This is a genomic window from Clostridium mucosae (assembly GCF_024622765.1).
Taxonomy (GTDB): Bacteria; Bacillota; Clostridia; order Clostridiales; family Clostridiaceae; genus Clostridium.
Window position 1 is genome coordinate 1 of record NZ_JANKAF010000003.1, and the last position, 337,436, is coordinate 337,436.

At 28.0% G+C, this 337,436-nt stretch carries 276 protein-coding genes, 4 tRNA genes, 6 pseudogenes, 4 riboswitches and 1 other annotated feature; of the genes and pseudogenes, 231 read left to right on the forward strand and 55 right to left on the reverse strand.

All coding sequences use genetic code 11. The features are described from left to right. The 10 genes from NSA50_RS04940 to NSA50_RS04985 all read left to right on the forward strand — a co-directional run. The coding region (locus NSA50_RS04940) for a DUF7168 domain-containing protein (protein WP_458339756.1) at window positions 1-416 on the forward strand (416 nt) is incomplete at its 5' end. A gap of 144 nt (window positions 417-560) precedes the next feature. Continuing rightward, window positions 561-1,031: a hypothetical protein gene (locus NSA50_RS04945; RefSeq protein WP_257443386.1), complete on the forward strand. Its 471-nt coding sequence runs from the start codon at window positions 561-563 to the stop codon at window positions 1,029-1,031. Between the two features lie 81 nt (window positions 1,032-1,112). Further along, window positions 1,113-2,021, forward strand: coding sequence for a hypothetical protein (locus NSA50_RS04950; RefSeq protein WP_257443388.1), 909 nt, complete (start codon window positions 1,113-1,115; stop codon window positions 2,019-2,021). Window positions 2,022-2,117: 96 nt separating this feature from the next. Beyond that, entirely contained in the window at window positions 2,118-5,774 is a 3,657-nt protein-coding gene (locus NSA50_RS04955) for a SpaA isopeptide-forming pilin-related protein (RefSeq protein ID WP_257443390.1), read from the forward strand. A 109-nt stretch (window positions 5,775-5,883) separates the two neighbouring features. Further along, window positions 5,884-6,561, forward strand: coding sequence for a helix-turn-helix domain-containing protein (locus NSA50_RS04960; protein WP_099346691.1), 678 nt, complete (start codon window positions 5,884-5,886; stop codon window positions 6,559-6,561). A 38-nt stretch (window positions 6,562-6,599) separates the two neighbouring features. Continuing rightward, window positions 6,600-7,448 (forward strand): IS3 family transposase, encoded by an 849-nt coding sequence (locus NSA50_RS04965; protein WP_242984198.1) that lies wholly within the window; start codon window positions 6,600-6,602, stop codon window positions 7,446-7,448. 77 nt (window positions 7,449-7,525) lie between these two features. Then, window positions 7,526-8,176, forward strand: a complete 651-nt coding sequence (locus tag NSA50_RS04970) for a hypothetical protein (protein WP_257443395.1) — start codon at window positions 7,526-7,528, stop codon at window positions 8,174-8,176. A 115-nt stretch (window positions 8,177-8,291) separates the two neighbouring features. Further along, window positions 8,292-8,684, forward strand: a complete 393-nt coding sequence (locus NSA50_RS04975) for a hypothetical protein (protein WP_257443397.1) — start codon at window positions 8,292-8,294, stop codon at window positions 8,682-8,684. 519 nt (window positions 8,685-9,203) lie between these two features. Then, on the forward strand, window positions 9,204-9,407 hold the full coding sequence (locus NSA50_RS04980) for a helix-turn-helix domain-containing protein (protein WP_257443399.1): 204 nt from the start codon (window positions 9,204-9,206) through the stop codon (window positions 9,405-9,407). Window positions 9,408-9,453: 46 nt separating this feature from the next. Then, window positions 9,454-10,101 carry a hypothetical protein gene (locus NSA50_RS04985; RefSeq protein ID WP_257443401.1) on the forward strand — a complete coding sequence of 216 codons (648 nt, stop codon included), beginning with the start codon at window positions 9,454-9,456 and terminating at the stop codon, window positions 10,099-10,101. Window positions 10,102-10,155: 54 nt separating this feature from the next. On the opposite strand, the gene NSA50_RS04990 is transcribed toward NSA50_RS04985, so the two are convergent. Then, entirely contained in the window at window positions 10,156-10,380 is a 225-nt protein-coding gene (locus NSA50_RS04990) for a hypothetical protein (RefSeq protein ID WP_257443402.1), read from the reverse strand. Between the two features lie 90 nt (window positions 10,381-10,470). Here NSA50_RS04990 and NSA50_RS04995 point away from each other — a divergent pair, with 90 nt between their 5' ends. From NSA50_RS04995 to NSA50_RS05030, 8 genes are all read left to right on the forward strand, one after another. After that, the gene (locus NSA50_RS04995; RefSeq protein WP_257443403.1) at window positions 10,471-10,677 is read left to right on the forward strand and encodes a helix-turn-helix domain-containing protein; all 207 of its coding nucleotides are present in this window, start codon (window positions 10,471-10,473) and stop codon (window positions 10,675-10,677) included. A 167-nt stretch (window positions 10,678-10,844) separates the two neighbouring features. Continuing rightward, window positions 10,845-11,180 (forward strand): hypothetical protein, encoded by a 336-nt coding sequence (locus NSA50_RS05000; RefSeq protein WP_257443404.1) that lies wholly within the window; start codon window positions 10,845-10,847, stop codon window positions 11,178-11,180. Window positions 11,181-11,279: 99 nt separating this feature from the next. Further along, a complete protein-coding gene (locus tag NSA50_RS05005) occupies window positions 11,280-11,441 on the forward strand; it encodes a hypothetical protein (RefSeq protein WP_257443408.1) in 162 nt (53 codons plus the stop codon). Window positions 11,442-11,454: 13 nt separating this feature from the next. Further along, window positions 11,455-11,679, forward strand: a complete 225-nt coding sequence (locus NSA50_RS05010) for a hypothetical protein (protein WP_257443410.1) — start codon at window positions 11,455-11,457, stop codon at window positions 11,677-11,679. A 68-nt stretch (window positions 11,680-11,747) separates the two neighbouring features. After that, on the forward strand, window positions 11,748-14,363 hold the full coding sequence (locus NSA50_RS05015) for a VirD4-like conjugal transfer protein, CD1115 family (RefSeq protein WP_257443412.1): 2,616 nt from the start codon (window positions 11,748-11,750) through the stop codon (window positions 14,361-14,363). Window positions 14,364-14,382: 19 nt separating this feature from the next. Further along, the gene (locus NSA50_RS05020) at window positions 14,383-16,593 is read left to right on the forward strand and encodes a pLS20_p028 family conjugation system transmembrane protein (RefSeq protein WP_257443414.1); all 2,211 of its coding nucleotides are present in this window, start codon (window positions 14,383-14,385) and stop codon (window positions 16,591-16,593) included. Then, window positions 16,593-16,886 carry a DUF5592 family protein gene (locus NSA50_RS05025; protein ID WP_257443416.1) on the forward strand — a complete coding sequence of 98 codons (294 nt, stop codon included), beginning with the start codon at window positions 16,593-16,595 and terminating at the stop codon, window positions 16,884-16,886. The genes NSA50_RS05020 and NSA50_RS05025 overlap by 1 nt, the downstream gene beginning before the upstream one ends. Before the next feature lie 75 nt (window positions 16,887-16,961). Beyond that, complete coding sequence (locus NSA50_RS05030) at window positions 16,962-17,618, forward strand: hypothetical protein (protein WP_257443418.1); 657 nt, start codon at window positions 16,962-16,964, stop codon at window positions 17,616-17,618. Window positions 17,619-17,641: 23 nt separating this feature from the next. Here NSA50_RS05030 and NSA50_RS05035 read toward each other — a convergent pair whose 3' ends face one another. Then, window positions 17,642-18,181 carry a hypothetical protein gene (locus NSA50_RS05035; protein WP_257443435.1) on the reverse strand — a complete coding sequence of 180 codons (540 nt, stop codon included), beginning with the start codon at window positions 18,179-18,181 and terminating at the stop codon, window positions 17,642-17,644. A 55-nt stretch (window positions 18,182-18,236) separates the two neighbouring features. On the opposite strand from NSA50_RS05035, the gene NSA50_RS05040 reads away from it, so the two are divergent. The 11 genes from NSA50_RS05040 to NSA50_RS05090 all read left to right on the forward strand — a co-directional run bounded on the left by NSA50_RS05040 (window position 18,237) and on the right by NSA50_RS05090 (window position 28,028). Further along, entirely contained in the window at window positions 18,237-18,434 is a 198-nt protein-coding gene (locus NSA50_RS05040; protein WP_257443437.1) for a hypothetical protein, read from the forward strand. A gap of 72 nt (window positions 18,435-18,506) precedes the next feature. Then, on the forward strand, window positions 18,507-20,402 hold the full coding sequence (locus NSA50_RS05045; protein ID WP_257443439.1) for a VirB4 family type IV secretion system protein: 1,896 nt from the start codon (window positions 18,507-18,509) through the stop codon (window positions 20,400-20,402). Between the two features lies 1 nt (window position 20,403). Then, on the forward strand, window positions 20,404-21,021 hold the full coding sequence (locus NSA50_RS05050) for a hypothetical protein (RefSeq protein WP_257443441.1): 618 nt from the start codon (window positions 20,404-20,406) through the stop codon (window positions 21,019-21,021). Next, entirely contained in the window at window positions 20,999-22,186 is a 1,188-nt protein-coding gene (locus NSA50_RS05055; protein ID WP_374940965.1) for a C40 family peptidase, read from the forward strand. Before NSA50_RS05050 ends, NSA50_RS05055 begins: the two co-directional genes overlap by 23 nt. A 15-nt stretch (window positions 22,187-22,201) precedes the next feature. Next, a complete protein-coding gene (locus NSA50_RS05060; protein WP_257443443.1) occupies window positions 22,202-23,086 on the forward strand; it encodes a coiled-coil domain-containing protein in 885 nt (294 codons plus the stop codon). Window positions 23,087-23,402: 316 nt separating this feature from the next. Beyond that, window positions 23,403-23,666, forward strand: coding sequence for a ribbon-helix-helix protein, CopG family (locus NSA50_RS05065; protein WP_257443445.1), 264 nt, complete (start codon window positions 23,403-23,405; stop codon window positions 23,664-23,666). Beyond that, entirely contained in the window at window positions 23,659-24,087 is a 429-nt protein-coding gene (locus tag NSA50_RS05070) for a hypothetical protein (protein WP_257443447.1), read from the forward strand. The genes NSA50_RS05065 and NSA50_RS05070 overlap by 8 nt, the downstream gene beginning before the upstream one ends. Further along, on the forward strand, window positions 24,080-25,513 hold the full coding sequence (gene mobP2 / locus NSA50_RS05075) for a MobP2 family relaxase (RefSeq protein WP_257443449.1): 1,434 nt from the start codon (window positions 24,080-24,082) through the stop codon (window positions 25,511-25,513). Before NSA50_RS05070 ends, mobP2 begins: the two co-directional genes overlap by 8 nt. Window positions 25,514-25,538: 25 nt before the next feature. Then, window positions 25,539-25,745 (forward strand): hypothetical protein, encoded by a 207-nt coding sequence (locus NSA50_RS05080; RefSeq protein WP_257443451.1) that lies wholly within the window; start codon window positions 25,539-25,541, stop codon window positions 25,743-25,745. Window positions 25,746-25,809: 64 nt separating this feature from the next. Continuing rightward, window positions 25,810-27,513 carry an ImmA/IrrE family metallo-endopeptidase gene (locus NSA50_RS05085; protein WP_257443453.1) on the forward strand — a complete coding sequence of 568 codons (1,704 nt, stop codon included), beginning with the start codon at window positions 25,810-25,812 and terminating at the stop codon, window positions 27,511-27,513. 128 nt (window positions 27,514-27,641) lie between these two features. Beyond that, on the forward strand, window positions 27,642-28,028 hold the full coding sequence (locus NSA50_RS05090) for a hypothetical protein (RefSeq protein ID WP_257443455.1): 387 nt from the start codon (window positions 27,642-27,644) through the stop codon (window positions 28,026-28,028). Between the two features lie 195 nt (window positions 28,029-28,223). On the opposite strand, the gene NSA50_RS05095 is transcribed toward NSA50_RS05090, so the two are convergent. Beyond that, entirely contained in the window at window positions 28,224-30,407 is a 2,184-nt protein-coding gene (locus NSA50_RS05095; protein ID WP_257443457.1) for an ATP-binding protein, read from the reverse strand. A gap of 143 nt (window positions 30,408-30,550) precedes the next feature. On the opposite strand from NSA50_RS05095, the gene NSA50_RS05100 reads away from it, so the two are divergent. Beyond that, the gene (locus NSA50_RS05100) at window positions 30,551-31,912 is read left to right on the forward strand and encodes a DNA adenine methylase (RefSeq protein WP_257443458.1); all 1,362 of its coding nucleotides are present in this window, start codon (window positions 30,551-30,553) and stop codon (window positions 31,910-31,912) included. Window positions 31,913-32,486: 574 nt separating this feature from the next. Next, window positions 32,487-32,645, forward strand: coding sequence for a hypothetical protein (locus tag NSA50_RS05105; protein WP_257443460.1), 159 nt, complete (start codon window positions 32,487-32,489; stop codon window positions 32,643-32,645). A gap of 271 nt (window positions 32,646-32,916) precedes the next feature. On the opposite strand, the gene NSA50_RS05110 is transcribed toward NSA50_RS05105, so the two are convergent. The 10 genes from NSA50_RS05110 to NSA50_RS05155 form a co-directional block, all read right to left on the reverse strand. After that, on the reverse strand, window positions 32,917-33,210 hold the full coding sequence (locus NSA50_RS05110; protein WP_257443462.1) for a hypothetical protein: 294 nt from the start codon (window positions 33,208-33,210) through the stop codon (window positions 32,917-32,919). A gap of 345 nt (window positions 33,211-33,555) precedes the next feature. Then, on the reverse strand, window positions 33,556-33,903 hold the full coding sequence (locus NSA50_RS05115; RefSeq protein WP_257443464.1) for a hypothetical protein: 348 nt from the start codon (window positions 33,901-33,903) through the stop codon (window positions 33,556-33,558). Between the two features lie 72 nt (window positions 33,904-33,975). Next, on the reverse strand, window positions 33,976-34,236 hold the full coding sequence (locus NSA50_RS05120) for a hypothetical protein (protein ID WP_257443466.1): 261 nt from the start codon (window positions 34,234-34,236) through the stop codon (window positions 33,976-33,978). Window positions 34,237-34,301: 65 nt separating this feature from the next. Continuing rightward, window positions 34,302-34,442, reverse strand: a complete 141-nt coding sequence (locus tag NSA50_RS05125) for a hypothetical protein (protein WP_257443468.1) — start codon at window positions 34,440-34,442, stop codon at window positions 34,302-34,304. A 57-nt stretch (window positions 34,443-34,499) separates the two neighbouring features. Next, complete coding sequence (locus NSA50_RS05130) at window positions 34,500-34,871, reverse strand: YopX family protein (protein ID WP_257443470.1); 372 nt, start codon at window positions 34,869-34,871, stop codon at window positions 34,500-34,502. Between the two features lie 70 nt (window positions 34,872-34,941). Then, entirely contained in the window at window positions 34,942-35,208 is a 267-nt protein-coding gene (locus NSA50_RS05135) for a hypothetical protein (RefSeq protein WP_257443472.1), read from the reverse strand. Between the two features lie 23 nt (window positions 35,209-35,231). Next, complete coding sequence (locus NSA50_RS05140) at window positions 35,232-35,411, reverse strand: hypothetical protein (RefSeq protein WP_257443474.1); 180 nt, start codon at window positions 35,409-35,411, stop codon at window positions 35,232-35,234. 58 nt (window positions 35,412-35,469) lie between these two features. Continuing rightward, a complete protein-coding gene (locus NSA50_RS05145; protein WP_257443476.1) occupies window positions 35,470-36,675 on the reverse strand; it encodes a ParB/RepB/Spo0J family partition protein in 1,206 nt (401 codons plus the stop codon). A 94-nt stretch (window positions 36,676-36,769) separates the two neighbouring features. Continuing rightward, a complete protein-coding gene (locus NSA50_RS05150; RefSeq protein ID WP_257443478.1) occupies window positions 36,770-37,522 on the reverse strand; it encodes a ParA family protein in 753 nt (250 codons plus the stop codon). Between the two features lie 79 nt (window positions 37,523-37,601). Next, window positions 37,602-37,820: a hypothetical protein gene (locus NSA50_RS05155; RefSeq protein WP_257443480.1), complete on the reverse strand. Its 219-nt coding sequence runs from the start codon at window positions 37,818-37,820 to the stop codon at window positions 37,602-37,604. A 551-nt stretch (window positions 37,821-38,371) separates the two neighbouring features. Between NSA50_RS05155 and NSA50_RS05160 the strand changes: the two genes are divergently transcribed. The 9 genes and pseudogenes from NSA50_RS05160 (at window position 38,372) to NSA50_RS05200 (ending at window position 51,589) form a co-directional block, all read left to right on the forward strand. Then, complete coding sequence (locus tag NSA50_RS05160; RefSeq protein WP_257443482.1) at window positions 38,372-39,724, forward strand: IS110 family RNA-guided transposase; 1,353 nt, start codon at window positions 38,372-38,374, stop codon at window positions 39,722-39,724. Between the two features lie 579 nt (window positions 39,725-40,303). After that, window positions 40,304-40,819 (forward strand): annotated as a pseudogene (locus tag NSA50_RS05165) (pirin family protein); the annotation flags it as partial. A gap of 340 nt (window positions 40,820-41,159) precedes the next feature. Further along, complete coding sequence (locus NSA50_RS05170) at window positions 41,160-41,912, forward strand: hypothetical protein (RefSeq protein ID WP_257443484.1); 753 nt, start codon at window positions 41,160-41,162, stop codon at window positions 41,910-41,912. A 160-nt stretch (window positions 41,913-42,072) separates the two neighbouring features. Continuing rightward, window positions 42,073-42,351, forward strand: a pseudogene (locus tag NSA50_RS05175) (pirin family protein); the annotation flags it as partial. 369 nt (window positions 42,352-42,720) lie between these two features. Continuing rightward, on the forward strand, window positions 42,721-46,248 hold the full coding sequence (gene nifJ / locus NSA50_RS05180; protein ID WP_257443486.1) for a pyruvate:ferredoxin (flavodoxin) oxidoreductase: 3,528 nt from the start codon (window positions 42,721-42,723) through the stop codon (window positions 46,246-46,248). A gap of 544 nt (window positions 46,249-46,792) precedes the next feature. After that, on the forward strand, window positions 46,793-47,113 hold the full coding sequence (locus NSA50_RS05185) for a PTS sugar transporter subunit IIB (protein WP_207733843.1): 321 nt from the start codon (window positions 46,793-46,795) through the stop codon (window positions 47,111-47,113). Between the two features lie 26 nt (window positions 47,114-47,139). Next, window positions 47,140-48,480 (forward strand): PTS sugar transporter subunit IIC, encoded by a 1,341-nt coding sequence (locus tag NSA50_RS05190; protein ID WP_257443488.1) that lies wholly within the window; start codon window positions 47,140-47,142, stop codon window positions 48,478-48,480. Window positions 48,481-48,501: 21 nt separating this feature from the next. Continuing rightward, on the forward strand, window positions 48,502-49,887 hold the full coding sequence (gene pepV / locus NSA50_RS05195) for a dipeptidase PepV (RefSeq protein ID WP_195266173.1): 1,386 nt from the start codon (window positions 48,502-48,504) through the stop codon (window positions 49,885-49,887). Between the two features lie 313 nt (window positions 49,888-50,200). After that, window positions 50,201-51,589, forward strand: coding sequence for an aspartate ammonia-lyase (locus NSA50_RS05200; protein ID WP_195266170.1), 1,389 nt, complete (start codon window positions 50,201-50,203; stop codon window positions 51,587-51,589). A gap of 155 nt (window positions 51,590-51,744) precedes the next feature. On the opposite strand, the gene NSA50_RS05205 is transcribed toward NSA50_RS05200, so the two are convergent. Then, complete coding sequence (locus NSA50_RS05205; protein ID WP_195266168.1) at window positions 51,745-53,352, reverse strand: sigma 54-interacting transcriptional regulator; 1,608 nt, start codon at window positions 53,350-53,352, stop codon at window positions 51,745-51,747. Window positions 53,353-53,601: 249 nt separating this feature from the next. Between NSA50_RS05205 and NSA50_RS05210 the strand changes: the two genes are divergently transcribed. Genes NSA50_RS05210 through NSA50_RS05225 form a run of 4 tightly spaced genes read left to right on the forward strand, consistent with a single transcriptional unit; the run spans window position 53,602 to window position 56,745 of the window. Next, a complete protein-coding gene (locus NSA50_RS05210) occupies window positions 53,602-54,564 on the forward strand; it encodes a N(4)-(beta-N-acetylglucosaminyl)-L-asparaginase (RefSeq protein WP_195266158.1) in 963 nt (320 codons plus the stop codon). Between the two features lie 16 nt (window positions 54,565-54,580). After that, window positions 54,581-55,189 (forward strand): copper homeostasis protein CutC, encoded by a 609-nt coding sequence (locus NSA50_RS05215; RefSeq protein WP_257443496.1) that lies wholly within the window; start codon window positions 54,581-54,583, stop codon window positions 55,187-55,189. A gap of 30 nt (window positions 55,190-55,219) precedes the next feature. Next, complete coding sequence (locus NSA50_RS05220) at window positions 55,220-56,407, forward strand: NAD(P)-dependent malic enzyme (RefSeq protein WP_195266145.1); 1,188 nt, start codon at window positions 55,220-55,222, stop codon at window positions 56,405-56,407. A 23-nt stretch (window positions 56,408-56,430) separates the two neighbouring features. Then, window positions 56,431-56,745: a PTS lactose/cellobiose transporter subunit IIA gene (locus NSA50_RS05225; RefSeq protein WP_195266143.1), complete on the forward strand. Its 315-nt coding sequence runs from the start codon at window positions 56,431-56,433 to the stop codon at window positions 56,743-56,745. Between the two features lie 213 nt (window positions 56,746-56,958). Here NSA50_RS05225 and NSA50_RS05230 read toward each other — a convergent pair whose 3' ends face one another. From NSA50_RS05230 to NSA50_RS05245, 4 genes and pseudogenes are all read right to left on the reverse strand, one after another. Continuing rightward, window positions 56,959-59,007 (reverse strand): SdrD B-like domain-containing protein, encoded by a 2,049-nt coding sequence (locus NSA50_RS05230; protein WP_257443500.1) that lies wholly within the window; start codon window positions 59,005-59,007, stop codon window positions 56,959-56,961. An 82-nt stretch (window positions 59,008-59,089) separates the two neighbouring features. After that, window positions 59,090-59,596: a hypothetical protein gene (locus NSA50_RS05235; RefSeq protein ID WP_257443502.1), complete on the reverse strand. Its 507-nt coding sequence runs from the start codon at window positions 59,594-59,596 to the stop codon at window positions 59,090-59,092. An 18-nt stretch (window positions 59,597-59,614) separates the two neighbouring features. Continuing rightward, window positions 59,615-60,472 carry a hypothetical protein gene (locus NSA50_RS05240; RefSeq protein WP_257443504.1) on the reverse strand — a complete coding sequence of 286 codons (858 nt, stop codon included), beginning with the start codon at window positions 60,470-60,472 and terminating at the stop codon, window positions 59,615-59,617. A 462-nt stretch (window positions 60,473-60,934) separates the two neighbouring features. Beyond that, window positions 60,935-61,675 (reverse strand): annotated as a pseudogene (locus NSA50_RS05245) (NAD-dependent protein deacylase). Window positions 61,676-61,774: 99 nt separating this feature from the next. Between NSA50_RS05245 and NSA50_RS05250 the strand changes: the two are divergent. Further along, entirely contained in the window at window positions 61,775-62,314 is a 540-nt protein-coding gene (locus NSA50_RS05250; RefSeq protein WP_257443506.1) for a zinc metalloprotease, read from the forward strand. 157 nt (window positions 62,315-62,471) lie between these two features. Further along, a complete protein-coding gene (locus tag NSA50_RS05255; protein ID WP_257443508.1) occupies window positions 62,472-63,263 on the forward strand; it encodes an Rpn family recombination-promoting nuclease/putative transposase in 792 nt (263 codons plus the stop codon). 69 nt (window positions 63,264-63,332) lie between these two features. Here NSA50_RS05255 and NSA50_RS19915 read toward each other — a convergent pair. Next, window positions 63,333-63,422: pseudogene (locus NSA50_RS19915) on the reverse strand (NAD-dependent protein deacylase); the annotation flags it as partial. Window positions 63,423-63,596: 174 nt separating this feature from the next. On the opposite strand from NSA50_RS19915, the gene NSA50_RS05260 reads away from it, so the two are divergent. The 8 genes from NSA50_RS05260 (at window position 63,597) to NSA50_RS05290 (ending at window position 68,522) form a co-directional block, all read left to right on the forward strand. Then, window positions 63,597-64,367, forward strand: coding sequence for a sugar phosphate isomerase/epimerase family protein (locus tag NSA50_RS05260; protein WP_257443511.1), 771 nt, complete (start codon window positions 63,597-63,599; stop codon window positions 64,365-64,367). A gap of 20 nt (window positions 64,368-64,387) precedes the next feature. Next, a complete protein-coding gene (locus tag NSA50_RS19720) occupies window positions 64,388-64,669 on the forward strand; it encodes a hypothetical protein (protein WP_306813904.1) in 282 nt (93 codons plus the stop codon). Then, window positions 64,609-64,911 (forward strand): GyrI-like domain-containing protein, encoded by a 303-nt coding sequence (locus tag NSA50_RS19725; protein WP_308463891.1) that lies wholly within the window; start codon window positions 64,609-64,611, stop codon window positions 64,909-64,911. Before NSA50_RS19720 ends, NSA50_RS19725 begins: the two co-directional genes overlap by 61 nt. 252 nt (window positions 64,912-65,163) lie before the next feature. After that, window positions 65,164-65,931: a GNAT family N-acetyltransferase gene (locus NSA50_RS05270; protein WP_257443514.1), complete on the forward strand. Its 768-nt coding sequence runs from the start codon at window positions 65,164-65,166 to the stop codon at window positions 65,929-65,931. Between the two features lie 151 nt (window positions 65,932-66,082). Continuing rightward, the gene (locus NSA50_RS05275) at window positions 66,083-66,943 is read left to right on the forward strand and encodes an AraC family transcriptional regulator (protein WP_257443516.1); all 861 of its coding nucleotides are present in this window, start codon (window positions 66,083-66,085) and stop codon (window positions 66,941-66,943) included. 216 nt (window positions 66,944-67,159) lie between these two features. After that, window positions 67,160-67,348 (forward strand): hypothetical protein, encoded by a 189-nt coding sequence (locus NSA50_RS05280; protein ID WP_257443518.1) that lies wholly within the window; start codon window positions 67,160-67,162, stop codon window positions 67,346-67,348. Window positions 67,349-67,381: 33 nt separating this feature from the next. Then, window positions 67,382-67,918, forward strand: a complete 537-nt coding sequence (locus NSA50_RS05285) for a DNA topology modulation protein (protein ID WP_257443520.1) — start codon at window positions 67,382-67,384, stop codon at window positions 67,916-67,918. A 196-nt stretch (window positions 67,919-68,114) separates the two neighbouring features. After that, window positions 68,115-68,522, forward strand: a complete 408-nt coding sequence (locus NSA50_RS05290; protein ID WP_257443522.1) for a hypothetical protein — start codon at window positions 68,115-68,117, stop codon at window positions 68,520-68,522. 182 nt (window positions 68,523-68,704) lie between these two features. Here NSA50_RS05290 and NSA50_RS05295 read toward each other — a convergent pair. From NSA50_RS05295 to NSA50_RS05315, 5 genes and pseudogenes are all read right to left on the reverse strand, one after another. Next, window positions 68,705-69,082 (reverse strand): annotated as a pseudogene (locus tag NSA50_RS05295) (transposase); the annotation flags it as partial. A gap of 109 nt (window positions 69,083-69,191) precedes the next feature. Next, the gene (locus tag NSA50_RS05300) at window positions 69,192-69,623 is read right to left on the reverse strand and encodes a gamma-glutamylcyclotransferase family protein (protein ID WP_257443525.1); all 432 of its coding nucleotides are present in this window, start codon (window positions 69,621-69,623) and stop codon (window positions 69,192-69,194) included. Beyond that, on the reverse strand, window positions 69,623-70,264 hold the full coding sequence (gene pcp / locus NSA50_RS05305) for a pyroglutamyl-peptidase I (RefSeq protein ID WP_257443527.1): 642 nt from the start codon (window positions 70,262-70,264) through the stop codon (window positions 69,623-69,625). The genes NSA50_RS05300 and pcp overlap by 1 nt, the downstream gene beginning before the upstream one ends. Window positions 70,265-70,286: 22 nt before the next feature. Continuing rightward, window positions 70,287-71,216 (reverse strand): DUF979 domain-containing protein, encoded by a 930-nt coding sequence (locus NSA50_RS05310; RefSeq protein WP_195429977.1) that lies wholly within the window; start codon window positions 71,214-71,216, stop codon window positions 70,287-70,289. Window positions 71,217-71,225: 9 nt separating this feature from the next. Continuing rightward, window positions 71,226-71,891 (reverse strand): DUF969 domain-containing protein, encoded by a 666-nt coding sequence (locus NSA50_RS05315; RefSeq protein ID WP_257443530.1) that lies wholly within the window; start codon window positions 71,889-71,891, stop codon window positions 71,226-71,228. Between the two features lie 1,218 nt (window positions 71,892-73,109). On the opposite strand from NSA50_RS05315, the gene NSA50_RS05320 reads away from it, so the two are divergent. The 8 genes from NSA50_RS05320 to NSA50_RS05355 all read left to right on the forward strand — a co-directional run bounded on the left by NSA50_RS05320 (window position 73,110) and on the right by NSA50_RS05355 (window position 82,105). Further along, a complete protein-coding gene (locus tag NSA50_RS05320; protein ID WP_195266108.1) occupies window positions 73,110-74,807 on the forward strand; it encodes a PTS transporter subunit EIIC in 1,698 nt (565 codons plus the stop codon). A 306-nt stretch (window positions 74,808-75,113) separates the two neighbouring features. Then, the gene (locus NSA50_RS05325) at window positions 75,114-76,067 is read left to right on the forward strand and encodes a metallophosphoesterase family protein (RefSeq protein ID WP_257443532.1); all 954 of its coding nucleotides are present in this window, start codon (window positions 75,114-75,116) and stop codon (window positions 76,065-76,067) included. Between the two features lie 163 nt (window positions 76,068-76,230). Continuing rightward, complete coding sequence (locus NSA50_RS05330; RefSeq protein ID WP_257443534.1) at window positions 76,231-77,238, forward strand: homoserine dehydrogenase; 1,008 nt, start codon at window positions 76,231-76,233, stop codon at window positions 77,236-77,238. A gap of 172 nt (window positions 77,239-77,410) precedes the next feature. Continuing rightward, entirely contained in the window at window positions 77,411-77,995 is a 585-nt protein-coding gene (locus tag NSA50_RS05335) for a 5-formyltetrahydrofolate cyclo-ligase (RefSeq protein WP_195429971.1), read from the forward strand. A gap of 46 nt (window positions 77,996-78,041) precedes the next feature. After that, a riboswitch (SAM riboswitch) is annotated at window positions 78,042-78,160 on the forward strand. 117 nt (window positions 78,161-78,277) lie between these two features. After that, window positions 78,278-79,561, forward strand: coding sequence for an O-acetylhomoserine aminocarboxypropyltransferase/cysteine synthase family protein (locus tag NSA50_RS05340; protein WP_195266100.1), 1,284 nt, complete (start codon window positions 78,278-78,280; stop codon window positions 79,559-79,561). A gap of 616 nt (window positions 79,562-80,177) precedes the next feature. Then, window positions 80,178-80,957, forward strand: coding sequence for a ZIP family metal transporter (locus NSA50_RS05345; protein ID WP_257443538.1), 780 nt, complete (start codon window positions 80,178-80,180; stop codon window positions 80,955-80,957). A 279-nt stretch (window positions 80,958-81,236) separates the two neighbouring features. Next, window positions 81,237-81,419 (forward strand): hypothetical protein, encoded by a 183-nt coding sequence (locus NSA50_RS05350; RefSeq protein ID WP_195429968.1) that lies wholly within the window; start codon window positions 81,237-81,239, stop codon window positions 81,417-81,419. Window positions 81,420-81,544: 125 nt separating this feature from the next. Further along, complete coding sequence (locus NSA50_RS05355) at window positions 81,545-82,105, forward strand: sugar O-acetyltransferase (protein WP_195429967.1); 561 nt, start codon at window positions 81,545-81,547, stop codon at window positions 82,103-82,105. A 239-nt stretch (window positions 82,106-82,344) separates the two neighbouring features. Here NSA50_RS05355 and thrS read toward each other — a convergent pair whose 3' ends face one another. After that, window positions 82,345-84,282, reverse strand: coding sequence for a threonine--tRNA ligase (thrS, locus tag NSA50_RS05360; protein ID WP_195429966.1), 1,938 nt, complete (start codon window positions 84,280-84,282; stop codon window positions 82,345-82,347). Between the two features lie 63 nt (window positions 84,283-84,345). After that, window positions 84,346-84,558: a binding site (T-box leader), on the reverse strand. A gap of 217 nt (window positions 84,559-84,775) precedes the next feature. Beyond that, window positions 84,776-84,859, forward strand: a riboswitch (cyclic di-GMP riboswitch). A gap of 156 nt (window positions 84,860-85,015) precedes the next feature. On the opposite strand from thrS, the gene NSA50_RS05365 reads away from it, so the two are divergent. The 3 genes from NSA50_RS05365 (at window position 85,016) to NSA50_RS05375 (ending at window position 92,718) form a co-directional block, all read left to right on the forward strand. Then, window positions 85,016-92,326, forward strand: coding sequence for an NPCBM/NEW2 domain-containing protein (locus tag NSA50_RS05365; RefSeq protein WP_195429965.1), 7,311 nt, complete (start codon window positions 85,016-85,018; stop codon window positions 92,324-92,326). A gap of 212 nt (window positions 92,327-92,538) precedes the next feature. Next, a tRNA-Leu gene (locus NSA50_RS05370) sits at window positions 92,539-92,622 on the forward strand. Window positions 92,623-92,643: 21 nt separating this feature from the next. Further along, window positions 92,644-92,718, forward strand: a tRNA-Gly gene (locus tag NSA50_RS05375). A gap of 230 nt (window positions 92,719-92,948) precedes the next feature. Here the strand turns inward: NSA50_RS05375 and NSA50_RS05380 are convergent. Continuing rightward, a complete protein-coding gene (locus tag NSA50_RS05380) occupies window positions 92,949-93,359 on the reverse strand; it encodes an HNH endonuclease (protein WP_374940966.1) in 411 nt (136 codons plus the stop codon). 289 nt (window positions 93,360-93,648) lie between these two features. On the opposite strand from NSA50_RS05380, the gene NSA50_RS05385 reads away from it, so the two are divergent. The 4 genes from NSA50_RS05385 (at window position 93,649) to NSA50_RS05400 (ending at window position 96,337) form a co-directional block, all read left to right on the forward strand. Next, the gene (locus NSA50_RS05385) at window positions 93,649-94,323 is read left to right on the forward strand and encodes a hypothetical protein (RefSeq protein WP_257443543.1); all 675 of its coding nucleotides are present in this window, start codon (window positions 93,649-93,651) and stop codon (window positions 94,321-94,323) included. A 63-nt stretch (window positions 94,324-94,386) separates the two neighbouring features. Beyond that, window positions 94,387-94,460: transfer RNA gene (locus tag NSA50_RS05390), tRNA-Gly, on the forward strand. Between the two features lie 3 nt (window positions 94,461-94,463). After that, a tRNA-Lys gene (locus NSA50_RS05395) sits at window positions 94,464-94,539 on the forward strand. A 298-nt stretch (window positions 94,540-94,837) separates the two neighbouring features. After that, window positions 94,838-94,944: riboswitch (SAM riboswitch) on the forward strand. Between the two features lie 115 nt (window positions 94,945-95,059). Further along, on the forward strand, window positions 95,060-96,337 hold the full coding sequence (locus tag NSA50_RS05400; protein WP_257443545.1) for a Na+/H+ antiporter NhaC family protein: 1,278 nt from the start codon (window positions 95,060-95,062) through the stop codon (window positions 96,335-96,337). A 347-nt stretch (window positions 96,338-96,684) separates the two neighbouring features. Here NSA50_RS05400 and ispF read toward each other — a convergent pair whose 3' ends face one another. Next, complete coding sequence (ispF, locus tag NSA50_RS05405; RefSeq protein WP_195266777.1) at window positions 96,685-97,158, reverse strand: 2-C-methyl-D-erythritol 2,4-cyclodiphosphate synthase; 474 nt, start codon at window positions 97,156-97,158, stop codon at window positions 96,685-96,687. Between the two features lie 372 nt (window positions 97,159-97,530). Here ispF and NSA50_RS05410 point away from each other — a divergent pair, with 372 nt between their 5' ends. The 4 genes from NSA50_RS05410 (at window position 97,531) to NSA50_RS05425 (ending at window position 100,958) form a co-directional block, all read left to right on the forward strand. Continuing rightward, the gene (locus NSA50_RS05410) at window positions 97,531-98,139 is read left to right on the forward strand and encodes a class D sortase (RefSeq protein WP_257443548.1); all 609 of its coding nucleotides are present in this window, start codon (window positions 97,531-97,533) and stop codon (window positions 98,137-98,139) included. Next, window positions 98,136-99,131, forward strand: a complete 996-nt coding sequence (locus NSA50_RS05415; protein WP_257443551.1) for an anti-sigma factor domain-containing protein — start codon at window positions 98,136-98,138, stop codon at window positions 99,129-99,131. Before NSA50_RS05410 ends, NSA50_RS05415 begins: the two co-directional genes overlap by 4 nt. A gap of 22 nt (window positions 99,132-99,153) precedes the next feature. Next, window positions 99,154-99,930 (forward strand): 23S rRNA pseudouridine(2604) synthase RluF, encoded by a 777-nt coding sequence (gene rluF, locus NSA50_RS05420; RefSeq protein ID WP_195266774.1) that lies wholly within the window; start codon window positions 99,154-99,156, stop codon window positions 99,928-99,930. A gap of 332 nt (window positions 99,931-100,262) precedes the next feature. Continuing rightward, window positions 100,263-100,958: a DUF3298 and DUF4163 domain-containing protein gene (locus NSA50_RS05425; RefSeq protein WP_257443555.1), complete on the forward strand. Its 696-nt coding sequence runs from the start codon at window positions 100,263-100,265 to the stop codon at window positions 100,956-100,958. Window positions 100,959-101,237: 279 nt separating this feature from the next. Here NSA50_RS05425 and NSA50_RS05430 read toward each other — a convergent pair whose 3' ends face one another. Continuing rightward, window positions 101,238-103,901 (reverse strand): cation-translocating P-type ATPase, encoded by a 2,664-nt coding sequence (locus tag NSA50_RS05430; protein WP_257443556.1) that lies wholly within the window; start codon window positions 103,899-103,901, stop codon window positions 101,238-101,240. 387 nt (window positions 103,902-104,288) lie between these two features. Here NSA50_RS05430 and NSA50_RS05435 point away from each other — a divergent pair, with 387 nt between their 5' ends. Next, a complete protein-coding gene (locus NSA50_RS05435; protein WP_195266771.1) occupies window positions 104,289-104,552 on the forward strand; it encodes a sugar phosphate nucleotidyltransferase in 264 nt (87 codons plus the stop codon). A 224-nt stretch (window positions 104,553-104,776) separates the two neighbouring features. On the opposite strand, the gene NSA50_RS05440 is transcribed toward NSA50_RS05435, so the two are convergent. Continuing rightward, window positions 104,777-105,562 (reverse strand): AraC family transcriptional regulator, encoded by a 786-nt coding sequence (locus NSA50_RS05440; protein ID WP_257443557.1) that lies wholly within the window; start codon window positions 105,560-105,562, stop codon window positions 104,777-104,779. 311 nt (window positions 105,563-105,873) lie between these two features. Here NSA50_RS05440 and NSA50_RS05445 point away from each other — a divergent pair, with 311 nt between their 5' ends. The 33 genes and pseudogenes from NSA50_RS05445 to NSA50_RS05610 all read left to right on the forward strand — a co-directional run bounded on the left by NSA50_RS05445 (window position 105,874) and on the right by NSA50_RS05610 (window position 145,903). Next, window positions 105,874-108,006 carry a glycoside hydrolase family 3 C-terminal domain-containing protein gene (locus NSA50_RS05445; protein WP_257443559.1) on the forward strand — a complete coding sequence of 711 codons (2,133 nt, stop codon included), beginning with the start codon at window positions 105,874-105,876 and terminating at the stop codon, window positions 108,004-108,006. Window positions 108,007-108,187: 181 nt separating this feature from the next. After that, complete coding sequence (locus tag NSA50_RS05450) at window positions 108,188-109,681, forward strand: sugar ABC transporter ATP-binding protein (RefSeq protein ID WP_195266494.1); 1,494 nt, start codon at window positions 108,188-108,190, stop codon at window positions 109,679-109,681. Window position 109,682: 1 nt separating this feature from the next. Next, window positions 109,683-110,687, forward strand: a complete 1,005-nt coding sequence (locus NSA50_RS05455) for an ABC transporter permease (protein ID WP_257443562.1) — start codon at window positions 109,683-109,685, stop codon at window positions 110,685-110,687. A gap of 52 nt (window positions 110,688-110,739) precedes the next feature. Then, on the forward strand, window positions 110,740-111,774 hold the full coding sequence (locus tag NSA50_RS05460; RefSeq protein ID WP_195429954.1) for a sugar ABC transporter substrate-binding protein: 1,035 nt from the start codon (window positions 110,740-110,742) through the stop codon (window positions 111,772-111,774). Between the two features lie 251 nt (window positions 111,775-112,025). After that, window positions 112,026-113,279: an extracellular solute-binding protein gene (locus NSA50_RS05465; RefSeq protein ID WP_195266498.1), complete on the forward strand. Its 1,254-nt coding sequence runs from the start codon at window positions 112,026-112,028 to the stop codon at window positions 113,277-113,279. A 4-nt stretch (window positions 113,280-113,283) separates the two neighbouring features. Next, window positions 113,284-115,044: a sensor histidine kinase gene (locus tag NSA50_RS05470; RefSeq protein ID WP_195429951.1), complete on the forward strand. Its 1,761-nt coding sequence runs from the start codon at window positions 113,284-113,286 to the stop codon at window positions 115,042-115,044. 16 nt (window positions 115,045-115,060) lie between these two features. Beyond that, window positions 115,061-115,858 carry a response regulator transcription factor gene (locus NSA50_RS05475; protein WP_207733851.1) on the forward strand — a complete coding sequence of 266 codons (798 nt, stop codon included), beginning with the start codon at window positions 115,061-115,063 and terminating at the stop codon, window positions 115,856-115,858. Window positions 115,859-115,871: 13 nt separating this feature from the next. Further along, entirely contained in the window at window positions 115,872-117,002 is a 1,131-nt protein-coding gene (locus tag NSA50_RS19865; RefSeq protein ID WP_195429949.1) for a helix-turn-helix domain-containing protein, read from the forward strand. 163 nt (window positions 117,003-117,165) lie between these two features. Further along, entirely contained in the window at window positions 117,166-119,274 is a 2,109-nt protein-coding gene (locus tag NSA50_RS05485; RefSeq protein WP_257443571.1) for a methyl-accepting chemotaxis protein, read from the forward strand. Between the two features lie 170 nt (window positions 119,275-119,444). Further along, window positions 119,445-120,500 (forward strand): aldose epimerase family protein, encoded by a 1,056-nt coding sequence (locus NSA50_RS05490; RefSeq protein ID WP_257443573.1) that lies wholly within the window; start codon window positions 119,445-119,447, stop codon window positions 120,498-120,500. A 41-nt stretch (window positions 120,501-120,541) separates the two neighbouring features. After that, complete coding sequence (fsa, locus tag NSA50_RS05495; RefSeq protein ID WP_257443575.1) at window positions 120,542-121,192, forward strand: fructose-6-phosphate aldolase; 651 nt, start codon at window positions 120,542-120,544, stop codon at window positions 121,190-121,192. Window positions 121,193-121,221: 29 nt separating this feature from the next. Then, complete coding sequence (tkt, locus tag NSA50_RS05500; RefSeq protein WP_257443578.1) at window positions 121,222-123,219, forward strand: transketolase; 1,998 nt, start codon at window positions 121,222-121,224, stop codon at window positions 123,217-123,219. Window positions 123,220-123,291: 72 nt separating this feature from the next. Continuing rightward, window positions 123,292-124,767, forward strand: a complete 1,476-nt coding sequence (locus NSA50_RS05505) for an L-fucose/L-arabinose isomerase family protein (protein ID WP_195429939.1) — start codon at window positions 123,292-123,294, stop codon at window positions 124,765-124,767. Between the two features lie 145 nt (window positions 124,768-124,912). Beyond that, window positions 124,913-125,092, forward strand: a complete 180-nt coding sequence (locus NSA50_RS05510; RefSeq protein ID WP_257443581.1) for a hypothetical protein — start codon at window positions 124,913-124,915, stop codon at window positions 125,090-125,092. Between the two features lies 1 nt (window position 125,093). Next, the gene (locus NSA50_RS05515) at window positions 125,094-126,647 is read left to right on the forward strand and encodes a recombinase family protein (protein WP_257443583.1); all 1,554 of its coding nucleotides are present in this window, start codon (window positions 125,094-125,096) and stop codon (window positions 126,645-126,647) included. A gap of 54 nt (window positions 126,648-126,701) precedes the next feature. Next, window positions 126,702-127,526, forward strand: a pseudogene (locus tag NSA50_RS05520) (mannose-1-phosphate guanylyltransferase); the annotation flags it as partial. Between the two features lie 212 nt (window positions 127,527-127,738). After that, window positions 127,739-128,281, forward strand: coding sequence for a sigma-70 family RNA polymerase sigma factor (locus tag NSA50_RS05525; RefSeq protein WP_257443585.1), 543 nt, complete (start codon window positions 127,739-127,741; stop codon window positions 128,279-128,281). A 13-nt stretch (window positions 128,282-128,294) separates the two neighbouring features. Further along, window positions 128,295-129,365 (forward strand): DUF4179 domain-containing protein, encoded by a 1,071-nt coding sequence (locus NSA50_RS05530; protein ID WP_257443587.1) that lies wholly within the window; start codon window positions 128,295-128,297, stop codon window positions 129,363-129,365. A gap of 107 nt (window positions 129,366-129,472) precedes the next feature. Next, window positions 129,473-129,865, forward strand: a complete 393-nt coding sequence (locus NSA50_RS05535; RefSeq protein ID WP_195266518.1) for a hypothetical protein — start codon at window positions 129,473-129,475, stop codon at window positions 129,863-129,865. A 178-nt stretch (window positions 129,866-130,043) separates the two neighbouring features. Then, a complete protein-coding gene (locus NSA50_RS05540; RefSeq protein WP_257443589.1) occupies window positions 130,044-130,658 on the forward strand; it encodes a PH domain-containing protein in 615 nt (204 codons plus the stop codon). A gap of 1,238 nt (window positions 130,659-131,896) precedes the next feature. After that, complete coding sequence (ytvI, locus tag NSA50_RS05550) at window positions 131,897-132,973, forward strand: sporulation integral membrane protein YtvI (RefSeq protein ID WP_243242200.1); 1,077 nt, start codon at window positions 131,897-131,899, stop codon at window positions 132,971-132,973. A 180-nt stretch (window positions 132,974-133,153) separates the two neighbouring features. Then, window positions 133,154-133,588: an NUDIX hydrolase gene (locus NSA50_RS05555; RefSeq protein ID WP_195266532.1), complete on the forward strand. Its 435-nt coding sequence runs from the start codon at window positions 133,154-133,156 to the stop codon at window positions 133,586-133,588. Between the two features lie 139 nt (window positions 133,589-133,727). After that, the gene (locus NSA50_RS05560) at window positions 133,728-134,321 is read left to right on the forward strand and encodes a zinc dependent phospholipase C family protein (protein WP_257443592.1); all 594 of its coding nucleotides are present in this window, start codon (window positions 133,728-133,730) and stop codon (window positions 134,319-134,321) included. 213 nt (window positions 134,322-134,534) lie between these two features. Next, a complete protein-coding gene (locus tag NSA50_RS05565; protein WP_195266535.1) occupies window positions 134,535-134,894 on the forward strand; it encodes an ArsR/SmtB family transcription factor in 360 nt (119 codons plus the stop codon). A gap of 16 nt (window positions 134,895-134,910) precedes the next feature. Then, window positions 134,911-137,166, forward strand: a complete 2,256-nt coding sequence (locus NSA50_RS05570; RefSeq protein ID WP_257443595.1) for a heavy metal translocating P-type ATPase — start codon at window positions 134,911-134,913, stop codon at window positions 137,164-137,166. 448 nt (window positions 137,167-137,614) lie between these two features. After that, window positions 137,615-138,256 (forward strand): redox-sensing transcriptional repressor Rex, encoded by a 642-nt coding sequence (locus NSA50_RS05575; protein ID WP_195266547.1) that lies wholly within the window; start codon window positions 137,615-137,617, stop codon window positions 138,254-138,256. Between the two features lie 254 nt (window positions 138,257-138,510). Beyond that, window positions 138,511-139,293 (forward strand): short-chain-enoyl-CoA hydratase, encoded by a 783-nt coding sequence (locus NSA50_RS05580; protein ID WP_257443599.1) that lies wholly within the window; start codon window positions 138,511-138,513, stop codon window positions 139,291-139,293. Window positions 139,294-139,381: 88 nt separating this feature from the next. Next, on the forward strand, window positions 139,382-140,521 hold the full coding sequence (locus tag NSA50_RS05585; RefSeq protein WP_195266551.1) for an acyl-CoA dehydrogenase: 1,140 nt from the start codon (window positions 139,382-139,384) through the stop codon (window positions 140,519-140,521). Window positions 140,522-140,539: 18 nt separating this feature from the next. Further along, window positions 140,540-141,319 (forward strand): electron transfer flavoprotein subunit beta/FixA family protein, encoded by a 780-nt coding sequence (locus tag NSA50_RS05590; RefSeq protein WP_195266553.1) that lies wholly within the window; start codon window positions 140,540-140,542, stop codon window positions 141,317-141,319. 21 nt (window positions 141,320-141,340) lie between these two features. Then, the gene (locus tag NSA50_RS05595; protein ID WP_257443603.1) at window positions 141,341-142,345 is read left to right on the forward strand and encodes an electron transfer flavoprotein subunit alpha/FixB family protein; all 1,005 of its coding nucleotides are present in this window, start codon (window positions 141,341-141,343) and stop codon (window positions 142,343-142,345) included. A 19-nt stretch (window positions 142,346-142,364) separates the two neighbouring features. After that, window positions 142,365-143,207 (forward strand): 3-hydroxybutyryl-CoA dehydrogenase, encoded by an 843-nt coding sequence (locus tag NSA50_RS05600; RefSeq protein WP_257443605.1) that lies wholly within the window; start codon window positions 142,365-142,367, stop codon window positions 143,205-143,207. A gap of 326 nt (window positions 143,208-143,533) precedes the next feature. Beyond that, the gene (locus NSA50_RS05605) at window positions 143,534-144,475 is read left to right on the forward strand and encodes a DNA-3-methyladenine glycosylase family protein (RefSeq protein ID WP_195266560.1); all 942 of its coding nucleotides are present in this window, start codon (window positions 143,534-143,536) and stop codon (window positions 144,473-144,475) included. A 474-nt stretch (window positions 144,476-144,949) separates the two neighbouring features. Further along, entirely contained in the window at window positions 144,950-145,903 is a 954-nt protein-coding gene (locus NSA50_RS05610) for an N-acetylglucosamine kinase (protein ID WP_257443609.1), read from the forward strand. Between the two features lie 185 nt (window positions 145,904-146,088). On the opposite strand, the gene NSA50_RS05615 is transcribed toward NSA50_RS05610, so the two are convergent. The 3 genes from NSA50_RS05615 to agaV are packed head-to-tail and all read right to left on the reverse strand — an operon-like array spanning window position 146,089 to window position 148,219. Beyond that, window positions 146,089-146,916, reverse strand: a complete 828-nt coding sequence (locus tag NSA50_RS05615) for a PTS system mannose/fructose/sorbose family transporter subunit IID (protein WP_195266694.1) — start codon at window positions 146,914-146,916, stop codon at window positions 146,089-146,091. Then, the gene (locus tag NSA50_RS05620; RefSeq protein ID WP_257443614.1) at window positions 146,906-147,718 is read right to left on the reverse strand and encodes a PTS mannose/fructose/sorbose/N-acetylgalactosamine transporter subunit IIC; all 813 of its coding nucleotides are present in this window, start codon (window positions 147,716-147,718) and stop codon (window positions 146,906-146,908) included. Before NSA50_RS05620 ends, NSA50_RS05615 begins: the two co-directional genes overlap by 11 nt. A 24-nt stretch (window positions 147,719-147,742) precedes the next feature. Continuing rightward, window positions 147,743-148,219: a PTS N-acetylgalactosamine transporter subunit IIB gene (agaV, locus tag NSA50_RS05625; protein ID WP_195266690.1), complete on the reverse strand. Its 477-nt coding sequence runs from the start codon at window positions 148,217-148,219 to the stop codon at window positions 147,743-147,745. Window positions 148,220-148,669: 450 nt separating this feature from the next. Between agaV and NSA50_RS19870 the strand changes: the two genes are divergently transcribed. Beyond that, on the forward strand, window positions 148,670-149,839 hold the full coding sequence (locus NSA50_RS19870) for a helix-turn-helix domain-containing protein (RefSeq protein ID WP_195266688.1): 1,170 nt from the start codon (window positions 148,670-148,672) through the stop codon (window positions 149,837-149,839). 280 nt (window positions 149,840-150,119) lie between these two features. On the opposite strand, the gene yajC is transcribed toward NSA50_RS19870, so the two are convergent. Further along, entirely contained in the window at window positions 150,120-150,398 is a 279-nt protein-coding gene (gene yajC, locus NSA50_RS05635; protein ID WP_243242203.1) for a preprotein translocase subunit YajC, read from the reverse strand. Window position 150,399: 1 nt separating this feature from the next. Then, window positions 150,400-150,831, reverse strand: coding sequence for a PTS sugar transporter subunit IIA (locus NSA50_RS05640; RefSeq protein ID WP_195266684.1), 432 nt, complete (start codon window positions 150,829-150,831; stop codon window positions 150,400-150,402). A gap of 170 nt (window positions 150,832-151,001) precedes the next feature. Here NSA50_RS05640 and nagA point away from each other — a divergent pair, with 170 nt between their 5' ends. The 30 genes from nagA to NSA50_RS05790 all read left to right on the forward strand — a co-directional run bounded on the left by nagA (window position 151,002) and on the right by NSA50_RS05790 (window position 190,932). After that, window positions 151,002-152,141 (forward strand): N-acetylglucosamine-6-phosphate deacetylase, encoded by a 1,140-nt coding sequence (gene nagA / locus NSA50_RS05645; protein WP_257443615.1) that lies wholly within the window; start codon window positions 151,002-151,004, stop codon window positions 152,139-152,141. Further along, window positions 152,141-152,665, forward strand: coding sequence for a hypothetical protein (locus tag NSA50_RS05650; RefSeq protein ID WP_195266680.1), 525 nt, complete (start codon window positions 152,141-152,143; stop codon window positions 152,663-152,665). The genes nagA and NSA50_RS05650 overlap by 1 nt, the downstream gene beginning before the upstream one ends. Window positions 152,666-152,812: 147 nt before the next feature. Continuing rightward, window positions 152,813-153,976 carry an SIS domain-containing protein gene (locus NSA50_RS05655; protein WP_257443617.1) on the forward strand — a complete coding sequence of 388 codons (1,164 nt, stop codon included), beginning with the start codon at window positions 152,813-152,815 and terminating at the stop codon, window positions 153,974-153,976. An 83-nt stretch (window positions 153,977-154,059) separates the two neighbouring features. Next, window positions 154,060-154,917, forward strand: a complete 858-nt coding sequence (locus NSA50_RS05660; protein WP_308463892.1) for a tagatose bisphosphate family class II aldolase — start codon at window positions 154,060-154,062, stop codon at window positions 154,915-154,917. Between the two features lie 210 nt (window positions 154,918-155,127). Further along, window positions 155,128-156,618: a 4Fe-4S dicluster domain-containing protein gene (locus NSA50_RS05665; protein WP_195429929.1), complete on the forward strand. Its 1,491-nt coding sequence runs from the start codon at window positions 155,128-155,130 to the stop codon at window positions 156,616-156,618. Window positions 156,619-156,923: 305 nt separating this feature from the next. Further along, on the forward strand, window positions 156,924-158,213 hold the full coding sequence (locus tag NSA50_RS05670) for an O-antigen ligase family protein (protein ID WP_257443622.1): 1,290 nt from the start codon (window positions 156,924-156,926) through the stop codon (window positions 158,211-158,213). A gap of 224 nt (window positions 158,214-158,437) precedes the next feature. Beyond that, a complete protein-coding gene (gene groES, locus NSA50_RS05675; RefSeq protein ID WP_008680972.1) occupies window positions 158,438-158,722 on the forward strand; it encodes a co-chaperone GroES in 285 nt (94 codons plus the stop codon). A 14-nt stretch (window positions 158,723-158,736) separates the two neighbouring features. Then, window positions 158,737-160,362, forward strand: coding sequence for a chaperonin GroEL (gene groL / locus NSA50_RS05680; RefSeq protein ID WP_195266670.1), 1,626 nt, complete (start codon window positions 158,737-158,739; stop codon window positions 160,360-160,362). Between the two features lie 224 nt (window positions 160,363-160,586). After that, window positions 160,587-160,997, forward strand: a complete 411-nt coding sequence (locus NSA50_RS05685; protein WP_257443625.1) for a type IV pilin protein — start codon at window positions 160,587-160,589, stop codon at window positions 160,995-160,997. Between the two features lie 301 nt (window positions 160,998-161,298). Then, entirely contained in the window at window positions 161,299-162,048 is a 750-nt protein-coding gene (locus tag NSA50_RS05690) for a prepilin peptidase (RefSeq protein ID WP_257443626.1), read from the forward strand. A gap of 138 nt (window positions 162,049-162,186) precedes the next feature. Beyond that, window positions 162,187-163,878: a GspE/PulE family protein gene (locus NSA50_RS05695; protein WP_257443627.1), complete on the forward strand. Its 1,692-nt coding sequence runs from the start codon at window positions 162,187-162,189 to the stop codon at window positions 163,876-163,878. Between the two features lie 16 nt (window positions 163,879-163,894). Beyond that, window positions 163,895-165,097 carry a type II secretion system F family protein gene (locus NSA50_RS05700; RefSeq protein ID WP_257443629.1) on the forward strand — a complete coding sequence of 401 codons (1,203 nt, stop codon included), beginning with the start codon at window positions 163,895-163,897 and terminating at the stop codon, window positions 165,095-165,097. 349 nt (window positions 165,098-165,446) lie between these two features. Next, a complete protein-coding gene (locus tag NSA50_RS19740) occupies window positions 165,447-165,863 on the forward strand; it encodes a prepilin-type N-terminal cleavage/methylation domain-containing protein (protein WP_306813905.1) in 417 nt (138 codons plus the stop codon). A 143-nt stretch (window positions 165,864-166,006) separates the two neighbouring features. Next, window positions 166,007-167,203, forward strand: a complete 1,197-nt coding sequence (gene pilM, locus NSA50_RS05710; RefSeq protein ID WP_257443631.1) for a type IV pilus assembly protein PilM — start codon at window positions 166,007-166,009, stop codon at window positions 167,201-167,203. 12 nt (window positions 167,204-167,215) lie between these two features. Then, complete coding sequence (locus tag NSA50_RS05715) at window positions 167,216-167,764, forward strand: PilN domain-containing protein (RefSeq protein ID WP_257443633.1); 549 nt, start codon at window positions 167,216-167,218, stop codon at window positions 167,762-167,764. Between the two features lies 1 nt (window position 167,765). Then, window positions 167,766-169,043, forward strand: a complete 1,278-nt coding sequence (locus NSA50_RS05720) for a type 4a pilus biogenesis protein PilO (protein WP_257443635.1) — start codon at window positions 167,766-167,768, stop codon at window positions 169,041-169,043. Window positions 169,044-169,051: 8 nt separating this feature from the next. Further along, window positions 169,052-169,972, forward strand: a complete 921-nt coding sequence (locus NSA50_RS05725; RefSeq protein WP_257443637.1) for a type IV pilus modification PilV family protein — start codon at window positions 169,052-169,054, stop codon at window positions 169,970-169,972. A gap of 21 nt (window positions 169,973-169,993) precedes the next feature. Further along, complete coding sequence (locus NSA50_RS05730) at window positions 169,994-172,066, forward strand: hypothetical protein (protein WP_257443639.1); 2,073 nt, start codon at window positions 169,994-169,996, stop codon at window positions 172,064-172,066. Between the two features lie 13 nt (window positions 172,067-172,079). Next, complete coding sequence (locus NSA50_RS05735) at window positions 172,080-172,676, forward strand: type II secretion system protein (protein WP_257443642.1); 597 nt, start codon at window positions 172,080-172,082, stop codon at window positions 172,674-172,676. A gap of 16 nt (window positions 172,677-172,692) precedes the next feature. Next, complete coding sequence (locus tag NSA50_RS05740) at window positions 172,693-175,548, forward strand: VWA domain-containing protein (RefSeq protein WP_257443643.1); 2,856 nt, start codon at window positions 172,693-172,695, stop codon at window positions 175,546-175,548. Window positions 175,549-176,214: 666 nt separating this feature from the next. Continuing rightward, window positions 176,215-177,954 (forward strand): potassium-transporting ATPase subunit KdpA, encoded by a 1,740-nt coding sequence (kdpA, locus tag NSA50_RS05745; RefSeq protein WP_257443645.1) that lies wholly within the window; start codon window positions 176,215-176,217, stop codon window positions 177,952-177,954. 16 nt (window positions 177,955-177,970) lie between these two features. Next, the gene (kdpB, locus tag NSA50_RS05750) at window positions 177,971-180,037 is read left to right on the forward strand and encodes a potassium-transporting ATPase subunit KdpB (RefSeq protein ID WP_257443647.1); all 2,067 of its coding nucleotides are present in this window, start codon (window positions 177,971-177,973) and stop codon (window positions 180,035-180,037) included. 15 nt (window positions 180,038-180,052) lie between these two features. Continuing rightward, entirely contained in the window at window positions 180,053-180,643 is a 591-nt protein-coding gene (kdpC, locus tag NSA50_RS05755; protein ID WP_257443649.1) for a potassium-transporting ATPase subunit KdpC, read from the forward strand. 24 nt (window positions 180,644-180,667) lie between these two features. Continuing rightward, complete coding sequence (locus NSA50_RS05760) at window positions 180,668-183,373, forward strand: sensor histidine kinase (protein ID WP_257443650.1); 2,706 nt, start codon at window positions 180,668-180,670, stop codon at window positions 183,371-183,373. Then, window positions 183,348-184,046, forward strand: coding sequence for a response regulator (locus tag NSA50_RS05765; RefSeq protein WP_195266630.1), 699 nt, complete (start codon window positions 183,348-183,350; stop codon window positions 184,044-184,046). The genes NSA50_RS05760 and NSA50_RS05765 overlap by 26 nt, the downstream gene beginning before the upstream one ends. A 45-nt stretch (window positions 184,047-184,091) precedes the next feature. Next, window positions 184,092-184,430, forward strand: a complete 339-nt coding sequence (locus NSA50_RS05770) for a hypothetical protein (RefSeq protein ID WP_195266628.1) — start codon at window positions 184,092-184,094, stop codon at window positions 184,428-184,430. A 90-nt stretch (window positions 184,431-184,520) separates the two neighbouring features. Continuing rightward, a riboswitch (purine riboswitch) is annotated at window positions 184,521-184,618 on the forward strand. A gap of 156 nt (window positions 184,619-184,774) precedes the next feature. Then, the gene (gene guaB / locus NSA50_RS05775) at window positions 184,775-186,223 is read left to right on the forward strand and encodes an IMP dehydrogenase (RefSeq protein ID WP_195266626.1); all 1,449 of its coding nucleotides are present in this window, start codon (window positions 184,775-184,777) and stop codon (window positions 186,221-186,223) included. Window positions 186,224-186,628: 405 nt separating this feature from the next. Then, window positions 186,629-188,170 carry a glutamine-hydrolyzing GMP synthase gene (gene guaA / locus NSA50_RS05780; RefSeq protein WP_195954253.1) on the forward strand — a complete coding sequence of 514 codons (1,542 nt, stop codon included), beginning with the start codon at window positions 186,629-186,631 and terminating at the stop codon, window positions 188,168-188,170. A 145-nt stretch (window positions 188,171-188,315) separates the two neighbouring features. Continuing rightward, the gene (locus tag NSA50_RS05785) at window positions 188,316-188,849 is read left to right on the forward strand and encodes a pyridoxamine 5'-phosphate oxidase family protein (protein WP_195266622.1); all 534 of its coding nucleotides are present in this window, start codon (window positions 188,316-188,318) and stop codon (window positions 188,847-188,849) included. 337 nt (window positions 188,850-189,186) lie between these two features. Next, window positions 189,187-190,932 carry an ammonium transporter gene (locus NSA50_RS05790; protein ID WP_257443861.1) on the forward strand — a complete coding sequence of 582 codons (1,746 nt, stop codon included), beginning with the start codon at window positions 189,187-189,189 and terminating at the stop codon, window positions 190,930-190,932. 174 nt (window positions 190,933-191,106) lie between these two features. Here NSA50_RS05790 and NSA50_RS05795 read toward each other — a convergent pair whose 3' ends face one another. Further along, window positions 191,107-191,820, reverse strand: coding sequence for a hypothetical protein (locus NSA50_RS05795; RefSeq protein ID WP_257443663.1), 714 nt, complete (start codon window positions 191,818-191,820; stop codon window positions 191,107-191,109). A 350-nt stretch (window positions 191,821-192,170) separates the two neighbouring features. Here NSA50_RS05795 and gltS point away from each other — a divergent pair, with 350 nt between their 5' ends. Further along, on the forward strand, window positions 192,171-193,367 hold the full coding sequence (gene gltS, locus NSA50_RS05800) for a sodium/glutamate symporter (RefSeq protein ID WP_257443665.1): 1,197 nt from the start codon (window positions 192,171-192,173) through the stop codon (window positions 193,365-193,367). A gap of 98 nt (window positions 193,368-193,465) precedes the next feature. On the opposite strand, the gene NSA50_RS05805 is transcribed toward gltS, so the two are convergent. Together NSA50_RS05805 and NSA50_RS05810 are read right to left on the reverse strand one after the other, a co-directional pair. Further along, entirely contained in the window at window positions 193,466-193,888 is a 423-nt protein-coding gene (locus tag NSA50_RS05805) for a GNAT family N-acetyltransferase (protein WP_195429896.1), read from the reverse strand. A gap of 224 nt (window positions 193,889-194,112) precedes the next feature. Next, window positions 194,113-194,292 carry a hypothetical protein gene (locus NSA50_RS05810; RefSeq protein ID WP_257443668.1) on the reverse strand — a complete coding sequence of 60 codons (180 nt, stop codon included), beginning with the start codon at window positions 194,290-194,292 and terminating at the stop codon, window positions 194,113-194,115. 201 nt (window positions 194,293-194,493) lie between these two features. On the opposite strand from NSA50_RS05810, the gene NSA50_RS05815 reads away from it, so the two are divergent. From NSA50_RS05815 to NSA50_RS05860, 10 genes are all read left to right on the forward strand, one after another. Beyond that, on the forward strand, window positions 194,494-195,312 hold the full coding sequence (locus NSA50_RS05815) for a peptidoglycan recognition protein family protein (RefSeq protein ID WP_257443670.1): 819 nt from the start codon (window positions 194,494-194,496) through the stop codon (window positions 195,310-195,312). 416 nt (window positions 195,313-195,728) lie between these two features. Continuing rightward, window positions 195,729-197,081, forward strand: a complete 1,353-nt coding sequence (locus tag NSA50_RS05820) for a glucose-6-phosphate isomerase (RefSeq protein WP_257443672.1) — start codon at window positions 195,729-195,731, stop codon at window positions 197,079-197,081. After that, window positions 197,081-197,524 (forward strand): YaiI/YqxD family protein, encoded by a 444-nt coding sequence (locus NSA50_RS05825; RefSeq protein WP_195266598.1) that lies wholly within the window; start codon window positions 197,081-197,083, stop codon window positions 197,522-197,524. Before NSA50_RS05820 ends, NSA50_RS05825 begins: the two co-directional genes overlap by 1 nt. A 127-nt stretch (window positions 197,525-197,651) precedes the next feature. Further along, the gene (locus tag NSA50_RS05830) at window positions 197,652-199,697 is read left to right on the forward strand and encodes a triple tyrosine motif-containing protein (RefSeq protein WP_257443679.1); all 2,046 of its coding nucleotides are present in this window, start codon (window positions 197,652-197,654) and stop codon (window positions 199,695-199,697) included. Window positions 199,698-199,754: 57 nt separating this feature from the next. Continuing rightward, entirely contained in the window at window positions 199,755-200,501 is a 747-nt protein-coding gene (locus NSA50_RS05835; RefSeq protein WP_257443681.1) for a lytic transglycosylase domain-containing protein, read from the forward strand. 202 nt (window positions 200,502-200,703) lie between these two features. After that, entirely contained in the window at window positions 200,704-201,252 is a 549-nt protein-coding gene (locus tag NSA50_RS05840; protein WP_257443683.1) for a DUF4829 domain-containing protein, read from the forward strand. Window positions 201,253-201,484: 232 nt separating this feature from the next. Then, complete coding sequence (locus tag NSA50_RS05845; protein WP_195266589.1) at window positions 201,485-202,201, forward strand: pseudouridine synthase; 717 nt, start codon at window positions 201,485-201,487, stop codon at window positions 202,199-202,201. A gap of 635 nt (window positions 202,202-202,836) precedes the next feature. Next, complete coding sequence (locus NSA50_RS05850; RefSeq protein ID WP_257443687.1) at window positions 202,837-206,142, forward strand: UvrD-helicase domain-containing protein; 3,306 nt, start codon at window positions 202,837-202,839, stop codon at window positions 206,140-206,142. 153 nt (window positions 206,143-206,295) lie between these two features. Continuing rightward, on the forward strand, window positions 206,296-208,287 hold the full coding sequence (gene ligA / locus NSA50_RS05855; protein WP_257443688.1) for an NAD-dependent DNA ligase LigA: 1,992 nt from the start codon (window positions 206,296-206,298) through the stop codon (window positions 208,285-208,287). Between the two features lie 6 nt (window positions 208,288-208,293). Then, entirely contained in the window at window positions 208,294-208,581 is a 288-nt protein-coding gene (locus tag NSA50_RS05860) for a hypothetical protein (RefSeq protein WP_195429889.1), read from the forward strand. A gap of 55 nt (window positions 208,582-208,636) precedes the next feature. Here the strand turns inward: NSA50_RS05860 and NSA50_RS05865 are convergent, their stop codons facing one another. Further along, window positions 208,637-209,725, reverse strand: a complete 1,089-nt coding sequence (locus NSA50_RS05865) for a PRK06851 family protein (RefSeq protein WP_257443690.1) — start codon at window positions 209,723-209,725, stop codon at window positions 208,637-208,639. 531 nt (window positions 209,726-210,256) lie between these two features. Between NSA50_RS05865 and NSA50_RS05870 the strand changes: the two genes are divergently transcribed. The 14 genes from NSA50_RS05870 to NSA50_RS05935 all read left to right on the forward strand — a co-directional run bounded on the left by NSA50_RS05870 (window position 210,257) and on the right by NSA50_RS05935 (window position 224,299). Next, window positions 210,257-211,075 carry an ABC transporter substrate-binding protein gene (locus NSA50_RS05870; RefSeq protein ID WP_195266579.1) on the forward strand — a complete coding sequence of 273 codons (819 nt, stop codon included), beginning with the start codon at window positions 210,257-210,259 and terminating at the stop codon, window positions 211,073-211,075. A gap of 179 nt (window positions 211,076-211,254) precedes the next feature. Further along, window positions 211,255-211,902 carry an amino acid ABC transporter permease gene (locus tag NSA50_RS05875; RefSeq protein ID WP_195266638.1) on the forward strand — a complete coding sequence of 216 codons (648 nt, stop codon included), beginning with the start codon at window positions 211,255-211,257 and terminating at the stop codon, window positions 211,900-211,902. Further along, window positions 211,889-212,611 (forward strand): amino acid ABC transporter ATP-binding protein, encoded by a 723-nt coding sequence (locus NSA50_RS05880; protein WP_257443692.1) that lies wholly within the window; start codon window positions 211,889-211,891, stop codon window positions 212,609-212,611. The genes NSA50_RS05875 and NSA50_RS05880 overlap by 14 nt, the downstream gene beginning before the upstream one ends. Before the next feature lie 375 nt (window positions 212,612-212,986). Continuing rightward, window positions 212,987-213,199: a DUF5808 domain-containing protein gene (locus tag NSA50_RS05885; protein WP_257443695.1), complete on the forward strand. Its 213-nt coding sequence runs from the start codon at window positions 212,987-212,989 to the stop codon at window positions 213,197-213,199. 263 nt (window positions 213,200-213,462) lie between these two features. Then, the gene (locus NSA50_RS05890) at window positions 213,463-214,023 is read left to right on the forward strand and encodes a glycerol-3-phosphate responsive antiterminator (protein WP_257443698.1); all 561 of its coding nucleotides are present in this window, start codon (window positions 213,463-213,465) and stop codon (window positions 214,021-214,023) included. A 90-nt stretch (window positions 214,024-214,113) separates the two neighbouring features. Continuing rightward, window positions 214,114-214,869: an MIP/aquaporin family protein gene (locus NSA50_RS05895; RefSeq protein WP_257443699.1), complete on the forward strand. Its 756-nt coding sequence runs from the start codon at window positions 214,114-214,116 to the stop codon at window positions 214,867-214,869. Between the two features lie 27 nt (window positions 214,870-214,896). Further along, entirely contained in the window at window positions 214,897-216,387 is a 1,491-nt protein-coding gene (gene glpK, locus NSA50_RS05900; protein WP_257443706.1) for a glycerol kinase GlpK, read from the forward strand. Between the two features lie 448 nt (window positions 216,388-216,835). After that, window positions 216,836-219,340, forward strand: coding sequence for a tetratricopeptide repeat protein (locus tag NSA50_RS05905; protein WP_257443710.1), 2,505 nt, complete (start codon window positions 216,836-216,838; stop codon window positions 219,338-219,340). Window positions 219,341-219,632: 292 nt separating this feature from the next. Then, entirely contained in the window at window positions 219,633-219,950 is a 318-nt protein-coding gene (locus NSA50_RS05910) for a PTS lactose/cellobiose transporter subunit IIA (RefSeq protein WP_195429878.1), read from the forward strand. A 39-nt stretch (window positions 219,951-219,989) separates the two neighbouring features. Then, entirely contained in the window at window positions 219,990-220,322 is a 333-nt protein-coding gene (locus tag NSA50_RS05915) for a hypothetical protein (RefSeq protein ID WP_195429877.1), read from the forward strand. A gap of 116 nt (window positions 220,323-220,438) precedes the next feature. Beyond that, entirely contained in the window at window positions 220,439-220,750 is a 312-nt protein-coding gene (locus tag NSA50_RS05920) for a PTS sugar transporter subunit IIB (RefSeq protein WP_257443713.1), read from the forward strand. Window positions 220,751-220,810: 60 nt separating this feature from the next. After that, entirely contained in the window at window positions 220,811-222,172 is a 1,362-nt protein-coding gene (locus NSA50_RS05925; RefSeq protein ID WP_195429873.1) for a PTS sugar transporter subunit IIC, read from the forward strand. A 70-nt stretch (window positions 222,173-222,242) separates the two neighbouring features. Then, a complete protein-coding gene (locus tag NSA50_RS05930; RefSeq protein WP_257443714.1) occupies window positions 222,243-223,337 on the forward strand; it encodes a DUF871 domain-containing protein in 1,095 nt (364 codons plus the stop codon). Between the two features lie 14 nt (window positions 223,338-223,351). Then, the gene (locus tag NSA50_RS05935) at window positions 223,352-224,299 is read left to right on the forward strand and encodes an N-acetylglucosamine kinase (RefSeq protein ID WP_195429869.1); all 948 of its coding nucleotides are present in this window, start codon (window positions 223,352-223,354) and stop codon (window positions 224,297-224,299) included. A 178-nt stretch (window positions 224,300-224,477) separates the two neighbouring features. Here NSA50_RS05935 and NSA50_RS05940 read toward each other — a convergent pair whose 3' ends face one another. Further along, a complete protein-coding gene (locus NSA50_RS05940) occupies window positions 224,478-225,656 on the reverse strand; it encodes a cation diffusion facilitator family transporter (protein ID WP_257443717.1) in 1,179 nt (392 codons plus the stop codon). A gap of 385 nt (window positions 225,657-226,041) precedes the next feature. Between NSA50_RS05940 and NSA50_RS05945 the strand changes: the two genes are divergently transcribed. The 9 genes from NSA50_RS05945 (at window position 226,042) to NSA50_RS05985 (ending at window position 236,373) form a co-directional block, all read left to right on the forward strand. Continuing rightward, window positions 226,042-226,890 carry a tyrosine-type recombinase/integrase gene (locus tag NSA50_RS05945; protein WP_257443719.1) on the forward strand — a complete coding sequence of 283 codons (849 nt, stop codon included), beginning with the start codon at window positions 226,042-226,044 and terminating at the stop codon, window positions 226,888-226,890. Window positions 226,891-226,894: 4 nt separating this feature from the next. Further along, window positions 226,895-228,049 carry an IS91 family transposase gene (locus tag NSA50_RS05950; protein ID WP_257443721.1) on the forward strand — a complete coding sequence of 385 codons (1,155 nt, stop codon included), beginning with the start codon at window positions 226,895-226,897 and terminating at the stop codon, window positions 228,047-228,049. A 363-nt stretch (window positions 228,050-228,412) separates the two neighbouring features. Further along, window positions 228,413-228,907, forward strand: a complete 495-nt coding sequence (locus NSA50_RS05955; RefSeq protein WP_257443722.1) for a hypothetical protein — start codon at window positions 228,413-228,415, stop codon at window positions 228,905-228,907. A 538-nt stretch (window positions 228,908-229,445) separates the two neighbouring features. Beyond that, entirely contained in the window at window positions 229,446-230,741 is a 1,296-nt protein-coding gene (locus NSA50_RS05960) for a M18 family aminopeptidase (protein WP_257443723.1), read from the forward strand. Between the two features lie 225 nt (window positions 230,742-230,966). Next, a complete protein-coding gene (murQ, locus tag NSA50_RS05965; RefSeq protein ID WP_257443724.1) occupies window positions 230,967-231,872 on the forward strand; it encodes an N-acetylmuramic acid 6-phosphate etherase in 906 nt (301 codons plus the stop codon). 30 nt (window positions 231,873-231,902) lie between these two features. Continuing rightward, window positions 231,903-233,264 (forward strand): PTS transporter subunit EIIC, encoded by a 1,362-nt coding sequence (locus tag NSA50_RS05970; RefSeq protein ID WP_195429863.1) that lies wholly within the window; start codon window positions 231,903-231,905, stop codon window positions 233,262-233,264. Between the two features lie 165 nt (window positions 233,265-233,429). Then, window positions 233,430-234,266, forward strand: coding sequence for an alpha/beta hydrolase (locus tag NSA50_RS05975; protein ID WP_257443725.1), 837 nt, complete (start codon window positions 233,430-233,432; stop codon window positions 234,264-234,266). 157 nt (window positions 234,267-234,423) lie between these two features. Next, a complete protein-coding gene (locus NSA50_RS05980) occupies window positions 234,424-235,503 on the forward strand; it encodes a MupG family TIM beta-alpha barrel fold protein (RefSeq protein WP_257443726.1) in 1,080 nt (359 codons plus the stop codon). Between the two features lie 24 nt (window positions 235,504-235,527). Further along, window positions 235,528-236,373, forward strand: coding sequence for a MurR/RpiR family transcriptional regulator (locus tag NSA50_RS05985; RefSeq protein WP_257443727.1), 846 nt, complete (start codon window positions 235,528-235,530; stop codon window positions 236,371-236,373). Window positions 236,374-236,661: 288 nt separating this feature from the next. On the opposite strand, the gene NSA50_RS05990 is transcribed toward NSA50_RS05985, so the two are convergent. Beyond that, window positions 236,662-237,090, reverse strand: coding sequence for a hypothetical protein (locus tag NSA50_RS05990; protein ID WP_257443729.1), 429 nt, complete (start codon window positions 237,088-237,090; stop codon window positions 236,662-236,664). A 365-nt stretch (window positions 237,091-237,455) separates the two neighbouring features. Between NSA50_RS05990 and NSA50_RS05995 the strand changes: the two genes are divergently transcribed. Then, window positions 237,456-237,833 carry a hypothetical protein gene (locus tag NSA50_RS05995; protein WP_195429858.1) on the forward strand — a complete coding sequence of 126 codons (378 nt, stop codon included), beginning with the start codon at window positions 237,456-237,458 and terminating at the stop codon, window positions 237,831-237,833. A gap of 805 nt (window positions 237,834-238,638) precedes the next feature. Here NSA50_RS05995 and NSA50_RS06000 read toward each other — a convergent pair. The 3 genes from NSA50_RS06000 to NSA50_RS06010 form a co-directional block, all read right to left on the reverse strand. Then, window positions 238,639-239,010 (reverse strand): hypothetical protein, encoded by a 372-nt coding sequence (locus NSA50_RS06000; RefSeq protein ID WP_257443731.1) that lies wholly within the window; start codon window positions 239,008-239,010, stop codon window positions 238,639-238,641. Between the two features lie 154 nt (window positions 239,011-239,164). Then, entirely contained in the window at window positions 239,165-239,611 is a 447-nt protein-coding gene (locus tag NSA50_RS06005; RefSeq protein WP_195428913.1) for an HIT family protein, read from the reverse strand. A gap of 229 nt (window positions 239,612-239,840) precedes the next feature. After that, complete coding sequence (locus NSA50_RS06010; RefSeq protein WP_195266836.1) at window positions 239,841-240,026, reverse strand: DUF6440 family protein; 186 nt, start codon at window positions 240,024-240,026, stop codon at window positions 239,841-239,843. Window positions 240,027-240,295: 269 nt separating this feature from the next. Between NSA50_RS06010 and NSA50_RS06015 the strand changes: the two genes are divergently transcribed. The 7 genes from NSA50_RS06015 (at window position 240,296) to NSA50_RS06045 (ending at window position 255,479) form a co-directional block, all read left to right on the forward strand. Further along, window positions 240,296-240,676, forward strand: coding sequence for a hypothetical protein (locus NSA50_RS06015; RefSeq protein ID WP_257443735.1), 381 nt, complete (start codon window positions 240,296-240,298; stop codon window positions 240,674-240,676). A 481-nt stretch (window positions 240,677-241,157) separates the two neighbouring features. Next, the gene (locus tag NSA50_RS06020; protein WP_257443737.1) at window positions 241,158-249,797 is read left to right on the forward strand and encodes a GH36-type glycosyl hydrolase domain-containing protein; all 8,640 of its coding nucleotides are present in this window, start codon (window positions 241,158-241,160) and stop codon (window positions 249,795-249,797) included. A 419-nt stretch (window positions 249,798-250,216) separates the two neighbouring features. Next, entirely contained in the window at window positions 250,217-250,669 is a 453-nt protein-coding gene (locus NSA50_RS06025; RefSeq protein WP_195266833.1) for a methylglyoxal synthase, read from the forward strand. Between the two features lie 16 nt (window positions 250,670-250,685). After that, window positions 250,686-251,258, forward strand: coding sequence for a TetR/AcrR family transcriptional regulator (locus NSA50_RS06030; protein WP_195266832.1), 573 nt, complete (start codon window positions 250,686-250,688; stop codon window positions 251,256-251,258). 171 nt (window positions 251,259-251,429) lie between these two features. Continuing rightward, window positions 251,430-251,981 (forward strand): sugar O-acetyltransferase, encoded by a 552-nt coding sequence (locus NSA50_RS06035; protein ID WP_195428916.1) that lies wholly within the window; start codon window positions 251,430-251,432, stop codon window positions 251,979-251,981. A gap of 411 nt (window positions 251,982-252,392) precedes the next feature. After that, a complete protein-coding gene (locus NSA50_RS06040; RefSeq protein ID WP_257443742.1) occupies window positions 252,393-254,858 on the forward strand; it encodes a YhgE/Pip domain-containing protein in 2,466 nt (821 codons plus the stop codon). A gap of 279 nt (window positions 254,859-255,137) precedes the next feature. Next, entirely contained in the window at window positions 255,138-255,479 is a 342-nt protein-coding gene (locus NSA50_RS06045) for a cupin domain-containing protein (protein WP_257443744.1), read from the forward strand. A gap of 465 nt (window positions 255,480-255,944) precedes the next feature. On the opposite strand, the gene NSA50_RS06050 is transcribed toward NSA50_RS06045, so the two are convergent. Beyond that, window positions 255,945-256,988, reverse strand: a complete 1,044-nt coding sequence (locus NSA50_RS06050; protein ID WP_195266828.1) for an IS1 family transposase — start codon at window positions 256,986-256,988, stop codon at window positions 255,945-255,947. Window positions 256,989-257,332: 344 nt separating this feature from the next. On the opposite strand from NSA50_RS06050, the gene NSA50_RS06055 reads away from it, so the two are divergent. The 3 genes from NSA50_RS06055 to NSA50_RS06065 all read left to right on the forward strand — a co-directional run bounded on the left by NSA50_RS06055 (window position 257,333) and on the right by NSA50_RS06065 (window position 259,850). After that, window positions 257,333-258,001: a response regulator transcription factor gene (locus NSA50_RS06055; RefSeq protein WP_195266827.1), complete on the forward strand. Its 669-nt coding sequence runs from the start codon at window positions 257,333-257,335 to the stop codon at window positions 257,999-258,001. Further along, entirely contained in the window at window positions 258,001-259,368 is a 1,368-nt protein-coding gene (locus tag NSA50_RS06060; RefSeq protein ID WP_257443747.1) for a sensor histidine kinase, read from the forward strand. Before NSA50_RS06055 ends, NSA50_RS06060 begins: the two co-directional genes overlap by 1 nt. A gap of 158 nt (window positions 259,369-259,526) precedes the next feature. Next, window positions 259,527-259,850, forward strand: coding sequence for a hypothetical protein (locus NSA50_RS06065; RefSeq protein WP_195266825.1), 324 nt, complete (start codon window positions 259,527-259,529; stop codon window positions 259,848-259,850). Window positions 259,851-260,045: 195 nt separating this feature from the next. Here NSA50_RS06065 and NSA50_RS06070 read toward each other — a convergent pair whose 3' ends face one another. The 3 genes from NSA50_RS06070 to NSA50_RS06080 form a co-directional block, all read right to left on the reverse strand. After that, complete coding sequence (locus NSA50_RS06070; RefSeq protein WP_257443749.1) at window positions 260,046-261,845, reverse strand: methyl-accepting chemotaxis protein; 1,800 nt, start codon at window positions 261,843-261,845, stop codon at window positions 260,046-260,048. 156 nt (window positions 261,846-262,001) lie between these two features. Beyond that, window positions 262,002-262,160, reverse strand: a complete 159-nt coding sequence (locus NSA50_RS06075) for a hypothetical protein (RefSeq protein ID WP_195266807.1) — start codon at window positions 262,158-262,160, stop codon at window positions 262,002-262,004. Between the two features lie 95 nt (window positions 262,161-262,255). After that, the gene (locus NSA50_RS06080) at window positions 262,256-262,486 is read right to left on the reverse strand and encodes a hypothetical protein (protein WP_195266808.1); all 231 of its coding nucleotides are present in this window, start codon (window positions 262,484-262,486) and stop codon (window positions 262,256-262,258) included. 186 nt (window positions 262,487-262,672) lie between these two features. On the opposite strand from NSA50_RS06080, the gene NSA50_RS06085 reads away from it, so the two are divergent. The 11 genes from NSA50_RS06085 (at window position 262,673) to mgrA (ending at window position 274,528) form a co-directional block, all read left to right on the forward strand. Then, on the forward strand, window positions 262,673-263,431 hold the full coding sequence (locus NSA50_RS06085) for an HAD family hydrolase (RefSeq protein ID WP_257443752.1): 759 nt from the start codon (window positions 262,673-262,675) through the stop codon (window positions 263,429-263,431). Between the two features lie 251 nt (window positions 263,432-263,682). Then, window positions 263,683-264,618 carry a type I phosphomannose isomerase catalytic subunit gene (locus NSA50_RS06090; RefSeq protein ID WP_257443754.1) on the forward strand — a complete coding sequence of 312 codons (936 nt, stop codon included), beginning with the start codon at window positions 263,683-263,685 and terminating at the stop codon, window positions 264,616-264,618. Window positions 264,619-264,836: 218 nt separating this feature from the next. Further along, window positions 264,837-265,547, forward strand: a complete 711-nt coding sequence (locus NSA50_RS06095; RefSeq protein WP_195266811.1) for a GntR family transcriptional regulator — start codon at window positions 264,837-264,839, stop codon at window positions 265,545-265,547. A 265-nt stretch (window positions 265,548-265,812) separates the two neighbouring features. Continuing rightward, window positions 265,813-266,724 (forward strand): ROK family protein, encoded by a 912-nt coding sequence (locus NSA50_RS06100; RefSeq protein WP_195266812.1) that lies wholly within the window; start codon window positions 265,813-265,815, stop codon window positions 266,722-266,724. A gap of 360 nt (window positions 266,725-267,084) precedes the next feature. Continuing rightward, the gene (locus NSA50_RS06105; protein ID WP_257443756.1) at window positions 267,085-268,359 is read left to right on the forward strand and encodes an ABC transporter substrate-binding protein; all 1,275 of its coding nucleotides are present in this window, start codon (window positions 267,085-267,087) and stop codon (window positions 268,357-268,359) included. Between the two features lie 81 nt (window positions 268,360-268,440). Next, window positions 268,441-269,313, forward strand: a complete 873-nt coding sequence (locus NSA50_RS06110) for a carbohydrate ABC transporter permease (RefSeq protein WP_195428931.1) — start codon at window positions 268,441-268,443, stop codon at window positions 269,311-269,313. Beyond that, window positions 269,313-270,167, forward strand: a complete 855-nt coding sequence (locus tag NSA50_RS06115) for a carbohydrate ABC transporter permease (protein ID WP_195266815.1) — start codon at window positions 269,313-269,315, stop codon at window positions 270,165-270,167. Before NSA50_RS06110 ends, NSA50_RS06115 begins: the two co-directional genes overlap by 1 nt. Before the next feature lie 88 nt (window positions 270,168-270,255). Beyond that, entirely contained in the window at window positions 270,256-270,840 is a 585-nt protein-coding gene (locus NSA50_RS06120; RefSeq protein WP_195428933.1) for a hypothetical protein, read from the forward strand. Window positions 270,841-270,857: 17 nt separating this feature from the next. Next, complete coding sequence (locus NSA50_RS06125) at window positions 270,858-271,799, forward strand: glycoside hydrolase family 113 (RefSeq protein WP_257443762.1); 942 nt, start codon at window positions 270,858-270,860, stop codon at window positions 271,797-271,799. Next, entirely contained in the window at window positions 271,796-272,977 is a 1,182-nt protein-coding gene (locus NSA50_RS06130) for an MFS transporter (RefSeq protein ID WP_195428938.1), read from the forward strand. The genes NSA50_RS06125 and NSA50_RS06130 overlap by 4 nt, the downstream gene beginning before the upstream one ends. Before the next feature lie 552 nt (window positions 272,978-273,529). Further along, entirely contained in the window at window positions 273,530-274,528 is a 999-nt protein-coding gene (gene mgrA, locus NSA50_RS06135) for an L-glyceraldehyde 3-phosphate reductase (RefSeq protein WP_195428940.1), read from the forward strand. Window positions 274,529-274,824: 296 nt separating this feature from the next. Here the strand turns inward: mgrA and NSA50_RS06140 are convergent, their stop codons facing one another. Beyond that, window positions 274,825-275,679, reverse strand: a complete 855-nt coding sequence (locus NSA50_RS06140) for an AraC family transcriptional regulator (RefSeq protein ID WP_257443765.1) — start codon at window positions 275,677-275,679, stop codon at window positions 274,825-274,827. 358 nt (window positions 275,680-276,037) lie between these two features. On the opposite strand from NSA50_RS06140, the gene NSA50_RS06145 reads away from it, so the two are divergent. The 4 genes from NSA50_RS06145 (at window position 276,038) to NSA50_RS06160 (ending at window position 281,627) form a co-directional block, all read left to right on the forward strand. Continuing rightward, window positions 276,038-277,780 (forward strand): ABC transporter ATP-binding protein, encoded by a 1,743-nt coding sequence (locus tag NSA50_RS06145; protein WP_257443768.1) that lies wholly within the window; start codon window positions 276,038-276,040, stop codon window positions 277,778-277,780. Window positions 277,781-278,091: 311 nt separating this feature from the next. Next, window positions 278,092-278,424, forward strand: coding sequence for an inorganic diphosphatase (locus tag NSA50_RS06150; RefSeq protein ID WP_195428948.1), 333 nt, complete (start codon window positions 278,092-278,094; stop codon window positions 278,422-278,424). Window positions 278,425-278,507: 83 nt separating this feature from the next. Continuing rightward, window positions 278,508-280,277, forward strand: a complete 1,770-nt coding sequence (locus NSA50_RS06155) for an ABC transporter ATP-binding protein (RefSeq protein ID WP_195428950.1) — start codon at window positions 278,508-278,510, stop codon at window positions 280,275-280,277. Window positions 280,278-280,718: 441 nt separating this feature from the next. Then, a complete protein-coding gene (locus tag NSA50_RS06160; RefSeq protein WP_257443782.1) occupies window positions 280,719-281,627 on the forward strand; it encodes an ROK family protein in 909 nt (302 codons plus the stop codon). Between the two features lie 158 nt (window positions 281,628-281,785). Here NSA50_RS06160 and NSA50_RS06165 read toward each other — a convergent pair whose 3' ends face one another. Next, the gene (locus tag NSA50_RS06165) at window positions 281,786-282,130 is read right to left on the reverse strand and encodes a hypothetical protein (protein WP_195266824.1); all 345 of its coding nucleotides are present in this window, start codon (window positions 282,128-282,130) and stop codon (window positions 281,786-281,788) included. A 334-nt stretch (window positions 282,131-282,464) separates the two neighbouring features. On the opposite strand from NSA50_RS06165, the gene bsh reads away from it, so the two are divergent. The 4 genes from bsh to NSA50_RS06185 all read left to right on the forward strand — a co-directional run bounded on the left by bsh (window position 282,465) and on the right by NSA50_RS06185 (window position 291,216). Next, window positions 282,465-283,454 carry a choloylglycine hydrolase gene (gene bsh, locus NSA50_RS06170; protein WP_195265519.1) on the forward strand — a complete coding sequence of 330 codons (990 nt, stop codon included), beginning with the start codon at window positions 282,465-282,467 and terminating at the stop codon, window positions 283,452-283,454. Window positions 283,455-283,879: 425 nt separating this feature from the next. Next, window positions 283,880-286,219: an alpha-xylosidase gene (gene yicI / locus NSA50_RS06175; protein WP_195265535.1), complete on the forward strand. Its 2,340-nt coding sequence runs from the start codon at window positions 283,880-283,882 to the stop codon at window positions 286,217-286,219. Window positions 286,220-286,391: 172 nt separating this feature from the next. Further along, a complete protein-coding gene (locus NSA50_RS06180) occupies window positions 286,392-288,635 on the forward strand; it encodes a beta-glucosidase (RefSeq protein WP_195265517.1) in 2,244 nt (747 codons plus the stop codon). Window positions 288,636-288,645: 10 nt separating this feature from the next. Then, the gene (locus NSA50_RS06185) at window positions 288,646-291,216 is read left to right on the forward strand and encodes a glycoside hydrolase family 95 protein (protein WP_257443787.1); all 2,571 of its coding nucleotides are present in this window, start codon (window positions 288,646-288,648) and stop codon (window positions 291,214-291,216) included. Window positions 291,217-291,275: 59 nt separating this feature from the next. Here NSA50_RS06185 and NSA50_RS06190 read toward each other — a convergent pair whose 3' ends face one another. Continuing rightward, window positions 291,276-291,905, reverse strand: coding sequence for a hypothetical protein (locus NSA50_RS06190; protein WP_257443790.1), 630 nt, complete (start codon window positions 291,903-291,905; stop codon window positions 291,276-291,278). A 324-nt stretch (window positions 291,906-292,229) separates the two neighbouring features. On the opposite strand from NSA50_RS06190, the gene NSA50_RS06195 reads away from it, so the two are divergent. Next, on the forward strand, window positions 292,230-292,790 hold the full coding sequence (locus tag NSA50_RS06195) for a hypothetical protein (RefSeq protein ID WP_195265510.1): 561 nt from the start codon (window positions 292,230-292,232) through the stop codon (window positions 292,788-292,790). 432 nt (window positions 292,791-293,222) lie between these two features. On the opposite strand, the gene NSA50_RS06200 is transcribed toward NSA50_RS06195, so the two are convergent. Next, window positions 293,223-295,556, reverse strand: coding sequence for a beta-galactosidase (locus NSA50_RS06200; RefSeq protein WP_257443792.1), 2,334 nt, complete (start codon window positions 295,554-295,556; stop codon window positions 293,223-293,225). Between the two features lie 820 nt (window positions 295,557-296,376). Between NSA50_RS06200 and NSA50_RS06205 the strand changes: the two genes are divergently transcribed. The 17 genes from NSA50_RS06205 (at window position 296,377) to NSA50_RS06285 (ending at window position 315,717) form a co-directional block, all read left to right on the forward strand. Then, window positions 296,377-298,185 (forward strand): cache domain-containing sensor histidine kinase, encoded by a 1,809-nt coding sequence (locus NSA50_RS06205; RefSeq protein WP_257443793.1) that lies wholly within the window; start codon window positions 296,377-296,379, stop codon window positions 298,183-298,185. A 111-nt stretch (window positions 298,186-298,296) separates the two neighbouring features. Further along, window positions 298,297-299,820 (forward strand): response regulator transcription factor, encoded by a 1,524-nt coding sequence (locus tag NSA50_RS06210; protein ID WP_257443794.1) that lies wholly within the window; start codon window positions 298,297-298,299, stop codon window positions 299,818-299,820. An 87-nt stretch (window positions 299,821-299,907) separates the two neighbouring features. Continuing rightward, entirely contained in the window at window positions 299,908-300,525 is a 618-nt protein-coding gene (locus NSA50_RS06215) for a DUF624 domain-containing protein (protein WP_257443795.1), read from the forward strand. A gap of 457 nt (window positions 300,526-300,982) precedes the next feature. Further along, window positions 300,983-301,957, forward strand: a complete 975-nt coding sequence (locus NSA50_RS06220; RefSeq protein ID WP_257443796.1) for an ABC transporter permease — start codon at window positions 300,983-300,985, stop codon at window positions 301,955-301,957. A 24-nt stretch (window positions 301,958-301,981) separates the two neighbouring features. Then, window positions 301,982-302,872, forward strand: coding sequence for a carbohydrate ABC transporter permease (locus tag NSA50_RS06225; protein WP_257443797.1), 891 nt, complete (start codon window positions 301,982-301,984; stop codon window positions 302,870-302,872). A gap of 138 nt (window positions 302,873-303,010) precedes the next feature. Beyond that, entirely contained in the window at window positions 303,011-304,162 is a 1,152-nt protein-coding gene (locus tag NSA50_RS06230; RefSeq protein ID WP_257443798.1) for an extracellular solute-binding protein, read from the forward strand. 336 nt (window positions 304,163-304,498) lie between these two features. Continuing rightward, window positions 304,499-304,690, forward strand: coding sequence for a hypothetical protein (locus NSA50_RS06235; protein ID WP_257443800.1), 192 nt, complete (start codon window positions 304,499-304,501; stop codon window positions 304,688-304,690). Between the two features lie 345 nt (window positions 304,691-305,035). Beyond that, window positions 305,036-305,947, forward strand: coding sequence for an EAL domain-containing protein (locus tag NSA50_RS06240; protein ID WP_257443802.1), 912 nt, complete (start codon window positions 305,036-305,038; stop codon window positions 305,945-305,947). A gap of 564 nt (window positions 305,948-306,511) precedes the next feature. After that, the gene (locus NSA50_RS06245; RefSeq protein WP_257443806.1) at window positions 306,512-307,312 is read left to right on the forward strand and encodes an HAD family hydrolase; all 801 of its coding nucleotides are present in this window, start codon (window positions 306,512-306,514) and stop codon (window positions 307,310-307,312) included. Window positions 307,313-307,496: 184 nt separating this feature from the next. Next, window positions 307,497-308,408, forward strand: a complete 912-nt coding sequence (locus tag NSA50_RS06250) for a Gfo/Idh/MocA family protein (RefSeq protein WP_257443816.1) — start codon at window positions 307,497-307,499, stop codon at window positions 308,406-308,408. Between the two features lie 374 nt (window positions 308,409-308,782). Next, window positions 308,783-309,910 (forward strand): ABC transporter ATP-binding protein, encoded by a 1,128-nt coding sequence (locus NSA50_RS06255; RefSeq protein WP_257443817.1) that lies wholly within the window; start codon window positions 308,783-308,785, stop codon window positions 309,908-309,910. Beyond that, a complete protein-coding gene (locus NSA50_RS06260) occupies window positions 309,910-311,493 on the forward strand; it encodes an ABC transporter permease/substrate-binding protein (RefSeq protein WP_257443819.1) in 1,584 nt (527 codons plus the stop codon). The genes NSA50_RS06255 and NSA50_RS06260 overlap by 1 nt, the downstream gene beginning before the upstream one ends. A 351-nt stretch (window positions 311,494-311,844) precedes the next feature. Beyond that, window positions 311,845-312,426, forward strand: a complete 582-nt coding sequence (locus NSA50_RS06265) for an AAA family ATPase (RefSeq protein ID WP_195265484.1) — start codon at window positions 311,845-311,847, stop codon at window positions 312,424-312,426. An 859-nt stretch (window positions 312,427-313,285) separates the two neighbouring features. Beyond that, complete coding sequence (locus NSA50_RS06270; protein WP_195265482.1) at window positions 313,286-313,927, forward strand: histidine phosphatase family protein; 642 nt, start codon at window positions 313,286-313,288, stop codon at window positions 313,925-313,927. 611 nt (window positions 313,928-314,538) lie between these two features. Continuing rightward, entirely contained in the window at window positions 314,539-314,961 is a 423-nt protein-coding gene (locus NSA50_RS06275; protein ID WP_195265480.1) for a nucleotidyltransferase domain-containing protein, read from the forward strand. After that, a complete protein-coding gene (locus tag NSA50_RS06280) occupies window positions 314,942-315,400 on the forward strand; it encodes a hypothetical protein (protein WP_257443827.1) in 459 nt (152 codons plus the stop codon). The genes NSA50_RS06275 and NSA50_RS06280 overlap by 20 nt, the downstream gene beginning before the upstream one ends. A gap of 44 nt (window positions 315,401-315,444) precedes the next feature. After that, the gene (locus tag NSA50_RS06285) at window positions 315,445-315,717 is read left to right on the forward strand and encodes a hypothetical protein (RefSeq protein WP_257443830.1); all 273 of its coding nucleotides are present in this window, start codon (window positions 315,445-315,447) and stop codon (window positions 315,715-315,717) included. On the opposite strand, the gene NSA50_RS06290 is transcribed toward NSA50_RS06285, so the two are convergent. Then, entirely contained in the window at window positions 315,692-316,702 is a 1,011-nt protein-coding gene (locus NSA50_RS06290) for a helix-turn-helix domain-containing protein (protein ID WP_257443863.1), read from the reverse strand. The genes NSA50_RS06285 and NSA50_RS06290 overlap by 26 nt on opposite strands. A 536-nt stretch (window positions 316,703-317,238) precedes the next feature. Here NSA50_RS06290 and NSA50_RS06295 point away from each other — a divergent pair. From NSA50_RS06295 to NSA50_RS06330, 8 genes are all read left to right on the forward strand, one after another. Continuing rightward, on the forward strand, window positions 317,239-318,186 hold the full coding sequence (locus NSA50_RS06295) for an iron-hydroxamate ABC transporter substrate-binding protein (RefSeq protein ID WP_257443833.1): 948 nt from the start codon (window positions 317,239-317,241) through the stop codon (window positions 318,184-318,186). Then, window positions 318,173-319,165 (forward strand): FecCD family ABC transporter permease, encoded by a 993-nt coding sequence (locus NSA50_RS06300; RefSeq protein WP_008680714.1) that lies wholly within the window; start codon window positions 318,173-318,175, stop codon window positions 319,163-319,165. Before NSA50_RS06295 ends, NSA50_RS06300 begins: the two co-directional genes overlap by 14 nt. Beyond that, entirely contained in the window at window positions 319,165-320,172 is a 1,008-nt protein-coding gene (locus NSA50_RS06305) for a FecCD family ABC transporter permease (RefSeq protein WP_257443838.1), read from the forward strand. Before NSA50_RS06300 ends, NSA50_RS06305 begins: the two co-directional genes overlap by 1 nt. Window positions 320,173-320,174: 2 nt before the next feature. Next, window positions 320,175-320,975: an ABC transporter ATP-binding protein gene (locus tag NSA50_RS06310; RefSeq protein ID WP_257443840.1), complete on the forward strand. Its 801-nt coding sequence runs from the start codon at window positions 320,175-320,177 to the stop codon at window positions 320,973-320,975. Next, entirely contained in the window at window positions 320,965-322,515 is a 1,551-nt protein-coding gene (locus NSA50_RS06315; RefSeq protein ID WP_257443842.1) for an MFS transporter, read from the forward strand. Before NSA50_RS06310 ends, NSA50_RS06315 begins: the two co-directional genes overlap by 11 nt. 1,162 nt (window positions 322,516-323,677) lie before the next feature. Next, entirely contained in the window at window positions 323,678-325,273 is a 1,596-nt protein-coding gene (locus NSA50_RS06320; RefSeq protein WP_195428993.1) for a peptide chain release factor 3, read from the forward strand. A 323-nt stretch (window positions 325,274-325,596) separates the two neighbouring features. Continuing rightward, on the forward strand, window positions 325,597-328,590 hold the full coding sequence (locus tag NSA50_RS06325; protein WP_257443845.1) for a cell wall-binding repeat-containing protein: 2,994 nt from the start codon (window positions 325,597-325,599) through the stop codon (window positions 328,588-328,590). A 362-nt stretch (window positions 328,591-328,952) separates the two neighbouring features. Then, on the forward strand, window positions 328,953-330,134 hold the full coding sequence (locus tag NSA50_RS06330) for a DegT/DnrJ/EryC1/StrS family aminotransferase (protein WP_257443864.1): 1,182 nt from the start codon (window positions 328,953-328,955) through the stop codon (window positions 330,132-330,134). Between the two features lie 142 nt (window positions 330,135-330,276). On the opposite strand, the gene NSA50_RS06335 is transcribed toward NSA50_RS06330, so the two are convergent. Beyond that, entirely contained in the window at window positions 330,277-331,512 is a 1,236-nt protein-coding gene (locus NSA50_RS06335) for an O-antigen ligase family protein (RefSeq protein ID WP_257443847.1), read from the reverse strand. Between the two features lie 171 nt (window positions 331,513-331,683). Between NSA50_RS06335 and NSA50_RS06340 the strand changes: the two genes are divergently transcribed. Beyond that, window positions 331,684-332,862, forward strand: coding sequence for a DegT/DnrJ/EryC1/StrS family aminotransferase (locus NSA50_RS06340; RefSeq protein ID WP_257443849.1), 1,179 nt, complete (start codon window positions 331,684-331,686; stop codon window positions 332,860-332,862). Between the two features lie 321 nt (window positions 332,863-333,183). Further along, window positions 333,184-334,500, forward strand: a complete 1,317-nt coding sequence (locus tag NSA50_RS06345; RefSeq protein WP_195265455.1) for a nucleotide sugar dehydrogenase — start codon at window positions 333,184-333,186, stop codon at window positions 334,498-334,500. A gap of 57 nt (window positions 334,501-334,557) precedes the next feature. Here the strand turns inward: NSA50_RS06345 and NSA50_RS06350 are convergent, their stop codons facing one another. Then, window positions 334,558-335,400, reverse strand: a complete 843-nt coding sequence (locus NSA50_RS06350) for a Cof-type HAD-IIB family hydrolase (RefSeq protein ID WP_257443853.1) — start codon at window positions 335,398-335,400, stop codon at window positions 334,558-334,560. 188 nt (window positions 335,401-335,588) lie between these two features. On the opposite strand from NSA50_RS06350, the gene NSA50_RS06355 reads away from it, so the two are divergent. Beyond that, window positions 335,589-336,155, forward strand: coding sequence for a sigma-70 family RNA polymerase sigma factor (locus NSA50_RS06355; protein ID WP_195428997.1), 567 nt, complete (start codon window positions 335,589-335,591; stop codon window positions 336,153-336,155). Window positions 336,156-336,544: 389 nt separating this feature from the next. Here NSA50_RS06355 and NSA50_RS06360 read toward each other — a convergent pair whose 3' ends face one another. Then, entirely contained in the window at window positions 336,545-337,132 is a 588-nt protein-coding gene (locus tag NSA50_RS06360; RefSeq protein ID WP_257443857.1) for a sigma-70 family RNA polymerase sigma factor, read from the reverse strand. Window positions 337,133-337,436 lie beyond the last annotated feature (304 nt).

Genomic DNA, 337,436 nt, shown 5'->3' on the forward strand with positions numbered 1-337,436 from the left:
GAGTATGTTTTTATGGCAAAGAAGAAGATGTGCTAATTGCTAATATAATGTTTGAATATGCAGTTAAGTGGATAAACTTAGAAGGAAATAAACTTGTTAAAAAAATGAAACAAGATAAGAGAAGGAAACATTTTGATGGGATAAAAAATGATTATGCACTTGGTTTTATATTTGGATTAGAAGAAAGATTTAAAAGTCAAATAAAAGAAAATAAAGAATGGGGATTAGTTCTTCAAAAGGATCAAGTTGTAGTAGATAGTTATACTAAGTTTTCAAGTGGATTTGGAAGAATATCAGTAAATGAAAAATTCAATAGACATTTCAAAGCCTATAATCAAGGAAAAGAAGATGGTAATAAATTTGACATTTCAGATAAAATTGAAAATGAAGGTGAAGAAGAATTAAAATTAGTTTAAAAATTATAGGACTAAGGATTAGGGATTACAGGATAATGTGTTATAAATGCAAAGATTAATTTTAGGTCATATAAGTTTTCCAATAGGGGGAGAAATCCCCCAATAAATAAAAGGTGTCCCCGGGGGATACAAAGGAGTAAAAATATGAAGAGTGGAGAAGAACGCTTTTTAGAATACATAAATGAACAAACATATATAGAACTAAGTAAAGAAGAAAATATTTCAAAAGATGAAATTATATATTTGGGCTTAGAAATTGGAATAGATGATATTAGTACTTCTCAAAGTAGTTTAATGATAAAAGATAAATTACTACAAAGTGGTATAACCTATTTGGATATTTATAATAAGTTCAAGCATAAAGCTTATGGAATACATCCAAGTAGGTTTGAAAATAAGTTTAAAGTAAATAGTTATCAAAGAAGAAAAATGATAGATACTGGCTTTATAAAAGTTGCTTATTATAAAGAAGAAGAAATATATCCAGGAAGATTTGAGAAAGTTCCTTTTTTCAATCCTAAATGGTATTTTAATATAAATAGTAATGATATTGAAGAATGGAGAATAAATAATATAAAGGGATATGGAAAAGAACAGTTGAAATTAGACATATAAAGCTAAAATATGTTAAAATGAATAATATATTCTAAAAAATAAAAGTGTCCCCGGGGGACACTAATTTAGGAGGAGTATTAGATGAATTTTGAAAAATTAAAAGAGATATTAAAGAATAAAAGGAATATGAAAATAGCTGGAATAGTTGCAGGAGCATTAGTTATTGCAATAGGAGGAAGTGTATTATTATATAATAAATCTAATGTAGAAAATAAAGCTGAAGATAATAAAGTAGTAGCAGTAAATAAAGAAGAATCTAGTAAAGAAGAAACAGAAGCTAGAGAAAAATTAGAGAATTTAAAGAAAATAGATATATCAAAATTATCAGAAGAAGATAAGAAAATACTAGAGAATAAGATAGAGGACATAGCAAAGTTAATAGAAAATAAAGAATATGCGAAAGCAACAACAGAGATAGAAAGTTTAGAAAAAGATACAAATACTAAAATAGAAGAAGTTGCTAAAGCTGAAAGTAAAGAAGAAACTAGCAAAGAAGAAGTTAAAAAAGAAGAGAATAAACAAGAAGTAGTTACTAATACATCAAGTGAAAGTACGAATAATAGTACAAGTAATAATTCAAATAGTAATACGGGTACTACTACAAGTACGAATAATAATACTTCTTCAAGTACAAGTGGGAATGGAAGTAGTAATTCAAATTCTACTCAAGGAACAACTCAACCAAAGCCATCAACGCCTACACCAGCACCACAACCACCAGTTGAAGCTCCAAAGCCAAATTATCCAACTGTAGCAGAAGTACAACAAAGGTTGATTGCATATGGACAAAGCTTAGGACTTAAATATGACCCATCATTAGTAACAGATGGATGGTCAAAAAGAGATACATCACAAATGTGGAGTTCAGAAAGAGGAAATTCAGGTGATCAACAAGTATTGTTTAATGGATTTGAATATGGAAGTTTTGCTATAATAGTTACAGATTTAGGGGGTTTTTGCAAAATGGAAATATATGCACCGTGGGAATAGTTAAAAGTAGCAAGAAAGAGATTTAGTAGAAAAATATACTAAGTCTCTTTTTTAGTGCTTTTAAATAGGCACAAATTAAAATAAAGGAGGAATTTTATGAGATTTTTTAGTGGACTCATAAAGAAAAGTAAAGGAAATTTACAAAGGAAAGAAAGGAGGAGGAGTTTAAGTAAAAGATTGAGTTTAGCATTAGCTTGTTTGTTATCTTTTAATATATTACCAATGGGGAATATGAAAGTTAAAGCAGAAGAACTAACTAATAAGGTAACAGTAAATGGAATGTCAACAGATGAATATAATGAGTTGTATCAGAAATATTTAGATGGTGGCATTATAGAAGACCGTGCTATAGGAAATAGTGGATTAGGTATATCACTTGTAACATCATTTGGTTATCCAGTTATTGCACCACCAATAACAATAGATGGTGACATAGCATATTGTATGAATAGAAACTTACAATTTCCTACTGGAAGTCAGTATCCAAGTGGAAACCCATATGATAATAATAGTGTAAAATCTGTTTTATATTATGGTTATCCAGTTAATACTGGAAATTTACAAGGTAAGTATGGTATAAGTAATGAGCATGCTCAGTATTATACTCAGGTTGCATTATGGGTTGTAACAGGACAATTAGGAAGAAATATTAGTCCAATGAATGGTTATTTACAAGAGCTAATAAATAATGGAGATAATGCAACACTACCTAGAACTTATTTTGAGATAACTCCAAATAATTTAACTGCTGAACAAAAAGGTGGATACCAAGAAACACAAGAAATAAAGACAAATGGTTCAAATGGTACATTTACATTTCCAAGTGATAGTAATGCTTGGTCAGTTGATTTAAATGGAAATGCAAAGAATACTTTTAAGATTGGAGAAAGTTTTAAAGTTAGAGCAACAAAAGGATATAATGGAGAAAAGAGAATAGTAATAAACTCTAGCTTAAAAAAACCAGCAGCACTTAAATATGACGGTTCTGGTGGAATACAGGATTTAGTTAAGTTTTGGGAAGATCCAGTAGGAGAAAGAGAAAATTTAAGAGTTAAATTTAATGGTACTGGTAAAATAGAGTTATTTAAAACAGATGATTTAGGTAATGTATTATCAGGAATTAAATTTGGTTTATATTCAGACGCTGGAGCAACTAATAAAGTTGCTGAAGCAATAACAGGAGTAGATGGTAAGTTAGTATTTGATAATGTTATTGCAGGTGAGTATTGGGTTAAAGAACTTGAAACACTTCCAAGCCATGTTTTGAATCCTGAGATCAAGAAAGTAGTTGTTAATGGTGGAGATACTCAAAGAGTAGACTACACAAATGAAATAATCAAAGGAAGAATAAAAGTAATTAAAGTTGATGAAGAAACAGGAGAAAGACTTCAAGGTGCAGAATTTGATGTTATAGATAAAGAAACAAGTCAAGTAGTTGATAAGCTAGTAACAGGAGTTGACGGAAGTGGTATAAGTAAATTACTTCCTTTTAAAGAGTATATAGTAAAAGAAACAAAAGCTCCACATAAATATGTTCTTAATGGACAAGAGTATTTTGTTACAATAAATCAACATTTACAAACTATTGAATTAACTCATCAAAATAGAATTATCAAAGGTCAAATAGAAATTAATAAAGAAGATAGTGAAATAGCTGGATTAAAACTAGAAGGCTTTAAGTTTGGTATTTTTGATGAAAGTAATACATTAGTTGAAGAGCTTATAACTGATAAAAATGGTCATGATATAAGTGGTCCATTAAATTATGGTGATTATATCTTAAGAGAACTTAAAACAAATGGTAATTATTTATTATCTGATAAAGAGTGGAAAGTTTCAATTAGAGAAGATGGTAAAGTTTATACTTATGACATTACTAATGATGTTATAAAAGGAAAAATTCAAATAGTTAAAATAGATGCTCAAAATGCAGAAAAGCCAGTTAGTGGAGCTAATTTTGATATCGTAGCTGAAGATGTGTTTGGTATTGCTCCAGGTACTATAGTTGATAATGTAACTACAGATACAGACGGTTTTGCATTTACAAAAGACCTTAGAAAAGGTGAATATTATGCTATAGAAAAATCAGTAGGAAATGACTATTGGGTAAATACTAATAAGTATCCTATAACTATTTCAGAGCATGGAAAAGTAGAAGTAGTTCATATAAAAAATGAACCAGTACAAATGAAGCTTAGAGTAGTAAAATACGATGCTGATAGTGAAACTAAGGAAGCTATTAAAGGAACTAAGTTTAAGGTAGTAAATAAAGCAACTGGTGAAGATATAGAGTTTACAGAGTTCTTTGGTATAGTTCCAATAAAGAAAACTATATTTACTACTAGTAAGAATGGTGAAATAGTATTTCCACAAGTATTATCAGCAGGAGATTATTCGCTAGTAGAAACTGAACCAAAAGAAGGATTTAATCCTATTGAACCTATAGACTTTACAATAGATAGAAATACTAACTATGAAGAAATAGAGCTTTTAGGAAAAGTTCATACTATAGAAGTTGGAAATAGTAGAATCAAAGGTAACTTAAAAATAGTTAAAATTGATGAAGAAACACGAGAGCCACTTGAAGGGATAAAATTCAAAGTAACTTGTACTGATGGATTCATGAAAGGTCAAGAGTGGCTTGAACTTACAGATGGAAACGGTGAAATCAACTTAAATGATTTAGAACATGGAAAATACGAAGCTGAAGAAGTAGAAGGGCTTTGGAACTATGTAGAGAATAAAAAGCCTATTAAGTTTGAAATAACAGAAGAAGGTAAAACAGTAGAGCTTCAAGTAACTAATAAAAAGATTAGAGGATCAGTAAAATTAGTTAAAGTTGATGCAGAAACAGGAAGACTACTTGAAGGAGCAGATTTTGAGCTTTGGAATGGTGAAAAGTTAGTTGGTATTTATACTACTGATAAAAAAGGAGAAATAGTAGTAGAAAACTTAGAAGCAGGAAATTACTACTGGGTGGAAGTTAAAGCTCCAGAACATTATAAAATTAATCAAGATGTGTCTTTAGATTTTGTTATCTATGAAGATAATCAAAAAGTAGAAATGACAGTTGAAAATAAGGTTAAAGAAGGAGAAATAGATTTCTCTAAAACTGATGTTACAACTGGAGATTTAATTGAAGGTGCAACAATTCATATTAAAGGATTAGATGAACAAAATAAGCATATAGATTTTGAATTTGTATCAACTAAGGAAGAAACAAGATTTAAACTTCCAATAGGTAGATATGAGTTTAAAGAAACTATTGCACCAGAAGGTTTTGTTCTTAATGAAGAAGTTGGTTATTTTGAAATATTAGAAAATGAAGTAATTAAAGCAGAATTAAAGAATAAGAGAATAGAAGGAATTCTTGAATTTGAAAAGACTGATGTATCTACAGGAGAAGTTATTGAAGGTGCACACATTAAAATTGAATGTGTAGAAGGCTTTAACAAAGGTCAAGTTATAGAATTTGTTTCATCAGCAGAAGGAAATAAATTTGAATTAGAATACGGAAAATATGTAATATCTGAAACAATAGCTCCTGAAGGCTATGAATTAACTACAGAAACATCAACATTTGAAATAACTAAAGATGGACAAATAGTTAAAGCAGAACTTAAAAATAAGAGAATACCAGTTGAAAGTTTACCATACACAGGTGGAACAGACACAACAGTAGTTTTAGGAATTGCTTTAATAGTTACTCTAGCTGGTGTAATAATGTTAAGATATAAAAAAGCTACAAACTAGCTTTTATTTTTTTGCAATAAAATAATTAGAAAAGTGTCCCCAGTGATATGCTCCCATTATAGTAGACAGTTAAAATAATAAAACTGTTCTATAATGGGAGGATTTTTTTATGTCAAGAAAATCAAAAGTATCAACCGAAATAAAAGTCCAAGCTGTTGAAGATTATTTAAGAGATATAAAAAGTTTATCTGAAATAAGTAATGAACTAAATATCTACAAAAGTGCTATTTCAGCTTGGGTCCGTAAATATAAAACCTTTGGGAAAGAAGGTTTATTAAACAAAGGATATAATACATCCTATTCTGCTCAACTTAAAACTCAAGCCGTTATTGATTATCTTGATGGTAAAGGATCATTAGATGATATTTGTATTAAGTATAAGATAAGTGCTATTGGTATTCTCCAGCAATGGATTAAGAAGTATAATGGTCATAAGATATTTAAATCTCATTCAACAAAAGGAGATAAACTTATGACTAATGGAAGAAAAACAACTTATGAAGAAAGAATTGAAATAGTGTCATTTTGTATTGCTAACGCTCACGATTATAATTTAACTGCTAATAAATTTAATGTTTCATATCAACAAGTTTATACTTGGGTAAAAAAATACAATAAGGATGGATATAACGCGCTAGTCGACAGACGCGGTAAAAATAAATCCTTTGAAGAATTAAGTGAATCAGAAAAATTCTCTGCACAATTAAAGCTTTTAGAAGCAGAAAATAGACGTTTAAAAATGGAGAATGATTTCTTAAAAAAATTAGAAGAGATAGAAAGGAGGTAGATAAATACACTATTTCATCCACAAATAAGTATATTGCAATTAGAGAATTACATGAATTAGGGTATTCAATATCTGAACTATGTAAATGTGCTAAAGTTGGGCGTGCTTCCTATTATAAGTGGTTAAATCGTTCCGCAACTGAAAGAGATAAAGAAAATAAAGTTATTTTAGATGAAATTATTAAATTATACTCAGAAGTTAAAGGGATTTATGGCTATCGCCGTATAACGTTAAATATAAATAGAATACTAAATTCAACCTATAATCATAAGCGTATATACAGGCTTATGAAATCTGTAAAACTTACTGCTGTTATTAGGAGAAGAAAGAAAAGATATATTCAAAGTACTCCACAAATTACAGCTGAAAATATATTAAATAGAAAGTTTGTAGCTGATAATCCAAATGAAAAATGGCTAACAGATGTTACTGAATTTAAGATGACTAACGGAAGCAAAGCTTATTTAAGTGCAATACTAGATCTCGGAGATAATAGTATTATTTCGTATGTATTAGGTAAGTCTAACAATAATAAATTAGTTTTTGATACCTTAGACAAAGCTATTGAAGCGAATCCGACCGCAACGCCACTATTCCATAGTGATCGCGGATTCCAATATACATGTAAAACATTCAAGATGAAACTAAATAAAATTAATGCAGTGCAAAGTATGTCTAGGGTAGGTAGATGTATTGATAATGGGCCTATGGAGGCTTTTTGGGGTACTTTAAAATCAGAAATGTACTATCTAAGAAAGTTTTCAACCTTTGAAGAACTTGAACAAGCTATTGATGAATATATAAAATTTTATAATACAAAAAGATTGCAAAAAAAACTAAAAGGTATGGCTCCTATTGAATATAGAAGCCACACCTTAGCAGCATAATTTTATATTATTTACCCTGTCTACTTGACAGGGGGCGGTTCACGGGGGACACCTTTTAATTTAGGAGGAATGGCTTTATGGAGAATATAATTAGAATAGGTATTTATTCAGGGATACTCACTATCATAATAATATTTATAGGAATATTAATTTTTATTGAAAAAGGAGAAAGAGTAAAGCTGATTAAAAGTGAGTGTGGAGTTTTAGCTTTTATTAGTAGCATTCTGTATATGATTGTTGTATTTATTATAGGAATAGTAATTTCCTTGGATGTAAATTATGAAAGCAATATTAAAGAGAATGTGATAGAAACTGAAAAAGAAATAGTGAATTTAAATATAAAAAGTAATGTTAATGGAGAAATAAATGGCTCTTTTTTTATTGGGACAGGTGGTGTTGGAGGTAGTATCAATGATGAAGAATATTACTATTTTTATACTAAAACAGATAATAGATATAAGTTAGAGAAAGTTTTAGCTAAAGATGTAGAATTGATTGAATATGATGGTATCCCGAAGATTGTATATAAAGAAACTAAATTAATTAAAGAGAGGAAAAGAACAAATGGAGTTGTAAGTGATTTCTTAAAACTATATTTCAATAAGGAATGGGAAGAAAATTTATCATTATTTGATTTGATGAAATATGAAGATTCAGAAAAAGAAGAAACTATAATATATATTCCTAAAGATAGTATTTTTACTAATTTTAATCCTAATTTAGAATAAAATAATATCAGACCAAACGAAATATTAAGTAACGGAGCAAAGCGAGTAAGTTAATGTGTAGTGCGGTAGAAACTTATGTGTCCCCGGGGGACACATTTAATATGGAGGGAGAATTTTGAAAATATTGTTATCTAAATATGATATAGTAATTTTACTAAATCTTATAATTTTAACAACAATTATTGAAAGAGAATATATAGACATTAATATTAGAATAATAAATATTTTTCGCATGGGTATAGAGCTTATTTTTATTAGTTCATTAATTTTTTTAGTTATTTATAATATACATAATTTGTTTAGTGGTGATGATTTAAACTTAGATAAGACTACTCTATATAAATATTTTATTATTGAAAATCTAAGTTATATATTTTTCATTGGAATAATATATTTTTTATTTCAACAAAATACTGTATATATTTTAGGGATAAAAGAAGTAATTTTATTATTTGTAAACTTTATTTTAATTTATAAAAAAGGCTTATATAAAGCATTAAGTAAGTAGGCTATTAATTCACTAGATAGAATAAATGTAAGAAAATATGCTAAATAAGCAAGTGGAAAAATTGATTTAGAAAATTTTTTTTTATTAAATAAAAAAGAATTTACTTTCAATAATATTACTGCCCAAATAAATATTGATATATGGAATAAAACATTTGTTTTTAATTTTATAATTAAAATAGCATGAAAAGTTTCTTGTTTATATAGAGGTTTATAAAAAAAATAAATATTTATGAATAATGTCAAAAAGGATATTATGTTAAATATTAAAAAGGAAGTCTTTTTAAATTTTATATGTTTTAAATTAATTGAAGAGTCTGTTTGTAAAATAGAATTATTAGTGTAAGAAGGATTATTTACAATTGTTGTATTATTTATAGTTTTAGAAAAATTAATATTAATTTTTTCGGAAATTTTAAATGTAAAGTTTTTTAAAAGATTAAAATCGAACAAAAAAATCACTCCTTTGATAATATATATTAGCATTATGTCAAAGGAATTATTATTTCAAGGAGGAAAAATGTTAAGTGAAAATTTGAAAAATATAAGGGATAAAAAGAAATTAGGAATAAGGGAACTAGAAAGAATTAGTGGAGTAGCTAATTCTACAATAATTAATATTGAGAAGGGAAAATATAAAAATCCTACAATTGATACTGTATCAAAATTATCAAAGGCATTAGATATAACTATAGATGAATTAGTATATGGAATGAAAGAGTAAGGTGTCCCCGGGGGACACCTTTTAATTATGGAAGGAATGATAAAAGATGAATAGTAAATACAATATAAATGTTTATGAGAATTTAGAAATAAAGAATAAGCTTTATGTACTAGCGAAATTATTGTTAATTATTAGTGAAATAGGATTAATTATATTTAGCCTTATTGGAGATGTAGGAAGAATAGCGAATGAATTTTATATTTCTAATGGAATAGGAGTAGTTAAATTAATATTGTTATTATCAGTTTTGAGTTTTCCAATATATTTAATGAAAATATCATTAGAGTTTATGAATACTCAAAGCATTAGACTTTCAATTATAGAGTTTATAGGGTGCATTTTTGTATGTATGGTTATATTTAATTATTGTATATATTATGACTTAACTAATAATAAGAAGGTACTATATTTAGGTATTTGTTGTTTAATTATATGGCTAATAAAATCTTTAATTAGTATAATTATACAATATCGTTTTTGGAAAGAGATATATGAAGAAGGGATTAAGTTATATGGAGATAGCTTTGAGGAGTATCATGAAGTTGTAATGGAATATAGCAGAGCTTTAACTGATAAAGAACAATTAGATACATGTATTAACTTATTTAATTCTGATAATTCTTTAATTAGTATTGGGTTAGTAAAGCTACAGATTAAATATAAAAAGTGGAGAGAAAATAATAAAATAGCTTAAATTTTATGGAGGTGAAGGAGAGTATTAAACTCTCCTAAATTTAATAGTATCAATTTAAGAATTTACAAATTCATGCCATTTGGTGTGATTACCATATAAGCTTTTATAGTGTATAGTTAATATTATTGCGGTTGATAACCATACAATAAAGTGCTTTAGGTTGAATTCACCATGTAAAGCTACGAAAGGGCTAAGAAAAATTCCAAAGTAGAAAATACCTAGAACAATCTTTTGTAGCTCAAACTTAGCTTTAGAAAATGTAAGTATAAGCTTTTTCATAAGAACACCTCCATAATTTTTATATAGTGTCGAGTTTGACACAAAATAATTTTAACATTAAAAATATAAATAAAAAAAGAAGGTTTAGAAATGTTAGCTAAAAATGTAAAGTATTTAAGAAAAAAGAATGGGTATACATTTAGAGCTTTAGCTAGTAAATATAATATTAGTACAAGGAGTATTAAAGCAATAGAAGATAGAATAACTACTAATCCTACTATAAAAATAGTTGATAGTTTAGCTAAAGGATTTGAAGTAACTATTGATGATTTAATTCATAAAGATTTGCAAAATTAGGAAGGTGTCCCCGGGGGCATCTTTTTAATATAGATATTTAAGAAAAGAACTTCTGACAGGCTGTGCCGAGAAGTTCTTTTTTAGTTAAAGAAGGTGATGAAAGTGTGAGATAAAAGTTTTGTTTAAAAGAAGAGTATAAACTAATTAACAATAAAGTGAGGGAAAACATGAGTAAAAAATTTACAAAAGTAGAAGTTAACAATGAGATTAAAGAAATAAGAAAGTTAATAGGAGAGAAGGAATTTGATAAAGCAGAATTTAAAAGTTTTGAATTATCAGAAGCTATAGTTTCAGATAAAAATAATGCTGATCCATATTTTAAGAATGAATGTGCAAATATAATAAGCAAAATTATTATGAAAGAATGTAATAAAGAACAAATTGATATAGATTATATTTTAGATAATTTTGAAGTATTATCAGAAGAAGTAATGAATGTACAAGGAAGAGTTAAAGGAACATTAAAAGCTGAGATAGTAGCAAATTTAAAGTCATTAAAGTAAAGATGTCCACGGGGGACACCTTTTAAATATATATTTTTAAGTAAAGAGCTTCTGACAGGCTATGCCGAGAAGTTCTTTTTTTTGAAAGGAGGAAGGCATATGGCAGTAGAGAAAATAGAAGCACAAATAAAGAAAAAAGAGAAACAAGTTAAGCAAATAATGGAAATTAAAGATGAAAACTTTAAAGGGTGGTATTTAGAACGTTTAAATGAGTATGTAGAAAATAATTTAGATAGTATTTTTGAATTTATAGGAAAGTAGGAGGAAATAAAAAATGGATGTATTTTTAAGCATATTAAAAACATTAACTCAAGCATTTCAATTAGCAGCAGGGGGAGTTTTTATATTTCGTTTGATGTGTGCTGGATATAAGATGATGTGGTCTAAGGCAAAGAGAGATGAAGTTAAAGAAGATTTAGTTTGGGCATTAGGCGGATTAATATTAGCTTTATGTTGTTTTCCAATAGGAGAATATATTCAAAGTTTAATTAATTTTTAGAATAAGTTTGAGGTATTTTTAAAAGATACCTCAAACTTTTTTATTTTAATTATTAAGGAGGTTTTCTCTTGTTTAATAAATTAAAAAAGAAGATAACTAATAATATCAAGATAAGTAGAGCAGAAGAAAAAATAAGAGAATTAAATGATAATGATAAGAGTATTAGAATTTTAAAAAGGCTCAGGATATTAGCAAATCCAAAAGCCTTAAATATTATCGGGATAGGATTATTTATATTTATTTTTATTATAACAAATATTTTGATAAGATTAATAGATTTTATATTTTTTAAATTTGATAATGTAAATAGTAAATATCCAATGTATAAATTCTTATTACCTAAATATGAATTTTGGCTTATATATTTAATAGTTTTTCTGATTTTAATAGTATTCTATATAAAATTAAGAATAACTATTAAAGCTAGTTTTGAGAATTTAGAGAATGGACAAAAGGGAAGTGGAAGGTTATCAACATTAAAGGAAATTCAAAGTGAATATCATGAAATTCCTGAAAAGGGAAAGAAGTTTAAAGGAAAAGGTGGAGTACCTATATCGAGATTTGGAGATAAAATTTATATAGATATAAGTTCAACTCATACTATAGTTATAGGTACAACTAGAAGTGGTAAGGGGCAAGGGTTTGTATTAATTACTATTGATATATATTCAAGAGCAGAAGAAAAGTCGTCATTAGTTATCAACGATCCTAAAGGGGAGTTGTGTGGAATGAGTAAGGAATTACTTGAAAAAGAAGGGTATGAAGTTAAAGTAATTGATTTTTTAGAGATGAATAATTCCATTGGATATAATCCATTAGAAATTATCAAAGAAGCTTGGAGAGAAGGAGATTTTGCAGAAGCAGAATTAAGATGTAGAACTTTTACCTTTGCAATGTATCATAATACTAAAAGTAATGATAGTACATGGGAAGATTTATCAATGAATTTAGTTAATGCCCTTATATTAGCTTTATGTGAAAGATGTATAAAGACTAATAAAGAAAGAGAAGGAATGACTAAAGAAGAACTTGAACATTGGGATAGGGAGGAGATGAAGGTAAATCTTTTTTCTGTTGCTAATATGTTAGGAGAATTAGGTGGAAAAGAGCTTGAAGAAGGTACAGGAATAGATATTTATTTTGATAATTTACCTAAAGAGTCTATAGCAAAAAGACAATACAATACGGTTAAGTTTGCAAAAAGTAAAACAAGAGCAAGTGTATTTGTTACTGCATCTATGAAATTGCAAGTTTATTTAGGTGAAAGAGTTGCTAAATTAACAAGTTTTAATGACTTAAAACTTGAAGAAATAGGTTTTTATAAGAATGATACTAAAAAAGTTAATGTAATAATTATGGATGCAGATAGACCAAAGGATAAAGATGAAAATAAGAATACAGAAGATAGTATAAGTAATAATGATAGGAAAGATGGAGAAGTACAATTATTTGGAACAAGAGATATACTTCTTTATAAAGATGATAAATTTTCAGAAGAACTTATAAGAGATGGAGTGACTGCAACAGGAGTTAAAGGACAAGACTTAACAGATAAAATAGAAATTAACTACGCAAGAGTTATATGGGGAACACCAGGTACATATGAAATGGAGTATACAGTTTGTGATAAGGCAAATAGTAAACCTATAGCCTTATTCTTAATAGTACCAGACTTTGATAAATCTAATCATATACTATCAACTACTTGCATAGCTCAAATAACTTATATGTTATCAAGAAAGGCTTCATTAAGCGAAAGTGGTTCAACTGATAGGGAAGTAGTATTTATTCTTGATGAAGCTGGTAATATGTGTCCTGTTGAAAATTTCGCAGAAACATTAACTGTATGTTTAGGTAGGGGATTAAAGTTTGTTCCAATAGTTCAGTCATTTGCACAACTTAAAGAGATGTATGGAGAAAATTATAAAACTCTTGTAGACAATTGTGCTAATACAGTTTATATAATGAGTACAGATGTAGATACTACAGAAGAAATTTCTAAAATGACTGGAGAAAAAACAATAGTTACTAATTCAAGACAAGGATCAGTTCTTTCTTTAGATAAAAATATAACTGAAAGTTTAGAAACAGTTCCAGTTATAAGATATGATGATTTAATGAGATTGAAACTAGGGGAAAATGTAGTAATAAAGCCTATGCACAGGCAAGATTTAAAGGGGAATAAAATAGTATCATATCCTATTTTAAATACGGAAGAAATGGGTATGAAATTTCAATATGAGTATTTAAGTGATGTATTTTCTAAAAATTCATCTATGAGAAATATTTATATTAAAAATTCATTTAATACTGTATCTCTTGAAGAGTTAAAAGTTGATTTTGAAGATGAAATGGTTGATTTAATAAAAAATAAAATGCAACAAATTATAGAAGAGAATGCTTTGAGAGATTATCAAAGAGAACAAGCAAAAAAAGCACTTGAAGCTGAAAAAGCTAAAGAAAAGAAAGAAGTTACGAAAGAAAAGAGTAAAAATAATTTAAAGAAGAGTAAAAAATCAGAAATAGTAAAACAACTAAATCCTATTTTATCAGATGCAGAAATAGAAGTAATTGAAGAAATTGAAAGTGCAGATGATATGAAAGAGTATATAAAAAATTTGAGGGAAGAAGGTAAATTTGGAGATGATGTTTTAAAGAAAGTAAATAATATTATGAACAAGTAGATAGGAGGAAAAATATAATATGGGAGAAGCAGAAGCTATAAGAATATTACTAGAGTTTTCAGATATGTTAACTCCTAGTAATATTTTTTATTTTCTCGTAAGGTTTTTAGGGTGGGGATTAATAAAATTATTAGAAATTTTAGTTAATTCTGCTCAAGGGGTATTAGATAATATAATGAAGTTTTTGAACTTCTTTGATAGTGCAGTTGTTTCAGAAATAATAGATAAAATTAAGCCTATAGCAATAGCTTTTTTAGCAATAGCATTACTTTATATATCATATCAGCTTATGATGAATAGAAAGAAGTTTGATGTAAGTAAGATACCTAGCAATATTGTTATAGCATTATTAATAGTATTCTTTTTACCTACTGCCATGAAATCTTTAGGAGATATGACTAAAGAAGGTTTTAAACTATTTACGGCAGATGATGGAACATTGGCAACTGAAATAATATCTAGTAATGTTACTGATGTGTATTTATTTGACCAAAATAATTTTGAAAGTAGAGATTTAGAACCAAGAAACAATATTGATAAAAGTAATATAACAAAGATAGACCCAACAGAAGAAATAAATAGAAGTAAGGTGAAAAATAAAAAAGTATTTGAAAATAAGTTAATACCTAGCACAAAAGGGGAAGGATATGAGTTAACTAGAATAAATGGATGGTTTAAAATCGATAGTGAATACTATCGTTGGGATATAAACTTTTTTCAGATTATTACAACCTTACTTATAACTGCATTAGTATTAATATTTACAATGGTTAAGGTTGTAAAATTAATGATAGAACTAGCCTTTGGTAAAGTATTTATAATGGGAGTAGTATTTGCAGATATAGGTAGTGGGCAAAAAACTAAACAAATACTAATGCACATATTATCTTTATATATAGCTATAATATCTGTAGGATTAACACTAGAATTATATATATTAGGTACTGCATGGATGCAAAATAGAGTTACTGGATTTGCTGGAGTAATGATTAATTTTGGAGCAGGACTTTTCGTAATAGATGGTCCTAATCTATTAGAAAAGATATTTGGTGTAGATGCAGGGCTTTCAAGTGGTGTTAGAACACTAATGGGAATAAATAGTGCTATGGATATACTAGGAAAGGTTGGTCGTGGATTAGATAAAGTTGGTGATATTGCAAAAAGTGGATTAGGAGCAGGGGTTAAAGGTTTTAGAGATGGAGTAATTCCTGATTTAGAAGATGAAATGAATAATGATGTCTTTAATCCATTACAACAATCTTTATTAGGTGATGGCAATATGAAAGAATTAAGTGATGGAAATTCTGATATAGATGATGATTTATTTAGTTCTATAGATAATACTCCTCCTAATGATATGCCACCAAATGATGGTATTATGGAAGATGATAGTTCAGACTTATATAGTAGCATAGATGATGAAAGTTTAAATAATGATGTAGATGGTAATATGTCAGATTTATATAATAAAGATATTCCTAATTTAGATGATAATATAACAAGTAGTAATTTGGGGAGTGATGACATTGCTAATACATCATTAGGAAAGGAAACTAAGAGTTTAGAAGATTTAGATAGAGATATTCCAACCTTAGATAATGAGATAGGAAATAATAAGAGTGGAATTTCTAATAAAGACTTTGGAAAAGAAGGTAAAAAGATAAATGGAATAAATAGAGATATTCCAGGATTAAATGAAGATAGAACTGATTCGAGAAGTGGTATTTATAATAGAAACATTTCCGAACTTAATGGTGGTGTAGGAAGTATAGAGTTAGGAAATAATTTTATTCAAGGAGACAACTTTACTATGGATAAGGTTGAACCGTTAAGTGGTAAAGGTAATGGAGTTACTAGCTATAATAGATTAGCAAAAGGAGAAAATAGAGAATGGACTTATGGGGAAACGTCAACACCTAACTTTAATGGTAACAGTAATACTCATACTAATGGAGAGTTTGGATCAGGTATTGATTTAAGTGCAAGAAGAAGAGTATATGACAAGCCGAATTACATTGACCCGAAAGAAACAAGAAATGTTAAAGATTTATTAGGGGGATTAATGAATTCTAAAGTTAATAATATTAAGAATAGTGAATTAGCTAATAACATGAGGACAAGTTATAAGATAGGTAACAATACTGCGAAAGATTTACGAAGATATGTAGGAATAAAAGAGCAAGAGATAAAAGATAAAATTGTAGCTGATAGAATAAGGAGGAATTTATAATGAAGTTTATTATCCCAACAGAACTTGATGTAAAAATGTCAACTAATAGATTTCCAATAACCTTTATTGATTTTGGTGTAATCATATTAGCTTTTTTAATTTCTTTCGGATTAAGAGTAGTAGTATATCCACCATTACAAATACCTTTCATTATATTTGTATTAATAACAACAACTATATTAGTATTAGATTCACCAGATAATAAAGGGAAAAAAGTATATGATAGTATAATATTAACTTTCAAGAAAGAAAAGAGTACATTTAGTAGAATTGAAAATTATGAAGAAGATTAGAATAAGATTGTTAATAAATGAATATTAAAGGTGTCCCCCGGGGACACCTTTTTATATGGGAAAGGAATGTTGAAAGTGAGTTTAAGAGAAACTTTTAATAAGAGTAAAGTTAAAAGAGCAAATAAAAAAGAACAGAAGGAATTGAAAAAAGAAGAAAAGCAAAAGGAGAAACTTAAAAAACAGAAAGAAAAAGAGGAAAAGAAAAGTCTTATAGCAGAAGATAAAAAGGTTTTTAAAGAAACAAAAGATAATCTACCTATTATTTCTTTATCTGAATATGGATACTTTAAGACTCAAACAGGTTATTTAGATATATTACAAATTGAAAGTATAGATATAAAAAGTATGAATGATGTGGAGTATCACACTTATATTTTATCCTTTACTAACTTACTACAAAGTTATACAGAAGATATGAAAATAATAGCTATGAACTATCCAGCAGATACTAGCAGACAACAAAAATATTTAATGAAGAAAATAGCACAATGTAACAATACTAATCAAATGAGCTTTTTGGAGCATAGAATGAGGCAATTAAAAACTATTGAGGATAAAAGAACTAATAGAGAATTCTTTTTAATGATATTTGCTAAAGATGATAAAGAAATGATTAATAATAAAGAACTAGCATTATCAAGCAATAGGGAACTACAAGTATTTGAAATAGATATTGAAAAGAAGATTAAAATACTTAAAAAGCTAAATAATATGAACTCTAAAGTTGATTAATAAAATTTTATTAATGTATGGAATTATAGTCCATACACTAATAAATATTCATTAAATGTATTTTTACTAATTACTTTAAACCCAAACTTTTTATAATAATTAATTAACGGATAAGAGCAATAAAGTATTAAAGGAATATTTAAGCGTTTTTGAAGCTTTATTAAATCAATTAAAAAATTAGAACCAATATGCTTACCTTGTTTTAGTGAAATTAAATAGTGTAATTCAAGAATAAATGAATTTATAGGTAATTCTTTGATAAAAGAATTTTTTGATATAGCAATTTGAGCTAGTAAAGAGTAATCTTTGTTTATTAATCTAAAACATATTTCTTTATTAATATTTTCTACAATAAAGTATTTAGATGAATCAATCCAATTCAGTAACTCCTTAATCTCTTTTAAATTATGCATTTCAGCAGTAGTGAAGAAATATTTAAATAGATGCTTATGAACTTTATTAGTATTAAAAAAGAAATAAATTTTTTTAGATAACCAAGGGAAATTATAATAGTAAGTTATTAAATCTTTTAATTCTTCAAGTTCGTTAAATTTATTAATCAATAGATTCACCTCATTAAATAGTATTTAAAAATATTATAACAAAAAGGAGAAAAGTATGGATATAACAATCAATAAAAAAGATAAATGTACCTGTGTATTTAGCAAGGTTAAAAAATGTAAAGATGAAAATGGGAATATAATGTTAAAATGTAGAAGGTGTAAGAAGATAATTTTTGTAGCAGATAAAAAAGTTAATATTAAAGAGATGATAGCAACAACTAGAACTGGATTAGGTAGAAGTGATAAGTTATAAATAGAAAAAAATAATAAATATTAAAATAGTAAGGTGTCCCCAGGGGACACCTTACTATTATGGAGGTAGATTATGAAGATAGCAGAAATCAATAGTGGATATAATCCATATTTATTAAGTGAAATTCAACCACAGGGTGGAGTTAAATTTGATGAAAATAAGATAATAAAAGGTGATGGATATGAAGCTTGTTTATATGTATATGCTTTCCCAACAGAAGTAGATCAGTTTTGGCTTAACAGTATTGTTAATATAGAAAATACTATTGCAACTATTGATATAGCAACCGAAGCTAAAGAATTAATAATAAGAAAAATAGATAAAGCTTTAGATGAACAAAATTCAAGATATAATGAAGCTGTAAAGCATAGTGATAGAAAGAAGGCTGAAAAGGAATATAGAATATTGGAGCTTTTAGCTGAGGAAGTTATGCAAAGGGGAGAAGTCATAAAACTTATAACTGTTAGAGTCTATGTATCGGCTCCAACTAGAACAGAATTAGAAGAAACTATAGATAAAGTAAGAAAGAAAATTGAAGAAGGGAAATTATTTAAAGCTATTGTATTATTAAATGAACAAAACTATGAATATCAATCATTATTTACAAGTTATGCAGTTCAAAGAGAATATGATAATAAGAGAAAATGGAAGCCAATACCTGCATTAAGTTTAGGTGCTGGACTTCCATTTCATTATACATCTATAAACGACCCAAGGGGGCTTTTTATTGGAACAACTACAACTGGTGGTAGTGTTATATTTGATTTATTTCATAATACCAATAAAAGAATATCTTATAGTTGTTTGTTAATGGGGAAACCAGGTTCAGGTAAATCATCATTAATGAAAAAGATAATTGTAAATAATATTATTTCTGGTAATTATGTAAGAAGTATTGATGTTGCTAATGAATTTAGTGCATTAGTAGAATTTTTAGGTGGAAAAGAAATATTTTTAGATGGTACTGGTGATATTGTAAATCCATTACACATATATCCAACAATTGCAGATGAAAGAACAGGAATGATATTAGAAGATAAATGCTTTGCTAGTAATTTAGCGAGATTAAATAATTTATATAGAACTTTAAAGCCTACTTGTTCTGAAGATGAAATATCAGAGTTTGAAATATTAATATGTGAGTTTTATGAGGAATTTGGAATTGAGAAAAGGAAAGCAACTCAATATAAAGCAAGTCAATATCCTATACTAGATGATTTCTTAAAGTATGTTAGAAAGCAATTGTATTTTGAAAATGGAAAGGTAAAAGAGTTAACACCTAGTAGGTTAGGAAGATTAGAAAGTATAGAGCTATTAATTTCTAAACTGATTTTAAATTATGGAGATTTATTTAATGCTCATTCAACTATAGATGATATAACGAAAGTACAATTTGTATCTTATAATTGTACTAATTTAAAGCAAATGGATAAAAGAATTTTTACAACACAATTATTTACTGCTTTAAGTTCTATATGGGGACAAGCATTAGTTGTAGGAAGAAAAGAAAAATATGATTATGAGAATGGAAATAAATCAGAAGATGAAGTTAAGAAGTTCCTTTTAGTATTAGATGAAGCACATAACTTTATAAATGTAAATAATATAGATGCAATTGAAATAGTTGAAACTGCTATTAGAGAGTTAAGAAAATTCTTTGGTGGAGTAATGTTAGCTAATCATACAATAAATGACTACGTTCCTGAAAATGCAAAGAACCATCAAGCATTAGAAAGAATTAAAAAGATATTTACAATGACACAATATAAATTTATTATGAAACAAGATACTGCTGATAAAGAACTTTTAGGAAAAGTATTTAAAGGTATTTTAAGTGAAAGTGAAATAGATAGTATTCCTAAGTTTGGAAAGGGAAGATGTATTTTAGCTATTGATGGATTATCAAATGTTTCAATGCAAGTGCAACTATCAGAAGAAGAAAAATTAATCTTTAAAGGTGGTATGTAGTATGAAGAAAAAAATTATATTAGTTTTAATTGCTTCACTTACATTAGTAAGTGGAGTTTTTATTATAAATAAAAATAAATCAGATGATTTTTATAAAGAAGATACTACTTATGTAGAAGATGAAGCTAATAAAAATGAAGGTGAAAACAAGAATGGATTAGATGAAAATTTACCTAAAGATGAAGTAGAGAATGAAAAGCTAGAAGAAAATAGCATTGAAGCTTCTAATGAAGAAATAGAAAAAACAAAAGAAATTGGATTAAGTTTTATACCGTTAATTCATAGTTATGACTTAGATAACGGACACGAAAGTAATGTGAAGAAAGCTACTGAATATGCTACTGAAAGTATGAAAGGATTTCTCATTGGTACTTTTGTTGAAAGTAAACAACCGATATTATTTAAAGACTTTTTTGCTAGAGAAGTTTATGAGGTAAATCCTATAGAGAGTAAAGTTAATGAAGATAATTCTTTAACTTGGGAGTATGAAGTAAGGTCAAATATTCTTGATAGAAATAAAGAAATTATAAACCAGGAACATAATATAGTTACATTACTTTTTGTAAAAGAAAATAATGAATGGAGAGTTGGAAATTATGCAACAACTCAATATAGGTAAAAAATATAGACAAGCTAAAAAATATAAAAAGATTATGGAGCTATTAATAAAAGGATTAATAGCTTTATTAAGTTCTACCTTTGGATTAGTAATATTAATGGGTGGAGCAATATTACTTTTTGTAGTTGGAGTTAATAGTAGTCAAGGCAATATATCTGATTTAAATGGAGAAGTTCCAAGGGAATATATACAGTATTATAATGAAGCAAGTGAAATATTTAATATTCCTAATTGGATTTTGGCTGCGGTATCAAAACAAGAAAGTAATTTTAATCCTAATGCTAGTTATGCAGGAGCACATGGAATAATGCAAATACAGAAAATAGATTTTAGTGGATTAGATTTATGGGCAAGTCATCTTAATGGAGGACTTGGAGCAGAATATAAAAAGCTAGGATATGAATTTTCAAGTGCTGATGAAATGTGGAATATTTATTTGAAAGAGCCAAGAGTTCAGATAGTAGCCGGTGCATATATACTTAGATATTATGCTAATTATGTTTTATACAGTAAAGGATATGTAAATAAATTAGATTATAACAATAATGAAAATATGAATTTAATTAATTGGAATAGTAATGAAAATGATGTTGAGTTTAGAGAAATATTACGCAGAATATTTGCCTGTTATAATGGAGGTCCAAGCTATGGAATGAGCGTAGACCTTGATAACGCACAACATAATTATCCCAATAAAGTTTTCAAATATGCTATGGAATTTAGAGATGGTGGATTAACCGGGAGTGGAACTCCAGTAGATAATGAAACAATAGAAAAAGCAATAGAAGCTGGTATGAAGTGGGTAGGAAAATCACCTTATGTATGGGGAGGCGGGAGAACACAAGCTGATGTAGATGCCGGTAGATTTGATTGTAGTTCTTTTGTTCATTATATGTATGCAAGTGCTGGTATTCAACTTGGCGATAGATCAAGTGTAGTTACATTTTCATTAGTTAATATGGGACAAAAGATAGACCCTAAAGATATGCAAAGGGGAGATATAATATTTTTTGATACCTATACTATTGATGGTCATGTAGGTGTGTATCTTGGAGATGGAAAGTTCATACATGATGGGCCTACAAATGGAGTAGAAATTGCTGATATAAACTTACCATATTGGCAACAAACTTTTAATGGAAAAGTAAGAAGAGTAGTTAATTAAATGAGGTGAATATAGATGAGTTTTGATAAAAAAATAAATAAAAAGCTAGAAGAAATTCAAAGTAAAGCTGAAAAAATAAGAAGTAAAATAAATTATAAAAGGTCATATAAATATATTCTGTTAGTAATTTTTATTGCAACAGGATATATTTTTTTTCTTTCTTCAGGAGCATTTTTTGAAACAAATAATAGGTTAACTACAACAGAATTAAATAAAAAAATAGCATTAAAAAATTCAGAAGTATTTATAAAAGAAGAACAAATTAATGAAGAAAAAAATCTGTTAGAAGTTAAATTGGGAGTGAATAAAACTAATATAAACTTTGGAAATGATTTTGAGTTTGAAGCAATAACAAGAGAAAATACAAACAAGAAATTGCCAATAGAATTTATGACAGTAGATGAAAATAATATAGTTATTTTTATTACAACACCTAAAAAGTGGAGTGCTATTGCAATGGATATTAAAGAGAAAAATGCTAAAGAAAATGGAGAAACAAGAGTATATATAGATGAAAGAATTTGCAAAAAAAACAATGAGTTAGATAAGAGAAATAAAGAAGAATATATGATAGAAAATATAGAAGTTGATATAAAAAATATAGAAGATGCTATTGTAAAATATGAAGAAGAAATTGAAGAAAAGAGAGTAACAATAGATAATACAAAAGAAGAAATTAATACCTTAGAAGGTAAGAAAGAATATTTAACAGATAAAGAAAAAGCAGAAGCTAATCAAAAAATAGATAGTCATAACAACAGTATCTATTCATTAGAAAGCTCTATAAAAGAGATAGAAAAAAATATAAATGAAGCAAAAGAAAAGCTAGAATTAGCTAATAAAAAGATGAATGATATTATAAAAAGTTTACCAGACCATCTATATAATAAGTACAGGTAAATAGAGAAAAAAGGTTATGTAAAAGTTATGCAAAAAGTTATGTGAAAGTTATGTAAAACAATATTTTGGTGTTATCAGAGAAACCCTAGGCTTTGCCTAGGTTAGCAAAGATTTGCTAACAGTTTCTCCTTATGCTCTGACTTAATTTTAGAAAGTGATATATTAAGTTTTAAATTAGTATTTTAATATATTGAAATTTAAGATTTAGATTATTACTTTCTTCTAAAATTAAGTCATTCTTTTTTGGTATTTGGTTAAGCTTTTTAAAAGCTTATTGCGATAGCAACTTAAAAAATGAATGTTAGGAGGGGGAAGTATGGATATATTAATACGAAAAGTTCCAACAAATGTTGTAGCATTAATTGATGAAAAAGCTAAAAAGAGTGGGGTAAGTAGAGAAGAGTTTTTAAGAGAACAATTATTACTTATTTCATTAGATGATGAAATAAAAAAGGTTCAAGATAGAGAAGCAATGATGATGAATAAATTATCTAAGATAATAGATTTAAATACAAAAGTAATAAGTACATTTATGAAAGAAAATTGTATAAGTTATGAGGAGGTTTTTGAAAGTGAATAAATTGAGAAAGGGATATTGTGTAAGTAAGGAAACTCATGAATATTTAATGAAGATAAAAAAAGAAAATAATTTATCATCAGTAAGTTTAGCATTAGAAATGGTAGTATCAGAACATGAGAAACGCTCAAGAATTAAAACAGAAGATACTGCAAAACTTATGGCGAAAGAAATAGGAAAAGTATTAAAAGATGATGTAGATAAATTTAAAGTAAGTTCAAGAGAAACAGATAAAAATGTTCAAATATTAATAGAAATGTTCAATGGATATTTAGTGAAATCAGGTATTAGTGATATAGTAACAACAACTGGATTAACAACAGAATTTGCTATTGAAAGTCCAGCTTTAAAAATAGCAAAAGAAGAAGTAAAGAAAAGACTACATAGAAATAAAATAATGAAAGAGAATAAGATAAATGAGTAGTCCAGCAGTAGTTTTTGTTTCAAGATTTGTACAAGCAAATGATAGAGTTTTTTCATCATATATTGATTATATAGATAGAGATGAAGCTACAAGAGCCTATAAGTTTGATGAATTTTCTCTTTATAATGATTATATGGATAATCCGGAAAAGTTAGGAAGTCTTTTTACTTCCGATAAAGATTATTTGACAGAAAAAGAAAAAAGTAATTTGAAAAATAAATTTAGATTAGCACAAAGAAATGGTAGTTTAATGTGGCAAGATGTATTCAGTTTTGATAATGAATGGTTAGTAGAGAATGGATATTATGATGAAAAAACTCATACACTTGATGAAGAAAAAATAAGGGGAGCAGTAAGAAGATGTATGAATAATAATCTTGACAAAGGTAATATGGATACTGCTATTTGGAGTGCGAGTTTTCATTATAATACAGATAATATTCACGTTCATATTGCAACAGTTGAATTAACTGATAATCCTAGGAAAAGAGGAAAACGTACTAAATCAGAACTAAGTAAAATGAAAAGTAATTTTATAAATGAATTAAGACATAGAGAAAAAGAGTATCAGAAAATTAATGAAATTATAAGAGAAAATATAATAAAAGATAGAGAAAATTTTATGTCATCTGATGATAAATTTTTAAAAGAAAAGACTTTAGAATTATTAAAAAAATTACCGGATAATAAAAGATATTGGCAGTATGGATATAACAAAATAAATAATGTAAAACCTTTAATAGATGCAATAAGTAAGCATTATATTGAAACATATCATAAAGAAGATTATAAAGAGTTAATGAAAATATTAACTTTAGAAGAAATAGAACTTAAAAGAGTTTATGGAGAAGGACAAGAAGGAAAAGAGAAAGGGAGGTATAATGATTATAAGAAGAATAAGGAAAAAGAATTATTAAAAAGAATGGGGAATTCAATTTTAAAAGAACTTAGAGATTACGTAAAGGAAGAAGAAGAAAAATTTAAAAGTAAAAAAGAAAAGGTTAAAGAGCTTGATGAAGAAAATTTTAAAGAAGACTTTAAAATTGATAGAAAAAAAGTTAATGGTTTGAAAGAGAGAAAAGGGGAGAGTGAAAATCGGGAGTTCAAAAAAGGAGATAAAGAAAAAAGAAGTTCTAAAGAAAACTTTAGAACTGATAGGGAAAAGATTAATAGGTCAAGCGAAAAAAATGAAGATATTTTAGAGCAATTTTTGCAAGAAAAGGTATTTAAAAATATTAAAGAACAATCGAAAAATAGTTTTGTAAATAGTAATAAATATAATATAAGTATTAATGCTGGAACAATGAATAGATTAAAAAAAGCAATGAAAAATGACTTTGAAAAATATATAAATCAAAGAGAATATGAAAAAGCAGAAAGAAACAGAGAGTATGAAAACGAACGATATAATGAATTTGAATTATAGAAAAAGAAAGGCTTGGAGGTAAAAGATGTTTAGTAATTTGGGAGTAGTAAGAGAAGTAATAAGTGATACTGAATTAAAAGTATACAATAGTGTTGAGAAAAAAGAAGTTATAGTAAAAGCTTCAAAAGATTATGTTACTTCAATAAAATTAGAATTAAAAGATGAAGATCACGAAACTATGATTGTTGAGTATGATTTGAAAACAAAGATTGTGAATGAAAATATTGAATAGTAAACGCCAGGTAAAACGCCTGGCGTTTTATTATACAAATTTTTAGGAAAGGAGAAAAAAATGAATGGCAAAAACATACAAAAGAAAATCACAAGAAGAAAAAGAAAAGGGAATTAATGAACTTATAGAAAAAGCAAATATAGGAATAGAGAATAGTTTTACTACTCCGGAAAGCTTAAAAGAATTTTTAAACTACATGAGTAAGTTTTATAACTATTCGCTAAGGAATGCTTCATTAATTCAAGAACAATTTCGTGGAGCATTAGCCGTAGGCTCATATGCTTTTTGGAAAGAAAAAGGTTTTACAGTTAATAAAGGTGAGAAAGGAATTAAAATTTTAGTTCCAAACAGATTAAGTGATTACTTTATTAACGAAAAAGGAGAAGAAGTTAAGTTAAAAGATGCATCAAAAGAAGAAAAGAAGTTAATAGAGCAAGGAGATATTGAAGTTAGAAAAGGGAAATTAATATTTAATCAAGGATATGTTTTTGAAGTAACACAAACTAATGCAAAAGCAGAAGATTTACCTAAAATATTTCCTGGTAGATGGCTTGATGGAGAAGTTAAAAATTATGAGTTAATGTATAAAGCTATGGAGAATATAGCAAAGAAAATAGGAGTTAAAATTATAGAGCCTAAAGATGAATTAGGTGCAGTAAAAGGTGTAAGTTATCCAGCAACAAAAGAAGTAGCTTTAAATCCTAGAAATACTAAATTACAAAATGTTAAAACGTTAATTCATGAGTTAACCCATGCGAAGCTTCATACTATGGAAACGAGAGACAACTATACTACAAATGAAAAAGAGTTCCAAGCTGAAATGGACGCATATGTAGTATGCAGCTATTTCGGATTGGATACATCAGAGTATTCATTTAGATATATAAAAGCTTGGACTGAAGGTGTAGAACTGAAGGATAAAGAAAAGTTAGTAAATGAAGTTAGAGAAACTGTTAAGGAGTACATTGAAGTTATAGAAGAAACTCTAATAAATAATAAAGAAGTATCTTTATTATTAGAGAGTGAAAATAGTTTAGAGAAGAGAGGAGAGAGAGAATATGATAAAAAATTATATGAGATAAAGGAGCAAGAAGTTATGAATAATGAAGTAGGACAAGTAAGAGAAAATGATGCTTGGAAATTAACAGATAAAGAAATAGTAGAAGCAGAAAGAATAGTAGAGTTAAATCAAATAAAGGAAAAGATTGAATATTTAATGAAAGAAAATTATGGCGACTTTATAAGAGCTATGGTATCTATTGAAAATAATATAGATGATTTAGAGATATTAGATAAAGTATATGAGAATTATATGGATAATGATTATGGATTATTAAACAATGCAATAGATAAAGCAATAGAGTTTGAGCAAGAAAACATGACTTGTATAGAAATAGAAAATACTAAGGATAAAACTGTAGAAGTAAAGTATTCAGAAGTTCCAGGATTTATTGAAGGCGAAAAGCTAACATTAGTAGAAACTATGGAAAAGTTTAAGAAGGAGGTTGAGAATGGTGCAGTAAATAAAGCTATAGAATTTACATTCTCACTTAATGAAAATATTAAATATAATGAGGAATTTATAATTGATAAAGGAACAAGTGTAGATTTAATAGAGTTTATTGATGAAAAAATAGGAGATAATTTTTATCTGCATGAATTAGTAGAAGCATATTTAAAGGACAATCATTTAGAGTTTGAACATAAAGAAATTGTATCTGAAAAAGATAAAAAAATAGAAAAATATAAAGAAAATGAATTAGAGTAGAAGTATTGAAAATACTAAGTTTAAATAAGAATTATATAAGTTTAATTACCTGGTATATTCAGGAATATTAATAAATCTAGGCTTAAAAAATGAGCCTAGATTTTGTTTTTATATAGGAGTGAAAATTGGTGGGAGAGTTAACAAAAAGCTTTAAAAAAGAAGAAGTTTATTATTTTACAAAAGAAGTTAGTAAGTTACTAGATTTATTAAATGGAACTACAATAGTTTGTAATGATAAGAAAAGAACATTTACAATAGAAAATCAAATGAATAAGATAGAAAATTTATTATATAAATATGAGCCAACGATCTATGAAGAATATTCATTAAAAACTAAATATGCTTATAACAATATGATTAAAGCTAGGAAAGAATATGATAGAGTAATTGCAAATAAGTGTTACAAGGAAACAATAGAAGAATATAAAGTGGCATATGAAACTTCAATAAAAGAATATGAAAGATTAAAGGAATACAGAAATAAATTAAAGAGTTCGTTAATAATAGAGGGATAACATTAAAGTATGAATACAATTTAAATAAAAGAAATTAGTAATACTTGTATAGTTCAGAACTCCATAAAGTATGATTTATGCCTTGATAAAGTATTGTTAAGTTAAATATTATGAAGTAGAAATATTAAAGTCATAAAATCTATATTAAACAAGAAAAGCTAAATCTATTTAAAGATTTAGCTTTAATAAAAAAGTTTATTGATTAAGCGAGGTTATAATTTTTTCTGAAAGAACATAGAGAGGTATAATAATATTATTGGCTATGTATTCAGCATTTTTTATGTCTGTCCACCTTGGAGTGTGAGTAATTGAGTTAAGTTGATTTGAACGAATACCAGGAGTATTATTATTATGAAACTCAGAACTAGTTACTTCAAGATAATTTTTTAATGCATTAAATCCTCCAAATAGTAATTCTATTTTATTTTTATCTTCTTTACTTAATTTATTTTTGCTTTTAAGTATTTCTAACATGCTATCACACATATTTTTTATATTTAACGAGAAATCTCCACAAAGATTTATTTGTAATGCGGCAAGATATCTTTTGGATATATCTTCTAATATAGAACGAAAAGCTATATTATATAGCAAATAAAAATCTGAATAATTCAATTTTTTGAGTTGCTCAATTAATTCATTATGTTCAATAAAAAGTGGAATATCAGATTTTAATATAGTTGATTTATTAAAAAATTTAGTGTTATTTTTTTTCATTTTTATTTGAGTTTCAGATGAATCAGAAGTAGATTCATTATCTTTAGATGAATCAGAAGTAGACTCATTATCTTTAGATGAATCAGAAGTAGATTCATTATCTTTAGATGAATCAGAAGTAGATTCATTATCTTTAGATGAATCAGAAGTAGACTCATTATCTTTAGATGAATCAGAAGTAGACTCATTATCTTTAGATGAATCAGAAGTAGACTCATTATCTTTAGATGAATCAGAAGTAGATTCATTATCTTTAGATGAATCAGAAGTAGACTCATTATCTTTAGATGAATCAGAAGTAGATTCATTATCTTTAGATGAATCAGAAGTAGATTCATTATCTTTAGATGAATCAGAAGTAGATTCATTATCTTTAGATGAATCAGAGGCATTAATTAGATTTTCAGGATATTGTACATAGTTGTTTCTATATGCAACATCTACTGCAAAAATTATATTAACTATAATAAATTTAACTATTTCAATTAACTTTTTGAATGATGCATCTTCATAGAAGTTAGCTCTTTCATTTGTTATTTTTAAGGCAGAGGTACGTTCATTAAGTTTATTAAAATTAATATATCCTAATACATTATGAAGCATTAAAGTAGTAAACTTATTAGTTTGACTAAGACGACTCAAACTAAGCCAATCATTTTCAGGATCTAAGTATGAATACATTGCAAAGTTGTTTACAAAAATACGTACCCCGTAAAGAAAGTCATTGTATTTTGTTTTTAACTCTTTAGGAACCTTATCTTTTTTTATAAAAAAGCTACCATAGAAATCTTCTAGATTAGCATCTAAATAATTAAATGAAGTTTTTTGGGCAAATATTGATTTGGTTAAATTAAAATTTTCATTAAGCAATTTCTCTAAATTAATAGTATTATTTAAAGGAATAGTTAACTTTTTATATAGTTCATTAGTTTTTATTTCTTTAATACCTTTTTTGAATGGAGGATTGGCTCTTTTAAAAGAAAATTCTAAAATATTTTCTTTAGATTTGAAAGAAAAATCAACTTTGTAAATAAATAGAGTATCCAAATCATCTATGTTACAACATAAAATATCATTATTTTTTTTATTATCAATAAATAAATTAATATTTATTGGATTAGTATTAGTGAAATGAGATAGAGTTACATGTCTTAGTTTAGCAATTTCATCTTTATCTGTTAAAACTTTTATATCTTCTTTTTTTATATTTTTTATTAAAAAGGTTGTACCACATTGAGTGGTTTTAGGTGCTTTAGTATATGTAAGTTCACCTTTAGCTTTTTCCCAACTAATAAAAAATGATTGTTTTTTATTAGTTGTTTCAATTTTGACTAAGTCAGATAATGAAAAAGCAGATAAAATTCCTAGACCTTTATTGCCGGCGTAAAAATCTCCGTTATTCCTTTGGATATTATCAGGTGATGATTTTTTTGTTGAGTATCCTGCATTGCCTAAATTAATAATATCTTCTTCATAAAAGCCATCACCATTATCTTTAATAGTTATGCAAGAATCTTTAGTATCGATGAGTATATCGATTGTTGAAGCATTTGAATCTATTGAATTTTTAATAATTTCAGATATAACTATAGTTGGACTACCAACCATACCTAAGATTTCTTCAGTTTTTTCGTGAGCAAGTTTAACTGGAACTTTATTCATAAAACACACTCCTTCATATATTTTTGTAGTATTGTAGAATATTTTATCATATATAGAATATTTTATAATATAAGTATATATAAATTAAAAGTCTTGGACAAGTGGAAAGAAATAATATATTATTAACATAGGGAGGGATAGAGTTGGATATAAATGATAGTAGTTTGGTAGAATGTTTTGAAAAGTTAGTTTATGATAATCCAGATTATTGGGATTTTAGGGAAGCAAAAAAGGAACATATTCATGGGATATTTACATATCCGGCTACAATGGTACCGATGATGCAATCAGAAATATTGAGTTCTATATTAAGATTAAATCCGAATATAGAAAATTTATTAGACCCATTTATGGGATCAGGAACAGTGCTTGTTGAAGGCATGATAAATGGGTTAAATGTTTATGGGATTGATATAAATCCTTTGTCATATTTATTGTGTAACTTTAAAATAAATCCTTCTATAGTGGAAGCATTAGATAAATATAAAGAGGATATATATAAATATTTAGATGCAAAACAAAAAAAAATTGAAATTAAAAAATTTAAGAATAGAGATAAATGGTATAGACAAGATATTGCAAAATATTTAAGTGAGATTTCAGCTGGAATAAAGGTGATTGATGACAGAGAAGTTAGATGTTTTTTTTGGATATGTTTAGCGGAAATTAGTAGAATATGCAATAACTCTAAAAATTCTACGTTTAAACTTCATATGAAATCAAAAGAGGAAATTGATAATTTTCAATTTGATGTTATTAAAAATTATAAAAAAATAGTTGATGAAAATATTGATAGATTACGCAAGTATGTTAGCATAAATAAAAACTTAAAATATAGTAATACTAACCTATATGAATATGATAAGAAAAGAAAGGTGTTTTTAGGAGATTCAATAGAGGTAATACAAAATAAATTTAGAGATAATTCTATAGATTTAATTATAACATCTCCGCCGTATGGAGATAATCAAACTACTGTTACTTATGGACAGTTTTCAGTATTACCATTAAGATGGATTGATAAAGAAGATATATCGGATGAAGTTGATAATTTTATGATTGATATAGATAGTAGAATAGACTCGTCTAGTTTAGGTGGGAAAAGATATTCGGAAAATATAATTGTTGATAGTAATATTTTAAAGCATAGTGAAACTCTTAACTATATTTATATTACGCTTATTGAAAGTGGAGAAAAAGAAAAGGCTAGAAAGGTAGCTTCATTTATAATGGATTTTAACAAGATAATTGAGCAAATGGCTAGAGTATTGAATATAAATGGATATATGGTTTTAACAGTAGGAAATAGAAGAGTGTATAATAATGAAATTAGATTTAATCAAATAATAAAAGAACTCGCGAATTTATATAATCTTGAATTAATTTACGAATTTAGTAGGAAAATATTAGGGAAGAGAATCCCTAATAAGGTTTCAAAATTAAAAGATAATAAGTCAGTTAAATCGATAAGTAAAGAATATATATTAATATTAAAGAAAAAATAAGACGTTTGTTATAAACGGCTTATTTTTTTCTTTAACAAATAATGAGGTTACTCAAGTGGAGATCTTTTATAATGGAAAAAACCGTACAAGGTAAGTGGTTAAAGGAATAACACTATAAAAAACTAATCGGCTCACCACCGATAATATCTCCGTTAGATGGGTAAGGCTAAAATCTTAGACAACCTTTTATAAGAAGTATTAGAAGTGGAGTGCCTGTACTAGAGGAGTTTGATATTTGCTCCTAGGGGTATATTGGGAGTTACATGGTAGTATACTTGATAAAACTAGACCTAAGCGAGTTTGACCGATATAGCAGAGTTTCTGTGAGAATAATATTATTGTTCTTCCTTTTAAGTGGAGTTAAATTTTTTATTTTAAATTTTCCACTTAGGGGGAGAGCGAGTGAATAAAGCTAGAAAACTAGCTTTATATAATTGCTTTGGTTTATAGTAAAAGTGAAATGAAAAATGCGAAAATTGTAAAACGAGCGAAGGGGAAATTAATAGATATTTAACAAATTAAATATGATAATTTATAATTATATATAGAAGGAGGGAAGTGGATCCAAAAAATTATGATACCACCATATAAATATGATAAAGAGTCAGAAACAGTAATAGATAGATACATATGTCCTAAATGTCATATTGTGATAGAGGAATTAAAAAGAGATGTTAGATGTGCAAGGACTAAGTTAAGAAGAAGTTCTTTTATATATTATTCTATTTGCTAAAAATGTAAAAAGAAAAAATAATATTGAATTAGCACATAAAAAAGGTGTCCCCTGGGGACACCTTAGAAGGAATTAAAGATAAAAATATCAATGAAAAACACTAATTCCAACTACGAATAAGTGTTTGGAGTAAATATCCCTAAAAAACCAAAGTTGAAAAAATGATTTTTTAAGACAAGTATAAATTATACTTGTCTTTCTTATTATAGTTTAAATAGAGTATGGATTTCAAGAGATATAATTATTAAGATGTCCTCGGGGGACAACGATTTTAATATTCTTCGGGAAGTAATATAGTAGTTAGGAAAGTATCAATAGAGTAATCATATTCTCTAAAGAACCAAATTTTAATGTTATGTATCATATATACGCCCATAAATCTCTCATTATATTCAGAGTTAGGAATTAATAATAACTCATCTTGTAATTTCTTATCTTCATCAGATAAAATCCCCCAATCATTAGAAGTAAACTGTATTAAAGCTGAAAGTAAATCTTTATCACTAAAAATTCCATTTTCAATTAAAGAATTAACTCCTTTTGTCATAATTATTTTTGCTTTCATAAATAGCACCATTCCTTTCGTGTTGTTGTTTTTTTGACAAGCCAAGAACTACATATAGGAATGAGTTGTAAAGGAAAATGAAATAAAAAATTTTGGCTGCTATGCCAAAGGATCATGGCTGACAAAAATTTTTAGGGAATGGCTTTATAACTTTAATGGATATATGATAGGCTGGTGCTTCAAAAAAACAAATAAAAAAAGAAGTCCATAAAAAGGACTTCTTACTTAATAGGAAGCACTCCATCGGGTACATGCTTATAGTAAAGAATATCTAATTTTATTGAAACCTAATAAGTGGGTGATGGGAATAGTGCAAGGAGGAAAAAGTAGATAAGTACACATTAATTACTTTCCTATTAATAAAACATTTTTAATATCAGTTATATAAACATTACCATCTTTACTTCTTATTTTAACAATAGAGTTATCATAATTTCCCCAATTTTCAACTTCTACCTCAATTTGTTCATCACCTAAGATAATAGTTGCTTTTTCAATTTCCCATGAAGTATCAAATAATTCTTTAGTAGAATTATCAACTGGTTCAATATAATACTCTGATGGTTTCGTATTTTCAATATATTCTTGGGTTATAGGTATATTTATAGGACTATTGTCATTAGTTACTGTATTATCACAACCATTTAATAATAAACATATTAATAATAAACTAAAAAATAATATTTTTTTCATATCCATCTCTCCTTTAAATATCATTTATAATTAAAACCGGTATTACTTGTAAAGTTATATCACAACTTTGATTTAATTCAACAGATCTTCAATTTTTTCTGTGTTATCCAAATATTCATTTAATGTAACTGGGGTAATTAATTCTTTATTTATATCAAAACTTTTTGCAGTCAATTCCTTCCCTACTTTAACCAACTCTTTGTATTCTTCTTTTGGAACGTTATAGGTTTTCCAATCTAATGTAACACAACTATAAACCTCTGTTGGATTTCCATATTCATCCTCTCCCCATCCCGCTTCCTTTTCTACTCTATAACATAATCTTATTTTCATTTATACTCTTCCTTTCTTTAATTCGTAGTATATTTATACCATGAACTATATTATTGAATTGTTCGCTACTTTATTTCCTTGTAACTAACAACAGAACTACCGTAGACACAATTAGTATTTATATCTTGAAATAATCCATTTATTTGCCTACATATAATTTTAACTTTATCATTACCCACAATAACCTCAAATAATTGTTCCTTCATATTCTCTCTACCTTCTTTCGCAATAATTTCAGACTTCTAATAGTTTTGAATTGCGTATTAAAATAATAAATCCGAATTATTGTATATATCTCCTACTTTCTCTAATGTAAATGCTCTTAAACCATAATAATGTTTTTCATTATTGCCCCATTTATTATCATTCCATTCAAGCATATACATTGCACCTTCTGAAAAAATTATTTTACAAGTTATATTGCATTCTCTACACTTAACAATATCGCCCTCATATAACTCAATTCCATTAATATCATTTATGTTTGTATATTGATTTATTTCATAGTTATCAATTACCATGCCATCATTTTTATATATCTCTAATCCAGTTCCATCAATAGTTATAATAATATTACTTAAATCCTCAAATTTATTTGTCTCAAAATTTCTAACTCTAAATTTAATTTCTCTCATTTTTTACCTCCAATTTAATTCGTAATAATTTCATATTAAGTTATATTAAGGTGTCCCCAGGGGACACCAATTAATTAAAATTTAAAGATTTATAATGGAAATAGCTTAAATCTTTTCCAAGAGCTTGCCCTATAAGAGTACATTCAATTAATGAAGGTGTACTTCCTTGAACTATTTCATTTATTCTATCTAATGTTATAGTGCAGATTGATTTAACTTCTTTAGTAGAATTTTTATTTATAATGTGGACTAAATTTTTATTTGTAACATTATTCTTTTCCATTAATTTTATTACTTTTTGACAAATAAGATTTTCTTTTTTAGTGTTATAAAACATTAACTTGCATCTCCTATTATTATTTATTTAGAAATCTTTTCAGATTTTATAGAAATATTACTTTTATAAACTTCAAAATATTTCTTTTGAGTTTTAATAAGTTCTTTATTACAAGCTTCACTTAATTCAATAATGTGAGTATCAGTTAAATTGTTTAAAGTTGCAGTATTATTTAATTTTATTAGTTTATCATCTTTTAGCATAAAAAACTCCTTTCAAATTTATTTATATAAGGCGTCCCCCGGGGGACACCGTTATTATTTAATTTAATTTATTAGAAATATTATCTAAAATAGATGTAGCCATCATAGCTTTTTTAAGTTCTTCTAATATATCAGAAGATATATTTATATTATTAGCGTTCATTTTTTTATATTGTTTTGATATTGCTATTAATCCACTAGATATACTTCTTAATTCAGATATTAATTTGTAGTTTTCTTTAAGAACTTCTGAATTTTCATCTTTTGCTTTAGTCTTAGTTTTTAATTCTTCAAGTTCTTTTTTATAACGTTCTTTTTCTTCATTACTAGCTTTTACTTGATTTTTAACTTCTTCAATAATGCAACCATATTTGTTATTAAGTTCTTGTTTTACTTCAATTCTTAGTTGACCTTCAATTTGTTTAATTTCTTCTTCATTTTTAACATTATTTTCATTAACTTTAGCTTTAAGTCTAGCATTTTCTTCGATGATAGCTTGTTTATTTTTAAATTCTATTTCTTTTTCTTCTTCAATTTGTTTTAGTCTATTTTTTAAGTCAATAGCTTCTTTTTTATTAAGTTCAACCTTATTATTTATAATATCTAAGATTACTTTTTGATTATCTTCGCTTAAAGTAGAAAATTCACTAGCATTAGCAATAGTTAAGTTACCATTTTCAAGTATTTCTTTTAATTCTGGAATAAGATTATTATTAATACTTTCATATCTACTAACTTGTGTTGCTGATAAATTTAAGTCATTAGCAATTAGATTTCTAATTCTTCCAGGAATATTTTCACCATTAGCTTTTTTAGTAGTATATAATTCTTTAAGTCTTCTTACTTGTTCAAGCTTTTCTAAATCACTTAATTCTCTAGTTTGTGCATTAGCTTGTATTAAGATTATTTCTGCGTCAATGTCATTAGCTTTAATAACCTTACAAGGAACAAGAGCGAATAGGTTATTACCTTCTTGAACTAATTTATTAAGAGCAGTATATCTTCTTTCACCACTAATAAGTTCATATGTACCATTTTCAAGTTTTCTAACTACTAAGTTATGATTTAATCCATTCATTTTAATATCCTCGGCTAATTCATCTACATTTACTATTTCATAGAAGTTTTTTTCATTTCTTTTAATATCTTTTATATCTATGTATTCAACCTTAAAATTATTTTTAGCTTCAAGTGTATTAGATTTTTCTATATTCTTGCTTATTCCGTTTAACATTCCTTCGCTTATTGAAAATTTCTTACTCATATTAAAAACCTACTTTCTTAATTTTTTTGTTAAAATATCATATTAGATTTATTATGTATTAGGTGGTGTCCCCGGGGGACACCATATTTACTTTTTAAAAGACTTCTTTACAAAGTTCTTTATAGTTAATACTAGCCCTAGCTTTTTTATTACTAAATACTACCGGACATTCTTCAAAGGTACTTTCTATTACTTTTACATTTTGCTTAATAGTAGTATTAAATAGTTTGTCACCTAATAGATTTTTAAGTTCTTGTTTTATAAGTTTGTTTACGGTAGTAGCACTATCCATTGTTATAAAACAACCTTTGAAATTAAGGTTAGGATTAAATTCATCTTTTATTTCTTCAATACGTTCAAGTAAATATTCAAGACCATCTAAAGCAAATTTATCAATTTTAATAGGTACAAATATTTCATCAGAAGCACATAGAGCATTGACAGTAATTATATTTAAACTTGGAGGACAATCTATTAAACAGTAGTCATATTTTTCATTAACTTTTGATAGAGCCTTAGACAATCTATTTTGTTGACTTCTAGTATTATCAACAAGGATATTTCTTTCTGTAAAAATTAAATTTATGTTTGCAGGTATTATATCTATATTTTCAAAATCAGTTTTTTTAATTACTTTATGTATATCTAAACTTTTATCAAGTAAAACATTTGATATTTGTAAATCTTCCATACTATATGTTTTAAATAATTTTGTTAAGTTTGATTGAGGGTCTAAATCTATTAGTAAAACTTTATATCCTTTTTGACTTAAACAAGCTCCTAGATTAGCAGTTGAAGTAGTTTTAGCAACTCCTCCCTTTATGTTCATAATTGATATTTTTTTCATAGTTAATTCCTTCTTTCTTTAAAATATTTTTTATTGATTATGTATTTATATTGTGGTGTCCCCAGGGGACACTCATTAATTACTTTTTAAAAACTTGTATATATCTAACCTTACGAGGTATCTTTTGACCTTTTATTGAAACAAAATCATTATGTCCTTTTGAATAATAGACAATATTAAAATCTTTCAACTCATTAACATTTTTAATTTTCATATCTCCCAATAGGTCAATTCTAAGTCTTGATTTATCAGCTATCTTTTTATCAGTAGCTGATAAGAAAATTTTAAAATCTTTCATATAATCAAATCCTTTCATTTTGTTTTAAAACTCTCGGTTAGCACCTCGGCGTTGTTGTTTTTTTGTTGAGCCAAAGACTACACATGGAAAGTGCTTGTCAAAAAACCGAAGGTATATAAAAAGTTTTTAGCTGCATACCTACTGGATCTGCTGATAAAAAGTTTTTATGGTTTTTGATAAGTAAACTTGGAGTGTGATAGGCTTGTGCCACAAAAAAACAAACTTAATTAAAAAGTCCTTTAGGGACTTTTATCTTATTTGGTATTTAATGAAAACTAACAAATTTTTAGATGCTTTGTATTAAGGAATCTTTTTAATATAGATATATAAGAATTCAAGAGTTATATTTACCTAAATTTAGGCAAAAAATAGAAGGATTTAGAAGATTAATAGAGATTTAATAAAAACTTTATGCTATTATTCTAATTAATTTTTTTGAGAAAATCTTGGTATTGAAAGAAAAGTATTGAAAAAGTATTGAAATAATACTTTTAATACTAACTTTATAATACAGGTTTTATATAGCGAGTAATATTAAGGAGAGTGTTTTTATGAATAGAAATGATAAGAAATTTTTTGTAGGAATAGATATAGGAAAGGAAGAAAATTGGGTTGCTTTTTTAATAGAAAATAGCAAAGAAGAAATAAGAAAAAGAATTAAAATTAAGAATAATATATATGGTTTCTATAAGTTGTTAGATATATTAGAATATTACGAAAAAGAAGAGAATATAAATCGAGAAGAATTTATATTAGGTATAGAATCAACAGGTCATTATTGGCAAAATTTTCACAATTTTTTTAGCAAAAGAAATTATGATGTGGTTATGGTAAAGAATAGGCTTGTTAAATTAAAAAGAGAAGCTAAATATTCTCAAAAAGGAAAAAATGACTCTATAGATTCTCATTGTATTGGATTAGTAGTAAAAGATGATGACTATTTTGAAATAAAAGAAAAAAATAAAAATTATGCTTCACTAAAGAGATTAACAAGATGTAAAGAAGATTACACTAAGACTAATACTCAAAATAAAAATAGATTAAGAGCTTGGCTAGATGTAAATAATCCAATATATTTAATGAACTTTAAGGATATATGCTGTAGAACTGGATTAGCTATACTTAGAGAATTTCCTTCTCCAAGAGATATTATAGATAAAGATATAGAAGAAGTTAAAGAAATTTTAAGAAGAGATGAAAGAAATAAAAGAGTATCATATAGAACAGTTAATGAATATTTAAAGTTATGTAAAGAGTTATATGAGGACACTATAGAAATTAATATGGGGGATAGGGAAGAATTAAAAATTTATTTAATGCAAAATGAAATGTTAGAAGAGCAGTTAAAGAATATTAATAAATCTATAGATAAGCTTATGAAAGAAACTATAGATATATATGATGAAATTACTGAAATTAAGGGTCTTGGAATTGGTGATTTAAGCACACTTCTAGCAGAGATAGGAGCTATAGAGAACTTTGATGACGCAAGATCGCTACAATCATATATGGGATTAGGAATAAAAAGCGAGAGTTATGGTAAAAATGAAATTACAAAACCTAAAATTACTAAGGCAGGGAATAAGTTAGGGAGAAAAGCATTATATCATATAGCAATGAATTTAGTGGGTAGAAATGAAGATTGGAGAAAAGTATATTGTTATTATAAGTCCTATAATAGAAGAAATCCTAATTCTAATAAAGAAATGCTTGTGGCTATTGCTTGTAAATTTTTAAGGGTATTGTATGGAATGTTAAAAACTGGGACAGGTTATAATAGAAAAGAACTACTTAGAGCCTTTGATTTTAATAAATGTAATAAGGAGATGTTTATTTCAGAATATATAGGTGAAAAGAAAAAGTGGACTGTTACAGAAGAAGAAATTCAAGAGTTATTTGGTTAATAGTATTGAAAAAGTATTGAAATGGTATTGAAGTAATTTAATAGAAAGTAAGTATAATCAATAGCTGAGAGATAAAAAAATATACACTAATGCTAAATATTAAATATATATATAATACTATATATGATAATGAAACTATAAGATGAAAAAAATTTAATAGAAAGAATTGATTAGTATAGAAAAATACAATATAATTAATAATGTAATGCAGATAGAATAAGATACTTAGAGCATAGACTCGGAGAGATAGAATAAATCGCATTATTCCAAGGTGTTATGAGGAACAGTAATTTTAGAGAAGTAAATTCAACATTACTCGGCAAACGAGTGTCTTGAACACCTATAAAAATGAAAAGATGTAAAGCGTACATTATTAATCAATAAGAATTAATAATAGACCTTTACATCTTTTTTTATAAAAAAATGCACAATATAAAGGTCTGTTAGTCGTGTCTAAAATTAGTAGAAGAAGAATATTCTTTTAAGAAAATCATCAATAAGTAAAAATGGCATATATAGAAAAAATGAAAAACTAAGAAAAACAGAGTAAATGAGAGATAATTGCTTTTACTTAAACGAGTATCTTATGTAGTTGAGGGAGAATTAACTCATGGAGATACAATGGGAAATAAAAATACTATCTCTAGAGGTCATGTTCAATACATGAGTGCAGGAACGGGAGTATATCATAGTGAATATAATTTAGGGGATAGTACTGCTAGGTTGTTACAAATATGGGTTATTCCAGATAAAAAAGGATATAAGCCAGCATATGGGGATTATAGATTCAATTGGGACGATAGAAAAAATAAATGGCTTAATATAGTTTCAAGCAAAGATGGAGATGCTGCTATTAAAATTAATCAAGATGCAAATTTTTATGTAGTAGAACTAGATAAGGGAAAAGAAATAGATTTTCAAGTTGGTCACAATAGACAGGCTTATTTAGTTCAAATAGAAGGAAATTCTACAATTAATAATGTAGAATTAAATGAAAGAGATGCACTTGAAATAATAGAAGAAGATATTTTAATCAAGGCCGATAAAAAATCACATATACTTGTGATTGAAATGAAAAAGCAGTTAAAGTGGTAAAGTAGGAGAATTATCTCCTACTTTTTTTATATAAAATCTAAATATTAGATTTATTTAGTAGAACGAGAATATTTGTTGAATCTAAATATTTTTAGGTAATGATGTTTGTTGATTAAACCTTAATAGCGTCTTAACTTTACAATATTGGAGTGGTGAAATATGAGGTTTTACAATATATATATTTGGATTATATATATATGAATACAAAGAACAGTAAAAAAAATTGGTTGATTGCAATATTTACATAAAATAGAAAATGAAATAATATATATAATGATTTGTATAATTACTTCTCTCACAAGTTATCTATTTTGGAATTATGGATTAAAGAGATTTGAAAGTGTTGGAAATTAATGAGAAAGGAATTGATTGTATGGAAAGTTTTATAGAATTTAAAAATAGAATATATTCTTTTGAGAAAATATCTATTCTAGATAATTTGCAAGAACTTGTAGTTAATTCAGGGGTAGCAGATAAAGTGAATTTTGATGGAAGCATAAAAGATTTTTATGGTGATACTGTAGTGTTTGAATTAAGTGAAAATGAAAAAAAACTTATATCAATGTTACAAGATATTCTATATAGTAATTGCAATAAGTATTTATCAGAAAGGTTGCCTATTGCTACTTTACATATGACTTTACATGATCTAAATAATAATAGTAATTATAAAGTTATAGAGGATACTATTATTAAAAATAGAAATAAAATGAATAATATTTTTCATAGACTTTCTAATATAAATCAACAAGAAGCTATTAAAATGAAGAAAAGTTATGTTTTTAATCTTGTAAATACTAGCATAGTATTAGGCCTAGAACCTATTGATGATGATAATTATAATAGACTGATATACTTATATAATAAATTTGAAGAAGTAAAAAAATTAGACTATCCATTAACTCCGCATATAACATTAGCATATTTTAGAAATAAGGATATTGATTATGTAGGAATAGAAATATTAAAAAGAACAATTGAAGAAATGAATAAATATAAATTAGAAATAAATCTTGAACTAAAAAATCTTTCTTATAAGTATTTTTACAGCATGATAGAATATAAAAAAGTTTTAAATATTAGCTCTAGATAAAATTTATTGTAAATATATGGGAATTCAAATTTTAGATCAGAAGGTAGATTTATTAATCAAATAGAATATCTAAAATAAAAAATAATGGAGAAAATATAGAGCAATTGCTATGTTAAGAAAATTGGACCATAGAAACATTGGAAAAAGTAATTTAGGTCGGCTTAATATAGTTTCAAGCAAAGATGGAGATGCTGCTATTAAAATTAATCAAGATGCAAATTTTTATGTAGTAGAACTAGATAAGGGAAAAGAAATAGATTTTCAAGTTGAATCTAATAGACAGGCTTATTTAGTTCAAATAGAAGGAAATTCTACAATTAATAATGTAGAATTAAATGAAAGAGATGCACTTGAAATAATAGAAGAAGATATTTTAATAAAAGCTGATAAAAAATCACATATACTTGTGATTGAAATGAAAAAGCAGTTAAAGTGGTAAAGTAGGAGAATTATTCAAATATAGTAGTATAGATTAAAAAGTATATAAATATTGAAAAGTATATAAATATTAAAAGTAAGGTAAGTCATGATAGAAATGATTTACCTTATTTTTATATCATAGTGAAATAGATAGTGTGGTATAAGTATTTAGTTCATATATTTTTTTATAGATTAAGTAAAGAAATTTAGTTTAATAATTATCTAGAAATAATAATTATCTTTTAAATTTAAGAAGATTTTGGTATAGTATTTTAAATACATGTATTTAATATTGAATAATAGACAAGGTCTATGCAAATACTTAAATTATTATAAGTTAATTTATAAATGTAGTTATTTTTAAATCATAAGGAGGATTAATAAAGATATGAGAAAAACAAAAACAATGGATGGGAATACTGCTGCTGCATATGTTTCCTATGCTTTTACAGAAGTAAGTGCAATTTTCCCAATTACTCCATCTTCACCTATGGCAGAACATATGGATGAATGGGTAGCACAAGGAAGAAAAAATATTTTTGGAAAACCAGTTAATATAGTGGAAATGCAATCAGAAGCTGGAGCAGCTGGAGCAGTACACGGGTCACTTCAAGCTGGTGCTTTAACTACTACATTTACAGCATCTCAAGGTTTATTATTAATGGTTCCTAATATGTATAAGATGGTGGGTGAGAGACTTCCAGCAGTTATACATGTTGCAGCTAGAGCAATAGCTACATCATCATTAAGTATATTTGGTGACCATCAAGATGTTATGGCTGCGAGACAAACAGGTTTTGCTATGTTATCTGAAGGATCAGTACAAGAAGTTATGGATTTAGCACCAGTTGCACACTTAACTGCAATTAAAGCTAGAATGCCATTTATTAATTTCTTTGATGGATTTAGAATATCTCATGAAATTCAAAAAATAGAAGTTTTAGAATATGAAGAATTAGCTAAGCTAGTTGATTATGATGCAATTAATGATTTTAGAAAAAATTCATTAAATCCTGATCATCCAGTTGTAAGAGGAACATCACAAAATCCAGATACATATTTCCAATTAAGTGAATCATTAAATAAATACTATGATGATATTCCAGAAGTTGTTGAAGGATATATGGCAAAAATTACAGAGCTTACAGGAAGAGAATATCATTGCTTTGATTATTATGGAGATCCACAAGCTGATAGAATACTTGTAGCTATGGGTTCTGTAATGGAAGTTGCAGAAGAAGCTATAGATTACTTAAGGAAAAAGGGAGAAAGGGTTGGGCTTGTAAAAGTAAGACTTTATAGACCATTTTCAATAGAAAAGTTATTAAAAGTTATACCAGAGACTGTTAAGAAAATAGCTGTTTTAGATAGAACAAAAGAGCCAGGATCAATTGGAGAACCATTATATTTAGATGTTGTTAGAGCAGTAAGTGAAATGGATAATCCACCTAAGGTATATGGAGGAAGGTTTGGTCTTGGATCAAAGGATCCATATCCATCACATATAGCAGCAATATTTGAAAATTTAAGTCAAGATAAACCAAAGAACAGGTTTACTATTGGTATAGAAGATGATGTTACTAATTTATCAATTTCACCAAAAGAAGAAATTGATGTTGCAGAAGAAGGAACAACAGCATGTAAGTTCTGGGGACTAGGATCAGATGGAACAGTAAGTGCAAATAAGAGTGCAATTAAGATAATTGGTGACCATACAAATATGTATGCACAAGGATATTTTGCTTATGACTCTAAAAAGTCAGGAGGAATAACTGTATCACACTTAAGATTTGGTAAAACTCCAATAAGATCACATTATGAGATAGATCAAGCAGACTTTGTAGCATGCCATAATCAATCTTATGTGTATAATTACAATTTATTAAAAGGACTTAGAAAAAATGGTACCTTTGTTTTAAATACAATATGGACTGAGGAAGAATTAAATGAAAAACTTCCTGCAAGCATGAAGAGATATATAGTAGAAAATAATATAGATTTTTATATTATTAATGCCATAAAAATAGCACAACAAATAGGTCTTGGTGGAAGAATTAATATGATAATGCAATCAGCTTTCTTTAAGCTAGCTAATATAATTCCACTAGAAGATGCTGTTAAATATTTAAAGCAAGCAGTTGTTACATCTTATGGTAAAAAAGGCGAAAAAGTAGTAAACATGAACTACGAAGCTATAGATAAAGGTATAGAGTCTTTAGTTAAGATAAATCCACCTGAAGAATGGAAAAATGCTGAAGATGATAAATTAGAAGAAAAGATGGATGTTCCTAAGTTTGTTGAGGAAATATGTATTCCAATAAACAAATTAGAAGGAAATCACTTGCCTGTATCTAAATTTATAGAATATGGAGCAGAAGATGGTACATTTATGGCTGGTACAACTGCCTTTGAAAAGAGAGGAATTGCAGTTAATGTTCCAGAGTGGATTCCAGAAAATTGTATTCAATGTAACCAATGTTCATTTGTATGTCCACATGCTGTTATAAGACCATTTTTAGCTACACCTCAAGAAGTTAAAAATGCACCAAGCAGCTATAAGAGCTTAAAGGCTAATGGAATTAAGGGAGATAAGGAATATTTATATACAATAGGAATAACTCCTTTAGATTGTACTGGATGTGGAAACTGTGCTCAAATTTGTCCTGCACCAGGAAAAGCATTGGTTATGAAACCTATGGATACACAAAGTGATCAAATAGAAGCTTGGAATTATGCTGTTGAAGAAGTTACTCAAAAGACAAATCCTATGAGTAAAACTACTGTTAAGGGAAGTCAATTTGAGCAACCATTACTTGAATTCTCAGGAGCATGTGCAGGTTGTGGAGAAACAGCTTATGCTAAACTTGTTACTCAATTATTTGGAGATAGAATGATGATTGCTAATGCTACAGGTTGTTCATCAATTTGGGCAGCATCAGGAGCAGCAACTGCTTATAGACCGAATTATGATGGTCATGGTCCTGCTTGGGCAAACTCTTTATTTGAAGACAATGCAGAATATGGTTTAGGAATGTATTTAGGTGTTAAAACAATTAGAGAAAGAGTTGCAGATAATATTAAGATTGCATTAGAAAGTGATATGCCTGAAAATACAAAGGCTGTATTAAAAGATTGGTTAGATCATAAGGATAGTGGAGAAGGAACAAGACAAAGAGCAGAAAACTTAACAAGAGTTTTAGAAGAAGAAAATTCTGAAATTGCAAAGGAAATTTTAAAGGATAAAGAATTCTTTGTTCATAGATCTCAATGGATATTTGGAGGAGACGGATGGGCTTACGATATTGGATATGGTGGTCTAGATCATGTTTTAGCATCAGGTGAAAATGTTAATGTTTTAGTATTTGATACAGAAATATATTCAAATACAGGTGGTCAATCATCAAAATCAACTCCAGAAGCAGCAGTAGCAAAATTTGCTGCAACAGGAAAGAGAACAAAGAAGAAAGACTTGGGATTAATGGCAATGACTTATGGCTATGTATATGTAGCGCAAGTTTGTATGGGTGCTAACTTAAATCAAACACTTAAAGCAATTGCAGAAGCAGAAGCTTATAATGGACCTTCATTAATAATAGCTTATTCAACTTGTATAAGTCATGGAATAAAGATGGGTATGTCTAATACTCCATATGAAGAAAAGAGAGCAGTTGAATCTGGATATTGGCATTTATATAGATACAATCCTGACCTAAAGGTTGCAGGAAAGAATGCATTTAGCTTAGATTCAAAAGAGCCAAATAGCAGTCTTAAAGAGTTCTTAATGGGAGAAGTAAGATATGCTTCATTAGCAAAAGCTTTCCCTGAAATAGCAGAAGAATTATTTGCTAAAACAGAAGAAGATGCTAAAGAAAGATATGAAAGATATAAAAAGTTATCTCAAGATGCTTTATTATAAGATTATTATAAAAAATATAGTTTGTTAGAATATTATTCAATATAATAATTAGTATAAGATAAGTAGACATATTATATAATATTAAGTAAAATAATACTAAGTTCTAAAATGATATGTACTACATAAGTGAAGGCAGAGATATAAATTTAAAAATAAAATAATAAATTATGAATATAGCCTTTAATATGTTCTATAGATTAACTTGCAATGCAGCAGGAAATTTTAAGAATGATTAAGGCTATATTTTTTTATTACAAAAGCTAATAATATATATCCTGAGATAAATCTTCTGATTGTATTCTTTTATAATGGTTATTGTATATATAAATTTAAAAAATGATACACTAGTATAAATTAAAGAAAAAATTATAAAATGAGTGTGTTTATATACGATACACTAAAAAGAACTATAAATTTATACCCCTAATATATTAGAAAAATATCAATAAAATAAAGAGATTAGAGAATTATTAAAAAGTTGGTATAAAACTTGCTTAGTATAATTGTACAATTAATAAATTAAATTTATTTAGGAGGAATTATTATGAAAAACATATTTTTATTCTGTGACGCAGGAATGTCAACAAGCTTATTAGTAACAAAAATGAGAGAGGTTGCTACTAAGCATAATGTAAATGTTAACATAGAAGCGCTTCCTTTTGCAAAATCTTTTGAAACATTAAATGAAAAACAAGTAGATTGTGTTCTTTTAGGGCCACAAGTAAAATTTTTACTAAAAGATATAGAAGGACTTTGTAAAGAAAAAAAAGTTCCAGTAGATGTTATAAACGCTGCTGATTATGGAACAATGAATGGTGAAAAGGTATTAAAGCAAGCAATAAAAATGATAAAAGCTAATCAATAAGATTAATAAAGAAAAGAGGGTATAAAATGAATAAGTTTGAAGCAATGTTAGAAGAAAAAGTTATTCCTATAGCTCAAAAGATATCTGCACAAAGACATTTAAGAGCTGTCCGTGATTCTTTTGCAACAATAATGACTTTCTTAATAATAGGATCTGTATTTATGATAATTGCAGATTTCCCTATACCGGGATGGGAAGATTTACAAGTGAAACTTTTTGGAGAAGGTTTCTATCAACTAATTAAAACTCCAGTAAGAGTAACTTTTGATTTTATGGCTGTTTATATAGCAGGTGCTATAGCATATAACTTATCAAAGAGATATAGAATAGATGCGTTTACAGTATCTTTAATAAGTATAGCAAGTTTCATTATATTAATGCCATTTGATAAGTATATTGAAATAGAAGGAACTTCTCACTATGTAGGAAGAATGATTGAAATGGGCAACTGGGTAGGAGCTAAAGGTATTATAGTTGCTATATTTGTAGGTATCGTAGTTACAGAAATATTTAATATATTTGTAAAGAAAAATATTTCAATTAAGATGCCTCCAAGTGTTCCAGAAGCAGTTTCAAAAGCATTCTCAGCACTTATCCCTGGATTCGTTATTATTACATTAATGCTAGTAGTTCGTACATTATTCCAAATAACTTCATATGGTTCAATATTCGATATGATTTATACAATGATAGCAGCTCCAGCGCAAGCTTTAGTTGGGAATAATATATTTGGAGCTATAGGATTAGCAGTACTATCTACTTTATTCTGGTTCTTAGGAGTTAATGCAACTTCAACATTAAATGGTGTTGTAAGACCGTTCTGGTTACAATTACAAGAAGAAAATATGGCTGCAATTCAAGCAGGACTTCAACCACCACATATTTTAACTGAACAATTCTATGATTTAGTTTACATGGGAGGAATAGGAGCAACACTTGCTGTTTGTATATTCTTAGCATTAAGAGCTAGATCAAAGCAATACAAGGAAATTGGTAAGTTATCAACAGTACCAGGTATATTCAATATTAATGAGCCAATTATGTTTGGATTACCTATGGTTTTAAATCCAATTGCATTTATTCCATTAATAGTAGCACCAGTAGTTCTTATTTGCATAAATTACTTTGCAATGAGTACTGGAATAGTACCAAAACCAAACGGAATTTACTTACCTTGGACAACTCCTCCAATAATTCAAGGATACTTAATTACTGGAAGTATAAGAGGTGCATTATTACAATTATTTGATATGTTTGTTGTTATGGGAATATGGTATCCATTTATTAAGATGATGGATAAGAAGCAATATGAATTAGAAGTAAAAGAAGCTGAAGAAGATGATGATGATTTTGATTTCTCACTATAATATAAAAGTGAGGTAATAAGTATGGATTTATTCAATAATCTAAAGTTAGAAGATGAATTTTTTAATGATTTATTTAGAATACTTAAAATAAACACAGTTAAAACTGAAAAACAAGATGATGCTCCTTTTGGGAGTGGCATAAAATCAGGATTAGAATGTATATTAGATATATGTAAAAGTTATGGCTTTAACACTACAAACTTAGATAATTACATTGGATATGCTGAATATAAAAATGAAGATAGTAAAGATTATGTAGGTGTACTTGGACATATCGATGTAGTTCCTGTTGGAGATGGATGGAATACAGATCCTTTTAATCCTGTAATAAGGGAAGGAAAGTTATATGCAAGAGGAGCATTAGATGATAAGGGGCCACTATTTGCTTCATTATATGCATTAAAGCTGTTGAAGGATTCAGATATTAAGTTATCTAAGAATGTTAGAATTATATTTGGAACTAATGAGGAATCAGGAACTGAGGATATAGATTACTACTTAGAAAGAGAAAAGCCACCAATATTATGTTTTACACCAGATGCATACTTTCCAATAGTTACTTCAGAAAAAGGAATATTAACTTTTGAGCTTACTCATAAAGTATGTCCTAGTGAAGAATACAAAATTGAATATATTAAAGGTGGTAAAAAGTCTAACATAGTCCCAGATATTTGTGAAATTAAAGTATCATTTAAAGATAGAAGCTTTTTAAATAATTTCAATAATTTAGATTTGAATAAGGCATATAATATTGAAACTCTAGAAAATGAAAATTCAATATTAGTAAAGGCTTTTGGAAAATCTGCTCATGCTAGCACTCCAGAAGAAGGAGACAATGCAGTATGCAAGATGATGGAGTATTTATATAAGACTTTGAACTTTAATGATGATTTTACAACCTTTTTAAAGGATTTTAATAATCTTATTGGAAGAGGCTATAATGGAGAAAATTTAGAAATTAATTTTGAAGATGAAGAATCAGGAAAATTAACTATGAATTTAGGTATTGTTAATGGAGATTCTGAAGAGATAAGAATGAGATTTAATGTAAGATATCCAGTAACTATTGATTTTAAGGAAATAGTTAAAAAAGTAGAAGAAAAATTAGATTTAAGTACATTAAATTTTGTAATGGGAAATCATAATTATCCATTACATTTTCCAAAAGATCATAGTCTTATAAAATGTTTAAAGAAAGCTTATGAGGAAACATTTAAGAAAGAAGCTAAACTTTTAGCCTCAGGTGGAGGAACTTATGCTAAATTAATGCCAAATACAGTAGCCTTCGGGCCTCTTAATGAAGGAGATCCTGATTTAGCTCATCAAAAAAATGAGTATATAGAAGTAAGTCAACTTAAGAAATGTATAGAAGCATATGCAAGAGCAATTTATGAATTAGCAAAATAATATAATGATAAAAATCTTAGAATGATTTTAAATTATTCTAAGATTTTTTTTATTGTTATAATTATAAATAAGGTTAATTAGAGTATAAAAGAGGAATAAGTTATAAATTAGTGTGTTAAATAGACTGGAAAATTTGGTTAGTGTATAAAATGATATTAGAATATCCAAAGAAAAAGTAATACAGTTTCTTGTAGTGAATAAATATTTTATAAAAAGTAACTATAAATCAATATTTATATATTTGGCATATATATTGCTTTCTAAATATAGTAAGAAAATGTTTAAAAGTATTTATTACTTAGGAGGTATTAAAATGAATTATAGAAAAGAAAGAGACTCTATTGGTGAAAAATATGTTGAAAAGGATGCTTATTATGGAGTTCAAAGTTTAAGAGGATATGAAAACTTTAGAATAAGTGGATTAAATATAAATAAAGAATTTATAAAGAATTTAGCAATAGTAAAAAAAGCATGTGCAATCACAAATGAGAAAACTGGAGAATTAAAAAAAGAGTTAAGTAATGTAATTATTAAAGCTTGTGATGAGATATGTGATGGAAAATATTTTGATCAATTTATTATAGATCCTATTCAAGGTGGAGCTGGAACTTCAATGAATATGAATATAAATGAAATAATAGCAAATAGAGCAAATGAAATATTAGGATATAAAAAGGGTGAGTATTACCCAGTTCATCCAAATGATCATGTAAATATGGGACAATCAACAAATGATGTAATTCCTACTGCAGCTAGTATAACAGCATATGAATTATTGGTTAGATGTATAAGAAATATTAAAGTTTTGGAAACTGAATTAGATGAAAAGGCTAAGGCGTTCATTGATATTATAAAAATGGGAAGAACAGAAATGCAAGATGCAGTTCCTATAAGTTTAGGATCTGAGTTTAAGGCATTTTCACTAGCTATGGGTAGAGATGCTAAGAGGTTAGAAAAAATTAAGGACTCATTATTAACAGTGAATTTAGGGGGAACAGCTGTAGGAACAGGTATAACAGCTAATAAAGAGTATATAAAAGAAGTTACAAAAGTGTTAGCAGAATTATTTGGAGAAGATATAAATCAATCAGAAGATTTAATTGATGGAACTCAAAATCTTGATAAGTATGCTGAGATTTCATCACAGTTAAAGGTTTGTGCTGTTAATTTAAGCAAAATTTCTGGTGATTTAATATTAATGTCATCAGGACCAAGAACTGGTTTTGGAGAAATAAAATTACCTTCAAAACAAAATGGTTCTTCAATCATGCCTGGAAAGGTTAATCCGGTAATGCCAGAAGTAATGAAGCAAATAGCATTTCAAATAATGGGAAATGATTTAACAATAACCATGGCAACTCAAAGTGGACAATTGGAGTTAAATGCCTTCTATCCAATAATTATGCACAATATATATGAGTCTATAATAATTTTAACAAATGGCATAGAAACTTTTATAGAAAATTGTGTTAAGGGAATCGAGGCTAATGAGATAAGATGTAATGAACTTGTAAACGGAAGTATAGGAATTGTAACAGCTTTAGCACCAGTGTTAGGATATGAAAAAGCCGCATACATTGCTAAGAAAGCCTTAAATACAGAAAGATATGTTAAGGATGTTGCCATTGAAGAATGTGATATGCAAGAAAATGAAGTAAGTAAGATATTGAACATTAAGGATATGGTGAACTTAGTAAGCTAATAAAGGGATTATATCTAAGTAACTAGTTCTAAAAGGAATATTTTGTTTTATTTAAAAATTAAATAAATTATATGACAAATTAATAGCACCTAGTAAGAATAATTAAATCTTATTAGGTGCTTTTTATTTTGAAAATCTAAAAATTAATTCGCAATTTATAGTTTAGAGGTATCTAATTTATTAATGCAGTAAATAGTAAATGTCATTAAGAAAATAAATTCTAAGTCAGATAAATTTATATTATATGTTTTTTCAATTAAAGATTTAATTTCCATAGTTAATGGATAGTAATCTTTGTAAATAGATTTTAGTTTATTCAATGAAGGCAAAGTGGAGTAATCCATAAGGTCGATTCTATCATAAATCATATCAATATGGATGTTAAAGAAAGTTTTAAAATCACTATTAGAAAGTTTTTCATTTATCTTATCATCTAATTCTAATAGTTTAGATAATAGTTCACTATATGCTGATTGTTCAAAATTGAAATTATAATTAGCCTTATTTTCAATTACTGAATCTATATATTTAGTAAAATAATTAATAATTAAATTTGTACAATTTTCTTTATGATGTATAGCACTATCTATATTATTTATAAAATCTTTGTAGCTTGATAAAATCATATGTTTCTGTTTTAAAAATGAATGACTTGTTATCTCGGTATTTTTATCATAAATAAAGTATCCATCTACTGAATTAAGAGATTCAATAAGTAGTTTTTCTCGATCTAAAGGATTATTAAGAGCTCTCTTAATATCTAAAGGCAAATCTGGACTATTAATTTTTATATGCTTTTTATTATTTATAAAATACTCGGAATAAGCATTAGCAACAGCAAGAATAATGTCATTTTTTAATTGTCCAACATTATATGGACAATCATATGACAATAAACATAACATTGAGTTTTTTGATACAAGCACAGGTTTATCTAGCTTTATACTTTCTTCTTTAATAAAAGATTCTATTAAAGTCAATCGCTCTTCTAAAAGTCTTTCATTTAAATCAGGTAAATTTATCTTTATAGGAATTCTTCTTATAAATGTATCTAATAATGATGAATTTATATCTTTATTAGTAGCGCATATTATACGAGCGGAAGATTTAATTCTTTTAGATACTTCTCCTAATCTCTTGAAGTATCCAGTATCCATAAAGACAAATAGCATTTCTTGGCCTTCATTTGGAAGATTATGAATTTCATCCAAGAATAAAATCCCTCCGTTTGCTTCTTCTATTAATCCAGGTCTATCTTCGTTAGCGCCAGTATATGTACCTTTTTTTACTCCAAATAATTGAGCACTTAGTAATTGAGTATTACTTGAATAGTCTGAACAGTTAAAATGGATAAAGGGCATATCTTTTGTATCATCTAAAGAATTAGCATATTCATGCATAAGCTTTGCTAGCATGGATTTACCAACCCCTGTATCTCCAATTATTAAGGAGTTCATACCATTTGGAGGGTATAATATTGCAGTTTTAGCTAATTTAATTGCAGGGGCAAGTGAGGGATATAAATAACTAAGCCTATCCATAGAAGATTTTTTAGAAAAATCAGTAGCGTTGGGGTTATTAAAAAAATATTTTACTGGACGGCTATTATTTTTAAATAGTTTTCCTTTCTTTAATAATATATTTAAATCTTTACTTACATTTGAACGTTCTAAATTAAGGTATTTACTTATATCTAAAGTGGTTATACCATCACCATTATCAAGTTTTTTGACAGTATTATAAATTAAATCTACTCTTTTCATAAATGATCCCTTCTGATAAGTTTATTATTTGTATAAAAGATTTATTTAATTTGTATTATTATTATTAAAAATATTAAGTTACTGTATTAAAAGTAAGTTAAATTATTGATATATGTATCATTTTACAATACACTTATATGAAAAGGCAATTGATAATTATAATATTCTCTAAAATACCAGTTACATAAAATGTTGGCATAGATATTGCTTTTAATAATTTCATAGTTAATTGAATTGGAGGAGAGACTTATGAAATATGCAATGATAGCAACGTGGAGAATGGCAGTCGAAGGAATAACTAGTTCAGCAGAATTGTTGATAAATGGAAAATCAGCAGGAGATGCAATAGAAAATGCAATAAAAATGGTAGAAGACTTCCCTTTTTATAAATCTGTAGGGTATGGCGGATTACCAAATGAAGAGTGTGAAGTTGAGTTAGATGCAGCTTATATGGATGGTGATTCCCTTTCAATTGGTGCTATAGCTGGAATCAAAGATTTTAAGAATCCAATTAGTATAGCAAGAAAATTAAGCAATGAGCAAGTGAATTGCTTTTTACAGGGGGTAGGTGCAGAAGCATTTGCTCATAAAAATGGTTTCGAAAGAGTTAATATGCTTACAGATAGAGCAAAATTGCATTATGAAAAGAAAAGAAGAGAAATAGCAAAAGAGGGATTAAGTCCATATGATGGACATGATACAGTTGGAATGGTAGCACTTGATTCTAATAAAAAAATGGTAGCAGGAACATCAACTAGTGGTCTATTTATGAAGAAAAAAGGAAGAGTAGGGGATTCACCATTATCTGGTTCAGGTTTCTATGTAGATAGTGAAGTTGGAGGTGCTACTGCAACAGGACTTGGAGAAGACTTAATGAAGGGCTGTATATCTTATGAGATAGTAAGATTAATGAAAGAAGGGCATCATCCTCAAGAAGCAGCTGATATGGCAGTTGAAAAATTAGATAAAGAGCTTATAAGAAGAAGAGGTAAGGCTGGTGACTTATCAGTAGTAGCATTAAATAATAAAGGAGAATTTGGAGTTGCAACAAATATTGAAGGTTTCTCATTCTCATTAGTTACAGAAGATTTAGAGCCAACAGTTTATGTGTGTAATAAACAAGAAAATGGCAAAACTACTTATGAAGTAGCAAGTCAAGAGTGGTTAGATGCATATTTAAAAAGAATTAAATCGCCTATAACATTTGACTAATATAAGGAGTAAATTTATGAATATATATGAAGCTTGTGTTGGAAATTACAATGATGCTGTTAGAGCTGAAGCTTTAGGAGCTAATAGAATAGAGCTTTGTGATAACCTTTTAGAAGACGGAACTACACCTAGTTTTGGAACAATTAAAAAGGCTGTAGAAAATTTAAATATTCCAGTAATGGTTATTATAAGACCAAGAGGTGGAAACTTCGAGTACTCTGAAGATGAAGCTGATATCATGATACAAGATATTAAAGTATGTAAAGATTTAGGTGCATACGGTGTAGTAATAGGAGCCTTAAAAGGAAATACAATAGACCTAGACTTAACTAAAAAAATGGTAGAAGAGGCTAAGCCAATGAAAGTAACATTCCATATGGCCTTTGATAGTATTGATGATAAAAAATCTGCAATTGATGACTTAGTAAAGCTTGGAGTAGATAGAATATTAACTAAGGGTGGATGTGAAAATGCTTTAGCTAGTAAAGATAAGCTTAAAGAGTTAGTTGACTATGCTAAAGATAGAATAATAATTATGCCTGGAAAGGGTGTTAATAAAGATAATAGAGATTATATCTTAGAATATACTGGAGCTAAAGAAATTCATGGGACTAAAGTTGTTTAGTGTTAGCTAAAAGAAAGAAGGGGGATATATTTGAATATATATGAGGAATCTTTAAAGTATCATAAACAAGCAAAAGGTAAGTTTGAAATAACTTCAAGGGTATCTATAGAAAATGAAAAAGATTTAAGCTTAGCATATACTCCTGGTGTTGCAGAACCTTGTAGAGAAATACATAAAGATCCAGAAGCTGCATATGTGTACACAAGAAAGTGGAATACAGTAGCTGTTGTATCTGATGGTACTGCAGTTTTAGGCTTAGGAGATATTGGACCTTTAGCAGCATTACCAGTAATGGAAGGGAAAAGTATATTATTTAAAAACTTTGCTGATGTAGATGCTTTTCCATTAGTATTAGATACAAAGGATACAGATGAAATAGTTGAAACAATAGTTAGAATAGCACCTACTTTAGGTGGAGTAAATCTTGAAGATATATCAGCACCAAGATGCTTTGAAATAGAAAAAAGGCTAAAAGAGAAGTTAGATATACCAGTATTTCATGATGATCAGCATGGTACAGCAATAGTTGTTTTAGCAGCTTTAATAAATTCATTAAAAATAGTAAATAAAAAATTAGAGGATTTAAAAGTTGTTGTTAATGGAGATGGGTCAGCAGGTAGTGCTATTACTAGATTATTATTATCATCAGGAATAAGAAATTTGATAGTTTGTGGCAAAGATGGAGCAATATATAGAGGCATGAACTATCATAATGAATCAATAAAAGAATTAGCGGATAAGACTAATCCTAATAATGAAAAAGGGAAGTTAAGTGAAGTTATTAATGGAGCAGATTTATTTATTGGCGTATCAGTTGGAAATGTTTTAACTAAGGACATGGTATCAAAAATGAATAAAGATTCTATAGTATTTGCTATGGCAAATCCTATTCCAGAGATTTTCCCAGAAGAGGCAAAAGAAGCTGGAGCAAGAATAGTTGGGACAGGAAGATCAGATTATTCAAATCAAATAAATAATGTATTAGCTTTCCCAGGAATATTTAGGGGAGCACTAGATGTTAGGGCAAAAGAAATAAATGAAGAGATGAAAATTGCAGCTGCTTATGCTATAGCAAATTTTGTTTCAATAGAAGAGTTAAGTGAAGAAAAAATTCTTCCAAAGGCATTTGAAAAAGGTATTGGGGCAGCAGTAGCAGAGGCTGTAAAAAAATCAGCAGTAGAAACTAAAGTAGCAAAAGTATTAAAAGTGCAAAAATAGATAAATAGTGGAGGATGGAATAAATGGATAATTTAGAATTAGTATCATTTCAATTAATTAGTAATGTAGGAGAAGCAAGATCAGCTTTATTTGAAGCTATGAGAGCTGCAAGAGAAGAATGCTTTGAAGAAGCAGATAAATTAGTAATGGATGCTGAAGATTCATTAATAAAAGCACATGAATCACATAGTTCTCTAATCATGCAAGAAGCATCAGGAGATAAAGTGCAAATATCATTACTTTTAATGCATGCAGAAGATCAATTAATGACAACAGAACTTTTAAAAGGAATGGCAAAGGAAGTTATTTTAACTCATAAAAAGTATTCAAACAAATAATAATTGAATATGAAGTTAAGTTTTTATAAAATCTCATTATTAATGAAAAGCATATGATTAAGAAATTACACTAAATTTAAATAATTTAATTAAGGAGACTATAGTAAGTAAACCAGGAAATAATTTGACTTACTATAGTCTCTTATATTATTAAAGAGAATATCTTACTAAGAACTGATATTATATTTTTGAATTTGAAGTAGGAAATCTAATTTATTTAACCTTTGTAATAATTGTAATAATAGCTGTACCATTTAATGGATTCAAGGTACCTATGTTTATTCCTTTTGTTAATTCATTTTCAGAAAAATATATAGGCTCTTCTTCACCATTAATATAACTGCCAGATTGAAATTCAAGTTTATCGGATATAACATCTTTAAATATAACATTGTCTGCAGAGGTATTACTATTATTGGTTAGTGTGATAGTATAGGTTAATAAGTCACCAGGAAAAACGGATTCTTTATCGGCAGACTTCTTAAAATTAATATAAGGGACAACTGCTGTTGTTAAAAAATAGTCCTCAACTTCTCCGTCAATGGCAGGGGTGTAAGTAGTTAATGATCTTGGATCTTCATCATCCCCTTGTATATTTTTCGGAAGAGATAATTCTTCAGTAGTTAAGCGTAAGCGTATATATGTGTTGTCATAGATAGTAGAATATCCAGTAGGCCTTGAAAATTCAACAGAAACTATTTGTGGAGTTGAACTGCTAGGTACGTCATATACAGAGGCTTCACTTAGGCTAAATATACCATCAGTATTAAAATCTAGCCAAGCGTATAATTTGGCTGGGTAAAGAGTGTTATTATAGCATTTTACATCTATTGCATATTTAGTTGAAGAGTTATTTATATATGGTAGAGGATAAGATATACCATCATTATCAATAACTGTTGCTCCAATAATGGCATCTGGTTCAGAGTACACAATATTTCCGATGTAAATATCTTTAGAGATAGCATGCTTTGGACCATTACTGGACTCATAGGATTTATAGGAAGCTGTATTTAATTCAGATGTCTCTGGAGCATTTCCATAATCATATGAACATTCTGCTTCGGAACAATTTGCACCATCTCCATTTGTTGGAATAGGAGTTATTGTTGATATTAGAACTAGAGTTTTGATATCTGTATCATTAAGATTTACTTCATATACTTTTCCTGTGCCAGAAGATAAATAAATAAAGCCTGTATCATAACCATATATTTTTGCCATTGTTCTAGAGTCTTGAGAAGAATAATCTGTTATTGCAGTAATATCTGTTTCTAATAAATTACCAGTTAGTGTATTATTTGCTAGGTCTACATCGATTTCTATAATTTTATCAATATCTGCATAAGAATTTAAATCTTTATCAACATAAGAATATAACTTTTTAGTTGTATTATTAAATACCCAATCTGCTATTGTATAACTTCCATTAGTATAAGAAGATGAACCAAAATTGAGCATTTTCATTGAATTTATATACAAATAATTTAGACTTGTTGGATTTAGATTAATTGTATAAAAGTACCTAGATGAGATGCTAGGAGCGTTAATAAATGCGATATAATATATTCCATTATTATCAAATGACCCAATACTCATACTTACTGGTGCCCATGAGTTATTAGTAGTACTGTTTATAATTGTATTAATTTTACTTATATTATAATCACCATCTATTCTATATAATCCTGTAGCAGGCATAGTAGCAGAAGGTGAAGTCATTGAATAGAGTATATTTTCTTTAATATTATAGCCTAAAGCATTCAATCTTTCAGGGTACTTTGCAACTGCTTGATTTTTACCATTATGAATATCTAATTCAATAAGTTCAGAATAAGTAGTATTATTAGGGTTAGTTACTAGAAATCCCTTGCAATGACATCTGACTTTTTTATATATGCTATGGCCAAAATATACAGTCATACTTGCATTATAATTAGCGGTAAAAATAAATTTTCTTGGGGTAGTAGAAGTAGTTGAATACCAAATGTCATTAGTTAATTTAGGTTGCTGAGCTATGAAAGAATTAAAATAATCTTCAGAGTAATTACCACTTATATTTTCACATGTCTCATAAATTGTATATTTGTTTCCATATTCTAAGTTGCTAAATGTAGTATATCCAGTTTCATTAGTTTGTTGAGATATGCAAGTTCCATCGCTAGATTTAAGTGTTACATATATACCTGATAATCCAATATCTGTGGATTCGAATGTACCAGATTTATTTACATCATTAAAAACATAAACTATTAAATTCATTGTTACACCATCCTATAAATGCAAATAATTTATATAATTTTTACTATGATACTTTAGAAAGTAATTTAAAATTTATATATCTTTAAGTAAAAATAGCTGAATGAATTGTTCTTTTGATATAATTGCCGCAAGGATCAAAGCAATGAAAATCTACTTCGATGAAAGAGATTACTTTAGGAGGTATAAAGCTTTGTTTCATCAAAGTTATAAATGAAAATCTTAAACTAGAATTAGGATTTATATAAGGTATAAAACAAGTTAATTCATTTGAAATAAGGGTTTTCTTTTTATCAATACAAAAGCTATTATATAAATACTTAGAATTACGAGGTATAAATATTTTTATTTTTACATCATATAAAGGGAAATTATTATTATTAAAAAGTTTATAGATGTTACAATATTGACAGCAACAGCATATGTTTTGGAGGCAGCATTTGTAACAACTATCAAGATTAATATTTAAGGGATAAACTATTGTTTTAACATCATTAGTAGGAATATTGTATTCTTTATATGAAGATGTTTTTTTATTATAAATTTTATAATTTATATAAGCTTGATTAGTTAATATAGATTTTTCTTTCAAAATACTACCTCCTTTAAATTAAATTGTGCAATTATGACTTCCGGTTATTGTTGCAGTTAACTTCTTTCCAGGTTTAATACTAAGGTTAGTAGTCAATGTTCCTGACTCATCTTTTTCTGAAATAGTTAATGTATGGGTATTAGAGTCATATTCAGCATTATATTGATCTGTGGTAAGTTGTGTACCATCATTTATAATAACTATCTTAGATAAATCAGGAGTAAAGTTATCAGGTAAATTATCAACAATGCTTACATCAGTCGCAACTTGATCACCGGTATTTTCAAATTCTAGATTATAAGAATAAGTTTGTCCACACAAAATTGAATCAGGGCCTGTTTTGGTTGCTGTCACAGTAGTCTCAGTATAATATAAAGTTATATCAACTGGATTAGATTCTGTACCTGCTTGGCTTGGATCTTCTGCATAATTTACTAGAGCTTTATTAGATAAAAGAGTCCCAATTGGAATATCATTATTAAAAATTAATGCATAATGAAGTTCAAGTGTTGATTCAGCTACCAAAGATGGAACTGTTATTTTAATTTCGTTGATTCCAGTTGCTTCATTTGGATAAGTTGAATTTTCAGTATCATAAGTAAAAGATTGATCTACATATGATACATCATCTAGCGTTACTTTATCTTGAATAACTAGATTGGTAAAATCAGTTGAGCTATGATTTACTAATAAAATGTCATATATAACTGTACGATCTTTTCCTACGGTTCCTGTATCTTTAATTACTCCATCTTGCACAGTATATGCTTTTTTAGTTACGGCTAATAATGGTTCTACATAAGTTGTAACAGGATAACTGCTTGAAGTAGTATTATTATAATTAATTGTGGCCTGATTTGTAATAATATTTGCCATAGATAAGCTCCCTTCTAAGTGTGTTTTTAAGCTAAATATAATTTAGTATATTCATTGTAAGAAAAAAGAGTTACTTTAGGTTAAAAAATGACATATTATATCAAATGATAGTATTTAAATTGTGAAGTTGTAGGGAAATAACTTTTATACTCACCTAAGATGATTCAGTAAAATATAAATTTATATAAAAAGTATAAAAAATAAATATTAATCTTATGTTGCTTTTGCAGGTTAAAAATTTCTAAAAAAATTCATCTTTATGTATATTTATATATTAGATAAAAATTTATATTTGAACTAAAAAAATTCCTATAAGCAAGGAAAATCAATGCTTTAAAAGGGGCTCGCGAAACGCGAGCCCCTTTAGAATAATAAGAAATTAACTGTTCTAGGGCAATAAATCTTACTTAAAATTGAATAAATAAAATTCTAAACAAAATATATTTCTACGATAGAATTATTTTAAAATATATTATTAATAACTTTATTCAATACCTCACCAATAGAATCATTAATAACTAAATTAGCTTTTCTGTCAGCAGAAGTAGAGGTTTTATTAATTAAAACAAGATTTTTACCTCTAAAGTAATCTATAAGTCAAGCAGCAGGATAAACAACAAGAGAAGTTCCACCTATGATTAAAGTATCTGCTTCAGAAATTGCTTTAATCGAACCTCTAATTACATTATCATCTAAGCCTTCTTCATATAAAACCACATCAGGTTTAACTCTTCCACCACATTTAGTACAAATAGGCACACCTGTAGATTCTAATATAAATTTTTCATCATAAAATGCATTACAACTACTACAGTAATTTCTTAAAACAGATCCATGCAATTCAAAAACATTCTTGCTTCCAGCAGCTTGATGAAGGCCATCTATATTTTGAGTTATAACTGCTTTTAATTTCCCCATTTCTTCAAGCTTAGCTAATGCAATATGAGCTTTATTAGGTTTAGCTTCAGGATAAATTAGCTTTGCTTTATAAAAGTTAAAAAACTCTTCAGGATATCTGATATAAAAGCTATGAGAAACTAATTGCTCAGGAGTAAAAGTTATATTAAGCTTTTCATTAAAAAGACCGTTAGAACTTCTGAAATCTGGGATTCCTGATTCAGTGCTCACCCCAGCTCCTCCAAAGAAAACTATATTATTACTTTCCTTAAGTATTTGAGATAGTTTATCTATTTTATTTTCCATTAAATCATCTCCACATATTTTTTATTTATTATATCATAATAAGGCAATCATAAAATGCTTAATCCATATATTGTAAGAGAATGTTATGTTTGATATACTGTGAATGATATAGATATTAATAAATTAGAATTTATTGGGGGGATTAAAATAGATTTAGCGTTTATAATATCCTTATTTATAGGAGTATTTTTATCTTACTTTATTCTTTATTTTCATGAATTTGGTCATGCTATTTTTGCTATTATTTTTACAAAACAAAAAGTTAAAATTAGACTTGGGGGGATTTTTGACAAGAAACCACTAAAAATAGGAAGACTTTTAATTTATATAAATGGCTTTTATCCATCATATGGAGTAATATATTGGAATGCAAAATCATTATCTAAATATAAAAATGCACTTATTTCTCTAGGTGGCCCTCTTTTCTCTCTTTTACTATCTTTAATGATATGGTATTTTCTTGAGTATAATACTTACCAATATATTAATCAAAATATGGTTAAGTTTTTATTTGTATATTCGGTATGGCAGTTTTTTATAACAATAATACCAATAAAATATCCTAAGTTTTTGGGAGCATATGCAGGATTTAATAGCGATGGACTAAATGTGATTAAATATTTAGTTAATAAATCATGAGTTATATAAATTTCAATTTTGCGACGGTATTATGTTAAGATATTAAATTAAAAGAAATAAGTAGTATAATAAGTTGAATTGATAAATAATGAATAATTATATATAATAAAGGTAAGAAATTAAACAAAAGATAAAATAAAAATAAAGGAAAAATTAAATGATAAAAACATTAAAAGAATTAAATTTAGAAGATGATTACTTATTTGCGAAAGTAATGAGTGATAAAGAAATTTGTAAAGAATTTTTAGAAAAGCTTCTTGATATAGAAATTGAAAGAATAGAAATGCCAGAAAATCAAAAGACTATAGATTTACTTTTAGAAAGTAAAGGAATAAGATTAGATATATATGTAAAAGATGAAAATGATACTATATATAATGTAGAAATGCAACGTGGAAAGCATAGGAACCTTCCTAAAAGATTAAGATATTATCAAGGTAATATTGATTTAGATTTAATAGGTAAAGGTGACGATTATAGAAAGCTTTCAAAAAGTTATATCATTTTTATTTGTACTTTTGATTTATTTAATAAAGGAAGACATAGATACACCTTTGAAACAGTATGTAAAGAAGATAATAGTATTAAATTAGAAGATGATACTAATAAAATAATACTAAATACACGAGGTATAATTAAAGATTTAAGTGAGGAGCTTATTGAGTTTTTAGATTATGTAGAGCACTCTGACGATAATGTAGCAGAAAAAGCTAAAGGAACTCTCGTTAAAAAAATACACAAAAAAGTGATAGAAGTAAAGAGTGATATTAGTATGGAGGTGGAATTCATGACTCTTTTAGAAAGAGATAGAGAAAAGATTGAAGAAGGTAAATTAGAAGAAAAGTTAGAGATAGCAAGAAATTTACTTGATGTTCTAGATGATGAAACTATAGCAAGAAAAACAGGGTTAAGTATAGAAGAAGTAAAAAAATTAAGAGAGAAAATTTAATAGTTCATTTATCAAAAGTGTCTAGATGTTAGGCACTTTTTATTTAGGGAAAATAAGGACTTTGTTCCTAGAATAAGTGATCGCCCCAGCTCCTCCAAAGAAAACTATATTATTACTTTCCTTAAGTATTTGAGATAGTTTATCTATTTTATTTTCCATTAAATCATCTCCAATGTTATTTAGATTAATTATAACATACTAGAATTAAATCAAAAACGCAAATTCCATTTATTGCAAGATTAAGGTGAGGATGATAAGATAAAAATAAAAAAGTATACAGTGTATTTATAAACAATGTATATTGAGATTTTGAGTTAGTGGGGGATAATAGTGATGATAAGTATATATGATTGGTTTGGATATGAAGTTCCAATTGAGGATAGATACAAACTAATAAAAGCAGCAGGTTTTGATGGCGTGTTACTATGGTGGAGTAATGGATTTGGACGTGGAGCTGATTATCGAGATGGTGTGCAGTATGCTAGAAATGCAGGATTGATTATAGAAAATATTCATACGCCTGTGCAAGAACAAAATAAGCTTTCACTTGATAATTTGGATGGAGAAGGGCTAATTAAGTGTTATTTACAATGCATTAAAGATTGTGCAGAATTTGATATACCAACTATGGTAGTACACTTGCCTGACGATAAATATCCAATTAATGAATTAGGAATGGAAAGAATTAAAAGAATAGTGGAAAAGGCAGAGAAACTTAACATTAATGTTGCTATGGAAAACTTGAGGAATATTGATAACGTGACTCGTGTACTAGATTCTATTGATTCCAATAAAATAGGATTCTGTTATGATAGTTGCCATCATGAAAATTATTATAGTGAAAGAGATTTGTTAGGTAAATATGGAAAACGTTTAATGGCAATGCATCTTCATGATAATGGAGGAGTTAGAGGTCAACATCAGCTACCGTTTGATGGGAATATAAATTGGGAGAGAGTTATGGGGGAAATAGAAGGAAGTGGTTATAAGGGCGCAACTACTTTAGAGCCTATGAATTGGGGATATGAGGATCTATCAATGCAAGAGTTTCTTAGTAATGCATATAAAAAAGCAAAGAAATTAGAAGAAAAGAGAATTGGATAAAAACAATTTTAAAAGTTGCTTTGATTTCCATTTTAAAGTATGTTACATTGATTGTAGACCGGTCATATTTTAGAGAGGTAAGTGATTTTATGGAAATGAAGTTTGAAATTTTACCATCTTATAGTATTGCGTATATAAGGCAAGTTGGGCCTTATGGAGAAGATAATATGCAAGTAATGGAGGAAATAAAAACTTTTGCTAGAAATGAAAATTTACTTGATGACGAGGCCATAGTTCTTGGATTACACAGGACAACCCTGAAGAAACTAAATCGGAAAAGTGCAGATATAATACATGTTTAGAAATTTTAGATGATATTAAAATAAATGATGAGCATATAAAAATGGGAAAAACAAGTGGGGGCAAATATGCTGTTTGTACTATAGATCATAAAGTAGAAGCAGTCCAAAGAGCATGGAATGAAATATTTTCTGTATTGTTTAATCGAGGTTATCAAATAGATATTTCAAGACCTATAATTGAAAGATATGCTTATAAAATGCTGAAGAATCATAAATGTGAAATTTGTGTTCCTATAAATTAAAGTTAAAATATAGAATATTAAAAAGTGCCTGATAGAAGGCACTTTTTCTTTTAATAATTAGCAAATGGTATTTTAAGGAAGAACATATTTTAGGGATATTCCTTTTATTGTAAGTTAAGGTTCATTATGTTATAATTCAGATAATTTTAAATTAGTATGGATATGTAATGAAGAATAATATGCTTCATTAATAAAGAATTACTATAAAGAACAAGTATCTATATAATCAATATTTTGAAGGAGAAAACAAAAATGACAAATAAAGAGTTATTAGCTATAGCAATGCAACAGTCAGCTATAGATGAAAATTGTGAACCAGAGGATTTTTGTAAAAGTGAAAATAAAGTTGTTATATCATCTGTAAATGAAGATGCTAGAAAATATTTGGATTTACCTTTTTATTGTAATTTAGTTTCTTATGGAAATAATATTGTGGCATCAGTAGATTCGGAAATTGCTGAAATTGTAGAAAGCTATATTAATAGATTTCCTATTGAACATTGTTTTGAAACTCCTAATATGTATGTCCTTAATGATGAACTATATAAAAGAGGAATGCAAATATGTTTTATGGCAGAATATTTTTTACCTGATATGAATGAAATTAAGAATGTAAAATGTGATTATGAAATGAAGATTTTAAATCAAAATGATTTTCAAAACTTATATACAGCAGAGTGGAGCAATGCTTTATGCAAAAAGCATAAGCACTTAGATATTCTAGGAGTAGGAGCTTATGATGGAGATAAGTTAGTTGGGTTAGCAGGATGTTCTGCTGATTGCGATACAATGTGGCAAATTGGTATAGATGTATTACCTGATTATCGTAGGAAAGGAATTGCATCTGCGTTGACTAGTAAATTGGCGCTAGAAGTAATCAAAAGAGATAAAGTTCCTTTCTATTGTGCAGCTTGGTCTAATATTAAATCTGTTAGGAATGCAATGAAGAGTGGTTTTAGACCAGCATGGGTTGAAATGACTGCAAAAAGTATTAGTTTTGTTGCTGAAATGAATAAATAGATGAGCCAATTATGATATCACAGATTATGAGAGAAATTTTTAGTTGATATAGTATTCTATATGAAAAATATTAGGTGGACAAAATCGAGCAAGCATAACTAGGAATTATAAATTTCAATACCTTACAATGAAAATAAGAGGTGAGAAAAAGATGGATTGTATTCAAAGTATTCAAAAAGCTATTGATTATATGGAAAGTCATATTTTAGAAGATATTAATTATGAAGACGTAGCAAGACATGTTTATATGTCAAACTATCATTTTCATAGGTTATTTAGCATGATTACAGGTATAACAGCTAACGAATATTTAAGAAAGCGTAAATTATCTATGGCTGGACAAGAAATTTCAATGTCAGATGCTAAAGTTTTAGATATTTCATTAAAGTATGGGTATGATTCACCTGAGAGTTTTTCAAAAGCATTTATGAGATTTCATGGGGTTACACCTAATATAGCAAGACGTTCTGGAATGGAATTAAAATCTTTTAATCGCCTTGTAATAAAAATTTCATTGGAAGGTGGAACAGTAATGGATTATAAGATTGTAAAAAAAGAAAGTTTTAAACTATTAGCAAAAGTAAAAGAATTTAAAGTTGAGTCAATTTCAGAAGATGATAACGAAGATATACCTAATTTCTGGAATGAATGTTCTAATAATGGAGTGTTTGATGTATTAAAGAGTAATACATCAAAGCATGATATTTATGGTGTATGTAAGCCTATATCTAAAGAAAGTGAATATTTTGGTTATGGAATTGCTATGAAATATGATGGTGGTAATATTCCAGAAGGATTTGCAGTATGGAGTGTAGAACCGACATTGTGGGGAGTTTTTAAATGTATAGGTGAAAATGGAGAATGTATAGGTGAAACGTGGAATAGAATATTTAATGAATTTTTGCCAAGTTCAGAATATACCATGTTAGATGATATTGATTTTGAATTTTACAAAGAAGAGAATAATACAAATTGTTTTTGTGAAATATGGATACCTGTTGAGAAGAAGTAAATAAAGTGGAGCTGGCGCATACTAACTATTTTATATTAAATGTATTTTTGCGACAGCTCCATTCAATTTTTATAGTTAAATCAGTTTTTGCTATATTATAAAAGTGCTAACAACACAAAATTATATGGATAAAAATGTATAGTTGCGTGATATAATTATATAAATATATTATAGAAAAATAATATATTAGTGTATAAAAGGATGGTGGGGAATTATATGAAAAATAAAGAAAAGACATTATTATGTTTAACATGCTTTCTAGGAGGAGTTGTAGCTGGTTATTTAATTGCACCAATTAAGAAGGGAATTTATTTTGGAAATAACTGTGGCAATCATGTTAGAAGTGTTGAGGAATTAAAAGAAGTAATGGATAACAGCATAGAAGAAAATGAGAATACAAAATAAATATATTATAATATACGCAGGAGATAAATAGATATGGATAAAGTTATAATTATTGGATGTGGGGGAAGTGGTAAATCTACATTAGCTAGAAACTTATCTAAGAAAATTAATTTACCAGTTGTTCATCTTGATAAGATATTTTGGAAAGAAGGATGGGTAAATATATCAAGGGAAGAGTTTAATACGTTACTTAAAGAAGAATTAAAAAAAGATAAATGGATAATAGAGGGCAACTATGATAGAACAATAAAGGAAAGATTAAGAATGTGTGACACTGTAATCTATTTAGATTATTCAAGAATAACTTGTCTATTTGGTGTTATTAAAAGAGTTTTATCTAGTTACGGTAAAGTTCGTCCAGATATGGCAGATGGGTGCCCTGAAAGATTTGATTTAGAATTTTTAAAGTGGATATGGAATTTTAATAAGGAACATAGAGATAAGTTTTACAATATTCTTCAAGAAGAAAAAGACAAGCAGATATACATATTTAAAAATAGAAAAGAATGCAACGAGTTTTTAAAGGATTTACAATTAAAAAGTGGAAGAATGAAGAATTTAAATAATTAAAACGCACCCTTTAAGGGTTATGTATAACAGGAGCAGTTATCGCTGGTGAGGCAACAGGAAATGGAATTATGTTGGAATTAAGAACTACCCCTGTTGGATGGGGAGTTCTAGGGGAAACTGTTATTGGTGGTGGATTAGGATATTTAACAGTAATTTAATGTTTAACAACATTAGTAATTTGGAAGGGTTTTAAATTATGAATTCTATATTGATTTTTTCAGGGATATGGATTGCTATATTGCCAAAAATGAATTGGTATTCGGTTGAGATTAAAAAGTTAAATATCGCATATTATTTCATTGGCGTTTATACATTAATATTAGGTATTTTATCAAATATGATAGATGTGAACATCAAAGATGGTTTATTTATAATTCTATTGAGTGCTGTTATAGTACTCGAAATTTGTACAATTATATTGAGAGTTAAAGGAGAAAAAAATACGATAGATATACTTGCAATAGTTACAAGCATTATTTTATTAATATTAGCTACATCATTGGCGTTAATAGAAATAAAAGAGTTACAATGGGCAATTGCAATAATAATCGGTGCTTTGTTGTTGCTTTCAGTTTCATTTAAGAAACTTGATAAGAATAATTGAGAATATCTAAAAATTTGTGTAAATAATAAATTTAATTTACTAATATAACTGGAAGTTTTATTTCCAGTTATATTTTTATCTTTTTATTTAAATAATAATACTAAGTTTTTATATACTTTTAGTTTCAGTCAAAAACGGTTTAATTTTAATTAAGGCTTGAAAAAGTACAAGCTTTAAATTATTTAATTATTATTTAATCTATATCCAAACATTATTATAAATTGAGACAAGATTAACCCCCAATTAGAAATTGGCGACGTCCATTTTTGCATAATAACTTCAGTAACCAAATATAATGATTTTCTTAAAGAATCGTCCGTTGAAAATACGGTTTTTGTTTTTGTAAATTTTCTTATCTGCCTATTTATTACTTCTAAATTATTTGTAGTATAAATCATCTTTCGTATTTGTTTATTAAAAGCAAAGAATGTTGATAATTTATCCAAATTTATATACCAAGAATCAATTACACTTGAGTACTTGTCATTCCATTTTTCTTTTAATATATCGAGCTACGCTAGGGCGATTTCTTCAGTTGGTGCTTTATATACTTTTTTTAGAAAGATATAATATATAGTAATAAAAAGTGCTGATTATTAATGCGTATGTCGACTTGAAACAAATACGACAAATACAGTAGTATAATAAACAGCACTTTTTATTTATAGATTATTGAGTACTTAGCATGTATTCCTTCCAATCACCATTTTCAATATAAATAGCTTCATCTTGGAATTTTGTATCTATATCCTTATTATAGAAATAAGAGTAACAATCTTCAAAGCTTTCATCATCAGTTAATTTAACTTTTACAACTTTTCTTGAGTATTCATTATTTGGATTTCCTTCACCTAAGAAGCCTTCCATCTCATCCATAGGTTTAAGTGTTGAATCATAATTTATAAGCTCAACAACTTCACCTACTATAGTGCTTTTTCCAGGTAATACGGCAGGATATCCCTTGTAAGGCATATGATATAATTCAAAGCCGCTTATTTCAGCAGGTCTTATAGAATTTATCTTTCCTTTTAAATAAAGATCATAGTTAAAAAAGCCTTCTCTTAAACTACCATATACGAAGATATTTAGTTTTTTACTCATTAGCAAATAGCTCCGCCTACAGTTTTTATATCTGATGAATTTTCTATGATAGCTTTGATACTAAATTCTAATCCTTTAGATATATCTTCAATAGACATGGATGGCATATTAGGCTTTGTAGTTACTTGAGCTGGAATATAAGGAACGTGTATAAATCCACCTCTTATATTTGGATACTTTTTATCAATTAAATATAATATCCCATACATAACATGATTGCATACAAAAGTTCCAGCTGTATTAGATACAGAAGCTGGTATCCCATTGTCCACCATTTCTTTAACCATTGACTTTATAGGAAGGTTTGAGAAGTAAGCAGCTTCACCGTCTTCAAAAATAGATATATCAATTGGCTGATTATCTTCATTATCTTTTATTCTTGCATCATCTATATTAATTGCAACTCTTTCAGGAGTAACTCCAAATCTTCCACCAGCTTGTCCAACGGATATAACAACATCAGGATTATGTTTTATTATATTTTCTTCAATTGTTTCTAGAGATTTTCTAAATACAGTTGGAATTTCTAATTTTATTATTTCATTATCTAAAATGGTATCAGGTAATTTTTTTACAGCTTCTAATGCTGGATTTATATTTTCTCCACCAAATGGGTCAAACCCTGTAATTAATATTTTCATTTAAAAAGCCTCCTTTTAAAAGTTAAAATGCTAAGAAGTACATAAGTGGTATATGAATTGCAAGTAATACAATTGCAAATACAGCTTGAGCTTTTATAACAGCATTCTTATCTTTAGTTTCTAATAAAGCTACTGGCAAAACATTAAAGTTTGCAGCCATAGGTGTTAGTAATGTGCCGCAGAAACCAGCAGTCATAGCTAATGTTGATGCAATTATAGGATTTCCACCTTGAGCAAATACAAAAGGTACTCCTATACCAACTGTTATAACTGAAAATGCTGCATAGGCATTTCCCATAATTGCTGTAAATATAGCCATTCCTATACAATAAGCACTTATTCCAAGGAGTATGTTTCCTTCAGGAATAACACTTGAAATCATATTTGATATAATATCGCCAACACCAGCAGCAGTAAATAAGGTTCCAAGAGCAGCTAGAAGTTGAGGTAATATTGCAGTAGCACCTACAGATTGAAATGTTCTGTTACTATCTTCAACAAATTCATTAGGTTTAGCCTTTGTTATTATGAATGTTGAGATTAAAGCAACCATTGCAGCAATACCAATAGCAGTTACCCCTGAAATTGGTGTAAATTGGGCAATAACTAAAGCAACTAAGGCTATAATCAATGATGGAATAAATATTTTTATTCCTATTTCATTTGCTTTTAAGTTTGCAAAAGTTGTATCTAATTGCTTGATTGTTCCAATGTTTATTTGATTAAATGCAGCTAATATACCTATAACAACAATAAGTAATCCAGTTATAATTGAAGGAAGTGCTTCACCTAATATAAATATAACTCCAAGTATTCCCCAAAAAAGAGCAGTACCGTACTTAGTTTTATGATTTTTATCTTTTAATGTAAACATCATAGTAAGTAGGAAGAATAAGCCTACTATGATATAGAATATTTCCAATAATGTATTTGAAAAAGTATTAATATCCATAAAGTTTACCTACCTATTTTTATATTTTTTAGCAAGTTTTTTGTCTAGATAATAGTTTTGAATAACTCCTAAAATGAAAGCTATTATAGCAATTGGAATTGAGGCTTTAGCAATTTGTAACGTGTCAACATTATATCCTAAAGTTTCTAGAGTACCAGCTATAAGTAGAACACCTGAGTTTGCTAAAAATACATTTTGTCCAAAGAAGTTACCATAGTTATCAGCTGCAGCAGCGTGAGCTTTTATTAAGTCTTCATCTTCTTCATCTAATTCGCCATATTTTGAAATTGCAGCTCCTTGAGCCATTGGATTAATTAGAGGTCTTACAAACTGAGGATGTCCACCAAGTTTAACAGCCATTGCAATAGATATTTCTCTAATAAATAAATATCCAGATATAATTTTCCCAGTAGATAAGCCCTTTACATTTTTTATAAGCATTGTTGCTTTTTCTTTTAATCCATATCTTTCACATATTCCTATAATAGGAAGAGTCAGTAAAAATAAAGACATTTCTCTTTTTTGAACAAAGGTTTGTCCTAAAGTGGTAAGGATTTCTGAAAAGCTCATACCAGAAACTAATCCAGTTATTAATCCAGATACAATTACAACAGCAATAGTATTAAATTTTAATGCAAGTCCTATAATTATTATTAATATTCCTATTAAAGCCATGTTTATCGAATCCTTTCGAAATTTGTAATCAATTATTTTTTTAATAATTATACAATCAAATTCGTATAAAATCCATAGAAAAATTTGATAATTAATATTTAATAATGATATAAAATTAATAAATATACAGTAAAAATTATGAATGTTAACAAAATGTTAATAAATTCATTTTGAAATTTGTATAAGTAAAATAGGGATTAATACTAAGGTATTGATAGGATTACTAAGAGAGATGACTGCAGTTAAAATTCTAAAGAAGTAGTAATATTTAAGAATTTGTAAAATATTATTGAATTTTAATAATAAGGATGATTTTATTATTTATTTTACATATAAAAGTAGAATAAAAAAATAGTATGAATAGATTTTTGAAATCTACATACTATCTTGTGTATTTATAAAATTTTATTATAAGCTAGTACAATAAATTAAGAAAAATAGAAAAGATGTTAATAATAAAATAATTGACAAATCTATTCTTAAAGAACTTGCATTTTTAGTGTTATTTTCCAAAGTATCACCTCATTTAATTTATATCCAAGTTTATGAAGATTTAAACATATGGGAGAAAATTAATTTAATAATAAAGTATAAAACCATTTTAAACTTTTTTTAAAACATCATAACTAATAAGATAACATAAGAATTGGAATTATTGTGGGGGATGGAGCATATAGTATTAAGTAAGCATGCTGATATAATTAAAAATTATAAATCATAGAAAGAACAAGAAAATATAAGAATTTCACAGTTGGTAAATGATTACAAGGTGTAATTGTCTAAAAGAAAAAAATTTAATTTATAATAAGGTTAGTGTTTTATTTATAAATTATTTATAATAATAAAGTAACAAGGAGTTGGTTTTATGAATAGACAAACTAAAGATTTGAATCAATATAAGTTACTAAATAGTATAATTAACAAATTAATAGAAAAAAATAAAATGATAAAAAATTAAAAAAACATTTACATTTAAATTTAAATATGATATTATAATTACATAATTAAATACGTAGTGTGTTACTGGTTATGCAGGCAAGGACTAGGAATATTATAGATATAGCTATATCTATAAGGTTTTGGTCCTTTTTTTATTTTTTTTTATACTATTTTTAAAATTATTCATAACTAAATAAATATATGGCAATAATAAGTTGGAAGTAACACATACTACTGTAGTAATTTATTTTATTATATAAATTAAGGAGGAATTATAAGATGCTACAACAATTACAAAGAATCGGTAAAGCTATCATGCTTCCAATAGCAGCTTTACCAATTGCAGGGATTTTACTAGGCGTTGGTGGTGCTTTATTAGGTATATCAGGATTATCTAATCCACCAGCAGTATATCAACCATTAATAGCATTTGTTAATATTCCTGTAGTTACAGCAATATTAACAATAATGAAAAACGTAGGGGATATTATATTTGGAAACCTACCTTTACTATTTGCAGTAGGTGTTGCGGTTGGACTTGCTAAAAAAGATAAGGGAACTGCAGGATTAGCTTCAATATTTGGTTTCATAGTTATGAACCAAGTTATATCTTCAATGTTAGCATTAGGATTAACTCAATTAGGAGTAGTTACTCCAGATGCAGTTGGTGAATATGGTACTTATGTTACTACTAACTTAGGTATATTTACATTAAATATGTCAGTGTTTGGTGGTATCATCACAGGTATAGTTACAGCAATATTACACAATAAATATCATACAATACAATTACCACAAGTTATTGGATTCTTCTCAGGATCAAGATTTGTACCAATAGTAACTTCTTTAGCTATGGCAATAGTTGGTGCTTTATTAGCATTTATTTGGCCAGTAGTTCAAAATGGTATAGGAGTGCTTTCAGAATTAGTTAGAAATGCAGGTGCTATCGGAACATTCTTCTATGGAGTTATTGAAAGAGCATTAATTCCATTTGGATTACACCACGTATTCTATACACCATTCTGGTATGGTTCATTCGTTGAAGGACAAATATTAGTAGATGGTGCATGGCAAACAGTTGCAGGAGCTAATACAGCTTACTTTGCTCAATTATCAAGCATGAGTAGCTTAGTTGGAGCTTCAACAGCAGATATGTCAACAGTAGTTGCAGGTACTACAAGATTTATGGCTGGTAAATTCCCATTCATGATGTTTGGTCTTCCAGCAGCAGCTTTAGCTATGTATAAGACAGCAGCTCCAAGCAAGAAAAAAGCTGTTGGTTCATTATTAGCATCAGCTGCAGTTACAGCATTACTTACTGGTATTACTGAACCAATCGAATTTACATTCTTATTCGTTGCACCAGTATTATATGGAGTTCACTGTGTATTAGCTGGTTTATCATTCATGTTAATGGATATACTTAATGTATTTATTGGTATGACATTCTCAGGTGGATTAATAGACTTTACATTATTCGGATTATTACCAGCAGGAGCAGGAGTTCCTACTCATTGGTTAAGATTAATCTTAGTTGGTATAGTTTATGCAGTAGTTTACTACTTCTTATTCTTATTCTTAATTAAGAAGTTTAACTTAAAGACTCCAGGTAGAGATGAAAGCGAAGAAGAAGTTAAGCTTTATTCAAAAGCTGATTATCAAGAAAAAGCAGGTATTCCTCAAGCTGATATAAATGAAAAGTCTGGCAACAAGAAAGCTGGAAAGAACAATGAAATAGTTGAAAAAGCTCCAGCAGTTTTAGCAGCTTTAGGTGGAGAAGAAAATATAGTTAGCGTTGATGCTTGTATAACTAGATTAAGAGTTGAAGTTAAAGATAAAGCTAACGTAAATAAAGATGAATTAAAAGCTTTAGGTGCAGCTGGTGTAGTTGAAGTTGGTAACGGAATTCAAGCTATATTTGGGGCTAAAGCAGATGCATACAAGAATGAAATTAAAAACATCTTAGATATAGATTAATATTTAGTGTATATAGTTTTTAATTAAAATATAAAATCGTTAATTCTTATAAATAGAATTAACGATTTTTTTATTTATAGAAAAAAATTAACATAGTAAATTTAAATAAATACGTAATCTTTTAAAAAATATATTTAATTTAGGTATTAGACATTTTAGGAAATAAATGTTAAATTAAATATGCAAATGTTATGTTTATTTAGAGTTTGAAATTTTAAATTGTACATATGAATATTATAAAGTTTTTAGAAAAAAATAGATTTAATTAGTATTTTAGACTTAACTTTAAAGTAAGAGGTGATTAAAATGAAAAGATTTAAATTAATTATTATTACAATCACAGTAATTCTTTTAGGAGCAATATATGCCATATATATTAATGAGTCTAAATTTAAGTTTGATGCTGCAACAGTAACATCGTCATCTAATGCGGACCTCTCTTTTGCTGTTTTAGGAGATGTTCATGAAAATATTAATCACCTTCAAGAAGCTATTAATGACTTATACACTATAAATCCTAAGATGGATGCATTGGTATTAAATGGTGATGCTGTTGATCAGGGCTTAGATGAACAATATAATTCAATGCAAAACACTTTAAATAAAAATAAGGATTTGTTACCAGAAATAATTATAAAAAATATAGGGAACCATGAATTTTTTGATTATAATATTGAAACAAATTCTAATGAGCAGGTTCAAAGCTTTATAAATAAATATTTGAAATTCTCAGGAGAAGAAAAAGTATATCATGATAAATGGGTGAATGTATATCATTTTATATCATTAGGGTCTGAAGATGGCAATTCTGAAACTATAAATTCAGTAACGGCCTCTATATCTGATGAACAATTAGAATGGTTTAAGGAAAAGTTAGCTGAGAATTATAAAAAAGGAAAACCGATATTTGTATTTCTTCACCAACACTTAGATTATGGAGAAAATTCATGGATTGGAACTAATAAAAGTGAAGAAATTAAACAGATATTATCTCAATATCCGGAAGTGATAATGTTTGCCTCTCATACTCATAGCAATTTAAATGAAAATAGTTTAGTTTTAAATAAACCTTTTACTATAGTAAATACAGGTGCAGTCCATTACACCATTATACCAGATTCAAATGAAGAAAAAGGCTACAAAAGAGAAACTGATTATATTAAAGGCGTTTATGTTGAGGTAAATGGTAATAATGTTACTGTTAAAGGAAGAGATATAAAGGAAAAACAATGGATATTTAGCACAGAAATATCAAATTAATATATTTACATATTAATAAATTAGTTTAAAAATAAATCTTTTGTTAGATATGTATAAGTTTAATTATGTCTAGGTAAATCTTTGGAGTAGGCAAACTTGTATATATCTATTTTTTTATCTAAAACGAATAATATATTATAATAGTATAAAGGGGGAAGAGAATATGGAAATAGCTATAATAGGTTTTGGTGGAGTTAGTAAGGCTTTAATAAAACTATTAAATGATAAAAAGAAATATTTATACAATCTAGGAACTGATATAAAGGTTAAATATATAATAAAAAGTAATGGTGGAATTTATAATAATTTAGGAATAAATTTAAAAGAAATTATAAACAATAATTACAATTTAAATATTGAAGACTTTGAATTTAAGGAAGATATAAATATTAATACAATAATAAAAAATAAAGATATAGATATACTTGTAGAATTGACTAGTACTAATATAGAAACAGGTGAACCTGGTTTAACTCATATAAGTTTAGCCTTAAAAAACTCTATTAATGTAGTAACAGGGAATAAGGGGCCAATACTTTTACAATATAATAACTTAAAAAGGTTAGCCGATAAAAATAATGTAAAGCTTGGTATAGGCTGTACAACTGGTGGAGCACTTCCATCTATAAATGTTGGAACATTTGATATAGCTGGAGCAGAAGTATTATCTATTGAAGGGATTTTAAACGGGACAAGTAATTATATTTTAACTGAAATGTATGAAAATGAAGTTGATTATAGTGGAGCATTGAACAAAGCAATATGTTTAGGAATAGCAGAAGCAAATTATAAGTTAGATGTAGAGGGATATGATACTGCATCAAAAATTTTAATATTAGCCAATGTTATTATGAATTCTTGCTTAACCATTGATGATATTGAAATAGAAGGAATAAGTTTGTTAGGTAAACACTTAATAATAAATGAAAAGAATAAAGATAATAAAATTAAGTTAATAGGGCGAGTATATAAAGAAAATAATAAAATAAAAGCATACGTAAAACCTGAGATAATAGATAAAAGTCATCCTTTATATTTTGTAGATGGTAAAAATAAAGGTGTGCTTTATAAGACTGATACTTTAGGGGACATTAGTGTAATTGGTGGTGCATCAGGAACAACAAATGCAGCTGCATCTATATTAAGAGACATAATAAATATAAATTGCTAATATAAGGGATACGATAAACTAGATATGTTCCATAAGATAAATAGCTGTGCAGGCATTGAATATTTAGTGAAGCTAGCTGAACTTAGTATAAAAATCGTAAAGTTAATAAATGTAATTAAGTTTAATTCGCAAAATATAACAAAGTAGCTAAAAATATATTTAGGAGAGAATTATGAATAAAGAAGAAAAGAGAGTTTTAAGAAATAAAATTTTAGAAATAAGAGATTCACTAGATAACAGTAAAAAAGAGATAATGGATACTAAGATATTTAATGAGTTAATAAATACAGAACTATATAAAAAAGCTAGTAATATATTTATTTACATAAGTTTTAGCAATGAAATAAATACAATAAATATAATAGAAAAGGCTTTTGAAGATAGAAAGAACGTTTTTATTCCTAAAGTATATAAAGATGAGAAATCTATGAAGGCAATAAAATTAAATTCTTTTGATGAGTTAAAGAAAAACTCAATGGGAATTTTAGAACCAATAGATGATTCTGATTATATTGAAAAAGAAAATATAGATTTAATAGTAGTACCTGGGGTTGTTTTTGATAATGAGTGTAACAGAATAGGATATGGTGGAGGATATTACGATAGATATTTAAATGAGATAAAATCTAAAGAAAATAAGATAGCATTAGCATATGATTTACAAGTAGTTGATAAAATAGAATGTGAAGCACATGATATTAAAGTAGACTATATAATCACGAATACTAGAATTATAAAAAATACAAATAATGGTTGAAATTTGGAAAATGTAGTGTATAATATATTATAATTAAATAAAAAAGACTTTATTAAGAATGGTGGAGGGACTGGCCCTGTGAAGCCTAGCAACCTACTGAGTATAAAATTATTTATAAATTAGTGTGGTGCTAAATCCTGCAAGCTGATGCTTGGCAAATGAGGTGTTTCATTAATCGTATTAGTGAATAGTTTAGTATATTTAGGTTGCTTCTTATTTTGAAGTAACTTTTTTTATTTTATAAAAAGCAATAAGCAATAATATTAAAAGGGGGATTTCAATATGGTAGGAAAGTGGAAAAAGGGAACAATATGCATTCAAGGAGGATATATACCAAAGGCTGGGGAACCTAGGGTATTACCAATATTTCAAAGTGCAACTTATAAGTATGATGATCCAGATAACTTAGAAAATCTATTTAACTTAGAAGCAGAGGGGCATTTATATAGTAGAATATCTAATCCTACAGTTTGTGCATTGGAAGAGAAGTTTGCTAAACTTCAAGGAGGAGTTGGAGCAGTAGCTGCATCCTCAGGGCAAGCTGCAGTATTATATTCAATATTAAATATATGTAAGGTTGGGGATCATATAATATCAGCATCATCTTTATATGGTGGAACAGTTAATTTATTTACAGTTAATCTTAAAAAAATGGGGATAGAGGTAACATTTGTTGACCCAGAAGCAAGTAAAGAAGAAATTATTTCATGTGCAAATGAAAATACTAAAGCAATATATGGGGAGACAATTGGTAATCCAGGACTAAATATATTAGATTTTGAGAAGTTTTCAGAGGTCGCAAAGGAATTAAAGATTCCATTTATAGTGGATAATACTGTAGGAACCCCATACTTATGCAATCCATTTGACCATGGAGCAAATATTGTAGTACATTCAACTACAAAATATGCAGATGGACATGCACAAAGCATTGGAGGAATAGTAGTTGATGGAGGAAACTTTGATTGGGCAAATGGAAATTTTGAAGAATTTACATTACCAGATCCAAGTTATCATGGATTAAAATATGTAGAATCATTTGGCAATGCAGCATATATAACAAAGCTAAGAGTTACATTAGGACGAGATATTGGGGCATGTCAAAGTCCATTTAATGCTTATTTAACTAATTTAGGGTTAGAAACTCTTCATTTAAGAATGGAAAGACACTCACAAAATGCTTTAGAGTTAGCAAAATGGTTAGAAAAACATCCTAAAATAAATTGGGTTAACTATCCATATCTTGAAACTAGCTCACAATACGATAGAGCAAAAAAGTATTTAAATGGTGGAGGAAGTGGATTATTAACTTTTGGAATAAAGGGAGATATAGAGGCAGCAAAGAAATTTACAAAATCATTAAATTTAGTAGCATTAGTAGTCACTTTAGGAGATGTTAGAAGCTGTATTTTACATCCAGCAACCACTACACATAGTCAATTATCGAAGGAAGAACAAATAGCAAGTGGAGTAACACCAGATTTAATGAGAGTTTCAATTGGAGTTGAGGATATAAGAGATATAATTGCAGATTTTGAACAGGCACTAGATTCAATTAACGGTTAATAATAAATAATTAAAGATTTAATAAGTAATAATATTTTTGTTAAAAGCTACTATTTTAAATTGATTTTAGAAAATAGTAGCTTTTAATTATTAGTTTTAGTTTTTAGAATAATATGCAAATTAAATAAAATATATTAAGTGGAAATATGTTAAAATATACTTGGGTATAATAAATATTAGTAGGTAATCAATTATATAGCGAGTTCATTAAAAGTATGACTTGTATTTTAGGTATATAAATATTATTTATAGTTGCTTGTAGAAATGTGATAGGTGAAAAAAGAAGGGCATTTTAATAATAAATGGAATTTAGTTTCTTAAGATAAGATAGAAAATGAAACTAATAACAAAAATAATGACCAAGCGGTAAATAATGACCAAGCTATAAATTATAAATAATGATAATTATATTAGAAAGTAAAATAAACAAGCTTATATAGATGAAGTAAAGCAAATTGAAATTAGACATAAAAAAGTCAAGCCACAGATTATGGGTTGGAAGATTAAATAATTGCTTAATGATATGGGAGAAAGAGTTTGATAGAAAGCATTAAGGAAAGATATTATGAGTTAGTTAATTAATAGATAAAATAATATTTATACAGGAGGAGTGGAAATGAATATTTTAATTGGTATATTAATACCATTTTTAGGAACGTCTCTAGGTGCGGCGTGTGTTTATACAATGAAAAAAGAAATGAATAAAATGGTTAATAAAATACTTCTTGGTTTTGCATCAGGAGTTATGATGGCAGCAGCTGTATGGTCATTAATTATACCTTCTATAGATATGTCTCAAGGCATGGGGAAATTATCGTTTATTCCGGCAGCAGTAGGAGTACTTGCAGGAATTTTATTTTTATATTCTTTGGATAAAATAATTCCACATATGCACGTAGATAGTAGAAATGAAGAAGGAACAAAGAAATATAAATTAAGTAAAACTACAAAACTTGTACTGTCAGTAGTAATTCATAATATTCCAGAGGGGATGGCAATAGGAATTGTTTTTGCAACAGTTATGAATCAAGGGGGAGGGATAACTCTTGCATCAGCACTTGCTCTTTCTATAGGAATAGCAATTCAAAACTTTCCAGAAGGGGCAATAATATCAATGCCGCTTAAAAGTGAAGGATTAAGTAAAAATAAATCTTTTATTTATGGGGTTTTATCTGGAATAGTAGAACCAATAGCAGCAGTACTTACAATAATATTTTCAAGTGTTATTACTCCAATGATGCCATATCTTCTTTCATTTGCTGCAGGAGCTATGATTTTTGTTGTGGTAGAGGAATTAATACCAGAAGCAGCAGAAGATAATTTTTCGGATATTAGTGCAATAGCTTTTTCTATAGGATTTGTAATTATGATGATTTTAGATGTAGCATTATCCTAATTTAAGAAAAGGATAAATTATAGAATAAAAATGAAAGTTTTGTATTAAAGTTTACAAGTTTAGTTAGCTTTTTATCTGTATTATGGATTGTGATATTATCCATAAGATTTAAATTAAGTAGAGTATATTTTGGCTTGTAAATAAATAATTTAATATTTGCTGTTGTTCATTATTTAAAGATTAATAGGGATAATTGCAAAGAAACTCTTTATAAAATATAATAGAACATGATAATTAAGACTTAGTAAACTAATTTACATTGATGTAAGGAGTGTATTTATGTTTAATAAAGAGGAACTTCAAATTCTTAATGAAGCTTTAAAGATGTATGAAGAAAAAACTACGAAGCAATTAGAATCTAGTGCTAATAATAAGGATAAGATGGTTGCTTATAATAGAAAGCAAAAGAAAATATGGTTACTTCAAAATAAGATGAAAAAGCTTATTGAAGAAAATAAGTAAAAGCCTTTTAGTAAAGGCTTTTTTTATTTTTATATAAAGTGATTTATCAGTTTAAAAATAGTAATATGATTATAAGATGTATTTTATATAAATAAATATGATATTTATGGTTGGGAGAGGATATTATGACTGAAAAGGAAAAGATGCTAAGGGGAGATTGGTATGTTTCTTTAGGAGATGAATTGTTTAATGATAGACAACATGCTAATGAAATTATGTTTGAATACAATTCACTACATCCAAAGGAGGTTGAAAAGAGAATGGACTTACTTAGAGGATTATTTGGTTATGCACCGAAAGAGTTCTTCATAGAGCAACCTTTTAGATGTGCTTATGGCTACAATATCTATTGGGGAGAAAATTCATTTGCAAATTACAATTGTACAATATTAGATTGTGGCAGAGTAACTATAGGAAAAAATGTTATGATTGGGCCTAATGTAAATATATTTACAGCTAATCATGCACTTTCACCTAAGGAGAGAATGGAAAATTTAGAATATGCGGACCCAGTAGAAATATGTGATGGAGTATGGATAGGAGGGGGAAGTACTATTAATCCAGGTGTAAGAATTGGAGAAAATTCAGTTATTGGATCTGGTAGTGTTGTAACTAAGAGTATTCCAGATAATGTACTAGCGGTTGGTAACCCATGTAGAGTTATAAGGGAATTAGACAAGGAGTAGTGATTCATAAAAAATATAAATATGAGAGATAGTTTATAGGAAATATAATAAAAATATGCAATGAAAGAATATTAAGTGAATAAAAGAAGTTCATAACTAAAAAATCATTATAAATAAAGAGAATCCTGAAAAATTTAAAATTTTTCAGGATTCTCTTCTAAAAACATTTAATTTCTAAAAATCCGACCAGAGGATTTTTTTTCACCATTCTACATTCTATATTATAAATTATACATTGATTATTTATCTTTATTAGCTATTTCAAGAATTAATCTGTTCTTTAATTCAGAAACTGAAATTGCACCTTCTTCTCCGTTCTTTCTGCTTCTTACTGAAGCTTCATTGTTAGCAGCTTCTTTTTCACCAACAACTAGGATGTAAGGTATTCTTTCAAGTCTAGCTTCTCTAATCTTATAACCGATTTTTTCTGCTCTATAGTCTGCAGAAATTCTTATTCCTGAATTTTTGAAGTCTTTAACTATTGATTCAGCATAGTCATTATATTTATCAGAAATAGGAAGAACTATTGCTTGAGTTGGAGCAAGCCAAGTTGGGAATGCACCAGCATATTTTTCAATAAGCATAGCTAAAGTTCTTTCATAACATCCAATTGATGATCTATGAATTATATATGGACGTTTTTTGTTACCATCTTTGTCTATATAAGTCATATCAAATCTTTCTGCAAGAGCAAAGTCAATTTGGATAGTTATTATTGTATCTTCTTTTCCATGAACATTCTTAAATTGGATATCAAGCTTTGGTCCATAGAATGCAGCTTCACCTTCAGCTTCAACATAATCAATTCCAAGGTGATCTAAGATACCTTTCATTAATACTTGAGTTTCTTCCCAAGCTTCTGGATTGTTTATATATTTATCAGTATTGTTTGGATCCCACTTAGAGAATCTAAATGATATATCTCCATCTATTCCTAAAGTAGACATTATATGATTTATTAATTCAACACAGCCCTTAAATTCTTCTTCAACTTGATCTGGTCTACAAACAATGTGTCCATCTGATAAAGTAAATTGTCTTATACGAATTAATCCATGCATTTCTCCAGATGCTTCATTTCTATATAAAGTAGAAGTTTCAGCATATCTTATAGGTAATTCTCTATAAGAGTGTTGTTCTGCATTATAAATTGTGTATTGGAAAGGACAAGTCATTGGTCTTAATGCCATGATTTCTGGGTCTTTTTCCTCGTCACCTAAAACAAACATACCATCTTTATAGTGATCCCAGTGTCCTGAAACTTTAAATAAGTCATTCTTAGACATTGAAGGAGTTTTTGTAAATACATAGCCTCTCTTTTCTTCTTCATCTTCAACCCATCTTTGTAGAAGTTGAACAATCTTAGCACCCTTAGGCATTATAAGAGGTAAACCTTGGCCTACTTTTTCATCAGTAGTGAAGATTTTAAGTTCTCTACCTAACTTATTATGGTCTCTCTTTTTAGCTTCTTCTAAAGCTTCTAAATGAGCATCCAAATCAGTTTTCTTTAAGAATGCAGTTCCATATACTCTTGAAAGCATTTTGTTCTTTTCATCACCTTTCCAGTAAGCACCTGCACTTCTAAGAAGCTTAATAGCTTTAACTGGTTTTAAAGAAATTAGGTGAGGACCAGCGCATAAATCTACAAAGTCACCCATTTTATAGAATGAAATAACTTCATCTTCTCCTAAATCATTAATTAATTCAACCTTATATGGTTCGTTAGCATCTTCCATAAGCTTTATAGCTTCAGCTCTTGGTAATTCAAATCTTTCAATTGAAGGATTTTCTTTTACTATTTTTCTCATTTCATCTTCTATTTTTACTAAATCATCAGAACTAAATGAGTTTTCTACATCAAAATCATAGTAGAAACCATCATTTATAGCAGGTCCTATAGCTAATTTAGCATTTGGATATAATCTTTTAACTGCATAAGCTAAAACGTGAGATACACTGTGTCTTAATGCATCTTTTCCTTCTTGTGAGTCAAATGTGCAAATAGCAAGTTCGCTATCTTCATTTACTGTATAACGTAAGTCAACAACCTTTCCATTAATTATTCCACAGCAAGCATTTCTAGCTAAGCCTTCACTAATTGATTTAGCTATATCTAAAACAGAAATACCAGCTTCAAATTCTTTTACTGATCCATCTTTTAAAGTAATTTTAATCATACTTATTACTCCCTCCGTAATTTAATTTAAAATAAAAAAACTCTCATCCCTTCTATGATAAATAGAAGGGACGAGAGTAAAAGTTCTAAACTTCCCGCGGTTCCACCCTTAATTGTCTATAATAAGACCTCTTAATATATCGTAACGTGATATTAAACGGACTTTATTAGAGTCACTCAGAGGTGGTCTTCAACTAGATTCAAATAAGATAATTTCACCAAGCTTATCTCTCTCTGAAAATGAAATTTAGTTTACTCTTCTCTTCAACGTATTAAAATATTTATAAATAATATTATAGTTATCTAATTAGTTAATGTCAATATAAAGAGATAATTAAAATAATTTACTTAAACTGGGGAAATAATAGGTTGAAATTATGAGAAAAAAGAAGAAAAATAGTAAGAATATTATAAAAATATATGGATGAATATGTATCTTTATGATAAAATAGTGATAATAAATTTAAAATATTTGAATTTATTTTAAAATTGTAAAATTAAATAGGCAAACTTAAAGAAATTTAAGGACGCAAAGCTATAGGGACTAAGGTGTATAACTATGTCAGCCAGTTGCCAAAGAGTACATTATACTTTTTGTTTCAAAGCTTAATTTTAAATATTACTTATTTTATTATAATAAATATTTAAAATTAAGATGTGTAAAGCTGCTCTTTTAGAGTAGCTTTTTTTAATGTACGTCTAAGGCTAGAATAAAACTAATCAGGGGGTAAATTATGAACAAGAAAAAAATAGCGGCTATAGTAGCAGCGGCATTGATAACTAATTTCTCTTCTCCAGCATTAGGGGTTTTAGCAGATGAGTTATCAAGAAATCAAACTTTAATAACAGAAGGAGCATCTATTAATGGATCGGCTCAAGCTATTATAAGTAAATTTAACTTATATAATAGCAATAATATTGAGGCTTATAATGAAGTATTCAAAATGGATAATCAAAATATTATATCTATAACTAATAATGGTGGTAGATATGCTAACTCAACTATTGATAAAGCTATAGATGGAGATTTTAATACACATTGGGAAACAGGAAAACCAAATACTTCTGAATTTGTCAATGAAGTAGTAGTTAAATTAAATGAAGTGACAACCTTAAACAGAATAGTATATGCAGCAAGGCAGTCATCAACTAAAGGTAAAGGTTTTGCTAAGGAAGTAGAAATATATGCATCTCTTACTGATGAAGAAGATGACTTTAGGCTAGTGAGTAGTGGAGAATATGCAGGTTCCACTGGAGATATAGTAGAGATTAAGTTTAATCCAACTGAATTTAAGAGAATAAAATTTAAGTTCAAAAAAGCGGATCAAAATTGGGCTTCAGCATCAGAATTTATGTTTTATAAACAAGATGTGGTAAGTGATAAAATGAAGAATTTATTTACTGACGATACAATGAGTCAAGTAAGTGAAGAGTTTAGTAATATAGAAAAGATAAGTGAGTTAGAAGAAGAAGCAAAAAATCATCCATTATATAGTCAATTCAAAGAGGATATAGAAAATGCAAAGTTAATTGTAGAAAATAAAGAAGTCAACTATATTGATGCTAAGGTATCTAAATTTAAGGATATGAATAGTGAGACACTTCCAATATATGACGACATTTATAAAGTGACTTCAAATAAAATAAAGTCAATAACTACAAATGGTGGTCAATATGCAGATAATTCAATAGATAAAGCAATTGATGGTGATGTAAATACAAAGTGGCATTCTGGAAAACAAAATAGTACAACCTTTACTAACGAAGTAATAATTGAGCTAAATGAACTGACGAAATTAAATAGAATAGTATATACTGCTCCTCGTGGATCTAATAGAGGGTTTGCAGAACAATTTGATATTTATGCATCAAGAACTTCTAAGGGCGATACATTTGAACTAGTATCTAGTGGTTCATCTAAAGTAACACAGGATTCTATAGAAATAAGGTTTAATCCTACTGAGTTTAGAAGAGTTAAATTTGTATTTAAAAAAGGATATGAGAATTGGGCTTGTGCTGCTGAGATTGGTTTATATACTCAAGATGAAATAGCAGAAAAAATAGATAGATTATTCACTGATGATACAATGAGCATTGTGAGTGAAGAATTTAATACATTAGAAAAAGTACAAGCATTAGAGGAAGAGGCTAAAAGTCATCCGTTTTATGAAGATTTTAAAGAGCATTTAGAAGATGCAAAAATGCTTTTACAAGAAAATCAAATTGAAGCTACAAAAGCAATTACAAAACAATTTAAATATTATTCTAACGAAGAATATTCAAATTTATTTAAAATGGACAATGAAAATATAAAGAGTATCCGTAATAATGCAGGTAATTATGGAAGTGCAGTAATAACAAATGCTGTTGACGGTAATTTAGATACATATTGGGAAACAAATAAATCAAATACGAATGATTTTACAAATGAAGTGGAAGTAGAATTTAAAGAAGCTGTTGAATTAAATAGAGTGGTTTATGGAGCAAGAAAGTCTGATAATAAGGGATTTGCTAAGGAATTTGAGATATATGCTTCTACAACATCCAAAGGAGATACTTATCAACTTGTAGCAACTGGAAGTCATAATAAAGTATCTGGATTAGTTGAGGCAAAATTTAATCCAACAGAATTTAAAAGAATAAAATTTAAATTTAAAAATTCGGATCAAAATTGGGCTACATTATCAGAAATAGCATTCTATAAACAAGATGTAGTAAGTGATAAAGTTGATAAGTTATTTACTAATGGATTAATGAATGAATTGTCAGAGGAATTTAATAGTATAGAAAAAATAAATGCATTTAAAGAAAGTGCAAAGAATCACCCTTTATATGAAGATTTTAAAGCTGATATAGAATTAGCTGAATCATTAATAGATAATCCAAGACAAGAATATGTTTTTGAATTGGAAATGAGAGGGGACTCTGTAATTGAGTCAGTGAAGAGAAAGATGTGGAGATTCCAAGATTGGCAAGTAACTGGATTATCCGCTAGGGCCGGAGATAAAATAAATGTATATGTTGATGTAGCAAAAGGAGAACCTACTCCAGTGTTACTATATAAACAATCATTAACACAACATGGGGGAGCAATAAGTTTTCAATTGCAACCTGGGAAAAATGAAATAACTATACCCGAAGTAAGTTATGAAAGTAATGGAATACCACAGAATGTTATTCAAGGTGGAGGGTTATATTTTACAAATTACAAAAGTAATAGTCAAACAAAAGCGCCAAAAGTAAGAATAGAAGGTGCAAGTAAGTACCCTGTATTTATCTTAGGAAAATCAGATGAAGCTGAAGTAATGAAAGAATTAGAAGAATATGTTGCTAAGATTAATGCAGATCCGGAGACTACTCCAAATATTTTTGCAGTTAGCTCTAATAAGTCACTAAGTTTTGTACAAGCTACTTATGCATTAAATTGGTATAACCAAAATAATAAAACTCCAAGATATACAGCAGAAGAATGGGATAGATATATATCTGATGCAATGAGATTTTGGGGATTTGATAATTCAAAGGAAATACATTCAGATTTTAACTTTAGGATAATGCCTATGGTTAAAAATCTTACTGGTGGAGCATTCATGAATGCAGCAAATGGTGTTATAGGGATAAGACCAGGTAACCAAAATGCTATACTTGGAGCAGCTAGAGGATGGGGAGTAGCTCATGAGCTAGGTCATAACTTTGATACAAATGGAAGAACTATAGTAGAAGTTACAAATAATATGATGCCACTATTCTTTGAATCACAATTTAAAACTAAAACAAGAATAAGTGAACAAAATATATGGGAAAATAACACTTATCCTAAGGTGTGTTTAGAGGACTATTCTAATAACCAATTATATGATACTGCTAATAGTACACATCTAGCTCAATTAGCTCCATTATGGCAGTTATATTTATATGATAATACTTTTTATGGAAAATTTGAGCAGCAATATAGAGAAAAGGACTTTAGAAATCAAAATAGGGAAGATATTTATAAATCATGGGTTGTAGCAGCATCAGATGCTATGAAATTAGATTTATCTGAATTCTTCGCTAGACACGGTATACGTATTGGTTCTGATGTTAAACAAGAACTATCAAAATATCCAAAGCCTGATAAGAAGATTTATTATTTAAATGATTTAGCAATGAATTATAAGGGAGATGGATTTACAGGAAGTGAAAAGGTATCCATAGCTAAGAGTCTATCGGGTGAAAACATGAAACTTTCTTTCTCAATAGATAAAGAGAATAAAGAAAATTTATTAGGATATGAAATACTAAAGGATGGTGAAATAATAGGATTCACTTCTACGAATACTTTTGTGGATACTAATACAGATATAACTAAGAATGCTAAATACGAAGTAGTACCTTATGATATTAATTTAGGTACAAGTGATTCTGTGTCAATAGAATCATTTTCACCTAGCATAAATATTCAACAAAACAAGATAACTCTAGAGTTAGGGGAAGAGTTCAATCCTCTAGATTATATAAAAGTATTAAGCTATGAAGGAAATGATATAATTTCTAATCTTGAAGTTGAACATAATGTAGATACTAGCCAAAAGGGAATATATAAAGTTAAATATACCGTAAGTGATGAAGGTATATCAGTAGAAAAGATTGTAGAAGTTGAAGTGGTAAGTGATTATGAGTATATATCTGATTCAGAGTGGTCATCTGTAGAAACACAATGGGGAACTCCAAGAAGAAATTCTAATATAAAAGGTCGAGTAAATGGGGAAGTAAAAGATTTTGAAAAAGGTTTTGGAATACATGCAAATGGTACAATAATTTATGATTTATCAGGTAAAGACTATGATAAATTTGAAGCTTTACTAGGAATTGATGCAGGAATATCACCACAAAATAATTCTAGTATAAAATTTGAAATACAAGGTGATGGTAAAGTTCTAGCTACTACAGAAGTTTTAAAACATGCTGATAATATGGCATATATAAATGTACCAGTTAAAGGTGTGGAGCAATTAGTAATAAAAGTTACTGATGCTGGAAATGGAAATACTTCAGATCATGCAGTAATAGCTAACCCTAAATTAACTACAAACAATGCTAAGCCTATTATAACTGCTAGTGATAAAGTATATAAAATAGGTGAAGCAGTAGACTTTAATGAAGGTATTAGTGCAGTGGATGCAGAAGATGGAGATTTAACTTCTAATATAGAAATAATATCGAATTCATATGAAGAAGGAAAAGTAGGAAGATTTGAAGCTATATATAGGGTAACAGATAGTGATAACAATACTACAGAAAAGAAATCATATATTACAGTATATGAAGATTACACAATAGTTAAATCAAAATATGGACAATATGATAATTTAAGTGAATACAACGAGCAATTTAAGATACCAGTAGCTTCAATAACTAATAATGGAGGAAGATACTCAAGTAGTCTTATAGATTATGCAATAGATAATAATCGTAATACACATTGGGAAACTGGAACGCCAAATAGTAGTTCATTTAAAAATGAAGTTATTTTTGACCTAGGTGAAACAACAGAAATAAGTAGAATGGCATATGCAGCAAGAAATGGTGGAAAAGGATTCGCTAGAATGTTTGAAGTTTATGTATCTACTGAAGCAGAAGGTGATGATTTTATACTAGCTGGTAAAGGTGAATATCGTGGTAATGTTAATGATGTTGTAGAATTTAAAATAGCTAAAACAAGTGCAAGAAGAGTAAAATTTAAGTTCATAGAAGCTAACCAGGATTGGGCTAGTATTGGAGAAATGTCTTTCTATAAGGAAGATATATTATCAGATAAGATAGAGAATTTATTTACTGATAACACGAAAACAGATGTTAGTGAAAGTTATAATACTTTAGAAAAGGTACAAGCTCTTAGAGAAGAGGTAAAAGACCATCCAGCAGTTAACTTGTTTGAAGAAGAGTTAAAGAAAGCTGAAGATATTATAATAGCTAAGTTCCCTATACTAAATGTAGAAGATATAACTTATGTTAAGTTAAATAGTGAATTTGATTTATCTTCAGGAGTTACAGCAAATGATCAAGAAGATGGTGATATAACTAGTTATGTTACAGTTAATAAAAACAGTTTCAATATAAATAAAACAGGTAAATATACATTAACTTATACAGTAGAAGATAGTGATGGTAATGTAGCAACTAAAGATAGAGATATCGTGGTATATAGTGAAAGCACATATTTATCCGATTTAGAGTGGGAATCAGCAGTATCTGGATGGAGGACTGTGAATAAAGATTCAGCAGTTAATTCAAGCAATAAAATAAAGCTTAAGGTTAATGGCGAGGTAAGAGAGTTTGATAAAGGTATAGGTGCTGCAACAAATGCTGAGATAATATATGAATTAGATGGGAATTATAGCAACTTCTCAACATATGTGGGTACTGATAAAAATTATAATGATAATAGAACTACAATAATATTTAGGATATTTGCAGATGGTGAGGAAGTTTATACCTCTGATGTAATAAGGAAAGATAGTGAAGCAGAGTTTGTAAATCTAGATGTAACTGGAGTAACAGAGCTTAAATTAGTAGCAGATGATGCTGATGGTAGTGGTCTTGGAGATTTTGCTTCTTGGGCAGATACTAAACTATATACAACAAATGCAAAACCAAAATTAACTATTCCAAAATCAATATCAACTAAAGTTGGTCAAGAAATAGATTTAAATCAGGAGTATAGCGCAATAGATTCAGAAGATGGAGATTTAACTTCTAATGTTGAAGTAACTGGTGAAGTAAACTTTAATAAGCCTGGAAAATATCCAATAAATTATAAAGTTATAGATAGTGATGGCAATGAGGTAGTTAAAACAAGAAATATAGCAGTAGTAAACATGGAAGACTATAAGTATTTAACAGAATATGATTGGAAATCTGCAAATTCAGGTTGGGGAACAGTTAGAAAAGATAATTCTGTAAGCAACAATAGATTAACTTTGACCAATGAAGAGGGACAATCTATTTCATACGATAGAGGAATAGGTACACATGCTACATCTACAATAATATATGATTTGAGTGATAAAGACTATGATTACTTTACTTCTTTTGTTGGGGTAGATAGAGCAATGTATGGAAGTGTTGGATCAATAAGTTTTGAAGTGTATGTAGATGGTGAAAAGAAATTTGATAGTGGATTAATGAACTCTAGAGCTCCTCAAAAATATGTGGAAATAGATATAAATGGGGCAAAAGAATTAAAACTTGTAGTAAAAGATGGTGGTAACGGAATTGCTTCAGATCACGCTACATGGGGAGATGCTAAGCTTCATTATGCAAACTCAGAATCTATAGATTATACAGAACTTTCTAAATCAGTTGAAAGTGCTAATGATATAGATAGAGAAGTTTATACTGAAGAAAGCTTAAGTATATTAGACCAAGCAATAGTAAAAGCAACAGAAATGATAGAAAATAAAGGGGTTACTTATCAAGAGATTCAATCAATGTTAGCTGAATTGAAAGATGCAGTTGATAATTTAGAAAGAATAGATTTAAATAAAATTATTGAAATTGAAGATAAGTATTTAAAACAAGATATTCAAAAGGCTCTTGGATTAAGCGGAGATATAACTTTAGGAGATATGTATAATCTTAGGTCTCTAAATTGCAGTAGCAGAAGAGTTACAAATTTAAAAGGGTTAGAATATGCTAAAAATTTAGAAGAACTTAATATAGAGCAAAATGAAGTAAGAGATTTATCACCTTTAAAGACATTAAAAAATCTTAGAGTGATAAATGCTAGACTGCAAATAATTGAAGCTGGAATGGCTACTGTAGAAAATAATAGACTTACACTTAAAGAAAGAGTAGTATCTAGAAATGGGGAGTTGTTGAACCCTAAAGAAATTATGGTGGGTACTGAAAAAGTAGATGTGGAAAATTCTATAGATGAAAATGGAAATATATCGATAGATACGTCTAAACTAAAAGTGGGGCTTTGTGGTATTTATATAACTTATGAAAATCAAGAAGATAACCATGAAGTTGGAGTACTTTATCTATTTAATGTATATTAATAGAAACAAAGTAGAAAAAATACGCGAAATGATAAGGCGGTAAAGCAAGAATATAAATTAGTAATCACTAAGAACTTTTGTATATTAAGGGCTTAGTGATTATTAAATTTATTAAAAGAATTAAAAAGATTATTAATCAATAATAATAACAAAATTTTACAGTGTATATTGATTTAGAATATAATATTTTATATAATATTAATATAAGGTATGCAGATGTGGCGGAATTGGCAGACGCACTAGACTTAGGATCTAGCGCCATTGGCGTGGGGGTTCGACTCCCTTCATCTGCACCACTTTAATATTTAAAATTATATGCGGAAGTGACTCAATGGTAGAGTGTCACCTTGCCAAGGTGAAAGTTGCGGGTTCGAATCCCGTCTTCCGCTCCAAAAGCTTTTTAAGAACATAATATGGTTTTTGAAGAGCTTTTTATTTGGAGTTTATTAAGAATGCTATTTTAACATAAGAGAAAGCTCTTAAATAACTATAGTTATCAAGTTCTGATTGATAGTATAGTATTTAAGAGCTTTTTATATTATATAAATCTAATTTAATTAAATAAATAAATTTAGTAAATCTATGCAATAAATAGCTAGTAGCTTGAATATAAAAGAATGTTTTAGCTAATATTAATACTATGGAAAAGACGTTCCAATTCAAGCTCTTGAAGCATAGCATGTGAATAGAGTTTACCTCCCATGAGGTTTTTAATTATCTCTTCTTTAGAATATCCTTCTTTAAATAATTTAAGTTTTTTAATTAATTTTTTTAAAGAAGAATGAGACATTCCTAAAAGAGTATAAAGTTCCTTAGCAGTATAGTAATCTTTGGGTAATAATTTATAAAGTTTATCTTGTAATTCTAGCTTATACCTCAAATCAGTTTCTATACAGTTGTGAGGACCGTTTTTTCCTCTATGGTGGTAGTTACAAAGATATTTATAATTTAACTTAATATCGTAGCCACCTTCGTGTTTATGAACTATATGATGAATATCCGCTGTTGCTCCACAAATTTCACAGTGGTACAAAGTCATGCCTCCTTTTTATATCTTTAATAATATTATATATATTTTTGGCTGAATATTCTATAGTATTATGAGCTTTAAATAATGAATAAATAATAGATTCATTTTATATAAAATAAAGTGGTATATTTTTACTTACAATAGGAATAAAATTATATTAAGAATATTATGAATTAAAAATGTTTAAATTTACTTTGTTATATTTTTTTTAAATACTTGAAAAGGTGGTATAATATACTATATAATATATGTATAGAATATTATATTACTGAGCTGAAAGAAAGGTGATACAGTGAGACATAGTTATGATTCATTTGATTACTGGGAAGAATTGATTAATGAAAATAAAACTATAAGAGGACATATGTTTATGGATAAATTACCTAATGAAAAAAGTATATATATCCATAGTTTAGTTTTTTCAAAAAATAATGGACTTAACAATACATGGTCGTATTTTCCAGATGGAAAAATGTTATTAGGATATATTCAATATTCATTTTTACAAGAAGCATTTTATAAATGGATATATGGAAAAGAAAGAATGGTTATTAGTGTTCCAAACATTCCAGTAGAAAAAATAATCTTAGATGGGGAAAGAAATAATAAGATATCTAAAGAAGAAGCAGATAATATGAGAAGGCATGTAAAGATGGTAAAGGATTGTTGGTTTTTACCTAATGATAAATTAATCAGGTCACTTCAAAAGTTTTCCAGAGATTTTAACAAAACTTGGTATGGAGATAGCAGAGAGTTTTTATACTTAAAGATTTTTGATACACCAAAGGATTTAGGAGAGTTTGTAGTAAATTCAAGCTATATGACAACAACGGAAAGAGAGTTTGAAGAAAGAGTTGGTGTGAATATTTCTGAATGGAAAAATATTTGTGAAAAAGCTAATAAGAATAAGAGAGATGGCGAGAAATTTAGAGATATTTTATTAAAATCACTTACGGAAATAATTTAAAGAAAAAATTTATTATTGACAGTAATAATTATGGAATATATAATGTTATTGTCAATAAGATTTGCGGGTGTAGCTCAATGGTAGAGCCCTTGCCTTCCAAGCAAGTTACGTGAGTTCGATTCTCATCACCCGCTCCATATGCGTTATTAGCTCAGTTGGTAGAGCACCTGACTCTTAATCAGGGTGTCCCGGGTTCGATCCCCTGATAACGCACCAAATAAAAAGAGATTAAGTTTTTAATCTCTTTTTTTGCGTGAAAAAATATAAAAGTTTATTAGATGTTAGCATAAGTTTAAATTTCAATATTTTTATTGAATTTATATATCGCAAAATAAATAAAAAAAATAAAAGTGCACAACGGCACTTTTATCAAGCATAAGGAGTGAGATTTTAAGATCCTATTCTAATTGTTGACAATAAAGTGTAGTAATATTCAAATTAGAAAATATTAAGAATAAATTTTATGTTGACAATAATAATCTAAATTGATAATATAATAGTGCAAAATTTAAAAGTCTTATCAAGAGTGGTGGAGGGACTGGCCCTATGAAGCCCAGCAACCAAGAATTTTAATTAATTTTTATGGTGCTAAATCCTGCAGGAAATCCTGATAGATAAGAGGCGAACTATAACTTTTTATATGTGTAATCAAAGCTTCTGTATTTCTGCAGAAGCTTTTTTATTTTGAAATTTATATTATACAAAATAATTTTTTATAGAAGGAGGAAAAAAGACTTTGAAGAACAAAGGAAATGGACTAGCTTTAATTCCATTAGGAGTATTTTTATTAGTTTATTTAGGGACATCAATGATAGCAAAGGATTTTTATGCTGTATCTGTAATTATTCCATTTTTAGCAGCAGCTTTAACAGCATTGATTATGAATAGAAAACTAAAGTTTGATGAGAAAATAGAAATTTTTTGTAGGGGTGCAGGGAATACTAATATTCTGCTTATGATAATCATATTTATATTAGCAGGGGCATTTGCACAGGTAGCAAAAGATATGGGGGCAGTAGATTCTACTGTCAATTTAGGACTTTCATTACTACCAAGTAGCTTATTAATACCAGGAATATTTGTTATAGGATGTTTCATAGCTCTATCTATAGGAACGTCAATGGGAACTATAGTTGCTTTGGTACCAATAGCTGTTGGGATAGCAGATAAAACTGGAATAGGAATTGCATTAGCTGTAGGTGCAGTAGTTAGTGGAGCTATGTTTGGAGACAATCTTTCGATAATATCCGATACGACTATAGCAGCTACTAGAACTCAAGGATGTGAAATGAAAGATAAATTTAAAATGAATTTTATAATAGTTCTTCCAGCTGCTATAATAACAGCTATAATATTTATGTTATTAACTAAAAATGCTGCAGTAATTAATTTAGAAGCTTTAGAATTTAATTTATTCAAAATATTACCTTACATAATTGTTATTGTAACAGCATTACTTGGAGTTAATGTAATAGTTGTTTTATTACTTGGAATTTTATCTTCAGGAATAGTTGGATTTATATTTGGAAGTTTTGATGTAATAGGATTATTTAATTCTATATCTAGTGGAATATCAGGAATGAGTGAACTTATAATAGTTTCAATTCTTATAGCAGGAACAATAGAAATTATTAAATTCAATGGAGGAATAGATTTTATTCTTAATAAGGGATTAAAGAATTTTAAAAGTAAAATGGGAGCAGAGTATGGAATTGCTATGCTGGTAAGTTTAGTAGATATATGTACAGCTAATAATACAGTTGCAATTGTAACTGTAGGTCCAATAGCTAAAGATATATCTAATGAATTTGATTTAGAACCAAAAAGAGTTGCGGGAATATTAGATATGTTTTCGTGTGTATTCCAAGGAATAATACCATATGGTGCACAACTAATATCAGCAGCAGGACTAGCGGCACTATCACCATTTTCAATAATGAAATTTTTATTTTATCCATATTTAATGGGAATATGTGCTATAATAGCTATATACATATATTGGAGAAATAAATAAGGCTGTTGTAAAAATTAATATATAAACCAGAAAAAAAGTATGGCTTTCCTAAGGGAGCCATACTTTTTTAGCAAAAGAATAAAAGAATAAAAGAATTAATGATAAAATTCGGTTAAGGCGAATTTTTAAATAATATAATTTCATAATTTAGCTTAGACTAAATTATAGTATCAATTAGTTCATTAGCTATTTAAAATTATATTTAAATGAAATCTTCATTTCTTCATTCTTTCATTCAAAATAATTCAATTTGCTTGAAATATTACTATAACTATTTGAAGCTTAACTGTTCATTTTTAATAACTCAACTTGCTTGAGTTATTACCACAATTATCAATTGTACATTATCAATTATGCACTAATAGACATATGCTTTGTGAAGAAATTCCTTCTCCACTTCCTGTAAATCCCAATCCTTCTTCTGTTGTTGCTTTAACATTGATTTGCATTACATCTATGTGTAATGCATTTGCTATGTTTTCTCGCATTTGTTGTATGAAAGGAGCCATTTTTGGTTTTTGAGCTATAATAGTAGAATCTATATTGTTTATAGAATAGCCATTACTTAATAGTAATTTTCCTACTTCTTCTAAAAGCTTTATACTTGAAATTCCTTTATACTTTTCATCTGTATCAGGAAAATGCTTTCCTATATCGCCAAGAGCTGAAGCTCCAAGTAGTGAATCCATAATTGCATGAATTAATACATCGGCATCTGAATGTCCAAGCAGACCTTTCTCATAAGGAATCTTAACACCACCTATTATTAAATCCCTTCCCTCAACTAAACGATGTACATCGTATCCTAATCCTATCCTCACTTTATCACCTCTAAATTAAGTATAGAATTATTTTACCATAAATATAGGTTTTATATTAAATGTTTATTTATGATTACTATAATACTTTTTTAAAGGGATATATTTTAGAACTATTTTTTATTCTTTTATTTTTAAATATTTTATTATAAAGGAGTCTAAATTTAGTTTTAATCTTATAAATAAAATGTATAGTTCGTGAGGAAAGTTTTCTGCGTTTAAATACAAAATCTACATAAATTACTTTTCTATTCATAAGTTACTCCTAAAATATTAATAGACTATGAAAAAATATATATTATGGTAAAAGTCTCTAAGTGTTTATGATATAATATATGATAAATTAGTATAAATGTTTATTAGGGGATGAGGGATTTGAAAGAAAAGATTAGAAGAGGGATAGGTATTATTTTAATAGTAATTGGACTAGCTTTAATTGTATCAATTGTCTACAAAAAGATAGAGACATCAAAGAAACAAAAAGAACTTCAAAATATTTTAGAACAGGTTATAACTGAAGATACTGAAGATGGGAGTGAAGGTAAAGAAGAGAAGTCAATTAATGGATATAAGCCTATTGCATTAGTTGAAATTCCAAGTATAAATTTATCCCAAGGATTGGTTGAAGGAATAACAGATGATATTCTTCAGTATTATTTAGGGCATTTTGAGACTTCAGCAAAACCAGGAGAAAAAGGAAATTTTGCAGTTGCAGGACATAGAGTATCAGATTATTCAGAGGCATTTGTCAATTTATATAAGATTGAAGCTGGGGATAAGGTAGTAGTTAAAGCAAATAAGAAGGAATATATATATGAAGTAACTGAGAATTTTATAGTTGATCCAAGTAGAGTAGATGTACTTGATAATACTGATGAGGCTACTATAACATTAATAACTTGTACAGTAGGGGCAAAAGAAAGAGTTATAGTAAAAGGAAAACTTGTAGAAACTAAAGATTTACTAATTGGAGGAGAAGAATGAGTGGTTATCAAAATGACAAATATAAATTCTCAATTAAATCTCCAGTAAGTGTGGCGATGGATGATGTAATTGAAAAAAGGGCAGAGGAAATAGAAAATTTAAAAGAAGAACTATTAACTTATAAAATACTTATAAAAGATTTAGCTCATGAAGATCCATCATATTCTATAAGAAATAAAATTTTAAACATAGCGTATTTTATAATTGAAGATGTAGAATTATTTGATTATTTAAGTTCAACAAAGAAGTTTCCTATAAATAGACTTCTTAACAGAACACCAGTTGAAAAAGAATTCTTCCAAACTTGGAAAGAGTATATTATAGCATATGTAGTTATATTTTCGAATCCTAATTATAAGTATTTGCAAGAATATATACAGGTTGTAGAATCAATAAATATTTTAGGGGTAGATGAAGTCTCGCAAGTAATGCAAATATCTGAACATAGAGGACTAATACTTAACAAAGGGCTTAGAAGCGCAATTATATTAACTTCAAAAGGTGAGTTTATAAAAGTTAAATCTGGAAAAGATAATAAAATAGGTGAAGATATTATTAGCACCGAAGGAATAACTTTAAGGAAATATAAACTTCAAATATCAATATTACTGAGCTTACTTATAGTTATTATTACTATAGGAGTATTTAAATATAAAGCAATTGATAAAACGATAGTAATAGAAACTACGTCATCAATAACACTAGAGGTAAATAAATTTAATAGAATAATAGATTCTTATAGCAAAACAGAAAAAGGTGCTAGTATGTTAAAGGAATTAAAGGTAGATAACGATGATATTGATAATTCTATAAAGAATATCTTGGATTATGCATTTAATAATGGTATGATTCCTGAAAATGGTGTTCTTATAACTGTTACTGGAGAGCCATTGAGATATAATGCATTAAATAAAACTGAAGAATTTATTAAAGAGCAAGAAATTCAAGTTAGATTGAATAACTCTGGAGATGAGCATAAAGTAAGTCCTTAAAATTTAATAAAGGTGATAGAAGATGAAGCAAAAGAATAATGATGATAAATTTGTAATAATACATAATGATAGAGGTCCTGAAATAAGACTTAATAAATTTATAAGTGAAACTGGATTTTGTTCAAGAAGAGAGGCTGATAAATTAATTGAAAATGGTAGAGTAACTGTAGATGGAATAAAGGCGGTTATGGGAACTAAGGTTAATGAATCAGCAGATGTAAAAGTAGATGGAAAGCCTATAAAGAAGGTAGATGAATTAGTTTATATAGCTTTAAATAAGCCAGTAGGAATTACATGTACTACAGAGAAAAAGGTTAAAGGAAATATAGTAGATTTCGTAAATCATAAGAAAAGAATATTTCCAATAGGAAGATTAGATAAAGATTCTCAAGGTTTAATACTACTAACAAATGATGGAGACGTAGTAAACAAGATATTAAGGGCAGGGAATAATCATGAGAAAGAGTATATAGTTACTGTTGATAAGCCTATTGATGAAAAATTTATAAAATCTATGTCTAATGGGGTAAAGATTTTAGGAACAATAACTAAAAAATGCATTGTTACAAAAGAAAATAAGAATACTTTTAGAATAATTTTGACACAGGGTATGAATAGACAAATAAGAAGAATGTGCGAAGCTTTAGGATATAATGTAGTTAAGTTAAATAGAATAAGAATAATGAATATAAATCTAGGAAACTTAAAAATAGGAGAGTGGAGAGATTTAACTTCGAAAGAGCTTAAAGGAATAAATAGTTTAATAAGTAATTCTGGGAAGACAAAGGAATTTGATTAATAGGAAGTCATAGATTCTAATATTATTAGTGATCTGTGACTTTTTTGTTAGTAATTTAAAGATTTGCTTAAAAAAATAGAAAAGTTATCCACAAGCTGTAAAGTGGCTTTATTAAAGGGCTTGTCAACTTTGACTAGCAGAAAATTATAGTAAGTTTCAGTAAAAATCTGTATGTTACACACATAATCCACATGTCCATGTGGATAAGTTGTGCACACTGTGTTGAAAGTAGTGTTAATAATTATCCACACAACTGTAAATAATAAAATATATAGATAATTATAAAAAATACTGAAAATTACTACAATTTATAGATATAGGAGAAATAGTATATGAAGAAAGCTATAAGAGCATTGATTGGAATCATAGTTTTAATAAATCTTGTCCACATTTATCCACAAGGGATGTTGATAAAATTAAATGGTAATGCTGTCGAAAATACAATGCTTGTGGATAAAACTATTAAGGAAAATACTGAGTTTATAAATATAAATGTCGAAATACCTCAAATAGTAGGTTTAATCAATAAAAATGGCGAAAAAGTTATCAACAAGGAAATATTAGATTGGACCACTATGTGGATAAAAGATACAAAAGATGTAAGTGAAGACTTTAAACCAACAGTTCCATATGAATTGAAAGCGAATTATACTTTAACTAATAATAATAAAGTTTTAAGTTTCTATATAGATTATTATCAGTTTAGTGGTGGAGCACATGGAATCACGACTAGGAAAACTTATAATGTAAGTATTGAGAAAGGAGAGAAATTACAATTAAAAGATTTATTTGATAATGGATATGATTATAAAAAATTTATAAATGAAGAAATACAAAAAGAAATAAATAAGAATCCAGATTATTATTTTACAGGTAAAGAAGGATTTCAAGGAATTAAGGATGATCAAAGTTTCTATATAAAAGATGGTAAGCTAATAATACATTTTCCTTATTATGAAATAGCACCATATGCATTTGGAATGCCTGAATTTGAAATAAATACAAAATTAAATTTAGAAAAAATATAAATTTGATATTATTAAATAAAAAGTAAAATTATAAAAAAGTATATTTAAGATTATTTATTTTATAACTTTACTTTTAAGTTGAGCAAAATTGGAATATATTAACTTATGAATTGGAGAAAAAGTATATTTTAATTATATTTTTAACGTTTTAATATAATGAAGAACGTATATAATTATGTTTTTTATTTAAAATTATCTTATATAAAAAAAGGTGGAAATTCATCTCCGATAAATTTCCATCTTAATTAACAATTGTCCATTATCAATTATCAATTGTTATTATGCTACTTTTCCAACTTCCTCATTTTCTTCAGAAGAAGATGTATTAGTATGCTTTCTATCTTTAATAGCATCTCTTATAACTTTAACAACTTGAATAATTAAAGTTGGTATAAATGCTAGTAAATAAATATAACCAACTTGTGCTCCTGTTAAAACAGATACTTCAAATAAGTTTTGTAAAACTGGTACAAATAATACTGCATTTAAGAATAATAAACCTACACCAAATGCTGCCCAGCTATATTTATTTGAGAATAAACCAATTGAGAATATTGATCTATCGCCTCTACAGTTAAAGCCGTGGAATAATCTTGCTAAGCAAAGTGTTGCAAAAGCCATAGTAGAAGCAACATTATTATCAGTTTTTAATCCTATATAGAAAGCTATTAATGTAAATACTGCTATAACTAAACCTTCAGCTGCAACTTCATATACAAAGTCTTTTGATAATATAGATGAGTTTCTAGCTCTAGGTTTATCTTTTAATAAATCTTTTTTAGATTTTTCCATACCTATTGCAATAGCAGGTAAACTATCTGTTAATAGATTTATAAATAGTAAATGTACTGCATGGAATGGCATTGGTAAAGCAAGTAATGAAGTATATAATACTGATAATATACCAGAAGTATTACCTGATAATAAGAATTTAATAGAATTCTTTATATTCTTATATATGTTTCTTCCATTAGCTACAGATTTAACTATAGTTGCAAAGTTATCGTCTGTTAAGATTACAGAAGCAGCATCTTTAGATACTTCTGTTCCTGTTATACCCATTGCTATTCCGATATCTGCTTGTTTAAGTGCAGGAGCATCATTAACTCCGTCTCCAGTCATAGCAACAATTTGATTTTTTTCTTGCCATGCCTTAACTATTCTTATCTTATGCTCAGGAGAAACTCTAGCATAAACTGAAATATGTTCTATATTGTTTTCTAGTTCTTCATCTGACATTTTATCAAGTTCTAAGCCTTCGATAGCTCTATCACCATCTCTAAGAATACCTATTTGTTTTGCAATTGCAGATGCTGTTATTTTGTGGTCACCAGTAATCATAACTGGTTTTATTCCTGCTGTAATACAATCTTTAACTGCTTCTGCAGATTCTTCTCTTGGTGGATCTATCATTGATATAAGACCAATAAATGTATAGTTGTTTTCGTCTTCTAAAGATAAATATTCAGGATTTGCAAATTCCTTATAAGCAAAAGCTAAAACTCTTAATCCATTTTGTGATAATTGTTTATTTGCATTTATTATATTTTGTTTATCTTCATATGTTATATCTCTTACACCTGTAGGTGTTTTAATTTTTACTATTCTATCTAATAATACATCAAAAGCACCTTTAGTAAACATTAAGTTTTTATTATCAAATCTATGAAGAGTACTCATAAGTTTTCTATCAGAGTCAAAAGGTATTTCTGCTAGTCTTCCATGAGATTTTCTTACTTCTACTTCATCTAAAGATAACTTATGTCCTAAATTTACAAGAGCAACTTCGGTAGGGTCGCCAATTTCAACTCCATCTTTTGATGTAGAGTCATTACATAAAATTGAACTATTTACTAAGTAGTTTGTAAGCTCATCATTTAAATCTAAATCTTCTCCATCAATTAATTTATTATCAAGATAAACCTTTTTTACAGTCATTTTATTTTGAGTTAATGTTCCAGTTTTATCAGAGCAAATAACAGATACTGAACCTAACCCTTCAACAGCTCTAAGTTTTTTAATAATAGCATTTTCTTTTGCCATTTTTTGAGTTCCGAGTGCTAGTACAATTGTAACGATTGAACTTAAAGCTTCTGGTATAGCAGCAACAGCTAAAGCAACAGCAAACATAAGAGAGTCGAGCATTGGTGTTCCTCTATAAAGACTAAGGCCAAAAACTAAAACGCAAATTACTAAAATTCCTATAGCTAATTTTTTACTAAAATCATCTAAACTAGCTTGTAATGGAGTTTGTTTTTCTTGAGTTTCTTCCATTAAGTGAGCTATTTTTCCTATTTCAGTATCCATACCTGTAGCAGTAACTATAATTAAAGCTCTACCGTATGTAACTAATGATCCAGAGAAAACCATATTCTTTTGATCTCCTAAGGCTATTTCTTCTTTTTCTATTACATCAATAAATTTATTTACACTTTCAGATTCTCCTGTTAATGAACTTTCATTAACTTGAAGAGAAAAGTTTTCTATTATTCTACCATCAGCTGCAACCATATCTCCAGCTTCTAATATCAATATATCTCCAGGAACAATTTCTTTAGATTGAACTTCAACTTTCTTACCATTTCTATAAACTTTTGCAGATGGTGAAGACAGTGCTTTTAAACTATCTAAAGATGCTTCTGCCTTAAAGTGTTGAACTGTACCTAATATTGCATTAAGAATAATAACAGCAAATATAACTAAGGTACTTTCTAGATTACCTGTAGCTGCAGATATAATTGCAGCAATAATTAATATTATTACAAGCAAATCTTTAAATTGACTTAAGAAAACCTGCATTACAGTTTGTTTTTTCTTTTCAGTTAATTGGTTATATCCAAACTTGTCTAAGTTTTCTTTTACTTGATGTTCAGTTAAACCACTTTTAGATACATTAAAATTCTTTAATACTTCCTCATGGGGTTTTGAAAAAAACTTCTCCATAATAACTCCTCCAAACTTATTTAATAATAATATTTTGTGTTGTAATAAAAAATTTAGCCTAGAAATATATGAGCCTACAAACAAAAAGAGACTCTTAATACAATCTTCACTTTGTGAAAAACTGTATTAAAAGTCTCGTAACCAATATGGTATATAACACCAGACCAATAGGCCGCGAATGTTGATGTTATATTTTCTACTACTCCCTCTTAATGGAAATATTATATTATAAATTAATTGTAAATCTATTTAAAAAAAATGTCAATACATAAAATTTGTCTAAATAGGAGATTATAAATATAAAAAAATTGTCAATTTTAAAAATTTCACAAAATAAAAGGTAATAGCATAAGATATATCATAGTATTTACATGGAGTTGAAAGTTATTGATATACGGGCTAATATTAGCAGGAGGAAAAGGAACAAGACTTTATCCTTTATCGAGATCAAGTAAGCCTAAACAATTTTTAAAAGTAATAAATAACAAAAGTTTTCTCCAAAACACTGTAGATAGAGTTACTCCTTTAATTAAGAAGGAAAATATTTATGTGGTTACTAACAAAGAATATAAGGATAAGATAAAAGTAGAACTTGATAATATAGATCCTAATAATATCTTTACAGAGCCACAGAACAAAGAGACCCCTTAGTAGATGACAATGGTCCGTAGATAAGATAAAATTGAAAATGGACAATTAAGAATTGTGGTTACAACTCAAGAGAGTTGTTTGAAGTTAAAATTTAAAAGTAAAAGTTAAGGTTGTTTTGCTTTGCAATACTGAATTTAAATTGTACGAAGTACTTTTGTTCAAAATTCTTTATGGACTTTTCATAAATTCTTTTATTTTTTTATTTTTTTTATTTCACTTCGCAGTTATTTATTTGGCTGAATGTTTTTCCTATACATCTTAGGTGTCGAATTAGTTATTTTAACAAAGTTTCTGTTAAATGAGCGAATGCTTGAGTATCCACATGCAAAAGCAATATCTGTTATTGTATATTCAGTATTTTTTAATAAATACATTGAATAATTTATTCTATTTTCATTAATAAAATCTACAAATGATATTCCAAGTGTGTTATTAAGGTATTTAGATAAATAGGTGTAGCTATATCCAAATTTTTTAGCAATACTTTGAAGAGAAATATCTTTTGTGAAGTTTTCTTGAATATAATTTAAAGTTTTATGTAGTAATTCATAGTCATTTTTATTGTTTTCTATTATATCAGTATGGTTTAATACTTCGGAGCAAATAAGGTATAGAAGTCCCTTCATTTCTAATAAATTTGTATTACCTTTAAAAATTTTATCTATAATTAAAGTTTTAAAATCATTAGGTAAAGTAAAGATAGGATTATTTAAGAACTTTTCATGAACCATATTATGAAAAGTTTTTATGTATTCAGGTGAAAAAACACAAATATATGATTCAGAGCTATTCTTAGTAACAAAAGAATGTATTTCGTATGGAAGTAGTAGAATACATTCGTCTTCTTTTATTTCAAATGTTCTATTATTAACGCTAACTTGAAGACATCCACTTTTTACATAAATAAGCTCAAAGCTTCTATGTAAATGCTTAGGAAAATTAAAATTATAATTATAATAGTGAGATAATGTATTATTTTCACCAAAGTGATGAGATTCATAAGTTAACATAATAATCCTCCTAATAATAAATTTTGTCTATAATAATTTATTTTACACTTATTTAGATGAAATGACTATATCTACAAGATATATATCGATGGTAATTAGTAAAATTTAAGATATGCCATAGTAAATAAAATAAATTCATATAAAAAAATATATTAAATTATGAATTTGAAGTGTGTATAAATAAAAATTATCAAAAGGATAAAAATTGTCTATAAATAGATAATTAATTTCTTGTTAGCTTCTTATTGTAGTCGCTATCATATAGATATAGGTAATTTAATAGAAAATTTATTTCAAAAGGATGGGTTGTAATGAGTATAGAAAATAGAATGACACATGAAGAAGCCTTGGCTAAAGCAAAAGAATTAGTATCAAAAATGACATTACAAGAAAAGGCATCACAATTAACATATAATGCAGCACCAATAGAACATCTAAATATTCCAAGATATAATTGGTGGAATGAGGGGTTACATGGAGTTGCAAGGGCTGGTACAGCTACTGTATTTCCACAAGCTATTGGACTAGCTGCTATGTTTGATGATGAGTTACTACAAAAGGTTGCAAATGTAATATCTACAGAAGCACGTGCAAAATATAATGAAAATACTAAAAAAGATGATAGAGATATTTATAAGGGAATAACATTATGGTCACCTAATATAAATATATTTAGAGATCCAAGATGGGGACGTGGTCACGAAACTTATGGAGAAGATCCATATTTAACATCTAAGCTTGGAGTAGCATTTATAAATGGACTTCAAGGAGATGGAAAATATTTAAAGACAGCAGCATGTGCAAAACACTTTGCTGTTCATAGTGGTCCAGAAGGTTTAAGACATGAATTTGATGCAGTAGTAAATGAAAAGGATTTATATGAAACTTATTTACCAGCATTTGAAGAAGCAGTAAAAGAAGCTGATGTTGAATCTGTAATGGGAGCTTATAATCGTACTAATGGAGAACCTTGCTGTGGAAGTAAAACTTTATTAAAGGATATATTAAGAGGAAAATGGAATTTTAAAGGACATGTAGTTTCTGATTGTTGGGCACTAGCAGATTTCCATTTACACCATCAAGTAACAAGTACTGCTACACAATCAGCAGCATTGGCTATAAAAAATGGATGTGATTTAAACTGTGGAAATATATATCTTCAAATGTTACTAGCATATAAAGAAGGATTGGTGACAGAAGAAGATATAACAACAGCGGCAGAAAGATTAATGGCAACAAGAATAAGACTTGGAATGTTTGATGAAAACTGTGAATTTAATGATATACCATATGAAGTAAATGATTGTGAAGAGCATAATGATCTTTCACTAGAAGTATCAAGAAAATCAATGGTATTACTTAAAAATAATGGACTCTTACCAATAGATAAGTCAAAACTAAAATCTATTGCAGTAATAGGACCAAATGCTGATAGTCAAATAATGCTTAAGGGAAATTATTCAGGAACAGCATCTAAGTACACAACTATACTTGAAGGAATACAAGAAGCTGTAAATAAGGGTACAAGAGTGTACTATTCAGAAGGAAGTCATTTATATAAAGATAGAGTAGAAAATTTAGCTCAGTCTAATGATAGAATAGACGAAGTAGTTTCAGTAACAGAAAGATCAGATGTAGTAGTATTGTGTTTAGGATTAGACTCTACAATTGAAGGGGAACAAGGTGATACTGGAAATAGTGAAGCAGCAGGAGATAAGGAAAGCCTTGATTTACCAAAAAGCCAACAAATTTTACTTAAGAGTGTTTTAAGTACTAATAAGCCTGTTATAGTAGTTTTAGGTTCAGGAAGTGCTCTTACACTTAATGGATTAGAAGAAAAATGTGCTGCAATATTACAAGCATGGTATCCAGGAAGTCATGGAGGAACTGCAGTAGCAGATTTATTATTTGGAGAATATTCACCAAGTGGGAAATTACCATTAACATTCTATAAAAACACAGATGATCTTCCAGATTTCACTGACTACTCAATGAAGGGAAGAACATACAGATATGTTGAATCAGAAGTTTTATATCCATTTGGATATGGCTTAACTTATTCAAAGGTAGAACTAAGCAATTTAAATATAGAAGAAATTAATAATGATTTTGATAATGTGAAAGTAAGTATAGATATCAAAAATATAGGCGAATATGATACTGATGAAGTAGTTCAATGCTATTTAAAGGATTTAGAATCTAAATATGCAGTATTAAATCATAGCCTAATTGGATTTAAGCGTGTAAATTTAAGAAAAGGTGAAAGTAAAACTGTAAACTTTGAATTAAGAAGAAAAGAATTCGAAGTTGTAAATGATGAAGGTAATAGAATTCTAGATAGCAAAAGATTTAAATTATTCGTTGGCATATCTCAACCAGATACAAGAAGTATTGAGCTGGTAGGCGTAGAGCCACTAGAAAAAGAAATACATTTAAATAATTAATGATTATATTAATCAATTAACAAGGTGGATTCAGTTAGAATCCACCTTATTTTATTTTACACAAGATGTTTTAAAAGGTAAAAATATCAAAGAATTAAGTAAAGATATTTCATATTATAAATGTTTACAATATTGTAATATAAGTATTGAAAACGATTAATGAAAGAGGGGGGATTACAACTTGAGTAATGTGCTTTTAGAAATGAAAAATATCCATAAAAGTTTTCCAGGAGTGTATGCACTTAAAGGAGCACAATTAAAAATAAGAAAAGGTGAAGTACATGCATTATTAGGAGAAAATGGTGCAGGTAAATCAACATTAATGAAGATACTTGGTGGAGTTCATGAGCAAGATGAAGGGGAAATTCTTGTTGATGGAGTTAGCTATGGAGTAATAACTCCAGAAAAGGCTAAAGAAATAGGGATAGGCTTTGTTCATCAAGAATTAAATTTATCAGAAACTCTAACAGTTGCTGAAAATATTTATATGGGAAGATTGCCTTATAAAAATAAATTATTGAAAATAATAGATTTTGATAAATTACACTCAGATACAGAAAAAATTCTTAAAAGATTAGAGGTTGACATTAAATCTACTGATTTAGTAGAAAAATTACCTACTGCAAAAAAGCAAATGATAGAAATTGCAAAGGCAATAAGTTTGGATGCAAGATTAATAATATTTGATGAACCATCAACATCTTTATCAGAAAAGGACGTTGAAAACTTATTTAAAGTAATAAAAGCTTTAAAAAGTGAGGGAGTTGCAATTATTTATATATCACACAGATTAAAGGAAGTATTTGAAATATGTGATAGAGCTACAGTCTTAAGAGATGGGGCTTACATAAACGAGTGTGAAATGCAGGGAATAGAAGAAAGTCAGCTTATAAATATGATGGTTGGAAGAAATATAACAGAATTATTTCCTAAAGAAATTTTCGAAGCCAAAGAATATGTTTTAGAAGCGGAAGATTTATGTGATTTTAATGGAAAAGTAAAGAATGTAAGCTTTAAAGCTAGAAAAGGAGAAATTTTAGGTATTGCTGGGCTAGTTGGAGCTGGTAGAACTGAATTAATGAGATTAGTTTTTGGTGCAGATCCAATTATGAATGGAAAAATAAAAATGAATGGTAAGGATATAAAGATAAATGCTCCAATAGATGCAATTAAAAATGGAATATGCTTATTAACTGAAGATAGAAAAAGCCAAGGTTTATCATTACAAATGAGTGTTGTTGATAATATAACAATAACTAATTTAAAGTCATTTTTATTAAATCATAAAGAATTAAAACAAATTGGAGAAAGATTCCGAAATGCAATACAAATAAAATTAGCTAATATCGATGTTACAGCAGGAACTCTTTCAGGAGGGAATCAACAAAAGGTAGTTTTAGCTAAATGGTTAAATTCTGATTCACAAGTATTTATATTTGATGAACCAACTAAGGGGATAGATGTAGGTACAAAGGCTGAAATATATGAAATAATGAATGATTTAGTGAGAAATGGAAAAATAGTAATCATAATATCTTCTGAATTACCAGAATTACTAGGAATGTCAGACAGAATATATGTTATGTGTGAAGGAAAAGTAACTGGTGAGCTTACTAGGGAAGAAGCTACTCAAGAGGAAATTATGAAATTAGCTACACTTGGAGGTATTAATTAATATGAGTGAAAAGGTTATGGAAAATAAATTAACAGCTAAAAAGAACAAGCTAGATTTAAAAGGCTTGGCAGTAAAATATTCAATATATTTAGTATTAGTAGTTCTTATTATATCATTTTCAATAATTAGTTCAGACTTTTTAGGTGTGGCTAATATTTCAAACTTCTTTAGACAAATACCAACAGTAGGTATATTAACAGTAGCATATGCAATGATTTTAATAACAGGAAATGTTGATTTGTCTATGGGAGCAAATGCTGCTTTCTCAGGATGTGTAGCAGTATATCTAGCAGTAAATGGATTTAATCCAATAATTTCAATATTAGCAGCTTTAATTGTAGGTGCATTATGGGGATGCCTTAATGGTGTTTTAATAACTAGTTTTAAATTAGATTCATTTATACTTACTTTGGGTACAAGCTATTTAATACGTGGAATAATACTATTTTTAACAAATGGTATTTACATCAAAGGGTTACCTGAATGGTTTTATAAAATATCAAATACAAAAATAGGAACTCCATTAATTCATGCTAACACAGTTATATTCTTCTTAATATTCTTAGTAATTATGTTCATTATGAAAAATACAAGATATGGAAGATATTGTTACTCAATTGGTTCCAATAGAGAAGCAAGTAGATTATCAGGAATAAATGTTAATAAGCACATAATTAAAGTTTATGTAGTTGAAGGACTTTTAGCAGCAGTAGCAGGGATATTATTAATGTCAAATATCAATGTAGGTGCACCAAGTGAAATAAATGGACCTGAATTATATGCGATGGCTGGTTCTATAATGGGTGGAGTTGCATTTGGCGGCGGTATTGGTAGCATAGGTGGTGCAATAGTAGGGATATTTACTATTCAAGTATTCCAAAATGGATTATCAATTTTAGGTGTAAACTCATTTATACAACAAGCTGTTACTGGAGCAATAATCATAGTGGCTATAGTTGTTGACTTCTATAGAAGAAAAGGAAGCTTAAAGAAGAAGGCAAAATAGAAAATAAATTTACTGAAAACTTAAAAACATTAAAATTTGGGAGGTATTAATTATGAAGAAGAAGATAATAGCATTATTATCAACAGTATGTATGCTAACAGCATTAACAGGTTGTGGAGCAGGAAGTGGAGATGGAAAAGTAGCAGATGGTGATTCAAAGGATAAAAAGGTAATATATTATATTCCAATAAATGATACAGGAGCATATTGGTCACCAATAAGAAAAGCTGCAGAACTTGAAGCAACAGCTTTAGGGTATGAATTAGTAGTAAAAACAACTCCACCAAGTGAAGCACAAAAGAATGAAAGACATATCGGGTTTGTAGATGAAGCAATAAGAAAAAATGTTGCAGGTATAGCTATTGCTCCAATGGATCCAGACATGTTTGATAACAAGGTAAGAGAAGCTAAGGATGCTGGAATTCCAGTAGTAACTTTTGATGCTGATGTAAAAACATCTGATAATAGAATAGCTTATGTAGGTACTGATAATAAGTTAGCAGGAGAACAATTAGGTGAAAAGGGAGCAGAAAAATTAAAAGAGCAAGGTGTTACAAGTGGTAAAATAGCACTTGTATCAACAAACTTAACACAAACAACAATGACTTATAGACAAGAAGGTATTAAAAAGGGATTTGAAAAAGTAATGGGAGATAGTGCTAAAAACTTCCAATGGTTAGAAGCTGTTCAAGATAACGATCAGTCTTCAGTTTCAAAGCAACAATTAGAAGGTCAAATAGTTGCTAATCCAGATATGGTAGCTGTATTCTCATTAGGTTCAGAAGGTCCAGATACAGGAGTTATGGAAGCTATAAAATCACAAGGTAAAGGCGGAAAAATACAACACTTTGGATTTGACTACACAGCTACATGGGAAAATGGTATAGAAAGTAAATTAATAACTGGTATAGTTGACCAAGATTCATATGAGATAGGAAAAACAGTAATTGATGTTTTAGATAAGCAAATAAAAGGTGAAAAAGTTGAAGAAAATTATCCAATAAAAGTTAAATGGATAGAAGCAAATGAAATAATTAATTATGGAACAGAAAAGCAAAAACAATTCTCTGATGAACAAACTGAATAAAATATTATTGACATAAGAGTAAGAAACAATAATCCATCATAAATTAAAAAAATGTGATGGATTTATTGTATTTTTAATTAATAGATTTGATGAAATAAGCTAAGGACTAATTAACGAATCCTATAGTTCAATATTAGAAAATAGAATTTGTAATAATTTAAGTCATGTTGATTGTAGTATAATATAATAAAAGTATTATTTAATTTATTCCAAGATTAAGGTTGTTTATAAAAAGTGGAGGAGTATGTTTTATGAAAAAGGTATCCATAATTTATATAATTATAGTTTTGATGGTTAATATGTATGGTTGCACAGAAAAGAAAGTTAATGATACAGAGGAAACTATTACGTTAACAATGTGGCATATATGGACACAAAAATCTGATAATACTAACGGTAGTATAGTAGAAGGTGTAATTGAGGAATGGAATAAGAATAATCCGCATATACAAATTAAATCTGAAATAGTAGAAAATGAAAAATACAAAACCAAAATAAAAACAGCAGTTGCAACCAATGAATTACCAGATATATTTTTTTCTTGGGGAAATGGATTTAGTGAACCATTTATTAAGTCTGGAAAAATTTTAAGCCTAGATGAATATATAGATAATGAAACAAAAAGTAATGTAAAGGAAAATATGTTTGATAATATAGAGTACAATGGGAAAATTTATGGACTACCTATTACAATTTCAACAGGAACCTTTTATTATAATAAAAAGCTATTTGAAGAGAATAACCTTGATATACCTAGAAATTATGATGAATTATTACAAGTTATTAAAACCTTTTCAAGCATAGGGATAATTCCACTTGGAGCTTCTGGAATGGATAATTGGACAGGTATGATGTATTATGATATTCTAGCTCTTCAAGATGGAGGAGTTGATGGTGTAAAAGAAGCACTAGAAGGGAATAATTACAAGTTATTATTAAAGACTGCTTATAAAATGAGAGAGTTAGTTCAGGCTGGAGCATTTAGTCAAAATAATTTAGATTTAACACGAGATGAATTAGAAATGAAATTCAAAAATGGAGAAGTAGCTATGTACTATACTGGAAATTGGTTTATAGGAGATTTAGAAAATTCAATAGTAAAAGATGATATTATTATAGGTAATTTTCCAGGGAAGGATTCTAATTCTAAGCAAAATGACTTTTTAGGAGGACCAACAGACTATTTGATGATAAGCAATGATTCTAAATATAAAGATGAGGCAGTTGAAGCAATTGAATTTATATGCCAAAGAGTATCAAGAGAATTTTTTGAGTTTGGAGCTGGATTGCCTGCTTGGAATGAAGCTAAAGAGTATGAAGACGTAAACAATTTAAATAAAGAATTAGAAGATTTGACAGATAACTCAAATTACTTTTTATATTGGGATATTTATTTAGGAGAAGAAAAGGGAAATGTTCATAAAAGTTTAGTATATGATTTAATAAATGGCAAAATAAACCCTGAAGAGTTTTCAAATATTATGAGTAATTTAAAACGAGGATAAAAATATGCTTAATAAGTTTAAAATTAGTTCCATAAAAGATAATTATTTAAATTTAAGTATTATGAAAAAAATAGTTATTTACTTTTCTATGGTTTTTGTAATTTCCATTCTATTTATAACTATAGTTTATGAAAAAATAAATACTAGATATACGCTAGAAAAATTAGAACAAAGCTCTTTAGAGGTTTTAGAAAGTGCAAAATCTAATATGAATATAATAATCGGAAATACTAACAATGTTTCCAAAATGATAATATCTTCATATCAAATTCAAAACATTCTAAATCCATATCAGGAAAAGGATAACTCACTAAAAAATGAAGTTAATAAATACTTAATTCAATTTACTAACTTTCAGTCAAATATATCATCAATATATATATTAGATTATGAAGGAAGTAAATATTATTCTGATAACTATTCATATAAGACATTAAATTTAAATGATATAAAACATTCAAATTGGTATGAAGAGTTAATTAATAAAAATGGAGACTACATCTTAAAATACAATTGTGGTGGCTTGATAGATGAAGTAGATAGAAATTATGTGTCATTTATTAGGATAATTAATGACATAAATACTCAAAAACCAATAGGAATAATGATTATAAATATAGATGAAGATATGTTCTTTGATTTGGGAACAAATTTAGAAAATAAATATTCAACAAAACTATTAATTAAAAATAATGAAAATGATTTTATAACAAGACCTAGTAATATAGATGTTTTAAGTCAGTTGGAGGAAGATATAGATTATTGCATTAAAAATGGAACTATAACTAAGAACATAGAAAAAAATAATTATATTTTATCAAGTGTTCCAGTAGAGGGGATTAATTGGAATATAGTATCAATTTCCTCGTACAGTAAATTATTAGAGCAGAATAAATATGTAAAATATATATTACTATATTTTATATTAATAAATTTTGTGCTAATATTCCTTGGATCTATGGTAATATCAAAATTCATTACAGGACCTATAAATAAACTTTGTGAATCTATGAATGATGTAGGAGACGGAAAATTCAATATAGTAAATATAAAAACTTATAATGATGAAATTGGACAAATGAAAAATAGGTACAACTGCCTTATTATAGAAATTCAAGAACTTATGAAAAAGATAAAAGAAAATGAAGAGAAAAAGAGACAAATAGAATTAGATTTATTAATGTCTCAAATTAAACCTCACTTTTTATATAATACCTTAGATTCTATTAATTCACTTGCATTATCAGGAGAAAATAAGAAGATATATAAAATGATAAAATCCTTAGGGAAATTTTATAGAGTAAGTTTAAATGGAGGAAAAAATCTAATAAGTATAAAAGAAGAAGTTGATACAATAAGAAATTATCTAATAATTCAGGAAATGAGATATAGAGATTTATTAGAAGTTGAATATAATTTAGATGATTCATGTAATGAATATAAAATAATAAAACTAGTTTTACAGCCATTAGTTGAAAACTCTATTTATCATGGAATAAGAAATAAAAATGAAAAGGGAAAGATAATAATTTCAACATACCACGATGATGAAAGTATTTTTTTAAGTGTTGAGGATAATGGATTAGGAATTGATGAGAATAAAATAAAGAATATTTATGATAATGAAGGAATTGGAGTTGGGTTAAGGGCAACTAAAGAGAGATTAAGAATTTTCTATGGGGAGAAATTTAAATTTGTAGTTGAAAGTAAAGTTGGTATAGGGACTAAAATAACTATAAAAATCCCAAAAGAAAAACTTATATAGAAGAGGGGGGATTCTATTGAAAACAAAGATAATCATTGTTGATGATGAGTATTTAATAAGAAATCTTATACGTAATTGTATAGATTGGGATGAAATAGATATTGAAATAGTTGGAGAAGCTTCTAATGCACATGAGTGCTTAAAATTAATTGAAAAAAATAAACCTGATATAGTCTTAACTGATATAAATATGCCATTGACTAATGGATTAGACATGAGCCAGCATCTTTTAGAAAAATATCCAGAAATTAGAATAATAATAATAACTGGATATGATAAATTTGAATATGCAAAAAGAAGTATAAGATTAGGAATAAGTGATTTTATATTAAAGCCTATAGATGACGAAGAATTAAAAGAGGCAGTTTTAAGGTTAAAAGAAAAAATAGAAAAAGAAAAAGCAGAAATTAATGAAGTAAAAAGTATTAAAGAAACTATTGGAGATCTTACAGAAATAATAGAATTAGAAGAATGTGAAAGCGATAAGTGCGTTAATATTAACCAAATAAAAAAATATATAATAAAAAATATATCTAATAAAGATTTATCATTAAAAAGTGTAGCACAACATTTTTATATAAATTCATCTTATTTAAGTAGGATTTTTAAGGAAAAGACTAATGAGAATTTTGGTGAATATATAATAAAAACAAAAATGGAAATAGCTTTAAAGATGCTAGAAAACCCCAATATTAAAGCTTATGAAATTTCGAAAAAGTTAGGTTTTGATGATCCTAATTATTTTAGTAATTGGTTTAAGAAATATAGTGGATTATCTATAAAGGATTATAGAAATAGTATGGTTAAAAAGTAAGGAGAAAGATTGGGTGGAAGAGTTAGTAGGATATAAAGAGAGTTTTATGGGAAATACTTTAGGAAAAAAGTTGAAGTTTAGATGTTTAATAATAGAGTTTGAAGTTTACAATATTGAGGATGCTTCACTCAATAAAAAGAAACTAATGGAATGTAATTTAAATAATATAATAAGTGATATAGTAAATGAAGATGAGTATTATATTAGTTTTAAATTGATAGAGCAAAAAAGTGGATACGATATATCGTTTGTATATAATAAAAAAATAATGGAAATGAATGGAGAAAATGAAGAGGATTATATAAATTTTTTAAAGGAAAGTATAGAACAAAAAATTAATCATAAGGTTCATATTTATATAGGAAAAGAGGTAAATAATAATAGAGATATAATATTATCTTATAAATCAGCAGAAATATTAAGACTTTTAGTAAATTCATCTGATTTAAATTATTATGATAATATAGTTAATGAAAACAATGCTTCATATAAATTAGGCAAAATATATATTGATGAATTAATAGAGCAAGTTCAAGAAAATAATGAAGAGAAAATAATAGAAAATATAGATTTGCTATATGATAGTTTTAAAACTAATTCAGTATCATTGGAATTTATAAAAATGGATTTTAACTATTTAACATATAGAATAATTATGCTTATTAAGGATTTAGATTTAGAATGTAATAATAACAAAATCATTGAGTTTATTACTTATGATTTACATGAGAATTTAATGAGAAGAGGAAGTAATAGATACTTGAAAGGTTTTTTACTTGAATTATCAGGGTATTTAAAAAAGATTAAAGAAAATATAAGTGATAATGTATTAAATTATGTAATAAAAGAAGTAGCTGAAAATTATATGGACAAGCTAAGTTTAAAATCAATAAGTGAAAAATATTACATTAATAGCGCATATCTAGGACAATTGTTTTTAAAAAAATATAATAAAAGCTTCAAGGATTATTTAAATGAATTTAGAATAGAAAAAGCAGTTTATTTACTACTTAATACAAATAAAAAGGTATATGAAATAGCAACAATGGTTGGATATAGCAATACGGATTATTTTATAAAAAGATTTATGGAAGTAAAAGGTATGACGCCATTACGGTATAAACGAAATAAGATAAAGTATTAGAAAGAATAAAATGACAAAATATGTCTATATATAGATAATTAATTTCTTGTTTGATTGAAAAAGAGTATAGTATTATGAGAATAATGATAAAAGTAAATGCAATCTTTTTTGAAAACGATTAATAAGGGGCTGTTTATTACTATATAGGTATAAGGAGAAAAATATGAAAAAGAAAATACTAAAGCTATTTGATAAAAATAAAGATAGTTTAAAAACAAAAAAGTTCAAATTAAACAATCTTTATAACTTATCAAGAAACATTAGCATAAAATATAGGTTAATATTCTTTTATGGATTTTTGATACTTTCTATATTGTTGTTTATAGGTATAACATCTTTGTTTCAATATAGAGATGCCATTAATCAGAAAAGTAAGAAGTTTTCTTCGCAAATTACTTCGCAAATTAAGAGAAATATTTCAAATGAAATGGATAAACATTCAGATTTAGCTAAATCATTATCTATGGAGCCAGACATTCAAAATTACTTAATGAATAGTAAGAATATGGATTATAATGAAAAATATCAAATGACTATATCTTTATCTAAATTAATGAGAATTAGAGCTCTAGCAAATAAAAACTTAGAAAATATAAGTATTTTAGATAGTGAGAACAATAGCTTAGGAAATACTGCAATAAGTATGTTAGATTATTTGAAAGAAAATGAGATCAATGATCAAAAGTGGATTTTACAAAAGAATGATGATGTATATTCAATTTATAATATTACTCCAATAAATTCTCCGAATAATGGTAAAAAGATGGGATTATTAATTCAAGAAATAGACCCTAATATTTTTTCAAATGTACTAAAAGATATAGATTTAGGAGAAGGATATAATGTATCAATAGTAGGGTTAGATGGAACGATTATAGGGAATACTGATAAGATTAACATAGGACAGAAATACAAAGAAGAAAAGATTATAGAAGATGTTAAAAGAGAAATTAGCCTACTAGGCGAAAAGGAAGAAAATATAGAAAAAACATTTTCTGGTTCAAATAATAAACAATTAATATCTTTTGCAAGTATAGAAGCTAATGATTGGTATTTATTATCTACTATCCCATATAGTTATTTGAACAAGGAAGCTAATAAGATTAGCATAAATATAATAATAATAGGCTTAATCTCTTTTGTAATAGCTATGATTATTTCTATATTAATATCAAGAGGTATTTCAAGATCATTGCAAGATTTAATTAATCATATGGATAAGGCTAAAGGCGGAGATTTACACATCAATATAAATGATAATTACAAGGATGAAATAGGAAAAGTTAATGGTGCATTTAAAGAAATGCTTAAGAAAATAAGCGTGTTAATAGAAGATATAAAAAGCTTAATTGATAATATATCTAATGGAACAAAAGTAATTTCTATAGCAGCAGAGCATTCATATGCAGTTTCAGAAGAAATATCAGCAACTATGGTAGAAATAGAAACAGGAGCTGTTGGACAAGTATCTAGTGCAACTGAAAGCTTAGATTGTATGAATAATTTATCAAATGAGATAAATATAGTTAATGAAAAAGCAAGCAATGTATTAAGTCATTTAGAAAAGGCAAAATATTTACAAAATGGAGCAGTAGATACAGTAAAAGTATTGAATTTAAGGGCAGGAGAAACTAATGAAATATCTTTGGAAATTGTAAATCAAATAAATGCTTTAAATCATGAAGTAAAAGAAATTAAAGACATAGTTGATATAATAAAAGATATATCAGAGCAAACTAATTTATTGTCATTAAATGCAGCAATAGAAGCAGCAAGAGCTGGTGAAGCTGGAAAGGGATTTGCAGTAGTGGCAGATGAAGTTAGAAACTTAGCAAATAAGTCAAAGGAATCTTCAATAAGAATATCTAATATAATAAGCAATATTCAAAGGAAAACAGATGGAGTTGCTAATATGGCAAATAATTCAAAGGGCGTAATTATACAACAAATGGACGCTTTAAAAAATACTAGTTCAGCTTTTAATGATATCTTCTATTCAATGGGGAAAATTGATATTGAACTAAAAGAAGTCTTTGAATCTATAGAGAGAATAGTTGAGTCAAAGGAAGTTACAAAGACTGCAATAGAAAGTATAGTATCTATATCAGAAGAAACAGAAGCAACAACTAGAGAAGTATCAAGTGCTACTCAAGAGCAAATAAAAGAAATAGAAAAGGTATCTGATTTTTCAAAGGAGTTAGATGCAATAGTAGAAAAGGTAAAATATACAGTTTCCTATTTTAATGTAGATGATTCTAATAATGTAAACTAATAATATTTTAAAGAAGGAGTATATCCTTCTTTTTTTATAAAAATATAAATTGAAATTCAAATTAATCAATAGGATAAATATTGTCCATAAAAACATAAGTAATTTCTTGTAGCATGAATCAGGTATATTATAAGATAAATATGAATATAAGATTAAGTGGGGGGAAGAATATGTCTATAGTTGAACAGTCATTTGGAACAACAAAAAGTGGCATAGAAGTAAAAAGCTATACCTTAACTAATAAAAATAAAATGGAAGTTAAAATAATAACTTATGGTGGAGCTATAGTAGAAATTAATGCTCCAGATAAAAATGATAACTTTAGCGATGTTATTTTAGGATATGACAGTATTGAAGGATATGAAAATGGAAAGAAATTTCATGGAGCTTTAATAGGAAGATGTGGAAATAGAATAAAAGATAGTAGATTTACAATTAATAATGAAGAGTATGTTTTAGCAGCAAACGATGGAGTAAATCATCTTCATGGGGGCAGAAAAGGTTTTGATAAGGTTGTATGGGATGCAGAAATAATTGATGACGAAAACAATATATTAAAATTGTCATACTTAAGTAAAGATGGAGAAGAAGGATATCCAGGAAACTTAAATGTAAATGTATTCTATTCTCTTACAGCAGATAATGAGATAAAGATAGAATATAGAGCTGTTAGTGATAAAGATACAGTAGTTAATCTTACTAATCATGCATATTTCAATCTTAGAGGACATTCTTCAGGTGACATTTTAAATCAAAAGTTAATGGTTAATGCTGATAATTTCACTGTAAATGATAGATATTCAATTCCAACTGGAGAAATAAGAAGTGTAGAAAATACTCCTATGAATTTTAAGGAATTAAAAGCTATAGGAGAAAATATAAACGATCAAGATGAGCAAATTGAATTTGGACAAGGCTACGATCATAATTGGTTACTAAACTCAAAAGGAGATTTATCGGTTTTATCAGCTAAACTTGTTGATGAAGTAAGTGGACGAGTTATGGAAATGTATACAACGAATGTAGGAGTGCAAGTCTATAGTGGTAATTTTCTAGATGGATCTGAAATAGGTAAAAATAATGTAGCGTATGAAAAAAGAAGTGGAGTATGCTTAGAAACGCAATTTGTTCCTAATGCTATAAATGATAATAATTTTGAAACTTCATTACTTAAGGCAAATGACGAGTATAGACATACTACAATATATAAATTTACAACTATATAACTAATAAAAAAGATTTATAGATAAAAGGAGAGGTAGTAATAATGAAATTTTTCTTAGATACAGCAAATGTAAGTCATATTAGAGAAGTAAATGAAATGGGAGTTATTTGTGGAGTAACAACAAACCCATCTCTTATAGCAAAAGAAGGCAGAGATTTTAATGAAGTAATAAAGGAAATTACAGAAATCGTAGATGGACCAATTAGTGGGGAAGTAGTTAGTGAAGATGCTGCTGGAATGATAAAAGAAGGTAGAGAAATAGCTAAAATCCATAAAAATATGATAGTAAAAATTCCTATGACAGGCGAAGGATTAAAGGCAACTAAAGTTTTAAACAATGAAGGTATAAAAACTAATGTAACTTTAGTATTTTCAGCTACTCAAGCTTTACTTGCAGCAAATGCAGGGGCAACATATGTTAGTCCATTCCTTGGAAGATTAGATGATATATCAATGACAGGTATGGATTTAATAAGAGATATTTCAGAGATATTTAGCATACACCAAATAAATACAAAAATAATTGCAGCAAGCGTAAGAAATCCAATACATGTTTTAGATGCAGCTAGAGCAGGAGCAGATATAGCAACAATTCCTTATGAACTAGTTAAACAAATGTTAAAGCATCCATTAACAGATCAAGGTCTTGAAAAATTTAAGGCAGATTGGGAACAAGCTTTTGGAAATAAATAAGATATTGATTATAAGGAAGTGAGGGAAATATGAATAGAGAATTAGATAAGTTATCAATAAATGCTATAAGAGTTTTATCAGCAGATGCAATACAAAAGTCAAATTCTGGCCATCCAGGATTACCACTTGGAGCAGCTACAATGGCCTTTACTTTATGGAGCAAAATGAATCACAATGGAAAAAATCCAAATTGGGATAATAGAGATAGATTTATATTATCAGCAGGACATGGTTCAATGCTTGAATATTCCTTATTACATTTGTTTGGATATGGAATAGGTATAGAAGATATCAAAAATTTTAGACAAGTTGGAAGCTTAACTCCAGGACATCCTGAGTATAAACATACAAAAGGTGTAGAAATAACAACAGGTCCACTTGGCCAAGGGATATGTAATGCTGTAGGTATGGCTATTGCAGAAGCATATTTAGCACAAAAGTTTAATAAGGACAAGTTTGATATTATTGATCACTACACATATACAATTGTTGGTGATGGCTGTCTTATGGAAGGAATTTCAGGAGAAGCTTCATCATTAGCTGGAACATTAGGTCTTGGAAAATTAATTGCCCTTTATGATTCAAATAATATTTCAATAGAAGGTGATACTGATATCGCTTTTAGGGAAGATATTGCAAAAAGATATGAAGCATATGGATGGCAAGTTATTAAAGTTCAAGATGGAAATGATATAGATGCAATTTCAAGTGCCATAGATGAAGCAAAAGCAGAAACTTCAAAACCTTCTATTATAATAGTTAAAAATATAATAGGCTTTGGATGTCCTGCAAAGCAAGGAAAAGCATCAGCGCATGGAGAACCATTAGGTGAAGAAAATATCAAAGCATTAAAAGAAAACCTAGGATGGAAGCTTGAGCCTTCTTTCTATGTTCCAGATGAAGTATATGAAAATATGAATAAATATATTAATAAAGGAATAGAAAAAGAAGAAAAGTGGAATGAGTTATTTAATGAATATAAAAATTCTTATCCTGAATTAGCAGATGAATATGTTAAGTGGATAAAAAATGAAGTAGATAAAGATGAATTATTAAATAATGAAGAATTCTGGAGCTTTGATAAAGAAATGGCAACTAGAGAATCTTCAGGAATTATAATAAATAGATTAGCAAGTATTGTTCCAAATTTAATTGGGGGATCAGCAGATTTAGCTCCTTCAAATAAGAGTTATATGAACAATAAAGAAGATTTTTCAGCGGAAGATAGAAGTGGACAAAATCTTCACTTTGGAGTAAGAGAACATGCAATGGCAGCGATATCTAATGGTATATATGCTCATGGTGGACTTAAGATATTCTGCTCAACATTCTTTGTTTTTAGTGACTATATGAAGGGGGCAATGAGATTATCTTCTTTAATGAAGCTACCAGTAACATACGTTTTAACTCACGATAGTATTGGAGTAGGAGAAGATGGTCCAACTCATCAACCTATAGAACAATTAGCAGCACTAAGAAGTATGCCCAATATGGCAGTGTTTAGACCTGCCGATTCAAAGGAAACAGCTGCAGCATGGTATTATGCTTTAACTAATGGTGAAACACCAACATCATTAGTATTAACAAGACAAAAGTTGCCACTATATGAAGGGTGTCCAAAGAGAGCATTAAAAGGTGGATATATAATTAAGGAATCTAAAAAAGAAGTTCCAGATATTATATTAATGGCATCAGGTTCAGAAGTGGAATTAGTGTATAAGGCTTCGGACAAGCTTTTTGAACAGGGGATTGATGCGAGAGTAGTAAGTATTCCTTGTTTTGAATTATTTAATGCTCAAGATAAGGATTATAAAGAAAGTGTACTTCCAAATAGAGTACGTACAAGATTAGCAGTAGAAGCTTTAACTTCATTTGGATGGCACAAGTATGTAGGGTTAGATGGAGATATAATATCCCTTGATACCTTTGGAGAATCAGGAAATGCAAATGAATTATTTAAGAAATTTGGATTTACAGTAGAAAATGTTGTTGAGAAATCAATAAATTGTATTATTAAAAATAGATAAATTTAAATATATATTAGTTCATAAGAATATTTAATGTTTAGAATTTACAAAAGTTATTTGGAGGAGATATAAATGAATAATATACCAAAGGTTAAGCTAGGAATAGTAGCAGTAAGTAGAGATTGTTTTCCAATGGAATTATCAGCAAATCGTAGAAAAGCTGTAGTTGAAGCATATAACGGAGAAATATATGAATGTCAAGTAACAGTAGAAAATGAAGTTCATATGAGACAAGCATTAAAAGATATAAAGGATGCAGGTGTAAATGCTTTAGTAGTTTATTTAGGTAACTTTGGACCAGAAACATCAGAAACATTATTAGCAAAAGAATTTGATGGACCAGTAATGTTTGTTGCTGCAGCTGAAGAAACTGGAGATGACTTAATAGGAGGAAGAGGAGATGCTTATTGTGGAATGTTAAATGCTAGCTATAATCTAGCACTTAGAAATGTAAATGCATATATTCCAGAATATCCAGTAGGAACAGCAGATGAAGTTTCAGAAATGATTGAAGAATTTATTCCAGTAGCAACAGCTTTAATTGGACTTAAAAACTTAAAAATAATTTCTTTTGGACCAAGACCACAAGATTTCTTAGCTTGCAATGCACCAATTAAGCAATTATATAATTTAGGAGTAGAAATTGAAGAAAACTCTGAATTAGATTTATATGCAGCATTTAATGACCACAAAGATGACCCTAGAATTCCAGATGTAATTGCAGATATGGAAAAAGAATTAGGCGAAGGAAATAAAATGCCTGGTATTTTACCTAAGCTTGCACAATATGAACTTACATTATTAGATTGGATGGAAGGACATAAAGGGTCAAGAGAATTCGTAGTATTTGCTAATAAGTGCTGGCCATCATTCCAAACTCAATTTGGATTTGTTCCATGCTATGTTAATAGCAGATTAACAGCTAAAGGAATAGCAGTATCATGCGAAGTTGATATTTATGGAGCATTAAGTGAATATATTGGAACTTGCATAAGTCAAGATGTTGTAACTTTACTAGATATTAATAATACAGTTCCAAAAGATATGTATGAGTCAGATATCAAAGGAAAGTTTAACTATACATTAAAAGATACATTTATGGGATTCCACTGTGGTAATACAGCAGCATGCAAATTAACAAGCTGTACTATGAAAAATCAAATGATTATGGCAAGAGCTTTAGAGCCAAATCAAGAGCCAAACATTACAAGAGGAACTCTTGAAGGAGATATAGTTCCAGGAGAAATAACTTTCTTCAGATTACAAAGTAATGCAGATGCAGAGCTTACTGCATATGTTGCAGAAGGCGAAGTATTACCAGTTGCAACAAGATCTTTTGGGGCAATAGGAATATTTGCAATTCCTGAAATGGGAAGATTCTATAGACATGTGTTAATAGAAGGAAGATATCCTCATCATGGAGCAGTTGCATTTGGACACTTTGGTAAGGCAATCCATAATTTATTTAGATATTTAGGAGTTAAGGAAATAGGCTTTAATCAACCTAAAGGAATGCTATATAAAACAGAAAATCCATTTATAAAATAATATATTAATTTTTTTTATTGCACTATAAAAAGGCTGTATCATATCACCAGATACGGCCTTTTTACTTTAATAAAATAAAATATAAGCATATCCACAAAATGTTATAAATAAAATTCTATATAAACAATTATTATGAGGGATTGGCTTGGTAAATATTAATAATAAAGTTTATTTTGGAGAGGAAAACCTGGAGGAATTACTTTATGAAGTAATTAAAAATAAATTATTACAGGTGACACATGATATAAAAAACGGAGATAGTAGTATTATCTTGGATAAAAAGTTAAATCCATCTTTAGAAGATAAAGTAGAGGTGGATAAATAGAATGAAAAAGATATGGAATGTAGCTATATATGCAAGGGTTTCAACAGATAAAAAGGATCAAAGTGAATCTATTCCGGCACAAGTTGGTAATTTAAAAAAATGGCTTTTAGAAAAAGAAATAAGTGATATTAATTCTGTATATAATTTAATCGATATTTATGAAGATCAAGGAACATCTGGATCTACATTCGAAAGACAAGCTTTTATTAGGATGAAACAAGCTATTGAAGATAAAAAGATTAACATGATTCTTACACGTGATTTATCAAGATTTTCAAGAAATTATGTTTTAGCAGGATATTATCTAGAGGATTATTTTAAAGTTAATAATGTAAGATTTGTATCTGTTTTAGATAATGTAGATACAGAAAATGAGTTTAATGATATCATTCCATTTAAAAATATTTTGAATGAAATGTATATTAAGGATTGTAGTAAAAGAGTAAGAAGTGCCTTATTAGAAAGAATGCAAAGAGGTTCATCTATTGCCAGCAAGCCTCCATATGGCTATAAATTTGAGGAATACTATGAGGGAAATCAAAAAACTATAGTATTAGTACCAGAAGGTGGAGAAGCTACAGAGGTTATAAAAGAAATTTTTACATTATATATAAGTGGATGGGGAGCAGGAAAAATTGCTAATTATTTAAATGAAAAAGGCATAGAGCCACCATCAGCAAGATTAAAAAACTTTAAAAATAAAAAGACTGGGTTATGGAATAGCAATACTATATTTTCTATATTAAAAAATCCTAAGTATGGCGGATATATGGCACAACAAAGATGGAAAAAGGTAAGTTATAAAATAAATCAAGTTAGGGCTACAGATGAAAGTGAATGGATATGGGGAGGGGAGTTCGATGGAATAATAGACAAGAATACATTTAATAATGTTCAAAGGCTACTAAGCGAAAGAAGTAGTGGATATAGATATAAAAATGGGGTTTTGCACCCATTTTCAAGAGTTTTAAAATGTGGGGATTGTAACGGCTCAATGACTTATAAAGCACAATATAAAGGATATAAATGTTCAAATAGTCAAAAGGGTGGGAGTAGGTGTACAGCTCATAGCGTAAAGGAAGATTATTTAATAGAAATCATAAAAGAAAATTTAATAAAGTTAATAGATGAAAATATAGACAAAAACAAATATTATAATCTAATAAAAGATATAAAGATAGACAATAATTTTGAGAAAGAATTACTCACAGTTGAACATGAGTTATCCACATTAGATAATAAATTCCAAAAGTTATATGAGGATAAATTAACAAATTTAATTACAGAAAGAAATTTTAATAATATGGTTAAGGTTATTCAAGATAAACAAGAAAAACTAATTAAAAGAAATAAAGAACTGCATACAATGATTAATAATAGTATTAATAATAATAGCTTAGAAATATACAATAATAAAATAAAGCGGATATTAGAGCTTAAAGAAATAGACAGAGAATTTATAGAGGCAGTAGTAGATAAAATTATTGTTACAGAAAATAAAGAAAAGCAAGAAAAAATGATTGAGGTGTATTTTAAGTTTAGTAATAAAATATAAAGTTTGAGTTGTAATTAGTAATATATAAGTATTATAAAAATAGCCTTTATCATTAACAAAGAAACCGCTACATGTATAGGTCTATCTGCTGTTAAGCTTTTGAAGAAAGATGGAGATGCTGTTATGGTTGTATTGCCTTCTGATCATCATATAGAAAACGAGAAGGTTTATATAGAAACATTATCACAAGCTGTGGATATCGCAAATAAAAGACGGGGAATAGTAACACTTGGTATATCTCCAACAAGAGCAGAAACAGGCTATGGGTATATCGAGATGGGACAAAGAATACAATCATCAGAGATACCAACTTATAAAGTAGCTAGGTTTACTGAAAAACCTAATGTGGAAGTCGCAAAAGACTTTTTATTAAAAGGAACTTATTTATGGAATTCAGGAATGTTTGTTTTTAGAGCAGATGTAATATTAAGAGAAATAGAAAAATATCTTCCACAACTATATAAATCATTAATGGAAATATATAAGCATATTGGGGAAGAAGATGAAGAAGAAGTTATTAACGAGCAATATTCATTAATAGATGGAATATCAATAGATTTTGGAGTTATGCAAAAAACTAGAAAGGCTTTCGTTATAAAAAGTGATTTTGTATGGGATGATATAGGAAGCTTTTCAGCACTAAGTAGATATTTAGAAGAAAAGAAAGATAATAAAACAAGTAATAATGTATATTTGCAAGATAGTGAAAATTGCTCTATATTTGGAGATAAAAATTTAATAATTGGATTAGGAATAAAAGATTTAGTTATAGTAGATGCTGGAGATGTTATTCTTATAATGGACAAGAATAAGGATCAGGAAATAAAACATTTACTAAGTGATCTGACTAATAAACCTGAATATGAAGACTACATTTAGAGTGAAAGAATGAAAAAGTGAAGAAATGAAGAAATGGTACCACTAGAGTTATATCTAGTGGTATTTTTATTTTGAAATATATATTTTAAATATTTGTAATTAGGGTAATATGGAAGTTGTAGAGGATGCTTTGGAAAAAATATTGTTTCTTGATAGAAAAAGAATTAATTACACGTATTAATAAGTGTAAAGGATTTTGTGGGAGGGAAAATATGGATGATGATAAAATAGTCTATTTTATAAAGAAAAGAAATGAGAAGGGATTAGAATTATTAATTGATGCTTATAGTGGTTTAATTACTTCTATCATAAAGAAACACTTATATAATCTGTATGATAAACATGAGGAATGTATTGATGATGTTCTATTATCAATTTGGAATAATATTGATAGTTTTGATAACTCAAAAAATACATTGAAAAATTGGATAGCTGCAATTTCACAGTATAGAGCTATTGATTATAAACGTAAATATATAAAATTACTTAATAAAGAGATTGATATAAATCAAATTGAAAATCAAGCTTTTATAGATAATAGTGTTACTGAAGATGAACTAAGAAGTGATATAGAAGAGTTATTACGTTGTTTGAAACAAGAAGATAGAGATATTTTTATAAAAAGGTATATAGAAGAAAAATCTATGGAAGAATTGGTATTAGAGACAGGGATTAAAGAAGAGATAATTTATAATAGGTTATCCAGAGGTCGTAAAAAATTAAGAAAAAAATATAGAAATTTAACAGCTGAATAAAGGAGATGAGTTGATGAAGAGTGATTATGAGTTATTGAACGAAGTTAAAGTTGATTTTAATAAGTATGATAATATTGAAATTGATGATTTAGAAAGGAGAAAAATCAAGAAGAGGCTAAAAGGGAAAATAAAGAATAAAAAGAAATCTACTAAAAAAATAATAATTGCTGCATCAGTCATATTAATAGTTGGAACTATCGGTATAAAAATAATACCTGTACAAGCTACAATAGAACAGTTAGGTAATAAATTAGAAGAGTTCTTCGGTATGAGCAATAATAAAGCATATAATGACTATAAAATTGTTATAGGGAGCAGTATTGAAGATAAGAAAATCACATTTACTTTAAATGAATTATTAATAAAGAAAGATAAAGCGATAATTAATGTTAAGGTTGATAATAGAAAATTTAAATCACAGCAAGCGATAACAATTTTTCCAGATATATATGTAGATGGTGAAAAGGTTAGTGAAGGTGGGTCAACAAGCTTAAATTATAATGAAGATGGAACATATGAAATGCTTCATATAGTAAATATAAAAGATGTAGATATAGATAAAGATTTAAAAATCGATATAGAATATTTAGGTGGAGAATATAAGCAGTATGGAATAGAAAGAGGATTAAATGGAAATTGGGCTTTTAGTATTAATTACAATGGTGAAAAGATAGCTAGAGATACTAAGAAGATATATATAAATAAGGATATTAATATTGGAAATGAATATTCTTATAACATAAATAGTATTGTAATATCTCCAGTAGATGTAATATTAAAATATAATACTACATTAATGAATGAAGAAAAAATAATAAATGGAGAAGATCATTCTAGAGATATATCATTCACAATTATGGATGCTGATAAGAATGTGATAGTAAAAGAAAATGGGATGAATATAACAGGGGATATGACAACAGGAGATATGGAAGCTAATATGTTTTTAGATAGTGAATTGAAAAATAAAATTATTATTGTTCCATATAAAGTGTCATATAAAAAATATGATTCTATTGATGAAATGATAAAAGATAGAGAATATATTTTTGATGAATCAATTGAAATAGAATTAGAGGACTAGGTTTATAAAATAGGGAAGTGATATCTTCCCTATTTTATTTGTAATATTCTATTAATTTTATGATAAAATATACATATAATAGTTAAATTAATTAAGGAGGATTGGATTTGGGTAAAGGAGTAAGCATTCAGTGTAAGAGATGTGATTATAGTGCAACGTTATTTGAAGGGATTGGTTCTAGGACTAAAGACTTCGAAGTGTTTAGAGGAGAGCTTACTAAGAAAAGAAATGACAGTATAGACTTTATATTAAGTAAGAAAAATATTAATAATATAAGCTATTATAATGCATATGTAAAATGTGATAAGTGTGGAAATTTAGCAACAGTTCCTTACGTAGAAATTAATTATGATGATAATAAAATTTTCAAATTAGAGTATAGCTGTGAAATATGTAGAAGTAAATATAAGGTAGTTAGTGAAGATGAGATAGTTAACAGTAGATGTCCAATTTGTAATTACGAGCATTTACAAAATTCTAGAAGTATATTTTGGGATTAATAGAAAGCAAAAAAAGTTTATATTTTTATATGAGTTTTTGTAAATGTATTCATGAATATTTTCTTTTAAATGAGAAAGTAAATTTTAATAATAAATAATTCGATAAAATAAAATATATATGTGTTATTAAAAAGTTACTATATAAATAAAAAAATTATAAGGATTTAGGAGGGTATATATGTTAAAAAAATTAGCTTCAGATGCTCTAGGACTAAGTGATATAGGAAAAATAATTGATAAAAAGGATTTTAATAAGGTGGATGCAGATGATTATATAATGCATGAAGATGGAGAACAAATATTTTTCCTTATAAAATCAAGAACTGATGAGTATTGCTTCACTAATTTAGCTCTTATCCATGTAGATGGTACATCTGCTGTAAGTAAAAAGAGACTTGTGACAAGATATGATTATTATAGAAATGAAATTAGAAATGTTGCTATAGAAACAGCTGGGACTATAGATCTGGATTGTGAAATTAAATTTATTATTGGAGAAACAGCTTTTTCAATAGATGTAGATAAAAATCAAATAGAACAATTAAAGGATTTATATAAATCATTAATTAGAATATCTCATATAATACATGAAAATGATATTATGCTTGCTAAATCTGAAGAAACTTTAAAAATAGCATCCAGTGTTTGTGCATCAAGTAAGGTTGTTGAAGGAAATGCAGCAGAAATATTTAAAGATATAAATGAGTATGCTTTTAATTGGACAAAGATAAGTAGAGAAAATTACATTAAAAAAGATTTTTCTGATGTGTTTAAGAATTATATAAATAACTAATATTAAAGGTCATAGATATCTATGACCCTTGCTATTAGTTATTTATCTTGAGAGCTTCTTTTATTTTTGTATGCTTTATTCAATAAAATAATTATAGAAATTATAATGATAGAAGTTATTATGAATAAAATTGTAGTTTTGGTGATATAGATTTTTTTATCTTCTATACCTTTATTAAATTCTTCTTCTATTATATTAGTAGCTAATTTTAACTCCGTAGGAACTTCATAGGTTTCATTTTTATAGCCTTTATCATATGCATTTTTTAATTCTACATTTAATTTGTCAATTCCAGAATCATACCCTTCCTTATACCAGTCTTCTTGTATATGACTTGAGAATCCTTGAGATTTATATTCAAATCCTTTGATAGAATCTTCGAATCCAAGAGTTTTAGTTTCATCCTTAAGTTGACTTTGTCTATTTTCATATGCCGATAAGTATTCTTTAATAAAAATTTGATTTACATTATCAGAGAAAGTTGAAGGGGTAATAAATTTATCAGCATCAGATATTCCTTGTTTTTTATAAATCTCTTTATTTTGAGTTATGTAATTTTTATATCCTTTATCATAACCATCTTTATAGGTTATTTTTAAAATTTCATTAGAATATGAATTGTTATCAGGAGCTCCATTAGATCCTGCATTAAAACCTAAGGAATAACTTTCACTTTTATCTGATTGGAGTTTTTGGTATCCATCATTATATCCATTAATATAAGTTTCATTTGAGGAATGAGACGTATTTTTATTATTACCATTATATCCGTCAGTATAGCCGATATCATATTTAGATTCTTGAATATTATTTATTTCACTATCTAAGTTTGGTTGAAGTGTTTGTCCATCGTAAGGACAACCGTTTTCATGTAAGTGAGCTGGGTAGCCGTGATGATAATGATAGCTTCCTAAGCCAGATACATTTTTATTATCTTTATGGCCTCATGAAGAATCGGTTCTTCCTGAGTGAGCAAATGAATTAATTGTAATCATAGATGATAAAAATATAGATAAAGACACAGTTTTAATAATAGGTTTAATATGTAACATAGCTTAACTCCTTCATAATGTGCAAATATAATACTATTATCCATAATATAGGAATAGTTTACTATATTATGGATAATAATTTATTTTATAGAAAATGAATTCTGAATTTTAAATTAATATTGAAATTATAAATTTAAAATTAAATTTATTTATTGTATAATCAATATAAAATATAAGGAGATTAAGATGATGGGTGTAGAGAAAAAAAGAGAATTTATAATTAATACGCTGTACTTAGCAATCGTTTCTGCAATAATATATATTGCAATTAGATATGGGCTAGCTTGGTTTTTACCATTTGTAATAGGATTTGGAATAGCATTTATATTAAAGCCATTGATAAATCTAATATCAAGAAAATCTGGGGTAAATAGGAAGGCGGTTGCTGGTATTACAGTTTTAATTTTTTATACAACAGTTGGAGCCTTATTTACATTAATTATAGTAAAGGTATTTGTTGCATTAAAGGAATTATTTATTAAATTGCCAGGCATTTATATGACTTCTATAGAACCAGCAATATTTCAGTTATCTAGCGGATTTGAAGATATATTGATAAAATTAGATCCTACTTTAGTGCAAGCTATAAGAGATATTATATCCTCATTTACAGAATCATTAGGAGCTGTAATTTCTAGTATATCATCAGGAGTTGTTGTATTTGTATCATCAACAGTTACTTCTGTACCAACATTTTTTATTATAGTTATATTTTCCATTATTGCATCTTTCTTCTTTGCGATGGATTATACAAATATAACAAGTTTTATAACAAGACAATTTTCTGAAAAAACTTCTAGTTTGATATTTGATGTTAAAGATTATATAGTTGGTACCTTATTTAAATTTGTAAAGGCTTATTCAATAATAATAACAGTAACTTTTATAGAACTAGCTATAGGGCTATCTATATTAAGGATAGAGGGCGCAATTACAATAGCATTATTAATAGCTTGTGTAGATGTACTTCCTGTACTTGGAACAGGTGGGATAGTTATACCTTGGATTATAATAGAATTAATTAGAGGTAATATAGCTTTAGCAATAGGATTAACTATAGTTTATGTTGTTATAACAATAGTAAGAAACGTTTTAGAACCAAAAGTTGTAGGACAGCAAGTTGGGTTGCATCCTATAATAATGTTGATGTGTATGTTTATAGGAGTTAAAATATTTGGATTCCTAGGATTATTTGTATTACCTATAATAGTTATAATATTAAAAAACTTAAATGATAGTGGAAAGATACATATATTTAAATAGGAAGACAATAAAAATTATTATTTAAGAAAATTTAAAAGTGAATTAAGTAATTTATTAAAAGATAGTGAATAAACGATATATTAATATTTATTAAAAGATGTAGATATATGAAAGTATAGATTATTATACTGAATATATCTATTATTTTATAAATAATACCTTTATAAATAGGAGTAGCATATGAAAATTGAATTTTATGAAAAAAATATAGTAGAAAATGAAAAATTACTTTATGCAATAATTGTATCAAGATATAAGAATAAATGGATATTTGTTAAACATAAAGAACGAGATACGTGGGAAATTCCAGCAGGACATAGAGAAATTAATGAAGATATAAATTTTACGGCAAAAAGAGAATTATTTGAAGAAACAGGAGCTAAGGAATTTGAAATATTATACATGAACGATTATTCTTTAGAGATTAATGGAAAGAAAAGTTACGCGGCATTATTCTTTGCTGAAATATATTCTTTAGGAGATTTGCCGGATTTTGAAATAGGAGAAATTAAAGAATTTGATAATATACCTAAAAATTTAACTTATCCAGATATACAACCTAAATTATTCGAAAAAATAAAAGAAGTATTAAAGGTGAATATTAACAAATTATAGATTTAAGGTTATAATGGTTAAGAGAGAAGGCAATTACTAATATGATAATAAGTGGGGCTATATACAAGAAAACATATTTGTCTTTTATCATCTATAGTATTATCATATAGTTAAATAAGAAAAGCGAGGTGAGGAAATTATGATGATGAATACTCACAAAGCTTTAGCACAACAATTTATAAGCAATGTAGAAGAGGATAAAGTCTTTATAATAAATGATGGACATTTTATATGGGGAAACTTAAAACCTGATTCTGTATCAAAATATAAATTTAAAAAACACTATATAGATGAAAGTTTTGATATGGTTGTTAAAAAGATAGAATTTTTATCCTCATTAACTTTAGATGATATCTATAGTAGATATTCATCTAAAAAATTTAATCAAGAGCTAGGCGTTGTTTGTCATTTTTTATGTGACTTTTTCTGTATTCCACATTTTCAAAGATGGGAATTTAAAAGTGCTAATGCTATGAAGGAACATGTATTATATGAAAATGAATTAAATAAATTTTCTAAGGATTATAATATAAAAAGAGATATGAATTTCCACCTAACATCAGAAGAAATTGGGAAGTATATAATGAAACTTCAAAAAGAATACGAAGGAATAGCCTCATACGAGAAAGATTTACTTTTTGCTAGTCATATTTGTAGTACTGTTGTGAATATGGTATTAAACGAAGTATTTTTAAATCAAAAGTTAAAAGAGCATATAGCTTTAGTAATATAGAGAGTCAATAGACTCTCTATTTTTTTATATAAGGTCAGTATAAAAGCATAAGATTTCGAAAATCTTATTATATAAGAAGTTTAACAGTGTAATATTTGAAAAGTAGATTTATGGAAAATTTTTTTATTTAAAGTTGACACATTTGATGGGAATATCATATAATATTATTAAATAAACATATGAGCAATTGTTCATATGTTGTGGGAGGGAATTATGGAAGAGAATAAATTAGAAAGTTGTAATTGTACAATAATTCATAAGGATGTTGTTGATAAAGTTAGAAAGTCTATACCAGATGAGGAAAAATTATACGATTTAGCTGATTTATTTAAAGCTTTTAGTGATTCTACAAGAATAAAAATATTATGTGCTTTATTCCAGGAAGAATTATGTGTATGTGATTTAGCTGCACTATTGAATATGACACAATCTGCAATCTCACATCAGCTTAGAGTATTAAAATCAAATAGATTAGTTAAGTTTAGAAGAGATGGGAAAGTTATATATTATTCATTATCAGATGATCATATCAAGCATATATTTAATGAAGGATTTAAGCACATTATTGAATAGGAAAGTGGTGAAAAATATGAGTAGTAATGAAATAAAATTAATTTTATCAGGTTTAACATGTGCAAATTGTGCAAACAAAATTGAAACAAGAGTAAATAGTATCAATGGTGTTAAAGAAGCTACTTTAAATTTTACAACATCAACTTTAATTATAGAATTAAATGGGGAAAGACATAATGATGATGTTATAGCAGAAGCAAAAGGGATAATAAATAAACTTGAACCAGGTGTCAAAGTATTTAATAAAAATGAAAATAATATTGTTACTAAAGAAGTTAATAAGTGTACAAGTGGTACGTGTTCAATAGAAAATAAAAGTGATAAAGAAAATCATAATCATGACAATAATCATTCTCATAGCAATTTAAGAGGCGAATCCAATGAGAATTCTCATGAACACTCACATGGACATTCACATGATCATTCTCACGGAGAAGCAGTGAGTTTGAAAGAAAACATGAGGCTAATAATAGGAGCAATAGTATATGCAATTGCTTTGATTTCAACTGAAGGATCAATTCTATCTGTAGTATTATTTGCGCTTAGTTATGTATTAGTTGGAGGAGAAGTTGTATTAACTGCTATAAAAAATATCTTAAGAGGAGAAGTTTTTGATGAAAATTTCTTAATGACAGTAGCTACTTTAGGTGCATTCTTTGTAGGAGAGTTTCCAGAAGGTGTAGCTGTTATGTTATTTTATCAAATAGGAGAAGTATTCCAATCATATGCAGTAAATAGATCAAGGAAATCAATTACTTCTCTTATGAATATAAGAGCTGATTATGCAAATATTTTAAAGAATGGGAAAGAAGAAAAAGTTAACCCAGAAACTGTTAATATAGATGATGTAATAATTATAAAACCAGGAGAAAGAGTGCCATTAGATGGTACAGTATTAGATGGAACGAGTTTTGTTGATACATCAGCGCTTACTGGAGAATCAGTTCCAAGAGAAATTTCAATAGGAGAAGATATATTAGCTGGTTTTATAAATACTAATGGTGTTTTAAAGGTAAAAGTAACTAAGAACTTTAAGGAGTCAACAGTTTCTAGAATTTTAGAATTAGTAGAAAATGCTTCTAATAAAAAGGCACCAACTGAAAAGTTTATAACTAAATTTGCAAGAATTTATACTCCAATAGTTGTTTTCTCTGCATTAGCATTGGCAATAATACCACCTTTAGTGATAAAGGATGCAAGTTTTTATGACTGGATTTATAGAGCATTGATATTCTTAGTAGTATCTTGTCCATGTGCTTTGGTAGTTTCAATCCCTCTTGGATTATTTGCTGGAATTGGTGGTGCTTCTAGAAAAGGTATATTAGTTAAGGGTGGAAATTACTTAGAGGCACTTAAAGATGTTAATACAGTTGTTTTTGATAAAACAGGAACATTAACAAAAGGTGTTTTCAAAGTAACCGAAGTAAATAATATTGATATACCTAAAGAAGAGCTAATAAAGGTTGCAGCTATTTCTGAAAGTTTATCAAATCATCCAATAGCACAATCTATAATTAAGGAATATGGAAAAGAAATAGATTCTAATGAATTAAGTGATTACGAAGAGATATCTGGACATGGAATTAAGGTAACTATTAATAATTCACAAGTATTAATTGGTAACTATAAGCTTATGGAAAAGTTCGAAATAAAATATAATAATATAAATTCAATTGGAACAATAGTCCATGTAGCAATAAATAATGAATATAAAGGTAATATAGTAATTTCAGATGAAATAAAAGAAAGTTCTAAATCAGCAATAGCAGGTTTAAAGAGTATAGGTGTATCTCAAACTGTTATGTTAACAGGAGACAATAAATCCGTAGGAGAAAAGGTAGCATCATTAGTAGGTGTTGATAAAGTGTTTGCTGAATTGTTACCAGGAGATAAGGTTGATAAAGTAGAAGAGTTAATTGAAAATAATTCAACTGAAGGAAAGGTTATATTTGTAGGTGATGGAATAAATGATGCTCCAGTTTTAGCAAGAGCAGATATTGGAGTTGCTATGGGTGGTATTGGATCAGATGCGGCTATAGAGGCAGCAGATGTTGTTTTAATGAAAGATGATCCAGAGGCTCTAGTTACAGCTATTAAAGTTGCAAGAAAAACCAATAAAGTATTATGGCAAAATATATTATTCTCATTAGGAGTAAAAGTTCTTGTATTACTTTTAGGAGCTTTTGGTATTGCTAATATGTGGGAAGCTGTATTTGCAGATGTTGGAGTTACAGTAATAGCAGTAATAAACTCAACAAGATGCTTGAAATAATTTCAAATACTATTTTTATTGACAAATTTCAGCATATTCAATATAATAAACTAGGTTGAGAACATTTCAGGCATAAGGGAAGCATACAAGATCATTATCTTGTTTACAGAGCATATTAATAAGGCTTTGTATAAATTTGAGACTTATGTATAACGGATCTGCTACGTTATACATAAGTCTTAATTTTTTTATGTAATATAACTACACTAAATTTTATATGAAAATAAAATTTGTTAAAAATATATAAGAAATGTATAAATTGGCAATAATAATAGTATGTAAACTTATATGATTGAGAAAAAATTAACTATTTTATATGAATTTTAGCTTGTTAAATAGTTAACCTAAGTTGTTTTAAAATTATGATAAAAGTGGTAAAATAATAATTATAAATAAGAATAATATTGTTTTAATATATAAGATAAGAGAAAGTAGGAGAATATATAGTATGGATAAGAAAAAGAATATTTCAATGGCTGTAATCAAGAGATTACCAAAATATCATAGATATTTACAAGAATTGTTAAGAAACGATGTGGATAGAATCTCTTCAAAAGAACTTGGAGAAAAAATAGGATTTACGGCATCACAAATAAGACAGGATTTAAATTGTTTTGGTGATTTTGGTCAACAAGGATATGGATACAATGTAAAGGACTTATATAATCAAATTAGCATTATATTAGGATTAAATAGAGAATATAAGGGTGTAATCATCGGAGCCGGAAATATAGGTCAGGCAATAGCAAATTACAGTAGATTTTCTCAAATTGGATTAGATATAGAAGCAATATTTGATGCAAATCCAAAACTTATAGGAATGAGAATAAGAGATATAGAAATACAAGATATAGATATACTAAAAGATTATCTTGAAGATAATAACATAGATATAGGTATAATTTGTGTTCCAAGAATTAATGCACAAAAGGTATGCGATACTTTAGTGGAAAATGGAGTAACAGGTATATGGAATTTTGCACCTGTTGATTTAATAGTACCAGAAGATATAACAGTAGAAAATGTTCATTTATCAGAAAGTTTATTGACATTAATATATTTATTACATGATAAAAATGAAAATAAATAACTAAATTGATAATTGGATTAAATTAGAAATAGTTATTGCAAAAGAAAATTTTAAAGTTTATAATAATAATTGAAGCATCTGCTTCAATTATTTTTGCTTATGATTGTTATAAGATTAACAAATTTGTTGTTTTATGATACATATTAACATTAATATAATTTTTAATATGTTTTAAATGCAATTATAAGATACTACATGGGTTATGTCTATTGAAAAAACTTAATATAAGCATGGATAAAAGGGAGGATTCTATAATGGAATTAAAAAATATAATTCTTGAAAAAGAAGAAAATCTAGCGATTGTTACAATTAATAGACCTAAAGCATTAAATGCATTAAACTCAGAAACATTAAAAGATTTAGACGTAGTATTAGAAGACTTAGAAAATGATAGTAATATTTATTGTGTTATATTAACAGGAGCTGGAGAAAAAGCTTTTGTCGCAGGAGCTGATATTTCAGAAATGAAAGATTTATCAGAGGAAGAAGGAAAAGAATTTGGCCTTTTAGGAAACAGAGTTTTCAGAAGATTAGAAAAATTAGACAAGCCTGTAATTGCAGCAGTATCAGGATTTGCTCTTGGTGGTGGTTGTGAATTAGCTATGGCTTGTGATATAAGAATAGCTTCAGAAAAGGCAAGATTTGCTCAACCAGAGGTTGGTCTTGGAATAACACCAGGATTTGGGGGAACTCAAAGGTTAGCTAGACTAGTTGGAGAAGGTAAGGCTAAAGAGCTTATTTATACATGTGCAACTGTAAAAGCAGAAGAAGCACTTAGAATTGGTTTGGTAAATAAAGTTGTAGCTCTTGAAAATTTAATGGAAGAAGCAAAAACTATGGCAAATACCATAATAGCTAATGCTCCAATAGCAGTTAAGTTATGTAAGGATGCTATAAATAGGGGAATGCAAGTTGATATAGATACAGCTGTAGAAATTGAAGCTGAGGATTTTGGGAAATGCTTCTCTACAGAAGATCAAAAAGAAGGAATGGCAGCTTTCATGGAAAAGAGAGCTAAAAATTTTTTGAATAAATAGTCAGAAAAAATAAAATATAACGAATTATCGCAATATTAAAACGGAAGTGTTTAAGTAAAAAGGGTGCAATATCGAGGAGGTATAATAAATGAATTTTCAATTAACTAGAGAACAAGAATTAGTAAGACAAATGGTTAGAGAATTCGCTGTGAATGAAGTAAAACCAATTGCTGCTGAAATTGATGAGACAGAAAGATTTCCAATGGAAAATGTTAAAAAGATGGCTGAACTTGGAATGTTAGGAATTCCATTTGCTAAAGAATATGGCGGAGCTGGTGGAGATACTCTTTCTTATATTTTAGCAGTAGAAGAACTATCAAAAGTTTGTGGAACTACAGGGGTTATAGTATCTGCTCATACTTCTCTTTGTGCTTCTTTAATAGAACAATTTGGAACAAAAGAGCAAAAAGAAAAATATCTAGTAGATCTTGCAAGTGGCAAAAAGCTAGGAGCTTTTGGATTAACAGAACCAGGAGCAGGTACAGATGCAGCAGGACAACAAACTGTAGCCGTGTTAGATGGAGATAATTATATATTAAATGGATCAAAGATATTTATAACAAATGGTGGAGTAGCTGATACATTTATAATTTTTGCTATGACTGATAGAAGTAAAGGAACAAGAGGAATTTCAGCATTTATAGTTGAAAAAAGTTTTGAAGGCTTCTCAATTGGTAAAAAGGAAGATAAGCTTGGAATTAGAGGATCTTCAACAACAGAATTAGTTATGAGTAATTGTGTAGTACCAAAGGAAAACTTAATTGGACAAGAAGGTAAGGGCTTTGGTATAGCTATGAAAACTCTTGATGGTGGAAGAATTGGTATAGCAGCTCAAGCTTTAGGAATTGCAGAAGGTGCATATGATGAAGCAGTTGCTTATATGAAAGAAAGAAAGCAATTTGGAAAACCATTATCAGCATTCCAAGGACTTCAATGGATGATAGCAGAAATGGATACTAAAATTGAAGCTGCAAGACATTTAGTTTATAAAGCTGCTTGGTTAAAAGATAATAGACTTCCATATTCAGTAGATGCAGCAAGAGCTAAGCTTTATGCAGCAGAAGTTGCTATGGATGTAACAACTAAGGCAGTTCAAATATTTGGTGGATATGGATACACTAAAGAATACCCAGTTGAAAGAATGATGAGAGATGCAAAGATAACTGAAATATATGAAGGAACTTCAGAAGTTCAAAAGATGGTTATTTCAGGAAATGCTTTAAGATAATAGGGGGAGGATTTATAAATGAATATAGTAGTTTGTTTAAAACAAGTTCCAGATACAACAGCTGTTAAAATTGATCCAAAGACAGGAACTCTTATAAGAGATGGTGTTCCGTCAATAATAAATCCAGAAGATAAGCATGCTTTAGAAGCAGCCTTAACTTTAAAAGATAATGTAGGTGGAAAGGTTACAGTAATAAGTATGGGACCTCCTCAAGCAAAAAATGCATTAAGAGAAGCGTTATGTATGGGGGCTGATGAAGCTATACTTATAACAGATAGAGCTTTTGCTGGTGCCGACACATTAGCTACTTCAAAGACTTTAGCAGGAGCAATAAGAACCTTAGAATATGATATAGTTTTTGCTGGAAGGCAAGCTATAGATGGGGATACTGCTCAAGTTGGACCAGAAATTGCAGAACATTTAAATATACCTCAAGTAACATATGTTCAAGATGTTAAGGTAGAGGATGATGGATTATTAATAAATAGAGCATTAGAGGACGGCTATGAATTAATAAAGGTTAATACACCAGTTTTATTAACAGCTATAAAAGAATTAAATGAGCCAAGATATATGAATGTTAGATATATCTTTGATACTGCAAATACAGAAATAAAAGTTTGGTCAGCAGACGATTTAGAAGTAAATAAAGAAGAATTAGGACTTAAAGGTTCACCAACAAAGGTTAAAAAGTCAATGACTAAAGAAGCTAAGGGAGCAGGCGAATTAATAAATGAAGTTCCAGGTGAAGCTGTAAAATATGTATTAGGTAAATTAAAAGAAAAACACTACATCTAGGAAATATGGGAGGTAAAAAAGATGAGTTTAGCAGATTACAAAGGCGTATGGGTATTTGCAGAGCAAAGAGAAGGAGAGCTTCAAAAGGTGTCTTTAGAGTTACTTGGTGAAGGAAGAAAAATTGCAGATAAATTAGGTGTAAAATTAACAGCTCTTTTATTAGGAGATAATATAAGAGATTTAGCTGATACATTAGGAAGACATGGAGCAGATGAAGTTATAGTTGCAGAAAATGAATTATTAAAGCACTATACTACTGATGGTTATACAAAGGTTATTTGTGACTTAGCAAATGAAAGAAAGCCAGGAATTTTATTTATAGGAGCAACTTTCATTGGAAGAGATTTAGGACCTAGAGTAGCTGCAAGATTATCTACAGGATTAACAGCAGACTGCACAGTTTTAGATGTTGACATTGAAAAAGCAGATTTATTAGCTACAAGACCAGCATTTGGTGGTAACTTAATGGCTACAATTGCATGCCCAGATCACAGACCACAAATGGCAACAGTAAGACCTGGAGTATTTGAAAAGCTTCCAGATGAAGATAGAAGCTTTACTGTAGAAGAAGTGGAAGTAAAAATCTTAGATTCAGATATCAGAACTAAAATAGTTGAAATAGTAAAAGAAGCTAAGGATATTGTTGATATAAGTGAAGCTAACTTTATAGTTTCAGGTGGTAGAGGAGTAGGAGCAAAAGAAAACTTTGCTATTTTAGAAGAATTAGCAGAAGCTTTAGGTGGAACAGTAGCAGGATCAAGAGCAGCTGTTGAAAATGGCTGGATAGAAAGAGATTATCAAGTTGGTCAAACAGGTAAGACAGTAAGACCTACTATATATATAGCTTGTGGTATTTCAGGTGCAATACAACACGTTGCAGGTATGCAAGATTCAGATTTAATAATAGCTATAAATAAAGATGCATCAGCTCCAATAATGAAAACAGCTGATTATGCAATAGTTGGAGACTTGTTAAAAGTTGTTCCAGAAATGACAGCTCAAGTAAAGGCAATGAAAGAGAATTAAAATTGGGAGGTTTTTTAATATGGAAAAGATTTTTGTTATAGGTGCTGGAACTATGGGAGCAGGTATAGTTCAAGCTTTTGCTCAAAAGGGCTATGAAGTAATAGTTAGAGATATAAAAGACGAATTTGTTGAAAGAGGTATAGCTGGGATTAATAAAGGGCTAACTAAGTTAGTTGCTAAAGGAAAGATGACTGAAGAAGATAAGGAAGCTGTTCTTTCTAGAATAACTGGAACTACTGATTTATATCTTGCAGAAGATTGTGATTTAGTAATTGAAGCTGCTGTTGAAAATATGGAAATTAAAAAGAGTATATTTGCTGAATTAGATGGAATTTGTAAAGAATCTACTATATTAGCTTCTAATACATCATCTTTATCAATAACAGAAGTTGCTTCAGCAACAAAGAGACCTGATAAAGTTATAGGAATGCATTTCTTTAATCCAGCTCCAGTAATGAAGCTAGTAGAAATTATAAAAGGTATGGCAACATCAAATGAAACCTTTGATACTATAAAAGAATTATCAGTAGCAATTGGAAAAGAGCCAGTAGAAGTTGCAGAGGCACCAGGATTTGTTGTTAATAGAATACTTATACCAATGATTAATGAAGCATCATTTATTCTTCAAGAAGGAATAGCTTCAGTTGAAGATATAGATACAGCTATGAAATATGGTGCAAATCATCCAATGGGGCCTTTAGCTTTAGGAGATCTTATAGGTTTAGATGTATGTTTAGCTATTATGGATGTTTTATATAATGAAACAGGAGATACTAAATATAGAGCAAGTAATCTTTTAAGAAAGTATGTTAGAGCTGGATATCTTGGAAGAAAGAGTGGAAGAGGATTCTACAATTATTAAAAGTTAAATCTAAATAGGATTTGATTTGCTTAGCTTATTAAGATAGAGGAGTTTATTTAATTCCTCTATTTTTTATATTTAAAATGATAATAGCCACATTAAAACATTAATATGTTAGAAGATTAGTATATTTATTTAATAAAATTAAGAGAAAATATTATTATTGGATATCAATTATCCATTTTGTTTATAGTATGATATAATTTATAAAGAGTAAATTTTTAATATTAAGTTATCCGTTGAGGGGGAAAAGGCAACCTAATAAGAATAGTTTATTAATATCTCGGGGATAAATAATATATTAATGATATATATGAGGTGAAAAAATGGATTTTAAAAATGTTTTATTTGAAGATAATAAAGTAATAATACAAGGTACAAAGAATTTTAATATAAAACAAATATTAGAGTGTGGACAATGTTTTAGATGGGATAAGATAGAAGATAATAACTATATCATAGTTGCTTATGGAAGAGTTATTGAAGTAGTTCAAAATGATGATGAAGTTATTATATTAAATTCAAATGAAGAAGATTTTAATAATATATGGAAAAATTATTTTGATTTAGAAAGAAACTATGATGAAATAAAAGATGAACTTGCAAAAGATGAAATACTTAGAAAGAGTGTTGAATTTGGATATGGTATAAGAATATTAAATCAAGATCCTTTTGAAATTCTTATAAGTTTCATAATATCTGCAAGAAATAGCATTCCTTCAATAAAGAAAACTGTTAAGAAGATATGTGAAAAATGGGGAGAAAAGATAGAGTATAAAGAAAATGAATATTATACTTTTCCAACTCCACAAGCAATTAAAGATGCTACATTAGAAGAAATCCAAGAAACAGGAGCATCTTTTAGAAGTAAGTACATATTAGATACAATTAAAAAAGTAAATGAAGCTATAGAAGTTAAAGAAGAAATTAAATTAAATCCTAATAAGTATGCTGAAAGACCGGAAATATTAGATTTTGATTTAGAATATATAAAGTCATTAAATGATGATGAATGCCATATAGCACTTCAAAAATTTATGGGTGTTGGTGCTAAGGTAGCAGATTGTATAATGCTATTTTCAATGACAAAACACTCAGCGTTCCCTGTAGATGTATGGGTAAAGAGAGCTATGATTCATTTTTATGTGGCACCAGATGTTTCATTAAACAAAATGAGAGTATTTGCAAGAGATAAATTTGGAGCTTTATCAGGAATGGCTCAGCAATATTTATTCTACTATGCAAGAGAAAACAAAATTGAAGTATAGAATTTTAATAAATTGAGAATATAAAGGCTAAGATAACTAGATATGTTCCATAAGCTAAATAGCTACACAAAGAAGTACTAGGCTTGGAAAACCTACTATGCCAAGAGTTTTGGTTAACTCGCTGCGCTCAAACAATTAAGCAACACTAAGGCCTAGCAGTTTTTCCTTCGCCAAGTACTTCTAATTGCTTGCTATATGCTTATTTCACGGTCTATTTATCTTCGCTAACTTATATTTCTCCACTTAAAATTATTAAATGAAGAATTAGTCTCATTAATACATATCATTATGTTTACGTAGTCTTTATATTCGCAATTTATTACTATTGGAATTTAATAATAATGAATATATAATTAAATTGATGGATTTTAATATAATATATAAAGTAATAAATACAGATTATAGGTAATAAGGTTAGTAATAATACGTGTAATACATCCAATCACATATATAAATGTAGTAGGGGGAAACAAAATGTATTATTTAGGAATTGATGGTGGAGGCACTAAAACAAAGTATCTATTAGTAGATGAAAAGTTACAAAAGGTATGCGAAAGAGAAGGAGCAACTATACACATTCATCAAGTTGGAGTAGAAGGCATTAAGAGTGAGCTAAGAGAAAATATTTCAAAGATATGTGAAGAAGCAAACATTTCTGTAAAGGATATCTCATACGCATTTGCAGGGGTACCCGGATATGGTGAAAGCTTAGATGATATGGTTAAAATTGATAGAGCTATAAAAGAAGTTATGGAAATACCGTATTCAATTGATAACGATGCTGTTAATGGTTGGGCAGGAGGAACTGCTTGTAAGCCAGGTATAAATGTAGTAGCAGGTACAGGAAGCATAGCTTATGGTAGAAATGCAGAAGGAAAGCTAGCAAGATGTGGTGGTTTTGGACCAGGAATAGGCGATGATGGAAGTGCTTATTGGATTGCACTTAGAACGATTAATGAATATACAAAACAAAAAGATGGAAGAAGTGAAAAAACGGTTTTAGTTGATATACTAGAAAAAGAATATAATATAACATATAGATATGAAATTGTTGATATTGCATTTAATAGATTGAAATTTAATAGAACAGAATTAGCTAAGTTTTCAACAATATGCTTTTTAGCAGCAGAAGCGGGATGCCCAGCTTGTAAAAATATATTTAAGGATGCAGCAAAAGCTATATTTGAACACATATCTGCTATATCAAAAGAATTAAATTTCAAAGAGGAGTTCGTTGTTTCATACACTGGTGGTGTGTTTAAATCAGGTAAACATGTTTTAGAGCCACTTAAAGAAATGATAAATGAATCAGGATTAAAGTGCCATTTACAAGAACCTGCACTTGATCCTTGGAATGGATCTGTTTTATTAGCATATACTTTAGCTGGTAATACAGTACCTGATAATGTAAAAGAAATATTTAAGTAAATTATAAAAAGGTATTTTTGAAATATATAAGATATAAATAAGTAAGTGGATTTTAAAGAAGAATTTGTTCTTTTTTATACTGAGATAGAAAAGTTTATATGTTTATAAAGTTGAGAATACTATAATTATATTAATAATTAAAAAGAGGACTGCTAATAAATAGCATGTCCTCTTTTTGAAGTAAATTATTTAGCCCAAATTTTAAAGAATCCACCAACTATACCAATTACAAGTAATAAACCTATACATGCAACAGGAGTCCATTTTCTTTTCTTAATTAAGTAGAATAACATTAATGTTAGAGCTAGTGGAAGCATTTGAGGAAGAACACCATCTAATATATTTTGTATATTAATTGGAGCTTCTCCATTTGGTATTTCAATAGCTAGTTTTGTTGCACCATAGTTTGAAGTAAGAGCTCCAACTATGAATACTCCTAACATAGAAGCTGAACGTGTAAATTCTTTAGCATTTTTTGTCAAGATATCAATTGCCTTTGAACCTAAGTTATATGACCAATGCATTAACCAATATCTAAGTCCAAATTGAACACCATTAAATATTAGCAAGAATAGTATTGGACCAATTAAGGATCCACCAATAGCCATGTTAGCAGTGATACCAGCAGTAATTGGAACTAATGTGAACCAGAAGATAGCATCTCCAATTCCACCTAAAGGTCCCATTGCAGCAACACGGACAGCACGAATAGTATTAGTATCAGCCTTTTGTTGCTCTAATGACATAATTATACCCATAACAAAAGTTACAAGGAATGGGTGAGTATTAAAGAATTCTAGATTGTGTTTCATTGATTTTGAAAGGTCTTCTTTATTAGTATGAATTTTTTTAAGTCCAGGTAATATTCCATATAGCCATCCAGCAGCCTGCATTCTTTCATAGTTAAATGAAGCTTGTAAGAATAATGAACGCCAAACCATTTTATTCAAAGTTTTCTTATCAAGTTGTTTGGCAGGAGTCAAATCTTTATATAATGTGTTATTAGATTCCATCTTCGTCATCTCCTCCCATTCCTATATTTGCTGAAGCAGCTTTCATTTTTACATTAATTTGGAAGTCGTAAATGCATATTGCTAGTCCAATAAATGCAATTAATAATAAAGCTGAGCTACCTAAACCTTCAATTTTGCCTATAATAGTTGCAAGTGCAAAACCTGCAAAGTAAACTCCCCATAAGTCATTTGATAACATAATACGTAATAAAATTGCGAATCCAACATAACGCATCATTTTACCAGCAGCACTAAGTCCATCCATGAACCAAGCATATTTTGTTGAGAAGTCGGATAGCCACTCACCAGCAGCACTACCGACTATTAAACCTATAACAACTACAAGTGCAAAGAATAATCCTAAAGCAGCCATTGCGCCATAGTTAAGTCTTTCGATGCCTTTTGTATCTGCATTATCAGCATATTTATCAGCTTTTGACATTAATGGTGACATGATTGTGAATAATAATGTAACACAATATTGTCCTATTAATGCAAATGGAACTGCTAATCCAACTGCGGCAGCTGGATCTAATTTAGAAGAAATGGCAAATACTACAGCCATTATTCCTCCGATAACTGCATTTGGAGGTTGAGCTCCACCTACAGGCATGTTACCGATTGTCATTAATTGATAAGTACCACCTACAATAAGTCCAGTTTGTAAGTCTCCAAGAATTGCACCAATAACAGCTCCTGATACAATTGGTTGATACAATGATTCTAGGAAACTATATTGGTCAATAGCTGCAATAAATGCAAATACTGCAACCAATAGAATTTGTATAATATTAAAATCCATTTAGCATTCCCCCGTATTATTTAATTATTTAAATATCTTATCAGTACTTTCTGAATTTTCAGTAGGGACTCTTCTTATTTCAAGCTCTACTCCTAATTCCTTTAACCTTTTGAATGCTTCTACATCTTTGTCATTTACTGCAACAGAGCCAGCAACTTGTCTTTTTCCTTCTGCCATGTGCATGTTTCCAATATTAACTTTTTTTATTGGGACACCACCTTCAACAAGTTTTAATACATCTGCAGGAGTTTCACAAACTATAAATATAAGTTGTTTAGCACTAGCTTTATGAATAGTAGTTATAGTTTTTTCAATTGTCCAATATCTAGTTGAAGCGTAAGATGGTGCTGCCATATCCATTAGGCCTTGTCTTAATTTATCTTCAGCCACAACGTCATTTGCAACTAGAATCAAGTTTGCACCAATAGAACCACACCATTGAGTTGCAACTTGTCCATGAATTAATCTATTGTCTATTCTTGTTAATATAATATTTGGCATATTCTCACCCCCTTTTATGTAAACAATTTATTTTGATTGAATACAAGGATATTATATAATTAATATAAATAATAATCTTTATACTTTTTGGTGTTTAATTTATTCTTTTTAACAACGTTTACACAGGGGTTTTGAAAATGTGTAATTTAAGTGGTAATATATACATATATTTATTTATATATGTTTCAACTAATTATCTTTATCACTATACTGTTATATGATTAAAAGTTAATAGATTTATCTAAGTAAATAAGCAAAATTGAAAGCACATAGTATTTTGATTAAGGTCTTAATCATTATGGTTGAAATTTAAGATGCTTCTCTAAATAAAATAGTAAAATTTATATCCTATTTTTTACATACATCTACTATATTAAATTAATATTGATTAAAAATAATAAAAAGTTACATTTAAAATGAAGTTATGAATTTATAGTGAGGTGATTTATTGTGTATGATAAAACAACAAATGTTGAGTTTAAAAAGTATGGTTTTATTTATGATGAAGCTAAAGATGTAGAGAAGGAAAATTTGATATTAAAGCAAATTGTAACTAGTGATAAGGTTATTTCTAGTTTATATAATTTTTCAGAAGCAGTATATATAGAAGTTGTTGAAGGAATGGCGGCTATACTAATAAGTGATTCAAGTAATGGTAATTTCAAGCTTTTTGCAATTCATAGAAAGCTGGAGATAAAGCCTAATATGTATTTTAATGTTATTTCTATGACATCTCAAACTACTTTTAATTTGATAATACCATTAGGGTACAACCTTAAACTTGAATTTTTAAATAAACCATATGTTTATAATAGAATATTACCGACTATAAATATTCCAGAAATAATAGCATATTACTATACAATTAAAAGTCCAAATTATAAATTTAAGGGTGAAAGGCATAATTTATATGAATTAACATTTGTGGATAATGGAGTTTTAAATACATCTATTGATGGCGTTGATTATACATTAAATCCATATGACTTGGTTATATATGGAAAGAATCAATTTCATACTCAATCTGTAAATAGCGATTCATCTTGTTCATATTTAACAATTATTTTTGATATGGAATCTGATGATGATAGCTCAATATGTAATAGGATATTTCATTGTAGAAAGGAATTATATAATGCAGTAAGAACTTTTGCAAAAAATATATCATCAAATACAATACCATATTCAGAAAATCTTATTTTGAGCAATTTTCATGAAATTATAATTAGATTGTTTCAATACGATTATTTAGAGGTGGATGATAGCAAATTGCCCAAAGAATCATATCAGCATTTTCAAGATGAACTATTGGAAAGAATAATAGAATATATAAATAAGAATGTTGAATCTCCAATAGGTATAGGAGAACTTTGCGAAAGATTTTCAGTTTCCAGATCATCATTGCAAACTTTATTTAAAAATAATTTAAATATATCTCCGAAGAAATATATCAATGATTTAAAATTAGCTAAGAGTAAGCAGTTAATTAAAGAAAATAAATATACTATTAGTGAAATAGCATTTATGTTAGGATTTAACTCAATACATTACTTTTCAAGAGCCTTTACACAACATTATGAAATAAGTCCTAGCGAATATGCGCAAACTTTATTTAAATAAGAAGAAAATGCGTAGTCTGAAAAATCTATTTAATATAAGATTTATCCAATTTCAAGTAAGTTTTTTATTGCTTTAAAAAGTTAATCTCTTATTTTTATAAAGGGGGTCGCGTTTCGCGACCGCCTTTTAAACCATTGATTTTTACTTACTTCAGGGCACTTTCAAATTTGAAAAGAAATTTTTGTATATTATTTATATGTGCAAAAAAATGGAAGTTCTAATTCGAACTTCCATTTTTATAGTCTAATATAAAAATTTATTTTGATACAGCGCTTCTATTTTATAGAATATTTTGAATTGAATATCTAGATATAGTTATTACTGTATTTTTAGCAATTTCAACTTCTACTTGTTCTTCTTTTACAGATACTATTTTTCCATAAATTCCACCACAGAACATTATTTTCATTCCAGGTTTTAATTCAAGATGAACTTCCTTTAGTTCAGAGGTTCTTTTTTTTATGTTTTTAGCAGATATAAATAGTAGTATTAAGGCTCCAATCCCTAATAATACAGCAACAGTGATACATGTCCATATAACTACTTCCCAATTTATCATTTTAGATACCATCCTCACTTTCATTATCTTCATGAGCTATGAATTCATATTTTATAATACCATTTTTACCTACATCTATAGCTGATTCAGATAATGAATATAAATCATCTATAATATCCTTAGTCATGGATATTTCAAGAAGCATAGGTAAATTAGTACCGCAAATTACTTCCATGGGCTTGTCTATTTCCATTTTAACTTCTACTAATGTTTTAAAGGGTGATCCCCCAGGTAAATCACTAAGGGCTAAAACGTTATCACAATTACTTAAATTTTTTAATGAAGTATAATATTTTTTCTTTAAGTCTTCTATAGAATCTGCTTCCTCAAAGTCAACGTATTCTATATTAGAAGGTTCTCCTGCAATTAACTTTAAGGAGGTGTGCAATCCTGATGCAAAGTTACCATGTCCGCTAATTATTAATCCTATCATTTTATCATCTCCCAAAATAGTTTGTACATATTGATAATTATAATTATAATGTAGAGTTATTTAAATTCAATAAGTGTGGTAAAAGATATAAGATATATGTTCAAAAGTGCAAATATTAGCTGGATAAACTTATGTATAATGAGATTAAGTTAATTTAGGAGGTATGCCATGTGTTAATACAAAGTAAAAAAGTATGGATTGCTGATCAATTTATTCCAGCTCAAATTGAGATTGATGATAATAAAATAGTCAATATCTATGCTTACAATGAAAAGGTAGATGCTTATGATTATGGCAGCAAGAGGATTTTACCAGGTTTTATAGATATTCATTGTCATGGGGCATATGGATTTGATACAAATGATGCAAATGAAAAAGGTTTGAGAAATTGGACAAAGGGTATAGTAAGCGAAGGGGTTACCTCGATACTACCTACTACTATAACTCAAAGTAAAGAAGTACTTCTTGAAGCTCTAAGAAATGTTGCAAATGTAGTTGAAAATGGATATGAAGGAGCAGAAATATTAGGAATTCATTTTGAAGGTCCTTATCTTGATATGGAATACAAAGGTGCTCAGCCCAAAGAATATATAGTTAAACCTACCATTAAAGAATTTCAATCCTATCAAAAGGCAGCAAAAGGATTAATAAAATATGTAACTTTAGCTACTGAAATAGATGAGGATTACTCACTTACAGAATATTTATTTAAAAATAACATAGTGGTAAGTATAGGCCATTCGGCATCTACATATGAAGATGCAATATTTGCTTTTGCTCATGGAGCTAGGTCACAAACTCATGTATATAATGGGATGACTCCATTTAATCATAGAAAAAATGGATTAGTTGGAGTAGCACTAAGGGTTAAAGGAATTTATGGAGAAATAATTTGTGATGGAAATCACTCTACTACCACAGCTTTGTATAATTTCTTTAATGCAAAGGGACCTGATTATGGGATTATGATTACGGATGCTCTAATGGCAAAAGGGTTTGAGCCAGGTACTAAATTTATTTTTGGTGGAAATGAAATAGAAATTTATGAAGATGGAAGTGCACATTTAATAGAAACAAAGGGTCTAGCGGGCTCTACATTGAGGATGAATGATGGTTTAAGAATATTAGTTGAAGAAGCTATGGTACCGTTTAATTATGCTATTAATTCATGCACTATTAATCCAGCCAAATGCTTAGGTGTTGATAAGCGCAAGGGAAGGATAGGGGTTGGATATGATAGTGATTTAGTAATTATAAATGATGACTATTCAGTATATCAAACATATTGTTTAGGAAAGGCGATGTTATAGTGAAAAAAGATTTTGTTAATTTAGCTGGGAATAATATATATTTGGATCTTTACGGAGAAGCAGTTTATTATAATTTCTTTGACAAAAATGGATATATTGTATCTAAACAAATAGAGCAAAAGTTTAAGGTATTTTATCATAGATACTCAATTATATTTATCGTTATGATTTTATTAGGAGATTATTTTAAATCTTTACAAAATACTTTTTTAATTGGTATTGGAGTAGTAGCGATAGTAGAACTATATTTTAGATTTATCTTTTTAAAACAATTAAAGGTAATTAAAAACTTTAAGAGAGAACGTAAGACATCAATGCTAGAAAGTATAGTCAGAAGCAATGAAAAAGAAAAAATAGTGATGAAAGCTTGTGCTTATGCTTTATTAAGTGTTCTTATTGTAATAAATGCAATACAACAAAACTTTAACGTAATATTTCTAGCTTTAAGTATATTAGGTGCAGTATATTGCCTCTATATAGGTATTATAAATGTTATTGCCTTTAGTAAAATTAAAAAAGCTTAAAATGTAAGTGTTTTTATTAAAGGTGATAGGTAATAAAGTACATGTGAATATATCTATAGTGGGTAATTTTAAGTGTACATTAAATGATAAAAATAAAAAATAACATGAATATTAATGATTACATTAACAGGTGCAGGAGGTATTAAAATGTTTTTTGGAATGGACAATGAAAAACTTAAGGGGCTTAGGGCAACTTATACAGCTACAGAAATAAGTCAGCAACCTAAGTTATGGGGAGAAACGTACAATATAATAAAAGAAAATGAAGAGAAAATAAAAAGTTTTTTTACTAGAAGATTAAAAGATAATACTAGAATAATTTTAACTGGAGCAGGAACTTCAGATTATGTTGGAGATACAATTTATCTATATTTAGCAAAAAAATTAAACTTAAGAGTAGAAGCAATTGCTACAACAGATTTAGTATCAAATCCTTATGAATTTATTGAAGAAGATATACCAACAATTTTAGTATCATATGCAAGATCAGGAAACAGTCCTGAAAGTGTTGGAGCTTTTGATTTATTTCAGGAAAATGTAAAAGATATATCACAGTTAGTAATTACATGTAATAAGGATGGAGAGCTTGCTAAGAAAGCAGAAGGAAGTAATAACAACCTTTGTATATTAATGCCTGAGCTTTCAAATGATAAGAGTTTTGCAATGACAAGTTCTTTTAGCTGTATGCTATTAGCATCATTATTAGTATTTGATATTAATAATTTAGAAGAAAATAAAAAATATTTAGATATAGTGATTAATCAAGGAAATTCAATTTTAAACAATAAGTGGAAGGATATAAAGGAGTTAGTTGATTTAAATGCATCAAGAGTAGTTTATTTAGGATCAGGTATATTAAAAGGATTATGCCAAGAAATGGCTTTAAAAAATCTAGAGCTAACTAGTGGTAAAATAACTACAGTTTGTGAATCAGTATTAGGATTTAGACATGGCCCAAAATCAATAATAAATGATAATACTTTAGTGATATTTATGAATTCTACTAATAAATACACAAATCTTTATGATATGGACCTTATTAGAGAAATAAACTCTGATTCAGGAAATCATAAATTAGCTGTAATAAGTTATGAAAAGAATGCAGAGTTAAATAATATATGTGATAAATATATAGAAATAGATGGACAAGTAATTCCTGAAGTTTATACAGTATTTAATTATATGTTATTTGGACAAATGTTTGGATTATTTAATTCACTTAAATTAGGAATTTCACCTGACAATCCAAGACCTGATGGAACAGTTAACAGAGTTGTTAAAGGTGTAGTCATTCATAAATATAATAAATAAGCTTTTTTTATGAAAACAAAAACTAAAGATGAATTTAATCAAGAAGACAGAATATAAAAATTTATTAATAGGAGTTGAGGTAGATTATGAAAATATTATCAACAAGAGAAATGTTAAAAAAAGCTCAAAGAGAAGGATATGCTGTACCAGCATTTAATATTCATAACTTAGAAACTCTACAAGTAGTTGTAGATACAGCAGCTGAATTAAAATCACCAGTTATTTTAGCGGGAACACCATCAACAATACTTTATGCAGGTGGAGAATATATAGTATCTATGGCAGAGGTTGCAGCAGAAAAATATAATATTCCAATAGCTATACATTTAGATCATTTTGAAGATGTAGAAGAAATAAAGCATTATGTAGATTTAGGATTCAAATCAACAATGATAGATGCATCACATTCAGATTATGAAACTAATATAAAGATTGTCAAAGAAGTAGTTGAATATGCTCATAAATTTGATGCTACAGTAGAAGCTGAACTTGGAAGATTAGGTGGACAAGAAGATGATTTAGTAGTAGATGAAAAAGATGCTATGTACACTAATCCAAAGCAAGCAAAAGAATTTGTTGAGAAAACAGGAATAGATTCATTAGCAATAGCAATAGGAACAGCGCATGGATTATATAAGGGTGGCGCAAAGCTTGATTTTGATAGATTAAAGGAAATAAGAGATATGGTAGATGTTCCTCTAGTTTTACATGGGGCATCAGATGTACCAGACGATTTAGTAAAGAAAGCAATTTCTCTTGGAATATGTAAGGTGAATGTAGCAACAGATTTAAAAATACCATTTTCTGATGCAGTAAAAAAATTCTTCAATGATCATCCAGATGCTAATGACCCAAGAAAATATATGACACCTGGGAAAGAAGCAATGAAGAATATAGTTTCTCATAAAATAATGGTTTGTGGAAGTAATGGAAAAGCTTAATTAAATTAGCTTTTAGACAAAAATGTAATAATGTATTTGAGAGGAAATAATATGAAGGCGTATGCTGACATATTATTTTCTTTCATATATAAGTGTTTTTATCCAAAATAATTTTCAGAATATTTAGAATTTAACGAATTGGTATAAATTTACTGGTATAATGGTACTGGGGAGTATTGGTTTTATTTTATTAGATAGGAGGATTTTGGTATGTTTCAATTTGAAACTCAGTTAAAGAAACTTAAGCATGAGGTGCTAACAGAAGTTGCTAAGTTAGCTAAAGATGGTAATTTAACCACAGAATCAATAGAAAAGATTCCTTATGAAATTATTAAGGGCGATAAAGCTATGTATAGATGTTGCGTATATAAGGAAAGAGCTATTGTTTTAGAAAGAGCAAAATTGGCTGCAGGATATTTAGCTAATGGAGATAATGTGGAAGATGAATTTGTTGATATCAAAGAAGATGATCAAATAATATACGTTATTGAAGCAGCTTGTGATAGATGCCCAATAAATAAATACAGTGTTACAGATTCTTGTAGAAATTGTTTAGCTCATAAATGTCATGAGGCTTGTAATTTTGGAGCTATAACTTATGTTGCTGGAAGAGCATACATAAACCAAGAAATTTGTAAGGAATGTGGAATGTGCAAAAAGGCATGTCCTTATGATGCAATTGCAGAAGTTATGAGACCTTGTAAGAGAGTATGCCCTACAGGAGCTTTAGATATAAATCCAGATGATAGAAGAGCAATGATAAAGGAAGAAACATGTGTTAATTGTGGAAGTTGTATGAGCGCGTGTCCTTTTGGAGCTATTTCTGATAAGAGCTTAATAGTTCCTATAGCAAAGAGGCTTGCAAGAGGAAGAAAGATGTATGCTGTAGTAGCACCTGCTATAACTGGTCAATTTGGAGCAAAAACGCCATATGGAAAAATAAAAAATGCAATTAAGAAATTAGGTTTTGTAGATATGATTGAAGCAGCCTGTGGAGCAGATGCTGTGACTGTTCATGAAAGCGGAGAATTTTTAGAAAGATTAGAAAATGGACAAAATTATATGACAAATTCTTGTTGCCCTGGTTTCTTAAGTTATGTAGAGAAGATGTTCCCATCAGAAGTAGAAAAAGTATCAGGTACAGTTTCTCCAATGATAGCAACAGCAAGATTTATAAAGCATAATGATCCAGATGCAAAAGTTGTATTTATTGGACCATGTACTGCTAAAAAGAGTGAAGCTGTTAGAGAATCTGTAAGGGATGCAGTAGATTATGTTTTAACGTTTGAAGAATTACTAGCATTATTTAGTGCTTTTGAAGTAGATATAGATAGTTGTGATGAAGATGTAGTTGATGATGCTTCTATATATGGAAGAGGATTCGGAGCACATGGAGGATTAACTGCAGCTATAGAAAATTATATAAGAAGCCAAGGGTTAGAAGTAAACTTTAATCCAGTAAAAGTATCTGGAGGAATAGAAATAAAGAAAACAATGACTATGGCAAAAATAGGTAAATTACAAGGGAACTTTATTGAAGGTATGATGTGTGAAGGTGGTTGTATAAATGGGGCAGGAGCCCTAGTGACACCATTTAAGGCTAAAGGTGTTTTCAATAAGATAAATGCTCAAGCTACAAAGAAAGCTGTAATAGATAATGAAACCCTTGATGAATATAAGAATGTAAACTTAGAAAGATAGTTATAAATTGAGAATTAAACCTAATGATATGTATTAACTTTCCGATTTTTATATAATTTCGAATACAATTCTAAATTTAAGATATCTAAGATGACTAAATTTTTATAACTCGCTGCGCTCAGACAATAAAAATTCTTAACGCCATCTTAGATATCTTAAATAAGAATTGTAGTTTCTCATTATAATAAAATCTCCAATTTAATACATATCATTAATGAGGATAATTCTTAGTTTAATGGTTTGAAGTGGGAAAATATAAGTTATCGTAGGCTTTATTTTCGCAATCTCTACCAGTGGGTGTTAGGATGGAAAGTATAAATAAAAAAGTAAGGGGAGCTCTTACAAAAGAAATTGATTTTAAAATTTTAGTGAACATAATCTTATATTCTGTGATAGTTATAATGCCATTCATAGTTGTAAATGTATCATCACCTAGATATGTAATTGGTAAGATGATATTTCTTTACGTAGTTGGTGTAATTTCTATTATTGCATTAATTGGATTAAAGGTAACAGAATTTAATATTGAGCATAAGATAGCATTAGTGTTTATGTTAACTATGTTAATTCCAAGTATATTATCACCACAGAAATATGTAGCTTTTATTGGCAATATTCAACGGAATGAAGGCTTCGTAATGTATTGCATTTATATTCTACTTTTTATACTATCTTCTAAATATTTTGTTATAAATGAAAAACTTATAAATCTAGTATTAATTTCTTCATGTGTCATGGGTATATATGGGATACTTCAATTTTATAACATAGATCCTGTACAGTTTTGGATGTTTGGATTTATATCAGTAAGTGATTCTATTGGAATGATAGGAAATAGAAACTTTTTTTCATCATATTTATGTATATTTTTATTTATAAGTATGGCAATTTATATTTTTTATGAAGGAAAAAGATATTTAATATATTCAATTATATTATTTGGGTCATTAATCACTACATTAACTCGTAGTGGGTGGCTAGCTTTTTTAGTTTATTCACTTATTGGATTAATTTTTATAATAAAAGATAAAAAGAGAATAAAAAAATCAGTGGTTGTATTTATATCATTTTTAAGTATTTTTTTATTATTAAATTTATCTACTAATTGTAAGATTATTGGGCGTGCAACTAACAGCATTGTAATTGATGAAACTGGTATAACAAAAGTTGAGGATAGTGGTAGAATTGAAATATTAAACATATCATGGAATGCATTTAAAGATCATCCGTTTATAGGGTGGGGGCCTGATACATTAAAATATAGATTGGATTCACAGTATAGTGAAAGTCATAGAGAGTATATAAATAAGCATGGTGCTTATATAGATAAATCACATAATGAATTTTTAGAATATGCAGTTAGTAATGGGATATTTAATTTAATAGCTTACCTATTATTAATTGGAGTAATAATATATAATCTGATTAAAAGTATTAGAAATGATTTATCTAAGTTACTCTTACTAACGCTAATAGGGTATTTAGTACAATCATTTTTTAATATTAGTGTAATAATGGTAGCACCAATATTTTGGATATTTTTAGGATTCTGTGTCAAAGAAAAAGAATTTGAATTAAATGAAAAAATAATTTAAATAAATACATGTATAAAATGAAGAAAATAAATAAAAGCTTGAGAAAATGGAAAATAATTAATGAGAAGTGGTAATATTTATAATATATAGGGTAATAATATATTAGGTAACATTTGAAAAATACAAACTAAAAGATTATCATAAATTTGTTAGCACTTATCTATGGTGAGTGCTAATATAAAAGGGTAATTAAATTTATAGATATAAATAGGAGGGATTTTTTTATGAACATTAAGCCACTAGCAGATAGGGTAGTAATAAAGAAGTTAGAAGCAGAAGAAACAACTAAAAGTGGAATAGTTTTAACAGGGACAGCAAAGGAAAGACCACAAGAGGCAGAAGTTGTAGCTGTTGGACCAGGAGCTATAGTTGATGGAAATAGAATAGCAATGGAAGTTAAAGTTGGAGATAAAGTACTTTATTCAAAATATGCAGGTACAGAAGTTAAGGTTGAGGGTGAAGAATATACTATTTTAAAACAAGATGATATTTTAGCAATAGTTGAATAAGGGAGGAAAGAATAATGGCAAAAATGATTAAGTTTAGTGAAGACGCAAGAAGAGCAATGCAAGTTGGTGTTGATACGTTAGCAGATACAGTTAAGGTTACATTAGGACCAAAAGGAAGAAATGTAGTTTTAGATAAAAAGTTTGGAGCACCACTTATAACTAATGATGGTGTTTCTATAGCAAGAGAAATTGAATTAGAAGATCCATATGAAAATATGGGAGCACAATTAGTTAAAGAAGTTGCAACTAAGACTAATGATGTTGCAGGGGATGGTACTACTACAGCAACTCTTTTAGCACAAGCAATTATAAGAGAAGGCTTAAAGAATGTTACTGCTGGATCAAACCCAATACTAATTAGAAATGGTATTAAAATGGCTGTAGATAAGGCTGTTGAAGAAATAAAGAAGATTTCTAAGCCTGTTAACGGTAAAGAAGATATAGCTAGAGTTGCAGCTATTTCAGCAGCTGATGAAGAAGTAGGTAAGCTAATTTCTGATGCTATGGAAAAGGTAGGAAATGAAGGCGTTATTACTGTTGAAGAATCAAAATCAATGGGAACTGAATTAGACGTTGTTGAAGGAATGCAATTTGATAGAGGATATGTATCAGCATACATGGTAACTGATACAGAAAAAATGGAAGCAGTTTTAGACAACCCATTAATATTAATTGCTGATAAAAAGATTTCAAATATTCAAGAGTTACTTCCAATACTTGAACAAATAGTTCAACAAGGAAAGAAATTACTTATAATAGCTGAAGATGTTGAAGGCGATGCAATGACTACATTAGTAGTTAATAAATTAAGAGGAACTTTCACATGTGTAGCTGTAAAAGCTCCAGGCTTTGGAGATAGAAGAAAAGAAATGCTTCAAGATATAGCTATATTAACAGGTGGAACAGTTATATCAGAAGAGCTTGGAATAGACATAAAAGAAGTGACTTTAGATATGCTTGGACAATGTGAAAGCATCAAAGTTACAAAAGAAAATACTACAATAGTTAATGGAAGAGGAAATAGTGAAGCTATTAAAGAAAGAGTATCACAAATAAAAGCTCAAATCGAAGAAACTTCTTCAGAATTTGATAAAGAAAAATTAACTGAAAGATTAGCTAAGCTAGCTGGTGGAGTTGCAGTAATTAAAGTTGGTGCAGCAACAGAAACAGAATTAAAAGAAAAGAAATTAAGAATAGAAGATGCTTTAGCAGCAACAAAAGCAGCTGTTGAAGAAGGTATAGTACCAGGTGGTGGTGCTGCTTATGCAAATATAATTAATGAAGTAGCTAAGGTAACTTCAAATGTTCCAGATACACAAGTTGGTATTAATATAATAACAAGATCATTAGAAGAACCAATGAGACAAATTGCAACTAATGCAGGTGTTGAAGGTTCAGTTATTATAGAACATGTTAAAAACTGTGAAGCTGGAATGGGTTATGATGCATTAAATGGAGAATATGTAAACATGATTAAAGCTGGTATAGTAGATCCAACTAAGGTTACAAGATCAGCACTTCAAAATGCTGCGTCAGTAGCATCAACATTCTTAACAACAGAAGCTGCTGTTGTTGAAATTCCTCAAAAAGAAGCTCCAATGCCAGGAGCACCAGGAATGGGAATGGACGGAATGTACTAATAAATTTTAAATTTAGGAACTTAGGGATTCTAAGTTCCTTTTTTTATGTTTAAAATAGTACAAAGTTCAAGATTTTAAAGTTCAAGATTTTAAAGTTAATTCAAAATATATTTGATATATAATAAATATAACCTTTATATTGATTTTAAGTGCATTAAGATATTATAATTTATAATGTATAATAAACAAAAAGAGGAATAAAGAAAAAACTTTGGAGGTACAATATGGAAGGTAATATGAATAGAAAAAGAAAGGGTAAGTTTACTATATTTGATTTAATTGCAGTAGTAGTAATAATAGGAATATTAGTAGCTATATTAGTACCTAGTTTTAAAAAGTATTCTATTGACTCAAAAAAGGCTGAAGTAAAATCTATTATGAGGGAATTTGTTCTAGCAGTAGAAACAACTGAAATAAGTGATAAAGTTGAATTTTCTAATACAGACTCTATAAAAACTATAGAAGCAAATAATAAGGAAAAGCTAGATTCAATAAATAAATACATAAATAATCCAGAAGATTTAAATAAAATAAAAGATTTAACTATAGAAGAAGCAAATCAAATTATAAATAATGAATTAGACTTTGAAATCAATAAAGATGGACAATTTTTAAGGGTAATAAAAGAGAATTAGGGGAATTTAGCTTATATTAAATATAAAGATATCGGATATTAAGTATAAAATAGTACTTTTATCCGATTTTTTTGTTTTATAACCGAAATAAAAATTTAATATTGACTAAAAAATACAATTAATGGATAATATTTGAATAACATGAGGGTTTTAAAACTCATTATATAACTTATAAGTATAATATAATTCAATAGTATAATTCATTTATTTAATTCTTAAAAAGTTTAAAATTAAAAGCGCAAAAGAAATGCTTATATAATGACAAATAAATATATTAGTTTATAACTTTAAGGAGGTTATTATGGAAATTTTGATATTAATAATAGGGTTGTGTATAGGAAGTTTTTTAAATGTATGCATTTATAGAATACCTAGAGAGGAATCCATTGCTTTTCCGCCGTCTCATTGTACAAGTTGCGGATATGAACTAAAAGCAATAGATCTTATTCCAATAATAAGTTATTTATTTTTAAAAGGAAAATGTAGAAAATGTGGGGAAAAGATATCTATAAAATATCCTTTGGTTGAGCTACTAAATGGAGTGCTATATTTATTAATATTTCTAAAATTTGGGCTAAGTTTAAATTTTGTATTTTATAGTCTTTTAACTTCTTTATTAATTGTTATATCTTATATAGATTTAGAGTGTAAATATATATATTCATCTACTACTATTTTTGGAGTAGTACTTGCTGCTATTTATATATTAATAGGATTATATACTAAAGATGCAAGTATTGTTAATAATCTATTAGGTGGAGTTATTGGATATGGAATTATATATTTGATAGTAATAGTCACAAAAGGGATGGGACAAGGTGACGCAGAGATTGCAGGATTTTGTGGGTTTTTTTTAGGAATTAAAGGTATTTTAGTTAGTTTATTTATAGCTGTTATTCTAGGGGGATTAGTAGCAGCAATAATATTATTATTTAAATTAAAGGATAGAAAATCAGAAATTGCTTTTGGACCATACATAGCTATTGGTTCAATTGTGTACATTTTCATAGGAAAGGAATTATTGTCGTTATATTTAAATTTTTTATTTTAAAAAGTGAATTTAATTTAAGTTTATATTCTGATTGAAAAAGCAATATAGCTATATTAATATTAAAATAAGTAAACTAAATGGTCAAAAAAGGAAATTTTTTAACAAATAAAATTAAAATTAAACATAGGAGCGGAGTTTATGGCTATAGTTCAAAAGAAAAGACTTGGAGATATTTTAGTAATGGCAGAAAAAATAACTCCTTTTCAACTTCAAAATGCATTAAAAGCACAAAAGCTTTTAGGTAAAAAATTAGGTGAAGTTCTAATTGAAAGTGGAATTGTTTCAGAAGAAGATATTATAGATGCTATAGAAACTCAAACTGGAATTAAGAAAATTGATTTGAATAATGTTAATTTTGATAAAAAGGCCATTAAGATAGTACCTCAAAATCTTTGTAATAAATATAATTTAATAGCATTTGGATTTGAAGAAGAAAAAATAATGGTTGCACTAGCAGATCCATTAAATATATTTGCAATAGATGATATTTCTATATCAACAGGTTTAAGCGTTAAGACATTTATTGCACCTAAAAAAGACATTCATAAATTTGTTCAAATAAATTATAGTACTGAAGAAGTTAACAAGGCGGCAGAAGAACTGTTAAAGGAAACTTTAGAGTCAAAAAGTATATCGTTAGATGTTGAAGAAATTGATGATGTAAAAAATGCTCCAGTTGTGAAAATGATAGAGCATTTATTTAGAAATTCAATTGAAATGAGGGCATCAGATATACATATAGAACCATATGAAAAGGAAATAAGAATAAGATATAGAATTGATGGTGAGCTTACAACTATAAATACTCTTGGAATAGAAAGCTTAGCACCATTAATAACTAGAATAAAAATACTTGCAAATTTAAATATAGCCGAAAAAAGGATACCTCAAGATGGAAGAATAATAACTAAGGTTGGAAAGACAGATGTAGATCTTAGAGTGTCCATTTTACCAACTGTAAATGGTGAAAAAGTAGTTATAAGAATTTTAAATAGGGATAATTATAGGTTAGGTAAAGAAAGGCTTGGTTTAAGTAAAGATAATCTTAAGAAGCTAGATAATATAGTATCTAGCCCTCATGGAATAGTACTTGTTACTGGACCAACAGGAAGTGGAAAATCCACAACTCTTTATACAATTTTAAGTGAACTTAACTCTAACAATGTAAATATAGTTACAATAGAAGACCCTGTTGAATATACATTAAATGGTATTAATCAAGTTAATGTAAATACTAAGGCTGGATTAACATTTGCTAGTGGACTTAGGAGTATTTTAAGACAGGATCCAGATATAGTGATGATAGGGGAAATAAGAGATGAGGAAACTGCTCAAATAGCTATAAAAGCAGCTATTACAGGACATTTGGTTTTAAGCACACTCCACACTAATGATGCTCCATCATCTATGACTAGATTAGTTGATATGGGAGTTGAACCTTACTTAGTTGCAACTTCAATTTCTGGAATAATTGCTCAAAGATTAGTAAAAAAAATATGCAACAATTGTAAAGAAGAATATATAGCTTCAGATTACGAAAAACATACATTTAATATAAGAAATAATGATACCTTAAAATTATATAGGGGTAAGGGATGTGGCCATTGTAATAATACTGGGTATAATGGTCGAATAGGTGTATATGAAATAATGGAAATAACAAGAGAACATAGAGATGCAATAAATAGAACTAGGGATGCAAATATCTTAAAGGATATATCTATAAAACATGGAATGACAACACTTGCGGATGAATGTAAAAAGCTAGTTTTGGATGGAATAACTACTATAGAAGAACTTGCAACTATAACTTTATTAAGGGATATATAAGGGGTGATAAGAAGTTATGAAAAAATTTAAATATAGGGCTATGAAAAATGATGGAACTAAGATAGAAGGAAAATTTGAAGGGAGTTCCAGAGATGATGTAATAAATATGATAACTTCAAGTGGATATTATCCCCTAATAATAGAAGAAATAATTGAAAGTAAACAAATTGAGTTTAAATTTTTTGAAAGAGTAACAACAAAGGATTTAGCAATTTTCTGTAGACAATTTTACACAATGCTAGATGCTGGAGTTACAATAACTACTTGTTTAAATATCTTGTCTAATGAAATTCCCAATAAAAAGTTAAGAGAACTTCTATCTATAATAGAAGATGATGTTAAAAAAGGAGAACTTTTATCAGAATCAATGGCGAAACATAAAAAGTATTTTCCACAGCTTTTAATAAGTATGGTAGAGTCTGGCGAAGTTAGTGGAAATATTGATGAAATGATGCTTAGAATGTCTGTACATTTTGAAAAAGAAAATAAGATTAATAATAAGGTTAAATCAGCCATGACATATCCAAGTATCTTAAGTATAGTAGCTGTGGTAGCTGTTGTGTTTATTATGACATTTGTTATGCCGACATTTGTAGAAATGTTTGAAGGAGAGGGAATAGAACTTCCTTTAATAACAAAAATAATGCTTGGGACAAGTAAGTTTTTAAGCAATAACTTAATTTTTATATTAATAGCTGTAGCAATTATAGTTATACTATTTAATATTTACAAAAAAAGTCCAAGTGGAATAGTGAATATAAGTAAGTTAAAGTTAAAACTTCCCATAATAGGGGCTTTAAATAAAAAGATAATTGTTTCAAGGTTTACAAGAACATTATCTACTTTACTAGCATCTGGAGTGTCTTTAGTACATGCCTTGCCAACAGTTGCAGGAGTGCTAGAAAATAAAATAGCAGAAGATACAATTTTAAAAATAAGAGAAAGAGTGGTAAGAGGAGATGGCTTAAGTGCTCCAATAAGAGAAAATAATATCTTCCCTAAAATGCTTTCATCAATGATAAAAATAGGAGAAGAATCAGGTTCACTAGATGATATTTTAAACAAAACAGCAGATTTCTATGATGATGAAGTTGAACAAGCCATTCAAACAACTACATCAATGATAGAACCATTGTTGATAGTCATTATGGGAGTAGTTATTGGAGGAATAGTAATTTCAATAATGCTACCGATGTTTAATATGTATACACAGATGTAATAAATTGTGAATATAAGGGCTGCGATAACTAGGTATGTTACATAAGCTAAATAGCTGCGTGAAGAAGTACTAGGCTTGTAAGAACTACTATGCCAAGAGTTTTGGTTAACTCGCTACGCTAAAACAAGTAAGCAACACTAAGGCATAGTAGTTCTTCCTTCACCAAGTACTTCTAACTACTGGCTATATGCTTATTTCACAGTCTATTTATCTTCGCCAACTTATATTTGCATTTAAATTACAATTGAAAAAATAAAAGATAAAGCAATTATTTTAATCTTAAATATATATTTAAAATGATTTAAATTGAAAGATTTAATATAAATTAAAAAATCAAGGAGGAATTTACATGGTTAAAAATTTAAAAAACAAGAAAAAAAAGAAAGGATTTACACTTATCGAACTTATCATCGTTATAGCAATTATAGCTATATTAGCAGCTTTTGCTATTCCTAAGTTTGGGGAAGTAAGAAAGAATGCAGCAATCAAATCAGATATAGCGAATGCGAAGACTATAGCAAATGCAGCTACTTATCTTATTTCAGAAGGAACTGTAAATAACGATACAACAGGAGATAAAGTTAGTGCATCTTCAACTGGAAATGGAAAAATCATTTCTGATTATTTACAAAATATTCCAAAGACTGAAGGGTATGATAAGGGTTCTGAATTTTTTGTTATAGTAAAAAATGGAAATGTAGAGGTTTATTCTAAAGCAAATGGTACAAAGTTATTTCCAGAAGTTGTAGCTACAACAACTCCATAATAAGATTATACTTAATATAATAAAAGCAAAATGCAGACAAAATCTGCATTTTGCCCATACAAAAGATTTTTAGATCAACTAAAAATCAACCTTAATTATCAATTATCCATTGTCCATTATAAATTGTATCGTGGGGTGATTTAATGCCAAGTAAAAAGTTCAATTTATCAAAGTTAAAAGAAATAAGTAGTATGGATGTAAAAGACATAGGAAAGTTTTTTAAGAAGGAAAACTCTGAGAATTTGAATTCTTCTTATGAAGGAAATAAAACTGAAAAGAAAAGTAAGTCTAAAGAAAGATCAAAGGCTGTTTTATCTATAGATTTAGGAACTAACTCTATAAAATTAGTGGAAGGTAAGTTTCAAAAAAATAGGTTTAGTTTAAGTAAAGCAATTCAAATACCAACGCCTGAAGGATGTATTGCAGATGGAAAAGTAATGAATCTTCAAGGTGTTATAGATGTTTTGGATTTTATAATAAAGGAAAACGGTATAAAAGCTAAGGATGTAGTGTTTACAACTAATTCATCTTCAATAATAAATAGAGATATTGTAATACCTTTAGTTCAAGAAGATGAAATGGAAACTGTAATTAGATATGAAATACAACAATATTTGCCTATAAATTTAGATGATTACATAATTCAATTTATAGTTTTAGATGAAATTGTTGATGATGCAGGAGCAAAGCTAAAAATAAATGTAACTTCATTTCCAGAAAGAATGGCTTTTGCATATTACAGTGTAGTAAATTCATTAGAGTTAAATCCATATGCATTAGATGTAACTTATAATTCTGTAAATAAGATAGCTAATTATGCTGATTACACATCAAATAATGGACAAGTTATGGGAGGTACTGTTGCTTTTGTTGATATGGGAGCAACCTCTATTAATGTGGCAATATTTAAAAATGGTAAATTAGATTTTACAAGAATGATAAAGTCTGGTGGGGATAATATAGATTATGCCTTAAGCCAAAGCTTGAATATGTCAATAAAATCAACAGAATCTATAAAGATAAAGGAAGGAAATCTTTTGAGTGATGATGATAAAGATATTTCAAACATAACTATAAAAAAAGCTGTTGATGAAATATTAGAAGAATTAGAAAGAATACTGCAATTCTATAGTAATAAATCTAATACAAGTATAGATAAAATATATATTTATGGAGGCTTATCAAATTTAAATAATATTAATTTATATATGAAAAGTAAGTTATCAATTGATACTGTTAAAATAGATGAAATAAGAAATATAGATATAACATCTAAGGATTTAATAAATGAAAATCTTGGTCAATATTTAAATGCCATAGGCGCAATTATAAGATTGTAAGGAGGACATTATATGATAAAAGATATGAACTTTTTTGCACCTTATCAAGGTCAGAAAAAAGAACAAAAAAATAAGAATATTTATGTTTACTCCTTAGTAGGTTTTTTATCTGTAGTTATAGTTGGAAGCTTGGCTTGGAATAGTACAAATATAATTTTATTAAATAGTAAGATAAAAAATTATAATGAAAAGTTAAATCAAGAGGATATCAAAGAAAAGATAGCTAAATGGGATGATATTAGTAGAAAAGATGATATCTTAAATAGATATGATAATGAGCTTAGTAAAATAGTAGGTTCATTAAAAACTAGAGAAGTTGTAACCACAGAATTATTAGATAAATTGAGTGCAACATTACCAACGGAAGTAACATTTAATAGTATAAACATAACTAATACAGAAATTTCTATTCAAGCTGTTTCAACAAGTAGAGTTGCAATAGGGGAAATAGAACATAACTTAAAGAAACTAGATAATATACAAGATGGGTATATTGGGGGAATATCAGGGGATGAAATTTATACTTTTGATATAAAATGTGTATTAAAGGATGTTGAGTAAAATGAATATAAGTAAGAGAGAAAAATATTTAATAGGAATTTTATTAACTGTATTAATATGTTTTGTTTATTATCAATTTATCTATACTAAGCAAGTTGGGAAATTAGCTACTAAAAGAACTGAAAAAAATCAAGTTGAACAAAGATATGAAGATGTAATGGAGAATATATCAAATCTAGATTCTAAAGAAGAAAATTTAAAGATATTAAAATCAACAGTTCTTGATAAATCTAAAAATTTATACCCAACAATAATGCAAGAAAAAATAATAATTGAACTAGATAAATTACTAAATGATAGTTGTCTTAAGGGAAATATTGCATTTAGCCCTATAGAAGTATCATCTGTAGAAAAAATGGTATCACCAGAAATTCAAAAGGAAGAAAGTTCATTAAAAGCCATAGTAGATGAATATTCAGGAGATGTAACAAAAGATGAAAGTAGTAATGTAGAAGCTAATAACGAAAATAATACATCTACTGAAAGTAATGGAGGACAAGCATCTCAAGATTCTCAAGAAGTATCACCTGAACAAAATGGTGCAACATCAGAACAACTTAAAGTTGCAATAAATTTTTCAGGAAGCTATGAAGCCTTAAAAAAGTTCATATCATCAGTACAAAACTATGAGAGAAAAATAGTAATTACTAATATATCAATATCATCAAAATCACAAGAAGAGCTAACTGGAGGCATGAACTTAGAATTCCATGCAGTGCCTAAATTATCAGATGAAGACATGCAATATTTACTTTGGACATTAAACAATGTATATGGAAAAGAAATTTTATTTAGTAGTGGAGAAGCAAGTGGAGCTTATGCATCTACTATAGAGGAACAAAACAATAAAGAAGATATTAATGATTTTGTGATGATGCTAAGATCATCTTTATCTGAACTACCTACAGTAACTATTGGTAGAGCTAAGGATGAATCAAGGGAAAGTTATATTTATTCAGATAATGATAAGGTTGAAGAAGTGGAAATAATCTTTGATGAAGCAGAAGGAAAAACATATTATAAGTATAAAACAGCTGATTCATATTATCCTAAAGACAATTCTTCAGAGGGGAAAGAGTTTACCTCAAAATCTGATGATATAGTTTTTGAAATAATGAGTGAAAAAAGGGGAGAAAGCTCAGACAATTCAGGAATAAAGTTAAAAGTAGTTAATAATACATCTAAAAAGGTTGAAATCATAGTTAAAGATGATGATACTTCAAATCCTAGAGTTTCAGTAACAAGTGAAGGTAATACTGTAAATGTTACTAAGAAGTAGGTGTTAATATGAAAAATAATAAAGTAAAAGCAAAGAAAGGGATGACATTAATTGAGGTAATAATTAGTGTTGCCCTTTTATCAATATTAATAGTGCCTTTATCAGGTTTAGTAATGTCTAGCTTAAAAAATAATATAAGTGCAGAGTACAGACAAAAAGCAAGTTATATTGGACAAAAGGTTTTAGAAGAGCTAAAGGCTTACGATAAAATAACTTTAAAGAATGATACTGGAAAAAAATATTTTGAACTTTTAGATGGGGATGAAATAATTCAGGATTTAAAGGCGGATTCAACTGGGAATACCTTTAAAGGAAGCTTTGATAGAACTATATATGGAGGTGCTTCTGAGTCAGCAGGAAAAGATGACAATCTTTATAATGTTGAAGTTAAGCTAGAAAAGGATTTGAATTTTCAATATGAAAATGTAAATAACCTAGATAAAAATAATAATGCAGCTTTTATACTTAATTTTCTTAGAGATAGTAGTAACAACAATGTAATTAAAATAGAAGATAACCCTGACAATAGTTATGCTGTTTCAAATGAATTAATAATGGAATTAGATAAGAACTCAAATAACCTAATTGTATATAAAAAAAATGAATCTACACCTTTAGTAACTGTTAATAAAACGAAAGCAGATAATAATACTATTGTTTTATATATTAAAGAAGGATTTTCTCGAAATGTAAACATAGAATTCAAAAATAACACAGAAGAAATAGTAGAAATTCAATTAATAAGTGGTGATAATAATTATTCTAAGTTTAAGATATACTCAAGCATTGGGGATGTTATTTTATATGAAGAAAAGCAAATAGAAGAAAATCCAGTAGCGGATATGTATAACTATAAAGTTATAGTTAAAGATAGTGAAAATAATACTTTATTTGAAGGCTCTTCAAGTAAAAATGTGAATATAAAATAGGTTTATGGAGGTGAATTATAGATGAAGGCTAGAAAAAAGAAAAAAGGATCTACCTTTGTAATAGTAGTTGTAGTAATGGCAATTATATTTATGACAGGAACTACTATATTAGCAGTTACAGCAAATGATTATAAGATGAGAATAAATCAAAGTAAAAAGATTCAAAACCTTTATGAAGCAGATTCAGGTCTAGATGTAGTTGAAAATATAATAATAAAAACCTCACAAGAAGCCATAAAATATGCAGATAAAGAAGTTAAAAAGGAATTTACAAAGTTAGAAGAGAAAGATAGGACTAAGGAAAATTTAAATAAAGTTTTTAGTAAGTATTTTTTTGAATTCTTAACTGAAAAAAACAAACAGAAATTTAGTGGAGTAGATTTGGATATTTTACAATACTTAATAATTGAAAAGAAGTATATAAAATCAATACTAGAAAGTGGAACTTTAGAATTTGAGTCTGCAGTAGATAATAAAAAAGATACATTTAAAATAGAGATACCAGAGAAGGGTTACGAGTTTAAGAAAGATGACAGTATTACAATAAAAGTTAATTCAATCTTTGAGAGTGCTGAAGGAGAATTAAAAAATAAAAAAACAATTTCTACTACTTTTAAAGTGGTAGCTCCAGAATACAATTCTAAAATAACTTTAATAAGTATTCATCCTATTTTTGATGGAAAAGCAATAATAGCAGATGGAAATATGAATATTGAAAGCTTAGTAAATAAAAGCGTTGTAAATATAAGTGGTGATATATGGATAAAGGGAAATAATAATTTAGGAGAAAAACCAGAGTACACTTTTGAAAAGTATATAGGAGGAATAAAGCTAGATAATACAAGCTTTAATATTAATGGAGATATATACACAGCAAATACTTATCATTTAAATAATAATGCACAAAGCACAGTAAATGGAGATATATTTGCTAAAAATATTTATGTAGGAAAGTCTATAAATTCAAATGTTTCAAAATCAAATAATGTAACCTTTGGAAATAATGTTATTGTAAATAATGATTTAGCTTTAAATGCTACAAATAGCAATATAGTAATAAAAAATAATTTTTATGGGATTAATGATAAAACAGTTAAGAAAGTAGTTGATTTTTCAACAGCAGATAAAGATTTAAATTCTAGTAGTATTATTGTAAATGATATAAGTAAAACTTCTACAATTACAGTAAATAAGGATTCTTATATTATGGGAGTTGCTTATTTAAATGCAACAGATGAAAGTGGAAATAAATATCAAACAGGAGAATCAGTAGCAGTAAAGGGAAATTATCTAGCTTATACTGATGTTGAGGATTTATTAAATGGAGCTACAAATGTTACTTTAAAATATTATTCACCGTTACAGCTATTAGAAAGTAAAAATGGACAATCTGATGCGGCTATGAAGGCAAATTATTTCTCAGATTATTATTCTAAAAATAATTCTTATAGTTTTAATGATGGTGGTGTTAAGCTTAAAGGAATAGTTAAATCTGTTGGAGCAAGTGTTAAAGATAGTAAAGGAAACGTTCAAAAATCTAATATAAGTGATAGTGATATAAGTATAGTAAATGAGAAAAGAAATGAATTTGCAAGAAATGTATTTGCTATGGGGGATGCTACAGGATATGAAAACCTGTATGATGGACAAGAAGTTAAGAGAACTGTTGATAATCAAATTGATTTCAGTAAGATTTCAAGTGTTGAGAATAAACCTTTCAATACAAGTGAAGGTATAGTAATTTTAAAAGGTAAGCAAAATGACAATATTAAAATAAAAGATAATAAATATAACGGACAAACTATAAATAAGGGGTTAATAATAACTAATGGAGATATAACAATAGAAGGTGAGTTTAATTTTACAGGAAATATAATTACCACAGGAAATATAATTTTAAAAGGTGAAGGAGAAAAAAATATAACTTATGATCCACAAGTTGTAAGAAGTATTTTAGCTTTAAATCATGATTTATTAAAAGACATATTTGTAAAATCACAAGGTGATAGAGAAGAAGTAAAAGTTACTTCAGCTTCAGAGCTTTATAGTGTTGATAAATTCCTTACAAAATCATTATGGAGAATTGTTAAATAGAAGAGGTGGAATTATGAGAAAAAAGGCAAAAGGGTTTACTGTATTAGAACTTATACTTACATTAAGTCTAACAGTTGTAGTGCTTGTAGTAGTTTACACCTTTTTCTTTAGTAATAGCAAAACATTAGCAAAAACAGAAATCAATTCTGATTTGCAATTAGAATCAGAAGCGATTCAAAAGGAATTATTACTATATGGGACACAAGCAGAAGGAATAAGTAAGCTAAATAATGTTACTATTAAAGATACTAATAAATATAATTATGAAGGATCACTAGATGATAATGGAAAGCTAGAAGTAGAAGAATTAAGGTTTAAAATTGGGGAAGAGTATTTTACATTTATATATGATAAGAGAAATAATAAATTAACTTTAAAGAAAGTTAATAAAGATGGGGATGAAGTTACAGACTCTAAATTAAATCTTCCTAAAATATTATCATCTAATGTTACAGAATTTAAAGTTAGGCCTTTAGATTATAGAATGAATCCAAAAGGGAATTTTAAAGAAACTACAGGCTTGGAAATTTCGCTAGTTTTAAATAAGAAAAAAGGATACTCAGATGTGACTATACCATTAAGTGTCATAGTTAAGTTTAGAAATAAATAATATGGGGAGGGATAAAATGGTTAGTAAAAGAAAGTTTAAGATAATAAGTATTATAACAAGTTTATTTGTTATATCAACTTTAATATCCCTTAAGAGTTTGAATGCAAATGCAAATATCGTAAATTCAAAACCAAATTTTACGATTACTAATTTAAATGCATCACCAAATCCTGCAAAGGTTGGAGAGGATATATTGGTTTCAGGGAAAATAGTACCTGGGAATTTTGAGACATCTGCACAGCAAAAGGAGATAATTTTAGTATTAGATACTTCTGGGAGTATGAGGGATGAAATAAAAAATACATGCACCAATGATAGGTTAAGGTATTGCACAAGACATGATAGTAGTGATCCAAATCATCATAAGTTTATATTATCTCATATTTGGGTAGATGATTACTGTCTTGAACATGAAACCAATGGAAAGCATAATACAACAAGGATAAATGAATTAAAAAAGGCAGCAAAATCATTTATTGAAAAAATGAAGGATGTTCCTAACTTAAAAATTGGTATAGTGGAATATGCATCAAATGCAACGAAAGTATCCGACTTGAAAAATGCTAATGATATATCATTAATAGAATCTATCAATGGACTTAGAGCAAATGGTGGTACTAATATAAGAGAGGGATTAAGAAAAGGAACATATTTATTAAGTAGAGAAAATAACAATGCAAATAAAACTATAGTTTTAATGACTGATGGAAATCCAACATATTATTCTAAATATGATCAATTAGATGATACTGATCCTACCCCATATGGTACTGGTAATTCAACGACTAGCGATACAATGACATATACTAAGAATTTAGCTAAAGATCAAATAGGAGCTCGGAAATATAATGCTTATTCAATTGGATATGGACTAGATAGTAACGGAACCAAGTATCTAAAGCAAATACATACATCCATGAAAAACTTGCCTGATGATACAGATATAAAAGAAAAGGATGGATTTTTTTCTAAAAGTGATGGTTCAATAACAGAGATATTTAATCAAATAGCTGAAAATATAAAAAATAGTTATGAATTAAAAGATGTGTCTCTAGATATAAATCTTAATCAATCATTTGCTTTGAATTTAGGAGGAAATGAAGTGAAGGTTGGGAATATAGTTTATAATAAAATATCTGAAAATAAGAGTACAGGGAAAATTATATATCATGCAGATCCAATTAATTTTAGTTTTATAGTAAAAGGTAGTCAAGTGGGACAATCACAATCAATATTAGATAATATAGATATTAAATTTTTATTTGAAAATGAAAATTTAACTGTAGAATCCAAAGCTGATGTAAAGGTAGATATAGTATCAAATGAATTACCTAATATTTCAGCAAAGCTTGTAAGTGAAAATATACAAGAGATTAAAAAGGATGATGAAATAACTATTAAATATGAAATAAATCCAGAGGATTTTGTTTATAATAATTCTTCTAATAAAGGGGAAAAAGATGTTGTTTTCTTGATTGATATATCAAAAAATAAAAAGGATAATGGAGAATATTTAAACATGATAGATACTCATGTTACGGATAGCATATTTAATAATACTATTAATAATAGTGATTTAATAAAAACTAATACTAAATATTCAATTATAACTTTTAATAGTGATGCTAAAAGGCTTTTTGATTTTAATTATTTACCTGATAAAGATACAGGAAGTTATGAAAATAGTATCAATGAGAAATATATTAAGAAAATAGATGAAAGTGGTGATAAAAGAGATATCGGAAAAGCTTTGGCTTTAGTAAATGAAACTTTTAATTCAGCAAGAGCAAATACCACTAAAAGTATAGTTATAATCTCAAATAAAGATGTTAACTATACCAGTAATGATTATAAAAATATTATTAATAAGGGATATAGAATAATAACTCTTTCTTTCAATAATGAAGAAAAGAAAAGCAATTTATATAATCTTCATAAAGCATTAGGAGGAAGTGATGAAGATATTATATATGCTAAAAATGATTTTAATAATATAAGAAATTCAAATTTTAAAACTATAACAGAAAAGCTTATGAGTTCTGTAAAATATGTTTCTTATGAATTTAAACCAGTTATAAACTTAAATTTAGGAAGTAATTTTGAACCAGTAGCAGGAATTGTAAGATCTACAGAAAGTGGTAAGCAAAATATAGGAATAGTAGAAATTCCAACTATAGTATATAATTTAACTCAAAATAATAATTATCATGCAGAAGGTAAGGCAATAGAAATTAAGTTAAAAGCTAAAAATCTTAAGCCTGGAACTTATAACTTCGGGACAACATCAGATAACAAAATGATATATAAAAGTATTATTAACAATACAGTAAGTACCAATATAGAAACTCCAATAATTACAGTAAAAGAAGAAGTCAAAAATCTTATTCATGGCTTATACAATGGGGTCATAGATAAAGAGGTAGGTATTCAAGAAAACGACAATAAAGCTTTTGAAATAGCACAAGACTCAACAGTAACCTTCGGAGCTCAATTTACATTAAGCGGAAACAATGTTGATTTTAATTTAAATATAGATAATAAATTCAAAACTGTAAGTACAAATGATATTAAGATATATAAAGTTTTAAAAGATTCATCAGGCAATAGCATATTAACAGAGATAACAAATGGAAATAGAGCTATAGAGAGTCAAGGCGATAATAATTTTAAGATATCTATTAATAATATTAAAGAAAGCAACCAGACATCAGAATCGGATATATTAGTTATATATCAAGCCAGGGTTAAAGATGAGCTTTCAATGTCACAATCACTAACAAATGAAATTAAGTTTAGTAATTTATCAAAGAGTGTTAATATAATAACTCCACAGGCATCTGATAAAAGTCCGAGCTTGCCTGATTTATTTTAAAAATACACAAAAGAACATACATTTTTAAGGTGGTCGCGTTTCGCGCCCCCCTTATAATTAATATAAAATAAATAATATTTTAAGGGTCTCACGTTTCGTTATATCCTTGAATTTAAAATAAATTATCATTTATATTATCTTAGTTTTAACTAAGAATTTTATAGGATATGATAATATATATGCTTAATGATAATTTATTTTAGTTATATTGGAGTATTTAACCACATGTGAAATTAAAAATATAAGATGGAAGCAAAGAACTGAAAAGAATGCATGATAAATTAGAGAAGGAATTATAGGAAATGTATGGATTATTAGATAAAGATATAAATTATATTATTAATACACTAATAAGATTCCAAGAAATAGAGAAGGCAATTATCTTTGTGAGTAGAGCAAGGAAAATTGGAAAAGTAATATACCAAAAATAATAAGTACTTTTTAAGGAGGTCGCGAAACGCGACCTCCTTTTTTTATAAACAAAATAATCTTTATACAATCTTAATGTCATACTTATTAATCCTAACACTATCTTTATATGGATTTTTATATAATTTTAGATGAAAGGGGGAAGAAAATAATGACAGTAGTTACTATTTTAATTGGTTTAGTAGCCTTAGCGCTATTTGTTTATTTAACTTATATTTTACTAAGGGGTGATAATGAATGATTAACTCAATAATACAGTACGCATTATATTTGATAATTTTAGTTGTACTAGCTATTCCGTTAGGAAAATATATTGGGAAGGTAATGAATGGAGAAAAAGTTTTCTTAAGTAAGATATTAAATCCAATAGAAAACTTTATATACAAGATATTAAGAATAGATAAAGATGAGGAAATGGATTGGAAGAAGTATTCAATTTCAGTAATTGCTTTTAGTGTTATAGGATTTGTAATTTTATTTTTGTTACAAATGGTACAAGGTATATTGCCTTTAAATCCTGAAGGCATTAAGGGAATGAGTTGGCATTTAAGTTTTAATACAGCATCAAGTTTTGTAACTAATACAAACTGGCAATCATATTCAGGTGAAAGTCAGGCAACTTATTTAACTCAGATGATAGGATTAACAGTTCAAAACTTTGTATCAGCAGCCGCTGGTATAGCAGTTTTATTTGCACTTATAAGAGGCTTCACTAGAGTAAAAGAAAAGACTATAGGAAACTTCTGGGTAGATGCTACAAGAAGTACAATTCATATTTTAATGCCATTATCAATAGTTGTTTCATTATTAATAGCATCTCAAGGAGTTGTGCAAAATTTTTCATCATATCAAGAAGTTGAATTATTACAACCTATAACTCTTGAAGATGGAACAGTTATAACAAAACAAGTTGTCCCTCAAGGACCAGCAGCAAGCCAAATTACAATTAAGCAATTAGGAACTAATGGTGGTGGATTCTTTGGAGTTAACTCAGCTCATCCGCTAGAAAATCCTACACCTTTTTCAAATGCAGTAGAAATGTTATCAATACTAATAATTCCAGCAGCTTTATGCTTTACATTTGGGAGAAATATTAAGGATAAAAGACAAGGTAGAGCAGTATTTATTGCAATGTTTTTAATGCTAGTTATTGCTCTTGGAGTAATAGCAGTAAACGAAGCTAATGCAACACCTCAATTAGCACAAAATGGATTAGTAGATATATCTACAATTAATCAAGCTGGTGGAAATATGGAAGGTAAAGAAACCAGATTTGGTATAGCTTCATCAGCAACATGGACAGCATTTACAACAGCAGTAGCTAATGGATCAGTAAACTCAATGCATGATAGCTATACTCCTATAGGGGGAATGGTGCCTATGCTACTTATGCAGCTAGGTGAAGTAATATTTGGTGGAGCTGGATGTGGATTATATGGAATGTTAGCCTTTGCGATAATAGCAGTATTCATGGCAGGTTTAATGGTTGGAAGAACTCCTGAATATTTAGGAAAGAAAATAGAACCATTTGAAATGAAGATGGCAATGCTAGTTTGTCTTGCAACACCAATTGCAGCATTAGTAGGAAGTGGAATTGCAGCATTAGTTCCAAGTGTATTAGATAGTCTTAGTAACTCAGGTGCACATGGTTTTTCAGAAATGCTTTATGCATATTCATCAGCAGCTGGAAATAATGGGTCAGCTTTTGCAGGATTTGCAGCAAATAAACCATTTATAAATGTTAGTTTAGGATTGATTATGTTATTTGTAAGGTTTGTTCCAATGATAGCAACACTTGCTATTGCGGGTTCATTGGTTCAAAAGAAGAAGGTAGCAGTAAGTGCAGGAACATTACCAACACATGATGCATTATTTGTAGGTCTTTTAGTGTTTGTAGTACTTTTAGTTGGGGCATTAAGCTTTTTCCCAGCTCTTGCATTAGGACCAATAGCTGAATTCTTCCAAATGATAGGATAGAATGGGGGGATAATATATGAAAAATAATAATAGTATTTTATCTGATAAAAAAATGGTAAAAAGAGCAATTAAGGACTCCTTTGTAAAGTTAAATCCTAAGATACAAAAGGACAATCCTGTAATGTTTATAGTATATATAGCTTCTATTATAACAACTATTTTATATTTTGTAGCTTTACTTGGAATTAAAGACAATTCTCCAGGTTTTATATTGGGGATAACAATTTTACTTTGGTTTATAGTTTTATTTGCAAACTTTGCAGAAGCAATTGCAGAAGGGCGTGGTAAGGCTCAGGCAGATGCATTACGTTCAGCAAAAAAGGATGTTGTAGCAAGTAAAATATTATCAGCAAAAGAAAAAGATAAAGTTGTAAAAGTAAATTCAACAGAACTAAAAAAGGGTGATATTGTTATTGTTTTTGCTGGAGAACAAATTCCAGCAGATGGTGATGTTATTGATGGTGCAGCTTCAGTTGACGAAAGTGCAATAACAGGAGAATCAGCTCCTGTTATCCGTGAAAGTGGTGGAGATAGAAGTGCAGTAACAGGTGGAACAACAGTAATTTCTGACTGGCTTATAATTAAAGTAAGTAATGATCCTGGTGAAAGCTTCATGGATAAAATGATAGCTATGGTAGAAGGTGCAGCTAGAAAGAAAACACCAAATGAAAAGGCACTTGAAATATTATTAGTAGCACTTACAATAATTTTCCTTATAGTAACAGTTTCTTTGTACACTTACTCAGTATTTATTTCTAATGAAGCAGGTATGGTAAATAGTACTTCAATTACTTCATTAATTGCATTGTTAGTTTGCTTGGCGCCAACAACTATAGGAGCTCTTTTATCAGCAATAGGTATAGCTGGAATGAGTAGATTAAATCAAGCAAATGTATTAGCAATGAGTGGAAGAGCAATTGAAGCAGCTGGTGATGTTGATATATTAATGTTAGATAAAACTGGAACAATAACCCTTGGAAATCGTCAAGCTAGTGAATTTATACCAGTTGATGGAGTTGATATAAAAGAATTAGCAGATGCAGCTCAATTAGCATCTCTTGCAGATGAAACTCCAGAAGGAAGAAGTGTAGTAATTTTAGCTAAAGAACAGTTTGGCATTAGAGGAAGAGATATGAGTAGTCTCAATGCAACCTTTATCGAATTTACAGCTAAAACAAGAATGAGTGGAGTAGATTTCAATGGAAATGAAATAAGAAAAGGAGCTTCAGATGCAGTTAGGAAATATGTTTTAGAAAAAGGTGGTTTCTTTTCAAAGGAATGCGAAGAAAAGGTTAAAGAAATAGCTAAAGTTGGAGGGACTCCTTTAGTTGTTGCTAAAAATAATAAAGTACTTGGAATAATACACTTAAAAGATATAGTTAAACAAGGAGTAAAAGAAAAATTTGCAAATCTTAGAAAAATGGGTATTAAAACCATAATGATAACTGGTGATAACCCACTTACTGCAGCAGCAATAGCAGCAGAAGCTGGAGTTGATGACTTCTTAGCAGAGGCAACACCAGAAGGAAAGCTAGATATGATAAAAGATTTCCAAAAGAAAGGGCATTTAGTTGCAATGACAGGTGATGGAACAAACGATGCCCCAGCTTTAGCACAAGCAGATGTTGCTGTTGCAATGAATACAGGAACACAAGCAGCAAAAGAAGCTGGAAACATGGTTGATTTAGATTCATCACCAACTAAGCTTATAGAAATTGTTAGAATTGGTAAGCAGCTTTTAATGACAAGAGGATCACTAACAACATTTAGTATTGCAAATGATATAGCAAAATACTTTGCTATAATACCACCATTATTTTTAGGGCTTTATCCTGAACTACAAAAATTAAATATAATGAAATTAAGTAGTCCAGAAAGTGCAATACTTTCAGCTGTTATATATAATGCTTTAATAATAATAGCACTTATTCCATTAGCATTAAAAGGTGTAAAATATAGAGAAGTTCCAGCTAGTAAGTTGTTATCAAGAAATCTTTTAGTGTATGGTCTTGGAGGAATAATAGCTCCATTTATAGCAATAAAGATTATAGATATAATAATAACTATGCTTGGTTTAGTATAATAGGAGGTATAAATTATGAAAGTTATAAGTAAAGCATTTAAATTTATACTAGTATTTATGATAATATGTGGATTAATATATCCAGTTTTTATAACAGGTGCTTCACAATTACTATTTAAAGATAAAGTAAATGGTAGTATTATAGAAGTTAATGGAAAAAAATATGGTAGTGTATTACTTGCTCAAGAATTTACTGGAGATGAGTATTTATGGGGACGTGTAATGAACTTGGATACAAGTACATTTACAGATGAAAATGGAGAAGTATTAATGTATGCAGCTCCTTCAAATTTAAGTCCAGCAAGTGAAGAGTATGAAAAGCTAGTAAGCGAGAGAATAGAAAAAATAAAAGCATCAAATCCTGATAAAAAAGATGAACCTATTCCAGTAGATTTAGTTACATCATCAGGAAGTGGGCTTGATCCTCATATTTCAGTTGCAGCAGCAGAATATCAAGTAGAAAGAATTGCAAAGGCACGTAATATAAGTACTGATGAAGTAGAGCAAATAATTGAAAAATATACAAAGGGAAGAACACTTGGAGTATTTGGAGAAGAAACTGTAAATGTGTTACAAGTTAATCTTGCTTTATATGGAAAGTTATAACAATTGAAAACAGGGGTGCTATAAATGAATGAAACTCGTCCTAATCCAGAAGAGTTATTGAAAAAAATTAATGAAGAAGAATTAGAAAATAAAAGAGGAAAGTTAAAAATATTTTTTGGTTATGCAGCTGGTGTAGGTAAAACCTACGCTATGCTGGATGCTGCTCATGCTGCAAAGAAAGCTGGAGTAGATGTAGTAGTTGGATATATAGAACCACATACAAGACCAGAGACTTTAGCTCTTTTAGATGGATTAGAACTTTTACCAAAACTTGAAGTTAAATATAAAGGTATAACTTTAAAAGAGTTTGATTTAGATGGAGCATTACAAAGGAAACCAGAATTAATATTAGTAGATGAGCTTGCACATACAAATGCACATGGACTAAGGCATAAGAAGAGATATAGTGATATAGAAGAGTTGTTAAGTGCAGGTATTGATGTTTATACAACAGTTAATGTTCAGCATATAGAAAGTTTAAATGATATAATTGCATCAATTACTCATGTTGTAGTAAAGGAAAGAGTGCCAGATAGATTTTTCAATGATGCATTTCAAGTTGAGCTTATTGATATAGAGCCTTCAGATCTTATAGATAGATTAAATGCAGGTAAAATATACAGGGAAAAGCAAGCCAAAAGGGCACTGAACAACTTTTTTACAAGAGAAAATCTAGCCGCATTACGTGAAATTGCATTAAGGGAAACTGCTGATAGAGTTAATAAAGAAGTTACCGTCAATAAGAGCTATAGCAAAGGAATATATCATACAAATGAGCATATACTAGTATGTTTAAGCTCATCACCTTCTAATACTAAAGTTATAAGAGCAGCAGCTAGAATGGCAGAAGCCTTTCATGCTGAGTTTACAGCTCTTTTTGTAGAAACAATAGTTTCAAAGGAGCTAGATGAAAAAAATATTAAAAAGCTTAGAGAAAATTTAAAGCTTGCTGAAGATTTAGGGGCAAATGTAGAAACTGTATATGGTGATGATGTGCCGTATCAAGTTGCAGAATTTGCAAAATTAAGTGGTGTATCAAAGATAATTCTAGGAAGAACAAAAAGGAGAAAATTATTCTTTAAGTCTAAGCTAGGATATGTAGATAGAATTGTAGAACTAGCTCCTGAAATAGATCTTTATGTTATACCAGATAGTGAAGATATTGTTGCTAAAAGGAAGTATCAAGTTAAAAATATAAAACTATCAAGCTCTGATGTAGTGAAAACACTAGTAATATTAGCATTAGCTGTAGGAATAAGTGCAATTTTATATAAGCTTGGATTTAGTGAAGCTAATGTAATAACAGTATTTATACTTGGTGTTTTATTAATATCAAATAAAACTGATGGGATTATTTATGGTGGAGTTGCTTCATTAGCAAGTGTACTGTTATTTAATTTTCTTTTTACAGATCCTAGATTTTCTCTTAATTTCTATGATCCAGGATATTTAGTTACATTTATTATAATGCTTACATCTGCATTGGTTACAAGCACACTTACTAATAAAGTTAAATATCAAGCAAATGTATCAGCAGTAATTGCCAATAGAACAAATATATTATTAGAGGCAAGTAGAGATTTAGAAAGAACTAATAATTTAGAAGATATAATCTTAACAGCTCAAAGGCAGTTATATAAGTTTTTGAAAAAGCCAATCATAATATATGAAGTAGAGAATGAGAGTATAAAAAGCATATATAACTATAGGTTTGAAGATGGTAGTGAAATAGATAAGAAATATATAAGTGAAGATGAAAAGGCTGTAGTTAGTTGGGTAATAAGAAATAAAAAAAGAGCAGGGGTTAGTACGGATACATTACCAGGAGCGAAGGCTATGTATATACCTCTTACTGGACAAAATAATATTATGGTTGTAATAGGAATAGTAATGATAGAAAATGAAAATATTGATAGTGGAGAAAAGTCATTACTAGAAGCAATGCTTAGTCAAATTTCATTTGCAATAGAGAAATATATTTTAAATGAATCTAAAAAAAATGCATTAATGCAAGCTGAAAATGAGAGGTTCAGGGCAAATTTATTAAGAGCAGTTTCTCATGATTTAAGAACACCACTTACCAGTATATCTGGAAGTGCTAGTTCCATATTAAATAATGAATTTGATGAAGAAACAAAGAAAAAATTAATTTTAGATATTTATGATGATTCAGTTTGGTTAATAAATTTAGTTGAAAATCTATTATCTGTATCAAGATTAGATAATGGAAATGTGAAATTAAATACTGAGCCACAATTAATTGAAGAAATAATAAATGAAGCGCTTGAACATGTAAATCGTAAAATTTCAGATTATAAAGTTAAAGTTAACTTAAAAGATGACTTATTAATGGTTGATGTTGATGTAAGGTTAATAGTTCAAGTAATGATAAATATAGTAGATAATGCAATTAAATATACTGAACCAGGAAGTGAAATTCAAATTAACGTATTTAGTAAATATAGAAAAGTCGTAGTAGAAGTTATAGATAACGGTAGAGGTATAAGTAAACAAAATCAAGAGTGTATTTTTGATATGTTCTTTACTGTTAATGGAAATAAAGGTGATAGTAGAAGAGGTTTAGGGTTAGGGCTTGCTCTTTGCAAGTCTATAATAAATGCGCACGGTGGAGAAATTTATGTTAGAAATAATAAACCTCATGGAACAGTAATAGGATTTACATTATCACAAGTGGAGGTAAATAATGAAGGTATCAATTTTAGTAGTTGAGGATGATAAGGCAATAAGAAATTTTATGTATGCTACTTTAGATATTCATTCTTATAACTGTTTTACAGCAGAAAATGGGGAGCAAGCAATAATACTAGCAACATCACATAAGCCAGATATTATTGTACTAGATTTAGGATTACCTGATATAGATGGTGTTGATATAATAAAGAAAATAAGAGCTTGGTCTAATTGTCCAATAATAGTTGTAAGTGCTAGAAGTGAAGATAAAGATAAAATAGAAGCTTTAGATTCTGGTGCAGATGATTATTTGACTAAGCCATTTAGTGTAGATGAATTACTAGCAAGAATTAGAGTAGCTATTAGAAAGATGAATTATGATAACTCAAAAAAGGAAGAAAGCACCGAATTTATAAACGGAGATTTAAAGATAGATTATGTATCAGGATGTGTTTTTGTAGGAAAAGAAGAAACACATTTAACTCCAATAGAATATAAGCTTTTATGCTTGTTAGCAAAAAATGTAGGTAAGGTTCTTACTCATACCTATATTTTGAAGGAAATATGGGGAATAGCATATGAAAGTGAAATTCCATCATTAAGAGTTTTTATGGCTACTCTAAGAAAGAAGATAGAGAAAAATTGTGAGAAAAATACTTATATACAAACTCATATAGGGGTTGGATATAGACTTGTAAGGATGCAAGATTAAACTAAATTAATGATCTTCTATTATATTAGGATGTAGGAGGTAAGTATGGAATATAATGAAAAATGCTATAAGAATAAGATAAAAATATTAAAAGCTAATCATGATTTAAAGAAATATATAAAACAAGCTAGAGAGGCTATAATAAATAAGGAATATTCTAAAGCTGAGTTATATTTAAAAGAAGCTTTAGTAATGGATAGCAGAAATGCTGAGATAGAAAATCTATTTGGAGTTATTGAAGAATTAATTGGGAATAAAAGGGTAGCTCAAAATTATTATAGAGTTGCATTAGTATTTGATTCAACCTATACTCCAGCAGAAAATAATTTAAAAAGACTTTCTTTAGATAATAGTGGGATTTATTTAATAGATTTAGGAGAATGATTGACATAAATTGATAAATTTTACTTGAAATATAAATTGCAAACTTATTGACAAGCATAGGGCGTAGATATATAATATCTATAAATTAAAAATAGTCAGACATAAATAACTCGTATATCCTCTGAATATGGCAGAGAGTATCTACCGGAAACCTTAAATTTCCGACTATGAGTGATTTTGATATACTATACCTATATTTGTAATATAGCGTTTTTAGGCATATTAACTTCACTTAGAGGCTTAGTATGTCTTTTTTTGTACATAAAAATAGAGATAAAAAGAAATATTACATTCATAAATTCAAAATAGTGAAAGAAATAAATCATTTTTAAGGGGGAAGACTAATGGCAACAATTATTAAAACAGCTTATACTTTTGATGATGTATTATTAGTACCAAATAAATCAGAGGTTTTACCTAATGAGGTTAGCTTAAAAACTAAATTAACTAAAAAAATAACATTAAATATTCCATTAATGAGTGCAAGTATGGATACTGTAACAGAGTCTAAAATGGCTATTGCAATGGCAAGAGAAGGTGGAATAGGAATAATCCATAAAAATATGACTATAGAAGAGCAAGCAAAAGAAGTTGATAGAGTAAAAAGACAAGAAAATGGAGTAATAACAGATCCTATATATTTATCTGAAAACAACACAATAAGACAAGCTCAAGAACTTATGGCTCAATATAGAATATCAGGAGTTCCAATAACTAGAGGAACTAAATTAATTGGAATAATAACTAATAGAGATATAGTTTTTGAAACAAATTATGATAGATTAATTTCAGAAGTTATGACAAAAAGTCCACTAATAACATCTAAAGAAGGAACTACATTAGAAGAGGCCCTTGAAATATTAAAGAAACATAAAATAGAAAAACTTCCTCTAGTTGACAATGATAACAACTTAAAGGGATTAATAACTATTAAAGATATAGAAAAAGCAAAAGCTTTCCCAAATGCAGCAAAAGATGAAAAAGGTAGATTATTATGTGGAGCATCAGTAGGAGTAACTAAAGATATGATGGATAGAGTAGATGCTTTAGTTAAAGCTAATGTTGATGTTATTACATTAGATACAGCTCATGGACATTCAAAAGGAGTTATGGATGGAGTAAGAAAAATAAAAGCTAAGTATCCAGAACTTCAAATTATAGCTGGTAATATAGCAACTGCTGAAGCTACAAGAGATTTAATAGAAGCAGGAGCAGATTGTGTTAAGGTTGGTATAGGACCAGGATCAATATGTACAACAAGAATAGTAGCAGGTGTTGGAGTTCCTCAATTAACAGCAGTTATGGATTGTGCAGAAGAAGGAAGAAAACATGGAGTTCCAGTAATTGCAGATGGAGGATTAAAATACTCAGGAGATATAGTTAAAGCATTAGCTGGTGGAGCATCTGTTGCAATGATGGGATCAATGTTTGCAGGTTGTGAAGAAGCACCAGGGGAAATGGAAATATATCAAGGAAGAAGCTATAAAGTTTATAGAGGAATGGGATCACTTGGCGCAATGGAAAAAGGATCAAGTGATAGATACTTCCAAAATGGAACAAAGAAATTTGTACCAGAAGGTGTTGAAGGAAGAGTTGCATTTAAAGGCGCTGTAGCAGATACAATTTATCAATTATTAGGTGGAATAAGATCTGGAATGGGATACCTAGGAGCACCTACTTTAGATGATTTATATGAAAATGCAAAATTTGTAGTTCAAACAGCATCAGGAATAAGAGAAAGTCATCCACATGATGTTAATATTACTAAAGAAGCACCAAACTACAGCAAGTAAAAGACGATTGATAATTGACAATGGACAATGGACAATTGAGGAAATAACTCAGATAAGCTGAGTTATAATGAAAGAATGCAAGAATGAAAATTTTATTTAAAATCGCAATTTTAAATGGCAAATGAAAGAATTATAGAGACAACTCAGGCGAGCTGAGTTATAGTGAAAAGTGAAAGCGTGAGGATTTATTTAAAATTAAAATTTTAAATAGCAGTGAAAGAATTAGGGAAATAAATTAGAACAATTTATAATTGATAATGAAGAATTAATAATTGAGGAAACAACTCAGATAAACTGAGTTGTAGGAAAAATTTTTATTTAAGAAATTCAGCTTTGGCTGAATTTCATCCTTAATTATTAATTGTCAATTGTCAACTATACATTAAAGAAATTTTGGAGGTACCCATGAATAAAGAGTTAATTTTAGTTGTTGACTTCGGTGGACAATATAACCAATTGATAGCTAGAAGAGTTAGGGAATGTGGTGTTTATTGTGAAGTTCACCCACATACTTTAAGCGTTGATGAAATAAAGGAAATGAATCCAAAGGGAATAATATTTACAGGTGGACCAAACAGTGTATATGGAGAAGATTCTCCTTTATGTGATAAAGCTTTATTTGAAGCTGGGATTCCTATACTTGGAATTTGTTATGGATCTCAATTAATGGCTCATATGCTTGGAGGAAAGGTTGCTACTGCTCCTGTAAGTGAATATGGAAAGACAAAGGTTGATGTTAATGTTGATTCAAAAATATTTGATGGAGTATCAGCATCTACTATTTGTTGGATGAGTCATACAGATTACATAGAAAAAGCTCCAGAAGGATTTAAAATAATAGCTAATACACCAGTGTGTCCAGTTGCTGCAATGGAGTGCGAAGAAAAGAATTTATATGCAGTTCAATTCCATCCAGAAGTTATGCATACACAAGAAGGAACAAAGATGATATCAAACTTCTTATATAATGTTTGTGAATGCTCTGGTGATTGGAAAATGGATTCATTTGTAGAAAAGACAATTGAAGAAGTACGTGAAAAAGTTGGAAATGGTAAAGTATTATGTGCATTATCAGGTGGGGTTGATTCATCTGTAGCTGCTGTATTACTTTCAAAAGCTGTAGGAAATCAATTAACTTGTGTGTTTGTTGATCATGGTTTACTTCGTAAAAATGAAGGAGATGAAGTTGAAGAAGTATTTGGACCTAACGGACAATATGACTTAAACTTTATACGTGTAAATGCTCAAGAAAGATTTTATGAAAAGTTAAAAGGAGTAGAAGAGCCAGAACAAAAGAGAAAGATAATCGGTGAAGAGTTCATAAGAGTATTTGAAGAGGAAGCTAAAAAAATAGGAGCAGTAGATTTCTTAGTACAAGGAACTATTTATCCAGATGTAATTGAAAGTGGACTTGGAAAATCAGCAGTTATAAAATCACATCATAATGTTGGAGGACTTCCAGACTATGTTGATTTTAAAGAAATAATTGAACCATTAAGATTATTATTTAAGGATGAAGTACGTAAAGCTGGTTTAGAGCTTGGAATACCAGAAAAATTAGTTTACAGACAACCATTCCCAGGACCAGGTCTTGGAATACGTATAATTGGTGAAGTAACGGCAGAAAAAGTTAGAATAGTTCAAGATGCAGATGCAATTTACAGAGAAGAGATAGCAAATGCAGGAGTTGATAAAGAACTAGGTCAATACTTTGCAGCACTTACTAATATGCGTTCAGTTGGTGTAATGGGAGATGAAAGAACTTATGATTATGCAGTAGTTCTTCGTGCAGTAACTACAAGTGACTTCATGACAGCAGAATCAGCAGATCTTCCATGGGAAGTACTTGGAAAAGTAACAACTAGAATTGTAAATGAAGTTAAGGGTGTTAACCGTGTAATGTATGATTGTACAGGAAAACCACCTGCAACTATAGAGTTTGAATAATAATTTTAATCGTAGGCTATATTTATAGGCCTACGATTTATTTTTGTTAAAAATAATACAAATAAAATGCGTATTTTGTTGTAAAAAGTAGAAAAGGCGTATATAATGAGAATGGTTACATAAAAATTACAGGGGTGGTAATAAGATGAAAAAGAAATTGATTGCATTATTATTATGTGGAGGTATGACATTATCCATGATAGCTTGCTCAGAGCAAAAAGAAAATGAAACTGTTACAGCAAGTGTGGATACTATTTCTAAGGCATCTACAGAAGTATATTATGGGGAAAGTTCATGGGATGAAGCAAAGGTAAAAGAAGTTTTAAAAAATAATGTTAGTAAAGCAGCAGCAGTTGTTGTTTCTACAACAAATGAAGATGGAACACCAAATGCAGCAACTATAGTTCCTGGATTAGTGAATGATAATACTTTACTATTTAATATAGCTACAGAAGGAAATACTAAGAAGAATATGTTAGAAAGACAAATAGCTGTTCTATCTTTATTTGCCCATAATCCTGAAGCAGAAGATAAAGCTTTAAGAAATCAAGGGGCAAGAGTGATATTGAAGACTATTACGGATGAAGATAAAATAAATGAATTAGTAAAGGAAGCACAATTAAAAGACGCTTCAACTGCTGTATTTATGGAGATAGTTGAAATCTTACCATTAGGTTAATAAGTTTATTGCATTTGAACTAGTACGATGATTATGATTTTAGTGGCATTTATAATAGCTATAAGTCATTTAAATATGGGTATCTTTGTATAAATATTATCAATGTGTTGTTCAATTGCTGAAGTGGTATCTGGAAAGACATAATAACTTACCAGCATGTTGTATAGAATTACTGAATTTAAAACTAGAAGTAAGATGTTTATTTAGTTTATATGGGAAATATTGACAAGGTATTTTAGTTATGATATTATATTATTAATAACAAAAAGAGAGCAGAGACGTTCTTAGAAAAACGTCTCTGCTCTCTTTTTTATTTAGTTAGGGGGTATTATATATGATGAATGCTACAATGATTATTGATACCATGTGGGTATTAGTTGCAGCTATTTTAGTTTTCTTTATGAACTTGGGATTTGCATCAGTTGAAGCAGGTTTTGCAAGATCAAAGAATACTGTCAACATTCTCTCAAAAAACTTTATTGTGTTTGCAGTTTCTTCTCTTGGATTTATGCTATTAGGTTGGGGGCTAATGTTTGGAGGGGACAATCCGTTCATAGGAACTAAGAATATTTTTATTTTAGGAAATGCCGATCTCTCATTTTATAATGAAACATTGACATCAAATGTTCCTTTCTGGGGTAAATTTTTCTTTCAATTAGTTTTCTGTGGTACTGCAGCAACTATAGTTTCAGGTGCTGTTGCTGAACGTGTAAAATATATCTCATTTATTGTTTTCTCATTTGTGCTAACACTTGTTATATATCCAATAATAGGTCATTGGGTATGGGGAAGTGGCTGGCTTGCAAGTATAGGATTTATGGATTTTGCAGGTGACACGGTTGTACATTCAGTTGGAGGCTGGGCTGCTCTTGCTGGAGCATTAATTCTTGGACCTCGTATTGGGAAATACGGTAAAGATGGAAAGGCAAAAGCTATTCCAGGGCATAATATGTCACTAGCCGTTATAGGTTTATTTGTGCTTTGGCTTGGATGGTTTGGTTTTAATCCTGGATCAACAATGAGTTTTCAAAATCCAGCAGATGTTATGCATATACTAATGACAACTAATACTGCAGCAATTGCAGCTATATTAACATCAACAGCTACTTCGTGGATTGTAATAGGAAAGCCTGACTTAGGAATGACTATAAATGGCTGTCTTGCAGGACTAGTAGGAATTACAGGTAGTTGTGCATATGTTAGCATTGAAGCTTCTTTATTAATTGGAGCTATAGCTGGTATTATAGTTGTATATGCAGTAATGTTCTTCGATAAAATAAAAGTTGACGATCCAGTAGGGGCAACAGCTGTTCATCTTTGCTGTGGTGTTTTTGGGACAATCTGTGTAGGGTTATTTGCAAGAGAAGGAGTTACAAGTCTATCAACTAAAAATGGTCTTTTCTATGGAGGCGGATTCGAACTTATTTGGATTCAACTTATAGGTATAATTGCTGTAGGTGCATTTGTATTTATTTCATCTTTACTAGTTTGGTATTTAATTAAGAAAACCATTGGCATTCGTGTATCTCCAGAGGAAGAAATTGCAGGTCTTGATATTGGAGAACATGGAAATATTGCTTATCCAGACTTCGCTCCAGTTGCAAATGGAACAGCATATACAAATAGTGTAGAAGATATCAAGCTAGATAATAAATCTATTCCTACAAATGCAAACACTGTTTCAGAAGAGGTTGCAATACCTGTTATTCACAAAGAACACCAAGGCGAAAAAATTACAAAGGTTACTATAATTACAAATCAAAACAAATTCTCAGAATTGCAAGCTGCTCTTGAAAAGCTTGGTGTCACTGGGCTTACAGTTACAAATGTTCTTGGACATGGTATGCAAAATGGAAATCCAACCTATTTCATGGGGGTACCTATGGAGACAAGGTTGCTTCCTAAGGTTAAGATTGACGTTATTATATGTAAAATTCCAATTGAAATTCTTGTTAAAACTGTTCAAAAGGTACTTTATACAGGAAATATTGGGGATGGAAAAATATTTATTTATGATGTAGAAGATGTAATAAAGATTCGTACAAATGAACATGGATATGATGCATTGCAGGATGAAGAATAGGAAGCGGATTTAGGAAGCTAATTACTGTATTGGTTTTATAATAAATGTGTGCTCAAATAATTAAACAATTTATATTTAATTATTAAAAGTATAATAAAAGGAGTAACTAAATAATAGTTACTCCTAAATTTTTAAATTAAAGGATTATAAACACTATTTTACAAAATGATTATATTATCTATACTTTTTAGAGTTGTCGTACTCATCTCTACACCAATAAAAATACTTTTCAACAGAATAATCGTTGTCCTTATAGTCATCTTTATCATCATCTTTTTTGTCATCGTTATCTTTCTTGCAGTATCTATCAAGATACTCTTCGTAGTATTTCTTGCAGCGCTTATCGTTGTCTTTGTCATGCTTCTTGCAACGCTTATCATCGTCATCGTCGTCATCATGCTTTTTACAACATCTGTCTTCATCATCATGCTTCTTGCAACGTTTTTTATCATCATCTTTTTTGTCATCTTCACGTTTCTTACAATATCTATCAAGGTACTCTTCGTAGTATTTCTTACAGCGCTTATCGTTGTCTTTGTCATGCTTCTTGCAACACTTATCATCGTCATCGTCGTCATCATGCTTTTTACAACATCTGTCTTCATCATCATGCTTCTTGCAACGTTTTTTATCATCATCTTTTTTGTCATCTTCACGTTTCTTACAATATCTATCAAGGTACTCTTCGTAATATTTCTTGCAGCGCTTATCGTTGTCTTTGTCATGCTTCTTGCAACGCTTATCATCGTCATCATCATAGTCATCATACTCTTTGCAAGGCTTCTTATAAGAGTCCTTACCGTATTTATCTTCATCTTTGTAATCTTCATATTCATAATCATTATTTGAATAATCACGTGTCATATCAGATTCATCTCCATTTATCATTAGTATATTTGAACATTATATCTCTATAATGCACATAGTCTATAATATGTTGAAGATGCTTACATTGTTACGAAATATAATAAAAGTATATTAAAAATATACTATAAAACTTTGTTATTAGCTTCATAAGATTTTAAGATATTAGATTACTTCTAGTTTTTAAAAGATATTATCTGATGAATTTAAACAAGCCATTTATAAAGTGAACGTTAACATTAAAATATGGAAAATAATGATTTGACAAAATGAATATTTTATAGTAATTTTACATTTTAAAAGCACATTTTGATAAAAAATAAAGTAATGGTGCATATTATAAAATATAAACTAAAGAGGAGAGAAGTGAATACATGGATTTTAAATTAGACATATTTCAAACAATTGCATTAGCAACAGTTGTATTTTACTTTGGAGTATATTTAAGAAAGAAAATAAAATTATTGGAAAAGTACTGTATACCATCTGCTGTAGTTGGAGGAATGACTTTTGCATTAATAATATTAATATTAAAAGTGACTCATATTGCAACAATAACATTAGATGTCACACTTCAAAATGTTTTTATGACGGCATTTTTTACTAGTATAGGATATACAGCTAGTATTAAGGTATTAAAAAATGGTGGAATAAAAGTAGCTATTTTTTTAATACTATCAATAATATTGGTAATTTTTCAAGATTTAATTGGAGTAGCGTTAGCAGCAGTATTCAATTTAAATCCATTATTGGGACTTTCAACAGGCTCAATCCCACTAGTAGGGGGGCATGGTACAGCAGGATCCTTTGGTCCACTACTAGAGGAAATTGGAGTTAAGGGAGCTACTACAGTTTCTTTTGCATCAGCAACATTTGGACTAGTAATGGGTAGTATTCTTGGTGGGTTCCTTGCAAAGTCTTTAATAGAAAGAAATAATATAAAAACTCCAAAAGAATATCATGATAGAGATATTCCTTTAAGTGATTTTCATCATGATGAATCTGCAAGTTTAAGTTATAATAGGTTAATGAAGGCAACTTCATGGATTTTTATTGCTATGGGTATAGGATCTATTATAACTAAATATATACAAAGCTTGGGTCTAACTTTTCCATCGTATATAGGAGCAATGATTTCAGCTGCTATTATTAAAAATATAAGTGATTTTAAAGGCTTTGAAATAGAAGATAAGGAAATAGAAACCTTAGGAGGTATAAGTCTTTCTTTCTATCTTTCATTGGCATTGATGGGATTAAAATTATGGGAATTATTTGATTTAGCACTTCCTATGATTGTTATGCTTATCTCACAAACAATTCTTATGGGGATTTTTGCATTTGTAATTGTATTTAAAACTATGGGGAAAAATTATGAAGCAGCAGTCTTTTCATCAGCTATATGCGGGTTTGGTATGGGATCAACAGCAAATGCAATAGCCAATATGGATGCACTTACAAATAAGTATGGATTTAGTCAAACACCTTACTTTGTAGTTCCAATTGTAGGTGGATTATTTATTGATTTTATAAATTCTGCTATAATAACATTATTTATAAATATATTTGGTTAAGAAATAAATTAGTATGTAAAAATAGTAGGCATCTCAGTAATCTAAAGTTATGAGATGCCTATTTTATTTAAATAAAGTAACCAAAATAAAAGAATGGATTATTTTATAAATCCTTTATCTTTCATTTTAGACATATCTGCAAATAGCCCCATACCTGTTTTTAGTTTTCCAAAGCCTACTTTTTCGTAAAATGGTTCCTTTCCTGGTGCAGCATACAATATAAAATTGCAATTAGGAAGTTTTTCTTTAATACCATTTAAAATTAATCTTCCTAATCCTTTACCTTGATATTCAGGGTCTATTGCTACATCATAAATGGCTGCTTGCCTAACACCATCAGAAATAGCTCGTCCAAATCCGATTAATTTGTCATCATTAAAAACAAATATAACAGTATGACTGTTTTCAAAAGATATTTTATGAATTTTGGCGTCTGAATAAGACATTCCTACAGTTTTTAGTATTTCTATCACATCATTCCAATTAACATTTAAGCAATTATATTGAACTCTTATACTCATAAATAAACACCTCATTTTAATTAATTTACAAAATTAGTTTATATTATAGCATAAAATAAATGCACATTTAAGAAACATAAATGTGCAGTATCAGAAATCTATTTAATATAAAATATATTCAATTTCAAGTAAGCTTTATTGATTTAAAAAAGTTAATCTCTTATTTTTATAAAGGGCCTCGCGAAACGCGAGCCCCTTTGAAAAATTTAATATAGTAGTAAGTTTTATAAGTCATCGACATCTTGCTCTTCACCATATCTTACTGTTCCTTCAGAGCTAAAGCTATCATTAGGATCTCTTTCAATAAAATACCCATCATTAGGTTCTTTAGAAGGTTTTGCATGATTTGTGCAAGATTTATCTTGAACATTTGTTAATTCCTTAATGTTTTTCATTTTTCCCATAAAATCACAACCTTTAATAATAGATTATAAAGCATTATTTAGTATCTCCATCCGCTTATATAATATTTACAAAATAATTTGAAGAAATTTTAAAAAAATTTTAAAAATTTTTCAAAAGTGCATATGTAATAGATGTAGGAAGCTAGCTTCAAAATAAAAAATTAAAAGAAAAAATTAAAATTAAAAAGGAGAGGATTTAAAATGGCTTTAGTACAAAGACTTATATCATCAGACAAATACAGTATAAAATGCCCATATTCAATGACACCAAAGGGGATATGCATTCATAACACTGCAAATGATGCAAGTGCAGCAAATGAAATATCTTATATGCAATCAAATACTAATAGTGTATCTTTCCATATTGGAATAGATGACGTGGAAGCTATTCAAGGAATACCATTTAATCGTAATGCTTGGCATGCAGGAGATGGATCAACAGGAGATGGAAACAGAAATTATATATCTGTTGAAATTTGTTATTCAAAATCAGGTGGTACTAGATTTATAAATGCTGAAAAAAGAGCAGCAAAAGAAGTTGCAGCATTATTAAAGCAATATGGATGGGGTATAGCTCAAATTAGAAAACATCAAGATTTTAGTGGGAAATATTGTCCTCATAGAACTTTAGACATGGGATGGCAAAGATTCTTAAATATGATTCAAGATGAACTAGATACTTCAAATCCACCAACAACTGAATTATATAGAGTTAGAAAGACATGGGAAGATGCTGCTTCACAAATAGGAGCATTTAGTAACTTACAAAATGCAAAAGATTGTGCAGATGCAAATCCAGGCTATAGTGTATTCAATGGTAATGGAGTTAAAGTATATCCAGTTTCAACTATAGTAGTGGGATCTATAGTAAGAGTTACAGGTACTAACTATGCAACAGGAGAATCAATTCCAGATTGGGTTAAACAAGGAACTTATACAGTTAGTCAAATAACAGATAATAAAGCATTATTAAAAGAAATATCAAGCTGGGTGTATTTGAAGGATTTAGTATTAGCCTAGGAAAAGTAAAATAGTGAATAGTTGAGATGAAATTCCTTCGGAATTATTAAGATTAAGAAGCTGTATTAATGGATAATTTAGAAGATTACTAATATAAGATTAATGATTAAAATAATGGATGTATAAAAGAATTAATGAAAATTCCTTAGGAGTTAAGATGGTGAGTAGATAAGTTTGATTTAAATTTATCTACTCTTTTTAAATTTACTTATATTAAATCTTAATTAATATGAGAATTTAATTTAAATTGATTTATGTATAGTATTTAAATAATAACAGAAAATAATATGAGTATTTTATATAAAGTAACAAAATAAGTTATAAAGCAAAAAAAATAAGGAATATAATTTAAATTATGGTATAATGATTATTGATTAAATCAGCAAAAATTCCCAGAAAGATTCGGAGGTATGAAGATGAATAAAGGTTTAAGATTAGATTTATCTATGGTAGAACCATATGCAAGTTTGCAAGAATTAGATCATATGGAAGTAATGGTAAAAGGGGCTCATGAAACTCTTCATAATAAAATAGGAGCAGGCAATGACTTTTTAGGATGGTTAGACTTACCTGTTAACTATGACAAGGAAGAATTTTCAAGAATAAAAAATGCTGCTGAAAGAATAAAAAAGAATTCAGAAGCTTTAATAGTTATAGGAATTGGTGGTTCATACCTAGGACCTAGAGCAGCTATAGAAATGTTAAACAGCAATTTCTATAATGTATTAGGAAATGATAAGAGAAATACGCCAAAGGTATTCTTTGTTGGTAACAATATAAGTTCAACATATTTAGCTGATCTTTTAGATGCTATAGAAGGTATCGATATCAGCGTTAATGTTATTTCAAAATCAGGTACTACAACAGAGCCTGCAATAGCATTTAGAGTATTTAAAGATTATATGGAAAAGAAATATGGAATAGATGGAGCTAAGGAAAGAATTTTTGCAACTACTGATAAGAGCAAAGGAGCTTTAAAATCATTAGCTGATGAAATGGGATATGAAACATTTGTTATTCCAGATGATGTTGGAGGAAGATTCTCAGTTTTAACTGCAGTTGGTTTATTACCAATAGCTGTTGCTGGAATTAGCATAAATGAAATGATGCAAGGAGCTGCTGATGCAAGAGAAGCATATGCTACTCCAGATCTTAAAAATAACGATTGTTACAAGTATGCTGCAATGAGAAATGCTCTATATAACAAAGGTAAAGATGTAGAAATACTAGTTAACTACGAACCAGGTTTACACTACTTTAATGAATGGTGGAAACAATTATTTGGTGAATCAGAAGGAAAAGACCAAAAAGGAATATTCCCTGCAGCAGTTGACTTCTCAACAGATTTACATTCAATGGGACAATTCATTCAAGAAGGTAAGAGAATAATGTTTGAAACTGTTCTAAATGTAGAAAAAGCTAAGAGAGAAGTTAAAATAGAAAAGGCAGAAGGAGATCTAGATGGATTAAACTTCTTAGCTGGAAAAACTATAGATTTTGTTAATAAACAAGCATTTAACGGAACTTTATTAGCACACAATGATGGTGGAGTTCCTAACATGGTAGTAAATATTCCAGAGCTTAGCCCATATTACTTTGGATATATGGTTTACTTCTTTGAAAAAGCTTGTGCAATAAGCGGATATATCTTAGGAGTTAATCCATTTGACCAACCAGGAGTTGAAGCTTACAAGAAGAATATGTTTGCTTTACTAGGAAAGCCTGGATATGAAGAATTAAAGGCTGAATTAGAAGCTAAATTAAAATAGTGAGAATTATAGTAGATGGAGATGCCTGTCCAGGTATCTCCATTATTCAAAAAATAGCAAAAAAATATGGGTTAGAATTAATGGTATTTTGTGACATCCATCATTACATAACTTTAGATTATGGTGAAGTTAAAGTTGTAGATAGTGGATTTCAGAGTGTAGATATGTATGTAGTAAATATATGTGAGTCAAATGATGTAGTAATTAGTCAAGATTATGGGGTTGCAGCAATTTGTTTAGGGAAAAAAGCTCATATATTAAATCCAAAAGGATATTTATATACAGAAGAAAATATAGATAGAATGCTAGAAGAGAGACATATTTCTCAAAAGATTAGAAGAGCAGGTGGAAGAACATCAAACCCTAAAAAAAGAACTTCAGAAGATGACTTAAGATTAGAAAAAAACTTAATAAGAACAATAGAATGTAATTTAAGAGGATAAACTGTAGAAATATAAAATATAGTTTGTCCTTATTTTTTTTTCTTGTTGACAAATTTCGTTATAAATTTCCTTATGTAAACTGTATAATGATATTAGGGAAAATTGAGAAAAATAGGGTGTGAAGAATATGAGCGAATTATTAATAACTTTTGATAAGGAAAGTCCATCAGTTATAGATGAAAAAATAAATATAAAAATAGTTTCAGAAGATGATGATTGTGTTGAATATAAGTTTTTGGAAGGATCTCCTGGGGAAAGAAATTTAACTTGGAAGCCAATTCAGGATTTTTCAGATAAAAAGGAATGTGAGTGGAGGCCTAGAAAATCTGGAGATTATATGATAATGGTTCAATACAAAGATAAGGATTCTAATGAGTTAAAAAATACAAAGGTAAATTACCAAATAAAAGGTATAGAAGAAAAGGATATTATTGAGCTTAATAAAAATATTAAGCTTATAAAAGATGTAATAATTGATAAAACATCATTAATTGTAGGGGAAAAGATAAACTTAGAAGTGCTTTCAGATGAGGAAGAAATATTATTATATAGATTTTGGATAAAAGGAAAGCAAGGTTGGGAGCCACTAAAAGATTACAGTACAGAAAATAAGTTAACTTATACTACGACTAAGTCAGGGGACGGAGAGTTACTTATTGAATGTAAAAGACCATCTTCTAAGGAAAATGTAGATGATTTTACTACAGTAATATTTAAAGTTAAAGAACAACCTATTATAGAAATAAATTCTTTTGAGTGCTTAAGTGAAAATCTATTAATAAATGAAGAGTTAATTTTTAAGGTTGGTGTAAATTGTGATAAAACTAGGACAATACTCTATAAATTTTTAAGAGTAGATACTAATGGAAGAATAACATGTATTCAAGATTATTCTACTAAAAATATAGTATCATTTTCTGAAAAGCAAAAGGGTAATTATAAACTTTTATGCTATGTAAGGGATATTTTTTCTAATAAACAATATGATGATAGAGCATGTATGATGTACAATATAAAGCCTTATGATGAAATAAAAATAAGAAATTTTTCATCTGATTTAAATTCTCCTCAAGTATCTGGAACTAATATAACATTTAAATCATCTGTAATAGGGGGAAAAGAAATATTATATAGATATATAATTGAAGGCCCAGTAGCAGAGGATACAGGATATATAAGATCTAGAAGTTTTAATTGGGAAACCAAGCTAGAAGGAGAGTATAAGATAATCCTTAAGGCTAAAGATATATCTTTTGATGGAGAATATGAGGATATAAAGGAATTAAGCTTTAAAATAGATAAAAAAGGTGAAAAACCAGTAAATATCTTAGATGTTTTTTCGAATAAAACTAGAGGATGTATAAAAGGTGAGCCAATCAATATAAAAGTTAAAGCTGAAGGTGGGACAGAACTTAAATATTCATTTATAGTATTTAAAGATGGTAAAGAAAAAGAAAGAAGTAATTATGGAAGAACTAACTGGGTTAATTTCACGCCAGAAGAAAGTGGAGAATATCAAGTTGAAGTTAGGGTTTTAGATAAATATTCATCAAAGGAATATGATGTACATGATTTTGTTTATTTCAAGGTTAAGGACTATCAAGAAGCTGAAATAGATTATGTTTTACTTTCACAAAAGGAAATTTATTTAGTTGGAGATACCATAGAGCTAGAAACTATAGTACAAAATACTAAAAATATATTATTAAGATATGTAACTAAGATTAATGGACATGAAGTTGAGGATACTGGATTTATTGAAAGTAAAAGACTTAGAGTTAAACCTAAATGTTCAGGAAAATATACAGTTGAGATTTATGCAAAGAATGTTTTATGTCATGAAGACTATGATGTTAAAAAGGAAGTATCACTTTATGTTCATGAAGCTATTCCAGTTAGCAATACGAAAATAAAAGTTAAAAATAAAAACATAGTTGTTAATAATGAAGTAACTTTTGAGGTAACTAGTGAAGGTGGAAAAGAAGTTTGTTATGAATTTTATATTATGGAAAAAGGAAATTGGGTAAGAGTACAAGCTTATAGCAGAAAGAATTATTATACTTTCTTACCATTTTCTACTGGAAGCTATAGAATATTGGTTCTTAGTAAAAGTTATTATAAAAAGATTAACTATGAAGATTATATAAGCTTAGAATTTGAAGTTGAGCCTTAAGGAAAGCTATATTTATCCGATATTAATATAAAAGTGTAATTTCGGAGGGTAAAAGAAGTGGATATTCCTAAGATAGAAGATTATATGGGAAATATGGTTAGTAAAGAAGTATTAAAAAAAGCTATAGGGGATGGCCCAGAATTTGAGATAGTATATGAAGCATTATTAAAAAATAACGAATCAAATTCTTCAAATAATAATGGTGAAGAAAATTCTAATACTTACGTGACTACTGGAGTTGGACAAAAGCTTGAACAAATACCACTTAGAATGAGAAAAGAACCTATACAAACAGGTGAATTAATATTAGATGATACCGTAAAGAGAAGTACAACTACTAACATAAGTTCTAATGAATCTACTATAGATGGGCATGAAGATTCTTCAGTTGATGTGGAAAAGATTTATTCTACTGTTGATAAGTATTCACAAAAATATGGTGTAGATAGAAACTTAATACTTGCTATAATTAAACAAGAATCTAATTTTAATCCCAATGCAGTATCATCTGCAGGAGCAAAAGGACTAATGCAATTAATGGATTTTAATTCAGAAGCCTATGGATTAACTAATCCCTTTGATATTGACGAAAATATAGAAGCTGGAGTTAAACATATTAAAGATTATATAAATATGTTTGATGGAAATTTAGAAATGGCACTTATGGCATACAATGGTGGACAAGGAACAATGGAAAGAAGAGGAGTAAAGTCATCTAGTAATTTATACAAGATGCCACAAGAAACTCAAAATTATGTTCCTAAAATATTAGAAAACTATAGATATTATAGAAGTATGAGTTAATAGTGAAAAAGTTAAGAGTGAAAGAGTTGTAGAAATAGTTCAGATGAGCTGAATTATGGAAAAGAATTTTTGAAAAATTACATTATTATAAATAAATAAAATTAATAGCAAAAAAAGGATGTCTAGATGAATAATTAAAAAATCATTTGTGAGACATCCTTTTATTTATTAATCTGAAACATAAAACCCAATAACAGAAGAGGTGATTAATATAAATAGAAGTAAATATATATGGATTGCCGTATTGTTAATAATAATCCTTATAGGTATTAGTAAATTATTGAATACTACTATTTACGATGAAAGTCATACCATTAATGAACAAGATTCTGGTACGAAGGAAAATGCTATTATTAAGAAATCAAATATTTCTGAACGTTCTTTGGAGGCAGAAGAAACAATAACTAATGCAATTAAGTATAGAAATGATAAGAACTTAGAAAAACTATTAGAAAACTACACAGATAGAAATAAAAAGAATAAATTTAGATTAGATAACTTAGAAAAAATAGAACTTGAGAATATAAAGCTTGTAACGGATGAATCACAATATAAAAACTATATAATTAATTTATTGTTACAGGAAGGTGATTTAGAAATTGATCAAGTAAAGATATATCGCGTAACATATAATATTATGTATAAAGATGAATCATTAGAGCCAACAGGAAATGGTGAAGAGTCAAAACATTATTATTTGATAAAGCATAAGGAGTCTGATAAATGGCTTATAAATGACATAGGAGACTAATAAAATAAGACAGTAGTTAATTTTGTGTAAAAACAAAACTAACTACTGTTTTTATAAATAGTTGGTGATTTTGGAATAATATACTATATAAATTTAAAAATCCTATAAGGATTTTATCCATAATTATTTCATTTTCAATTCTTTCATTCCTTCTCCTCCTTGTTTATTTCTGCTTTAAGTAATAAAATAGTGGATAAAGGCTCAACATAATATTAAGAAGGAAGGTGCTTGAATGGAAAGACTAGACAAGGTTTTATCTAATTTAGGATATGGAACTAGAAAAGAAATTAAGCAGGCAGTTAGAAAAGGACTTATTGAAGTAAATGGTGAAGTTGTTAAGGATAATGGAATGCAAGTTGATCCAGAAGTTGATAAGATTTATGTAAATGGAGAAGAGATATTTTATAGAAAGTACATATATTTAATGATGAATAAACCAGATGGGGTTATATCTGCAACTTTTGATAATAGAGATGAGACTGTTATTGATTTATTAGAAATAGAGCATCAAGTATTTAACCCATTTCCAGTAGGAAGGCTAGATAAGGATACAGTTGGATTATTATTATTAACAAATGATGGGGATTTAAATCATAGATTAATATCTCCAAAATGGAAGGTTGACAAAGTTTATTATGCTAAAATAGACAAAAAAGTTACAGAAGAAGATATTAAGAAATTTAAAAATGGAATTACTTTAGATGATGGATATACATGTAAGGAAGCTAAACTCGAAATTTTAGAATCATCAGAGAATGGATCAGAAGTTATGATTACTATTCAAGAAGGAAAATTCCATCAAGTAAAAAGAATGTTTGAAGCTGTTGATAAGAGCGTGGTTTACTTAAAAAGAGTTGAATTTGGAACTTTACAATTAGATGAAGACCTGGAAGAGGGCGAATATAGGGAGCTAACTGAAGAAGAAGTTGCGATTTTAAAAGGCTTTTAACGAATATTTGGTTAAAATGAAGGTTTATCATTCATAATAGACAAACTTTACAATAATATTTTCAAAATATCTTGCATTTTATAAAAAGATGCAATATAATATTTTTGCAAGGATAAATAAAAGGAATAAATAGCCCCCTTTTTATTTATTGCTTATTGCTAAAGCGCAACCTGGCCCCAAGGGTTGCGTTTTTTGTTTGTTTAAAAACAAATACAAACGTTTACTATAAGTATAATTTATAAAATAAATAAAAGAAAACAATTTCAATTACTATATTGATTTTATAATAATTTCGACATTATTTATAAATTTTAAAAAGTTTTTAAGAAATAGATTGGTTAACGGACTTATTAATAAGACTTTTTTGCAATAAAAAAATCATTTACAACAAATAATGATATTTTTTATTCAAATATTGCAATTATTGCATTGTTAATGAATATACTAAAATAGGGTGAGATTATAATAAAGAAAAAATATATAATAAATAAAAAAGATATACTAGAATTTTGAAATAGTATATCGATTTTTTATGTATAAATTTAAATTACTATAATCTAATTAATGTTTTTAGGCAACAATATAAAAGATATGTATGTTATAATATGTTAGTAATAGGAAAGGAGTCTGTACAGATGGATTTAAAGTCATTACTTAACAAAGAGCAATATGAAGGGGCTACTACTATAGAAGGTCAAGTATTAATATTAGCAGGAGCTGGTTCAGGTAAAACCAGAGTTTTGACACATAGAATGGCTCATATGATAGACGATTTAGGAATTTTACCATATAAAATATTAGCTATTACCTTCACTAATAAAGCTGCAAAGGAAATGAAGGATAGAGTTAAAGCTTTAATAGGTGAAAGAGCAGAGGATATGTGGATATCTACATTTCACTCAACTTGTGTAAGAATACTTAGAAGAGAAATAGAAAAACTAGGATATAAAAAGAGTTTTACAATATATGATACTTCAGATCAAAAGACACTTATAAAAGAGTGTATGAAAGCTTTAAATATAAATGATAAAGATATAACTGAACAAGAAATCATGAGTAAAATAGGTAAGGCTAAGGATAATATGCAAAGCCCTGCAAGTTTTATGAGAGAGCATGAAAGTAATTTTAGAGAAAAGAAAATAGCAGATGTTTATGAAATGTATCAAAAGAGATTAAAAGAAAATAATGCTTTAGACTTTGATGATTTAATATTTAAAACTGTAGAGCTATTTAAAAAGGATAAAGAAACATTAGAATTCTATCAAAGAAAATTCCAATATATTATGGTAGATGAGTATCAAGATACTAATAAAGTTCAATATGAATTAATTAGACTTTTGGCAGAAAAATACAGAAATGTATGCGTGGTAGGCGATGATGACCAATGTTTAGTTGAGGGAACTCTAATTCAAGGTGAAGATAAAGTTTATAAAATAGAAGAGTTAGAAGCTTCAAATAAAATTAGAGTCGCAGCTGGAAACGGAGAAACCACCTTATTAGAAATAAAAGATATATCTAAAAGAGAATATAGTGGAAAAGTAGTCAAGATAACTACTGAAACTGGAAAAGTAATAAAAGGAACACCAAATCATATAAGCTTTGCGAGAGTAACTGTAAGAGATGAAAAATATTATGTTTATTTGATGTATAAAAAAGGCTTTGGATATAGAATTGGTCAAACATCATCAACAAGAAGCAGAAAAGGTATCGATGCAAGTGGCTTAGCTGTAAGATTAAATGGAGAGCAAGCAGATAAAATGTGGATAATAAAGGTTTGTGATTCAAGAGGTGAGGCTACTTATTATGAAGAATATTATTCTGTTAAGTATGGTATTCCAAAGGTTGTGTTTAACTCAAGAGGAAGAAATATTTCTTTAACTCAAGAACAAATAAATAAGATGTTTAAAGAAATAAACACATATGATAATGCTCAAAAGTTAATGGATGAAGAGTATCTTTATTTAGATTATCCTCATCATATAAGTTCTGCTGTAATAAGAGGAGAAAGTGTAAGGAAGATAGTGAATGTAAGCTTCTTTGGTGGACGTAAATGTGAAGAAAGAGGTTTATATTCGCATAGAATAGGATTAAATACTTCTGGCGAAGAAAGTAAGAAGAAGTTAATGGAATCAGGTTTTAATGTAAGAGATGGAAAAAGAAATACTTTTAGAGTAGAGACAGAACGTGCCTTATATGATGATGCCGAAGAATTTTCAAGCAAGCTTGCTTCTGTAGAAGATGCTTATGAAGTTGTTAGAAAAGCAAAATTAACTTCAGATAATACTTTTAAGTTTATGCCGTTAGGAAGTATGAAAGAAGGAATGGCAATTGCTATTTTAGATGGAGAAGGAATAATTGAAGATATTATAACTTCAGTAGAAATTGAAGATTATGAAGGCTACGTATATGACCTTAACATAGATAATGCAAGAAATTATATAGCTAATGATGTAGTAGTTCATAATTGCATCTATCAATGGAGAGGGGCAGATATAAGAAATATATTAGATTTTGAAAAAGATTATCCAGATGCAAAAGTTATAAAACTTGAGCAAAATTATCGTTCAAAAGGAAATATATTAAATGCTGCTAATGTTGTAATTGTAAATAATGCGAATAGAAAAAGTAAGGTTTTAAGAACAGAGCAAGAATCAGGAAATAAAATAAAGGTTTATAGAGCTTATTCTGATAGTGATGAAGGGGATTTTGTTGCAACTCAAATAAGAAAAATAAAAGATGAAGAAAACAAAAGTTATAAGGACTTTGCAATTCTTTATAGAACAAATGCTCAATCACGTATATTTGAAGAAAGTTTAAGAAGAAAAGATATTCCTTATAAAATTTTAGGTGGAACAAGATTCTATGACAGAAAAGAAATTAAGGATATGATTTCATACTTAAAAGTATTAGTTAATCCAACTGATAGTATAAGCTTAAGAAGAATTATAAATGTTCCAAAGAGAGGTATTGGAGATGCAACTGTAAATAAAGTAGTTGATTTTGCAGATGACTATGAATTACCTTTATGGGATGCATTAAGTACAGTAAGAAATATTCCAACTCTTACAGCAAGGAATTGTGGTGGAATAGAAATATTTATGGAAATGATGGATAAGTTCATGGAAATGAGCGAAATAATGCCTGTATCAACATTAATAGAAACTATATTAAAGGACACAGGATATATATCAGAGCTTGAAAAATCAAAGGAAATTGAAGATAAGAGTAGAATAGAAAACTTAAAAGAATTAGTATCAGATGCTGTTGATTTTGAAAGAAGCAGTGAAGATAAGAGTCTTTCAGCATATTTAGAAAAAGTATCATTAGTTCAAGATACAGATAAGCTAGCGGAAGAGGATGATACTATAGTTTTAATGACTGTACATAGTGCTAAGGGGTTAGAATTCCCAGTAGTATTTATGGTTGGTATGGAAAATGGAATCTTCCCAGGTAATGCTTCATTTGAAAGTGATGCTGAAATGGAAGAATCAAGAAGATTATGTTATGTTGGTATAACTAGAGCAAAAGAGCAGTTATTCATGACTTCAGCAGAGGTTAGAAGACAATTTGGTAGAACTGTTGCATATCCACAATCAGATTTCATAGCTGAAATAAAAGGTGATTTAAAGGAATATGTTTCAGGAAACAAATCAGCACAAAGTGCAAGAGCTACAATGTTCCCAAGAGAAAATAGATTTAGCAATCCACATAGCTTAAGAGGAAACTCAATGCAAATGCAAAAGCCAAAAGCACAAACTATACAATCATCTGTTTCAAATGATGATGTAACAGTAGGAAGAAAAGTAAAGCACAGTAAGTTTGGTGTTGGAACAGTAGTGTCAATAGCTGACTCAGGAAATGACAAAAAACTTACAATAGCCTTTGATAACCAAGGCATAAAAATACTGATGCTTTCATTAGCAAACCTAGAACTTATGTAAATATTCAATGGACAATGGATAATTGATAATGCACAATTAAGGTATAAACTCCAAAGGAGTTTAGAAAAATATTTTAATTCAGCAAAGCTGAATTATTTCAATAATTATCAATTGTCCATTAACAATTATCAATTATATAACGAGGTGTTTTATTTGGATAAGAAACAGCGAATAGAAGAGTTAGTAGATGAATTAAATAGATATGCATATGAGTATTATTCATTAGACAATCCTTCGATTTCTGATAAGGATTATGACAAGAAATATGATGAACTTAAAAAGTTAGAAGAGGAAACAAGTTATGTTCTTCCTTACTCACCTACTGTAAGAGTTGGGGATAGGATATTAGGAGGATTTAGTAAATATACTCATAAGGCAAGATTATGGAGTTTAGATAAGGCTCAAAGTTTAGAAGAATTAAAAGATTGGCATAATAGAAATCTTAAATTTATTAGAGAGATGAATTCAAGAGGAGAAGATTTACCAGAGCCTAGATATGTACTTACTAAAAAGTTTGATGGGTTAACTGTTAATTTAACTTATGATGAAAATGGAATATTAGTATCTGCAGCTACAAGAGGTAATGGTGAAGTAGGAGAAGAGGTTTCAGCTCAGGTTAAAACTATAAAATCAATACCATTAAAGATAAATAACGATGATTTATTTGAAGTTCATGGTGAAGCTATAATGACAACAGAGGCTTTTGACAACTACAATAAAAATGCAGATGTACCACTTAAAAATTTAAGGAATGGTGCTGCTGGAGCTTTAAGAAATCTAAACTTAAAAGAAACAGCTAAGAGAAACTTGTCAGCATTTTTCTATGATGTAGGATATAAAGAAGGTGAAGGCTTTAAGACTTATGAAGAGATGTTAAATTTCATAAAAGATAAAGGTCTTCCAATGGACGATTATGTTAAGTATTGCACTACTATTGAAGAAATAGAAAAAGAAATAGATTATATTAATGATATTAGATTTGATTTAAATTACGATATTGATGGAGTTGTTATTGCTATTGATGATATAAGAACTAGGGAATTACTAGGATACACAGTAAAGTTTCCAAAGTGGGCAATAGCATACAAATTTGAAGCACAAGAAGCAACAACAAAGCTAATTGATGTAGAATGGAATGTTGGTAGAAGTGGAAGAGTAGGGCCTACTGCTATATTAGATCCTATAGATTTAGCTGGTGTAACTGTAAAGAGAGCAACTTTAAACAACATAGATGATATAAGAAGAAAAGGTGTAAGAGTAGGAGCAGAAGTCTTTGTAAGAAGATCTAATGATGTTATTCCAGAAATAATGGGAGTAGTAACTGAATCATTAGAAGGAACAGAAGAAATTAATGTTCCTAAAGTTTGTCCAGCATGTGGAGCACATCTTGTACAAAATGGGGTTCATTATTTCTGTGAAAATACTCTTTCATGTAAACCTCAAATGGTTAAAACTATAGTTCATTTTGCATCAAGAGATGCTATGAATATTGAAGGATTTTCAGAAAAAACAGCTGAGCAATTATTTGAAAAACTAGATATTAAATCTATAGCAGATTTATATAAACTAGAAAAGGAAGAGTTGCTACAGTTAGATAAGTTTGGACCAAAGAAAGCGCAAAATTTATTAGATGCAGTTGAAAAAAGTAAGGATTGTGAACTATATAGATTTATATATTCTTTAGGAATTCCTAATGTTGGGGTTAAAACTGCTAAAGATTTAGTAAATAGATTTAAGTCTTTAGAAGGTTTAAAAAATGCTAGTTTTGATGATTTAGTATCAGTGCAAGACGTAGGAGGCATAGTTGCTAAATGTGTTTTAGAGTTCTTCAAGGAAGAAAAAGCATTAAATACGATAAATGAACTTTTAGAACTTGGAGTTAATCCTAAATTTGAAGAAAAAGAAATAATCTCAAGTCCTTTTGAAGGAAAGACAGTTGTTGTAACAGGAACACTAAAAAATTATTCTAGAGGCGAAATAAAAGCAAAGTTAGAACTATTAGGTGCGAAGGTTTCAGGAAGCGTAAGTAAGAAAACTGATTTTGTAATAGCAGGAGAAGAAGCAGGATCAAAATTAGACAAAGCTGTTGAACTTGGAGTAAAGGTTCTAAATGAAGAAGAGTTTGAGGGGATAATAAAGGAGTAAATAGAAATGGATAAATTTAGAGTTAAGGATATTTTTACAATAATATGCACCTTAGCTGCAATATCAACAAGTGTAACTATAGTGCTTACATTCTTAACAACATATCATTTCATAAACAATATGCCTATATTTAATTCCTATCTTTTGTTGCAAATTGGTATATGTGTAACTATGATATTATGGGCAATAAGATTTTTCCTATATAGAAAAGGAAGAGAAAGATATATATATACATCAATGTGTATAATAATTTCAATTGTAAGTTTATTTTTTGTAATGAACTCAGTAAGATAAATAAATATAAAAGAAATAAAAATGGGGATGCCGTAGGCACCCCATTTATTCATAATTATTGAGGGATGTATTTTTCAAATTTTTGGATTACGTCATCATAAATTTTGTCTAACATTTTAAAATCTATTGCATTTATATAATAAGCTTCTAAGTCATCATGAAGTTTATGTGCTTCAGAAATGAAGTATAAAGCTTTATTAGTTAATTCATAAAAGATTTTTTTATCATAATCAATGTCTTCCTTATTACTTGAAAGTATAGATGCATCACAGAAGTCTTCAATATTATATACTTTTCCATTAAAAGAGCTTTGACTAATTTCATTTTCTGTTACTACACATGTAGATAGCTCTGGTATAAAAATATGCTCTATTCTTTCAGGAATAAAAGGATCATGCATGTATTCCACGAAGTAGCCTTTCTTTTGAGCAACTTTACCTATTTCCGTTAAAATAGTAGTTTTGCTAAATCCAGGTCCGCCTTTTAATATAAATTTATGATTAAATTCAGAGGTAAGATCATTAGCAAAGGTGATTATTCCATTAGGTGTAAAGGCCGTTGCAAATAAGTGTCGTTCATCACCAAAACCAGCTTTTTGCTTATTAAATATTCCTTCTTTTAAGCTTTCGGTTATAGTAACTATTTTACTATAATCTAATGCTTTAGAATTTAATTTGCTCCAATCATCATGAATAGATTTGGCTGAAGATAGAAATCTATAAGCTCTTTGAAAGTTGTTACTAATATTCTTAGAAATATCGATAATTTCCCTCTTGTGCAAAGAAAGAGCATCATTGTTAAGGGCAATCCCCATGTTAAGAATTTCATCAACAGCACCTGGATGAATTGGATCAACCATGTGAGGTGAGGTACCATCTAGAATAGCTAACCCAAGCTCTTTTATAACAATGCCATCTAAAGAATTATTATCAGAAGAGCAATGATGATACTCTATGGTATATCCTTTACTCTTAAAATGAGCTCCCACTTTTTTCATTAAAGAAGATTTTCCTGTACCAGGCCCACCTTTCATGCAGATAATTCTATTTGCATCTTCTTGAGTGAGTATATACTTATAAAAAGAATAAAATCCTTTGTTAGTATTTCCTCCAGGAAAGAGATGTCTTTCTTTTAGATGTGTCAAATATATCACTCCTAAATATTGCTTTCATTCAAGTTTCAATATTAATATATGTATTTATTAGAAAAATGCAACAGTATAATTAAGGTTTATTTAAGTTAAAATAAATAATATATCTAAACAAACTATAACTAACTGCTAATGTATAGTAGAAATTTAGATTTTAGTAGCATATAAAAGATATAGCATAGCAGTTTGATTTGCTATATTAATTAAATAATTCTATTAACTATATAATATTCTACCTTTGTTAATTATGCGGAATGTATACATATTATGTATAATTAATAACTGACAACTTTTAATTATGCATAAAGTTTTGATGGATAAAAAGACAAAAAATATTATAGAAATTTGATTTTATGAATAAAATATGCTGATTTCTTTAATATTTTTATTAAAATATTATAATAAATAAAAAATATTAAAAAAATTTCAAAAAGGTATTGAATAAAAATGAAAGTAGGGTGTATAATTATGCTATCGCAATTGAATGGGAATTGTATATTTAATCATAAAGAGGGGGATTTAATAATGAAAAAAGGTATGATAAAGAAGATATTAGCCGTAGCAGTTGTTGGGGTTATGGGATTAGGATTAATAAGTTGTGGAAATAAAAATAATGCAGACAAGCTAACAGAAATTAAGGAAAAAGGAACATTAGTTGTTGGCTTAAGTGCAGATTATGCTCCATATGAATTCCACATGATGAAAGATGGAAAAGATGAAATAGTAGGGTTTGACGTTGAAATAGCTAAAGAAATAGCTAAAGATATGGGCGTTGAATTAGAAATAAAAGATATGGAATTTGATTCATTGATATCAGCTGTTCCAACAGGAAAAATAGATATGGTAATATCAGGTATGACTCCTACAGCAGAGAGAAAAGAAGCAGTTGATTTTTCAGATATATACTATATTGCAGAACATGGAATGGTAGTAAGAGCTGAGGATAAAGATAAATATAAAACATTTGAAGATTTAACAGGTAAAAAAATTGGTGCTCAAATGGGATCAATTCAAGCGGATTTAGCAGAAGAAAAAATAAAAGATGCTGATATGCAATTACTTTCAAGTGTTAATGATTTAATTCTTGGATTAAAATCAGGAAAGATAGATGCATTAGTAGTTGAATTACCTGTTGCAGAAATGATTGTTAAAAACAATTCAGAACTAGTTATAGGTGAAGAAAAAGTAAAAGATACAGATGGTGGATCAGCAATTGCAATAAAGAAAAACTCACCAGAATTCGCAGAACAAATAAATAAGACAATTAAAAGAATAAAAGAAGAAAATTTACTAGATCAATTTATAATAGATGCTAATGATTTAGCAGGACAAACAAATAACTAGAATAAAAAGATGAAATACTGAAAAAATTAAGTAGTGAAAGAATCATGGAATAAATTAAATTACTAACTCAGTCTGTCTGAGTTAGTAATCATTTTTTTTCATTTTTAACTTTTTCATTTTTCACATTAAAATAAGGGGTGTATGATTTGACATTAGATTTTAGTTTTTTATCTGAATATATGCCATATTTTATAGATGGCGTTAAGTGGACATTATTAATTTCTTTAATAAGCGTACTTTTAGGTGTCCTTTTAGGATCAATATTATGCTTTATGAAGAGATCAAATTTTGTAATTTTTAAAATAAATCCTTTAAAGATTATCGCTAATGTGTACATAGAGATAATTAGAGGAACTCCAATGCTATTACAAATAATGATTGTATATATTGCATTTGATGAATTGTTAGGTATAAATATGTCTCCATTAACTGCAGGTATAATAGCTGTATCTTTAAATTCAGCTGCTTATGTATCTGAAATAATAAGAGCTGGTATTGATGCTGTTGATAGAGGACAACTAGAAGCAGCGAGAAGCTTAGGAATGAATCAACTCATGGCTATGAGACTTATAATAATGCCTCAAGCAATTAGAAATATATTACCTGCTATAGGTAATGAATTTGTAACTGTAATTAAAGAATCTTCAATGGCATCTGTAATAGGTGTTGGAGAGCTTATGTATGCGGCAAAGGTTATTAGAGGAAAAACATTTAGAGGGTTTGAGCCTTTAATAGTTGCAGCAGTATTTTACTTTGTAATTACATTTACATTAGGTAGACTTATGAATTATATAGAAAGGAGAATGAAGGCCGGTGATTCACGTTAATAATTTACACAAGTATTTTGGAGAAAATGAAGTTTTAAAAGGAATTAATGAAAATATAAAAAAAGGTGAAGTTGTTGTTGTAATAGGACCTTCAGGATCTGGTAAAAGTACATTCCTAAGATGCTTAAATTTATTAGAAGTTCCAACTGATGGTGAAATAATATTTGAAGAACAAAATATTACAGATAAGAAAACTGATATAAATAAGATAAGAGAAAAAATGGGGATGGTATTCCAACAATTTAATTTATTCCCTCATAAAACAGTTTTAGAAAATCTAACAATAGCGCCTATGCAGGTTAAGAATAAATCTAGGAATGAAGCTGAAAAAATTGCTAAAGATTTATTATCTAAGGTTGGATTATTAGAGAAAGCAAATGCATATACAGCATCATTATCTGGAGGACAAAAGCAAAGAATAGCAATTGCAAGAGCTTTAGCTATGGAACCAGATGTTATGCTATTTGATGAGCCAACATCTGCTTTAGACCCAGAAATGGTTGGAGAAGTTCTAAATGTTATGAAGAACTTAGCCAAAGAAGGAATGACTATGGTCGTTGTAACTCACGAAATGGGATTTGCTAAGGAAGTTGGAGATAGAATATTATTTATGGACGGCGGAAATATAGTAGAGCAAGGAACTCCAGAAGAAATATTCACAAATCCTAAAAATCCAAGAACCATAGACTTTTTATCTAAGGTATTATAATTGTATTTTGCGAGGCAAAATAGTGAAAAAATAAAATAACTAATTATGTTTTGTTATGCAGAACTTAAATTTACTTGTGCAAAGCACTATTTATTTAAAATTCCTAAGGGTTTTTGAATAAATAGTGCTTTGTACTTATTTTTTAGTTTTGTAGTGCAAAACATAATTAACTGTTTAACCAGTGAACTATTAACTTATTACTTATAAATTGCTTTACAATTCTAAATAATAACTAATTAAAGGTGTCTAGTAATTGGCTGTTTTAAGATTTTAATAATAAATATAATATATTATATATTTAGAATAATGATTAATATATAATAATATATTATATAGATATGTAACAAAGAAAGGATAAGTGGAGGTAACTTTCTAATGAATAAAGACAATGATTCTAGTAATTGGAAATTTGGTGTTTTCTACTACAATCCAGAAGATCCTTCAGAAGTTGTTGATAGAAAAAATGGTAAAGGAGTAACTATTAACTTTGCGCATAAGGAAGGAAGACGTATATTGGGATTTATTTTGATTCCCGCATTCATAGGAGTTATGATTGCAGTTCTTATTGCATGCTTAAGTAAATATTAAATCTTTTATTAAAAATGTATAGTAAAATATAGAAAATAATGATAGAATAAAAATATAGAAAATAAAGGTATAATAAATTGAATATTAAGTGCAAGAGATAATAGAGTTAAGCACAAATTTGGGATATACCCTCTTTTTTGCTAAGCTCTTTTTTTGTTTAATATCTATTTATTTAAATTAATAGTTATTATAATTGCTAGTTGTGCATAATGCTGATATAATTATGTCACTGGTGTAAATGATTACAAAAGGATGGGGATGAAATGAATAATTTTAAAAGGGTTTTGGAAGATAATCCAATAGTAGCAGCTGTTAAGGATGAGAAGGAGTTAGACTTAGCACTGCAAAGCGATATACAAGTTATTTTTATTTTATTCGGAGACATATTAAACATTAAAAATTTAAGTGAAAAGATATTTAAACATAAAAAAATTGGAATTTTACATGTTGATTTAGTTGAGGGGATTTCTAGTAAAGACGTAGCTTTAAAATTTATTAAAGAAAATACAAAGTTTCAAGGAATAATTAGTACCAAACCTCAAATGATAAGAGCCGGTAAAAAACTTGGATTTATAGCAATTCAGAGAGTATTTATGATAGATAGTTTATCTAAAGAAAATATGAAGAATCATTTAGTGGAAGAGTGTGATGCTGTAGAAATTCTTCCAGGATTACTTTTTAAGATAATTAAGGAACTTTCCTTAAGCCTTAATAAACCTTTAATAGCTGGAGGATTAATTTCTGATAAGGAAGACGTAATGGAAACATTAAAAAGTGGTGCAACATGTATATCTACAACTAAAAAAGAAATTTGGTATATGTAGAAACAGAGAATTGGAGAGAAAGCTACATAGGATTGTTTTTGCGATCTTATGTAGTTTTTTTATAAAAAATTTAATAAAGGGGAGAGCAAAATGCAAGCTTATTTTTCAGAATTCATAGGTACTCTTATTTTGATACTACTTGGTAATGGAGTAGTAGCAAATGTAGTACTTAGAAAGACTAAGGGGAATTCTTCAGGTTGGATTGTGATTACAGCAGGATGGGGGTTCGCTGTAGCAATAGCAGCCTATATTACAGGATGGATGGGTGGAGCTCATTTAAATCCAGCAGTAACTATCGCACTAGCTTCATCAGGTTTATTTGAATGGAGTGAAGTACCAGGATACATCATCTGTCAAATGTTAGGAGCAATGGCTGGAATGATTGTTGTTTATCTTAATTACAAATTACACTATGATGAAACTTCAAATGGAGAGGACGTTAGAGGAACATTTTGTACAGCACCAGCAATAAGAAGCAATCTTTATAATTTCATTTGCGAATTTACTGGCACTTTTGTATTATTAATAGGAATAAGAGGAATAACTTATAGTGAAGTGTTCAAGACTACTTTCCAAAGTTCAGGTGGAGAGATAATAGGAACAGTAGGAATTATGGGATCATTTTTAGTAGGTATATTAGTTTGGGCAATAGGCTTATCCCTTGGTGGTACAACAGGATATGCTATAAATCCAGCTAGAGATTTAGGTCCAAGAATAGTACATGCTATTTTGCCTATGAAGAATAAAATTGATTCAGATTGGAGTTATGCTTGGATACCAGTTTTAGCACCTATACTTGGAGGAGTTTTTGGAAGTTTAGTATTTGATTTTATTATTAGATTATAGAATTTTAATATAAGGGGAGAGATGATTATGGGAAAGTATATTATAGCATTAGATCAAGGAACAACAAGTTCAAGAGCAATTGTATTTGATAAGGAACAAAATATTATAGGGATAAGCCAAAAGGAATTTACACAAATTTATCCTAAAGAAGGATGGGTTGAACATGATCCAGTAGAAATATGGGCAACTCAATATGGGGTTCTTCAAGAAGTCATAGCTAAAACTAATATAGATAGAGATGATGTTGCAGCTATAGGTATAACAAATCAAAGAGAAACTACAATTGTTTGGGAAAAGAGCACAGGAAAACCTATTTATAATGCCATAGTTTGGCAATGTAGAAGAACAGCTGATATATGTGATAATTTAAAAGCTAATGGATGGGAAGATTATATTAAGAAGAATACAGGGTTAGTTGTAGATGCCTACTTCTCTGGAACTAAGATTAAATGGATCCTTGATAATGTAGAAGGTGCAAGAGAAAAAGCTGAAAGAGGAGAACTTTTATTTGGAACAGTAGATACATGGCTTGTATGGAAGTTAACTAATGGTAAAGTTCATATTACAGATTACACTAATGCATCTAGAACTATGTTTTATAACATAAAAGAATTAAAATGGGATGAAAAAATACTAGAAGAATTAGATATACCTAAATCAATGTTACCTGAAGTTAGAAATTCATCTGAAGTTTATGGATATGTAAATCTTGGAGGCAATACAGATGTTCCTATAGCAGGTATTGCAGGAGATCAACAAGCAGCTTTATTTGGGCAAACTTGTTTTGAAAAAGGTGAAGCTAAGAATACTTATGGAACAGGCTGCTTCTTATTAATGAATACTGGAGAAGAAATGGTAGAAAGCAAAAATGGACTTTTAACTACAATAGCAATAGGTATTGATGGAAAAGTACAATATGCTTTAGAAGGATCTGTATTTGTTGGTGGTGCCGTTGTTCAATGGCTAAGAGATGAACTTAGAGTGGTAAACGATTCAGCAGATACTGAATATTTTGCATCTAAAGTTGATGATAATGGAGGGGTCTATATAGTATCAGCATTTGTTGGTCTTGGAGCACCTCATTGGGATATGTATGCTAGAGGAGCAATACTTGGATTAACTAGAGGAAGCAACAGAAATCATCTTATAAGAGCTGCCCTTGAATCTATAGCATATCAAACAAGGGATCTTATAGATGCAATGAAGGAAGATATAGGATCTGACCTTAAGAATATAAAAGTAGATGGAGGAGCAAGCAGAAATAAATTCTTAATGCAATTCCAAGCAGATATATTAGGAAAGAATGTTATAAGACCTATAATATCAGAAACAACAGCTCTAGGAGCAGCTTACTTAGCAGGTATTGCAGTAGGTTTCTGGAAGGACAAAGAAGAAGTTAAAAAGTTCTGGCATATGGCAGATGAATTTGAAGCTAAACTTGATAAAGAAAAAGTTGATAAGTATTATAAGGGCTGGAAAAAAGCAGTCAAGAGATCTTTAAGCTGGGAAGAAGAGTAGAATTAAACTTAATGATATGTATTAACTTTCCGATTTTTATATAATTTCGAATACAATTTAATACATATCATTAATGAGATTAATTCTGCAATTAGTAATTTTAAATGGTGAAGCTAAAAAGAATGAAAAAGTGAAAGAATGAAAGAGTGAAGGAAAAAATCCCTAAGGGATTTTGAATGAAAAGTGCTGCGTACAAATTGAATTTTAAGTTTTACGCACTAAAACATCCTAAACTTTTTACTCTTTCACTTTTAACTTTTTACTCTTCCTGTGTTTTTGTAGAGTAATCTATAAACAACCTCATTTCATAATTCAGCTTGTCTGAAGTATCTCCTTAATTCTTTCATTTTTTCATTCTTTAATTCTTTCGCAACTAATAAGTTCTATAAAAGTTTTCCTATAAATAAAATATAAATAAGAAATTAAATAGATAGTTTATGGGGGAATGATGAAACTTAAATTTGACTTCAATTTTTTATTACTTGAATTTAGAGATTTGTATTATATTTTAAACAAAATAGGTGAAGAAAAAGATTATAAAATAGTATGCTCAAAGCTAGTAAAAATAATTAATCAAATAATTATAACAATACATTTAAATAATAAGTTGTTTTATAATAGTGAGAACTCATTGGTAGAAAATATTGAATATTTATCTAGAAAGGATATAATTCCATATGAACTTATGAAGTGTCTAGTTAATTATGTAGAGGACTTATATTATATAAAAGATATATTAGATGATGATGATGTAAGTATGAATAAGAAGAAGGAATTTGCAGAATTATTAAATGATCAAAAAGTCATTTATGAAACTTGTGTTTGGCTAGTTATTAATTGTGGAGAAGAGGATTATTCTCTATTTTATGATAAATTAGCAGACTATGAAAAAAAGATATTTGATAAGTATTTAAACTATGATGAATTGGATGAAGATAATGATGAAATTGATTTATTAAACTCAGTAAATGAAGTTGAATATGAAGAAGATGATGATGATGAGATTAATTCAGTAGAAGAGTACTTATTAGCTGGGGAAATGTATTATTTAGGAAAAGACGTTGAAAAGGATTATTATAAAGCAAAAGAATATTTTGAGAAGGCAGCAGAAGAAGGTAGTGAATATGCTGAAAGCTATCTAGGATTATTTTGGGAAAAGGGATATGGATGCGAAAAAGATATTGAAAAAGCCTTATATTGGTATAAGAAGGCAGCCTTAAAAAGAAATGCATTTGCTCAATATTCATTAGGATATATGTATTTCATAGGAGAAGAGGTGGAAAAAAACTTAGAGTATTCATTTAAATGGTATAGAGAGGCAGCAGAAAATGGATTTGCGCCAGCTCAATATGCACTATCATATCTTTATAAGAATGGAGAAGGATGCGAGAAAAGTGTGTTTAAAGCATACTATTGGTTAGAAGAGTCAGCAGAAAATGATTTTGAAGACTCTTATTATATTTTAGGACAATCTTATTTGGAAGGGAATGCTATAGAGACTAATTATAAAAAAGCCTTCTTTTATTTATCAAAAGGTGTAGAAAAAGATGATATGAATTGTCTAGAGAGCCTAGGAGATATGTATTATTGGGGTCTATATGTAGATGAAGACAGAGAAAAAGCCTTTTCACTATATGATAAAAGTATAGAAGCAGGAAATATATCCCTATATTATAAGCTTGGTAAGTTATATGAAGAAGATAATAATATAAAGATGGCATTAGTAAATTATTTAAAGGGCCATGGCAATGGAGATTTAAAATCAACTCAAAGACTTGGAATAATGTATTATAACGGAGATGGAGTTGAAATAGATAAGAAAAAAGCATTAACTTATATGAAGGCTGCCATAGAAGGTGAAGATCCTCATTCTTTGTATGTAATTGGAGTTGCATATTTAAATGATAATAGAGAAAAAGGATTAGAATATTTAAAAAAGGCTTATGAAAAGGGATCATATTATGCAGCAGAAGCTCTTGCAAGTGAGTATCTAATTGATTTATTAAATGATAAAGAAATAAATGAAGATGAATTATTAGAATATATAAATTATGCTATGGAAAATGAGATGGTAGAAGCTATATATTATTATGGATTACTTCATGTGTATGGATTTGGTGTAGAAAAAAATAATGAGGAAGCTTTTAAGTATTTTATAAAGGCTGCAGAAAAAGGATCTCAAAAAGCTATGCTAAAGCTTGGAAATTGGTATAAGCATGGAATATTTGTTAAGGCAAACTCAAAAGAAGCTATAGAATGGTATAAAAAAGCAGCAGAAGAATATAATACTGAAGCATTATTAAACATAATAGAAATTCATGAAAAGGGAATAGGAATAGAAAAAGATTATAAGAAGGCATTAGAAGGAGCATATCTTCTAAGGGAAATAAATATAGTCGAAGGAAATTTAAAGCTTGCTTATTATTATTCAAAAGGGATAGGGGTAGAGATATCTAATAGCAAAGCAAATGAATATATAGAAGAATTATTAATTTTAGATGAAGCTAAGGCATATAACTTACTAGGGGAGTTAGCGGAAGAGAAATTATTTAATAAGAGAGAAGAAGATGCAATTGAATATTATCTTAAAGCTATTTCCTTAGGAGAAGCAAAAGCATATTCAAATCTAGAATATTATCTATATATAAGAGGAAGAAAAATAGATGAATTTGATAATTTAATCGATAGTGTTGATAAAAAAAGTTATAGCTTTGAGCAAGCGAAAAGTATATTTGTAGAAGGAAAAAATGAGATACTTAAAGGAAAAAATGAAAAAAATAGTGAATTGATTAAAGATGGAATTAAGAAGTTAAAGAAAAGTACTCGTTTAGGATTTTATGATGCTATAAAAGATATTATAGATTACTATGAAAATGAAGAAAAAACTAAAGATAACTTAATTGAATTATATAAGTATAAGCACAAAATGGTATACTATGGTATTAATATTTAGATTAAAAAGGAGCATAAAATTTATATGCTCCTATATTTTTGCTATAGTACACATAATATTAAATAAATAAATTATATGATGCTTAATGAAAAAATATAACTTGATTATAAATTTTATATATTTATAAAAAATGAATAATAAATAATTGGAAATTAATAAAATTAATACCTTGATAAAATAATATTTCAAAATTTTGAAATATTATTGAAATAAAAAAATAATAGTGTATAATAAAGGTATAATAAAAAATAACAGTCTATGTAAACGTAAATTTATTATAGGAGGAATATTTATGGCAGAAGATATGGAAGTAATAATCTTTGAAATTATTAGTCAAGGTGGTACAGCAAAGGGACTAGCTTATGAAGCTTTAGCAGCTGCTGAAGAAGGAAACTTTGATAAGGCAGAAGAACTTTTAAAAGAAGCAGATGTATGTTTAGGTGAAGCTCATAAAATACAAACAGGAATAATTCAAGCTGAAGCAAGAGGAGAAAAAACAGAAGTATCAGTACTATTTGTACATGCTCAAGATCATTTAATGACAGCTATTGAAGCTAAAACACTAATAGAGCATATTATAAAATTACACAAAAAAATAGCAGATATATAAAACTTATTTAATTTATAAATAAAGGAGGTATTATGACTTATGAAAAGAAATTCTGTTGTTAGCGAATTAAAGGCTAAAAAGACAGATTATGATATACCAACCTTTGGATTTAAGAGCGCATTTTTTATATTATTAGGAGCGGTAACTGGTACTATTATATGTCCAATGATATTAGGAATTTTTGGAGTAAGTATGAATTTTGGTATATTAGTAGGAAATACATTTATAACAAGTTTTGCTGTTAATTATTCAAGATTCTTTATTGAAAGTAAAAGAGGATATTGTAAGGCTTTTTGGATGAACTATGCATTCTTTGGATTTTCATTTGGAGTGATTACTTATTTATGGAGGTATTTAAATTTCTTTATTTAAATACTAAACCTTATGGAAACGTTATAACGCGTGAAAACGTTATAGAAAATTAATGAATTACTTAATTTATAAACTAAATGTCAATAATTAATTATAAAAATTTGGAGGTATTATTTATGAAAGTATTATTCGTATGTTCACAAGGTATGTCAAGTGCAATAGCAGTTAATGCACTGAAGAAGGAAGCAGAAAAAAATGGTGTAAATATGGAAGTAAAAGCCGTAAGTACACAAGAATTTGAAGAAGAGGTTAAGGGAGGATATGATGTTGCAATGGTAGCACCACAAATTAGACATCGTTTTGAGTACTTGAAGGAATATGCAGATGCTGAAAATGTTCCATGTGCATTAATACAACCTCAAGCTTATAGTCCATTAGGAGGACCAAAGCTATTTAAACAAGTTAAAGAACTTGTAGAAGCAAAATAGTTTCATACAAGCTTTATATATTTACTTTTTATTTTATTTATTATAAGGGGGAATTAAATTATGAACAGTTTTGCTGATTTCTTAGACAAGAAGTTATCTACGCCTATGGCAAAACTAGCAGAGCAACGTCATTTACGTGCTGTGCGTGACGGTATTATAGCTACTTTACCATTAATTATTGTGGGATCATTTTTCTTAATAATTGCAAACCCACCATTACCAGAAAGCTGGGGGATTTATAAAACCCTAAAAGCTAATGCAGCTACAATAGTACTACCATATAGAATGACAATGTATATTATGACAGTATATGCTTGTTGGGGTATAGGCTATAGTTTAGCAAAATCTTATAAACTTGATGGAGTTACTGGAGGAACATTATCAGCAGCAGCGTTTTTATTAACACTTGTTCCAAAGAGTGTAGCAGCTTTAACTCCAGAGTTAATGGAAATAGTTAATGGAAATCCAGATCTTTTAAAATGGTATCAAGGAGTTCCACAAGGATTCCAAATGCCTATGGCAAACATGGGTGGAGGCGGAATGTTCGTTGGTATTATAGTATCAATACTAGCTGTTGAAATATTTAGATTTACTAATAAGAGTGGATTTAAAATTTCAATGCCTGAACAAGTTCCACCATCAGTTGCTAGAAGCTTTGAAGCTCTAACACCTGCAGCAATTATAGTTTTATTAATTGGTTCAATAACATATTATGTAGGCTTTGATTGGCATGGATTTATTGGAAAAATAGTTACTCCACTTGTAAAAGCAAGTGATACTTTGCCAAGTGTTTGGATATTAGCAATCTTACAAGATTTCTTCTGGTCATTTGGTATTCATGGTGCATCAGTAGTTGGCTCTATTGCAAGACCAGTATGGTTAATTTTATTAGAACAAAACTCAGCTGCAGCAGCTGCTGGAACTTCTTTAACAGCAATAGCAGCAGAACCTTTCTTCCAATGGTTCTTATATATTGGGGGTTCAGGATGTACTATAGGTTTAATTTTAGCTTTAGCATTTGGTGGTAAATCTACTTATGGTAAGCAAATAGGTAGAGCAGCTTTAGTACCAGGTATATTTAATATAAATGAACCTATAGTGTTTGGTGCTCCAATAGTATTAAATCCAACATTAATTATACCATTTATAACTGTACCATTAGTTACAGGTACAGTGGCATGGTTTGCTACCACATTTGGATTAATCAATAGGGTTCAATTGATTGCACCTTGGACATTACCAGGACCAATTGGAGCTTATCTAGCTACAGGTGGAGACTGGAGAGCTGCTGTATTAAATGTTATTTGTATTATAATATCAGTAGTAATGTACTATCCATTTGTTAAAATGTATGACAATAAATTATTAGCAGAAGAAAAAGGTGAAGCTTTAGAAGCACTAAACAAAAGTTTAAATGCATAATATAAAAAATTAAAAAAATAAAAAAGTGGTGAAGTAATTCACCACTTTATTTAAAATAGAGGTGAATTTTATGGGAAAATTAGGAATATCAATCTATCCAGAAAAAACTACAGAAGAAGAAATTTATAAATATATAGATAAAGCAAGTGAATATGGATTTAGTAGAATATTTTCATGTTTGCTTTCAGTAGATGATACTAAAGAAAATATAAAAAAGAACTTCAAAAAAATAAATGAATATGCAAAATCAAAAGGATTTGAAATTATAGTAGACGTAAGTCCAAGAGTGTTTGATGAATTGGGAATAAGCTATAAGGACTTAAGCTTTTTTAAGGAAATTGGAGCAGATGGCTTAAGGTTAGATATGGGATTTACTGGTTCAGAGGAATCATTAATGACATTTAATGATGAAAATCTTAAAATTGAAATTAATATGAGTAATAATACTAATTATATAGATACAATAATGAATTATATGCCTAATAAAGATAATTTAATTGCTTGTCATAATTTTTATCCACATAGATATAGTGGTTTAAATTTCGATCATTTTATGAGATGTACAGAAAGATTTAATAAATACGGATTAAGAACAGCTGCATTTATAACAAGTCAAAATGAAGGAACATTTGGCCCATGGCCTGTTACAGATGGACTTCCAACTTTAGAAATTCATCGTAACTTACCAATAGACGTTCAAGCTAAACACTTAATAGCATTAGGTAATATCAATGACATAATAATATCAAATTGTTATCCTACAGAAGAGGAAATGAAAAAGTTAGGATCTATGAGAAAAGATATGGTAACTTTTGATTTAGAGCTTGTAGATGGAGTTCCTGAAATAGAGCAGAAGATATTATTTGAAGAAATGCATTTTAATAGAGGAGATTTCTCAGATAATTTAATTAGGTCTACTCAAAGTAGAGTTAAGTATAAGGGACATGACTTTAAATTATTTAATGCTCCTGAAATAATTAAAAAGGGAGATGTAGTTATAGAAAGTAGTGAATATGGGCACTATGCAGGAGAGCTACAAATTGCTTTAAATGATATGAAAAATAGTGGTAAATCAAATGTTTTAGGTCATATAAAGGAAGAAGAAATATTCATTTTAGATTGTATTAGACCATGGCAAAAATTTAACTTCAACTTAATTAAATAATTGGAGGTTAATCTATGTATTTTTTAGGAATAGATGGTGGTGGAACTAAGACTTGTTTTACGTTAATAAATGAAACTGGAAATGTTATTAATAGAGTTATAAAGGGAACTTGTCATCCAACACAAATAGGATTTGAGAATTTAGAAAAATTACTGAGAGAAGGATTAGAGGAAATAATAAGTTCTAGTAATATTTCTAAAAAAGAAATTACAAAAAGTTATCTAGGATTAGCAGGCTATGGAATAGTAAAAGAAATTGCAGAAGGAATAGCAAAGGTAGTTTCAAGAGTATTTAATGGAATGGACTATATCTTAAATAATGATGTTAGAGTTGCAATAGCAGGGGCACTAGCTGGTGAAGATGGAATAAATGTTGTTGCAGGCACAGGTTCAATAGCATTAGCACTAAAAGATGAAAAAGTTCTAAGATGCGGTGGATGGGGTTACTCCATAGGTGATGAAGCTTCAGCATATTGGATAGGTAAAAAATCATTAGCATTATTTAGTAAGCAAAGTGATGGAAGATTAAAAAAAGCACCATTATATGAAATATTTAAAAAAGAACTTGAGTTAAAGACTGATTTTGAAATAGTTTCCTATGTAAATGAAAAATTAAAAGGTGATAGAGGAGAAATAGCAAAGCTTGCTAGATTATGCTCTGATGCCGCTGAATGTGGAGATGAAGGTGCAATAGCAATCTTTAATGAAGCTGCAAAAGAAATGGCAGAAATGATAAAAACTCTATTAAAAAATTATGATGAAGATATGGTTAAGGTTTCATATACAGGCGGAGTATTCAAAAGTGGGGAATTAATCCTAAAACCATTAAGAGAATATTTAAAGGGACATAATGCTGAACTAGTAGAACCAAAGCTAAGTCCAGATTTAGGAGCTTGCTTATTAGCATATATAAGTTCTGGAAATAAAGTCACTGAAGAAGCAATAGAAGAAATGAAAAAATAAAAAGAGAAATTCTTAGGAGTTTCTCTTTTTAACTTTCTAAACTCCGTAGGAGTTTTTTCACTAATTTTTTAATTGAAATTTGAAATATATATTTCAAATAAATTTTCATTTCTTCATTATTAATTATGAACTATCAATTGCCATTGCTCATTATCAATTTTCAATTATTCATTGTTAATTACATGAAGTCATAGTCTATAGTAATAACACAATTATATTGAGGGTGCTCTTTTTTTATTGCATCCTTTATATCTACTAGCATTTTTTCTTGTTTCTTCTTATTACCTGATTCGGCTGCTTCTAATACTATATCAAATATTAGGTTTTTTATTTCACCTTCACCAACTATTCTGAAATCATGCATTGATTTTATTTCAGGATATTTTCTAAGTATTTTTTCAACATAATCCCATGCTTCTTTAATTTCATCAGTTATAACACAAATTGGATCCATGTGTATAACTAAATGTAAATTAAGATCTCTTGAAACTTCTCTTTCTGCTTTATCTATCACATTATGAATTTCCATTATATCTATATCAGATGGAATTTCGGCATGGAGTGAAGCTATAATTCTTCCAGGACCATAGTTATGAACTATAAGATCATGAACACCTGAAATATGTGGATAAGATAATACTTTTTCACAGATTTCACTTACAAGCTCAGGATCTGGAGCTTCTCCAAGTAATGGATTTAATGTTTCTTTTACTAATCCAAAACCTGCATATAAGATAGCCAGAGCTACAAATACACCTATATATCCATCAATAGGAAAGCTTGTGAATTTTGCTAATAAAAATGATATTACAACAGTGCTAGATGTAAAAACATCACCAAGTGCATCAGTTGCAGCAGCCTTTAAAGCAGATGAATTTATTTTATTTCCTATAAATTTATTAAAGGATGATAACCATACTTTAAAACCAATTGAAACTAAAAGTAATATAAATGGAACAAGTTCAAAAGTTATGACTTCTGGATTTAAAATTCTTTCAACAGATGACTTAACAAATTGTACTCCTACAAGCATTACCATAAAGGCTACTAAAAGAGCAGATAAATATTCTATCCTACCATGTCCAAAAGGATGCTCTGCATCAGCAGGCTTGTTTGACATTTTAAAACCAATTATGGTAATTATAGATGATGCTGCATCAGATAAATTATTAAATGCATCAGCAGAAATGGCAATAGAGCCAACTAACATTCCAACTGAAAATTTTATTAAAAATAAAATAAAATTTATTATGATTCCAACAATTCCACCTAAGGTTCCATAAGAATTACGAACCATTGAATCCTTTGTATTTTCACTATTTTTAATGAAAGATTTAACTAGAAATTTAGAAATCATCTTATCACTCCTATCTATATAATATTTTCCCAATGAAGTGGTTATCTATTCAATAATAATTTTTAACTGTATTTACATTACTCTTATACATATAATCATTATTATATACTAAAATATACTAATTTCAATTAGAATAAATTCAATAAATATACTTACATTATTTAATATATTAATTCCATTCTTTGCAGCATTATATTCCTAATAAATGTATAATATATATATTATTATTATTATTACGCAATTGTATTAAAGAACTAAATCGCTAAAAGCGACGGCAGATGGCAGTGATTAAACTTAATTTTATATGGAAAAAATAAGAAGTGAAGTTTCTTTCTCAAGGAATCTTCACTTCTCACATTTTATACACCTTTTAAGGAGTGATAAAATGTATCAAAAAATTGAAAAAATGATTAAGGATTTAGAACTTCGTGGTCGTAGTAAAGATACTATTAAAAATATGGTCTGTACTATGAGATGTTTTTCTAAATTCTATAATCAATCACCTGAAATGTTAGGTGAAAAGGAAATTATCCAATATCTAGATTATTGCATTAATGTTAGAAAATTATGCAGAGGGACTGTAAATTATATCAATAGTACTCTAAAATTCTTTTATGTTGTGACACTTGAAAGATCCTGGAGTGATTTAAGAGTTCCAAGGCTTAGATATGATAAAAATTTACCTAATTATTTAACTAAGAAAGAAGTAAAACTTTTATTGGAATCTACTACTTATTTAAAGCATAAAGCAATATTATCAACCATATATTCTACCGGCTTACGCGTTAGCGAAGTTATAAATTTAAGAATATCTGATATTATAAGTGCTGAAATGAAAATTAGAGTTAGAAATGGCAAACGAAACAAAGAAAGATATACTTTATTATCACAGAAAAACTTAGAGTTATTAAGACTGTATTGGAAGAAGTTTGGATATAAAAATTACTCTCCTAATGATTACTTATTTATATCAAGACAAACAAAGAAAAAGCTAACTAGTCGTGGAGTTCAAAGTGCAATTGAAAAAGCTGTGAAAAATTCAGGAATAAGTAAAAAAGCTACTCCACATACTTTAAGACATTCTTTCGCCACCCATCTAATGAATGATGGTGTTGATTTAGTAACTATCCAAGCTTTAATGGGACATTCAAATATGAAAACAACCTCAATATATTTACATGTAAGAGATTATAAAACATTAAATATAAAGAATCCATTAGATACATTGGAGTAGTTTCATGAATTCACTTCAACATATTATGGAATTACACGGTGAATCTTATACTAAATCAAAAAAATTACCATCTAATATTCTAAAAGCATTATATTCTATTAAAGATTGTAGAACTGCTGCGCTTGGCGGCCATGTATATGAGTGCGACCAGTGCGGAGAAACAAAGGTTTCCTATAATTCTTGTAGAAATCGTCATTGCCCTAAGTGTCAGTCTTATGCTAAAGAAATATGGATTTATGAGAGAAGTCAATCGTTGTTACCAACTCACTATTTTCATATTGTTTTTACTATACCAGAACAATTAAATTCTTTAACTTTATTTAATCAAAAAGAAATGTATTCTATCCTTTTTTCAGCTGTTTCCGAAACTTTGCTAGAATTAGCAAAGGATAAGAAATATTTAAATGCTGATATAGGATTTACAACAATTTTGCATACTTGGGGTCAAAACTTAATGTTTCATCCTCATATACATTGTATAGTACCCGGTGGAGGATTAAGTACAGACAACAGTAAATGGATAAAGTCAAAGAAGAAATTCTTTATTCCTGTGAAGGTGCTTTCAAAAAAATTTAGAGGAAAATATTTATTTTATTTAAATGAACTTTACAAAAATAATAAGATGAAATTTCCAAACAGTATTAAAGAATTTCAATTTAAAGAAGTCTTTAATGTATTTAAAGATAATTTATACAAAAAAGAATGGATTGTTTATAGTAAAGCACCTTTCAGTAGTGCGGAATATGTATTGCAATATTTAGGTAGATACACTCATAGAGTAGCAATATCAGATAATAGAATTATTAAAGTTGATGAAGAAAAAGTTATATTTAAGTGGAGAGATTATAGAGATAAAAATAAAGAAAAAGTAATGACCTTAAAACCAGAAGAATTTATCAGAAGATTTTCAATGCATGTATTACCAGATAGATTTGTAAAAATAAGACATTACGGTATTCTAGGAAATAGAAATAAAAAACTAAAATTTAAGCGCTGCATAGAGATCTTTAGGATTAAACCAAAAGATTTTGAGAATCTATCGTCAGCGGAGCTATTTTTTAAATTAACAGGAATAAATATAGGTAAGTGTAGTAAATGTGAGAATGGAAATTTAATAAAAATAGAGAAAATCATGCCCAGAAGTGCTTCCCCACCATAAATAAAAGTAAAAGTAAATAAGCACTTGATTATGGGGAGGGGGATGCTATATACTAAAATAAGATATAACCTTAATTTTCCAAATACGAACTGCAGAATATTAAGTGAATTATATAAATTATAAATTTAAAACATGGTCGTGAATTTTTGAATCCCCATACGGGGCGGCAGCTTTTAGCGACTTCGTTCTAGTAATTGATTGCGATATTTAGATGCATATATTTAACTTTAACCAAGTTTAAACCACTTGTAAATGCTTATATATATGCTATTTTTTTAACTCAACATCGCAATCAAGCCAACTCAAATTGCGTAATAAGTGATTTTATCGATTCATTAATTTTAATTTTAGAAGGAGATAAAAATGATTAAAAATAATATTAAGGCTCTATTAATTCATATAGTGATTAGCATATTATCATTTATAATTTCTATGCTTTTTCATACTCATGCTGCGAAGTGGGTATCCGAGGAAGCTGCTAATCAACATCATTTTTCTATGCTTGGAGCTTCTTTTTTAATTATTATAGTTTTATTATTTTTATACTATCATTTCAGCATGAAGTTTTTAACCAATCAATCATCTATCATAAAAAACATCTTATCATTTAGTATAATTGGGTTAATAGGCATAGTTTTATGGTTCATTGCGTTTTCTATTGATTTAACAGGTGGAACTCAAATTCTACTAAATTCAGAATTATGGCAGTTGTATAGTTTATATTATGGATACTGCGTGTCCCTAGTTTATGAAATAAGCACCACTAATCCTTACATTATGCTTGTATTTGGCATCTTGCCGATTATTGTTATGTATATTGGAGTAAAAAAGTCTAGAATTACGAGACAGAAACAATAAGTAGTTAGTTCAAAATAGTAAACTATTACGAACTAAAGACCAGTGAGTTAGAAATCTCTGGTCTTTTAAATTCTATATATATTATCAACATTATTTTAAAATAGAGCCTATTTAAAAAAACTAAAATAATAAGCTTGATATATATGATAGATAGTAAATTTTATATAAAAATATTATTGACAAAAGTAAAATAAATGGTTTGAAAGGATATAACGTTTCGTTATATTCTTTGTCAATACATGCTCTCAATTAGAAAAACTACTAGGTCAAGAGTTTTGGTTAACTCGCTACGCTCAAACAAACCAACAAGACTAAGGTCTAGTAGCTTTTCATTCACCAAGTACTTCTAATTGTTCGCTATATGCTTATTCAAGAGTCTATTTATCTTCACCAACTTATATTTTAACACTTTAAACCATTAAATGAAGAATTAGCCTCATTAATAGATATCATTAAGTTTAAGTAGTAATTTATTACATAAGTATATTTTCATAAATATGGTATAATAGTATTAATCTTTACTTTAGGAGGAATTAAAATGGAAAAACAACTAGCATTAGATTTAATAGACTTTTTATATAAAAGTCCAACTGCATATCATTCAGTTAAAACTATAAAAGAAGAGTTAGATTCAAATGGTTTTAATGAAGTAAAAGAAAATGAAAAGTGGGACTTAAAAAAAGAAGGAAAGTATTATGTTATAAAAAATGATTCAGCTTTAATAGCTTTCACTGTTGGTAATGGAGATATTGAGGAAGATGGATTTAGATTAATCGGTGCTCATACTGATTCACCTGGATTTAGAATAAAAGCAAATCCAGAAATGGTTTCAGAAGGTAAGTATCTAAAGCTTAATACTGAGGGATATGGTGGACCAATACTTTATACATGGTTTGATAGACCATTAGGTTTAGCTGGAAAAGTTACATTAAAAGGTAAATCACCTATAAGTCCAGAAGTTAAGCTTGTTAATATTAATAAACCAATTCTTATAATACCAAGTGTTGCTATTCATATGAATAGAGCTGTTAATGATGGATTTGCAGTAAATAAGCAAAAGGATACATTACCTTTATTAAGCTTAATAAACGAAAAGTTTGAGAAAAATGGATATCTAGTTAATCTTTTAGCTGAAGAATTAAAGGTGGATGCAAGTGAAATATTAGGCTTTGACTTAGGGTTACATGAAGTAGAAAAAGGATGTTTAGCAGGATTAAATGAAGAATTTATATCATCAGGAAGATTAGATGATATGTGGATGGTTTATGCAGGAATTAAAGCATTGATAGATAGTAAAACTAATAAATCAACTAAGGTTATGGTTTGTATAGATAATGAAGAAATTGGAAGCCTTACAGCTCAAGGTGCTAATTCAGCATTATTATTAAATATATTGGAAAGAATAACTTTAGCTTTAGGAAAAGATAGAGAAGGCATGCATAGAGCATTATCAAATTCAATAATGATATCTGCAGATTTAGCTCATGCTGTACATCCAAATGCTGAAGAAAAACATGATCCAACAAATAGACCTGTTTTAGGTAATGGACCAGTATTAAAGACTGCAGCATCAGGAAGTTATAGTACTGATAGTTACAATGCAGCTATATTTGAAGGCCTTTGTAAATCAGCAGGAGTTCCTTATCAAAAGTTCTTTAATAGATCAGATGTAAGGGGTGGAACTACTATAGGACCAATAACATCATCATTATTAACAATTCCAGTTATGGATATGGGTGCACCATTACTTTCAATGCATTCTATAAGAGAGTTAGCAGCTGTAAAAGATAATTATTATACTATTAAACTGTTTACTGAATTTTTTAATATTTAATAAGCAAATAATTAGCACAATAGTTATGTAAAATTATTAGATTAGGATAATGAAGTGAAATCTTTATCCTAATCTTTTTATTTTTAATAAAAACATATATCTGAAATAAAATAAAATATTTTTGCTAAAGGTATTGAAATATTATTTCAATAGTGGTAATATAATATTGTGATGAAAACGTCGTCAAAAAGCTAGAAATTTATACTTTATTTCGGAGGTATTTATATGAATAAAATAAACTTAGAAAAATTAACAACAGAAAGTAGAAATCAAGATACCATAGATATAGACAAGGTTTCAACCTTAGAAATGGTAAAAAAAATTAATAATGAAGATAAAAAGGTCGCAGAAGCAGTTGAAGCAGAATTACCAAAGATTGCAAAAGCTATAGATGGAATAGTAGAAGGAATGCATAAAGGGGGTAGATTAATCTATATAGGAGCAGGAACTTCAGGAAGACTTGGAATATTAGATGCATCTGAATGCCCACCTACATATGGGGTATCAGAAGAGTTGGTTCAAGGAATTATAGCAGGGGGACAAGAAGCTATTTTTAGAGCTAAAGAAGGTGCTGAAGATTCAAAAGAGTTAGCTGTAGAGGATTTAAAGTTTAAGAATCTAAATGAAAATGATACAGTTGTTGGATTAGCCGCATCAGGAAGAACACCTTATGTAATTGGTGGATTAAATTATGCAAATGAAATAGGTGCATTAACTGTAGCAGTTACATGTAATGCTGATTCAGAGGTTTCAAAAGCAGCTAAGATTTCAATCGCTCCAGTAGTAGGACCAGAAGTAATAACAGGTTCAACAAGATTAAAATCTGGAACAGCTCAAAAATTAGTTCTAAATATGTTATCTACAGGAACAATGATTAAACTTGGAAAAGTTTATGGAAACTTAATGGTAGATGTAAGAGCAACTAATGAAAAGCTAGTTGAAAGAGCAAAAAAGATAGTTTGCGAAGCAACTGGAGCACAAAGAGAAGAAGCAGAAAAAGTATTAACAGAAACAAACTTCGATGTTAAGCTTTCAATATTTATTATATTATCAAAGCTAAATAAAGATGAAGCTAAAGCTATACTTGATAATAATAATGGATATATAGCTGAAGCATTAAAGAATGTATAAAAATTTAAATTTAAAATGGAGGGACGTAAAATGACAAATGCTGAAATAGCTAAAAATTTAGTTGAATTAGTAGGTGGAAAAGAAAACATAAAATCTGTAGCGAACTGTATGACTCGCTGCAGATTAGAACTTAGAGATTACTCAAAAGCTGATATCGAAAAGATTAAAAAGTCAGAAGGTGCCTTAGGAGTAGTTAATGCAGAAGGACAATTACAAATAGTATATGGTCCAGGTAAGGTTAATAAAGTAACAGCAGAAGTTAGTAAAATAGTTGGAAAGCCAGTTGTTTTAGGAGAAGATGCTGTTAAGGCAACAAAAGAAAAATTAAAAGCAAAAAATGATACTAAGTTTAAAAATATACTTAAAAAATTAGGAAACGTATTTATTCCTTTAATACCTTTATTCGTAGCATGCGGACTTGTTTTAGCAATTAATAATATTTGTGGTGTACAATTTGGCGATGCATATAAGACAACTACAGCAGGTCAAATTATCGGACTTATAGGTAACGGTGTATTCTCAATTCTTTCAATTTTAGTAGGTGTAAATGCAGCTAAGGAATTTGGCTCAGATATGCCAATGATGGGTGGAGTATTAGGTGGAATACTTTCATCAGCAACATTAGCTAACATTACTCTTTTGGGTAAACCTTTAACACCAGGTAGAGGCGGTATTATTTCAGTTATATTAGTTGTAGTTTTAGCAGTTTATATAGAAAAGGCTTGCAGAAAGTTTGTACCAGATGTGTTAGATTTATTTGTAACACCATTACTTACATTAACTTTATCAGTATTAGCAGCTTTATTTATTCTTCAACCAGTTGGTGGATTTATTTCTGACTCAATAGGAGCTATAGTTGCTCAAACAATTGCATCAGATAATATGTTTGTATCAGTAATTTCAGGAGCAGTTTCAGGAGCATTATTCTTACCATTAGTTATGACAGGAATGCACCAAGCATTAACTCCAATACATGCAGATTTAATAGCAAATGTAGGATATACAGTATTACTTCCAATATTAGCAACAGCAGGTATGGCTCAAGTTGGAGCTACTATAGCAGTTCTTAGAAGAACAAAAAATGAAAGATTAAAGAAGACAGCTAAAAATGGATTAGTACCAGGATTCTTAGGAATTGGAGAACCATTAATATATGGTATAACTTTACCACTAGGAAAACCATTCTTAGGCGCTTGTTTAGGAGCTGGAGTTGGTGGAGCTATAATGGCATTCCTAAAAGTTGGATCAGTTGCAATTGGAGTTTCAGGATTACCACTTGCATTATTAATAGCAGATGGAAAAATGCTTGTTTTCTTAATAGGAGTACTTGTATCATATGTAGCAGGATATTTATTTACAGAAATGCTTGGATTTGAAGATCCAGTAGAATAAGAAATAACCAATAATTTATAAAAGATAATTAGGGAAATAACTCAGCGAGATGAGTTATGAAAAATAGATTAAAAGGCTGTCGAGGACAGCCTTTTAATTTAAAATATAGAATTTTAAATTCTATTAGTATTTAATACTAAAATATTTAAATTTAGAGGGTGTGAAATGGGTAATAATTTAGAATCTATAGGTCAAACAAAAGTTGAAGATAAAAGCAAATTAGAAGAAAAGACATCTCAAGTAATAGCAGATACTAAATGGTCTGATACAATGAAAATACATTGGAATCATAGAGTATATCTTCCTAAAGAGTATGAGGAAAAGTTAAACAAAAAGTATCCAGTGCTTTATGTTTTACATGGATGGGGTGGAAATGTTACTAATACAACTGATGAAACTAGAATAGATTCAAAATCAATACTAGATAAGTTAATTGGTGATAAAGAAATTGAACCTATGATAGTAGTATTTGTAGATGGATTTAATAGTTATTATGTAGATGGTCCAACTTTTAAAATGAAGAGTGCAATAATTAATGATTTAATTCCATTAATAGATTCTAAGTATAGAACTTTAAGCAATAAAAATAATAGAGCTATAGCGGGAATTTCTATGGGTGGATTTGGATCATTGAGTATTGCATTAAGTAATAGTAATATGTTTTCTTCAGTTGGTTTAATGTCACCAGCAATTTGGGATGTTATAGAAAAAGATAACAGTATTTATGGGAGTCCATTAGAAGAGAAGTATTATGAGAATTCATATAAAAACTTGATTGAAAAGGTTAAATCAAAAGATATAGATATTTTTGTTTATTATGGAAAGGCAGATGAAGTAATAAACTATAAGAACATTAAAAACTTTATTAGTTTTATTAAAAACTTTGGATTTAATGTAAAATATGAATGTGAAGATCAAGGGACTCACGCTTGGCCAACGTGGAGAGAAATGTATCCTAAGGTATTGAAGGATATAAGTAATAACTTAAAAAAGTCTAAATAAAAATGAAAGAATGAAGAAATGAAAGAGTGAAAAAGTTAAGGATAAAATCTTTTATTTTAAGTTCTAAATTATTCACTTTAAATTGTGACAAATTATTATCCTTAACTTTTTCACTAGTTCACTTTTAATTATAAATTCAATTAAGGAGAGTGTTAATATGAGTTATGGATTTTCAGTTTATTTTGGATTAGATAATACTAAGGAAGAAAATATTCAATTGCTAAAGGAGGCTCATAGCTTAGGCTTTAGTAGAATTTTTACTTCTCTTCATATACCAGAGGCTAATTATGAAGTTTTAAAGAAAGAAGTTAGAGAATTTTTTGCTTTAGCTAAGGAATATGATATGGACATAATTAGTGATATATCACCTAATACTTTTAAATTTTTAGATTTAGAAGACATGGATTTAAATGGTTTAAGGGATATGGGAGTTAAAACTATAAGGATAGATTTTGGCTATAGTGAAGAAGATATAGCTAAAATGAGTAGAAATGAATATGGAATTAAAATTCAATTAAATGCTTCAACTATTACAGAAGAGTTTTTTGATGAACTTGATAAATGGTCACCAGATTATAGTAATGTAGATGCATTGCATAATTTCTATCCAAGAGTTGGAACTGCAATTTCAGAAGAATGTATGATAAATAAAAATAATATCCTTAGTAAAAGAAATATAAATCCTTGTGCCTTTGTACAATCAAATAACAGAAAAAGAAGCCCATTAAAGGATGGATTGCCAACTCTTGAAGATCATAGGGGGATGGAAGTAAGAGAAGCTGCTAATCATTTATTTGCTTTAGGAAATAAATCTGTTTTTATAGGAGATTCTCTTCCTAGTTTAGAAGAACTAAAGGATTTAGCTTCTTTAGATCCAAATACTATAGAGTTGGATATAGAAGTAAAAACTAAAGATAAAGTAATACTTAGAATTCTAGATAAAGTTTATACAGCCAGAACAGATGAGGCTAGAGATGCTATTAGAGCAAGTGAAAGTAGATTAATATTAAATGGTGATGTTATTGAGCCATTTAATACAGTAAATAAGAAATTTGGAGATATTTCAATAGATAATAAAGACTATATGAGATATATGGGTGAACTTCAAATATTAAAAACAAATCAAGATGAAGATTTTAGAACAAATATTGTAGCTTCTATTTTACAAAAAGATATATATTTATTAAAATATATACAAGGTGGAAAGAAATTTCACTTTAATATAGTTAATAAATAAATCAAAGAATAGTAGGGTGTGAAAATGAACGTATTGCAGTATATAAAACAGAACTTCGAGAGCTTTACAGATAGAGAAAAATTAATAGCTGAGTACTTACTTAGCAATAAAAAAAGCATTATAGGTATGTCAGCAAAGGAAATAGGAGATATTACAAATACTTCAGCTCCAACAGTTGTAAGATTTTCAAAAAAGATAGGCTTTGATTCACTTAATGAAATGAAATTACAGCTATCAATAAACTTGCAAAGTGATGAAGAAAATACAGATTTTGAATATCTACATGGTGATTTATCAACCAAAAATATAATTCATGGTATAAAGAAATCAATAGATTCAATTATGAATCAAACAATTAGTACTTTAAAAGAAGAGGAATTGGAAAAAGCTATAGATGTTCTTAATGGTGCTAAAAATATATATATATTTAGCGTAGGAGTTTCTAGTTTGGTAGGAATGGACTTTTATTATAAGTTAAGTAGAATAAATAAGAGATGTATTGCACATTCTGATACACATCTTCAAATTACATCCTCAGCACTTATGGAAAAAGGAGATGTAGCAATAGCTATATCTTATTCTGGAGAAACAAAAGAAGTAATAAAATGTGCAGAAAATGCTAAAAAAGCTAAAGTTCCAGTTATAGCAATTACAAAAGCTAGTATAAACAATACATTAGCAGATATATCAGATATAGTACTGCAAGTACCTTTTGTAGAAAAGACTTTAAGAGAAGGTGCAATGAGTTCAAGAATATCACAACTTTCAATAATAGATATGCTGTTTATAGGAATGGCAAAAACAAACCTAAAAGGCGTAGAAGAAAAACTTAGAATAACAAGAAAAGCTGTGGAAGAACTTAAGAATTAGTGAAAGAATTAAGAAATGAAAGAATGAAAATTTATTTGAAATAGAGATTTCAAATTTCAGTGAAAGAATAGAATTCAACTAATAATTGACAATGTATAATGGATAAAAAGAGAAATTCGAAAGAATTTCTCTTTTTATTTTTTATAATTCAACGTAGGTTAATTATTACCCGAATTTTAAATTTAAAATTATAAATTATATCGGCAATTCTTTCACTCTTCTTTTATTATTATATAGTATTTATCTTCGGTTGATTCTTCAGTTGAAACATTAATAAAATTAATTTTATTAATATCCCCATGTTTTAAGTGACCATTTGTCATTTGAGTTATTGCGAACTAAAATCCATTGCCATTCGCTGTAAGTTGTATTAGGATTTAGTGATCCATCCATACCAGAAGAACCTACATTAAAGTTTGATAATAAAATTATTGCTTCATCTGCATTATATTGTTTTGCCCATTCTGATTCTGAACGCCTACTTATATTTTCACCATACCATAAATCTGTTAATATACACCCTTTAAAATCTTTTTCAAATTTTTTCTTAACAATATTCATTGCATCTTTAATTTCCTCTTCACTATAAATTTCTGATTTTACAAAACCTTCACTAACATTATCTATGTTACCAACTTTGTAAGTATTAAGATAATAGATTATTATCCCTATTAAACATGCTGAAAGAGTGAGCATGATAAATTTATTTTTTTTCACTTAATTCTCCCCCTTTTATTTATACTTAATGAATTACTCAATATACTTATTCAGTATTCATATTATTATTATACAGTATCTATTATTAATGATTACTTAAAATGGAAAATTAACATTGTTAATATAAATAGTGCTTGAATACTTTTAAATTCTTTTATCTTAGCATAATTATGATATATAGTACTATAAACCATAAAATTTTTAATTATAATAGATTTTTTATAATATAAAGGAATTCGTCAATTTATGATATTTCATATAGTTTATTAATATTTACTGGACTACGTATAGTTGAAAAAGTATATAATAAATATGTGTATATAGCAATAAATGTATATTACCTTTTGGTGGGAGGTGAAAATAAGATGAAAAGAAATTTAAGTTTCGCAATTATAATTGGAATAGTTTTTTCGATAATGACAGGATGTGTAGTGAGAAATAAAAGTTCAGCACATAATACTATTAAAGAAGGTACTGAAATAAGTGATATTTATACTTATAATGTTGAAGATGATTTTAAAAGAATGAAATTAGAAATAAATCTAACTCTTAATAAAGGCAAAGTTAAATTTGAACTTAAAGACCCAAATGGAAATATACAATGGAGCGAGGAAGTTACAACTGATAAAGCTTTAAAAGAAATAAAAAGCTTTGATAAGGTAGTAGGGGAATGGACACTAACATTTGAAAATATTGATAACACAGGTGAAGGAGAATTCGACTTACAATTTAATAGACTCTAAAAATAATTGATAATTGAGGTTATAATTCAAAGAAGGTGAATTATAACCTCAATTTTAAATTCTAAATTTTAAATCATATCAACAATATTTTCATTTTTATTTATTAGATTCTGTTTTAAAAGAATGCTGGTATTATAGTGAGGGAAAAGTAGAGAATTAATTGTCAATTCTTAATTCATAATAGTTTAAAATTGCAAATTAGTTATTAATAATTTTATTAACTGTCATGCTATAAGTTAAGAATATAAATACAACAAGTATTGCTATATAACTAACTACTAAAAATATTTTTTCTTTGTTGGTCAAATTAACTCTATTACCTAATATCTTTCTATTCAAAAAAGCAAAAATAGGTATGACTAACCAAATAACATATATAAGTTCACGACTATGTAAATATGCGTATAACAACATAGTTAACAGACACAGTATTATAGAAAATGTTATTCGTTTTTTATAAACTATAGATTTCATATTATTAATCCCCTTATTAAATTCGTAATAAATTACAATTACTAATTAATATATATATTAATTTCATATAAAATAGAATAATACAAATCTTGGTGTTAAATTCATAAACTTCTTTCATAATTCAACGAAGATGAATTATGAAAGAAGTTATTCATTGTCCATTGTCAATTATCCATTGTAATTCAGCTCATCTGAATTGTTTCTGAAATTATTTTATTCCTCATTTTTATCCATAAAGTTCTGTTTTAAAATAATGTTGGTATTGAAATATAAAAAGCAGTCAATTAATTGGTCCCTTATAATTCTTAATGCATTAGGATTACCAATTTATTTAAAATACTAAGTGTTTTTTCGTATCATATTCTTTATGTTGAATTGAAACATCTTTGAGCCATTCATTTACTTGTTCTTTATAGAAATATAATTTATTATCTACTATAAAATAAGGAAACATAATACCCATATAACTTCCGTTTGAGTTTAGCATATTTTTTTCTATGCTAATTATATCTTGAACTTCTTCAACTGTCATTTCAAGATAGTTGGCAACTTCAGATATAGTCATAACACTATTATTTGAAATTATCTTTTCTGTTTGTATATTAGTTATCTTTTGCATTGAATATCCTAAATAAATCAAACTTAATAGCATACAAAATGTAAGTATAATTATTGATATTGGTATTAATTTATTATTTTGCAAACTACATCCCACCCTTTAGTGTAATTAATATATATTAATTATACATTAATTACAAATATAAATTCCATAAAAAATAAAATAATACATATATTAGTGGAATATTTCTGAACTTCTTTCATAATTCAACGAAGGTGAATTATAACCTATTTAATTTTTATTTTAAAAGTAGACGAACAATTTCATTTTTAATTTTTTCTTTCAATTCTTTTCTTTGCTCCTCATCTGGTCTTGTGGATTCATCAAATAATTCCTCGTTTGATAATTGATATACAGAGCTAATTATAGGTGTATCACCTTTTACTCTCGGATATAAGTGCCAATGAATATGAGGACATCCATTTCCAAGCAATTCATAGTTCATCTTATCTGGTTTAAATATGTTAGAAATAGCCTCAGCTACTAGAGACATTTCTTCAAGATGTTTTATTTTAAAAGAATGTTCTAAGTTGTGTAATTCAGGACCATGCTCTTTACAATTAAAAACAGTATATCCCCTAAACCTTTGAAACCATCCTAAAACTACATACCCTGTTTCAAGTTCCATAATAAAATATGGGTCATCCTTAATGTTTTTTTGATTTTCACACATTTTACAGCTCATTTTATAACCCCCTACCGAAATATTAATTATATTCAATTCTACTTATTTAAAAGAGTTTTTTACTAAGTGTATCATTAATATCCTCAATCATGGATTTCCCAATAACTATCTTTAGTTTCTTTTATTAATATATAATCATAGTTTTTTTCTCATCTTTCTATTTGTACATCTATCAGCACAGGCTACTAAAAGTATAAGTAAATTATAGTACTATTAATAAAATTGAAATTTATTTATTAATTACTACTTTACCATCTGAATCTAATAATGGTGTCATTCCATTCATACCAGTTCCAACAGTAGTCAAGTAATTAACTCCTGTTATAGTATCTACGACGATGTATATTGCTCCAAATCCCAAGGATTGTTCCTCTTTAATAATAAATCGCTTTTCTTTTTTTTCTTTTCCAAACATTACAATGCCTCCTTAAAATTCTAATTTATCAATTAGTTTAAAAATAAAACTACTAGACTTATAATACAAATTCTCATTAATATATATTCTAATTATATATTAATTGCAGTTATAAATTCCATAAAAAATAAAATTATATAAATAATGGTATAATATTTATGAACACATTCATCAATTTTTTTATTCCTTAATTTCTTAAATATTTCATTGAAAATAAATTGATTGGAAATTTATCACAATACATAATTTTTTTAAGAGGGAGCGGGAATATGATAAAAAGGAATTTAGGTTTATCAATAATAATTGGGATAATTTTATTCATGATGACAGGATGTATAGTAAGAAACCAAAGTTCAGCACATAATACTATTAAAGAAGGTATTGAGATAAGTGATATTTATACTTATAACGTTGAAGAAGATTTTAAGGGGATGAAATTAGAGATAAATTTAATCATTACTAAAGGCAATGTTAAATTTGAACTTAAAAACCCAAATGGAAATATACAATGGAGTGAGGAAGTTACATCTGATAAAGCTTTAAAAGAAACAAAAAGCTTTGATAAGGTAGTAGGGGAATGGACACTAATATTTGAAAATATTGATAACACAGGTGAAGGAGAATTCGATTTGCAATTTATTAGACTGTAAAAATGAAAAATTGACAATTGATAATTAAGGAATAAACTCTTGCGAAGTTTAGGAAATTAATATTTTTTATAAATTGAGAATTAAACATAATGATATGTATTAATGAGATTAATTCTTCAATTGAAAATTTTAATTGCCAAAGATAGTTGGCGAAGATAAATAGAATATGTGAAATAAGCATATAGCGAGTAACTAGAAGTACTTGGTGAGGGAAGAACTGCTAGGCCTTAGTGTTGTTGGTTTGTTTGAGCGTAGCGAGTTAACCAAAACTCTTGGCATAGTAGTTTTTCCGAGCCTAGTACTTCTTTGCTAAGCTATTTAGCTTATGGAACATATCTATTTATCTTCGCCTTTATATTAGCAATTTCACTTTTTCACTCTTTTATTTCTTTTTGAGTAAAATTCTTCAATATTGTAAATAATAAACTTATCCTATTTTTAAAAATGCCTTAAACCAATGAGTAAGGAGATGAGAAAGTTTATGAAGGATGAGATTTTAAACAGTAGTAGAAGAACTGTGCTCACAGAGTTAAATGAAGCATTCAAGGGAATTGTCCATAACCATAGATATTTAAATAAACTTGTTAAACACGGGGAGGATGTTATTTCTTCTGCTGAATGGTTGCTTGATAATATATATTTAATAGAAAAAGAATATAAGACAATTAAGTTTAATTTGCCAATTAATTATTTTAATAATCTTCCTATTAGCGATATTGATGGGATTAATTATCCAAGAATTTATGCTTTGGCTAAGAATTATATAGGAAAGAGTCAAAATATAATTGAAGAAAATGAGCTTATAAAGTTTATAAATGAGCAGAGTGAAATATTTACAATAGGGGAGTTATGGGCATTTCCATTAATGCTTAGAGTTGCACTTATAATTAATTTAGGAGTTATAACTAATGATATGGTAGTTCTTCAAAAGCAACGTTTAGGAGCTAAGGATTTAGCTAATACAGTTATAGACTCATATAGTAATGGAAAGATAGATATATTGCTTTCTAAATTAGAAGATAAGTATCCATTAAGGAATAATAAAATAGATAAAGGCGAAGAATCAAATACTAATTATATGGGAGACGATGAAAGTCTTCATGATGGATTATTTTCTCCAGAATTTATAGATAAGTTTTTCAGTATATTAAGAGACAATTCAGTAGAAGATGAGAGAATATATAAGTTTGCGCTAGATAGATTAAAGGAAAAGGAAAATACAAGCTTTGAAAAGGAAATATTAAAGGACCATATAAGAGAAGGAAATATAGCAACATCTATAGGGATAACTATAAATTCTTTAAGAGTAATGGATTCTATCAATTGGAAAAACTTTTTCGCTGAAACATCAAATATAGAAAAGATATTAAAACAAGATCCAGCAAATATTTATAATGATATGGATTTTGAAACAAAAGATTATTATAGGCACAAGATAGAAGAAATATCTAGAAAGACTAATATAAAAGAAATAGAATTGGTTAAAACTGCATTAGAGCTTGGTAGTTTACATTTAGAAAGCAAAGATTCATATAAGAGGCATATAGGCTATTACCTAGTAGATGATGGAATAGAAGATCTCTTAAAGAGATTTAATATAAATAAGAATATAGATAAGAGAATGTCAAAGGCAACTTATTTATCAACCATATTTTTAGGAACAATATTAATAGATTTAGTAGTAATACTTTTAACATATTTAATACCATTGAATTTTAGTATAGGTCAATATTTTTTAGCATTCATTTTAATGATAGTTCCATCTAGTGAAGTAGTGATATCATTACTAAATTGGTTTATAGCAAAAGTAACACCTGTTAGCTTTATACCTAAGATGGATTATTCAAATGGAATTCCAGATAGTGAAAAAACTATAGTGGTAATACCTGCAATATTAAGCAATAGTAAAAGTGTAATTGATTTACTGAAAAAATTAGAAATATATTATTTAGCTAATAGAGATAAAAATATATTCTTTGCTTTACTTGGAGATTTAAGTGATAGCAGTAATGAAATTGAGGCACAAGATAAGGCTATAAATGATGAAGGCATAAGATTTGTAAATAAGTTAAATAAAAAATATGCAAAAGATGAAGAAGCTAGATTTTTCTTTTTAAATAGAAAGAGATTATATAATGACTCAGAGGGAGTTTACATGGGCTATGAAAGAAAAAGAGGAAAGCTCATGGAATTTATGGCATTAATTAGAGGAAATGAAAAAACTACTTATAATATAATAAGTAGCAATATAGAATCATTAAAAAGTGCAAAATATATAATTACATTAGATAGTGATACATTTTTACCTATAGGAAGTGCAAAGAAGCTTATAGGGGCTATGGGGCATATATTAAATACTCCATATATAGAAAATGAAGTTGTAGTTAGAGGATATGGTATAATGCAACCTAAAGTTGGTGTAAATTTAGAAGATAAGCATAAAACATATTTCTCAGAAATCTTTGCTGGAGATGCAGGAGTAGATGCTTATTCGACAGCTTCATCAGATACGTATCAAGACTTATTTGGAGAAGGTATATTTACGGGAAAAGGCATTATAGAAATAGATACTTTTTATAATATCTTAAAAGATGAAATACCAGAAAATAGAGTTTTATCACATGACTTAATTGAAGGAGTACTAACAAGATGTGCATTAGTAACAGATGTTGAAGTTATAGATGGATATCCATCAAGTTATTTAGCTAGTGCTTTAAGACTTCATAGATGGGTAAGAGGAGACTGGCAAATAGCAAGCTTTGCTTTTTCAAGGAAGATATCAACAATATCTAAATGGAAGATTATCGATAACCTTAGAAGGAGTTTACTTGCACCAAGTTTATTATTAGCACTTATTGGAGTATTAACAGTATTAAATGGAGCAGTTCAAGTAGCAGTGTTGCTATTTTTAGCTTTAATAACTCCATTAGTATTTACTGTAACTGATTTCGTTGTAACACCTAAAAATAAACTGATGGGAACATTTAAAACTTTAAAACAAATAATATTGATATTAAGCTTTATTCCATATCAAGCTTGGCTAATGCTTGATGCTATATTAAGAACAATTTATAGATTAGTTATATCTAAAAAGAATTTGCTTCAATGGAAAACTGCCGATAAAGTTGAGAAATCAGTTAAAAATACTTATATGTGGTATTATCAAAAAATGTGGATATCAATAGGAATAGCTTTAGTAGTATTACTACTTAGTTTAGATAATTCCATAGAAATTTTAATAGCCACATTGTTAATATCTATTCTTTGGGCTTTAGCACCTGCAATAGCATGTAAGATATCAAAAGAAGAAGTAGTTATAAGAGAAAGATTAGATATAGAGGATGAGGAGTTCTTAAGAGAAAGTAGTAGAAGAATATGGGCATATTATGAAGATTTTGTTAATGAAGAAAATAACTATTTAGCTCCAGATAATTTTCAAGAAAAGCCTTTTAAAGGAGTAGCTCATAGAACATCTCCAACTAATATTGGTATGGGACTAATTACTAATTTAACTGCTTATGATTTTGGATATATATCAATAGGGGAAGTTATTTATAGATTAGAATCAATATTAGATGGAATGAGGGGATTAGAAAAGTATAATGGTCATTATTTAAATTGGTATGATACCAAAACAAAAGAAGCACTATGGCCAAGATATGTATCAACAGTAGATAGTGGAAATCTTTTAGGATACTTGTGGATAATTAAAGAAACTATAAAAAGTTTTAGTAAAGAGCCAATAATAAGAGAAAAAGAAGTTTCAGCAATAAAGGATACATATGACTTAATTAGGAAAGATGAAAAAGAAGAGTTTTATGATGGATTACCTGACATTATAGATATAAAAGAATATAAAAATATATTGGTAGATGAGTTAAAAAGGATAAATGCTAAATTAGAAAAGAATGAAAAAAATGATGAAAAATCTAAAAAAGAATACTATTGGATAAAGAAATTAAAAAGAGAAATAGAAACAAAGATAGATTTTTATGATTTTATATTTGATGGTATAGAAAAAATAGTAATAGATTCATTTAAGAGTTACAAGGCTCCAAGTTTATTGCAACTTATAGATTTATTAGAAGATATAAAGAATGCTTCAGGCGAAGAGTTTAAGGAAATATTAAATAAAAAGGTAAGTAAGCTAAAGGAGTTTGATGAAAGGCTTAAATTTTTATCTTCTGAGATAGATAGCATTATGAAAGATATGAACTTTAAATTCTTATATAACGAAAATAGAGGCCTGTTTGCAATAGGATATAATGTTGAAGAAAAATCACTAGGAAATTCTTATTATGATTTAATGGCATCAGAAGCTAGAATTGCATCATTTTTAGCAATAGCAAGAGGTGAAGTGCCTAAGTCACATTGGTATAACTTAAGTAGGAATATGACAAAGGTCTTTGGTCAAAAGAGTTTAGTTTCTTGGAGTGGTACTATGTTTGAATATTTTATGCCATTCCAAATAATGAAGGATTTTAAAAATACTATATGGGATTTAACTTATTCTTCAGTTGTAAATGCGCAAAAGATATATGGCGAAAAGAAGAATATCCCATGGGGAATATCAGAATCTGCTTATTATGAATTTGATGTTGCTCAAAATTATCAATATAAAGCCTTTGGTGTACCTGGAATAGGTTTAAAGAGGGGCCTTGAACAAGAAGTTGTAGTATCTCCTTATTCATCTATAATGACACTTCCATATGATAAAAAGGGATCAATAGAAAATCTTAGAAGATTATATGATAATAAAGCTTATGGAAGATATGGATTTATCGAAGCAATAGATTATAGTGAAGAAAAAGCTAAGGATGAAGCTAAGGAAGTTAGATGTTATATGGTTCACCATTTAGGGATGTCTCTTTTAGCTCTAGATAATGTTATAAATAACAATATACTAAAAGAAAGATTTCATAGTATTCCAGAAATAAAGGCAGTAGAGCTTTTATTAAAAGAAAAGATTCCTCAAAATATAACATTTGAAAGAGAAGTTGATATAAGTAGTGTTAATAATAAAAAATTAGAAAAAGAAGACTTTATTCCAAGATTATTTAGAGGAAGCAGAAGAGAAAATCCAGAAGTCTTACTATTATCAAATGGAAGTTATTCTACGATGATTACTGATAGTGGTAGTGGATATTCTAAAAAAGATGGTATGACCGTTTATAGATGGAAGGGTGATAGCACGTCCGATTCAAGCGGAATGTTCTTTTATATAAAGAATTTAAATTCAAATGACTATTGGAGTGCTACTTATGAGCCATGCAAGGAAGATAATGATGATTATGTAGTGGAATTTACCCTTGATAAAGCCAAATACGAAAGAATAGATGGAAATATAAAAACTAATTATGAAGTTACAGTAGCTTGTGAGGATAACTTGGAAGTAAGAAAATTATCTTTAAAAAATACAGGCGAAAAACTAAGAACTTTAGAAATAACAAGTTATCTAGAAGTAACATTACAATCTTTTGAAGGTGATGCAGTACATCCAAGCTTTTCTAATTTATTTATAAGTACTGAATATGATGAAGAAACTAAAAGCTTAATAGGTAATAGAAGACCAAGAGCTGAAGGTGCAGTTACTCATTATATATTCCATACTATAGCTACTAATTTTGAGTTAGATGGTGATTTAACTTATGAAACATCAAGACTAAACTTTATAGGAAGAAATAGAAGCTTAAAATCACCAGAAGTTATGGATAATGATGCTCCACTTCAAAACACAGTTGGAACAGTACTAGATCCTATAATGAGTATGAGAAGTAGGATTACTTTGAGCCCTGGAGAAGAAAAGCAAATTTACTATTTAACAGGAGTTGGAGAATCTAAAGAAGAGGTATTAGAGCTTATTAAAAGATATAAAGAAGTTCCAATGATAGAAAAGAGTGCAGATGCTTTTAATTATTCTAATCAATTAGAACTTAAGCATATAGGAATTAGATCAGCACAGGCAAATATATATCAAAGCTTAGCTTCTTATATCTTATATCTACATAGTGGTAGAAAAAATAGAGAAGATTATATAAGAAATATAAGTATGAATCAAGAAAACTTGTGGGCTTATGGAATATCAGGAGATTTACCTATTATTTTATTAGCTATTGAAGGTGAAGATGATATAGATCTATTAAGGCAAGTTATAAATATGCACTATTATTTCAAGAACAAGGGAATAAAGTCAGATTTAATAATTTACAATGAAGAAGAAATATCATATGAAGAGCCACTTCAAAAAAATATTATATCAACAGTTAAAAATTCTGTTGAAAGAGAAAATATAAATAAATCAGGTGGTATTTTCATTCATAATAAGTCAACTATGGGAGATGATGTTAGAGACTTTATTATTGGTATTTCTAAACTATATATTAATTCACAAGAAGGAACCTTAGCTAATCAATTAGTAGAAGCTGTAAATTATAATATTGATGAATACAAAAATAATGAAGATATAGCTCCTATTAATAGAATAAAGGTAAATATAAATGAAAGTGATTATGTAAAGAACTTTGTGGATAAAGAAATAAATAAGAATGAACACTTAGAAAATATCTTAGAAAAGAATAAATTTAATAACTTAAATGAAGAAAAGCTAGAAAAATCATTAAGTCGAGAGGAGTACGATGAATTTAATGAATTTAATGACTTTAATGATTTTAATAAAGAAAAAGAGTATAAATTAGAAGAAGTAAGGAAAACTGAATTTGGAAATGAACATTTAAATGTTGGTGATTTAGAGTTCTTTAATGGATATGGAGGTTTTGATAAATCTGATAAAAGTTATGTTATAAGGCTTAAAGACTATGAAAATACTCCAGCACCATGGATAAATGTAGTTTCTAATAAGGATTTTGGATTCCATATTTCCGAGGTGGGTTCAACTTATACCTGGTGTGGAAACAGTAGGGAAAATAAAATAACGCCTTGGAGCAATGACTGGGTAATAGATCCAACAGGTGAAGCTTTATATATAAGAGATAATAATAGCGGAGCATATTTTACAATAACCCCTATGCCAATAAGAGATGGTGGAGAATATATTATAAAACATAGTTTTGGATTCTCTACATTCAAACATACTGCATATAACATAAGAGGTGAAATGAAAGTATTTTGCCCTCAAGATGAAAAGTTGAAATTATGTAAAGTATCTCTTAAGAATTTATCAAATGTAGATAAAAGTATATCATTGTTTTACTATGCTCAGTTAGTACTTGGTGTATATAATTATGGAAGTGCTAAATATATAAGCACCCATGTCCAAGGCCAATATATATATGGCCAAAATCCTTATTCAAAATATTTTGGTAAACTAAAAGCTTATTTGTCTATAAATGGTGAAGATAATCAAAGCTTTACCGGTGATAGAAAGAGTTTCTTAGGAGTTGGAGAAGAGTTAAGTAGTCCAGAAGCATTACTGAAAAATAAATTGAATAATGTATCTGGTAGTATCTATGATCCTTGTTTAGCAGCCTCATTAGATATAGATTTAAAAGCTGGTGAAGAAAAAGAACTTGTAATAATATTTGGTGAAGAAGAAAATAAAAAATTAATACAAGAAAAAATAAATAAATATAGCAAAATAAAGAATGTTGATGAAGAACTACAAAAAGTGAAGGAATATTGGTCAAATTTCCTGGGAAATATACAAGTAAAGACACCAGATGCATCTATGGATTATATGTTAAATGGATGGCTTATGTATCAAACTTTAAGTTGTCGATATTTATCAAGAACAGCTTTTTATCAAAGTGGTGGGGCATATGGATTTAGAGATCAACTTCAAGATTCTATGTCTATAGGTATATTAAATCCAACTATAACAAGAGAACAGATTTTAAGAAGTGCATCAAGACAATATCTTGAAGGAGATGTTCAACATTGGTGGCATCCAGTAATTAACTCAGGTATAAGAACTAGATTTTCAGATGATTTATTATGGTTACCTTATGTAACTATTGAATATATAAAATCTACAGGTGATTATAGTATTTTAGATGAAGAGGCTCCTTATCTAGAAGATGAACCATTAAGAAATGGAGAAGATGAAAGATATACTATAGTAAATCAATCAAATAAAAATGGAACTATATACGAACATTGCTTAAAAGCTATTGATAGAGGATTAAAGTTTGGAGAGCATAATATTCCTCTTATGGGTAGTGGTGACTGGAATGATGGAATGAGTACTGTAGGAAACAAAGGAAAAGGAGAAAGTGTCTGGGTTGGATGGTTCTTATATAAGATATTAGATGGATTTAAAGAAATTTGTAAATATAAGAAAGATAATGAAAAGGAAGATGAATATAATACATTCCAAGAATTCATAATAGAAAACTTAGAAAAAAATGCTTGGGATGGAGGCTGGTATAGAAGAGCATACTTTGATAATGGTACGCCTCTAGGATCAAGAGAAAACGATGAATGCAAAATAGATTCTTTATCTCAAAGCTGGTCAATAATTTCAAATGCAGCAAAGCTTACAAGAGCACAAGAAGCTATGGAAGCAGTTGATAAATATCTTGTAGATAAAGATAAAGGGCTTATAAAATTATTAGCACCACCATTTGATAAGTCTGCTTTAGAACCTGGATATATAAAAGGATATGTAGCAGGTGTTAGAGAAAACGGAGGCCAATATACACATGCAGCAGTATGGGTTATTTTAGCTTTAACTAAGCTTGGTTTAGGAGATAAAGCTTGGAAGTATTATAACATGATAAATCCTATAAACCATTCTAATACAGAACTTGAAGCAAGAAATTACAAAGTAGAACCTTATGTAATGGCAGCAGACGTATATATTAAAGAACCTCATGGTGGAAGAGGTGGCTGGAGCTGGTATACAGGAGCTTCAGGCTGGATGTATAAAGTAGGACTTGAAGATATATTAGGCTTAAAGAAAATAGAAGGAAAAGGATATAAGATTGAACAATGTATCCCAGAAATGTGGAATGAATACGAGATAAATATTAAAAATAATACAGAAGACTACAATATAAAAATTAAACGTGGTGAAGTTAAGGGAATTACAATCAATGGAGAAAAGACTACTAATGATTTAATTCCAAGGGATAAAGGAAGCCTTAATATAGAAGTTATAATATAAAACTGTGTATATAAATTAGGATATTTGTGCATATAAATTAGGATATGATTGAAGTTAAAATACAAAAATAATTTAATAAATACGCATATACAATAATAAGAGTTAGCCATATTACTGAAAAAGCCAATATCAGTAATATGGCATTTTTTATAAATTGCTTTTTACTCCTAACTTTTCAGCAGATAAATTTGAGTAATAATATTAAAGAGAATAAGAATGAAAATTTAAAAAATCATAATAAATATAATTTAAAAAATCAGTAACATTGTAAATTAATAATTAGTTATGTATAATTTTAGTAATGGTAAATAAATAATTGTTAAAAATATATTTGATATGGTACTAATTTAAATATGTATATTATTAATCAAAAAATATATTAATTAAATTTGTGCATAGATAGAATTAGGGGGAGAAGTATGAGTGAATATAAAATGGGTGGTGCGAAAAAAATAGCACTTATAGCTCATGATAATAGAAAGTCAGCTTTAATTGAATGGGTAAACGAAAATAAGGAAATATTAAAAAAGCATACACTTTGTGGAACTGGTACAACAGCTAAGCTAATTAGCGAAAAAACTGGATTAAGTGTTCATGGATTTAAAAGTGGACCGATGGGAGGAGATCAACAAATTGGAGCTGCTATTGTAAATGGAGATATTGATATAATGATATTCTTTTGGGATCCATTAACATCACAACCTCATGATCCAGATGTTAAGGCTTTGCTTAGAATAGCTGTATTATATGATGTAATAGTTGCAATGAGTAAATCCACAGCTGATTTTGTTTTAAGCTCTAATAAGCTTAATGAAGAGTACGAGAAAAATGTGATAGATTATTATGGGAGAATACGAAAAGATAATTTTTAAGAAGGTGGAGATCTTAATGAATAAAACTAAAAAAGCTATCTTTGAATCAGCTATAAAGGTTTTTTCAAATTATGGCTATACAGGAGCAACAATGGATGAAGTTGTAGCTAGAGCTGGTGTAGCAAAGGGTAGCTTATATTATCACTTTAAAAGTAAGGAAGAACTCTTTATGTTTATAATTAAAGAGGGAATAAACCTTATAAATGAAGAAATTGAGGAAGCAACAAAAGATATTAAAAATCCATATGAAATAATAAAAGTTTCAGCTAAAGTTCAACTTAAATATGTTTATGAAAATAAGGATTTATTTAAGGTAATAATCAGTCAACTTTGGGGAACTGGTGAAAGAAATAATATGCTAAGAGAAGAAATAAAGACTCTTATAAGCAAAAGTTCACTTAAGTTTAAAGCTGTAATGGATGGAGGATTTATAGAAAATGATGATCCAATATTATTAAGCTATGGATTAATAGGTGTATTAGTTTCTTCTGCACTTTATGAAATTATAAATGAAGGTCAATATGATCATGAAGAGATCGTGGAAAAATTTATGAGATACCTGGAATATGGAATTAATGTAAAAAGATAATGAAATCGTTATTTTCTAAATTTAAATATTAATCTAATAAATAACGAATATTTATAGAAAATTATATAAATATTTGTTACTTTATTAAGCTATAATAAATTAGCAGTACATAAATAAGGTTTTTGTTTATAAGAATAAGTAATAATAAAAAAATATTTAGGGAGAGAATATATGAGAGAAAAAGAAAAAATGCTTCAGGGGTTACCATATGATCCAAGCGATGAAGAATTAAAAAATGGGAGATTAAGAGCAAGAAAATTAACGAGACTATTTAATAATACTATAGAAACAGAACGAGATGAACGTAAAAAGATTTTAAAAGAACTTTTAGGGTCTACAGGAGAAAATTTATATATAGAACCTAATTTTAAATGTGATTATGGATATAATATACATGTTGGAGATGGCTTTTATGCTAATTTTGACTGCATAATGCTAGATGTATGTGAAATAAGAATAGGGAAAAATTGTTTTATTGCACCAGGAGTACATATTTATACAGCAACACATCCAATAAACCCAATAGAAAGATTAAAATATGAGTATGGAAAAAGTGTTACTATAGGAGATAATGTTTGGATTGGCGGACATTCAACAATAAATCCAGGAGTAACTATAGGAAACAATGTAGTAATAGCTTCAGGATCAGTAGTTACAAAAGATGTTCCAGATAATGTTGTAGTTGGTGGAAATCCAGCAAAGATAATTAAAAATGTAGAGTAATGGAGCTTAAAGATGTATCTTTAGTAATATTGATTTTGAATATTAGAAAATAATTCATGATCAACTCAAATAAATGAGAAGTAGGAAAAGTAATAAATAATTTAAATTATAAATATAAAAAGATTAGATTTATATTGAGAAGCATAAATCTAATCTTTTTATTTTTATTAAATAAAAGAGTATATGTTATATAGTATGACTTAAAATCAAATAAATTTAATAAATAAAATAGATAAAATAAATAAAATAGATGAAATAAATAAATAATTTTCGATTATGTTCCAAAAATTAGTGAAAAAATATAAATATATTTTTTAAAATTATATTGACTACTCAGTACAAAAGTAGTATAAATATATCATATTGATTGACTGACTAATCAGTATAAAAAATTTAACAGAAGGTGATTGTATGAATTTCCTAAAGATTGCAGGGGAAGACATCAAGAGCATATTTAAAAACAGATTCATACGAGTATCGATAATTGCAATTATTGTAGTACCGCTATTATATTCATTATTATACTTATATGCATTCTGGGACCCATATGCAAAACTTGAAGATGTTCACATTGCAGTAGTAAATAAAGATGAAGGGACTATCTTAGATGGTGCCAAAGTAAACTATGGTAAAGATGTTGAAGATGAACTTAGGAATAATAAGGAGATTGGATGGGAAATAGCCTCTGAAGAAGAAGCCAATAAGGGTTTAGAGGGAAAAGAGTACTATGCAAAAGTAGTAATTCCAGAAGATTTTTCATCAAAAATAATATCAGCCAAAGAAGGAGAACCACAAGTAGCAAAAGTTGATTTTATATCAAATGATAAGAAAAACTTTTTAGCATCACAAATAAACTCAAAAGTAGAGGCTGAACTTAAAGCTAAGATTACTAAAAAAATATCTAGTAATTATGTAGAAGTAGCATTTGATAGTTTATATGAAGCTAAAGACGGATTAACTCAAGCTGCTGATGGAAGTAAACAAATTTATGATGGTCTAAGCACAATGAATGAAAAAGTACCAGAATTAGTTGATGGAGCCAATAAACTAGGTGATGGATCAGATCAATTATTAGACGGACAAGTAGCGCTAAATGATGGTATAGGAACACTAATAGGTGGAGCTAAAGCTTTAAATTCAGGACTTGGACAAGTATATGAAAAAGTACCAACATTAAGTGATGGAGTAAATGCACTAGCAAAAGGAACAGGCGATTTAAAGTCAGGAATTTCTGAAGCTTCATCAGGAGCAACCCAATTAGCTGATGGAAGCAAAAATATATATAATGCATACACAGGAAAAATATATCCAGCTGTTGGACAATTAAAAGCTGGTGCTAACCAGCTAAATGAAGGATTATCAGCAGGGCAAGAGGATATAGCTAAGTTATATGAAGGAACAAATCGAGTAATTGCTAGTTCAGATCCTTTAGTAACAGGATATTCAGAAATAGAAACTGGAATAAACGAATTAATAAATGGAGTTTCAGACTCAGCAAGTGCAACAGTGATGATACAAAAAGCTCTAGAGAATGCAGTAAGTCCTTCTACTAGCGAAGAAGATAAGAATAAGTCAATACAGCAAGCACTACAAATTATAAATAAGATTCAAAGTGATTCACAAGAAAGCGCACCTAAGATTCAGAGACTTGCAGAAGGATCTAAGGCATTTGAAAAATCATTAAATTATTATGCACAAGGATCAAAAAACTTAGCAACAGGAACTAGTAGCTTAATTTCAAAAGTTGGAACTGTTAAAGATGGAGTATCACAATTAAATGCAGGATTAAATGGTTTATATGCTAATTTAGATCCTAATACTAGTGAATTTGGAGTAGGATTAAAGGCTATCTCAGATAATATGGGAAATCTAAATACTGGATTAAATAATTTAAATGTAGGAGCATCACAATTAAATGATGGTACTAGTGCTTTAAAATCTAATATTCCAACATTAGCATCAGGTATAACAGCACTTTACAATGGTTCAAATGAATTAGCAAATGGTTCTGTTAAACTTGCTGATGGTTCAAATCAATTAGTAAGTGGACAAAAAGCATTAAATGATGGTATATCACAATTAACATCAAGTGTTCCAGAGTTAAGTGATGGAGTTAAAAAGCTTCATGATGGAAGTAATGAATTAACAACTAAGCTAAACGAAGGTGCAGATAAGATGAAAGATGGTCTAGTAAATCCATCAGACACAATGGGAGAATTTGCATCAGAACCAATTAATATGGCTTTTGATTCAATAAACAAGATTCCAAACTATGGAACAGGTTTTGCACCATACTTTATTCCACTTTCATTATGGATAGGTGCTATAATGATGTTCTTCGTAATACCATCTAAGGTAAAAGATGAAGAAAATTTATCTAAGTTTGATAGAGTAGTAGGAAAATATTTATCCTATGCATTTGTAGGTGTACTACAAGCTGTTCTTGTAAGTGTAGTAGTACTAATACTTGGATTAGAGACAAGTAACGTAGTTGCATATATAGGAACTAATATTTTCTTATCATTAGTTTTTGTTTCAATTATTCAATGTTTAATTTCACTATTAGGCGATGCTGGAAGATTATTAGGTATAGTATTATTAATACTTCAACTTACTGCATGTGCAGGTACATTCCCACTAGAAGTAGTACCTAAATTCTTTAGAGTAATAAATCCATATATGCCATTTACTTATGCTGTTGAAGCTTTAAGAGAAGTTATTTCTGCAGATGTAATCAACTATAGCATAATAGGAAAAGATTTCTTAATTCTAGGAATAATACTAGTAGTATTTTTAGCTATTTCCGTAGCATTAAAAAATGTTGGAGAAAAAATAGCAGAAAAGATAGAAGGAAGAAAATCAGAAGTAGTAGCTTAATATCACTATAATTAAAGATTAATTTAAAGATAAATAATTAATATAGAAAAGAGAAAAGATGCTCATAGGACATATTTATGTTATATGAGTATCTTTTTTATATTTGAGAATAGTATAGTTGATAATATTACAGGCTATATTTTTAAAGGATTATTATTATAGTGAATATTAGTATCATTATTAAATATTTATATAGAATAATATACTTCTGAAAAGTAATACTAAGGGTAAAGAGATTTCATAAATATTATTTAGCTTTAGAATTATGGAGGTTTTAGTATGGATATTAATAAACAACTTTTAAATAGAACAATAGAGCAATATAATGATATGGTGGTTCCGAAGATACCAGTATTTTCAGGAAATGATATAACTTCAGAAGTTTATTTTTTTAAGCCAGGTCAAGTTCTAAAAACACACAGACATCCAAATGGAGAACAAATATTTATATTTTTAAAAGGTGAAGGAAAAATAAAGGTTGGAGAAAATGAATTTGACGTTAGTGTAGGAAGTACAGTATTTATCCCTACAGGAGAATGGCATGAAATTACAAATGGGAATAAACAAAATATGACAGCAGTTCAAGTTACAAAAGTAGATGCAGGAGCAGAATATAAATAGTAAAAGAGAAGATAATTTAAAATATTAAATTTATTTGAAATCAGCAGAATTATACGTGAATTATATGTATAAAATTAAAAATTCTTATATAAAGAAGTGAAACATTATATAAACATATTTAGAAGTATTTATATGAAATAGAGTAATACATTTATTGCTCTATTTTTATTTTAAATAAAAAGTATATCATTTATGTTTATGAATTAAATAATTAAATATAATAAGATTAAATTTATGAGTTGGATAACTAAATAATTTAATGACTATTATAAAAAACGTACTATTAGAAATATACTTGTTAATATAATAAGAATTTCACAAGCATATTGACATATATGTGTGGTTTAAATATTAACACTATTTATATGTGTTTTAACAAATTGTTGTTTCTATAAATTGAAGCTATAAGAATAATGATATAAAAATAAAATTTATGCTGGTATTAGTAATTGATTCAATAGTAAATTAATAATTACCAATACAAGTATATTGATATGATAATTTGAAAGTTGAAAAATCTTTAATTCTTAAATATATATTTTCATCATTTAGTTTCTTTAATAGTATAATTTGGTTGGAGTTTCCAAGAGAATAGTTAGATTTGTAGTCAAGAATGTACCAGCTTAAATAGTTTTCTAAATATTTTGTGGCAACCCCTTTAAACTTCTTAAGCCATCTATAAATATTAAAAGAGAAGCTATGGATATGAGGTAATTCAGCATAGGAAAAAGTATTTTTACTATTTAAATTCCCAAATTTAATTTCATTTAGGTTAATTTTATTTAATTTATCTAATTTTGTTTTAGGGATTGTAGAGTTATGCTTTTTAGCAAAGGCAACTAAACATCTATCTCCAGAGGTAGCTAAAAAAGCTGACTTATCTAGGTTAGGATAGAAGTTCTTTGATATCGATGCTAAAGAGATAGAATATCTACATATTGCTTTAGATAAAATTGATTCATTATTATCCATGGCACAAATTATAAATATTTTTTCTCTATTAAAAGTTTTAGATTTTTTATTGCCTTTAAAATTTTCTTTTATCATTATTTTATTTGCTTCAACATAATCTTTTAAAATCTTAAAATTATTATTGGAAGATTCTGCAACAAGTATTTTGTGCCTCCAATAAAATGAGGTTGCAATATTTATTCCTAAAATATGAGAACAAGCTCTTATAGACATTCCACTATTCATAAGAGATAAATATTTCATCCATAATGTAATATTTTTCTTTGAATAACTAAAAGGTGAATTAGTTTTAGCAGAAAATGTTTTAGAACAGTTTATATTTTTACATTTGTATCTTTGAATATCTCTAAATTTTCCATGTTTAATAAATTTGCTATTTTGACAATAAGGACAAGATTTGATTTTTTTATCTTTAAATATATCTATTGTATTAAGATAATCTAAATGATCATTAATTGTTTTAAAAATATTTTTAATTGTATTTTCTTTTATAGGATCATTGCTATATTCTATGATAGTTTTATTTTTAGATTTCATTTTACTCATCCTTAATATTATTATTTTGGTATTGAAATAGAAGAGAATATTTTAAGAACATATAATATATATAGTACATATAATGTATATTTTAATTTTAGACAATTAAGTTATAGATTAATCAATGAGTATCTAATAATATTTAAAACAACACGTTTTTAAAACACATATGTATAGTATAAAATATTATGTATAGAGTAGAGTTAATTGAACAAATTCTTGCTATTAATATACAGTTTATTTTATAGTTTGAATAGTTAGATGTAGTTTTTAATGTATGCTATATTATTTATAAATAAATATTTAGGAATATAAGTACAGAAATATATTAATTTGGAGGATATATGAGAAAGATTTTAGTAGCAGAAGATGAGATGCAAATAAGTAAAGTTATGAAGTTATATCTTGAAAAGGGTGGATATGAGGTTACTGTGGCTAATGATGGTAAAGTAGCGGAGGACTTAATTGAAGATAGTACATATGATTTAGTCATATTAGATATAATGATGCCTAATAAGGATGGCTGGTATCTTTTAAAGAAAATTAAGTCCTTAAATAATAAAACACAAGTTATTATAACTAGTGCTAGAGGAGAAGAGGAAGATAGGATTTTTGGGTTTGAACTTGGTGCAGATGATTATATGGTAAAGCCTATTAGTATGAGAGAATTAGTTTTAAGAGTTGGATTAAGGATAAATAGTCCTAAAAATGAATATAAGAATGAAATTAGATTTGATAATTTGAGAATAGATGATAATAATAGAAGAGTTTTTGAAAAGGATAATGAGATTATTCTAACGCCTAAGGAATATGATTTACTAATGTTTTTAATTAAGAATAGGAATAGAGTTTTTACAAGAGAAGATTTAATAACTAGTGTTTGGGGGTATGATTTTTATGGAGATACTAGAACTGTAGATACGCATGTTAAAAAACTAAGAGAAAAGTTGGAGTTTTTTAGAAAAAATCTGAAGACTGTATGGAGGGTAGGCTATAGCCTTACTATAGAATAATGAATAAGATAAGTAAAAGAATAGTTAAGTATATGATATTAATGAATTTGGTAGTGACGATTATTGGATTGATTTTAACATCATTTATTTTACCTAAGATTTATATAAATAATGAGTATATTGATTTGGAAGAAGCCAGTGAATATGTTTTGGAAGCAGCAAAGAATAATACTGTTACAGATTTGGCGAATATATATGCTGTATTAATTAATAATGGAAAAGTTACGAATATGTGTAAAGCTGGTAAAGGACATGGGCATATGGGTCAGATGGGCATGATGGGACAAATGAATTCTATAGATTACGAGAGTATAAAAGGTAGGCAGATTTTTAAGTCTAGTGATGGCAACACATATATAGGACTTAAAAGAAATTCTGGCTACGGTGATATAGTAGTTTATAAAAGCTATGAAGGAACAAAATCATTAATAAAAAGTGTTAATTTAATAATGATATCAATATTTATATTTTCATTAATTATATCCGCTTTTATAGCTATTTACCTTGGAGAAAAATTTACAAAGCCAATAATATCCTTACGCAAAAGAGCTAATGATATTTCTAAAGGAATATATGGTAGTAAATTTGAAATTAATACGAAAGATGAGATACAGGAATTAAATGACAGCATAGATAATATGGCTAAGGAACTTGAAGTCAAAGATAATATGCAAAAGGAGTTTATTGCAAATGTAAGTCATGATTTAAAAACACCATTAAGTGTAATTAGAGCTAACAGTGAGGTTATAAAGGATGAGTTAGTTTCTGGTAAGGAAGTTGTTGAATATGCATCTAGTATAATTAAAGAAGTTGATATATTAACAGATCTTGTAGGAGAAATATTGGTTTTAACAAAACTAAGAGATAATAAAAAAGTAATTAAGCCATTAGAGTATGAGATAAAGAATTTTGTAAAAGAAAGTTATGATAAGTTAAATAATTATTTAATTAAAGGCAATTATGATAATTATAGTTTACATCTTAAAATAGATAAAAATTTAGATGGTAAGAAGATTTTTGCTTCCATAGATAATAATTATTTATTTAGAGTAATATCTAATTTTTTTATTAATGCTATAAAACATTCTGAAGGTAAGAATAAAAATATAGTATTTGGGTTGAAGGAAGTAGATAAGAATATAGAAATATATATTAAGGATTATGGAAAGGGAATAGAACAAGAATCTATTAAGTATATTTGGGATAGATATTATAAAGGAAATGAAAGTGGGGGAATGGGGTTAGGATTAGCCATTTCTAAGGAAATAATATTAGCACATGAATTTAATTATAGAGTGGAAAGCAATATAGGGGAAGGAAGTAAATTTTCTTTTATTATTCCTAGAAATTTAATAAAAGAAAAATAAGTTTTCACAGATTCATCACAAATTAGTCATTAACTTATTAAAAATAAAAGTTATTATATTTTTAAAGATACTTAATAAATAAGGACAGTTAAAAAATACTTATTTATAAGAGTAATATTTATCTAATTAAGGAAATATTTATTGGAGGTATAATAACTATGAAAAAATTAATTTTATCATTATCAATAATAGGTGCTATTACAATTGGGACAGGGGCTATAGCTTTTGCAGCAGAGGAAGGTAGTGCAATAATAGATGCAGCAGGTGATCCAGCGATAAGTGAAACTGAAAATTCTAATATAGGCGAAGACTATAATATAAGTGATGATAATAATTATTCTAGCTGGGGAAATCAACATTGTCCTTATTATGGCGAGGGTTATCAAGGTCAAGGACAAGGAAATAGATATGGATTTAATTCAGAAAGTAGAGGAAGAGGAGCTTGGGGAAGAACTGGATCTATGATGGGATTTAGATATTAATCACAAGAATAATAAATGGATTATCTATAAATAACTAGTACTAAAAGTAATAATTTGTTATATATGAAAATTAAATAAGTTAAAATAATAAATAAAAAGAACCTAATAAGAACAATTAAATCTTATTAGGTTCTTCTTGTTTAGAGAATCTCAAAATTAATTATTAAATTATGGTTTGGAGACATTCAGATTTATTTAAAGTTTAAATTGTGATATTAATTCTAGAAGGTCTTGAGCTAATTGTGATTGATTTTGAGCAGTTTCAGAAATTGTAATTATAGCATTTGTAGTATCATTTATGCTATCTTTAACTGAATTAACATTTGCAGATGAATTTTGAGTCATTGAAGCAACAGAATGAACAGCATCATTTAATTCAATCATTGTAGCGGATACTTCCTCTGACATTGCAGCAATATCTTCACTCATTCCTTTAATAAATATTCCATCCTTTTCGTATTTATCACCAACTTTAATAAATCCCTTAAATTCTTTCATTATTTCATTATTCATAAATTGTAATAGCTTATTACTACTATCAGTTATATTATTAAAGGCTATTTGAACTTGTTTTATAGTATCTTTTACGGTTTGTACTGAGGAGCGAGATTGTTCTGCTAGATTTCTAACTTCTTCAGCTACTACTGCAAAACCTTTTCCTTGTTCACCAGCTCTAGCTGCTTCAATTGCAGCATTTAAAGCCAAAAGATTAGTTTGTTCTGCAATTTCTTCGATAGAGTTAGCCATATTAACTATTTCATTAACTATTTTTCCTTTTTCAATTGATGCTTTTATATCGTTTTCAACATCTTTATATAAGTTGCTTGTATTATCAATAACATATTCAGTATTTTGTTTAATATTAGTTGATCGCTTTTGAATTTTTTCAGAATTAATATTTCCATCAGTAGCTTTTTCTGAAAGTACATCTATACTAGCACTAACTTCTAAAATTGAAGCTGATAGCTCTTCTGTTATAGCACTAGTTTCTTGAATTGTAGAATTAATATCATTAGAAGATTCACTTATCAAATCAAATTGACATGTTACTTCTTCTATGGAGGCAGCTAAATCTTCGCTTGAAGAGTTAACCATTTCGGTGCTATTTTTAACGGAATTTATTATATTCTTTAAGTTTTCTTGTGCTGTATTTAGATACGTACCAATGGCTCCAAATTCATCATTATAATTTATTTCTATAGATTCTGATAAGTCATATTTTGCAATTCTATTAGATAAATCCATTATTTTCTTTAGTGATTTAGAAATTCTAAGAGTAATTCTTGCTGATGATATTAAAGTGATTAAGATTGATATTATTATTACGATTAATGTAAGTTTTAATGAGTTATTATAAATAGTTTCATTAGATATTATGGATTCCTGGGCCCACTTACTATTTAATTCTACTAATCTATCTATTTTTATAGTAAAATTTCCGCGGCTAGTATCTAAATCATATGCATGATCATTTGCTTCAGTAAATTTTTTTTCTTTAACTAATGAAATTATTTGATTACTGCTTTCTTCTAGTTCCTTTAATGAAGATATTATTTCATCAAATCTTTCTCTATCCTCTTCTTTTGTAATTGAATTAATATATAACTGAATAAGCTGCGAATTTCTTTGATTATTATAATAAATATTTTGTATTAATACTTTATTAGAATCATCATCTCTACTTATAATTAATTGTTTACTAGCAAGATAATTATAAGTGGAATTTTCTGATAGTTCATTTATGTAAGTTATACCTAAAGTATTATTAAAGTAAAGCTTTTCAGAAGCGTCGTTAATTTGCTTCATATTATAAAGTCCTAATCCCCAGATAAATATTATTAAAGCTATAATTAAAAGGAAACAACCTATAAGTCTATTTGATATTTTATTTAGTCTATTAATTTTAGTTATTTTATTTTTTTTTGCTTTTGAGCTTTTTCGTAATTTGTATTTGTTTCCTTTCTTTCTATTTTTAATGTTAAAAAGTTTTTTCATATAACCCTCCCATAAGTTCCAAATATAATTTGTTTTAAAATAAATTGTGCAAAAATAAAAAAAGACAACTATCTTAATTATCGGAAAATTCCTTTAATAATTTAGTAGTTGTCCATTTAAACGTAATATTAGTTTATTTTTGTATATATTTGTTTATTAATATAATTGATTTTTATTAGTGTTTCTAGCAACTTGCTCTTTTTTTGTATACTCATAAAATGAGGTAGAGGTATTATTTGAAGTTACAGGAACTGCAAAACTTTTATTTTTCATTGGTGCTTTACCATCAGTTCGTTTTTTCTTATTGTTAGACATATTGTATCTCTCCTTTATAATAAATTACTATTTTAAAAATTAGAGAAATATTGACGTATAAATTATTTTGGGGGGTATTACATAATTAATATAGCTTATTTACTTGGAGCATTTGTATCAATTTCTAGATCTACTTCTGGTTGCTCTGTATAATCAAATTCCATATAAGCAATATTATTTACAACTATATCATCTTCGACTGTACTAGGTAATGGACTTGATGGTCCTTCAACTTTACCATGGCTAACCAAAGAATGTTTTTCTGGTGCATATCCAGTTCTTTCATTAGGTAAATAAATCTTTTTTGAGTTAGGTTTTGTTGGCATATTAATCCCTCCTTATACTTATATTATTTGAAATATGAAGTTTTTAATTCCTAGTATTATCTTCTAAAAATGCATAAAGATTATTTAAAATTAAAATATGATGTTGTAAAAATTTATTTATAAAAACTTAAGTTATAATATGGTAAAATTATAGGATGAAAATATCAAAATATATTGGAGGAACAAATGATCAAATTACTAGCGACAGATCTTGACGGAACATTAATAAATAATAATGAAGTAATAAAAAGGGATAAAGATGCCATAATTAAGCTTCAAAGAAAAAAAGATTTATTAGTAGTTTCAACAGGAAGACCATACAATGGAGTACAAATGTTAAAAGATGAATATAAGATATTTGCAAATTACTATGTATTACTAAATGGAGCTTTAATAGTAGATGCTTTAGGTACTAAAATCAGGCAAGAAATAATTGAAAAGAATGTGATTAATAGCATTATAAATGAAATAAGAGAAGAGAATGTAGCTATTTCAGTAGAATCGGGATTTAATACATATTTATTAACTGATGGAGATAATTTACCATATCCTAAAAAGAAAAGAGTAAAATCAATAGATGAAATAAAAGAGAAACTAAGCTTAATTTCTATATATAGTCCTACAAAAGATATATTAGAAATAGAAGAACTAAAAAATAAAATTAATAAAAATTATGGAGATAAAATAATTGCATACAGAAATGATATTTATATAGATATAGTACCATTAGGATGTTCAAAGGGAAATGGAATAAAGTATCTTTCTAATCAAGAACTTATAAAAGATGAAGATGTATATACAATAGGTGATTCATGGAATGATGTTTCTATGTTTAATATAACTAAAAATTCATTTACATTTCATCATGTAGAAAAAGAACTTAAGGAACATGTGTCATATTTAGTTGATTCTGTAGCAGATTGTATAGAAAAGTATATTTTATAAATTAAAAATATAAAGTATATAATATATATTGTAAAGAAGTTATTTGGATATTTATACTATAATAAGTATATCAATATCAATATCAATATTATTAACTATATTATGGAAATTACCAAAAGATTATGTAGTGTCAAATGCATAATAAAAAATTTTTGTTAAAAAGTATAGGAAATGTGTTTAAAAGTATATATCTTTATTGTATAGTATACATATAGTAAGAGTATATGAATAGTTACAAGGGAGGAAGATTAATGTATCCAATTAAATTTGAAAATCTTTATTATGAAAAAATATGGGGTGGTAGAGATTTTGAAGCATTTAGGGATAATATGCCAGATGGTAAAATAGGAGAAACATGGGATATAGCATGTCATCCAAATGGAACTGGAGTTGTTGCAAATGGTTCATTAAAAGGAATAGGCTTTGATGATTTAATAAAGAAATATGGACATGAACTTGTCGGAAGAAAGATAACACTTGAAAAATTTCCTTTACTTATAAAACTCATTAACTCAAAAGAAAAATTATCTGTACAAGTTCACCCGGGAGATGAATATGCAGCAAAGTATGAAGGTGATTATGGAAAAACAGAAGCATGGTATGTAATGGATGCTAAACCAGGTGCATCATTAATAGTTGGAACAAAGGATTGTACTAAAGAGCAATTTGAAGAAGCTATAAAAAATAATAATGTAGAAAATTATTTGAATAAAATTGAAGTTAAAAAAGGTGATTGCTTTTTAATAAATAGTGGATTAGTTCATGCTATATGTGAAGGGGTTATAATAGCTGAGATTCAACAAAATAGTGACGTAACATACAGAGTATATGATTATGGAAGACCAAGAGAAATTCATGTTGAAAAAGCATTAGATGTTATAAATTTTGATCTTCAATGTGAGAATTTAAGTGAAAAAGAAGTAATGAACTATGATGGATATAACCATAGTTTATTATGCAAAAATGAGTATTTTGGAATAGAAAAGATATCAATTACTTCAGAGTATGAAGATTCAAGTGATATTGAAAAATTTGATATGTACACTTGCGTTGAAGGAGAAGGAATAATAGAAGGAAAAGATTTTTCAGAAACTATAAAAATGGGAGATAGCTATCTAATTCCAGCAACTTTAGGAGAATATAAGATAAAAGGTAATGTTACTGTTTTAAAGAGTTATCCAGTATAGTTATGAGTTAGTTAATTACCCCTGAAGTCAAAAGAATATTGGAAATTACAATTATTCTGCATTCAGGGGTATAATTTTAATTGTAGCTATATATTTAATAGTATATAATAACAATTAAATAATTGAGTTTAGCAATTTGAAATTATAAATTGAAATATAATTTATTTTATAAGGAAAAACAAATTAATCTATGATATATAAATAATAAGGAGAAAAGTATGACTAAGTATGAGCAAATAGCCATTTATATAAAGGAGAAAATAACTAATGGCGAATATAAAGCAAATGAGCAATTACCTTTTGAAAAAGAGCTCTGTGAAAAATTTAATGCTAGTAAGATGACTGTAAAAAAAGCATTAGATTTATTAGTCATGGAAGGACTAATAGTTAAAAGAAGAGGTGCAGGTACTTTTGTAAAGGATATGTCTCAGGATCAAATTGAAGATTTAGCTATTAAAAATCAATTTTTAGGTTTAACAGTAACAAATGCAGGGCATGAAATAAAAAGTAAATTATTAGACTTTAAGATAATAAATGCAGATTCAAAAGTTGCAGAGAATCTTAAAATAGATGAAGATGATTTTGTATGCTTCATACATAGAGTGAGATATGTTGATAATAAGGCTGTTGTAATTGAGAAGACCTATATGCCATTATATCTTTTTCCAGGAATAAAAAGATCTGATGCAGAAGGTTCTTTATATTGCTATATACAAGATAAAATGAATTTTAAAATACAAAGTTCTCACTCAACTGTTAGAGCTAGAAAATCAGATGAAATAGATAAGGAATACTTAAATTTAGAAAATGATGAGCCAGTTTTAGAAGTTGAAAGAATAGGATATTTAGATAATGGGAAAGTATTTGAATATTCATTTTCAAGACATAGATATGATACATATGAATTTAAAGCTATAATTGTAAGATAGGTATAGTATTATTAAATAATTGCAAGTAATGTGTAATACATAAAAAAATATAAATAAAAAATATAAATAAAAAGTTATTACAATATTTATATTGATAAAGTAAATACAAAATTGTTATATATTATTTAAATAATGATATAAAGTTTTATTTGTTTATAAAAACTACTATGTTTAGTAGTTTTTAATTTGTAATACTATAGAAAACGTTTTTATAAGCGTGTAAAATTATAATATAAAGATTTTAATAATGGGGAGATGGAAAGGTATGAATAATTATATAGTATTTGATATTGGTGGAAGCAGTGTAAAGTATGCAATTATGACTGAAGAAGGAGAATTTTTATCAAAAGGAAGTTATAAATCAGCAAAGAATGATTTTGAGCTATTCAAAGAATCTATGATTAATGTAATTAACAAAGCAAAAGAAGAGCATGACATAATTGGAGTTGCAGTAAGTGCACCAGGAGGAGTAGATAGTGAATCAGGGTTAATAGGAGGAGCAAGTGCATTACCTTGTATTCATGGACCAAACTTTAAGAAAATATTTGGTGAAGAATTAGGATTAACTTTAGAAATAGAAAACGATGCAAATTGTGCTGCCCTAGGAGAAGTATGGAAAGGAGCTGCTAAAGATAATAATGATGTATTATTTGTAGTATGCGGTACAGGAATTGGAGGAGCAGTTATAAAGGACAAAAAAATCCATAAAGGAAATAATTTACATGGTGGAGAATTTGGATATTGTATTTTAGAAAGAATTCAAGAAGGAAATAATATAAGATTTAAAAGTTGGAGTAAGACTGGAGCGGTTGGAGCTCTATTAGAAAATGTGGCTAAATTAAAAAATATTAATGAAGACGAAATAGATGGGAAAAAAGTTTTTGAGTTAGCTGAAAATGGAGATTTAGATTGTATTAATGCTATAGATGAGTTTTATTTAAATAATGCATTAGGTATATTTAATATTCAATACATGTATGATCCAGAGAAAATTATTCTTGGAGGTGCAATAAGTAGCAGACCAGATTTCATAGATAGAATAAATGAAAAACTAGATATAATAATGGGTGATTTATCAGATGCAAAGGTTAGACCTATAATTGAAAAGTGTAAATTTGAAAATGATGCAAATTTATTAGGTGCATTATTTAATTATTTGCAAAGAAATAAAATATAATAAAAAATATATAAGTTCTATTATGTTATATTCCGAATTAAGGGAGTTATATACATTTATTAATTATTTAATAGCCAGAAATAATACAATATTATTTCTGGCTATTTTTTGTTGGCATATCTTAATTATTGCATATATTAAGATAATTTAGCTTTGCATTATTAATAATTTTATAAAAAATAGTTAAATTTTGAAATATTTATTAATAAAATGAGGGTCAAAATATGCAATTATCAAAATAAAAGTATATTTAACACAAGTTAAAAGTATAGACATTTATAGAAGAAGGATGTAGAATGTATCTGCAGGAAACGTTTTCTAAAATGTAATTTATAAAGTTATTTATTGGGAGGGAGATTTATGAAAAAGAAACTAATAAGCACAATTTGTTTATCAATTTTTGCTATGACTCTTTTTGCTGGTTGTAGTTCAAAAGGAACATCAAAAGAAGAGGGTGTTACATTAAAGGTTTTAACTCATAGAACAGATATTATTGATACTACTCTTAAAAAAATAGGTGATGAGTATTTTGAGAAGACTGGAGTAAAAATTGAGTGGGAAGGAATAACTGATTACGAAGGTGTTGTAAAAACAAGAATGAATACTCAAGATTATGGTGATGTACTTAATATATTACCTGCAATAACAAGTACAGAACTATCACAATTTTTTGAACCATTAGGAACAGTAGACGAATTAAAGGATTATCAAGGTGTTACACAAAGAGCTGATGGAGATAATGTTTATGGATTACCAAATGGTTTAGGAGCAACAGGTATAGTTTATAACAAAAAAGTTGTAGCTCAAGCAGGTTATAATGAATTTCCAAAAACAATAGATGAGATTTACGATTTAGCGGACAAGCTTGCTAAAATGGGAGACGTAGTTCCACTAGCAATTAACTCTAAAGATAAATGGCCATTAGGTCAATATGATTCAGTTGCTTCAGTAGCATATGGAAATCCATATTATTATAGAGATATGGGTAAAATGGATGATACTTTGTTAGCAGGAAAACCAACAGGTGACGTTTTAGAGATTTTATATAAATTTGTAAGTAGTGGATGGGTTGAAGGAGATTTAACTACAACTAACTGGGAACAATCAAAATCAGATATGGCAAATGGAAAAATTGCTATGATGGCTTTAGGTATGTGGGCAGTTCCACAAATTCAAGGATTATCATCTAACCCAGATGATATTGGAATAGCACCATTCCCTGTTAATAATAGTGGTAAGTTAAAGGCAGAAGCTGGTCCAGATCAATTTATTGCAGTAAGTTCACATTCAAAACATAAAGAAGAAGCAAAAGATTTTGTTAAATTCTATACTACATCAGGATATGCTGATAGCGAAGGATTGATACCAGCTAAAAAGGGACAAGAGTCTAAGAATGCTGTAGTTAAGGGTTATCAAGAATCAGGCGTTGAATTAATGCTTGCAGATCCAGCAGAAGCAGATCCAGCAGCAAGTGATTTAACAACAGAAGTAGCAAATAATGCTGGAATTAAGTTCTGGGAAGGTTCTTATATTCAAGAAGCAGTTATTGCAGCTAAAAAGAGTCGTGCAGATTTCGAAGCAGTAGTTAAAAAATATAATGATGCTTGGAATAAGAGTAAGGCAGCATCAAATTAATAAATAAGAAAAATTTAAATTTCAGTTTAGGAAAATTTCCTAAACTGAAATTCTTATTATGACAAATAGGAGGATAGGGTCTTGTTTAGTAGATTAGATTATAAACAACAAAGAAGAATAATAATATTTCTATTTCTAATAGTACCAATCACATTTTTATTACTATTTACTTATTTGCCAGCTATAAATATGATAACTTATAGTTTTACAAGCTGGAAGGGGTATGGAACTAAGACCTTTGTTGGATTACAAAACTATATAGATATATTTAGTAATCCAGATATTTTTGGAGCTTTTAAAAATAGTATTTACTACTTTGTAGGTGGAATTATTCAATTAATTTTAGCGTTTTATCTAGCGGTATTAGTTAATTCAAAGTTAAGAGGAAAGGGTTTCTTTAAATCAGTATTCTTTTTCCCATATTTAATTAATGGAGTTGCAATTTCACTAATGTTCTTATTCTTTTTCCAACCTGAAGGAACATTAGATACACTTATGAAAATGATAGGTTTAGAGAAATATATAACTTTATGGCTTGGAAATGAAAATGTAGTTAATTACTCATTAGCATTTACATCTATTTGGAGATATATAGGATATAGCTTTATTATTTTCTTGGGAGCAATGCAATCAGTATCAACAGAAGTGCTTGAGGCAGCAGAAATAGATGGAGCAGGGGAATGGCATAAGATCAAATATATATTAGTTCCATCAGTAAAAAATATAATTAAGCTAAATCTAATACTTAATATTTCAGGTGCAATTTCAGTATTTGAAATGCCGTATATAATGACAGGTGGAGCTAATGGAAGTTCAACATTTGTAATCGAAACAATGAACACTGCATTTAAATTTAATCAAGTGGGTAAAGCATCAGCAATGGCTGTAGTAGTTATGTTCATAGTTGGAACTGTTGCACTTATACAAAATATTTTCTTTAAGGAGGAAAAATAATGAGTGATAAAGATATACTTAAATCAAAAGTAAGTCAAATAGCTTGGAGCGTAACTAAATACCTATCATGTATATTGGCAGCATTCATATTTATACTTCCAATAGTAACTATATTTTTGGCCTCATTTAAAGGATATGAGGAGTTTTATTCAAGTAGTAAACTATCATTGCCTGAAAATATGTTTAATTTTTCTAATTATATAACGGCCTTTGTAGACGGAGGTATGCTAAAAGGATTTATGAACACTGCTTTCATTATGGTCATTTCATTAGCAGGAACTATTTTATTAGGAGCAATGGTAGCTTTTGTACTTCAAAGATTTGACTTTAAATTAAAGAAAGCAATTTTACTTATATATTTATTACCAATGTTTTTACCTATGGTAACAACACAGGTAGCAACATTCCAAATAATATCTAAATTAGGATTATATAATACTATTTGGGCTCCTATAGTTCTTTATTTAGGAGCAGATGTAATGAGTATTTATATAATGATGCAATTTATGGAATCAATTCCTATTGCAAATGATGAAGCTGCAATGCTTGATGGAGCATCTTATATTTATATATTTAATAGATTGATATTACCTTTATTAAAACCTGCCATAGCAACAATTATAATTTTAAGAGGAGTAGCTATCTATAATGATTTCTACACACCATTTTTATATGCACCAAGCCAAGAACTTGGAACTGTTGCGACATCTTTATATAAATTTATAGGACCATATGGTGGACAATGGAATGTAATAGCAGCTGGAGTTATATTAATAATGATTCCAACAGCAATAGTATTCTTATTATTACAAAAATATATTTATAATGGCTTTACAGATGGAGCGGTTAAATAAATAGAATTTATAAATAGCTTTAACAATTTATTTTTAATAAGTTGAGTTTAATAATTTACATTTAATAATTAGGAGAGGTTTTTGGCTTATGAATAATAAGACATTTAGATTCGTTAATTCACTTTATGTAATAATGATAACTAATATAATTGCATTAATTTATCTTACTTTAGGATTATTTTCTTTTACACTTGTTCCAGTTATTTTTTCAGTAATTGAAGTAATGAATGAGTTATTAAAAGGCGAAGTTGATGGATACTCAAGCCTAGTAAAGCATTTTAACACTTTAATGATAAAGAATATGAAAATTTATAAAAAAGAAGGGTTATTAACTGGAGCATATTCATTGACATTAGTAATAGCAATATTTTTATTAAGAAGAGTAAATATGCCAATGGCTACAAGTATCAACATATTACTTATGTATATTTTCTCTATGATAAGTATTTATTGGAGTTACTATGGAGTGGAGTTACTTTTTAATGAAGAAAAGAAAAGTTACTTAAATGTATTAGTTTTGATGTTTAAGAATCCTAAAAATCTTATAACAGCAGTCTTATTATTTATAAGTTTAATATCGCTTGGAGTTGCATTTAAAGAGATTTTAGTATTATTTTCTTTTAGCATATTTGCCTTAATATTTGTGAGGCTAAACTCTAAGTTAGCTTCTTAAATAAAAGGAGATTAATGATGAAGAAAGACTTTGAAATTAAGAGTTTTAATTTTATAACTTGGAATTGGAAAAATGATGTTGTAATTAAAGATGTGAAAAAAGAAATAGATTATCAGGTAGATAAATGTAATATAAATACCATAACTTTTGCTTTTTCAGCTGTTCAAGAGCATTGCTATTCCACAAAAATATATTGGCAAGGAGATCATATGCCAGTGGAGGAGGAATTATCTGAATTAGTGAAATATGCAAAAAATAAAGGGCTAAAAATTATTTTAAAACCAATGCTTAATGTAAGTGATGGATATTGGAGAGCTTATATTAGATTCTTCGATGAGGATGTACCATGTGAGCCAAAATGGAGTGATTGGTTCGAAAGCTACAATGAATATCTAATGAATTATAGTATGTTTTCTGAAAAAAATGACGTTGATATGATGATAATTGGATGTGAACTTGTTGGAACAGATCATAGGGAAACGGAATGGAGAAGTTTAATAAGTAAAATAAGAAAAGTGTATAGTGGTAAATTAACATATAACTGTGATAAATATCAAGAACATAATGTTAAGTGGTGGGATGCATTAGATTATATATCATCATCTGGATATTATCCAATTGGAACAATATCTAAGGAACTTGATAGAATTGAAACTGTAGTTAATGTGTACAATAAGCCCTTCTTTTTTTCAGAAGCTGGTTGTCCATCTATTAAAGGTGCAGGAAAATTTCCAAATGATTGGACTTTAATTTTAGATGGTGAATCAAGTGAAGAAGAGCAGTATAAATTTTATTATGAGCTTTTAGAGGAAAGTTCTAAAAGGGATTTTGTAAATGGATTTTGTTTTTGGGATTGGCCAATGAGATTACAAAGTACTAAAGAAAAAAGTCTTCCTAAAGATTATAGTGTAAAGCATAAATTAGCTGAAAAAATTATTAGAAGTTATTTTGAAAATTGAATAACAAAAGTAAAAATATAAATAAGATAGTAAATGTTTTTTCTTCAACATATATATTAGGAAGCATAGGAAACTCAATAATAAATAATGTATTCATATTATTTATGGCATCAGTTAAAGGGTTCAGTGATGGAGAAATAAGCATTATACTTGGTGTATTGCCGTTAATATCTATATTCACATTTTTTGTTTGGGGAGCAATTATTGATAAGTATAAGAAACTAGTTTTTTTCAATAAATTAGTTTATTCAATGAATATAGCTACCTTATTCTTATTATATAAAATAGATAACTTTAAGTTGTTTTTTATTATAAATCTTATAAGAACAATAATGATGCAACCAAGTGGTGTAGCTAACGATGAATATTTATTAAATTTATCAAATAAGTACGGGGTAAGATTTGGGAAAATTAGAGTATTTGGAACTATAGGTTATGGGATAGCTGGAATAGTATCTACAATATCGTTAGCTTATCTAGGTATTAATAAGTCTATATTAATATCTAGTATATTTTTAACAACTACATTAATATTATTTTTTAGATTACCTGAAATAACAGGATCTGAAGAAAAAGTAGTTTCTAAAGATAAATCTTATTTAAATATAATAAATATATTAAAAAATAAAGATTTTAGATTATTTATATATACTTATGGTATATTAACAGGAGTAATAGCAGCTTCAGTTAATTATGGAACACCAATATTAATGATAAAGTTAGATGCACCAGATGCATTTATAGGTTTGATTCCAATATTTATGATAGCATTTGAAGTTATACTATTACCTGTTATAGAAAAATTAAATTTTTATGATAATGTAAATTATGTTTTTAAATTAGTAGGAATCCTATTAATTATAAGATGGGTTATATTCGGATTTGCTAATTCTTATATTATAATTATGGTATTAGCACTTATGCATGGATTAATAAATGGATTGTTACTTCCTATGCAAAATAAATTAATTTGGACTTTAGTTCCTAAAGATAAGCATTCAACAGCATTTATAATTACTAATTTATTTTGTTATACAATTTTTCCAGCTGTAATAAATTTAATAACAGGTGGCTTAGTGAAATACTTAGGCATACATACTTATGGCATAGTATATTTATTTATTACTATTTTAAGTATAATAATAATTTTAAAGAACAAATTTAGTACTAGTTATTAAGTTATTAAAATAATATTTTGAATAATATTTTGAATAATATAATATCATATTTGAGTAATTTGATATTATATTTTTCTAAAATCGTAATTAATTGTGATATAAGATTAATAAAGTTAGTTATAAAACTAGCAGCTAAGTAAAGTGAAAATATATAATAGGTTAGATTAAATATAAATGGATAAAATATAATGAGATTAGATGTATATATTGAATATTATTGAATTAGAAATGAATGGAGCAAATATGAAAATTTTTGCTTTATTTTTATATTACCATAAATAGTTCATGGGTGTGAGGAATTTAAAGTTAATACAGTTGTTATTAGATAATAAATGGTATAAAATATAATACAAATAAAGATTTTAAAGTTACAATAAAAATTTAAAATTATGAATTAACTTAATACAAAGGCTCTAATTAGCTTATAAAAATTTACATTAAGAGAATTATATAAATTTTGTAAGCATAGATAGTTTATAATTTTTTTATTAATGGTAAGGGAATATAAATCTTTATAAAATAATTTAAGAGTCTAATAAAGGGGAAGAGGATATGTTCGATGTAAACGAAAACAGATATGATGAAATGAAATATATTAAATGTGGTAATAGTGGTTTATATTTACCTAGGGTTGCTTTAGGATTATGGCATAATTTTGGTTCCGTAGATCCAATTGAAAATCAAAAAGCAATAATATTTGAGGCTTTTAACAATGGGATAACACATTTTGATTTAGCAAATAATTATGGGCCAGTATATGGGTCTGCTGAAGAGAATTTTGGTAGAATATTAAATAAAGAGCTTATTAATTATAGAGATGAAATGATAATATCAACAAAAGCTGGATACGATATGTGGCCAGGTCCCTATGGAAATGGTGGTTCAAGAAAGTATCTAATTTCAAGCTTAGATCAAAGTTTAAGAAGAATGAATTTAGAATATGTTGATATATTCTATCATCACAGACCAGATCCAGATACACCGCTTGAAGAAACTATGGGAGCATTAACTGATATAGTAAAGCAAGGAAAAGCATTATATATAGGATTATCAAATTATCATCCAAAAGAGTTAAAAGAAGCTTCTAAGATATTAAAAGCAAATGGCACTCCATGTCTTATTCATCAATTTAGCTATAGTATGTTTAATCGTTGGAGCGAAGTAGAAGGACTACATGATGTTCATAAAGAAGAAGGGATAGGTTCAATAGCATTTTCACCTTTAGCTCAAGGATTGTTAACTGATAAATATCTTCACGGAATTCCAGAAGATTCAAGAGCTAAAAAGGTAAGTAGTAAGTTCTTAAATGAAAAAGATATAACTGAGGAAAAGCTTGAAAAAATAAGACAATTAAATAATATAGCAGGAGAAAGAGGACAAACATTAGCTCAAATGGCATTAGCTTGGGTATTAAGAAATGATGTTGTTACAACAGTTCTTATTGGAGCTAGTAAGGCAGAACAAATAGTGGATAATAAGAATATAATAAATAATTTAAGCTTTAGTGATAAAGAACTTGAAAGTATTGAAAGTATATTAAATTCTAAATAGTATATTTTTATTTTTAGTTACTTGAAGTATGGGAAAAGATTTTTGGGACAAGTTTTTTGATTAGAAAATAAGAAATTAATTAATAGGTATATAAGTATAATTTTTATATGAAAAATTGTTAAGAAAATATATTAAAGTTAAAATTTTATGGCAAGGACAAGGACAAGGACATTAATATTAATATGAATATTGATATTGGTATGGATATAGTGGATAATATTATCAAAGTATTAAAATACAAAATATATAAAAATAGTCCTAGGAGCACTGCATCTAGGACTTATTTTTTGGCTTTATTAACTTACGTTTCTTGACTTATTAGGTGAAACTCCATAATACTTTTTATAGAGCTTACTAAAGTAATATGGGTCACTATATCCAACCATTTTAGCAATGGATTTTATTGAAAGCTTTGAGTCTTCTAATAAATCTTTTGCTTTAGCTAATCTTATTTGTATTAAGTAGTTTATTGGAGAATCTCCCATAAGCTCCTTAAAAATCTTAGATATATAAACAGGACTTAAATACATATTTTTTGATAAGGTATACAGTGAAATGTCCTCTGTATAATTTTCAGTTAAGTATTTTGTTATACTTTCAACTAAGGCTTTCTTTTCACGTGATTTAAATGAAAATTCCTTAGAATCACGAGTAGTATCCTCCTCATTTATTTCTCTATATAATAATACAAGTAGTTTCATAACTAGAGATTTAAGCATAAAAGGAGAAGTTTGATTATAGTTTTTTTGTTCTTCAAGAATTTCTAAACAACTCTTTAATAGTTCATCTTTATATTTAACAAATGTGAGAACGTTTTTATCACCTATATCAATATAGTCTTTTTTTATATTACTAAATAAATTTAAATTAGTTAAACCAATATGTAGCTCTCTACAATTTGTATTTTCTTCAAAAAGCTCTTGATGATAAACTCCAGGATTAGAAATAAGTACTTGACCTTTTCTCAAGGTATATTTTTCACCTTCTATTAAATAATCTACAGATCCAGCAGTTATGAATGAAAGTTCAACAAAATCTTCATGGCAGTGATATTGAGTTTCAGGAATTGGATTTTCGGGAAGGCAACTTCCATCAATTACAAATAGTATTTGAGGATTATAGCAATCTATATTTGCATGTACTTTATTCATTTTAACATCTCCCAAAATAATTACTTCATTTAGTATAATAATATACATTTAAAGTTTAATATAATACATTTTTATTTTCAATAACTTGGATATAATCTTATTTAGAAATAAATAATTTAGGGAGGGGTTGATTATGGGTAAATTAAAGTGGAGTTTTATTTTTTTTATTATAAGTTAGGAAATAAATAAGATATAAAAAGCTTAATTATTAATAGATATGGATTTAACTCTATTTGCTAAATGACATAATATGAAAAATAAGCAGTATAAAGGAGAGGTTAATTATGAATAGTTTTAAGTGGATTTTTTATAATTAAAAATATGATTTATAAATAAACAATATAAGGGAGGCTTGATTATGGATAGCATAAAATGGATATTTAGTTACTTAAAGAAATACAAGTTTAAATATTTCTTTGCATTGTTATTAGTATTAATTACTTCGGCAATTAATATGGTAAATCCATTTATTACAGGTAAAATTATTGATAGGGTTTTTGGAAGTGGAGAAACATCACTACTTATTCCTCTTGTTTCAATAATGATATCTGTTGTAGCTGTTAAGGGAATTATAACTTTCAGCTATCAAATGATTTTAGAAATTATTTCACAAGATGTTCTATTTAAAATAAGAACAGATTTATATGATAAACTTTTAAATTTAGATGTTAATTTCTATAGTAGGGTAAAAACTGGGGATCTTATGGCAAGAATGACAGGAGATACTGATGCTATAAGACACTTTATTGCTTGGGTTGTTTATAATATTCTATCAGCTATAACAACCTTTAGTTTTGCTATTATTTCGATGATGTATGTGAATTACATTTTAACTATATTTATGCTTTTAATTGCACCAATGATTGGATTTTTAACTTTTAAGATGAGCAAGGAGATTTCACCAACCTTTTATAATATAAGAGAAGCTTATTCAAGGTTAAATTCAGTTGTTCAAGAAAATATAAGTGGTAATAGAGTAGTAAGAGCCTTTGGTAGAGAAGACTTTGAAATTAACAAATTTACTACTGAAAATGAAAATTATAAAAATAAAAATCTTGATACTATAAAGGTTACAAAAAAATATATTCCAAAGCTTGAATTCTTATCTAATAGCCTTTCTGTAATTATGATTTTAGTTGGGGGAATTTTAGTTGCACTAGAAAAGATGACTTTTGGAGAACTTATTATTTTTAGTAGTTTACTATGGGCGTTAAATAACCCAATGAGAATGTGTGGGTATTTAATTAATGATGCTCAAAGATTTATAGCATCTTCTGCTAAAATTATGGATCTTTTAAATACAGAAAGTAGCATAATAAATAAGGACAATGTTTTGAATGTTAATAAGTTTGAAGGTAACATAGAATTTAAAAATGTGAGTTTAACTTTAGAAGGAAGAAGGGTTATAAATAATATTTCCTTTAAGGTTGGTGCTGGACAAACAATTGGTTTAGTTGGACATACAGGATCAGGAAAATCTCTTATAATAAATTTACTGTCAAGGTTTTATGATGCCACAGAAGGTGATATTTATATTGATGGAATTAATATAAAGGATATAGATTTGGATATTTTAAGAGGAAATATTGCAACAGCTATGCAAGATATATTCTTATTTTCAGACACAATTAAAGATAATATTGCTTTTAGTAATCCAAAAGCAAGTTTTTCAGAAATAAAGAGGGTTTCTAAAAAAGCACAGGCTCATGGTTTTATAAAGAGACTTGATGAAGGTTATGAAACAATAGTAGGGGAAAGAGGAGTAGGACTTTCAGGAGGACAAAAGCAAAGAGTATCCCTAGCAAGGGCAATGATGAAAAATGCCTCAATTTTTGTACTAGATGATGTAACTTCTGCTGTTGATATGGAGACAGAAAAGAAGATACAATATGAGTTAAAAAATATGAAGGAAAAGAAAACTACATTCATAATTGCACATAGAATTTCTTCATTGAAGCAAGCTGACTTAATTTTAGTATTAGATAATGGAGAAATAGTAGAAAGAGGTACTCATGAGGAGCTGGTACAAAAGGGTGGGTATTATTCAAATATATTTTATACTCAATATGGCAATTTAGATATAAGGATTGGAGGGGTATAAATGTTATCTTTAGTGATTATAGTATGGATAGTAAATAGGAATATAGGTATAGATAATAGTAGAGATATAGAGGGATAAGACAGTATAGATAGAGAGAGTATAAGAAATAGTAAGTACCATACTTAGATTAGATATAGATAAAGGCTAAAGACGATAAAATAAAGCAACTCTATGAAGAAATAAAAAAACTAAAAGAAGATAAAGAGAAACTAATTATCCAATTAGTTGATATGGAAGAACTTAAAGATGAAAATAAAAGATTAAGAGAAAGTTTAGATAAAATAAAAAGTATAAAATAAGGAGGAAATTATATGGAATCTTATTTAGGGAAATTTATTACAGTTAAAATGGATAGACCATTAGGCTCTAAGCACCCTAAACATAACTTTATATACTCTTTAAATTATGGTTTCATTCCTAATACAACATCAGGAGACGGAGAAGAAATTGATGTATATATTATTGGAGAATTTGAACCTTTGGAAAAATATGAAGGATATGTTGTAGCAATAATAAAAAGGACAAATGATATTGAGGATAAATTAGTAGTTTGCAAAGAATTAAATAAATATAATAAAGAGCAAATAAAAGCGTTAGTAGAATTTCAAGAAAGATTTTTTGAATCTACAATAATAACTTATTAGACACTAAAAAGTGAATAATAAGAAAGAAAGGAGGATTTAGTGAGAGTTTGGTACTTGTAACACTCTCTCACTAAAGATAATGTATGGCTAGAAATAAATATGATGTAGATGAAGAATTGGAAACGGGATTTAATTTAGGATATTTAAGAAGACTATTAAAATATATGAAACCTTATAAAACTAAAATAGTTACTTCAGTTATTTTAATGCTAATTTCAAGTTCACTTGCCTTATTAGGGCCAGTAATAGTTAAATCAGCCTTAGATAACTTTATACCAAATAAGGAGATTAAAAATTTAGCATTAATTTCAGTTTTATATGTAATGATATATGTAACTATAGCAATAATCATGAAGCATAGAATGTACACAATGGGAGAAGTCGGACAAAATATATTAGTAGATATGAGATATGATTTATTTAAGAATCTACAGTTTGTTCCTTTTAATTATTATGATTCAAGACCTCATGGTAAAATATTAGTAAGGGTAGTTAATTATATTAATTCACTTAGTGATATTTTATCTAATGGTTTTGTAAATTTAATTGCAGATATGGTTACCTTAGTTATGGCAATAATATTTATGTCATTTCTAAGTATAAAGTTAACCTTAGTTACTTTAATGGGCATTCCCATACTTATGATAGTAATGATGTCTATAAAAAATGCACAAAGAAGGGCATTTCAAAGATTAAGTGCTAAGCAATCAAATTTAAATGCTTATATTCATGAAAGTATAAATGGTGTAAGAGTAACACAATCTTTTTCAAGGAAAAAAGAAAGTATGGATACCTTTAAGGAGCTTTGTTTTGAAAATAGTGATTCATGGATGAAGGCAGTTAGATTTAATTTTCTAATTTGGCCAAGTATAGACATTATTTCAGTAACATCAATATCTCTAATTTATATTTTTGGAATCTTAGTATTTAGGGATTCAGTCTCATTAGGATTAATAGCAGCATTTATTTCATATGTATGGATATTTTGGGCTCCAATAATGAATATAGGAAACTTTTATAATACTTTAATTAATGCAATGGCCTACTTAGAAAGAATATTTGAAGCGATGGATGAAGAACCAGAGTATGATAAAAAGGATGCTATAGAGCTTAAAAATGTTAAGGGTGATGTAGAATTTAAAAATGTGCATTTTGAATATGAAAAAGACACTACTATTTTAGAAAATGTAAATATGAGGATTAAAGCTGGTGAAAAAATAGCCTTAGTTGGACCTACAGGGGCAGGAAAAACTACAATAGTTAATTTACTTTCAAGATTTTATAGAATAAAGTCTGGAGAAATACTAGTTGATGGAATAAATATAAATGATGTAACCTTAAAATCTTTAAGAAAAGAAATAGGTGTTATGCTTCAAGATCCATTTGTCTTTTCAGGAACAATAATGGAAAACATAAGATATGGAAGATTAGATGCTACAGATGAAGAAGTAATAGAGGCTTCTAAGATAGTTAGAGCTGATGACTTTATAAAAGATTTTAAAGATGGATATAACACATATTTAAATGAGCAAGGAAATGGACTTTCAGTTGGACAAAAGCAACTTATATCTTTTGCAAGGGTTTTATTATCTGATCCTAAAATACTAATTTTGGATGAAGCAACATCAAGCATAGATACAGAAACTGAAGCATTATTACAAGAAGGAATAGAAGAACTTCTTAAAGGAAGAACATCCTTTGTTATAGCTCATAGATTATCAACAATAGTTAATTCAGATAAAATAATGTATATAGGTGATAAGCAAATTCTAGAAGAGGGAACTCATGATTCGCTAATAAAGCAAAAGGGATTGTATTATAACTTATATAAATCACAATACCTTGATATATAAATTTTAATTTGTTTAGTCCCCAGAGGCAATGCCTCTGGGGATTTTAAAATTGCAACTAGTTTATATTCTTGATTTTATTACTTTGCTTGCATGAAAGTAAATGATTAGATAAGTATATATTATTATATTTAAAATATAGACAAGTATGTGTTGTGATTATATAATTATTATAAGAGAGGTTGTTTTATTATAGGAATAAATTTAAATGGAGTTTATATGAAAAATATAGATATATAGGGTTTAATTATAAGTACGTTACTAATAGGAGGAATATTCACAGGTTTAGGTTGGATAATTAAAAGTCAAAATGCAGAAGAAAAAGGAAACAATCTTAAACTAAATCTAATAAAGCTAAAGTTTTAGTGTAAACGATAATAAAGTATGATGAAAATTTGATAATAAATAATAAAGAGTACTTACTGATTTGTGGGAGGTAGTGTAATGGAAAATAGTTTTACAAATAACGATAAATATATAATAGGAGTAGATATTGGTGGAACTAATATTAGAGCAGCTTTATTAGATGAAGAAAGAAATATTATAGAAAAGATAAAAATAGAAAATCAAGTAAAAGAAGGTCCAGAATATAATTTGGATAAGATTATAAATCATATTAATAGTAACTGGAAAGATAGAGATATAAAAGGAATTGGAGTTGGAAGTCCAGGACCTTTAGATATTAAAAATGGAATTATTTTAAAAGCACCTAATTTACAGGGATGGGATAACTTTAATATAAAAAAATACTTTGAAGAAAAAACATCATTGAAAACAGAGGTTAATAATGATGCTAATGTTGCAGGGCTTGCTGAAGCAATGATTGGCTCTGCAAAAGGAGCAGAAAGTGTTTTTTATATTACAGTTTCAACAGGTGTTGGTGGTGCTTTAATAATTGATAATAAAATAATAAATGGTGCAAATAGTTTTGCAGGAGAAATATGCAACTTAATAATAAATGAAGATAAATACAGTCATTCAGGGTTAGTTCAAGGTGGACTTGAAGGACAATGTAGTGGGCCTAATATATCTAGACAAGCATCCGATTTATTAGGAAAACACATAGATACGCCAGAAGTTTTTGAGTTATACAAAAATAATGATGATTCAATAAAAAGCTTAATTAATAGAGTATGTGAAAATTTATCTAAAGGAATTTCAAACATAATATCAGTTGTTGATCCAGAAGTAATAGTTCTTGGAGGTTCTGTAATCTTATATAATAAGGAATTGTTAGAATTAATAATACAAAAAGTTAAAGAAAAGGTAATTAATAAAGATGCTGTAGATATAAGAGTAGCAGAAATTGGTGATGATGCTGGACTTAGAGGTGCAGGATTCTTAATTAGCTAATTATTGATTAAAAATAGAGGTTGTCCATATGGGCGACCTTTTAAATTAATAATTAGCACTGTTTAATCTAATGTTGATATTGGACAATAAAAAATGGACGATTAATTGTCTATTTTTTATTCGTAATAGTTTAATATTACGAATCAATTAATTATTCGTTATAATAAACCTGCTTTTTTTTCTTCAAATACTTTATATTTAGTCCATGGATAATGTCCATTATAAATAATAGTACACCATAACACATACATTACAATTAATCCCCATATACTCACACTTTCATTTTTAGTAAAGTCAGTAATAAAATTTATTATTTTGTCACTAAAAATCCCATAAAGTATTATAGGAAGAGTTACTATTATTGAATTTATAGTATTAGTTTCCTTGGTCAATTCAATCCTAGTATTACATTTATCACATCTTAGTTTATACCATGGACTACAAAAAATATTTGATATAATCATGTATTTAAACCTTTTTCCACAATTAGGACAAATTCTCATTACATTACTCCCCTTTAATCTCCTATTTATTTCTTAACTATCTTTTATCAACTACGTCTTATAATACAATTGCTAATTAATGTACATTTTTATTATACATTAATTATGGGTTATATTTACAAAAAATATAAATATTAATGTTATACTTTTTTATTACTTCACAATAGTATAATAAATCAACACTTAATTAAAACAGAGCCTAATAATTAAATAAAGTAATAATAAATTAAATTAAGTATTTTGGGGAAATATAAATAAAGCAAAAGTAATAAAAGTAAAAATAGTACAAGTAAAATGACAAAAGAAAATAATAGAAGTATATAGGAGGATTGATATGTGTACAGCTTTAACTTTACAAACAAAAGAAGGATATCATTTATTTGGGAGAAATATGGATATAGAGGTTTCTTTTAAACAATCAGTAGCACTTGTTCCTAGAAATTTTAGCTATAAAAATAGAGCTACAAATGAAAGGGTAAATACTAAATATGCGATGATTGGAATGGGAACTATAATAGACGGACATCCATGTTATGCTGAAGCAATGAATGAAAAAGGATTAGCTTGTGCTGGATTGAACTTTCCTGGATATGCTTATTGGGAAGATGATGTTGTAGATGGAAAGATAAATATTCCTCCATATGATTTAATACTATGGGCTTTAGGAAATTTTGAATATATTGAAGATTTAAGGGGTCATTTAGAGAGGTTAAATTTAGTAGCAAGGCCTGTAAATGAAAATGTACCTTTGCCAACACTTCATTGGATTATATATGATTCAAAAGGTAAATGTATAGTTGTAGAAAATACAAAGAGTGGGCTTAATATATTTGAGAATAAGATAGGAATTTTAACTAATGCTCCAACCTTTGATTGGCATATGACTAACTTAACTCAATATATTGGAGTATCTTCTCATCAGCCATCTGAAATAAAATGGGGAGATGTAGAATTAAAAGCTTTGGGTCAAGGTGCAGGAGGAAGGGGAATTCCAGGAGATTTTTCATCACCATCAAGATTTGTAAAAGCTACTTTTTTAAGAAGTAATGCAGTAGTTGGAGATGATTATATATCAGCAATATCTGAGTTTTTTCATATATTAAACTCAGTGGCAATGGTAAAAGGAGCAGTTGTTACTCCACAAAATCTTAATGATATAACACAATATACTTCTTGTATGATTCAAGAAAAAGGAATCTACTATTACAATACTTATAACAATAGTACAATAAATGCAATTGATATGAATAAAGAAAATTTAGATGCTACAGAAATAAAGATATTTGAATATAGAGATAAGCAACTTATAAATTTTGAAAATTAGAATACTAATATTAGGATAGGTATAATGAAGACATTTAAGTAAAAATCAAGTGTCTTCATTATATTTTTTTGTCTACCTTTTACTAAACACTAATTATTACAATAAAACATATAGAATTTACTAGGTATATGCAAGCTAAATCCTAAGCTATAATGATGATGTAAATGTTGTAAGAGAAATGTTGTAAGAGAAATGTTGTAAGAGGTAAATAACAATATTCTTAAAGGCATATGAGATTCTCAAAAACTTAAGATAAATTTCAAAAAGTATGAAAAGAAATTTGCAAAAGATAAATAAGATAAATAAGCATAAAGTTTGCAAGAAAAATTGTGAAAAATATAAAGCAAAAGTAAGATAAAACTAAAATAAGCTTAATATTAACACCAAATAAAAGGTGAAAAATAAGAGTAAGGATGTGATTAATGATGAAGTTTAGTAATGGTTGTTGGTTAAATAAAGATGGAATAACTAGATTTAGTCCACAAGAAGTATATAGTTCTGCTAAAAATGAAAAGGTTTTAACTATGCATACACCATGTAATAGAATAAATCATAGAGGTGATACACTAGGGGGGCCAGTTATTACCTATAAAATTTCTTCACCATTAGAAAATGTTCTTAGAATAAGATCATATCATTATATGGGAGCACAAGATGTGGGACCATATTTTGAAGTGAAGGAAGATAATAAGAATATATTTACAGAAGAAAATGAAGAATTTATAACAGTACAATCTGGAGATTTAAATGTAAAAATAGATAAAAATAATTTTTCAATGGAATTCTATAATGGAGATAAGTATTTAACAAAGAGTGCAAATAGAAGTGCAGCATATTTTAGAGAAACAAATACAAAATTCTTAGATGAAGACAATATTGAAACATACATGAGAGATCAATTAAGCTTATCAGTTGGAGAAGCAGTATATGGACTCGGAGAAAGATTTACTCCATTCGTTAAAAATGGACAATCCATAGATATATGGAATGAAGATGGTGGTACAAGTACAGAGCAAAGTTATAAGAATATACCTTTTTATATAACAAATAAAGGGTATGGAGTATTTGTAAATCATCCAGAAAGAGTATCATTTGAAGTTGGATCAGAACAAGTAACAAAAGTTCAATTTAGTGTTCCTGGAGAATGTTTGGATTATTATATAATCACAGGAAATGATATGAAGGAAGTTTTAGAAAATTATACAAGCTTAACTGGTAAACCTGCGTTACCTCCAGCTTGGTCATTTGGATTATGGTTAACAACATCTTTTACTACTAATTATGATGAAAAAACAGTTAATGAATTTGTTGATGGAATGGCAAGTAGAGATATTCCACTTCATGTATTCCATTTTGATTGTTTCTGGATGAAGGACTTTAATTGGTGTAATTTTGAATGGGATAATAGGGTTTTCCCAGATCCAGAAGGAATGATAAAGAGATTAAAAGAAAAAGGCTTAAAGATTTGTGTATGGATCAACCCATATATAGCTCAAGAATCTTCATTATTTGAAGAAGGAAAAGAAAAAGGATACTTTATTAAAAAGAAAAATGGTGATGTATGGCAATGGGATATGTGGCAACCTGCAATGGCAATAGTAGATTTTACAAATCCAGAAGCTTGCAAATGGTATGGAGATAAATTAAAAGCATTAATGGATATGGGAGTTGATTGCTTCAAGACTGACTTTGGCGAAAGAATCCCAACAAACTGCACATACTTTGATGGTTCAGATCCAGAAAAGATGCACAACTACTATACACAAATATACAACAAGGTAGTTTTTGATGTTATAAAAGAAGTTAAAGGTGAAAATGAAGCAGTATTATTTGCAAGGTCAGCAACTGCAGGTGGACAACAATTCCCAGTACATTGGGGAGGAGACTGTACTTCAGATTATGAATCAATGGCAGAAAGCTTAAGAGGTGGATTATCACTATGCATGTCAGGCTTTGGATTCTGGAGCCATGATATTGGAGGATTTGAAAGTACTTCAACACCAGATGTATATAAGAGATGGGCAGCATTTGGGCTTTTATCATCTCACAGCAGATTACATGGAAGTACATCTTATAGAGTACCATGGCTTTATGATGAAGAATCATGTGATGTAGTTAGATTCTTTACAAAATTAAAATGTAGTATAATGCCATATTTATTTAAGACATCATACGATACATCAATTAAAGGTATCCCTGTAATGAGATCAATGATATTAGAAAATCAAGATGATCCAGCTTGCAGATACTTAGATAGACAATATATGCTTGGAGATAATATTTTAGTAGCTCCAATATTTAATGAAGAAGGAATAGCAGAATACTATTTACCAAAAGGAAAATGGACTAACTTTATAACAGGAAAAGCTTATGAAGGTGGAAGATGGGTAAGAGAAAAGCATGACTACCTAAGCATTCCAATGATGGTTAAAGAAAACAGCATAGTTGCAGTAGGAGCAAACAATAATATTCCTAACTATGATTATGGCAAGGATGTTACTTTAGAAGTATTTGATTTAGTAGATAATAAGGAAGCCTATACAGAAGTATTAAATCAAAATGCAGAAGTGGTATTAAAAGCTAAAGCATTAAGAAATAATAAAGTAGTTACTTTTGATATAGAAGCAAACAATAATTACAGCATCTTATTAAATGGTATTTTCCATGTTGAAAAGATCGAGGGAGCAGATGTTACAATCGAAAAGAGAGGTGTTAGATTAACACCAGCTAATAAAAACTCAAAAATAATATGCACCTTAAAATAAATTTATATTAATAAATATAGCCTCAGTATAAGCTAACAACTTTTGCTGAGGCTAGATTAGAATTGAGAATTGACAGTTGACAATTGAGAACTAAGGACGTTCTGTAAGAATTTCAACCGTAATTCTCAATTGGCCATTATCAATTTTAAATTAATAAAGTGGAGGATTAGTTATGAAAGTTAATGAAAATAATATAGAAGAAATATTAAGTAAGCTTACTTTAGAAGAAAAGGTTGGAATGATACATGGAGCTGGGCTTTTTAGAACAGAAGGAGTAGAAAGGCTTGGAATTAAACCTTTAAAAATGGCAGATGGTCCAATGGGAGTGAGAAATGAGTTTCCTGATAATAGTTGGGTTCCATATGGTTATAGCGATGATTATGTTTCATATCTTCCATCTAATACAGCATTAGCATCAACTTGGAATAGAGAACTTGCTTATAAAGAAGGTTATGTATTAGGAAATGAAGCAAGGGGAAGAGGTAAGGATATAATATTAGCTCCAGGAATAAATATTATTAGAAGTCCACTATGTGGAAGAAATTTTGAATATATGTCAGAAGATCCATACTTAACAAAGGAAATGGCTGTACCTTATATTAAAGGTGTTCAAGATAATGATGTTGCAGCTTGTGTTAAGCATTTTGCAGTAAACAATCAAGAAACAGAAAGATTAAATGTAGATGTTGTAGTTAGTGATAGAGCTTTAAGAGAAATTTATTTTCCAGCATTTGAAGCAGCAGTAAAAGAAGGAAGTGCCTATTCAATGATGTCTGCTTACAATAAAATATGGGGTCATTACTGTGCTCATAATCCAAAGTTACTTCAAGAGATTTTAAGGGATGAATGGGGATTTGATGGAGTATTAGTATCAGATTGGTCTGGAATTCATGATACTAAAGAAGCAGCAGAAGCAGGTATGGATATAGAAATGTCTGTAACTTATAACTTTGATGAATACTTCTTTGCAAACCCAATGATAAAGGCTGTGAAAGAAGGATTAATTAAAGAAGAAGTTATAGATGATAAGATAAGAAATATCTTAAAGTTAATGTATAAATTAAATATGTTTTCTGATGATAGAAAAAAAGGAACATACAATAGTTATGAAAATAGAGAAAAAACTTTGGAAATAGCAAGAGAATCAATAGTCCTTTTAAAAAATGAAGAAAATGTACTTCCATTAAATGAAAAAGAAATAAAGACTGTTGCTGTTATAGGTGAAAATGCTGATATAAGACATTCATTAGGTGGCGGATCAGCAGAAATTAAAGCTTTATATGAAGTAACTCCACTTCTTGGTTTAAAAATGAAGCTTGGTGGAAATACAGAAGTAAAATATGCTAAGGGATACACTTTTAAAGAAGATGAAAGAGAAAATCTATTAAATGAAGCTATTGAACTTGCTAAAAATTCTGATGCAGTAATATTTGTAGGTGGATTAAAACATATTAAGGAAAACTTTGAATTATATCAAAATGCCTTACATTCAAATAAAGAAGAAGATGTAGTAAATATAGATAGTGAAGGCAATGATAAGACAAATATGTTACTTCCATATAATCAATATGAAGTAATAGAAGAATTATTAAAGGTAAATAAAGATACAGTAGTTGTAATAACAGCAGGTTCACCAGTAGATATGTCAAGTTTTAAGGATAAAGCAAAAGCAATAATTCATACTTCATACAATGGAATGGAAGGTGGAGTAGCTTTAGCAGAGGTTCTATTTGGAGATGTTAATCCATCAGGAAAGCTTGCAGTTACTATTCCAAAAAGATTAGAAGATTCACCAGCACACTGCATTGGAGAATTCCCAGGTTCTGATAAGGTTAGATATGATGAAGGTATATTTGTTGGATATAGATATTTCTCAAGTTATGATGTAGAACCATTATTTGCATTTGGACATGGTCTATCATATACAAGCTTTGCTTATGATAATTTAAGAGTTTCAGTAAATGAAATGGGAGATAATATACAAGAGGTAGAAGGTAATTTAGAGAAATCATTAGAAAAGAGCTTAAAAGAAGAATTAGAAAATGATTTAGAAAAAGAATTAGAAGAGAATCTAGAAAAAGCACTAGAAGATGGTTTGAAAGTAATGGTTACTTTAGATATAACAAATATAGGAGATGTGGCAGGAGCAGAGATTGTTCAATTATATATAAATGATGTTGAAGCTACAGAAAAGAGACCCGATATTGAATTAAAAGGCTTTGAAAAGGTATATATAGAGCCAAAAGAAACAAAAGAAGTCACTATAATTTTAGATAAAAATGCTTTTGCATTTTATAAGGAAGATATAAATTCATGGATAGTAGAAGAAGGATATTTTAACATAATTCTTGGTTCATCTTCAGCTGATTTAAGATTAAAGGAAACTATAAATATAAAAAATCAATATAAATTTTAGTTGGTGACTTATGAGTAAGAGATTATGGTATAAAGAAAAAGCAGAGGAATGGGTAGAAGCCCTTCCTCTTGGAAATGGATCATTAGGAGCAATGGTTTTAGGTGATGTATTTAAAGAGAGAATAGCCTTAAATGAAGATACTTTATGGACTGGTATTCCAAAAGATAAAACAAATTATGAAGCAAAAAAATATCTTGATAAAGCAAGAGAATTAATTGATAAAGAAGAATATTTTGAAGCACAAAAGCTAATGAATGAAAAAATGCTTTCTGGATATACAGAATCTTATGCACCACTTGGAGATTTATATTTAGATTTTTATTATGAAGATGAAAAATACTCTAATTACACTAGAGAATTAGATTTAGATAAAGCTTTGGTAACAGTTAAATATAATATAGGAAATACAGAATTTAAAAGAGAAGCCTTTGTTTCTGCAAAAGATAAGGTATTAGTAATAAAGATAACTTCAACTAAAGATCAAAGCCTTAATTTTGATATAAGATTAAATAGTTTATTAAAAAGTCAGAGTAATAAAGATGGAGATATTGGACTTGTTTTAAAAGGGATAGCACCAATTAAGATTTTGCCTAGTTACGTAAGTGATGAAACCATAATTTATGATGAAAATAATGAGCTAGGAACAAAATTCTGTACAAGGATAAGGATTAAAAATAAAGATGGAAAAGTAAATGTTAATGAAGATATATTAGAAGTTAGAAATTCAAGCGAAGCAATTTTAATATTATCAGCAAGTACTAACTTTGAAGAATTTAATATAAAGCAAGGTTCGGCAGGAAGAGATGAAAAGGCTTTAAGCGAAATTATCATAAATAATGCAGAAAAGTTATCCTATGATGAACTATTTAATAATCATTTTAAGGAATATAGCGAGTTATTTGATAGAGTGGAATTTCGTCTAGGAAAAGAAGTAAATAGAAATAATGAAAATGAAAATAAAAATGAAAAAGGACAAAGTAAAAGAAAAAATGAAAATACAAAAGGACAATGGCAAAATATATTAAAAGAAAGTAAGGACAGAGAAGTAGAAAATATAGAAGAACTACCTACTGATGAACGACTTAAAAGATTAAAAAATGGAGAGGAGGACTTAGGGTTAATAACTCTTTATTTTCATTATGGAAGATATCTTTTAATTAGTTCATCAAGAAGAGGCAGTGAGCCAGCAAACCTTCAAGGAATTTGGAATGAAGAAGTAAGACCACCTTGGAGTAGTAATTATACAATAAATATAAATACAGAAATGAATTATTGGCCAGCAGAAGTTTGTAATATTTCAGAGTGCCATGAGCCATTATTAAATATGATTAAAGATCTTAGTATATCAGGAGAAAAAACTGCAAGAGAGGAATTTAATTGTGAAGGGTGGACAGCAAATCATAACGTTGATATTTGGAGATATTCCAATACTGTTTTAGGAAGCTGTGAATGGGGATATTGGCCAATGGGAGGTCCATGGATTTGTCAGCATATTTTTGAACATTATGACTTTACTAGAGATAAGGAATTTTTAAAAGAATATTATCCTATTTTAAAAGGTTCAGCTAGCTTTTTATTAAGTTGGCTAAGAGAAGATAGTAAAGGAGTTTTAAATACATGTCCATCAACATCTCCTGAGAATAACTTTTTAGATAATGAAGGCAGAGCTTGTTGTTTAAGTAAATCATCAACTATGGATATTGCAATAACAAGAGATTTATTTAGAAACTGTATAGAAGCATCAAAAATATTAGAAGAAGATGAATACTTTAGGACTAAATATTCTACGTTAGATAAAGATTTCAAGAAAGATAGAGATTTTAATGCAGACAAAGAATGTAATAGAGATGTGTTTAATGAGGATAAGGAGTTTAGAGATAAGCTAATTACTTCGCTTGAAAAACTACCAAGTTATAAAATAAATAAACATGGTGGTATTCAAGAATGGTATAAAGACTTTGATGAAAAAGAACCGGGTCATAGGCATATTTCACACTTGTTCGGACTATATCCGGGTAAAGAAATTACAGAGTATAAAAATAAAGATTTAATTGAAGCATGCAAAAATACTCTATCAAGAAGATTATCACAAGGTGGTGGACATACAGGTTGGAGCTGTGCTTGGATAATTAATTTTTATGCAAGGCTAAAAGAACCAGAACTAGCAAATAAATATTTAAATATACTATTAAGCAAACTAACATACTCAAATTTATTTTGTGTACATCCACCATTTCAAATAGATGGAAATTTTGGCGGAACAGCAGGAATAGCAGAAATGCTTATTCAAAGCCACCAAGGATATATAGAAATACTTCCAGCTATACCTAAGTCATGGAAAAGTGGCGAAGTGAAGGGATTGAGAGCAAGAGGTGGGTATACTGTTGATATAAGCTGGAAAGATAATAAACTTATATATGTTAATATTATTTCTGATAATGATGGAATTTGTGAAGTTCATTATAGTAAGTATTTAAGTCAAGAAAATGAGATTGGAAATAAGAATAATGTTTGCAATTATAAAGACGTAATTACATTTGAAGCTAAGAAAGGTTCTACTTATACAATTGTAGGAATGTAAAATATTAAGCCCCAGGGGAAATGTCCCTGAGGCTTAGAAAGTTGGAAGTTAAATAAGTCTTAGTCTACCTGTCTTCCACCCCATTCTATAACTGTAAAACCTGTTCTTTCAAATTGTTTTAATTCTTGTTCTTTAATTTCTATAGGCTTTTTCAATGGTTTATAAATCATCATAACTCTTAAAATTGAATCTGGTTTTGGGGTTATTTCTAGTTTGGCATAATTATTATATTCTTCACCTGCAAAGGATATAAGATTATATTTATTTTCTTGAAGAATAGGAAGCCAATAAACTATAAATTCATTGTATTCTTTTGGTGTTAAACCTAGATACTCTAACTTTTCTTGTAAAAAGTCTTTTGTATCTTCAGCTTTTACAACAAATCCTTCAGAAATATTTAAGTCTACATTGGGATTTCCTTCCCAAAATAAATAAGAATAGTCCTTATTATCTTCTAAGTTAGTTAATGTTCCGTCGGGGTTAGCTTTAACACTCCATCCATCATTGTATGTAGGATAAGTAGAAGTAAGTTCCCCGTCATAGTCTAATTTAACATTAATAGTTTTTTCTTCAGCTGGATATAAGTAAATTACTGGTTTACCGTCAGCTCCATATTCAGAACATCCAAATAGAAATAGTGTAGAGCATGATAGTAAGGCAAGTGATAGAGTTGATTTAAAAGATCTCATAAAAACATCCCATTAATATAAATTTGATATGAAATAGATATAATTTGATAACGTAATAAGATATAATGATATTAGAAATATCATAAGTTATTTTGGATTTAAGGTTCTTAACATAATTATACAGGAAATAAGTGGGTAAAGTATATTTGTAATATATAAAATATACTTTTATGGTTCATAAATGGTTTAATATTTTCATCTTTAGTTCTTTTGAAAAATTCATTTAGGCAAATTATTAAATTTTAAGAGGTAAATGATATTCATATTAAAAGGTATGATATAATCAATGTAATAAAAACTATGATTAGAAATAAGAGGGGATTTATGAATATTAAATTTAAAAATAATATAGAAGATATAGAAAAATTATTAGAATATAATTATTTAAAATCTTTTTGGTGGAAAAAATATTATATGTTTTTAAGTGTAATTGCAATATTAACGCCAAGTATAGTTATTATATATACAATTAGAAGTGATCCGAAATTTTATCTAAATATTTTCATATTAAGCTTTTATGCATTAATTATAATAGCTTTAACTTTATTTATAATATATCTTTTTTTGAAAATTTTGCCTAAATTGATGATGAAAAGACTTAAAAATATTGCGCATAAGTATTATAAAAAAAAGCAACTATTTTCAGCTGAAAAAATAATTCTTTTGAAAGATGAATATATAGAGGTTAAATATAATGAAAAAAATTTAAATATTAACTTGGATAAAAATATTTTTGTAGATCAATTTAAGGGGTATATAATTATATCATCTGTTTTCATGAAGAATAAAATAAAAAAAGTATATCCGTTAGTAATTCCAATAACTATATTTGAAAGTGAGCAAGATAAGGAAATATTTATAACAAATATAGAAAATAAAAAATGAATTTAAAGTATCAGTAGGAGTAGAGAAGATAAATTTAAAACTTTTAGGTCTAAATATTAAGATTAATAGCAAAGAAAAACGACATCCATCCGCTCAAGATTAATGCCGTTCTTCTTGTAACAATTTACACTATCAATAGCCCAACTTAAAACGTTCTAGGGCGATCATCGTATTAGCCGTACGATGCTTTTCTTATTTATATTATATCATTTATTTTTATTTTATACACTATTTTATTTTTTAATAATAATAATAATTGGTAGTAATTTAATAAACAAATATAAGAAAAATCTTTAGAGACATCCTCTTTTTATATTATTAAAGAGATTTATATGAAAAAAGTTATTAACTAAACTAAAGGGATTAACTAAATTCCATTTTACGGGTATCTTAGTTATTACAACCTTAAGCCCATAAATTTCTATTAAGAAATTATTTATTTATAGTTTTTAATATAGCCACATCTTTAGCTTTTAATGTTAAATTATCTTTTACAGATGTATTATTTAATAGATTTATATATTCCTTATCATCTAAAGTTATATTAACTTCATCATTATTATGATTTAAAATAAATGTTAAGCTATAATCATCTTTGAATCTTCTAGTAATTTCAACTCCATCAACATTTGGAATATCTATTAATAAATTATTTTCCTTAGAAAGAGAATTTGCAAAGTCATTTAAGAAGTTTTGTTCAGGATTTGCTCCTATATAATAAGCCTTACCGTTGCCATAAGTGTTTACTGTAAACACAGGAGAATCTTTGTAGAAGTCTGATCCATAAACAGCAAGTGGAGTAGCCCCTTCTAAATTGATGATATCGCAAACCATATCGCATGTATAGCTATCTTTCATAGCATAATTTTCTACAGGATTTACTTTTGTTCCTTCATTAGAAATAGAGTTTATATTACTAGTTGTAGTTACTGTGTTATTAAATTTAGTAACTACAGTATTTGATGTAGTTACTATGTCATTAAACTCAGTACCTACATTGTTGGATTTATTATCTATTTTATTTGATGTAGTTACTGAAGCATTAGATGCAGTACCTACATTATTAGAATCATTATTTATTATATTTTCTGTAGTTACTACGTTATTAAATTCAGTAACCACATTTTCTATTTTTTCAGTATTTGTTGCATTGCTTAAATTATTTCTAAAGTTAATAGAATTGTTCATATCTGGTGGAAGGGCATCTATTTCTTCAACCCAAAGTCCTAGCATGTCTCTAAGCTCCGCTGGATAACCTCCAAGTTGAACTAGATCATTTTCATTTACATATCCACTAAAGTAAGTAGTTATGAAAGTTCCTCCATTTGAAACATAGTTTTTAATATTGTTAGCAACTCCATCATGAAGCATATAAAGTACTGGTCCTAATACTACTGAGTATTTAGAGAAATCTCCATTTGGTTCAACAAAATCTACAGCTACATTAAGGTTATGGAAAGCTTTATAATACTTTTCAATTTGCTCAACATATCTAAGTTGAATAGATGGACCACTTGAAAATTCTACTGCCCACCAGTTGTCCCAATCAAATATAATAGCAACTTTTGCATCATATTTTGAATCGATTATTGTATCTCCTAATGATTTAAGTTCTTCACCAAGCTTTGCACATTCTTTAAATGTTCTAGCGTTTTCATGTCCAGCATGTGGAATAACTGCAGCATGATATTTTTCACAAGCTCCAATGGATTGTCTCATCTGGAAGAACATAACTGTATCAGCTCCATGAGCAACTGCTTGATAACTTAATAGCCTCATAACCCCAGGTCTTTTTACACTATTATAAGGTTGCCAGTTTTGTTGATTTGGAGTTTGTTCCATTAGCATAAAGGGCTCCCCGTTTTTTAAGCCTCTCATTAAATCATGACGCATTGAAGTATCACTTGGGTGAGCATTTAAACCAGGATAGTTGTCCCAAGAAACTATATCCATATGCTTAGCCCATTTAAAGTAATCCAAAGGCTTAAATGTACCCATAAAATTAGTTGTAATTTTTATATCAGGAGTTATAGTTTTTAAAACATTATATTCACCTAAGTAACATTCAAGGATAGAGTCAGACATAAATCTATTATAATCTAAAGCAATTCCTTGAAAGTTAGTGCATTGCTTATCATAGCCATACCAAACTTCACTTAAGCCAGAAGGTGCAACTATTTCATCAAAGCTATAAAGGGTGTGGCCCCAAAAATTCATATTCCAAGCTTTATTAACATTTTCAATAGTTTTGTATTTATTTTTAACCCATTCCTTAAATTTATTTTCACAATGCTCACAATAGCAATAGTTATCATATTCATTTCCTATATGCCAAGCTATTATGTTTGAATAGTCCTTATATCTTTCAGCGAGTTTTGTAGCAAGCTTTACAGAGAACTCACGATATTTTTCACTATTTGGGCAAAAGTTAACTCTTCCTCCAAATTTTCTTTTCATGCCATTAAAGTCAGTAGGTAAAATTTCAGGATACTTTTTTGACATCCAATTAGGTTGAACAGCAGTAGAAGTAGCCATACAAACAAAGATATCGTTTTCCTTAAGTAGATCTAATATTTCATCTAACCATTCAAAATTATAAGTATCTTCATCAGGTTGTAATAATGCCCAGCTAAATACAGGTAAAGTTACAACGTTTATATTAGCATCTTTAAAAAACTTCATATCTTCAATTATTATTTCTTTTGGCCATTGATCAGGATTATAATCCCCACCATAAAGTATGAAAGGTGTTTTTGAACTAATCATTTCATTCCCTCCTATATATTTTTTAAATACTTATTACACTAGTACTGTAACTTATTTATATATAATTAACTAAAGTTTATAATAGAAAAAAAATTATTAATACGTTATGAATTATATTAAAATTACTAAAAAAATTAGTGGTTTTATTGGGATATCGTAAAGTGTGTATGTTTACATAAATAAAAAGATACATTAAAATAGTATTTATAATATAAATGTTTACATAAAGAAAACTCGTTATAAATTACGAATTAAATATAGTGATATGTATTAACTTTCCGATTTTTATATAATTTCGAAGACAATTCTAAATTTAAGATATCAAAGATGACTAAATTTTTATAATTCTCTGCGCTCAAACAATAAAAATTTTTAACGCCATATTAGATATCTTAAATAAGAATTGTAGTGTCTCATTATAATTAAATTTCCAATTTAATACATATAATTAATGAGGCTAATTCTTAATTTAACTGTGTAAAGTGGCAGAATATAAATCTGAGAAGATAAATTGACTGTGGAATAAGCATATAGCGAGAAATTAGAAGCACTTGACGTGGAAAAAGATACTAGGCATTAGTGTTGCTTAATTGTCTGAGCGCAGCGAGTTAAGCAAAACTCTTGGAATAGTAGTTTTCTGATTTTTAATAGGAAAATCTACTTAAGACAAGCTTCAGTAGATGAACTTTCATACTAAGCTCAGGTGTAACTGCGTTTAACTTCACTAAGTATTCAATGCCTGCACAGCTATCTAGCTTATGGAACATATCTAGTTATAGTAGCCTTTATATTCTCGATTTATAATAATTAAGGAGTAGTTATGGACAAACTGAAAAGAAGTTTAAATGTTTTTAAAGGTAGCTTAAATAGTCTAAGGAATATTTTGAATAATATGAAGGTTAGGACTAAGCTTTTAATTGTATATTTTATTATAGTTGTAGTTACTGTTGTAACAGTTGGGGTTTATTTTACTAAAAAGATGAGTAATGTGGTGGTTGAAAATTCACAAAAGGATGCAAGATATACATCAAAACAAATTAAACAACGATTAAATGAAACTTTAAGGTTTGCAACATCAACATCTGATATGATTTATCAAGATGAGAATCTTCATGATATAGTTAAAACTGAATACCAGGATTATGGGAGCAATGTAAAGGCTTATAATGAGTATCCGATTTTAAGTAATTATCTAAAATACTATAATGACTTGTCTACCATAAGATTATATGTAGAAAATCAATCAATATTAGATAACTCAATTATAGTTAAAGTAAATGATACAGTTAAAAATAGTGATTGGTATAATAAGGCAAGAGAAGATAAAGGGGTAATAACATGGCAGTATAATTTTGATAATATCACAAAGAAATATAGTTTATCATTAATTAGAGATATATCTTGTGATATACATGGGCATATTGGGGTATTAGTAATAAGCCTCCAAACTTCAAAGCTAAGGACAATAATTTCTCAGCAACCATATCCTACAAGTATTTTGATAGATGGAACAGTGGTAGCTTCAGATGAATATGAGGAAGGTAGTGAATTAGTTTTAATTCATAATAAGGATGAAGTAGATTATTATAATGATGTTAAAGAAGAAGTTAATTTAGGACAAAATTATGTTATTTCAGAAAAATACAAAATAGATAAGTCTTTTAATAATATATTTGAGGTAGCAGTTAGTGTTCCAGTTTATAAAATAATGGAACAATCGAGAGATGCAATTGATAAGAGTATAGCTATAATAAGTATAGCAGTAACAATATCATTAATTATTATATTATATTTTTCAAAGTTATTTTCGGATAGAGTAGGTCTTTTAAGTGTAGAAATATCTAAGGTGGTTGAAGGAAATTTCGAAATAAAAGAAAAAATTGAAGGTAATGATGAGATAAGTTATATATATCAACATTTTTATACTATGGTTGAGAGTATTAAAAATCTCATAGATGAAGTATATGTTAAGGAGCTTGAACAAAAAAGCTTAATTGTAAAGCAAAAGGATGCAGAATTTAAAATGCTTGCCAGCCAAATAAATCCACATTTTTTATATAATACTTTAGAAACTATAAGGATGAGGGCCTTTTGTAATGGCGACAGAGAGCTCGCTAATATAGTTAAAAAACTAGGGCAAATTATGAGAAGAAATTTAGAAGTTACTAATGAAGTCGTTACTTTAGAATCAGAACTTGATATTATAGAAAGTTATTTAGAAATACAGGGATTAAGATTTAAGGGAAAAGTTGAATATGAATTTAAGATTGAAGTAGATACAAGCGAATATGAGATTTTACCTTTATTATTACAGCCTATAGTAGAAAATGCTTTTGTTCACGGTTTAGAAAGTAGCACAAAAATGGGGAAAATAGAGGTTTCTATATATGATGAAGTAGGATATTTAATAGTAGAAGTTTCAGATAATGGAGTTGGAATAACTAATGAGAAATTAGATTATATAAATAGGAAACTAAGGAACTATAATAATGAAAATAAAAAGAGCATAGGAATTAGCAATGTTAATGAAAGAATAAAGATGTTTTATGGTGAAGAGTATGGATTATATATTTTAAGTACTTTAGAAGTAGGAACAAAAGTAATAATGCTATTACCAAGTAAAAAGTAAGTCTAATTTTATAAAAAGTTCATTTGACTAACATATATTTTAACTTTGAGATGACAGAAGTAATATACATTTTATGACTTAAATTTTTACTATAAAAGGAGGAAAATTTCAATGTTGAAAGTTTTAATAATTGATGATGAGCCTTATGTAAGAGAGGGATTGAAGCATATTATAAATTGGCGAGAAAATGGCTTTGAAATATGTGGTGAAGCTGCAGATGGAGATGAAGGATATTCTAAGGTTCTAGAACTAAAACCAGATATAATTTTGATTGATATACAAATGCCAGGAAAGCTTGGACTAGACATAATAAAAGGAGCTAAGGAAAGTGGGATTAAAGGTAAATTTATAGTTATTAGTGGGTATTCAAACTTTGAATATGCTCAGAAAGCAATTACATATGGAGTTAAGGAATATTTACTAAAGCCTATAGATGAAGATGAACTTTTAGAAATAGCATTAAAGTTGAGAAAAGAAATAGAAGAAGAGAAAAAAAGTAAAGAAAGATTAGAAAAAAATAAAATAGCCTTAAGACAATATGTACTAACACAATTAATTTTAAGAAAAGATGTAAATGAATATGAGGATATAAAAAATAGTTTAAATACTTCAAGCTTCCAAGTTGCACTTATAAGTAATTCTTCAAATCAGAATAATTTTGATAATATAGTTAAGATTGAGGAAATAATTTTAAATAGTATAAATGAAAAAGAAAATATAGATATTATTAAATTAGGTGATAGACTTGCTTTAGTAATAAGAAATATAAATGTAAATTATACTCATAAATTATTAACCAATGTAAAGTTGAGTTTAGATAAAAATTTAGTTGGAAATAATTTCATCGCATTAGGTGAAGATGTAAATGATATCGAAGATATTTATAGGTCTTATAGAAGTGCAAAGAATTTAACAAATAATAAATTTTTATTCAGCAATTCAGCTATAGCATCTAATTTACTAGTTGAAAAAGAAAATATAGATTTAAATTTAGATGAAAAGAAAATTCTTAATAAGATAATTACTTATACTGAAATTGGTCAGAAGGATAAACTTAATGAAAATTTAAATATATTAGAGAAGTTAATTAGAGCAAAAGGATTTAGAGAAGATGAAATTAAGGTTACAATAACGAGAACTCTTTTAGATTTTAAAGAAAAGATAAAACAGGATTATAAGCTTAAAGAGGAAAGTTTAAGAATTGAAGAAAAGATAATAGATAAAATTTATTTAGAAGAAAATTTAAAAGGAGTAATAGAAGTTTTATCTAAAGGATTATCTTCTATATCAAAGGAAATTAGTACGAGCTCTAATAATTCATCAATTAAGAGAGTAGTTAAATATGTGGAAAAAAACTATTATAAGGATTTGAAGCTTGAAAATTTAGCAGAGATATTTAATTACAATAGTGCTTACTTAGGGAAGATCTTTAAAAGTTATACAGGAGAATCTTTTAATACTTATTTAGATAAAATCAGGATTGAAGAGGGTAAAAAGTTATTAGTAGAAGAAAATCTTAAAGTTTATGAAGTATGCGAGCGTATTGGATATAAGAATATAGATTATTTTCATAGTAAATTTAAAAAGTATGTTGGTATAAGCCCACTAAATTATAAGAAACAGAAAGAAATGTAAAAATAGGAGATGGTTTAAATGAGCAATGACAATAATTTAAAAAGTAATAGTGTTTATTATTTAACTAAAAGATATATATATATATTTATGACAAATATATATTTCCTAATAGCAATATCTCCCTTTATAGCTTATTTCATATTTTCAGGTAGCAATCTTTCAATTTATATCCTATCATTTTTGGGAATATTAATTGGACCTGCGCTTTCCACAATGTTTTCAGTTTTAGGCAGGGTAATCAAGGGAAATGAAACAGATTCAAAAAAAGATTTTCTGTATTTCTATAAATTAAACTTCCTACAAGGTATTTTTGCTAGTACCATAATAAGTATTATACTTTTAATGAGTTATTTAGATATAGAACATTTCTTTAAAGCAGAAGTAAATATTCTTTCATATATATTTATAGGGATAGTTATCTTTACGCTTACAATAAGCTTATATGTATTTCCTATCATAGCAAGGATAAGTGCTAAAACAAAAGATGTATTTAGACTTGCTATTACATTGACCTTTAAGAAATTTTATATAACACTTACAATTCTTTCAATCACAATAATAGCATTCTTTATAATAAAATTTTTAAAAATATCTCTATTCGGAGTATTATTTGGACCAATTGCTTTAGCATATCTAATTTTAATTCTTGAAAAAAACGTACTAATAGATGCAGAAAATTATTTGAAGGAAAAATACAACAGTTAAATTGTTAATGATAATAGCTAAGATAAATAGAAATGTTCCATAAGCTAAATAGTTGTGCAAAGAAGTATTAGGCTTATTCTACATATTTTATTTATCGTAGTCTTTACAGTAAAAAAAAGTAAACTGCATTAAAAATATCTAGATTTAAATGTGTAATTATCCATGATAAATATATCAATTTTTATGGGTAAATTGCAAAGTAGATTATGATATTTTTAGTGCAGTTTATTTTTGCTTAATATTGACAAATCTTGTAAACATAAGGCTTTCACATGTGAGAATGTGTGGGATCAATAGGTGTTGATACTGGAGAAGAATACCTATTAAATTTTACTTTTTAATCCTCTAATTTTTATATGAAAACATATACATTTTTATAGGTATGAAGATACTATGGGAAATATTATTATATTATTAACAGTTGAAGTAAAGGTCTAAGAAAATGGAGGGATAGATAATGCAGCTTGTTAGAGATGTTGATGTAAAAACAAAGAACGAAACTAAGAAGAAAGAAAGAAAAATTACTTGGAAAAATATTAAAAAACAATGGGTCTTAATAGCGATGTCCTTTCCTTTTGTGGTTTGGGTAATTATATTTAAGTATTTACCTTTATTTGGATGGACAATGGCTTTTCAAAATTATAAACCGCAACTATCATTCTTTGAACAAGAATGGGTAGGATTTAAGCATTTTATAGATTTATTTAAAGAACCACTATTTTATGAATCTTTAAAAAATACTTTAGGAATGAGTATTTTAGGTTTAGTATTTGGAACAGCTTCAGCGATAATATTTGCACTTCTGTTAAATGAATTAAGATATACAAAATTTAAAAAGTTTGTTCAGACTATTTCATATCTACCTCACTTTATATCATGGGTTGTAGCAGCTACAATAGTTACTAATCTTTTAGCAAATGCAGGAATAGTAAATGAAATACTTTTAAAGTTAAATCTTATTTCAGAACCAATAAAGTTTCTATCTAGTACAAGCATGTTCTGGGGAATAGTTACAGCTTCAGATATTTGGAAGGAAATGGGGTGGAATGCAATTATATATCTTGCAGCAATGACAGCAATAGATCCTGAACTTTATGATGCAGCTAAAGTAGATGGAGCAGGAAGAATTAGAAGAATGTTTAGTATTACATTACCATTGATAAAAAGTACAATATTAGTTTTACTAATCATGAGTATAGGTAACATATTAAACATAGGATTCGAAAAGCAAATGTTATTAGGAAATAAAGTCGTAGAAACTAAGGCTTTAGTTATAGATAAATATGCTTTAGATTATGGTATTGGGATGTTTAGATATTCCTTTGGTACAGCAATCGGTATATTTAAGTCTGTAGTAGGAATTATATTAATATTCTTGGCAAATAAAGCATCTAAGAAATTTAATGATGGAGAAGGCGGCTTATTAAAATAATATAAAGCTATTGGAGGTATAAAAATGAAGCTTAAAAAGAAAAAAAATAAGATAGAAGTTTTCGATATAGTATTAGTAATAATTATGCTGTTTATAGTTGTCATTACTTTATATCCATTTTTAAATGTACTAGCTATATCATTAAATGATGCTTTAGATACAGTTAAAGGTGGACTTCACATTTGGCCAAGAGAATTTACGTTGCAAAACTATAAAGAAATATTTTCAGGAAGTAGTAAATTACCAAGAGCTTTTGTGAATTCAGTTTTAAGAACTGTTATAGGAACAGTTACAGGTGTATTAGCCACTACAATGTTAGCTTACACACTAAGCAGAAGAGATTTTATCTTCAATAAATTTGTTACAATATTATTTATAGTTACTATGTATGTAAGTGGTGGATTAATTCCAGAATACTTAGTAATTAGAGAATTAGGTTTAGTAAATAAATTTGCAGTTTATATTTTACCAGGACTTATTTCAGCATTTAATGTTATCGTTGTAAGAGCATTTATGGATGGGTTACCAGAGGCGTTGTATGAATCAGCAGCCATAGATGGTGCTAATGATTGGGCAGTATTTAGAAAAATAGTATTCCCATTATGTTTACCTGTTATAGCAACTGTAGCCTTATTTATAGCAGTTGGACAATGGAACAGTTGGTTTGACACATATATTTATGCAAGAACTAATGATAGCTTGACTACATTACAATATGAGCTTAAGAAGATTATGGATAATGCAGCTGCAACAATAGATATTCATAATCCCAATTTACAAAATACAGCAAGATCTAATCCAGAATCTATAAAAATGGCAATAACAATAGTTGCTACAGTACCGATATTAGTAGTCTATCCATTTGTACAAAAATACTTTGTTTCAGGAATGACATTAGGAGCAGTTAAGAGCTAGATGATTGTACGGTAAGTATTAAGCCAATCAATTAAGTTGTTAAACACAAGGTTTCTATGGGTTCATATTTAGAAAGCTTTGTTTATATAATTCCAAGTTTTGGAATCGAGAGAGGAAATAAAATTTAGGAGGGTAAATATGAAAAGGAAAAAAGTATTAACTTTACTTCTAGCAAGTGTAATGACTACATCAATTTTTGTTGGTTGTGGTAAGAAAGGAAATGACAGTACCAATAATGCATCAGAGGGGATGGACAAGTCACCAATTACCTTTACTATATTCTCAACAGATTTATCAGAAGACATACCTTTTACTGATGATGTTGCTAAGAAGATTACAGAGTTAACAGGCGTAACTTTAAAATTTGAACATCCAGTAGCAGGAGATAATCAGGCTGTTCCACTTATGATAGCAAGTGGAGAATATCCAGATATAATATTTGCTAAAGGAGATACTTCTAAGCTAGTAGATGCTGGAGCAGTTATTAAATTGGACGATTATATTGAAGAAAGTGGAGATAATTTAAAAACTTTATATGGAGATCAAATCAATAGATTAAAATATAGCAATCAAGATCCATCAATATATACAGTAGGTACTTATGGAGCTGTAAATAAAGTATTTGATCCATCAGGTACAATGCAACTTCAACATCAAGCCCTTAAAGCAGCTGGATATCCAGAAATAAAAACTATTTATGATTATGAAAAGGTTATAAAAGACTATATTGCTAAGAATCCTACAACTGAAGATGGACAAAAAAGAATAGGATTATCTTTAATGGCTAGTGACTGGAGATGGTTAATCACAGTAGGAAATATTGCATCTCTTGCATCTGGTATCCCAGATGACGGACAATTTGCAGTAAATGATGAAACTGGAGAAGTAACTTATAAATTCTTACTTCCAGAAGTTAAAGAATACTTCAAGTGGTTAAATCACATGAACGCTGAAGGATTATTAGATCCAGAATCTTTCACTCAAAAGGAAGATACTTATAAAGCTAAAATAGCAGCAGGAAGAGTTGTTGGATTATCAGATGCATTCTGGGATTATCAATCTGCAGCAGTTAGTTTAGTTGGAGAAGGAAAATATGATCAAACTTATGCGAAATTACCAGTAGTTGTTGATGCTAACAAACAAAAAGACCAATCATTGAAAGATTATGGATTTAGCGGTGGTTTTGGATATGCAATTTCTTCAAGTTGTAAAGATCCAAAGAGAGCATTTGAATTCTTAGATTGGATAGCATCAGATGAAGCTCAAGTTTTATTAAACTGGGGTATATAAGGAACTCATTATAAAATTAATGATGAAGGAAAGAGAGAAGTCTTACCTGAAATTCAAAAGTTAAAAAATACAGATCCAGATTATTCAAAGAAAACTGGAATTGGATTATATATATATCCATTCCCAGAAAGAGGAGTTGGAGCTTTAGATGCAAATGGAGATAGCTATTCAACTACTACTTTAGAAAGCGTTAAAGCAAATTATAATAGTGCAGAAAAAGAAACATTAAAAGCTTATGGTGTAGAAGCTTGGACAGATTTATTCCCATCAGACGAAGACCTTGGAATTTCTAAGCATGGACAAGTATGGCAATTAAATATTCCAAGTGATAGTGATATGGCTATAATCCAAAAGAAAGCTGATGATTATGTTCAACAATCAGCAACTCAAGCAATCCTTGGATCACCAGAAAACTTTGATAAGGCTTGGGATGAAATACAAAATACGTTAAATAGTTATGGAGTAGATAAGTTAAATCAAGGAGTAACTGATTTAGTTAAAGAAAGATTAGAATTATGGGGTAACTAGCTATATTTTATAAATATAGTGAAAGAATGAAAAAATAAAAAGTGAAGAAGTTGAGGATAAAAAATCCATTAAGGTATTTTTTTATAAGAAATGCTTAGTAAATTTAAATTAAGAGTTTTACAAAGCAAAACACCCTCAACTTTTTCACTTTTTGACGTTTCATCATTTCTTTCTTTAATTTTATATTAACAATTCAATATGTATAAATTATATACTCGCTTTTGGGGTTTACATTCTTTTTTGACTATTTTATTTTTTAAAATTACCCTTATCTATACAGTATCTATCTTAAAGTGAAATGAATATAATAGAGTATATTAAAATAAAGATGGAGATAAAGCTGACATGGATAAAATACTATTTTCAGGAGAATATACTCTTTTTTTATTTTTAATTTTGATTATTGCTTTAGTTTTAGTTGCTAGGTTGATATTAAACTATATTTTTAAATGTGATTGTAAAAGTGGAACTAAGAAAGAGTATAAAAGTAATACAGAAAATATAATGTATAATGCAATACAAAATAGAGAGTTTGAGATGTATCTTCAACAAAAATATGATTTGCAAAATGAATGTATAGTAGGTGCAGAATGTTTAGTTAGATGGAATACAAAATCTAATGGAACTATTAGTCCTAATAACTTTATTCATATATTTGAAAAGAATGGTTTTATAGTAAATTTAGATATTTATATGTTTGAAGAAGTATGTAAAATTATTAATAGATGGGAAAATAATAATTATAAAGTAATTCCATTATCAGTTAACATATCTAGATTTACTTTAAGTCAAGGAGACTATTTTATGGAAAGGGTAAAAAAATTAATAGAGGCTTATAACATTAATACAAATCTAATTGAAATTGAAATAACAGAAAGCGCTATGTTAGAGGATTCCAATGATATAATTAATGTATTAAATGATATAAGAAATCTAGGTATCAAAATATCCTTAGATGACTTTGGAGCAGGATATTCATCATTAAATATTTTAAAAAGCTTACCTCTAGATGCAATAAAATTAGATAAACTTTTTTTAGATAAAAAAACTATATCATCTAAGGGAAGTGTAGTATTAAAAAATATTATAAAACTTGCAAAGGAATTAAATCTAGGAATTATTGCTGAAGGTGTGGAATTTAGAGAGCAAGCAATGTTTTTGAAAAGTATAGGATGTACAATTGTACAAGGATATTTATACGGAAAGCCTGTTAAACTTAGTGAGTTTGAAAAAAATCAATTTATTTCTAATAGTTAATGATAGTCAGTTATCTATTTGGAATAGATTCTGTTCATATTATATATTATTAATAATTTAATCTAAGTAGAAAAGAACAGGATGAATAATAAAAAAAGTGTATTTTTATAATGATGAGGGATGTCGTAGACATCTCTTATTTTATTATGCGAGAATGCAAACCTTATTTTTATTAGATTATAATGCAAATGTATGTTTAATATTAATTATATGTTTAATATTAATTAGAAGATAAAAATTTGTAAGAGTTATTTTAACTTATATGATAAATTATAAAATTAGATAGGCAAATAAATTAAGGAAAGTGGTTAACTGTTCTATAATACAGTAAAAATATTCTAGGGAACATATTTAAGAAAACTTTTAAATTAAATTGCTATATGATATCATAGACTAAAAGTTAGGATATAAATTGATATGAAATTAAGAGAGACGTGAATAAAAATTTAAGTTAAAGATAGAATCTTGATTTACATATCAAATAGAAAGTAAAAAACAGATTTTTATATAAAAAGCGCATATATAAATTTATGTAGTGATAGAGAATTATAAGGGGGAAGGTTAATGAATAACAAAGGAATAGTTTTTTTTGATGTAGATGGAACTTTAATAGATTGGACAAAGGGTATATATGCTCCAACAAAAAATACAAAGGAAGCTATAAATAAGTTAAAAGAAAATGGCTATTTAACTGTTTTGGCAACAGGAAGGCCTAAAAATTCTATTACTAATGAAATAGAAGATTTAGGTTTAAATGGATATATAGCTTCTAATGGGGCTTATGCAGAAATTGAAAGTAAAGTAATATTTAATGAATGTATTGATAATAAAAAGCTTAAAGATGTATTAAACTTTCTTGAAGAAAATAATATAGTGTATATTTTAGAAGGACAAGAAAGAAATTATGTTTTAGATATAGATAATGAAAAAGTTATAGATCTTGTAACTAGAGCAAATCTAGGTATTGAGAACTTTACAGAAGATTGGGATAAAGAAACTGTAAAAACAAGTAAAATAATATCTATAGGACAAGATGAAAATTCTTATAAATTAGTTTGTGATAAATTTAAAGGCGAAGGTCTGGCATTTATGGCAAACCAATTTGGTAACACTTTTGAAATATATGTATCTAAATATACAAAGGGCTGTGGAGTTGAACATTTATTAGAAAAGCTTGGAATAGATAGAGAAAATGCTTATGCTTTTGGAGATGGTGAAAATGATATAGAAATGTTCCAAGTTGTAAAGCATGGTATAGCTATGGGCGGATATCATAAAGGGTTAGAGGAACATGCATTTGATTTTACAGAAGATGTTGAAAATGAAGGTATAGAAAAGGGATTAAAAAAATTAGAATTAATATAAATAGTATTTGTATTATATAAAGTAAATTAAATAAGATTAATTAAATAAGACTAACTAAATAAAATTAATTAAATAAGGCGAATTAAATAGCTATTAAAATTAAATTAAATACTATTTAGCTTTAGATTAGTATAGAAGAAATTTTATATATAAGTAGTGATAGTATATAAATTGGAGGGATTTTATGAGACTTGCAATAATTGGTTTAGGGGAAATAGCTAAAAAAGCTTATTTACCTATTTTAACAGTAAAAGAAGGTGTGGAGCTTTTTATTTCAACTAGAAATAAAACTGTATTAGATGAAATATCAAATAAGTATAATATAGACAGAGCATATAATAACATTGAAGATTTAATAAAAGAAGATATAGATGCAGCAATAATTTCAACACATGCAGATGGACATTATGAAATAGCTAGAAAGCTTATAAAAAAAGGCGTTAATGTATATATAGACAAGCCACTTAGCTTCAATATTGAAGAAAGCAAAGAAATAGAAAGCTTAGCAAAAGAACATAATGTTATTGCTATGGTTGGATTTAATAGAATATTTTGCCCAAAGGTTAAAGAACTTAAATCCAAAGGAAAAGCAGACATAATTGTAATGCAAAAAAATAGAGCATATCCACCAGGCGATACAAGAAGATTTATTATGGAAGACTTTATACATGTTGTTGATACATTAAGATTTTTAATGGATGAAGAAGTTAAAGATATCGATATAAATTATCTAAAAGATGGAAATGATCTTCATAATGTAGTAGTAACATTAAAAAGCAATAATACAACTGCAGTGGGAATAATGAATAGAACTGCAGGTATTACAGAAGAAAATATTGAATACATGGTAAAGGGAAATAAATATATTGTTGAAGATTTAGTTGATATTATAGAAGTAAATAATAATGGTAGAACAAAGACTAGTTTTGGCGGTTGGGACCAAACATTATACAAAAGGGGATTTGAAGATATAATAAATCACTTTATAGAATCTGTAAAAAATAAATCAATACCAAATCCATCAATAAGTGATTCAATAAAGACGCATGAAATTTGCGAGAATATAGTAAATTATATAACTTGTGATAATAAATAAGGATAAGTTATTAATTTTAAATTATATAGTTTAATTAAGTAATTTTAATATTTAAAACATAAAAATGCTAGAGTAAATAGAATGATAAAAATATCTATTTATTCTAGCATCTTTTTTGTTTCAAATTTTTTTCTTAAAGAATACAAGCTTAAAATAGATATAGTTATATTATGCAATAAAAGGAGTATATGTAGAGAAGTATTTATATTAAGTTACTTAATATCCTTAATTAGATTAGACACAGATTAAGCTAAATTTTAACTTAATAGCTTTATAGTAAAAAGTTCAATAAATACCAAATATTCTGAAAGTGGTTTGACAATCTGACAACTTAATGTTACTATAAGGTTGTTACTGGAATTAGGAGGTAATTTATGATTGAATTTAGAAATGTTAAAAAAAGCTACAAAAATAACATTATATTAGAAGATTTTAATTTAAATATAGAGGATGGAAACTTAGCTGTTTTAATAGGATCAAGTGGTTGTGGTAAAACTACTTTATTAAAAATGATAAATAGATTAATAGAATCTACTTCAGGAGAAATATTAGTTAATGGCAAAAATATAAAAGAAATGGATCCAATAGAGCTTAGAAGAAGTATAGGATATGTAATTCAGCAAACAGGTTTATTCCCACACATGACAGTAAAGGAAAATATAGAAATAATACCTAAGCTTATGGGAAAAAGTGAAGATGAAATAAATAAAAAGACAATAGATTTATTAAATATGGTTGGATTAGAGCCGGAAAAGTATAGTGATAGATATCCAGTAGAGCTAAGTGGTGGACAACAACAAAGAGTTGGAGTTGCAAGAGCTTTTGCAGCTGATGCTGAAATAATATTAATGGACGAGCCTTTTAGTGCATTGGACCCAATAACGAGAACAGAGCTTCAAGAAGAGTTATTTAATATTCAAAAAGAATATAAAAAGACTATAGTTTTCGTAACTCATGATATGGATGAAGCTATAAACTTAGCAGATAAAATATGTATTTTAAAAGATGGTAAGATACTTCAATATGATACTCCAGAAAATATTTTAAAAAACCCAGCAGGAGAATATGTTGAAGAATTTGTTGGTAAAAATAAAATTTGGACTAAACCAGAAATGATTAAAGCAGAAGATGTTATGATATCAAAACCAGTAACAGTTGGTCCAAAGAGAAACTTGCTTCAAGCAAGAGAAATAATGAGAGAAAAGAAAGTAGATAGCTTACTTGTTATAAATAGATTAGGAACATTATTAGGATATGTTACATTGGAAGATATTCAAAAGATATCAGAAAAAAATAAATTAGTTGAAGAAGCTATGAATAAAGAACCTAAGTGGGTTTCAGGAGATACTAGCCTACCAGAATTATTAGAAGTATTTAATAATTTAAAGAAAGGATACTTACCAGTTTGTGATGAAACTTCTAGATTACTAGGATTAGTAACAAGAAGTAGTTTAATATCAGTTTTAAGTAGTCAGTACATCGAGATGGGAGGCGATAATTAATGAGTACTTTTATGGAACAATTAATGACAAAGAAATCGGAAATTCTATCTCTTTTATTAGAACACATACAACTTACAGTAGTGGCAGTTCTAATAGCAGTAGTGATTGGTGTACCTTTAGGTATATTTATAACTAAGAATAAAAAAATAGCTAACTTTGTAATTGGATTTGCGAACTTAACTCAAGCTATACCAAGTTTAGCTATATTAGGATTCTTGATACCAGTTATAGGTATAGGATCGGCACCAGCTATAACAATGGTAGTGTTATATTCTATGTTACCTATAATAAAAAATACTTATACAGGAATAACAAATATAAATCCAGATATGCTAGAAGCCGCAAAGGGATTAGGAATGACTAGCGGACAAACTCTTAAGCTTATAAAAATCCCTCTAGCAATGCCCGTTATGATGGCAGGTATAAGAATGGCAGCAGTTACAGCAGTTGGACTTATGACAATAGCAGCCTTTGTAGGGGCAGGTGGTCTTGGATATTTAGTATTCTCAGGTATTCAAACAGTAGATAATAACCTTATACTATTTGGTGCAATTCCAGCAGCTATATTAGCTTTAGTTATAGACTGGATAACAGGAAAAATAGAAGCAGCTACAATGCCAAATGGAATTAAAAAATCAGATGGAACTATGAAGGTTAAAAGAAATAATTCTAATAAAAATAAGAAGAGAAATATAATTATAGCATCAGCTTTAGTAATAGTTATTATAGGAGGAGCACTTGCTTCAACTATATTATCAAAAAATGATAATAAGATAACTATTGGGTCTAAAAACTTTACAGAGCAAATTATATTAGGAAACATGTTAGAAGAGTTTATAGAAAATAAAACAGATATTGATGTAGAAACAAAATTGAATTTGGGGGGAACTCAAGTAGCATTTAGTGCATTAAGATCTGCTGGAATAGATATGTATGTTGAATATACAGGCACAGGATATGTAAATATACTAAATATTAAAGAGCCTAATTCAAATACTGACGAAGTTTATAATGTAATGAAAGATAGATTTAAAGAAGATTATGGGATTGAGGTACTAAATCCAATGGGGTTCAATAATACTTATGCAATGGCAGTAAGTAAAGAAACAGCAGAAAAATACAATTTAAAAAATACATCAGATTTAGCAAAGATATCAGGAGATTTAATTGCAGGACCTACAATAGAGTTTGCTAACAGAGAAGATGGATTGCTAGGACTTAACAAAGCGTATAATATAAACTTTAAAGTTGTTAATCCTATAGATGGTGGTTTAAGATATACAGCTTTAAACAGTAATGAAACTCAAGTTATTGATGCATTTACAACAGATGGATTAATAGAGCAGTTCAATTTAACTGTTTTAGAAGATGATAAGAGCTTCTTCCCTCCATATTATGCAGTTCCTATTATAAAAGAAGAAACTTTAGAAAAATTCCCAGAGCTAAGAGAAGTTCTAAGTGAATTAGATGGAAAGCTAACTGATGAAAAGATGAGAAAATTAAACTATGAAGTAGATGTAAATAAGAGAGATGCAAAAACAGTTGCAAGTGAATTCTTAAAATCAGAAGGACTGATAGAGTAATTGATAATGGACAATGGATAATGCATAATTGAGGAGATAACTCAGACAAGCAGGTAGAATTAGATAATTGAGAATGAACAATGCATAAATTATGATATAATTCATATAGCTGAATTGTAACATGTTATAAGTTAATTTAGTGAATACAGTAGATATATTTGTGAAAGAATAAATATATTTACTGTCTTTTTATAAAAAGTGAATAAAATTCATGTTTCATAATTATTACTAATTACAAAACATGAATATTCCCTCCAATATACATTGAAATTTATGTCGATTGTTGATATAATTAAAATCTATTTTGAAAAATATTTACTTTTTATATAGAAGTTTTTTGGAGGGTTTGCAATGCCAAAGAGAATTGCCATTTTAGGTGGGCCAAGATGTGGAAAAACTACATTAATACAACAACTTTATGTAGATATGAAGATTAGAGATTTAAATGTAGGAGTAGCAACAGAGTATAGTACAGATTACCTAAGAGATAAAGGTATGATAGAAAACATAGCTGAGCAATATGGAATTTATTTAGGACAACTTCATTTAGAAGAAAGTTTAAATGATTTTGATTATGCATTAACAGATTATGCTACCTTTGTACCATACATATATGCTAGATTTATGCTAGGTGATAAAAAAAGAACAACAAAAGAAATTGAAATATTAAAAGATCTTTATGTGTTAGCTTTAAGAGATTTACCAAAGTATGATCACATATTCTTTGTACCAAGAGAATTTGGTTATTCAAAAGACGGAGTAAGATGGCAGGACGAAGAAGTAGCACAAGCTGTGGACAAGGCTATATTAAGTTTCTTAGAAGCAGAAAATGTTAGATATACAGAAATAACAGGATCAACAAAAGAAAGAGCAGAAAAAATATTAGATATCGTAGGAGTGTCTCAAGAGATAAATCTAGATATGGCTAAGTAAAATAAAAGTGTCTACGAAAATTGATTTAAAAGTCATTTTCGTAGGCATTCCATTTTTTAATGATGTTTCATTTAAAAGCAAATTTAATTAATATAAGCAAGAATAATATACATAAGACAAAATGATACTACTAATAGTTCTATTAGATACTACAAAATTTATTATTAAGCTATATTAATTGAAATATTTAGAAAGTATCAACATAAAAATAAAATTTATTAACTGAAAATTGTGGATAAAAAAATATTATTTGTTGATAATTTTCAGATTTTTTTAAATTAATAAAAAATAAAATATAATAAGACTTTAAATTAATAAAAAATATAATAAGACTTTCAGAGGCTACTTAATAGGTAGGCTTTTTTTATTTCTTAAAATCATCAGACTATTAAAATGAAATTTATGTATTCAACCTTCTTTAGGTGCTGGGAATAGATATGTAGGTGAAAATAATCTTCTATTTTTAATAGATAGAAGAAATACATAAATTTATTAGCTATGTATATCAGTTCTTTTTCGCTACACTAGAAGAGTTAGAAATTTAGACCATTTGTGCAGGATAAAGAATGAAAAAATAATGCTGGATTTATAATCAGTATAAGCTCTTTTTTACTATTGAAAAAGTTAAATAAACATTTATAAAATAAATATTTATACAATAAACATTAAACAGGTATGCAATAAACATTTGATTTAGAAATAGTACAATTGTTGAGGAAAAATACTTATGCTAATATAAAAATATGAGAAATATAAAAATATGAGAAATATAAAAATATGAGAAATTATTAGTAGATTGTGTTAGTTTGTTATCCTAATATAATCTACCATATTGCAAATATTAATGAGAGGTGTTTTTATGACTAAACTATATTTAACAAGACATGGAGAAACAGAATGGAATGAAAAAGGAATAATGCAAGGGTGGGGAGATTCTCCTTTAACAGAGCTTGGAATTAAGCAAGCTGAATGGCTTAGAGATAGAATGAAGGATACACATATAGATGTTATTTATGCAAGTCCAATAGGAAGAGCTTATAATACGGCTAAAATAGTAAAAGGAGATAGAAACATACCTCTTAAAGCTAATGATGGTTTAAAAGAAATTAGAATAGGTGGATGGGAAGGCCTAAATCAAGAAGAAATGAAAAGCCTAAGTGAAGAAAACTACTATAACTTTTGGAATGTTCCATCAAAATATATTCCAACAGGAGATGGAGAAAACTTTTATGAAGTTAAAGAAAGAGCTTTCAAAGCAATTAATGAAATATTAGAAAAAGAAAAAGGAAAAAATATTTTAATCGTAACTCATACTATCACTTTAAAGTCATATTTATGTGAGCTAGAAAAAAGAGATATAGACACTTTATGGGATCCACCGTTTATAAAGCAGACAAGCCTTACAGAAATAAACTTTACAGAAGATGGTTATGAAATGCCATTAGTTGCTTGCATGAAACATCATGAATATGCAAAGAAAGAATTTAACGAATTTAAATAAATCGTGAAATAATTATTAAGATAACTAGATATGCTTATTACACAGTCTATTTATCTTCTTAAATTATATTTATAATTTATATTAATAGTGAAATAGTGAAATAGTGAAATAGTGAAAAGTTAATGTATATCTGATTTAGATAAGATTCAGTAGAGAGGCTTTAACTTTTCACTATTTTATTTTTCAGAATATTCGAGGTCTGTTTTAAGAAATTGTTGTTAATGGTATTAGCATAACTTTAAGTATAATTAATTATATCCAATTGGTTACTGTTAAATTTCAGAGACATGTCTCATATGGCTTTAAGTATAATTAATTATATTTAAATGTATTGATAGGAGTAAGAACTATTTAGAAAAATGTAACTAAATAATTTCACCAACAATCTTTTAAAACAGAAACATATAGTATGAAAATATAATTACCAACAATCTTTTAAAACAGAGTATTATGTAATGAAAATATAGGAAACAACGATGTTTAAAAATAGAATAAGATAAAAATTATAGATGATTAAAAACTTAAATATAGTGATATACTTAACTTAATAATTGGAATAATATATAATAAAATATAATATATGTGATGATTTTAAGGTTAAGGGTGAGACTATGAAATTGTTAAAGAATTTAAAGATTAATAAAATAGATAACTTAATTTCACTATCTGTATTTGGGAGTTATGGTACAAAGTATTGGAGAAGTGGCGATAGTGATATAGATATATTTGTACTAATGGCAACACGAGAAGATATTATGGATGAAATTGATCTAGAAGAAATGCTTTTACCAGTGTTAAAGGATTACTTTAGTTATGAAGATATACATTTAACATTTTTAAGTATAAGTGATTATGATAGTAGGTTAGCAAGACAATACTTAGATAGTAAAGATAAACTGATTATAGATGAAATTAAAGAAATTGATTTTAGATTATATGTAAATAAATACTTAAGAGAAAATGAGTGGATTATAAGAAAAACTAGAGAAGATAATAAAATATTGGAGGATATAAATGGTAGCAGCATATTATAAATATAAAAAGGAGAGTATTAATTTAAAGTTTAATAGTGCAAAAGATACACTTAAATTAATGCAAGGAGCTATAAAAGAATATAAGTCATCAAATTCAATTTACTTAAGAAGATCAATAATTGGATATTTTCAAGATTTTACTGAGTATATAATAGATATGTCAGAAACATATTTAGTTATAACAGGTAATTATGTTGATGGATATTCAGGTTTAGAATTAATTAAAAGATCTAATTTATATGGGTTTATAGATGAAAACTTAACAAAATTTTTAGTTTCTGCTGTAATATTGAGAAATAGATATACACATGATTATTATAAGAGAGAAAGAGTAGAAAATGATATATTAAATTATGCAATCTCAAAGATGGAGTTATTAGAGATATTTCTACAATTAACTGAAGAAAAAATTAGACTTGATGCTAAAAATATAAAATGATAATAATTATAACGATTTTTTGACTAATTTAGGAGAGGTTAAAAATGAGTGATTTAAAATATGAATTTCTACCAGAAGTAAATTCAGAAAAAATTTTAGAGAATGAAAGTAGTAATTTTACTGAAATAATAGGTGATTCACCATGTCCTTGCTGTGGTTGTATTGCAATTCCAAATAAAGGTGATGCTAAAATAGCAATAAATTATATTTTATTGCTATTTTTAAATTTTAACTCAGCTTTCCTGAGCTATTTCAATAACTTTTTCCATCTTTCACCTTTAACTTTTTATTCTAATGAACTTCCTTCATTTTTCTAAAAGCCAGTGGAGTTTTTCCATGGACTTTTTTAAACATTTTTACAAAGTTTCCACAATAATTGTATCCTATCATTTTAGAGATTTCTTCAATACTTAAATCCGTTGTAGATAGTAAGTTTTCTGCAATAGTCATTCTAATTGAATTAGTGTACTGGCTAATGGACATATGATATTTTGCTGAAAATCCTGCCTTTAATTTTTGTTCATTTAGAAATACCATCTTACTTAAGCTTTTTATAGTAGGTGGATTACAAGCTTCCATTGTTAAAATCTCATAAGCTTTTTGTATTGCATTAGCATCTGAAGCTGTTAATGCAACTTTTCTATTTTTACCAATCATTATATCCCCATAATTTAATTGATTTGTAAAAGTATTTTCAGGTGAAGAATGAACTTCCTTTGATATTAATGCAACAGCTTCTAAAAGCTTGCTTTCTAAATATATTGGAGTTAATTCATCAGCTTGAGCTAAGTTTCTTAACTGCTGAATTATGGTTGCAATTTCAAGAGGAAGATATCTATATGTATAATTAAAATCAAAATTATTAAAATCAATTATGTTAGAAAAATTAGGTTTAAGAACTTCATCAAAATATTTTTTGTAAATAGTTATTTCTGCTCCATGAAAATGTTGACCTTTTTTCCAAACCTGAGTTCCTTTTAAATTCTTCTCTACAACAAAAAAAGAAGATGGAGTAAATGATGAAACAGGGTTATTTTCTATCTTAAATTTTGTTACTCCTGTATAAACAGTCCCAAATCGCATTATCTCATCTTCATGATCAAAAGAAAGTGAAAAATCTTGAGCAATAGTATAATCACCAATTCCGAAGTCATAATATCCTTCACGACTATATTTAATAAAATATCCAAGTTCAGGGTTGTCCTCATTTTTGTATATAATGTAATTCCCAATAGGGTATGAAGAAAAGGTCATATTACTTAGCACTATTTTTTGAAATTCATGAGTAGATCTTGATATCATTTGTTTTTTCATCCCCCTTAGTTAGATTTATAAAGTAAGAAATAAATAATTTTTTCATAAAACTTTTTCATTAGGTAATAATATAAATAAATTTTAAAGCAAATTATTTTATGAAAAGTTAATAATCAAAAGTGAAAAAGTTTAGGAAGTTTTACTTCTTAAAACTAAAAAAAGAATTCATAACTATTATAGCAGAAAAACTGATTATTTTTATATAAAAATTATTCTATTAGATGATAAAATTATTAAATTAGTTGCAGGTGTTGAATTGAGAATGAATCTCATATACAATTGGCAATGTAATAAAGATAATAAATAAGATTAATTAATCAAAGAAAATAAAAAGTCTAATTATAAGCAAACTAAAAATATTAATAAAAAAATAATTTAAGAAGACTAATGAAAAAATAATTAAAAAGATAACTAAAAAGAAGTAAAAAAACAATAATAAGATTAAAAAAGAAATTAATAATAAGATTAATTAAGTTATTATAAGATAATGATTTAATTAATCTTAGAAAATATGGAGGTAAGTTATGAAGAAGAATTTATTAAAAACATTAGTAGTTTCTTGTGTTACTGCATTTATGCTTGTAGGATGCGGAAATGGTGCTACAGCTGAAAATAAGTCAGAAGATAAAAAAGTAACAGTAACAGATGTTAGAGGAGACGTTGAAATTCCAGCAGAACCTCAAAGAATAGTAGATTTAAGCGGAAACAGTGATATTTTATCAATATTAGGATATAAGGTAATAGGAACTGCAAATAGTGATGCTTATGATTACACTAAGTTCCCTTCATATTTAGAAGAAACATTAAAGGGGGCTGAAATCTTAGGATATAGCATGCAAGATACAATGGATGTTGAAGCTATAATGAACTTAAATCCAGATTTAATAGTTATATCAACAGTTCAAGAAAAAATGTATGATCAATTAAGTGAAATTGCTCCAACAGTTATGATTCAATTAGAAGCATTAAACTGGAAAGATGATGTTAAGGCATTTGCAAAGGTATTTAATAAAGAAGCAGAAGCAAATAAGTGGCTTGTAGATTATGAAGCAAAGGCTAAGGAAGCAGGCGATAAGATTAAAGCAGAATATGGCGAAGATACATCATATCTTTCATTCTTAGCTAGTGGTGGACAGTTCTTCATATTTGATGGTGCAGGATTTGGTAGCGTATTATATGAAGATATGGGACTTAAGAAACCAGAAGGCATGCCAGCACAAAGCGATATAAGCTTACCAGTTGTTACATACGAAGGTTTAGCAGCAATAAAATCAGATTATATATTCTTAATAGCAACAAAAGAAGATTTAGCTCAATTAGAAAGCAATGCTATTTGGAACAACCTACCAGCAGTTAAAGCGGGTAAAGTAGTAGTGTTAGATTCATCACCATACTTTAACCAAGGTTATAGCTCAATAGGTAGAGAATTATTAGTAGATGAAATAGGTGAAATGTTAAATGAAACAAAATAAGAGACATACAGTAATTTTTACAATAATTAGTATGTTACTCTTAGTAATAGGACTGGTTCTAGCTGTAAGGTTAGGATCCGTCCATATTTCCTTTTCAGACATTTGGGATAGTATCTTTAATTATAGTGAAACATTAGAACTTATGTTAGTTAGAGATGTAAGAATTCCAAGAGCATTATCAGTATTATTTACAGGGGGAATATTAGGGGTAACAGGTGCAATGATACAAGGGGTTACTAGAAATCCTATAGCAGAACCATCAATATTAGGTGTAAGCCAAGGAGCAACTTTAGTAATAGCAATTTTCTATGCACTAGGAATAACAATAAGTACAAGAAATGTTATGATAGCATCTTTTATTGGAGCACTTATAACAGGTCTTATAGTTTTAGCTTTTATATCAAAAAAAGCAAATAATAATTCAATTGCAAAGATACTTTTAGCAGGAACAGCCTTAAGCACATTCTTCATTTCATTAACAACAATAGTTGGACTTTTATCTAATCAATCACAAATGATAGGATTTTGGGTATCTGGAGGATTTAGAAATGCAGGATGGGCAGATTTTAAATTAGTATTCTTTGTTGGAGTTATAGGACTTATTATAGCAATTTTATTATCATCAAAGATAAATATTTTAAATCTTGGAGATGATGTTGCAATTGGACTTGGTGAAAATCCAGAAAAAATAAGATTTGCAACACTTATGGTTATGATACCAATGTGTGCAGCAGCAGTTGCAGTAGGAAAAAACATAGCCTTTGTTGGCCTTATAGTTCCTCAAATAGTTAGAAAAATACTAGGAGAGGATTATAGAAAAAACATACCATGCTCATTTTTAGTTGGTGCAGTACTTTTAACATATGCAGATATAGCAGCAAGAATGCTTTTAGATCCTTATGAAACTCCAATTGGAGTATTTACAGCACTTATAGGAATACCATTTTTCATATCATTAGTTAGAAAGGAGAGAGGATAATGAAGAAAAAAAGATTTAAACTAGTTTTAGTAATTTTAATAGCATTATTACTTGTCTCCTTTTTAATTACATTGTGCTGGGGTACATATAAGGTAACTCCAATAGAAGTAATAAATACGCTACTTGGTAATGGAACAAAACTTCAAAATACAGCAGTTTTAACTTTAAGACTTCCAAGAATGCTTGTTGGTATATTTGTTGCCATAGGATTATCAACAGCAGGATGTATACTTCAAACAATAACTAAAAATGATTTAGCTGATACTGGAATAATAGGAATAAATGCAGGAGCTGCAGTTGCCGCAGTAATATTTATTTCATTTAAAACAGCAAATTACTATAGTGAACTTGGATCACTTTCTATATTTGTACTTCCATTTATGGCTATAGTTGGAGCGGCAATATCAGCAATTTTACTATATATGCTATCTAGCAAAAATGGAATAAAGCCAAATAGACTTCTTTTAATTGGTATAGGAATGAATGTAGCACTTAATGCGTTTATAACTTTTGTTACATTTAGAGGTGGAGCTGGAGATTATAACAGAGTATTAGTTTGGACATCAGGGAGTTTATGGGGCTCAAGCTGGAGTTATGCAAAAGTGATAATTCCAATAATAACAGTGTTATTTATAATAGTTTTATTAAATTATAAAAAGTTAGATGTTTTAAATCTTTCTGATGAGCTATCAATATCACTTGGATTAAACATAGAAAAGGAAAGAAAGAAATTTTTAACTTATGTAGTTATATTAGCAGGAACTGCAACAGCATTTGCAGGAAACATTGGCTTCTTAGGTCTTGTTTCACCTCATATTGCAAGAAAGTTAGTTGGACCATATCATAAAAACTTTATTGCAATATCAGCAATAATAAGTACAATAATAATTCTTGTTGCAGATGCAGTTTCAAGAAATCTATTTTCTCCAATTGAAATTCCAGTTGGGATTACAGTATCAATATTTGGAGTACCATATTTTATTTATTTAATGATGAAGGAGAAATAATTATGGAAGCTATTAGTGTAAAGAACTTAAGTGTTTCATATGAAAGCAATGTAATAATTGAAAATATGAACCTTTGTATACCAAAAAGGAAAATCAGTATTATAATTGGAGCAAATGGATGTGGAAAATCCACACTTCTAAAAACTATAGCAAGAATAAACAAGCCAAAGAACGGAGATATTTTTATAAATAATAAAAATATAAAGAAGGTAAAAGAAAAAGACATAGCAAGAGAAGTGGCATTTCTTCCTCAAGGGCCAGTGTGTCCAAGTGGTCTTACAGTAAGAGAACTTGTAGCATATGGAAGATTTCCACATCAAAAAATGATAGGTGGATTGAATTCGCATGATAAAGAAGTTATCGACTGGGCAATAGAAGAAACAGGACTTTCTGAGTTTGCAGATAGAGAAGTTGAAAACTTATCCGGTGGTCAAAGACAAAGAGCATGGATAGCTATGACTTTGGCTCAAGAAACAGAAATTATCATGCTAGATGAGCCAACTACATATTTAGATATGTCATATCAACTTGAGGTATTAGAAGTATTAGAAAAATTAAATAAAGAAAAGCAAATTACAGTAGTAATAGTTCTTCATGAGCTAAACAATGCTTGTAGATTTGCAGATAATATAATTGGTCTTAAAAAAGGAAAAGTAATTTGTGAAGGAAGACCAATAGACGTAATAACAAAAGAATCATTAAAAGAAATATATGGGGTAGAAGCACATCTTCAAGTTAGCGAAAATGGTGAATACCCAATATGTATGGAATACGAACTTCTGAGGGGTGACCATGAAAAATAAAAACTTTATAATAATAGTTATAGGACAAATTATATCTTTATTTGGTAATGCTATTCAAAGATTTAGTATGTCTCTATATCTACTAGAATTTACAGGTAGCACAGCTGCCTTTGCAAATATATTAGCAATATCAACAATACCATATATTCTTTTTGCACCCATTGCAGGAACGTTATCAGATCGTGTAAATAAGAAAAAGATAATGGTTTACTTAGATTTCTTCTGTTCAGCTTTAATTGGAGGATATGCATTAATACTACTTAATGGTAGAGACCATGAAGTAATAGTCGCTGTAGTAATGTTTATGCTATCAATTTGCTTTACATTATATGGACCAGCAGTTACAGCATCAATTCCTCAAATAGTTGAAGAAGATAAGTTAACAAGTGCTAATGGAGTAATAAACCAAGTTGGCTCAATAGTAAATTTTGCAGGACCAATACTTGCTGGTGTTTTATATGGAGTAGTTGGAATAAAAGCAATAGTTATAATAAATGCAATAAGCTTTTTTGTATCTGCAATAATGGAATTATTCTTAGATATCCCAGATGTAGTAGTAAGTGAAGAAGTAGAAATTAATGAAAAAGTAAAAGTAGATGAAGCTGTAGCAGAATCAAAACTAGGATTAAATGATGTAGTTACTTTAGAGAAAAATATAGTAACTACAGAATTAGCGACGACTATGTTAGATTCAAGAACTTCAGAATTAGAGGAAAGAGTAGCAGCATCCCTAAGATCCGAAGAAAATGAAGAAGTTACAGTTATATCTGAAAATGCAAAAGATATCATAAAAGGAAACAAAGAAGTGGTAACAGTTTCTGAAGTCATAAAAGAAAATAAAGAAGCAAAAATAAAATTTGAAAATATAAAAGAGAATTCCAATAAATCTAAAATACTATCAATGGAGTTTATAAAAAATTCCTTTATAGATATGGGTAAAACTTTTAAATATCTATCAAAAGAGAAAAAAGTTGTTCTTGGAATTATAGCTTCATATGCATTATGTAATATCTTTTTAGTTCCAGTATTAACAATACTAGCACCATATTTCATAAATATTTTCTTAGGCTTACCTTCAGAGATATATGGAATAGTAGAAGGAATATGCGTTTTAGGAATGATACTTGGAGGCTTCTGGATAAGTGTAAAACCAAATATGTTTAAAATGAGAAAGGTACACTATACATATTTCCCAATGGTTGCAGGTGTTATATTAATGTCAACTTTAGGTGGACTAAAAGCAAATAACTATACAATAGCGTTTTTATTTGCAATTGGTGGGCTTGAAATAATGATGTCACTTTCATTATCAAATGTGCTAACACTAACATTTATACAAAAAGAAGTTCCACTAGAAATGCTAGGAAGAGTTTCAGCCTTTTCAACAGCAATAGCAACAATAAGCGTAGCACCAGGGCAACTATTATATGGACAAATAATAGATACAGGAATGCCAATAGGAGTAATCTTACTTATAACAGCCATAGCAAATATTGCTCTTATTATGTTTGTTAAGTGGAACGTAAGAGAGGTAAACTAGTAAAACTATAATAAGCAAGTACTAGTAAAAATTAATAAGAAAAATAAATAGTAGTAAGATAATAATAGTAAAATAAATTATATAATTAATAAGGAAGCCAATGTTTGTATGAAAATATTGGCTTCCTTATTAATTATATGCAAATTTAAACTTATGTTATATGTAAAAGAAGAATCATAGTCTGTTTTAAAAACGTGTTGTTGGCATAATTATAAAGAGAAACACAAGAGAAGATAATATTATGTGAAATAATACTATTATGTTCTGTTTTAAAAGAATGTTGGTGGCATGGTTTATAAAAAGAAACAAGAAATAAAAGTATATTGTATGAAAAAAGACTATTGGCATCTGTTTTAAAAACGTGTTGGTGGTATAACTTCTAAAGAAAAATACAAGAGAATATGATAGTGTTAAAAAAATACTATCAGGGTCTGTTTTAAAAAAATGTGGGTGACATAATTTAAAGAGATAAATATTAAATAAGATTATGTCTATATTAATGGAAAAAAGTTTTATTGGGATTCATAAGCTCAGACAAATATTAAATAAAATTATATTGTATTATATTTCATTATATTATATTAGATGTAATCAGATTAGCAGAGACTGTTTGGAAAACATATATGATAAAATTTATTAAATAGGATAAATATATGAAATTGTTTGTAGCGATATTTATATTTTAAGGAATTAAATATTAAAGGAATTAGCTATTATATGTAGAAAAAATATATAAATAAATTTCAGCAATAAGATTTTAAAACAGGTTACAATGGAAATCTACCAACACGTTTTTAAAACAGAACATGATAGCATTTATTAGTGAATAGTGAAGAGGGAATAGCGAAGATGGAAAAAGTGAAAAGTTAGTCAAGTGTTAGAGAAAAGTTAATGAAAAAATCCCTAAGGGATTTTGGGAGTAGAAAGTGTCTTAAATTTATCTTTTTGTTTTGCATAGAAAGTGCCTTGAACTTATATAATTTAAGTTTTGACTAGCAAAACTTCCTCCACTTTTTAATTCTTTTGCTCTTAACATTTAACTTATAAATTGCTTTGCAATTTATATATAAAATTTTCATTTTAAATTATTAAACTTTAGGGTATAATGAATAACTAGAGAAACAGAGATAAAACTTAATTTAATTTTAAGGAGGAAGCTACTTTGGCAGATTATATAAATGAAATAGAAAAGAGAAGAACCTTTGCTATTATATCTCACCCAGATGCAGGTAAAACAACTTTAACAGAAAAGTTCTTGCTATATGGAGGAGCAATAAGGCTTGCAGGTTCAGTTAAGGCAAGAAAAGCTTCTACTCATGCAGTATCAGACTGGATGGAAATAGAAAAGCAAAGAGGGATTTCAGTTACTTCCTCAGTAATGCAATTTAACTATAAAGGACATTGTATAAACATATTAGATACACCAGGTCACCAAGACTTCTCAGAAGATACATATAGAACTCTTATGGCAGCAGATAGCGCTGTTATGGTAGTGGATGGAGCAAAAGGTATAGAAGATCAAACAAGGAAGTTATTCCATGTTGCATCTCTTAGAGAAATGCCTATATTTACATTTGTTAATAAGATGGATAGAGAAGCTAAAGATCCATTTGAATTATTAGAAGAAATAGAAAATGAACTTGGAATAAAGACATACCCTATGAACTGGCCAATAGGTTCTGGTAAGGATTTTAAAGGAGTTTATGAAAGAGATAACAACAGAATCATAGCATTCTCAGCAGGAAATCACGGTCAAAGTGCAGTAGATGCAGTTGAAGGTTCAGTTGATGATCCTAAATTTAGAGAAATATTAGGAGAAGCTCTACATGATAAGTTAATGGAAGATATAGAGCTTTTAGATATAGCTGGAGATGAGCTTGATTTAGAAAAAGTTAAATCAGGAGAATTAACACCTGTATTCTTTGGATCAGCTTTAACAAACTTTGGTGTTGAGCCATTCCTTGAGCATTTCTTAGAAATGACAACATCACCACTTCCAAGAAACTCAAGCATAGGAGAAATAGATCCATTTGATAATAACTTCTCTGCTTTTGTATTTAAGATTCAAGCAAATATGAATAAGGCTCATAGAGATAGAATTGCATTTATGAGAATTTGTTCTGGTAAATTTGAAAAAGGTGAAGATGTTTATCATATGCAAGGTGGCAAGAAGATTAAGCTTGCTCAACCACAACAATTTATGGCTCAAGATAGAGAAATAGTTGAAGAAGCATATGCAGGAGATATAATTGGGGTATTTGACCCAGGTATATTCTCAATAGGAGATACTTTATGTGCACCATCAAAGAAATTTAAATTTGAAGGGATTCCAACATTTGCTCCAGAACACTTTGCAAGAGTAAGACCAGTAGATACAATGAAGAGAAAACAATTCGTAAAAGGTGTTACTCAAATAGCTCAAGAAGGAGCAATACAAGTATTTAGAGAATTATTTATAGGAATGGAAGAAATAATAGTTGGAGTTGTTGGTGTGCTTCAATTTGAAGTTCTAGAATATAGATTAAAAAATGAATACAACGTTGATATCAAGATGGATAGACTTCCATTTAGATATGTAAGATGGATAGAAAACAAAGATGTCGATATGGAAAAACTAAACTTAACATCAGATACTAAGAAAGTTAAAGATTTTAAAGATAGAAATATCCTTATATTCCAAAATGACTGGGGTATTAGCTGGGCATTAGACCATAATAAAGGATTAGTATTATCTGGCGTTGGTAAGAGTGATGAATAATAAAAAAACGGGAATAGTAACTATTCCTGTTTTTTTATTTAATAATATATTTAATTTTTAGAGATATAAATAACAATCACTGAAGATAAGAGAGAATATGTAAATAACTTATATGGAGATGTATAAGATATATGAGCTATAATTATTAAAGAATAAGTTTGAATGAAAATTATAATTACTAAAAATATACAATTAATAAACTGATGATACACTTTTTTACTATATTAAACAAAAAAATGGGTATTTAAATATTACAATTACTCTATATAAGTTGAAAAATAGGAATAAAATTGTTATTCTATATTAGAAAGGGAGGTGGGAAGGTGTCATTTAAAAAAATTAAAAAATTAGTGGCGCAATTACTAATAGTAGCATTTATAGTTCCTAATATAAGTGCAAAAGCAATAACAAACAATCCAGGTTCAGCTATTGAAGAAAAAAGTACTGATGAAGTAACAAATTCAATAACAAGTAGTGTACAATCTTCTCAAGATAATGGGGGAGAAGAAGATCAAAAGAAGGAAACAGACAATGGAGAAGAGCTTTTAAATAATGAAAAAGATTCAACTAAAGATAATGAAGCTCAAAATAGTACTTCAAATGATTCTTCAGAAGAAAAAACTTCAACTGAGCAAATCAACACTGAAAGCACTACAAAAGTAGAGGAAAGTAAAGAAGATTCTGCTACATTAAATAATACAACTTCTATTAATAATGAAACTTCTATTAAAGAAGAAGTTAAAAAAGAAGAATCTACTAATACTTTAAAAGGTACTAAGTACACAAAAGTAAAAGAAGTAAATCCGAGTTTAAGAAGTTATTCTGTGATCTCTTCAGTAAGCTTAGAGAGAGAAGAATTTAAATTAAAACAAGAAGCTTTAGAGAACTTAGAAGTTTTACAACCAATGACAGATAAAAATTATGAGTTGACTATTGCCAACTCTGATGGAAGCTATGAGTTCGTTGAAGCCTATGATGAACTTGATGAAGCAGTTAGTGCAGCTAAAAGTCTTGACCCATCTACAAAAGAAAATCAAGATCCAGCAGTAATAAACTATTCTGGACAAGTTGTTTACTCAACAAATCAAATGGCAAGAGTAATAAAGTATAGTAATAATAGTGTGATTTCTGGAACAGTAAATATGCATACAGATTCTAGCTTACAAAATGCATTTACTTATGTTAATCCAGGATATATGGATGATGCACCAGTTTTAGATATGAGTGGTACATCAGCAAAGGTAATGATAAATGGATATGAAGGTTGGATAAATAACAATACAGCATCAGGTACATATGATATGAGAGTAGTGCCTTTAAGCCAAGCAAAAAATCCAAGCTATTATACCGTGAAAAATGGAGAATTAGTTCATTTTATTAGCTATGATTTAACTGGAGTTACAGGTTATGAAAAAATATTAGGTAAAGCTCCATTCTTTTTAAAAGAAGGTGTTAGATATTTAAGTTATGATGGAAAGTATTTTTATCAATACAATCATAATAGCGATACTGATATAGCAAACAAGTTAGATATCTTAATAAAGGATTATAGATCTGGGGTAAGATCTAATTCTGTTAATAGTGGAAGTCCATACTATATTTATTATTTAAATTTACCATTTAGAAGTCAAACTGTTTATTCTGCAGAGGAGCTAGATAGATATATAAATAATAATACACAACCGGGTTCTAAGCTTAGAGGATTAGGACAAGCATTTAAAGAAGCTGAAAATGTTTATGGTGTAAATGCATTATTAGCATTAGGAGTTTCTATTAATGAATCAGCTTATGGAATGTCAACAATTGCTCAAACTAAAAATAATCTTTTTGGTTTAAAAGCATATGATTCAGCTCCAGGAGAATCAGCAGATAACTTTGCAACTCCAAAAGATTCAGTAGTAGACTTTACAAAAAACTACATTTCAAGAGGGTATTCAGATCCAGCAGACTGGAGATATTTTGGAGGTTTCTTAGGAAATAAAAATAGAGGAACAAATGTAAAATACGCTTCAGATCCTTTCTGGGGAGAAAAAGCAACAAGCTTTGCTTATGAAATAGATAAGTATCTTTCAGGTGGAAATAGTAATTTAAAAGATACAAATTCTAAGCAAATTGGTGTTGCAACTTCAAATACCTCAGTTATTAAGAAAGATGGGACACTATTATATAATGTAACTAATGATACTAGTCAATATGGTGCTTATATAAATACACCATTTGTTGTATCAAACTTACAACAAGTAACTATAAATGGTAAAAGCTATTACGAAATACATCCAGAAAGAAATACTCCAATAGGAGTAGGGGGACCTGATAATAAATATCATGGAAGCTATAACTGGAACGATAGAGGATATATTTTAGCAAGTAATGTAAGTATGACAAATGAATACTTACCACCTATTGAAGTTAAATCTGGATTAAATAGATACTCAACAGCTGTAGAATTAAGTAAAAGCTCATTTACTTCAGCAGATACAATAGTTATTTCAAATGGTTATGCTATACCAGATGGATTAGCAGCTACACCAATTGCTTCATATTATAAAGGACCTTTATTATTAGTTGAAAAGAGTTCAATACCATCAGAAACTCAAAATGAAATAAAGAGACTTAAAGCTAAAAATGTAATAATAGTTGGTGGAACTGGAGTAGTAACTCCAGCTGTTGAAAGCCAATTACGTAACTTAGGAATTACAAAGATTACAAGATTAGGTGGTGTAAATAGATACGAAACAGCTCTTCAAGTAGCTAAATACATTGATCAAAATCTTTATGATGTAGAAAATTTAGTTATAGCAAATGGATATGGAGAAGCAGATGCTCTATCAATAGCACCAGTATCAGGTAGAGATAGGATGCCTATAGTATTAGTAGAACCAAATAGTATTCCAAGTAGTGTAAATAGCTGGTTAAAATCAGAAAACTTAAATACTGCATACTTAATAGGTGGAACTGGCGTATTAAGTAATAATGTGTTAAATCAAGTAAATTCAATGACTAAGAAAGATATTACTGGTAATAGATTAGGTGGAGCAAATAGATATGAAACAAATGCTAAAGTTATAGAAAGATTCTATGGAAATGTATTAAATAAGGTTTATGTTACAGAAGGATTAGAATTAGCAGATGCATTAACATCAGGTCCAGTTGCAGCAGTTAATGAATCACCAGTAGTAATAGCAGAAGCTCAACTAACTAGTACTCAAAAAACAGTATTAGATAAAAAGACAGCTAATAGCATTGTACAAGTTGGAGGGGTAGTTTCTAAGACTGTAATAAATAACCTTAGACAATTACTAGCTGTAGCTCAATAAAATGTAATAAATTATATTATTAAGAGTTATTAATCAAAAACTTTAATAATAACATAAAAAGCCTTACTATTTTACTGTTTAAATAGTAAGGTTTTTTATATATTTATTTAATAATGCAATTTAGATTAAAGAATAAAAATATAATTTAGAGTAAAGCATAAAAATAATGAAGATATAAGCCCTTATCTTTATTTAATATTATATTAATATAGTTTAATAGTAATAATAAGCAAATTTAACAAACTTGAACTTTAATATATATAAATATATAATTATAAATAAAGCTGATATACTTAAAAATAGTTGATAAAGGTATCCAATGTATGGGATATAGAATGAAAGGATTGAAAATAATGGATAATATAAAAAAGATACCGTTTTCTCCTCCAGATATAACTGAAGCAGAAATTAATGCAGTAGTAGAAGTTTTAAGATCAGGATGGATAACATCAGGACCAACCCTTGCTAAATTTGAAGAAGAATTAGCTAAGTATTGCGAAGTAAATAAAGCTGTAGCCTTAAATAGTGCAACAGCAGCAATGGAGCTTATATTAAAGGTTTTTGATATAAAGGAAGGAGACGAGATAATAACAACTCCTTACACATATACAGCAACAGCAAGTGTAGCAGTTCATAGAGGTATAAAACCTATATTTTGTGATGTAGCAAAGGATTCTTTCTTTATTGACTATGATAAAATGGGAGATTTAATAACAGAAAAAACAAAGGTTATAATGCCTGTTGATTTTGCAGGAGTACCTTGTGATTATGATAGAATAAAAGAAGTTTTAAAAGAAAAAAATAGAGAAGATATAATTATAATTGTAGATTCAGCTCATGCTTTTGGAGCAAAATATAAAGGTCAAAGAGTTGGAGCACAATGTGATTTCCATACATTCTCTTTCCATGCAGTTAAAAACTTTACAACTGCTGAAGGTGGAGCAATAACATATAACGATAATAACTTTAAAGGAAGAGAAAACTTATTCCAAGACTTTAAGTTTACTTCATTACATGGACAATCAAAAGATGCTTTATCTAAGATGAAGGCTGGAGCTTGGGAATACGATATAATTACAGATGGGTTTAAATGCAATATGACAGATATAAATGCAGCCATAGGTAGAGTTCAATTAACAAGATATGAAGATATGCTAAAGTATAGAAAAGAAATTTTTAATACTTATACAAGAATCTTAGAAAAAGAAGACTTTTCTATAATTCCAGTTACAGAATATGGTGAAGGTACAGAAAGTTCATATCATCTTTATCCATTAAGAATAAAAGGATTTAATGAAGAAAAGAGAAATATACTTATTCAAAGATTAGCAGAAAAGGGAATTTCAACGAATGTTCACTTTAAGCCATTACCAATGTTCACGCTTTATAAAAATCTAGGCTATAAAATAGAAGATTATCCAAATGCATATGCTCAATATGCAAATGAAATTTCTCTACCTGTTTATAGTACATTAGAATTAAGTGATGTAGAATATATTGCAAATGAATTAATTAAAGAAGTTAAAGACATAATGAACATGTAATTTTATAATATAAAAATAAAAAGCTAAGCTTTAAAATATAAAACAAATTTATATTTCAAAGTCTTAGCTTTTTGAATTTAGTATTTTCTATGATGAAACTTTTACTATAAAGTTTTTATGATGAAATTCTAGATAAGTAGACTTACTTCTTATCTAAAATAGCAATGAGATATCCAGTGTAAACCCAGAAGACTATAGATATAAAACTTATTATATAAACTAAAATACTTTCCATAAGGTTAATTACAGGAATTCCAAAAACAAGAGTTAGTAGAACAGAGAAATAATATTTTTCAGTTTTAGAGTCTAAATTACCTATCTTTTTAACTAAGAAGAAGAAAGCACAAGCTATAAATAAAATGATGAAAGCAGCTGCAATTAATCCATTTACAGTAGCAATTTCAATATATATATTATGAAGTCCACCAGCTTCAACACCCCTTAGTTCATGTTTTGGGTTAGCAATTAATGTAGATATTTTATTTGAGTTTCCAACACCAACTAGAGGGAAAAATTTTATTATAGGCCATGCAGCTTGCCATATATATTCTCTACCAGTAAATATATAATGTAATGTTGTATCACTTAATTTAAACAAAAATGGTATTATTAGCATTGGGGAAAATAACATTAATAATCTGATCCATATATTCTTAAATTTTATAAAAATAAATATGAATACTAAAGATAACACTAACAATAGAGCACTTCTTCCTCCAGATATAACTAAGGCTATTAACTGCAATATTGAATTAAAGTAGTAAAAAATCTTTATTTTATTTGAGTTAGTACTTAATAAAATATATAAGCATATAATAAAAGATATTCCAGCTGCGATTCCAAAGGAATTTTCATTAGAAAATAGTCCGCAAAAAGTTACAGTTTTACTTATATCATTACTAAAAGTAAGAACTCTTTCTATAGATTTATTACTAAATATAAGAATTAATGAAATAAAAGATAAAATAAAAGTAAGAGATGTGTATATATATGAAAAAATATTCAATTCCTTAATAAGAACACTTTTACTTTTATATGTATCAATAGAAAAAATACTTACTAATATTATTAAGTTTACTAGCCAAATTTTTATATTTTCGGATGTTGGGTATCTAAAAAGATTAAAAGCTAATGTTAATATTAAAAATAAGTATAAAAAAATCTGAAAATAATATATCTTAACTTTTCTAAAGATAATATCAAATAGACTAGTAACAATGAGTATAAGTCCCCAAGCTAAACAAACTTTATTCAGTAATTTAATACCATAGAAATCATTTAATACTGTAGAAAAAGATATGGCTACCAATAAATATAGTAACTTAAAATAAAATTTATTTGATAAAATGCTATAAAATTTATTTAGATAAACCTTCAAAATTTTCAACTCCTTTTACAATTAGAAATATAATGATTTATTATAATTTTAACATTTACTTACACAATAGTCTAAGAATTTCAATTAAAAAAGTTTGTATATATAAATAAATGTGGTAAAATATTAATATTAGTTTTATATTTAAAGAAAAATATAAAGGAGCGTATAACAATGAATATACCTTTAATAGATTTAAAAGCTCAATATGATTCATTAGGTGAAAAATTAGATAAGGCTGCTTTAGGAGTATTATCTTCAGCTAATTACATAATGGGAAAAACAGTAACAGATTTTGAAAAAGAATTTGCAGACTTCGTAGGAGTTAAACATGCAATATCAGTAGGGAATGGAACAGATGCTTTAGTATTAGCTCTTAAATCAATGGGAATAGGAGAGGGAGATGAAGTAATAACAACTCCATTTACTTTCTTTGCAACAGCAGAAGCTATTTCAGCAGTAGGAGCGACACCTGTATTTGTAGATGTAAATAAGGAAACTTTTAATATAGATGTAACAAAAATAGAAGAAAAAATAACTTCAAAAACAAAAGCCATAATGCCTGTACATATATTTGGTCAATCAGCAGATATGGATGAAATCAATGAAATAGCTAAAAAGCATAATTTATATGTAATAGAAGATGCTTGCCAAGCTGTAGGTGGAAAATATAAAGGAAGAAAGATAGGAACATTAGGTGATGTTGCGTGCTTCTCATTCTTCCCAACAAAGAACTTAGGATGTGCTGGCGATGGTGGAATGATAGTAACAAACGATGATAAAATTGCTACTATTGCAAGGGCATTAAGAACTCACGGAAGTGGAGAAAATGGCCAAAAGGCATATAACCTTTTAAATAATATAGAAGAAGAAGTTAAAACTGCTGAAGGAGCAAACGATACAGTTTATAATCCACTTAAATACTATAACTATTTAATAGGATTCAATACAAGATTAGATGCAATTCAAGCTGCTATTTTAAGTGTAAAGTTAAAAGAAATAGATAGTTGGAATGCAAAGAGAAGAGAAATAGTTGAGCTTTATGATGAAGCTTTACAGAATAGTGAATTAGTAACTCCAGTAGCAAAAGAATACAATGAACATGTATATCACATGTATATATTACAATCTGAAAATAGAGAAGAAGTTTTAACTAAACTTAAAGAAGCTGGAATTGCAACAGGGGTATATTACCCAGTACCATTACACCTTCAAAAAGTTTATAAAGATTTAGGATACAAAGAAGGGGATATGCCTGTATCTGAATACTTATCACATAGAACTTTTGCTATACCTGTATATCCAGAGTTAACAAAAGAGCAAGTTGAGTATATAATAAGCAAAGTTAAATAATATATAAGTTGAAATAAATATTTAACATTTGATTAAACTATAATAAATGCTAAACTAATATAGGAAAATTAGTTTAATTGCAAATATTTAATTATATTTAGAATTGTGGTTAATGATATTTAACCCAATTTAGAAGTAAACTAACTTATATAATATTTTTACTTTTACTATTTTACTTAACAAGCATGTGTTAATTATTTAATAATTTACTAGTGTTAACTTGTAAGATATTAATTGAGACTTATATAATCTAAAAAAATAAAAAAATAACAATTTTATATTATCAATTATCAAGTTTTTAATTGATTAGGAGGAAAAGTAATGTCAGTTTTAAAAGATGAATTATTACAAAAAATAAATAATAAAACTGCAAAAGTTGGTGTAGTAGGTCTAGGTTATGTTGGATTACCTTTAGCAGTTGAAAAAGCAAATGCAGGATATCAAACAATTGGATTTGATGTTCAAGATCAAAAAGTAGAAATGGTTAATAATGGTCAAAACTACATTGGAGATGTTGTAGATGCTGAATTAAAAGAATTAACAGAAAAAGGTCTTTTAAAAGCTACTACAGATTTTAGTTTTATAAAAGATGTAGATACAGTTTGTATTTGCGTACCAACTCCACTTGATTTATATAAGCAACCAGATTTATCATATGTTGTAAATTCAACAAAAGATGTTGCAAAGTATTTACATAAAGGTATGATAGTAATATTAGAAAGTACTACTTATCCAGGAACAACAGAAGAAGTACTTAAACCAATATTAGAAGAAAGTGGATTAAAGTGTGGAGAAGATTTCTTCTTAGCATTCTCTCCAGAAAGAGTAGATCCAGGTAATAAGAGCTACAATACTAAAAATACTCCAAAAGTAGTTGGTGGATGCACAGAAGAGTGTACAGAAATAGCAGCTGCTTTATATGAAAATGTGTTAGAAGGAGAAATTCATAAAGTTTCTTCACCAGCAGTAGCTGAAATGGAAAAGATATTAGAAAATACATTTAGAAATATAAACATAGGTTTAGCAAATGAAATGGCTATTCTTTGTAACAGAATGGGAATAGATGTATGGGAAGTTATAGATGCTGCTAAAACTAAGCCATATGGATTTATGCCATTTTACCCAGGTCCAGGACTTGGTGGACACTGTATCCCACTAGATCCTTTCTACTTAGAATGGAAAGCTAAGGAATATGATTATCATACTAAGCTTATTGAAACATCAGGAATCATCAACGATTCTATGCCAGATTTCGTTTTAGAAAATATCATGAAGATATTAAACAAACACAAAAAGGCTTTAAATGGATCAAAAGTATTAGTTATGGGATTAGCATATAAGAACGATATTGATGACTATAGAGAATCACCATCATTTAAAGTTATAGAACTATTAGAAAAGAATGGTGCAGAAGTTATAGTTAACGATCCTTTCTGTGATACTGCTAAATACAAAGGAAAAACTTATCATTCAGTAGATTGGAAAGAAGTTATCGATGAATCTGATATGGTAGTTATAACAACAGGTCATACAGTTTATGACTATGAACAAATAGTTGATAGAGCTAAAGTTGTTTATGATACAAGAAATGCAACTAAGAACGTTGTTAATAATAGAGAAAAGATTTATAAATTATAATTTAAAATTTTTATAAAAAGCTATGAGACAAGATCTCATAGCTTTTTTATTAAAAAATTATTTTAAAACAAACATTTCAATAGCCTTAGCAACACCATCATTATTATTAGTGTCAGTTACAAAACCAGCAATATCTTTTACAATTTGAAGACCATTGCCCATAGCAACACTAATTCCAGCAAACTTAAGCATTGAAATATCATTTTCAGAATCACCTATACACATAACTTCTTGTGGATTTATATTAAGAGTATCTGCTAAATATGCAACTGCATTTCCTTTAGATGTAGTTCCAAACATAACTTCAAAGTTATCTGTTCCAGAACTAACAACATGAAGCTTATCACCAAAGGTTTCTTTAAGCTCATCTTTAGCTGCCCATAGGTTATTCTTATTTTCAGCTTCTTCAATAACAATACCCTTAAGAATTTTTCCATCAAAGTTATTTATTGTTTTAATAACATCACTGTTAACTATAAATTTAACTTTTTTATCGTCTGGTAAATATTTGTTCATTATAGTATAAGCATGAGTTGCAGGAACTTCATCTTCTCTTATAAGAGTATCCCAGCTATTAAAGTTAATAGTTAATCCATGCTTTTTAACAATCTTATAAATTTCAATAGCTACATCCTTAGGAATAGGATTTTCTAAAATAGCTATGTCATCATATTTATGCTTAATATATGCTCCATTAGAGCCTATAACAGGTGAATCGATTCCAATTAAATCAGCATAATATCTTGCTGAGCAAAAAAGTCTTCCAGTAGTAATAGCAATATTAACTCCTAAGCTATTTGCTTTTCTTAAAGCTTCTTTATTTCTTTCACTAATTTCATGTTTGCTATTTAATAAAGTACCATCCATGTCTATGCAAATCAATTTAATATTTTGCTTCATATGTATATCCCTCCAAGAAAAAAATTAAGTCAAAAACAACTCTTTATATTTAGTATAAACTATAATGCTAAAAAATGAAAATTTTCTTGAAATAAAATTTCACTGTCAGAAATTGCGATAAGTAATTGTAGCTTGACGAACGTGCGTTTGATATAATTTAATTATAAATTATTAGAGGAGATGAATTTATGAATCAATTAATAGTGAGGGCTAAACAAGGGGATAAAAAGTCAATGGAAGAAATATTAAAAAACTTTGAACCACTAGTTTACAAAACTTCAATTAGCTATTATATTTACGGGTATAGTCAAGAGGATATTAAGCAAATAGCGAGGCTTACAATTATTGAATCCGTAGAAAAATTTAATACTGATTTAAGTGATTCCTTTCCTGCTTACGTGCAAAAATGCATAAAAAATAAGATGTACAAAGAAATAGAAAAAGCAACTAATAAGTACTACGAAAATAAGTTAAATAAAGAAATTGCAAGTTCAATAAACGTAGAAGAAATTATAGATCAAAATACAGATGTCTCTGAAGAATGTATCAAGAAGGAATTAAGCAGCATTTTATTTAAATCTATAGAGATGCTTAATGAGGATGAAAAAGCTTTACTTAATAGTATTTATGTACAAGGTATAACTTTAAAAGAGTATTCTAAAAGAACAAATATTGAATATCATAAGCTTAGATATATGAAGGATAAAATAATGGAGAAGCTAAGAAATGATTCAAATATACTAAGAATAAAATAATATAAAGAAGAAAATAATACAAAGAATAATATAATAGACAAATTAAGAAATAAAATAGCAGAAATGTTATAAAATAAAAATTTAAAAATAACATTAATATTTAATTAATAACTATCAACATTAATGTAATGAAGTAGAATTAAAAAGATAAAAAGCAACAGGAGAGTACAGTAAAGTTATGGACAAAATATTAAAATACAGTATAAATTATAATATTATTCATAATAAAAAAGTTAATACTCATAAATTTAATTATTATCTCAATTCATTTAAGAATAACATAAGCATTCACAATTTCTTATACAATAAAATATAAAAAGGACTATTGAAAGAAAAAATCAATAGTCCTTTTTACTTAATATAATAATAAATATGTTCTAAGATAATTACTAATAAAAATCAAGCATCATATTTTTAAGCTTTTTTAAAGCCCTTTTTTTCAAGGAACAACAATAGTAATAATCCTTTTCTTTTAATGAACAATATCTAGTAAGATTAGGCTTATTATTAGATATATACAAAAAGTCAATAAGCTCTCTTTCTTCTTTATCAAGCTTTTCTAAAGCTAAATAAAGATTTTCATCTATAGTATTGTTAATAACATAATCCTCAATATTTATATTTCCATCTACTATTTTATCTCCAAATTCATACCCATCATCGTTAACTTTATTTAAACTAAATTCAGTATTATATTTAATTTGACTTCTGCAAAGATATTTATAACCATTCTTTATTGACCAAAGAGCATAAGAAGGAAATTTATCAGCACCTTTTAATAAATCAAAAACATCTATTGCATGAAGTAAGTTAATAATACCTATTTGAATAAGATCTTCAAAGGACTTATCTTTTAAATAAATTATTTTAGCTTCCTTTATTATTAATGGATAGTACATCTTTATAATTTCTTCTTTTGAGTCAGAATCATTATTTTTAGACTTTAGTAATAAATCTCTCATTAATAAATCTTCCATAAAATTTTCTCCTCCATTTTTTTAGTTCTTTCATTAAGTAAATATCTTTGAAAAATAAAATTTGAGAAAAAATTTATAAGAAATTTTTAGTCAAAAAAATACAACAAATAAGAAGAATTATTTTATTCAAGTTAATTTCATTATAAGAACAATTAAATGTTATTAAGATATAAATATAACGTTGAATGAAAAAGTAACTTCCGTTTTAGCGTAAGCTATTGTAACTGCAAGAGTAAAGTCAGTTTTTAAATATAATTCTAATAGTAAAAAGCTATAAAACAAGTTATAATTTATATAATATATC

Bases quoted from the DNA above. Each gene is read 5' to 3' on its own strand.
- NSA50_RS05810 (WP_257443668.1), bottom strand. From the start codon at position 194,292: ATGGGAAAAATGAAAAACATTAAGGAATTAACAAATGTTCAAGATAAA.
- NSA50_RS05275 (WP_257443516.1), top strand. From the start codon at position 66,083: ATGGATTGTATTCAAAGTATTCAAAAAGCTATTGATTATATGGAAAGT.
- NSA50_RS05430 (WP_257443556.1), bottom strand. From the start codon at position 103,901: ATGGAGAAGTTTTTTTCAAAACCCCATGAGGAAGTATTAAAGAATTTT.
- NSA50_RS06145 (WP_257443768.1), top strand. From the start codon at position 276,038: ATGGATAGCATAAAATGGATATTTAGTTACTTAAAGAAATACAAGTTT.
- NSA50_RS06260 (WP_257443819.1), top strand. From the start codon at position 309,910: ATGAGTACTTTTATGGAACAATTAATGACAAAGAAATCGGAAATTCTA.
- NSA50_RS06040 (WP_257443742.1), top strand. From the start codon at position 252,393: ATGAATTTCCTAAAGATTGCAGGGGAAGACATCAAGAGCATATTTAAA.
- NSA50_RS04995 (WP_257443403.1), top strand. From the start codon at position 10,471: ATGTTAGCTAAAAATGTAAAGTATTTAAGAAAAAAGAATGGGTATACA.
- NSA50_RS06205 (WP_257443793.1), top strand. From the start codon at position 296,377: ATGGACAAACTGAAAAGAAGTTTAAATGTTTTTAAAGGTAGCTTAAAT.
- NSA50_RS06240 (WP_257443802.1), top strand. From the start codon at position 305,036: ATGGATAAAATACTATTTTCAGGAGAATATACTCTTTTTTTATTTTTA.
- NSA50_RS05740 (WP_257443643.1), top strand. From the start codon at position 172,693: ATGGTTAGTAAAAGAAAGTTTAAGATAATAAGTATTATAACAAGTTTA.
- NSA50_RS05600 (WP_257443605.1), top strand. From the start codon at position 142,365: ATGGAAAAGATTTTTGTTATAGGTGCTGGAACTATGGGAGCAGGTATA.
- NSA50_RS05280 (WP_257443518.1), top strand. From the start codon at position 67,160: ATGAAAAATAAAGAAAAGACATTATTATGTTTAACATGCTTTCTAGGA.
- NSA50_RS05770 (WP_195266628.1), top strand. From the start codon at position 184,092: ATGGAATATAATGAAAAATGCTATAAGAATAAGATAAAAATATTAAAA.
- NSA50_RS05515 (WP_257443583.1), top strand. From the start codon at position 125,094: ATGAAAAAGATATGGAATGTAGCTATATATGCAAGGGTTTCAACAGAT.
- NSA50_RS05055 (WP_374940965.1), top strand. From the start codon at position 20,999: ATGCAACAACTCAATATAGGTAAAAAATATAGACAAGCTAAAAAATAT.
- NSA50_RS05730 (WP_257443639.1), top strand. From the start codon at position 169,994: ATGAAGGCTAGAAAAAAGAAAAAAGGATCTACCTTTGTAATAGTAGTT.
- NSA50_RS05115 (WP_257443464.1), bottom strand. From the start codon at position 33,903: ATGAAAAAAATATTATTTTTTAGTTTATTATTAATATGTTTATTATTA.
- pepV (WP_195266173.1), top strand. From the start codon at position 48,502: ATGGATTTATTCAATAATCTAAAGTTAGAAGATGAATTTTTTAATGAT.
- NSA50_RS05020 (WP_257443414.1), top strand. From the start codon at position 14,383: ATGGGAGAAGCAGAAGCTATAAGAATATTACTAGAGTTTTCAGATATG.
- NSA50_RS05010 (WP_257443410.1), top strand. From the start codon at position 11,455: ATGGATGTATTTTTAAGCATATTAAAAACATTAACTCAAGCATTTCAA.
- NSA50_RS05960 (WP_257443723.1), top strand. From the start codon at position 229,446: ATGGAAAAACAACTAGCATTAGATTTAATAGACTTTTTATATAAAAGT.
- NSA50_RS05120 (WP_257443466.1), bottom strand. From the start codon at position 34,236: ATGAAAATAAGATTATGTTATAGAGTAGAAAAGGAAGCGGGATGGGGA.
- NSA50_RS05715 (WP_257443633.1), top strand. From the start codon at position 167,216: ATGATAAAAGATATGAACTTTTTTGCACCTTATCAAGGTCAGAAAAAA.
- NSA50_RS05530 (WP_257443587.1), top strand. From the start codon at position 128,295: ATGAAGAGTGATTATGAGTTATTGAACGAAGTTAAAGTTGATTTTAAT.
- NSA50_RS06350 (WP_257443853.1), bottom strand. From the start codon at position 335,400: ATGAAGCAAAATATTAAATTGATTTGCATAGACATGGATGGTACTTTA.
- NSA50_RS05290 (WP_257443522.1), top strand. From the start codon at position 68,115: ATGAATTCTATATTGATTTTTTCAGGGATATGGATTGCTATATTGCCA.
- NSA50_RS05330 (WP_257443534.1), top strand. From the start codon at position 76,231: ATGGAAATAGCTATAATAGGTTTTGGTGGAGTTAGTAAGGCTTTAATA.
- NSA50_RS05270 (WP_257443514.1), top strand. From the start codon at position 65,164: ATGACAAATAAAGAGTTATTAGCTATAGCAATGCAACAGTCAGCTATA.
- NSA50_RS05315 (WP_257443530.1), bottom strand. From the start codon at position 71,891: ATGGCTTTAATAGGAATATTAATAATAATTATAGGACTTGCATTAAAA.
- NSA50_RS05095 (WP_257443457.1), bottom strand. From the start codon at position 30,407: ATGAATAAAGTTCCAGTTAAACTTGCTCACGAAAAAACTGAAGAAATC.
- NSA50_RS05850 (WP_257443687.1), top strand. From the start codon at position 202,837: ATGGATTTAAAGTCATTACTTAACAAAGAGCAATATGAAGGGGCTACT.
- NSA50_RS06075 (WP_195266807.1), bottom strand. From the start codon at position 262,160: ATGTCTAACAATAAGAAAAAACGAACTGATGGTAAAGCACCAATGAAA.
- NSA50_RS06035 (WP_195428916.1), top strand. From the start codon at position 251,430: ATGAGAGAAAAAGAAAAAATGCTTCAGGGGTTACCATATGATCCAAGC.
- NSA50_RS05260 (WP_257443511.1), top strand. From the start codon at position 63,597: ATGATAAGTATATATGATTGGTTTGGATATGAAGTTCCAATTGAGGAT.
- NSA50_RS19740 (WP_306813905.1), top strand. From the start codon at position 165,447: ATGGTTAAAAATTTAAAAAACAAGAAAAAAAAGAAAGGATTTACACTT.
- murQ (WP_257443724.1), top strand. From the start codon at position 230,967: ATGAATAAAATAAACTTAGAAAAATTAACAACAGAAAGTAGAAATCAA.
- NSA50_RS05725 (WP_257443637.1), top strand. From the start codon at position 169,052: ATGAAAAATAATAAAGTAAAAGCAAAGAAAGGGATGACATTAATTGAG.
- NSA50_RS05685 (WP_257443625.1), top strand. From the start codon at position 160,587: ATGGAAGGTAATATGAATAGAAAAAGAAAGGGTAAGTTTACTATATTT.
- thrS (WP_195429966.1), bottom strand. From the start codon at position 84,282: ATGATTAAAATTACTTTAAAAGATGGATCAGTAAAAGAATTTGAAGCT.
- NSA50_RS05155 (WP_257443480.1), bottom strand. From the start codon at position 37,820: ATGAAAGATTTTAAAATTTTCTTATCAGCTACTGATAAAAAGATAGCT.
- NSA50_RS06220 (WP_257443796.1), top strand. From the start codon at position 300,983: ATGCAGCTTGTTAGAGATGTTGATGTAAAAACAAAGAACGAAACTAAG.
- NSA50_RS05555 (WP_195266532.1), top strand. From the start codon at position 133,154: ATGAAAATTGAATTTTATGAAAAAAATATAGTAGAAAATGAAAAATTA.
- NSA50_RS06230 (WP_257443798.1), top strand. From the start codon at position 303,011: ATGAAAAGGAAAAAAGTATTAACTTTACTTCTAGCAAGTGTAATGACT.
- NSA50_RS06265 (WP_195265484.1), top strand. From the start codon at position 311,845: ATGCCAAAGAGAATTGCCATTTTAGGTGGGCCAAGATGTGGAAAAACT.
- NSA50_RS05310 (WP_195429977.1), bottom strand. From the start codon at position 71,216: ATGGATATTAATACTTTTTCAAATACATTATTGGAAATATTCTATATC.
- NSA50_RS05490 (WP_257443573.1), top strand. From the start codon at position 119,445: ATGTCTATAGTTGAACAGTCATTTGGAACAACAAAAAGTGGCATAGAA.
- NSA50_RS05440 (WP_257443557.1), bottom strand. From the start codon at position 105,562: ATGTTAACTTATGAATCTCATCACTTTGGTGAAAATAATACATTATCT.
- NSA50_RS06055 (WP_195266827.1), top strand. From the start codon at position 257,333: ATGAGAAAGATTTTAGTAGCAGAAGATGAGATGCAAATAAGTAAAGTT.
- NSA50_RS06185 (WP_257443787.1), top strand. From the start codon at position 288,646: ATGAGTAAGAGATTATGGTATAAAGAAAAAGCAGAGGAATGGGTAGAA.
- NSA50_RS05135 (WP_257443472.1), bottom strand. From the start codon at position 35,208: ATGTTTTATAACACTAAAAAAGAAAATCTTATTTGTCAAAAAGTAATA.
- NSA50_RS05640 (WP_195266684.1), bottom strand. From the start codon at position 150,831: ATGATAGGATTAATAATTAGCGGACATGGTAACTTTGCATCAGGATTG.
- NSA50_RS06245 (WP_257443806.1), top strand. From the start codon at position 306,512: ATGAATAACAAAGGAATAGTTTTTTTTGATGTAGATGGAACTTTAATA.
- NSA50_RS06190 (WP_257443790.1), bottom strand. From the start codon at position 291,905: ATGAGATCTTTTAAATCAACTCTATCACTTGCCTTACTATCATGCTCT.
- NSA50_RS05045 (WP_257443439.1), top strand. From the start codon at position 18,507: ATGAAGATAGCAGAAATCAATAGTGGATATAATCCATATTTATTAAGT.
- NSA50_RS05905 (WP_257443710.1), top strand. From the start codon at position 216,836: ATGAAACTTAAATTTGACTTCAATTTTTTATTACTTGAATTTAGAGAT.
- NSA50_RS06360 (WP_257443857.1), bottom strand. From the start codon at position 337,132: ATGGAAGATTTATTAATGAGAGATTTATTACTAAAGTCTAAAAATAAT.
- NSA50_RS05890 (WP_257443698.1), top strand. From the start codon at position 213,463: ATGAATAATTTTAAAAGGGTTTTGGAAGATAATCCAATAGTAGCAGCT.
- NSA50_RS05065 (WP_257443445.1), top strand. From the start codon at position 23,403: ATGGATATATTAATACGAAAAGTTCCAACAAATGTTGTAGCATTAATT.
- NSA50_RS06150 (WP_195428948.1), top strand. From the start codon at position 278,092: ATGGAATCTTATTTAGGGAAATTTATTACAGTTAAAATGGATAGACCA.
- NSA50_RS06210 (WP_257443794.1), top strand. From the start codon at position 298,297: ATGTTGAAAGTTTTAATAATTGATGATGAGCCTTATGTAAGAGAGGGA.
- NSA50_RS05350 (WP_195429968.1), top strand. From the start codon at position 81,237: ATGTTTAATAAAGAGGAACTTCAAATTCTTAATGAAGCTTTAAAGATG.
- NSA50_RS05050 (WP_257443441.1), top strand. From the start codon at position 20,404: ATGAAGAAAAAAATTATATTAGTTTTAATTGCTTCACTTACATTAGTA.
- yajC (WP_243242203.1), bottom strand. From the start codon at position 150,398: ATGATAAATTGGGAAGTAGTTATATGGACATGTATCACTGTTGCTGTA.
- NSA50_RS05320 (WP_195266108.1), top strand. From the start codon at position 73,110: ATGCTACAACAATTACAAAGAATCGGTAAAGCTATCATGCTTCCAATA.
- NSA50_RS04980 (WP_257443399.1), top strand. From the start codon at position 9,204: ATGTTAAGTGAAAATTTGAAAAATATAAGGGATAAAAAGAAATTAGGA.
- NSA50_RS06345 (WP_195265455.1), top strand. From the start codon at position 333,184: ATGTCAGTTTTAAAAGATGAATTATTACAAAAAATAAATAATAAAACT.
- mgrA (WP_195428940.1), top strand. From the start codon at position 273,530: ATGTTCGATGTAAACGAAAACAGATATGATGAAATGAAATATATTAAA.
- nifJ (WP_257443486.1), top strand. From the start codon at position 42,721: ATGAGAAAAACAAAAACAATGGATGGGAATACTGCTGCTGCATATGTT.
- NSA50_RS06095 (WP_195266811.1), top strand. From the start codon at position 264,837: ATGACTAAGTATGAGCAAATAGCCATTTATATAAAGGAGAAAATAACT.
- NSA50_RS05455 (WP_257443562.1), top strand. From the start codon at position 109,683: ATGAGTGAAAAGGTTATGGAAAATAAATTAACAGCTAAAAAGAACAAG.
- NSA50_RS05300 (WP_257443525.1), bottom strand. From the start codon at position 69,623: ATGAGTAAAAAACTAAATATCTTCGTATATGGTAGTTTAAGAGAAGGC.
- NSA50_RS05815 (WP_257443670.1), top strand. From the start codon at position 194,494: ATGGCTTTAGTACAAAGACTTATATCATCAGACAAATACAGTATAAAA.
- NSA50_RS05735 (WP_257443642.1), top strand. From the start codon at position 172,080: ATGAGAAAAAAGGCAAAAGGGTTTACTGTATTAGAACTTATACTTACA.
- NSA50_RS06025 (WP_195266833.1), top strand. From the start codon at position 250,217: ATGAGTGAATATAAAATGGGTGGTGCGAAAAAAATAGCACTTATAGCT.
- NSA50_RS04985 (WP_257443401.1), top strand. From the start codon at position 9,454: ATGAATAGTAAATACAATATAAATGTTTATGAGAATTTAGAAATAAAG.
- NSA50_RS05125 (WP_257443468.1), bottom strand. From the start codon at position 34,442: ATGAAGGAACAATTATTTGAGGTTATTGTGGGTAATGATAAAGTTAAA.
- NSA50_RS06355 (WP_195428997.1), top strand. From the start codon at position 335,589: ATGAATCAATTAATAGTGAGGGCTAAACAAGGGGATAAAAAGTCAATG.
- NSA50_RS05185 (WP_207733843.1), top strand. From the start codon at position 46,793: ATGAAAAACATATTTTTATTCTGTGACGCAGGAATGTCAACAAGCTTA.
- NSA50_RS05000 (WP_257443404.1), top strand. From the start codon at position 10,845: ATGAGTAAAAAATTTACAAAAGTAGAAGTTAACAATGAGATTAAAGAA.
- glpK (WP_257443706.1), top strand. From the start codon at position 214,897: ATGGGAAAGTATATTATAGCATTAGATCAAGGAACAACAAGTTCAAGA.
- ytvI (WP_243242200.1), top strand. From the start codon at position 131,897: ATGATGGGTGTAGAGAAAAAAAGAGAATTTATAATTAATACGCTGTAC.
- NSA50_RS05760 (WP_257443650.1), top strand. From the start codon at position 180,668: ATGAATGAAACTCGTCCTAATCCAGAAGAGTTATTGAAAAAAATTAAT.
- NSA50_RS06140 (WP_257443765.1), bottom strand. From the start codon at position 275,679: ATGAATAAAGTACATGCAAATATAGATTGCTATAATCCTCAAATACTA.
- NSA50_RS06070 (WP_257443749.1), bottom strand. From the start codon at position 261,845: ATGAAAAAACTTTTTAACATTAAAAATAGAAAGAAAGGAAACAAATAC.
- NSA50_RS05795 (WP_257443663.1), bottom strand. From the start codon at position 191,820: ATGATAAATGGAGATGAATCTGATATGACACGTGATTATTCAAATAAT.
- NSA50_RS06215 (WP_257443795.1), top strand. From the start codon at position 299,908: ATGACAAATATATATTTCCTAATAGCAATATCTCCCTTTATAGCTTAT.
- NSA50_RS05870 (WP_195266579.1), top strand. From the start codon at position 210,257: ATGAAAAAAGGTATGATAAAGAAGATATTAGCCGTAGCAGTTGTTGGG.
- NSA50_RS05605 (WP_195266560.1), top strand. From the start codon at position 143,534: ATGGATTTTAAAAATGTTTTATTTGAAGATAATAAAGTAATAATACAA.
- NSA50_RS06235 (WP_257443800.1), top strand. From the start codon at position 304,499: ATGGCTATAATCCAAAAGAAAGCTGATGATTATGTTCAACAATCAGCA.
- NSA50_RS05585 (WP_195266551.1), top strand. From the start codon at position 139,382: ATGAATTTTCAATTAACTAGAGAACAAGAATTAGTAAGACAAATGGTT.
- NSA50_RS06010 (WP_195266836.1), bottom strand. From the start codon at position 240,026: ATGTTTGGAAAAGAAAAAAAAGAAAAGCGATTTATTATTAAAGAGGAA.
- NSA50_RS05225 (WP_195266143.1), top strand. From the start codon at position 56,431: ATGGATAATTTAGAATTAGTATCATTTCAATTAATTAGTAATGTAGGA.
- NSA50_RS06115 (WP_195266815.1), top strand. From the start codon at position 269,313: ATGAGTGATAAAGATATACTTAAATCAAAAGTAAGTCAAATAGCTTGG.
- NSA50_RS05355 (WP_195429967.1), top strand. From the start codon at position 81,545: ATGACTGAAAAGGAAAAGATGCTAAGGGGAGATTGGTATGTTTCTTTA.
- NSA50_RS05950 (WP_257443721.1), top strand. From the start codon at position 226,895: ATGAATTCACTTCAACATATTATGGAATTACACGGTGAATCTTATACT.
- NSA50_RS05105 (WP_257443460.1), top strand. From the start codon at position 32,487: ATGATACCACCATATAAATATGATAAAGAGTCAGAAACAGTAATAGAT.
- NSA50_RS05830 (WP_257443679.1), top strand. From the start codon at position 197,652: ATGAGCGAATTATTAATAACTTTTGATAAGGAAAGTCCATCAGTTATA.
- NSA50_RS06030 (WP_195266832.1), top strand. From the start codon at position 250,686: ATGAATAAAACTAAAAAAGCTATCTTTGAATCAGCTATAAAGGTTTTT.
- NSA50_RS05345 (WP_257443538.1), top strand. From the start codon at position 80,178: ATGAATATTTTAATTGGTATATTAATACCATTTTTAGGAACGTCTCTA.
- NSA50_RS05470 (WP_195429951.1), top strand. From the start codon at position 113,284: ATGCTTAATAAGTTTAAAATTAGTTCCATAAAAGATAATTATTTAAAT.
- NSA50_RS06340 (WP_257443849.1), top strand. From the start codon at position 331,684: ATGAATATACCTTTAATAGATTTAAAAGCTCAATATGATTCATTAGGT.
- NSA50_RS06105 (WP_257443756.1), top strand. From the start codon at position 267,085: ATGAAAAAGAAACTAATAAGCACAATTTGTTTATCAATTTTTGCTATG.
- NSA50_RS06270 (WP_195265482.1), top strand. From the start codon at position 313,286: ATGACTAAACTATATTTAACAAGACATGGAGAAACAGAATGGAATGAA.
- NSA50_RS05130 (WP_257443470.1), bottom strand. From the start codon at position 34,871: ATGAGAGAAATTAAATTTAGAGTTAGAAATTTTGAGACAAATAAATTT.
- yicI (WP_195265535.1), top strand. From the start codon at position 283,880: ATGAAGTTTAGTAATGGTTGTTGGTTAAATAAAGATGGAATAACTAGA.
- NSA50_RS04955 (WP_257443390.1), top strand. From the start codon at position 2,118: ATGAGATTTTTTAGTGGACTCATAAAGAAAAGTAAAGGAAATTTACAA.
- NSA50_RS05230 (WP_257443500.1), bottom strand. From the start codon at position 59,007: ATGAATTTAATAGTTTATGTTTTTAATGATGTAAATAAATCTGGTACA.
- NSA50_RS05200 (WP_195266170.1), top strand. From the start codon at position 50,201: ATGAATTATAGAAAAGAAAGAGACTCTATTGGTGAAAAATATGTTGAA.
- NSA50_RS05140 (WP_257443474.1), bottom strand. From the start codon at position 35,411: ATGCTAAAAGATGATAAACTAATAAAATTAAATAATACTGCAACTTTA.
- fsa (WP_257443575.1), top strand. From the start codon at position 120,542: ATGAAATTTTTCTTAGATACAGCAAATGTAAGTCATATTAGAGAAGTA.
- NSA50_RS04990 (WP_257443402.1), bottom strand. From the start codon at position 10,380: ATGAAAAAGCTTATACTTACATTTTCTAAAGCTAAGTTTGAGCTACAA.
- NSA50_RS05975 (WP_257443725.1), top strand. From the start codon at position 233,430: ATGGGTAATAATTTAGAATCTATAGGTCAAACAAAAGTTGAAGATAAA.
- NSA50_RS05540 (WP_257443589.1), top strand. From the start codon at position 130,044: ATGTTAAAAAAATTAGCTTCAGATGCTCTAGGACTAAGTGATATAGGA.
- kdpA (WP_257443645.1), top strand. From the start codon at position 176,215: ATGATTAACTCAATAATACAGTACGCATTATATTTGATAATTTTAGTT.
- NSA50_RS05935 (WP_195429869.1), top strand. From the start codon at position 223,352: ATGTATTTTTTAGGAATAGATGGTGGTGGAACTAAGACTTGTTTTACG.
- NSA50_RS06315 (WP_257443842.1), top strand. From the start codon at position 320,965: ATGAAAAATAAAAACTTTATAATAATAGTTATAGGACAAATTATATCT.
- NSA50_RS05415 (WP_257443551.1), top strand. From the start codon at position 98,136: ATGAGTGGTTATCAAAATGACAAATATAAATTCTCAATTAAATCTCCA.
- NSA50_RS06255 (WP_257443817.1), top strand. From the start codon at position 308,783: ATGATTGAATTTAGAAATGTTAAAAAAAGCTACAAAAATAACATTATA.
- NSA50_RS05445 (WP_257443559.1), top strand. From the start codon at position 105,874: ATGAGTATAGAAAATAGAATGACACATGAAGAAGCCTTGGCTAAAGCA.
- NSA50_RS06290 (WP_257443863.1), bottom strand. From the start codon at position 316,702: ATGATATCAAGATCTACTCATGAATTTCAAAAAATAGTGCTAAGTAAT.
- NSA50_RS05860 (WP_195429889.1), top strand. From the start codon at position 208,294: ATGGATAAATTTAGAGTTAAGGATATTTTTACAATAATATGCACCTTA.
- guaB (WP_195266626.1), top strand. From the start codon at position 184,775: ATGGCAACAATTATTAAAACAGCTTATACTTTTGATGATGTATTATTA.
- NSA50_RS05980 (WP_257443726.1), top strand. From the start codon at position 234,424: ATGAGTTATGGATTTTCAGTTTATTTTGGATTAGATAATACTAAGGAA.
- NSA50_RS05080 (WP_257443451.1), top strand. From the start codon at position 25,539: ATGTTTAGTAATTTGGGAGTAGTAAGAGAAGTAATAAGTGATACTGAA.
- NSA50_RS06250 (WP_257443816.1), top strand. From the start codon at position 307,497: ATGAGACTTGCAATAATTGGTTTAGGGGAAATAGCTAAAAAAGCTTAT.
- NSA50_RS05335 (WP_195429971.1), top strand. From the start codon at position 77,411: ATGAATAAAGAAGAAAAGAGAGTTTTAAGAAATAAAATTTTAGAAATA.
- NSA50_RS05925 (WP_195429873.1), top strand. From the start codon at position 220,811: ATGAACAGTTTTGCTGATTTCTTAGACAAGAAGTTATCTACGCCTATG.
- NSA50_RS05785 (WP_195266622.1), top strand. From the start codon at position 188,316: ATGAAAAAGAAATTGATTGCATTATTATTATGTGGAGGTATGACATTA.
- NSA50_RS05560 (WP_257443592.1), top strand. From the start codon at position 133,728: ATGATGATGAATACTCACAAAGCTTTAGCACAACAATTTATAAGCAAT.
- NSA50_RS05665 (WP_195429929.1), top strand. From the start codon at position 155,128: ATGTTTCAATTTGAAACTCAGTTAAAGAAACTTAAGCATGAGGTGCTA.
- NSA50_RS06285 (WP_257443830.1), top strand. From the start codon at position 315,445: ATGAGTGATTTAAAATATGAATTTCTACCAGAAGTAAATTCAGAAAAA.
- NSA50_RS06045 (WP_257443744.1), top strand. From the start codon at position 255,138: ATGGATATTAATAAACAACTTTTAAATAGAACAATAGAGCAATATAAT.
- NSA50_RS06180 (WP_195265517.1), top strand. From the start codon at position 286,392: ATGAAAGTTAATGAAAATAATATAGAAGAAATATTAAGTAAGCTTACT.
- NSA50_RS05915 (WP_195429877.1), top strand. From the start codon at position 219,990: ATGAAAAGAAATTCTGTTGTTAGCGAATTAAAGGCTAAAAAGACAGAT.
- NSA50_RS05820 (WP_257443672.1), top strand. From the start codon at position 195,729: ATGAATAAAGGTTTAAGATTAGATTTATCTATGGTAGAACCATATGCA.
- NSA50_RS05790 (WP_257443861.1), top strand. From the start codon at position 189,187: ATGAATGCTACAATGATTATTGATACCATGTGGGTATTAGTTGCAGCT.
- NSA50_RS05505 (WP_195429939.1), top strand. From the start codon at position 123,292: ATGAATAATATACCAAAGGTTAAGCTAGGAATAGTAGCAGTAAGTAGA.
- NSA50_RS05970 (WP_195429863.1), top strand. From the start codon at position 231,903: ATGACAAATGCTGAAATAGCTAAAAATTTAGTTGAATTAGTAGGTGGA.
- guaA (WP_195954253.1), top strand. From the start codon at position 186,629: ATGAATAAAGAGTTAATTTTAGTTGTTGACTTCGGTGGACAATATAAC.
- NSA50_RS05670 (WP_257443622.1), top strand. From the start codon at position 156,924: ATGGAAAGTATAAATAAAAAAGTAAGGGGAGCTCTTACAAAAGAAATT.
- NSA50_RS05655 (WP_257443617.1), top strand. From the start codon at position 152,813: ATGTTTTTTGGAATGGACAATGAAAAACTTAAGGGGCTTAGGGCAACT.
- NSA50_RS06100 (WP_195266812.1), top strand. From the start codon at position 265,813: ATGAATAATTATATAGTATTTGATATTGGTGGAAGCAGTGTAAAGTAT.
- groL (WP_195266670.1), top strand. From the start codon at position 158,737: ATGGCAAAAATGATTAAGTTTAGTGAAGACGCAAGAAGAGCAATGCAA.
- NSA50_RS05205 (WP_195266168.1), bottom strand. From the start codon at position 53,352: ATGAAAAGAGTAGATTTAATTTATAATACTGTCAAAAAACTTGATAAT.
- NSA50_RS06280 (WP_257443827.1), top strand. From the start codon at position 314,942: ATGGTAGCAGCATATTATAAATATAAAAAGGAGAGTATTAATTTAAAG.
- NSA50_RS06080 (WP_195266808.1), bottom strand. From the start codon at position 262,486: ATGCCAACAAAACCTAACTCAAAAAAGATTTATTTACCTAATGAAAGA.
- NSA50_RS06005 (WP_195428913.1), bottom strand. From the start codon at position 239,611: ATGAGCTGTAAAATGTGTGAAAATCAAAAAAACATTAAGGATGACCCA.
- NSA50_RS06060 (WP_257443747.1), top strand. From the start codon at position 258,001: ATGAATAAGATAAGTAAAAGAATAGTTAAGTATATGATATTAATGAAT.
- NSA50_RS05365 (WP_195429965.1), top strand. From the start codon at position 85,016: ATGAACAAGAAAAAAATAGCGGCTATAGTAGCAGCGGCATTGATAACT.
- NSA50_RS05005 (WP_257443408.1), top strand. From the start codon at position 11,280: ATGGCAGTAGAGAAAATAGAAGCACAAATAAAGAAAAAAGAGAAACAA.
- pilM (WP_257443631.1), top strand. From the start codon at position 166,007: ATGCCAAGTAAAAAGTTCAATTTATCAAAGTTAAAAGAAATAAGTAGT.
- NSA50_RS05145 (WP_257443476.1), bottom strand. From the start codon at position 36,675: ATGAGTAAGAAATTTTCAATAAGCGAAGGAATGTTAAACGGAATAAGC.
- NSA50_RS05590 (WP_195266553.1), top strand. From the start codon at position 140,540: ATGAATATAGTAGTTTGTTTAAAACAAGTTCCAGATACAACAGCTGTT.
- NSA50_RS05525 (WP_257443585.1), top strand. From the start codon at position 127,739: ATGGATGATGATAAAATAGTCTATTTTATAAAGAAAAGAAATGAGAAG.
- NSA50_RS05325 (WP_257443532.1), top strand. From the start codon at position 75,114: ATGAAAAGATTTAAATTAATTATTATTACAATCACAGTAATTCTTTTA.
- NSA50_RS06275 (WP_195265480.1), top strand. From the start codon at position 314,539: ATGAAATTGTTAAAGAATTTAAAGATTAATAAAATAGATAACTTAATT.
- NSA50_RS05805 (WP_195429896.1), bottom strand. From the start codon at position 193,888: ATGAGTATAAGAGTTCAATATAATTGCTTAAATGTTAATTGGAATGAT.
- NSA50_RS05570 (WP_257443595.1), top strand. From the start codon at position 134,911: ATGAGTAGTAATGAAATAAAATTAATTTTATCAGGTTTAACATGTGCA.
- groES (WP_008680972.1), top strand. From the start codon at position 158,438: ATGAACATTAAGCCACTAGCAGATAGGGTAGTAATAAAGAAGTTAGAA.
- NSA50_RS05940 (WP_257443717.1), bottom strand. From the start codon at position 225,656: ATGATTTCTAAATTTCTAGTTAAATCTTTCATTAAAAATAGTGAAAAT.
- NSA50_RS05110 (WP_257443462.1), bottom strand. From the start codon at position 33,210: ATGAAAGCAAAAATAATTATGACAAAAGGAGTTAATTCTTTAATTGAA.
- NSA50_RS05910 (WP_195429878.1), top strand. From the start codon at position 219,633: ATGGCAGAAGATATGGAAGTAATAATCTTTGAAATTATTAGTCAAGGT.
- gltS (WP_257443665.1), top strand. From the start codon at position 192,171: ATGGATTTTAAATTAGACATATTTCAAACAATTGCATTAGCAACAGTT.
- NSA50_RS05985 (WP_257443727.1), top strand. From the start codon at position 235,528: ATGAACGTATTGCAGTATATAAAACAGAACTTCGAGAGCTTTACAGAT.
- NSA50_RS05240 (WP_257443504.1), bottom strand. From the start codon at position 60,472: ATGGCAAATATTATTACAAATCAGGCCACAATTAATTATAATAATACT.
- NSA50_RS06310 (WP_257443840.1), top strand. From the start codon at position 320,175: ATGGAAGCTATTAGTGTAAAGAACTTAAGTGTTTCATATGAAAGCAAT.
- NSA50_RS06065 (WP_195266825.1), top strand. From the start codon at position 259,527: ATGAAAAAATTAATTTTATCATTATCAATAATAGGTGCTATTACAATT.
- NSA50_RS05485 (WP_257443571.1), top strand. From the start codon at position 117,166: ATGAAAAAGAAAATACTAAAGCTATTTGATAAAAATAAAGATAGTTTA.
- NSA50_RS06125 (WP_257443762.1), top strand. From the start codon at position 270,858: ATGAAGAAAGACTTTGAAATTAAGAGTTTTAATTTTATAACTTGGAAT.
- NSA50_RS06165 (WP_195266824.1), bottom strand. From the start codon at position 282,130: ATGAGAATTTGTCCTAATTGTGGAAAAAGGTTTAAATACATGATTATA.
- NSA50_RS05895 (WP_257443699.1), top strand. From the start codon at position 214,114: ATGCAAGCTTATTTTTCAGAATTCATAGGTACTCTTATTTTGATACTA.
- NSA50_RS04950 (WP_257443388.1), top strand. From the start codon at position 1,113: ATGAATTTTGAAAAATTAAAAGAGATATTAAAGAATAAAAGGAATATG.
- NSA50_RS05765 (WP_195266630.1), top strand. From the start codon at position 183,348: ATGAAGGTATCAATTTTAGTAGTTGAGGATGATAAGGCAATAAGAAAT.
- NSA50_RS06020 (WP_257443737.1), top strand. From the start codon at position 241,158: ATGAAGGATGAGATTTTAAACAGTAGTAGAAGAACTGTGCTCACAGAG.
- NSA50_RS05875 (WP_195266638.1), top strand. From the start codon at position 211,255: ATGCCATATTTTATAGATGGCGTTAAGTGGACATTATTAATTTCTTTA.
- NSA50_RS05690 (WP_257443626.1), top strand. From the start codon at position 161,299: ATGGAAATTTTGATATTAATAATAGGGTTGTGTATAGGAAGTTTTTTA.
- NSA50_RS06300 (WP_008680714.1), top strand. From the start codon at position 318,173: ATGAAACAAAATAAGAGACATACAGTAATTTTTACAATAATTAGTATG.
- NSA50_RS05885 (WP_257443695.1), top strand. From the start codon at position 212,987: ATGAATAAAGACAATGATTCTAGTAATTGGAAATTTGGTGTTTTCTAC.
- pcp (WP_257443527.1), bottom strand. From the start codon at position 70,264: ATGAAAATATTAATTACAGGGTTTGACCCATTTGGTGGAGAAAATATA.
- NSA50_RS06160 (WP_257443782.1), top strand. From the start codon at position 280,719: ATGGAAAATAGTTTTACAAATAACGATAAATATATAATAGGAGTAGAT.
- NSA50_RS05160 (WP_257443482.1), top strand. From the start codon at position 38,372: ATGAATAGAAATGATAAGAAATTTTTTGTAGGAATAGATATAGGAAAG.
- NSA50_RS05150 (WP_257443478.1), bottom strand. From the start codon at position 37,522: ATGAAAAAAATATCAATTATGAACATAAAGGGAGGAGTTGCTAAAACT.
- NSA50_RS05575 (WP_195266547.1), top strand. From the start codon at position 137,615: ATGGATAAGAAAAAGAATATTTCAATGGCTGTAATCAAGAGATTACCA.
- tkt (WP_257443578.1), top strand. From the start codon at position 121,222: ATGAATAGAGAATTAGATAAGTTATCAATAAATGCTATAAGAGTTTTA.
- kdpC (WP_257443649.1), top strand. From the start codon at position 180,053: ATGAAAGTTATAAGTAAAGCATTTAAATTTATACTAGTATTTATGATA.
- kdpB (WP_257443647.1), top strand. From the start codon at position 177,971: ATGAAAAATAATAATAGTATTTTATCTGATAAAAAAATGGTAAAAAGA.
- NSA50_RS05845 (WP_195266589.1), top strand. From the start codon at position 201,485: ATGGAAAGACTAGACAAGGTTTTATCTAATTTAGGATATGGAACTAGA.
- NSA50_RS05425 (WP_257443555.1), top strand. From the start codon at position 100,263: ATGAAGAAAGCTATAAGAGCATTGATTGGAATCATAGTTTTAATAAAT.
- NSA50_RS05610 (WP_257443609.1), top strand. From the start codon at position 144,950: ATGTATTATTTAGGAATTGATGGTGGAGGCACTAAAACAAAGTATCTA.
- NSA50_RS05930 (WP_257443714.1), top strand. From the start codon at position 222,243: ATGGGAAAATTAGGAATATCAATCTATCCAGAAAAAACTACAGAAGAA.
- NSA50_RS05620 (WP_257443614.1), bottom strand. From the start codon at position 147,718: ATGGATTTTAATATTATACAAATTCTATTGGTTGCAGTATTTGCATTT.
- NSA50_RS06120 (WP_195428933.1), top strand. From the start codon at position 270,256: ATGAATAATAAGACATTTAGATTCGTTAATTCACTTTATGTAATAATG.
- NSA50_RS04970 (WP_257443395.1), top strand. From the start codon at position 7,526: ATGGAGAATATAATTAGAATAGGTATTTATTCAGGGATACTCACTATC.
- mobP2 (WP_257443449.1), top strand. From the start codon at position 24,080: ATGAGTAGTCCAGCAGTAGTTTTTGTTTCAAGATTTGTACAAGCAAAT.
- NSA50_RS06050 (WP_195266828.1), bottom strand. From the start codon at position 256,988: ATGAAATCTAAAAATAAAACTATCATAGAATATAGCAATGATCCTATA.
- NSA50_RS06090 (WP_257443754.1), top strand. From the start codon at position 263,683: ATGTATCCAATTAAATTTGAAAATCTTTATTATGAAAAAATATGGGGT.
- NSA50_RS05920 (WP_257443713.1), top strand. From the start codon at position 220,439: ATGAAAGTATTATTCGTATGTTCACAAGGTATGTCAAGTGCAATAGCA.
- agaV (WP_195266690.1), bottom strand. From the start codon at position 148,219: ATGCCAAATATTATATTAACAAGAATAGACAATAGATTAATTCATGGA.
- NSA50_RS05210 (WP_195266158.1), top strand. From the start codon at position 53,602: ATGAAATATGCAATGATAGCAACGTGGAGAATGGCAGTCGAAGGAATA.
- NSA50_RS05025 (WP_257443416.1), top strand. From the start codon at position 16,593: ATGAAGTTTATTATCCCAACAGAACTTGATGTAAAAATGTCAACTAAT.
- NSA50_RS06195 (WP_195265510.1), top strand. From the start codon at position 292,230: ATGAATATTAAATTTAAAAATAATATAGAAGATATAGAAAAATTATTA.
- NSA50_RS05340 (WP_195266100.1), top strand. From the start codon at position 78,278: ATGGTAGGAAAGTGGAAAAAGGGAACAATATGCATTCAAGGAGGATAT.
- NSA50_RS05060 (WP_257443443.1), top strand. From the start codon at position 22,202: ATGAGTTTTGATAAAAAAATAAATAAAAAGCTAGAAGAAATTCAAAGT.
- NSA50_RS05995 (WP_195429858.1), top strand. From the start codon at position 237,456: ATGAAAAGAAATTTAAGTTTCGCAATTATAATTGGAATAGTTTTTTCG.
- NSA50_RS05695 (WP_257443627.1), top strand. From the start codon at position 162,187: ATGGCTATAGTTCAAAAGAAAAGACTTGGAGATATTTTAGTAATGGCA.
- NSA50_RS05720 (WP_257443635.1), top strand. From the start codon at position 167,766: ATGAATATAAGTAAGAGAGAAAAATATTTAATAGGAATTTTATTAACT.
- NSA50_RS05945 (WP_257443719.1), top strand. From the start codon at position 226,042: ATGTATCAAAAAATTGAAAAAATGATTAAGGATTTAGAACTTCGTGGT.
- NSA50_RS06225 (WP_257443797.1), top strand. From the start codon at position 301,982: ATGAAGCTTAAAAAGAAAAAAAATAAGATAGAAGTTTTCGATATAGTA.
- NSA50_RS05565 (WP_195266535.1), top strand. From the start codon at position 134,535: ATGGAAGAGAATAAATTAGAAAGTTGTAATTGTACAATAATTCATAAG.
- bsh (WP_195265519.1), top strand. From the start codon at position 282,465: ATGTGTACAGCTTTAACTTTACAAACAAAAGAAGGATATCATTTATTT.
- NSA50_RS06155 (WP_195428950.1), top strand. From the start codon at position 278,508: ATGGCTAGAAATAAATATGATGTAGATGAAGAATTGGAAACGGGATTT.
- NSA50_RS06015 (WP_257443735.1), top strand. From the start codon at position 240,296: ATGATAAAAAGGAATTTAGGTTTATCAATAATAATTGGGATAATTTTA.
- NSA50_RS05285 (WP_257443520.1), top strand. From the start codon at position 67,382: ATGGATAAAGTTATAATTATTGGATGTGGGGGAAGTGGTAAATCTACA.
- NSA50_RS06085 (WP_257443752.1), top strand. From the start codon at position 262,673: ATGATCAAATTACTAGCGACAGATCTTGACGGAACATTAATAAATAAT.
- NSA50_RS05085 (WP_257443453.1), top strand. From the start codon at position 25,810: ATGGCAAAAACATACAAAAGAAAATCACAAGAAGAAAAAGAAAAGGGA.
- NSA50_RS05190 (WP_257443488.1), top strand. From the start codon at position 47,140: ATGAATAAGTTTGAAGCAATGTTAGAAGAAAAAGTTATTCCTATAGCT.
- NSA50_RS06295 (WP_257443833.1), top strand. From the start codon at position 317,239: ATGAAGAAGAATTTATTAAAAACATTAGTAGTTTCTTGTGTTACTGCA.
- NSA50_RS05700 (WP_257443629.1), top strand. From the start codon at position 163,895: ATGAAAAAATTTAAATATAGGGCTATGAAAAATGATGGAACTAAGATA.
- NSA50_RS05465 (WP_195266498.1), top strand. From the start codon at position 112,026: ATGAAAAAGGTATCCATAATTTATATAATTATAGTTTTGATGGTTAAT.
- NSA50_RS05955 (WP_257443722.1), top strand. From the start codon at position 228,413: ATGATTAAAAATAATATTAAGGCTCTATTAATTCATATAGTGATTAGC.
- NSA50_RS05460 (WP_195429954.1), top strand. From the start codon at position 110,740: ATGAAGAAGAAGATAATAGCATTATTATCAACAGTATGTATGCTAACA.
- NSA50_RS06305 (WP_257443838.1), top strand. From the start codon at position 319,165: ATGAAGAAAAAAAGATTTAAACTAGTTTTAGTAATTTTAATAGCATTA.
- NSA50_RS05595 (WP_257443603.1), top strand. From the start codon at position 141,341: ATGAGTTTAGCAGATTACAAAGGCGTATGGGTATTTGCAGAGCAAAGA.
- rluF (WP_195266774.1), top strand. From the start codon at position 99,154: ATGAAGCAAAAGAATAATGATGATAAATTTGTAATAATACATAATGAT.
- NSA50_RS05580 (WP_257443599.1), top strand. From the start codon at position 138,511: ATGGAATTAAAAAATATAATTCTTGAAAAAGAAGAAAATCTAGCGATT.
- NSA50_RS05615 (WP_195266694.1), bottom strand. From the start codon at position 146,916: ATGGAATCTAATAACACATTATATAAAGATTTGACTCCTGCCAAACAA.
- NSA50_RS05040 (WP_257443437.1), top strand. From the start codon at position 18,237: ATGGATATAACAATCAATAAAAAAGATAAATGTACCTGTGTATTTAGC.
- NSA50_RS04945 (WP_257443386.1), top strand. From the start codon at position 561: ATGAAGAGTGGAGAAGAACGCTTTTTAGAATACATAAATGAACAAACA.
- NSA50_RS05215 (WP_257443496.1), top strand. From the start codon at position 54,581: ATGAATATATATGAAGCTTGTGTTGGAAATTACAATGATGCTGTTAGA.
- NSA50_RS04960 (WP_099346691.1), top strand. From the start codon at position 5,884: ATGTCAAGAAAATCAAAAGTATCAACCGAAATAAAAGTCCAAGCTGTT.
- NSA50_RS05255 (WP_257443508.1), top strand. From the start codon at position 62,472: ATGATAAAAACATTAAAAGAATTAAATTTAGAAGATGATTACTTATTT.
- NSA50_RS06200 (WP_257443792.1), bottom strand. From the start codon at position 295,556: ATGATTAGTTCAAAAACACCTTTCATACTTTATGGTGGGGATTATAAT.